Origin of the sequence: Niallia sp. Man26 (genome assembly GCF_022049065.2) — a bacterium.
Taxonomy (GTDB): Bacteria; Bacillota; Bacilli; order Bacillales; family Cytobacillaceae; genus Niallia.
Map to the genome: position 1 here is coordinate 3,185,671 of NZ_CP095743.1, position 461,373 is coordinate 3,647,043.

Consider the following 461,373-nt stretch of genomic DNA (forward strand, 5'->3'; position numbering starts at 1 on the left):
GATAAAAATCAACTGCAGTTTTCCAATCAGACTGCCCCTCTTTCACAGGTCTTGCATCAACAATGGAAGGACCTTTTCCGCCCTCATCCCATGCACCTTCTGTCTGGAAGCTTGTCACCGCTCCACCCCATAAAAAGCCTTCAGGAATAACAGATTTCTTTGTCATATTAACCTCTCCTCTTCCTACTAGTTATTTTTATATGAAACTGCTAACTTACCAGATTGGCACAAAAGTATTGATTTCTTCCAGCACTGCTTCTATTTCCTCTAAAACAGAAGCGTTTAACTCTAGGCCGGATGCCTTCACATTTTCTTCTACCTGTCCAGGTCTGCTTGCCCCTATAATGGCTGAGCTGACATTAGGCTGTCTTAACACCCATGCTAATGCAAGCTGTGATAATTCCACTCCTAGACCATTCGCAATGGCTGAAAGTTTCTGAACACGTGTCAGCACTTCGTCATTCAAGTAGCTTGTAATCCATTTATTTGTTTCTTCATTTGCTGCACGGCTTTCAGATGGCACTTGCTCGTTCGGCTTGTATTTTCCTGTTAAAATACCTTGTGCAAGCGGGGAGAATACAACTTGGCCAATTCCCTCCTTCTCACTGACAGGAATCACTTCTTTCTCAATATAGCGGACCATCATATTGTAGATTGGCTGATTAGAGATGAGCGGTCTTAAATTCTTCTCTTTGGCAATATGTGCAGCATCGGTTATTTGCGCTGCCGTCCATTCGCTTACACCTGCATAAAGAATCTTTCCTTGTGCAGTTAGATCATCGAGTGCTCTTAAGCTCTCCTCTACCGGAGTTTCCGAGTCAAAGCGATGGAATTGATACAAATCTATATAGTCTACACCTAATCTCTTCAAGCTTGCATCACATTGCTCCATAATATGCTTTCTCGACAGTCCCCTGTCATTCGGACCATCTCCCATCGGGAAGAAAACCTTTGTTGCCAGCACGTAGCTTGAGCGGGAATAATCTTTTAATGCTTCCCCAAGGACTGTTTCTGCAGCTCCCTTATTATAAGCATTTGCCGTATCGAAAAAGTTGATGCCAAGATCATATGCCCTGTGAATACAAGCTATGGACTGCTCCTTTTCCACTGCGCTTCCATATGTAAGCCAGCTGCCTAGTCCAATTTCGCTTACTCTTAAGCCAGAGTTTCCTAGTTTTCTGTACTTCATTTCTAATCACCCAACCTATTCGTTTTTTTTAGCCATGCTTATGTGAGAATCTGCCACAAATGTGACAGCTTCCCACAAAGTTTTAGATCATCAAATTAGAAACGCTTACAATTATATTATAAAGGGTTCAAAATAAATGTCTATACTTTATATAAATTAGAATAGACATTTAAGTTTCATCCTACTTCCAAAGATGTATGCTGAGACGTATAAAGATGCCAATATTGTCCTTTTCTTTCCATTAATTCATCATGTGTGCCTTCCTCTGCAATTCGTCCCTTATCAATGAACAAAATTCTTGTTGCACTTTGAATGGTAGAAAGGCGGTGAGCAATAATGAAGGACGTTCTTTTTGCAAGCAGTGTTCCTAAGCCTTTTTGGAGAGCAAGCTCTGTTTCTGTATCAATGGAAGAAGTTGCTTCATCTAATATTAAAATTCTTGGGTCTGCCAGCAGTGCTCTTGCAAAGGAAATAAGCTGCCTTTGTCCTGCAGAAAGCCTTGTTCCTCGCTCATTTACCTCTGTTTCATAGCCATCCTTTAATGTCATAATGAAAGCATCGGCCTGAACCGCTTTTGCTGCTTCTATTACTTCCTCATCGCTTGCATCGAGACGTCCGTAGCGGATATTATCCATAATTGTTCCCGAAAAGATAAACGGATCCTGAAGCATAATGCCCATTTGCCTTCTGAGTGAAGGGATTGTTACTGTGCTGATATCCACCCCGTCTATTTTAATTTTGCCTCCATTCAAGTCATAGAAGCGGCTGATTAAACTAACAATGGATGTTTTCCCAGATCCTGTCGCCCCGACAAGCGCAATCGTCTCTCCAGGCTCAGCCCTGAAATGCACATCCTTCAAAACCCTTTCCTCTCCTTCATAACCAAACTCAACATGCTCAAACTCGACTTTTCCGTTAATTTGCTGAAGCACTTTTCCATCTGGATTATTGCGCACTGTCGGCTTTTCATCCATCATTTCAAAAATTCGCTCCAAATAAGCCATTGCATTAATGATTGCATTATAGAAGTTGCCGATATTGGAAATCGGCGTCCAGAACATCCAAATATATCCGACGAACGCTACTAAAGCACCGACGGTTACTCCTTGCCCAATCATCGAAATCCCTGCAACATAGATGAAAGATACTGTCAAAACAGAGATGTTTTCAATCGATGGCCAAAGAAGAAACTGAATATAGACAGCTTTCATCCATGACTTTTTGTAGCCTTTAGATACATCTTCAAAGATTTTCTTGTTCTCTTCCTCCCTTGCGAATGCTTGGGTTACCTTCATGCCATTGATGCTTTCATGGATATAGGCGTTCATATTAGACTGTTTATTGCTTAAGTCCTGCCAAGCCTTGCGTTGAGCATTTTTTATAAAAAAGATAACAATGGCTAACAGAGGGAAACCAACCATTGCATAAATAGCCAAACGTACGTCGATGGCAAACATAAACCCGATAATGACAATCAAGCTAAATATATCCGTAATCAAGTTGATAAGCCCATTAGAAAGAAGATCACTAAGTGAATTCACATAATTGACGACCCGCACCAATATTTTTCCGTGGGGACGATTATCATAAAAGGAAAAGGACAGTGATTGAATATGTGTAAACAAGTCCTTGCGAATGGTCTTAATAACATCCTGACCAATCTGGGCCATCATCCTGATCCGGTACTTCATACAAATTCCTGTGATAATCAGCGCTCCTAAATATATACCTGCAAGCAGCGACAGTCCGCCGATATTCCCTTCTGGAATTTCTTTATCGATTGCCTGCTTGATGAGATAAGGACCAATTAGATTAGCACCGCTTGCCACAAGCATGATAAGAATCGTGACGATGATTTTTTTCTTATATGGCTTTATATAACCAAACAAGCGCTTTAGATGAGCAAAACTAAACGGTGTTTCTAACTCCTCATCCACATCGAACTTATTTCGTGCCACTAGATCACATCCTCATCTCTGTGCTTTTGTTCGAAGTTTCCATATTGATTTTTATACACATTAAAGTAATAACCCTTCTTCCGCAGGAGTTCATCATGTGTGCCTCGCTCCATAATTGCGCCATTATTCATCACCAGTATTTGATCTGCATCTTTTACAGAAGAAATTCTATGGGCAATGATAAAGCATGTTTTGTTTTTTTGAATAGATTTCAATGTTTGCTGAATTCGGTGCTCTGTTTCCATGTCAAGGCTTGATGTTGTATCATCAAGAATCAGGATGGACGGATCTTTTAAGATAGCTCTTGCCAGTGCAATCCGCTGCCTTTGTCCGCCAGACAGTCCGACACCTCTTTCCCCGACAATGGTGTCATAGCCTTCTGGCAAATCTTTAATAAAATCATGGGCATCTGCTAATTTTGCAGCAAGTTTAACTGCTTCATTAGATGTATTGGGATCACCGTAAGCAATATTGCCTTCAATCGTATCAGAAAACAGGAAGATATCTTGCATAACCATTGCCATTCCTGTGCGGAGCTGCTGCAGCTCCCAGTCCTTCACATTTCTGCCGTCAATCTTGACCTCACCGCTTGTCGCATCATAAAAGCGGCTAAGCAAATTAACCATTGTTGACTTGCCTGCTCCTGTCGGTCCAATGATGGCTAGTGTTTGACCTGGCTTCACTTTAAAGCTGATATCCTTCAAGATGGGTTCCTCTCCATAGCTAAAGGACACCTTATTAAACTCCACGACGCCTTTATAGTCGCCAATTGGAACAACGTTATCGAGACTGGCTATTTTTGGCTTTGTCTCTAGGAGATCCTCCACCTTTTCGGCAGATGCTATAAAGCGCTGTACATCATTTAGCAGCCAGCCAGCCATTTTCATTGGGTTGCTTAACGCCCATATGAATGAATTAAACATTACTAGCTCTCCAAATGTGAGTGTGCCTTTAATAACCATCACACCACCGGCAAAAATCATCAGCACTGTCAGCACACCAGCCAAGGAATCCAAAATCGGCAAATATTTTTCCCAAATTTTTGATGATTTTAAGTTCTTATCTTTAAATCCTTCATTGGCAATCGAAAATTTAGCGATTTCATAATCTTCTTTCGCAAAAGCCTTTACTACCCTGTTTCCACTGATATTCTCTTGAACGACTGAATTTAATTTCGCAAACTGGTTGCGAATCTCCGTAAAGGTCGGCCGGACATCCCTTGTCAGCCTGAAAGCGAAGAAGCCAATCACTGGTGTTACAATCAGGAGAGTAAGCGCCAAGGGCGGATGTATATAAAACATAAAGGCAACTGCAAACAGTAAAATGGTGGCGTTTTCAAAAATCATGTAAATCGTCCATGCTGTGAAATGCCTGACCGCTTCCATATCCCCTGTCATTCTTGCCATAATATCGCCTGTTTTAGTACGGTCGTAAAAGCTGAAATCCAATCTGTGCAGGCGGTCATACAATTGTTCTCGTATATTGTAAATAACATTTTGTGAAACATTCTCAAAAATCATCTGATACGTATAGCGGATTATCGTCCTAATAAATGTTCCAGCAATCATGATACCAAGTATCGGCCACAGCAAATGAAGCTGCTTGCCATACATAACATCATCCACCATCTTCCCAGCCAAATAAGGGTTTAACACACTTAAAGCTGATACGATGACTGCGCAAAAAAGGCCGATAGCTATCTTAAGACGATAAGTATGTAGAAACCCCCATATCCATCGCAGACTATGCATCTAGTCGGCTCCCCCTTCTATCTTTTTTTCCTTTACAGCAGCATGTATTTTTTAGCTCCCTCCCTTAAAACAAACATTACCGAATAATCATATTAGCGTTACTTGCTTTCTATGTATGTCCTCCAAATAAAATCTATCATTTTTTTAATAGACCAAATTACACAGCAACCTCTGCTTTCTTTTTCTTCCATTTAAATGTAAATATAAATCTCGCACACGTCCCGTAGATGGCAGGAGCGAAGAATAGGAAAAAAATGAAATTAACATAAATCAACAAATAGATAATTAAAATCACTAAAAGCAAGATAAAGGAACGAAAGGGTTTCTTCACAACTAGAAAAAGACTGACCAGCACAGTGTTCTTTATTGGCAATTGCAGGTGCACTAAATTCCAAGCTAAATAAGTAAAGAAAATAATGGATAGCAAAAAAGCATATATGCACACAAATTTAAGGACTGCTGCCGCAAACGAGTCAATTGTTTGTGGAAACGGCAGAATGATGAAGGTTCCGATATAGATAAATAAACCAAACATAATCGCAGACAGTCTTTTATTGTTGGCATATTTAGGGCTGATCTCTTGAAACAGCTTGCGCACAGAAGTGCCGTTTCCTTTGAATATCTCATCAATAACCGCCAGTAATGTGGATGTGGAAGAAATCAATCCGCATACAAAAAAGCCTTTTCCTGCATAAAACCAAAATAATAAACTTGCCCTGACTAAACGGTATGTAATGTCCATAAAAGAAAAAAACTTGCTGTCGATGAATCGGCTTTTATACAAGATACTCCCTCCTTATAAAAAAAGGCTGCCTGAAACCAGGCCGACCAATACAAGGTTTCCCGTATTAGGTCAAAGCATTTCCAGACAGCCTCTTTATTGTTATTTCAAGCCATATTCTTTGCGGATTTGATCTGCTACTTCCTTCAGCTGTTTCTCTGCATCCTTGCTGCCATTAAGATTGATGTTATCAATGACAGGCTGGATTTTACTTACAATTTCAGCATACTCAGGAATGTAAGGAGCGTTCATAACCGTTCTGCCTTCTGCTAAAATTGTTGACAATGCTTTCGCATTTTCAGGCGCATTTGCCATTGACTCAATTTTATCTGCATTCCTTTTTACGACAGGCACTGCTGATATTGTGTCTACCTGCAGGTCTTGACCTTTTCCAGTAGTCAAGAATTCAAGAAGCTTATATGCTTCGTCAGGATGCTTCGTCTTTGAGCCAATTCCGATTGGAAGATAAGAAGCTGCTGCTACATTTCCTGCTTTTCCTGCCGGAAGTGGAACAACATCCCATTTGAAGTTAGCGTTTTTCGATGTATCAGACCAATCCCATGGTCCCATCATTTTCATTGCTGCTTGACCAGCGAGGAACATATTGGATAAACCTTGGCTTTGAGCAGAAGTTGGCTGCACATGATATTTATTGATCAAGTCTGCCCCAAATTTAATTGCCTCAATAGATTCAGGCGAATCAACGATAACTTCCTTGCCATCCTGGCTGACAAAACCTCCGCCATTTTCAACAAGCAATTCATTTGTATAGAAGTTTTCCATACCGAACTGAACTGTTTTGCCGTTTTTCTCGACTGTCAGCTTTTGAGCTGCTGCAAGGAAATCATCCCATGTCCAGTCATCCTTAGGATATTCAAGACCAGCAGCATCAAACATATCCTTGTTGTATCCAAGCATGAAGGCAGATGCATCACGAATAAGTGCATACTGTTTTCCATCCACTTGGCCTAGTGAAAGAACATTTGGCATATACTCTTCTTCATTGATTTCTTTATCAGATAAATCCATCAACACATCTTTACCCACAAATTGACCGAATGCAGAAGGCTGAAGCCAAACTAAATCAGGCTGATCGCCGCCAGCAGACATTGTCAGGAATTTATCATTGAATTTATCATATGGTGCATAGACTTGCTTTACTTTAATTCCAGGGTTCTCTTTTTCAAATTCCTTAAAAATTTCCCCTTCCAGCTTTGTTCCTTCTGGATTATTATTCCATACGAGAATACGCAGTGTTACATCTCCTGATTCCCCGCTAGCAGACTCAGAATCTGAGCCAGAACAGCCTGCTAAAAATGCAGATAGAGCTAATACAAAAGTTAACAGTAAAGCACTTAATTTCTTTTTCTTTCTCACGTGATTTACCCCCTTAGGTAATGTTTTTGTATGGATAACGGATAAATGAGATTCATTTATCCAAGTGATACCATAGATTAGCCCTTTCCGCCTGTTGTAGCAATTCCTTGGACAAAGTACTTTTGACCAACAAAGAAAATGATAATAAGCGGTAAGATAATAAAGACGCTCGCTGCCATCATCGGTCCCCATTGAATTAAGAGAGCCCCTTTAAATTGCAGAATTCCCAGTGCAAGCGTATATTTGGAATCATCATTTAAATAGATTAATGGATTAAGAAAGTCATTCCACGTCCACATAAAGCTCAACAAAGCGACAGTAATAATAGAAGGAACTGATAACGGAACGATAATTCTCCAGAAAATACCGAAAGGACCACAGCCATCGAGATAGGCACTCTCTTCTAGCTCCTTTGGGATTGTCTTAAAAAATTGACGCAGTAAAAAGATGAAGTAAGCGCTACCAAAGAAAGATGGAACAATTAGCGGCAGGAACGTATTAACCCACCCCAGCTTAGAAAAAATCATATAGACAGGAATCATCGTTACTTGTGGCGGAAGCATCATTGTTCCAAGCAAAAGCACAAACCAGAAATTCCGTCCTTTCCCTTTTATCCTTGCAAAACCGTATGCGACGATTGTAGAAGAAACAACTGTCCCAATAACTACACATACAGTGACAATAATAGAGTTCATGTAATACTGCCCAAAGTCCACTAGTGTAAATACTTCTTTATAGTTCGCTAAATCCCATTCCTTTGGCAGCAATGTCGGTGGAAATGCCATTGCTTCATTTTCCGGTTTTACAGAAGTTCCAATCAGCCACAAAAAAGGGAATAAAAAGAGAATAGAAAGTGCAATAAGTAAAAAGTAAGTAAGTGCCTTTTCCGCTTTTCTTCCTTTCTTCATGCTGCGCAGTTTCTTTGCTTTCATTGCAGCAGTCGGCTTCGCAGGTGTTATTTCCATAACTGCCCCTCACTTTCCTTATTCATCGTATTCGTAATACACCTTTTTCCCAAATACTTTAAACTGAATTAATGTGAAGATAAGAATGATAATGAATAAAATCCAGGCGAGTGCAGACGCATACCCCATCTTAAAGAACTTAAAGGCATCCTGGTATAAATAGAATACATAAAACAGAGATTTATAGTTTGGTCCGCCATTGCCGCTGCTGACAACATAGGCTTGTGTGAATATCTGAAAAGAACCAATCAGCCCCATAATCAGATTGAAGAAGATAACATTAGAAGTCATCGGGATGGTAATATTCCAGAACTTATGGAATTTGCCTGCCCCATCCAGTTCGGCTGCTTCATACAGAGATGCGGGAACACTTTGAAGTCCTGCGAGATAAATAACCATACCGCCGCCAGCACCCCATAAGCTCATAATAATCAGTGTCGGCTTTACCATACTTTCACTTAACAGCCAATTTGATGTCGGCAAATGAAAAAAGGACAGGATGCTGTTCGCAATACCGAAATCCGGCTGAAAGATTAATATCCATAGCAACGAGCTGGCAACTGTTGGCACTAAGGAAGGTAAATAAAAGATTGTCCGGAATACCCCCATAAATCTCACCTTTGTGTTCAGCAAGACAGCAAGCATGTAACCGACAACTAAACCAAGAGGAACGCCGACAATTGTATAAAAGAAGGTATTCCATAATGACTGCCAAAACAGCGGATCTTCAGTAAACAGCTTTTTATAGTTTTCTAATCCGACCCAATTCGCTGCCCCAAGTCCTGAGTAATCAGTAAAGGACATGTATAGGGAATACACCATCGGGCCAGCCGTAAAGACGAAAAAGCCGATCAGCCATGGCAAAATAAATAAGTAAAACAATAAAGTTCTCGATTTATTCATTTGCTTCACCTTCCATTTGATAAAATCACCAACTGCAATTCTTGCTTGCTAAATCACTCCCCCCCTTTTTCTTTATCTTAAAAAACGCAATACTTTAACCATCATGTAACTACTTTTTGTCAGTTATTTAACTTACAAATAAAGTTATGTAAGCCTTTTCAACTACAATTACATATTAACTTCTTAATTCAAAATTATCAATATATTTTTAAAGTATTTTACCTAAAATTTTTAAACTTATTAAGTAATTAAATTAGTTTAGTAACCTAAAATAGTCAGTACAACCCTCGTACTTCTCCAACATGCGTATTTATACCTATAACAAAAAAGCTTTTATATATAGAAGATTATCTATACACTTAAACCAATTTCTACAGTTAAGTTAATGCTACTTTCTATAAGATTACCGATTACTTAAATTAATTCAAATACTTATTGTCTTCCATATTTATAATTGATACAATCAAACATATAATGTTGTAAGGGTTTTCATTCCAAATGGCGAGGTGCAGTGATAATGGCAATCCATGTAAATCTAGAAACGAAGGAATTTCATTTGTGTAACGACAAAATCAGCTATATTTTCAGAGTGCTAGAGAAATCCAACCAGCTTGAGCATTTGTATTATGGAAAAAGAATTCGTCACCGTGCGTCTTTTAGGCATTTAATTGAAAGGGAGATACGGCCATCCTGCAATTTATTTGAACATGATCATACTTCCTCCTTCGAGCATATTAAGCAGGAATATCCGAGCTTTGGGACAACTGACTACAGGCAGCCAGCCCATATGATCACAGATAACATCGGCAGCAAGGTAACAAACTTTTGTTATGAAAGCTATAAGCTTATCAAAGGTAAACCAGCACTTGAAAACCTCCCTGCTGTGTATACAGAGGCAGAAGCCGAAGCAGACACATTAGAAATAACTCTTTACGACAGCGTGCTTCAGGCAAGTCTCATCCTCAGCTATACGATATTTCGTGATCGCAATGTTATTTGCAGAAGTGCGAGGTTCCATAATACATCTGGCAGTCCCTTCTTTCTCGATTCAGCGATGAGTGCATCTGTCGATTTGCCTGATGACCAATTCGAGATGATTGATCTTGCAGGTGCATGGGCAAGAGAGGCACATATGGAAATCCGTCCTTTATCCCCCGGGATTCAATCGGTGTACAGCTCAAGAGGTGCAAGCAGTCATGCCCATAATCCCTTTGCCGCATTTAAGCGCTTCGACACGACAGAGCATACAGGGGATGTTTATGGTTTCAGCCTTTGTTACAGCGGTAATTTCCTTGCACAAGCAGAGGTTGATACATATGGAGTTTCCCGTATTATGATGGGCATTAATCCGTTCCAATTCAGCTGGAAGCTTAATCCTGGCGAAACATTCCAGACACCAGAATGTATTATGGTATATACAGATGAAGGCTTAAATGGAATGAGCCAAACATTTCATCAGTTATATCGCGAGCGTCTGGCGAGAGGTTATTGGCGGGATCGTGCCAGACCTATTCTTATTAACAATTGGGAAGCTACTTATTTTGATTTCAATGAAGAAAAGATTCTTTCTATAGCTGAAACAGCCCAAAAGTTGGGTATTGAGCTGTTTGTCCTTGATGATGGCTGGTTTGGCAACAGGAATGACGATACCTCCTCTCTTGGTGACTGGTTTGCAAATGATCAGAAGCTTCCCGGCGGTATTAAAGGATTGTCTGAGAAAATTAACCTACTGGGAATGAAATTCGGTTTATGGTTCGAACCAGAAATGGTATGTAAAGATACTAAGCTGTTTAAAGAACATCCTGACTGGATTATTGCAACACCTGGCCGCATGTCTTCACATGGGCGCAACCAATTTATTCTAGATTTCAGCAGAGATGAAGTGGTGCAGCATATTTTCAAACTCATGGATGAGATAATTGAAAATGCTGAAATTAGCTATATCAAATGGGATATGAACAGATACATGACAGAAGCCTACTCAACTAACCTGCCAATTGATCAGCAAGGAGAAGTGAGCCATCGCTACATCCTTGGTGTATACAAACTGTACGAGATGCTTCTGGCGAAATACCCAAAAATCCTGTTTGAATCTTGTGCCGGCGGAGGCGCCCGATTTGATCCCGGTTTGCTTTATTATGCACCGCAAGCTTGGGCGAGCGATAATACAGACGCTGTCGAGCGTTTAAAAATTCAGTATGGCACAAGCTTCGTCTATCCGCTCTCTTCCATTGGCAGCCATGTGTCTACTGTTCCAAACCACCAAGTTGGACGGATGACACCATTGGACACACGGGCGAATGTCGCTTACTTTGGCACATTTGGTTACGAATTGGACATAACCAAGCTTAACGATGAAGAGAAAGAAAAAGTCAAACAGCAGACTGCTTTCATGAAAGAACACAGAGACTTTATCCAAAAGGGAAATTTCCACCGTATATTATCACCGTTTGATTCCAACGAGGTATCTTGGATGGTTGTCGCAAACGATAAGAAAAAAGCAATTGTCGGCTATTATAAAATCCTCGCTAAGCCAAACGAACGTTATCACAGGCTTAAGCTGACAGGACTTGATCCTGACAAACTATATTCCATTGAAGGCAGAAACACACAGCATTATGGGGATGAGCTCATGAATGTCGGCATTCTGCTTTCCGAGGATTATACTGACCGTGCACAAGACTACTGGCAGCGGGAGAAGCCTAGCGACTTTGCTTCCTGCTTGTTTATCTTGACTGAAGCTTAAAATAAACAACTCGATTTTTAGGAGGACATCACATGACGAATTATATGGTTTTCGACGTTGGAGGCAGTATGATTAAATTCGCTGTTATGAAGGACGATGGCGAATTTATCGAAAAAGGCGAACTGCCAGTTTCCGACTCAGATTTCAGCCTGTTCCAGGAAACAATCATTGAGACAGTGCTGGAGAACAAGGTAAAGCATCAAGTTGCAGGGATTGCCTTCAGCTGTCCAGGTGGAGTCGAAAGCGATACAGGCATTATCGGCGGTTCCAGCGCACTTCCCTGTATTCACGGACCTAATTTTAAAACCATTTTCAGTGAGGCGACAGGACTTCCTGTTGAGCTGGAAAATGATGCGAATTGCGCTGCATTAGGAGAAGTCTGGAAGGGTGCGGCAAAGGAAAACGAAAATGTGCTGTTTACAATCATTGGCACAGGGATAGGCGGAGCGATTATTAAAAACCGCCGCATTCATAAAGGCGCCAATCTCCATGGCGGAGAAATAGGCTATATGGTGCTGCAAGTAGTAAAGGAAGACGGAAAAACAGCCTTCCAAACATGGAGCCAGCTAGCTGCCACAGGCGCTTTAGTTAAAAATGTCGCCAAACGCAAAGGCATGAAGCCAAGTGAACTGAATGGAAAATTAATCTTCGAGAAAGCTGCAGAAGGGGATGAGATTTGCCTAGAAGAAATTGATGAATTTTATCTCCGCTTGGCGCAAGGTATTTATAATATCCAGTATGTGTACGATCCAGAAAAGATTATCCTCGGCGGAGCCATCAGCAATAGAGATGATTTGATTGAGCAAATCTACAAAAAAATCGATCTTCTGCTCGAATCTGTGCAGGCTGCAAAAATTAGACCAATCATTGAGTCCTGCCAATTTAAAAATGATGCTAACCTGCTTGGAGCACTATATCACTATTTGCAATGCCAAGCACCTGAATCGGTGGAAGCATAACAAAAAGAGGGGGTTTATAAGCGATAGCTTACAGACTCCCCTCTTTTTGTTTACTTAAGGCTTTTCACTGAATTGCGATGAATAATCTTGCCATTAATTAAGGTTCTGCCGTATTTTTCATTAGGATTATGAAGCTTTTCCATTATTATTTTTACAGCAGCCTTTGACATTTCTTTAATATTTACCTCAACCGTTGTGAGCAGCGGCTCCGTTAAAGCAGCGTAAATCGAATTATCAAAGCCGACAACTGAGCAGTCATCCGGTACTTGATAGCCGTTTTTTTGCAGGTTGTTAATCAGATTATAGGCAATCTCATCATTATTGCATACAAACGCTGTCGGCATGTCATCAGGAAAGCTTATATCAATATATCTGCCTCGCTCATCACGATCATTAATAATATAATCCTGCCTCAATTCAATTCGATGCTCTAACAGCGACTTGTAGTAGCCTAGAAATCTGTCTTGTATGCTGCTAGTCGCATATATGTTGCCGACATAGGCAATTTTTTTGTGGCCGTTTTCCACAAGGTAATTCGTTAATTCAAAACCGCCGAAGAAATTGTCTGTCAGCACAGAATCAATTTCGTTTTGATCTGTGTAAAAGTCTAAAAAGATTACAGGACTGTCAATCTTCTGTATCTCTTTCACATAATCGTTGCCGATCTGCCCAAGAATAATGAAGCCGTCGACCTTTTTCTCACTGTAGATTCGCGGCAATACTAGCTGGTCCTCATCCTCCTGACCCAAAATATAAAGGATGCCAGAGTAATGATAGCCATCAAGGATTCTTGTCAACATTTGATAAAATTGCAGATAGAATGATTGTGTCTTCCCTGTGAAGCGCTCTGGAATGACAATACCTAAATTGTAAGACAGCCCATCCTTGATTGACTTTGCATGTGTATTAAAACGGTAGCCCATCTCATCTGCCAATTGCTTTATTTTCTCTTTTAATTCTTCACTGACCCCATCTTTATCATTTAGCGCTTTGGAGACAGTCACACTGCTGACACCTAATTTATTGGCGATGTCACGCATCGTAACATTGCTTCTCACAAAAATTCCTCCGATATAAAATAGTTCTAACAACATAATACATTCATGGAAATACTATACTATAAGATTCGCATTTTCTACATCCAAAAGCAAATCATGCAGACTACATATCCGCAAAAAAGGCATGTACTTTGTCTCCTAATGTCCTTATATACTCATGGCCATACTCAAAATAGATCAGCATCTTCTTATCTGATTGAATTTTATTGTAGGCTGCAAATTGCGTAGAAGGCGGACAAATCTCATCCTCCATCCCTGTTGCCCACAATACATCCGCCTTGATTCTGTCAGCAAGATGCTGGATATCTATATACCCTAATTTTTCGAATACCGCTTCCTCCCGCTCATGATTAGGATCAATAAATTTGAAGTAATAATGAATTTCTTCATAAGCAGAACTCGCTATATCAAGCTCCCATGCCCTTTTAAAGTCGGAAAGAAACGGGTAGACAGCAGCTGTTTTCCTGATTCGAGGCTCAAGACTTGAACAAGCAACCGCCAGGGCTCCGCCTTGTGAGGCACCGTAAGCGCCCACTCTTGATTCATCAACCTTCTCCATCGCAAACAAAATTCTAGCTGCCTGAACCGTATCTAAATAAACATTGCGGTAATACAGTTTGGCTGTATCCTCTTCATCTATCCCTCTGATGATATGCCCTTTTAATGTTGTGCCCTTTACTTGAAGAGTATCTTCAGAAAGCCCGCCTTGTCCGCGGCAATCCATCGCCAGAATCGTATATCCTTCAGCAGCATAGCCGATTTTATCAATCCAGTCACCGCTGTTCACATGATAGCCATGAAACCAAAGCAAACCAGGACCTTTCTCTGTTTGCCCTTTTGGTCGGACAAGCTGGCAATGCACTTTCGCACCATTGATACCTGTAAAGTATAAATGATAACATTCTGCCACCCTGCTTTCGAATGCAGCTGGGATTAACTCGTATTCTAACGAGTGCTCATTTAATTCTTGCAGGCCTAAGTTCCAATAAGCATCAAAATCAGCTGGCTTTGGATTTATTCCTTTGTATTGATTCAGTGCATCCAAGGGCATATCGAATTTCATCAGGCATTCCTCCATTTTATTTTCACGATTTTATGTATGCGTTATCATTTTGTTTAACTTAAACGATAACTTAATTATAAAACGTTATGAAGTTAACCGTCAATAGAGAGAAAGTTTCCTAGAATGCAAAATAAAAAAGTGATTTCTATGTGAAATCACTTCTGACTGCCGACAAACCTAGTGTTTTTAAGTTATTTTTATTTTAAAGCGGTTGAGAGTTCTCCGAAGTCTACGCTCGCTTTCCGCGGATAAGCACCGCTTCTCGGCAAACTTTCTGCTTCAAGTGGCCTTTTTTACTTCATTGTGCATTCTATTATTTTTTCCCTTTAATTCGCTCTAAAATATCATTACCAAATAATATAGCTAGAATAAAACTACAAACATATAACTCAATATTTTTAGGCAAAAATTTCAATACCCATATAGACATCATAATAGTAGATATGGTTAGAAGATTAATTTTTTCCTCTTGTTTCAATTTTTTTAAATTTGTCACTAATACAATATAGCCAATTGGTGGCGTAAGAATGCAAATGCAATATAGAATTTTTTTTCTTAAATACCAAGGAGATTTTTCCACCATGCAAATCCTTCCAATAAACTATATTTTATTAAAAATTAAATGGGAATAACCATCGTTAACGTTTTTGCAATTGCCGTTTGCCACCCAATTAGGCATACTAGATACCAATGTATTGATTCCACGGTATGCCTTATTTTCAATAGTATCAGTAACTCCTATAAAATTATTTGTTACTTTAATTAGAAGAAATACTTTAATAGCTTTTTTCCATTTCCTTATTGACTCTTTCATATCAAATAGTTTCTTTCTCTCCCTACCCAAATCCTTTGCGTTCACAAAAAGGTCATAATGTTTCGTAAGCTTGATTTCACAAATAAGTCATATTAATTTAGACCAAGGCTGGATATAAATTAATCACTGTAACATGTTATATTTTAATACCGGTCAATAAGATTAAAAGAACTTCCATTTATGACATAATACACCTGTTTGAATTTTAGGCTTAAAGCTAAAAAGCCCCAGTCGAATGTTTAATTCGACTGGGGCTTTTCTACTATACGAGGTGATTTCTATACGAAACCACTTTTTTCAACCATATTAGAAGCCGTTATTTTCTGCGACTGTTTTAAACCATTGTCCACTCTTTTTAATTGTGCGTTCTCCGTCTTTTTCAAGATTAACAGACACAAAGCCATATCTGTTCTTGTAAGCATTTGTCCAAGACCAGTTATCCATGAATGTCCATAGATGATATCCTTTTACGTTAGAACCTTCCTCGATTGCTTGATGAACCCATTTAAGATGGCCTGAAATGAATTCAATCCGGTAATCATCCTGAATGATTCCATTAGGATCACGGAACTTTTCTTCTCCTTCAACACCCATCCCATTTTCTGAGATAAAGCATTCAATATTGCCGTAGTTATCTTTCAAATTAATAAGAATATCATATATTCCTTTTTCATAGATTTCCCAGCCGCGGTGAGGATTCATTTTTCTGCCCGGCATCACATAGTTATCAAAATAGCGATCTGGCATAAACGGAGCTTCTGGATTTGGAAGATGCTCTTTTGCTTTCACTCGTCTTGGCTGGTAGTAATTGACACCAAGCAAGTCGACTGTATTGTTGCGGATGATTTCCAAATCTCCATCCTCTATTTCAGGCATAAAGCCTTCCTCTTTAAGAATATCAACAAGCTCCTGCGGGAATTCCCCTTTCACAGACGGATCAAGAAACGATCTGTTAAAGAAGGCATCAGCAAGCACAGAGGCTTTTACATCTGCCGAATTTTGGCTGCGCGGATATGATGGTGTTAAGTTTAGAACGATACCAATTTTTCCATCTTGTCCTTGTTTTTTATAGGCTTGAATTGCTTTTGCACTTGCAAGTATTGTATGATAGCCGACTTGGACAGCCTTCTTAAAGTCTACTTCATTTGGATAGTGGAAGTCATACAAATAACCGCCTTCTACTGGAACGATTGGTTCATTATGAGTAAACCATTTTTTCACACGGTCCCCAAACAGCTCGAAGCAAGTGCCAGTATAAGCTACATATGCATCAACCACTTCTCTGTTTGCCCAACCTCCGATTTTCTGCAGTTCCATTGGCATATCGAAGTGAAACAAGCCGACAAATGGCTCTACGTCATTTTCAATGAATTCATTAATAACATTATTGTAGAATTCAACTGCTTTCGGGTTTATTTCTCCTTTACCCTCTGGGAAAAGCCTTGACCAAGAAATAGACATGCGGAAGGAGTTATGGCCAATTTCCTTCATTAGTTTAATATCTTCCTTATACTTTACATAAAATTGTGATGTATCTGATGGCCCAACTCCATCAAAAAAACGTTCTGGCTGTTGTTCGTACCAGTAATCCCATATATTTTGTCCTTTTCCGTCAACATTAGCCGCTCCCTCTGTTTGTGTTGCAGATGCAGCAGATCCCCACCAAAAATTATCTGGAAAACGATATTTCACTTCATTATTTACAGTCATTGTGTAATTCCCCTTTCAAAAACCTATCTAAGATGTATTGCTTATAGGAAAAAGCAGGAATACTGCGCTTTGCTGCCGCTAAAGCCAATACTCTGCTTCCTCCCTTCTACAATTGAGTTATATTAAGATGCTTTATTCATTTCTTCTTCTTCCTTCTTCACATTGACACGGTCAATGACTTTCAGGAATGGGAACCAGATTGCAAATACAATCGCCATATTGACAAGCTGCATCAGTCCTCCTGCAAGGGAGTTAGTAGCCATGATGCCGTTGATGAAGAATGGCACAGTCCATGGCACGGTAACGCCAGTAGGCGGCGGAACAATTCCAGTTGACATTGCAAAATAGGTTACTAATGTAACAATCATTGGCGAAATAATCCAAGGCACTACAATCAATGGGTTCATAACTATTGGCAAACCGAAGATAATCGGTTCATTTACGTTGAAAATACCAGGTCCAAGTCCAAGTTTTGCTACTTGCTTCATCTGCTTGCTCTTCATGAATACAAGGATTGCAAATACTACTGCAAGTGTCATACCTGTACCACCCATGCCGACTGTATAAATCTCCATGAACGGTTTTGAAATGATATGAGGGATTTCTTGTCCGCTCGTATATGCAGTCAAGTTTTCCACTTGAAGTGTGTTCCAAATTGGATCCATTACAGAGTTGATGATAATTTGACCATGAAGACCAAAGAACCATAGAATCTGAATGAAGAATACGGCAATAAGTGTCGGAATGATGCCGCTGCCCAAGCCTACAAGCGGTGCTTGAATTGCTTTATAAATAACATCATGCAGATTTGTATCGAAAGCTGCTGTTACAATAACATTCACAAGCAAGAAGAAAGTCAATGTAAGAACGGCAGGAATCAATGCTGCAAACGATTTTGCCACTGCTGGCGGTACACCAGGAGGCATCTTAATAGTGATATTCTTTTGCACGATTGTACGATAAATTTCACCGGCAATAAATGCTGTAATCATACCAAGGAACATGCCCTTCGCACCGAGGCGATCGACAGGAATAACCCCGGAAATAGCATCACCTGTCTCAGGCTGAACGACGAATGGCGTTAATAATAAGAAAGAAACAAGTGCGATTGCACCGCCAAACACAGCCTCCACATTATAGCTTTTGGACAGGTAATAACCGATACCAAACACGACGAACACAGACATGATGCCCATTGTTGCAGAGTTGGCAATTCCAAATAATGATTGGAAGGTTGCAATAGAATCAGCACTCATGAATTTTTTCAAGAATGGCAGGTTTGTCAGTACGACAAAAATGGACCCGAAAATTGTCAACGGAAATGACAGCATAAATGCGTCACGCAGAACAGTTAAATAACGGTTGTTATTTAATTTCCCTGCTATTGGCACCAAATATTTGCTTAATTTTTCAAACACAGGATTCTCCCCCTTTGGATATACAGTAATGTTTATAATTTCTTTTCTTTAAAAATTTCCAGCAATTCCTTAACAAGCTCCTTCATGGAAAGCGTAGACATTAAGTGGTCTTCTGCATGCATTAGAAGAAGAGCGAATTCCACCTTGTTTCCAGATGCCTCCTGCTGAACAAGCTTAAAGTGAATTTCATGAGCAACACTTAAATCTGCCTCTGCCTGTACAAGCAGCTCGTCTGCTGCTTCCGGGTTCCCAGAACGATACTCACGGAGTGCTTCAATGATTTTGCTTCTTGCATTGCCGCTGTGAAGGATAAGCATGAAATTGATTTGTTCTGCCGTTAATGTATTAACATCAATCTTTTCCATTACTTATCACCCATTAAAGCAAGTGCTTGTTCATACGCTTTTTTACCGTCTGCCAAGCCATATGCCATCATGTCGATAACATCTACTTTAATTCCATATTGATCTGCTGCTTTTTGAAGTTCACCCTTCAAGAAGCTCATTTGCGGCCCAATCAAAACTACATCTGCTTCAGCCATATCTTGCTTAGCTTTGTCCTGACCGACAGCCCAAATTTTTGCATCTTCTCCAACTGATTTTGCATGTTCTTCCATCTTTGTAACTAGTAAACTAGTAGACATTCCTGCACTGCAAGCTAGTAATATCTTTTTCATATCGATCATGCTCCTTTATCTTTTATATATTCTATTTCACTAAATCGTTTTCAAAAACCGCTTACATTTATTATTATAATCATTTAATACTATTTGTCTATACATTTAAAAAATAAAATGTAATCATTTTCATTATTTGAAAATAGACAAAAAAAAGATGCCAAGATGGCACCTTCTGTAGTTCTCTTTCTTCCTATTGTATCTGCTGCAGTCCTTTTATCATCACCCGTAAACTTAATAGGAAGTCATCCTTTGACTTCAAACCTTCATTTGGCGAAAGAAAATGGTGATAAATATATGGAGCTTCTTCTTTTGAAATTTCGGCAATAGCTTGGGAGAACTTCTCTTGGATTGCTTCAAATCCAATTTCTTCAAGCAGTCTTTGCTGTTTTTGCTCGTCGAGTACGTATGCCGTCACATATGTATTGATATTGTTAACGGCCTGAAAAATTTTGTCCTCTTGCAAGCCTGCTCGGTGAAAAATGGCGAATGTCCTGTCAATCAGCAGCAACCGCTGCCTTGTTACAGGCAATGTATCCATCATTATTTCTGCTCCATCGGGAACAGACAATAATACTCTCCTTAATTCAAGGGAGAATAACTCAATTTCTTCCTCCCAGCTTTTGCATTCTTCCGGAAATTCAAATTGGCTTGATATGTATTCAGCAAGCAGCTGCAATAGCTCCTGTTTATTTTTTATATACCAATATAAGGCTGGGGCCTTTATTTTCAGCTTAGCTGCAACATTTCGCATCGTCACATGCGATAAGCCGTTTTCATGAAGCAGCTCAAGGGCCGCATCTGTTATCGTTTCTTTGCTGACATTTTTTCTCGTCATGAAAGTCACCTCTTATACTTATATTGTATATTATTTGTGGCAATAATTCTTTACTAACCTATTTAACCATGTTAAACTGCATATTGTTCATTTAACACTGTTAAATAAGAAAAGAGGGTTATACTGTATGTCTTCTAATCAGACAAAATTAGTTCCTGTTATGATTGCTTTAATGCTTGGTATTTTTGTTGCGTCTCTTGACAACACAATCGTAGCCACTAGCATGGGTTCCATTATCGGTGACTTAGGCGGAATGGATAAATATGTTTGGGTTACTTCCGCTTATTTAGTTGCAGAGATGGCAGGTATGCCGATATTCGGGAAATTATCAGATATGTATGGCAGAAAGAAGTTTTTTGTATTTGGAATTCTCCTATTTCTAGCTGGCTCTGTCCTTTGCGGAATGGCAGACTCGATGATACAGCTATGTATTTACAGGGCAATTCAAGGAATTGGCGGAAGCGCCTTGATGCCTATCGCTTTCACTATTATCTGGGATGTCGTGCCTCGTGAGGTCCGCGGTAAAATGAGCGGTATTTTCGGAGCTGTCTTTGGGTTATCGAGCATCGCCGGTCCTTTATTAGGATCCTTTATTACAGAGCAATTCGATTGGCGCTGGATCTTCTTTATTAACATTCCAATCGGAATTATCGCATTAGCATTAATCGTTATTTTTTATAAAGAATCAAAAACACATACGAAACAATTCATTGATTGGTTCGGATTCATATTTTTGCTCGGCTTTACAATAGCTTTAATGTTTGGACTGGAACTAGGCGGAGAATCCTATTCATGGATTTCATGGCAAATCATTTCCCTGTTTTGTCTATCTGCTGTCTGCTTTATCATCTTTCTTGTAGTGGAAAGATTGGCGAAAGATCCGATTTTGCCATTCAACTTATTTAAAGAACGTCTTTATACAACAACTGTATTAACAGGCATGTTTTACGGCGGTGTATTTATGGTCTCAACTATCTATATCCCCCTTTATATCCAAGGAGTAACTGGTGGAACGGCTACCAACTCAGGGCTGCTTCTTTTGCCAATGATGGTAACATCAAGTATTGCAGCAGCACTTGGCGGATCACTTGCCAATAAATTCAGCTATCGATCCATCATGCTTACTTCCGGAATCATCATGGCTGTCGGAACATATTTGTTAAGCACCCTTGAACCAAGCACACCACGCTTAGCTGTTACTATCTATATGATGGTAATTGGACTTGGAGTAGGACCGTCATTCTCGGTGCTTGGAATGGCTGCGCTGCAGAAAGCTTTACCGCAACAACGCGGAATTGCCAGCTCGACAAGCAATTTTCTCCGGTCACTTGGCATGACACTGGGAATTACTGTTTTCGGAGTAATTCAAAGAAACAGCTTTACTGACGGACTTCCGGCAGCAATGCAGGAAGGAGCAGGCAGCGCAGAAAGCGGAAGTATTCTTTCACCTGAAGCAAGAGCACATATCCCTGCAGATATTCTGAAGCAGATTACAGATGTACTCGCAGACTCAATCAGCACAACTTTCCTGTGGACCTTTGTTCCCCTGCTGCTGTCATTTGTGTTTATCCTGTTCATGAGCAAAGAAAAAATTACCGATTCGAAATTAAATCAACAAGGCTAAAAAGCAGAAAGGGACCACTGTACAGAAACAGTGGTCCTTTTGCTGTTAAATCTTTTTCTCTCTTATTGACACTCGGTGGATATGAATCATGAAGTAGGCAAGCTCATCCTTCGTCATTTTCATGGAATATTCCTTTTCCAAGTAATCGGCAACCTTCATTGTACATTTATATGCTTCGGCATATTGTCTTTTGACTTGGTTATAAAGAGCGTCATTATGCTCATCATTTATTTCTCCGCGCAGCATACGGTAGGCAAAATAGCGCAAATGTGTAACGAACCGGCTGTAATTGACTGATTCCTCATTAAAGTCTATTCCATAATGATATTTAACGATATTCGTCACATCTTTAACGATATTTGTCATCGTTACGGTTTCTTCCAAGCCAGTATTATCTTGCCTTGCATTAAAGATATGCAGTGCGATGGAGGCAACCTCATCTTCCGGGAGCTCCATACCTGTTCTTTCCTTAATCAGTCCAAGAGCAATGCGGGCAACATGATATTCGGCTTTATAAAACTTCTTCACTTCCCACATTAATGCGTTTTTGATGGGGATGTCATTTTTAATTCTCGTAATGGCAAAGTGGATATGATCCGATAACGATAAATACAACGAATCGTTCAGCTCTGTATGCAATTCCCTCTCTGCAAGCTCAATAATGTCTTTTGAAAGTGACATAATCTCATAAGGAATTTCATTTAAAAGCTCAGAAAGCTTGGCCGCGAAGTTTTCCGAAGGCGAGACAAATACCTTTTGCACTTTCTCTTCATCTATTTCATCTCCGACCTTTTTCTGAAATGCAAGTCCCTTGCCCATCACTACCATTTCCGTAGAATTAAGGTCTCTAGTCAAAGCGACGTTATTATTAAATACTTTTAAAATTTTCATTCTAATCACTTTTCCTTCGAATTTTATCATAAAAAAACCCGAACCAAATAAACTCATAGATAAACTGCTTTGCTCCATAAGTTTAGTTGATTCAGGTTTTGCCTGCCTAACAGTAACAATCCTTACTAAACCTATTATAGATGATAACGTTTTCTATTGCAAGAATATTATGCATCAATATTACTAGAAAAAACCGCTTTTTCCCTTCTAAATTATTCCACTAATCATTTAGAAGAACGCAAAAAGAATTTCAAAAAGGTATTTCTTTTGGTGCGTCGAATAAGTTACTTAAAACAATCATTATCCTTAAAAAAAAGCAAAGTGAGGGTTTGTTTTGCTAATAAACGACCAACAAAATAAGCTTATGTTATTTCTAATAGAACACCAGTCTACATTTATCAATGAATGGATTAATATGTCCGTCTTTGAAAACGATGATCCTCATAAGGCGGAAATTGAGAAAAATGCTGTGACGATGTATGGACTTCTCATAAAGGCATTGTCAGATACTTATTCCGAAGCTGAGCTCCAAGAGTTTGCCTATAAGGTTGGCAAACAACGGCTTGAAGCCGGCATTAATATTGGCGATTTCATCTTTAACGTAAATACAGGCAGAAGCATTCTGATTAAATATTGCTTTCAAGCACAGCTGCCGCACCATGAATTAGAATCTTTCGTCAACAATCTAAACAGTCTATTTGATTCTTTCTGCTATCATGCAGTGAAAAGGTACACCCAGCTAAAAAATCGGGAACTGCATACGAAAACTAAATATATCAATGAAAACCATATGGATAAGCTTGCGATTCTTGGACAAATTTCCTCCAGCTTTGTTCATGAATTTAGAAACCCCCTTACAGCCATAATCGGGTTCAATAAAATCTTGCGCGATGAATACCCTGATTTAAAATACTTGGATATTATTCAACATGAACTGAACGAATTGAATTTCAGAATTACACAATTTCTTCATACCTCCAAAACGGAAATCGTTAAAAAAGGGAAGGAGAATGTTGCGATTGATCTGCTTTTTGATAATTTAAAGCAGCTTTGCTATGCGAGCACAGTTGATAACAAAATTAATCTGACAATCGATAAAGCGAAGCCGCTCTTCCTTTATACGTTTAAAGACGAATTAAAACAGGTGTTGCTCAACCTGATAATGAATTCAATTGATGCATTAAAGCAAAGGTCCTCCAGCAGAGAATTAAGGATAAGCACCACAAAGAATGCTAAAGAAGTAATCTTTGTTATTTCCAATAATGGCCCAATGATTGAAGAGGAAAACACAAAGACTATTTTCGAACCGTTCTACACAACAAAAGAGCTTGGGACAGGGATTGGCTTATTCGTCTGTAAACAAATTATTGAAAAAATCGGCGGCACTATTTATTGTAAGTCTGACGAGAATTGGACCTCTTTTTTCATTCATCACCCGATATCATCTTAAAGTAAGAAGCAAAAAAGTGTGCAGAGACTCTGCACACTCTTCTTTTATTATTTGTAGAATTTCACACGATCTTCTAATGGCTTGAATTCTTTTTCACCTGGTTGTGCAGTTGGTTTACCGAATGGCATTTGAGCGATAAGCTTCCATGTAGAAGGTATATTCCACTCTGCTGCAACAGCTTCGTCAATCAATGGGTTGTAGTGCTGCAAGGATGCACCAAATCCAACCTCTTCAAGCGCTGTCCAAATTACTAATTGATGCATTGCATTTGTTTGGTTTGCCCATACTGGGAAGTTTTCTGCATACAATTCAAATGCTTTTTGCAAGCCTTCAATAACTTCTTGGTCTTCGAAGAACAATACAGTTCCGTAGCCAGCCTTAAAGCTGTTCAGCTTTTCTTCTGTTGATGCAAAGTTCTCTGCAGGTACAATTTTCTTTAGCTCTGCTGCTGTAATATCCCAAACTTTATCATGATTATCGTTCAAAAGAACAACCACTCTTGTGCTTTGAGAATTGAAAGAAGAAGGAGTATGAAGTACTGCTTCATTCACAATTTGTTGGATTTTTTCATCAGATACAACCTGTTCTTTGCTGATTGCATAATAAGAACGGCGGTTTTTAATTGTTTCTAAAATACTCATTTTGATTACCCTCCAAAAGTTATTTCGTTATCCTACCTTTAACTATGTAAATGTAAATAACGGTTATCATTCATAAATACTCAGCGAGATATCTCAACATAACATATCTCTACTTCAAGATAAAATCATTATAACACTCTAGAAAATAATGTCAACTTTTTCTTCTTACAGACAGAAAAAACCTGAAAAAATTTTTCTTTCAGGTTTTTTACTCCCTTAAAAGTCTATTTCTGCCAACAGTTCATAAGATCTCACCTTATCTTCAAACTCGTAAACATTAGTCAAAACCATAAATTCCTCTGTGTTATAAAGCTCACTAAGACGAAGAAGCTCTGACCGAACAGTTTCTTTAGTACCGATAATCATTCTCCGGCGATTTTCCTTTATCGCTTTTTTATCGTCTGGTGACAGAACTTTGCGGTTAACCTGTTCCGGACTGAGAATTTCTGCATTCGCTTCCCCTTTACCAAGTGCCAGCAGCCATAAATCTAGACTCGCAGCCATTTGTTCTGCTTTTTCAGTAGTATCTGCACATATAACAAAAGTGCAAATATTGGCTTTCGGCTTGCTTGCATGAACAGACGGCTGAAAATATTTGTAATAATAATCCATTGCCCTTCTTCCATTCAATGGTGCAATGAAATGACCAAAGGTAAAAGCTAACCCCAGTTCTGCTGCTAGTCTTGCACCGCGATGGGACACTCCAAGCAGCCACATTTCAGGAAAGCTTTCATGAACAGGGTAAGCAGTAACAGTATGCTTATCCTGTTGATTGCCGACAATGAATTTCTGCAAATCCTGCACTTGCCTTGGGAATTCATTTAAGCTTTTCCGAATGCCATCCGTTAAGGCTAGCCGTGTCTCAGGAGATCCTCCTGGGGACCTGCCAATTCCTAAATCGATACGATTTGGATACAAAGCTTCGAGCACCTTAAAGTTCTCTGCTACTTTATAAGGACTGTATTGGGGCAGCAGTACACCGCCTGAGCCTACTTTAATGCGCTTTGTCTTTGCGGCTATATGGGAAATCAGCACTTCTGGTGAGGTGCCTGCAATGCCGTTCGCATTATGATGCTCTGCCACCCAAAAACGTTCAAATCCTAGTTCTTCCGTTATTTGTGCTAATGCTGCTGTATTCTTTAAGGCAGTATGAGCTGTCGACCCACTGCTGATCACGGATTGATCTAATACACTTAATCTCAATCTCCCTGCTCCTCCGATCAACTTTTATTTGCTTCTATTATTATAAACTGATTTGCAGGGATATACTTAAAACGTGCTCATGTAAAAAAAACCCTTAAGCAAGCCTGCTTAAAGGTTTAAACTTTTTCTTATTTCTTTTCGACCGCATGCCCGCCGAACTCATTGCGAAGTGCCGCTACAACTTTACCTGTAAATGTATCGTTCTCAAGTGAACGGTAGCGCATTAGAAGCGACATGGCAATAACAGGAGTTGCTGCTTGTAAATCAAGTGCTGTTTCAACTGTCCATTTTCCTTCTCCTGAAGAATGCATAATCCCTTTAATCTCATCTAATTTAGCATCTTTAGAGAATGCATTCTCTGTCAATTCCATCAGCCATGAGCGAATAACAGAACCGTTGTTCCAAACCTTTGCAACCTTTTCATAATCGTAGTCGAATTCACTTTTCTCCAGTACTTCAAATCCTTCTCCGATAGCTGCCATCATGCCGTATTCAATTCCATTATGGACCATTTTCAAGAAGTGTCCGCTGCCGGCTTTACCAGCAAAGAAATAGCCATTTTCAACAGCAGTATCACGGAATATCGGTTCAACTACATCCCATGCAGCTTGATCGCCGCCAATCATGTAGCATGCGCCGTTTCTTGCTCCTGCCATACCGCCGGATGTACCAACATCCATAAAGTGCACACCAAATTCCTTCAGCTCATTATATCTGCGGATTGATTCTTTGTAATGGGAATTTCCAGCCTCAATTACAATATCTCCTTTAGCTAATAATGGAGCCATCTCACCTATTACAGAATCGACCACATTATGAGGTACCATAATCCAAAGCACTCTCGGTGTTTCCAATGATTGAACAAGCTCTGTTAAGCTAGTCGTTCCATCCGCACCATATTCCTTCATTTCGGATACAGCGCTTGGATTTAAATCGAAGGCTGAAACTTGATGTTTATTATCCAATAAATTTTTCCCTAAATTTAGACCCATCTTCCCTAAACCAATTAAACCAACTTTCATTATTAAACCCCTCCTGATTAACTGTGAAAAAAATGTATTATTACGAAGCCTAACATATTGGCAATGTTTGAAACCTTATACGAACAATGTGAGACAGTTGATAATACCTATATCATGTTCCAATTCCAATGCCGCTATGTTATGTCATCGAAACTAATTTACTTAAGCTTTCCGGCTTGCTGTCCAACCACCATTTATATCCATTTTCGGCAAGCAGTTTATCAGATGCTTCTGGTCCATTTGAGCCAGCTGGATAGAAATGAAGCGGAACCTCATTTTGTTCAAATGCATCTAAAATCGGCTGTACCCATTCCCAAGATAATTCCACTTCATTCCAATGAGCAAAGAAAGTAGAATCTCCCTTAATTGCATCAAAAATCAACCGTTCATATGCCTCTGGAACGTCTTTTGGAACATCTGAGAGATCAATTTCAACCTGATCCATTTTTCCATTTTCGAATGGGCTCTTGCTGTTAAGTGTTAATTTAATATTTTCATTCGGGCTGATTTCAATAATCAACAGATTAGGTGCAACTTGATCCTTTTTCTCTTCATAGAGATTTTTAAGGGTATCCTTGAATTCAATGACAATACGGGTTGATTTTTCCTGCATTTTCTTCCCTGTTCTAATATAGAATGGGACCCCTTCCCACATCTCATTGTCAATCCAAATCCGCGCTGCTATAAATGTATCTGTATGAGAATTTTCTTTAATATTCGGCTCATCTCGATAGCTCACAGAAGCTTGGCCATTCACTTCGCCACTGCTGTATTGTCCCCTGACAATATTTTCGGCAATATCCTCTCCCTTGACTGGACGAAGAGCTTCCATTACTTTTCGCTTCTCTGCACGAATTTGCTCTGGACCTACCTTTTCTGGAGTATGCATAGCAGTCATCATCAGCATTTGCAGCATATGGTTTTGCACCATATCACGAAGAGCACCGACATGATCGTAATAGCCAGCCCTTTCTTCTACTCCTACCATCTCACTTGCTGTTATTTGGACATTTGCAATATGCTGTTTATTCCATAATGCCTGCAAAACAGGATTCGCAAATTCCAATGCTTCAAGATTTTGAACCATAGGCTTCCCTAAATAATGGTCAATGCGATAGATTTCTTCCTCTTGGAATGCTTTACTCAATCTCTCATTCAACTCTCTAGCTGACGCAAGGTCATGACCGAATGGCTTTTCAATAATCAATTTCTTCCATCCAGCCGTATTACCCAAACCGCTTTCCTTCAGGTTTAAGGCGATGAGATCAAAGAACTCTGGCCCAACAGACAGATAGAACATGCGATTTTGTGGTATGTTCAATTCAGCTTCCCGCTTTTCCACCTTTTCCAACAGTGTTTGATAATCCTCTATTTTCGTTGCATCCAGGATGCTGTAACGGAAGCTTTCAATAAATGCCTCCAATTGTTCTTCGTCCGCAGCTTTTCTTCTCGAAAAAGTTTCGATTGAGTTTCGCACATGCTCTTGGAAAGTAGCATCCGTGAATTCTTTTCTTCCTAATCCGAAAACGGAGATGGCCTGCGGCAGCTTATTGTCTAAATATAAATTGAAAAGTGCAGGATATATTTTTCTCTTCGCAAGATCACCTGTCGCACCAAACAACACAAATGTCATTGATTCCATCACTTAAACCTCCATATCTAAAACCATTGATTGGTTATATGAGTTACTTTTTATTACCTTAGTTATTTATCATAACAATAATAAGCCTGTTAGTTTTTCATGTCAATTACAACAACTTCGCTACGCGAAGTATTTTCCCCAAACGGACACTTCCTCATTCTTGGTAAGATATTGCTTACTTATCAAGTAATATTAACAAATAATTCCCATTAGAAATTAAAGGAAGTTTTTTTACGGCAAAATGAAGCTGCTTTCTAACATAGTTTCCGTTTAAGTCACTTTTTTAATAATGGTTATTAATAGTAACAATTTATGTACAATATAAAAGAACGGCTTTTAGGAGCCGCTCTAATCATTATTTGTCTTTACTCTTAACTTTAAATTTATTTACCTCTGCAGTTAATTCTTCTGCGAGCATTTGCAAGTCTTTTGAAGAGGCAGCAATCAGCTCTGTGGATGCTAGCTGTTCTTGACCTGAAGCAGATATTTCTTCTGTATTAGCAGCAAATTCCTCGGCTGTGTCCGTCATCTGCTGGATTTGCTCTGAAATACCTCTCGATTTGCTATTTATTGAATTTATATGAGCAGCTGTCTGCTTGAAGTTATGAACAATCCCGTCATAGGTGATTTTAATGTTAGTGAATGCTTCTTCCGTTATCTTTAATGCATCTTTTTGCTCATCAATTAAAGTATGTGCTTTATTAATATGTGAAACAGCTTCGTTTGTTTTTTCTGTTGTATCATGAATGATACCTGTAATTTCCTTCGCTGCTCTTGAGGATTCCTCGGCTAGATTTCTGATTTCCTCGGCTACCACACCAAACCCTCTGCCAGCTTCTCCTGCTCTTGCTGCTTCAATGGCTGCATTCAGTGCAAGCAAGTTCGTCTGTTCCGCAATATTCTTAATGACTGCTACGAAATTGCCAACTTGTCCAATCATTGTGCTTAATTCATGGATAGAGGATGTTGCTTCTGCTGACACAGAGATATTTTCATCCATCTTATTGCCTTGCAGTTCAACAGTGTTTTGACCTTCGACAATTGAATCAATGGATGCTGCTGCCTTATCGGCACCTGCAGAAGCCTCCGTCGTTATAGTTTCCATCAGACCGACCACCTCAAGCAATGTCGAGTTCACTTCACTTATTGTTTGAGCTTGACTATTGTTTCCAACTGCAATTTCTTCAATAGTTGCCACTACTTGATTAATATTTCTCGCATTTTCCTCTGTGTTTTTCGTAAGACTGCTCGAATGAGCTGCAACTGTTGACGAAACATACTTCAATTGAGTTGCCATTGACTTTAGCGAATTTCTGGTTTCAAGCAGGGCTCTTGCCATTTCTCCGGTTTCATCCTTTGATGCAAGTGTACGGCCAAAAATACTTTCATCCTCACTCAATTCAAGCTCTGATGTTTTTTGGGCTATTTCTGTCAGTTGGACAATTGGCTTCGAAATCAATTTCCCTAAGAAGTAAGACAAGATAACACCAAGCACGATAGAAACGGCAAGTCCTATGAGTACTTGCGTTGGCGGCAAATGGCCAAGCAGCCCGCTTTGCGCTTGCTCAGCACCTGTTCCCTCTGTATTGCTTCCTTGGCTGCTGCTCATAAAGAGTGAGGCACAAACATTGATCGCTGCCACAAACATCGAATTAATTAATGATAATATAATAATTTTTGTAGATATCTTTTTCACAGTAATTTCCCCTAATCTTTTTATTGTCGGTTTGTTATAGGACTTACTATAGAAGAGAAATCTTAAAATTCCCTTAAGCTAGTTATAAACTCCTGAATAAAAAGACCTACAACTAACTTTTTTTCTTATAATCCTGTTTTTTTGTTATAGTTAATGAAATAAACTTTTTAATAGCTTAATACAGGAGGGTAACAAATCGTGATAAGACCTATTCAAGAAAAGGATTTGCCCCAGATTCTAAACATCTATAATGATGCAATCCTTAATACAACTGCAGTGTATACATATAAACCAGATACTTTAGAAAACAGACGCATATGGTACGAACAAAAGATGAAAGACGGCTATCCGGTGATTGTGTATGAACTTGACGATAAGGCAGTTGGTTTCGCAACCTTTGGACCATTCCGAGCTTGGCCTGCTTATAAGTACTCTATCGAACATTCGGTATATGTTGACAATAATTATCGAAGAAAGGGTATTGGCGCAGCACTATTGAAGGAGATTATCTCAATTGCTACTGAAAAGGAATATGCCACATTGATTGCGGGTATAGATGCAGCGAACGAGAAAAGCATAGCATTGCATGAGCATTTCGGTTTTGTCCACTCAGGCACGATTGAGAAAGCTGGTTTTAAATTCGATAGATGGCTGGATCTTGCTTTCTATCAATTACACCTGCCAGGACCAAATAATCCAGTCGGCGAATAAGACATAATAACAGGCTTTTAGGATAAAAATTCTTAAATGGAGGTTAAGTCCATGTTAATAGGTCATATTGAAGAAATTGTCCGTCATCCTGTCAAATCCTTTCGTGGCGAAAGTGTACAAGCAACAAATGTGATGGAATACGGCTTGTATGGGGACAGGAGTCACACTTTTAGAGATGACACAAGAAACGACAAATATTTAACCATCACGCAATTTCCAGAGATGGTCCGTTATGCAGCCAAATTTGCAGGCGTGGAATCGACTCAAGAGTACCCAAAAGTGGAAATAACAACACCTGAAGGAAAAGTGTTGGAATGGGGAGACCCAGCTCTTCTCTCTGAGCTGGAGGAGAAATCCAAACGAAAGGTTTCTTTTTTATCCTATACACCTGAGAATGTCCCACTAGGAGCCATTGAAGAGGAGCATATTCAGCTTGTGACAGACGCCTCCCTTGATAAACTCCATGAGCTATGGGGAGAATCAGTTGATCAGCGCCGCTTCCGTCCTAATCTTGTACTTTCTTTGAAGGACAAGATTCCGTTCATTGAAGAAAGCTGGTTCGGCAAACAGATAAAAATCGGCTCAGAGGTCGTACTGAGATTGAACAGGCATTGTGAAAGATGCATGATTATTACAGTGGACCCTGACAGTTCAGAAAAAGCTCCTTCTCTTCTTAAAACCGTTTATAAGGAAAGAAAAAATAATTTTGGCATCTATGCTTCTGTAATTAAAACAGGGAAAATTCATGTTGGAGATGAAATATATTTGGTTGATTGAAGGCTAACAAACTGCATCTATCTAAAAGATGCGGTTTTTTTGTGTCTTTCCTTCCAATCCTGTTCATATCTTTAATTGATTATGTCTAAGGGAGGGAAATGAATGAAAGCCATTGTTTCAAACAAATATGGTACACCAGATAGTCTCCAATTATTAGAAGTAGAACGAGCTGTTCCTAAGGAAGGGGAAGTGCTTGTAAAGATTCAAGCTGCCTCTCTCAATTACGGCAATCTTGTTTTACTGAGTGGCACTCCCTTTCTTGCCCGCTTCGCCTTCGGTTTGTTTAAACCAAAATATACAATTCCTGGGGGAGATATTGCAGGGATTGTGGAAGCTGTTGGCATGGGAGTTACACAATTTAAGAAGGGAGATGAAGTATTCGGCGATCTTTCTCAAAGTGGTTGGGGCGGCTTTGCAGAATATGTCTCAGTTCCAGTCAAAGCATTGGTACATAAGCCAGCAAATATCTCCTTTGCGGAGGCTGCTGCTGTTCCGATGGCAGGAACGACCGCATTACAGGCGTTGCGACATAAGGGAGTAATTCAGCCAGGGCAAAAGGTGTTAATTAATGGGGCATCTGGCGGTGTAGGCACCTTTGCTGTGCAAATCGCCAAAGCATTTGGTGCAGAAGTTACAGGTGTATGCAGCACTGGAAATGTGGAGATACTCCAAGCAATTGGTGCGGATCATGTTATTGATTATAACAAGGAAGATTTTACTCAAAGCTCCGACAAATATGATCTTATCCTTGCAGTAAATGGATATCAGCCAATTCTTTCTTATATGCGGGCATTGAAGGACCATGGAAGATATATTATGGTCGGCGGCCAAGGGAAACAGATGAGTGAAGCCATGTTGCTTGGTCCTTGTCTTTCCGTCACAAGCAGTAAAAAGCTGGGCAATATGCTACAGCGGGCAAACCAGGAAGATTTGCATTTACTCAAGGAGCTTCTTGAAGAGGAAAAGCTGCAACCGATTATTGATAAACAATTTAAGCTGAGCGAAGTACCTGAAGCATTTCGGTATTTTGCAGAAGGTCACGCCAAGGGAAAAGTTGTTATTACAATGTCAGAAGACTAGAGAACGCCGCAAAGCGTTCTCTTTTAAAAAAAGATGGAAATAGCACTGTAAACAAGCAGCAATGCCATCACGATATTGAACTGGCTCTTATATTTGGACGAGAACCTTTGAAACATGCTGCCAAACAAACTCCAGCTGAATGTGCTTAAAAACCCAACAAATGCAAGTATCACAGCAAACAGCAGCAAACTAAGCTGAGATTGATAGTATGGAAGAATAAATGTTGCGATGACCGTTATCCCGTACAGTATCCCTTTTGGGTTAATGAACTGCAGCAGCATTCCTGCCAGGAAGCTGTTATTCTTGTCTTCTTCCTTTTCACCTCCATTATCCTTGCTGGAAACAATTTTATAGGCTAGATACAACATATAGACTGCACCAAGTATCGTCATTACAAACTCAATCTTAGGCATAAAGCTTTTCAGCATTAAATTAAAATAGCTGCAGATAAGCATAATCACAAAGAAACCGGCACTTACACCTGCACAGAAGCCAATGGTTTTCTTCAGCCCAAATTTGTTGGCAAAAGCCATTGCCATTATATTATTAGGGCCAGGAGTAAAACTAGTTACAGTCACGTACAGCAAAAACGATAACAACGGCATACTTTTTCTCCCCCTTTATATGTATGTTATAATGTACATATTAGACAATATAACGATTTACGTTTTATTGTACAATACGGTCGCTATATTGTACATATGACAGGAGTGTTTTTTATGGAAGAAATTCAGCTTATTTTGGCAAAAAACTTAAAAGCGATTCGGGAAAAGAAAAAGCTTAGTCTTGAAAAAACCGCAGACTTGACCGGAGTAAGCAAAACGATGATTGGCCAGATTGAAAGAGGGGAATCTAGTCCAACACTTAATACTATTTGGAAAATCGCCAATGGCTTAAAAATCTCCTTCACCTCTCTTATTCAGCACCAGCAGCCTGAAGCAAAGGTTGTGAAAAGAGACGAAGTGCAAGTCCTATCAGAGGATGATGGCAAGTACAACATCTATCCTTACTTTCCATTTGAAGAAGATAAACGCTTTGAGATTTACTCAGTTGAAATCAAAAAGGGCGGCTATTTAAGTGCCGAGGCACATCAGGAAGGTACGGTAGAGTATATTACCGTTTTTGATGGAGAGCTGACAGTTCGAGTAAATGACAATGATTACTTAATATCTGCCGGTGAATCCATCCAGTTTAATGCAGACAAACCTCATACGTATCATAACTCAGGAGATAAGCTGACAAAGCTCAGCATGACTATATACTATCCTGGATAACCTAGCCGCCTCCTTATTGGGATGCGGTTTTTTAACATAAAATCCATGCTTGTCCTCCTACAGCTACCCATGTCATTCTTTATTACTTGAATAAAATGATAAGTGAATAATGAAAAAGGAGGATTTCTTATGAGCAAAGTATGGTATCCAGGTGAAGGGGATAATGACCAAAGCAATAAATCCAAATCTCGTTCTGGTGACAGTGACAGCCGCTCTGATGCGAATGTGGATTTCGAAAGTGACAATCGCTTAAAATCAGACACAAATGTAGACAACGACAATGATTTAAAAAACATCGACAAAAATACGAATGTCGCTAAAGTCAGCCGTTCTGGCAATGCAAAAATTGATCTTTGCATCGATGTTGAATCTGATTCAAAAGCTCGCGTTCGTTCTCGTTCAAAAGCGAATGCTGATTCTGATCAGGATCAGGACAACGATCAAGACAACAGCCAAGATCAAGACGAAGATTAATAATTGTGAGACGAGAATGGTCAATCCCATTCTCGTTCTTTCGCAGTAAAGGAGGGGTAATCATGTATCCAAACCGCAAGCCAAGAGGCAGAGATAACATGAACTATGAGTTTCGCAACAACGGTCATACAGAGCTTGATGCGAATGCGGCGCAAATTGGGGAAAGCGGAAACTCAGATGTAGATGTTTATGTAAATGTTGAGGTTAATACAAACCCGATTGCCTACGCAATGCTATGTTCCTTATTGGCTACTAGACAAATAACAAGACCAGAATTTGATGAAGCAATAAAGCATTTAGACAGACTGATGAAAGAAACAAACAACAGCAATAACAGTACAGGAAGACTGCAAGGTCCTCCGCCGAGAAACCGCTAATGAATATCTCATAAAAAAAGAATTAACCTGTCACGAAATAACGTTAATTCTTTTTTTATTTGCTTTAGAAGTTAAATTTAGTAGCCGCGTCGATTTCCTTTTTTGACGTTCTCCCAATCTACCTCAATATTTTCTCTGACCTTTTTCAGGAGTTCATAAAGAACCTCTGTTTGTTCATGAGACAATCCAGCAAGTGCAGTTTTGTCTGAATGATCTGCCTCCCTTTTTAGAAAAGGATATACCTCCATTCCTTTTTCTGTAGGAAACAGCAGCTTGTTTTTTTTATTTGTCTCATCCTGTCTTTTTTCTATAAAGCCGTTCATTTCAAGCTTTTTAATAGCTCTGGCTGCAGTCGTGCGGTCAACTTTTATCATTTCTGCCAGCTTTTCTTGAATGATTCCCGGATTCTCGTATATTCGGACAAGGTATAAATATTGGCCCTTCGTCAAATCGTATTCCTTAAATTCAATATTGCTGATAGAATCAAGTGCTCTGGCAATCATGCCAACTTCACGAAGAATTTCCTTCATAAAAATAATAAACCTCCAATAATTGTTGTATTTACAACAATATATTTTTCCTATACACTGTTTAAAGATGATAAATAAATTATGACTTGTTTCTCATAATAAATCCAGAAAGGAATGAATAGCGATGGAAGCAAAAAAAATTACAACAACAGACGAACTAGAGCAGGCATTACATATAAGAAGGACAGTATTTGTGGAGGAACAGGGTGTTCCGTTAGACGACGAATACGATGAATTCGATAAACTTGATGGTAAATGTGAGCATATTCTTGTTTATTATCATAATGAGCCAGTCGGCACTGGACGGGTTAGATCGGTTGAAGGCTACGGCAAACTAGAAAGAATCTGTATCTTACAGGAATACCGTAAATTTGGTCTTGGGAAAGTTATTATTGCCAAGCTTGAAGAAATCGCCGCAGACCGAGGAGATTTAAAGGTAAAGCTGCATGGCCAAACACACGCAGAGGGCTTTTATAATAAGCTAGGCTACGAAACTTCTTCCGATGTATTTATGGAAGATGGCATCGCTCACGTGCTGATGGTGAAAAATATCGCAGAAAAGAGCCAGTCATCATGAACTGGCTCTTTCTTTGCTAGTTAGTTTATATTTTACAGCCTGTATGTCTGTTTTCCCGTTATACGCAAAAAAACGGATATCCTGACTGTTTTGATCTGGGAATATTCTTGCAGTGAACACTTCTGCTCCGTCGTTCACAAATACCTCAACAGAAGAAACATCCACAAATATTCGGAAGGAAATTTTGTCTGTTTCTACTAAACATTTACGGACCGCTCCATATTGTATGCCTGCTGCTTGCCCAGACTCGCTTCTGTCAAAAATCACTTTTTTCTCCTGCATGTCATATTTCAGGACTGTTTTCTCCTTGTCACTAGCTCGAAGCTCTATACCGAACTGCTCTGCCGTAAAATTGGAAAACTCTGCAGATAATTCATAGACATCACCAGCAAATCCTTCTATCCCCTTCGTCTCGTTATCTATTGTTATATGAGCTTCTGTTTCTTCCCCTCTAAGCAGCTCCAATTCCTTAACTGGATTTTGCCATAGTCGCCCGTTCTTTACAGTCAGTTCGCGCGGCAATGTTAAACAATGGGCCCAGCCGTTACTGTCTGTCGGATACTCTATTTCAGGCAGACCCATCCACCCTACTAATATTCTTCTGCCGTCAGGTGCTTCCATTGTCTGTGGTGCATAAAAGTCAAACCCTCTGTCTAATTCATGAAACCCACTGTGCACAAGCGTCCGCTCTTGAACATTCAGCCTGCTGCCGAGCACATAGCCTGATTGATAAATATTATGATAGCTGTCTCTGTCTCTCTCCAAGCCCTGTGGACAAAACAGCAGCACACCATGATTATCTAATTCGAAATAATCCGGACACTCCCACATATATCCGAATTCATTAAGGCCTATATCTACTTCGCCTTCTAAGTCCCATTCCAGCAAATTCTGCGAACGATACAGCATAATTGTACCTGTCTCGTTTTTACGCTGTGCTCCAATCACAGCAAAAAAACAATCATTATCTTTCCAAACCTTAGGATCACGGTAATGATCCGTATACCCGTTAGGAACTGCAGGAATCACTGGTTTTTCAAGCTTTTTTATTTGTCCCTCCTTATTCATGACAGCTAGTATCTGATAAGGATGTCTTACCCAGTTCTCGTCACGGTTGTTTCCAGTATACATAAGGAATAATTCGCCGTTATGCTCGATTCCGCTGCCTGAGTAAACACCGTGACTGTCAAACTCATTTGTCGGCTCAAGCGCAACGCCGACATTTTCCCAGTGAACGAGGTCCTTTGATTTAGTATGATACCAGTTCTTTAATCCATGAACAGGGCCAAGGGGAAACCATTGATAGAACAAATGATATTCACCATTATAATATGAGAAACCGTTTGGATCATTGAGAAGCCCTGTCACAGGCTGAATATGAAAGGTTTGTCTCCAGTTACACTGCTTGACGAGATTTTCAAGTTTCCTCCGTTCTGTCTTTGAGGCATCCTCCCATCTTCTGTACCGTTGTTCTCTACTCCAATTCATTGATGCTTCACTCCCTAAAAAGAAAGGAGACAAGAGTCCCCTCCTATGCTTATCGATTTTTTATGCAACGATGCCTTCTTTTTTTACACTCGCTTCCTTTTTAGCCGCTCTTTTCGCCAATACGATGGTTACCGTAAATCCGACTACAAATGCGACTGCCATTCCAATAATATAAGGCACAATTTTATCTGGACGAATGGAGATGATGCCAGGCAATCCAGCAGCACCTAATGCGACTGCCTTCACTTTAAACAAAGTAACAAAACCAGAACCAACTGCAGACCCTACGATAGCACCAATAAACGGATACCTTAATTTCAGGTTTACCCCAAACATCGCCGGCTCTGTAATACCAAGCAATGCAGAGATGCCCGCAGCAGAAGCTGTTCCCTTAACTTTTGCATCCTTTGTTAGCTTCAAGACAGCCAATGTTGCTGCACCTTGAGCGATGTTAGACATGGTAGCAATCGCAAACAAGAAGGAGCCGCCTGTTTTTGCGATATCTGCTAACAGTTGAGTTTCAACAGCAATAAAGCTGTGATGCATGCCAGTGATAACGATCGGTGCATACAAGAGGCCGAAAATTAACCCGCCGATTACTCCTGTTGTGTCATACATCCAGACAATGCCATCAGTAAGAAGATTTCCAGCCGTTCTTGTTAACGGGCCGACTAACGTAAATGTCAAAAAACCAGTAATAAAAATAGATAAAAGCGGTGTCAATAAGTTATCCAAAGCCGAGGGCACAATCCTTCTGAGATATGTTTCAATCTTAGCCAAAATAAACGATGCTGCAAGTACAGGCAGCACTGTTCCTTGGTAAGCTACCTTCTCAATCTCCAAACCGAATATATTCCAGACAGGCACTTCATTTTTCAGCATGGCATCTGCATAATTATAGCCATTCAGCAAATCCGGATGAACCATCAGCATACCAAGTGCTGCTCCGAGATAAGGATTTCCGCCAAACCGCTGGGTAGCAGAAAAGCCAATCAGAATTGGCAGAAATACAAAGGCAGCGTTTGCAAAAGTATTAATAAGTGCAGCTAAATCTGCCATGTTTGGATATGCATCAACCAATGATTTGCTCTCTATAAATAAATCTTGAGCAGTCAGGACATTATTTAGTCCCATTAGTAAACCGCCGGCAACAATAGCTGGAATAATCGGCACAAAGATATCAGACAGCATTTTCACAAATCGCTGAATCGGATTAAGCTTCTTTGCTCCAGCCTCTTTTACTTCCTTCGTCGACATTTCTGAAAGACCTGTCATCCCTGCAAAATGCTTATACACTTCGTTAACAGTGCCTGATCCTAAAATAATTTGATATTGACCGCCTGTAGAGAATGTTCCCTTCACCACATCCATCTTATCAAGCACATCTTGATTAACTGCTGATTCATCATGCAGTACTAAACGAAGCCGTGTTGCACAGTGAGCTGCTGCAGACACATTCTCTTTTCCGCCGATTGCCGCGAGAATTTCTTCTGCGATTTTTTTATGGTTCATTTTACGTTCCTCCCTATTATATCCGGCAATATAGAACCGGTTCCAAAATTACACAAAAAGTAAAGCCGTTTAAGGAACCGGTTCCAAATAAAAGCTAAAAAAATATGATTCTAACGAAACCGATTATAAATTTATTATTGGAATCGGTTTCATTAGAATTATAATTCATCATGCTAGATTGTGTCAACGCTTTCTCTTTTAATTATTTCAAAATTCATTGTTGTCAGTATTTCTACTGGCCGCTCATGTACTAGCTCCACCATATTAACTGCGGCCTTTTTCCCTGCTTCTTTATAATGAAATTTTGCTGTTGTAATGCCAGGATGAATGGCTTCCGTGACATCATAACCGCCAAAGCCAGTAACAGACAAAGTATCTGGTACAGCTATCCCCAGTTTGTATGCTGCCTTCAGACAGCCAAGGGCAATATTGTCTGTAGCACAAACGACAATACTCTGGTTGGAATTTCTTAAGATTTCCATGGCGGCAGCTTGGGCAGCAGGAATATTAAATTCTGTCTCATAATAATGGACATCAATATCTTCCTTCCCCTCCAATGCTTTTGTAAAGCCTTGTTTTCGTTTTATTCCAACAGCAATATCAAGCTCTGTCACTCCTAAGTAAGCAATGTTGCGATGCCCCTTGTCCAGCACATATTGCCCTATTGCCATGCCAGCATGATAATCATCATGAATAACACTATGAATCTCTTCATGCTCTTGACCAATCAGTAAAACTGGAATATTCACATCAGCTATTGCTTGAAGATGCCTGTCCGTAATCACGGTCGCAAGCAAGATAATACCCGCCATCTTCTGGTTTGCCAGGCTGTATATACTCTCAATTTCCCTGTCTAAATCTTGGCTCGTATTGGATATTAACATCTGATAGTTCAGTTCTTTCAAGCGCTCATCGATTCCAATCAACGTCTGTGATGACGCAAAAGAATCCAGCCTTGGAACAATCGTGCCAATGATATTTGTCTTTTTTGCTTTTAAACTTTGAGCAAAAGGGTTTGGCGTGTAGCCAGTCTCTCGAATTGCCTTTTCAATCTTCTTCCTTGTTGCCTCTCCGACAGAGCCTCCATTCAGGTAGCGGGATACCGTGCTTTTGGCGACTCCGGCGATTTTAGCAATATCCGCAATGGTCCGAATCATTAGTTTACCAACCTCATAATTGTATTTATGGTTATATTATATACTACTTATTCAAGCTTTTTGGGCAGCTGTTTCAAATTTAAGCCTAGACCCCTACATTACTGCCTGTTAATTGATTCACGAAATCTTTTTATATCACTGACTGGAGGAGCTCCAAACATTCTGCTGTATTCTCTGCTGAATTGGGATGGACTTTCATAGCCGACTTGAAAAGCCGCTTCACCTGCTTCCATCGGTTCAGATAACAAAAGCTTCCGTGCTTCCTGCAGCCGAATCATCTTTTGATACTTTAATGGGCTCATTGCTGTCACTTGTTTAAAATAATGATGGAAAGAGGAAACACTCATTTTAGCTATTTTTGCAAGCATATCTATCCGCAGCGGCTGGTTATATTCCTCATTGATTATGCGGATTACCTCTTTGATTGCCTGCGCTTGACTTCCCATTACTGCAAACTCTCTCATTTGATCTCCATCTTCATTATTCCAAATTCTATAAAGAATTTCTTTTTTATAAAGAGGTGCCAGTGCTGAAATGTCTTGGGGCGTATCAAGCAAGCCTATCAGCCTGATAACTGCATCGAGTATATTGGATGTTGTCTTATTCACCATGATGGCTCTTTGTGCGGGAAATGAGTGATCTTGCTTCATCTTAATAACATCGAGAATCTCTTCTGTTGTGAAGCGGAGTTTGACTCCTAGATAGGGGCTGTCACTCGTCGCCTTCATGATTTTCCCTGTTATCGGCAGATGGACAGAGGCAATAAGGTAGTGATTGGGGTCATAATGAAAGATGTCATCCTCCAGCATCACGATTTTTGAGCCTTGGGCAATAAAGCAGACAGACGGCTCGAACAAGGAATGAAGAGGCTCTGATAAAGTCGATGAGCGGATAAAGCTCAATGTATCAATTTCCGCATCAAATGTCCCATCCCTATTTGTATGTTTTTCAATTAAAGTCACTAACTGCTGCTGCCTGTCTTTCATGCCATTCACCGCCTTTTTTATATATTTTAACGTTTATTTGGAGAAATAGGCAAAAATAATAGACGATTCAGCTATCTCGTTATTCGTAACTTTATTTATAATTTAGAGGAAAATAGAGCTTGGAGGAATAAATGATGACAAACTTACAGGATAAAGTCGCAATAATTACAGGCGCATCAAGAGGAATAGGCGCTCAAAGTGCAATAAAATTAGCAGAACTGGGAGCTAAGGTTGTTGTTAATTATGCTAACAGCCCACAAGCAGCAGAGGCAGTGACCTCATCTATCATGGAAAAGGGCGGCCAGGCGATAGCTGTTAAAGCAGATGTGAGCAGCCTTAAGGAAATAGAGTATTTATTTGAAACGACCATTAGCCATTTCGGCAAGGTCGATATCCTTGTGAATAATGCAGGTATCATGCATACCATTCCAATCAGTGAAGTGACAGAGGAACAATTTGACCAACATTTTGCGATTAATGTTAAAGGCACCTATTTCGCCTGCCAACAAGCCTTTAAGCATATGGCACCGAACGGACGAATCGTTAATTTCTCTACTTCTGTTGCAGGAGTAATGTTCCCAGGCTACAGCATTTATGCAGCTACTAAAGGGGCTGTTGAACAAATCAGCAGACAGCTGGCCAGAGAATTTGGACCAAAGAATATAACGATAAATACAATCGCCCCAGGTCCGACAAGAACAGAATTATTCTTGGAAGGAAAAACTTCTGAACAATTGCAGGCATTAAAAGGAAACAACGCCTTCGGAAGATTCGGAGAAACAAATGATATCGCCGATGCATTAGCCTTTTTAGTAAGTGACGAATCCCGCTGGATTACAGGACAAACAATCCGTGTTAATGGCGGTATGATCTAGAATATTGAAAAGAAAAGATAGAGGTAGTGCTCTATCTTTTCTTTATACAGACTTCCTCTTCTAATTGAAAACAATTCTCATTTATGATACGTTTGTTGTAAATAATTTAAAGAGAAGGTGTCTAACTTGTATTACGTTGAAACATACACAGCAACGAAAAAGGAATCTAAGGAACTTATCAGTAAACTGCATACATACTTCCATCAATATAATAGTCAGTTCTTATTCAATAGAATTTACCGGCGGAAACTGACTTTCTCCACTGAAGAAAAGAGTCAGCTATGGAATGTCCTTGTGATGATGAAAGCAGCAGATGGGAAGCAATATGAACATTTCCAAAATATTTTCAAGGACTATCAAACACAGTTAATCAGACAAGAAAACATGCTGCCAACACCAGGCTCCTTCCTCCCTTCTAACGAAAAGAACGGCTTCATACATATCGTTGAATACGTTCATGTTCAACCCGATTATCTAGCAGAATTTAAAGAAATAATGATTCACAATAATGGCCCTGCTATGGAGCATATTATCCAATCAAAAAAGTGGTGCAAGGAATTTATCGCCCTTGAAACGGCAGAAGTATTATTCCATAAGGCTGATTATCCCGCATGGAATCAAATCCATCTAATCGCAATGCTTCCATCTGGAGTTTTTCACTTCAAAAAAGACTTTAATGAAGGGTTAATAAAAGTAAACGCTCCGAACTTTGCCGAAAACTTTGAAAGACTTGGACAAATTCGGAAGTTTACTTCAAAGGTAAGTGCCGCCCGCGAGTTATAATTAATTACGTCAGCTGCCCTCCATATTTAAAATTCTCCTGTACGCTCATTAAATGCTATAATTTAATATATTGCTATTTTCATTTTGACAAGATAACAGGAGTTTTTGTATGAATGTAAACAATGTATTGCCTCATTTACATAAAGAACTGCTTCACGGAATGTATTTTGACTATGATGATACCAGCACGAAATTTCTAGACATTATTACGATTACAACCAGTCTATTCTTATTTGCGCCAGAGATAAAAAAAGGCCAAAAAGATCTTTCCATTACCATTCCCGTTTTTCATTATTCTGTTTGGGAGAAGGAAAAAGCTGCGGCAGAAGCGTTTTTTTCCTGGATGACAGACACGCATGTGTCACTTCAATTTACAAATAACATTCCGCTAGATACGGAAGAAGGATTCTTATTGTCATTGCCAGCCTATCAAAACATTGCATTGTTCTATGATGATATCGAATCAATTGCCGGCATAAATCACCAGTTAGTATGTGATTATATACGCATTCCCAACAAAAATAATGAAAAAACAAAACAGCAGAAACTAGCTGCTTTTTTAAGAAAGACAGCATCCGATTCGAGCGAAATAATAAATATAGATATTAAATTACTCAACAAAAGAAAATCCAAAACTACTCCTGCGGCCATTTCCTTAGTATTGGCGATAGCTGCTGCCAAAGCCTATTTTAACGGCGGAACAAAAGTATATTATTATCAAAGCCAAAAGATAGATGCAGATTCTCTAAACCTAGCTAAGACTGCTCATCCGAAAACATATCAACTGCTGAATGCACTTTATCAATGCATTTCTGCAGATATGCAGATTGAGACACCCCTCTTGCATAAAACAAGGGTAGTTATCCTCAAAGAAATGCCTAAAGAGCATAAATTACAAATTAAAAATACAAATGAATGTTTGAGAATGAAAAGAAAAACAGCATTAGCGGCTGCAAATACTCCTTGTGGCATTTGCACAGCTTGCTTCCAACGAAAGATTGCCTTAGCTGCAGCAAACAGTGAAGTATATGATGGTTTTTACCAATATGACTATGGCCAAAAGATAGCCGAAATAACGGACGAACACGATCAACAAATTTATCGAGACACTCTGGAATTAATGGAAACTCTCAGTCAGGAACGAAAAACCACAGAAGAAGACGAGTATTTAGCTGATGATCTTAGGTCAGCTTTTGCGTGTTTTGTTGATAGGTATAATCCGTACTGAAACCACGAAATCTAATAAACTCAAAGACCTCCTTTTTCGGAAGGTTTTATTCTAGGCTCCCTTTGCCCTTAAAAAATGTAAATCTAGCAAAAAAGAGCCGCCAAACGGCAGCTCTTTTGTTTAAAAAATGGTCGGAACCATTCCGCCATCCATACGGATTGGTGATCCTCTAAATGCAGATGCATAGGGACTGCATAGGAATGTGGCTAATCGTCCTATTTCAATCGGTCTGATAAATCGCTGTATTTCTGATTGAGGCAAATTAGTGACCATAAATTGTGTTTCTTTTTCTGTAAAGGTCATGTTTTCATCACTGTAAATACCCTCAATTATAGCTTGCACATTTTCAGAAAGTGTTGGTCCAGGCATAATGGTATTGACTGTAACTTCTGTACCTTTTGTTAGAAAAGACAAGCTTTTTGCTAATGATAGCAGCATTGATTTTGTCATACAATACTGAGGCATTTGTCCAGAAGGCATTACGGCTTCTTCACTAGCAATAAAAATGATTCGGCCATCATTTTTATTCAGCATTTTTGGAAGATAATGTTTACAAAGCCCATTTGCAGCTAATACATTCGTTTCAAAGTATTTTTGCCAGACTCCATCTGTAACATCTTCGTATTGCATGATTTCGTATATCCCCATATTGTTAACTAAAATATCGACATTAGGATATTTCCTAAATAGTTCCTCTCTTTGTTGCACATCGACAATATCAGCTGCAGCATTTTGAGGGGAAGTTAACGGGAATTCTGATTTAATTTCCTGTACAGTTCGTTCTACCTCGTCATAGTTGCGGCCATTGATGAGAACATTAACTCCTTCTTTAGCCAATTCTTTTGCTATTGCTTTCCCGATTCCTTTTGTTGAGCCTGTAACTAAAGCGGTTTTATTTACTAATTCCATTTCCAAGATACATTTCTCCTTTAAGTAGGTTATCCTTGTCGTTCGTCTATAAGTGCATGTTCAGTACGCCAATTTAAAGGAGTGTCACCTTCCCAACAACGGAAGGCACGATAGAACGAGCTATGGTCTTTATATCCAACGAGAAAAGCGACTTCTTTAATATCTAGGTCAGGATCAGCCAAGTACTGTCGTGCCTGTTCATGACGGACTTCCTTTAAGAGATCCTTAAAGCTGGTTTTTTCATCAGTAAGCCGTCGCTGTAAGGTACGTTCGCTCATGCCCAACTCACTTGCAACATCTTGTATGTCAAGTCGTTCTCCTGTTAAATTGCGTTTTAAAATCCACTTAACTATCTCCGTTATTGAGTGACTGTGGCGCTGCTCCTCCAATGTTTGCTCCAATACTGGTGTTAGTATCTGCAGTAATTCAGCATTATAGGAAGTAAAAGGACGATCAAGATCTTCTCTTTGCAATATCAGTCTATTATGTTTTGCTCCGATATGGATCGGGCAACCAAAATAATCTTCCAGTGCTTGGACTTGACCAAAAGAATGTGTAAATTCTACTAAGCTCGCTTTTATAGGATATCCGGTGCCTCTTCGTCCTAGTTCCAGTAAAAACGCAAGTGTTGTTCCGACAAGCAGGGCTGGTCCTGCTTGCTCGGTTTCCAACCATTTCAGTTCAATTACACAATTTGTATCTTGTTCCACAATGCGTAATTTTTCAGGAGGGCACATTTCTTTGTAACGCGCCATTCTGTTAAGCGCATCCCGATAATCACGGGCATGGTAAGCAGCCAGTACAGATGGGGGATACTGTGTTGTTTCAAATACCGTCGGAAGCTGCAACATGCCAGCTTCACTATCACCGATCATATCGGAATATGCTTGCCATAATGCATAATATTGTTCAACAGTGACAACTGATTCACTGATTACAGTCAGCGGCATTTTTGCTTTTCGAACTAAATCCTGCGCATTAAATCCTAGTTTTTTTAATCCAGTCCAAAGTCCATCCGGTATTCTAATACGAGTATTTGCAGTCATATTTATTTACACCTCTCTATCTATCAGCACATTACAGCTAATTCTGTTAACGGGATAGTTATTTCATTTTACTTTTATATTGTCTTACTGTAATTAGCAGGGAACGACAATCAATTAGCCAAAGACGCCAAGAGAAAAAATCTATGTTCATTATATCAATTTCGTTAAAGCTACTTTAACTAAAATTAAGCTCAAACTCAAAAAATGAAGTGTAATTTTAAACTAAATATTACATTAAACTCTAAATCAAGGATGATAAGCGGGAAAATCGTGAACATAAATTTTTGCTTGACCTCAAGAAAACTCTAAGTCATATGATTAAAAAGTACAAAAAAATCTATTATTGGAGTGAAGAACATGAAAGTAAGAAGACTTGGAAATAGTGAGTTGGAAGTATCATCCATTGGCCTAGGGTTGATGGGGATGTCACCAGGAATATATGGTCAGACAAATGATGAGGAATCAATTAGAACGATTCATAGTGCAATGGAATTGGGTGTGACATTATTAGATACGGCAGATGTTTATGGAAATGGTCATAATGAAAGTTTGCTCGGCAAGGCTTTGCAAGGTAAACGAGATAAAGCAATTGTTGCTACTAAGTTTGCTTATACAACAAATTATGAAAAAATCGTCGGTCACCCTGATTATATCCAAAAAGCTGTTGAAGACAGTCTGCGCCGATTAAATATTGACTATATTGACCTTTATTATCAACATCGTGTCGATCCAAATGTTCCGATTGAAGAGACAATCGGCGCAATGTCCGATTTAGTTACGGCAGGAAAAGTTCGAGCAATTGGATTATCCGAAGCATCAGTTGATACCATAAAACGGGCACACAACATACATCCTATTTCTGCATTACAAACAGAATACTCCTTGTGGAGCAGAGATATTGAGGAGGAAATCTTACCTGTTGTAAGAGATCTAGGAATTACACATGTAGCTTACAGTCCATTAAGCAGAGGATTTATAACCGGAGAAATAAGTAATTTCAAAGATTTTGGCGATGATGATTTGCGCAGATTTATGCCGCGGTTCCAAGGAGAGAACTTCCAAAAAAATCTTGATATAGTCAGTGAAATTCAGAATATGGCTAAAGAAAAGAATGTTACACCTTCTCAATTAGCTATCGCTTGGACAATTGCAAATGGTGCCCTGCCAATCCCTGGGACAAAGCGTCAAAAATACTTAGAGGAAAATGTCGGCGCTTTAGAAGTCGAATTAACTCCTCAAGATTTAGTACGTCTTGACAGTATAAATCCCAAAAATACGGTCTATGGAAATCGCTATGATGATAATAATATGAAGGATCTTAGTCTGTAAGTTTTTATGGGCACTACTCTTTTACGCAGTGCCCTTTTATTATGGCAGTATCTTTAAATCTTTTTCATGAATATCATAAAAAGCTAATTTATAATTTATTTTCTCCAGATAGCTATAAGTTTCTTGCAGCTGTTCTTCTACTTTTTTCTTATGCTTAAGCATCATTTCTTTTCTTTCCCTAATAGAGTCCTTGCCATACTGTGTTAATTCCACATATTTCTTCATTTCACTCAGCGGCATATTCGTTGCACGCAAACACACCATAAAGCTTAGCCACTCTAAGTGATAATCCTCATAAATTCGAATTCCATTATGATCTCTATTAACAGTAGGAACAAGTCCTTCTTTTTCATAAAAACGCAGTGTGTGCGGAGATATTCCTGTTTTTTCAGCAACCTCGCTTATCGTAAGCCCCATATGGCCCCTCCTCTTATACCTCATTCTATTTTCATGTATTTTACTTTATATCTATTTATTTCCGCAATTAAAAGCATATTCCTATAAATATGTTCATATTGAGAAAAGACCTATTAACGAATAATAGGCCTCTCCCTTTCATTCACATAATAATCTTATTACTGCATATACTTCTCCACTAATTCAAAGCATCTTTCTTCCGTAAGATTTCCTAGCACAGCCACGTATTCCAACTGTTCCATCGTACCGCCTTCATATTTTAAAGAAGCCTCTTTTGCAGTACTATCTCTGTATTCAATCCACTTACGCTGTTCATTTCTCAACTGCTCCATTTCGTCAGAAGGCAGTTGCTTCTGTAAGACACCATAAATTTCATTTACTAAGCCATCCCACGTGTCATATCTGTCACCTTCAACCTTTTTCATGGCATATGTTGAGTCATCTTCTGGATTGTTCCGTCGTTCATCCATTTCTTTTTTTGTATCATTTAATTTCTTGAGATACTCTTCCTTTTGACTCTCTGCAGTATCATTAGCAGCTGTGTTTTTTTCCGTTTTATTTGTACCAGTATTTTCTTTAGGTGCCTCACCATTTGCTGTTTGAGAACTGCTGTTATGTTCAGCTTGTTTATCTGCTGAATTGCTTGATTCTGTGGATGAGTTATTACAAGCAGCCAAAATCAGTACCGCAACTAAAGAGAAAATCACCTCAAAAGTTTTCATTATGAAAGTCCTCCTTTTATGGAAGTGAGTGACGTTCCTCCTTTTATTCCCTTTATTTAACAATATAACAATTACAATTATTGTTAATCAATTTATATGTATATTTCTCGGTTTATTTTTAGAAGCAAGACAGCAGCATAAATAAAAAAGCACCAAACCCCCAACCGGGAATTTGATGCTTCATATCTCTAAGTAGTAAAAAACCACCAAACATATGTATTTGGTGGAGACGGTGGGAGTCGAACCCACGTCCAGAAACATCGGCACTTAAGCTTCTACGAGTGTAGTCAACATATTCGCGATTCGCTCATTCTTATGCCTGCTGACGGGCGTCCGATGAGCTAGCCTGGTTGTTCTCTTCCTTCTTCCTCAGACGGTGGAATCCGGCGTAGCCCACTTAAAGTGAGTCCCTTACCCTACCACATGGGCGATGGAGGGAGGAACCGCTAAGCGCTATTAAGCAGCTAAAGCGAAGTTGTTTTGTTGTTTGCCAGTTATAGGCTTTGACGTTTTAACGAGGCCGATCCCCTCGACTCGCAACCTAAGCTCGAACTATCCCTGTCGAATCCGTAACGTCCCCATAAGGATAAAATCTAGTGATTGTTACATCACTGGATTCACGCTATTTGCGTTAACGTTAGGAAGCTCAAAAATAGGAGCTTTAAGTTATGCTTGTCTTAACGACATAATTTATTATAACATAAACATCCTAGATTTCAATTGTAAGTTTTTGGATTACATTTTTTGTCTATCTCTTAAGGCACGCTCGATGCTGCGGTTTGCTTCTTTGCGCTTTAATGTCTCACGCTTGTCATAGTTTTTCTTACCCTTACCGAGCCCGATTAAAACCTTGGCAAAGCCGTTTTTCATATAAAGCTTCAATGGAACTAATGCATAACCGATTTCCTTCGTGTCGCCAATCAGCTGGTTTATCTGCTTTTTGTGAAGCAGCAGCTTGCGTGTTCTCAGCGGCTCATGATTATAACGGTTTCCTTGTTCATATGGGCTTATATGCATGCCATACAAAAATACTTCACCGTTATGAACACGGGCATATGATTCCTTCAGGTTAACCCTGCCAGCACGGATTGCCTTAATCTCTGTTCCTTGCAGCACGATGCCTGCTTCATATGTTTCCTCAATAAAATAATCGTGGTTCGCTTTTTTGTTTTGAGCGACTACTTTCCCTTCACCTTTTGGCATTAAAATCCCCTACCTTTATAACCTAATTGTATCAAATTATCTCTGTTCGGACAATTTTGATGAAGTTTATCAAAGGGAAGCAAGATATGCTTCCCTTTCTCAAAAACATTTTAGCGTTTCTTTTTCTTTCTTTTTGCTTTTGGGGCATTTTCATAAAACTTTCTTTCTTTTTTGCCCTTGCGTTTTCCTTCCCCGTTGCTGCCATTGCCATTGCCATTGCGTCCATCTTTGCCGGCCCCAGACTTTCCTTTCCGTGGCGCGCGAGATGTGCTGCCAGTTGAAAATACTTTGCCCTCTTTTTTCGGATCTCTGCGGCGAGTTCCTTTCATGCCGACAATTTCGAAGTCAATGGCACGCTCTTCTTTATTAACATTAACAACACGAACTGTGATCTCATCACCAATACGGAATACTTTGCCTGTTCTTTCACCAATCATCGCAAAATGGCGTTCATCATAGCGATAATAGTCGTCTGTCATATAGCTGACATGTACAAGACCTTCAATTGTATTCTTAAGCTCCACAAACATTCCAAAGTTTGTGACAGAGCTGATGATGCCGTCATATTCTTCGCCGATTTTATCCAGCATATATTCTGCTTTTTTGAGTTCGTCAGTCTCACGTTCTGCTTCAACAGAGCGTCTTTCCATATTGGACGAATGCTCTGCTATGTCTGTCAGCTTGCTGTTCCATTTCTCTTGAGTAGGAGCGCTAATGTCACCTTCTACTAGATATGTGCGAATAAGTCTGTGCACAATTAAATCGGGATAGCGTCTGATTGGAGACGTGAAGTGCGTATAGAACTCTGTTGACAACCCGAAATGCCCTAGACTTTCTGGATAATATTTTGCCTGCTGCATGGAGCGGAGCATAACAGTTGAAATAACCATTTCTTCTGGTGTGCCTTGCACCTCTTCAATAATTTCCTGAAGAGCTCTCGGATGAACTTCATTCGCAGTACCTTTCACGATATAGCCGAAGTTTGTAATAAACTCAAAAAACCTGCGCAGCTTTTCTTCTTTCGGGTCTTCGTGAATACGATAAATAAACGGTACTTGCAGCCAGTGGAAATGTTCTGCTACTGTTTCATTGGCAACAAGCATGAACTCTTCAATAAGGCGTTCTGCAACAGAACGTTCACGAAGGACAACATCCTTTGGCTTTCCATTTTCTTCAACAAGAACCTTTGATTCTTTGAAATCAAAGTCGATTGCTCCTCGGCCCATCCGTTTTGTGCGAAGAATCTGCGCAAGCTCTTCCATTCTCTCAAACATTGGAACAAGCTCAGCATATCTTTCTCGCAGCTCTTCATCTTTGTCATTTAAGATTGAGTTAACATCGGCATAAGTCATTCGTTCTGTTGTCTTAATGACACTTTGGAATATCTCATGGCTAACCACTTCACCGCTCGGGCTGATTTCCATTTCACAAGACAATGTCAGACGATTTACTTTTGGATTCAAAGAGCAAATCCCATTTGACAGGCGATGTGGAATCATTGGAATAACTCGGTCTACTAAATAAACACTTGTGCCTCTGTCTTGTGCCTCTACATCAATTGGTGAATCTTCCGTCACATAATAAGAAACGTCTGCAATGTGAACCCCAAGCTTGTAGTTGCCATTTTCCAGCCTTGTAACGGTTACCGCATCGTCCAAGTCCTTTGCATCAGCACCATCAATTGTGACAATCTGCTGATCCCTTAAATCACGTCTGTTTTTGATTTCACTTTCATCAATTTCATCTGGAACACTGTCAGCCTGTGCCATCACTTCGTCAGGAAAAGCAAGCGGCAGTCCATGCTTATGAATAACAGATAGAATATCCACACCAGGATCATTTTTATGGCCCAGTATCTTGATAATCTCCCCTTCTGCATTCTTTCTTCCTTCTGGATAAGCAGTTAAGTTTACAACTACTTTATGGCCTTCTACAGCACCCTTTGTGCTGCCTTTAGGAATGAACACATCTGTGGCAATTTTTTTATCATCGGGAATAACAAACCCAAAATTCTTGCTTTCGGAATATGTACCGACAATTTGCTGCACACCTCGTTCCAGAATACGGACGATGGTTCCTTCCCGTCTTTGACCAGAGCTTTCTGAAGTGACACGGGCAAGCACGATATCGCCATTCATCGCTGTCTTCACTTCATTTGGCGGGATAAAGATATCGTCTAGACCAGGCTCCTCTGGAATAACAAAGGCAAAACCCTTTGCATGGCCGGATATCTTCCCTTTCACTAAATTCATCTTTTCAGGCAGACCGTAACGATTGCTTCTCGTTCTTACAACCAACCCTTTTTCTTCCATCTGCACTAATGCCTTGACGAACTCCTTAAAGTTAGAAGAATCCTCAATTCCAAACGCTTCCTCCAGCTCCTGTACTGTCAGGGGCTTATACGCCTCGTCCTTCATATAATGCAGCAGCTTTTCTATATGCTCTTGAATTATATCCAAACAAACAACCTCCTTTTAATTAATTAATCCAATCTAATCGATCAATAAACTGGTAGAAGTCCTCAAAAACCTCGTCCTTTTCTTTATCATGTGTAATAACATGGCCAGAATTCTCATACCATTTGATCTCTTTATCATCACTTTCCACTTCATTATAGATAATATTTGCACTATCTGTATTAATCATGTGGTCATGTCTTGCTTGTATAACAAAAACAGGGGAATAAATTAAATCCACTGATTGACGGACATCTGCAATCAAGCCTTGCAGCTCTTTTAACGTATTCATCGGGGCGAATTCTGCCATTTCTTGTTCAATGACTTCCTCCGATTTTCCTTCCCTAACCTTATAGTTACGAGCATATTCAAGGACGCCCTCATACATGACTTCTTCGCTTTTAATATACATTGGAGAACACATTGTTACGATACCCTTTACAGGTACAGTGTAACCTAACTTAAGAGAAAATACCCCGCCTAGAGAAAGTCCGCCCACTGCAATTTCTTCATAACCTTTTTCTTTCAAGAAATTATAGCCTGCCTGAACATCTTTCCACCAATCTTCTGGCCCATACTGCACAAGGTCCTCTGGCGGCACTCCATGGCCTTTATACAACGGAATATAGCAGCTGTATCCTTTAGTATTCAAATAGCGTCCAAGCATTCTTACATCTGATGTGTTGCCTGTGAAGCCGTGCAGCAGCAATACAGCACGTTTATTACTTCCTTCAAAATACAACGGCTTTTGTTCCACTAATTTCATTTTAAAAACACTCCTTGCCTTATCTTTTCCCATTTCCATCGGATTAACATATGTATAGCTGATTTTCTTTTTAGTAAATCTCATCCTATTTTAGGCAGAAAAAAGGATAAGAATCCAGCAAAAAGATTCCAAAACCCCTCTTGCAGAAAAAAAACCTGACCGCATCCGGCCAGGTTTTTCATCTATACCGTTCAGCTATTAAATATCGAAATAGCTGACTGCAATCGTTAAAGCAAAGAACAAAATTGACAGTACGATTGTTGTATTATGAAGTATTAAGTCTAAACCGCGAGCTTTTTGTTTACCGAAAAGCTGTTCTGCCCCACCTGAAATGGCCCCGGATAGACCTGCACTTTTTCCTGATTGCAGAAGCACTACTACAATAAGAGCAAGAGCAACAATAATCAGTAATGTTAATAAGATTGTGTGTAACATACAAGCACCTCCATTAAAACGAACATACATTACTCTTAATGTACCATAATTTATCTTGTCCCACAATAGCATTACAACGGTTTTATCCAAGTTGTGGCAACAAAAAAGCACCTGACACAAAAATGTCAGGTGCTTGAAGTTCAAACCTTATTTAGTAAGGTTGTAGAAAGATTTAAGACCATCGTATACAGCTAGGTCGCCAAGCTCGTCTTCAATGCGAAGAAGTTGGTTGTACTTAGCAATACGGTCTGTACGAGAAAGTGAACCAGTTTTGATTTGGCCAGCGTTAGTAGCAACAGCGATGTCAGCGATTGTTGCATCTTCTGTTTCACCAGAACGGTGAGATACTACTGCAGTGTAACCTGCACGTTTAGCCATTTCGATAGCTTCGAAAGTTTCAGTCAAAGTACCGATTTGGTTAACTTTGATAAGGATTGAGTTAGCAATTCCTTTTTCGATACCTTCAGCCAATTTTTTAGTGTTTGTAACGAATAGATCGTCACCAACCAATTGTACTTTAGAACCGATGCGGTCAGTCAACAATTTGTGACCTTCCCAGTCGTTTTCGTCAAGACCATCTTCAATAGAGATGATTGGGAATTCGTTAACTAGCTCTTCGTAGAAAGATACTAGCTCTTCAGAAGTTAAGCCAGTGCGGCCTTCTCCAGCAAGATCGTATTTACCAGTTTCTTTGTTGTAGAACTCAGAAGAAGCAACGTCCATTCCAAGCAAGATGTCTTTACCAGGCTCATAGCCAGCTTTTTTGATTGCTTCGATGATAACTTCAAGAGCTTCACGGTTTGAACCAAGGTTTGGAGCGAATCCACCTTCGTCACCTACAGCTGTGTTCAAGCCTTTTGCAGATAGAACTGATTTAAGTGCATGGAACACTTCAGCACCATAACGCAATGCTTCTTTGAATGTTGGAGCACCTACTGGCAAGATCATGAACTCTTGGAAGTCCACGTTGTTGTCAGCGTGAGAACCACCGTTGATGATGTTCATCATTGGAGTTGGCAATTGCTTAGCATTGAATCCGCCAAGGTAACGGTACAATGGAAGACCAACAACTTCAGAAGCAGCGTGAGCTGCAGCCATAGATACACCAAGGATAGCGTTAGCACCTAATTTACCTTTGTTTTCAGTTCCGTCAAGCTCGATCATAGTTCTGTCGATTCCAGCTTGGTCAGTAACGTCCATACCGATGATTGCTTCAGCGATAACTTCGTTTACGTTTTCTACTGCTTTAAGAACACCTTTGCCAAGGTAGCGTGATTTGTCGCCGTCACGCAATTCTACTGCTTCGTATTCACCAGTTGATGCACCAGATGGAACAAGTGCACGACCGAAGAAACCTGATTCTGTTAAAACTTCTACTTCTACTGTTGGGTTACCGCGTGAGTCTAATACTTCGCGAGCATATACATGTTGAATGTATGGCATAATAAATTCTCTCCTTTTAATAAATCAATTATTTTTTAATGATAGATGTACCAGTCATTTCTGCTGGTTGTTCAAGTCCTAATAACTCAAGCATAGTTGGAGCCAAATCTCCAAGCTTTCCTTCTTGAAGCTCGACACCAGGCACTGTCACAATGACAGGCACAGGGTTTGTTGTATGTGCAGTCATTGGTTTTCCATCAAGTGTTACCACTTCATCTGAGTTACCATGGTCTGCTGTAATGATAGCTTTGCCGCCTTTTTCTTCAATCAGTGTGATGATTTTGCCTAAGCATTCATCAACAGTCTCGATAGCCTTGATAGTAGGTTCAAGCATTCCGGAGTGCCCAACCATATCAGGGTTTGCAAAGTTTAAGATGATAGCATCAAAATTATCTGCTTCAATCTCTTTTAGAAGTGCATCTGTCACTTCATAAGCGCTCATTTCTGGCTGCAAGTCGTATGTTGCAACTTTAGGAGAGTTGATCAAAATACGCTTTTCACCAGGGAATTCCGCTTCACGTCCACCGCTCATGAAGAACGTTACGTGTGGGTATTTTTCCGTTTCCGCAATGCGGAGCTGAGTTAATCCATTTTGGGAAATAACTTCACCTAATGTGTTATCCAAGTTTGTTGGCTTGAAAGCAACATACCCTTTTACTGTTTCACTGAAATGAGTTAAGCATACGAAATATAAATCTTTCGGATGATTTTCTCCGCGATCGAATGAACGGAAGTCCTCATTTGTGAATACATTAGAGATTTGGATTGCACGGTCTGGACGGAAGTTATAGAAAATTACTGCATCTTCGTCTTGAATGGTTGCAACCGGCTTACCGTCTTCTTTAGTAATAACAGACGGAAGTACGAATTCGTCAAAGATACCATTTCTGTAGTTATCTTCTACAACATCCAATGGGTTGGAGTAGCTAGGTCCTTCACCATAGGCCATTGCACGGTAGGATTTTTCAACACGGTCCCAGCGCTTATCTCTATCCATAGAATAGTAGCGTCCTGAGATTGTCGCAAATTCACCTACACCGTATTCTTCTATTTTTTCTTGTGTAGCCTTAATGTATTTTTCCGCAGTCTTTTGACCGACGTCTCGGCCGTCTAGAATTCCGTGAATATATACATTTTTTACACCCTCGTCTTTTGCAAGGCGAAGAAGGGCATACATATGTTCAATATGGCTGTGAACCCCTCCATCTGATAAAAGACCGAACAGATGAAGATTCTTGCCTTTTTCCTTCACATGCTTGATGGCATTTACGAAAGTTTCGTTCTTAGCGAACTGACCTTCTCTGATTGCCACATTCACTCTTGTCAAGCTTTGGTAAACAATACGTCCTGCTCCAATGTTCAAATGGCCAACTTCAGAGTTACCCATTTGTCCTTCTGGAAGACCTACATCTTCACCGCTCGCAACAAGTGTTGTGTGAGGATATTGATTCCAGTATTTATCAAAGTTTGGCTTTTTTGCTTGAGCAACAGCATTTCCCATACGTTCGTCTCTCAATGCAAAGCCATCCAAAATGATCAATGCTACAGGAGATTTACTCATGCCTTACCTTCCTCCAATAATTGCAGGAAGCTTTGTGCTTCTAAGCTAGCTCCTCCTACAAGAGCACCATCGATATCAGGCTGTGCCATATATTCTTTGATGTTCTCAGGCTTAACGCTGCCGCCGTATTGAATGCGGATGCTTTCTGCCACTTCTGGAGAAAACTGTTCGCTTACTGTTTTACGGATATGTGCGCAAACTTCGTTAGCATCAGCTGATGTAGAAGATTTGCCTGTTCCGATTGCCCAGATTGGCTCATAAGCTACAACTGTTGCTTTAGCTTGCTCATCTGTAAGACCAGCTAGAGCTTTTGAAACTTGAGAAGCAACGAATTCGTTTGTTTCGCCGTTTTCTCTTTGCTCAAGCGTTTCACCACAGCAAACGATTGGAGTTAAGTTGTTTTCAAATGCTGCAATCGTTTTTTTGTTAACAGCTTCGTCTGTTTCATTGAAGAACTCACGGCGTTCAGAGTGTCCAAGGACAACGTATTTAGCACCGATGTTTTCCAAAGCTACAGGGCTGATTTCACCTGTGAAAGCACCATTTTTTTCGAAGTGCATGTTTTGTGCACCAATTTTCACTTCTGTGCCGTCAGTCAATTCTACTAATTGACCGATGAATAGAGCAGGAGCGACAACTACTGCATCAACCTGTTCACTAGAAGGAATTGATTCTTTAATTTCTTGGATAAAGTCCACTGCTTCAGGAAGTGTTTTGTTCATCTTCCAGTTTCCAGCGATAATAGGTTTGCGCATGTATAACATCCTTTCATGCTTGGTTAATTATTATTTATCGTTAAGAGCTACTACACCTGGAAGTTCTTTGCCTTCCATGAATTCCAACGAAGCACCGCCACCTGTTGAAATATGGCTCATTTTGTTTGCAAGGTCAAACTTCTCAACTGCTGCTGCAGAATCTCCACCACCGATGACAGAGTATGTATCTTGTGATTCAGCAAGAGCTGTTGCTACTGCTTTTGTTCCTTTAGCAAATGTATCTAATTCAAACACACCCATTGGTCCGTTCCAGATAACCAATTTAGAGTTTTTGATAACATCTGCATAGATTTCTCTTGTTTTTGGACCGATGTCCAACGCTTCCCAATCAGAAGGGATTTCTTCGATGGAAACAGTTTGTGTGTTAGCATCGTTAGAGAAGTCGTCTGCAACTGTTACATCTACAGGCATGTAGAATTTAACACCTTTTTCTTTCGCTTTTTCCATATAAGATTTCGCTAGTTCGATTTTATCTTCTTCAAGAAGAGACAATCCGATTTCATGGCCAAGTGCTTTTACGAATGTATAAGCTAATCCGCCACCGATGATCAAGTTATCTACTTTATCAAGAAGGTTATCGATTACGCCGATTTTGTCTTTTACTTTAGCTCCACCGACGATAGCTGTGAATGGACGGTCTGGATTTGAAAGTGCTTTTCCTAATACATCAAGCTCTTTTTCCATTAATAGACCAGATACAGCTGGGATATGGTGTGCAATACCTTCAGTTGAAGCATGTGCACGGTGTGCTGCACCAAATGCATCGTTTACGAATACATCAGCTAGTTCAGCATAGCTTTTTGCTAGTTCTGCATCGTTTTTCTCTTCACCAGCATTGAAACGTACGTTTTCAAGCAATAGCACATCGCCTTCAGACAGCTTGCTGATTTCAGCTTTAACAGCTTCACCATAAGACTCATCTGTTTTTACAACATTTTTGCCAAGTAGCTCAGAAAGACGTGCAGCAACTGGAGTTAAACGCAATTCTTCTACCACTTCACCATTTGGACGGCCTAAGTGACTTGCTAAAATTACGATAGCACCTTTTTCTACTAACTCGTTAATAGTTGGTAGTGCTGCTTGAATTCTTGTTTCATCCGTGATTTTTTGATCCTTCATCGGAACGTTGAAGTCAACACGAACAAATACTTTTTTGCCTTTTAAATCGATATCGCGAATCGTTTTCTTGTTCATTAAATGAGACCCTCCACTTGCATTATTTTAAGCTTTTAATCCGTATCCACTAAAGATTGCAAAGCTATTTTTAAAAGAGCGGAAACAAAGCTGTTTCCGCTGTTTGATTAAGGGCTTTAGCTTAACAAAATTATTTTGTAGCTAATTGTGCAAAGTGTTTAACTGTTCTTACAAGTTGGTTTGTGTAAGACATTTCGTTGTCATACCAAGCAACAGTTTTAACCAATTGCTTGTCGCCAACTGTCATAACTTTAGTTTGAGTTGCATCGAACAATGAACCATAGCTGATTCCGATGATGTCAGAAGAAACGATTTCGTCTTCAGTGTAACCGTAAGACTCGTCAGCAGCTGCTTTCATTGCTGCGTTAACTTCTTCAACTGTTACTTTTTTGTCAAGAACTGTTACAAGCTCAGTTAATGAACCAGTTTTAACAGGTACACGTTGTGCAGCTCCGTCTAATTTACCGTTAAGTTCTGGCAATACTAGACCGATAGCTTTAGCAGCACCAGTTGAGTTAGGGATGATGTTTTCTGCAGCAGCACGAGCGCGGCGGAAGTCACCTTTTGGATGTGGAGCGTCAAGAGTGTTTTGATCTCCAGTGTAAGCATGGATAGTTGTCATTAGTCCTTCAACGATACCGAAGTTGTCTTGAAGTGCTTTTGCCATTGGAGCTAGGCAGTTTGTAGTACAAGAAGCACCAGAGATAACTGTTTCAGTACCATCAAGAATGTCATGGTTTACGTTGTAAACGATTGTTTTCATTTCACCAGTTGCAGGTGCAGAGATAACAACGTTTTTAGCGCCAGCTTGGATATGAGCTTCAGCACTTTCTTTAGTTGTGAAGAAACCAGTAGATTCGATAACTGTATCTACGTTAAGCTCGCCCCATTTAAGGTCAGCTGGGTTTCTTTCAGCAGTAGTTACTACTTTTTTACCGTTTACTAGGAAGTAACCTTCGTGTACTTCGATTTCACCTTGGAAAGTACCTTGAGATGAATCATATTTTAAAAGATGTGCCAGCATTTTAGTATCAGTTAAATCATTGATAGCCACTACTTCCAATTCTGGGTTTTCCATGATTTTTCTGAATGCTAAACGTCCGATACGTCCAAATCCGTTAATACCAACTTTTACTGTCATTATTATTTCCTCCTCTAAATTTAGAGATAATTATATATAAAGGGATTTCCCATTATATCAAGTTTTTTGCCGCTCCTTCATCTGTGATCAGAATGGTAGAGGGTGGCGCTTTTTTTAAATAGGCTCTAATAGCCTTTGATTTTGACGATCCTCCGGCAACTGCGATTACATTTGGAACAGTAGAAAGATTTTCAAGTCTAAGGCCGATCGTCTGAACCTTATGGACAACCTCTCCGTCTTCATTAAAGTAATAACCAAATGCTTCACCGACAGCATTTGCCTGCACGATTTTTTCCAGGTCACTTGCACTTGTACTGCGGCGTTCTGCCATTGTAATGGCATCTCCAATTCCATGAATAAGCAGGCTAGCTGATTTAATCAACTGTAAAACTTCATTGATGCGGGCATCTTTGACAATGCTTTTGTACATCTCCTTGCTCACTTCATCAGGAGCATACAGGACACGATGCTTGCTGTCTGTGCGATCAGCCATCATGGAACAGATCGTATTGGCCTGGTTTTTAACATCTTCCCCAATGCCGCCACGCGCCGGAACAAACAGCCATTCACCGTCCACTATGTTAGGCGTAAGCATCTCTGCCACTGCAGCCATCGTGGTTCCACCATTAACTGCGATGATATTATTGCCTTTTAATAGTGATTTCATACTATTAGCTGTTGCAAGTCCCAGTTCTTTTTTCAACCATGGAGAATGATCGCTGTCTCCAGCTACAATAATCACTCTTTTGATATGCAGCTTCTTTTCAAGCTCTTTCTCCATTTCGTTAATACCCGTTACTTCCCTCATTACACTAGAAAGACTTTCCAAAGTTTCTTCGCCAATTGGAGTGAGTGTCATGCCAATGTTCGTAATATGTATAAGCTTCTGATCTTTTAAGAACTCCACTTCGCTCCTGAGCACTCGTTCCGTCAATCCAAGGCTTCCCGCCAAGCTTCTTCTGCCGACAGGCTGCATATTGCTGATGTGATGAAGAATGTAATATCTTTTTTGCATAATTACGAGTAAATCAGGCAATAATCTTTTTTGAATCTCGATAAATGAATTCATTCTTGGTGCCCCTTCACTTACAGTGGTCATTTGAAGTCCCGCATAGACATATTATGTCCCACAATCTCCAAAAAAAATCATTTCCTGCTACAAACTCATTCTATCACCAGCGAATAGCAAATTCAACTTATAAACGTCCATTTTTCAAGAAATTTGACGAAAATTCGAAGATGGTTCGCATGTGAATTTCATCACGTTTTCATTGCTTTCATTCTATATAAACAGGAACAGCAGCAAAAAAGGATAAAGATTTAGAAATGGTTAGATAGCTCGTCCCCGTAATAGGAGCGGAATTCTATATCCTCACTCTCAAAGGAATTCAAACAAAAAAAGACTGTCGAAAATCCCATAAAGAGATTCTCAACAGTCTTTTTTTCAAATAGCGCCCTCGAAGGGAATCGAACCCCTATTTCAAGAACCGGAATCTTGCGTGCTATCCATTACACCACGAGGGCAGAATTTTTTAAAGAACGTTTTGATTATATGATATGTTTCGCTTTAATGCAAGGAATAATTGTTTAAAAATATCCAGTCTGGGTATCATGGTAAGGATAAAATCTTATTGTAAAAACATGAATGGAATGACAGTGACATAAAGTGTCGAAGGATATTTTGCTGTATCCGAACGTAAACGTTTGACCTTAATTGACCATCCGTGTATCATTAGGATTACATACAGTAATGAATTTATTTCACTACTGAAGAAACACATACTTATAAAGCAAAATTTATTTTTAAAGGAGGATTTTTTTATGAACTTAATCCCTACAGTTATCGAACAAACGAATAGAGGGGAACGCGCTTATGATATTTATTCCCGTCTGTTAAAAGACCGCATCATCATGCTTGGAAGTGCGATTGACGATAATGTTGCTAACTCTATCGTTTCACAGCTCTTGTTCCTAGATGCTGAAAATCCTGAAAAGGACGTTTCCCTATACATTAACAGCCCTGGCGGTAGCATTACTGCTGGGATGGCTATTTATGACACAATGCAGTTCATCAAGCCGAATGTACAAACAATCTGCATCGGTATGGCTGCTTCTATGGGTGCTTTCTTGCTTGCAGCTGGTGAAAAAGGCAAACGTTATGCCCTTCCAAACGCTGAAGTTATGATTCATCAGCCACTTGGCGGAGCACAAGGTCAAGCTACAGAAATCGAAATTGCTGCAAAACGCATCCTGTTCTTGCGTGACAAGCTGAATGGTATCCTTGCAGAGCGTACTGGCCAGCCAATCGATATTATCGCAAAAGACACAGAGCGTGATAATTTCATGACAGCAGAAAGAGCGAAAGAGTATGGTTTAATTGACAATATTATCACTCGCAATGAACTGTCAGACAAAAAAGATAAATAATAAAAAAAGGAACACCTCGCAATAAAGCGCGAGGTGTTTTTATAATAATTTTTCCAATGTTTTAAGCGCTTCCAATTCATCGCTGCCATCAATAATAAGTTTAATGTCCGCACCTGAGTGTATCGCCAGGCCCATAATTCCCATGATACTCTTCGCGTTTACTCTTCTTCCTTCTTTCTCAATATAAACTTCAGAAACATAGTTTGTCGCTTCTTGAACAAATATCGCTGCAGGTCTTGCTTGTAAGCCTGATTTCAATGTTACTTTAATATCTCTTTCTACCACCTGAAATCTCCTCCCCGATTTAAAATATACAAGGAGGATAATATACCCTTACAACTTAAAGTTTTAAGATATATTATCCCTCTATACTTATTATACTTGTTCTCCTCTGCGTAGCGCATCAGCAATTTCATCTATTTTTCTCAGCCTGTGGTTAATACCGGATTTACTGATATTCCCGGAGGAAACCATTTCGCCAAGCTCCTTTAAAGTCACATCCTGATAAGCTACTCTCAGCTCGGCAATTTCACGCAGCCTGTCTGGGAGCACTTGAAGTCCAACCGTCCGTTCAATAAAGCGGATATTTTCCACCTGTCTCAATGCGGCGCCAATTGTTTTGTTCAGGTTGGCAGTCTCACAGTTAACAAGCCTGTTAACAGAATTTCTCATATCCCTGACAATCCGGATATCCTCAAAGCGAAGCAAAGCTCCATGAGCACCGATGATATTTAGGAATTCTGTAATTTTTTCCGCTTCTTTCAAATATGTGATGAAGCCTTTCTTTCTCTCCAGCACTTTGCTGTTTAAATCGAAAGTATTCATCAGATTGCTCAATGCAACAATATGCTCTTTGTAAAGTGATGTTATTTCCAAATGATAGGAGGATGTTTCCGGGTTATTGACAGAGCCTCCCGCAAGAAAGGCCCCTCTCAAATAGGAGCGTTTGCAGCATTTTTTCTTAACAAGGTCTTCTGCAATTTCATGTGTAAACATAAAGCCCTCTGTTAAAATGCTCAAGCTTTCCAAAATTTCCTTCGCTTTCGTGGAAAGTCTTACAATATACACATTGTTTTTTTTAAGTCGCATCTTCTTTCTCACCAACAGCTCGACAGGTATGTCGTAATACTTTTTGATGAGTGTATATATTCTTCTTGCAATCGCGGCATTTTCTGTCTGAATGTCCACCACCAGCTTTTGGTTGGAAAAGGATAAAGTGCCATTCATCTGGATCAGGGCAGACAGCTCTGCCCTGCCGCAGCAATCTTTAACTTCAATAGTCGTTAATTCTTTTTTCGTCTCTGAAGCGAAAGACATACCTTCACCCCCATTTTAAAACGCAAACCCTATTCCCTGTTATTGATCGGCTTTCAGTTCTGGATCAAGCATAGAATAGAGGATTTTCGCCACTTCCAACGTGTTATGGCGGATGACCTTTTCCTCCAGGCTGATAATTTCTCCAAGAATGACTTCTAGTCCAAGCTTCTCTAATTTCTCTGTATCAAAAAAGACAGGTTTTGCTTTCTCTTCATTATACCGTTCCAGAACGTTCGCTGGGATATTTTCTTTATTTACCAATATTGTGTTTAAAAAAGGCTCTGGCATATGCTCATAAATAGCCTTAACATGATCGCTCGCTGAGTAATCAAGAGTTTCGCCGGCTTGTGTCATGATGTTGCAAATATAAACTTTCTTTGCAGCTGCTGTCATGATTTCCCTGCTTATTTCAGGCACAACAAGATTTGGAAGGATGCTCGTATAAAGACTTCCCGGTCCAATCACAATCAAGTCTGCATGACGGATTGCCTGAATTGCTTCAGGCAGCGGCGTCGCATGTTCCGGTGTTAAAAACACCTCTTTTATTTTCTTCCCGCTCTCGGGAATTCTTGACTCACCTGTAACGATTGAACCATCTTCCATTCTTGCATTTAAAACTACACTGTGGCTTGTAGCCGGCAATACTTTTCCGCGCACATTAAGCACTTTGCTCATTTCCTGAATGGCATAGGTGAAATTACCAGTAATCGATGTCATCGCTGCAATAATCAAGTTGCCTAAAGAGTGTCCATTTAAATCCTTGCTGTTCGAAAACCGGTGCTGAAACATTTCCTCCACCAACGGTTCGACATCGGATAATGCAGCCAGTACATTTCTAATATCACCTGGTGCAGGAATGTCCAAATCATCACGCAGCCGGCCCGAACTTCCTCCATCATCTGCAACAGTGACAATAGCTGTAATGTCCAAAGGATACTTCTTTAATCCTCTCACAAGGACAGACAAGCCGGTGCCGCCACCGATAATTACAATTCTCGGATGCTCCACTTCATTCATGCTTTTTGGTCCTTTCTCCTCTCCATGTCACGATGAGTTATTTCGACATGATAATCACCTTCGAAATGTTTGCCAATATACTCCGATAAGGCAACAGAACGATGCTGGCCGCCAGTGCAGCCAATTGCTACAACGAGTTGGGACTTCCCTTCCCTTTTATACTGCGGAAGCATAAAGGTAAGCAGATCAATGACTTTTTCAAGAAATTGGCCTGTTTCTGTCCATTTCAATACATAGCTGGACACATCAGCATCTAATCCTGTTTTTGGTCTCATATGCTCAACGTAATGAGGGTTTGGTAAGAAACGAACATCAAATACTAAATCAGCATCAATCGGGATGCCATGCTTAAAGCCGAAGCTCATGACATTCACCGTAAAAATCGTATCTTTATTCGCTGAAAACTCCATTAATATTTTTTCTCGCAATTCTCTTGGAGAGCTTTTCGATGTATTGTAAATGATTTGTGCTCTGCCTTTTAGCTCCTCAAGCAATTCTCGCTCCATTTCAATTCCTTCAAGGGGAAGGCCTGAGGGTGCAAGAGGATGCGATCTTCTTGTTTCCTTATATCTTCTGACTAAAGTGCTGTCATCTGCATCCAGAAAGAGCACTTTCGGCACTACCCAGGATTTTGCCAAATCATCCAATGCACTGAATAAATTGTCAAAAAACTCTCTGCCCCGCAAATCCATCACAAGGGCAACCTTATTCATCTTATTCTCTGATTCCTTCATAAGTTCAAGAAACTTTGGCAAAAGAGTAGGCGGCAAGTTGTCTACACAGAAAAACCCTAAGTCCTCAAAGCTTTGTATGGCCACTGTTTTACCAGCCCCAGACATACCTGTAATAATAACAACTTGCGGCTCGTTCACCACACTCGCACCCATGCTCATTCCCCCTTTAATGTTTTAGCTTGGATCCAACCGGTAGCTAATCAGTTCAAAATCAGGCGTATATGTGAATGTTCCATATATAATTCCATTGCCGTGAATCATATAATCCAAGATGTGATAGTCTCCTTCTGCCATCGGCAGATTTTTGATATTTTCAATATCATGCCAAACTATTTTTCCTTCTTCAGACTCATCCACATGAACTCCGTCAGCGTTTGTGGAGAAGAAGGTGAACATCATCCATTCAGAAGTTATTTTGTCGCCATCCTTGATAATGAACGTGAATATTCCTTTAATATTGGGATTTCTTAAGTATATACCTGTTTCTTCTCGGAATTCTCTGATGCATGAGTCTCTTACAGACTCCCCTGGCTCCATCTTACCGCCTGGAGCAACCCACCAGCCTCTTCTTGGCTTTTGCAAAAGGAGCACCTTATTATCCTTCAGTAACAGGCAGTTCGTCACACGCTGCACTATTATCACCTCAAACATTCTGTAATCTCTATGTAGCATGAAACTACTGCTTAGTTCTTATATTATACTATTATTGTGAAACACCCACAATAAAATGCCTTCTTCAAATAAGTTCTGCTATTTCTCTTTAAATAAAGCGCAAAAAAAAAGCATAGGCGTTATGCCTATGCACCAAAATATATATCTTAAAAGGGGGTCAATTTCTATTATTATGTTACCCGAATTATATTTCACTACTGTTACAGTACAATTAAAAGAGAGTAACACTTTGAAAGCTTTTTCATTACGCCTTTTGTTGTAATGATTCAGCAAGCTCTTCCACATAATGCTGTGCAGCTTGAGCAGCGATACTGCCGTCTCCCGTAGCTGTAACGATTTGACGAAGTGTTTTTTCACGAATGTCTCCTGCCGCGAAAATACCTTGTACTTTCGTTTCCATACGGTCATTTGTTTCGATATAACCATTTTCGTTCGTAATGCCTAAGTTCTCAAACGGTTTAGACAGAGGCACCATTCCGATATAGATGAACACACCGTCAGCAGCAAGTTCCTGCTCTGTGCCGTCCGTTGTAGAAACAAGTGTTACACTGCCGACTTTTCCGTCTTTTTCATTAATTGCTTTAATTGTGTGATTCCAGATGAAATCAACTTTATCGTTAGCAAACGCTCTGTCTTGCAGAATTTTTTGTGCTCTTAATTCATCGCGGCGATGAACAATTGTTACTTGTGAAGCAAAACGTGTTAAATAAACGCCCTCTTCTACAGCTGAATCTCCTCCGCCGATGACGAACAGCCTTTTTTCTTTAAAGAATGCACCGTCACAAACTGCACAATAGGAAACTCCGCGGCCGCCCAATTCTTTTTCGCCAGGAACACCGACTTTTTTGTATTCAGCACCAGTCGAAATGATAATGGATCTTGCTTTATATTCCTTTGAACCTGCTTTGACTGTTTTATATTCTTTCCCGTCAATAATTTCCTTAATATCGCCATATGCATATTCTGCACCGAATTTTTTTGCATGGTTGAACATTTTATTAGAAAGGTCTGGGCCAAGAATGCTTTCAAATCCAGGGAAGTTTTCTACTTCTTCTGTATTTGCCATTTGTCCGCCCGGAATACCTCTTTCAATCATCAATGTGGAAAGGTTGGCACGGGAAGTATAAACAGCTGCTGTCATACCAGCTGGACCGGCACCAATAATAATTACGTCATAAATTTTTTCTTCCGCCACTTTTAAACACTCCTTTATCTAAACACTCTATATTCATTAACGCACGCGTCAGGACCGCACGCTTTAAATACTAGCTCACTCTTTGTAGTATTACCATCTAATACTATCCTATTAGACACAGTCTCTTTAGTCCAAATATTTGCTCACAAAAGAAAAACTTCCACCATTGTCTCTCCAATGGCGGAATTCTCTTTATCAATCATTATATTTTTTAATGATTTTAATATATTTTTGCAACGTTGCTGTAGACAGACCGTAAAGGCTTGCCATTTCTTTTTGGGAAGTCTTTTCATTTCTGTACTTGCTCCAAATATAATCCATTGCCGCTGCCAAAGCACTGCTGTTATCCATTTTCTCACCTGCTTGAAAGATTTGAATGAAAACAGAAAACCACATTAAATAAAGGCCAGCCTCAATCGTTCCAATCGGGCGGTGCTTGCTGTAAATAATCTCAGCAGTATTGTGTGCATTCAGCAGGATAGGATTAGTGCTTGCACCTGTCTTTACAAATGAAAGATACTCGTTCTCTAATGAAGTGAACGTACTGTTGTCTTTCATTTGTTCCGAAGAAAGGATTGCATCCTTATTTTTCGAAATGGAAGTAAGGAACACAGCAAACAGTCTTTCCTCTTGGTGTATGCTGGAATATCTCTTTAAAATGGAAGGCATATGATCTTCGAAGCCGTTAACTCTGTCTTCTTTTTCTTTCCAAGGTTCATGTCCCGCTTTTTCCGGATTCAGCTCAAGGACTTTTGCCCACACCGTTTGTGCAAATTTCGTCCTGCCGACAAAGTAAGCGGAGGCAGACAGCCAATAATAAAAAGTAGCATCTTCTGTATAACCTTGTTTTTGCAGCTTTCTCAGTAGGAAATAAGCTGCTTCATATTCCCCTACAAGAGCAAAAGTCGTGCCAAGCTTAAATTGGTGGTCGACAGAAATCGGTTTGATTTTCTTCAAAATCTCCGTAAGCTGACTGATATTCTCACTATTGCCTTCATAATAAGCAAATACTAGCTTATTGCATAAGGCGTGCAGATTTCCAGCATTCTTTTCGAGCACATCCTCTAAAATGCCATTCGCCTTTTTTACTTCACCTAGATAAAAGTAAGCCAGTGCCAGGTTATTATAAGCAGACCAGTATTCGGGGTAATCAGAAATCACTTTATTCAGCATTTCAACAGCTCTGTTGAAATTGCCTGATTCCAGAAGTTCTCTTGCCTGTTCCTGCCTGGTGATTAGGTCTTCCTCTTCATAAGGCTCCTCTTCTTCCAGATCATCAGACTCTAATGTTAGCACCTCAAGCAAATCCTCTGTATCTTCCCGGAACTCTCCGTCCGGTTCCAGCTTTAAATATAATTTCGCGTGATAATAAGCATCTTTGAAAAATCCTAAATGCGCATAATTATTTGCAAGGAAATAATAACATTCCACCATTTCTTCATCCAGTTCTTCAATAATCAGATGAAGCAGTTCATTGGATTTTTGATATTCTCCAATATCTGCATAAACAATCGCAAGCTGACAAAGAATTGTCGGTTCTCCTGGGTCAAGCTGCATCGCTCTTTGCAAATATTTCAATGATTTATTATAATCTCTTTGATGATATGCTTTAATGCCTTTGGAAAAATAATATTCGCCTGTAGGATTAAATGTAATAAGTTTACCCATTGGTTGTAAAGTATTTGAGTCTTTATTCATATAATCCTCCACAATCTATTTAAACTCACGTAGAGCAATTCTTTTGCTTCAACTTATGTAGTATACCATACTTCAAAGGATGCGGAGAAGGCTGTTTCTAGAAAATACATATACATAACTGGAAATATGACACTTCTATGTTTCTTTCCATGATACCGAAGCAATTATTATTCTAACATACAAAAAACTGCCCTCAGGAATAAAGCTGAGTGCTCAAAATCCATCAGACAGTTGTATGATTATTTCTCTTGATGACGATTTTCCAAAACCTTCAGTATTTCGGCAAAAGGAAGATTTTGTTCCCTCAGCAATACAAACAGATGGTAGAGAAGATCAGACGCTTCCCATTTGAGTTCCTCTGTATCACGGTTTTTGGCTGCAATGATAACCTCAGCTGCCTCTTCACCGACTTTCTTCAGGATCTTGTCGACCCCTTTTTCAAACAGGTAAGTCGTGTATGCTCCTTCAGGACGATTTAATTCTCTTTCTTGAATAACAGCTTCCAAGTCTTTCAAAATTTGATAGTTTGCCAATTCCTCAATCGCGGCTTCCTTATTTTGATATAAACTTTCAGCAAAGCAGCTAACCGTTCCATTATGGCAAGCAGGCCCATTTGGTTTAACTAGCACTACAAGGGCATCTTTGTCACAGTCAAATTTAATTTCGGCAATTTGCTGTGTGTTTCCGCTTGTTGCTCCTTTATGCCAAAGCTCATTCCTTGATCTGCTGTAAAACCATGTTTCTCCTGTTGCTAATGATTTTTCCAAAGATTCTTTATTCATGTATGCCAAAGTTAACACTTCTTTTGTTGCGGCATCTTGAACAATTGCTGGTATTAGTCCTTTTTCATCAAACTTCAGCTCGTCTACTGTCATCTCACAAGCACTCCTCTTTCATGTAAATATCCTTTGACTTCATGCACGGAGGTTTCTTTATAATGGAAAATACTAGCAGCAAGTGCTGCATCTGCATTTGCTTCTTGGAACACATCAAGAAAATCCTCTGCATCACCGGCACCGCCAGAAGCAATAACAGGAACAGAAACTGCATCACTTACGGCTTTCGTTAAGGCTAAGTCGAATCCCCTTTTCTCTCCATCTGAATCCATGCTCGTCAGCAATATCTCGCCTGCTCCAAGCTCTACCGCTTCTTTCGCCCATGAAATAACATCTTTATCAACAGGGGTGCGTCCGCCATGTGTGTATACTCTCCATGTTCCCAATTCTTGATCATATTTTGCATCGATGGCAACAACGATGCATTGAGAACCGAAAAAGTTTGCTCCTTCTTTGATAAGGCTGGGATTTGTAACAGCTGCTGTGTTCAGTGAAACCTTATCAGCTCCTGCACGCAAAGTCCTTTTCATATCATCAAGAGAATTAATTCCTCCGCCGACAGTGAAGGGAATTGCAAGCTCAGAAGCAACTTCCTTAACCACCTCAACCATCGTCTTGCGGCCTTCGTGTGATGCTGAAATGTCGAGAAATACCAGCTCGTCTGCTCCCTGTTCATCATAAAACCGAGCAAGCTCAACAGGATCGCCAGCATCTCGCAATTGCACGAATTGCACACCCTTTACGACACGCCCGTCCTTAACATCCAGGCATGGAATGATTCTTTTCGTCAGCATTATCTTTCCACCTCATTAAGCGCATCTCGCAATGTAAAGCGCCCTTCATATAATGCTTTGCCGATAATTGCTCCAGCGACACCGTCCTTGGAATATTGCTTTAGGGCAACTAAATCCTCCAAGCTGCTGACTCCTCCAGAAGCAATAACATCCTTCTTCGTCACTGCCGCCAATTCTTTGACTGCTAGTAAATTAGGACCACTGAGCATTCCATCTGTAGCAATGTCTGTAAAAATAAAGGTTTCAGCACCTGCATCGGCAAATCTTTTCCCTAAATCAACTGCTCTTATTTCAGAGGTTTCAATCCAGCCATGTGTGGCGACAAAGCCATTCTTTGCATCAATGCCAAGGGCGATGGCACTGCCGTATTTCTTTATCATCTCTATTGCGAAATCAGGATTGGAGATAGCAATGCTGCCGATAATGACACGTGTAACCCCATTATCCAAATAATGAACAATATCCTCCTCAGTCCGAATCCCTCCGCCGATTTGCACAGAAACACCAAGTTTTTTTGCTGCTTCTATTACAAAGGAATCATTCACTCTTTTGCCGTCTTTTGCTCCATCCAAATCGACCATATGTATCCATTTTGCTCCTTGGTCTGCGAAGCTTTTGGCCATATCAAAGGGAGAATCGCCGTAAACAGTTTCCTTATCGTAATCTCCTTGAAGGAGACGGACACACTTGCCGCCTCTCATATCAATGGCAGGATATAAGGTAAAGCTCATATTGTTCATCCTTTCTTTATAAGCTTCGTAAAGCCGCTCAATAATTCCATCCCAAGCTTGCTGCTTTTTTCTGGGTGGAACTGCATGCCATACACATTGCCTTTTCCGACAACTGCTGGTACTTCCTTGTCATACTCACTGCTGGCGATAATGATTTCATCGTCTGTTTCTGCATAATAAGAATGAACAAAATAAACATAGTCATCTTCTAGACCTGTTGTAGCATCAGAATTCTTTTTGAAATGGAGACGATTCCAGCCCATATGAGGCACTTTATACTTCACACCTTCTGCCGATTCCCCTGGAAAACGAACGATTTTTCCTGGCAGTAAGTGCAATCCTTCTGCATGGCCATGCTCCTCACTTTCTTCAAAAAGCAGCTGCATGCCAAGGCATATGCCGAGCAGCGGTTTATCACTTTTCGCATATTCACGGATCATGTCAGACAGGCCAGTTTCGTTCAGCTTCACCATCGCATCCTTAAACGCCCCTACACCAGGAAGAATTAAAGCATCTGCTTCCATCAGTTTTTCTTTGTCCTCAGAAATAAAGTAAGGGATGTCCAATCTTTCCAGTGCTTTGCTCACACTAAATAAGTTGCCCATGCCATAATCGATGATTCCAAGCATTTACAGCATTCCTTTCGTAGATGGAATTCCTTTTACTCTAGGATCAATGGTTGTCGCCTCATCAAGGGCTCTTGCCAACGCCTTAAAGATTGCTTCAATCATGTGATGCGTATTTTGGCCATAGTGAAGGATAACATGCAGATTGATACGTGCTTCTAATGCAAACTTCCACAGAAATTCATGGACAAGCTCTGTATCGAATGTACCTACCTTATTGCTTGGGAATTCTGCCCGAAACTCCAGATGCGGGCGATTGCTTAAATCGACAACTACTTGAGCCAATGTCTCATCCATCGGCACAAAGCTGTTACCGTAACGTTTAATGCCCTTCTTGTCGCCAAGTGCATCCTTTAGTGCCAACCCAAGGCATATGCCGATATCTTCTGTTGTGTGGTGATCATCGACCTCTATGTCTCCATTAGCCTGAACGGTCAAGTTAAATTGGCCATGCTTCGTAAAAAGATCAAGCATATGGTTCATAAAAGGTACACCTGAATCAATTTCGGAGATGCCTTCGCCATCAATATTGTAGGACAATTGGATATTTGTTTCTCCTGTTTTCCTGCTTACCGCTGCTGTTCTTCCCATTTTTAACCCTCCTGTAAAAGATGCTACCTGTTTTTATTTCTTGCTTCGATTGCTCTGGCATGCGCTTCTAAGCCTTCCAGACGGGCAAAGGCAGCTATTTTATGTCCATTTTGTTCAAATGCTTTTTCACTGTATGAAATAATGCTGGATTTCTTCTGGAAATCGTCGACATTCAACGGACTGGAGAACCTAGCCGTTCCATTTGTTGGCAACACATGGTTTGTACCGGCAAAATAATCTCCAACCGGCTCTGAACTGTAACGGCCGATAAAAATAGCGCCTGCATGCTTGATTCTGCCAAGCAATTCAAAGGCATTGTCTGTGATAATTTCTAAATGCTCTGGGGCAATAGCATTAATAGATTCAATCGCTTGATCCATTGTATCTGTTAATACAATTAAGCCATAATCATTGATTGATTTTTCAGCTATTTCCTTGCGCGGCAAGTCACTTAGCTGCTTTTCCACTTCTGCTGCTACTTGTTCAGCAAGCTTACGAGAGGTTGTCACTAACACTGCAGATGCTCTTGTATCATGCTCTGCCTGTGATAATAAGTCTGCAGCCACTTCATTTGCATTTGCTGTATCATCTGCAAGAACAGCAATCTCACTCGGTCCTGCAATCATATCGATATCAACATCGCCATATACTTCTCGTTTAGCTAATGCGACAAAAATATTGCCAGGTCCCACAATTTTATCAACACTTTTAATCGTTTCTGTACCATACGCAAGTGCAGCAACTGCTTGTGCTCCGCCTGCCTTATAAATCTCTTTCACACCGGCAATATGAGCAGCTACTAAAACTGCACTTGGCAGTTTGCCGTCTGCATTTGGAGGTGATACCATCACGATTCTGTCGACTCCGGCAACTTGGGCAGGAACAACATTCATCAGTACAGAGGATGGATATGCTGCTGTTCCGCCGGGAACGTAAACACCAACAGAATCCAAAGATGTTATTTTCTGACCGAGAATGGTGCCGTCTTCCTTTGTTATCATCCAAGATGTTTTAAGCTGATTTTGATGATATGCACGAATATTTTCGGCGGCCTCTTGGATGATCTGGACCATGTCTTTGTCAACATCTTCATACGCAGTCTCTAATTCCTCTGTGCTGACTCGGAGGTTAGATAAATCTGCTTTATCGAATTGGAGTGTATACTCCTTTAATGCGCTATCGCCTTCGCTTTTCACTGTAGCTATTATGTCTTTTACAATCTGTCGCTGTTCCTCTGTTCCTGCGTCAACTGAGCGTTTTAAATAGGAACTGTCTACACCATTTACTATTTTCACCTTCGGGTCTCCCCTCCAAAAATACTAGTTTTGCACTGTTGCTTTCACTACCTTGCTGACACGATCAACTAACTCGCTTATTCTCTTATCCTTCATCCGGTAGCTTGCTGGATTGACAATAAGACGGGAGGTGATATCAACAATTTTCTCGTACTCGACAAGCCCATTTTCCACAAGTGTTTTGCCAGTGGATACGATATCGACGATTCGGTCTGACAAGCCAATGATTGGAGCAAGCTCAATGGAGCCATTTAGTTTAATGATTTCTACTTGTGAGCCTTGTTCCCGAAAATAGGCTGCTGCCACATTCGGATATTTCGTTGCAATTCTTGGGGCAATTTCATTTAATTCCGTATTCGGCAAGCCTGCCACTGCCAAATAACAGGCACTTATTTGCAAATCTAAAAGCTCATAAACATCTCTTTCCTCTTCGAGCATAACGTCCTTGCCTGCAATGCCCAAATCAGCTACACCATGTTCAACATATGTCGGAACATCCATTGGTTTCGACAAAATGAACCTAAAATTTTCTTCCTCCACGTCGATGATCAGCTTTCTGGAGTCGTCAAATTCCTGAGGAAGTTGGAAGCCTGCTTCCCGCAACAGCTTTGCTGCTTCTTCAAAAATTCTGCCCTTTGGCATGGCAATTGTTAAAACATCGTTCATTTGACAACCTCCATTCCTGCTTTCCCGACAAGCAAAGTAATTTCGTCATACTGCTTAGTACATGCATCCACATTGCCGACACCATTTATATCTTGGGTAATTACTTTAAGACCGTCTGCTCTTTTTTGTTTAGCTAATTCAAATGCTTCTTTTCTTCTGTCCGCACTAAACAGAATGCAGTGAATATCGCTTTTGTTAACAAGGCTGCCTAAAGCCTCGAGCAAGTGATCCACGCGGATAGCAAATCCGGTAGCACCGGTGTTTTTGCCGAACTTGGCAAGAAGAAGATCATATCTGCCTCCGCTTCCGATCGGAAACCCGACTCCTTCTGCATAAGCCTCATAAAGGATACCCGTGTAATAGCTCATATGACTGACAAGCGTCAAATCAAACTTCACTTGATTCTCCACTTCATAGTCTACAAGAATTTCCCATAGCTGCTTTAAGTCATCAATCGCTTTGCTTCCACTGCCATTTTCGATTAAATCGTATGCAAGCGGGATAATTTCCTCTCCACCCCTCAGCTTGAGAAAGTCATTCAGCCTTTGCTTATCAATGCTGGATAAGGAAAGACTTGCGACATGCTGACGATAGCCAACATAATTCTTTTCATATAAGTATTTAGTCAACGCATCGGCTCTTTCCTTCGTTCCGAGAATTTGTTCAAAGAACGCTTGAACAAAGCCAACATGGCCGACAGACAGTTGATATTTTTTCAGACCTGCCTTTTCTAATGAAGAAATCATCAGGGCAATACCTTCACCATCTGCACTTACAGTCTTGTCGCCGATATACTCAACACCAATCTGTTCAAACTCTGCCGGTCTGCCGCCCTCTCTTTGCTGTGCTCGGAAAACCGAAGCGTTATACGCAAGGCGCAACGGCAAGTCTTCATTCAGCAGCTTTGAAGCAGCCACCCTCGCAATCGGTGCTGTCATGTCCGGTCGCAGCACTAATGTATGCCCTTGCTGGTCCAACAGTTTAAAAAGCTGCTGATCTAAAATGGCTGAGGCTGCACCGACTGTTTCGTAGTATTCCAATGTTGGTGTTTCAATGAATTGATAGCCCCATTGCTTAATCTCTTTATCCATTTTTTGTTTTATCATATATTTCGTTTCATAAATTTCAGGTAAGCTGTCTCTCATGCCTAACGGCTTTTCAAACATAAATAAGCTGCTCATTATATACACCTCATAAAGAAGAATATTCCGAATGCTTTAGTTCGCTAATATGCTAACAAATTAAAGGTTATTTGTAGTTTACTCTTCCATTTCTTTTTGGTCAAGTAAAAAAGCCGTTTTTTCTGACTTTTCCGCTTATAAAAAAGGCAACTCTAGCATATGATTCTTTTTCAAAACAACATGACGGTTAGCCAATATCTTTGAAATAAGACTCATCATTAGAGTCGCCCTGCCTTATTCTTCTACTACATAGCTTGGACTATTTTGTTTCCGTTGCTCCATCTCTTCTGCTGTATAGATGATTTGCATCGGATTGCCGCCGACAAAGCTGCCGGCAGGAACATCTTTATGTACAAGTGTACCTGCTGAAACAACAGCATGAGAGCCGATCTCCACGCCGGGGAGTATCGTCGTGTTCGCACCAATCATGACTTCATCACCAATAATGACTTCGCCAAGCCGGTACTCCTCAATCAAATACTCATGTGCCAAAATCGTGGTGTTATAACCGATGACCGTATTTTTGCCCACTTTTATCTTTTCCGGGTACATGATATCCAGCATAACCATCAAGGCAAAGGAAGTTTCTTTGCCAACTGTCATTTTCAATAATTTTCGATACATCCAATTCTTCATTTTCAAAAAAGGAGTGTATCTAGCAAGCTGGATGACGATAAAGTTCTTAATTACCTTCAGAAAAGGGACTGTCTTATAGACATGCCATAAAGAGTTCGGCCCGCTCACCGGATAGCGCGTCGTTTTTCTCATTTTACTTCCACTTCAACGATAGAGAGCAAATCTCTCATATTATCCAAAAGATAATCAGGCTCCAATGATGCCAAGAACTCTCTTCCCTTTAATGTCCATGCTACCCCTGCCGTTTTTGTTCCGGCATTTTTCCCTGCCAGAATATCATGAGAATTGTCACCTACCATAATTGCTTCTTCAGGAGAAGAACCGAGCTTCTCCAAAGCCATTAAAACAGGCTCTGGGTCCGGCTTCGCTTTTGTTACATGGTCAAGTGCGACAATCACATCAAAAAACTCATCCAGCTTCGTCAATTTTAGTCCCATATCAACTACATCAGACAGCTTTGTGGTCACAATCGCAATCTTATAGCCGTTTTCCTTTAAAATCTTTATCGTGTCATAAACACCTTCAAATATTGTCACGATTCTATCATGGTTTTCTAAATTATACGCCCTGTATTTAGCTGCCATCTCTTCTGCTCTCTTGGCATCAATACTTCCGAACGTTTCCATTAACGTTGGACCCATGAAAGGAATAACATCCTTACGAATGTATTTGCCAGGATAGTAGAAATCCAATGTATGCAAAAAGGAGGATATAATTAGTTCATTTGTGTCGATAAGTGTTCCATCTAAATCAAACAACAGTGTATTAATTTTTCCGTTCATCTTATCTTCCTTTCTTCACTTCTAATTACTATTCTCCAAATAACGCTCGCTTGCTAATCCTGATTTTCTTCTGTAAACAATGACAAGTGCCGACAACACAATGAGCGCCAGGGAAATAAGCTGTGCCATTCTAAGGTCGCCAACCATTAAGCTGTCTGTTCTCATACCTTCAATAAAGAAGCGGCCGATTGAATACCAAATAACATAGCTTAAGAAGATTTCGCCTCTTCGCAAGTTAACTCTTCTTAAAACAATTAAAATGATAAATCCAACGATATTCCATAACGATTCATACAAAAATGTCGGATGGTAATACGTACCATTGATATACATTTGATCAATGATGAATGGAGGTAAATGAAGTCCTTCTAAAAATGATCTGCTGACTTCCCCACCATGAGCTTCCTGGTTCATAAAATTGCCCCAGCGGCCAATTGCTTGACCTAAAATAATACTTGGAGCTGCAATATCCGCCATTTTCCAGAAAGAAATGCCTCTTTTCTTTGTAAATATGTATGTGGTAACAACTGCTCCAATCAATGCACCGTGAATAGCAATACCGCCATTCCAAATTTTCGGTATATCGCCTAAATGGTTACTATAGTAGTCCCATTCAAAAATAACATAATAAATACGTGCTGATATGATAGAAATTGGAATGGCCCATAGCATTAGGTCAGGGAAATCATCCTTCCCAAGCCCTCTTCTGCTTCCTTCGCGAATGGCCAAAATCAAAGCCAGAACGAGTCCGGTACCGATGATTACTCCATACCACCGGACATCAAGGCCTCCTATTGAAAATGCAATAGGATCAATTGGCTGTATATTCTCCACTATTATTCCTCACCTTTCCCCTGTGTATTTATCTCTATTAGGCTATCATTCATTTTCGTGAGATATCACGTTTGCAAGCTTATTCGTAAATTGCTGTGCAGCATTAACACCCATTCGTTTCAGGCGGAAATTCATCGCAGCAACCTCAATGATAACTGCCAAGTTTCGTCCAGGACGTACAGGAATTGTCAGCTTTGTCACATCTGTATCAATGATTTTCATCTTCTCTTCATCCAAGCCTAAACGGTCATACTGCTTGTTCTGTTCCCACAGCTCAAGTGACATAACGATGGAGATCTTTTTGTCGCTTCGCACTGCTCCAGCCCCAAACAATGTCATAACATTAATGATACCAAGTCCGCGGATTTCTAGAAGATGCTCAATTAACTCAGGTGATCTTCCAACAATTACACCTTCATCCTCCTGGCGGATTTCAACACAGTCATCAGCTACTAGGCGATGCCCTCTTTTAACAAGTTCCAGAGCTGTTTCACTTTTACCAACACCGCTTTTTCCAGTTATCAGTACGCCCACACCATAGATGTCAACGAGTACGCCATGAACGGCAGTAGTCGGTGCAAGCTTGCGCTCTAAGAAATTAGTCAGTCTGCTTGAGAATAAAGATGTTTTTTGTTTTGAACGCATAACAGGCACCGCATTTCTTTCCGATGCTTCAATTAGTTCAGCCGGAACCTCTTTATTTCTTGTAATAATAATTCCCGGCGTGATGTCATTACACAGTCTTGTAAGTCTTGTTTCCCGCTCTTCTTCACTTAGCTTTTCCGCAAACGTAAGCTCCGTTTTGCCAAGAAGCTGCACCCTTTCTGCAGGATAATAATCAAAATAACCTGCAAGCTCCAGTCCAGGTCTAGATATATCGCTTACCGTAATCGGTCTATTAATTCCTTCTTCACCGCTGATTAGTTCTAAATCAAACTCTTCCATTACTTCTTTTATTAATACCTTAGCCAATGGGGTTCCTCCTTCAAAGGTTCAATGCTGTTATATTAAATACATTTTCGCATCATCTTATTTTAGCATTATTCTTTAAATTTATGCTAGATTCTGACTATGTTAATTATCGTTTTTCACAAGCCTTTTACAAATACTAAAAAACAAAAAAAGGCCGGTGCATAAGCACCGCCTTTTTCGTTGCTTTCAGCTTTTTTTCTCGCCACTTTTAAGCATCGTGTTCTGAATAATAATATTAAACAGGGAAAGCAGAATGCTATCTAGAAGGCTCATGCCAAAGCTTGAAATTTCAAAGCTGTCTCCCATTAGACGATCTGTTAATGAGAGTGTGATCGCATTGATCACAAATAAAAACAAACCTAACGAAAGTATTGTTACAGGGAGTGTCAATAAAATCAGGATAGGCTTCACCACAATATTAAGCAATGACAAAATGATACTAGCCCCAATTGCAGCTCCTATGCCTGACAGATAGAAAGAATCTTTGAACAAACCCGCCAATGCAATAAAAAACACGGCATTTATAACAATACCTAACAACCACTTCATATTTTCCTACACCTCATTTGGAAGAACAAATGTCATAATCAAATAAATCAGCACTAGCGAAAAGCCAGTTGGAATCAGTGCTAGAAGAAAGATTCCTCGCAACAGATTTGCATTAATATTGATACTTTCTGCAAGTCCGCCGATTACTCCTGCCAGTTTCCGATTATTTGTTGAGCGCATCAATTTCTTCATTTTATCTCCTTTCGAAGATTACTGTTGCTCCCGTTTCTTAATTTTGATGGAACCTGTTTTTGTGTTCGCTTCTATTCTTGTTCGTTTATCCAACGATTGAATAGACTGAAATTCCATCACTTTTTGGAGCACATCATTTTTTTCTTCTATTATTTGTATACCCTCAAGTTCAACATTAAATCCGCCAAAATTAGTCTTTAAGCTACCTGTTACGGCAAGCTCCTCTGGAAGCTGAACTTCAATGCTGCCTGTTGTCCCTTTTAACTCAAGCACCTCAATTTCTTCCGAATGGTCGATGCAAAGGATATTGCCATTAAAGGATTGAAGATCAACTTTTTTGAAAAAGCCTTCAGCCTTTATAGCTCCATTCAATGTTTCCCCGTCCAGCTCTTGAATCACACTGTTTTCAATTACTATACCGCCGTTTGCTGAATCTGCTTCCAGCTTTTCACTTTGCCCGGCATTTATTGTAATTTTCCCGTTTGCTGTTTTCGCATAAACCTGATCTGCGAAAAGATCATATGTTTTAATGGATCCGGTAAACAGTCTTACTTTTGCGATGTGGTACGTATTTTTTGGAACATATAGCTTCGTCTGCAGCTTCATCCATTTATGGTTCACCTTTATCTCTAGAGCATCTTCTTTCGCCTTTACTTTTACCTCTTTTAAAAATAAATCCTTCGCCTGCTCACTGGAATCGACCCTGTAGATTTTCGCTTTGCATTCAATCCGAATCTCCTGCTGATCCCAAGGAATAAGCTCTACTTCACCGTTTGGAATGTCAACATCGATATTTTTCGGGAATACCTCTGTAAACTGAAAAATATGCGATACTTCTTCATGTCTCGTAATATTTAACTGATCGAGATCCACTTCCTTAACCTTCTTTACGGCAGTATCTACAAAATCAAACAGTTTATCTTTAGCTGACTGGAATTTAAATGCCGATTGCTGATATGGTTCTTTTTTCTTTTCCTGAAATACAGACTCATCAAAACTCTCATCGTCGGTTTTTAGTGTTTTAGCTAAATCTGCTTCCTCTGCCTTTTCTATTAGCGACAACGCCTCATCAATTGTCAGCTTGCCTTCCTCTAAAAGCTGCAGTATTCTTCTTTTTTCATCCGCCATTAATATTGCCTCCATTCTATCCCTAAGTGGTATATGTTTCCCTACTTGAGTAAAACTTTAAGCATAGCTATAAATGCAGCTGCTTTTTTCTGTCTGTGTATTTCTGTTTAGAACGTTAAGTAAATGTAAAACTAAGGAAAGCTGTGATACCTCTTGTTCTTCCCTTTCCTATTATTACGAATGAAACAATCTTAAAGTTTCATCTAAGCTGGGAATTGAGCATTTCTTTCTATCGTATGAGCATTATATAAAATTAAGAATAATGTCCACCTGGAAGTTAAGTATTAAAAAACCGGCCTCTGGAGTAATATCCAAAAGCCGGTAGGGCAGGATGCCTTATCCTGTTGTTATTTCCTCTGCATCTTTAATGCTTTGCTTCATACGCAGACGGTCTCTTTCCAGAATTGGTTTTAAATACTTTCCTGTATAGGAGCCTTCAAGCTCAGCGATCTTTTCTGGTGTGCCGCTTCCCAAAATAGTGCCGCCTTTGTCTCCTCCTTCTGGACCAAGATCGATAATATAATCTGTCGCTTTAATAACGTCAAGATTATGCTCAATTACAAGCACAGTATCTCCATTGTCGACAAGACGCTGCAGGACACCTAGCAGCCTTGATATATCATCAACATGCAAGCCTGTTGTCGGCTCATCCAATATATAGAAGGTTTTACCCGATGATCTTTTGTGCAACTCAGAAGCAAGCTTAACCCTTTGAGCTTCACCGCCTGACAGTGTTGTTGCTGGCTGTCCTAATTTGATATATCCTAACCCTACATCGACAATCGTTTGCAGCTTGCGGTGAATTTTCGGGATATTTTCAAAGAAGGAAACAGCATCCTCGACTGTCATGTCAAGCACATCGGAAATATTTTTCCCTTTGTACTGCACTTCTAGCGTTTCCCTGTTATATCGTTTTCCATGACAGACTTCACATGGGACGTACACATCTGGCAGGAAGTGCATTTCAATCTTGATGATTCCATCTCCGCGGCAAGCCTCGCATCTTCCGCCTTTAACATTGAAGCTGAATCTGCCCTTTTTATAACCGCGAACTTTCGCTTCATTCGTTGTAGCATAAACATCCCGGATATCATCGAATACGCCAGTATATGTGGCAGGATTGGATCTAGGTGTGCGGCCGATAGGAGATTGGTCGATATCAATTACCTTTTCAAGCTGCTCAATTCCTTTTATTTCTTTATGCTCACCCGGTTTTGCCTTTGCCCTGTTCAATTTTTGGGCAAGGCTTTTATGAAGAATTTCGTTTACGAGCGTGCTTTTTCCCGATCCGGAAACGCCTGTGACTGCTGTAAACACCCCTAACGGTATTTTCACACTGACATTTTTGAGATTGTTTTCTTTTGCTCCGATAATTTCCAGAACCCTGCCGTCATTTTTTCTGCGCTCAAGCGGCAGTGGAATAAACTTTTTACCTGATAAATATTGACCGGTTATGGAATTATCATCTTCCATTACTTCCTGTGGAGTTCCCGTTGAAATTATTTGTCCGCCGTGAACCCCTGCTCCCGGACCGACATCGATTAAATAATCTGCTTCCATCATTGTATCTTCATCATGCTCTACAACAATTAGCGTATTTCCGATGTCCCTCATATGCTTCAATGTATCAATCAATTTGTCATTATCTCTTTGATGTAGCCCAATAGACGGTTCATCTAGTATATAAAGTACGCCTGTCAGCCGTGAACCGATTTGCGTAGCAAGTCTGATTCGCTGCGCTTCTCCGCCGGATAAAGTTCCTGCAGCTCTGCTAAGTGTCAAGTAATCCAAACCAACATTATTAAGGAAACCAAGACGCTCTGAGATTTCCCGCAGAATTAGATTGGCTATTTGTTGTTCCTTTTGTGTTAAAGTAAGATTTTCGAAGAAGTTCTTCCCTTCAAGGACGGATTTTTCCGTCACTTGGCCGATGTGCAAGCCGTTCACAAATACTGCCTGAGCTTCCCTTTTTAAACGGTAGCCTTTACAAGTCGGACAATCTTGCTGCCCCATATACTTCTCCATTTGTTCCCGGATGAAATCGGAGCTTGTTTCCTTATATCGTCTTTCCACATTGCGAATAACACCTTCAAACTGGATATCATTTTCCCTTACTTGGCCAAAATCATTTTCATAACGGAAATGGATTTTTTCTTTGCCTGAGCCGTAAAGAATTTTATCCAGCATTGGTTTCGGAATATCTTTAACAGGTATATTCATGTCAATGCCATAATGGTTGCAGATACTTTCCAAAAGCTGCGGATAATATTGGGAACTGATAGATTCCCATGGTGCTATCGCGTTTTCCTTTAATGTGAGATTCGGATTAGGAATAACCAGTTCAACATCCACCTCTAACCTCGATCCAAGACCGTCACATTCAGGACATGCCCCAAACGGACTGTTGAAGGAGAATAATCTCGGTTCCAGCTCTCCGATGGAAAAACCGCAGATTGGGCAGGCATGATGCTCGCTGAACAGGAGCTCTTCTTCTCCAATCACGTCAATAATTACTTTTCCGCCGCCAAACTGAAGAGCAGATTCAAGGGAATCAGCAAGACGCTGAGAGATCCCTTCTTTAACGACAAGGCGGTCAATTACCACTTCAATATTGTGCTTTTTATTCTTCTCAAGCTCAATATCATCGCTCAGCTCATGCATTTCTCCATCTATTCTGACACGAACATAACCTTGCTTCTTAATATCCTCCAGCACTTTCACATGCGCCCCTTTTCTGCCGGAAATGACAGGTGCAAGCACTTGAAGTCTGGTTCTCTCAGGGTATTCCAATATGCGGTCAACCATTTGTTCTATTGTTTGCGAAGTGATTTCAACCCCGTGCTCCGGACAAACCGGCCTGCCGATTCTGGCATACAGCAACCGCAAATAGTCGTATATTTCTGTAACCGTGCCGACAGTCGACCGCGGATTTCGGCTCGTTGTCTTTTGGTCAATGGAAATGGCAGGAGACAAACCTTCAATTGAATCAACATCCGGTTTATCCATCTGCCCAAGGAATTGGCGTGCATATGCTGATAAAGACTCAACATAGCGCCTTTGTCCTTCTGCATAGATAGTATCAAAAGCAAGAGAGGATTTCCCTGAGCCTGACAGTCCTGTGATTACAACAAGCTTATCTCTTGGTATAGTAATATCAATATTTTTCAGATTATGTGCCCTTGCACCTTTAACAATCAATTTATCTTTTGCCATTTCAGCCTTCACCCCTCTGCCTTAAGCTCAAGCAGCAAATCGCGGAGTTCTGCAGCTCTTTCGAAGTTGAGAGCTTTTGCAGCTTCCTTCATTTCTGCTTCCATTTGTGCAATCATTGCTTCTTTGTCTTTTTTCGTCAACTTTTCCAGCTTAGCAGATGCTGTATACTCTTCCGGCTCCTCTGCCGCCTGTGTTGCTCTTATTGTAGCTCTGATTCCTTTTTGAATCGTCTGTGGCGTAATGCCGTGCTTTTCATTATATTCTTCTTGGATAGCGCGGCGCCGTTTTGTTTCATTTATCGCTATTTCCATCGAGTTTGTCATTTTATCTGCATACATAATGACATGGCCATTCGAATTTCTCGCCGCACGGCCGATTGTTTGAATCAATGAACGCTCAGAACGGAGGAAGCCCTCTTTATCTGCATCCAGAATAGTAACAAGAGATACTTCCGGTATGTCCAGTCCTTCCCGCAACAGGTTGATTCCGACAAGTACATCATATTTGCCTAAACGAAGCTCCCGGATAATTTCAATCCGCTCTAAGGTCTTTACCTCAGAATGGAGATATTGAACCTTTATGCCGATTTCCTTCAAATAATCCGTCAAGTCTTCGGACATTTTTTTCGTTAAGGTAGTTACAAGTACCCTTTCGTTCTTTTTAATGCGTTCCTGAATTTCACTAATCAGATCATCTATCTGTCCTTCAATCGGTCGGATATCAATCGTCGGATCAAGCAAGCCAGTCGGTCTGATAATCTGCTCAATCATTTCCGGAGTATGCTCCAGCTCATATGGTCCAGGAGTTGCTGAAACACAAATCATCTGATTGATATGCTCCTCGAATTCACCAAACTTTAATGGCCTGTTGTCCATGGCTGACGGCAGTCGGAATCCATGTTCAACAAGCACACCTTTGCGCGCTTGGTCTCCGTTATACATCCCTCTGATTTGCGGCAATGTAACATGGGACTCGTCAATAACTAGCAAGAAGTCCTTCGGAAAGAAGTCTAATAATGTATATGGTGTCGAGCCTGGAGGTCTTAATGTTAAATGACGGGAGTAGTTTTCAATTCCCGAACAGAAGCCCATTTCCCTCATCATTTCCAAATCATATCTGCAGCGTTGTTCAAGTCGCTGTGCCTCTAACAGCTTATTGTCCTCCCGGAGCTTTTCAAGCTGCTCTTCCAGCTCTTTTTCAATATTTTCTATTGCTATTCTCATTTTCTCTTCTCGTGTAACGAAGTGGGAAGCTGGGAAAATGGAAACATGATTTCTTTCTCCAAAAATCTCTCCTGTCAATGCATCCACTTCACGGATGCGATCGATTTCATCTCCAAAAAACTCCACTCTAATGCAGCGCTCGTCACGGGATGCTGGGAAGATTTCGACGACACCTCCCCTTACGCGGAACGTTCCCCGCTTAAAGTCAATGTCATTACGGTCATACTGGATATCAACGAGCCTGCGAAGGAGCTGATTGCGTTCAATCTCCATACCTGCTCTCAGAGACACCACCATTTCCTTATACTCTTCAGGAGAACCTAAGCCATAGATGCAGGAAACACTAGCAATGATGATGACATCTTCCCTCTCAAACAGCGAGGCAGTCGCTGAGTGACGAAGCTTATCAATCTCATCGTTTATGCTGGCATCCTTTTCTATGAAAGTATCTGTGCTCGGCACATATGCTTCAGGCTGATAATAATCATAATAGCTGACAAAATACTCAACCGCATTGTTCGGAAAAAACTCCTTGAATTCACTGTAAAGCTGACCTGCCAATGTCTTGTTATGTGCAATGATCAATGTCGGCTTTTTTACTTCCTTAATAACATTGCTGACAGTAAATGTTTTTCCTGTCCCTGTTGCACCAAGGAGCGTTTGGATTTTTTTGCCCGAATTTATTCCAGAAACGAGCTGTTTAATTGCCTCGGGCTGGTCCCCATCAGGGGAATATTTAGAAACTAATTCGAATTCTTGGGTCACTGTAATCCTCCTGTTTCTTCCTTCTGTACTATAGGTTTCATTGATTTTCCTAATGATTAATAGGGGCTGTATATGTAAATGTAATTCAAAAATCTATTTAAGACACATCTTATAAACTATCCAAATTTAAGATTTTATATATCACCATTCTACCACAAACTTCCCTATTCAAACCAATAATACGCGAACGAATATTCCCCTTTTTTTTATTTTTTGTTGTTTTTTAAATAAAAAAAGAATGCCCTTCCTTAGGATGATTCTCCACGAAGGAAACATTCACCTGTTTAAAGAAGGTCATTCTTTTCATTATTTATTCAGCGGCTTTAGCACTCTGTTTTTTCAGTCTGCCGCTAAGCCAAAACCCCACAGTCAGGGAAAATGCATCAATCACAATCAGCAAAAAGGAATTCGTATATCCCTTATACGCGGAGGCAGCGATCAACGCAACCGTAAGCACTAAAGCAACTACTCGATTGTAAGCCACCCTTGTAAAAAGCATAACTAATAATCCGGGAAAAATAAGTGCAGCTAAATAGATCATCTTATATTGATACACCTCTTTTTTGCTTGAGCGTTATTATCCTTCAATAACCGTAATGCCAAGTCTGGATAAAGCACTGGCAAGATTATTAAAGATTGGAATCCTGCTGAAGTCTACACCGAGCTGAATCGCAGTCTGTGCCACTTCTGGACGCAGGCCTGAAAGGTAAGCTGTAACACCAATCAGGTTTAAAGCATGGATAACATGAAAAATTTGCTGTGCTACCATTGTATCAATAATTGGTACGCCAGATAAGTCAATGAACAGCTTTTCCATATTATTATTATTACACTGCTTCAATGTAGTTTCCATAATAATATTAGCTCTTTGCGTATCGATATCCCCTAACAACGGCAGCACTCCAATTCCCTTTGTAATCGGGATGACAGGGCTGCTCAGTTCATAGATGGTCTCCTGCTGTGCAGAAAGCTGCTGATGCTTAAATTTATCGTAGTATTCTATAAAAATATTTGTAAAAATATCAAAGGCATAATTTGTTAAACGCAACCAATTGAACATGTTGCTGATACTGAAATTCTCTTGAGACTCCTCTGCGAATTTCTGAATATATTTAATTAAGATAGATTTGACGCATGTCAGCTGTTCAATCGACTCTAGTATCGGTACAGCGTCCTGAGATCTTTGTTTGGCGACCTTTACAGCCCACTCCGAAATACTTGCTTTATAAACAGTTTCCTCTGAATGAAAGACATGCAGTACATTCTTTACAAGCGTATGATAGCTGTTAACCAGCTCCTCTTTAATCGGCTGGCCCTCTTCAATCCTGTAGAATGCTGATTTATTTGTACTTAACGTCTTTAGCCATTCCTCTGCCATACTTTCTATCTGTTCATTTAAATAATTATATAATTCTTTTTTGCAGTCAGACACGTAATTCTCCTCCTAAAGGTAAGCGACAGTTCAATCTCTCAAAATAACAAGCTTTTAATTCCGCCAGTTTCATAGCAGCCTGTGCATTCACTATGTGGAAGGATATAACCAATAGCAATTGTACTATATATGGGCAGTATCTAACAGCAAAGCAGCTTGACTATCAATGAATCAAATGGCAGCTTTATTAAGCTATTGACCAAACTATTAGAAAGGGAATCCCTAGAATGCAGCTTGCAGCTTTATATCAAACAGGTAGGTTATGTGGAACTATTTTTCCAAAAGACCTGTCTTTAGTTTTTTATCAGTCCAGTGGCAATTACTTGAAAAAGAGGCTTCACGGACGAAGATCTTTTTTTTGCATTGCTCACCATCACAATTATTTCATTCAATTCTTGCGGAGTAAGTTCTTCTATGATCCATTCCGCCAATTCATGATGGCTTATAGATATATTCTTATACGGAATTTTAATTGTCCGACATTGCATTAACTCTTTCCTCAGAATATTTACATGATATTCATATCTTGATAATCCACTTTGTCTAGTATTCATCCCTTGTGTCCAATCCTCTTTATACATAGTTGCACCTCACTTTAGTTACAAACACTTGCAGACCTTAAAAATTAGAAACTTTTTATTTAAGTGTAAATATATCTACTTGATTAGTAGAGGTCAATCACGAAAGGCATTATCCTCCTATTATGGAAGGAAATTAGGAACAATGTCGTATACATGCTAGGGAAATAGTCTATTCCACTTCCCCGTTTTGTAAGGTAAAATTTACTACATAATGTATATACAAATATTTACCCCGTTTCCCATTTCATACACTGCTAAATGCTTCGTGATTTACTATGAGGAGGAATCAATATGGATATTGAAAAAATAAAAGCACAATATATCGGAACCCAATTAAAAGAAGATATCTTTTCAAATTCCATCGAAGGTCTTTTGCTGCTAAAAAAAGGCGCTGTTTTGGAAGATACCCATATTGATCTTCTTTTAAACCACAAAGTTGATGTTTCTAGTTTGACTTCTATTTCCGAAACTAGTGAGGCTTTGTCTGCTGAACAAGCTTACTTTGCTATTTTTACACAAGTGGAAGAAACTTTTGCCTCATTAATCAACAAAAGTGAAGAAGGTCTTGAGGAGTTACTCTCTGACTATAGGATTCTTATCGACCTTGCCTTACATGACATTACCATTCTAGACTTTATTCTCGATGATACGCATACCAGCAACTCTATCTACAAGCACAGTATCAATGTCGGCATTATTTCCGCGCTCATTGGACAAATACTAGGCTATTCTAATAGAAACTGTCACTTACTAAGCCAAATGGGTTTATTTCACGATATTGGAATGCTCCTAATCAAAGATGAAATTCTTAATAAGAAGACAAAGCTGACTCATTCAGAATATAAAGAAATCCAAAAACATACGACTTTAGGAAAAAGTATTCTATTCTCGATTAACTCATTAGATATCATCATCTCAAGAACAGCTCTGCTTCATCATGAAAAAATAAATGGCAAAGGATACCCACTTAACCGGCAAGAAAAGGATATACCATTTATGATTCAAATTATTTCCGTTGCCGACATCTTTAATAGTATGTGCTCAAGTACGTGGCATCAAAAGAAAAAGACATATTTCGAGGCCATCAATGAGCTAATTGATGAGGCCCATGGAAATGCCATCAATCCCGCAATCGTCATTCCTTTTGTTTCGTATCTTATGCGAAAGCAGCTCTTTAAAAAGGTGAAACTAAATACAGAGCAAACAGCGGAGATTATCTTTATTCATCCAAATGAGCCCCATTTACCTCTTGTCCGTATTGAGGATGACTATTTGGATTTGCGTAAATCAGCTTCTACTAAAATAATAGATAGGCAGGCATAACAAAAGACCACAGATAAGCTGTGGTCTTTTGTCTTTACTCATACTCCTTTATACGCTTTTCGATAAATATCGGCCAAGTCTGCAACTAATGGCAGCTTAGGATTTGCTGTTGTACATTGATCTTCAAAGGCTCGATCTGCCAAATAGTCCACCTTTTCTTCAAAGGCTTTTGCATCAACTCCATTAGCAGCAATGCTCATTGGGATATGGAGCTCTTTTGCCAAACGGATGACTGCTTTAACAAAGCTGTCTACTCCTTGTTCTGTTGTGTTGGCAGGAAGCCCAAGTATTCTTGCCAATTCAGCATAGCGCTCATCTGCCTTGAAATGCTCATATTTAGGAAATGCTGTGAATTTTTTTGGTTTTTCCGCATTATAGCGAATAACATGCGGCATTAGTATCGCATTTGAACGGCCATGGGCAATGTGGAACTCTGCCCCCAGCTTATGGGCTAGGCTGTGGTTTATTCCTAAAAATGCATTTGCAAACGCCATGCCCGCAATGGTAGAGGCATTATGAACCTTTTCACGCGCTTCCTCGTCAGATCCGTTGCGATAAGCTCTTGGCAAGTATTCAAAAATTAATTGCACCGCCTTAACAGCCAATCCATCTGTGTAGTCATTAGCCATATTGGAAACATAAGCCTCTACCGCATGTGTCAGTACATCCATGCCTGTATCTGCTGTAACAGCAGGAGGAACTGTCATTACAAATTGCGGGTCAACGATGGCAACATCTGGTGTTAACTCATAATCTGCCAGCGGATATTTAATATTATTTTCTTTGTCTGTAATAACGGCAAAGGACGTGACCTCAGAGCCTGTTCCAGATGTTGTCGGTATCGCTACAAATTTTGATTTGCCTTCAAGACTTGGATACTTGTAAACTCTTTTTCTTATATCAAGGAATTTCTGCTTAAGTCCGAAGAAATCCTCATCGGGATGTTCATAGAACAGCCACATTCCTTTAGCCGCATCCATCGGTGAACCTCCGCCTAATGCAATGATGCAGTCAGGCTGGAATTTAGCCATCATTTCCGTTCCTCTGACAACAGTATCTAAAGATGGATCTGGTTCAACATCAGAGAATACTTCGACTTGAACAAGGTCTGATCTTTGTCTTAAATGATGAAGCACCTTATCCACATAGCCGAATTTGACCATATAGGGGTCTGTTACGATAAAGACACGTGAGATATCCTTCATTTTTTGTAAATACTGAACAGCATTTTTTTCAAAATATATCTTTGGCGGAATTTTAAACCACTGCATATTCACATTCCTTTTAGCAAGTTTTTTTACATTCAATAAATGCACATCTGTTACATTAGTGGCAACTGAGTTTTTTCCATATGATCCGCATCCCAGCGTTAAGGACGGCATAAACGCATTGTATATATCCCCGATTGCTCCTTGGGAAGATGGCGCATTGCAGATAATGCGGCATGCCTTCATTCTTAAGGCAAACTCTTTCGTTACATCTTCATCCTCTGAATGAATGACAGCAGAATGCCCTAATCCGCCGAACTCAAGCATCTCTTCAGCTCGCTTCAGTCCCTCTTCTGTTGATTCAGCTTTATAGCATGCAAGGACAGGACTTAGTTTTTCTCGGGAAAGAGGATATGCTGGTCCGACTCCTTCCAGTTCAGCGATTAAAATTTTTGTATCTTTATGAACTTGCACTCCAGCCATTGCTGCAATTTCATAGGCAGGCTTGCCAACAATATCCGGGTTTACTGCACATGTATTTACATTGATAACTAGGTTTTCTACCTTCTTTTGCTCTTCTGGATTTAAGAAGTGGCAGCCATTTTGGATAAGCTGACCTTTCACTTCCTCATAAATTTCCTGATCGACGATAACCGCCTGTTCAGATGCACAAATCATTCCATTGTCGAAAGTTTTGGATAAGATTAAATCATTGACTGCTCGTTTTACTTTAGCTGTTTTCTCTATATAGCAAGGTACATTCCCAGCTCCAACACCTAAAGCTGGTTTTCCGCAGCTGTATGCGGACTTAACCATGCCTGGTCCGCCTGTTGCTAATATCATAGAAATTCCTGGATGATTCATTAATGCCTTTGTCGTTTCAATGGATGGTTTTTCAATCCATTGGATGCAATTTTCAGGTGCACCTGCTTTAACTGCTGCATCCCTTAAAATTTTTGCTGCTTCACTGCTGCAGCCCTGTGCAGATGGGTGGAATGCAAAGACTATCGGATTGCGTGTCTTAATAGCAATAATGGCTTTAAACATCGTTGTGGAAGTTGGGTTTGTCACAGGTGTGACACCTGCAATAACACCGATTGGGTCAGCAATTTCAAAGATTCCGGCCGCATCATCCTCACTGATTATTCCGACCGTTTTGTCATATTTTAAACTGTGATAAATATATTCAGTAGCAAAAATATTTTTCGTAATCTTATCCTCATAAATCCCTCTTCCAGTTTCTTCAACTGCAAGCTTTGCCAAGTACATATGCTTATCGAGTCCTGCCAATGCCATTTCCTTGACTATATGATCAACCTGAGCCTGATTAAGCTTATAAAATTCATCCAGCGCCTGTTTGCCTTTCTCAGCAATCTCATCAATAATTGCCTGCACATCTGCAGCTTCCTGCTTTAGCTTTACATCCTTTTCGACAGTTGACATCTTTTAATCCCTCCAGAATTTTTCCTTTTTCGAAACAAATATAGTTTGTGAATAATTTCACAAGTTAACTTTAAAAGAAAAACCGAATTGTCAGCTTTATGACCCGGTTTATCTTTTAAAGGATAACCACAAAGAATTTGGATATTTATCCCTTTAGAACCAATAATTTTTACTTACAAGCATATCTTAATCACTTTCCAATCAAACTGCAATAGGTTCTCTTCGATTTGTTCATCATTTCACAAACTTGTTCACCTATTGTTCACAATTGCATATTTTTTAAATTTCTCTTATACTTATCGAGTGATAAATCATTTTATTGGGTAATAGAAAGGAAACAAAATGAAAAGGGATCACGAAGAGCTGCAGTCACAGACAATGGATACACATCATTTGATTATTAAGGCAGCGACTACCTTATTTATGGAGCTTGGTTATCGTGCTGTAAGCACAAGGAAAATTGCAGCAGCCTGTGGCATTACTCAGCCTGCTTTATACCATCACTTCCAAAATAAACAAGAGATTTACATTGAGGTTCTGAAAGCTTCCATTCTTCAGACAGAAAACTATCTTTACAAAATAGCCGCCGATTATCCAGATATTAAGCAGCGCATCTTTCATCTAGCCAGCTATTTCATGCAGAATTACGAAGAAGATTTAATGCAAATGTTTCATGATCTTCATCATGAAATGCCGGAAGATGTCAAAAAAACCATTAACTCCCATTGGCAAAAAGGCTTTCTTGCACCTATTATGAGAATGTTTGAGGAAGCTGTCGCTAATAAGGAAATTGGATCATTTGAAAAGATAGACAGCAGCAGCTTTGAAGTATCTCTTCTATTATTGAATATGATAAAGTCTGCTCTTTTGCCTGAATATATGAAACGCTTATCAGAGACTGAGCAAAAAGCTATCATAGATAAAAAAGCTAAGCTCATTGTCCAAATATTTTTAAGCGGTATTGCTTAACCCTATATTCATTGCTGTTTCTTATTCTAACAAGAGCAGCATTATATTTTTTTGATTCCCTTATCAGTTGATAAGCTATTATTTTTCTTCCAGCTTATCAATTGATAAGTTCATCATAATAACAATGATAAAGGAGCTAGAAAAAGTGAAAAATTTTATCCCTACCGTTTTCCGATTTGTTTCAGGGAAAAAAGGAAGATGGATTACACTGTTTGCCTGGATCTGTCTTGTCCTTGTCCTAAGCTTAACACTGCCGCAAGCAAGCTCACAAAAAAATGAGAATGCTGCAAACTTGCCTGAAGATTCACCTTCTCAAGAAGCAGAAGCTATTATTAATAAAGAATTTCCAAATGAACAAGGAACACCGGCCCTGATTACCTTTCATCGAGATACCGGCCTCTCAAATGATGATTTAACGCAAATTCAAGAGCTGGCAGGTAAATTAACGGAGGAACCGGTTGTCCACCAGCAAAGTGTTATCCCACTTCACCAGCTGCCGATTGAAGCAGTTCAGCAGCAAGTATCAGAGGATGAAACAACCATTGTCCTTCCCGTATTGTTCGAGAAGTCTACAACAACAGCAGAGCTGGAAAAAAGTCTGGAAGAGCTACAAACTGCAGCGTCTGACATTTTCAGCACAGATCCTTTTAAAGCAGATATAAATGATGAAGATACACTGTCTGCCAGAACTACAGGTCCTGTGGGGATTGCTGTTGATGCAGCCGCACTATTCAGCCAAGGCGACTTGTCCTTGCTGATTGGTACAGTCGTTATTGTGCTTATTTGTCTTTTAGTTATCTATCGTTCTCCGATATTAGCAATCATCCCGCTGATTGGAGTTGGGATAGCTTATTTAGTAATTAGTCCTGTATTAGGCGGAATGGGCAAAGCTGGCTGGATTGAATTCGATTCACAAAGCATCGCAATCATGACGGTTCTTCTCTTTGGTGCTGGAACTGATTATTGCTTGTTCCTCATAAGCAAATACCGAAGCTTGCTAAAAGTGGAAACGAAGAAGGAAATCGCCATGGCAAATGCCCTGCGCCGTTCAGGTGGAGCAGTTGCAATGAGCGGATTGACCGTTGTGTTCTCCCTGATTATTCTTTTGCTCGCAGAATATGGTTCGATACAGCGCTTTGCTGTGCCTTTCAGTCTTTCCATTTTAATCATGATGGTCGCAAGCTTAACACTTGTGCCAGCAATTTTGGCTATTTTCGGAAGAGTTTCTTTCTTCCCATTCATGCCTAAAACACCAGAGATGGAAAAAGCAAAACCAGTAAAGAAGAAGAAAAAGTCTCGTTCTCTTGGCGAATTCATCGGCAAAATTGCTGTAAATCATCCATGGAAAGTAACCATTATTACAACAGTATTTTTAGGTGTTTTTGCTTTACTGTCATTAAAGATGGAATCCACTTATGACACATTATCCTCTTTCCCTGACGATATGCCATCAAGGGAAGGATTCACGATTATTTCTGAGCATTTCTCAGCTGGTGAACTAGCTCCTGCAGAGGTTGTTGTCCAAACAGAAGGTAGTGATATTCCTGTTGAAGATGTATTAAATGACCTTCCATTTGTTGCAAATGTTTCAGAAGGAGAACAAGCAAAAAATGATTCGGGCTTGTTTAAATACTCTGTTGAATTAAACACAAACCCTTATTCTAATGAAGCAATGGAAGAGCTCCCTGACTTGCGTGCAGCGGTTGAAAAAACTCTTGCTGACAATGGCATCACTGAAAGCAGTGAGAAAGTCTGGATTGGGGGCATAACAGCAGAACAGCTTGATACGAAGGAAACGACTGACAGTGATGCACGTCTTGTCATTCCAGTAATTGTTGCTATGATTGCCGTCCTTCTGCTTGCCTACTTACGTTCAATCACTGCTACAATCTATTTAATTGCAACAGTGCTGTTGTCTTATTTCAGCGCATTAGGCTTAGGTTGGGTTATTCTTCACTACGGTTTTGGAGTAGAGGCAATCCAAGGACTTATTCCGCTTTACGCCTTTGTCTTTATTGTGGCACTCGGGGAAGATTATAATATTTTCATGATTTCGAGCATTTGGAAGAAAAGTAAAGAAATGCCTCTTAGCCAGGCGATTAAAGAAGGGGTTGCAGAATCCGGCGGAGTCATTACTTCAGCAGGGGTTATCTTAGCCGCAACCTTTATGGTCTTAACAACATTGTCAATTCAAATATTGGTTCATTTCGGAACAATCACAGCTATTGGCGTGCTTCTCGACACGTTTGTAGTTCGTCCATTTTTAGTTCCTAGCATCACTGCACTATGCAAAAAAGCTGCCTTCTGGCCAGCAACGAAACATTTGCACGAAAGCAATGAGCAAGAGTTAGAAAAGCAGAACAAAAATCAAACAGTCTAAGATTAATAATAGAAGAGACCTAGTAGAAGCAATCTACTAGGTCTCTTTTTATCACTCTTTAAGCATGTCTTACTTTTCTATAAACCAGTACTCCAATACCAACCACAAACAGCAGTCCACCGACTAACAGCATCGTATAATTGTTTGTAGCAGTATTCGGAAGTGCATTTCCAGCTGTATTTCCAGACGTTGCTTTATCGTCTGACGTTTTGTCTGGAGTTACATTTTGGTTTTGATCATTGTCAGAACCTGGTGCTGCTCCATTGTCTGCACTGTCATCAGTCTTGCCATCATCTTTTGCTGGAATGTCATCACCATTATCGCTATTGTCGTCTGTAACTGGAGTCTCTGAACCATTATCATCATCTGAATTATCATCACCATCGTTAACTGGTGTTTCTGGTCCATTGTCATCGTCTTGATTACCGTCGTCTTCATCAACCGGTGTTTCTGGTTCCACTGCTTTTCCTAGTGTATCAATGATACGTCCTTCCAATTGAGGATCTACTTCTCCATTTAAGTTATCAACCATATAATCGCGTAGCTGCTCCCAATCGATTGCACCCATATCTTGAACTCGGCCTTCTTGATAGGCTTTAGCAAATACTTCATAACCATCTCCGCCTTTTGCGGTAAAGTTGTTTGTAGTTACTAAGTACGTTTGGTCTGCCTTAATGTCTTCATACTGTTCATTTACTTTTACTTGCATCGAAACTACGCGAGAACCAGCTTCTTTTGTGCTGTCATACGTAAATTTCATTCCAGATACATGGAGGAATCCGCCGCTTTCCGCTGGCGCTAAACGCACACTATATTCTAAAATTTGTTTAATTTCCTCACCTGTCAGCTGGACAAATGCAGGATCGTTCCCAAATGGCAATACGGCAATAACTTCGCCTGTAGTAATAGGTCCTTCATCAATTGCAGCGCGGATTCCGCCCCCATTTTGCATGGCAATGACAACATTTTCATTTTTTTCTTTCGCTTTTGCAAGCATAGCATCTGTTACAAGATTTCCAAGTTCTGTTTCATTTGCCCGCACACTAACTTCACTGTCTGTTAAACGTGGGTTTAATAAAGGTTTTTTGGCAACTGCCCCTGTTTCTTGATTTGTTAAACTATCAATTTCCGCTTTATATGGCGCCAGTACAGCTGCCGCTTCTGCATCTGCTGCTTTTGATGCAACATCAATTAATTGACCAGCTTGACCGACAACTACCCCATTTTCATCAAAGTCTACCTTTAATTCTCCCAGCAATGTTGAATACTGGTATGCTTGTACAATTACAGTTGGATCCTTTGCAGCACCAGCTTCATCCGCTGTAATAACTACAGGCTCATTCAATTGTGTATGAGAATGTCCACCCACAATAACGTCAATTCCATCAACATATTTAGCTAATTGTAAGTCATTGCCCATTTCTGGATTACTGTCATAACCAATATGTGTTACAGCAATAATTTTATTAATTCCCTTACTTTCAAATGCTGCAACTGCTTCTTTTGCTTTCTCTATATAGTTTTGGAATTTCACATTAACAGGACTGGAAATATTCGCTGTGTCCTCTGTTGTTAATCCAAAGATACCAACTTTTTCTCCATTTACTTCTTTAATCATACCGTTATAAACAATTCCATCTTCCGGAGATTCTGTATAAGAATTATTTGTTTTGCTTGCCATATACGCATCACCAGAGAAATCTACGTTAGCACTTAAAAAAGGAAAATTTGCTTTTGAAACAAATTCAGATAAGGACTTATGGCCATTTTCCCCTGAACCTAAGTCAAATTCATGATTTCCAAAAATCATTGCATCAATATCCATTAAATTTAGTAGTGCTAAATCTGCTTGGCCTTTAAACTGATTGAAATATAATGTTCCTGAAAAAACATCTCCTGCGTTAAATAGTAGTGCATTTGGATCTGCAGCTCGAACCTCTTTAATTGCCGTAACCATATTTGGCATAAGGTCTGCGTGTGCATGTGTATCATTCATATGCATAATCGTTAAGGAATAATTATCATTTGATTCAGCAGCATATGTACTTGTTGGTAGAATTATAGATACCAATAATGCTAATGTTGAAAAAATACTTGCCAGTACAGCCATTTGATTCCTATCTTTCATTCTAAAATTTCCTCCTTTTTTTATCGTTAACACGACATTTATCGCATATTTTGTCAACGATTCTCCTATATTGTAGATATACTGTATTAACCTGTTGTTAAAAGTTTGTGAAACTACGTAAATCTACAATATCCTTTCAAATATTCTCTATAATACGACCTTTTTCCTCCCTTATATTCTATTAATTAAATATGTTAATATAAATGAATGACTAAAATTGTTTTGCCAAAATAGCCAATCGTGATAGCTTAGGAGTGTATAAAAATCATGAACAAGAAAGACGTAGGAAACATACGAAAACAATTCAAGATAAACAATGATAAATTGAAAATCTCTGATATTTTTAATGTCTATATCATGAAAGAATCAAGCGAAATTTTTCATTCCCAAAGCCAGCCATTCGCTATGCTTGATCAAGATCAGCAAGAGCTGTTTTTAAATAATTTTAAAAAAATGCTCGCAGGTCAAATGGATGAAAAGCTCTTTGAACTCAAATTTAAGAGAGATGCTGAGAACAGCAGCCAGCTTATTCTCCATCAAGGACTGCTAAGCAGTGAGGTCGATGATTGGAAAGACCAAATGTTAAAGATTGTAGAAAAAATGCTCGCAATCAGACAATATGAAAAAGATATTGTTGTCACTTTCATTCGCGGAGAGTATATAAAGCCGATGAAACGCCGCAGTGAAGAGTCGGAGGAAAATGAACGGGATACTGTTTTCTCTCATTCGTTTATTTTATGCAGCATCAATAACACACAAGATCCTAAAAAAGAGCTGTTGTTCGATTATGTTGATAGAGAATTTAAATACAATATCGTATTAGATCCAATCATTAATCTTCATGCTCCAATGGGCGGCTTCCTTTTCCCATGCTTTACAGACAATGCAGCGGATGTTAACCATATCCTCTATGCAGCTGGCAAGGTTCATGAACCTGACTATGCATTTATTGAAGAGGTTTTAAACGGAGAAGAAATTATGACAGCACAAGATGATAAAATTGTGTTCGAAGAAATTATAAAAGATGTAACTGGTGACCAATTAAATACCTCCACCCTCTCGAACGTTTATGAAGAAATAAACCGCATGATTACAGAAAATGAAGAAGAAGAACCGCCTAAATTGGACTCTAAAGACGTGGAACAAGTCTTGAAGATGAGCGGAGTAGAAGATATAAGCACAGAAAAAGTCGAATTTGCCTTTAAAAAGATTATCGATGATGACAAATACGAGCTCAAAGCAAGCAATATTTTGCCTAAATTCACCTCTAAATCTATTAAAATCAGTACGAAAATTGCTAATATCGCTATCAGCCCGCCAGATTTACGCTATGTTAAACAAGTAGAATTCAGCGGCAAACGCTATTTAATGATTGAAGTAGAAGAAGATACGGTGATTGAAGGATTTACGATGATTCCAGAGGCTTTTGTAGGGAACCCGAAGGATGAATGAATGAAATATTTAAGGTTCTGACTGTGCAAGGCTGCCGTCAGAACCTTAATTTTAAACTATATTATCTTTTAGTAGTCTCGGCTCCTAAAATCGTTAGGAAAACTATTAGTTTTGAAAAATTCATCTGATAATTTCTAACTAACCATTCAAAAAAAATAAAAAAGACGCTTTTTCCAAAGAAAATACGCCTTTCTGAATGAAAACCAACCTGCCTATAGATTGGTTCCTCTCCTATTCATTTGCATTGGCTTCTGCTGCCACCAAATATTTGTCTAACAGTGTATCTAGGTCCTTTTCCACCCTGCCATCTTCTGAAAGCTGGCTTGCTTTTGATAAGGCGTCACTCCAGTTGCCGTTATCAATGGCAGATTTAATATCCATTAATCCAGCCACTCTTTTATGTAGATTCTGTGCTGTTTCATCCTTTGGCTTCTGCTCAAGTGCGAGTTCCAGTGACAGCAGAGCTTTTTTTAAGTCACCGCTCTCAATTGCTGTTTTTGCTGCCTTCATGTCGTTTTCATATGTTTCCGAGCTGCAGCCCGCCAGAAACAGAGCCATTATGCCAATCACAGCCCATTTTCTCATCCGATACCCCTCCACTGCCTGATGTCCTGTCATCAACCAGCAAGGACTAAAGGCAATCTATTTTCCCATATGGCACTTCACCTTTTTTGAGAGTGAAGCATGTCATAATAACGCTTTATTTCTCCCACTATTAATGTTAACAAATAATACATGGGGGTCAATACTTCGGGTACACTACTTTATTCCTATCTATATGGTAAAAATAGCGAATAATGAAAACGTTTGTAAGTTTAAGGTAGACTAACTTAAGCCGAAGGATGCTCTCCTTCGGCTTTTTCCTTATTAATAAGCTTTTGCCCAATAGACAAGTGCATCTGCTTTTTTGCCGCAGCATACACATGTATCACTGATTTTTTCTTGTTCGAAAGGCATGCATCTCGAAGTTGCTCCAGTTTCTTCCTTGATTAAATCCTCGCACGCTCTGTCACCACACCACATCGCTTTTATAAAGCCGGTTTTTGGTTGGTTTGCTCGGTTCTTAAATGCTTCAAAATCAAGGGCTTGATGGGTGTTAGCTTCGCGATGCTCGCTTGCTTTTGCGAGCAGGTTTTTCTGAATATCTGAAAGCAAGTCTTCCAATGTTTTCTCCAAGCCTTCCATTGGCACCGCCAGCTTTTCGCCTGTATCTCTCCTGACAAGCACGACTTGTTTTTGCTCGATATCCTTTGGGCCAACTTCAAGGCGGACAGGAATTCCTTTCATTTCATACTCGTTGAATTTCCAGCCTGGCTTTTTATCACTTGCATCCAAGCCTGTTCGGAAACTGCCTGCTAGCTTATCTTTTAGCTGATAGGTAAAATCAAGCACACCTTCTTTATGCTGAGCAATCGGAATAATCATCACTTGAGTTGGAGCAATCCTTGGAGGCACAACTAACCCTCTGTCATCACCATGCACCATAATCATTGCTCCGATAATTCTCGTTGTAAATCCCCAGGAGGTTTGCTGTACATAGCTTTGAGCACCGTTTCGGTCCGTAAATTGGATTCCGAATGCCTTGGCAAAATGATCGCCTAAATTATGAGATGTGCCTGATTGCAATGCCTTGCCGTCATGCATCAGACTTTCAATTGTATATGTGTATTTTGCTCCAGCAAATTTTTCCTTTTCTGTTTTCTTCCCTTTAACGACTGGAATGGCTAATATCTCCTCACATATCGCTGCATAAACATGAAGCATTTGTACTGTTTCTTTTTCTGCATCTGCTTCTGTTTCATGACAAGTATGTCCTTCCTGCCAGAGGAATTCTAATGTGCGCAAAAATGGTCTCGTTGTTTTTTCCCATCTAACAACATTTGCCCATTGATTATATAGCTTTGGCAAATCACGATAAGAATGGATAATATCTTTATAATGCTCCCCGAACAGCACTTCAGAGGTTGGACGGACACATAATCTTTCTGCAAGCTCTTCTTCTCCTCCATGCGTCACCCAAGCCACTTCAGGAGCAAAGCCTTCAATATGGTCCTTTTCTTTTTGAAGGAGGCTTTCTGGAATAAAAAGTGGCATATATACATTCTCATGGCCTGTTTCCTTAATGCGCAAATCCAATTCATTTTTAATATTTTCCCATATAGCAAAGCCATATGGCCTGATGATCATTGATCCGCGTACGCTCGAATAATCAACCAGTTCTGCTTTTGTTACTACATCGGTATACCATTTCGCAAAATCATCTTCCATATTCGTAATTTTTTCTACAAAATTGCCCTTCATCTTGTCACTCCCTTTTTTTAAAACACAAAAAGCCCTGCTTTATTAGGGACCGAAAATCGGCGGTACCACCCTAATTTAAAGCAAGGCTTTACACTCAAACATGATAACGGTTTAACACCGCTGCAGCTTATGCAGAACGAAAAAGGCAGGTTCAAAGGCCGTGCTATAGGTCCCTTTCAGCATAAAAGACCCTCTCTTCTAATAGCCGCACCGTTTACTAATCCTTTTTATTGTTTCGTTATTTTTTTAACATGATAATCAATAGATTCATTATTGTCAATTTTCTAGAAAAATATTACGAATTTATGAATGATTTTTCTTTCTCATATGCATTTAGTGAAGCTTGAATTCCTTCTCCTGCTGAGATTTTTGCTCCATGTCTGATTAAGGCTGCTTCAAGGCTTGCCAATGCAAACAAGACATTTTCTTTCCGGCAGCTGTAACCCATCGTTCCGATTCTCCAAATTTTCCCGTGCAGAGGACCGAATGAACTTGCAATTTCTACTCCGAAATCATTAAGCATCATGCTTCTGACTGATTCTGCCTCAATGCCTTCAGGAATCTTGATACATGTTACTGTTGGCAGCTTCGAGCCTGCGTCTCCGAACAGTTCTAAGCCCATTCCTTCAATTCCGGCAATTAATGCTTTCTCATGAAGTTTATGGCGCTTGAATCTTTGCTCTAATCCTTCTTCAAGGACAATTCTCAAGCCTTCATGAAGTGCATACAGCATAGATGTAGCCTCTGTATGGTGGTTAAGCCTTCTTGGTCCCCAGTAATCTTGAAGCTGGGCCAAGTCGAAATAATTAGTGCGGATCGCAGAAAATGCCTTTCTTTCTGCTAATTCTTGTTCTGTCGCAATGCCTCGCTCGACCTTTTTCCGTTGATTAAGGATGCGTTCCACCCGCTCATTATACGTAATTGGTGCATTTCCTGACGGGACAGATAAGCATTTCTGGTTTCCTCCGATTATAGCATCAATATACCAGTTATCTGTCTGAACATCTGTGCCGCCAATCGTTGCAACTGCATCAACAATAAACAGGACATCCTCTTCCCTGCATGCCTTGCCTATTTCTGCTAACGGCTGCATGCAGCCGGTAGAAGTTTCGCCATGGACCATCGCAACAATCTTCGGTTTCACCTTCTTCATTTCCGCAATTACTTCTTCTGGATCAAAAACCGTGCCCCAGTCCCGATGAAGCAAATGGATTTCAGCACCATATCTTTCTGCGATTTCTGTCAGCAAATGACCAAACCGGCCGTAAATCGGGATAAGCACTTTATCGCCAGGCTCGATCACACTTGCCAGTACTGCCTCAAGTCCAGATCGGGATGTACCGTCAATTGGAAATGCCCATTCATTATTTGTCTTGAAAAGTTGTTGGAGCATTTTCATCACATTGTTCATAATGTCCGTAAAGGCAGGGTCAAATTGTCCTAGAATAGGATTGGACATTGCCCGAAGCACCCTAGGGTCCACTTCGACTGGACCTGGGGTCATGATGGTTCTTAATGGTGTATTGAGTTCGCCAAACATTATCATCTCTCCCTTTCTATTAGTAAGCCAGCTTATGCAGCAACTCTATTAATACGGTAACGCCATTTTTCAAGTCTTGAAGATTGGTAAACTCATCTGGAGAATGGCTGATTCCATTTGTACTCGGCACAAACAGCAAAGCTGTCGGACAGTAGGGTCCAAATACCTGTGCATCATGACCAGCACCGCTTGTCATTGTTTTGTATGGAAGACCGGTGTCCTGCAGCACTTCTTCTGCTTGCAGCTGTAATTGGCTGTTCATGGCTACCGGCTTTACATCCAGCCATTGGTCTATCTCAATCTGAAGCCCTTTTTCATCACATTTTTCATGAAAGAATGCAAATAGACTCTCACAATATTGCTGGATTGCTTCTTCTTCATGATGACGAACATCCAATGTAAACACTACTTCCTTAGGGATAACATTCGGCACATTCGGAGAGGCCGTAATACTTCCGACCGTTGCTACTAAACTGTCAACAGCACTAGCCCTGTCCATTGCATGAAGAATTAGCTGTGACGCAATATGCAGGCTGTCTTTTCTGTACATCATCGGTGTTGTACCTGCATGATTGCTTTCACCTGTAATCTTTATCGTAAAGCGGCGCTGGCCGACAATATGGGATACTACTCCAATTGATTTTTCTTCTTTTTCCAAAACCGCACCTTGTTCAATATGCAATTCTATGAAGCAGCCAATATCCGTTCGTTTGAGACTATCACTTTCCGGGATAAACGGAATTTTATTAAGGGCTTGAGCCATAGAAATATCCGCCGTATCAAAAAGTGTCAAGCTTTCGTCCTTTTGATACCTGCCAGTGATTGACCCTGATCCCCAAAAAGCCAGCGGAAAACGGCTTCCTTCCTCCTCGCATAAAGATACTACTTCTATCGTTTTCAGCGGTTTTCCATATTTCCCAGCAAGATAATTAACAGCCAAGCAACTTGCGATAATTCCATATCCGCCGTCATATTTGCCGCCATTGACGACCGTATCGATATGAGAGCCAGTCAATATCGATTTTGCTGATTCATCTGTGCCTTCAAGCTTGCCGAATAAGTTTCCGACCCCATCAAATTGTGCAGATAAGCCAATTTGCTCCATCCTGATCTTTAAGGCTCCTTGTGCTTTTGCCCAATTTTCATCATAAAGGAGGCGCGTTACTCCACCATCTTCCGTTTGCCCATATTCAGACAGCCATTGAAGCCAGCTGTCTATTTCTTGTTCGTTCACTTGAATGGATGTTTTCATCATTATGCCTCACTTCCTCCTAGCCTTCCTACCAAGTTTTTAACTTTATCGCCTACAAGTTAGTTTTTATTAATTAATGATAAAGACGATATTTCCTGAATTCATTAGAGACTATGTTAGAATTATCTAAATTTTTTGTGCAAATTAACTAAGTTGCCGTTATAATAAAAAGAAATAAAACGGCATATCAGAAGGAGGCTAATATGAAACTGATTGATCTTCTTAATAAACCTGCATTTCATGACATTGAAATCCTTGCTGGAAAAAACGGTTTAGGTAGGGAAATTAAAAATGTCACCATGATGGATGCGCCAGACATCATCGACTTCCTGTTTGAAAATGATTTTCTCGTCACGACTGCCTACCACTTGAAGGAGGATCCGGCACTGCTGTTGGGGCTCGTTCAATCTATGCATAAACAAAAATGCGCCGGATTGGGTATAAAAACACACCGCTTCTTAGAAAGTATTCCGGAAGAAGTTATCCAATATGCTGATACCCATCAATTTCCCGTCTTACAAATCCCGCTGGAGAAATCGCTTGGAGAAATTGTCAATACTACACTGCAATATATGCTAAATGAACGAACGTCTGATTTACTGACTGCTTTTGAAACGCATAGGAAATTTACACAGCATATTTTAAAAGGCAAAGGCATAAAAAAATTGCTTGACGATTTATCTAATATGATTGGTCAGAGGGTCATTCTGCTTGATCAGCATTTCCAAATCCATGCTTCTTCCCATTCGAAACACCCAATCAGTGAAATGATCATGAATTTATATGCAGAGGATTTCCGCCTGTTTTTAAACAGCACTTCCTGTACATGCTTTTCTTCCAGATATACAGAAGAAGTATTTGCGGCATTTCCAATCCATACACCTATCGGCAAACCAGCATTTTTGATTGCGCTTGGCAGCCTGCCTATTCACGATAAAAATTTACTTTTGACAATTGAACAGGCTACAAATGTCCTCACCTTTGAACTTATGCGGGAAAACACGGAAAGACAATATGCCAGAAGAGCACGCAATGAGTTCTTTTTAAACATGGTAGAAGGACGAATAACTTCAAAAGAAGAAATCACCAGCAGAGCCAAAGAGTTTTCCTTAACAAACGAGCTCCCCTCTCTGATGATTCTTGGCAAGGTTGATCAAAGCAATGTCCATAAAACATTCGCACAGCACCAGCTTGAAACAGATTATCTGTATGAATTCCTCGAGACAGAAATAATAAAGGCACCTTTTCTCACGCAGCTGTTTGTAAAAGGAGATCATTGTATTCTCATCATGGAAGCCGGCGATTCTAATGTAGAATTCCGTTCACAGGCAATTGACTATTTAAAAGATCTTCAAGGTAATATAGAAAAAATCTTCAAAAAAACGATGTCATTTGGGCTCAGCAACATCAGTCATCAGCTCGTTAATATGCAGAATGCTTATAAAGAGGCATTGAGTGCTTATCATACAGGTTTGCTGTCAGCAAAATCACAGTTTATTCAAGTGCACCGTCCGAAGGATGTTTCGGAAATGCTGCGAATTATCCCAGAGAAGGATTTACAGGAGTTTTGTGATCATATCTTTCAAGGGCTGTCGAATAAGCAGCAGGAAGAAGATGCCCAAATTCTGCTTCATACATTGTCTGTTTATTTGGAAACACATTGTCAAATATCAGAAACAGCGAAAAGGCTATTTGTTCATCGCAATACTGTTATTTACCGGTTGGAGAAATGCGAAGAGCTTTTAGGAAGAAGCCTGAAAGACGCAGATACAACCTTCCATTTACGCTTGGCATTTCGAATTAAATCGATTTTGCAGGTACAGCAGCCAACTGCAGGTGTAAAGTAAACTATATTTTCTAAATATTTTGTACATTATAACCAATGACTTATTTTTACCCACTCTTTAATATGTTAATTAACATAACCTAACATGTTAGATTAATTAACATTAAGTATGAGAGAGTGATAATGATGACAAAAACAAAACTGAACAACGGGAAAATTTTTTCCTTAGGTCTTCAGCATGTGCTGGCGATGTATGCAGGAGCTATCCTCGTGCCATTATTAGTCGGGAGAGCCTTAGAGCTGACAGCAGAACAGCTTGCGTACTTAGTCGCAATTGATTTGCTTACATGCGGTATCGCCACACTATTGCAAGCATGGAAAAACAAGTATTTAGGGATTGGACTCCCTGTAGTATTAGGGAGCTCCTTCGTTGCCGTCACGCCGATGATCTCTATCGGCACTAACTATGGCATTACTGCCATATATGGAGCCATTATCGTAACAGGTTTGTTCATCATCATTTGCGCACCGCTCTTCAGCAAAATTGCGAAGCTTTTCCCGCCTGTTGTCATCGGAACAGTCGTGACAATCATCGGGTTATCGCTAATACCATCAGGAATAAAAAACATGGGAGGCGGAGCTGCAAGTCCGGACTTCGGTTCTATCGAGAATCTCGCCTTATCCTTTAGTGTATTGCTTTTCATTCTTATTTTAAGCCGTTTTTCAAAAGGCTTTGTTCAGTCACTATCTGTATTAGCAGGTATTATCGTTGGAACAGCCGCAGCTGCCTTCATGGGAAAAGTCGACTTTTCTCCAGTTGCAGAAGCAAGCTGGTTCCGTTTGCCGAGTGTTTTCTATTTCGGGACACCTACATTTGAAATCGGTCCGATTTTAACGATGCTGGTGGTTGGAATTGTTATTGTCATTGAATCCACAGGCGTTTTCTTCGCCCTCAGCAAAATATGCGAAAAGCCGCTGTCTGACAAAGACTTGACTAGAGGGTATCGGGCAGAAGGTGTTGCCATCACACTCGGAGGGATTTTTAATGCCTTCCCATATAATACCTTTGCTCAAAACGTCGGCCTTGTACAGCTGTCCAAGGTAAAGACCAAAAATGTAGTAGTTGCAGCTGGCGGTATCCTAGTATTTCTTGGTTTGATTCCAAAAATAGCGGCATTTGCAACCGTCATTCCGACACCCGTTCTTGGCGGAGCAACAGTCGTGATGTTCGGAATGGTTGTATCATCAGGTATCAAAATGCTCAGTACTGTTGACTTCAGCAAACAAGCAAATCTGCTAATAATGGCTTGCTCTGTTTCGATCGGTCTTGGCGCCACTGCTGTTCCTGACTTATTTGCCCAACTTCCTTCCTTCTTGCGCATCATCGTCAGTGACGGCATTATTTCCGGAAGTCTTGTTGCCATCCTTTTAAATCTGCTTTTCAGTATGAAACCGAAAAAAGAAAAAGCTCTCCAAGAAGCAAACCCTGTTCTGGAAGGCCAATCTTCCTAAACAAAAAGGCTGCAGCTCATGCTGCAGCCTTTCATTATTAATTGCCGATGCTTGTCAGCTCAGCAGTTCTGTTTAACACTTGCTGAGGATCAACTGTAATTCTTGCTACCTTTGTGTCCATCGCGGCACTAGCTACCGCTGCAGCTACTGCAGGGGCAACACGCGGATCGAATGGACTTGGGATAACATAATCTGGATTTAATTCGGACTCTTCAATCAAATCAGCAATTGCACCAACTGCAGCTCGCTTCATTTCCTCGTTAATATCTGTCGCACGCACATCTAATGCTCCACGGAAAATTCCCGGGAATGCTAACACATTATTCACCTGGTTCGGGAAGTCAGATCTTCCAGTTCCGACAACGGCAGCTCCTGCAGACTTCGCCTCAGCTGGAGTAATTTCTGGAACCGGGTTTGCCATCGCGAAAATAATAGCATCCTTATTCATTGTTGAAACCATCTCACTCGTTAATGCACCAGCAACTGATACGCCAATGAATACATCTGCGCCTTTTATCACATCACTTAAAGAACCAGATTCTTTGTTTATATTTGTATAAGCAGCAACAGATTCCTTCACTGCATTCATCCCTTCAGGACGACCTGCGTAAATTGCCCCTTTTGTGTCACACATGATCATATTTGTAACCCCGTATGAGTAAAGCAGCTTTGTAATAGCAATCCCTGCAGCTCCTGCTCCATTTAAAACAATCTTAATATCTTTCCATTCCTTCTTAACAATTTTTAAGGCATTCAGCAGTCCGGCAACTGTGACAATTGCTGTTCCATGCTGGTCATCATGAAATACAGGAATGTCCAATTTCTGCTTAAGACGCTCTTCGATTTCGAAGCATTGTGGTGCTGCAATATCCTCCAGGTTGATTCCGCCAAAGCCGGCAGCCATTAACGAGACTGTCTCCACGACCTTATCTGGATCTGTAGTGTCTAGAGCAATCGGGAATGCATCCACTCCTGCAAAACTTTTAAAAAGAATAGCTTTCCCTTCCATTACAGGCAAAGAAGCAGCTGCTCCGATATTGCCCAAACCAAGAACTGCAGTGCCGTTTGTTACAACACCAACCATGTTTCCTTTCATTGTATAATCATAAACCGTCTCAGGCTGCTCATGGATTACCTTGCAAGGTTCTGCCACACCTGGTGAATATGCTAAACTCAAATCCTGTGCATTCTTCACCTCTACCTTTGCGTTCACTTCCAATTTACCTTGTTTTTCTTGATGCATTCTTAAAGCATCTTCTCGTAATGACATAGAATTCTCTCCCTTTCGCTTATCCATCAGAAGCCTTTCCCAAATAAATACGGAAGCACTTCTGACCATTTTTCCTTTTATAAATTATCCATGTAACGATGATATAACTTACAAAATGAAATGGAAACTTTAATAAAGTAAAAAAAACGGAGATATTGTGAGGATTTTATGAACATTCTTAGACAGCAGGAAAAAACCTCTAACAAAGTTAAAGGTTTTGGTTGGAAGCAGACATTTCTTACTTCTTAAAATAGATTATTCCAGCTTGTCCAAAAGGATTGCCTGTTTATCCTCGCCGATTGTAATTACATGCTTGACCATATCGACAAACAGGCCGTTTTCAACAACACCTGTTATGTTATTCAATTCTTTTTCCAGCTGTTCCGGGTCTTTTATTTCACCGAATCGGCAATCAATGATATAGTTGCCGTTATCGGTAACATAAGGACTGTCCCCTTGCATTCTTAATGCGGTCTGACAGCCAAAGCTTTGAATATACCCTTCTGTTTTACTAGCTCCAAACGGAACTATTTCAACAGGAAGCGGAAATTCTCCTAAGCTTTGCACCACTTTTTTGGAATCAGCAACCACTACAAACTGTTTGGAAGCCTTTGCAATTATTTTCTCTCTCAGCAAAGCTCCGCCTCCGCCTTTAATCGCGTGAAAATAATGATTTATTTCGTCCGCTCCATCAATCGCTACATCAATCGTTTTTACCTCATCTAAAGACAGAAGCGGTATACCTTGCTCTTTGGCCAGTTTTTCTGTTTGGACAGAAGTCGCCACACCTGTAATCTTCAGCCCTTTCCGGACCATTTCGCCTATTTTTAAGATTGTATAGTAGACTGTTGAACCTGTACCTAATCCAACTACCATGCCATCTTTAACATAATCAACTGCCGCCTTTTCACCTACTGCTGCTTTTTCATTCATTGCTTTCACCCCGTTAATTGGTAAGAATGCTTGTCTCCATCGTAATACAAAAAAAGAGGAATTTCCATTAACTCCTCTTTTTTCATTAGATTATCTAACAAATATCGCATCTTTTGAAACATCCACAAGGGGTTTATCGTATAATCAATGATAAGACAATTTCTAGAAGGAGGTTCATAATGACAGGACTAGTCGCAGTAATCATGGTATTCGCCATTCCTATTATCGCCATTGTTACAGAACACTCAAAGGATAAACTCAAATTAAAACGAAAAATGATCCAAGATGAAATCACCCTTGAAAAGTTGAGGCATGAGAATTTTTTGCTGGAAACAGATAAAATGAAGCTTGAAGTTGAAAAAATGGAAATCGAAAATAAAAAGCTTTTAAAATAAGGTAGCACCTTGCTGCTATGAATCTTAAATAACTAGCAGCAAGCTGACTGCCATAACAGCCATACCCGTAACTAGACCGTAAATCGACAAGTGGCCTTCGTCATATTTCTTTGCGGCAGGCAATAATTCATCCAAAGATATGAAAACCATGATTCCTGCAACTGCTGCAAATATTAAACCAAACATAAGATCATTCAAAAATGGCATCAAAATCAAGAATGCCACGACAGCGCCGACCGGCTCTGCAAGACCAGATAAAAAGGATAATTTGAATGCCTTTTTTCTGTCTCCTGTTGCAAAATAGATTGGTACGGAAACGGCAATTCCCTCAGGAATATTGTGAATGGCTATTGCGATAGCGATGGCAACTCCAAGTGCTGGATCCTGCAAGGCAGCAGTAAATGTAGCAATACCTTCCGGAAAGTTATGAATTGCGATGGCAAGCGCTGTAAATGTCCCCATTTTCAACAGAGCTGCGTCTGTCGTTTTCTTAGGAGATGTCAAATCTTCAACCTTCTTCAATTCATGTGGATTCCCCTGTTCTGGTACAAACTTATCAATTAATGCTATCAGTAAAATCCCTGCAAAAAAACCACCGACAGTGAGCCAATTCCCCTGCTGTTCCCCTAAATAACTGACGAGTGAATCCTTCGCTTTTACAAAAATCTCAATCATCGAAACATAAATCATTACACCTGCAGAAAATCCAAGCATCCATGACAGGAATTTAGTATTCGTTCTGGAAGTAAGTAATGCAAGCAAACTTCCGATACCTGTTGCAAGACCAGCTAATAAGGTTAACCCAAAAGCTAGCAGTAAATTATCCGGCATTGTCATTCCCCTTTATTGAAGTTTTTTAAGCATTCAGCTAATTGGCAATTTAACGTTTGTTTACTCCATTTAAAAAAGTTTCCTTTAGGAAAGATTTTAAATGTATATCAACAATACGTCAATTAATATATATGCATTTTTTAGGCAAATGTTCATATATTGCGCAAAAAGGACAAGTTTCTCTAAAAAAAACGCTTTTCCTAAAAGTAAGCCATGCACCTTTAGAAAATAGTACCAGCTAATTAATTTCCTTATTCTGTGGGAATAACCTATATTTTCGTTTATAATGAGACAAAATACCCAATTAATAGTCGTGAGGAAAAAGGATGAGCAAGTTGAAAGTTACATACAGAATCGGTATCGGAGTTTTTATTATTGTCAGCTATATATTAATCTATTATGGTGTTTTGCTGTTTGGAACAGACAGTCACATAACTGTGCTGAGCAGTAATATTTTATCGGCTGCAGGTGCGCTCATTTCCTCTGCTGTGTTGTTCTATTCTTATCGAAAAAGCAGCACACCTGAAAAAATTCTTTGGTTTTGGCTTGCCAGCGGCACATTTACGTACTTTATCGCAGAGCTGATTTGGTTGTATCAGGAAAGTATTTTGCGTCAAACGGTTCCATTCCCAGATTACAGCGACATCTTCTACATGCTGCAGATTTTCTTTTATTTAACTGGTTTCCTCCGTTACTTCAGCATGCAAAGAACCTTGCTCCGCAGTGTTCAGCTAATTTTTGAATTAATGATTGTAATGATTGTTGCATTCTGTTTAAGCTACTACTTCCTTCTTGAACCTTTGCTGAAAACAGAAGGTTATACAGGAATTTTTCTGGCTACAGCAATCGGATACCCATTAGGTGATCTTGCCTTATTGATTGGAGCCTTATTAATCCTATTTTCCATTAAAGAGCTGCCACTCAGAACAAATTTAACGGTAATTTTAATAGGAATACTCGTGCAAATTGCCGCAGATACGGGCTATATGTATTTGCTGTTTGTCACTAAATACAATACGGGAAGCTATTTTGACCCTTTATTTATTTTATCTTTGCTGATTATCGCATTAGCGAGCATGGCTGCAAAAAGGACTCCAGCAGCAGCTATGACCAAAAGACGAAGATACGATTTTTTACAAATATTTATTCCATATTCTGCCCTCTTATTTTTTATATGTTTTATTATTATCGTCGATCATCATCATCCTGTTTTGGCAATTGGAGGCCTCTTATCCGTTTTCCTTATCATGGCAAGACAGATTATCATTTTGGCAAATTATAAAAGGCTGCTTAAAACTGCGAGCACAGACAATCAAAAATTCATGTCCTTGTTCAAGTTTCATCCAGATGCTGCAATGACACTTGATTTACAAGGCAATATTATTGAAATAAACAACGCTTTTGTCAGGATGGCTTATGAACCTATAGAATCCTTTTTAGGAGCTTCCTTTTTTCACATATTCAAAGAAAAAAGACAGGTTGTTGAGAAAAGCTTTCATATCGCTCTTCAAGGCCTGCATCAAAGCTTTGAAGTGGATTATCGGGATGATTTTGGCAAAAGATATTTTTATTATATAACCTTCATTCCAATGTATATAAACATGGAAGTTGCCGGCGTATTTGTCATCTCAAAAGATATTACAAACGCTATTGCAAGCAATGAACGAATCCAGTTTTTAGCTTATCATGATTCACTGACCGGATTAGCAAACAGAGCTTATTTTGAAGAGTCGCTGCGAAAAGGGATTAAATCAGCAAAATCAGGCTTAATGGCTGTTATTTTCATTGATTTTGACCGTTTTAAAGTGATTAATGACTCGTTAGGGCATGATGCTGGTGATGAATTGCTTGTATCAATCTCAACAAGGCTGAACTCTGTCATCCACCCTGGTGACATACTCGCCAGATTGGGCGGTGATGAATTTACGATTTTGTTAAAAAACCGTAAAACAGAGGACGAAATCATAGAGCTGCTTGAACAAATGATGAAAGCATTAACACCCGCTTACTTCATTAAAGAAAATTATGTTGTCACAACTCCAAGCATGGGCATTTCTTTATCAGAAGGAACAGAAAAAAGCGCAGTCACCATGATGAAACAAGCAGATATTGCGATGTATTACTCAAAAAAGAATGGAAAAAATCAATATAATTTCTATAAGCCTGGAATGGAGGGTGTGTCTGAAAATCACTTAAGACTAGAACAGGATTTGCATCACGCTATTCAAAATGATGAGTTCGTCCTTTATTATCAGCCGCAAGTGGATACTCAGGAAGATCTTATATACGGTGCAGAGGCGTTAATCAGATGGGAGCACCCTAAATTAGGATTGCTGACACCATTTCATTTTATTGATCTTGCAGAAGAAACGAACTTAATCATTCCGATTGGAGAATGGATCATAAAAGAAGCGTGCAGACAAGGCAGAGTTTGGCATGACAGCGGGAATTTAATTCAAGTATCGATTAATATTTCACCGAAACAATTTCAATCAAGTGACCTTGTTGATTTCATTGCTGCTTCAGTAGCTGAATCAGGCTTTGATCCAAACTACTTAATTATCGAAATTACAGAAGCGATTGCCATGAACCAAATTGAAAAAACAGTGGCCACCATGCACAGGCTGAAAGAATTGGGTGTCCGAATTTCAATAGATGATTTCGGCACAGGTCATTCCTCCTTGTCCTATTTAACGGAGCTGCCGATTGATGCCCTGAAAATCCCGAGAGAATTTGTTCAAAATCTTGGGACAGAAACGAATAACGCCATCGTTCATACCATTATCACTTTAGCTAATAACCTGAATCTCAACCTTGTAGCAGAAGGTGTCGAACTGAAGGAACAGCTTCATTTGCTGCAAGAAATGGGTTGCTACAGCATTCAAGGTTTCTTATTCTCCAAGCCTGTTAAAGCACAGGAGGTATTAATGCTAACTGAAAGTCGACAGCTATACTAAAAAAGGAAAATCCATCGAAAATGATGGATTTTCCTTTTTTTTAATGAGCTAATTGCTTTGCAGATACCGCAGGATTAACTGCTTTTTCTTTTTGTGCTGCCAGTCTGATAACCGTGATAGCAAATGTCACAATCAGTATAAGCACAAGGTTCACTGCGAATGATGATACTGAATCTCCTGTATAAATCAACTTCGTGAATCCTTGCACCCCATTAGAAGCAGGCAAGAAGGCACCGAAATGCTGGTAAAACGGTGCAAGCATATTTGCTGGAATAATATTGCCTGCTGTCATTAACTGCAATGGAACCATCGCTACATTAAAGAGCGGTCCTGCATTGCCAAATAAGCTGAAACTCATTTGTGTGAAGCTGATGCATGCTGCTGCTGTTAATACATGGAACAGCCATAACTTCCAGTATGGCGCAGCCACATCTTGAAAGCTGACCGCAAGACTGACAATGATTGTCGGAACAACGAGCGCTACGATGACCAGCAACAGCTGCCTGCTCCAGAAAATTTGCCATTTTGAGTTATGTTTTTTCATGATTTGAGAAACAAGATTAAATTGGATATTCATCGTCATTACAGCTATATAGGTGATAAAGCCAAAAATCATCGGAAGCATAGATGCTGCGAAATTATGAACCTCGTTTGTTTTCACAATATCTGCTTTAACACCGCTATGAACACCTATATTTGCACTGATTTCGGATGCTGCTTTTTCCATCATAGACACAGCTACTTGAGAGTTTGCCTCATTAACATAGAAAGTCAGTTCCCCATTGCCACTGCCCATTTCCTCTGCGAATTTGGCAGGAATAACGATAAGCATTGCATAATTGCCTTTATCAAGCTGCTCCTTCGCTTTTTCAAATCCCGAATTGGACACAATATGGAAAGGGCTGCTTTTGGCAATTTGTTCTTCTAACGCTTTGCTTGCCGCTCCATCTTCGTTAACAATGCCAACATTAAGCTCATCCAGTCTTTCTGTTGCATGATTATATCCAGTCATCCAGACGATCATAAAGAACACAGGCACAAAAATAGCAAATACTAAACCAATTTTTGTCTGTGGAATTTTCATCATATTTTTAAAACCTTGTAAAATCTTCATTCCTACTCCCCTTTACTACTGTTCACAAAAAAAGTTGCACATGCATGTATATTCTTAAAAAAAATTACGAAAGATTATCATACATTTTATTTAATATGTGGATGAAGCTCTCAACTTCCGATTCCTTAAGACCTTTATATGTCTGGTTTTCAAGCTGCTCGAGCTCTGGCCATATTTGCGCATGCAAATCGAGACCCTTTCTTGTGATATTTAACCGGACCGCTCTCCTGTCAGACGGATCTGCAGAACGACTTACAAGCTCTTTTTTTATGAGCTTATCCAGAATCTTACCAACTGTTGTCTGGTCTCTTTCTGTCAGCTCTGCCAGCCGCTTTTGGGAAACTCCCTCCGTCTTGCTTAATTCGCTCAGCACAGAAAACTGTTCTGGTGTCAGTCCAAAGCTGCTCATCTGACGGGTAGCTGCTCTTTTAAAAGCTAAATAAGTCCTCGAAAGTATCAAGCCTAACTCTTTATTATCCATATACTTATCTGACATATCGGTATCCTTTCCACAAAAAATAGTTGCACTACTTATAATTGCACATGCATGTAATTTTAAATTAGAAGATGCTTACATGTCAATTACTTTTTTATGTAAACACAATTTAAACACTATAAAAGAAACAAAGCTGGCTGTTCTTTGGTGAGTATATTCTTCCAAGTCTTTATAGTAATTAATCGGAGTTATCAATAACCTTTAGGGCTTTTTAGGGCGAGGCATATTAGGCTCTTGAAAACTATCGGTTATCTAAAAAATAATGGTTTGAGTCCCAGAAATTCAGACTTCAATCCACACTGTTATCTTTTACACGCAAAGTGCATCCTTCAATAAAAAACAACGAAGGGAGCAAATATTGCTCCCTTCGTTGTTAGATAACTTTAGGTCTATTATTTTTCAGGAATTTCACAGTTATCATCTGTGCAAGCTGCTCCTGCATTTCCTCCTGAAAGGTCTTGCAGTTTAGGTGCGTTTCCTTCTTCTTCCCAAACTTGCTGAAGAGCACGTTTGAATGTTTCAGTCGGCTGTGCGCCTGAGATAGAATACTTTTGATTAATAACAAAAAACGGAACTCCAGTCACTCCCATTTGCTGTGCTAAAGCTTCATCAATTCTGACATCATTTGCATATTTTGTAGAGTCATTTAAAACAGCTAAAGTTTCTGCTTTTTCTATACCTGCAGATTGAGCAATTTCTACTAATACGTCATGGTCGCTTATCAGCTTTGATTCTGTAAAGTAAGAAGCTAACAGCTTTTCTGTCATTTCCTTTTCTTTGCCGACAGTTGCCGCAAACTTCGCCAGGCGATGAGCGTCAAATGTATTTGTTGGCTTCATATCATCAAAGTTAAATTGCAAACCGACACCAGCAGCCTGGCTGCCAATTCCTTCATTTGCTCGTTTTGCTTCCTCAATGCTCATGCCGTATTTTTTTGCCAGCGCTTCATTGATTCCTGTGCCGGAGTAAGGTTTTGCATTTGGGTCTAATTCAAAGCTTTTGAACTCAACCTCTACTTGATCTTTACCAGGAAACTGAGCAATAGCTTCCTCTAAACGGCGCTTGCCTATATAACAAAATGGACATACAAAATCTGACCATACCTCTATTTTCATTGTTTTGACCTCTTTTCATCGAGTACTTTGGAATTCCTTCCTAGTCTTTCTGTTCTATTATAAAATAATCACTTTAAATAAAAAATTAATACGCTCAAAAGAAGTCAAAACTCAATTAAACAGAAGAAGAGCACCATCACGGTGCTCTATCCTTTATTTCGCGTTCGTAAGATTACTTGCCTTCAAAACTTCCTTCTGCATTTTCCCTTTTGCAGTTACATAGTTATTCTTAAACCAAGCAATTGCAGCTGCTATAACTGTAAATGCGTTAGTCAGGTAGTTTGTCCAATCCTCACTTGTCCCAGGAATTTCGTATAAACCAAAGGAAACTAGGACTTGGTTGACCAATGCGATTGCCAACACTAATGTACGAATGAGTGTACCTCTGTCCATTACCATTCACTCCTTGTTATTAATTTTGCCATTCACCTTATAATATGTTAGCTTGTACTATTCTGGTACCGGCATTTGTATTAGGAGAAATGAGGCTTTTCCGCAAAAAAAAGATCCCTGCTATTTACAGGAATCTTTTTTACCTATGTTTATACTGCTTGATTGCCTTTCGCCTTTTCATCCTGAATCATCAGAATGCCAAGCTTATGATAGTCTCCTTCGTACAATGCCCTCTGAGTAAAACGAACCTCATGATTTGTATCGAGAACTTCCATTTTGCAATGAGCTGAGTTTTTTTGCAGTGCAGTGTAAAGCTGAATTTCGTCCTGCACTGGAATGCTGTTCACTTTTGTGATAATTTCACCGATTTTAAGCCCCATCTTATCTGCTGGAGAGTCAGGAACAACACCTAAAATCATGATGCCATTATTTTTTTTCGTGAAATAAAAGCCTTTATTTTTTTCCTTCGCTTTTTGACCTGCCGTAATCCATTCACGGCCGATAATAGCCACAATAACACTACCTATAGCCGCAAGAGGGAAATAATAAGCAGCTGCCGCACTTATTGCAATAAACAGGCCGAGCCAGAACACCCTTTTGCCGACTGCTCGCACTGCAACGGTAGGATGTACTGCTTGTACAGCTTGTCTGAATCCTAGCAAAAACGGCACAAGGATGATGGAGTATGTTTGATCACCAACAGTAAAGACCGGCCATCCATCAACAGGAATAGACAGCACTCCTTCTGGAAGAAACAGAAACAATGGCACAAGCCAAGCTCTTTCTGACAAATGGATGCCGATTGCTTGTCCCCTGCTGCTTTTTGTCAGGCGAGGTGATGTTCCTTTGCTGCCATTCTTCTGAATCAGCAAGCCCTCTGCTGCAAGCAGCAAGCCTAACACCGCAACAGCAGTTGGAAAGATATATGTATCTCCGCCAATTACGCTCTCAGAAAAGAGGAAGAAATCCCATCCCATATACAGAGAAGCGATGCTTGCCAATATTCCAAGACCAACAGTATACACGGGAGAAAGCAAACGTGTCTTCCAAATTAAGCTTAGAAGCAGAGTGAAGATGCCTGTATAGATAACCATTTCCATCGGCACTACGAGAACTAATCCAATCGATATTATCGATAGGCACAATCCTATAATGACGCCAACAGGCAGAAGCTGTTTCAGCTCAAAATAAGCATTCAATGCCCTGATGGTGAAATCCTTTCGCTCCTTCTTCACCCTTGAGACACCTAAATAGGCTGCTAACAAAAAGGAAAGATAAAACAAAGGATGAAGAAATAGTTTTCCAAACCCCTTTAATAATTCAATTAGCCAATCTTGCCACATGAAGAGTCCCACCTTTTTTTAAAACTAGTTGAAATTACTATATGCACAAGAACGTGATATTCCTCATAATATAAATCTATTATATTCTACTAGCAAACTAATAGAAAGCCCAGGAGAGATAATTTCATATAAGAATAATCAAAACCAATAAATAAAGCCTGCCAGAAACGGCAGGCTTCTATTGTTATTTCGCAGCTTCTATAGCTGCTTTAATTTTCGCCTTCACATTCTCTACTGTGAAGCCGTATTCTTGGAAAAGCTTATCAGCTGGAGCAGATGCACCGAAATGATCGATTGTAATATGCTCTCCTTTAGCACCGATATACTCTCTCCATCCTAATGAAGCACCTGCTTCGATTGCTACACGAGCTTGAATGCTGTCTGGAAGCACGCTGTCTTTATAGCTTTGAGACTGCTTTTCGAACAAGTCCCAGCTTGGCATGCTGACAACACCTACAGAAATTCCGTCTGCTTCAAGTTCTGCTTGTGCTTGAATGGCTAGAGACACTTCAGATCCGCTCGCAAGCAGCAAACCTTGCGTCTCCCCTTTTGCGGCAGAAACGGTATAAGCTCCTTTACTTACGCCATTAAATGCCTCAGCCTTAGTTAAATCCAATGTAGGCAAGTTTTGGCGAGTCAGCACTAATGCAGTTGGAGTATCCTTGCTTTCCAAGGCAATTTGCCATGCGGCTGCTGTTTCCTTAGCATCAGCAGGACGAATGACAGACAGACCTGGCATTGCACGCAAGGAAGCAAGCTGCTCAACCGGCTCATGCGTTGGTCCGTCTTCACCGACAGCAATACTGTCATGTGTGAAAACATATGTGACAGGAAGCTTCATTAATGCTGCAAGACGGATAGCAGGACGCAGATAGTCAGAGAAAACAAAGAATGTCGCTCCAAACACCTTCACACCGCCATGCAATGCCATACCATTAATAGCTGCACCCATCGCAAATTCACGTACGCCAAACCAAATATTTTTAGCTGCATAGCCATCCAGACCAAAGTTCTTTTCATGACCGATCAGCGTTTTATTAGAGCCTGCCAAGTCAGCTGAACCGCCGATGAATGCTGGAATTGCTTTTGCCGCTGCTTGAATGCTCTTTCCAGAAGAATCTCTTGTTGCCATTGCGCTTCCAGCTTCGAAATCAGGCAAGCTTTCTTGAAGATTCGCTGGCACTTCCCCTTTAATTGCTGTTTCCAGCTGAGTTGCAAGCTCCGGATATTCCTCTTTATAAGCTTCATACATTTTATTCCACTCATTTTCCTTTGTCTGACCTTCAGCAGCTAAACCTGCATAGTGCTCAGCAACCTCTGTAGGCACATGGAATGCTTCTTCATATTCCCAGCTGTAAGCTTGCTTTGCAAGCAATGTTTCGTCAGCTCCAAGCGGTGCACCGTGGGAAGCTGATTTACCGCCTTTATTGGGCGAACCGTAGCCAATAACTGTCTTAACTTCAATCAATGTCGGCACATCTGATTTCTTCGCTTGTGCAATAGCTGCTTGAATTGCCGCGATATCATTGCCATCCTCAACACGAAGAACCTCCCAGCCATATGCTTCAAAACGCTTTTGCACACTTTCTGAGAAGGAAAGATGAAGATCACCGTCAAGAGAAATATCATTGGAATCATATAGAACAACCAATCTTCCAAGCTTTAGATGTGCTGCAAGGGATGCTGCTTCTGCTGAAACCCCCTCCATTAAATCACCGTCGCCGCAGATGCTGTATGTATAATGATCAACAACTTGATAGTCGCCTTTATTGTATGTCTCAGCAAGATGTCTTTCTGCCATTGCCATACCTACTGCCATCGCAATCCCTTGTCCAAGCGGACCTGTTGTTGCTTCCACTCCAGGAGTGTGGCCGAATTCTGGATGTCCAGGTGTTTTGCTTCCCCATTGACGGAAGTTCTTCAAGTCGTCGATGCTCACTCCGTAGTTGAACAGGTGAAGCAGGCTGTATAACAGCATAGAGCCATGTCCTGCAGATAAGACGAAGCGGTCACGGTTAAACCATTCAGGATTGGCAGGGTTATGATTCATTTCCTTTGCCCAAAGCGCATACGCCATCGGTGCTGCACCCATCGGCATTCCTGGGTGGCCAGAGTTGGATTTCTCGATGGCATCAATGGAAAGTGTTCTAATAGTATTGACCGCCATTTGTTCAATATTTGTCTTCGTCAATTCGCTCATCTATACCAGTCCTTTATCAGGTTTTTATTATTTCTTTATAAATGCAATTTCGTCCGTTTGTACAGCCAATTGGCCTGTTTCTTGCTTTTGCTCTAACCAAGAAAGAATCCCGCCTGTCAGTCTGTTAGCTAAAATTCGGTCAGCTGCTGTCGGGTTTGTCCCCATACAAAGTGCCTCATCGATTTCCGTATATTTAAAATCTACTTTCAGATGGTCAACAACTTGTTCTATTGCTGAAGCATGTGCAGCAGCACTATATACAAGGACAGAAGAAGTGTTCCATTCTGTAAAGCTTGCTTCGATGCGTTCCTTTAGTGCGTCCATTTCATCTGCTCCAAATTCAGGAGCAAAGAAATGCCCGTCTCCTGCACTCGAAATGTCCTCCAGCATTTTAATGGAGGGGCTTCCATCTATAGAAAAACCGAATAACCGCGGATTGTCATATTTCAAGGAGTTAATTGTATCCTTCACTCTAAGAATATTATCGACGATGCTGTTCACCGCTGTATCATAACCAAGCGTGGTTTCAGAACCTTCTATATCATTAAAAATTGACACCGGAACAAATAAAGAGCGTACGGAAGAATGGTCAGCCAAATAGCTTGTCCATTTTTCTTTCGCCTCTGCATTTCCAATGACAACAGCAGTATCTACTGCAGAAAAAATTTCTTCCCATTTATCATCTTCAGGATATGCAGACATCATAAGCATTGAATCGCTCAAGTAAGGAGAGTCGCTGTTTATGTTAAGCTCCTTATATCTTGCTGTTCCCGTTCCCTTTTCTATCTCCATTCCAACCAATTCGTGCTTAGGAGTTAAATGAAGCTGCAACTTATACACTATTTGTTTGACCCCTGCAGGCAAACTCCCAAAGACAATTACTCCAACTTTCAAAGCATTTTACCCCCTAATTAATTGCATGCGTTTTTAATTTCATATAATGGTATTATATAGGATTATGAGAGCAATGGAAAAAAACTTGTCTTTTTAGGGGATTTTTTCTGGCAGATTTTTCAGAGTTATCCCTTAAATTATAGCCCTGCCTCCAGTTCACCGATAGCATTGACCCTTTGGGCATGCCTGCCTCCTAAAAACTCAGCATTCAGCCATGTTTCTACTATCGTCAACGCTAATCCTTCACCGGTTACACGCTCGCCAAGACAGAGAACATTGCTGTCATTATGCTCTCTTGTCGCTTTTGCTGTGAATACATCTCCTACTGCAGCAGCACGAATACCTTTGATTTTATTAGCGGCAATGCTCATCCCAATTCCTGTACCGCAACAGAGAATTCCTAAATCAACTTCTTTACAATTAATAGCATCTCCTACTGTTTTCGCATAACCAGGAAAATCAACACTATCTGTGCTCGTGCAGCCAAAATCGAGAACTGTCATACCACTACCCTCCAAGTAGGCCTTAACAGCCTCCTTTAAATGAAAGCCGCCATGGTCGCTTGCGATCGCCAGCTTCATTCACCTATCCCCTTTCCAACTGATTATCTTTTTCTATGGTAAACTTGATGACACGTACATTCTACCATATATTCGTACGTACATGTATAGGTAAATTGGTGAATTAACTTAAAAGTTATCCTTACAACCTTGTTGGTACGTACATGATAAGAATAGATGGTGATATTAAATTTAAAGCCTTTTACCACTAGCTAATCAATAAAGGCCTGCTCCCATAGTGGAAGCAGACCTTTTTCGTATTAAAAATCAAAATTATCTGGATCTGGACCTACACGCAGATTTTCGTTCAATTCAGTGATTTGCTCCATTTCTTTATCAGTCAATATGAAGTCAAACACATCAGCATTTTCAATAATTCGATGCTCTTTAATAGATTTAGGGATTGTGATAATCCCATTTTGCAAGTCCCAACGGATGATAACTTGTGCTACAGATTTATTGTACTTTGCCCCAATGCTTTTTAACAACTCATGATCCAGGAGCTGACCTTGCATTAATGGCGACCATGCTTCCACTTGGATACCGTGAAGTTGGCAGAAGACTCTTACTTCTGTTTGTGTAAGTTTTGGATGGAACTCGACTTGATTAATCATCGGCATTATTTCTGCGTCCTTCATTAAATCTTCAAGATGGTGAACCTGAAAGTTGCTGACACCGATTGCCTTAACTTTTTTATTCTTATAAAGAGTTTCTAGCGCTCTCCATGCTTCCTTGTACTTTCCAGCCTTTGGCCAATGAATTAAATATAAATCCAAGTAATCAAGACCTAACTTCTCTAAGCTAGCCTCAAATGCGGCCAATGTTTTTTCATAACCAAGGTCATCATTCCAGACTTTCGATGTAATGAAGAGATCTTCCCGGCTAATTCCAGCAAGCTCGATTCCCTCCTTAATTCCTTGGCCGACACCTGCTTCATTTTGGTAAATAGCTGCTGTATCAATACTGCGGTACCCGTTTTTAATCGCGGCACGAACAGATTCTACAACTGTTGCTCCATCCTCAACTTGAAATACTCCTAATCCGAGCCATGGCATTTTTACTCCATTTGCTAATGCGACTGTATCTTGTAAATGTTTCATATTATTTACCCCATTCCTTTTTATTTGCTTTTTTCTCTAACACTAAGCTCCAGCCAGTCAGAAGTACTGCGGCTGCTACCATTACTCCGCCGACCCAAGCTGTATGAATTAAACCTAATGAGTTAGTAACAACTCCACCTAAATAAGAACCAATCGCGATACCTGCATTGAAGGCAGCGATATTAACAGCAGAGGCGACATCAACTGCTCCAGGCACATACCGCTCTGCAAGCATCACAACATAAACTTGCAGTCCAGGCACATTCATAAACGCCAACAGACCCATTAATATAATCATCGCAAGGCCTGCACCTTTATACGGCAAGGCAAAGATAAGCAAAAATAGGATGATAGCTTGTGCTATAAACATGTAAAACAGAGCTGTGAGCGGCTTTTTATTAGAAAGCCTGCCTCCAATCATATTCCCTGCTGCGATGGCCATTCCATATAAAAGCAGGATGCCTGCAACTGTGCTTTCCTTGAAACCAGTGATTTCATGAAGAAGCGGTGAAAGATACGTAAAGACAACAAATGTCCCCCCGTAGCCTAATGCTGTGATAATGAACAAAAGCAGCAATCTGCTCTTAGTCACTAACGAAAGCTGATCTTTAAACGTAGAAGGCTTGGCCTTAGAAAGATTCTTCGGGACAAGAATGCTATTGGCAATAAATGCGATAATACCAACAAGCACTATTGCAACAAATGCTAATCGCCAGCCGAATTGCTGGCCGATAAATGTTCCAATTGGCACACCAGTTATGGTTGCTACTGTTAGTCCTGTGAACATAATTGAAATAGCACTTGCTCTTTTATCCTTGCTGACAAGATCTGCTGCAATCGTTGAGCCGATTGACATGAAGATACCATGTGATAATGCAGAGATTATTCTTGCTATTAACAAGACAGTAAGGCTGCTCGCTGCTGCAGCAATGCTGTTACCAATAATAAATACGATCACAATCCATAATAATAATGTTTTTCTGGAAACTCTTGAGGTGATGGACGTCAAAACTGGCGCACCGATTGTAACACCAAGAGCGTAAATGGATACTGTCAATCCTGCTGCAGTAATGCTGACATTCAAGTCTGCTGAAATTAAAGGCAGAAGACCGACACTAATAAATTCTGTTGTACCAATTGCGAAAGCACTGACTGCCAATGCAAGCAAGGCATACACGCTTCCATTCTTACGATTACTCATATGTCCTCCTTCTTGATGCTTGATATATAATGATCCACTAGTGGAATGAATTTTTATCAGCTTGCTTTTCGGCCGGCAAATGTTATTATGAATCATATAGATATCTTTGAAAAGTACGTACTTTTTTGTGATATAGGCACCGCAAAGTACTATAGGTACTTTTTAGTGCCTATAATATCATCTGGAGGTTACAGCATGGAAAAGAAGAAATACAATATTTCTGTTGAGGCAACCCTTGAGGTAATCGGCGGCAAGTGGAAATGTGTAATCCTATGCCATCTTACACATGGCAAAAAACGGACAAGCGAACTAAAGCGATTAATGCCTAATATTACCCAAAAAATGTTAACACAACAGCTTCGTGAATTAGAAGAGGACGGCATTATTAACCGAATCATTTATCAGCAAATTCCACCTAAGGTAGAATACGAGCTGAGTGAATATGGTCAAAGCCTGCAAAGTATTCTTGATGCACTATGTAATTGGGGAGAAAGGCATATTACGAAGGTCTATGGCGATAAAACACTCGTGCTGGAGGACAGCATTTTAAATAAGTAAACAACACGAAAAAGCACACCTTCTTTAAGGTGTGCTTTCTCTAATTCACGATATATCGCAAAGCTGTTTGCAGCTGCATATCGTTTTCATCTTTTTGCATTTCCGTTCTGACTGCCTGCTGCATCTTTTCGGCTGTATTTGCGTCAATCGTTCCTGTTTCTGTCAAATTATTGCTTCCTTGAAAGGCCTTCACAGCAATTTCTGTCTGGCTGCTGAAATAACCATCCTGCCTGTCTGTCCGATAGCCAAGACTTGTTAAAATCTCCTGCGCATACTTGACTTGCTCGGTGTTCATTTCCCGCTTCAACGTCTTTTCTATTTGAAGTGGATGAGTTTTGTATAAAGCCGATTTCTCCACTTCCAAGTTTGGTTCTATCCCTTTTTTATGAATCCAATTCCCATCAGGTGTGAGCCATTTGAATAAAGTTAATTTAATTTTGCTTCCATCCTCCATTGGCACAGCTTGCTGAACTGTCCCCTTACCGAACGTCTTTTCACCAATAAGTGTGTAGTTTTCCGCTTCTTTCATAGCACCAGCCATTATTTCTGATGCTGAGGCACTTCCATTATCTACAAGCACAACAACTGGATAATCCTTCTTTTGTTTTAAGTCAGAGTAGAATTGTTCGGTCTCTCCATCTCGATGCTCAATTTGCACATAAGGCTTGTCTGAAGTCACAAACTCTCCTAAAATCTCATTCACACTTGTAAGCAGTCCCCCTGGGTTGCCTCTGACATCCAATATCAAGCCGGCAATTCCTTGCTGCTCTTGCTCCTGTAATGCCTTATGAAATTCAGAAGCTGTCTCCTGTGAAAAGGAGGTAATTTCAATATAACCGATATTTTCGCCGCCCTCTCTTTTAACAGAGGAATGAACCGTTATTTGCGGAACCTCATCACGGACAACGGCTATTTGCAGCGGCTTTTCCAGCCCTTGTCTGACAATCTCCAATTCTACCTTCGTGCCTTTTTCTCCCCTAATCTTTTGCGTCACATCATACAGATCAAAGCCTTGTACACTTTCTCCGTCCACCTTAACAATTTCATCATTTGCTTTAATACCAGCCTTTTCTGCAGGAGAATCCTTTATTGGCGACACAATAATAACCTTATCGTCTTCTGCGCTTATTTCAGCACCAATGCCTTCAAAAGAGGAATCAAGAGCTTGTTCAAACTGTTTTGCGCTGTCCTTGTCCATATAAACAGAATACGGATCATCGAGGGTAGAAAGCATGCCCTTAATTGCACCCTCCTCTAATTCAGCCTTATCTACTTTTTCCACATAATTGTTTAAGATCAGGTTATACGCTTTGTCAACCTTCGATAAGACTGTCGCATTGCTGCTTGCTGCTGAATCAGACTTCGTTTTATTCTCTTCCCATATATTCATTCCAATATAAGTGCCGCCGGCTCCAACTATGAGGGAGCTTGTCATGCATATCACCAGCAATTTTCGATTCATCTAAGATCGTCCTCTCTTCCTTCTTCATGAGAATAGCCTTACTGAATCTATATGCCGAGAGCAGACAAGTTATGATGACAGCTTTTGCTGTACGCTATTTAAAGTGCACCTATTTTCCCTAGTTGAATAACCTATACAGACGAAAGGGAGGAATGCCTAAAATGTTTTATCATATAAAAGAACTAGCATACCAAGCAAAGCCAGAAAAACCAGATCCACTTTTCGCTAGAAGAATTCAAGAACTAATCGGCGGCCAATTCGGAGAAATGTCTGTTATGAATCAATATTTATTTCAAGCATGGGGTACAAGAGGACATGCAAAATACAGAGATTTACTGTTAGATACAGGTACGGAGGAAATAGGTCATATTGAGCTATTGTCCACAATGGTTGCCCGTCTCTTAGATGATGCACCTGTAACCGAACTGGAGTCTGCAGCTGCTACTAATCCTGCGTTAGCGGCGATTATCGGCGGGATGGACCCACAGCACGCTATCGTATCCGGCTTATCAGCAACTCCAAAAGACAGCAACGGAGTGCCTTGGAACAGCGGCTATATCATTGCGAGCGGCAATCTGCTTGCAGATATGCGTTCTAACCTGCATGCTGAATCACAAGGAAGATTGCAGGCAGTAAGAATTTTTGAACAAACAGATGACAGAGGTATTAAAGATATGCTTTCCTACCTTATCGCAAGGGACACTATGCATCAAAATCAATGGCTTGCTGCTATTTATGAACTCGAACAGCAAGAAGGGGTTGTTGTTCCAAGCACGTTCCCGAAGGAATTGGAAAAAAGAGAGGTTTCTTATTTATTCTTGAACCATTCGATGGGAGACGAAAGCAGCAAAGGAAGATGGGCATCTGGTCCAAGTATGGATGGTATGGGCACATTCCAATACGTAAAGGACGTACCTCCATTCGGTCCTGCTCCAAAATTAAAGCCTGCACCGCCGGCAGAGCATGGTACACCTCCAAATGTAATGTAGCATAAAAAGAGCCACTGTCTAAAAGACAGTGGCTGACTATTTTCATGGAAGATTTTTTATAGATAAGACTCTCATTGCATTCAGCACAGCAATTAAGGTAACTCCAACATCTGAAAACACCGCTTCCCACATTGTAGCAACTCCAAAGGCCCCAAGCAAAAGGAACAGCGCTTTAACTCCTAACGCAAACACAATATTTTGCCAAACAATCTTGCGTGTTTTTTTAGCAATGGAAATGGCAGAGACAATTTTTGAAGGTTCATCTGTCATAATGACTATATCAGCTGCTTCAATGGCTGCATCTGAACCTAAGCCACCCATCGCCATGCCTACATCTGCCCGCGCTAATACAGGTGTATCGTTAATCCCGTCTCCTACAAATAAGATCTTCTCTTTTGGAGATTTTCTTTTATCCAGTTTTTCTATCTCTTCTACCTTATCCTGTGGAAGGAGCTCTGCATGCACAACGTCTATATTCAGAGACTTAGCAACACTTGCGCCCACCGCAGCAGCATCCCCTGTAAGCATAACCGTTTTTTTAATGCCAGCTTGCTTCAATGCTGCAATAGCCTGCTTGGCATCCTCCTTCAATTGGTCGGATATGACAAGTGAGCCAATAAACTCCTTATTTGCTGCTACATAGACAATTGTTCCAATCTCTTCTCTTAACTCGAAATCAATTCCTTCCTTCACCATCAGCTTGTAGTTACCAGCTAATACTTTTAAACCATTAACAGCTGCAATGATTCCGTAGCCTGGGATTTCCTCATAATCATTTACATCTGCTTCTGAAACTGCGCCCCCATAAGCCTTTCTGATTGATTCGGCAATCGGATGGTTAGAATGAATCTCTGCACTTGCCGCATTCCGCAGAACATCTTGGTCTGAATAACCGTTAGCAGGATGCACAGACACTACTTCAAATACTCCCTTTGTAAGGGTACCTGTCTTATCAAACACCGCATACTTAACATCATTCAAGGCCTCCAAATAGTTGCTGCCTTTTACAAGAATTCCCGCTTTAGATGCAGCACCTATTCCGCCGAAAAAGCCAAGAGGAATAGAAACAACGAGCGCACATGGACAAGAGATAACTAAGAAAATCAAGGCACGATACAGCCAATCAGAAAATACAGCACCCTCCAAAAATAGAGGAGGCACTACAGCTAATAATGCTGCAATGATTACCACAACCGGTGTATAGTAACGAGCAAATTTCGTGATGAAGTTTTCTGTCGGCGCTTTTCTGCTGCTGGCATTTTGAACAAGTTCCAAAATTTTCGCAACAGTAGACTGACTATATTCCTTCGTTACCTTGACAGTGAGCACTCCATTTTTATTGATGAAGCCGCTGAGTATATCATGTCCCGGCTCTACATCTCTTGGCATGGACTCCCCTGTCAATGCCGAAGTATCAACGCTTGATTTACCCTCAACAACAATACCGTCAAGCGGTATCTTCTCTCCAGGCTTGATAACGATAATATCACCGATTGTCACCTCTTCTGGAGACACCTTTTCAAGGGTCTCCCCTTTCATCACATTGGCATAATCTGGTCTGATATTCATTAAGCTGCTAATCGACTTACGTGAACGGTTTACAGCAGCTCCCTGGAACAGCTCGCCGACTTGATAAAACAGCATGACAGCAACGCCCTCTGGATATTCTTGAATTGCAAATGCTCCTATCGTGGCAATGGCCATTAAGAAATGCTCATCAAATACTTGGCCGCGGACGATATTTGTACAAGCCCGCCATACAATGTCTCCGCCAATAATAAGATAGGCAACAACAAAGGCAGACAGCTTTATAACACCATCCAGCGGAAGAAAATAAGCAAAAAGAGCGATTATCGTCCCGATTACAAGCCGTGTTATCATTCTTTGCATGCTCTTGCTTCCATGGTCATGTGAATGTCCATGGCTGTGACTATGACTGTGACCATGCTGATGATGAGCATGATCATGCTTGTTTGTTTGCCGATTTTCCCCCGCTGTTTTTTCTTTTAATTTTACATGCGGTTCCAACCGTTTTATTGCCTTTTCCGCTTTTGCGATTATCGGGCCTTCTTCGTCACTGAACTGTAAGGACAATGTCTGTGTCGCAAAATTGACTTGGCATTCATTCACACCCTCTATCGCGGCAACACCCCGCTCAATTTTCATGGCACAATTCGCACAGTCCAGCCCTTCTAATATAAAGTCTTTCCTTTGCAGCTGTTTTCCTTCCTCCATGGTTTTCCCCTCTTTCATTAATTGTCTTAAATGAAATTCTTCCCTGTCAGAAAAGGATTGATTTATTTAATATCACTTAATTATCGAGAAAATCATTATATGAACAATTACTCATATATTCATATTATATGTAAGCAGGCTCGAAAGTGTCAATGTTATTTCCAATATGGGTATAGAACAGCAGCAGCCAAACGAGTCTGGCTGCTGCTGTTCTATATCCATATTAATGATGTCTTGCATGGTCAATCATCTGCTTTAAAACACTCATAACATGCTCATCATCGCAAGAGTATATCATCGTTGTTCCTTCCCTGCGATATTTAACAAGGCGAAGGTTTTTCAAAAACCGCAGCTGATGAGAAACTGTCGACTGAAGCATCTGCAGTCTTTCTGCTATTTCATTAACAGAATGCTGCTTTTCTGACAATAGATGGAGAATCTTAATTCTTGTCGGATCTGATAAAGCTTTAAATGTTTGGGAAACAATAAATAATGTCTCCTCATCAAGGATTGCACCAGCACCGCTTATTGGGTTCAACTCTTCATTATCTTTATTATCATTGCCGCTCATTTTCATTGCTCCTCTTTAAAAAACTCATATCTTTATTATAGCATAGTAATATCTGGATACATCCTTACGACCGCTTATGGAAAAACAAAAAAGCTTGTCCATATTGTGGACAAGCTTTTTAATCTATTAGATTGGAACAATACCAATCGGGTTGATTGCGTTGGATTTAGCTGCATTCCATTCGCCTTTATGCAATTCAAAATGCAAATGCTGTCCTTGGGAATCACCAGTATTACCCATTGTACCGATACGCTGGCCTTTTGAGACAACCTGACCTGCACTAACTTTTCTGCTTCCTGATTTCATATGAGCATAAACAGTTGTGTACTGTTGGCCATTAATAGAGTGTGCAACAAATATCGCTTCACCATAACTGCTTGATGTGTAAGAACGAATAACAACACCGTCTGCTGCTGCAACAATTGCAACATTATCACCTGTTGCTGCTAAGTCAATTCCCGCATGGAAAGTTCCCCAGCGTTGACCTAAGCCAGAAGTAAGCACTCCATTAGCTGGTTTTGTCCAGTTTCCTGAAGATACACCAGGTGTTGATGCTGCAGAAGATGAACTTGAACTGCTTGAGCTTGAGCTTGATTTTGAACTAGAACTAGAACTTGAGCTAGATTTAGAACTTGAGCTGCTCGACTGTGCTGCCTTTGCTTTAGCAGCTGCTGCTTCTGCTGCTGCCGCCGCTTCCGCAGCTTCTTGTTTCTTTCTTTCTTCCTCTGCTTTTCTTGCAGCTTCCGCTTGACGCTGTTTTTCCAGCTCAATTGCTTTTTCCATTGCTACCTTTTGGTCTGCCAAGATTGCTTCTTCTTCTTCAAGTGAAAGCATTTCTGCATGGACATGACCCTCTTCCTCTTCAAGCTGTGCCATCACTTTATCTTTTTCTTTCTTTTTGGAATCCAAATCTGCCTTCATGTCTTCCAACTCACTTAGCATTGTTTCCAGTGAGCTTAGTTTTTCTTTTAACTCAGCCTTTGAATCTTCCAGAAGCTTTTTATCTGCTTCCTGCTCCTTTAAGATAGCGCGGTCTGCTTCCACAATTGTTGCCACAGCACCGACACGGTCAATTAAATCACTGATGCTTTGAGCGCCCATAAGCACATCCATGTAGCTGACTGCACCGCCAGTTTCCTGCATAGCTCTTGCTCTGTCTTTCAGCACTTCATTTCTTTCATCAATTCTTTTTTGTGTTGCTTTAATTTGTTTCTCCAGCTTTGCCACATCATCTTTTGTTGTTTCAATCTGTTCTTTTTTCTCAATAATGTTAACTTGTGTAGTAGAAATCGCTGTGTTTAATCTCTCCAGCTCTTCTTCAACCGATGCCTGTTCATCATGTATGCTGTCTAGTTCTTCGTTTTTGTTGTTCTTTTCACTTTCTACATCTTGCTGCTTGCTTTCGATCTCCTCTTTTTGCTTGTTAAGATCGCTTACGCTTGCTGCATTTGCCGTAGAAAAAGGTCCTTGAGCAACAATACCACCAATGCCTAAAGTAGTAACGACTGTCCATTTAACTATTGTATTTTTCAAGCTCTCATGCCTTCCCCTCTAAAAAAATAGATACGTAGGTTTAACTACTTGTAAACTAGTATTTTAGTACTATACCATTGAAAATAACGCCAATTTAATAGCCTGGCCTTTTATCCAGGCTATTAAGTAGCAGTATATTGTGTTTCACAGGAAGAAGGGACTACTTCTTCCTGTTTCCACCTTACACCTTCAAGAATTTGCGAATACTCATGACACTTCCCCATATACCGATCAATGCACCCATTAGCAATAGCAATGCTCCCACTTGATAAACAAATGGCGTATAATCAAGTATTTGGATGTAGTTGCCTGCCAATCTCGGATTCAAGTATTCATATGCATAATAATAAATGACCGATACAATGCCGATTGGAATAATCGAACCAATGACGCCAAGCCACATACCTTCCAAGAAGAACGGCCAGCGGATGAACCAGTTAGTTGCACCGACAAGTCTCATAATTTCTATCTCTTTACGTCTGGCAACAATGGTGATTTTAATTGTGTTGGAGATTAGGAACATTGCTGTAAACAGAAGCCCTGCAATTAGGACAATCCCGACGTTCCTGCTGACATTAATGACCTTGAACAGCCTGTCGACCGTACCTTGTCCGTATTTTACAGTTGCCGCATTTTCAAACTTCTCAATTTGCTGTGCGACTTTTTTTGTGTCATTTGGATTTTTTGTTTTAACAACAAACACATCACTTAATGGGTTATCCTGCTGAAACAGCTCATAAGCATCCCCATCGTCACCGAAGCTTTCAATCAAGTTGTCTAATTCCTGCTGTTTCGTAGAGAATGTTACGCTGTCGACATCTGATATGCCCTTAATCTTATCCTCTAAGGCAGCCTGATCATCTTTTGAAGCTGTCTGATCAATATGAACACGAATTTCCACGTTCTCTTCTATTGTTGTGGCAACCTCGTTCAAATTCATCATAATGACGAAAAACACACCAACCAAAATTAGCGTTATCGCCACAGAACTTATCGAAGCGAATGTCATCCATCCGTTTCTCCATAAACTTTTAAAACTTTCTCTAGCATGTCTTTTTACTGTTCTAGCCTTCATATCCGTAATCACCTCTCTGCTCGTCACGAACAATTCTTCCACCTTCGATGGCGATTACACGATGTCTAATCGTATTAACAATTTCCTTATTGTGGGTAGCCATCACAACGGTAGTTCCCCGATTGTTGATTTCCTCAAAAATATTCATGATTTCCCAAGAGGTTTCAGGGTCAAGATTCCCAGTTGGCTCATCGGCAATGACAAGCTTTGGGGAGTTTACAATCGAGCGGGCAATGGATACACGCTGCTGCTCTCCGCCTGATAGTTCAGTAGGCAGCATTCTTGCTTTATGCTTCAACCCTACTAGTCCTAAAGTGTCCATCACACGTTTTTTAATTGATTTAGGGTTTTCTTCAATTACTTCCAATGCAAATGCCACATTTTCAAATACAGTCAATGTCGGCAAAAGCTTAAAGTCCTGAAAGACGACTCCCATATTTCTTCGCAGCAAAGGAACCTTGCTGTTTTTCAATTTTGCTAAGTTTACACCGTTTATCAAGATTGTTCCTTGTGTCGGTTTTTCCTCGCGATGCATCATTTTAATGAATGTTGATTTTCCGGCACCACTCGGTCCAACTACATATACAAACTCACCTTGAGCTATTTTTACATCTATCCCATTGGCTGCAATAACGCCATTGGCATATTTCTTTATTACATTTTTCATTTCAATCATCTATTATCACACCTGAATTTTATTTGTAAGAACATGAGAAAAGTGCAATGCGTCTAAGGCAAACATGGTAGACGAATCACATCTGCGAATTGCTATTTATATTTATGCTATACATCCAGAACTTTTCTGACTTCCGTTAACCACCAAAATTCGACATTTACAAACCGACGGAAAGAGACAGCTTTTTTAAAAATAAAAGCTTTCCTTCTAATTACTTACATTATTATAACATTATAGGACAGTAATTTAACGGATAAAATTATTACATTTTCTTTTCAAACATCGCAAAAAGTACTATTATTATCTTGTCTTACCTTTATTTACTATTATAATAGTACTACAATTCGACCATATTCCCCTTTTTTTTTTATTTTTTTCATTAAATTAGGCTTATATACCTAAAAATAATTACGTTTTATGGAATTATTTTCATAATAATTTCCATTCATTACACTTCGACATTATTTATAAAACGGTTACATTTTTAGCTTCTGTTACAAATCTTACAGAAGCTCAACATAATTAATAAAAAAACCGCCCTTTTCAAAAAATGGGCGGTTGCTTCTTATGCTTTTTTCGCGCTGAATCCTCTTCCATGCACCTCAGATGCATCCATGACAATAACGAATGCAGAAGGATCGATTGTTTGAACAAGAAGCTTCAACTTAGTGAATTGAGCTTGATCAACGACACACATTAATATAGGACGCTCAAAATCAGTGTATCCTCCGTGAGCAGTAAGCTTTGTGACGCCTCTGTCGATTTTTGTCAAAATTCCTTCTCTTACTTCCTCTTGCTTGTCTGTTATAATCAACGCCATTTTGCTGCTTCCGAATCCAACTTGAACAATATCAATCGTTTTGCTTGTAACAAACAGAGCAAGCAATGCATATAAACCTTGTTCAATACTAAATACAGCCGCAGCTGTGATGACAATTACTCCATCGATTAAGGCAACACTTTTCCCTAATGACATACCGGTATATTTAGTGATAATTTGCGCAGCAAGGTCTGTCCCGCCTGTTGATGCTTTACCTTTAAAAACAATTCCAATTCCAAGGCCGATTCCGATACCGCCATATAATGCAGCAAGCAGTGGCTGGGTTGTCCAAGGCTCCATGTCTTTTGACAAAAAAACGACAAATGGTAAAAACAAAGTGCCGACAAGTGTTTTTATCCCAAAGTTTTTTCCAAGCAAAATCACTCCTGCAATAAACAAAGGGATATTAAATGCCCATTGTACAAAAGCCGGCTCCCAATGAAACAAGCTGGCAGTGATGGTGCTTATGCCGCTGACACCGCCTGAAGCTATATTATTAGGCAATAAAAACAAGTTAAATGATAATGCTACAATAGCAGACCCGATTAATACATAAATATATTCCCGCAAAATGCGACACCTCTTCGAATGATAAATTCTTTTTTATGGTAAATTTCAGCGAGCATTAGCAGTATGTAAATTCTATGAAAAATGCTCTCTATAGGTTTTCCCAAGCAGAGAGTATATCATTCAAACACAGGGGTGTAAATGGTGACTAATTAGCGTGGTAAAGGGATAAAAAGGTTGCTTGTAAAGGCTGCGAGAAGTAAAAAAAGCTATCCTTGTTTTGCTAGGATAGCTTTTTAAAACTAGTAACCTTATAAAATAAAAATCCAAAATACAATGGCCAGTCCAAAACGATAAAAAGCAAAAGGCACCAATCTAATTTTATTAATTAAGCGCAGGAAGAATTTAATAGCAATCAGCGCGACCATAAATGCTGTCACAAAGCCTGCTGCAAATACGGGAATGTCCTGTACTCCTAAACTGTTCCAGCTTTCAAGCAAATCCTTTGCTGATGCGGCAAACATAATAGGAACTGCCATAATAAATGTAAATTCTGAGGCTGTTTTATGATTCATTCCAGCAAGCAATCCGCCTGAAAGGGTTGCTCCAGAACGGGAAAAACCCGGCACTAATGCAAAGCATTGAAAAAAACCAACAGTCAATGCTTGTCTGTATGTAACTTGATCGAGTGTTTTCGCCGTTGCAGTTGGTTTGAACTTTTCAGCTGCCAGCATCAGCAACCCTCCAATAATTAAGGTAATAACCACTGTCGCTGGACGAAAAAGTACATCTTTAATGAAATCATAAAGCAGCACACCACCAACACCGAAGGGAATAATGCCGACTGCTATGTGAAAAAAGCTGAGCGTTCCTATACTTTCAGAGTCCTGAAACCTCTCCAATCCTAATATGCTTAAAATCCTTTTCCAAAATACAAAAATCACGGCAAGAATGCTGCCAAGCTGAATAATAATTTCAAAGGTTTTAGCACTGCTGCCTGTAAAGTCCAACAGATGACCTGCTAAAATTAAATGACCTGTTGACGATACAGGAGCGAACTCCGTCAATCCTTCTACTATACCCATGATAATAGCCGTTAATATCTCCATAAACACCTCCAGATATATATATATTTTTGCGATCAACTATTTATACTAAAAAAGTGAATGGATGCTTATCCATTCACTTCATAAAGATATATCTTCCAATAGCCTGTTTTTGTTTCAAATGATTTCTCAAACGTTAAATTATTATCTTTTGCATTTTCAATTGGCAGTGCTGATAAGATATATTGACCGCCCATTTTTTGCAGCTGATTTGTATTTAAGCTTAAATTCTTAATACTTTTTTTAGAATGCTTAGAAAACTGATATTTTTTACCGAGCTCGTCAACAAATATGTAACAGCGTCCGCCCCAGTAATCATAATATTCCCTTAGCGCCTTATTCTTGTTAAGCTCAGGCTCAATGATTTTCCTGAATTCTTCTTTATAGCTTAATGGATAAATATTGCTATATGAATCAAGGGTATAAAAGCCATTGTACTGGGCAACATTAGGGTGCATCCCTATACTTACAACTCTGAAAGAGTCCAATGGCTTGTTTATGTATTCCTTTATTTCTTTAAACTCATCTTCCGCAAAATATTGCGCATAGCTTGGCTGATTTTTATATTTGATTTCTTCATTGTTAGGTATTAATACAAACAGCTGTGCAGCAATTAATGCATACACTACATATTTTAAGCGCCCACCTTTGTCCCAAATCATTTTCAGTGACAAAGCAAAAAGCACATAAATAATCATTGGCCGCAAGTAATGGAATCGCCCGAAGTTAAAGCTTGTCAAAAGGCTGACACGCTCCTTCAGCGGCTGCCATCCTTCAAAAAACCAAAATGCATACCAAGTAGATAGGACGAGGTTTAGTATATGCAAGAAAAGGAATAACCGGTTGTCTTTCGCCTGCTTTTTCATAAGCACCCATATTAAACAAAGAATAGTGAGCGGCATAATAATGAATTGGGAGATGGTCCTGTCTTGATTATGGCTAATCACATAGTTCTTTACAAGAAGACGCAATGTCTGGAATATATCAAGCTTGGACTGATAAAAGACATCTCTGTTTGTTAACTCACTAGAAGCAGGTGCTATCATAGAGATAACTAATCGATAATCAATAACTAAATAGATTGCTAGCATATATACGATGGATAATAAGAAAACGAAATTCCATTTCTTCGTTTTAAAGAGATCGTACAACCATAGTAAACCGACAAATGTTAGAAAGTAAAAAAAGCCGATTACAAAGGTGGAGAAAACCGGCAGAAGTGTCAGCACTAAATAGTTCTTCCAATTGCGCTCTCCCTTCCTAATATTAAGGAAGCTCCATAATGCTAACGGCATTCCGAGTATGCTCAGCATACCTGATGGCCAGTAAGGCGTTAGTGCGAAAGTCAACGCTGCACCGATTGTAATTAAGTATGGATTTGAATTTTTAAATACATGTTTTTTCAGGAGAAGATACATTCCTAAAAAGGCAAAAAAACGGGTAATCGCCTGACTCAATCCATATGCGACTACAGGCGGCAATATGTTGAAAAGAAATACCATCCCATAGTATTCGGAATAGTACGTATCCCGAGAAAACTCACCGTTCATTATCTGCTCCATTGGTGTATTGACAGGAGCAAACATATTGCCACTGTTTTTCAGGACTTCATACCAGCCGAGATTAGAATCAAGATTATCATGCATACGCATATGCGCCTGTCCGTTCAGGATAAAATAGGGTAATACCCATAAAAAAACAATTAATAATGCCACTGCTAGGAAGAATTTTTCCTGCTTACTTTTTTCTGTTACGTTAATCATTTAACACTCCCAGGAACTTGTTGATATTTAGGTGAAAACACAAGATACTTCTGCCCAAAATAATTTAAAATCGTGTACATTCCGCTTCCAAAAAGGACCGCTATCACTTCTACATATTCCACAAGCAGCGGTGATTTACCAACGGTTTCCTCCACTAGCACCAATCCTAGCTTATAGGAAATGAAATAGGATGCCAGTATAACAATAGCAAACCGAATACTGCTTCCTACGAATCTAGCATTACTTTGAAAGGTAAGATTTTTATTAAGCATATAGCTTACAGCTGCACCTACTAAGTTGCCGATAAAGGTTGAGCTCCAATAGCTGAAATGGAACAGCAGCAGACAGGCATACATAATCGATAGCCCAACTGCTGTGTTAATCAGCCCAACGAGCAAAAACCGTATGAAAGAAGAGCGCAGCATTACACATGCACCTTCGATTTAACAGCATTAGCTTGTTTGTTTCTGCACAAATTATCCTCGATGATATAACGTGGACGCTGTTTAACTTCCTCGTAAATTTTTCCGATATACTCCCCTATGAGACCAATGCTCATCAATAAAAGGCCACCAATCAGCCATAGAGAAATCATTAAGGACGCCCATCCAGATTCTGTTTCACCGATGATTTTTTGCACAAGCACATAGCCTCCTGCCATTATGCTGATAATAGACGATAAAAAACCTATTAAAGTGATAAAGCGAATCGGTTTAACACTGAAGGATGTGATACCGTCTAAAGCAAATGCAAGCATTTTTGCAATTGGGTATTTTGATTCTCCAGCCTCTCGGGCTTTGCGCTCATAGTATACCTTCGCCGTCTTAAAACCAAGCAAGGGAACTACCCCTCTTAAAAACAGATTAGATTCCTTGAACTTAAGCATCTCTATCAGCGCCCTTTTGCTTAACAGACGATAATCGGCATGGTTATATACTAGCGATAATCCCATTTTCTCCATCAGGCGGTAAAAGCCTTGTGCTGTACTTCGTTTGAAAAAGGTATCTGTTTCCCTTTTGCTTCTCACACCATACACAATTTCACAGCCGCTCAAGTACTTCAGCACAAATTCTCTAATCACACTAGTATCATCCTGCAAATCTGCGTCAATGCTAATAACGCAATCAGAAAATTGAACAGCTTCCTCAAGCCCTGCAAGCAATGCCCGCTGGTGACCGAAGTTTCGCGACAGTTTTAACCCGCTTACAAGCTTATCAAAATGTGTCGCACTCTCGATTTTTTCCCATGTGGAATCCTTGCTCCCATCATCGATGAAGAGCAATTGGCTCTTGGAACTTACAAGACCTTCGGAAATTAGGGAAGTAAGTACCTTTTTTAGTTGAAAATATGTATGCTCGAATACTTCCTCTTCGTTATAACAAGGAACAGCAATCGTTAATACAGCCTCTTTCATTTCATAACCTCTTTTCTTAAAATAACCAATTACTATAAGAATCTCTAAATAATTCCATTAATATACCTATAAACGAAATTTACAGCAAAAAGTTTCATTTTTCCCTTAAAAAGTAAATTAATTAAGAATTTGGAATATTTTCACGGCAACTTCATGCCCTCCTTACCAACATAATGACTTAAAAAAATTATACGTTACAATTCCTTGCCCAAATGCATACTTGGCAAAACTTTACCAAAATTAAATAATCACTTCATAATTAATTACCTATTGCGAGTATTCTTAAACACAAAAAACGCCATCACTTGTTGTGATGGCGTAAATGTTATTCTGCAATGCTTAGCTTTGAACGCAAGTATGCATTTATGAAGAGGTCGATGTCTCCGTCCATAACGGATTGTGTGTTACCTACTTCTGTGTTTGTACGGTGATCTTTGACAAGAGAGTATGGATGGAATACGTAGGAACGAATTTGGCTGCCCCAACCGATATCCTTTTGCTCGCCGCGAATTTCTGCAAGCTTCTCTTCCTGTTCTTCGATCTTTTTCTGGTATAGCTTTGCTTTTAGCATTTTCATAGCAGTCTCCCTGTTTTTAATCTGAGAGCGCTCTGTTTGACAAGACACGACTACTCCTGTCGGGATATGTGTAATACGAACAGCGGAGTCTGTTGTATTAATATGCTGTCCACCAGCACCGCTTGCTCGGTACGTATCAACCTTCAAATCCTCTGTACGGATTTCAATTTCAATCTCATCATTGAATTCTGGCATAACTTCACAAGATACGAAGCTCGTATGGCGGCGTCCAGATGAGTCAAATGGCGAGATGCGGACAAGTCTGTGTACACCTTTTTCTGCTTTTAAATAACCGAAAGCATTATGACCTTTAATCGCTAACGTTACACTTTTAATCCCAGCTTCATCACCTGGCAGATAATCCAAAGTTTCCACTTTGAAGCCTCTTTTCTCTGCCCAGCGTGTGTACATGCGCAAAAGCATACTGCCCCAGTCTTGTGATTCTGTTCCGCCTGCACCTGGGTGCAGCTCTAAAATAGCATTGTTTTTATCATAAGGCTCACTTAACAGCAAATTCAGCTCAAACTGGCTTAAGCTACTCACTAAATCAACCAGTTCTTCTTCCAATTCACTGCGCAATTCAGCGTCATCTTCTTCTTTAACCAATTCATAAGTAAGTTCCAGGTTTTCAAATGTTTCTGTCAGCTTATAAAATTCATTAACCTGGTCTTTTAAACCATTGCTTTCAGAGATAACTGTCTGTGCCGCCTGCTGGTCATTCCAGAAGTCAGGATGCAGCATTTCATCTTCCAAATGAGCAATTCGTGCCTCTTTGTTATCTAAGTCAAAGAGACCCCCTAAAGTTTTCTAGTGTTACATTTATCTTCTCTAATTCGTTGCGAATATCTGCTAATTCCATTTATCTGTCACCCTTTTTAAAAATTATAGTTCAAAACAGCATACACTTGCTGCTTCCTTCTAGTATTATATGGCTTTTCAAGAAAAATTGCATGCTTTCCTTTCCGAAAGGTGTTTTGCTTAAACTTGACTCTGTATTCAAGCATTTCCAATCTTCATGAAGATATACAATTCCTTTGACTAAGAAAGACCTGCCTCAAAGCAACAGGAGAGGCAGGTCCTTTCATTTATTATAAATTAGCTCCGTGGCAATTTTTATACTTTTTGCCGCTGCCGCAGAAACAAGGAGCGTTTCGGCCAACATCAAGCTTTTTCATAACCGGCTTTTTCTTTGGCTTCTTTTCGCCCTCTTCTTTCGGATTAACTGCTTGTCCCTTCATTACTTCTTCCCTTTGAAGGTTTTCACGGATTTCCGCTTTCATGATGTACTTAGCAACATCCTCTTCAATGGATAAGACCATTTGTTCAAACATCGCAAATCCTTCTGATTGGTACTCGCGAAGCGGATCGATTTGTCCATATGCACGAAGATGGATACCTTGACGCAGCTGATCCATTTGGTCGATATGGTCAATCCATTTGCTGTCAACAGCACGGAGCACGATAACTTTTTCGAATTCTCGCATTTGTTCTGTTGTAAGCTTCTCTTCTTTCTCATCATAGTGGCGCAATACCTTTTCCATGATTGTTTCAACGATTTCATCGCCATCTTTGCCGCGAATATCATTTAGCTCCAATTCACCTTCTTGAAGCAGATTTCCGTTGGCATAATCAAGGACTGCCTGCAGATCCCAGTTTTCCTGATCTTCACTGTCCGGTGTATGTGCCGCCACATGGCGTTCTAAGGATGATTTAATCATCGCTTCTACAATGGTACGAAGATTTTCACTTGTCAGCACTTCATTACGCTGTGCATAGATAATTTCCCTTTGCTGGCGTAGTACATCATCATATTGAAGAAGCTGTTTCCGTGAGTCGAAGTTGTTTCCTTCCACTCGTTTTTGAGCTGATTCAACAGCCCTTGAAACCATTTTACTTTGGATAGGCTGGGAATCATCCATGCCTAGTTTTGACATCATTGCCTTCATTCCGTCAGATCCGAAACGTCGCATCAATTCATCTTCCATAGAAAGGTAGAATTGAGTAACACCAGGATCCCCTTGACGTCCGGAACGTCCACGCAGCTGGTTGTCAATCCGTCGGCTTTCATGGCGTTCTGTACCGATTACAGCCAAACCGCCGACATCCTTGATTCCTTCTCCTAATTTAATGTCCGTACCGCGTCCTGCCATGTTAGTTGCGATTGTAACAGCGCCCTTTTCACCGGCAGTGGCGATGATTTCCGCTTCTCTTTCATGGTTCTTCGCATTCAAGACGTTATGAGGAATGCCTTTTTTAGAAAGATACTTCGAGATGATTTCAGATGTCTCAATCGCAACTGTACCGACTAGAACAGGCTGTCCATTTTTATGTCTTTCTGCAATATCCTCCACAACAGCTCTGAACTTGCCGTCCATTGTTGCATATATCAAATCAGCGCGGTCATCACGGATGATATCTCTGTTTGTAGGGATGACAACAACACTCATATTATAAATATTGCGGAATTCCTCTTCCTCAGTTTTTGCAGTACCAGTCATCCCGGCAAGCTTTTCATACATGCGGAAGTAGTTTTGGAATGTGATTGTCGCAAGTGTCATGCTTTCATTCTGGATTTCAAGATTTTCCTTAGCTTCAATCGCCTGGTGAAGTCCGTCACTGTATCGGCGGCCCTTCATAAGACGGCCTGTGAATTGGTCAACGATGACAATTTCGCCGTCCTGCACAACATAATCAACATCCTTATGCATGCTCGCATGTGCTTTAAGGGCTTGTGTGATATGGTGGTTAATTGCTACATTGCTGACATCAAACAGGTTTTCAATTTGGAAAACTCGCTCTGCCTTGCTCATCCCTTCTTCTGTAAGCTGAACACCCTTCGTTTTTTCATCGTAAGTATAGTCTTTCTCTACCTTTAGACTGCTCACAAAAACATTTGCCCGCACATACAGCTGTGTCGACTTCTGAGCAGATCCGGAGATAATCAACGGTGTTCTCGCTTCATCTATCAGAATGGAGTCAACTTCATCGATAACAGCATAGTATAAAGGTTTTTGAACCTTTTGCTCATTGTAAAGGACCATGTTATCGCGAAGATAATCAAAGCCGAATTCATTATTTGTTCCATACGTAATATCAGCATTATATGCTGCCTGCTTTTCATCTCTTGATAAACCGTTTAAGTTCAAGCCGACAGTTAAGCCAAGAAACTCATACAGCTGTCCCATCTCAGCAGCATCACGTGACGCCAAGTATTCATTGACTGTTACAACATGAACGCCTTTGCCGGAAAGTGCATTCAAGTAAACAGGCATTGTCGCAGTTAAAGTTTTACCTTCCCCTGTCTTCATCTCAGAGATGTTTCCGTCATGAAGGGAAGCTCCCCCCATTAACTGTACAGGATACGGGTATAATCCAAGCACACGTTTTGCAGCTTCCCTCACAACTGCAAAAGCCTCAACAAGCATATCATCGAGCGTTTCACCTTTTTGGTAGCGCGCTTTAAACTCTTCTGTTTTTGCTTTTAGCTGCTCATCGCTTAATGCTGCCGTTTCACTCGCCAAAAGCTCTACCTTTTCTGCAATCTTTGTAAGTTTCTTTATATCGCGCTTATTCTGATCAAAAACCTTATTTAAAATACCAAGCATTAAAAAACGCTCCTTTATTATTGTAATGAGAGATTCTATTTAAAAACTATCATTTGGTTATTATATCAATAGCATAAAAGCTAGTTTATTTAAGCAACTATAGCATATTCATTGTTCATTAAAATCTCATGAAAATGAAGTGACTGTTTTGTAAACACCCTATAAAAAGGATACCATTAAATATATGTAGCTGCACTAGTATTTTCCTATATATATTACCATTTCCGCAATAGAGTGACAACTTTCGTCTGAAGGAAAGATGGAATAGACTAGAAGGGGTTATAAATATGACTTTGTCCTAAAAGCAAAATTCATTATATTAAGAAAATCAACATTTTTTATAGTACTTCATAACCTTTCTCGATTCATTTAAGTAGCGCATGAACCGGTATGGCTTGCTGATCACCCTTATTGGGAGTCTAGCGATAAATCGGCTCAAATCCTGTTTATATTCTTCAGTAATTCTACTCGGCTTTGTTGCGATATGCTCAAACAGTTCCTTGTAGAATTCCCTCATGATATTAACCTTCATGCCTGCTTCATATAAACAGGAATGACATTTGACGCTCGTTATTTCTTCATTTATATAAACAACATCATGAAGACTTTCATTATTGCAGTGTGTACAAAACAAGTTTGCTTCCATTACAGACCTTTTCATTGCCGCTCACACCCCTTGAAAATGAAATTGACACCTAGTAAGAAGATATTCTGGACCCACACTTATTATCTAATATTTATCTATAATACTTTCGCTCATTATATCAAACACTCCTCTTGATTGCAGGAGTATTCAAGTAATTGCCATAATATTATCGCAAAATACTGCGATTTTAAAAAAAGCTTCGTATTTAAACAGAAAAAACCTGCAGTTATATCCTGCAGGTTTCCTTCTTGCTGCTATACGTTTATTTTGCTTCAATAAGCCCGTACTTGCCGTCTTTTCTTTTATAAACGATATTTGTTGAGTTAGTTTCCGCATCAGTGTAAACAAAGAAGCTGTGACCAAGAAGATCCATTTGTAAAATGGCTTCCTCACTGTCCATCGGTTTTAAATTAAAACGCTTCTGGCGGACAATTTCCATCTCGTCCTCTTCTTCCTGAAGTGCTGCTGCACTAGGCTCATCTGCACCGAATAAAGTGTTCAGATTGCCTTTTTCACGCTGCTTGCGGTTCACTTTCGTTTTATGTTTTCTGATTTGACGTTCCAATTTATCAACAATCAAATCAATTGCTGCATACATGTCCAAGTGATCTTCTTCTGCTCTAAGCACAAGCTGGGACATCGGTATTGTTACTTCCACCTTTGCAGTCTTATCATTGTAGGTTTTTAAATTCACATTGACATTTGCATCTGGCGTCTCGGAAAAATATCTTTCCAATTTAGAGATTTTCTTTTCTACATATTCTCTTATTGCTGGAGTTACCTCAATGTTTTCTCCTCTAATGTTGAAATTCATAAGTTACTCCTCCTTTTGTATTCCAGTGCAAGTCTTATTGTTCCCCTCGCAGCTTTAAAACTATGCGAGTAATGAACTTTTTGACTATACATTATATTTCTCGTTTACCCTTCCACATTCCTGCAAAAACTTTTAGAAAATTCGACAAATTTGTGAACAAATAAAAAACTGGCTGTTTTTTTAAAAAAGTTTACGGCAAATTTTTCATCTGCTTTTTTAGACAAATTTTTCAAGAGAATCTTTATCAATATAGCAACTGCCATTTTTCTAAATATCCCTTTTTTTATTCACACTTTTTCATTTCAAGCAGACGCAAGCATGGCGGACATGTTCTTCTCCATAAATAAACATAGTCTTTACTAGCTTTTCGTATCCTGCTTTTGGACTAAATTCTATTTTAGAACAATCTTTTACAATTTTTTTGATATAACTTGGTTTTAAAAAAAAATAGCTGGGGTAATTAAAAACTACATGAAACAAGCCAATAACTTCTCAAAAAAAAGAACTGTACCTCTTCAAAATATAAATAAATATTCGAATTTTGTCGGTAGTTGACAGAAAACATCTAATTATTTTAATTGTTAAAGTAATTAAAATCTAATAGAATTACGTCTATATGAATGGCCAAGGAGGAAAACAACATTGAACAACATGAAAGTATTAACTGAACTTCCAGAGGAACAGCATAACAGCATTGAAGCTGAAGAAGAGCATGAGTACTACTACAAATTATGGGAAGATGACCGCTTATAATACTTCATCTAAACATCAATCTGAAAACGAATACAGGAGGGTTATCATGAAAAAACAATGTATCGCCATGCTTTTAGCCGGTGGAAGAGGAACGAGATTAAAGAAACTGACAGATCATCTAGCGAAACCAGCAGTACCGTTCGGTGGAAAATACCGAATCATCGACTTCACTTTAAGCAATTGCCGGAATTCTGGCATTGATACAGTTGGCGTGCTGACACAATACCAGCCTCATGTATTGCAAAATTATATTGGAGATGGAAAAGAATGGGATCTTAACAGAAGAGACGGCGGTCTTTCCATCCTGCCTCCGTACCAATGCGATACGGAAGAACGCTGGTATGAAGGAACTGCACATGCCATTTATCAGAACACTCCCTTCATTGAACAGTATGACCCAGAGCATGTTTTGATTATTTCTGGCGACCATATCTATAAAATGGATTATGATCTAATGCTGAAACAGCATATCGAGACAAATGCTGATGCAACGATTTCTGTTACAGAAGTACCGTGGGAAGAAGCAAGCCGTTTCGGTATCATGAATACAGAATCTTCAGGCAATCGTATCAGTGAATTCGAAGAAAAGCCAGAAGATCCAAAGTCAAACCTAGCTTCTATGGGTGTATACATCTTCAAATGGAAAACCCTCAAAGCTTACTTGGAAAAAGAAGAAAACAATCAAGACAGCTGCAAGGATTTTGGAAAAGACATTATCCCCGCAATGCTGCATGACAATTTAAAACTCCACGCATACCAATTCAAAGGCTACTGGAAAGATGTCGGCACAATCGACAGCTACTGGGAAGCCAATATGGATCTGCTTGAAAAAGAATCCAATATCTTCTTAAAAGATAAGGAATGGAATGTCTACACTGTAGAACAATCCCATCCGCCAGTATATCTTGATGACTCTTCAGCTGTGAAGCATTCATTAATCAGCGAAGCATGTGAAATCTACGGAACAGTAGAAAACTCTGTCATCTTCCATGGAGTAACGATTGGGAAAGGCGCTGTCATTAAAGACTCTGTACTTCTGCCAGGAGCAGTTGTTGGGGAAAATGCAGTTGTTGAACGCGCAGTCGTTTCATCCAATGTAGAAATCGATGCCTATTCTGTCATTAAATCGAGCAAGCCCTACGATCCCATCGCCTTGATCGGTGAAAATGTCGTTAATGATAAGAAGCATCATGAGCTTTCGAGAGTGATCTAAATAAAATAAAAACCATTCACTTAAAAAAGTGAATGGTTTTTGTGATGTTATTTTCTTTTATCATAATAAATGCCATCTGTTTGCAGAGACTGATACGGATTGACATACTTCTGATTAGAAGCTTTTTTATGCTTTAATTCTTTAATATCTTGCTGAATGTTTTTCTTTTCCGCTTCAAGGAGCCCTAACAGCTCCTTATCCTGCTGAAGAAGGGCTTGACCCAGCTTCTTCTCCACTTCTGTTTTAGGTGTTTTCAAAAGCGTAAGCGTCGCCTGCCTTTTATTAAGAAGGTTATTGATTTTATCAGTATCCTTTTCTGGTTCACCCTTTAAGTGGTCAATCAGCTCTGCAGTAACTGCATAGCATTGCTTGATTGCTTCCATTAAACTTGCCCGCCAGAAGCATATTGTTTTTGACGGTTAATCTGGATAGCCTCTTTCCATGTATCTCGGAATTCTGTCAACAGAAATTCTACATCCTCCAGAATTTTGATGTCACTCACAATATTAGCTTTAATCAGCTGACGGTTCATGAAATCATATAAAGACATAAAGTTTTTAGAAATTGGAATTTCCATATTCAATGTCACCATCAGTTCTTGGATAATGTTCTGCGCCTTTTGAATATTTAAGTTTCTCGTCGCAATATCATTATTTTGGATGGCATTTTTGGCTAAACCGATGAATTTCAGGCAGCCATTATAAAGCATAAGCGTTAACTCGCCTGGTGAAGCTGTATTAACTGAATTCTGTTTGTATGATTGATACGGATTAGTAGTTGCCATTTATATTACTCCTTTTTATTGGCTGAACATGCTTGTCAAATAACCAGACTGGCTGTTCGCTTTATTGATAGCTGTCTCCATTGCCGTAAATCTTGCCCAGTATCTATTTTCAATTGTCGTTAATCTATCTTCAAAATCTGAAATTCTTGAACTGTATTGATTCAACAGTTTTCCTAATGTAAATGTGTTATTAACACTTGAAGATGAACCAGCCTTCGTCTTGATGTCGTCCATCGCTACTTTCAAGTTGGCTCTGACCTTCTGTGCAAACCCTTGATCAGCTGTACCAGTAGCACTGCTGTTTTGGAATAGCTTATAAACACTATTAGGATCGGCCGTAATTGCTTCCTTTAGCTTGTCTTCATCGATTACAAGCTTACCGCCTTCTAAATAGTTGTTAGTCGTTGTGATGCCAATATCAGAAAGTCTAGAGAAAGCACCGCCTGTGTTTACGATAGAACCAAGACTAGAACGCATTCTATTCAACACATTAGAAAGAATCTGATCATTCTTTAATGTCCCGCTCTTCGCCTTCTCTTCCCACTTCTTAATCTCATCCTCTGTCATCTCTTCCTTTTGAGCATCAGTCAAAGGAGTATAATCTCTGTACTTCGTCTCACCGATTTTATCGCTGATTTTTTCGATTATTTCGTTGTATTTGTCAACGAAGCCTTTAACGGAGTCGTAAATAGAATCAACATCAGCTGTTGATGAGAATGTTATCGGCTTGCCGGCTTCTGTTACTTGTTTGAGTGTTAGTTCTACACCGTTGATTCGGAAGGTGTTTGATGATCTTTCTGTTTCGATTCCGTTGTATGTGAATTTAGCGTTTGTGCCTAAAGTTCCTGTAGCAGTCTCATTGTTCGAAGGAAGATTTAGCATTGTAAAAAGATTACTATCATCTGAACTTAGAGAAATCTCAGGACCATCAGCAATTCCCCCTGTGTTTTTGGCTGTTAAGGAAAATTGATTTGATGCAGGATCATAAAAGGCTGTGACACCTGATTGTTGATTTATTTTTGACACGAGACTATCCATTGTATCTTTTGTCGGATCTATAGTTATATCCTTACTAGACATAACACCATTTGCATCAATTGCGGATATTGTGATTTTAGTACCAGTTATACCATAAGATCCAAGCGTTTTTGTTGAACTATAATCAGATAGCTGTGTAGAACTTGCTTTTTCTTCTCCATTTGCATCAACCGTACTACTTTTCATTTGCGCAGCCGTTGCAAGCTTATCTATTTGTATTGATCCCGAAAAATCAGTCGTAGATGTTACGTTCTTAACAGACAATGCATCTGAATTAGATGAATTGATTGTTTTCTTAATAAATGTTGATTGTTTTTGCAATCCATCAGATAACAATGTATCCAATGACAGCAACAAGGTGTTCATTTCGCGATAGTCGTCTCGCTGCCACTCTGTATATGTTTTCTTTTGATTTAATTTGTCTAAAGGTACTCTTTCCGCAGTCATTAGCTGTTCTACTAAGGAGTCTATATCCATGCCGCTTGCGAGTCCGCCTATTCTTAAAACCAAATTCCTCACCTCGTACTTTTTTTATATTTAAACTAATAAAGCTGACGCTTTTTTTAAATATAATCATTGATTACTATTATTATCGGCGAGTCTTTTTCAGCCTTTAACATTTTATTGAGATATCTTACTTTTTACCTATATTGAATCTGCTAGGAGAAAGAGCTAGTTAAGAGGATATGCCTATGCTTTTTTAGGGATGACAGCAGCCTTGCCTATTAAAACAAAGAGCTGCTGTCATTAGTATGAATCAAATTTTCTCGTCTACCATTAAGCCCAAATACTCTTTCATCGCAGCATATATATCGAGCATTTTTTCTGAGGGTATTTCTCTGATTACCTCTTTTGTGTCATCATTAATGACTTGTACATAGTACTCTTCCAACTTATCGTGAAGCTGGAATTTAAGAGATGTGTGTGCAGGCTGAATAAATTCATTCATGCTGTTAATCAAGCTTTCCAGATCTTTTCTCTCTTTTTCCTTGCTTGCAGGATCAACAGGCTTATTCTCCTCTATGAGCGGATTAACAGGTGGTTCGCTCACTTTTGTCACACTATTCTCATTATTCTTGTGTTGCTGAGCTGTATAGACGCTATTTGAAGTATACTTTTCTATCATTGGCATTTCCCCCTAAAAAATATATACTACTTCTGTTATATCGGCTGCTTTTTTCCGCTTTTAATACAATGAAAAAGGCAGTTCGGATTTATTTGCCGAACTGCCTTACCTGAATTAATTAAATTGCTGCAAGTCTTATCTTGGCAGGTTCATAGCCAAGTCTTGCAGACTCCATATAATATCTTTTCGCCTTCACGATGCTGCCGATTGCCTCATGATAAACACCTAAGTTATACAGTGCCAAAAAGCTGCCTGTTCCGCTTAAATATTCTGTATGCTTCTTCTTGCTGATATTCAGACATGCTGTAAAGCTGGCCTCTATTTTTGGAAGTAAGTGAATAGCTTCATTTAAATTGTTTAAACAATAATCCAAATAGAAAAGTCCCTTATAAAAGTGAAAATCAGTGACATTGTTTAAGCTTTGTTCATTTTCACGAATGACAATGATTGTTTCTTTGTTGACAAGCTCTTTCCCTGTCTGTAACAGCTCTAATATAAGTTGGTTATAGAAAGCATCATGCTGTTTCACTAGCTCATATGCCTTCTGCAGATGGTCCCAAGATTTATTAAAAGACTTGCTTAACCGGTACTCTTTTCCAAGTTGATAATGGAAATAAGCATCGTTTGGATGTTTCTCAAGTTCCTGAAGCAGGATAGGAATATTTCTTGCACTTTTATCCTTATCGAAATAACCGCTGTGAGAAACAGTCAGCTTCATATCCACTCTTGGGAGGGTTGAATCCAGCTGCTCGTGGATCGCTCCCTTATAGCGGACAGAATTCGGAAAAAATCTGGATATATAGGAGCTTGCTTCGAACTCCTCTCCATCTTTCTTGAACTTGCTGACAATTTTAATTCTGCCGATTTGATTTTGCTTCATGACTTTTTCCAGTTCATTTCTTTTGCCGAATGTTATATACTCGTCTGCGTCCAATACTAGTATATAATCGCCTGTACATTGGTCGATCGCATAATTACGGGCTTTTGAGAAATCATTTTCCCATAGAAATTCAAAAAGCTTTAAGTTGGAATTCTCCTTTAAGATCTTTAATGTACTATCGGTAGACCCTGTATCTACTACTACAATTTCATCCACTATTTTTTTTGCATTTAGTATGCACTTTTTTACTGAGTTTTCTTCGTTTTTGACAATCAATGCTAATGATATTTTCATGTTGTACCTAAATCTTTCAATTGATAGAAATAGCCCTTTGCTTTATGAACTCCCAAACTCTGAACGAAGAAACATCGTCTTGATAATAATGAACAATATTTCGTACCTTCGCTCTCTCTGCAGCAAACTTCTCACTATCTTTTAAGTTTGTTAGAACTTCATCCTGTAGTTGTTGCTGTGTCGTTGCTTTAGCTCCTGGTGTCCACATATCATAATCACCTAAAATAAATCCTCTTGTTGTCTTATACTGCTCTACGTCAATAGGAAGAAAAATGATTGGTTTATCAATTAACAAATAGTCAAAGTATACAGAAGAATAATCTGTCAAAAGCAAATCAAACTTTCCTAAAATATCATACATATCCAGATTGTTTTGTGTCAGCATTTCATGTGTCAACAAATGAACATGATTCCCTAGTTCAATCCCATTTTTCAGCATATACTGTTCTTCAACTGGATGAAACTTGACAATCAATTCTAAATTATTTTTTTCCAAAAACGCAGTAAACTCTTCGGAGTTAAATTTCTCAAATCCAAAGAAATGACTCCTGTTTAAAGTTGTATCCTGCCTGTTGTTAAATGTTACTTTTCTATAAGTTGGCATAAACATGATAAACTTTTTACCCTCTGTTTCAATATGGAACAATTTTCTCAGAATTGAATTATCCTTTTCATGATAGGATTTTATTAATAAATCATTTCGAGGCATTCCTGTAATATGAAATATTTCAGGATCAACTTTAAAGCATTTTGTCATCATTTCACTGAACTTATCAGAGTACGAACATACATAGTCAATATTGCTCCATCTTTCTGTAACAGCATTTCGATCTGCCTCATTTTTATCTGCATGTCCCATTGCCTTTAGAGGAAATCCATGCCATAAATCAATTACAGTTTGATTTAATGTATATTGTTCTTTATCAAAGATTACATTTGCTTCTGTCAAAACAAGAATGTCTGCAGCAAGGACCTTTTGATAATACTCATCTGCCAGTCTTTGCTCTGCGATTTCCACTTCAAAACTATCTAATATGTGTTTAGGCATATTTTTATATAATGCAGCTGTATTAGAAGAACTGCTGTTAGCAGTAGTTACTAGGAGCACCTTTTGTTTTCGTTCTTTTTTTGGAAGCGATTCACTTGGGTAATCATCTGCTAAGATAAGATCTGAAATCTTCCAGTTGCCATTTTCATTGTAAAGCCTTGCAGAATAATGAAGCTTTTCTTTAACGGAAATATTTCCATTATAAATTTCATTAACTAACAGAAAACTTACCTTAGCCTTCATGAAAGAATAATCAATTAAATCAACTTTAGGATAACATACGTATGCTGTCACTTTTTCTGTATTACCTTCTACTTGGTCATCCTGCTGGAGAAGTTCCAAAAAGTCTTGTGAGAAATATCCTGCAAGTTTTTCCTGCACAACAGTCTCCCTTGTTGTTCCTAAATATTCAACCCCATTAATTACAGAATCAAGAATATTATTAACCACTTGGGATTTCCAATAAGAATTATCTTTTATTATGTGAGATACCCTATTATTAGATTGCTGTAGGAACAGCTTTTGATGGTATTGCAATATCAACTCAATATTTTCAACAACCCTTAGATAATGGAACTTTTGAACACTTGCCTTACATGTTTCAACAGAAGGCAAAATGCTCTGATTTTCCCCGATTTTTTGAAGGATATCAGCAAGAGCACGGAAGTCTCCAATTGGATAAATCCAACCGTTTTCTCCATCATTAATAATATCTGATGCACCACTGCAATTTGTCGAAATAACAGGCATCCCTCTTCCAAGTGCTTCCATAAGAACAAGCGGGAGGCCCTCATAGTCTGAGCTCATAACAAGTGCAGTTACTTCTTCTGCAACATTCCAAGGGTCTTCCTGCCAGCCATGAAACAATATTCGATCCTTTATTCCCAGTTCATCTGCTAATTTTCTGATTTTCTCTCCATCGGGGCCTTCACCTATACAATGAAGCCTCCAATCAGTTTCCAGAAGTTCTAGACCTTTAAAAAGAATATCCAACCTTTTCTGATGCTGATCGAGCCTACCAACATAAAGAAGCTCCAGCTTTTTTCCTTCACTTCTTTTTATTGTCTTAAACTCGTTGCGAATGACAGGGTTGCCTACATTATAAATAGGTTGCCCTTCAAATATACTTTTACTGATACTATCTCCGATTTGTGAGGAGATAGCCAGATGACCTTCACTATACCTTAACATAGTTTCATTTCCGTAATATTCTGGTGGACCATGAAGCCACGAAAGTACTGGAGCCATTTTTCCCTTTACGCTTGCAATTGCAGATCGGCATATAAAACTTAAGCTAGGTGCATGTGTTGCAAGGACAATATCTGGCTTCCCTGCCTCTTTCAATTTATTAGCATAGCCTTTGGACAATGTTGGAATGGTCTCACTTTCAAAATTTCCCATTTCTCCATAATAGTAATATTCAGGCAGACTCTGTTCCCAGTCTGGATTTTGGGAAGGATAAGATTGAAAAAATCTTACCCTATGCCCTTTTTTAGTCAACTCTGAGCTGACTGTAGCTATAACATCTTCTAAACCGCCGCGGCCAGCAGCATACACTAATACGATATCAATTATCATTCTTTAACCCCTTTTGAATAATCCTTTTCTATAATAGATACTTTTCCATATAAATGCTTCCTTTAAAAGTCTCTAATGCTTTTTTCACGGTAGCGTTAAACAGGTGATCATCAATTGGGTTTTCCAGTAAGATTTTATAGAATCTGAAATCATTCTCAAACAACAAATTAGCATATTTCGTGAATTCAATAGCATTTTGATCATTTCCAGTCTCAAATAGACCATTTATTATATTTAAGAAATCTTGTTCAGTATAAACATCCCAGTCACAAGCATTATATAATTGAAGGCCCTCCCCTTTAAAATCATTTTCATAAAGAATAGCTGCTGCCTTCGCTAGTGCAGATTCTGTTAGTAAATGTTTATTATTTATTAATTTGGATGCCAAATCATATTTTTTATAGTTCATAAGAATTTGGAGGGAACCTAGGAATAATTCCGGTTCAACTAATTTTTCGACTGTTAAATTATTTAATAATTCAACCAACATACTTATGTGCTCGTCTTCTTCAAAGGCAGCAACAAGCAAAGGTGATTGATTTCCCTCTAAAAGCCTACCTCTTAATAAGTATAAATCAATAATATTTAGCATTTGTTTATTATTTAGACTCTCAACTACTTTTGGATTTAATATATCATTAAACTCTGCTAGATTTCCTGTTCCCGTTAAACAGTAATTTTTAAGTTTGTATATTTTTTCTAACAGTTTATCCTCAATATTATATTTTAGAAACGGCTGAATAATATTTGGTTTCCCTATATCAAAACACCCAGACATATAAGAAGCTAAATTATTTATATTAATTAGGTCATTTCTTTCAATAAATTGTATAATTTCATCTTCAGTATGGAATTTATTTAAAATGTAGATAATCTTTCTTATACAATCACTATCTAACTTATTAATATTCAGTACGTTCATATAGTGGTAAATGGCTTTGTCATATACTTTCTCATAATTGTATATATCCCCAAGCCTTCTGTGCGGCATTTGGTCTTTCAAATCTGGCCTCAAAATAGTATGATTATACCTTTCACTATTGTTAATAATCTCTTCAAAATAATACTTAGCATCATCATATTGTCCTCTAACATAACAAATCTCACCTTTTAGGAAAATCATTTCGAATGAGCCTGGGTATAGTTCTATGGAGTCATTGATAACATTAACTGCATCATTATATCTCTTTAACTGTATTAACACGCTGATTATCTGGATAACAGTAGAAGCCACCCAAGATAATTGATAGCTGCTCTTTAAGTTGTAAGCATTTGTATATGCTTTTAATGCCTCTTCATATTGTCCTTGTGAATAATATTCATTTCCTAAATTGAAATAATCAAATGCATTATTACTTTCCAGCATTTCTTTATCAAGAAGATCTTTATTACGTTCATTCTTTCCTTTCTCTGCTACAGTCTGATTCATGTACCCAGAGTGAAATACTGAAAGCCTCGCTATACTTCCGTTCAGAGATTGACCGTCAACACCTTTTAATTGTTCATGAATAGCACGATAATAGGCAATTTCACCGTTATTCTTATACACACGATCATGATAATTCTGAATTAGTTTCTCCCCATACAAACCGGTAAAGTTTATTATTTTCACGCCATATGTGTCAAATTGGCCATTATCTTCTTTTAAACCATTAATAAATTCATGATAATTTTCCTCATCAATAAATTCATCTGCGTCAAGTACTAAAATCCAGTCACTAGTTGCCTGTTTAGCCGCATAATTCCTTGCAGCAGAGAAATCGTTAATCCATTCAAAATCAAATAATTTGGATGTATATTTACTTGCAATCTCCTTTGTTTTGTCTGTTGACCCTGTATCTACAATAATCACTTCATCAACTAAATGTGCGACTGACGATAAGCAGCGATCCAGTACATTTTCTTCATTTTTTACAATCATACATAATGATACTTTTATATCCACGCTAATTCCTCCTGATAATTAGTAATGCTAATAAAAATATCGTGCTTTAATAAAACGAAGCACGATATTTCGATAGTACTACTAAAGTATTTTATTATTGAAGTAATTGAAGTACGCCTTGTGGCTGTTGGTTTGCTTGAGCAAGCATTGATTGAGCTGCTTGAGCAAGAATAGAGTTTTTCGTTTGGTTCATCATTTCTTTCGCCATATCTACGTCACGTACACGAGATTCTGCAGCAGTCAAGTTCTCAGAAGATGTATCCAAGTTGTTGATTGTGTGCTCTAGGCGGTTTTGCAATGCACCTAGGTTTGAACGTTGTGTAGAAACTGTTTTAATTGCAGCATCTAATGTTGAAATTGTGCCACTTGCAAGCAGGTTACTTCCTACTGAAATATTAGCAGCTGTAAGACCAAGGCTAGCTGCACCCATTCCACTAATAGAGAAGTTGATAGTTTGTCCATCATTAGCTCCTACTTGTAGTGTTGCAGAGAATGAACCTTTTAATAGGTTTTGTGTGTTGAACTCAGTTGTATTAGCAATACGGTCAACTTCAGACATTAATTGGTTTAGTTCTGTTTGAATTTGAGTTCTGTCATCAGTAGTATTTGTATCGTTACCACCTTGTACAGCTAGCTCACGCATACGTTGAAGAATTGCATGTGTTTCATTCAATGCACCTTCAGCTGTTTGGATTAGAGAGATACCATCTTGTGAGTTACGAGATGCTTGATCCAAACCGCGAATTTGTCCACGCATTTTTTCAGAGATTGCTAGACCAGCAGCATCGTCACCAGCACGGTTGATACGTTGACCTGAAGACAATTTCTCCATTGATTTAGATTGAGCAGTTGTTGCAGAACTCAATTGACGGTATGTGTTTAATGCAGCGATATTGTGATTAATTCTCATTGTAAAGCTTCCTCCTTGAATTTAGTGTCCACATCCTTGTGAACATTCTATTTTTAAAGTCAGGGAGAATTTGTCTTCCCCGCTCTACTTTATATATCGGACAGACAGTTTTTTGTTTAACTTTTTTTATGATGTTTTTTTATAATTAATTCTCAGCAATTCCTGCCTGTAGAATTAATTATAAAAGCATATAAATGAAATTTCATTTTGCTCACCATTCAGAAAAGGAATAACAACTATCTTGAAAAAGCAAGGAGGAGCATACACAAAGAGATTAAATCTTAGTATAAAAATTCTTTATTTTTATTGTTTACATATACATTGTTTTTCATACAAAAATAAGGAAAAATTTCAGCTTATCAAACGTTTTTATAAACTACAAAAAGAGGACTGTCAAATATCGACAATCCTCTATCTAATAAAATTATTGCAGTAATTGTAGTACACCTTGTGGCTGTTGGTTTGCTTGAGCAAGCATTGATTGAGCTGCTTGAGCAAGGATAGAGTTCTTTGTTTGGTTCATCATTTCTTTCGCCATGTCTACGTCACGTACACGAGATTCTGCAGCCGTCAAGTTCTCAGATGATGTATCCAAGTTGTTGATTGTGTGCTCTAGGCGATTTTGTAATGCTCCAAGGTTTGAACGTTGTGTTGAAACAGTTTTAATTGCTTCATCTAATTTAGAGATAGAAGCACTTGCTTGCGCGTTTGTTCCTACACTAATTGTTCCTGATATCCCTAGACCATCAGCATCCATTGCGCTGATTGTAAAGTTGATAGTTTGTCCATCATTAGCTCCTACTTGTAGTGTCGCGGAGAAACTTCCACCTAGTAGGTTTTGCGTGTTAAATTCTGTTGTATCAGCAATACGATCAATTTCTTTTGTTAATTGGTCTATTTCTGTTTTAATTTGTGCTCTGTCATCAGTAGTGTTTGTATCGTTACCACCTTGAACAGCTAGTTCACGCATACGTTGAAGAATTGCATGTGTTTCGTTCAATGCACCTTCAGCTGTTTGGATTAGAGAGATACCATCTTGTGAGTTACGAGATGCTTGATCCAAACCGCGGATCTGTCCACGCATTTTTTCAGAGATTGCTAGACCAGCAGCGTCATCTCCAGCACGGTTAATACGTTGACCTGAAGACAATTTCTCCATTGATTTAGATTGAGCAGTACTTGCGGAGCTCAATTGACGGTATGTGTTTAATGCAGCGATATTATGATTGATTCTCATTGTAAAATTTCCTCCTTGAATTTAGTGTCCACATCCTTGTGAACGATTAATGTTTTTTATAGATTGAAGAAGTTCTGCAGCCCTTCCCCTCTCTACTATATTTATCGGGAGGACAACTTCTTAGTTAACCGGTAGATTATTCCACAAAAACAACGCTATTGTGCTTAGGAAACCCTTCCTCTTACCTTAAAAATATAATGATAAATAATAAGTAACTATCCAATCGTTATAGGATTTTTTTCAATATGAATCCTAACTAGTGAGAAAAGGAGTTTACCAATAGAGAACATATAGAATAAACAACAAAAAAAGGACTACCTAAACTAGGTTATCCTCTTTATGAAAATTATGACAACAAATTAATTTAGCAATTGAAATCAGCCTATGGCTGTTTGTTTACTTGAGAATCCTATTCTTTTGTTTTTGAACTAACCACTAACCAATCAAATAATTTAATTCAGTATAGAAATCATGATAATAATTATCGTGATAATGAAGATTAAATATTTTTCATAGCCCGTCTAATTTAATTCAATCTAGTGTAAAACAAGTGGAACTGAATAAGGCTAATATAAAGAGTACTTCTAACTTTTCCAAGTAAGATAAAAAAGGAAATCATCACTCTCCTTTTAATAGTTAGTAGTTTGTCTTTTTGCCGCTTCCATTTTACCTAGTATATTCCTCATTAAGTTTACTAGCTGCTTCATTGAATTGGCATCTAAAAGTGAGGAATATTTGTTAGCCTCCTGCATAATTACTTGGAATCCTTGTGTATGGAGGACTATATTATCTTCTACAGTAGTAACCCAGTTATTTATTTTAGTTAGGCAATAAATAGTAACGTCAGAATTTTTGCTACCGATAGCGGAGCTTAGTATATACCAAACGTTCCATAAGAGTACTCTATTAAGATAGCCAATAAGTAATTTCAGGCATTCTTCCCCGATTTTTTTCTTAGTTATGTATGTAGTAGACAGTTCAATTGCTTCTATTAAATCATCCATATGTTTATATAAATTAGTTTGGATAAGTTGAGTTAAAGATTGGCTAACACCTGACCTTTTTCTGTGATAGTAAGTCACGCTGGGTACAGAATAGATTTTTGAGGCGTTTATATATGCATTAACAATAAAAGGTTGATCCTCGAAATAATTTACACCCTCAGGAAAGGTTATGTTCTTTACCAATTCCCGTTTAAATAGTTTACCCCAACAGTATATCAAGTAGAATAGCTCTGTGTTCTCATGAAGAATTTTTTCTCCTTCTACTTGTAACCTTGGGAATTGTGTAAACATGTCTGCTGAAGCAACAACACCATCTGTAAAAGAAGCATGAACACCAGTTACTAAATCGGCATCATTAGTGATGGCTGCATAATAGAGTGTTTCAATAGAGTTTTCTAATAAAAGGTCATCGCTATCCATGAAAAATACATAGTCGCCGTTCGCTTCCTTTATCCCCTTATTTCTGGCTGCCGATACTCCCATATTAGATGCTTGTCGAATCACTTTAATATTTAAATGCTTTTGCTCATAGTCTAGAGCTCTCTCATATGTACCATCCGATGATTCGTCATCTATAAATATATATTCAACTTCATTCAGTGTTTGTTTTAACAGTGATTGCATCGTCTCTTCTATCAGGTCAATGACATTGTACAGTGGTATTATGACACTTACTTTAGGATTACTTAAACTCATATATTTTACACCCTCAATCAATTTGTTATAAATTTTCTTTTTATTACTAAGTAAACATTAAACCTTTCCCTCTAGCATCATATTACAGGCAATATAGGATTCACTGTAAGCAGTAGTAGTTTAGTAGGTGGCTCCTGGAATTTATTTGGAAAATGATAGAAAAAAGGTAAATTCTGTAACCAGAAATCTCCTTATCACCTGTGTTTACAGATAGATTTAGAAAAAAGAGCTCCCTATAATAATAAAGGCAGCCCTTTCTCAATTAATAAAATTATTGAAGTAACTGTAGTACGCCTTGTGGTTGTTGGTTTGCTTGAGCAAGCATTGATTGAGCTGCTTGAGCAAGGATAGAGTTCTTTGTTTGGTTCATCATTTCTTTCGCCATGTCTACGTCACGTACACGAGATTCTGCAGCCGTCAAGTTCTCAGATGATGTATCCAAGTTGTTGATTGTGTGCTCTAGGCGATTTTGTAATGCTCCAAGGTTTGAACGTTGTGTTGAAACAGTTTTAATTGCTTCATCTAATTTAGAGATAGAAGCACTTGCTTGCGCGTTTGTTCCTACACTAATTGTTCCTGATATCCCTAGACCATCAGCATCCATTGCGCTGATTGTAAAGTTGATAGTTTGTCCATCATTAGCTCCTACTTGTAGTGTCGCGGAGAAACTTCCACCTAGTAGGTTTTGCGTGTTAAATTCTGTTGTATCAGCAATACGATCAATTTCTTTTGTTAATTGGTCTATTTCTGTTTTAATTTGTGCTCTGTCATCAGTAGTGTTTGTATCGTTACCACCTTGAACAGCTAGTTCACGCATACGTTGAAGAATTGCATGTGTTTCGTTCAATGCACCTTCAGCTGTTTGGATTAGAGAGATACCATCTTGTGAGTTACGAGATGCTTGATCCAAACCGCGGATCTGTCCACGCATTTTTTCAGAGATTGCTAGACCAGCAGCGTCATCTCCAGCACGGTTAATACGTTGACCTGAAGACAATTTCTCCATTGATTTAGATTGAGCAGTACTTGCGGAGCTCAATTGACGGTATGTGTTTAATGCAGCGATATTATGATTGATTCTCATTGTTAATTTTCCTCCTTGAAATTGTTATCCACATCCTTGTGGACGAATTTATTGTATAGATTAAGGAAGTTCTGCAGCCCTTCCCCCCTCTACTATATATATCGGCAGGAGAATTTTTTATTTAGCTGTATTTCATTTGTAAGTTTTTCCATAGAAAGAATATCTTTAAAACACAATTCCTATATATATAAATCGATTCACAGCCACTCAACTGGAAAGTATCATAAAACATAAAAGGACCGCCAAAAATAGGCAGTCCTTTCCCAGAAGTACGCAGCCAATTATTGAAGTAATTGAAGTACGCCTTGTGGTTGTTGGTTTGCTTGAGCAAGCATAGATTGAGCTGCTTGAGCAAGAATAGAGTTTTTCGTTTGGTTCATCATTTCTTTCGCCATATCTACGTCACGAACACGAGATTCTGCAGCAGTCAAGTTCTCAGAAGATGTATCCAAGTTGTTGATTGTGTGCTCTAGGCGGTTTTGCAATGCACCTAGGTTTGAACGTTGTGTAGAAACTGTTTTAATTGCAGCATCTAATGTTGAAATTGTGCCACTTGCAAGCAGGTTACTTCCTACTGAAATATTAGCAGCTGTAAGACCAAGGCTAGCTGCACCCATTCCACTAATAGAGAAGTTGATAGTTTGTCCATCATTAGCTCCTACTTGTAGTGTTGCAGAGAATGAACCTTTTAATAGGTTTTGTGTGTTGAACTCAGTTGTATTAGCAATACGGTCAACTTCAGACATTAATTGGTTTAGTTCTGTTTGAATTTGAGTTCTGTCATCAGTAGTATTTGTATCGTTACCACCTTGTACAGCTAGCTCACGCATACGTTGAAGAATTGCATGTGTTTCATTCAATGCACCTTCAGCTGTTTGGATTAGAGAGATACCATCTTGTGAGTTACGAGATGCTTGATCCAAACCGCGAATTTGTCCACGCATTTTTTCAGAGATTGCTAGACCAGCAGCATCGTCACCAGCACGGTTGATACGTTGACCTGAAGACAATTTCTCCATTGATTTAGATTGAGCAGTTGTTGCAGAGCTCAATTGACGGTATGTGTTTAATGCAGCGATATTGTGATTGATTCTCATTGTAAATTTCTCCTCCTTGAATTATATGCCCACATCCTTGTGGACTGTCTTTTATAGGATTAGGGAAGGTCGGCCGCCCTTCCCCTCTCTACTTTATATATCGGCAGGAGAATTTTTTGTTTAATGTTTTTTATACTTTTTTATTTATTTTTTTTGAAGACATTTAATACACTGCTGATATCAACAGATGCTGCTTTATTTTCATTATAAATTTGGTCAAATACTTCTTTACGATGTATTTCGACTTGTTTAGGTGCACTGATTCCTAACTTTACTTGATCTCCGCTAACCGACACGACTGTTAATTCGATGTCATTGCCTATTTTGATTACTTCGCCGACTTTTCTGGATAGTACGAGCATCTTCTCACCCCTTTACCGCTTCTGATTGTTGTTGTGAAAAAATGCTGTGCTTTGTTTTGTATTCAGGCAAATTTAGAATTACTTGCTGGGCTTGATTGTTTTTTATGTTAAGAATAATCGGCGCCTGTAAATTAGCGGTTGTTTTTGCAAAAGGATCCTGGACTGTCAAAATGGTAAAGATAAGAACATCCCTATCTGACTCTAGCTCTAAAAAGCTTGTCGTAGATTCTGCTAGTTCAAACTCATATTCCTTGAAAAAAACGAAGGGGTTTGCAACAACAAAACCAAGATTTTCATTTGTGACAGACTGAAGGATAAATATATGCTCTTGGTCATCAATCGGCAGGATGACGAATTGTTGTTCTTCTTCAAATGCAGGAATTCCTTTTGGAAAATGAATGATTTCCTTGTCGGTTATTTCTTTTTCTCCATGAAACTTTGTATTAATTTTCAATTACATCAGTCCTTTTATTTTGATTGTTGATAGTTTACCCCATTGGACTTTAAATTTTCAAAATGAATCTCTAAACTTGGATATTGAACTAATTCTGTTATAACTTTTCCAGGTGTATAGTCGATTAGTGGCTTATTTTGGTTAACATCAATAATTGGTTCATGTGTTTCAAAGGATGTTTTCACATAGCCTGGATCATATTGGATTTTGACACTGTTTGCTGGCGGTATCCAGCCTAGACCAAACTGCTTCGGCGGTCCTTCGCTGTTTCTTTTGGCAATTTGCGGAATCGGATTACCTTTATTTTCAATTGCTGCAAGCTGCTGTCCGTCTTTTATGCGTCTTGCAATTCCTTTAAGCCATTCTTGGCGGCCTTTTTGGACATAATCATCAATGAATCTTTCTCGTGTTTTCATACCTTCATAGGCTCTTGCCTCTGTTTGGTCGATTGTCAAAGTAGCAGCTTTTTTATCAATAATCAGCTCTGCCTTTGGCTGCTCAATATACAAATCAGCAGGCTTTTGCTCCATTTGAACTTGCGGCTGGACTGTTGTAAGTCCAAGCTTAGCAGGTGTTGAATCAATCCGCAGCTGTGGTATTTGCATGAATATTTCTCTCCTTTCTATAAAAAAAAGCTATTCATTACAGAATAGCTTCAAGTGTTTATACAATACTGAGGCGAAATGAGACGTTTGCCTAGTGATTAGGAATGTCTTAAAACGAAGCTTCCAGCCAAGTCAGTTATATTATCTTAAGAAGTCAATTAATGATGTCTGAATAATTCTTGCTCCTACGCTCAATGAAGCGTTATGAACACTTTCCTGAACAGACAAGTTTGTGATTGCTACTTCCATATCAACATCTTCATTATCTGAAAGAACTTTGTTAGCAAGCACTTCTTGTGCGTCAATTCTAGACTCAACCATTTCTAAGCGGTTATATCTTGCACCAAGCTCAGACTTTTCGCTAGACAAGGAATTCATGACAGAATCAAGTCTTGTCAGCAATTCATCTAATCCTGTTGTATCATTGTTTTCCATTTTGTCTTGAATTTCCTGTACAACATCAAACATTTCTTGGTTGAAGGTTGCTGGATTCACGTTCGCTTTCATTGAAACGCCGCTTGAAACTTCCACTGTATAACTGTCAATTGATCCGTCGGCAATATTCGCTGCAACCTGCGGAGGGTTTCCTGCAGTTACTGGTGGATTAGAAATATCTGTACCATGGAACAGGTATTTTCCGTTTACCTTTGTGTTCGCTACATTTACCAAGTCTTCTTTAATCTGGTTAATTTCTTCAGCGATTGCTCCTCTTTCATCCACACCGTTCGTATCTGTTTTCCCTTGAACAAGCAATTCTCTTACCCGGTCTAGCCCTGAGCTTGCTTGGTTCATTGACGCCTCTGAGTTATCCATCCACAGGTACAGCTCTGACAGGTTGCGTTTATACTGCTCTACCTCTGACAGGCTGGAGCGGTAGTACATACCCTTCATCGCTACAACTGGATCATCTGATGGTTTTGTGATTTTTTTTCCTGTTGCTACTTGGTTCGATAATTGGTTCATCTTATTGTAGCTGTTGCTGATATTACGCAAGCTGTTTGCTGAAAGCATTGATTGTGTTACGCGCATTGCTTAATCACCTATCTCCCTCCGACACCCATGCCGTTTATTATCGTATCTAAAAGTTCATCTGATAATGAAATCATTCTTGCTGCCGCATTGTAAGCCTGTTGGAATTGAATCATATTTGTCATTTCTTCATCCAGTGAAACAGCACTTGTACTCATCCGTTTGTTCTCAACAGTCTGCTGCAAAGTCGTTGCATTTGAAGTCATCTTCTCTGCTTCCTGTGCGCTAACTGCCATACTTCCGATAACCCCTTCATAGTAGTTGCGGAAGTTAGACATCTCTGAATTGTTGCCGTAATCATACTTCTGGTTAATGATGTCAGCCAATTTGCTCACATATGTTGCATCACCAAGTGTTGCTTGCGAAGGATCTGTTCCAGGTGAAGCATTCGCAATATTATCTAAGCTGCTTTCAATGCTCGAAGAAATCGAGATTCTGCTTGCAAATCCACTGCGATCTGTAATGGCTCCATCTGCACTTTCAGAATCAGCAAAGAAGGAGATCGACTGGTTTTCGCCTGCTTCAATTTCGTTCGGGCTCATCCCTTCTTGGTGAACCTCATTAAACTTCGTTGCAAATGTATAAGCAAGGTTATCTAACTCTGTCAACATATCATTATATATGCCCTTCAAATTGCCATCTGCATCTTCATAGCCATATGCTTCTACGATACTCTTTAATTTCCCAGTAGATTCAAAGTCATTAATATTAATCTCTGAATCTCCGATGGTTATGCTTGTTACAGCACTGTCATCAGCATTGCTGTTAACTTTGATTGTGTTATATCCATTTTTATCAACTAAAGTACCCAAGGCGTTGCCTTTATCATCAACTAATGTAACAACAGCTTTACCTTCAGCTTGTGCTAATGCATTGCCTCCAGAAGCTTCATACGATACTTTAATATTCGCATAAGAAGAAAGCTCGTCCAGCAAGCTGTCTCGCTGATCATATAAATCGTTTGGCAAGTATCCGTTTGGTTCTACACTGCCGATTTGTTTATTAACTTGGTCTAACTGAGTAAGAATAGTATTAATTGCTTTTTCTGCAACACCAAGCTCGTTTTTCGCATCGCTCTTTTCAGCTGATACTGTTTTATGCAAGTAATTGAATGTTTCTGATACGGCAATACCGCGTTGACGCACAACGGCACGTGCTCCAGAATTCTGTGGATCTGTTGCCAAATCCTGCAATGATTCCCAGAAAGAATCCATCGAAGAAGACAGCCCGGACTCAGAAGGTTCATTCATGATTGTCTCAAGATTGCTCATTGCTGTAGTACGGTTTTCCCAATATCCCAGCTTGCTTGACTCAGAGCGGTATTGTGTATCAAGGAAGCTGTCTCTGATTCTGCTGACAGATCCTGCTGTAACACCTGTACCTAATTGTCCTGCAATTCTCGGCGCATTCTGTCCGACTCCAGGAAAGCTTTGTGATTGCTCTAAGTCAACTCTTTGACGAGTGTAGCCTAGAGTATTAGCATTTGAAATATTATTACCTGTTGTATATAGGGCACTTTGCTGCGCTACCAGCCCTCGTCTTGCTGTTTCAAGTCCCATAAAGGTTGATCCCATGACTTCTCCTCCATTATGCCTTCATATTTAAAAGACTGCTTGATGTTTTTCCGATGTTGCCTGTGTGAACAGAATTTCCATTTACCGGCTTACCGTAATTAAGGCTTTGTTTGGTTGGTTTTAACAAGCTTAATGATACATTCACAAATTGCATCGATTGTCTTAACAGCTGCTGATTTAACGTATTCGCATCTTTTAACTCTCCAATAATGCTTCGCAGTTTATCCGCTGCCTCGCCCGCCTGTTTCGCAGGTTCTGGCTCCATCAGTTCTAAACAATCAGAAATAGTAGGATTATGAACGGTCTTAACAATTTTTCGGCAAACTTCTACTCGTGCCGCTTCCAGCTTTTGAATGCTCATGATATGCGCTTGCTCATCTTTCATTACTTGCTGAAGGGACTCTATATCCCCCTTCTTTATGATCTCTGTTTTGTTCTTCGCCACTTCATACAGGCTTGCATGAGAGTTAACGAGCTTTTCCAGCACTTCAATCAATAAGGACGCAGACATTAGAGACCCTCCTTTTAGTATTAGTTAGCTTGATTATTCTTCGTATAGAAATTGACAATGCTGTTTGCAATATCCTCTGAACGAACTTCATATGTGCCATTTTGAATTTGTTTTTTTAATGCTTCAATTTTTTCAGTTCTTGCTTGTGACACTTGAGTCACTTGCTGAAGTTCTTTAGCAGCAGAGGAGATTTCAATTTTGTCTGTCCCCTTAACTGCTTCTGTTTTTACTTGATCTATTTTACTTACTTGTTTTTTATATGGATTAATTCCTTGTGTTCCGTAATTATTAATTTTCATGTTTATTCCTCGCTTTCTTTTTTTCCGTACAGAAAAGCTCTACCTCTAGTATCGGATGATTAGCGTTTTATTTAAACATTTCCTTCGCTTTTTCTTAAAATGCGCCAAAAAGACTAATTTAAAACAGGAACACCAAGAGTATTTTCCTATATTGATGAATAAGTCGTGAGGATTGGTCTAGGAGATTCTACAGAGAAGGTAACGAAGTATGCATCTGGGCTGTCACGTACAGCCCAAGAGCTAAGGTTTATCTATTATTTACCAGTAAAGTAAGTGGCTGATTTTGCCTGTTTTTTTCGTTCCTCTTCTGCTTCCATGCTTTTAATATCTCCTTGCAAGTTCGACAGACAGCTCGTGCAAAGCTTTCCTTCTCTGATTTGTGTGCCGCATTTTGCACATGGATAACCTAAGTTAGGAAACTGGGACAGCTTAATGCGTCCTTTTTTAATCCATTTATATATTAACGATTTTTCGACTCCTGTATTTGCCACAACTTGTTCCATCGGTGCTGTTCTGTTTTGCTTTTTGCGAATGAATTGATACACTTTTTCATAATCCGCTTCTTCTTGCTTATAGCACTTAGGGCAAATATCCCTAAGATTATTTACTACATAAATGTCCCCACATTTAGGGCAGTTCGCTAATTCAGCCATTTTCTCTTTTCCTCCCATAGTAATTGTCATCTCGCAACAGTGAACGAAATGACAGTATTGGCTCCTGCATTTTTCAACACTTTAGCCGCCTGCCTTACCGTTGCACCTGTAGTATATATATCGTCAACGAGCAGCACATGTTGAGCATGGCAGCCCTCAATATTTGCCGCAGAAAACACAGCAGTATTTTCCAATCTTTCCTGTCTGCTGATTTTCGACTGTTTATCACCATGAACGCGAGATAATAGCTGCTTGTAGCCTAAATGAGTATATGCAAGAATTGCCTCTGATTGATTAAAGCCTCGCTCATACAGTCTTTCCTCACTTAACGGTATAGGTGATACCACTCTTCCTCTTGCAGTTTTTTTGGGAAAGTATGCAGCGAACGCTCCTGCTACTTTATGATCTCCTCTGTATTTAAAAAGGGCAATGATTTCTTTTAAAAAGTCATTATACACAAAAATAGAGGTATTGCCATCCAGCACTCCTTTCCATTGAGGATCTTGTTCCCACTTATAGCAATCAAGACACAAGCTGCCCCTTATATATTCTGAATCAATGCGAGAGAAAGGCCGACTGCAAATAGAACACCGACTTCCTGTAATGAACTCTAATTTACTTTTGCATTCTTCACAAAGCAATTCGCTTTTTTGCTCAGCAAATAAACTAGTCCAGTTTAAGACAGGTCTTAGGGAAGTTAAACAAAATGTACAATGCACTTTATTCCTCCTCACCTAAGCAGAAGCATGCCTGTTTGGGCAGCTTCCTTATTACTGTTTTCGATTTGATTCTTTGCCTCGACCATACTCCATGTTTTCCCATGATGAAAAAACACCACATCTCCGTCTGGATGCTCGCTGCTTCTTCCAGCTCTCCCGGCAATTTGAATAAGAGCACTATCAGTGAACACATCATTTTCTGCACCTAATACAGCAACATCTATATTTGGAAAAGTAACACCTCTTTCCAATATAGTCGTAGTAATCAGCAGATTTATTTCCTTGTTTCGCATTTTTTTCACCTTGTCTATTCTGTGCGGATCGGCAGCAAAAACTGATTCCACCTTGCTGTCCAACTGTCCCAAAATAGTCTTTGCTTTTTCTAATTGCGCTATCTTCGGCAAAAATAAGAGAACTTGTTTGCCCTTGCTTAGCCGCTCCTTTAACCATACAAGCAGCCTTTGGGGCAGCTTGCCTTGATTTAGGAGCTTTTCCCAATTGCCGCACCATATAAAGCGAGGAACAGGCAATGGGTGTCTGTGATAACGTGCCGGGATTTTTACATACGCTATCTTTTTATGTTTGCATTTACGCTGCCAGCTTTTATTAGGAGTTGCTGTTAAATACACCAATGTTGATTTACTTTTTCTCGCTTTATTTATGGCATGCTGCAATGTTTCATCAGCAGAGTATGGAAATGCGTCCATTTCATCAAGAATAATGAGGTCAAAAGCTTGCTCAAAGCGATATAACTGATGCGTTGTGCTGATAAACAGTGAGCTGTGCTTCAGCTTGTTGCCGCTGTCACCATACAAAGGGATTACGTTGATTGTTGGAAAGGCTCGCTGCAGCCTCGGTGTCAGTTCAAGGACGACATCTGTTCTTGGAGTGGCAATACACACTCTTTTTTGTGTGCTGAGGGCTTTTTCTATTCCTTTAAATAAAACTTCCGTTTTCCCTGCACCACAAACTGCCCACACAAGAATTTCACTGTTTCGTTCGACAGCTTCCACTATTGTGCTGGAGGCATGCTGCTGTCCTGGAGAAAGGCTACCCTGCCATTCTAATGTGCAAGGAGTTATAACGGTTGCTGGACCTGTCCAGCTAATCAGCGGGCTACATTCAGATATTCTGCCCATCATCACACAATTGCGGCAATAAGCACAGGCCCTCTTGCACCGGGCACATTGGTAGGAAGCAAAAAGCTCTTGGCGCTTATTTCCGCATCGTGCGCAAATGAGCTTATTGCTATTTCTTCTAATGCCAGGATGATAGGCACAATAGCCTTTCAGGTAGTGTTCTTGGATTTCTTCTAATGAAATGGAAATTTCCTCAAAAAGCAGTTTTTTACCTTCTAAGGTTGCTTGGAGATTTTTACTGTAGCAGAAATTAGTGTCTAGTGGATGAGGAGTTTGGAGAGGAAGGTCTGTAATACGCATTAAATCAGGCCGAGGAGCGAGGACAGGAATGAGCTCGTTCTGTGGGGAAATGCTAAAAAGCATTATGTGCGCCTCCTTATTCATTTTATTTTACTTATTCATTATTCTTTATGCATGCTTTAATTCCTCCTAACAAAATAAAAATCCTGTCTCTATTAATAGACAGGATCTTGAACGTTTTATAGTTTTTTCATCCAGCCAAGGCCCATGGACCCTTCGCCAAGATGAGTGCCGATAACTGCACCGAAGTAGCTGATGGAAAACTCAATATTAGGGTATGTTTCTGAAAGCTCCCTTTTCCATTCAATCGCTTCCTCTTCTCGGTTTGCATGGATGATGACTGCCTGGTACTCTTCGCCATTAGTTGCTTCTGCAAGAAGATCGACAATGCGCTTCATCGCTTTTTTTCTTGTGCGAATCTTTTCGAAAGGAACAATGACCTTGTCTTCGAAATGCAATAGCGGTTTTACTTGAAGCAGGCTGCCAATCAATGCTTGTGCACTGGACAAGCGTCCGCCGCGCTGCAAATGAGCTAAATCATCCACCATGAAATAAGCATGGCTTGTCTTTTTAAGCTCTTCAAGTATAGGAATAATTTCTGCAGCAGTTTTGCCAGCCTTGGAAAGCTTGGCAGCTTCTATTGCATAGAAACCTTGAACCATGCAGCTGATTTCTGTATCAAATGCAAAAACATTGATGTTATCAACCATAGTGCCAGCAGTTATTGCACCTTGGTAAGTCCCGCTGATGCCGCTTGATAGATGGATGCTGATTACTTCATCGTAATCATGTGAAAGGCGCTCAAATAGTTCAGCAAACTTCCCAATCGACGGCTGAGAGGTAGTCGGAAGCGGTTTTGTTTTTACTTCTTCGTAAAATTGACCAGCCTCCAAATCTACCTCTTCTTCATAAATTTCATTTCCGAACACAACCGTTAACGGAATCATATGTATATCATATTTGTCTTTTACTTCTTTTGTTATATAAGCAGTACTATCTGTTACAATAGCTGTTTTCATTTTTGTGTAATACCTTCCTTATCTATACAATTGTATGATGTATATTTTAACTAAAAAATAAAATATTTGCATCAAATATAGGCTAATTTTATTATTGTAGACAAAAAAGGTAGTTTATAGCAGACGTTTATCATATATAGAAAGACATTATGTCAGTATTTCAATTCTCTGCGATTCAATTCTTCAAAAAGTATGGCGATAAATTCGACTTCCAAATCAAGTGAGATTGCCAGGCGATATGCTTTTACCAGCTCAGCATTTGAAAGAATATTTACTCCGCTCATCTCAAGCACTCCTATCCCTTTATTTATGAATATTCTGCACTATCTAACCGCTGTTGCACATAGGGATTTTATCCTAATTCCGTCGACTTTTTTACAAAAATATGAATTTTTCTGCTTCTTTGGACAAAAATCGACATTTTCGCAAAAAAAAAGCTTCCCAATAGAGGGAAACTCTTTTAGCGCACTTCTACCCAGCCGTTTTTGATCGCTACGACAACTGCTTGTGTCCGGTCGTTTACGTTCATTTTTTGCAGGATATTGCTGACATGGTTTTTTACCGTTTTTTCACTGATAAATAATGCTTCACCTATACCTCTGTTGCTCTTACCGTCTGCAAGAAGCTGCAATACTTCACACTCACGGCGTGTTAACAGATGTAGCGGTCTTCTTATTTCAACTGTTTGAACATAATGCTCTCCGCCGCCTGACTCTTCCATTGCCAATCTGCGGTATTCATTTACAAGGTTATGCGTAACTTTCGGATGCAAGTATGACCCGCCGTCCGCCACTACTTTAACTGCTTCTACAAGTGCATCTGCATCCATCTCTTTTAATAGATAGCCGCTTGCTCCTGTTTTTAGTGCATGTGTTACATAGTTTTCATCATCATGAATGGAAAGGATAATGACTTTTGTTTCTGGAAACTTCTCCAAAAGCTGTCTTGTCGCTTCCACACCATTTGTTGTCGGCATGTTAATATCCATGATTGTTACATCAGGCTGATATTCTTCTACAAGCTGGATCGCTTGTGAACCGTCATCGCCTTCTGCGACAACTTCAAAGCTTGATTCGAAATCCAAGATACGTTTAACACCTTCCCTGAACAATTGATGATCATCTATAATAACTATTTTCGTTGTAGCCAATTGCTTCGCCTCCCCTATTCTCACACTATCAATTTAAGTAGTTTTTATTGGAACATTAATCATAACAAGTGTTCCTGATCCAATTTTAGAGTCAATTGATAATTCCCCTTCAAGCAGCTCTACTCTCTCTCTCATCCCAATTAACCCAAAGGATTCTTGCTTTTTAACCGTCTTATCAAACCCTTTGCCGTCATCCTTGATGACTACGATTACTTGATCGCGTCTCATCTCTATTTTTACAAGGATTGTCTTTGCTTCTGCATGCTTCAACGCATTCTGAACGGATTCTTGAATAAGCCGGAACAATGCTACTTCATATTTGCCTGGCAGCCTTATTTCCTTGCCTATTGTTGAAAAGCTGATACTAGCTGTTTGATAATACTCTTCTGTTGTCTTTAAATATTTTTTTAATGTAGGAACAAGACCTAAATCATCCAAAGCCATCGGGCGAAGGTCATAGATGATTCGTCTCACTTCATACAGAGCACTGCGGACCATCAGCTTAAGATTTTTAATCTCTTCAAATGCTTCTTGTGCACCATGTTCCTTATATATTCTTTCAATTAGATCAGAGCGCATCATAACGTTTGCCATCATTTGAGCGGGACCGTCATGAATTTCCCTTGAAAGCCGCTTTCGCTCCTCTTCCTGGGCTCCGATTATTTTTAGGCCAAAGTCCTGCTTTTGTTTTGCATCCTCAAGGACTTCCCCTACCTGCTTCAAATCACTGATTAAGTATTTCATTACAACGGTAATTTGGGTGACAAGATGATCGGCCCTTTCAATTGTCTCGTCAAGCCCAATGAGCCTTCTCTCAATATCGTCGCGCCTTTCACGATATTGTTTTTCCAGATGTCTGTTCATGCTGAGGTCCATTTGCAGGCTGTGCGCCTTTTCATACGCCTCACGCACTTCAAGCTCGGAGTACTCATTGAAATGCTTGCTTACTTCTGACAAGCGTTTCCTTGCAAAGCGGGATTGCGCCTCGAGCTTATCTCCTTCTTCAATTGTTTGCAGGACTAGATTTCTTATTTCTTTTAGCTCTTCTGTCAGCTTCTCATAATCCTTTCGACACTGTTCTCCAATGCGAAATATTTCATCCTTGCTGGAGCTGACAGTCTCAACCATTTTTTCTAATATGAAATCTAGTGTTTTCGTATCAAATTTCCTTATTATCATATTATATAATTCCTCCAAAAAGGCTGAAAACCCTTCCTGTATCAAATCTTATTTTAGCGTGAAAGTAGAAAATATGTATAATTTCATGGTTAAATATTATAAAATCGTTATTTCGACATATATATTACCCAATAAGAGTGATACTAATTACCTATTTAAGAAAATTTTAAGGATTTTATTTTATCATATACAAATGTCCTTTGCCCTATTCTGCCATCTTACGTCAATACAGCCAATCCGTGGCAATTCTGTATTTACGTTTAAATCACGTTAAATCCGCTTTTTTTGCAAGGGACTTTTTGGGCATGGAGTTTTACTTATTATAACATGGAGATATCGGACTAATATTAAAATTCTGTTACAAACACATCAACAATTGAAGAATGAAGAATGTCGAATTATAATGAAATAAGGCTATAAAATATTATATTCTTATTCGTTCGTTATAACAAACATTTTATGAGTTTTTTATTAGAAAGGAGCGATTTGAATGCTTCCTTGCTACCATACTGTAAAAGGCTATGGAGAACATGAGATCATCATACAGAAATCGCGCTTCATCGCACATGTCTGCAGAGCTACTAGTGAAGAAGAAGCACAAGCGTTTATTATAGATATTAAAAAAAAGCATAAAGATGCAACCCATAACTGTTCAGCTTATTTAATCGGTGAAAATGACCAAATTCAAAAGGCAAATGACGATGGAGAGCCAAGCGGTACAGCCGGAGTCCCGATTTTAGAAGTGCTGAAAAAAAGGAAGCTGAAAGATACAGCAGTTGTCGTAACACGCTACTTTGGGGGAGTTAAGCTTGGTGCCGGCGGTCTTATCCGTGCATACGGAAAATCAGCCTCTGAAGGCATCACAGCAACTGGTGTTGTAGAGAGAAAATTAATGACAGTAATAGGTGTTACTATCGACTATACTTTCCTCGGAAAAATAGAAAATGAATTAAGATCCTCCCCTTATCAATTGAAGGAAATCCACTATTTAGAGGCAGTAGAGATTGATGTGTATGTTGAAACAGAAAATATTGAATCATACAAGGATTGGATGACAGAATTAACGAATGGCCAGGGCATACTAACAGAAAAAGAAGCTGTCTATCTCGAATCCCTCATATGAATATTTTCCCTTTTCTTATTAAATTATTCCTTAATAAGAAATAAAACACTAGTTATTAATATGAGATGAGATAGTAAGATAAGAATAATGGCTATAAATAGTTTCTAAAATCAACACTTTAAAGGAGAAACCAATGGCATCAAATAGAGAATCTTATGTAAACCATAATAAAAAGAAGCGAAAGAGAAAGAAAATCCTAACCTTCATTCTAGTACCATTACTGGTGATTGCCGCAAGTGGCATTGGCTATGGCGCATTCCTCTATACAAAGGCAAAATCAGTGGTAGAAGACTCCTACCAGCCGATTGACAGAGAATCTTCTCTCCGTGATGCGGCAGTAGACCCTGATATAGATGATATATCGATTCTGTTTATCGGTGTCGATGACAGTGAAAAACGTTCGTCATCATCTGGAACGACGAGATCCCGTTCAGATGCATTAATGCTTGCAACATTGAATGAAAAAGAAAAATCAGTCAAGCTATTGAGCATTCCCCGTGATTCCTATGTTTATATCCCTGAAAGAGGCTATAACGACAAAATCACACATGCCCATTACTTTGGCGGTGTAACATCGACCATTGAAACAGTAGAGAACTTATTGGATGTACCTGTAGATTATTACGCAAAAATGAACTTTGATGCTTTCATGGATGTTGTTGAAGCACTTGGCGGCATTGAAGTTGACGTTCCTGTAACATTTACAGAGCAAAACTCGAAAGACCAAAAAGGTGAAAATGCTATTCATTTAGAAAAAGGCTTACAGACTCTTAATGGTGAAGAAGCGTTAGCACTAGCTAGAACACGAAAAATCGACAATGACATTGAACGCGGGAAACGCCAGCAATTGATTATGAAGGCAATTATGGATAAAGCTGTTTCCGCTCAAGCTATTACAAAGTATTCCAAGCTAATGGAGGCTGTCGGCGATAACATGACAACAGACCTTTCATTCAGCAATATTCAGTCCCTTCTGGCATATGCGACAGCTGAAAACGGCCTGCAAGTGGAAAGCTTGACTTTAACTGGCTCTGACGGCAACGTAGATGGTGCATATGTGTACCAGTTAGACCCAACAGCATTGGAAGAAACAAAAGCAATCCTGCAGGAGCATCTAGGAATTAAAGATGATATAAACAGCAGTGATGACACAACAACGGATACTACTGGTTCTTCTGATACTTCTACAGACAGCACTACTGGAACGACGGACAGCACAGGCACATCAACGACGGATTCGACATATAATGAATCCACAACAGATACAACGACAACTAATTAAATGTCATAAAAAGGACGATGGGACAAGCTTCCCATCGTCTTTTTTATTGTTTCCCCTATAAAATGGCTAGTTTTTGTAAATACTATTGATGCCATAAAAACTATCACGAACGAGGGAAACATCGATGATTAAATCAGTTTGGTCATTAATTAATTATGCGCTCGAAAGGCCGCTGTGGTCGGAACATGATTCATTTTTGATGGATGATGAAGAGGACGAACTTCCAGTGCTTGAGAGCATTACAGATGATGATTTGTAATTAGTAATCGTCAAAAAAAAGCTTACCCATTGGTAAGCTTTTTTTGATTCTGCTTTAACGCTCTTTATCTGCTGCATATCGTATATCGTTTATGAATTTAAGGATAGGCTTATAATTCTTGCCGACAAGCCCTATCTTTTCGACAAATAACTCTATAATCAGCAGCACTGTCGCAATCAGGAGAATAGCTCCCCACACCTTCGCTTGTGAGAAGATGACAGCAACTAATCCAAAGAATGTCGCCATTGCATAAATCACGATAACCGTCTGTCTATGTGTGAAGCCGATATTAAGCAGACAGTGATGAAGATGGGATTTATCAGGTGCAGATAAAGGCTGCTTGTTAATAAGCCTGCGGATAATTGCAAAAAACGTGTCTGAAATCGGTACACCTAAGATGATCACTGGAATGACGAACGAGATTAATGTAACGTTTTTAAAGCCTAGCAAGGACATAACAGCGATTATATATCCGAGGAATAATGCACCTGTATCACCCATAAAGATTTTCGCCGGATAAAAGTTAAAGAACAAAAATCCTAATGTACTTGCAAGCACAATTGATGAAATGGCGATAACATAACCATTGCCCATAATCATCGCCATCCCAGTAATCGTGAACAAGGCGATGGAGGAAACTCCTGCAGCTAGTCCATCCAGACCATCAATTAAATTAATCGCATTCGTAATTCCGACGATCCAAAGAATCGTAATTGGAACATCGAGGAACCCAAACTCAATTTGACCCCCGAACGGCAAGTTGATGAATTCAACTTGTACGCCGCCCCACACAACCACAACTACCGCTGCTAATGTTTGCGTCAAAAATTTAATCTTGGCAGACAGATTATAAATATCATCTAATATGCCTGTGATGATAATGATTGTGCTTCCGATTAAAATCGGGAAATGATAATCTTTATTCGGATTGATAATTAAAGCTCCGATAATGAAGCTGATATATATTGCTAAACCGCCCATACGGGGCATAATTTTCTGATGTACTTTACGTTGTTCTGGTTTATCTACTGCTCCTAATTTAAATGCCAGTTTTTTCACTAAAGGAGTAAGTATGATGGATCCAAAAAAACATGTAATAAGTATTATATAAATCATAAGATCCTCCCCAATGCCCCTTTAAATATTAGGCATCTGCGCTTTCTTCTTAAGCTTATATTTTCAAAAATGATTATAGCATATTTCATCTTAATAAATCTTGTTTAAATCTTCATGATAGTTTACATTTAAATTACAATTTGTTAAAACCCTTTATAAATATATAATATAAGACGTAGTATCACAAGAAAAAGTTGCACTGTTTACTTATAATATGGACATAAAATCTCCATCTTAATGCTATTTCCCCGCTTTTCTCTATTGCCAATCATTCCTTACCTTTACAATTGCAATAAAAAACAGCATCCAAGCGAGGCTGACCGAACAACAAAGCCTCTTTTGGATGCTGCATATAATTAGCTGTGTACTGTTTCTTTCTCTTCACTTCGTTCTTTAAAAGCATTTTCCCTGTACTGCTTCTTCTCTTTATTGGACATCTTTTTATAATCGTCCATAAATTTTTCGTAAGCTGGGATAACGTCTTTAATGCTGCCTTCCATTTTTACCTTGCCAAATTCAAGCCAAATCGCTTTTTCACAGAATTTCTTCATTTGGCCGATAGAGTGGCTGACAAAGAACATCGTTTTGCCGCGTTCCTTAAATTCTTGCATTTTTTCCAAACATTTCTCGCCAAATGCCTTATCCCCTACTGACAAAGCTTCATCAATAATAAGGACATCTGGATCTGTATGAACAGATATTGCAAAACCAAGACGAGAACGCATCCCGCTGCTGTAGGATTTAACTGGCTGATCAATGAACTTGCCGAGCTCCGCAAAATCGATGATATCCGGCTCAAGAGCCTTAATCTTTTCTTTGCTGAAGCCGAGCATTAAGCACTTCAGCTCAATGTTTTCCCTACCTGTCAGCTGATTATTAAGCCCTGCTGCAACAGCAATCAAGGAAGCCTGTCCATCTATTTCAACAGTCCCGCTCGTTTCTGGAACGATGCCTGCAATAATATTGGAAAGCGTCGACTTACCAGAACCGTTTATGCCGACAAAGCCGATCGTATCCCCTTTTTCCGCTTCAAAGCTAACATCTCGAAGAGCATAGAAAGGCTCGCCATAGCTTTTCGGCAAGAAAATATCCATCATTTTTTCCTTGTTGCTGCTGTATAGTTTATATCTTTTCGTCAAGTTCTTCACTACGACAGATTTTGTCATACAATCACTTCCATTATAAGAAATCAATAAAATGCCTTCTGAACCTTACATGTAAATAAGAACCTAGGAATAAGAAGACAAGCAGAATAGCCCAGAAATAAAGGGTTAACCAGCCATGCTCGATAAAGAACCAGCCTTCGCCTAAAAGCGAATAGCGGACACCTTCAATCAAATAATAAAATGGATTCAGCTGCATTACAAATTGGAATGTTTCACCGAAGCGGTCCTGTAACGGCCAAAGAATCGGTGTAATATAAAGCAAAACCCTCATTAATGATTGAACGAGCATTTGAAAGTCCCTCACTATTGTTGAAATTGTCGATGTGATTAAGGACAAAGAAAATAAAAACAGAATTGTTGCTACCAAAAAGTATGGAAGCTGCAAATAGTATATGTTAATTGGTAATCCGATAAACTGAAAAATAATGATTGTCACAAGCATCAGCAGCAATTGCGGCATTAACTTCGACAAAATCACATAGGATGGGATCGCACTTAACGGGAAGTTCATGCGAGAAACCATCTTCAGTCTTGTATAAATCGATTTCGAACCATGTGTTATTGACGGATAAATAAAGAACCAGATGGTAATCCCTGCAAGCATCCATGGGAAGAACTCGTATGTTCCTCCACCAGCATATTCAATAGGATCCCTGTCTTGTACATACCCGAAAACAAACCAATAAATTGCAATCTGAATAGCAGGGTTCAACAGTTCCCATAAGCTTCCCAAATAGTTATTGTTGTTGGCACTTTTCAGTTCATAGGCAGCCAATCTATTAATCAAATGAAAATTATCATATTGTTCTTTTATTACTTTAAACATTGAAACCATGTAAACCTAACCCTTCTCTCATAAGCCAAATAGGACTAAATGGGCTTTTTAATGTAAGCTTAAGTAAGTTTGCTCTACTTAAGGAATACTTCTTCAACCACTCTCTTAGATGCTTCCCCATCTTCCAAATAACAAAACGTATTATAGAACTCCTCGAACTGTTCGTTAAGAGGCTCTTTTTCCGCTTGGCGGATATATTCAATAACTTCATCCGTTGTTTTTGCTAATGGACCTGGTGCCTTTTGCTCAAAATCAAAGTAAAAGCCGCGAAGCTTGTCACGATATGTGTCAATATCATATACGTAGAAGATCATTGGTCTTCTTAAGTTACCGTAATCGAAGAATACGGAAGAATAATCAGTAATCAGCAAATCAGAAATCAAGTAAAGCTCCCTGATATCCTCATAATTCGAGAAGTCATAGGCAAAGCCTACATATGGAGTAAGATCGAAGTTCTCTGCAACTAAATAGTGCATCCGTAAAACGACGATATAATCATCACCAAGCTCTTCTCTTAGCTGGTCAAGGTTTAACTCTAAATCAAACTTATATTTTCCTTTTCCATAGAACTGATCATCACGCCATGTTGGTGCATAAAGGATAATTTTCTTATCCATCGGCAAGGCGAATTTCTCCTTAATGGCAGTGATATTATCCACATGATTATCATTAATCAACGCATCATTCCGCGGATAACCTGATTCAATCATCGTTCTGTCGAAATCGAAAGCTCTTGCAAAGATTTCGCTTGAATAAGCATTTGGTGATACAAGATAATCCCAGTTGCTTGCTTCTTTAAGGAAATTTCTTTTATATTTCTTTGTATTGGTTCCAGGCATATGCACTTCATCCATATCGGCAGCAAGTCGTTTCAGCGGTGTACCATGCCAAGTCTGCAAGTATGTTGTATTCTTTGGCTTTGGAATCCACAGCGGCAGACGGCTGTTGCTTACCCAATATTGAGCTCGCGCCATTCTGAAGAGCCATTTGATAGAGAATCTCGGCGTGATGTTAATGCCTCTGTCCTCAAAGTTTTGAATGAATCTTTTATCAACACTCCAGTACAGCTTATACTCCGGGTGGTTTTCTTTTAAATATTCATAAATCGCTCTTGGGCTGTCACTGTACTGTTTACCCAAAAAGCTTTCAAATATGACTGTATTTTTGCTTGCTGGAAGCATGCCGAGCATTTTAAATGCAAGCTTAAAGAGCTTCTTCGCCTTTTTGCTTCGCTTAATACGCACAAGCTTGCCTTTAATTCTTGCTTTAAGCTCCATTTTTGCATTAAAATCAGCAACTTTAACAGAAAGATAATTGTTTTTCGCTGTTGATTTAAGCAATACTCTTTTTTTGCCGTACATCGTAGTAATACGAGTTCTTTGTCTTTTATATTTTGGATTAAAGGACACAAACTTTAATCTTGGGCTGAGTATTTTTACTGTTTCGCCATTTTCTTCATACGTAAGCTCCAAATAGAAGCGATAATAGATAGCTTCTGACTGGAAAAGATATTGGCTCAAGTCAAGTTTGCCTTCAAAGCCGATTGTTTCGTAGTTATGGTCGGTACCGCCGTACATTTCCTGCAAGTCGCTTCGATGCTTGTTCTCAAGAGCAATATTATATACTTCCTCATTGATATTATTCGTGATAATCAGCTTTTTTTCGACAGGCTGCTTTTGTGACTGCGGATTGAAGCCGTATCCAGAAATATGCACAAGACTACCGCTTGTGAGATGGGCTTCCTCAATATTCGCAATAATTCTTTGGACAACTGTCTTAAAGGACACATTTCCTTTATTCGTTGTATAAGCATAGAACATTGTACCCTCTTCATATAGGTAGAAGTTAAGCTCTAGTGCTGCCTTATTGCTTTTTATTCTATATTTCTTTTCTATGTCTGCTTCTTCGTCCTTCACAACTAAGTACAGATCCCAAACAGCTTCTTTGCTGAAATCCTCTTTATTGTCAGTCAGGCTTATTGCCGATTCGTAAATTCCAAAATCCTCATTTATATCAATTTGCTTGATGGATCCTGCGACTACATTTTCAGAGCCCCTTTGAATTAGTACAAGGCTTGTCTGCTTCGCCTCAAGCAATTCATGTTTAAAACAGAACTTCACAGATAATAGATCATTATTGATAAATACCTTATGTGCCTGTTTATGAACATATCCAGATTCACTCATTATGCTACTCCTCTCAAACATACAGTACCGAAATTCACGTACTTTACAATCTATCAAACATTATATAGGTTACGTGAATGGATTTCAAACTTATTTAGAAGACCCCTGCCCAAAGTCATTGACAATCGTCATTCTTGTCACAGAAATGAAAAAAACCTATAGCTGCAGGCCTTTACAGGCCCGCACTATAGGATGAGCTTACTTAATATTCAAGCCAAGATTTGAATTGATCGTCGTATAGAATTGGTACAGCTTCTTATCCATAATCTTTTGTGTGTAATCTAAGCGGATTAAGCTGATTTTTTGGTATTCATTATAGCGGACAAATATTGCATAGCTTCCTTTTGAGAACTCAAGCATTGTAGTCAATGGAATAGTCAATCGGAAATGATGCTTATCGACTCTCTCGACAGCAAAGGAATACTGATTTTCCGTATTTCCTCGGTCACGGAGAATCATATCATCCACATTATCAATGGAATCACCATATAAATGGAAGTCCAATGTATAATCGTTTTCGCCGAACACACCCTCTTCATAAAAGCCGGCCATAGCAACGCGAATATGCTTCTTATCTTCAAATGGTGTAACCATGTAAGGCTCATTATCACGCACGACAATATCCTTCACTTTTTCTTTTTTATCCCATTTGTACAAATCGGCAATTTTATCTTGTTCACCGTTTAAGTACATGTTATAAACAACTTTATTAATCGGATGGAAGAATTGATCCTCAATGTTGTAGCCAAGATCCTTTGTTGTTTCAAGAACTTCATTAAATTTATCGTAATATGCTTTTTTATTTTTGCTTTTAAAGAAATGCTGACGATTAAAGAATCTTGTGATGCAATCGAATTCGTAGAGACGATTCAAAATCATCTTTTCCGTTTTCTCATCGAGTTTCTTCGCCTTCACATAGTTGATAACTTTAATGTTTGTATCCATCTTCTGCATAATGCTCGTCTGTTTCGTCAGTGAAGCATCGTTTTCATCAAGCCTGTTCAGGTAGTAGATAACATTAGTAGTCGTTGAGATTGTTTTAGTTGCTACTAAAACATCAATAAAGAACTGCTTGTCTTCTGCGTATTTCATTTCCGGGTAACGGATATTGTTTTCTTTTAGCAGGCTTGTTTTCATCATACGGGAACGCGGCCCTAAATGCTGGAATATATGTGGGATTGATGTTGCAAGAATGCCTCTTCTTTCTTTGCATGACTCATGTTCCCCAACTATTTTAGTAGATTTGCTTTCTACTTGGATTGTCTTCCCAACAACATAATCATCATTTGTTTCTTTAAGAATATTGTAAAGAATCTCCAAGCCGTTGCTTTCCAACCAGTCATCAGCATCAAGGAAGGTAATATACGGAGCTGTTGCAAGCTCGATACCAAGGTTTCTTGGCTGTGCAGGCGTTCCTGTATTTTCCTTCAAGAAAACAACCATCATATTTTGATGTTTTTGAGCATATTCCAGCAGCATTGGTCTGGACATATCTGTTGAACCGTCATCAACAAGAATATATTCCACATTATCAAAGCCGATTGTCTGGTTGATAACAGAATCTACTGTTTTGCTTAAGTATTTTTCTGCATTATAAACAGGTGTGACTACTGTTACCAGCTTATCCTTCTTCTTTTTTAAGACATTGAATATGCTGCTTTTTTTATTGTAGACATAGTAGCCTTCATTATTATAGTCAATTTTATGTTGTGCTTCGAATTGTTTTTTATTATAGCTAGACACTATAAAAACACCGCCTCTTCATTATCAAATACACTATGTATTTTAGATGGACTTTTTGTTTACAAAAGTAACCATTTTATTATTATACACATTTTGCAGTTTTTCTTAAACATTAACCTATCATATTTAGGCAAGCAAGCAAAAATAAGCATTATTACTACTATTCTAAATAGTAGTATTGCACTAAATCAAATAAAAGCCAGCACTCCTTAAAAAAAGTGCTGGCATCTTTATCATTTATAGATCGGAACTTCAAAATACATCTCGTAGGAATCAAGCAAATCATATAATGATTTCATTCTGTTTACTTGTTTGCTTGCCCATCCTACATCTGTAGCATATTGGTGAACTCCTGGATTGTCGGAATTCCATCTCATCTTATAGAGCGTGTCTTGTTTGTATGTGGCATTATTTATATAATTTTTGCCGATAAACTCTGCTCCGCCGACGATTGCTTTTTCCGGCGTTGTCCAGCCTTGTTTGTAAGCATATTCTGATCCGCTCTTAGTCGGTGAATCATCGTATGCTGCGATTCCATACATATTATAAACAGTTTTTGGTGTTACTGCTTTGCCGTCCACGCTCGAAACGGTTACGCCTGTAGCAAGCTCAGAGGTTCCGTTTCCTGTTTCAAGCATAGCATGAGAAATCAAATATATTTCATTGATTCCATACTGCTTGCCAGCATCTATGAAGGAACTCGCCTTTCCGACGAAAATTCCTTTGCCATTCAGAATTTTTTCGTTTACTTCGGTCTCATTTAAGTTCGCACTTTCAGACAGCTTCAGGAATTGAAGCTTCTGCTTTTCATCATTCATAAAGTTCTCTGGATTTAAATAGTATTTAATGTCCACAGGACCTGCGTTGACCCATGTGTGATAGGACAGCCTATATTGTGCAGGCACATCAGATGTGGCTGCAGCAGTTTCATCATAATATTTATAGAAATCTACTTCATACCAGTCCATCCCGGAATCGTCCGCTACCTTTGACAAAATAGTCACTTTATCACCAGTTGTAAATTTGCCGATTACCCAATCAGTCAGGCTTGGACCTCCTCGGACATTCCAGCTGCCGCTTGTAATAAGTCCGTAATTACTATAGCTGCTAATATAAGAGAACGCATCTTCTCTCATATATGCTTTATACTTTTTATCTGTTTGAGCATATTTGCTCGCCTGAATTGTAACAGCATCATCTAATGAATAAGATAAATAGTCATATGCTGTAAATACAGCTTTTGCTTTCTTCATTTCAAACTTCACTGAGGCATTTCCAGTGTTCTCGTAATATTTAAGAACAAATTTATGCTCACCCTTTGCAAGGCTGTAGCCCGAAACTTCCCGCTTGCCAGCACTGCTTTGCCATGAATCTATTACTTTTTCACCATCAATCTCTAAGATGACCCCATCATCAGCAAGGATTGTGAAATTATATAAACCATCTTCTGCAATATAAATATTTTTCCGGTAAACAGCCGAAAACTTATCTGCACTCAAGCCGGATGGCGATCCTGAACCCCAGTCAAAGTAAACATCTGTTACCTTTGCAATTGAATCCTTGCCCCCGACAATGACTGGTTTTACACTGTCTGTCAATGTATAGACAGGAATCTCATCCTCCCCGATAATCTTCGGATAATACTCTGCATACCAGCCAGAATCATGAACTAAATTATCTTCTGAGTACGGCACAAAGGATAGCTGGAATTTCGCAGCACTCTTATTGTCGTAATACCGCACTTCAATCCAGTGGATATTGCCGTCCTTCGTATCGGCAATTTTAACTTTTGTAGCCTTCTCACGGTAAGATCCGTTACTCCACTGATCAATGACTAATTGACCATCAACAAAAATCTGAACCCCATCATCAGACAGCCCGCGGATGATATATTCTCCTGCTTCGATTCGTTTTGCTGTCACATACTTTGCTGAGAAGCCATCTGCTTTCACTGTTGATGCAGGTGCATTTGTTCCAAAATCTTGGGTAAGTGCTAAACTGTTGCTGTTATTTACAACCTTTGAATTCACTGGAGCTCCTGCCAATGTCATATTATTATAATAGTACGCAATCCAGTTGCCTAATGGCTGTACATCTGCAAAAGCATAGGCACTGCTGCCATTATCATAGTAATCTGTCTGGATTAGATGATCGCCAGAGCTTAAACCTGTGATCAATCCGTTATTATACACGCCGCCTGAATTTTTCCAGCGGTCGATAATAGCTTGATTGTCTACTTTGACACGAATGCCGTCATCTGCAAACGTTGAAACAAAATAATCCTGATTTCCTGTGATTTTTTTCAGGAAAGATGCAGAAAAACCATCTGCGGGAATTCCAGCAAGTGGCGCACTCTTATTCCATTTATATTGAATAAGCTTGACCGTTTGCTTTGCATTCTTTCCGCCGACAACTATACCATTTCCAGATAGACTCTTTGTTGGATAAAATATATTCAGCCAATCACTTGAAGTAACAGTTTGCTCCAATGGTTTGATATCAAAGCTTAGCTTTGACTTCCCGCTTTTCTCCAAGTATTGAACTTTAATCCAATGAACATCCCTTTTAGCGGCATCTGATACTTCCAGATCACTAATGCTGATTTTCATTGCATTTTCTGCTGAGCTGCTGCCCCACTTGTCTAACACCAGCTTATCATCTACATAAACACGGATTCCGTCATCTGCCATTGCACGAATAACATAATCTCCTGCTGACAGCTTCATCGCAGTAATGAACTGTGCTGTATAATTGTCAGCTGGAACGCCGGATGCAGGACTTCCAGTGCCAACATCAAAGCTGAAAGCACCATTTCCGTCTCCCTTTATAGTTTTCTTGTTCGCAGGCACTCCTTTTAATCCAGTGTTTGCATAATAATAACCAAGCCACTGTCCAAACGGAAGGGCATCTGCACTCACAAAAGCATTGCTTGTTTTTTCCAAATAATTAATTTGCAAAACATTATTAGATGATTGCAGATTTGTTATTGCTGCTTTATTCTCTTTACCTGAAGATGAAGTCCAGCGATTGAATAAAGACTGTCCATTGACTGCTGCACTAATGCCATCGTCTGCAATTGTATGAACAAAGTAATTACCTGCATTCAGCAGCTTATAATAAGAAGCAGAAAAATTGTCTTTACTAGTTTTCGAGTTTGGAGCATTAGTTTTCCAGTTGAAAAACACATTGCTGATTCCTCCATACACATTTCCTGTTCCAGCTGCAGTTGTTCCGTTAAAATAGGCACCTAACCACGAGTTGGCAGTCAACTCTTCCTTAACAGGTTTAATGGAGAAATCTAAATAGCTTTTGCCCGTTTTTTCCACATATTCAATTCTGATTGCATGCGCGCTTCCTTGGGCAGAATCAGCCACATTAATTAGGATTTTTTCTTCTCCCGGACTTTTCTTTTCAAGGATTTTTTTATTATCTATAAAAACTTGGATTTCATCATCAGATTTTGTGCTGATCACATACTGCCCTGCGGCAAGGTTTTTATAGGTGTACAGCTTCATCGAAAAATTATTTGCACCAATATTTTTTGCACCTGGTGCATTATAGCCATAATTAAATGCGAGGTCTGACTCTGAAGATGTGAAATGAAAGGCATCTTCAGGTGCACCTTTTTTAGTTGTATTATTGTAGAAATAGCCGACCCAACTGTCAAAAGGCAGCACATCAGCAAACAGGATAGACTTTCCTCCTGCCTCCACATACTCTGCAGTTACATTATGGGCTCCTGCTGTCATATTTTTCATAGGTGTAGAAAAGGTTTGGCCAGAGGTGCTCCAACCATCTATATATAATTTATTATCCAGATACATCCTGACACCATCATCAGCAAATGCTTGCAGAAAATAATCCTTCTGACTATCTTGGACATTAATGGTCTGTGTAAATGATGCGGAAAAATTATTCGTCCCAACACCAGTCATCGGCTTATCATAGCCCCAGTTCAGATGAAGATTTTGAAACTGTGCAGCTATGCCTTCTCCTGACAGGCTGGAATTATTATAGAAATTCCCTGACCAGGCTGCTTCTGCTGCCTTTTTTTGTTCAGGGCAAATAAACCAAAGACCAACAATAGAAAAAAACAACAAAACATAAGTCTTCTTGCCTAGTAACTTTTCTATAATCATACACCTCATCATTTTAGTAGTTTTATATACTTATATTATCTATGAAAAGAGGGTGTATGTTAATAGCATCCAGTATGAAAATCACAGGTAAATCATCCTAATACTGGCAATAAAAAAAAGAGGGTTTTCACCCTCTTTTATAAAGCTTATTATTTATTGTTTACAGGCTCATCCTGCAATTTTTCAACTAAGTCTTTTAAGTACACTTCCAACTTGTCTTTAATATCATCACGTTTTAAAGCAAGCTCGATTGTTGTCTGAATGAAACCTAACTGCTCACCGACATCATAACGATTTCCTTCAAATTCGTAAGCGAACACTCGTTGGATTTGGTTAAGCTTTTCGATCGCATCTGTCAGCTGGATTTCTCCGCCTGCACCTACTTCTTGCTCTTCAAGGAATCGGAAAATTTCCGGAGTGAAAATATAGCGGCCGATAATCGCTAAATTAGATGGAGCAGTACCTTGCTTTGGCTTCTCTACGAACTTTTTCACTTGGTGTCTTCTTCCAGAGTCGTCAATCGGATCAACAATACCATATCGGTGTGTCTCTGAATCAGGAACAACTTGAACACCGATTACGGATGATAATGTTTGGTCATATTGGGACATAAGCTGACCTAAACATGGATCTTCACTATCGACAATATCATCGCCTAACAAGACTGCAAATGGTTCATCACCGATGAAGTTTCTCGCACACCATACAGCATGACCTAAACCTTTCGGCTCTTTTTGACGAATATAGTGAATATCAACATTAGATGATTCTTTCACTTTTTTAAGAAGGTCGAACTTCTCTTTCGCAACTAGGTTTTCTTCTAATTCCCAAGCGTTATCAAAATGGTCCTCAATCGCTCTTTTCCCTTTTCCAGTAACAATGATGATGTCTTCAATTCCAGAAGCAATTGCTTCTTCAACAATATATTGGATAGTCGGTTTGTCTACGATTGGTAGCATTTCCTTTGGCATCGCTTTTGTAGCTGGTAAAAATCTAGTTCCAAGACCTGCAGCTGGTATTATCGCTTTTCTTACTTTAGACATTTATTTACCTCCAAATTATTCCTATCTTACCTCTATTTTATATGCAATACTATTTATTGTCCACCGATTACAGCAGGGCAAAAGTTTCTATTTTGTTTCAATTATTAATTAGTATACAGAAAAATGTTTGTTCTGATACATATGTACAAATACATCTGATTGGAGTACTTCTATGTTACTAGGCATAATTGCTGATTCAGAAACGAATATTAATATAATAATTTGTTGAAATTTGTATTCAAACCCGCGTATTTCTGCTATCTTAAAAGTAGTTTTATCAATATTTGTCAAGATATGGAGGTATAGCCAATATGAGGTCGGAAAAACCTAAAAAGAAGAAACGAAAGTGGCTGCGAATCACTGGCATTATACTGCTGATCCTTTTAATAGGTATCGGTGCTTATGTATATACGGTTTATAATTCCCTATCAAATGCCGTGAACTCAATGCACGAGCCTGTTGACAGGGAAACAACAAAACGAACAGAAACGTTAAGTTTAGAGCAGCAGGAGCCTTTTTCAGTATTGATGCTCGGCGTCGATGAACGCGACGGAGACAGCGGTAGATCAGATACGATGATTGTCATGACCGTTAATCCAGAGAAGAAATCTGTAAAAATGCTCAGCATCCCTCGCGATACACGGACAGAAATTGTCGGACACGGAACAACAGATAAAATCAATCACGCTTATGCATTTGGCGGTGTTGCCATGTCTATGGATACTGTTGAGAACTTCCTGGACATCCCAATTGATTATTATATGCAAATCAATATGGAAGGTTTTAAAGATATTGTAGATTCTGTTGGCGGAGTTACTGTTAATAATGACCTTGATTTCACGTATGAGGGTGTTCATTTCCCTGAAGGACAGGTTACCCTTGACGGTGAAAAAGCACTTAAATTCTCTCGTATGCGTTATGAAGACCCTCGCGGAGACTTCGGACGCCAGCTGAGACAGCGCATGATCATCCAAGCAGTGTTGAAGGAAGGGGCAAGTTTAAACTCCCTTACTAACTTCGATGATATCTTTGCTGCGTTAAGCAAAAACATTAAGACAAACCTTACATTTGATGAAATGGTAGATATCCAAAAGAATTATAAACAAGCTGCCGGCAATATCGAGCAATTAACGATTAATGGCACAGGCCAGACAATTGACGGCGTTTGGTATTTAATTGTGGATGATGCAGAAAAAACTAACATCCAGACGGAACTAAAAGACCATTTAAAAGTAAATTAACCTTAGAAGGAGATAAGCATATGCTGCTTATCTCCTTCCCTTTGCCTTTATGACACTGTTTGACAGAAAATATGTTTAGATGACATTTTTTTCAGCAATTTTTCAATTTTATGAAAGCAGCTGGCGATTAATATAGAAATACTTGTCATAATGGGGGAAAGGTTTTAAAATAAGGTAATTGGGAAACAATAAATCATAAATTTAAGGTAATTATGAGAAAACGCTTGGACAAAAATCCATGCACATTGACTAACACTGCTAAATAAAATAACAGAATGACTAGCCGTTATTATAAGAAGCACAAGGAACTTCACATTTAGGAGGATACAAATGAAAAAAGTAATCACTTATGGCACCTTCGATTTATTGCACTGGGGTCATATTAATATTTTGAAAAGAGCAAAAGAACTTGGGGATCATTTAACAGTTGCCCTGTCCAGCGATGAATTTAATGCAATTAAAGATAAAAAAGCATACCATAGCTATGAAAACAGAAAAATGATTTTGGAAGCAATCCGTTATGTGGATGAAGTTATCCCTGAACATGATTGGGATCAAAAGGTTAGAGACGTTGTTGACCATAACATCGATGTATTCGTAATGGGTGATGACTGGGAAGGGAAGTTCGACTTCTTGAAAGATTATTGCGAAGTTGTTTACCTGCCTAGAACTGTTGGTATCTCTACTTCTAAAATCAAGAAGGACCTATTCAAGGTAAAGTAATATGGTAAGGGAATGTGCGATTTCCTTGTATTTAACGCTATTTTCTTTGTTGTTTCGGATTAGCAGCCTATTCCCGCAACAAAAGAAAATAGTTTTTTGTGTGTCTTTCCCTGAAAACAGCATGCATATATATGAAGAACTTAAGAAAACTGCTGACGACAAACGCTGTATTTTTCTGGCAGCAACAGCACAAACGAAAGAAATGCTCGAGGAAAAACAAATTGGTCAAGTGCTTGAATTTACACCACGAAAGCCTAAAGCCTTTTTGGCAGGAATTCGGCATCTTGCGACTGCAAAAGTAGTTATTCTTGATAATTATTTCGGCTTCCTCTCAAGCATTACATTCAAGCCAAATGTTAAGGTGCTTCAAATTTGGCATGCTGCCGGTGCCATCAAAACCTTCGGATTGAAGGATTCGAGTATTCAAAATCGGACAAGCAAAGCTAATCAGCGATTTAAGGATGTATACAGCAAGTTTCAATATGTAATTACCGGCTCACATGAGATGGATCATATTTTTCATGAAGCATTCTCGATTCAAGAACGGCAAATAATGCATACCGGAATACCTCGCACAGATATCTTTTTTGACGAAACACGCAAAAAGGAAACAATAACAAAAGTATATAGCGAGTACCCTCAGTTTGAAAATAAAAGAATTCTATTATATGCTCCAACCTTCAGAGGCGAAAATAATGGCATTACAAATTCAAACCTCGACATAAAGCAATTGAAAAACAGGCTAGGTGAGGACACTGTCATCTTAATTAGACTTCACCCATCTATTAAAGAAAAGGCACACTTGCCTGAAATGGATGCTGCTGTCTATGATGTTTCAGAATATCCTTATATTAATGAACTGCTTCTCATTACCGACCTGCTCATTACGGATTACTCTTCTATCCCATTCGAGTACTCTTTCTTGAGAAGACCAATGATATTCTTCCCATATGATCTCGAAGAATATGCAAAGGACAGAGGTTTTTGGACAGACTATGACAAACTCGTACCAGGTCCTGTCGCCTATACGACAGCAGAGCTCGCAGACATCCTGGCAAAAAACGAGTATGACTTAGATCGCATAGATACATTCCATAAACGCTGGAACGAATATTCCACAGGACAGTCCAGCGAAAAAGTCGCTGCATTAATAATAGAATGGCTAAACGACTGAAGCTGTCTTCAGTCGTTTTTTTCTATATATAGTAGAAAATATTAATTGGAGCTATCAGAAATTAACATCCTCCTTCTAAACGCCCCCCTGAAAATGTCTACAGCAAAAACCGACTAAAGCGCCCTTTAGTCGGTTTTTTGACGAAATAATGCAGAACATGCTGGAATAAGGAAATTCCCCGAAATTTCTCGGGAAATAAAATGTCAGCATTTGTTGATATTTTTGTTGTTTCTTATTTGTCCGAATGCGGTATAAGTAGTATATGAAAACAAACTTCCAATAGGAAAGGATGATACTAAATGAAAATAAAAGCAGGAAGCTGGAGACTATTAACTACTCAGGACAAGCAGTTCATCTTGCACACATTAAGTATTCTTTCTAAATTTAAGGGCGGAAAATAAAAAGGGCGAAAGCTGTCACTTTTCATAAATTTCGATTGGCAGCCCATCTGGATCTGCAAAAAATGTAAATTTTTTATCTGTAAATTCATCTACACGAATATCTTCTACTTCAATAGATTGACTTTGTAAATAGGAAACTGTTTCAGCAATGTCATCCACTTCAAATGCGATATGACGCAAGCCTGCTGCTTCCGGAAAACTCGGCCTTTTCTTCGGATTGGGAAAAGAGAATAGCTCTAGCTGATAAACATCGTTAACCATAAGGTCGAGTTTATATGAATTACGCTCTTCCCGAAAGACTTCTCTAATTGGTTTGAATTTTAAAATATCCACATAAAATGATTTAGAAATTTGATAATCACTGCAAATAATTGCTATATGATGCACTTTGTTGACTTTCATATTATCGCTCCTTTTTCCATATGTTTCATTCTGTAAAAAAAGCGAAGAAATGCAAGCTGCATTCCTCCGCCAAAGCAAACATCATGCTTTTTTATGCCAGTCCCAAGCACTTTCGATAATAGTCTCTAAGCCTCTTTCTGCCTTCCAGCCAAGATCTTCATAGATTTTGCTTGATGAGGCAATGAGTCTTGCAGGGTCTCCTGCTCGTCTTTCAGCCAAAACAACATTAGCTTGTTTGCCTGTCACCTTTTCACATGTTTCAATGACTTCTTTAACGGAATAGCCAACACCATTTCCCAGATTATATGTTTCCGCCTGTTTGCTGCCATCTAAAAGAGCCTCCACTGCTTTAATATGGGCAGCTGCTAAATCTGTTACATGGATATAGTCACGGATACATGTGCCATCTTCTGTCGGATAATCTGTTCCAAAAACAGAAATAGACTCTCTTTGTCCTAATACATGCTGCAGGATAATCGGAATCAAATGTGTTTCCGGATCATGCTGTTCACCGATAGCTCCTGACTCATGGGCACCTGCTGCATTAAAGTAGCGAAGAACCACATAGTTCAATCCGTATGCTGCATGAAAATCAGCTAAGATTTGTTCTACCATCAGCTTTGATTTTCCATAAGGATTGATTGGGGATGTTTTAGAGCTTTCTAAAATAATTTCATCTTCTGGAATACCGTATGTAGCTGCTGTTGATGAAAAAATGAAATTTTTAACATTATATTTAAGCATTGTCTTCAACAATGTTAAAGTATTGGCAACATTATTTTCATAGTATTTATATGGGTCTTGCACTGATTCGCCGACTAAGCTGAACGCAGCAAAATGCATAACTGCTTTAATTGGATATTTAGAAAAAATCGGCTCCAAATCTTCTTCTTTTCCTAAATCTCCTTTAATGAATACTGCTCTTTCATCCACAGATTCCTGATGGCCTGTCGCCAGGTTATCGAGTACGATGACTTCTTCCTTTTCAACTAGTTCTTTTACTAGATGACTGCCGATATAGCCGGCTCCGCCTACTACTAGAATCATATTAAATCTCCTTTATATACATAATTTTTCTCACAATCTATTAATACCCGTATATTGTCATTTTATCACATGACTATTTAGAAAAAAATTTTCATTGGCAATTTTTCCTTATTTCATACTTTGTACAGGTGTGAATTTCCCTAGAAAAAAAGGAAGGATGTCATCATCCCCCCTTTTTCGTCAGCCAGCTGCCGGCATTTTTCTTTTTCTGTTTTTTAAAACATAATAAAAAAATTCCACATGACCGACTAAGTTACGCTTCCATAATCTCTTCGGCTCTTTCAGCATTCGATAAAGCCATTCAAGACGCAGCTTGCGAAAAAAAGCCGGGGCTCTTGTAACATTGCCTGACGAAAAGTCTAAAAATGCCCCGACTGCAAATGCCAGCGTGCAATTTAACCTTTCCCTGTTTTCAGCAATCCATTTTTCCTGTATAGGCATCCCTAATCCTACTAGAAGGATGTCTGTTTGCTTGTCATTAATATCCGCAATAACATCAGCTACACTGCCGGAATCAAAATAGCCGTGCTGTTCTCCAACAAAGTTCAAATGAGGGAACTGCTGCTGTAATCTATGCAGAGCCGCCTCAGCAACACCAGGCTTTGCTCCGAGTAAATATACATTATATTGTCTATCTTTATGACTTTTAAGCTTATTAAACAAAGCCGGAATAAAGTCTGTGCCGTTCAAGTTCTCCTTAAAAGAAAAGCCAAACATTTTAGCGCCAATTTCGATCCCGATTCCGTCATTCAGCAAAAATTCACTGCTGTTAAGAAGGTTTAAGTATTCGTTATCCTTCTGGGCTAAGTTATAACAATGATCGTTCAGGAAAAATACATTTGCTTTATCATATGCCTTTAATTTATCTGTCATTGCGGCAATCGCTTCATTTGTATGAAGAACATTCACCTCAATGTTTCCCATCCACTTCTTGTCCATCTCGTAATGTCTCCTGCCTTGCATAGTGTAGCTTCATTATATAAAAATTTAAGGCATGTTACAATTATCCCCATGGTTCTTTGCTGAAACTAGTCATTTTGTTGGATTTTGTCGAAACTTTACCTCACTAAAAACTTTTAATATGTGAATAAAAAGTGATAAAATATACATGTGTTTTTAAAAGACTTTTCAAACTAGCAATATGCTTGAACTTAAGACAGCAACAAAACAAATTATCCAAGATAAAGGCAAACCATCTGAAAAGATGGGACGCAAAGCTACAGATCTAAGGCAGCTCATACTGCTATGATGGCTGGGTCACCTTATGAGAATATAAGGAGGTTTTATTACGGTGTTAAATTTGTTACCAGTAAAAGAACTAGAAACGATAGATCCAGCAGAGCTAGATAGCGAGTGGGTTGAATTGGTGCTTGAAGCCAAACGCTTAGGACTTACTAGCAAACAAGTAAGTGCTTTTCTTTCCAATCAAAAACCAGATTTAAAATAGTATACACTACTTTTCTGAACAATCTTTTAAAAACACCTCTTATGGATATGCAACATGCATGGCACAGTTTATGTACATAAAGACAAACATTCCATATAATGAAATGTTTGCCGTAAAGAACGTTATCTGTGCTTCTTATCCATATTGCTCCACATTTGCCTTATTACCCTTCGTTTTCTCTATCCTGTCATGTAAAAACTTATAAACCTCATCTTTAATTTCTTCATTCTGAAGTGCAAAATCAATGGTCGTTTTTACAAAGCCAAGCTTTTCACCGACATCATATCTGTCTCCTTCAAAATCATAAGCAAAGACGCGCTGTATTTGATTCAGCTGCTGAATAGCGTCAGTCAACTGAATTTCTCCGCCTGCACCTGTTTTTTGGTTCTCTAAAAACATAAAAATTTCCGGTGTCAGGATATATCTGCCTAAAATCGCCAAATTCGATGGCGCAGTCCCTTTCTCCGGCTTCTCAACGAAATTCTTCACTTGATATCTTCTGCCTGCTTTCTCTCCAGGATCAACAATGCCATATCGGTCTGTTTCCTCTTCTGGAACTTGCTGAACTCCAATGATGGAGGACTGAGTTTCCTCAAATTGATTAATCAGCTGCTTTAAGCACGGAACATCACTCTGCACAATGTCGTCTCCAAGGAGCACGGCAAAAGGTTCATCCCCAATGAAATTCCTTGCACACCAAACTGCATGCCCCAACCCTTTAGGCTCCTTTTGACGGATATAATGGATATCAGCCAAATTAGAGGCAAAGCGGACTTTATTCAGCAAATCATCTTTGCCTTTTGCTTCAAGATTCCATTCCAAATCATTGGCACTGTCAAAATGATCCTCGATTGATCTTTTTCCTTTACCAGTGACAATAATAATGTCCTCAATTCCAGAAGCGACCGCTTCCTCTACTATGTACTGGATAGTCGGCTTGTCTACGATAGGAAGCATTTCCTTTGGCATTGCTTTTGTAGCAGGCAAAAATCTAGTTCCAAGTCCTGCTGCTGGTATGATAGCCTTCCTAATTTTCTTCATGGTGTATTCCCTCCTAATTATTATAGGATTCTTTTCCCTTGTTTCTATCAGGATAAACTATCATTTCTACTATTAGATATAGGGATTCTTCCGGTGGCTTTTTCTGCTTTGTTCACTTAAGCCTTGGGAGATTAAATAGAACGAAAATAGAAATAGCATAAAAGCTAGTAAAGGATATATAAGAATCCACTGTGTATAAGATAGAAACGCACGAGACTGCCCAATCAGCCCAGACCATTCATTTGTCATAGAGATATAAGTAGAGAAATCAGGCTGAAACACAGTTCCACCAAAAAACAAATTAAATATCGCCAACTGTCCCATTAAATGCAGCACCTGAATGGTTTCATTCAAATACAGAATGATAAAATCCCCTTTTAAAATAGGCAGGATATGTTTTTTTAAAATATGGCTTTTGTTCCCGCCAAGTGTGACGGAAGCCATAATAAAAAGATTTTCTTTTATTTCGGCTGTTTTTGAATAAACAACATTATACACACCTGGCACTCCAAGTGCTGCCATTAGCACTCCTTGTATCATAATAAGAGAGAATGTTGACAGACTTGGGTTTATATTGATTCCGAGCATAATGAAATAAATGATGATAACAGGCGGAATACTCGTTAATAGTGTTATTCGTCCATGCTTGCTTCTTTTTCTTCCGTTTGCAGCCAATCCGCCAAATACACCAGCAATTCCTCCTGCAAAAAGCCGGACTGCAGCAACAATTAACACCGTAAACACTGTATATTTAGCACCATGAAGAATAAGGGATAATATATCCTTCCCCCATTTATCTGTTCCAAATAAATATTGCTCTGATGGTTCTAATGGCGGAGCAACAAATTCTTTGCCATTATCTGTCTCCATGTATCCTACCTTCACCTTATAATCAGCAGGATATGGAGCAATATAAGAACCGAACAAACCAATCAGCACAAACACTGCTAATAGGAACAGACCTGTGACAAGCTTTACATTCCATTTCTTAGTCATACTTCAAGATCCTTTCCATAAAAATAATAAGCATGTACAGCAGGAAAAAAACTGCTCCATATAACAAGAACAAAGCTACCAGGCAAAATATGACCAAATTATACTGATAGCCAAAATAAGCTTGTGTCTGAAAGAACAAGGCCGTTATCCCGTTCAGGTTAAAGATATATTCTACAATGAATAAATTGCTGATCATAATTGCCAAAATTTTATGCAAATCTGCTTTTAAATAAGGGGTCACATTCGCTGTAACATGGTACAAGTAAATATCCTTTTTCTTAACCCCTTTAGCAATCGCTGTAAGAATATAATCCTGTGTCAGCACATCCTTTGTTTTTTCATTTAACGCTTTAACGGCATACAACAGCGGAATAATAATCAAAGTGATAATTGGCAGCAGAACTGCTGTATCATTCGAATCAAAGGAAGCCACTTTAGCAAGCTTAATACCAAAGTTTTTATATACAATGGTTACGAACAGCTGCAGCAGCAATATAAGGATAAAATCAGGCAATATACCTAGCAGGCTGATTACCTTGCCAAAAAAGCGTTCGTTCACCTTCCAAAACCATATTCCGAGCAGAAAAGTCAGTGCAAGCACACTGATACCGGCAATTATTAAATAATAAAAAGAATCGGCAAAACTGTCCCCGATAACAGTAAAGATAAAAACAGACCGATCTCCTTGGGTAAAATAATAGGAATCTCCGCTAAACAATCCTATGAAAAAAACTTTTATGATGGCAAAAACTCCAGAAACATTAAATACAATTTCTCCACTGTTCCCACTGAACAAAACAAGAGGAAATGCAGCAAGCACAAGCAAGAAAATGAGGCTGAGCAATTGGGCAAAGGTTGCCTTCCATATTCTCATAAAATTCCTCCCGTTCTGTTAATTACTATTTTTATATATAATTCGATTCACTAAATACCAACCATACTAATCTACCATATAATTCTAGTGCTTATCAATAAAGATTTTTACAATTTAGAATAAACGAACAGATTTACTTTAGCATTATATCTGTATAACAGAAAAGAGCGTCTCTCTTTGGACGCTCTTTAAATTTGGGGTTGGTATGGGGATTTGATTGATTCTCTTTAAGAAGGTTTTTGTTTAAAACGACCTTTAAACGGGAGGGAGAAATCTACTTCTTTTTTGGGAATATATGCTTTTTAGAGTGTAGGCAAGGAGCGTTGTGTTTTGGAGAATTCCTCTTGTATTACATATTCTAATTGGCGAATCCGAACATTTTGCTGTTCCATTTTTTTTAGTGTTTTAGCTTGCATGGAAATTAAAGCGGACAGCAAGTCGGACATATTTTCACTGCTGTTCATCCATTTGCCACCTCCTTTTTCGCTTCATTGTCTTGGCATCATGTTGGAATGAGCTGCTCTTGATTTTTCGGTTCCAAAAACCGAACATATTCTGCAACCACTTCCGTCACATAAACTCTTTTTCCTTCTTCATTTTCATAGTTTCTCGTCTGGATTCTCCCGATTAAGGCTATCATAAAGCCTTTGCGGCAGTAATGGACGATATTTTCTGCTGCTTTGTTCCAGAAAATGCACGGAATGAAATCTGCTTCGTACTCACCTGCTTGATTGCGATAGTTTCGCTGAACTGCAAGCAAAATATTAGTGACAGAAGTACCTCCTTGTGTTAGCTTCAGTTCAGGATCACGGGTCAATCTCCCTACTAATGTGACCTGATTTATCAATGGATCACCCCTTTCTTCCTAGCAAGCTTATCATACTAAAAGAGGAGAATATTGAAAAATCAGTAAGCCTAATAGGAATAGAAGTTAGCAGTTAGAAAACTCATGTTTCCTTTTAGAAAAATTAACATTATCAAAGGTTTTTATGGGCAAATTTTATCTTTCGGTAATTTATATAAAAAAACGGATAAAGCATAAATGCTTTATCCGCTTCTTCTATTATTGTTCGTAAGATGCGATTACTGCTTGGACTTTATCCATAACGCCAGCTTTCAGCTGAGCCAGCTTCCCTTGGCTTTCTTCAAGAGAAGAGCTAGTAACACTGAAATAGAATTTAGCTTTTGGTTCCGTTCCTGATGGACGCAGGCAGAACCATGAGCCGTCTTCTAAATAGTATTTAATAACATTGGATTTTGGAAGATCGATTAGGATTTCCTTCACATTCTCCGTACGTTTGCTTGTCTGATAATCTTCGATTGCAACAACTTGCAGCCCGCTCACTTCAGAAATAGGATCTTGACGGAATGTATCCATAATGTAAGAGATTTGCTCCGCGCCATCTTTTCCTTTAAGAGTTAGAGATTCAAGTCCTTCTTGGTAGAAGCCGTATTTTTCAAAGATTGCAAGCAAGCCTTCAAACAATGTCATGCCTTTTGCTTTGTAATACGCCGCAACTTCTGCCGCAAAGATTGCTGACTGCACAGCATCTTTATCGCGTACGAAATCACCAATCAAGTAACCATAGCTTTCCTCATATCCAAATAGGAAAGTATGCTGATTAGTTTGTTCAAATTCTTTGATTTTTTCTCCAATGAATTTGAAGCCAGTCAATGTATCTAATGTTGGGATACCATATGCTTCTGCAATTGTTCTTCCAATTTCAGATGTTACGATTGTTTTAATAACAATACCATTTTCAGGCAGAATACCTTTTGCTTTTTTCTCTGACAGCAAGTACTCAAGCATTAACGCTCCTAATTGGTTACCAGTAAGAACTGTATATTCTCCTGTTAAGTCCTTCACAGCAACACCAAGGCGGTCTGCATCTGGATCTGTTCCTAAAAGAATATCTGCATCAATTTCTTTTCCATAACGGATAGCAATTTCAAATGCAGCATGCTCTTCCGGGTTTGGAGATTTTACTGTAGAGAAGTTTGCATCTGGCAGCTCTTGCTCCTTAACAACTGTTACATTGCCGAAGCCAAATGCATGTAGTCCTGCGCGCACAGGCTTATTCGCCGTACCGTGCAGCGGTGTGAAGACGATTTTCAAATCTTCCGCTTCTGGAAGCTTGTTAAGCTGAATAGTTTTCAGCTGTTCCACATAAGCTGCATCAACGTCAGCTCCGATATATGTCAATAAGCCTTGTTCTAATAGCTCAGACTCTTCGAGCACTTCGATTGTAAGCTCATCTTCTACTGCGTTTACATATTTAATAATCACATCTGCGGCTTCCGGAGGCAGCTGCCCACCATCTTCCCCATATGCTTTAAAGCCATTATATTCAGGCGGATTATGGCTTGCAGTGATAACGACACCAGCAAATGTATTAAGGTGGCGCACTGCAAATGATAGCTCAGGTGTTGGGCGGAGCTCTTCGAATACATAGGATTTGATACCAAGCTTGCCCACTACTTTTGCAACTTCCAACGCAAATTCTGGTGATTGGTGACGGGAGTCATATGCTACTGCCACACCGCGCTCCATCGCCTCTTTGCCTTGTTCTAGTATGTATTTTCCCAATCCTTGGGCAGCTTTACGCACTGTATAGATGTTCATGCGGTTGATGCCGGGGCCAAGTTCGCCGCGCATTCCGCCAGTGCCAAATTCTAAATGCTTGTAAAAGCTATCCTCGAGCAGTTTTTCAGATTTTTGCAATTCCAGCAATTGCGCTTTTAAATTTGGCTCTAAATCTTCAAAACTAGCCCATTTTGCTACTATATCTTGATAAACCATATTGCCAGATTCCCACCTTTAATTAATATTTTTACCTGTCTTAACATTACCTAAAATATGTATTTATGTAAAGGGCAATCCGGGGCAGAAGCCATCGTTTTCCCTTTACTAATTTAGGTATTTACTCCTTAGTTTTCGTCCATATTTCAATCAGCGGTCCTCGCTTACCAAATATGGGATCTTCTTCGGGAAATGGAGCGTTTTCTATTTCTGCAATAGCAGCACGGTAATCCTCCTCCGTATCCCTTCTTGTATTATAATCCTGTCCGTTAGGATATGCACCAATGACTTGCAAATCCGGAGTCCCGGACAGCTTCTTATGGCCAGTTCCAGCAGGTAGCAGCAGCACATCACCTGCATGAAGAACAAGCTTGCTCCCTTGTTCCCCGCCAATTTGCACCAAAGCAGAACCCTTCATTATCCCAAGCACCTCATGGGCATTACTGTGATAATGATGGTATGAGAAAACTCCATCCACCCAGCTGTTTCTCCAGTTATGAGATTGGAATATCTTCCCTATATTATGTTCACTATTTTTTAACACCCGCTTATAATGCAGGACTGGAAATGTAGGATGATTAGGAATAAAGCCATTTGGCTCAAAGTAGTAGAGCGTGATATCTCGAGTCATCTTAGCCCACTCCCCCTCTCTACCTTCCCTATACCCCCTTTAAGCAAAAATCACTCCTACTAAAGCATTAAAAAAGTTTTTTGTATTTTCATCAATATACTTTAAATTCCATTTTTCTTGCCGATATAGAAAGAACCCACATAAGAAAAGGAACAGCGCCTTTTGATCTAATTTTATCCCTTTACATACGGTGCTTTGTTTTCGTTTCTACAACTTATTTTTCTTAAAGGAGAAGGACAGGTAATGAACATCAGCATTAAACAAAAACTTATCGGAAGCTTTATTATCATTTCCCTCATTTTTACCATTGCTTCCTATTACTCTTACAGCAGCTCCAAAAAAACAGAAGATTCTTTTGAATATCTTATTAACACTGTTGCTGAGCTGCGCACTATCAGTGATGAAATCAAAACTAATACAGCACAGCAAGTAGCAAGCTACAGAGGCTTTATGCTTTATGAAACACCAGAATTTAAAAGCCAGCTAAATGGAGCAAACAGCAATATTAAAAATCTTGTTGAAAAAGGCAAAAAGCTCGCAACACTTAAAGAAACAAAAGACAGACTAGATGAAATCCAAAAATTGAATGAGGAATTCTTCCAAAATGCAAACTCTGTTATGAACAGCCTGTCAAGCCCGTCCACCAATAAAGAGGCAGCTATTGCTGAAGGCTTAGAAACAATTACACCTCTTTCAAATAATATGTTAGACAGAACCACCTCCTTAATAACATGGCTAAATAACGAGATTATGGAACCAAAAATAGCTGAAGCTCAACAAGATGCGCAAAACCGTTCCCTTATCATCTTGATTGTCAGCATTGCAGCAACTGTCATTGCTATTGCTGCAGGTGTGTTCCAGTCGCTCTTTATTACAAAACCAATCAGCAAGCTGCAAAGAAAAATGCAGCAAGTCGCAGACGGAGATTTAAACACAGAACCGCTGTTGCTTAAAAATAAAGATGAAATTTATCACTTGAATGAATCATTTACACAAATGCAAGACAGCTTAAAAGACATGATTACGAAAATTGCCAGCAATGCAGACCATGTTGCTTCAAGTGCAGAACAGCTGAATGCAAGTGCCGACCAGTCAACACGGGCAGCGGAAAACATCACATCCTCCATTCAGCAGATTGCTAGCAGCACAGACATTACAATTGCTAAAACAAACGATAACTCCAGCTCTCTGTCTGGCATCCTTAATGGCATTCTTAAAATTGAGAAGGATACAAATGTTGTCTCAGAGCTTTCCAAAACAGCTTCTAGCAATGCAGAAAAGGGGTCAAATTCTATCAGCAGCTCCTTGGCTCAAATGGAATCCATCTTTCAGTCTGTTAATCGTTCCAATAGTGTTATCGCTTCTCTTTCTGAAAGGTCTAAGGAAATCGGTTCGATCATTGATATTATCAGCAATATTGCTGAACAGACAAACCTGCTTGCATTGAATGCGGCTATTGAAGCTGCCAGAGCCGGAGAGAACGGCAAAGGCTTTGCTGTTGTTGCAGATGAAGTGCGCAAGCTTGCAGAACAATCACAAGTATCAGCAAAGGATATTTCCAGACTGTTGAGCGGCATTCAAAAGGATACTGCTGAATCAGTTGAACTATTAAATGATGCGAAGTCACAAGCAGAAAATGGTGTGAAAATCTCAACAGAAACTGCTGCTACATTTGGTGAGATTTTGAACAGCACAAAAATGGTTACACCTAAAATCAGCGCGGTGGCAGAAACGATTCAGCGCATCGCTTCTTATGTAAAAGAAGTAACAGCCTCTGCTGATGAAATCGCCACATTATCAAAAGTAAATGGCAATAATACAGAGGAAGTTGCTTCATCGACTGAGGAGCAATTAGCTTCAATGGAAGAAATCAAGGCTTCCGCTCAAGTATTAGCTGGCATGGCTGAAGAACTGATGACAGTTGTGAACCAATTCAAAATCTAAAATCTGAAACTATTTTAACCCACAAAGGATATTTCCTTTGTGGGTTTTTCGTGCTTATTTTTATTGTATGCTTGAACATTTCAAAAAAGACTACGCCTGTCCTACTGGCACCTTTACATCTAAGCTTTTCAGAATTTCTTCAGAGCTAGTTACAGTACCAAAAAACTGGTGTATTGTCTTTAATGACATATCATACGCTTCACGGGTGAAAGCGCCTGTACAATCAGACAATAGAAGCACATCATAATCAAGCATAAAGCCGTCTCTGGCAGTTGATTCCACACATATATTTGTGCTGACACCTGCCATAAGCAATGTTTCAATTTCCATGGCGCGGAGGACAGAATCAAATCTTGTGTTGATAAAAGCACTATAACGATGCTTCACCACAATAACATCCTCTTTTTCGTCTGGAGTTAATTGGAAGAATTCAGCACCCCATGTGTCTTTGCGGCAAAGATCTGTTTGGCTTTTACCCTTTAATCGCTTTACCCAAGTCTTTGAGTCTGTACTGTCCTCATGAATTGTCTGAATGTAGATTACCGGCACGTTCTTTTCCTTGCATGCACGTATCATTCTATGAAGATTTGGCATCATCTGTTCCGCCATTGAGACGTCCAAGCCTTGCTTTGCCAAGCTTCCTTCTTTATGACAGTAGTCGTTTTGCACATCGACAATAACAAGTGCACTTCGAGCTGGATTCCATTCTACACCCATCCATATTCACCCTTTCCTAAGTCATTTAAGCATTGCTCCTTCTTAGTATTTGTTAAAGGCTAAACTGTATCCACAAAAAAACAACTGCTTGAAGGAGTGAATACCTTAAAGCAGTTGTTTGTAATCAGCCTGAAACTTAAATATTTAATTCAAGAGACAAGTATTTATACTCTAAATAGTCCTCAATTCCATACTTACCGCCTTCACGGCCAACACCAGATTCCTTAACGCCGCCAAACGGTGCTTGTGCAACTGTTGGCAGCGGATCATTAATGCCAATGATGCCATACTCCAACGATTCAGACACGCGGAAGATTCGCGAAACGTCATTAGTGTAAAAATAAGCAGCAAGGCCATAGACTGTATTATTGGCTAATGCTACTGCTTCCTCTTCTGTTTCGAAATCAAAGAGTGGAGCAACCGGCCCAAACGTTTCTTCCGAAGCAATTTTCATATCATGTGTGGCATGTGCTAGGATAGTCGGTTCATAGAAGAAACCATTTTTGAATTGGTCTCCTTCCGGTTTTTTCCCGCCTGTAAGCAGCTTCGCTCCTTTTTTGATAGAATCCTCAACATGCTCAGCTGTTTTTTTAACCGCATTTTCATTGATGAGCGGCCCGATTGTGATGCCGTCCTCAAGCCCATTTCCAACAACCAGTGCTGTCATTTTCTCTGTCAGTATTTGAGCGAATTTTTCACTGATGCTCTTCTGTACATAAACACGGTTTGTACATACACAGGTTTGGCCTGCATTGCGGAATTTACTTGCAATCACACCGTCTGCTGCTTTCTCCAAATCTGCATCTTCAAAGATAAGGAATGGAGCATGACCGCCAAGTTCCATCGAGATTTTTTTCATTGTATCTGCCGCGCGCTTCGCAAGCTCTTTACCTACCTTAGTTGAACCAGTAAATGTTATCTTGCGAACATCTGGGCTTTCCATCATCGCATCTCCAATTTCCTTTGGCATGCCGTGAACAAGATTTAATACGCCTTTCGGCAAACCAGCATCATGAAAAGCCTTCATGACTTCAATGGCAGTCAGCGGCGTGGACTCTGCCGGTTTAATTACTACCGTACAGCCTGCTGCAAGAGCTGGGGCAACCTTTCTTAGTATCATCGCTATCGGAAAATTCCAAGGAGTAATAGCGCCAACGACACCAATTGGCTGCCTTAATACAAGAATCCTCTTCGTTGGAGAGCTGGAAGGAACTGTGTCGCCATATATGCGTTTTCCTTCCTCTGCATACCAATCAAGGTATTCTGCTGCAAGCTGCACTTCTCCTCTGCTTTCTGCAAGAGGTTTTCCCATCTCTGTTGTAATGGTGTTTGCTAATGAATCAACACGGTCACGAAGTAAATCAGCCGCTTTTTTCAAATATACATACCTGTCTTTTGCTGTCAGCTTCGACCACGCACTAAGCGCCTCTTTAGCAGCGCCAATAGCTATTTGTGCATCTTCCTTTCCGCCTTTTGCTGTTTCTTTAATCAGCTCTCCTGTGGCCGGATTATGAACAGGATATGTTTCACCGCCTAGCGCTTCACACCATTCTCCATTTATATACAACATATATAATCCTCCTTTTTGGATGCGGGCAATTTAAGTTGTTGGATTACCAAAACATTGTGCTAAAGTACACATATATACGTTCCTTAAAGCACACCTCTTTTCATCTTAAAAACTCGATGAGGTTTTAAATCCAAAAAACTGTTACCCGATGCATGTATTTTCATTAAATTCGGTTTATGTGTTTTATAAGATACAACCCTATTTTAACAGATTGCACAGGCTATCCCCTGCCTAGAAGCTCACAGCAGGATTGGATAATAACACCAATGATACTTCAGTCTGCCTTATATTGCCCTTTAACGGGGAGTTCAGTCTTCAAATTAATATGCTTGGAAGGTATAAAAAAAGAGCGGTTTCCCGCTCTTATTCCAAGTTACCAGCAAGCATATCGTGAACCTTTTGCTTTTCCTCATCAGAAACAAGCAAGTAATACGTTCCAGTGGAAGTATCACCTGTTCCAGCAACTTCATACTGTTCTATATTATTTCTTGCATTGCGATAGTTCTTTTGAATATCCATCATTTCGTCAAAAGTCATGTTTGTTTTCACATTGCTGCCAAGCACATTTAAGATATCATCGAACTTAGAGACAGAAGAAATGCTTGCTGCCTTGTCAATGATAGCTGTCAGCACCTTCCGCTGGCGTTCATTTCTGCCGAAATCTCCGTTTGGATCAAGATGGCGCATACGTACAAATCCAAGTGCCTTCGCACCATCCAATTGGATGTTGCCTTCTGCATAATGATAACCTTTTTTATAGTAGCCTTCATCAATCCAGTCCAGTTCATTATTGACTGTAATTCCACCGACTGCATCAACAAGATCACTTAAAGCTTCCATATTTACTTGTGCATAATAATCAATATCAATGCCAGTGAAATTCTCTACCGTATCAAGAGCCATCTTCACACCGCCGTAGGCATAAGCTGCATTGATTTTTGTTGTTTTATCTGCACCGATAATTTCTGTTTTTGTGTCCCTTGGGATGCTAACTATCTGCATTTTTTTCGCTTGCGGGTTGACTGTCAATACCATAAGCGTATCAGAGCGCCCTACATCCCCTTCTCTTTCGTCCACACCCATTAATGCAATCGAAATTGGCTTACTGTTGGACAAATTTTCTTCCCTTTTCTTTGCCGCAGATTGCTCCTCATCATCGATTGGCTGGTACATCTTATCTGCCGTTTTTTCCACATAATGATAAAGATAAGCCGCATATCCGCCAATTCCTAACACAAGCACGGCAAGGATACAGCCGATTGTTATCAGAATTTTTTTCTTCATATCATTCTCTCTTTCTTAGTCAAAATATGTTTGATAATAGCAAATAAACATTAAAAGAACATGAAAAACAGGCGGTTCACATAAAAAAAGCTTCCATAAGAGGAAGCTTTTTCCTTACCAAGAAGCTACACAGCCATCTGTTCTCGACTCTGTTCCGCCTGCAAGAACACCGTTTTTCTGACGAACAATAATCTGGCCTCTTCCGAACGAACCAGAATCAAGAGCCCATTGCACTTCGTGGCCTTTTCTTGCTAATGCGTGAGCAATATGCTCAGGGAAGGACGGCTCAATATGAACGACCTTTTTCTCCACCCACTGCCAGCGTGGAGCATCCAATGCAGATTGCGGATTTAGAGAGAAGTCAATCAAGTTCATCGCTACTTGCAGATGACCTTGAGGCTGCATGAAGCCACCCATTACACCAAATGGGCCGACCGCTTCATTATCCTTTGTGATAAATCCAGGAATAATTGTATGATATGTTTTTTTGCCAGGAACGAGCGCATTATCATGCTCAGGATCAAGACTGAAGCCATGGCCTCTGTTCTGCAGGGCTATGCCTGTTTCGGGCACAACTACACCAGACCCAAATCCCATATAGTTGCTTTGAATAAAGGAAACCATATTGCCTTCTTCATCTGCTGCTGCTAAATAGACTGTTCCTCCTTTTGGCGGATTACCTGGCATTGGCTCAATGGCCGTTTCACCAATAAGGCTGCGTCTAGCCTTGGCATATTCATCAGACAGAAGCTCTGCAGTTTTAACACTCATTTTATCTTCCTCAGTGATATATTTAAGACCATCTGTGAAAGCAAGCTTCATTGCTTCAATTTGAAGATGATATGTTTCAACTGCATCCTTTGCAGAGAACTGATCCTCCTTCAGCGTGTTAAGCGCCATCAAGGCAATCAGTCCTTGGCCGTTAGGTGGTATTTCCCAAACATCATAACCTTTATAGTGGACAGAAATCGGGTCGACCCATTCAGGAGCATAAGCTGCCAAGTCTTCCTTCCTAATATAGCCGCCGTATTTTTTAGAAAATGCATCAATTTTATCAGCAATTTCCCCTTTGTAGAAAGCCTCGCCATTCGTCTCGGCGATAGCGCGCAGTGTTTTGCCGTGATACTCAGACTTCCATATATCGCCGATTTTTGGGGGTGTGCCATTTGGGGCAAAGGTTTCAAACCAATTTTGAAAAACATCATCTGTACAGGCTTTAGAAAATGCTTGATGTGCTTTCTCCCAAAAGTGGCCTAATGTCGCCGATACAGGATAGCCTTCTTCTGCATAAGCAATCGCCGGTTTTAGCACCTCTGTTAATGGCAGCTTACCGAACTTCTTAGATAATTCAACCCAAGCTGCAGGTGCGCCAGGCACCGTTACTGGAGTTAAGCCATACTTAGGCATCTTTTCATGACCTGCCTCTTTCACAGCATCAATCGAGATTGCACTTGGAGCAGGGCCGCTGGCATTTAAGCCATGAAGCTTATTATTAATCCAAACAATTGCAAAGGCGTCCCCGCCAATGCCGTTTGAAGTAGGTTCAACGACAGTTAAGGCTGCTGCAGTAGCTATTGCCGCATCTACTGCATTCCCGCCTTTTTTTAGAATATCAATTCCTGCTTGTGCAGCAAGGGGCTGGGATGTTGCAACCATTCCTTTCTTCGCATAAATGGTGTTTCTTTTTGATGGATATGGATTGTAAAGCGGATCGTGATTTAGCATAGTGCCTCCTGTTATGTATGTATTGGGCAGGGTTACCCTTTTATAATGAAAATTTACAATTTTCTATTATTTTAACATAAGAAATCATTTAGCTATACAGCAAATTAAAAAAAGCAGCAATTCTTGATGAATTGCTGCCTCATTTTAACAGAAAACCGCCTGCGGCAAGGATAGCTATCAAAACTAGCAAAAATCCGTATTTGCCAAATAATAGCGAGACCTTGCTTGAGCGTTTCCTCTTTACTTCCTTTAGAAGCTTCTTAAAAGACTGTGATCTTATTGCCTTTAACTTACGCTGATAGTCTTTATCCTTCCAGATTGAATTACGGTCTCCGGCTAGATAGCCTTTGAGTGCCCGAACATAGCCAATATCCTGCATTCCATATTTCTTGTATGACCATCTAATATACTCGAGCATCTGCACACCAGTACCATAAATAGCAAGAAAAGCAAACAGCTTGTCATGTTCTACCTTCCCGTCACGTCTTTGGAAGAAAAGGACAAGTCTTTCATATGGTTCAAACAGACCTGCTTCTTTCATCATATTTTTTCCAGCTTGCTTTGCATCATCTACAAGATAACCATCAACAAGCTCTGTTATGCTGTAAATATGATCTATCTGCTCAAAAAATGCTTTATATAGCGCACTGAGCAGTCTAAAGATTTCCCCTTCCACACCCTTTTTGTAAAGAGCAGCATCCCTTTGCCCTTGAGGTGAAAGAAACAGCACTCCAAAAATGCGGACATCCTCCAGCTGCAAGCGCTCCAATTGAGCCAGCTTCAAAAGCTCCAGCTTTATATCTGGCATTACTACCTCTATGAAGTCAGGATGTATGTGCTGTTCTGTTAAAAAGACAAATAATTCTTCTGCAACAAAGAAGGGCTTGCTGCTTTTTTTCACTTCAAGCAGGAACCGTTTTTTAACACGCTTAACAAATTCCTTATCATCAATAAAGAAAGAATGCGCATGCAAAAGATCTGCCAAATTGGCTAGGAATAATTCAAGCGAGTGGCGCTGACTGAGTTTATCGTCTACATGAAGAAATAGGACCTCTTGATAGGACCCTTTAATATCATCCATAAAGAGAAGAACCTGCTTATATAAAAGTGGGTATTTCTGCAATAATGTCCAAATCTCATGAGCAAGCTGCTCATCATTGAAATAAGCAAGTGTCCTTACCGTAAACTCCACCGCTTCGACCTGACGAGTTATTTGGTTGATCGCAAACACAGCCTTCATATACTCTTTTGCAATCGCCGGGTCTTTTTGGAGCCTTTCCCTGTGCAGAATCTTCCCTGTTATGTCGATTATTTCTGGTTTTTCTTTATGGTTTTTTTGAAGCAATGCCAATAGAAGCTGCAAAATACCTAGCTTATCCCGTTCATAACCATCATAAGCGGTTTCCTCCAGCAAATAGATGGCACATAATCGATTATAATAGCTGATATTCAGTTGATCAGCCAGCTTTAAACCTTTCAGTGCCCTTTCTGCAAATAGGAAAAAATCATCCAGTCTTGAAGCTGTCTGCAGGGCATCATATGCAAAATCGAGGTATTCATGTTTTTGTCCTTCCATATCCACACCACTTATTCTTTTCGTTGTAAAATCAAAAACAAACTGATTTTCGAATACATGATTTCTTAGTCGAATGCTCCCTGGCTCCACAAACATCAAATGAACATATTTTTGCTTTGCTGCAGCTTCCTTGAACGATACAGCCCCCAATACTGCCCTCGCAGCATATGGCAAATGTATGTACAGCAGTTCTAATAAAGTCATTGCATGCCTACTATGCTCAAGAATAGGTACATCTAGGGATATATATACGGTTTTTCCGCTTTCTGTTGCAGCTAAACAAGCCAACAACAGTTTTTTAAAGATGCTTTCATCGATTTTCAGGCTGTAAAACAGCTCCTGCTTTTTTCTATATATATTTTCCGTCTTTTTGCAGGGAATATCCGCTAATTCTGCCAATGATTCCTCATCATCCACTTCCGTCCCATTTGCAAACTGGGCATGAAACAGTTTTTCAGGATTTTTAACCCACTCATCCTTACTCGCACCAGGAATGATAAAATAATGCGCCGATAGTATATTAGACTGAGCATTAAGCAGCTGTTGGCCGATGACAAGTTGTCCTGTTTCAGGCTGGATAAGCAGAAAAGAAGGAGGATAGTTATCCTTATGCTTATTATCCTTCTGTATCTCTGAACTGGAAAGAGGTTGAAGATACTTTTCAATAAAGTCCTCATCAAGCTCAGGAGTGAATATGGCTCTGTCTATTCCTTCCCCGAGCCCTTTTTTACTCTTCATATATATGTATTGCTGAATAAAGTTATTGCCCACATGGCGCCCCTCCCTTCTGTGAAAATTGCCGATTATAAAAGAGAAACATATTTTTTAAAGCTTGCTTTGGACGTATATAGCTCGTCCGCCAAATGTTGTTTTTTATTTGTCATATAATGCAAATATTACACTATATTAGTACTACCGTAAACGGATTATTACTAGTATAATAGAACGTTTTGCAAGAAAACTGTACGAGCCGTTATATTTGCAGCAAATAAAAAAAGCAGACACGTAAATACGTGCCTGCCTATACAGAAATTGAAATACTGTCTGCTGCTTTTTTTACTGCTTTATATAGACCAAAACCGGCCATTGTGCCCACCGTGTTTAAAATAAGATCATCCACATCGCTCCATCTGTATTCCATAAACCATTGGATGGATTCAATCGCTGCCGATAAGCAGCAGCCAACTGCCGTACATAAGATAAATTGGTTAAATCTCGGTAAAGCAAGCGGCAGAAAAAAGCCGAATGGCATAAACAAGGCGATATTGCCAATGTTGTTAACGATGAAAGTAAAAACGGACCGCTCAACAAACATTTCCTTTATCATCAAAAACGGAACAAAGTTATGCCCGCCTGGTTCAATTCCGATACCTAAATAACGATTTGGAAACATTGTCATGATAAAAATAAAACAGATGGAAGCAAGCAGCATCAGCCTTTTGTTCCTTTTATTTAATTTGACCACCTAATCATCTTCCTTGCTCTTTCAATTTTGAGTTTTGCTTATCATAACACATTTTCCAAAATTTCCATAAAATAATCCCAAAAAAGAGCCTGCCTTTTAAAATAAAGGCATGACTCCTATTTTTATGAATTATCGGATTGTTAACAGCTTATTGTTTATAGAAAAGCTGCTGATAGTAAGCGATGGCAAAATCAAAAAAGTACATTAGCGAAAATCTTTCTGAGGAAAATCCTGTTTTGTCATGAGTGTCACCATTTAAATAATAAACAATATCAGCATTTTCTAAAAGGTCTTCATCCTGATTATGTGTTATTAGGATGATTTTCGCCTTCGTTTTTGTCAGCTTTGTCATTAATTCCTCATTGCCTTTAACAAATCTTCCCGACGGACTTGCAACAATCGCAACGGAATTTTCATCTAAGTCGTCCATATCTGTCTTTTGTTCCTGCACATCTGAATAAGCGCTTACAAATTTTCCTAATCTTACAAGCCTGAATTGAAAATCCTGTGCCATTGCTTGAGACAGCTGTGTGCCATAAAAAGAAACCTTATTAGCATGGTGAATGCATTCCATAATGCCCTGCACCTTTTCGACATCAATAATATTCTCTGATGCCTTCAGCCAGCCGACAATCTTTTCATAAAGCACTTTTTGCAGGACTTCGCCAATCTGCTCTGGATTATCCACTTTCTGCGACTGGAAAGCTGGTGACGCATCCATCACACTTATTTTGGCATAATCCTTAAATTCCTGAAAGTTCTTGTAGCCAATCCTGCGGCAAAACCTCGTAACAGCAGCAGGTGAAGTAAAGCAGGAATCTGCCAATGCACTTATATTCATATCTGGAATCTTATAAACATCGCCTAGCAATTTCAATGCAATGAAATAATTCGTATCCCTCGTTTTATGATTATTAATAAAGTCCAACAATCTAAATATAATATCCTTCATCTTTATCACCACTTGCTTCATAGTTGTACAGCTAAAATGAAAACCCTGCCATCTTTCCTAGTTTTATTTTGATTTCATAAGAATGAAAAAGCAAGTCTTTTGATACATACAAAAAAAACCACTCTATTTAATAGAGCAGTTTTCTATGTATATTTCTCTTACTTTTTACTGCGGAGCTCTTTAATCACTGCCATAACATCCATCTCTCCAAGCTCGCCATCAAGGGCATCCTTGTATGTATGATAGGCAGAATTTCCAATCGCATTTAATTCTCCTGTTTCCTTAGCAAGACGCAAATCCTTTGCCATATGCTTCAATGCAAAGGCAGCCGGATACTCATCCTTTAGAATGGCTGGTGTTTTCATTTTAGAAATCGCCGTTCCTACTGCACTCTCATTAATGATTGTGAGCATGTCTTCTATTTGAATTCCTTGTTTTTCGGCAAACAGTACAGATTCAGCAATTCCTTGCACAGTAATGCCAAGAAGCAGGTTGATTGCAAGCTTCGCATTGCTGCCAGATCCGCTTTCTCCTAAGTAAATGGACATTTTGCACATCGGCTCAAACAATTCCTTCACCGAGTTAAAAGTTTCCTCTTCGCCACCTGCAAGCACAAGCAATTTGCCTTCCTTTGCAGGAGCAACACTTCCAGACACAGGAGCATCTACAAAGCCGATTCCCTTCTCCTTCGCCGCTGCATAGACCTGCTGCGACGTAGATGGTGCGACCGTGCTCATATCAATGAAAACCTGTCCCTTCTTTGCTGAATCCAGCAGTCCTTTTGAAAAATATAAATCCTTAACTGCTTCATCATCAGAAACCATCGTGAAAATAACATCACTGCTTTGCACAAGCTCTTCAAGGGATTGTGCTTGTATTGCTCCAGCTTCAATCAGCTCACTTGCCTTTGATGCTGTTCTGTTAAAAACTGTCACACTGTAACCTGCCTTCAACAGATTTAAGGAGATTGGCACACCCATATTTCCTAAACCGATCCATCCTAACTGCATTATTAAAGCACCATCCTTGTGGATTATTTTTCTTATATTTTACCATAATATCCATTAGCAGTGACTGGGTTGCGATAAGCGATAATCATGAAAAATAATCAAGAATGAGAGAAGTCAGCAGCCCTAAGGCAGTAATTAATCCTGTAACAGATCCACCTTCTTCATATGCTTCTGGCATCATCGTCGAGCCTACCATGGCAATAATTCCCCCGCCGGCAAACGCACCTATTCCAGCCATTAATTCTTCTGAAGCATGATCAAGGAAAACATAGCCGCAGAAGGAGCTCGCTGTTGAGATTACTAGCACACTGATCCACAGTACGAGAATCTTCTTTTTAGAATAGTTGCTTTTCAGCAGCCCAGTTGTACTAGAAAGTCCTTCTGGAATATTGCTGATAAAGATGGCGATCACAAGCAAAGCACTCACACTGTTTTGTCCTATTAAACTGGCCCCAATCATAATCGACTCAGGAATCGCATCCATAACTGTCCCAATAAAAATCGCCAGCCCTGATTGATTGCCCTCTTTGTCACCAGAAGACCTTTTCCTGTCCTTCGCACCATTTCGCGATACAAGCAAATCCAATACAAAAAAGACAACTGCCCCAGCCAAAAATCCTATACCTGTCGGCAGCAAACCTCCGCTTTCCACCGCATCACCAAGGAGCTCATATGTAGAAGCACCAATTAACACTCCTGTACCGAATGCCATTATAAAGCCTATTATCCTCTTTTTAATCGGCAGTAATAGTGCAGCTAAAGCACCTAATAAAACAGCCGAGCCAGAAATACCACCCCACATCGCTGCAGACCACATGCGTAACCCTCCTTATTCTTATGTCTTTTTATATCTTTCTCTTTTTTTGTTCTATTAAAACCAGTGGTTGGTTTGGCAGAACTACAACAATGGAAATTTGCTCCATATAGTAAATTTGTGGTTATCTTAACATCATTAATTAGGAAAAAGCTTCTATATTCTCTCATCAAACACTAACCACACTGCCCCTCCCTCGAATCTGCTATAATATTTTTAAAATAACTTATGAAAGGAGGACAACTCGATGCTAAACAGCGACAGTTCTATCCCGCTCTATTTACAGTTGAAGCAGGCCATAACGGAGAACATTAATCGCGGGGTATATTTGCAAGGTGAAAAGTTGCCGACAGAAACGGAGCTTTGTGAGGCTTATAATGTCAGCAGAATTACTGTCCGTAAAGCAGTGCTGGATTTGGTTGAGGAAGGTCTGCTTGTGAGGCAGCAAGGCAAGGGGACTTTTGTGAAGCGGCCAAAGCTGAAGAGAGAGCTTGTTTCTGTGAATGGCTATTCAGAATATATGGTGTCATCGGGAAATACACCGCATTACAAGCTGCTTTCTTATACGATTAAAGAGGCATCAAAAGATATTTCTGAGAAGCTGAATATTCCAATCGGCTGTAATGTGCTGGAGCTGAGAAGAATTCTGTACCGTGATAAGGAACCTCTGTCTTATGAAATTTCGACTTATTCTCTCGATCTGTTTCCTGATTTGGATCAGCATATTTCAGAGGATGTTTCCATGCACGGCATTTTAAGGGATAAATATGATGTTGCTCCTGCCCGTAACAATAAGATTCTGAATGTAGTCTTTGCGAGTTTTGAAGAAGCTGAGGCTTTAAGCTGCGGTATAAGTGATCCTTTATATGAACTAGAGAAGATTGCGTATAATGATGAACAGGTGGCTATTTATATGTCTATTCTTTACTATCACACAAATCATGTCAGCTTTACGATTTCAAGCCCCTTTGACCAACAATAGGCTGGCATCTCTTGATGCCAGCCTTAGTTTGTTTCTTCCTATTAATATTCCAATTTCCACATATATCTTCTTTTTGTAAGAGGATGATTGCGGACGATTGCCAGCTGCTCTGCATAAACTCGGATGACTCCAGAAATCAACATTGGATTAAAGTAGTCGACTACTTCGCTTGAAATTGCGGAGCCAAGGCCAAAGTCTTTCGCATCCACAACCGTTGTTTTTGCATCAAAGCGCTGGAGGAATTCTAATGCTCTCGCATCCATGCTTCTTGTTCTGCCGTCATTCATCAGCAAAAGGAATGGCACGTCTTTATCCACCACTTCGAATGGGCCGTGGAAGAACTCTCCGTCATGGAATGTGCCTGAATTAATCCATTGCATTTCCATCAGCAAGCAAATCGAGAAGGAATAAGCTACCTCATGTGTGGCACCGCTGCTCATTACATAGATGACTTCATCATCCTTATACGCATCAGCAAAATTTCTAGCTTGTGGAACAACAGAAGCTACTGCATTGTTTATCAAGCCATAAATTTTATCAAAGCCATCGAGCATTTTTTCGTAATGCTCATATCCTTCAAATTGATTCAATATTTCTGTTGCCAAACCTAATACTTTTGTCATTTTCTCCATTTTAGCTGCATAGCTCTCATGAAAGCCATGGTACACAACATATTCAGCATCTGATGTAATAGCTGAATCTTCCACATGTGTAACGGCAATGACATGTGCTCCTCTTTCCTTAGCAAGAGAAGTTGCTTCGACTGTTTCCGGAGTAGCTCCTCCTAGTGAGCATGTGATAACAATGCTTGTGTCATCAACCGAAACAGGTGTAGCAAAGTTAAATTCATTCGCAGTATAAAGACTTGTTCTAAGCTGTCTTGCATTTCCTTCTAAAAAGTATTTGGCCGGATACAGCTCCGCTTTGGATGCACCGCACCCAACGAAGAATACACTTTTAATTTCGGGTTGTTGTTCCTTAATAGCTGAGATAATTCTATTCAATTCCATTTTTTCATTCCTCCTAAAGTTTTGATATATATTGTGACAGGCAGCAATGCTGCCGAATTCCCATTTTTCAATTGCTGAAATAAGGTTCAAATGCCTTCATATTGCGCTTGTCATGTTCACCAGGATTTGTGAAATATCTGGAGTCAGTAATTTCTTGGCCTAAATAGCCTGTATAGCCGTTTTGCTTCAGCGTGGCCAGAAATTCGCCGAGGTTATGATGACCATCTCCCCAAATCAAATGGCCATAAGGATTGCCGTCAACAAAATGAGTATGGATGATGTTCGCCCCAAAGACATCGAACCAGTCTTGCAATGTTTCCCCTGCAACACCCATTGCAGTTGTGTCTACCAGAATCTTCATATGTGGATGATTAATTTCATCAAACATTCTTTTCGCATCATTCACCGTAATAACAAGATTGGATTCTTCTGGCCGCAAGCTTTCGAGCGCCAAAGTGATACCTTCCCTTTCAGCCGTTGCAGTGAGTCTGGACAGCATTTCACTGGATCGCTTCCACGCTTCCTCTCGATCTTCATCAAGATAGCCCCAGCCTGAATTGCACTGCATGATTTCACAGCCCAGCTCAGCAGCTGCTTTAATGCCATTAGAGAAATATTCAAAGCTTTTTTCAAAGATTTCCGGCTTTGTTGCCGCGAACTGGTATTGGTACATACAGTTTTCCGGAGTGAAACAGACGAGCTGCAAGCCTCTTTCTACTAGCTTTTTCTTAAGAACCTTGCAGTCAGAATAGACCGTCGGATCTAAATAATAATGGGGAACTCCCGTCCAGAATTCGATAGATTGGATTCCTGCTGCAACTTGTGCATCCAAAAAGGAGTCGAGCGAGTAACGCATATAATGAATATTCATACCTGCTACTTGGTCTCTTCTTATAAAAGACATCCTTTATACCCTCCTTGTATAGTTATACCGTTTCATATACCTTGCCGTATCCGAAGGAGCCGTCTACTAAGCATTGGTTTGAAGCGAAATCAGCGGCTGTATGCAAGCTTTTCTTAATCGCAGCATCCCTGCCTTCCTGCCCTTTTCCATTTAAATAATGGATAATGAAGGAGGTGATAAATGAATCTCCTGCCCCCATCGTATCGACAGCTTTTACAAGCTTTGGCTCCTGCATATAAAATCTTGCTCCATCAAAAAGCAAAGCTCCCTTTTCACCCAGTGTGCATAATACAAGCTCGCATCCTAAATCGATTGTTTTGGTCATTAAGTTTAAAATATGGTCTAATTTCATATGACTGCAGGAATAATAGGCAAAATCTATTTGGGGTGCAATCTGATTGACCTGTTCTTTGGTGAAATCAGACGAAAAATCAAAGCCGATTGGCACTCCCAGTGCTTTTATTTTCGATAATTCCTTTTCTGCGAAACCGTAAAGCCCTGTATGCACTAAATCAAATGTGCTTATATAACGATAATCTTCGTCTGTCAGGTTCAAGCCGTATTCCCGGAGAACGCCGCAGCGATTGCTGCCAATAAACACCCTGTCTCCATCCACTAGCGTTACTCTGGCACAGCCATTTTCCCCTTCATACACTTTGCTTCGGGAAACATCTAATCCAATTTCCTTAATGCTTGCTTGAACATGGTCTGCTTCTTTATCTGTTCCAAAAGCTCCTAAGAAGGCTGCTGCTGCGCCAAACCGCTGTGCATATACGGCAAAGTTGAGCGCGTTGCCCCCGGGATACATCGTTTGAGTATGTTCATATTTATCGACGACATTATCGCCTATTCCGATTACTTTCAGCATAAATCCCACCTCATTTAAAGAACTTTTGATAGAAAATCGATGGTTCTTGGATGCTCAGGCTTCGCAAAGAAATCTTGCGGGTTATTTTCCTCAAGGATTTTTCCTTGATCGATAAATAAAATCCTGTCTCCGACCTCTTTGGCAAAGCCCATTTCATGTGTTACAACAACCATTGTCATTCCTTCCTTTGCAAGATCCTTCATGACGGCAAGAACCTCTCCGACCATCTCTGGATCAAGTGCTGATGTCGGCTCATCAAACAGCATCACTTCCGGCTGCATCGCCAAAGCCCGGGCAATGGCAATCCGTTGCTGCTGCCCGCCTGAAAGAGAGGATGGGTAAACATCCATTTTCTCCAAAAGTCCAACTTTTTTTAACAGTCCGATTGCCAAGTCCTTTGCCGCTCCTGTCTTCAATCCCTTTACACGGACAGGTGCATGGCAGATGTTTTGACAAACGGTTTTATGAGGGAAAAGATTGAATTGCTGAAAGACCATCCCCATCTTCTCCCTGACTTTATCAATATTGGTATCCTTCGATGTGATGTCCTGCTCATTCACATAAATATGACCGCTTGTCGGTATTTCAAGAAGATTTAAACAGCGCAGTAACGTGCTTTTTCCAGAACCGGAAGGACCGATAATGACGACAACCTCCCCCTTTTGGATGGTTACATCAATGCCTTTGAGCACTTCACTTTTCCCATAGCTTTTATGCAAGTTTTTAACGCCTATCACTTGTTTTCAGTCTCCTTTCAACCACTGCCAACAGTCTCGACAATGTAAAAGTCATGATTAAATAGCCAATAGAGGCAATGATGATTGGCTCTAATCCTAATGCCGTATTTCCTCTGACAATCGTAGTTTTGTACATTAGCTCTGCAACACCGATAATAGACACGATAGACGAGTCCTTAATGCTGCCGATAAACTGATTTCCAAGTGCTGGCAAAATATTCTTGAATGCTTGTGGAAGAATGATGTCAAACATTGCTTGTCTCTGACTCATACCAAGGCTTCTTGCTGCCTCCATTTGCCCAATGTTTACTGCATCAATTCCGGAGCGAATAGTTTCTGAAATATATGCTGCTGCATTAAGTGATAAAGCAATGGCGCCTACTGCCAGATCAGGAATGTCATAGCCGACGAACAACAGCGGCACCCCTATGTAAATGATGTAAATTTGTGCAAGCAGCGGTGTACCCCTGATAAACTCGACATATATATCGCCAATCCACCTTAAAACAGTAAATCTTGACCGCCTTAGCAGTGTCAGACCAACTCCAAAGATGCTTCCCAATATCACGGCAATGACAGCCAGGATAATAGTGATGTATGCCCCAGTTAAAAAGAACTGATAGTAATCCCCGAAAAATGAAAAGTTCATTGTGTCACCCCTTATCCTAAAACTGTCTCACATACAATATTTAGAGAAGGCAGCTCACAGCCCAATAAGGGGAAGCTGCCAGCCATGCTTATTAGCTATAACTACTAAACAATCAGTCTTCGAGCTCTACACCATCCATGGCATCTTTCAGCCATTTCTCATAATCTGGCTTAATTCTTTCAATTGTTCCATTGATAGCATTCATAATTTCCTCATTTGTGCCATTCGGCATGGCAATGGCTGCACCAGCAGAAGGATCTTCATAGTAAACTTGACTTGCGACAATGCTGCTGTTTGCTTTAGCAAGGAGCGTTGCTGTCGGAATGTCAACAAGCACCGCATCGACTTTCTTGTTAGCTAAATCAAGCGACAGTTCAGTAGATTTCCCAAGAAGCTTTAGGGTTGCATCTGGCAGTTCACTTTCTAAAATAGCTTGCTGAACGGAAGTTTTAATTGCTCCTATCTTCTTATCTGCAAAATCCTCTTCAGACTTGTACTTGTCCAAATCTCCCTTCCTGACCATCATCACATTGCGCCCTTTATAGTAAACATCTGTAAAGTCAGCATTCTTTTCTCTTTCCTCTGTCGGGCTCATCGCCGAAATAATCATGTCAATCTTTCCGCTTTGCAGTGCGACAAGCAGCCCGTCAAAGTCCATATCCTTAATCTCGTACTCGACCCCTAAATCTTTTGCTACCTCATCAAGTAGTTTAATGTCCGACCCGACAATTTTGTCCTCTCCATTCTCGACAAGATGGTATTCATATGGCGGGGTTGCAGCCATTGTGCCTACGACAATCTTTCCTTTTTTCTGCAGGTCTTCCAGACTGTCGACAGCGCCGCTTGAACTAGTAGCCGATGAAGATCCACATGCTGCTAAAGCCAAAATAGTTGTTCCTGCCATCATTAATGTTGTCATTGCTTTAAAGAGCCTTTTCTTCATTCATTTCTCCCCCATTTAAATAATAGTTTTATCTAACTTGGTAATAAGACTAAATATTCAAATAACTCTTCAGAAAAATTTACGGCTATTTTACTGTCCTTGCTTATCAGCTAATATTTCAACTGATACATATAAAGCTCCTTACAATTAAAACGAGTAATCCTGTATTCTCCAACAGTTGTTTTTCATCTATTTGTTATATAACGTTATATAACGTTATAATAATACCCACGCTAACACCTGTCAATATTATTCTGAAAATTTCTACTAAACTAAAAATTAATCGTACTTTCCTCCCAAAACAAAAAAAAGATAGAGCATTATACTCTATCTCTACTAAAATATTAAACTTTCATCAGGCTGTATGTCTGCCGCGCAGTGTCCAAATTTGATAAACCATCATTGCAGATTTAATGACTGTCAAATAAGTCAGCACAACCCAGCCTCCCATCAAGTACGGTTCAACATTTGCTTGCACAGAAGCGCTCGTTAAGAAATCGCGTTTATCGTAGCATAAGTAAGCAATTAACGCTACGCCAAGTATACTTAATAAAATACCTTGTGCCAGTTTACTTTTTGTTTTCCCTGATTCTGCTGCATATTGGTTTGCCCAGCCGTCCTTCTTGTTGGCGGAAAGCTTACCGAGCCATACTTGGCCAAATGTCATTAAGTTAACCCATAAATACATTTCGGGACTTATCAATAACCCTGCCATCACCACATCTATCGGTCGATACATCGGTGTTTTTATCGCAAGAATTATATTTAACACAGATGCAAGGGCAATAGGTGTCAGCCATATCCATGACCAATAATACTGGTCTGTTGCAAGGGCGAGCGCTAGCAAGACGATAAACATCACACGAATAAGCAAGTCGGAAAAGAGCTTAACCTGATTTCGCCAAATTTTCCCCTTATGTCTTGTCTTCACACTCAAATCTTTATTTGTCAGCAAGTCCACCGTTCCTGAATTCCATTTATTCCGCTGCTCCCGGAAGGTATGATAAGAACGCATCGCATCAACAAAGCAGCGTCCTTCAGGGCTGATTAACGTTTTCCAGCCGGATTTCTGCAGCTGCCAAGTAAGCAGCATATCCTCTACATCACTGTCATTTTGCCACGGTCCATCAAGTTTATTATCATTCACAACCTCCTGCAAAGCTTCAGGTCTGAACAATGTTGCCTGACCGCCAAGAACATAAGTGCTTCCGCCATGGTATTGAAGATCAAGGAGCCAGCTCGCCATATCCTGCTTCTGCTGATGTGTCCACCATCTTGCCATCGGTCCGCCATATTCTCCGTTTGCAATCTTTTCTTCATAGAAAACATCGTCCTTGCTCAGCAAGCTTTTCTTCTTAGGCATGCGCATCGTATACTTGGCCATAACGCCGCCAATATTTCGTGCACTCATCAGGCCTTCCCATAAATGCTTTAAGCAATTAGGAGCAAGCCTGCTGTCTGCATCCATTCCAAGCACGCCTTTAATGCTTTGTTTATAGATGATTTGCGAGTCTGTCAGCTCTTTATCGTAAATATCTAGCAAATCGCCGTATAACAGCTTCCAACCAGAATTCAACGCACCAACTTTACGGAGCTTGTTTCCGTCTGTCACGATGACCTTTAAGTTCAGATTGAATTCCTCACCTGCTGCAATGGCTCTCTCCTCTGTGCGATCAGAACAATTATCAGCAATAACATAAACATCAAGGTCTACACCTTTTGGCAATGTTTGATCTCTTAAGCCAGCAAGGCAATCTCGAATCGAATTTTCCTCATTATGAGCAGGAATCAACGCAATGATCCGCGGCCTCATATATGTTTTTTTTACACCTGGCATACTAAAAATCGACATTCTACCTTGTTCTCTTTGTACTAATAATGACATATGAATTCACCAACTCTCTCTTTTTTGTTTTATAGAAAACGTATCGTTTGTTTGTTCTTTAAAAAGAACGCTTCAGCCAAAAAAATAGGAAAAAGAAACTGTTCTATATTTTTCTTTCAGTTGTTCTTAACTAAGAACATATTAACATCTCTCTATTGCAGCGTCAATTTATTTTATTAATAAATCGACAAAAAATTAAGTGAACCATTCGTGAAATCCTTATCATAACCTTTGTAAAGGCAAATAAATTATTTCTTTATAAAGAACAGCTGGTTTTTACTATTATGATTATTAAATATTGTATTCCCGCCAGTATTTCATTATTATTAATGCAGCAAAGATTATAGTAAGTTTTAATGAAAGGATTGCCCATGATTGAGTTAAAAAACGTTTATAAAACATTTATACAAAAAGACAACGAAGTGCAGGCATTAAAAAATATAAATCTTAAGGTGGAAACAGGAGATATCTTTGGTGTCATCGGCTTTAGCGGTGCTGGCAAAAGCACGCTCATCCGCCTTGTTAATCTGCTGGAGCGGCCGACTAAAGGAGAGGTAATCGTTGGCGGTCAATCTCTGCTAGACCTTAACAGTAAACAGCTGCGGACAGCGAAGAAGCAAATTGGCATGGTTTTTCAGCATTTTAACTTATTAGAATCAAAGAGTGTGTTTGACAATATTGCAATACCTCTTATTCTGCAAAAAAGAAAAAAGGGAGAAATCCGCAAGCGGGTTATGGAGCTTCTTGAGTTTGTCGGCCTGGCAGACAAGGAGAAAGCTTATCCTAATGAATTATCGGGCGGACAGAAACAGCGTGTCGGCATTGCAAGAGCACTTGCCACCAATCCTTCTGTCCTGTTATGCGATGAGGCAACATCCGCTTTAGACCCGCAAACGACAAGGTCAATCCTCCGGCTGTTAAAGCGAATTAATGAAGAATATAATATTACGGTTATGATTATTACCCATGAAATGGCTGTCATTCAGGAAATCTGCAATAAGGTTGCCGTTATGGAACAAGGAGAGATTATTGAACAAGGCACTGTTCTTGACGTATTCTCCAATCCTGCTCATCACACTACCAAAAGCTTTGTGAGCACAATTGTTCAGCATGATCTTCCTGCAAGCATGAAAGGCAAATACAAAAACGAGCCTGGCAGCAGATTAGTTAAGCTAGAGTTTCTCGGAAGTGAAATGGCACAGCCATTTCTTTATGAATTAGTTACTCGCTTTGGAGTAAGTCCGAGAATATTGTTTGCCAACACGGTCGAAATTCAGGAGCATTTGATCAGCACAATGACTGTCACACTGAGTGGCGAAGACGAACAGATTATAACAGCACTTTCTTATTTAAAAGAACAAGGAATACAAGTGAAGGAGGTGGCTGAATAATGTTTGATACATTTATAACGACAGATTTATTTATGCAGGCAATCGTCGAAACTTTATATATGGTAGGATGGTCGCTTTTAATAGGTACCTTGATTGGAGGACCGCTCGGTATCCTGCTTGTTGTAACAAGAAAAGGCGGGGTCTTGGAAAACAGGCTCTTGTATAATATCCTGAATCCGATCATAAATATTATCCGCTCCCTGCCATTTATTATCCTGCTGATTGCCATCATTCCCTTTACCAGATTTGTCGTCCAAACGACGATTGGGACAGAAGCAGCGATTGTGCCGCTGATTATTTATATTGCACCATACATAGCCAGACTTGTTGAGAATTCCATCTTAGAAGTGAACCCTGGTATTTTAGAAGCTGCTGAATCAATGGGAGCAACTCCCTTTCAAGTTATCTGGTATTTTCTGCTGCCAGAGGCCTTCGGTTCGCTCATCCTCTCGATTACAACGGCAGCAATCGGCTTGCTTGGTGCGACTGCAATGGCCGGAACAGTCGGCGGCGGCGGTGTCGGCAGCCTTGCGTTAACATATGGCTATCAGCGTTTTGACACATTCGTTATGGTAATAACAGTGATCGTCCTTATTATTCTTGTCCAAGTGATTCAATCTCTAGGAACCTTTTTAGCCCGTAAAGTTCGGAGAAGATAAAAAAACACCAAAAAACTGACCGCTTCAATAGGTCAGTTTTTTTGGTTGTTACGAAAATTTCCATATTTACGTGCATTCATTTAATAGAAGCCACAATTCTAAATGGTAAAATAAGATAAAAGGAGTTGGTCTGATGTTTTTTAAAGAAGATAAAAATTTCGACAGGGTAAGTATAAATATAGCAAGCTATTCTGCTTTTATTTATTGGGGAATTTTTTTACTTATTAACGGCTTTTACGAAACATATGGAAAAGGGCCGCTAGTCAATTCCCTATTTCTGCTGAATTCGGGATTAGTCATCTTTTTCACTAGTGAAATACTTGCTAAATGGATAAGAAAAAGAAGAACCAATGCATGATTCTTCCTTGTGAGTACTACCCTATTTCTTCAACAATTCCAGCACTGTCTCCAACAGCAGGTTAACTCCTCTTTCACAATCCTCCCATAATGTCAGCTCTGCTTCGCAATGGCTTTTTCCATTAATGCTCGGCACAAACAGCATTGCTGTCGGAATGTAGCTGGCGATAAATTGGGCATCATGACCTGCGCCGCTTGCCATTTTTCGATACGAATATCCAAGCTGTTTAACGGCGTTTTCCATCACAGCTAGAATAGCTTCATCAAACCAGACAGTCGTCCGGTCCCACTGCTTCTCTGCCTTCATTGCACAGCCTTCTAAAGCAGAGACCTCTGTAAGACTCCCAATAATATTCTCCACTTCACGAATGACAGCTGGTTCCTTATGTCTGGCTTCTAAAGTGAAGACAACTTTATTCGGGATGACGGTGTGTATATTTGGGGAGATATTCATTCTTCCAATTGTGTATACAAGGTCATCTGCTAAAGCTCCGAGCCTTGTTCGTATCTCTGCGATAATATTATGACTTGCAAATAAGGCATCTTTTCTCATATCCATTGGTGTTGTTCCCGCATGGTCCGACTCACCTGTCACTTCTATTTCATAACAGACCATCCCGACAACACACTCCACAATGCCAATCGACAAGTTCTCACGCTCAAGCACTGGTCCTTGTTCAATATGCAATTCTAAAAATGCCGCTGCTTCCTTTAAACGGGACTCTTTTAGCCCTGCATACTCGATTTTGTTTAATGCCTCCTGAAAGGTAATACCAGCTGTATCTGTTTTTTTCAGCATGGTATCTTTCTCAAATTTGCCGGATAGAATGCCTGATGCCATCATTGATGGTTCAAACCTTGCTCCCTCTTCGTTAGTAAAGTTGATGACCGTTATCGGAACAGCAGGTTTTACATTGTTTTCAACAAGTGTGCGCACAACCTCAAGGCCTGCAGCAACACCGAGGACACCGTCAAAACGTCCGCCTTTTTTAACCGTATCGAGATGGGAGCCGATTGCTATCGGCGGCTTAGCCTCTTGGCCGGGAAGAGTCGCATACATATTGCCTAGATCATCAACTGTCACTTCCATGCCAAGCTCTTCACAACAATCGTAAAAATAATCCCTTGCTTGCCGGTCCTCCTCTGATAGAGACAGCCTTGTTACTCCATTGTTCTTTGTTCTGCCAAAGTCTGCAAATCTCTCTAATGAATCTTGCAATCTCTTGCCATTAATCAACAGCTTTTGCCCTTCCATGCTAACTCCTCCACTTCTTTAACTTATTTAGCAAAGTTTACTGCTTGCTGCTCTATCAGCTTTACAGCAAAATATTTCCGAGCATTCGCTGTTGATAGATGCACTGTTTCCATCTCTGCCTCTTCTTCCTTAGCATCTCGTTTTGCAAAATCTACAAACGCTCCATCTAAGTTCTCTGTTACTTTGGCGATTTTATACCCTTTTTCCAAGAGGATATCCATCTGCTCTCTCTCTTGCAGGAACTGCTCATAATCTGACATAAATCGAACCCTCCTTTTACACTCTTTCAGCAGCAGCATCTGTAATAACTTCTGCCTCTATGTCTGCTCCCTCTACTGCCCAATCGCGGCCTGCCGTTATTCCTAAATACTGGCTGTCATCTGGATCAACCATTTCTGCCTGCGGATATTTTTTGAACCACCAATATTTTGCTAAAATATAATAAAGCCCAGCACCCACCACAAAGCCGACAATAGAGGAATAAGCAGACAGCATGTTGGCGATGACTCCACCTACAATCCAGGAAATGAAGCCTGCCAGATTAAAACCTTTCAAATAGCGGAACTGGCCGTCTTTTTCATATAAGTCCTGCACATTCACTCTCCTTTTACGAAGCAAATAATAATCGGCGAACAAGATGCCGACAATGCTAGTAAGAATCCCGCCAATTACAAGCAGAGCACTGTTAAGAACAGTAAACAAACTCCAAGGCTGGGCGAGCATGCCGATGATGCCAGCAAGGACAACTCCCACCCAGAAGGGCATTTTCGGTCCGCCCACATTAGAAAAGATGGTCGCAGCCGGTATAACATTGGCCGATGTATTAGTTGACCACTGTGCAAGCACAATCATAAGCATTAGAACACCTAATGTAATTCCGCTTGCCGTTTCCTGAAGGGCGACAACAGGATCGGAGTTAGCTACAGCCATATAGGAAACAGCACCAATAATGATCATAAAGGTATTCACAATTGGCATGATGATAATGCTGCCCAACAGCTGTGTTTTGTTTCTTTTAAACCAATTTCGTTCCTTTTTCGGTGCCCGGAAATAGCGGGAAAGTGTTGGCATATCGGCTGCAAGGGTAGCCCAAAAACCCATATTGCTCATAACGACAACCATAAAGGCAGTAAATGCTGCTCCCCCTGTGACTGGACTTTCCACCCATGTCCAGATATTCTTTCCCTGCTCTACCGCTTTGTCAGACAAAGCAATATACATCCAGCAGGAAATTAAGATAATAATAGGGGCAGCCAAATCGGCAAAGCGTTCGATTGACTTGATGCCAAGAGAAGTATTAATCAGCTGGAATGCTGCAAACAGCAAGAAACAAATAAACCAATTATCAAAACCAAATAATAGATTCAAAATGGCATTGATTGCTGTCGAGCCAAAATAGGTGTTAATCCCAAACCAGCATGCGGCAGTGATGCCGCGGACAATCGATGGAATATGAGTTCCGATTGTTCCAAACGGCGCCCGCATATAGACAGGAAAGGAAAGGCCATGCTCAACTCCAATATCACCGATGATGGTCATTAATACTCCAATTGCCACAGACCCAAGAAGTGTTGCCAATATCACCAGGCCAAGGGGCAGGTGTATAATTGCGCCTCCTCCAATTGCAAAAGCTGCCAGCACGATGGCCATACCGACCCAGATGACGGCAAATCCAAACGGACCAATATTCCGTTCACTTGAAGCAATCGGCAATAAATCAGGTGATCGTAAATAATTGCTTTTCTTTTCCATACCTATCTTCACCCGCCTAAACTTATTTGAATATTGAAAATATTTAAATCACAAAGCAGGCTGATTTTATATCAGCCTATTCTGTCTTTTAAATCGTAATCGTGCTGCCTGCGGAAATTTTCTTTGCTTCTCCATATTTTGCCCGTTTAATGAATTGCCCTGCCCCAGCTTGACCTGTAAACAGTTTATCTTTAATGACAAACTCTCCTCTGGACAAAACAGACACAGGCTCACCTGTTACTTCCATACCTTCAAAAGGATTATAGTCGACAGCCATATGATGTGTTTCTGCAGAGATAACCCGCTTTACATCAGGATCAAAAATGACTAAATCTGCGTCAGAACCGACGGCGATTGTCCCCTTTTGCGGATAAAGGCCAAACAGCTTTGCTGCTTTTGTTGACATGATATCTACAAACTGGTTAAGAGATATCCGTCCACCAACCACACCCTCTGAGTATAAAATACTGACACGGTCCTCAATAATAGGACCGCCATTCGGGATTTTAGAGAAATCATCTTTGCCTAAATCCTTCTGTCCTTTAAAGTCAAAAGAGCATTGGTCAGAGCCGAGAGTCTGGAGCTGACCTGTTTTTAAGGCATTCCACAGAATTTCCTGATTATGCTTTTCTCGAAGCGGCGGTGACCAAACATATTTCGCTCCTTCAAAATCAGGCTTCTCTAAATAGGATTGATCGAGCACTAAATACTGGGGACATGTTTCTCCCCAAATATCAATTCCGCTATTTCTTGCGGCTGCGATTTTTTCTGCCGCCTCGGCACAGCTTACATGCACAACATACAGCTGTGATTTTGCCAGCCCTGTTAATGCTGCTGCCCTGCCTGTCGCTTCTCCCTCTGCTTCCGGCGGCCTTGTTAAGGCATGATAAATAGGTGCTGTATTGCCTTCTTGCAATGCTTTTTTCACTAAATAGTCGATTACATCGCCGTTTTCAGCATGAACCATCACTAATGCGCCCAATTCCTTGGCTGCAAGCAACGTTCGAAAAAGAGTCTCGTCATCTGCTTGAAACTGGTTTTTATATGCCATGAACACCTTTAAGGAAGTAATTCCTTCCTCATTAATCATCGCAGGCAGCTCGTTCAAGGCAGCTTCATTTGCTTCCACAATTTGAAGATGAAAGCCATAGTCTATGACCGCTTTTTCCTTTGCTTTTGCATGCCATGCTTCTACTGCAGCCTTTAAAGGCTTACCTTTTGTAGTCAGACAAAAGTCGATAACTGTTGTTGTTCCGCCGAAGGCTGCCGCCATTGTTCCTGTTTCAAAATCATCCTTTGTGACAGTGCCTCCGAATGGCATATCTAAATGGGTATGCGGGTCAATTCCCCCTGGAAAAATATACGAGCCAGCTGCATCAATAATCTCTGCCCCGGTTTCATCCAATTGACTGCCAATTTGGGCGATTATGCCATTTTCTATACATAGATCTGCCTGATACGTATCTGCTGCTGTCACGATTATTCCATTTTTAATGATTTTTCTCATCGATCACCGCTCCTCGTAGTTTTTTATGGACGAACAGAATTTGCTAATGCACCTAATGCGCCTTGGCGCTCGTTCCAAGTCATTGGCGGAAGTCCATTTTGCATCTGAACCATATCAATCGCCCCTTCCACAGGGCATACAATAGAACATAGATTGCAACCGACACAATCTTCCTCTCTCACTTTTAAATAGCTCATGCCGCTTGCGTCCTTTAGCATATCAATGCATTGGTGAGAAGTATCTTCACAAGCGATATGGCATTTATTGCAATTGATACAAACATCATTATTGATTTTGGCAACAACGCTGTAGTTGAGATCCAAGTCGCCCCAGTCAGAATACTTCGGCACTGACTTTCCGACTAAATCCATGACAGATGACAGTCCCTTTTCCTCTAAGTAGAAGTCGAGCCCTTCTATCATATCCTCGACAATTCGGAATCCGTGGTGCATGGCGGCCGTGCAAACTTGCACACCTGTGGCACCCATCAGCATGAATTCGACTGTATCTCGCCAGCTCGATATCCCCCCAATACCGGAAATCGGCACATTGATATGCGGGTTGCGGGCACATTCTCCAACCATATGAAGGGCGATTGGCTTGACGGCTGGTCCGCAATAGCCGCCATGGGCGCCTTTCCCAGCAACATGGGGAATTGTTTCCCATGTGTCAATATCAACACCTGCCAAGCTGTTAATGGTATTGATCATGCTGATGGAATCGGCGCCGCCATGAACAGCTGCTTCAGCTGTTGCGGTAATGTCTGTAATATTTGGAGTAAGCTTGACAATAACAGGTGTTGTGGCAACTTCCTTCGCCCAGTATGTCTGCTTTTCAACCAGTTCAGGCACTTGGCCTGAAGCGGCTCCCATCCCCCGTTCCGCCATACCGTGAGGACAGCCGAAGTTCAGTTCAAGCCCGTCAACACCGACAGCCTCCACTCGTTTCACAATTTCATGCCATTTATCCTGCTGCGGTTCCACCATCAAGCTTGCTATAATCGCATGATTTGGGAATCTTTTTTTCGTTTCATAAATTTCCTTCAAGTTTACTTCTAATGGGCGGTCTGTAATGAGCTCAATATTGTTAAAGCCTGCCACTCTTTGCCCATTAAAGCTGACTGCAGCAAATCTCGAGGATACATTTAATATCGGGTCACCGAGTGTTTTCCAGACAGCTCCTCCCCAGCCAGCTTCAAACGCACGCTGCACTTGATAGCCTGAATTAGTTGGGGGAGCGGACGCAAGCCAGAACGGATTAGGTGATTTAATGCCTGCTAAATTAATGCTTAAGTCTGCCATAAACGACCTCCTAGTTTTAGTAAAAAGGCATGCTTATTTAAGCTGTCTCTGCTGTTTCTTGAGTCAGTTTCCTGTGAATCGCATAAGCACTTTCCTTCCCTTGCTGTGCGGCAGACACAACCATTGCCTCTCCCTGTCCTTTGCCAAAAATCGCATCTCCGCATGCAAATACCTTTTCGTTAGAAGTTTGATAAGAATTTAAATTAATAGAAATGACTCCGCCATCATGATCAAGTTCAAATTGCTCAATCAGGGGCAAATGACGTGATTGCCCAATCGCCTTTATTACGACGTCAACATCAAGCTTGAATTCCGAACCACAGACAGCTGCGGGCTTAGAGCGGCCATCCTCGTCAGGCTCGCCAAGCTCCATTTTCACACACTCCAGAGCTGTGACGTTGCCAGCCTCATCGCTGATAATCGTTTGAGGAGCTGTCAGCCACTTAAACTCTACTCCATCTTGTTTAGCAAATTCGTATTCAAATCGATAGGCGGTCATTTCCGCTGCTGTCCGACGATATACAATCTGAACTTGCTCTGCTCCGAGGCGGACAGAACAAGTAGCAGCATCAATCGCTGTGTTTCCTGCCCCGATAACTGCTACTTTCTTTCCGACTAAGTGATTCGTAATGGGCTTTGTCTTTGTTTCCTTCACGAATTCAATGGCATCATACACACCATCCAGTTTCTCACCAGCTATATTCAAGTCAGGGACATTCGCCATCCCTATTGCCAAGAGAACAGAATCATAGTTTTCGAGAAGAGCACTCGCAGAAATATCAGTACCTACTCTTGTATTTGTGCGGATTTCCACATCAAGACTCTTCACCTGCTCCACTTCCCAATAGGAAATTTCCTTCGGAAGGCGGAACGAGACAATTCCATAAGTGTTCAGCCCGCCTGCCTCCTTCTCTGCTTCAAAGATGGTCACCTTGTAGCCAAGCAGTGCAAGCTCTCTTGCCGCAGACAGGCCAGCAGGTCCTCCCCCGACAATCGCTATCCTTTTGCCATTGCTTATGCCTGCCTTAAACATTACTTGCTTATTCTTTATTGCCCAATCTGTCGCATAACGCTGGAGATTGCCAATCATGATTGGCTTTGTAGAGGAGTTCAACACGCAAGCTCCTTCACACAATTCCTCTGTCGGACATACTCTTGCACAGCTGGCACCAACAGGATTGGCTGTCATTATTGTTTTAGCAGACCCTTTCATATTTCCTGACGCGATTTTTTTAATAAAAGACGGAATATTAATTCCTGTAGGACATGCAGTAATACACGGCGCATCATAACAGTAAAGACAGCGGTTCGCTTCTTCTGTTGCCTCCTGTGCTGAAAGAGGCGGTGCTGCTTCTAAAAAATTAGCGGATAAATTTACTTTTGAAATGAGACTCATAGAAACCTCCTTATATTTAGGGAAGGATTTACTTCCTATTGATCTATTGGGTATTCTTGTTACTCGGAGTTTTATGGTAAGTCTAGGACGAAGATTCATTGGTGGAAGGAAAGCTTACAATTTAAGGAATAGTTTCATAAATTATAATTGGTAATTATTTGTTAGTCTATATAGTATTCAATCAAGTTTAGCTTCATTACGAACAGGAGAACAAGCTCTTATCTTGCTTCATGCCAGTAATACCAATGGGAGAAGGCAAATTCCCCCATGATGGCATCCGTTATTCATTAATATTATTAATGGCAGATAATCTTACAATCTACTTACAAATATTCTCAGCCAATACTTTCTTCAATGTCCCAATCAAATACATGAGATCTGCATCTGTACTTGATAAGGGCGGACAAATGGTCAGCACATTATTGTAGCCGTCGACAGTGTCGCCATTCTTCCCAATAATGAGTCCTTCCTGCCGGCACGCTTGAACAATCTTGGCAGCAAAAGCAGACGGTGCTGGCTCTTTGCTTTGTTTATTAGCAACAAGCTCGATGCCGACAATCATTCCTAATCCGCGGACATCCCCGATGTTCGGGTGAGTCTCGGCAAGGGGCAGCAGCTCCTTGAGAAGAAAGGAGCCTTTTTCTGCTGATCTGTCTACCAGATTCTCCGCCTCGATAATTTCAAGGTTTTTCAAAGCGACAGCACAGGCGGATGGATTTCCGCCAAATGTATTGATATGGCGAAAATGGACATTCTCTTCAGTTCCTTTGAACTTCTCAAAGATTTCCTTTTTTACGGCGGTCACAGATAAAGGCAGATAGGCACTTGTCAGCCCCTTGGCCATCGTCACAATATCCGGTTTTATTCCAAAATGCTGATGACCGAATTTTTTCCCTGTTCGGCCAAACCCGCAAATCACCTCATCAATGATGAGAAGGACACCATATTTCTCGCATATCTCTTGCACCTTTTCGATATACACTTTATCTGGAATCAGAATGCCGCCGCCTGTAATTAACGGCTCCATAATAACAGCGGCGATGGTTTCCTTCTGCTCCCAGATAATTTTCTGTTCCAATTCCTCTGCCCTTAAATTACTATGCTCTTTTGCTGTCATGCCGTTAGATCGGCGGTACGGATCGGGAGGTGCTACGTGCAGGAAGCCAGACGCTAAAGGCTCATATTTATATTTCCGCAATGCCTGTCCTGTTGCAGCTAACGCTCCCATGGAACTGCCATGATAAGCTCGATGCCGGGAAATGAACTTATAGCGGCCTGAATTCCCATTTTGCTGGTGATATTGGCGGCTGATTTTAAAAGCTACCTCATTTGCTTCTGAACCGCTGTTTGAATAGAAAATCATATATTCGCCTTCCAGCCATTCATTGATTTTTTCTGCAAGCTGTATAGCAGGCAAGTGGCTCTGTGTTAACGGGGCATAGCAAAGCTCCTTCATCTGCTCAAATGCTGCTTGGGCGAGCTCCTCCCTGCCGTATCCGATATTCACACACCAAAGCCCTGACATACCGTCCATATACCTGTTCCCTTCATGGTCAGTCAGCCATGCCCCCTCTCCTTTAGCTGTTATCATTGCCGGCTTTTCCTCCACATATGGAGAGATATGATGCCAAACATTCCCTTGATCCTTTTCAGTCCATGAAGCAGTTCGCAGCTGATCCATTTTAATAACCCCTTTCTTTGTGCCCGTGCCCCTCCAATTGGATTGACGGCAAGCCATTTTTTAAGATAGTATCTAATTTACAGATTATTTAAATAATTGTCATTTAACATCATGTAACATAGTAAGCTAAATCATTTAACAAAAGTGGGGGCTAAAGTGATGAAGATGATGCTGACAGTTGAGGATGTTTTGCAGCGCAAGCCATTTCATTCTGCAAAGGTGCTTGCAGGGAGGAAAGGACTAAACCGTCCCGTGAAGTGGTCTCATATATTAGAAGTCAATAATGCAGAGGAATTTGTAAACGGCGAGGAGCTGATTTTAACGACAGGCATGAATCTGCAGCACGGTCAAAAAAGTCAGTTAGCTTATATAGAAAAGCTGATTAAGCTGAATACTGCTTGCATATGTATCGAGCTTGGCTCCTCCATACTTGGGATTGCACAAGATGCACTGGCACTTGCAGAGATGCATGATTATCCTGTTATTGTGTTTGAAGAAACAGTCAAATTTGTCGAAATCACGCAGGATTTACATACTGCAATCATTAATAGTCACCACGAAATGCTGACTGACCTTGACCGGCTGTCAACGGAATTTCACTCCCTTTCCTTGCAGCCTAACGGCATCATGAAAATATTGCAGGCTGTTTACCAGTATTTTCACAAGCCAGCCTGCTTTCTCTCACCAGACTCTATTCAATATTATCCAGTTAATAAAAAGGAAGCTGCGTTTTTTATAAAGGAACTAGACTTAGAGAATCGGCCATATATGGAGCATAATGATGACATCCTTCTTTCAGCAGCAGTTCGGATGTTTGACCAGGTGTGGGGCTATATCGTCTTAATGGAAGCTGATCAAATCCATCATGATTTCTCCACACTTGTACTTGACCGAGCGGCAACTGCCATATCACAAGTGACTCTGCGCTATAAAGAATTAGCAGAAAAAAAGCATTGTTTAGAAGAGGATTTCATTCGCTCCTGCTTGTCCAACGACTCTGTCGACTTTAATCGTTTTCATTCTATCTTGCCTACCTATTATGCAAATGCAGCTTACCGGCTTCTGTGTATTCCAACACATCAAAACCAGCTTAGCTTCATGAACAGCAAAGCGGATTTTCAAAACACGCATACGGCGATGATGCTGCGGACATTATTGCAAAAGGAAGGATATTCTCCTATCATTTCAGTTCATCCACATGAAATTATTTGTATCATCTTCTCTAGTCCTAGTAATGTAAATACTAATGGCCAATGGGAAAAGCTCCGTGTAAAGCTGACTCAGCTGTGTGCTAAGCTTTTGAATGGTCAATTATTTGGAATAAGCTCGTCTTACTCGAGCCTTGAGCTTGTGACAAAGGCTTATGAAGAGGCAAATGACGTCCTGCATTTACGAAAACAGGCCGAAATAATCAGCCCTTTTTTCGACAATCTCGGCATATACCGGCTGTTGCTCCCCCTTCAGAAAACAGGGGCATTACAGCGCTATATCGAGGATTATATAGGGGGAATTATTGAATATGATAAGGTGAATAACAGCGAGCTCCTCAAAACATTGGCCGTGTACTTTGAGTGCAACGGCTCCAGAAAGATGGCGGCAGAAAGGCTGTTTATCGTCAGGCAAACCTTGTATCACAGGCTGGAGAAATTACGGAGTCTCCTTGGCGATGGGTTTACTGAGCCAACGAGCCGCTTGGCTTTAGAAGCAGCAATTAAAGGCTATGAACTTGAAAATAGCCTTCGCAAAAAGCAGGAAAATCTGCTGATTCACGAAGGCCGGAACTAATTTACGTACATTGGAAGGAAGAAATGCGGTCTGCATCTGTTCCGTAATACACCCAGCGGTTATTTCTCCAGCGCCATCCAGCAACAGAAGTTCTGCCGATATAAGTAGGATAGAACCAGAATGAGTTGCCATTGCGCAGCCACACATAAGTGTAGCGGAATCTGCATCTTCTCATAGAACCAGGATCAACTGCATACAGCTGTGGTCCTTGTGGTCCCTGAAGCTGCGGTGTAAAGGTAGGCGGCGGTCCTGATGGAGGACCATATTGATCGCCTCCTGAACCTCCTCCAAAATCCGGCTGGAAAGAAGGTCCCCCAAAATCCGGCTGGAAGGAAGGTCCTCCTGGAGAAAATGGCGGCGGACCGCTCGGAGGACCACCAGGAATAGGAAAGAAAGATCCTCCTCCGATTTGGTTTAAACGATATGGATCTTGTTCATTTGCAACATTGTATGGATTAATAGGCGGATAATACATGCATAATCCCCTTTCAGTTTTTATGCTTTACTGTATGCTGCCCGCCTAATTTGGTGCCCGTACCGTTATAAGAATCAACATTTAAATATTTAAAACGCTTTCATTAATTCAAACAAAGCCATGGATTCTAATTTTGTTATTTTCTATGTCTACAAAATAAAACTCATAGTATGTGGGGAATGGATTGTCAACAGGACCGACCAGCACACCCTTTTCCTTTAGCTGCTCATGTGCCGCAAAGATGTCATCAGCTTGCAAATCAAGGCAATCATTGACTGGAAGCTGGTTTATTGGATTTCTCAAATAACGGTTGCATAAGGCCAATTTTGTATATTCATTTATGGTAAAGAAATAGGCGGCATCATGTCTTTCTGTAGGTTCCAGCTCTAAAATATAAGAATACCACTCTACAGCACTCTGAAGATGTTCGACATATGTCCAGATGACTACCTTGCCATTAATCATCGTTTTTGGGATAAACACTTCACTCAACCTTATCTCCTCCCCATTTTATTCTTCTTTTTTATGTACGTTATCTCTATGCTTCCTCCTCTCTTTCTTAACTATATGCTGTTAAACGATGTATTTTACATAAAAAACATAAAAGGATAAGCCTTTAAGCAACAAGGCTAAAACAACAGCTTAATGATGAGCCAAATGACAAGAATCCAAATTGGTATTGATATAATGGTGCCCCAAAAGCAGCCTGCAGCAAATGATTTTTTCACTAAATTTCATCCTTTTTATCCTAGACTGTTTTTGCTTCCTCTTTCTTTTTAAGCTTTTTCTTAAATATCGCTCCTAATACAAACAGCATCCCAGGCAGTCCTATGGCAATGCTGAGGCTGACAAGAACCCATTCCTTCTCAATGATGCCCATTGCCCGATGATGACTGCCTATCATCCAATAGCTAAAGGCACTTAGAACAAGACCAACAGGAATGATTACAGGACGATAATCCTTTAAGCCGATGATTTTTTGAACAGCTATAGAGGAGCATAAAAACGTCATCATAATTTGTGTTAAAATGGACAGCGCGAAAAAGGCAATCATAATCATTTCATAACGGTGCAAAAATAGACCGATTTCGGCACTTCTGGCCATTTGCATACAAGACACAATATATTGTGCAGCAACTTCTGGCGACAGAACACCAACCTCTAAAATCGGCCACATGACGATGATGACACCGCTGAAAATCAACCCAGACGTACTTGATCGAATCCATGTCGCACTATCTCTGACAAGGGGAAGAATCATACAAGCCATCATTGTCGCCATTGCCCAGTCTGCATCATGATGCCTGCTTGCCCATAATGTTGAGAAGAAGCCGGAGTCAAAGGTTGGCTGCAGCTCTTTAATATCAAATTCACTAATCGATCCTGCCAGAAGCAAAATATTCAACGCCATCACAGAGAAAACACCGATAAGCGCCATTCTTGCAATTACTTCTATGCCAAAATGAATGGCATATGACCCAATTAGAAAGGCAGCAACAATGAACAAAATAGTATGAGCTTCAGGTAAAAAATAATCTTTCAAATGGTAAACGAAAGTAGCCATTATCGTGCCATATGCACCTAAGAAAAACAAAAATACAAGGGCTGCGACCCCTTTGCCAATCCATTTTCCTAGTATCTGTCCATACTGATCAATCATATCTCCATTCGGGAGCCGCTTAATCGCAAAAATCACAATTGCCATAATGACAATGCCCTGAATCGAAGAAAATATCGTGGATATCCATATATCTCCACCCACTTCCCTTGCCATAATGCCTTGTGTCAGTCCAATTGACTTCGCATAAAGCATATTAATAATCAATGCCATGAACATGCCATTTGTTATTTGTACTTTCATTCTTCCTTTTTCTCCTTTTTGCCTGATGTTGTCGGCTTATAAAGCAGGGATCCGCTCTCTACTTTTGCACTAACCTTTAAATTTATCTTTACAGTTGGAAATACTTCATCCCAAGAATTAGCATAATGCTTCCACTCATATGGATATTCGTTTTGAAAAACCTTCCCTAGTTCCAATACATCTGCTCCGTAATCTTTTTGGATTTTATCCACTGTTGTCTTTATTTGACTTGTCAGCTCTTTTTCCACATTGTCTTCGAGCTTCTTTACATGCTTTTTATTAGACAGGTCAAGAGAACAGCCTGCTTCCACAACGCGGATATGCGCTTTAAAGGACGCATCATAGCTGATGTCACCATCCTTATATTTTGGCTTCACGTTAAAGGATTGATTTGTTAACTCCACACTTAGAGGCGTATTTGGATCATCAGGACAGCTCACTACTGCCACACCTGAATCGAGCTTTTCTCTGAACAAAACCAGCCCTCTCAACTCTTCTGGCTTCAATGTTCCCACAAGCTTATCCCCTTTAAAAATACCGGCCCCTGCTAAGACGACCTGCTTCGTTTGTGCTCCTTTATCAGGTGCTTTATTGTCAATTTTACTCGTTTCAAAGGCAACCCTCGCAAGCAGCGGCTCTGTCGACTCACTTAAATAAGCACTTAACAAGTCCATAATCACTGTTCTCGGCGCCTGATTAGATATGGTTGTGTAGCGAAACAGCTTTGCGAGCGCTTCGCCTGGGATTACTTCGAGACTTGTAACGGTAGAAATGACTTCATTCGCTTTCTCTGGTGTTACAGTTACCCATGTTCTCATTCTTAGTTCAGGGTTACGTGTGAAGAAATCGATAACATCCCCGATTCCTTCCTTCGCTACCTCCTCATTAATGACAATAATAAAGTTATGAGCCCAAAAAACCCTTCGTGATGACATGCTCGACATTTGACGGATTGCTTCAAAAATCGATGAGCCTTCTGTTTCCACCGTCCAAACTGGCTCTCCTGATTGACCTGATGGTGCTCCTGTCTGGCCCCGGGCATCTGCAGGTCTGGCTACTTGGGCTGTTACCTTAACTGTCCCTTCCTTTTCTCCTTTATCAAGGCCAACTGCCATCACTAAAGCTAAATCGCTAATTTCCCGCTTGCCCGAGCATGCCCCAAGCAAAAGAACAACAGACAGCAACGCATGAAAAAGGATGATTTTTTTCATCATTTCTCATCCCCTTTTCCTTTTGGTGACTTTCGTCTCTTCAGCTGTTTAATGCCTGTCCCACCGCTGTCCTCTTTCGTTTCTGACTGCTGTTCAGCATTGCTCTCCGGCTCCTTCCGCTCAGAGGTTTCCTCTGCCTTCGTATGGGTGCTTTCTCCATGCTCATCTCCTTTTGGAGGCTGAGGCAGCTGGCTTTCCCCAATCTTAGAAGTATCATTGTCTGCTAATTGAGGGCGCTTCTTCATTGCCCACCATGGCATGCGGAAAATAGTATCCTTCTGGTCCTGCGGCTGAAAAGGCGTTGCTGGTGCTAAGTAGGATTCGCCAAATGAGCGGATGCTTAAGGCGTGAATTGCTATAAGTGCAAACATTGATGCAAAGCCAAGCAATCCTAATGTTCCTGATGCAATTAACAACGGAAATCGTATCAGCCGGATTGAATAAGAGGCTGAGTAGTTCGGAATTACAAAAGAGGATATCCCGGTTGTCGCCACGATAATGACCATAAATGGTGACACGATGCCGGCTTGAACAGCTGCTTGCCCAATAACAAGAGAACCAACGATGCTCACAGCCGAGCCGACTGGTTTTGGCATGCGCAAACCAGCTTCCCGCATCAGCTCAAAGGTCAGCTCCATCAACAACGCTTCCAGCAAGACAGGAAAGGGGACAACCTCACGCCCTGAAGCGATTGTTAACGCGAGAGGGGTTGGAATCATCTCTTGATGAAAGCTGACAAGCATCACATAAATCGACGTCAATGTTAAGCTGAGAATAAAGGCTGTATAGCGGACAATTCGAAAAAAGCTTCCTGCCATGAAACCTAAATAATAATCATCGCTCGCCTGCAGGAACTCCCAGAAATAAGTTGGTACAACAAGAACAAAGGGTGTATTATCAACAAAAATCGCCACCCTGCCCTCTAGAAGCGAGGAAGCGACCTTATCAGGACGTTCGGTGCTCATGATGGTCGTGAAAGGAGATAATGGTGCGTCCCTTATCAGCTCCTCAATATAACCGCTTTCTAATATGCCATCAATATCAATTCTATTCAGACGTTCCTTCACTTCATCGACAAGCCCTTTTTTAACAATTCCATTTATATAGGCAATATTGATGTCTGTTTTCGTACGTTTCCCTGCATTCAGCTCTTCGAGACGAAAGCCTGTATCTCGTATCCTTCTTCTCACAAGAGCAGTGTTAACTCGAATGCTTTCTGTGAAGCCATCCCGCGGACCGCGCACAACTTGCTCTGCCTGAGGCTCTGATACTCCTCTTTGCGCCCAGCCTTTTGTCGGCACTTGAAAGGCTTTGTTGCAGCCTTCAACAAGCAGCACTGTGTCACCAGATAAAATCGATTTTATAGCACTCTCAAGCTCTGTCGTTTCAATGAAGTTAGTGTTCATAAGAACATGCTCTTCTAAGAGCCTCTCAATATCACGAGTATCCAAGTCATTGCGGATAATGACCTCATTTCCTTCAAACATCAGGGATTGCACTATCTTTTCAATAATTTGCGTATTTACTAAACCGTCAATATAAAAACAAGCAGCATGAACATCCTTTTTTTCTAAAAAGGTTACTTTCCGTTCAATAAAATCGGCACTGCCGCCAAGAAGCTCCTTAATGATGGAACTGTTATAGGTTAGTGAATAGGTGAAATCTCGCTGAGGTGTATTATTTGCTACCATTATTCATCATCCTTTAATCTGCGTATCATTCACAGCTTCTTTTATCCTTCATAACCAACTGTATGCCGTTCTATTCTTTTTGTTGAAAAATGTATAATTATGACTGCTTTTGTTGATTAAATAGAATATAGTTCCAATTGCTATAATAGAATTTTACTTATTAAGGAGTATTTGCCAATGAATTTATATCATACATGGATTTACGAATATGTCCTCAATGCCAAGTGGTTCATCTGGGTGATTGTCTACACCGTGCTTGCCTTAAACGTCATGGCACCTGTGATTATTTGGGGACTGATGAATGGCACTGCTTTAAAAAAATGGGGAAAGATGATTGTGGAGAAAACAAAAAAGAAAATGAAGCAAAAGAATCTCGAATCCTAATCTTTGCTTCATTTTCCACCTTTTATTTTATTAAATTTTTTGCAAAACCTTTTCATTCACAGACGGACGGCCAATGGAGTGGTAATGGACTCCAGCTTCTTCTGCCTCCGCAAGTGCATAGCAGTTCCTGCCGTCGTATACGTGCGGCGTTTTCATATTTTCTGTAAACGAAGTTAAAGGAGCATTCTTGATTTCCGGCCACTCTGTAAACACAAAGCAAATATCTGCATCCTGCAACGCTTCTTCTATGGTTGATGCAAAAGCCACTTCGGTCGGGTAGATTTTTTTGAAATTCTGTTCTCCTACCGGATCATAGACATGCACAGATGCGCCTTCGTTCAAAAGCAAGCGAACATTCGGAATAGACGGAGCTTCTCGCAAATCATCTGTTCCCGGCTTAAAAGTGACACCTAAAACAGCCACCTTCAAGCCAGCAAAACTGGCAAAGTCTTTCCTTGCCTTTTTGATGAGCTTAAACTTCTGCTTTTCATTAACCTCAATCGCTGCCTTCACAGTGCGAAGAACATAGCCTTCTTCCTCAGACAGCCAGTGCAGCGCCTTCGTATCCTTCGGGAAGCATGAGCCACCGTAACCAATACCAGCCTGCAGAAATTTGTCCCCAATCCGGCTGTCCATGCTCATCCCTTTCGTAACATCATCAATATTAGCACCAACTGCCTCACATAGATTGGCAATATCGTTCACAAAGGAGATTTTAAGTGCCAGAAAGTCATTGGACGCATACTTGACCATTTCCGCACTGCGGCGACCCATATTAAGAATTGGCTGCTGGAACGGCTGGTAAATTTGTGTTAAGAGCTGTCTTGCATTCTCTGATTCTGTACCGATAACGATTCGCGATGCATGCAGTGTGTCTCTGACAGCAGTGCCTTGTGCCAAAAACTCCGGATTTGCGGCTACCTCAACGTTTATATCACGCTTCACATGCTTTTTTATAAATGCTTCGACCTTATCGTTTGTACCGATTGGAACAGTCGATTTAATCACTACTAAACAGTCTCTTTGGACATTTTCGGCTATTTGTCTGGCCACAGTGTATAAGAACGTAAGATTGGCAGAGCCATCCTCGTTTTCTGGTGTACCGACACCGATGATGATGACACTTGAATTTGCATATGCTGATTTATGGTCTGTTGTAAAAAACAGGCTGCCAGCATCCTTATTTCTGACGATCAGCTCATCTAGCTGCGGCTCATAAATAGGAGAGATGCCTTTATTCAATAAATCAATCTTATCCTGAATGGGATCAACACATGTCACTACATGGCCTGCTTCTGCCAAACATACGCCAGTCACTAATCCTACATACCCTGTTCCTGCTACTGTAATCTCCATTCGATCGAAACTCCCTCATCTTTTTATTGTCTATAAACCCGATTGCAATCTTTTCCCTTCATTTTAGCAGTGGCTTGTAAAGCTAATTCGTCATCTTTGTAAAGGTTGTATGAACTAACCCTATCGCCTAAGGCAAACAACAGCTATCATGGCAATTACCTAGTTTTCACACCCACTTCTTTTGTCTAAAATAGATTTCCACTATTCGCAGCCTGTTAATATTTCTTATATATTGAAAACACCTAGGAAACTAACAAGAAAAAGCGCTTTTTCGAAAGGGATTTTCTGTTGAATGACAAGGACTATCAATTGTTAACCGAACAGTATACACCGATGATTCACCATTTGCTGAAAAAACTATCTATCTATAAAAATAAAGAAGAGTTTTTGCAAATTGGCCTTATCAGCATCTGGGAAGCATGGCAGAACTATAAAGAAGATAAAGGAAAGTTTCACTCTTATTTGTATATGTATATGAGAGGAAGATTTCTCGATGAACTGAAACGCCGTTCTAAAGAGGAACAGCAGACTGTATACCCTGAGGAGGCATTTTGGGAAACGGCTGGAAGTCACATGCTGACTCTAGATGAGCACTATATTCAAACATTGTGCAGTACACTTACTGCAAAAGAAGCAAAGTGGGTCACCTATTTTTCCATCCAGCAGTTGACAATAGCTGAAATTGCCGCAAAAGAGCATGTCAGCAAGTCAGCAGTGAAGGCTTGGAAAAAAGGTGCGGTAGAAAAGCTGCGTAAAATTCTTGCCCAGCAAATGTAAAAAGGACGGCTCGGGAGCCATCCTCAAGTGTTAAATCTTAAATTTATATTCACTAGCTGTTCTCATATGAAGAATAAATACTTTCAAGAGATCCTTTGTCGCTTCTAAATCCTTTATATCAATCACTTCATTTGGTGAATGTGCATATCTGGAAGGAATAGAGAGCACTCCTGTCGGTATCCCCTTACCCGCAAGGCTTAATTCTCCTGCATCTGTGCCAATTCCAGGAAACACTTCAAGCTGATAAGGAATGCTGTGTTCTTTTGCCAGTGACTGGAGCTGCTCTTTTACCTTCCTGTTAGAAATCAAGCTAAAATCCATAATTTTAATACCGGTGCCAGCACCTAAGGCAAGTGTTTTATCCATCATTTCCTCAGGAGTATCACTGACTGCTGTCGTATCAAGAGCAATTGCCACATCAGCATCCGTCTGATGGCTAACAACCCTTGCTCCCCTTAAGCCGACTTCCTCCTGAACAGTAAAGGCGCCGATAATTTCTCCTGCAAAATCAGTTGCATCAAGTTCCTCAAGCGCTTTAATTAGCACGGCACAGCCTGCTCTGTCATCAAAAGCTTTGCCGCTGATTCTTTTATCTGTTAACAGGTCGAAATGAGGCTGCCAAACAATCGAATCACCCACTTCAATCCCCAGTTCCGCTGCCTCTTTTTTGCTTGTAACACCTGCGTCTATGTATTGCTGTTTATGAGAACGAACCTTCTGCGCATCATCAAACTTCACCATATGAGCAGATATGGTGCCAATAACCCCTGAACGCAGACCTCTGCCAGTTTTGATTTGTACTCGCTGCGAAAGAAGGATTCTGTCATCATGGCCACCTAATTTCTCAAAGCGAATCAAACCATTGTCTTCTACTTTTTTGACAATAAAGCCTACTTCATCCATATGTGCAGCAACGACAATTTTTGGTCCTGGCTTGCTGCCCTTTTTCGTGACTATTAAATTACCAGCACCGTCCACTTCAATTGTATCAACAGTGCCGCGCAGGCGTGCTGCAATAAATGCCGCAACATCGTCTTCAAAACCGCATGGTCCGTGCAGTGCTGTCAGTTCCTTCAATAATTCTATCACTTTGTTCCACCTCCGATAATTTCAGCCTTATTTCTATATCCGAAATAAATTCCGCCTTCCTTTATCGTAAGCTATTTTTCAGAAAAATCAATATAATAATAAAAAAAAGACTGGTGTTTTTGGCACCAGCCTTTTAAACATTATATAAATAACCCAACTATTGTTGCAGTTAGAACAGATGATAGAGTTGCTGCAAGCAGCATTTTCAAACCAAATTTAGCAACAACATCCGCTTTTTCACCATTGATTGCCTGGATGGACCCAGAGATAATACCAATGGAAGAAAAGTTAGCAAATGATACTAGGAATGTGGAAACAATACCGACCGTCTTCTCAGACAGATTTGGAATCATTTCTTGGAACTGCAGCATCGCAACGAATTCGTTTGCCGCAAGCTTCGTACCCATAACAGAACCTGCATCAAGGATGTCATGGCCTGGTATACCCATAATCCAAGCGATTGGCGCAAAGATATAGCCTAGAATTCCTGTAAAGCCAATACCGAAGATTGCTGAAAAGAAAGAATTGATTAGTGCCAGTAAACCTACATAAGCAACAAGCATTGCCGCAACAATTAAAGCAACTCGTCCACCATCAAGAGCTCCTGCAGAGATTGCTCCGAAAATAGAATTCGTTGTAGAAACCTCTTTAATGTTGATTTCCTCGTCCTCTTCCTTTTTGATCGGGCAGAACAATGTAGAAATGATAAGGGCAGACAACGCATTAAGCAGCATGGCAATCAATACATACTTCGCAGGAATCATATTCATATATGAACCCATGATAGAAGCAGATACACTTGCCATTGCAGAAGTCGATACAACGAACAGCTTGTTGTCATTCATTTTATCCAAATGCGATTTAATCGCTAAAATAGTTTCTGACTGTCCAAAGAAAATAGAGTTAATGCTGTTGAAAGTTACAACCTTAGAAAGACCAGTAAGCTTCGCCAATGCTCCGCCGATATATTTGATAGCCAATGGCAGAACTCTAATATGAGTCAGCACAGACAATAATGTGGATGTAAAGATAATCAGCATCAGTACATTAAGGAAAAATACACTTACTCCTTCATCAACAAGACCGCCTGTAACGAAGTCGACTCCCTCATAACCAAAGCTAAGTACTTTCGACACACCATTAGAAGTAGCTTCAATAATCTTCAAGCCAAAAGTTGTCTTGAACATCACAACAGTTATTAATAATTGCATAACAATCATAATAAGAATCGCTTTAAAGTTAACGGCCTTTTTATCATTTGACAGAAGATATGACAAGCCCAATGTTAAAAGCAGCCCAATTATTCCTATTAAAATAGACATTTCCCTTTCCCTCCTGGATGTTATTCACAAATGTTGAATAATAGATTCGCACATAGTACACAATTTTTTATGATACTGGAAAGGAGCAGGAATGTCACTGCTTTTAAGCAAATAAACAAAAGTTCTATTCTTCAAAAAAGTATAGTAAATTCACAAGATTTATATAGTTTTGTGATTCAAACAATTGTTTATCTCCCCTTTTATTGGAGAGAATTTGAATTATAGAATTAAATCAGTGGAGATGTCAAATGTTAGTCTTGTTTTATTGTTTTTTTCTATTTGTCTGATTATTTTTGTGCACCTTTATCAAATTGAAATCTTAGGAACTGGATAACAAAAAACCCCTCCAATTAATGAAGGGGCTCCTTAAATCATGCAGTCTTTTCTTCTGCTTTAACTGCTGGTTTTCTGTTTGGCAATAGATTAAACAAGATGTTCAGCACAATAGCTGTAACACTTCCTGCTACAATGCCGCTTTCTGTCAGAATGCGGATTGTTTCAGGCATTTCTTTGAAGATATCTGGCACTACTGTCACACCAAGACCTAATCCGACTGAGCATGCGACAACAAGCAGGTTTCCTTGCTGGTTGAAATCAACTTGTCCCAGCATTTTAATACCGTATGCACAAACCATACCGAACATCGCTAACGATGCTCCCCCCAGCACTGCTGTTGGGATTAGGGTTGTGACTGCTGCTACTTTAGGCAGGAAGCCTAGGATAACAAGGATAATACCAGCAGAGAAAATCGCGCTTTTTGTTTTTACTCCTGTCAGCTGTACAAGCCCGACGTTTTGTGAGTAAGCTGTGTATGGGAAGGAGTTGAATACACCGCCAATTACGCTGGCAATCCCTTCAGAACGATATCCTCTTGCAAGGTCCTTTTCTGATACCTTTGTTTTTGTGATATCGCTAAGAGCTAAATATACACCAGTCGATTCAATAAGGCTGACAATTGCTACAAGTGTCATTGTTAAGATAGCTGAGAAATTAAATGTCGGCATTCCGAAATAGAATGGCTTTAAGCCGTGAACCCAGGAAGCTTCCCCAACTTCAGCAAAGTTGACTAAGCCCATGAACGCTGCAACAATTGTTCCAACGATTAATCCAATTAAAATGGAGATAGTTTTGATAAAGCCTTTTGCGTATTTGTTTAGCAACAGGATAAACACTAACACACCGAAAGACAACAGCAGGTTTTTCGGATCACCGAAGTCTGCACTGCCTTCGCCGCCTGCCATATCCTTAATAGCGACAGGAATCAATGTTAAACCAATGATGGTTACGACAGAGCCTGTCACAACAGGCGGGAAATATTTAACTAGCTTACTAAAGAAGGAAGAAATAATAATAATGATAGCTCCTGAAACGATAATCGCTCCGTATATAGCAGTTACTCCATGATTTGCACCGATTGCAATCATCGGTCCTACTGCTGTAAATGTACAGCCAAGCATGACTGGAAGACCAATCCCGAAGAATTTATTTTTCCAAACTTGCAGCAATGTAGCGATACCGCATGTCAGCAAATCAATTGATACTAAATAGGTTAATTGTTCAAATGTTAAATTCAGCGCTCCGCCAACAATCAATGGAACTAGCACTGCTCCGGCATACATTGCCAGAACGTGTTGAAAGCCTATTGACCATGTCTTTAAAGATTCCTTGCCCATATAATTAGTAACCTCCTGAATAGATGCTTTGCACTTCTCTGTCTGCAGCAAACTTCACTTTTCCTTCTTGCAGGGAAGCGATTCTTGCCAATGACTCCAAACGATATCCTTTTTTAAGAATCTCATCAGCACCAGGCTGGAAGGACTTTTCAATCAAAATACCGATACCGCTCACCTCAGCGCCAGCTTGTACTACTAAATCTGCCAGACCGATTGCTGCCTGTCCGTTTGCAAGGAAGTCATCAATAATTAAGACACGGTCTTCCTTTAAAAGATATTTTTTCGATACAGTAATCTCATTGGATTCCTGCTTTGTAAAAGAATAAACAGTCGATGTATATAAATCGCTTGTTAACGTCAAAGATTTTCTTTTTCTCGCAAAAATGACGGGAACATTCATCGCTAGGCCCGCCATAATAGCAGGTGCAATGCCGGAAGATTCAATCGTTAGGATTCTTGTGACTCCTGCGTCTTTAAACCTTCTTGCGAACTCTAAGCCAATCTCATTCATAAGCTGTGGATCCATTTGATGATTGATGAAAGAGTCTACTTTAAGCACATTGCTGTCGAGCACAATGCCTTCTCTTTCAATTTTGTCTGTTAGTAGCTTCATTGCGTTCATCCCCCTGAAAAATAAAAAGGAGAACAGCACGTTTACTTAAAAAAGAGTAAGCGTGCTGTTCTCCAGCAGAATTAATGACACTATTCCCTAAAGAAAATAGCATCCTATTATTAATAGCTTACTCGTAGTCAGATAATTTCCGGTTATCTGGTAGAAACTCGCAGGCCATATCCCTGCTATTATACGAGATGAATATAAATGTTATATAGAAATTATATCCGAAGATTGGACTTTTGCAAACTGAATTTTTACAAAAACGAAGAATATTCGACAAAGTCCAACACGGAAGCACAAGATAAAAACCTTGCTGTCACTGTCTTTAGCCGGTTTTTCAGACTAATGCTGGGAAATGCAACCAAAAGAAGAAGCCGCCAAATTTATCGGCGGCTTTTCCTCTTATTTATATCTTGGTATGTCAAGGGTAATACTATATGACTCTAGTATATTATAAATATTATACATGCTGGATGTTTGCTTAGATGCCCAGCCAATATCTGTTGCATATTGGTGTGTAGCATATCCATTTGCAGCTGCTCCGACAGGATTCCATCTCATTTCATATATAGTATCTTGACCTCTGTCAATATAGTCTTTTCGCACAAATTCAGCACCGCCAATAATAGCTGCTTCTGGTGTAAACCAGCCTGCGCTGTACGCGAAAGCTGCTCCGCCTGAAACGGCATTATTGTCTGTTGCGCCAATTCCGTACATATTGTACACTGTCTTGCCATTGTATGTGACACCTTTTGCAAGCTGGCTCGTTCCGTTTCCTGTTTCCAAGAAGGAGTGTGCCATCAAGTAAACGGCGTTAACGCCATACTGCTCTGCAGCTTTTTGGTAGCTGCTTGCTTTTCCAGCAAGTATACCTTTTCCGGTAAGAACCTTCTCATTCACTTCATCCACACTGATTGTACCCGGATCAGAAAGCTTAGCAAATTGCAGCTGTGCTTTCAGCGTTCCCTGGAAGTTAGATGGGTTGATATAATACTTCAGATCCGCTATGGAAGGCGGAACCCATCCGCCAAGCTTCATCCAGTTCATGCCGTCCGTGCCCTTTACTGTGCTAAGGACTGTGAAATCACTGTCTCCTGCTTGGAAGCGAAGATCATGTGCACTGTAGTTCGCCCCCGGACCTGTACGAATATTCCAGCCGCCCTCAACAGCTAATCTGCCATTGCTTTTCGTATAAAAAGCATCTTCACGCAAGTAGATGTCATAGCGTTTGTCTGTTTTTGGAGCGGAATTGCTCTGGATTGTCGTCATTTGGTCAAGGGTAAGAGAAAAGTCACTGTATGTTTTAATTACTTCTTGCTTCACCGATTCGCTAATATCAAGGCTGATATTTGCGTTGCCAGTGCTCTCGAAATACTTGATTGTTACAGTGTGGTATCCTTTGTCCATGTACTTCGCTTTTACTTCTCGCTCGCCCTTCTTCGCTACCCATGAATCGATGATAGTCTTTCCATCGACAAGCAGAATGACACCGTCATCTGCATTAACAGTGAAGTCATAGTTCGTGCTCTTAGAGAAGTAGACTTGCTTGCTCATAACTGCTGAGAAGTTATCATTTGGTATACTCTTAGCAGGCGAGCCTGAACCCCAATTGAAGTTCACGTCAGATTCCTGATCGACTTCCACAAGTCCTGTGGAAGATACAGGACTGCTTGGATTAATGACGTTCGGATAATATTGAACTGTCCAAGTATCCTTATTGATTAAGCTGTTCTCATTGAATGGGGTAATCGTAAAGTCAATATTCGATTTGCCTGTCTGTTCAAGATATCTAACCTCAATCCAGTGAATATCTCCTTCTGCCCCATTCTTGACAGAAAGCTTAACTGCATCATTTTTGCTGTTGCCAGCACTCCATCTGTCGATCACAACTTTGCCGTCGACAAGCACTTGCACTCCGTCGTCAGCAATTGTGTTGATATAATAATCGCCAGCAGTCAGGCGCTTCGCCGTAACATAACGTGCTGAATAGTTATTAGCAGGCACATTTGCCATCGGCGCATCATAGCCGAAATCTTCTGTAAAGCCGTTGTTGCTGTTCGGATTGAGCACTTTCGCATTCACAGGAGCACCAGATGTTTCCATATTGTCATAATAATAGACAATCCAGTTTCCAAATGGGACTACATCAGCAAACAGAGATGCTTTTCCGGTATTTTCATAGTATTCAGCAGTAACGGTATGATTACCGCTAGAGACCTTCGGCAATGTTGCACGGTAAATGTCTCCTGAAGAGTTCGTCCACTTATCGATAAACTTGCTGCCATCAAGGCTCATGCGGATGCCGTCATCAGCAAACGCCTGTGCAAAGTAATCTTGTCCGCCTGCAATCAGTTTTCTGAAGCGAGCAGAGAAGTTATCTGCAGAAAGGCCTGAGATGGACTGCCCCGTACCCCAATTATAGCGAATGGTATCAAGCTTATTGCCGGATGTCGCTCCGCCTGCTATATTTACATAATTTCCAGACAATGTGCTGTTCGGATAGAATTGACCGAACCAGCTGTCCTTCTCAACTTCCTTATCTGCGTTTTGCAAATAGAACTCAAGACCGCTGCCGCCTGTCTGATCATAGTATTGAATTTCAATGGTATGAACATTTTTGTCAGAAGCAGAAGCTGAAGTGCGATCATTAACTTGAATAATATCAGTTGTTTCACTCTTCCAATAGCTGCTTGATTTCCATCTGTCCACAACAAGATTGCCGTCAAGATAAACACGAATTCCATCATCTGCTCTTGTGCGCAAAATATACGAACCAGCAGTTATCCTTTGTGCTGTCTTGTAGCTTACAGAGAAGTTGTCTGCATTAATCCCTGCAGTTGGTGAGCCTGTACCATTTTCCACCTTCAGACTTTGTCCATTTCCAGAAACAGTCTTGACAGACTTAGGCATACCAGTCAGAGATGTATTGTTATAATAGGATGCAATCCAGTTTCCGAATGGTGCCACAGTTGCTGCGATTCCTGCATTGTTGGTACTTTCATAGTAATCAACAGTCAAACGGTGATTTCCAGTGCTTAAACCTGTGATTGTTCCAAAATCTGATTTTCCGGAAGAATTGCTCCAGCGGTTAATGACAGTCTTGTCATCAACGGTTGCTCTTACTCCGTCATCTGCATATGTTTGAATAACATAATCCTTGCCGCCCTCAATGAGCTTCATGAACTTAGCAGAGAAGTTGTCTGCATTCACTTCTGTATAAGGCTTGCCTGTTCCCCAATTATGAAGAAGCTCCTTCACCTTAGTGCCTGCAGTAGCACCGCCGACTGCTTTTACCGGTGTTCCAGACTGACTCGTATTATTGTAGTAAAGCTCTAGCCAGCTGTCCTTTTCAAGCTCATCACTCGCAGGCTGCAGATAAAATTCCAATCCGCTGCTTTTTGTCTCCTCATGATACTCAATTCGTATGGTGTGAATATCTTTATGGTCTGCATTCCCTGTTGTATGATCCTTTACAGAGATGACATGAGTCTGTTCGCTCTTCCAGTAGCTGCTTGACTTCCAGCTGTCGACTGCAAGCTTGCCGTCAATATAAACACGCATTCCGTCGTCAGCTCTTGTACGTAAAATATAGTCGCCTGCCTTAATTCTTTGGGCAGTTGAATAGCTTGCGGAGAAATAATCGCCGCCAACCGCACTAACAGGTGAACCATATCCGTTCTCTACCTTCAAGGAAGTGCCGTCACTTGAAATTGTATTTTGTGCTGCCGGGAAGCCGCTTAAATTCGTATTGTTGTAATACCAGGCAATCCAGTTGCCCAGCGGCACTGCGTCTCCCGCTACTCTTGCTCTGCCGCCTGCTTCCATATAATCGACTTGAAGCAGATTATTGCCGGATGCAAGATCCGTAATAATTCCTGTATCCATTATTCCAGAGGAGTTGCTCCAGCGATTGATGACGGTGTTGCCATTTGCCTTTGCACGAATTCTGTCATCGGCATATGTCTGGATATAATAATCCTTGCTGCCATCAAGAAGCTTATAGTAGCTTGCTGTGAAATTATCCTCATTGATGTTTGGATACGGCTTGTTCTTATCCCAGTTATGGAAAAGCTGGCTCTGCTTTGTTCCAGCAGTAGCGCCTCCCTCAATAACAGAAGCAAGCCCGCTTAAAGAGGTATTGTTATAATATAAGCCAAACCATTTATTAGCTGCAGCCTCTTGTTGAATAGTATTCAAGTAAAATTCAAGGCCGCTGCCGCCTGTTTTCTCATAATACTCGATCGTAATTTCATGGACATCCTTCTTAGAAGCATCACTTGTGCTCTTGTCCTTTATTTCGATCATATGCGCTTGTTCACTTTTCCAATAGCTGCTTGATTTCCAGCTGTCTACAGCCAATTTGCCGTCAATATAAATCCGCATGCCGTCATCAGCACGAGTTCGCAAGATATACTTGCCGGCCTTTATATGCTGAGCTGTTGAATATCTCACAGAGAAGTTATCCTTGCCAATGCCTTCTATCGGGGATCCTGAACCGTTTTCCACCTTGAGGGACTTGCCGTTTCCTTGAATAACATTCTGTCTCTTCGGAGTTCCGCTTAAAGAGGTATTGTCATAGTACCAGCCGATCCAGTCGCCAAATTCGACTGCTTCAGCAGCAAATCTCGCTCTGCCAGTCGCTTCAAGGTAATTTACCTTCATCGTCTGTTCTCCAGAGCCAACATTTGTTGCGACACCTGTATTAATAGCGCCGGATGAGTTGTAGTTTTGCTTGATTACTGTCTGACTCCCAATTTTCACTTCAATCTGATCATCTGCATAAGATTGGACAAAATAATCCTTGCCACCAGCCAACTTCTTTAAATAAGTTGCAGTGAAGTTGTCTGCAGGCAGGCCGTCCGCAGGGCTTTCACGCCCCCAGTCTTTCAGGAGCTGATCTAGCTTAGTGCCAGCTGTCGCTCCGCCTTCCACTAATGCGGGAGTGCCAGAAAACGATTTATTAGAATAATAGAGTCCTAGCCAGCTGGAATCCTCTGTTTCATCCTCATATGGATGAAGATAAACCTCAAGGCCGCTGCCGCCAGTCTTATCATAGTATTCTACCTTTATGCGGTGAAGCTGTTTGTTGGATTGACCGCTAATGTCTGCGACTGTAATCACTTTGGACTTCTCACTTTTCCAATAGCTGCTTGCAGTCCAGTCATCCACAACCTTCTTGCCATCCACATAAACTCTAATGCCGTCATCTGCCCTTGTCCGCAGGATATACTTCCCTGCAGGCATCACTTGGTCGGACTGATAAACAGCAGAAAAGTTGTCGCTGTTCACTCCGGTTGCCGGAGAATTAGTGCCGTTCTCTACTTTCAAGCCAAGCTCATTCTGGGAAATCTCCTCTTTTACGACAGGAGTTCCTGACATGCTCGTATTGTTATAGTAGCTAACAGACCATTTTGCAGCAGTTGCTGCTTCTGCATCATGACTAGCCGGAATAAATAACCCCGAAATTCCGAATGCTAAAGCCATAAATGTTACGGGTAAAAACTTCTTAATCCAAGACACCTCCTAAAAAGATTCGTCTGATAAAATAGTCTTAGCGATAAACCCTCTATAATTATGCAATATTACCCGAAATTTGTTAATAATTCTTTTGAAGCACCTACCAAAAATAGTACGATATACTCATAGATTTTGGAGAAATATGAGAAAATATGTATGTTTTTGTCAAAAAATTATATTTAATGGGAGTTTTATAAATTGGTAGTCGGATAGGTATAAAGAGGTGAGGAGGCAGCATAAAAAGCTGCCTTAAAAGATGGACAGTAAATAAAAGTAATAAATTGGTTTATATCCAGCCATTATTTTGCGCCTTTGAAATTGCTTCAATTCTGTTTTTGACTTCTAATTTATTTAATACTTCAGAAATATAGTTGCGGATAGTGCCGGAAGAAAGATACAAGGTCGAGGAAATTTCTTGGACAGTTTTTCCTGCAGCCACGAGAGCTAAAATCTCTTGTTCTCTTTCTGTTAATGGATTTTCTGTACCTATGCTGCCAAAAATCAATTCAGAGGCAAACTCTCTTTTTCCCTTCATAACATTGCGAATCGCTTCTGCCAGGTCCTCACTTGGTCCGTCCTTAAGCAAGTAGCCGTGAACATTTGCTTTTAACGCTCTTTCAAAGTAGCCTGGTCTTGCAAATGTGGTCAGGATAATAATTTTTATTGCAGTATTTTTTCTTTGCAGCTCTTCAGCAACCTCCAGACCGCTCCTAACAGGCATCTCAATATCCAACAGACAAACATCTGGAGAGAGGGTTTCAATCAGCTCAAGGGCTTCTTTTCCATTAGCAGCCTGCCCTATCACATCGATATCCTCTTCAAAACTTAACAGAGTACCTAAAGCTCCTCTCAGCATTCTCTGATTTTCAGAAATAATGACTGTAATCAAATTATCTCCTCCTTCCGATCCTTGATAACAATTGGGATGTTAATAGTAAGCAGCGTTCCCGCTTCTGATGACAAATGCAAGTTTCCTTCCAGTATCTCCAGCCTTTCCTTCATGCCCTTCAGCCCATTTCCGAACCAATTGCCCTCAGGTATACCCTTGCCATCATCTGTTATACTCACCGTCAGCTGTCCACTGCTGTTCTTAATTTTTATATGACAATTACTCGCACTGCTATGCTTCACTACATTTGTGACCGCCTCTTTTAAACAAAGGCTGACAATATTTTGTGTCAGTGCTGAGATGTCTTCATACTCATTGAGGCTTGCGTCTATATGGCTGACAATTCCTGCAGCCTCTAGGATAGCTTGAACTTCAACCAGTTCCTCTTGTATCGTTATTGATCTCATATCCGATACCAGTTCTCTAACCTGTCTCAATGCCGAACGAGAAATTTCCTCCATTTGCTTTGCCTCATTTTTTATCAAATCCGGCGACTTAACTGCCATCTTGCCAATCAGCTGACTTTTCAGTGTCAGCAATGATAAAGTATGGCCTAACGTATCATGTAAATCGCGGGCAATTCTTACTCTTTCCTCTCTTTTTACGAGCTCTTTAATTTGCTTATTTGCTGCATCAAGCTGCTGCTCTAATTCCATTCTTCTATCCATTGAGCGAATGCCGAATGGAGACACAAGCATGATAACAAGAAAAGGAATATAGTAAAGCAGACTACGGAAAGATATTGTCTCCCAGTGGTACAAAATCGGGATAATAAGCACGCATGCAAAGAAGCTGAGAGCTTTGGAGAATGACCGTTTGTTTGCATAATAACCAATAAAGTGGGCTGGAAAGAAACCCATAAATAACACATTTAAGTTATAAAACATACTTAAGATTAAGATGACAGCAAGTTGAATGGTCAGCCAAAAGGTATAGCCCCTTTTCTTGATAAGAAAGTAAAGCTGTCTGTAGGAGATCAGAAATAAACCAAGAAGAAAATATCCTAACACTAGTTTTGGCAATCGTTCATGTGCAATATAAACACCTGGCAAAATCATATAAACTAAGAATACATATGGAAAAAATCCAAATCTTGCAGGAAAAATCTCCAGTTTTTTAGTACTAGCCATAAATTCTCCTTATGCATATTGCCTTTTTCTAATATATATAGATAATACCATAAATAGGAAAAGGTACCCTATAATTAACAGAAAACCTTGAATTGAAGGACTGTTCCCTCTAATTATTTCCCATGCTCCTCCTGCGAAGGAATTTGACGGCAGCCATACGGAAATAGTCTGCATAAATTTCGGAAAAACTTCTACAGGCATCCACATGCCACCAGCGACAGCCAAAGCCATATAAATTAAATTGCTTATGCCAGCTGCTGTTTCTACCTTTTTCATTGAACCCACCAATGTTCCAATTGCAAGGAAAGGCAACGAGCCGAAAAGAATCCATAGCACACATAACAGCCACTGCATTGGCTCAAGGCTGACACCATTTATAATATAGCCTGCCAAAAAGATAACAAAGATCGAAAATAGATGGATAACAGTTTGTGCTGCAATCTTGGCAGCAAAATATATGCTTGTAGGCAAAGGTGTAATGTTCAAATACAAGGTCCAGCCTTCAGAGCGCTCCTGAACCATCTTGATGCCTAATGTCATAATGGAGCTTCCCATGACACTGAAGGTTGTCATCGACATTAAGTAATGGGCTTGCCACAAATCAGCATCCACATTTGGTGTGCTGACAACCTTGGTGAAGATATAATAAAAAATAATCGGCATAAGCAAAGACCAAAAAATATAATAACGGTTGCGAAACATACGAATCAGTTCTGCCTGGCTTTGTCTGCTGAACATCTTCATTTAAACTTCCTCCTTTTTTTCCTGAAGGAGCTTGGAAAAGGCATCTTCCAATTTCCCTTGCTGAATTTCAATATCCTGGATTTTGAGCTTCATTTCGAAAATATGGTAAATTGTCTTATCTGAATCAACTGTGACAAGACTAACCCTCCCTTTCTCCCTTATCACTTCCTCTACAAATGGGATAGATTCATATATATCCAGCGCGTAATCAGCTGCTTCTTTAAAGGAAATCGTCTTTTTAGTCCATTTTGCTTTCAATTGTTCAGGAGTTCCGTCACCCACAACTTCGCCGTCACTTATCATAATAATCCTTTCTGCCGCCTCATCTGCTTCCTGCAAATAATGGGTAGTAAAAATAATTGTCTTTCCCTGACTCTTTAACGCTGCCACTGTCTCCCAGAATGCCTTCCTTGCGTTGATGTCCATACCTACTGTTGGTTCATCTAAGAAAATTAACTCCGGGTTTCCCGCGAGAGCCAAAGCAAAATGAAGCCTGCGCTTTTGGCCGCCAGATAATTTTTCTGTGCGTCTATTCCAATCCTGTTTAGAAAGACCAGTAATAGCAAGCAATTGATCAGCAGATAAAGGCTCTGGATAATAGCTTTGCACTAACTTGATAATTTCCTTTACTTTCAGACTGTCCATCACACTTGTTTCCTGAAGCATCGATCCAATTTTCTCTCTTACTTCCTTTCGTTTTGGCTCAGATTGAAACAAATGAACAGTGCCTTTTGACGGCTGTAATAGCCCAAGCATTAAGAGAATTGTCGTTGTTTTTCCCGCACCATTTGCTCCAAGGATAGCAACTGCTTCTCCCTTCTTTATTGTAAAAGAGATATCATTCACAGCCCTTTTCTGCTGAAACTGCTTTGATACATTGGTAAGTTCGATAACCTTTTCCAAAACGTAAACCACCTCCGCTGTTGATAAACTAATTGTATAATCCTTCCACTCTCCTTTTTAGTCGTAAATGTCATGAAATAAAGATGACATTTGTCATCTCCTCAGAAAAAAGACCCCTAACTAAAGGGGTCAATCCAAAAATATCTCCTCTAAAGTCGGCTCTTCGACCTCCACACGGAAGATGTCTGTTTTGCAGGCAGTAAAGGCTCTTGTAATTTCTGCAATCTTTTTATCTTCATCCACAGTAATGAATGTCAATTTATCGCCAAACTGGACATCTGTCCCTTTGCCTTCCAACCATTGACGAAGCTTCTGTTCTTCTGAAACAGGGACAATGCTATGTCTGATTTTGACAATAATATTTGTACGGTAAAAGGCTCGCAGCTCATCCATCGTTCCAATTTTGACAATGCGTCCTTCCTTCATAATGGCAATCCTTGTACACAGCTTTTCAACCTCATCCAGATTATGAGAAGTCAAAAAGATTGTTTTGCCTTTGTTATGCAAGCTTTTAATCAGCCGCTGAATTTGAATAACGGACTCTGCGTCCATACCGGATGTTGGTTCATCTAAAAATAACAGCTCAGGATCATGAATAATCGCTTGCGCAACACCAAGCTTCTTCTTCATCCCAAAGGAGAATTTACCTGCTTTTTTATTGGCATGTTCAGCTAGGCCGACTGCCTCTAACGCTTCCATACATGCACTTTTTGTGCAGGCTTCCCTGAAAGAGAAGAGAAAAACCGCAAGTGCTCAAGTGCCGTAGTTGAACCATAGAAAGTAGAATAATCAGGCATCACACCGATTCTTCTTTTCACTTCTGTGGCTTCGGTATCTCCATTTAATAACGTAAATGATCCAGAAGTCGGCTTTGCAATGCCCGTCAGCATATTAATAAAAGTTGATTTTCCCGCACCATTTCTGCCAAGAAACCCAAATATCTCTCCTTTTTCCACTTTTAAGTCAATACCATTCACAACGGTTCCTCCGTTATACACCTTTGTCATTTTTTGTGCTTTAATAGCTGTCATCAGCATTCCCTCCTTTTGAAGACAAGATTAGCTAAGTAAATTAGGATTCCTGCGAACAGAAGGACTACTACAAACGTATAATCCTTTTTATCGAAGTAATAATATGGATTTACATACTTCAGCCAACTAATCGCAGGATTAGTAGTGAGAACTAACCATCCCCCTAAAATAGGAAAGATTATACTTCCTATCATGCCAAAAAACATAGTAATACTTGGTTTTGGAATTAAAACTGATAAACATAGGACAAAAGCAATCTGTAATGTGAGCAGACTCATTGTCTGGGTGAATATCAAAATATTAATCTTTTTGGTAATAATGCTGATGATAAGAAATGATGTAAACAGAGAAACAAACCAAAATATCCAGATACCGAAGAATTTCCCGTAAAGAATAGAAGACCTCGACGTTTTAGTTACTAAAAACCGCATCGTCCGCTCATGTACTTCCCTGTTGATGCTATCATGGGAAAGGCTTGTAACAAACAGCTGCCCGAAAAACATAATTAAGAACATCACGCCTGCAACACTAGCTTCCTTTGTTGACAACTCCGCTATAGATGCTAATGGACCTGCGAACTTTGCAGAATAATATGCAGTAACTAAAAACAGTATAATAATCAGTACGGCTTTGACTCCTTTAAATAATTGAAAAAATTCTCTTTTGCCGATTGCAAACAAAATATTTCCCCTCCATTAAGTATCTTTATGCGTTCTTCCTCTATAATTAAGTGCCCTCCAACAGGATTATGAACAACACATGTAATATAAAAAATTCACTTCACTCCATAACTATCATTCTTTTACTTCTCATGGCTTTTTTTCTCCCACAGATGAAAGATGATCTGGCCGAACAATCCTACAATAAATAGTAGAAATAATTTATCGTAATGCTGTGCTGCAAAATCATTACCAAAATGTCTCGAAATTATAAGGAGCGCTGCTAAGGTTCCCATTACGCTGAATACTTTTTTCATTTTGTCACCTCATTTTTTAATCTATAAGGATTATATCTATCCTACCTTAACCCTGCTGAATCGGAACCTTAATTCTTCCTTAATTGCAAATAAATTACCAAAAAAATGATATGATATTTTTATATATTGTTGTATTAGGGAGATTATTTATATGGAAAATACAAGACTATTGATTGTGGATGATGAACAGGCAATCCACCAAATGTTGCGAATCATTTTGCAGAAAGAAGGGTTTGAGCGAATTGATACGGCAGAAACAGCAGAGGAAGCGCTCAGGCTTTGTGGGGTCAACAGCTACGACCTGATTTTTCTGGATGTGATGCTTCCAGACCGAAGTGGTTTTGAAATATGTCCTCTCATCAGAGAAAAAACGAATGCTACGATTTTCTTCCTGACAGCAAGGTCTACTGATCTTGATAAACTGTCAGGCTTTGCGTTAGGTGCTGACGATTATATCACAAAACCATTTAACCCTCTTGAAGCAGTGGCGAGAGTGAAAGCCCATTTAAGGAGACATAAAGTCAGCAATGTGAAGGAAAGTGCCAATTATCAATTTGGAGATTTATCTGTCAACCGCTCTTCTGGTGAAGTTATCGTTAGAGGTGTTAAGGTGTCCTTACCAGCACAGGTGTATCAACTGCTGCTGTTCTTCTGCCAGCATCCTAATCAGCTCTTCAGTAAAGCCCAGCTGTATGAAAATGTGTGGGGGGAAGATTTTCTCGGTGAGGATAACACAATTATGGTTCATATCCGCAAGCTCAGGGAAAAAATTGAACTAGACCCCAGCAAGCCCCAATTAATCGTGACAGTGAGAGGGCTCGGCTATAAATTAGCCGCAGAAGGTCGCAACTAAATGAATATGCCTAAACGATTTATATTGCAATTCTTTTTTCAGCTTCTTCTTGTATCCTCCTTTATTGCTGTCCTTATCTTTATATTTTGGGTATTCTTCGGCTACACTTTAACAAAATTAGAAGTAAACAGTGATTTAACGAAAGCTGATGTTTCTTCTATAGAAGGCTCTTTTTCCATAGATAAAGGACAAATAACAATTGAATCTGACATAAAAAAGTTAGCTAAGAAACAGGATGGCTGGATTGCTGTACTTTCTAAGGACGGAAAACTTTTAAAAACATACAACACACCAGCAGATTTTGAGTTCACTAAAACCGATTATAAATTGCTTTTATCTGAAAATCAGTCATTGCAGCAGTACGATTATAAAATCTGGACAATACGTGAGGATACAAAAAAGCCCCTGATTATTCTCTTTGGAACAGAAAACAGCAGTAAGGGTATTTTAGAGACTATTAAAAAAGAGGTAAATTGGAAGAAAAGCCAATTGGATCTTTCAGAGGCTGTTAAAAAAAACATAAAGAACAGCCAAGGCTGGGTGCAGCTTATCAATGTGGATAGGTCAACCCAGGACGGTTTTATGGCAGATAATCAGAAGGACCACTATTCTGTTTATGAGTTATTGCAGCTGACTAAAGTGGAAAACAAGGATTCTTCAGCCTATTACTATGAACAGACAGGGCAAGTTCTCCTTGTCGGCACCGAAAAAGTGGATTACGGACAAATTGAGACTGAAATGATGAAGGCCTTTGGAAGTACTGCCTTTATCATTTTTGTTGTCAGCCTCCTTCTATTATTAGCGGTGACTATTGTGTTCGGCTATAGGTTTGGCGCCCCCCTTGTTACCATCATGAATTGGATTGGAGATCTAGGCAAAGGAGTTTATGAGGATGGACATTACAAGCACTCTGTAATAATGACGAAAAAAGGAAAGCTGAAAAAGAAATATAGAATATACAAGGAATTAATTACAACCCTGACTCAGCTGACGGAGACCTTAGAGCAAAATAAACAAGCAAGAATAAAGGCGAGTAAAGTCAGAGATGAGTGGATCAGCGGTCTTTCTCATGACTTGAAAACACCACTTGCCTCTATTGGGGGCTATGCGGAGATGCTGCAATCAGACCAATATTCATGGTCAGAAAGTGAGGTTCGGACATTCTCTGCCACAATTGCGGAAAAGGCGCAATATATGAAGCAGCTGCTTGAGGATTTGACCTTAACATACCAGCTTAGGAGCGACGCCTTCCCTATCGCTAAGGAAAACGTAGAGATAAATGAACAAATTAGGCGAACGGTCATTCATTATGTAAATGGACCTGCTGGACAGCAATATCAGTTTGTATTCCAGCCTTATGAAGGTTCTGTAATCGCAGCAGTAGATCCGAAATGGTTTCAGCGCATTATGGAAAATCTGCTTGAAAATGCCCTAAAATACAATCCGCCAGAAACGACTGTCACGGTATCCATCCGCAAGCTTGATCAGCATTTACTGATGATTATGATTGAGGATGACGGTGTTGGCATGGATAATGAAACATTGAACAGGCTGTTTGAGCGCTACTACAGAGGAACAAACACAAGCAGCTCTAATAATGGGACTGGACTTGGCATGGCGATAACGAAAAAGCTGATTGAACTCCATGGCGGCTCCATCAAGGTAAAAAGCGAACTTGGTAAAGGTACTTATATTCGCATTCTCCTTCCGCTTGCTGATGAATAAAAAAAGGCTTCTTCCCAATAGGAAGAAGTCTTTTTTCCATTATGCTGTCTTCGTCTTCACAGCTCTAAGCTGAACAAACAGCAAGACAAATCCGACTACTGTAATGATTGGTGCCACCAGAACAAGATCTTGAAGTGGCAAATAAGTAACCGACAAGCCTCCTGCAAATGCACCGCCGGCATTGCCGAGATTCATTGCCGATTGATTTAGCGTGCTTGCAATTGTTGGTGCTTCTGCTGACAGCCCGAGTATGCGGAACTGGAGCATTGGCACCATGGAAAAGGCAAGGACGCCGAACAGGAATATGCCTGGAATCATCAATATTGTGGAGAATTGCAGCAGATACAGAACAAAGAAGTACAGAATGAAGATAACCAATATATACTGCAAGGATAAATTAATATTCCAGTCTGCCAATTTTCCGCCCACGATATTGCCAACTGTAACTCCAAGCCCGAACACGACGAGTATCCACGATACTGCTGCAGATGGGAAGCCTGTTACATCTGTTAAAATCGGTGTGATGTATGTGAACAATGTGAACACACTGCCAAAGCAGAACATTGCAATCAACAAAGCCAGCCATAACTGATTGTTCTTGAGGACAGCAATCTCTTTTCTTAAGTCCGCCTTTTTCTGCTCTTTCGGCTTTGGCACAAGCATATATATTCCAATAAGTGTAATAAAGCCAATGACTGCGATAATGAGGAAGCTGCTCCGCCAGCCGAGCTGCTGGCCAACAAATGTACCGAATGGCACACCGATTACATTAGCAACTGTCAATCCTGTGAACATCAATGCCATTGCGCTGGCACGGCGAGAATGCTCTACAAGACTTGCGGCCATAATTGCTCCTACTCCAAAGAACGAGCCGTGCGCCAATGACGTCAGCAAACGGGAAGCCATAAGTACACCATAGCTTGACGCAATTGTTGACATTAAGTTTCCGAGAATAAATATTACCATTAACAACATTAATAAGTTCTTTTGTGACATTTTATAGGTTATAAGGACAAGAATAGGGCCGCCGACTGCCACACCAAGGGCATAGCCAGTAATAAGCTGTCCTGCTGCAGCAATAGAAGAGTTAACATCCCTTGCCACTTCTGGCAGCAAGCCCATGATAACAAACTCTGTCATGCCGATTGCAAATGCGCCAATTACCAATGTCCACAATGCCACTGGATATTTTTTATTCATATAATTCCCCTTTCGATGCATCAAATAGGACCATTATATCGAAAAAAACAGCCCAATGGCTGCCTTCTCTTTAAAAAAGTAAAAAAAGAACAAGCTGCTTTTTAGCTTACCTCTACACCTCAATAAGCAAAAAGCAGCGATCATCTACCTTTATTCCTATCTCCTCATCGAGCTTTAAAAAATGGACAATTTTTTCCTTAATAGCGTGAATAGGCTCTTGTTCTTTCACCAATAAATTAAGCGTGTTAGCAGAAATGGCTTCTGTTACACCGTCTGTATATAAGAACAGTCTGCCGCCCTCTTGATAAGCAAAGCTGCTTTTTCGGAATGTTAAATCCTCAAATATGCCGATTGGCGGGATTGTTGATTTAAATTCCGTGATTTCTGTGTCTCTCCCAATCCACAACGCCGGAGGGTGACCTGCATTTATGTATTCTATCTCCTTTGTATTCGTGTCAATGGTTAAAAAGATCGCTGTACAATAATGCTTTATGCCATCACCATTGCGAAACAGAAGATGAAGCTGTGTATCAAGCTCTGCCATAATTTCCTCAGCGGTAGCGCCTTTCATAATCAACAGCTGAAACAGTGACCTGAGCGACATGGAAATCAAGGCAGACGAAATCCCATGCCCCATAACATCAAGAATGATAAATCCATACTTGCCTGGAGAAATTTGATAAAAGCTGTACATATCACCAGACAGCTCGTTTGATGACTGGTAATAAGCAGAAATGCTTATCTCCTCATTACTGAAAGGAGTGGATAAGGAAATGCCCTGAATGTTTTTAGCCAAATCCAGCTCCCTTTTGATTCGCTCCTGATATTGTTCCTTTTGTTTATTGAGTTTAATAAGCTCCTTTTGTTTAGCTTGCAATTCACAAAGAACATTTTCAAGCTCTTTGTTTGTTTCAGCCGCTTCCTTCAAGGCTGCAGCAGCAATGTTTCTTGCCTTCAAAATCTCACTTTCAAACTCAAGTCGTTGATGCATCGGAACAAGCACACATTCAATGACAAAGACGCCTTCTTTCTTATGTCTATTTGCAAAAATCAAGGCAGGAATCTCCTCGCCGCCTTTTTTCTGCAGAGAAAAGTGCATTTCTTCAATTTTATTTTCATGACGAATTAGCGGAAAAAAATAAAGCTGGCAAAAGATCCTTGAGGGCTTCGTCAATAACTGATTCATATGCTTATTAATCAAGTCATGACGGTCAAACCCTAACAGCTCCAGCAAGGTTCTGTTAACGGACAGAATATTCCCGTTATCTGAAAGCATTAGAAAGCCGCATGGTGCTTCATCCAGTTGTCTATCCATACATCACCAGCTCCTTTCCCTTAATCAAGGGTGCCTAAATATTCTCTCATTAATTCAACCGTTTGGTCCGGATGGCTCAGATGAGGGCAGTGTCCAGCTGCATCAATTACTCTTATAAGACTGTCACGCATATTTTGATGCATATATTCACCGACTGCTTTTGGTGCAACCACATCATCTGAACATTGAATAATAAGGGATGGCACAGAAGCTTTCGCAAGTTCTTGGCGATAATCAGAGAAAAACGTAGCAATCGCAAACTGACGGGCAATAACTGGATCTGTCGAACAAATGCTGATCATCAGCTCTTCTGCAAGAGAAGGCTGGTCTTCATTCGCCATGACCATCGCAGCAAAACCTTTCGCCCAGCCGATATAGTTTTTGTCGAGCAAATCAATCAATCCGTGAAGCTCTTCCTCCTCAAATCCTCCATAGTATGGCGGCTTGTTCAAATAGCATGGTGAAGGACCAATCATGATCAGATTGCTAAAGCATTGCGGTCTTTCCAAGGATGCCAGCAAGCCGATAATGGAACTGACAGAATGGCCAACAAAAATAGCATCCTCGAGCTGCAGCTCATCGCAAATGTCGAGAACGTCCTGTACATAGCCGTGCAAGCTTTCATATTTCTCTTGATCATATTGGGAGATGTCAGATTTGCCAGAACCGACATAGTCAAACAGGACAACTTGATAGTCTTGTTCAAAAGCACTGGCTGTCCAGCGCCACATATTTTGGTCACACCCAAACCCATGGGCAAAGATCATTGTTTTGGAGCCGTTCCCACTAACTTTAACATTATTGCGATGTGTTATTTTTGGATGCTGTCCCATTTAGTCCCCTTTTACTTTTTCGTTTTAGTTGATAAGGTCATTATATGCTAAAAAGTCTTGAAAATTAAATAAAATAGTTCAAAGTTTGAATATCTTTTTTTTGAGATTTTCACTAGACAAAAAGACATCTTCCTATGAAGATGCCTGCTAGTTTATTAATTATTAATATATTTTTCAAATACGAAGCCGAAATCTTTTACATTGTATTTCTTACGGCTGTTCATGAGCCAGTTAAAAACTTGATCATTAATGTTGCGGAAATGCTCGGAAACATCTCCCTCTATTGAAGCACGCACTAATGTACTAGACGTAATTTGCAGACTTTCCTTCGCAAATTCCAAAGAAATTTCGTTTTCCTGTGTCAGTTCACTGATTCGGATTAATGCTTTATATAAATCCTTGATAGCTTCAATATGGTTTTTATGTATATCAATGCTGAATGGAACAGTTCCCATCGAAAACTTAATTTCCACATCGAGATCAATCGTGCCTGCTGTTTCCATCGACACATTAGAAATCGCATGCTCTTTATACGAATATCTTTTCAAGCTTCTCTTTTTGCTGATTGCACTCGTACCGTCAAGATGGACTAACGCCCTGTTTGTAAAGCAATATTCATCTGTCTTTGATTTAATCAAAAAGTAAATTTTTTCATTATCCTCATGAAGGATATAATCATCAGCATCTACTTTATCATAATCAGAAGGGTGAATAACACTTCCTACATCACTTAAACCTAATGCATCAGACGCGATTTTTTTAAACACGGGTGAGTTCCTCCTAAAATGGTAATCTTCTAGTATATTACTCCATTTATTTACATCCACTACTATTATTTTAGCTTATTTAAGGAAAGGTTGAAAACTATTTTTCGAAAAGTTGTGCCATTTGTATCTAGGAAGAAAGTATCTTACATAAGAAAGATTACAAACATATACTAATAATGGGGAATTTTTTGTTTATTGTAAATCTATCACACAGTCCTATCGAGGTGTTTTAATATGGAAAAGGTTTATATCGACTCTGATCTTATCGGCAGGTCATTCATCTGCTCTCTTCTATCGGCAATAACGCTTAGTCTTGTTTTTATTTTATTACGGTCAACTTATTTTTCTTTTATGGAACTTATCATTTTTTCTCTTATTATCTTTTTCTTTTATTTGTTTATCGCTACACCGCTGCAAATTAAGCTGAACCAAAAGCCTAAAAGCTTCAGTATTAAATATCTTCTCATCTATCTGATTGGCTCTGCGATTACTAATGCTGTCTTATTAATGACTATGCATCAAAATCCTTTTAATTTCCTGGAGTTTTATTTAATGGTTTTAGCTGGTGCCATTATTTTTTGGATTTATGATTCGGTTTTGCTGCAGCAGCAGGAATAGTATAAATAGTAAGGTTTTTCTTATTCCAAGATCTTAGTTTAATAGTTCTCTTCATTTTTCCTTCACAATTAATTATACTGCAACTGCCCACTTTCTTGGCAGCGTTTTCAATTCACAAACCTCTTTGCGAAACATTGAACAAAACCTTCTGGAATGCAAATCACATGATAAAATAATGCTGCATAATTAAAAGCAACCCGATTAATATTCAAGACCAAAGCCATTGGTAAAGTGCTCAAATTTTTACAACATTTCAGCTATTTCCAAAACAAACAATAAGGAGTTGAAACCGATGTCAGCAGACCAATCAGCATTTTAATTCCCATTTACTTATTCATAATGCTTGTACTAGCAGAAGAACAAAATATCGTACTAATTACCTCGATATAAAAAAAAGGGAAATCAGCGAATGGCCTGCACTCGTCCGACTTTCCCATCTGTTAGCCTTACTTTTATTCCATGTGGATGGAAAGAGGAATTTGTGAGAATATCTTTAACTACTCCAACGGTTCTCTTTCCTGTTTTTTGATCTGCTTTTAAGACGATTTCAACCGTTAGCCCGGAGGTGATGTCTTTTCTGTTTTGGCCGTTCATTAGACGCCCATTCTTCTTCGCTGGTTGTTCGTTTTTTTCGTTTGCTGGCTGTTCATCTTTTGCATTTTTGTATTGCCGTTAAGATTTGGGCCTTGCTGAGATTGTTGCTTTTTATTGGCAAGCTGCTGCTTCATTGCATCCTTTAAGCTTACTTTTTTCTTTTCTTGTTCTGACATTTTGTTTTCCTCCATTGCATTTTTGACTTGCTATTGCTACTATAACACACACCTAAATAGGAAGAAATCATTCTCTACAATTCATCGGCGAATTGATTCAGTCTTACTGCCATTTCCTGAATTTCCTCCATAAATGCACATGTTTGCTTAATGGAATTTGCCTGTGACTCCCCAATAGATGCTATCTTCTCAATCGAACGATTCATTCTGCTTGTCGCCGCCTTTATCTGTTCCATTGTAGCGTGGATTTGCTGGGTTGATTGAACAGTATCTCGGGAAAACTTTCTAATTTCATTTGCGACAACTTCAAAGCCCTTCCCCTTTTCGCCTGCTCTGGCCGCCTCGATTGCTGCATTAAGACCAAGCAAATTTGTCTGATCCGCAACCCGCTTAATAAGTGACAACACCTCTGTCGATTTATTCACCTCTCCTTCTGCTTGTTTTGATTGCCCAAGAAGTTCCTGTGAGAAATTAGCCAAAGATCCAGAGCTGTCTGTAATCATGCCAATTTGTTTGTTTGCCTGCAATAAAGAAGCGAGCATTTGATTGACAATCTCCCGCAGTTCAGTCTGCCTGCGCACTTGCACAGCAATCCCGCCAATCACCTCTCCCTTTGTATTAACAATCGGCGTTGCTGTGCCGATAAATTCAAACCCATAAAAATTTGCTGGAACAGAGGACTTGAACGCTTTTTTATCCCGAAGAGCAATGGCAAGAGGTTCCTCTCGTGAAAGCAGCTGGTTTACTTTAATTTTCAAGTCGATTGCATCTCCAGGAAAATAGGCGACAAACTTTTCTTTATCACAAATGGCAATCGACAAGTCTAACGGGATAGCCATTTTCATCATAGGGATAATGTCGATAATGCTTTCTAATGATTCTGCTCTGTTTAACAATCGTAGAACTCCCTTCCCGCGTAATACTCTTAGTATCACTTAAGCAAGGAAATACTAAACATCACTACACATTAGTTCAATCGACGTTTATAATACAAATATAACCAATTTTTTAAGTGCGGTGATTTTTTGTTCAAAATATTATTAATTGAAGATGACGCAACCCTTTTTGCTGAAGTAAAGGACCGGCTCAGCCAGTGGTCTTATGAAGTATATGGGATAACTGACTTTTCTAAGGTAATGCAGGATTTTACGACAGTAAAGCCTGATCTCGTTATCATAGACATCCAGCTTCCGAAGTTCGACGGATTTCATTGGTGCCGTATGATTCGCTCTCAATCAAAGGTGCCGATTATTTTCCTGTCCTCACGAGATCATCCGACTGATATGGTCATGTCGATGCAGCTTGGAGCTGATGATTTTGTCCAGAAGCCCTTCCATTTCGAGGTGCTAATCGCTAAAATTCAAGCAATTCTCCGCCGTGTGTACAATTACAGCCTAGAACAGACGGAAAAGAAGACTTGGTGCGGTGCAACCCTCGATTATGAAACAAACACTGTAGCTAATGAAAATGGCACAATCGAACTGACAAAGAATGAAGCTTTTATCTTAAAATTGCTTGTTGAGCAAAAGAATAAAATTGTCAGCCGAGACACGCTCATTGAACATCTTTGGAATGACAGCCGCTTTATAAGCGATAATACCCTTACAGTGAATGTTAACCGGCTTCGCAAACGGCTTGAGGAGATTGGAATCGGAAAGTTTATTGAGACGAAAGTCGGCCAAGGCTATATTGCCATTGAAGAGGACGAGCTATGATTTGGAAATTTATTAAAGAAAAACAAAGCTGGCTTTTATTTATTTTGTTTCTCCTAGCATTGAATCTGGTTGTGGCAGCACTTGATGATACAATTGCCTTCACATCAGTTCTATATACTGTATTTTTGTCTTTGCTGTTTTGCCTGCTGTATTTGTTTTGGAGATATCAAAAGGAAACAGCTTTTTATAAGACTTTGACCGAGCGGGACGATAATCTTGATTTATCAGGTATCGCTGTTCCTGAAAGTCCATTCGAGGAAATTGTCGCCGAAAGTCTGAGACAACAAACCTTGTTGTTAAAAGAAGAGCTGCTCACAAATACAGTCGCATTAGAGCAAGAAAAAGACGACCTCCTCTCTTGGATTCATGAAGTAAAGACACCTATGACAACATTGCGACTTCTAATTGACCGGATTGACGATAAAGAAATGCGAGGCAATTTAACATATGAATGGCTGCGGATACATCATCTTCTTGACCAGCAGCTTCATTCAAAACGCTTGCCTTTCATGCAAAATGATTTGTATGTGGAAAAAGTATCTTTAGAGGATATTTTGTACGATGAAATTCGCACATTGCAGACATGGTGTATCCAGAAAGGAATTGGTTTTGAGGTTGAGCTTTCAGAAACCGCAGTGCTGACAGACAGTAAATGGCTGGCATTTATTATCAGACAGCTGCTGACAAATGCCGTTAAATACAGCGAAAAAGCAGATATTGTCATTACAAGCAGCAGGAAAGACGAGCAGATTATACTGCAAATCCGTGATTTCGGAATCGGCATGGAGAAAAAGGATTTGCCACGTATTTTTGATAAAGGCTTCACATCTACAGCTAACCATCAAAACCAGCATGCGACAGGCATGGGATTATACCTTGCCAAAAAGGCAGCAAATACCCTCCATATTACAATGGAAGTCGATTCCTTGCCGCAAAAAGGAACAGCATTCACCTTGACCTTTCCAAGAAAGAATGACTTTGTCCATTTGTTAAGCAATGCAAGCATGTGACAAAACTGTCACATGCTTCTTCTATTTTGTTCGCTGATTCGAAGGATGAGACAGTTCGAGGTGCCTATAATGTAGATATAAACAAGTGGTTAGGAGAGTGACTTAATTTGATGATATTAGAAGCAAATCAAATTCAAAAAAGCTATGGAAACAAATTTAATAAACAAGAGGTGCTCAGAGGTGTCAGCCTGTCTGTTCAAAAAGGCGAGTTTGTCAGCATTATGGGAGCTTCTGGTTCTGGAAAAACAACATTGCTTAATGTGCTGTCTTCCATAGATAAAGTAAGCAACGGAACCATTAAAATTGAAGGCAGTGAAATAACCGGGATGAGGGAGAAGCAGCTTGCTCAGTTCCGTAAAAACAACCTCGGCTTCATCTTTCAAGATTATAACCTGCTCGACACACTGACAGTGAAGGAGAATATCCTTCTTCCCTTGTCGATAACGAAAACACCAAGAAAAGAAGCAGAAAACCGCTTTACAAAAATCGCCAATGAGCTCGGCATATTTGAGCTAAAGGATAAATATCCAAACGAGATTTCCGGCGGCCAGAAGCAGCGCACATCTGCAGCCAGAGCTTTTATCCATGAGCCGAGCATCATCTTTGCTGATGAGCCGACTGGTGCATTGGACAGTAAATCAGCTTCTGATCTTTTGAACAAGCTGAGCAGCTTGAACGAAACACTTGCCGCAACCATTTTGATGGTTACACATGATCCACTTGCTGCGAGCTATTGCAGCAGGGTCATTTTCATTAAAGATGGACAAATTTACACACAGTTAAATAAGGGAGAGCAGGACAGACAGCATTTCTTCCAGGATATCATGAAGACACAAGGAATTTTGAGCGGGGTGCAATATGAACATTAATCAGCTCATTTTTCGCAACCTTGTCAAAAACATCAAGCATTATTACTTGTATGTATTTGCCTTGATTTTCAGTGTCTGCTTGTATTTCGCTTTTGTCACCCTTCAATATGATCCGTCTATGGATTCGGTGGAAGGAACGATTAAAGGCGGTGCTGCCATTAAAGTTGCCTCTATCTTGTTAGTCGTTATCGTCTCCATTTTTCTTTTTTATGCGAATATGATTTTCATTAAAAGACGCAGCAAGGAAATCGGACTGTTCCAGCTGATTGGCATGACGAAGGAAAAAATCTTTTGGCTTCTAGGAATGGAGAACTTCCTGTTATACTTTGGAGCGCTTTTCATCGGTACCTTCATCGGCTTTTCCTTTTCAAAGCTAATTATCTTAGTTTTATTTAAGATAACTGGCGTAAAAGGAATTGCAAAACTTCATTTTTCAAATGAGGCATTAGTTCAGACAATTCTTGTGTTTGCAGTCATCTATATCTTCATTATGCTGATGAATTACATCTTCATTAAAAGACAAACAATCTTAAACTTGTTCAGAGTAACATCATCTGCAGAAGGCAGAGTTAAAAAAATGTCCGTCATGGAGATTATTATCGGGATTATCGGGATAGCAGGAATCATCTCAGGCTATTATGTTTCGTCAAAGCTGTTTGATGGCGATTTTCAGACAATGAATGCATTGTTTGGTGCGATGGCCTTTATATTAGGGTCTGTTATACTTGGCACCTATCTCTTCTATAAAGGGTCTGTCAGCTTTCTGTTCAATCTTGTCCGCAAAAGCAAAAACGGCTATTTAAACATTAATGAGGTCCTGTCTTTATCGAGCATCATGTTCAAGATGAAATCCAATTCGCTTCTGTTAACCATTATCACAACTGTATCAGCGCTTGCGATTGCCTTGCTGTCGTTATGCTATATCTCCTACTATTCTGCTGAGAAAAATGCAGAGACTAGCATCCCCGCTAATTTTTCATTCGGATCGAGTGAGGAAGCTGCGTTGTTTACAGAAAAATTAACCAAAAATAAGATAGCATATGACGAAACAAAGATTGACGTAATAATGGCTGATATTAATATCGGCAAAATTTTAAAGGCGGATTTCAACAATCTTAATTTCGACCCGAATATGACGACACTTGCTGTTGTAAGCGAAAACAGTGTGAAAGGGGTCGATTTAGAGGAGGATGAAGCATTATTCACAAACTATGATGGTGCATTAAAAGAATTTATGCCGATGAAAAACACTGGAGATATAACGCTTGAAACAAAGGACGAAGCAATCCCGCTGCACCTCATTGGTTTAGATGACGTGCCAGTTATATCCTATAAGTACACAGCTGGCGGGATGCCGACAACGATTGTCGACGAAAAGGTATTTGCTCAGCTTAACAGCAACAAAAATGACAAGCTGCAGTTAGCTTCAAGCACTTATTTCGGAGTTGATATTAACAAAAACGCGGAGATTGAAAAAGCGAATGACATTTACCATGACCTTAAATTAGAGGAGCAGGAATTCAGCCTTTCCCGTCTCGATATGGCCACTAACAACAAGTCTAATATGGGACTGACTATGTTTATCGTCGGATTTCTAGGTTTGACCTTCCTTATCACTTCCGGCTGTATTCTTTACTTTAAACAGATGGATGAAGGCGAAGAGGAAAAGCATAACTACACGATTTTAAGAAAGCTTGGCTATACGAAGGGTGATCTGCTAAGAGGAATTCAAGGCAAGCAGCTGTTCAGCTTCGGAATTCCCCTTGTGATTGGTCTTGCTCACAGTTATTTTGCTGTCCAATCAGGCTGGTTCTTTTTCGGAACAGCATGGACACCAATGCTTACTGTTATGGTCGTCTACACGCTTCTCTATTCCATCTTTGGACTATTATCTGTCCTATACTATAAAAAAGTAATAAACAACGCGCTTTAAAACCTTTACCTATTATTGGCAGTTTATCTTCTGTCAGAAGGTCTATATATACTTTATAACCTTTTAAGGAGGATGATAGAAATGAGTAACTTTGACCAATACAAAGACAAAGCTATCGATGCTGCGAAAAAGGCGCAAAGAAATGAGAAAGTCCGAGACAAAGAAAGAGATATGGGTGAAAAGTTAAAGGATAAAATGAAAGATAAGTTTAATAAATAACCCGTATAAAAAGAGCAGGCTAGTTTACGGTAGCCTGCTCTTTTCATTGGGCAAATTTGGAGTTGCCGCACCCTCCTAACATTTCCTGTGTAAGGCTTGGCAGCACTATTTCCACAGTCGTCCCACTACCTACCCTACTTTTAATGTTTAATTGGCCGTGATGGCCCTCTTCAATTATCTTGAAGCAGGTCATTAATCCAAGTCCTGTCCCCTTCTCCTTTGTTGTATAGAAAGGTTCGCCGAGTGTCGCAAGTCTCTCTTCTTCAATGCCAATCCCTTGGTCGACAATTTGAATCGATATCTTGTCTTCTTCTAGCGCTTCTACTGTTATCGCAATAATTCCCCCGTTTGGCATTGCTTCGATCGAGTTTTGCAGAAGGTTAAGGAATACTTGCTTCAAACGGTTTTCTTCACAAAAAATCATCGGGATGTCTTCATCCATCTTCGTGTAAATTTGTGTATTATACAAATTGGACTGAGCATTGATAAAGGTGACAACATCTTTAATAATATCTTTAATATTTTTCTTTTTATAAACGTCTGCAGTCGGTTTAGAAAGAAACAAAAACTCTCCGACAATCGTATTTATTCGCTCTATTTCGGATAGAACGATATCCAAATATTCATTCTGCTTATCATCAGACTTTAACAGCTGAATAAATCCTTTGATGGAAGTAAGAGGATTGCGGATTTCGTGGGCAATTCCTGCAGACATTTGCCCGAGCAGCGCCATTTTCTCTGACTTCTGCACATATTGGTTCGTCTGCTCTTTGCGCTCTGTAATATCTGTGCCGAGGGAAAGAACGGCATCCTTGCCGTCAAAGGCAATCGACAGACAGCTGACCTCAAAATAAAACACCGATTTGTCGAATCGCATCATTTTATATTCAATATTGTGGAGCGGCTTCTTCTCTGTTTTGACAAGACTCATCCGCATTTCCCAGCGTTCCTTGTATTCAGGTGCAATAAATTCTCCGAAGGACCTGCCAATCAGCTCACTAGGAGAGTTCGCCCCCATCATTAGAACTGCTGCCTTATTCACAAAGATAATTTTGTTCTTGTGATGAATAAACACCGGCTCTGGCAGGGAATCAACTAGCAGCCTGTAGCTCGTCTCACTCGAACGGGCTTTTTGCTCAAAATAGCTGCCTAAGTCAATATGATAGCCGACAAACCATGCAATGGCCGTAAAAATGAAGAAGTCGATTGTAAAGAAAGGCTCTTGGTCTGCTATCTTCTGATACAACGTAAATAGGACCGAAACTAACACCAACACAACTTGTCCAGTTCTTTTCATATTTGGAGGTCTCCCCATCATATCCATTGCTCCCATGCAACATAATAGTATTAACACGTTCTTTATGATGAACATTCTTTTCTCTTATTCTACCATCTGATTGGTGGAATTGGTAAAAATTTATGATTGTTTTTTTACGGCTAGATTATGTGTCTTTTGTCAAAAAATCTGCAGAAATCGCAAAAAGATCATTTCTTTATTGTTATATAGCTTTATTTTTCTTCTACCCTTGTAGCTTGCGGTCTCAAACGCTGTCTCATTATTCACACACTATTGCAAAATAAAGAATTCCTGTTCATGAAAACCCTTTCTTATTGTACTCTCCAGAAATACAATTGTATTCTTAGGAAAAATTTATTATGATAGTTAAGTTGAATCAAGAATTATAGATAACCAGCTGAAAGATGCTTTTTAATAAAACTGCAAGAAATGAGATTGGTTTTATTCCAACTTCATCATTTCGTTGCCGGAAACCTACTCCATGAGCATTATCTTATTTTGAAAATTACGGCTGCTAAATCGTGAAAGAGGGGATATAAATGTCAAACAACAACAAGCTTTCCCAAGGCTTAGAATCACGTCATATCCAAATGATTGCATTAGGCGGAACAATCGGAGTCGGACTGTTCCTAGGCTCTTCCAGTACAATCGGCTGGACAGGCCCATCCGTTTTGCTTGCATACGCAATTGCTGGAATGTTCGTATTCTTTATCATGCGGGCAATGGGAGAAATGCTTTATCTAGAGCCTAGCACAGGTTCCTTCGCCACATTCGGCCATAAATACATCCACCCGCTTGCAGGCTATATGACTGCTTGGAGCAACTGGTTCCAGTGGGTAATCGTCGGCATGTCAGAAATCATTGCTGTCGGAGAATATATGAACTACTGGTTCCCTGATTTACCGCCATGGATTCCAGGATTAATCGCCATGGCAATACTAGGTGCTGCTAATTTAGTTTCAGTAAAATCCTTCGGAGAATTTGAATTTTGGTTTGCCATGATTAAGATTGTCACAATCGTGCTCTTAATTGTAGCAGGCTTAGGCATTATCTTCTTCGGATTTGGAAACGGCGGACAAGCTGTCGGCTTATCAAATCTGTGGGCACACGGCGGCTTCTTCTCAGGCGGCTTCACAGGATTCTTCTTTGCCCTTTCTCTTGTTATCGGGGCTTATCAAGGCGTTGAATTGATTGGGATCACTGCTGGAGAAGCAAAAGATCCAAAGAAAACACTAACAAAGTCAATCAACAGCATTATCTGGCGCATTCTTATTTTCTATATTGGCGCGATTTTCGTTATTGTTACAGTGTATCCATGGGATCAGCTCAGCTCTGTCGGCAGCCCGTTTGTAGCAACATTTGCTAAAGTCGGTATCACAGCTGCTGCTGGTATTATTAACTTTGTTGTTATCACTGCTGCCATGTCAGGCTGCAACAGCGGTATTTACAGTGCAGGACGCATGCTTTATACATTAGCAATGAACAAGCAAGCACCAGCCTTTTTTGGAAAACTAACTTCAAATGGCGTACCATTATTCAGCACAATCGGCGTCATGGTCGGATTATTAGTTGGTGTTATCTTAAGCTATATCGCACCAAAGGGCATCTTTGTTTACGTTTATAGTGCAAGTGTCTTGCCAGGAATGGTGCCATGGTTTGTCATCTTAATCAGCCAAATTCGTTTCAGAAAAGCGAAAGCAGCCGAAATGGGCAGCCATCCATTTAAAATGCCATTTGCACCTGTAACAAATTATGCAACTATCGTATTTCTATTAATCGTCCTTGTCGGCATGGCCTTCAATAAAGACACACAAGTCTCTCTTGTTGTCGGAATCATCTTCCTTCTCTTAGTTGTCATCAGCTTCTTCGCTTTTGGCATCGGCAAGGAACGCCCAGACAAAAAGGACACTACTACAACAGCAAACCGTTAAATATAGAAAACAGCACTCCTAACATTAAGGAGTGCTGTTTTTTATTTAGCTGATTTTTTTTGACCTATACAACAGGCAAGAGTTAGGAAAATGTATGGGTATGTTAATAGAATCAGCTCTAAAAATCCATATTCTCTAAAAATATGACCTTCTCTTGGGTCTGTATCATAATAATAACCTTTACCCACCATATAGATGCCGACGAGCAAATAAGTGACAAATGATATAGTAAGCAAAACATATCCTAGTATATGGAATTTTATATTTAGAACACAATATAATAATATGCCAAAAAAGATTAATCCTAACAATAGTAACAATACACATACATATAATGGCTCATATAAATAATCACTCTCACTTCCAGGGAAGTTCATCATCCTCCCTCCTTTCTCTTATTTAATACGAGCTCGCATTTAATAAAAGGGATTCGCACTTGAATATACGATTCCCCTTTTTGCTTTCACTGCTTTTTCTTTTTACCTATACTACAGGCCAGTGTTAGGAAAATGTATGGGTATGTTAATAGAATCAGCTCTAAAAATCCATAATTATTAAAAATATGACCTTCTCTCGGGTCTGTATCATAGTAATAACCTTTACCCACCATGTATATGCCAACCAATAAATAGGTAATTATAGACAGTCCAAGAAAAACAAACCCTATCATATTAAATTTCAAGTTCAGTAAACAATATAATAATATGAAAAAAAATAGTAACCCAGCAGAAAATAACAAAAGTACTACTATCATTGGTTCATAAACAGTAGCACTTAAACTATTAATTAGCCCCATTGATTTACTCCTGTTAATAATATTTTTTCGGATTACATGCATCTAAATATGTGTTAAGTAGAGACTTATCAGGTCTCCAAGGTTCTAAGTTCCATGATGTTTTCCAAACAGTACCTGGATTTATCGCATGACATATAAATTGATCTTTCATCCTACCATGTTTTGAGCTCGCTATACTTTTCTTGAAATTTGCATCTGCGGTAACCTCAGACCACATGTCCTTTGCAATAACAGTTGATGCAAATGTCCCTGTTAATGGTGAGCCTAAAACATAGCTTGAAGTTACGAATAATTTTGCACACGTTCTTGTATAAACAGAGAATTTACCACTGCTACTATTTCCAAAATACTTTGAGTCAGTATTATTTATGGTATCTGAACAGAACAAAGGATCAGCTTGGAGAGGGTAACTATCGCCTGTATATTCTACTGTTTGATAGATTGCATTATCCTTGAGAGTATACTGACTTTCTATAAAATCACCTTCATTATCAACAGCCCAAGGCTTCCCAATACTGAATATTATTTCTCCCTTATCATCTTTAACATAATATAATCCGTCTTCTTCAACTAAATATTGGTTTTTCTCTAACTCAATGTCAATTTTAAATTCTTTAGGTTATTCTTCAGATTCCATTGTATAAATTTGCCTAAAACCTCCATCCAATATTTGGTTTTCCACCCGATAATCTTCATCTTCATTTTCATAAACTATAGTTCCATCATCATTTTCTTTAAACTCTAACTCTTCATCATCTAAAGAAATCTCAATACTATTTCCATCTTCATCTGTAAATTCTATACTACTTTTATCAAAATCTATCTCTGCACTGTATTCTTCTTCCTCCGATATGATACTATCCCTATTTTCTTTATAGTCACTTGTTTCAACATCTTCGATTAAATCGAATGGTAACTCCTCCATATTGGCTGCAAATTCTTCAGGAGATTTGATATTAGAATTATCCTTCGTCTCTGCTCTTGTAATTGGCAGATTAAACATACCTACAAACAGAACGGTAATTACAATTAGACTAAATATTTTTTTAAACATAAGAAATTCCCCCTCAATATTTGTAATACTTAAAGTGAAACATCTTGCTTCATGGATTTTTTTATTTTTCATCTGCCCTCCTCTCTTCTTTTTTGGGTTTCTTTATTGAAGCATCCGTTTCCTTTGAGTTCACAAAATGATCATGGAAGATGGGTTATTCACATTAATTAGCACATAGTAGTATTTCTCTAAAAATTGAAAGGGAAATTTTTCATTATATTTCTACCTAAGTTAGAAGGAGAATTAATACAAAGCACTCTCTATTAATTGATGGACACAACTAACATAGAGTGCTTTTTTGGATATTTGTTCAAAAGTAAGGATTAACTATCTAAGAATAAATGCTTAGACAAAAAAGATGAGCCCAATAAAACCGGACTCACCCTTCCTTGTTAACTTTTCTGCACGACAGCTTTCCTGCCCAGATTACGAAGTCTGGACAGCCGTCTTTTAATGACAAATTTCAGCGCTGCATATCGCATCTTTTTATAAATACTTCTGCAGTTTTCCTTTGTCCAATTTAACATCACAAAATAATCATTTGCGTTTTTAGCGGAATATTTTAAGAAGTACATAACTGTAACGTACACACTGTTTCCAAACCAGTCCTCTACTTCTTTGGCATTGTAGTTGAAGTCATTAACAGCCATATTTTTGATTGTCTTTTTTTCGTTTAAATTTTCAATGATAAAGTCACTCTTTAAGTTAAAGGTGATATTATTGCCGTGAATTCGATACACACCTGCGACTGTATCAAGAAAGCCGGCATCGCCAACGAGCAGGGATCTTAAATAGATAGCAGAATCATTGACCATTTTCATGTTTACAATGTCCATCTCAATGAGCGCAGACCGCTTAAAAACAGTTGTTAATGTGGATGCTGGCTTTGGGTAGCCTTTTTTTTCAAAGTTAATAAAATAATCATATTTTTTGACGATGGTGTTTAGCTTAAGGTCTGAAAGTTTTAATTCGGATTTGTTCGTTTTATCTAAGAATACATTAGCTGCCACAAATGAAACTTCTGGATGCTGTTCATGAAAATGGACTGCTTTGCTTATATAATTCGAATCAATCAGATAATCGTCATCATCTAAAAAGAAAATATACTCGCCGTCAGCATGTGTAACAAAGGCTTTCAACCGGTTCGTGCCTGGTCCTTCATTCTTGTTATTTCTCATATAAATAACATTGGACGTACTAGTATATTTCTTCTCCATTAAAGAGCTTGTTCCGTCCTGGGAGTTATCGTCTATGATGATTAACTCAATATTTGGATAATCTTGCTTTAGAATACTATCAATTACTTGTTCTAGAAATCTTTCTCTATTATACGTAGTAATAATAACATTCACTTTCGGTCCTGATTGGTTTGGGAACGTAATTTCATCATGCAGCGAGCTTTCCTTAAAAGCCTGAAACCTCGTTATATGAGTGAATATTTGTTTAGCAGCTGCTTCATCTAGAAAAAATTGCGCTTCTAAATAGAAAAGAAACACTTCTGCAGACAGCTTTCCTTTTAACAGTGCAAGTAACACTTCGTTAAAATTCTCTATATAATCCTTTTGTTCGGCAGAGTCAGCTAGTTTTTCACTTAAAAACTTTTGAAGTTGTGCTATATCCACTATAGTGCTCATTTCTTGCTGATTGGTATGGAAAAAGTCAGTAATCACAGTGCCAGTTTGTTTTAGTTCATGCTCCAAATTCATAAACATCCTCCTCTCTTATGTAGAGATAGATTTTTTGCGCTTTTGTTGATTAATAAGTTTAACGATAATATCTCTTGTATATTTAAAAGCCTCTCTGTCGATAACAGCATTAACAGAAGCAAATATCACAATCGTTAATCCTAATAAAATAACGGCGCTAAGAATTGTAGTTATATAAGAAGTTGGATGAATGCTCATCGCTTTGGCTGCAGTTACGATGATTGAGAATATCACAATATTTGTCAGCCATCTTCTTATTGTCATCCACGCATTTCTTTCTAGTATCTTTTTGTTCGCATAAAGGACGATATCGATAGAGCGATATAATAATGCTGCGATTGTGCCAAGCAGCACACCATATATTCCTAAAAACTGAACAAGCGTGATGGAGCAGACTAGATTAATCGTACATTCCAATATCGCCCGGCTTTGTGTCTTCTTGAAATGCCCTGCAATATTTATGACATTATTAGAGGTTGCTCGCGCATTCACTAATAATTTAATGATGACAAATAAGGTCGGTATCCAAAAATCAATATAGTTTATATCCTTAATTCCGCTCGTATACAGCTCCATAAATGGCAAGATGAATATATAGGCGACCGTAAATAAGGAGAACACAAAGGACATGAAACAAACTTCGTAAGCATTAAATAGTTTTAAGAACTTATCTTTGCCTTCATGAAAGGTTTGTCCGAGTGCAAATGTGACACTGCTGTTGACGGTGCTGATGACTTTATCTAATACAGAAAACAGCATATTATAAAGCACATAGACACTTACAACCTTTAAATTCGTAAAGATAGTCAGAATAAGGACATCCGTATTGTTAAAGATTAGAGAAGATATTTGGTGAACCATCACTGATTTTTTTTGCGAAATGGCGTCAAAATCTGGTTTAACCTTTAAATCTAGCCATTGATAATTTCTATTAATATAGATTTGATAAATGATAATTTGCACAATCATTAACACAAAATGTGTCGATTGAATCGCAATAAGATTATAGCCTTTAAGGATAAATAGAATCTTTAATCCACTTATCACAATATTAATAAGTGTTGTGATTGATGTATCGACATAGCTTTTTCCTTCTGCAATTAAAAAAACTTTAAAGGTTCCTTGAAAATAGAAATTAATAGCTCCGCCCATACCCGTAACGAGAATTACAAACATAATCGTCATTTTATCGATGGATGAATCAATAAAAAGCGGATAGAAAACGGAAAGCAGGATAATACAGATAAAATAGTAAATACCCGTTTTTTTATAGTAGCTTGATGTAGCTGACAGGATAGAATTTATATTTTCCCGATTTGCACCTGCCACTTGTTTATATAATGCTTGTAAGGAGGCAGCTCCTACCCCTGCTTCTAATAGGGACATATAAATAATAATTTGCCCAACAGAAGATAATAATCCATTTACCTCAGAACCAAAGTTCACCAAAAGTAAACGCGGAATTAAAATGCCCAGTGCTATGATTAGTAACTGACTTATTAACCCTAAGGCTAAATTGATCAGACTTCTTTTGGCTTTCATATTTACTCCTTTTTATTTCCAGTCATTCAACAAGTATTTATCCAGCTGTAGAAACTGCAGGTTAGAATCCTTGATAATATGCTCCATATCCAGTTCTCGATACTCTACCTGCGCAAGTTCTGTAATATCAAGCTTGCCAATATCCTTGATTTCACTGTATTTTCCTTCAAAATTTATATCGTGTAACACATTGGTCATTTTTTTGCTGTAAATTATCGGAAACACTTTTTTCTTAAATAACAACCCAAGAATCATCGCGTGAAATCTTGTGGCATACATTATTTCGACTTTATGAAGCTCCGCCAATGCTGTATCTAAATCATTTTCATAGTTAACTACTTTGATGTTAGGCTTGTATTTATCGTCCATTACTTGCAGCAGCTCAGCGATTGCTTTTTCATCACCTTCATATTTACAAAAGGAAAATAACGTGACTTGATAATCATTGTTAATAAATGATTCACAAATTTCTTTCATCTTCTGTAAATAAGCCGCTTTAAATGGTGCTAGGTTTTCCCGGTTACTCACATCTATCAGTGAAATACCAACCCTTTTCTCCACCTGAATTCCTTGTGCTTGATAATCCAAATTAAACACAACATCTTGTGCTAAGCGGACATTGGGAAGCTCTTTAAACAACTCATATGATTGATTATCTCTAAAGCAAACATCATCATAGTTTGAGAAGATATGTTGATAGCTTTCAAAAAAGCCGCTATTTTCATATGGCCCAAAATTGCAGCCTAACAAAAAATTAGACTTATTATTTAATAGCTTCGCTTTATCCTTTTTTATCTTCATTTTCCAATTCTCTTTTTCGATAAAAAGAGAGCCGCCAATATATACATGTGCGTCCATCGTTAAACCAAGCATCGTTCTAATAAAGGATTTGCTGAATAGTTTATTAGGAATCTTATCAATCACCTTATAAAGGATATTCGGATAAATCACATGTAAGTTTTTTATTCCTGTGAAAGCACTAAGCTTCTCTTTATTTTCATAAATATAGAATTGTGTTTGAGGGTATCTCTCACATAAAACTTTAACGAATAAATCATCTCCTAAGTTGTTGTTTAAATATGCTGATATTAAAACCCTTTTCAAAGAAACACCTCGTTTATCCATACAGTTAAGTTAGTTAGCTTTTTTACACAATCTTCTTTTTAAGCTGTTTCGGGTACTTTAATAAAACATCGCCTAGGAGAAACTGCCCCTTTAAGTATTGATGAATTACAATTCTTTTCATTAATTTTTTTATCCCTTTATTGTTATGCTTTACGGAAGCTTCCCATTTAGGGAAGTAGCGGTCCATTGTTGCCTTTATATTCACGGCTATATTCATTCTTACAGTCGTATCTTCTACGTACATGAGTTTAAATAATAATCCATTCAAGAGATGGTCGATAAACAAATATTCAACCTTATTTAGATTCTTATTAAGCTTCCCTTGTCTTTCTAATTCTTTATACACATTTTCAACCATATAAATCTTATCGTTCAGTTTTAAAGGATTAATTGTGTTCGTTTGAGAAGTCTCTCTAGAAACATCATAAAAATAGAGTGCTTGATCAATTTTTGCTATATTACTAGCATTCGCAACAACCACTGGGACAATCCCGAGATCTTCATACCAATAGCCCTCAGGAAAACGATAGTTCTCCCATAACTTTCTGCTAAACAGTTTATTACAAGGTCCGGCACTGCAGGTATGCAGTTCTGTGCCAAGACGAATATGCTGTTTCTGGCCTTGTTTATTCACTTTGTAATAGTCAAACACAATCAAGTCACATTGTTGGCTGTTGACTATATCCACACATGCTTGAACGGCATTATTGTCCAAATAATCATCGCTGTCCACAAACATAAAGTATTCGCCTTTTGCGATACTTATCCCTAAGTTTCTAGCGCTCGCTTGACCGCCATTTTCTTTGTTATAAATGTGGATTCTATTTTCTGTTTTGCCGATTTCCTCTACAATGCTTAAAGAGTTATCAGTCGAACCGTCATTTATCACTACTATTTCTATATGTTTATACGTTTGATTTTTGAGTGAATCCAAACATCTCGTTATATATGCTTCTACATTATAAACAGGTATGATAATACTTATTAAAGGATTAATCATGTCTTTGTTTGTCCCTCCGCTATGTTGTACATTAGGGTAGCTCCTCTTTCGTTCATTATACTAACAATTAGAAAAGCAAAGATAATAATGGAATTTAATTAGCAGAAATAACACTAATTCTTTACAGTAACTTAAAGTTTTTCCTGTTGCTTTTAATGAACTCCCTCTCTTTATCCATCAAACTATTACAACTCTTAAAATAATTCATGGTTTAAAAAAATTCACAGCGTCTATATATAAAGTACAACACTAAAGGAGGCTGTCCAAAATGGTTAAACCGAATGATTTAAAAGACAAAACAGTGGACCGTCCACTTGATGACAAGAAAGTTGAAGAACAGGTAAAGAATATTAAAGAAGACAACAACGAGTCTGATGAAAAGAAGAATAAAGAATAAAAAATAAGCCTCCAATAAATGGAGGCTTATTTTCCGTTTATCCAAAAATCTCGCCGTCGTTTTGGTCGAGGTCCATAGCAGAGTACATATAAGCTTGATTAAAGTCAGGAGTATATTCCGACAGCTTTTTAAGATGTCTGCCTATTAAGTACTTCGTCTCACTGGAGATGAAACCAAACGGCAATTCTGCTGCTCTGCCGAAATAAATCGATGACTGCTTGCCGCTGCTTAACACAACCTTCTTGCTGTTTACCAAATATGGGCGGTCCATTTGTGTTGTATAAACGGTCTCCCAATCATTGACTGTCTCAAAGGCAATTTTGGAAAGATGACCGCCGGAAACAGATAATAGAATAATATCTGGCTCCAAATAATCAACAAGCTTGTGCCAAGCTGGAACACCGCTTGATTCAAGGTTTTTCTGTTCACTTCTGCTGAGCGATTCCCATGTCTGATTCGTCGCAAGGGAGGAACAGATGTCTGTATGGATGGCCGTGTTTACCATATTGCCGTAGAAGCTGGCATCAAGACCGTTCAATAACGGCTCATAGGCTGGATCAAACCATTCTTTGTATGGCTTATCTTGGAAGTATTCATTTAGGGCAGCCAAATATTGCTGATTAAAATCATAAAAATGATCTTTTTTCATTGACTGAAAACGAAGGAAAGGGTCTGGGTCAGGGAACTCCTTCTTGGAAGGATTCAAACCGACTGTAATGATACGGATCGGGGATTCAAAATATTTTTTGATATTGCCAAAGTACAAAATTGGCATAGAAGATTTCACAACATAGGATAAATCTTTTTTTGATTCGAAGTTTTCCAAACACTCTTTTGCTAGACTGGTTAGTTTTGCAGGTTGAATAACAATAAAAATCACCCTTTCAAGAATTTTAAAAAAGTATTGCTCTACTAAATATTTCGCCCTCTATTTCAGTTTTCCCTTCAAAACGATTTAACACATCCAAACTTTTTTTAAAAGAATGATTCAAAATGCTTTAGACGCACGCCTTGAAACCTGCCATAATAGGAAAACCAGAGAAAGAGGAGCGTTCAAACTTTTTTTAGCAATCATTTACTATAAATGTAAAAAAGCAAACTCTTGGTTGTGGAAACGCCTTCTTTTTTAATGGATAATAATGCTAAAAGAAGGTTTGACATGATTAATGAAAAATTTTTTGCAAGTTCATTAGGAAAACAAATCCGCTATGCAAGAATGAAGAAGGGTTTATCCCTTGAACAGCTCGGCGAACGGACAAGCATGAGCCCCAATTTCATCGGCAGGATTGAACGCGGCACATCTATTCCAAAATCCTTTACTCTATATAAGCTATGCAAGGAATTGGGCATCAATCCTAGTTTTCTGTTCATTCAAGCAGAAAAAGAGTACAAGGAGCAAATTTAGCTTACTAACTCCTTTCCCCTCCCCTTTTATATTCTCTCTAAATCCCTGTAATTTTTACTGTATCCAAGAAACAACAGACAATACCTCTCGCAAAAAATTTTTCCCTTCTTAAGATTAACTGCATGCAAACCTCCCTTTTCACCTACTAAAAAAGGAGTGCATCGCAATGGCTAATTTCTATGATGATTATGAAATAAGCGAAAAAACCCTCGCCTTGAAACCTGCCTATAATCTGGAGTACAGCACGATTGTCCTTGAAGGAACAGAAGAATACTATGTAAAGAAAACTCCGCTTGAGCTGATCAAGCAGGCCTCCCTTTTCGGCGGGGCTGAATATGACGGACGGCGCTGTGCTGTTTCCTTTCTGACCGGCATTAAAAAGAAAATCCCCATTCCCATCAATCCGCAAAAAAACATCTACGCTTTCCCGACACAATCGCCAAGCCAAATGGACTGCCACTGGATTTTTTTCTCCCATGTTAACCTCATTTCAGGAGCATCCTCTGTCAGCAATAAAAGTACAATGATTGTTTTCCAAAATGGCAGGAAGCTGGAGGTTAAGGAATCGGCTCATATTCTCGACAAACAGATGTACAGAACCTGGATGTGTGTGAAAGCATTGAGCGGTGATTTTCCTGTCAGCACATAATCTCTTGCCAACAATAAGAAAATCGGGTATTAATGAAGAATAAAAGTTGTTACAGGAGGAAGATATGGCAGAGATTATTCGATTCATCGCCGGGATTGTCAATGAAATACATGATATTATCATGCAGGCTGCGGCCCATTTCGGCTGGCAGGCTAGTGATAAAGACTTGCATCTATGGATTATTGGCATCATTGGCATCCTCTCCTTTTTCGCGGTTCATGCCGTTTTCAAACTGCTTGCAAAATGGAGCATCACGAGCATCTCCTTCATTTATACCTTCACACTCATATTAGTACTCGTTTTTGCGATTGAAATACAACAAGGCATCACCGGCCGCGGCAATATGGAGTTTCAGGATGCAGTCGTTGGGATTTACGGATTTTTGCTGTTTTTCGGTGTTTATGTGCTGTACAGGGTTATTCGGTATGGTTTTCTGCGAATGGCACGGAAAAAGGCTAAAGCTGGGCGGACGAGAAGATCAGGGTAAAAAAAGGAAGAACCTTTTTTAGCGGTTCTTCCTTTTTCTATTTATTTGTCTTCTGTGCTGATAAGCTCATTTATTTCCAACGCACCATCTTCAAGCTTATTCACTTTATAGGAGGATTTGTACTCCTGCCTTTTTGTTGTTCCATCTTCATAAGTAATGTCATACACATCTTCTGTATCAACAACATAGCCTTCGTCTGTTTTTTCATAATCTGTCACCTCGACAGAGACAACTTCTTCTGTAATGCCCTTTTCGTAAATATACTTTACATAATCTTTCGACTCTGTGTACGCTTTGCCATTCGGATCTAAATACGGACTCACAAAGGAGAATTCCCCTGCATTCATAGCAGAAACACTAGCATAGTAATAATCTTCCATGAATGAGTTCAAAGCCTCTTCTGTTTCTTCTGGTGTATCCTCCGTAAATTCTAAATCAATATAGTTCGTGTTAATAACTTTTTGAGCAGCAGTTTTCATTACGCCGTCCTTTGTTTCATACTCTGCATGAAGACTGATAGAACCGTCTGTAGGAATTGGACCGAAATCATATACATCTGCAACCTTTTTGCCAGTACTCTTTCCATTCACAAACAGGATACTGTCATCAATATTAGAATAAATATCTACATATTCCCCTTCAAAATCAAGATAGATATCCAATACATTAGCATAAGCATCATCAAAGTCGAGCTTTTCTGTGTGTGATAAAGAGGAATAGTCGCCTTTATAACTGCCTGCAAGCTCCGTGTCACCTGGCAGTACATCCTTTATGGTCAGATCTTCGTCCACCTTCTGCTTGCTGTCTCTATATTCTACTTCTGCTCCGTCCAAATTGGCACTTACAGTTAGCTCAAATGGAATTGCCTCGATTTTGTATTGCTGGTAAAGGCCGAATTTCTTATCTCCCTTTACAAGACGCACAATTTCATTGCTGCTGTTATCTGTAACGGTCGCCCCAGCTGTGACACCTTCATAGGAAAAGGAGCTGGATATTTCGGATTGATAGTCTTCCAGATAAGCTAAGTAGCTTTTAATGTCTTCCTCTTTGAAGTCACCATCAAATTGCTCAAAGGAAATAACCTTCTTCGCCTCTTTTACATCCTTGCTTTTGACAGCTTGTTCAAATGCTTCTATTGTCTTTTCCGGTGTATATAGACTAGCAATGAACTTATGCGCACCAAACAGAATTACCACAGCCAGCACAGCTGAAAGGATGATGATTTTATTTTTTTTGGACATTGGCTCTCTCTTAGCTTCTGCTGTTTGATGATTAGCATTGCTGGAAGGAGCTTGGACCGTTTTGCCGGTTTGTGCAGCTTCAAATGGCTGTCCACATGAATTACAGAAATTCTGGCCTTCCTTTCTTTCCGTACCGCAATTTTTACAAAATTTCATTTTTCTCTTCCCCCATATTTTAATAAGAGGCCTGAAATACGACAGGCCCCCTAAGTTCTCTCTTTATGTTAAAAACCAAATGGATTCATCATATCGAGCATTTCCTCGATGTTTTCCAATGCTGCATCACCAATGATCATAAATACAATCGCAATCGCAATATAGGATAAAAGAATGCTGTAGAATGCATCCAATCCACCGTTACTCTGCTTTTTATAGCTGTAAATAATCAATGGAATCACAAAGGAGAATGCCGTTAATCCCAACAACAGGAAGAATACAAAAGAATAAGAACCAATTAAGGAAATAATTAGTGCAATCACAAAAAATGAGGCTGGAACTACTAAGAATGTACCAAATCTCGCTAGTACATCAAGAAAGCCGGCAGAAGATTTACCAAGCTTGACCGCTCCGAAGATAATTAGTACTACTAATGCAAGTATAATTAATAAAATAAATAATGGTTTAATTACAACAGCACCGAAGCTGATATCTGGCGAAAACCAGCCACTGTTATAGCTGCTAAATGCACTCTTTAATGCAAAATAACTCATAAGCGGAATCATCAAAGCAAATAAAACAATTGTAATGATTCCATTGATGAAGTTCTCTTTCCCTGTATTTGCTGCTGCTTGAACAGGATTTTTTAATGCTGTTAAAAAGTATGAAAAGTATTGCTTGGAAACAGTCTTCGTTTTCTCTATATATGCTTGACTGCTTCCTGTCTGTCCAGCAGTTGTTGAAGCCGCTGCAGCTGCTTCCTCTTTGGACAATACTGGATTTGGGTGTGTCCCGGTTTCTGTCTGCAGATTTGCTCCGCATGATTCACAGAATCTAGCATCCCTATCATTAGGATGCCCGCACTTTACACAATTCACTGTTAAGTCTCCCCTTTTTTCTATCTATATATTGAAAATAAAGAAAAAGCTGTATTCTCATACAAAATATTCAATTCCCTGAATTTCCTCACTTATTGTAATAGGTAAATCAACTTAACACCAGTAATAATATGGTAAATAAATAATCCATTATACTCATTATCCCTTTTAAAAAATACCACTCTAGTTTTTAATGCAATCCTTAACCTCCTGCTAATACAAGGTTTAAAACAATTAAAAAAATACGGATACCCTCGTAAATTTTTCTCTGAACTTTCGTTCGACAAATTTCGAGGGTATCAGCGTAACAAATGGAATCATTTACTATTTCATCCTGCTAAAACACTACCGATATAAAGCCGATATCATTAAAAAAAGAGATTCATATAAGGACATGATGTCCAGCTGAAAGCTTATCGGCCAAGGGTCTATGCCGATAAGCCGGGCTACTTTTTTCGGGAAGGATGAACACTTGTGGGGAAAATAATTTCTGGATTTTCTGCTTTTCTATTACTCTTTTCTATACCTTTAAGTACTTTTGCTCAAGAGGAGAATGTATCTTTAAAGGCAGCTAGCGTTAATACAAACTTAAACACAAGTTTGGTACCTCGGCTTGATATAAGCAAGCATCTTAACTTTGACAATGTGGAGGATTATCCGCTTATCAGGGACGGTGCTGTGGCGGGAAGCTTGACCGACAGTGTCGGCAGTACCAATACAGTTACCTATATTGGCACCTCTTCCTCTGAAACCGCAGATGAAGCGATGAATTTGCTGCTGGCTGTTCAAAATGACAGTACAAATAAGGATGCTTTTTTGGATATAGAATTTTACACAGACAATAATGGGGCCCTTGACTATATCGGCGGCATTTCAAACGATATGTCTTCCTCTTTCGGAAACATGAAGCTTGGAATAACGCTTCCAAAGTCACTTTATAAAAACAGTGCCTACATATACTTGCGTCTTGGCACCTCGAAAAGCCAGTCTGATTTATATTATTCTGATACAACTTATTTCAAGGTAGCAAACCCATTTTACACAGGAACTGCTTTAAACATAAGCAGCGGGACAAGCTATTACAGCTTAATCAGCAATGAATCTACCAATGCTTATCAAAGCGAAAATACTGGGTCATTAGAGATTAACAATGATGAATATACGTTCAACAAAAACATGGAAAAAGAAGCCTATATGCTTGATTATGTCGTTCCGTTCGAGCCAGAAGATGCGGACAAAGTAACGACTAAAAGCACCAATTCTGTAATCGCCTCCTATGATGAGGGCGACAGCAAAGCATTTTGGGTAACAAATATTGAGACAAATGAAGATTACCAGCTGACTGCAAAGCTTCTGTACAGTGGCACCTACGCAGATGTGTGGGTAAATAACAATGAAATTACGGCAGATGCGGCTGCACAGCTCGGCAAGGAATTCGATGATTCTATTCACCTTTCTGTGGCAACAAATTTCGGGAAGGAATCAGATGTTAATAATGACGGAAAGGTTAACATCCTTGCCTATGATATTAAGGATGGGTTTACTGGTAGCGGCGGCTATGTTGCTGGCTATTTCTCACCTGTTGATTTATATAATGATACAAACTCAAATAAGTCAGAGATTTTCTATATTGATACGTACCCGCTCATGTATGACGCAGGCGATATCGATGTGTCTGAGGCTTATATGACACTTGCCCATGAATTTCAGCATATGGTCAGCTTTAACCAAAATGTGTTTATCCAAGGATCTACACAGCTGGACACATGGCTTGATGAAGGGTTGGCGATGGCAGCCGAACAAATCTATTCAAAGGATATCCTGCAAAGCAGGATTGATTATTATAATTACAGCACAAGCATCACATCAGGGCAGTCCTTACTGAATTGGGATTATTACGGGGACACGTTAGCGAATTACTCCCTTTCCTACTTGTTCCTGCAATATTTGAAATACCAGGCTGGCCAAGGGGACAGCATCTTTAAGGAAATTATCGCAGACACAAACAGCAATTACAAAGCAGTCGAGAACATCATTCATAAATATATTGATCCTAAACTAACATTCGGACAATTTATGACGAATTTCCGGGCAGCACTTGTCTTGAAGAAGGATTCTGGTCCGTACGGCTTTAAAGGCGTTTCCGCTTTTGATTCCCTTAAAGAGAAGCTGTACAGCGGGACAACAACTTTGTCTTTAAAAGGCGGCGGTGCTGTTGTAAAAGGATTAAGCTCACCAGAAGACTTTTCTGTACCATCAACGAAGGGTGCCGATATTACGTATACAATGCTGACAAACAGCAGCGGCACAGATGTGCCGACAACGCCGACTGTGTATGCAATAGGTGACAGTGATACTGCTTTAAGCGGGATTGCCGACCCATACACAACCATCTTTATTACAGCAAATGGAACAACAATCGGCAGCGGCGCAGCAAGCAGCAACGGGACGTTCCAAATCACGATTCCGAAGCAAAAGGCTGGCACAAAACTAGCCGTCTATTCAATTGATACAGCTGGCAGCCGCAGTGCAGAGGCAGCTGTTACCGTGCAGGATAAAACAGCACCATCCAAGCCGAAGGTTAACACTGTCAGTGATTCTTCCACAAACGTCACTGGAACTGCTGAAGCAGGTTCGACTGTTCAAGTTCGATCAGGCTATTCAACTATTGGAAAAACAACAGCTGACAGTAAAGGTGCTTTTAAAATAGCAATTACGAAGCAAAAGGCAGGCACAAAGCTGGTTGTGAATGCAACAGACAAAGCTGGCAATAAGAGCGGTGACACATCTGTCACTGTTGTCGATAAAATAGCACCAACAAAGCCAAGTGTAAGCTCGATCAGTGATGCGACAACATATTTGACAGGCAAGACAGAAGCAAAAGCAAAAGTGTATGTAAAAAGAGACAGCACAACAATTGGCACAGCAACAGCCGACAGCAAGGGCGCCTATAAAATCAAAATAGCGAAGCAAAAGGCAGGCACGTATTTAACGGTGTATGCTGAGGATGCTGCCCATAATAAGAGTAATTCTGTTTCTATTAAAGTTGCCGACAAAACAGCACCAGGCGCACCTAGTGCTAAAACGGTCACATCGAAATCAACAAGTATTTCTGGCAGTGCAGAAAAAGGAGCTACCGTTTATGTGTACAGAGGCAGCAAATATTTAGGAAAAGCGACTGTCAGCTCAAACGGAACATACAAAGTAAAATTGCGCAAACAGAAAAAAGGCACTTCCTTGAAGCTGTATGCGAAAGATAAAGCAGGCAATAAGAGTTCTTATCGAACCATAAAAGTAAAATAATAAAAACGGCGTTTCTGAAAGTGAAAACCGCTTCAGGACGCCGTTTTTTGCTAGTTAAACAAACGTTTGATTAAAGCTAACTGCAGAAAAAAAAGAAGCTTCCATGGCTGGAGCTTCTTTTTTTCATCAGCTGTTCAGCTGCTTATCTACTAAATCAGCAACTAAAATATACCGTTTCGGAGCATCTCCGATATAGTTAAACGGATAGCAGGTTGTGACAGTTAATGTTGCTTTCGGTTTTGGAACGATAACCGTTCTATCATCCTTATCAACAATTCTGACCCGTTTCACTTTATACGTAAATTCCCCAGCAGCTGTCTTCACTGTTAGAAGATCACCTTTGCCAACTTCCCCAAGTCTTCTAAACACAGTATCTCGATGGCCGGAAAGCACCGTATTGTCCTCTTCACCAGGCATAACACTGCCTGCAAAATGACCAACGCCCTTTTCCAGCTCATCTTCATCTGTGCCATGAATGATTGGAAGAGTCGCCTCTAGCTTCGGAATAAGCAGATCCCCCATATAGTCCCCTACTGTTGGCATTTCTGCATAAAGCGGAGTCTCATCTGCTGGTTCTTCCGGCTCTTCCTCCACTGCCGGAGGAGCTTCCGTTTTCTCCTCTTCTTCCTTCGGCAAATCATCTGCTTTCACTTGCTCTGTCTTATAAAGGAAATAGCCCTTTAAAAAAGGATAAAAGTTGGAGCTGGTAAACCAGACTCCAACTATAATGACAGCAGCAGTCAATGAAAGAAGAATCCATTGCTTACGGCTATTTCCTCTTCTGTTTTTATTGGCTGCCCGCATTTTTTATTGTCCTTTCACCCAAACACGTCTAAACAACACAACACCAGCAAGCACAATCACAAGTCCAATGATTGTATTTTGCAAGTAGTCAGAAGCAGTGTTTGGCAGCTTTCCGCCCTTTACAGTCTTTTCAACCGCTTTAGTAGCTGTTTTTACTGGAATTTCTTTTACGATTTGTTCTGCTTCTTGAAGGTCTTTACCAGTCTCTTTGATTATTTCAGAACCGAACATTTCATTCGTCAGAATGATATCTGCCAGGAAATCACCTTGTTTATTGTAAAGCTCAATCAGCAAGTCTGCACCATCTGTTGACGTCATCGTCATCATGCTTTGTACAGATAATGGTTTTTTCACACCATCTTTAACAAGATAATACTTCACATCAAGCTGCAAAATATCCAGCATGTCGTTCGAGATATCCAATAGCTCAGCAATTTGCTCTGCTGTCAGGTCATCTGCAGAATCGAATTCACCAAATGCCATCATTCTTTCGCTCAATGTATATAGTTGATCCTCAAAATCAGGGTTTTCTTCATAAATTGTTATAAAATGCTCAAGCAATCTGTCCATTTCTTCTTCTGTCAGGTCCATGGATAGGAACAGCTCATCAATCTCTGCTTCTAAATCTGCTCCACCATTCATGTAATAATCTACAGTAGAGTCAAGGTCTTCGATAAATTCATAGTGATCGATAGACTCATCAAACTGCTGAAGATACTCTTCTAATTCATCAGCAGATGCAAAGCCGTATCTTTCTACAAGCTCTTGCAGGTTCTCATCATTGATAAGTGTGCCATAAGTATCATCTAAATAGTAGCCAACATAATCATAAACCTCTTCAGCAAAAAGAAGGTATTCGCTATCAAGAACGTCTTGTCCCACTTCAATATCACCATAATCAGCAAGAAGCTCATTTAACTCTTCTCTTGTTAGATCATAGTCTGTCAAAATTGGCTCGATAGATTCTTCTGTTAATGGTGTGCCCAGCTCATCAGCAGATTCGAAATCTTCCAAATACCAATCTTTGCTTTCTAAGTAATCGATATAATCCTGCTTTTCCCAGCCGATTTCTTCTAAAAATGCTTCGAAATCCTTATCATTAGATTCCATTGCAAACGAAGTTACAGGCAGAAGGCTTAAAGCCAGTAAAATAGCTGTAAACAAACAAAGTAAACGCTTCATTGGTTCCCCCTACTATCTCTATTTTTAGTTTTCAATTTATTATACTTGCAGAAAAAGGGATTAGAAACAAAAATATTTTTCTAAAATAAAATATTTTTGTTGCTTTTTTACTAGAAACCCATACTGAGTAAGAAAAGTAACTTTTTTACAATAAATACATTATACAAAGGGAGATTAGCTTGAAAAAAATCACTTAAATAAGGAAGAATTCCAATCTACATCTGCCGTGTTAAGCAGCTTCAGCATCCTTTCTGCCACTTTTTGATAATCTTCCTTTGTTACGGCATTTTCATAATCAAACCAAATGCCCTCTTGATCTATTGATTTACTTCCCAGTCTGTACCGATTATTCATATGATGAGCTGTAACCTTATTAGGCAGAATCTCTTTTCCCCAAATCATGGTTGTTGCCTCTTTAGGACAAACAGCTAACTCCACAATAAATGAACCTCCCCATTTATTGAATTGGAAGGTAATTAAATCAATATTGTTTTTATTCCTTCTTCTGAAATGGTTAAGAGAACCTTTAAAGCCTTGTCGCCTTAAAACAGGAATGACTACCTCTTTTAACGCAGTGAGCATTTCTCTTCTTTGATCTGACAGCATTCCATTACTCCTTGTCGTGTAGTTAAGTTAGATTGCAGTACTGCTTTCCCTCAATCTTAGCAGCTGTCCTACGCTGAAAAAAATAATTTATTTCTAACACTGTAAACATTTCAAGCAAACAAGCATACTCTAACTCTTGAACAAAATAAAAAGCCCTAATAAAATTAGGACTTTTCCTCAAAAATCTTTCACCATATATGCGTGAATAACATAAGATACATCCTGGGCATAGGCAAATGCCGTTAAAAAAACACATAGAGCTCCCTTTTAGCAGGTAAGCTTACCGGCGGCCTACATTGGTATTCAGCTTTGCCAATTCAGACTCTAACAGGCTCATCAATTCCTTCACTGTAGCACCCTCATTGCCTTTATTGTACACACTCAGCAATAATGTCTTGAAGTCCTCTTTATTGTCAGCCATATTATCGCTCCATTTTTTATTTTTTTATTTCAACAAACATCAGTTCAGGAACATGAAAATATTTTATATTATATGCCTGATTTCCAAGAACGTTATTTAGTGTTAAGCCCTTTCTAAAATGAAAGAGCACAATCCCTGATTGATTCCCATTTTTAACGGCTGATAAACTGGTTAGCTTGGACTAATTTACATAAATGAATAAAGCAGCTAATAACGCTTTGTTATTAGCTGCTTTTAGTTAAATGTTCTGGATAGAGAATTTTTCATGTATATGATTAGAAGCAGAGGGTTACTTGCCGTGCATCTAGATGAATCAATATGCTATTTGATACTAAATATTTTCAAGAAGAGAAAGATATTGAAGTGAGATTTTTTATTGTTTTCTCCATTTTTTCCGCTGGAGAATAACAAATAGGGAGGATATCGTGATGCCCATCAGCAAAGCAAGCACAGCAGCGCCAATATAAAACGGGGCAGACGGCCAGTAATGGTTTGTATAGAAGATAAAACAGGCAAAAATAAGAAGAACAGCTAAAAACAGTTCAAACACTAACGTAACAAACAGAAACGCTAAATAAGGCCTGACAATTGCTTTATGCGACACATGTTCTAACGTCATGCCTTGCCACCAAAGCTCCCCGAGACGGCTGAGTTTCTTCATCCCCCATCACCTCAATTATATTGTTAATTCATTGTATGTTGGGGGTGAGGGAGATTTTCATCGTTCCTTTAAATATTGTCAGCTACATAAATATTAGGATCGAGAAAAGAAGTATTGACCATTAGCAGCAAGTAACCATAAAACTTTTAATTCATTTTTATCTTCACTATTTCCTCTACGCTATTTTTATTTGTATTTAATATAAAATAGACTGCTTTAATATCTTCTACAGCAGCAGTTGCGTCTACTTCATTAAAGGAACTTTTTTCAGTTAATTCTTTAAGTGATGTTAATTTATTTGTCACCTTAACAATGGAGTCATACTCCATATATTTATATACAATTTCTAAATCAGAATTTAATAGCTTATGATAAAAATGCTGCACAGATTGTTGTATATCAGTATTCCTTACAGGAGATTTCTTAGCAATTTCATCTAAAGTATTTTCACATGTATAAATTAGCTCCTCAAGAACTTCCAATCTTACTTTAGACGCTTCTAAAAAAAGCATAAAGTTTCGCCGGTCTATTCTTTCCTTCACTATGTAGCATGTTAATAATGTTCCAATACAAGCCACTATAACTCCAGTTATTCCTCCAATTATTTCATTAAGCATGTAGAAAAGCAGCCATATCCACAACAAAAGAAGCGCAAAAATAATTATATATACTTTATAAGATTTCATTTTTCTCAATTTACCGCCTCCTACGCCTATTATTAAGAAAAGAATATTGCTTTAATACAAATTATAACATTTTTGTATATTTATCTTAATTTAATTCTGTTAAATTAAAAAACTAAAGTCGATTTCGATAAATTATATATTTATTAACTGAGCTACCAAAGATGACACTAGCTACTATAGTACTATGTTTCTGTAGAAAATTGTCGAACTTTTTTTCTTTATCTAAGTAACTATTTAAAGTAATATTAAAAATGCGACAAAATACCTATACAGGAGTTCATATGTTACATTCTATGATAGACAATCAAGAGCTAGATACAGATTGGATAGAATTGATTTCATATGCTAAGGAGATAGGTATGTCCATAGAGGAAATTAGAAAGATTCTCACTATACTTAAACCTGCTTAAGGTTCTTTTTAGCATAATAATCATTCATCATTAACTTTCTCTCCCTTCCATAAGGAAAGGAGAGTTTTTTATTACTTTCCACTATCTCTTCTCAAATACTGGATTAAGATTTCATCCAGTCATGATAAATTCTTTATAAGATGTTGCTGCAAGTTCCCTACCCCAATGTGTCTACAACTAATAAAAATAGCTGTTTCGCTTAGTGTTTAATGAAAAAAAGCAGGAGATTATCTCCTGCTTTTAGTGCTACCTTTTATGTGATTATTTTCACAAATATCCATTGCTCTATTCAAGCCTTACTATAACTTTTTACAGCTGTGCCGTTCTCCAAGCCCGCACATTCTCCCGTCTATACACATCTGCTTTATCCACTGACTGGAACAGATTCATTTTATATTGAACAACCTCTTTTGCAGCGTCAATGCAATCAGGATAAATAGCATTTGGATCCCACAGTTCTGTTTCAGCAAGTATTTCACGACACTTTTTGTAGAAGGCGTATTTATAATCTGAGGAGATATTAACCTTCTGAATGCCGATTTTGACTGCCTCGGCAATCTCCTCATCTGGGTTGGCAGAGCCGCCATGCAAAACTAGCGGGATATCAACAACTTCTTTGATTTGGCGCAAAATATCCATGCGCAGCTGTGGCTTCATGTCTTTTGGATAAATACCGTGACAAGTGCCGATTGCGACTGCTAATGTGTCAACACCAGTGCTTTCAACGAATTCCCTCGCATCTTCTGGTCTTGTGTAAATAACCTCGGTTACGCCACCTTCAATTGTTGTGCCTGTATTGCCAATTGTTCCTAGCTCTCCTTCTACTGACACGCCAAGAGGATGGGCGATATCAACGATTTGCTTTGTAACTCTGATATTTTCTTCAAGAGGTAGAAGCGAACCGTCAATCATGACAGAGCTAAAGCCGACGTGGATAGCTCTCATAATACTTTCCACACTATCGCCATGATCGAGATGAAGCACAAATGGCACATGACTGTTTTTGATCCGGGCAAGTACATAGTGAAAGAAATCATCCTTTGTGAAATCTAGCTCTGTCGGGTGAACGGCGATAATAGCTGGTGAGTTGTTTTTCTCTGCCTCTTCGACAACCACTCTTAAGAAATTACTGTCCGCTACATTAAAGGCTCCTACCGCAAATTGGTGCTCCTGTGCCACTTCTAATAATTGCTTCATGTTTACTAACATTGTCTCTCCCCATTTCGATTAGATTTTTATAAAGACTTGCCTGTTGACTCAGATAAATCCATATAATATTTAACCATTTCCTTGCCAGCATCGACTGTACCTTGGATAAGGCGAACATAATCGACAGTCTCATTTTCCTTTAAGTATTCTTGAATGCTGTTGACTTGAGCCTTCATGAAATCAGAACCAACATTGATTTTATTGATGCCAAGGGCAATTGACTTTTTAATATTTGCTTCTCCGCAGCCTGAGCCACCATGAAGGACAAGGGGTATATTTGTTTCTGCTTTGATTTTCTCGACTATATCAAAGCGGAATGGCGGCACATAGCCGTCTGGGTAGTCGCCATGACTTGAGCCATAAGAAATCGCTAAAGCATCAATTCCTGTTCGTCTTGCATACTCAATAGCTGCATCCGGGTCTGTGTACATATCATCATTGGTGAGATTATTGCGGGAAACAGAGCCGATATTGCCAATCTCTCCTTCCACACTGGCATCATAGGTTTGAGCAAATTCAACCATCTTTTTGGTAATCTCAATATTTTGTTCAAGCGGATAAGCAGATGCATCCATCATCACACTTGAAAAGCCGTCTCTTAAGCATCTTTTCACAAAGCCTACATCCTTGCCATGGTCGAGATTAATTGCAACCTCAACACTTGCGTCGCGTGCCATTTCGATAATCGGCTGTGTCAGCAATTTACTGCCAAGATGTGCTTGTAAATGGTCTTGCAGAAGATCAATGATAACAGGCGCTCTTAATTCTTGAGCTGCTAATATGACGGCCTTTGCTGTCTCTAAATTGAAGCAATTGATAGCCATCACAGCGTATTTTCCTTTGTTGGCACGTGCGAGCATGCCTTTCATGGAAACATACATAAGCCTCTTCCCTCCTGATTAAAATGAGATTTTTACATCAGATAAGTCCATATCTTCTTCCTCTGTTGTTTCCTCCGCTTTATCGACAGGTTCCTTCTTCCAGAAGAACAGCATCAAGCCTGTAACAACAGAACCAATCAATAAGGCAAGACAGAATAGAAATGGATGATTCATTGCGGGAACTATGAACATGCCGCCAGATGGGACAGGTGAGCCTACACCCCACAGCATCGAGAAACCGCCGCCGACTGCTGCACCGAGTGTACAGGAAACAACTACTCTTACGATATCAACAGCAGCAATAGGAATAACACCTTCAGTGATCATACAAACACCCATTGGAAAAGCAATTTTAATATTATCTTCCTCTGATTTCGTATATTTCTTTTTCTTTAATGCTTTTGATAATACCCATGAGATAGCAACACCGAATGGAGGCACCATAGATGCGAGTATTTTAACGGCTTCTGGTTCATATATGCCTTCAAGCAGCAAGCCGTCGGCAAAGAGGGAGGCGACTTTATTGACAGGACCGCCGAAATCAAATGCTGCCATGCCGCCTAAGATTGCCCCAAACACAAACCTCATCGAGCCTTGCATGCTCGTCAAGAACGATGTTAAGCCATCTGTTGCCCACACAATCGGCACCCCAAGTACAAAGAACATGAGAAGCCCGACGACGAGACTGGAGATGAGAGGGATAATCATCATTGGCATAAGCCCTTCCGCCCATCTTGGCACCTTCAAGTTATTCTTTAAGAAGAGTACAAAGTAACCGACAATAAAACCGCCAAGCATGCCTCCTAAGAAGCCAGCACCAATCGCATTAGCAATCAACCCCATCAGCAAGCCTGGTGCAATACCTGGACGATCAGCAATCGAGTAGGCAATCGCCCCGGCAATGACCGGAGCAAGCAGGCCCATTCCTAGTACACCTAATGACACAAGAGCAGATGGAATCGAGAAGGCTTCTTGATAGTTTTCAATAACAGTCCCGCCTGTCAGATTCCCGATCGCAATTAGTAAACCTGAAGCCACTACTAATGGCAGCATATAGGAAATTGCAGTTAACGCATGCTTTTTAATTTGCAGTTTTTTCAGCATATAAAAGACCCCTTCACTGGTTTTTGTTTAATTCAGCTTCAATCTTTTTGTATAGCTGCTTAGGTGCTTTAATAGCAATATGTGTCGGCACCTCCACAATTCTTTTGCCTTTAAATCGCTCCTTTCCGCTCACCTTTATATCTGCGGCAATGATGACAAGATCAGCTGCTTTTATTTCATCCGCTGTCAGCTCATCCTCAATCCCGATTGTTCCTTGTGTCTCAATCCTGACTTTATGGCCAAACTCCTGTCCTGCCTTAATCAGCTTTTCCTTCGCAATATACGTATGAGCAATTCCAGAGGTACAAGCAGAGATTCCAACAATGTTCATAAGATATTCCTCCTGTCAGTTGTTTTCAGCAAAGATCTCAATGAATTCTTTTCTTGTCTTAAGGGACTGGAACTTTTCAATTTTCTCCTCATCAGCAAGCAAGACAGCAACCTTCTGCAGGAGCTTAATATGGGTTGTTGTCTTGTCGCTATTCTTGACAGCAAATAAGATAATAATATTAATCGGTCCCCCGTCCAGCGACTCCCACTCTATCTCCTTATTTGTCCTGCCGATGGCAATTGATGTCTTTTGAACAAAGTCTGACTTACCGTGAGGAATGGCAATCCCCTTTTCCAAGCCAGTCGGCCCGGCATTTTCACGAAAAAGGACATCCTCTATAAATGCTTCTTCATCTGTTACGCAACCGTTTACAAATAACAGGTGGGTTAATTCAGCAATAACACCAAGCTTAGTTGTCGCCTGTAAATCGAGATTAATTAACTCCTCTGTCACAACTTTTGTAAAGTCTAAGTCATCCATTTTCACATCCATTTTGATCCTCCTATTTAATTCTTTATAGCCATCATCTGTTATAGATGATTACTTGATTTTTGTAGTAATCTTTAATGAACTGATCAATCTTGTATTTATCATCTTCATTTAATATCGGGCTGACCAGGATTGTCGGCTTGTCGCTGATACTGTGTGTTTTCACTGTGGAAATGACCAGCTCAACATCCTCATAATCAGACTGCTTAATGCGCTCTTGAGCGATGATTTTATTAATGTGAATATTCGGAAAGTTTTTCCTGATTTTTTCGCTCAGCATATGAGACGTGCCAACACCACTCGTACATTCAATTAAAATCGGAATCTGGTTCACAAAGCGATCATCATAGGAAATTTGAAAATACAGCGTAATATAACCAATTTCTTCATCTGTCAGATGCTTATCATAGATACCTTCTTCCATTAATTCATTTGCCGAAAATCGAACAAGCTGAAAAATATTAGAGAAATTCGTTTTAATTGATTTCAAGATTGGATTAATAATATAAATCTGATGATTAAGGCGATAAACCATAGAGTGAAGATGCATCGTCAATCTTTCCCGCAGCTCTCTGTCCTCTGTAAACCGGTAGCCGCTGTTTCTCGAGACTCTGGAAATAAGCTGGTCTGCGAGAGCAATAACCTGGTTATTCAACAATACTTCAGACTGCTGGTTAAGCAGAAATCGGGAGTTAAGCTTATAAGCCTTTAAAATATAGTAGAGATTCAGCATTTCATAATGCTTTAATTGGAAGGAAAAGTGCTTTTCAAGCTTTTCAGCTAAAGAACGAACCATTGGATAGATGGCAGAGCTGTCGTCAATCTGTTCATAGATGATTTCCTCATTAGGAAACAGCTGGAGATGATGCGCTTGCTTTTCAATAATGGATAAAAGGGAGCAAAACAAAGTTAAATAATAGGGCTGATCTAAAAGCAAGTCCTGTTCCTCCTGAAACTCATGGAGAATCTGCTTTATTTCTGCTAATCTCCCATTCTTCACCTGAATGTCCTTAATGGAATCGGGAATATCATACTGACAAAACGGATCGCCAATCTGCGTTAAATAGCTTTCAATAATAACAGCCATCAGCCTATACAGAGAGAATTGATCACCACTGATGAAGGTTCCCTCATTCGTCCGAGATAAGCGGATGCCATATGGCACAAGCTTCTTCTCAATATGCTTAAAATCATTCAAGATAGAGCTCTGACTGACAAAATAGCGCTCCGAGATTTTCTGAATAGAAGTCTTGCATGGGGCAATCGAAAGGAGAAATAACAACAAATCTAAACGCCGCTCATTAGGATGCTCGAACTGATCAGAATGTGCTGACTCCTCTTCTTCCCATATCTCCAGCAAATAACCATTATTCTCTTTCTTCGTGAGCCGATAAGCAGAGCAATGATTCCCAATATCCTGCATATCACGATAAATCGTCTTCCGTGAAACAGCCAGCCGCTCCGCCAACTCAGAGGCCGTCACAAACCTCCTCTCTCCCAGCAGAATTTCAATAATTTCACATTGACGCTTATTCATGAACTTTCATCACCTCGTTTCTATGCTCTTATCTTACCAACGTGTAAGCGGATACACAATTACAATTTTGGGGTGGATTTTGTGTCCTTATTGGAGGGAGTAATGTGGAAAAAGAAAATCCCTCCTATCGCTATGAGGGATTTTCTAACTGGTAAAAATAGTGAGTTCTCCTTCTATACTAATCAAGCTTAGTTGTTAATATTAATTAGAACTAAACAAATAAGGTTTTAAAAAATGTTATATTTCTTGAACTTATCTAAAGTAATAACATGGGGATTGTTATAAATATATTGCAAATACTCTAGTGTATTATCTCTTTTTTCATAACCTTGCCAAGTTAGAAACCAACTCCAAGGGACCTGGTAATCTATGATAAGATCTGGATCTGGAATTGGACCATTTTCAGACATAGCCACTAATTTTTTCCCTTGAACAAGCTTTTCCAAATTTTCAAATTCATTAATCATTGTACCCTTATCTCTTAACTTTGGATAGGAATCATAACTTACAATGTCTACGTAATTGTTCCCAGGATACCAATTCTCTGACGACGAATTCCAAACCCATATCAAATTGTTTATATTATGATAATTGGTTAAACGATTATATAAAAGAATATATAATTTCTTTGCAGGTTCTGGTCCTTTTGCGCCCCACCAAAACCACCCGCCTTCGGCTTCATGTAGTGGGCGAAAAATAACGGGTACACCAGCATCTTGAAGTCTTTTTAGCTGTGTGGCTATAACATCGATATCTTGCAAAAGCAGTTTATATTCTTGCGAATTAGTGTGGTTCATTGCATAATCAATGTCAAAAGTTGTGGAACCAGATCTTAGGCCGTTATCCCACTTGTCACTTTGCTGATTCATTATTCCGAGAGGAGCAATCCAATGCCATGAAAAGGTAACAATACCTCCCTCATTATTCCAACTAATAGCTTGTTGTACTTGGTCATTAGTAACATCTCCTGTTGTATAATCTTGAAAATCAAAACCTGCAACAGCTGGTTTTCTTCCGAGATTTTCATATAACCAATTAATCGAAGCCATATTCTGTTGACCAGATAATATTTTCTCTCCATTTATCTCAATTAAGAATTCCATCAATTTTTTTGTATTTTTAGTTGCATTATTGTTAGAAAGTTCATATCCTAACAATTTACTTGTTGTTTCTTCTACTGTTATTGAATCAATCTCGTAGCTACCTCCACCGTTTGAAATCTTCAAGATATTTTCACCTTTTTGTAAAACTACTCTTTTTCCATTACTTTCAGTGAATTTATTAGTTTCTAAAAGAGTTAACGGAAGAGGCTCCTTGCCATTTAGACTAATATTTATTTGCTTTTGACCTATCTCACTAGGAAGTCTATAAGTAAACTTTATTAAATATTCTCCTTTTGAAGGGGTATTAACTTTAATTATTAGTGAATCTGTTCCATCATTAAAGTTGGTAATATACCCATCACCTGTGTAACCAGAATTTTCATTACTTATATCGACTCCATTTAAAATACCCTCCTCTGCTTGATAGGTTTTAGTATAGTTTTTAGATTCCTTCTCTTTGAATGGAAAATATTTTAGTATCACGAACACAAGGAATATAGATATTACTAAAACTATTAAAATTATTAATCGTAGTTTTGAGTTTCCCTTATTTGTAAATAATGGTAAATTAAGAATCTTGATTCCCTCCCCTTTGTATTCCGACAACAACCAACACCAAGTCATAACTTAATAGTAATAAACTTAGGCAATCTAGATAACTAGATTTCGCAATAAATACTTATTAAAAATTAATAAATGAATTAAAGCAGCAACATTGTTTTATCCTTGTAAAACCACCTTGTAGTATAGAAATCATATGGTAAGTCATGTCTAAGAGGTCAGCACTCATTTTTATCAAAAAACTCTTTTATATAAATAAGGGAGGGAATAAGTGGTATTATCACACTTAAATGATAGACTTCACTATTTCACATTAATTGCTGAGCCTTTTTTTCCTATAATAGGAAACCTATATAAAATTTTTTTCATTATAATTTTTATTGTATCGAGTCTTAAGTTATTATAAATACTTTTACAATTTTCTTTCGTCCAATCAAGCATTACTTTGTAATCACTTTTATTTTTTGCAGAGTTTTTTAAGAAATAAGATACCGTAACATAAACACTATTGTTATACCATTTGTCAACTTCTTCACTTTCATAACCGAAATTGTCTATAGCCATATTCCTTATAATCATTTTTTCTTGTAAATTTTGAATTATAAAGTCACTCTTCAAGTTAAAGGTTATATTGTTACCATGTATTCTATAGACACCCGCAATTGAATCAAGAAAGCCTGCGTCTCCAACCAGTAATGATCTTAAGTATATTGAAGAATCATTAACCATCTTCATATTAAGAATGTCCATTTCTATTAGTGCCCTTCTCTTAAAAACTGTAGTTAACGTTGACGCAGGCTTTGGGTAACCTTCTTTTTCGAAGTTGATAAAATAATCATACCTTTTTACTACCTTACTTAAATTAAGTTCTGAGACTTCTAATGCATTTGTTTCCGTATTCTCAAAAAAGACATTAGCTGCGACAAATGATACATTGGGATTTTTTTGATGAAAATCTATTGCCTTACTAATATAATTGGAATCAATAAGATAATCGTCATCATCTAAAAATAAGATATAATCCCCATCTGCATGAGAAGTAAATGCTTTTAAACGATTTGTTCCAGGTCCCTCATTTTTTTTATTTCTCATATAAATTACCTTTGAGTTACCTGAATACTTATCCTCCATTAACATGCTTGTGCCATCTTGAGAGTTATCATCTATTACAATAATCTCTATATTTGAATAGTCTTGATTTAGGATACTTTCAATTACTTGATGTAAAAATTTCTCTCTATTATATGTTGTAATAATTACATTTATCTTTGGCAATAGATTACTTTCAGAGATAATTATCCTTTTATTTAATAATTTATTATCAAAGAACTTTAGAGTTATCAGAGACTCAAATAACCGTCGATTATCTTTCGGAGTTATTAAAAATTGAGTCTCTAAATAAAAATTAAAAACCTCTTCAGATATCTTCCCTTTTATAACAGCTTTACACACTTGAATAAAGCCTTTTATATAATCTCGCTGTAAAATAGAACTTTGTCTAATCAATTCTTTATTTAAAAATTGAGTAAAATCGGTAATATTATCAATTTTGTTAATTTCTTTGCTTTTTTTTGTAAAACAATCAATAATCATATTTCCAGCTTGTTTCATTTCATTTAATAATTCCATACATGCCCCCCCCAGTCCTTACCCAATTTCTGTATAGCAGGAGTTTTTTATTTTACACTAGATTGTTTTCTTTTAAATTGATTCATAACTTTAATAATAATTTCCTTAGTATATAAAAATACATCTCTGTCAATAAGGGAATTAACAGATGCAAAAATGATAACAGTTATGGCTAATAATAAAGTAGCAATAATAAAGATTGAAATATAAGAAGATGGATAGATATTTATCCACTTTGCAATTGTCACAATTAATAAAAACACCACAATATTTGTAATCCATCTTCTTATTGTAATCCAAACAGTTCTCTCAAGTATCTTCTTATTTGCATAATATACAATATCAATTGCTCGATATAAAAGCGCTATAATTGTACCTATTAATACTCCATAAATACCAAAAAACTGAACTAATATAATTGAACAAACTAGATTAATTACACACTCGAAAATTGCACGGTTTTGGGTTTTTTTAAAATGCCCAGCAATATTTATAACATTATTAGAGGTTGCTCTAGCATTAACTAATAATTTCAAAGCCACAAATAATATTGGTATTGTAACATCAATGTAATTAATGTCAGTAATTCCATTTGTATACAAATCCATAAAAGGTAAAATCATGATATACGCAACAGTAAATAAAGAAAATACAAAGGACATAAAACAAACTTCGTAAGCATTATAAAGTTTTAAAAATTTATCTCTGCTTTCATGGAAAGTTTGTCCCAGGGCAAATGTCACACTACTATTAACCATATTGATGATATTATCAAGTACAGTAAAAAGCATGTTATATAAAACATAAACACTGACAACTTTTAAATTTGTAAATATGGTCAATATAAGAACATCTGAATTATTAAATATCAAATATGATACTTGATGGATTAAAACTGATTTTTTTTGTGAAATAGCATCAAAATCAGGCTTAACCTTTAAATTTAACCATTTATAATTTCTATTAATATAGATTTGATAAATAACAATTTGTAAAATCATTAAAATAAAATGAGTTGTTTGAATTGCTATAATATTATATCCTTTTAATATAAATACTATCTTAATTGCATTGATTAAAATATTTATAATAGTTGTAATAGATGTATCAATATAACTTTTTCCTTCTGCTATTAAGAATACCTTGTAAGTACCTTGAAAATAAAAATTAATAGCTCCTCCCATACCCGTAACGAGAATTACAAACATAATTGTAATATTATCAATGGATGCATCAATAAAAAGTGGGTATAAAATGGCTATAAGAATAATACAAATAAAATAGTAAATACCTGTTTTTTTATAATAACTTGAAGTAGCAGATAAGATAGAATTTATATTTGCTCTATCACCACCAGCTACATGTTTATATAATGCCTGTAAAGACGCCGCTCCAACCCCTGCTTCTAAAAGGGTCATATATACAATAATCTGTCCTATGGAAGATAATAAACCATTCACTTCTGATCCAAAATTAACCAAAAGTAAACGAGGAATCAATATACCTAATGCTATTATTAGTAGTTGACTAATTAGCCCAAGGGATAAATTGATCAAACTTCTTTTAGCTCTCATATTTACTCCTTAAGATTCTTTATATTTCACTTGATCATTCACTAAGTATTTATCTAGATTTAGAAATTGTAATTTCGAATCATCTATAATATATTCCATATTTAATTTTTTATATGATAGATTTTCTAAGGCTTGTGTTTCAAGCTTTTCAATATCCTCAATATTACAATATTCCCCCTGAAAATTTATATCTTTTAGTACATTGGTCATCTTTTTACTATAAATAATAGGATACACTTTTTTATTTAAAAGAAAACCAAGAATCATGGAGTGAAATCTAGTTGCATATATTGTTTCAACTTTATTAAATTCAGTTAAGGCTAAATCTAAATTGTTCTCATAGTTAAAAACATTAATTTTATGTTTTTTATTTTCGTCTACTAGTTCTAATAACTCCTCTATCGCTTTTTCATCACCTTCATACTTACAAAATGAGAACAATGTTATATTATAATCAAGTTTGATATAATACTCACAAATATCCTTCAACTTCAATAAATAGACTTCCTTAAATCTAGCTAAGTCATCTCTATTAGTTAAATCTATTAATGAAATACCAATATTTTTTTCTTTAGATATATTGTCTTTTTGGTAATTTAAATTAAAAACTACATCTTGAGCTACTCGAACACAAGATAACTCCTTAAATAACTCGTAAGATTTATAATCTCTAAAACAAATATCATCATATCTTTCAAAAACTTTTTTATATCTTTCTAGAAAATCAATATTTTCAAATGGACCAAAATTGCAACCTAGTAAAAAATTACGCTTATTATTAATTAGTTTACCATTATCTATTTTTATTTTTTTTTCCCAATTCTCTTTCTCCATAAAAAGAGAGCCACCTATATATATGTGTGCGTCCATAAATAATCCAATAATTGATTTAATTAAAGATCTATTAAAGTACAAGTTCGAAAATTTATCGATTACCTTAAAAAGAAAATTTTTATATACATAATTTAAATTTTTTATTTCACTAAATACACTAAGCTTTTTTTTACTATCATAAATATAGAATTGAGTTTGGGGATATCTTTCACATAATATTTTTACAAACAAATCATCACCTAAGTTATTGTTCAAATATGCTGATATAAAAACTTTTTTCAAAAAAACACCTCATCTTATATAACAATTAAAATGTACTTATTTTTAGTATGAGTATAATAGAGCTCAATTTTAATAGTAACTAACATTAATGAATAGTAGCGTAACTTACTAAATTAATGAGTAATCTACCTTTGAGTATATATCAATTCACTTTTGTTTTTTACAATAGTATTACTGGGTATTGATTTATAAACTAAACAATTGGCTCCAATAATTACATTATCTCCAATAGTAACATTATTTAGGATAGTGACATTACTACCAATCCAACAATTATTACCAATTGTTATTTTCCCTATCTTGAATCCTTGATCTTTGATGTTTTGGTTTATATCTGAAAAATCATGATTATGGTCATAAAACTTTACATTTTCACCAAAGATAGTATTATTTCCGATTTCAATATTACCTAAGCATGATATTGAACAATTATAATTGAAGAAACATCCATCTCCTATTATCACTCTTCCTTTATTCCCAATAACTAATTTAAAACCTTTTAAAACACTTAACCTTTTTCCGAAAATAATTTTTTTACCATATAAAAGTTTAAATTGTAACTTTTTTAAAAAAAAATACATTTTCTTCCAAATCTTTACTATAAGATTAGATATTATAAAATGCACTTTAGCACTCCATTCAAAAGTTTATTTTCTCAATTACTGTAAAAGCAATAATCACAGATTAAACATCAATTATCAACACTTAACTTCAATCTCCGTCCAACTTGTAAATAAACGAGTTATATCTTCATCTACTAATTCACTACCACTCTGTATCTCTATTATTTCAATCTCTGATGTTGCCATTATCGCATGCTTTGTATATCTTGGAATTTCAATAACGTCTCCTACTTGTATATTTCTACTTTCTCCATTCAGAATGACTACTCCCTCCCCTTTAGTCACCGTCCAAACTTCGCTTCGCTTGCTATGATAATGGTAGCTCAAATTTTTATCTTCATAAATACATATTCTTTTTGTTAACACTTCTTCTTCTTTACTATACTTCGTATAATCTAAAACTTTATACCATCCCCACCAACGTTCTTCATACATTGGACGTTGCTCCCAATCACCTACTAGTTCTTTGACTCTAGGACTGGCTTCTTTATCACTTATTAAAATACCATCGGGACTAACTGCAACTACTACATTAGAGACTCCTAATAATGAAACTGGAATATCTAATTCATTGATAATATGAGCATTCTCACAATCTATACTTTTATTACCTTTACCTAAAATACTAATATCCATTTCTTCAGTTAAAGTATTCCAGGTCCCAAGATCTTTCCATGAACCGTTATACGGTAAAGCCACAATATTTTTTGTATTTTCTACTACTTCATAATCAAAACTTATCTTAGGTAACATATCATAATTATTAAATAAATCGTTATATTCTAACGGTAAATTCTTGTTTTCCAATATTGATATAATGCTTCCTAATTTAAAAGCAAAGACTCCACAATTCCAAAGTGCATTGTTATCTATTAGTCTAGAAGCTTCGCTTTTGTCAGGTTTTTCTTTAAAGTGACTAACCTCTATAAAGTTTTCGACATTATCATTGGACTTCGGTACAATATACCCATACTTCTCAGATGGATATGTTGGCTTAACACCTATTAACCCTAGATCTGCATCATGACTATTTAATAGCTCTTCTAGTTCTAATAATTTTAAAAAAAAGTTATCTTCTACATAAGGATCAACCGGAAGTACTGCTATCGTTTCGTCTAATCCAACTTTTAGTTCAGAAAATAGATATGATACAGTTAGTGCTATTGCTGGAAATGTATCACGGCGCTCAGGTTCTACTATAACAGTAGCCTTATTTCCAAGTTGACTTTGTATCATCTCTAACTGTGACGAGCTTGTAGTTATAATAGTTGATTGTTCTAGACCAATATTCTCTAACTGCTCCCAAACTCGTTGAACCATCGACTGACGAACTTCACCTTTTTTGTTTGGTAAGACCTTAAGAAATTGTTTAGAACGTGAATCATTAGATAATGGCCATAGACGTTTTCCTGACCCACCTGACAATAATATTAATTTCATATTTATCACATCACCTTACATATTCTTTATAGCTTATCAATTTTTATTTACCAGCTTACGATATATATTTATAATATTCTCAAAGTAAACATCTATATTAAAATGCTTTTTAGAAATATTTCTAGATTCTAATCCCATTGATTTAATTTCACCACTAGATATTAATTTTATAAAAGCTTGTGATAAAGCTACCTTATCCCCAGGATTAACCAAGTAACCATTTTTTTCATTTTTTACAGCTTCATCGATACTTCCAACATTAGTAGAAATTATAGGAATTCCATAACTAATTGCTTCGAGTATTGAAAGTGGTAAACCCTCATTATATGAAGGCAAAACAAAAATATCAGTTTCTTGTAAAAGTTTTATTTTATCTTCTCCATTAACCCAACCAACAAAATTAAAATAAGGACTTAGGCCTAACTCTTTTACTAGACTCTTAGCAGAGTCCTTAAGTTCACCCTCCCCTGCTATAATAAATTCTATTTGCTTTTTATTAGACTGAACTTCTTCTATTATTTCTTGTGCAGCTTCAATTAAATCAGTAATTCCTTTTCTTTTTATTAATACAGCTAAAAATAGTACTTTTATGTTTTTATCGTTAATATCATTATTAATTTCTGGTATTTTTACTGCATTTCTTAATACAATTGTATATGCCTGTGGCTCTATTTCTTTTATAATATTATCCCATTTATTCCCAAGCGTAATAACTATATCTGATTCTCTTAGCAGCTCTTTGATTTGAGATTTTAATTTTGGATTACTCTTTTTAAAAAATTCTTCAAACTCTGCTCCATGAGTATGAGTTATTACCTTTTTATTAAACATTTTGGCTAGTTTATAAATTAGATATTTTCTTTTAAAGCTCCCTCTCTCTGACATATGCATATGTACTATATCTATATTTTTAAATATCAAACAAAATAATATTTCAATCAATCTAATCGTGAAAAATACTAATTGCACCAATATGCCCTTATCTATATGAGTAGGAATATATTTAAGTTTCATATTATTAATATTGAAGTTATGTTGTACAAAAGACTCTACTACCGTAGTCATTCCCCCTTTAACCTTAGTACTCGAACCTACCATTAAAATATTTATCTTATCTTCCTTAATCAATTGGACTTCGCCACTTTCTTTTATATGTTGTAGTTCTTTGATAAATTTCACCTTATGCTATTTATTTACCAACTAACTCTTTAAGTACTATTTTAATAAAAGCTACATCGTTAATGAAATATCGTTTAAACATTCTTTTGGGTTCCTGAATAAAACGATAAAACCATTCTAACGAACTTTTTTGCATCCAAACTGGGGCACGTTTCACAGTTCCAGCTATAAAATCTATTGAGGCTCCTACTTGAAGACTTATTGGCACATTTACTAGATTTATATTATTATAGATAAAGTACTCACCTTTTGGAGAACCCAAAGATACAAGTAGTATATCAGGGGAGAACCCGTTAATCTTCTCTATACTCTTATTTAGTTCATACTCATTATTCTCAAATCCAAAGGGAGGGGAATAACATTCTATCTGAAATTCATTACCAAACCTTTGTTTGTAAATATTTACAACCGTATCTGCAACACCTTCATTCGATCCAAATATAAATACTCTATATCCTTTATTATTTGCCATTTCAATTAATTCAGGTGTTAGGTCAGCCCCTGAAATTTTCTCTATTAGTGGTTTTTTCAAAACTTTCGATAACAAAACAATAGGCATTCCATCTACCAGTTTTAAACTTGCTTGTTCGTATATTTTCTTAAAACTCTGACTTTTATCGATATTCACTAAGTGATCTATATTAGGAGTAACAACAAAACTATGTTTTCTTCTTGTTTTATTTATTTTAATAATATTATCTATTTCTTCTAATGCCCTTTTCATATCTAGATTATCAAAATCAACACCAAATAAATTTACCTTTTCTTTATGCATATAAAATTTTATCCTTTCATAAACACTATATTTAAACAAGTAATAATATAATGTTTATTATTTATAATTTCATCCCATTATCTTTTCTTTAACCTTTTTAGGAAACTTCCATAAGATATCTCCTAAAAGGAAATCACCTCTTAAATAATTATTAATAACTATTTTTTTAATTATATTTTTTATACTTTTGTTGTTATATTTATGGGATTTTTTCCATTCTGGAAAATACTTATTTAATGTTACTTTAATATTGTTTAATATTGTAAGCCTTATCTCTAATTCATCTACGTACATTAATTTAAATAATAATCCATGCAAGAGATGGTCTATAAATAAACTTTCAACTTCAGTTTTATTATTAGTGAGCTTCCCATTTTTCTCTAATTCTTTATAGGTATTCTCGATCATATATATTAAATCATTCAACTTCAAAGGGTTTATCATATTTGTTTGAGAAGTATTTCTTGAAGTTTCATAAGAATAAAGAGCCTTATTAATTTTCACTATATTATTAGCATTAGCAACTACTACTGGCACAATCCCTAAATCTTCATACCAGTATCCCTCCGGAAAACTAAAAAATTTCCATAACTCTCTACTATACACTTTATTCCAAGGAGCAGTTTTTGAGTTATGCAAACCTGTCCCAGCTTTAATATATTTTTTCTTACCTTTCCTATTAAAGTTATAATAGTCAAAGATAACCAAGTCGCACTGTTTGTTTGTTAGTACATTTATACATTCTTGAATAGCATTTTCCTCTAAAAAATCATCACTATCCACAAACATAAAATATTTTCCTTTTGCAATACTAATCCCTAAATTTCTTGCACTTGCTTGACCACCATTTTCTTTATTAATTATTTCTATTCTACTATCATCATTTCCAATATTTTCTAAAATACTTAAAGAATTATCAGTTGAGCCGTCATTAATTGCTAGGATTTGAATATTTTGATAAGATTGATTTTTTATGGAATTTATGCATCTTGCAACGTACGCTTCAACATTATATATTGGTACTATTACACTTATTAATGGATTATTCATTTTTTTACCTCTTTAAATTAATAAACTCAAACAAAGTTTACATTCACTCTAATTAACTAAAAAATGAATGAAACTTAAAACGCATCTTTTGAACCAAAAAGAACAATAAATGTCTTAAAAATGATTTTTATGTCAAAAACCAATGATCTTTTTCTTATATAAAATAAGTCTAATTCCACCATTTCATAAAATCCAATATTACTTCTCCCACTAACCTGCCACAAACCTGTACAACCTGGAACTACCAATAATCTTTGTTTATCGTAATCAGTGTATTCTTCAACTTCTCTTGGTAAAGGTGGTCTTGGTCCTACTATACTCATCTCACCTTTTAAGACATTTAGTAATTGCGGTAATTCATCAATACTTGTTTTTCTTAGAAAACGACCTATTTTAGTGATTCTCGGGTCGTACTTCATTTTAAACATTGCACCCTCTACCTCATTGAATTCCATTAACTCTTTAAGCTTTTCTTCCGCATTAACCACCATTGAACGAAATTTATACATATTGAATTTTTTTCCATCTTTACCTATCCTAATCTGCTTGAAAAATACCTTTCCCTTTGGATCTTCAATTTTTATAATTAAAGCAATAACTACAAATAGCCAACTTAAAAAAACTAAACCAATTATTGAACAAGCAATATCTAAAATCCTTTTGATATATAAATAAACTCTTTTTTCACTATCTACATCATTAACAAACAATACATTTTGTTTTCCATTCTCCAAAACACCCACACTCCTTAAAAGTTATTTAATTAATACCTAAGGAAAGGAATTATTATAAGCTACCTTGATAATTTTAAATCTTTGTCAGAATTATTTAGAATTATGCCTAAACAAACAGCTATGCTTAAAATTAAGGCAGCAAATGACTCAGAAGCTATAAATATATTTTCTGTGAAACAACTTATTAATATTGTAATCATTATTAATGTTAAAGAGAAATTCCCTTGTTTCCTAAAATTTCTTATGCCTATTACAAATAAACTAATTATTACGAATAAAAACACAAGAAAACCTACACCACCGAACTCCATTAGCATTCTTAGATATTCATTATGCATTGCATATCCATAATATGACTTATCAAGATAGGCACTAGTTTCCCAACCTGTACCGAATATTTTTGTAATAAAAGGAGTATTTAACCACCCTTCAATTCCAGATTCCCATCTACCAATCCTCCAAGTAAATGAATCCTCTTGATTTGAATATACATTTCCATATGACAAATTAAATATTCTCGTTTCAAAAAGTCTATCTTTAAAAATAATAAATAAAACCACACTACTTAAAATCATTCCTAAAAAATAGAATAAACTTTTCAACTTGTTCTTACTCCAACTTATAATTGAGTAAAGTATTAACATAATTATTATTGCGAATGATGTTCTTGAACCGGTGCCCAGTAAAACAATAATTATATTTAATAAAATATAAGCTGAATAAAAAATTTTTATTCTCTTACTCTTAGTGAAAACAATTTTTTCAAGCAAAAAAATTATTAATATTACTATGTATATAGAATAAAAATTGGAATGATAAAAAAGACTAGTAACCCTTCCTGTTTCAGTTAGTTGTGCCATTTGTATTAAGGCAATAAATGAAAAAACTAAAGAAAAAAATATAAAGTAATTTCTATAATCAAATCTTTTTATAACGATTAATAGAAAAAGAGGAGCAAATAGCAGAACCCTAGCAGTTTTTTCTATGCTAAATCCAATAGGAGAACTATATAGAAACATATATAAAGAGGGAATAAAAAATATTAAAAACATTATTAATGTTGAGTTGAAAATTCTTTTTTCAAACTCATTCATTTTTGATAGCTTCAATAATATCAACAAACTACTAAAAATAGAGAGAAAAAGTAGGGCTCCATATTTTGAAAGGAAAAACACTTGAATAAATGGATTTAAGACCGCTAAAAAAGAATAAAAGAAACCTAATAATATATACAACATTTCACACCTCTAAAAAACTCTAAAAAGTCTTTTAACTATACAGAAATTTTTCTGACAGAGTATATTTCATTTTTTTATTACAACCATAATTATAAATACCTATGTTATCTAATTTATATCTAGAAATCAGTTATTTTGAACTAATAAAATTATATATAAAAGAAAGACTTGTTATGTACATTTATATAATTATATCCGTTAGCCCGACAAAGTTAGTGTGCAAGATGAATGTTCATATTGCTTATAGAAATGATAATCATACAAAAATGTATTTCCTCCTTTTTTAAATTCGGAATATTTACCATTCATTCTTCTTACACACCTAACTTATAAAAAACATTAATAACTTTTTATTCAACCTATTCTTTAGTTAGTACCATAATAATAATAATTATTATGTTTATCTAACTTTTTGTTATTCAAAACAACCCCTAAAATTTTTCCATTTGAAGCTGACAAGAGTTCTTTTGCTTTCATTAAAGATTCTTTCTCAGTAGATCCACTACTCACAACCAACAAACTACCTTGACATATATTTGCTAGAATTTGTGCGTCTGTTACCGCTAATACTGGCGGGGTATCAAAAAGCACAATATCAAATTCTTCAAGGGCTTGGTCCATAAAGTTTTTCATCGCACGCGAACTTAATAGCTCAGATGGATTTGGAGGGATTGGTCCACTTGGTAGAATAAATAAATTTTTTTCATCATATGCCTGAACTGCTTCCATTAAAGAGATTTGGCTTGTTAGAACTGATGTTAAACCTGATGTATTAATGGTATTAAATGTATAATGGACAGTAGGTTTCCTTAAGTCTGCATCCACTAGCAGCACAGTTTTACCTTGCTGCGCAAATACAACTGCCAAGTTTGCCGCTGTCGTTGATTTACCTTCTCCTGGACCTGTTGATGTTATCATTATAGTTCTAATCTCTTCATCCACACTAGAGAACAAGATATTTGTTCTAATAGTTCGATATTGTTCAGATATTGGTGATTTAGGGTCATATTGAGCTATAACTTTTCTTCTACTATCTAATAACCGCTTTTTGTTTGTTTTTTTATTTATTAGCAACTATATCACCTCTTTTACTTACAATGTTACCTCTTATTCTTGCTTCTTTACTATCATTAATATTTGTAATTGATCCCAATACTGGCAAGTCTAGTAATTTTTCAATGTCTTGTTCTGTTTTAATAGTGTTATCTAAGTATTCTAATATGAATGCTAGAACTACTCCAATTACTAAACCTATTAATGCAGCAATCACGATATTTAAAGGTGGATTTGGACTCACTGGTGATTGGTTTTCTTGCTCGTCTGCTAGTGGCAGTATACTTACATTATCGACTTTCATTAGTTCCTTAATTTGTTCTTCAAATACTTCTGCTGTTTTATTAGCAATGTCTAACGCTAATGCTGGATTAGAATCTGTAACAGACACTGTCATAATTTGCGAATTTTGTGCACTTTCAACAGTAATTTTACTATTTAAGACTGCTATACTCATATCTAAATTAAGGTCATTACGTACATCATTTAATATTGCAGCGCTCTTAATTATAACGCTGTAAGTATTTATTAATTGAATATTTGTTTGCACTTGGTTAGTATTATAAATACTTTCACTATCTTCTGCTTGATTAACAAGAATTTGCGTTGAAGATTTATACTCAGGTGTTAGAACGAAGTAACTTACAACTCCGCTTATAATGATGGCTAATAATGTAATGGAAAATATTAATGCAACTCTTTTTCTTAATGTTTGAAATAAATCCTTTAAACTAATTTCTTCCATGATTTCCTCCTAAAAAAAAATAAAAACCATTCATAATTATAACATATACCAACCATTGCAGGAATTGACTTTTTATGTAATATCTTTTATTTAATAATGCACACTATTATCTCCGAAATCTACTTTACCAAGTAATTTACATTATTAAAAGTCCTTTTTTAAATTTAGGGAGTAATTCCCTATGTATATAAGTAACAATCTTCAAAATAATATATTAATTCTATGTACGTAAATAAATTTAATGAAGAACAATAATTAGTTCTAACATATATTCTCATAAACCGAAACAAGCTTAACTTAACCATTACTAACGGAAAGTTGGTAATGACATTTATTCTTTATATTTACCAGGTACCAATTTTTTTTGGTAAAAAAAACAATTACTATATATTCATTCAATCTAAATCGACTACTCACAAAGGAAATAAAATCACTGCGTATTAATTTACACCATAAGTGTTCTGTATTATTATAAGCTGATAAAAAATACTAATAATCTTTTGTGCGAGTTCTTTATAACGCACAATAGTTATAATAGCATCGTCTACCTATCCCCGTAAATAGGTAGTTTTTTCCTTTATTCATTTTTTCGTTGCATAACTCCCTCCTTTGCTTTTCATAATAAATTCAACTAAACAAATAATATTAAAATAACCAAAGAGCGATGAGATTCAAATCAATTATTCACTAAATTATATTATTATTAAGATTAAACTAAATCATAATAGATGATTGTTTCCATATAAATTTCACAAGGAACCATTACTAAAAGTGATTATTAAATAAGAACGCAACGCGAATAATTAAATAGACCTATAGTACACAAACTTAAGGAATGAGAAATTAGCTGAGAAATAATAAATTATATTAGATGTTTTCGGGGATGTAGTTGTTAAAATATCCCCAAAAACTTCTTTTTCTTTCTAAAGGGTTGAGGCATTATTTTATTTATATTTTTATCTTCAATTAACAACTCAGCATTATCTAAAAATAAGTAAACATAATCTAATCCAAATTTCTTCTCAATTTCATCGTATGCTTGGCTCATTTTAAAGGTTCGTGTTGTAGTATTGTGGGCATCTGATGCAATAAAATGAGTTAGATTTGCTTCAATTAGTTGTTCAGAAAACTCCTTTATCCGTTTACCAAAATAACCACAGACACTTGCACCAGTTACTTGAGTGAGTGCCCCGTTTTGAACTAGTTTATACAAAATATCCGTTTTCTCTTGAAGTTCCTTATTTCGCTCTGGGTGAACAATAACAGGGATAATTCCTTGAGTTAAAATATCATACAATAACCTTTCAGCATACCTAGGTACCGAGGAAGATGGAAATTCAATAAAAAGATACTTTGTATGATTAAGAGTAAGTATTTCCCCTTTCTTATACTCTTCTAAAACTTCTCCAAAGATACGTACCTCTTGTCCAGGCAGGATGGTAATCGGAACACTATTTTGTTTATAAACCTTATTTAAATACTCGACATGTTGGAGTATATCTTCTTTTCTATTATTGAACTGATTATTTTTATGATGAGGCGTGGCAATAATTGTTTTTATTCCTTCATCAACCGCAACTTTCGCCATCTCTAAGCTATCTTCTATAGTTTTGGCACCATCATCGATACCAGGCAATATATGACAATGAATATCAATCATTTTGTATGTACCTCTCCTTTCATTCTTAATTTATTATACTAACAATACCAGCATTCTCCCAGCTCTTATATATTTTTTTTTGACTCACTCTATAAATAAGCATATATATCGCTAATCCCTTTGTTTTTTCTTAATACATCAAAAATATATAAATAAGTACCACTAAATGTAAACGTTTCCTAGTTTCTTCTATTATATATAAATATTTATACAATAATTTAAACTAGGATTATATAAAGATATACTATCTTTTTCAGAAGACTGCAATGTTACACAAATATAATTTTTTGCTCAACTTCCCGTGATACTCCTACTTGAATTGTAATTAATAAATTTTTCTATAAAAAATTATTAAATTTAGGTTTATAGGTCGAAACACTTGGGTATTTAGTCACCGTTATGATATTCTCTTTTTCTACTTTAATAATAACGGGGTGATTATCAGGACTTATTTCACAGCAATAAGCTTATTCATGTTCTTTGAAGCGTTACTGTCAAGGACGTTTTTTATACAAATATATTTCAGTTTAAAAATTCTTTACATCAAAAAATATAAATTAAAGTTATTGCGAGGGGCAAAAATGGGAATTAAAAGAAAAGTGTTTATTGGGTTCGGTGCGATATTATTGTTTATTATTGGGTTTGCTTTTGTTGGTTATTGGGGAAATGATCGTGCTGATAATCAGATGGCAACATTAATTGATACAGATTATAGACTTGTTTCTTTGGCAAATAACCTGGAGGAAAATGTTGCGGAACGTGTTATTATCGCTCGTGGTTATGTGTTATATGGAAATGAAAAATATAAAACGCAGTTTGCTCAGAAAACAGAGGAAGCTGACTTGTTAATGGATGAAATGAAAGAAATATTAGGGGATAATGCAGATTTTGCTGATGCTGTTGCGAAAACGGCAAAATGGGAGAACCTCATTACAGATCAAGTTATTCCTGCTTACGATGAAGGGGGTTTTGATGCTGCAATACCATTAATGGAGCAATATTGCCAAGTGTGGTCGTCAGATGCTATGGATGCTTGGGATAAGATAAAGGATACAGTTGATGGGCAATTATTTAAAACAAGTGATAGCATCATCTCGGAAAACCATGCCCAGAAGAATGTATTTATGGTAATGGCTGTTTTAACTGCAGTGATTGTGTTAGCTGTGGCTGCATGGATGATTTACACTGTCGTAAAACCAATCAAAGTAATTGAAGGAAGACTTACTCAAATTAGTAATAATGATTTATCTGGAGAACCACTTTCTATCAATAGTAAGGATGAATTCTCGCAGCTTGCTAATGCTGTGAATATGATGGTCGCAAGCTTAGTAGGCATGATTGACCGCATTAAAACAACAGAAGGAAGATTGTTGGACACTTCAAGTCAGCTGCTTGGAGCAAGACAGGATTTGGAGGCCCAATCAGGTGGAATTCTTGAGTCTTTTGAACAAGTATCTATCGGTTCCATGCTTCAAAAGAATACAGCTAATGACATGGCTGCAACGATGTCTGAAGGTGCAAAAGGTATTGAGCTTATTGCAAGCTCCTCCTCTTCAGTTGCCGACTACTCAGTCCGTGTTAATGACGCAGCAAGTGAAGGTAATAAAGTTATTCAAGAAACTTTGGATGAGTTAAAGGGCTTAAATAGTACTGTTACGGAAACAGTTTCCGTTATGGAAGGTCTCGGAGAAAGAACAAATAGAATTGGAGCAATATCAGAGGTTATCACTAATATTGCAGAGCAGACGAACCTGCTTGCTCTTAATGCGACAATTGAAGCTGCAAGAGCTGGCGAACATGGGAAAGGATTTGCTGTGGTTGCAACAGAGGTTAGAAAGCTTGCAGAGAACTCTAAAGCATCTGCAGAGGAAATTGCTGATTTGATTGCAGCAGTTAAACATGATACAGAAACAGCAGTCACTTCAACTATTAAAAGTAAAAGTGAGATGGAAAGCAGCTTATTTGCAGCTAATAATGCTGGTTTAGCTTTTAAAAACATTCTAGCTTCTATCGAGAACATCGTCGCACAGATTCAAGATATCTCTGCTACATCTGAAGAACTATCTGCTAGTGTTGAGGAAATCACTGCCTCAGCTGATGAACTAGCCGCTATTGCAAGTGAAAATGTTGACCATGTTAATGCTGTAGCCTCTGCTTCTCAAAATCAAACTGCAACTAATGAACAAGTGGGCTGTTTGATAAATGAGCTGAATGAGATGTCTAAGGAACTTAATGATACAATGGAAAGATTCAAGTTATAATTAGTCAAAACGCCGCTTATTAAACGGCGTTTTTTTCTTACATTTTAATAAACTAACTCAACCTCCCGATGCTCCCACACATCAAATAAATTCCCGTCCAAATCCTCCATTGTGAAAAAGTTTCCATTATGTCCTTCATAGCTGATTTCGCTCACCAGTACTCCTTTTGCTAACAGCCTTTTATGAAGGAATTCAATATCGTCGGTGAAGAAGGTGATGATCCAGCGTTTTCTGCCTTCTACACGAAAGTGTGCACGAGACATGTCATCACTTTGTATAAGATGCAGGATAGGTCGTTCGTCTCGAAATAAACTGACGGAATCTTCTTGATGGTGTCTTGCATTAAAGCCGAAGTTTTCTGTCCACCACTCGGCAGCTCTTTCCATATCTGCTGTTGGGATAACATTATAAGCGATACCTAATACTCTTCCCCTTGTACTGATGTTAGCTGTCATTTCTCTTCACACTCCTTAAATCAATCGATTATTTCCTCATAAATTTGTTATTCTATCTCCTAGATGAAAATACCTTTCAATAGTGCAAAGATAATGTTTTGGAACAGAATAATTGAATGCGCTTTCTATGGGTGTTATAGTGAAAATAAGTTATGACCTATATTAACGAACGGAGATGTACTTATGCTGAATGTCAGAGGCTTATCATATAAAGATGTTAAAATCAGCCACTTGAGCTCCTTTGATGGCTATCAGATAAACTTTCGCCTTAATGATCATTTATATCAGTTTCTTGTGGGTAATAAGAAAAGACCTTTCCCTTTGAATGTGATGCATATCTTTAAAGAAAAGGATGTATGTGCCTTCTGCAATAAAACCATATATCCATATCCTGCAGGACAGCAAATTTGCCTTGAGTTCCAGAAGCATCTACCTTCCTTGCTGAATCATTTCCAGACTGTGTATCCTCAGGACTTTAAAGCTTAGGAGGGAGAAGTGCTCCCTCCTTTTCTTATGATAATTCGGTCAATTTAGTAGATATATACATTCCCTCTCCACCAACTTCCAATGCTTCCACATTATTATTAGCATCAACCTTAACATGAGAGATAATTTCTGATGGGGCATTCATCGCATGTCCTTGTTCAAAAATAAGGCTTGTGGCGCCTGGCTTCACTACATTATGTTTATAAAGATAGCCTGTTAACGCTCCACTTGCCGTGCCTGTTGCGCTTTCCTCATTGATGTCATATAGCGGTGCAAAATTACGGCAGAAGGCATCAACTCCAGAATCTGTATCTAAAGTAAAGACATGATAACCGACTACTTCCAGCTTGGCGCTTATTTCTTTCATTCTATTAAAATCTGGTTGAAGCGTTTGAAGCACTTGATTATTTTTGACTGGAATTATGATATCCTTTAATCCTGTTGAGACTATCTTAATAGGAAGAGTTGTCATGATATCCGCCTCATTTATATGCAGTGACTCGGCAATTTCCTTTTTGTCCAGCTCCTGCCCAAATTGAGGATTATTTTGTGTTAGAAAAACCTTCTCCCCTTCTATCCGAACTGGCAGGATGCCTGCTTTCGTTTCAATTGTAAAATTGTTTTTGCTGACAGCCTTTCTTTGCACTAATAACGCAAAAGAAGCAATTGTTGCATGGCCGCATAAGTCCACCTCAGACACCGGTGTAAAGTATTTAATTTTATAGTCTGCTGCAGAAGAACTTTGAATAAAGGCTGTTTCAGACAGACCCATTTCAGAAGCAATGTACTGCATGTCTTCTGCACTCAGTCCATCTCCATCCACTACAACACCTGCGGGATTGCCTCCTGATTTGTTTTTTGTAAAAGCATTTACTATAAATACTTGGATGTTCATTGGATATCATTTCCTTTCGGTATTTATGCATATATAATGACCTTAAGGAAAAGAAACTCAGCAGCGTTGATATGCAACCCACATTATTTTTGCCAAAAGTAACCTTTCGAGCTTTATTAGCAAATCTATAGAAGTCTGTAGCTTTATTACGATTGATAAGGGAAAATAGTTTCCCTTCTAATTAGCTTATACCTATATTAACGAAGAAAGAAGGCGTGACATATTGAAAATGCCAGAAGTATACCTAATTGGCGAACTAAGAATGAAAGACTTCGAAATCTTTAGACTTATGCAAACAAAAACAGATGGATGGAATTATGTAATTGGCTTTCTTGTTATAGAAGACTGCAAGAGGAAAACCCGGTTATCAGATTATCCTTTCTTAGAAGCAGTATATAAAGCTAACCCAGAAGAGTTTGAGGCATCTGATAATCTAATAAAAGTGCAGGCAATTATCGCAGAGCCACTTGGTGAAGAGGATACAGAAGTGTTAGAGCATATTGGTGTCAGTTTAGTTGAATTCAAGGAGCATACTGATGTTACGTTTGCTGTAATCGTGAAGGAAAATCTCGACGATTTAATTGATAACTTGGATGAAAAGCCGTTTGAGGTATATACAGAACTGTTGCAGCATTCCGAGTCAAAACCTAATGTTTCTCATTTTAAGAGGGAATCTTTGCGAAGGCTTTATCAAGATGAATCTTCTTCCTAACACAGAGAGCCCTTATCAATGAGATAAGGGCTTTACTGTGTTGTATGGTTAAAAGAACCAAGGTATCTGTCGGTGTGTGAGTATAACAAGATACCTCGGATAGGAAATAAGACCTATAATTGGTATTATATTACCAGAATCTATAATGGTAAAGAGGTAAGTAATTCCAGATTATATAAAACAAAAAAGCCCTTCTCAAGATAAGAAGGACAATATGGTTAGTTTTCGAGCTTTCTTTTCTTTCCACATCGAACACACTTATCAGTATAGTAACTGAACTTATGCCTACGTTTACATAGGCAAATAATTGCTTTGAAAAACATGTTAGCACTCCCTTGATGATTTTCAATCGAGGTAGTCCAGCCATCATAGATTTCCTTAGACCTGTGACTTTGCGTCCTATTTTTTCAAGATGGTTTGCCTTTGTCTGATTGGAAAGATATATGGATATATTAACAGTATAATGATAGTTTTTCCATTAACAGCTCATTACATCTTGTTAACATCTATTACAGAGAAGACAAACAACTGTTTATAAAGCTTCACATTATTTACCCTTAAACATAAAAAAGACCCTAAAAGCACCATTGGACATCGGGCTCTTAAGGCTAGAAAAGAAACTCCACATCAACACAATAGTTTAGGGTTTGGGGTACTATTTGTGTGATGGGGGAACTTACACTTATATATCGTCAAATGATAATATAGATTTAATAAAAATTTTTCCCAGCCTAAACGACTAGTTTTTCTAATAAAAACTAGTCATATTTGTTAAAATTTTCACATGACAGACATAGTTTCTTCCTATACAATAAGGAAGTTCTTAATAACTTTTAAGCCTTACCTTCTAGGTAAGGTCTTTTTTTTGCGTAAGAGAACCATAAACTTAAGGCTAGAGCGAAACCAATACTTTAGCATGGGTTACTATGTGACTTATTCAAGCAGTGTTCTCTCCTCTCAAACATCCTCCACATCATTCCTCAAAACCCACTTCTTATACACCCTCTTTCCCAAGGCAGTTCAGATGGCAGAAAGCCCACTTCCTTAGCAATAAAGAAATCTCCTTCGCCTAGTAATAATTGATTTTCTTTCATCTCCCAGATTGGAAAGGTATGGCCTTTATACTTTGCATACTGATTAAGATAATATAAACTACTGATTTCCTCTCTTTTTACAAGCTTCTCGTAGTTTCATTTTCATTGAGTTCAAAGTCTGCAGGTGCTGAGGCAGGGTCTCTAACAATTAATTGAAATGTTATGTTATCTTTTGTATATATTCAAACTCCATTCCCTTATTTATATATGGCTCTCCTGCCGCTCCACATTTGTCTCCTCCGTTCTGTAGCTATCTTTCTTTTATAGTCTATTAACTGAAGATTAGCTTTAAGAAATCTTGTCTATCTACTTTATCTGTGTCAGTGAAGTTGGTAACAGTTAGAGCTAGCTTCATTTGCTCAGCCTCTTCTATTAGGATTAAATCATTTTCAACCGCACTGTTTAAAATAATTGTGATACTATCAGCGGCAAAGCCTTCAGTGCTTGCGGTAAATATTTTACTTCTTCTCGTTTGTAGGCTGCCCATGCTGTATAAGCAACAGTATCAACTAACAGAGACCACATCAAAGCAATGTTTAAGTTTTCTTCTTCCTCCATATATTCCGAGATGCCTGTATAGTCAGCATTATCAATAAGCTCATACAGCTCATCTCCTGTTACTGCCCCAGATTCTACCCAAAGCCAGCACTTATCCAAAGCATCTCTACCAACTGGATATCTTTCATCTGATTTATTGATTACAGAGAATACTATTTCATTAGTAACAACGGTCTCTATTATATTCACTGTAAATATCGAAAATAGAATTCATTTGTTTTGTATGCTGACCCCTTAAACAAAAATCTACAATGCAATTAAATTAAATTATTAGGAAGCTTTTTTAATTATCTTGCATCCCAATCACAATCCATTCATCAACAACGTCCCAAAAACTCACATTATATTCTGGCTGATCATTAGTAAACCACAGTGTTGCTGTGTCATCATTATTGTTGTCTAAATCTATAGCAACATAGCCTCCCATGCCATTCTGAAAAAAACCATAAGTCTTTTCCATATTAATCCCTAATGGTTCATCTAATTCCTCAAGTATTCCCCATTCATAATCATCAAAACAAGTAACGTGCTCAAGTGGCACAAGTCCCATAGCACTACTTGTGAAATAATAGAAGCCATTATGTAACTCTTCATAAAACGCCTTAATCACTTCTGGGAATGCTACCCAATCATTTAGTACTGACTTTGTTGAAATACCGCCTTCATAATAGTGAATTTCTTCATCTTCACTTTTAATACTGTAAAGTACTGCATATTTTCCATTGTCTATAATTAATTCAAGTTCCACTAAATTTTCTTTTATGTATGAAATTGTATTGCTTAATTCCTTCTCACAAACACTTTTCCATAAAGCTATTAATTTATCCTTTTGAATAAATTCATCTGCTTCTTGAAAGATCTCTAGCCATTTTTCCGGTATTTTTCCGTTTTCAATATGCAACAAGTCTTTGTCAGATACAAACTCAATACTCTTTCTATATTGTTTAAGAAAATCTATTTTATCCAATAAGATCATTCCTTTTTATTATTCTAAAAGAAAAGGTTCATGTTATTTACTAAATCATTAATTTCTTCTTTTGTTAGCTCACCTACGGCATCAATTGCATTAAATGAACTTAAGCACTTTGTTATATATTCAACACTTCCTAGTCTATTAATTACGGAGAATCTGCCCATTCATGTGGCACAGACTTTAGATATTTTTTATATTTTTAGACATTCTCCTTTTATATAATCAGCAAATTTCCAATCTACCTGAATTATCCTACTCCTCATAATAAACGGAACCTAAATAAGTTAAATTTCCATCCTTAAATTTAACTTTATCGATATTCCCTTCGTATTCGAAATCCTATAATTTAATGACAGAATCATAGGTTTCTGAAAATACTTCCCCATAATGTTCAACAAATTGCAATAAAATTACAGATTCATAAGAAGATCCACTTAAAAGGGTAGTCAACGATGCAGTTGGAACCGCTCTAAAAGAGATTTCTAAAAGATCTTGGTTATAGCTAGTAAAATCCATACCAAAATCGTTCATAAATTCTGATTGAATTCTATCTCCAACTTCATCAAACTTAATTTCAATATATTCTTTTAGATTATTTTTTGTTTTAAAATTACCTATCCATAACGACATAACACCTGGATTTCCCATGATGTCACTCCCAACTAAACGTAATTAGTAACACTCATCTTTCGAAATATGATTATATCCTTTTATAAATTATTCCCCCAAGGCTATATCTGTTTCCACTGCCTAATAGAGACCGTATTGTTAGATAGGATTATTCGGAAAGTCTTGAAGATACTTATTAATTAAAGCTTTACTATTTTCTTCTGGTACATTGCCTAAGTACTTATTTTTCCAAATAATCATTTGGTCACTAAAACTATAGTCCGTATCGAACCAATTTGTATAATCGTAATGTATCTTAAATTCACCATTATTCTTTAGGGACATTGTAAAAGAGTACCAAAGTTCTTGCTGATTATCCTTAAAAGCATTCCTTAGTTTCTTACTCAATTTATACAAAATATCTTCTTTCTTCTCGAATTCCTCTTCATCGATGTCATATTTACAAGGAATTTGTAAGCTGTAATTATACACTTGCTCACTATCAGGGGTATTATAGAAAAAATAAGTTCCTCCACCAGTTTCTGATATTTGAGCATAAAAATAACACTTAGCCCACTCTTCCGGAATTAAACCATTAACCGTTTCAGCTATCTCTCTATAGAGTCTATTCATTTCTAGTTCCATACTCAATCACCTTCCATTCCTTGAAAAATTTCATTAGTTAGTCTTTGAAACTATCTGGATTATCCATCTTTTATTTCCTTTATATGCTCAAACCTGCTATTCAGGGTTAAAATCCATATTACACCTCAAAAAAAGAAAAGTCAGTAATGTTAAAAGCACTTGCTGCATCATACAAGCAAGTGCTGAAGTATTTGAGTGTTAATTTTTTGGTCATTGGTGAGAAACTAGATTCCACATCCCATATGGATTATAAAATAGGTCATCTTCCTCAAATATTGTACAGCTTTCTTGCCTCAATAAGTATATAGGGGAATCCGAATCCAAGCTAAATGTTTCACCACTAGTAATCTTCGGTCTTTCTATAAGATTATATAAACAAAATACTCTAAACAATGTCTCGACTTCTATACCGGTTATAGTATCTGAAGTTGTAATAACATCTGGGTATCCGAAACTCTGCATACCAGTAGTGTAGAATGTATTGTTTTCACGAGACATTTGAACAAACGCTGTAAATATTCTTGTAATATCTTTGCTCATCGTTATTTCCAACCAATCCGCTTTTGTGCGAGCTCTTCCAGAAGATTCAACATTTACTGCCACTCCACCAGCATGTAATACTGCACTTGCAACCTCCATAATTTTTATAACCTTTTCTAAAGAACCTCCTTCTCCAAAAATATAAACAATACTTTTATGATTTTCCAGACTGATTATGTCTTCTTTATCAAATGATCCATTTCCTGCTATTTCAAAAGCTTCAGCTACATAGGGGTTAAACTCACTTATTTCTACATCAAAGAATTCCCCTGGAGCTTCGAGGCTTCCAATATGATTACCCATATATACATAACCATTACCTTTTCTAGCCATAGCCTCTATAAATTCACTTCTAGTTTCCCAATTTCCAGGTATACCCAAAATAATTTTTGGTAATTCCATTATATTATCTCCCTATTGTTTCAATAATTATTTTTAACTTCTGTTATGTCTTAGTATTGTTCCTTTTTCTAACTTAATCTTGCTAAGATGAAATTAACTTTTTCTAAATATAAATCTTGATCCTCTTCTTTTATAGTAACAAGAATGTCATTAATCTTTTTTTTTGTTGTTGGGCTATTAACATTTTCTAATGCCTTAATATAAGGTTCCACTAAGTCCTTTGAATTTAAAATTGTCAGATGAATTCTTTCGGCCCAAAACTCTGCATGAGGTAACATTTTTGGAATGCTGATGGCTAATTTATTAAGCCCTTCTTCTAGACCATTATTCTTGGAAATATAAAAAATGGTTTCAATAAGATAATCACCTGCTGATGGTTCCGCGATATCATCTTCAAAAATAGTACACAGTTCAGGGATTATTTCATTCGTTCCATGCTTTGATAATTCATTGAGAATATTTTCAAAAACTTCAATATCATCTCCATCATTTTCAAGAAAACGCATCTTATGTAAAATAGAAATCTCTTCCTTAAAAGTAGCCATTGTGTTTTCCTCCCCTTCCGTCTCTCACAATTACTCAAGCTCATCAAATATCTTCACATCATTATGTTCATACGTTCTATAGTAATTAATATATTCTTCAATCTTCTTTCTAGTTTCTTGGTTATATAAACCATCTTCTTTAAGAATCCGTCTTAAATCATTAATATCGAATGCTAAGGTGTCTCGTGGTTTCAAAGACATATATAAATCGAAGTCCTCTTCCCTTGTTGTTTTACTCAACCCATAAGTAAATGTTCTTCTATGTCTACCACCCTGTCCTGGATGAGGATGTTCTAAGAACATAGCATAACTATCTCTAGTTTTAATACCAAATGTTTCTTGCATATATTTATTGGATGGCATGTGATGCCCTGTTATATTGTCGCCTATTTCATTAGGTAACTTTCCATATTTGCCATGATTCAACTCATTTGGTAGCAACTCATTACTGGTCTGTGGTATATTTTGTTTTTTATTCTCCACAAAATGTTTATAACGCTCTTGAATTTGCTCCTTTATTTTATCATAATGAGAATCCGTATCCTTAACATGAGTGGTCGTGCCAGATGTGCCTATTACATAATCTGCACCACCTTCTTTTACAACTTCTTTATTCTTAATCCCACTACCACGCCCACTCAACATACTCAAATACTCGCTCTTATCCCCACTAACCTTCCCAACATCAGCCCTGCTCTCAGCCTTCAAGTAGGAATTCATATTACCAACCCCACCCGCAAACGCTGCATTAGGAGAAGTATTAAGACTACGTCCAAGATCATCCATAAACGCTCTTGAAACATCCGCTCCTTGCTTGCCAATCTGCACGGTTGAGTTCAAGGCTTGTTGGCCGAGTCGGTTGGCTTCTTTCGCCATACCTGGTACAAATGGTAGGCCTGCGAAAATGCTTTGGGTTATGCTTGCTTGACGCTGCTGGTCTGTGAGTTCGTTTCCGAACATGTCTTTGCCGGTTACGTATTCGGACAGGCCGTTGGCGGAAAGGAGACCGTAGATGCCCATTTCGGTTTTTTCTAGGGTGCTGAAGGCTTTTACGTTTTTGTAGGTGCTCATGGCATTTTCGGCGGCGCTGATTCCTTTTGTTGCCGAATAGATGCCTTTGCCGCCTTTGACGGCTCTGCCTGCCCAGCCGACGACTGGAATGAAGCCGGCTAATGCCATACCTCCTGCTGCTAAGCGCTGTGCGGTTGACATCTTTTCGCCTGTGACGGGATCCACGCCTTCGACTGCGCGCTTGTAATCATAATAGCCGGTGAATTCGCCGACAAAGCTTTTGATGCCGCCCCATACTTTTTCGGAAGTGGGCTGTTCGGCGATTTCTCTTGCTTGTTGTTCTTCTTTTTTGTATGTAATGTAGCTTAAGGTGGCGGCTTCTGCCTCTCCTTTCAGCTTGTAGATGTCGCTTGCTTGATAGGCATCTGCGTCGAAATGGATGGGGGAGATGCTGCTGCCTTGTTTTGTTGCGCCAAGCAAGGCACTGAACAGCTGAATGGCATAGGCTTCTTCCCCTTCTGAGGTCAGATATTCTTCTTTGAGCTCTTGATCTGTATCTTCGACTGCTTCGATTGTTTTTGTGCGCTTTTTGCTTGCGTCCATCATTAAATCATCGAATTTATCTCGGGAAAAGGCATCTAATGAGACGAGATCATCGATATCCCGAAAGATGTTTTCGAGTGCGCGGCGCTGCTCGGTTATCATTTCATCTGCTTGGCGTTCTTTCTGGACAAGATCTTCTTCCAGAAAGGCTGTCTCTACTCTTGTGTTGCCGTCTAAATCCTTGTCGCTGAGCTTGCCGCCGACGCTTTCAAAAAAGGCGATTTGTCTGTCAAACAGGCGCTGCCATGCTTCGACTACTTCGATTTGGCCTTGGTAAAAGGCTTTGATTGCTTCGGCGCCTCTTCCTTCGAAGTCGTCTAAATCAATGATTTCCTGAAAGGCCTTTCGTAGTGCGGTAAACTGGTCGCGAAGCTTATCATAATGCTTCGCCCTCTGTTCCATTGTATCTTGCAAACTGGAAGCATCTAGTATTTTCACGAAACTCTCCTCTCTTTTTCACAAAGGATTTCGAACATGTAAAGCCTCATTATCCGATATATTACCTAATATCCTTTTATTGTAAAAAAGAAAAAAGCTGTTTTCATATGCCAAAAGGTTCATTTTACACCAGTCGAAATACCCATAATTTACTTTCACTGTTCATACAACTTTCTTAGCACCTATCGTTAACCGCCGATTTTAGCGTCAATCTCTTTTGTGCTGACATTGCCTCCATACCAGTCTGCTAATTTCTGCTTTGCTTTTTGCTTTGTATCTTCATCTATATACATGGCTACTTGAATCAGTGCAATTCCTAACGCTCCGAGGTCATCTGTAAATCCGATTCCGACTGCCATATCTGGAATTAAATCAATGGGAAGAATGAAATAGCCTAAGGCCCCGATTATCGTGGTTTTCGCTTTAACCGGCACTTCTGGCTTCTTTAATGTGAAATACAAGAGCAGCACTGCATACACGACAGATGCGCCTGCCTTTTTGGCAAACTTCGCGAGCTTTCCCCAGAACTTCTCCTCTGAGAAATGTTTTCCGGCAGCATTCATCGTCACTTGAAGTTCTTCTTGCTTATTCTCCATCCATATCGCCTCCTTGTTATTTATCTACTTCTATCATACTAAAAACAGAGGGAAAATGTATTGCTGTTCGCCTTACTTGGAAAAAATTTCACAAAAAAATAAGCCCCCTTATGATTAGGGAGCAGCATTGCCCTACTTTACTTTAATTTTTTGGTTTGGATAAATAAGATGGATATTCTTAATCTGCGGGTTTAGATTTTGGAGATTGGCGAGGGTTATGCCATATTGTTGGGCAATCTTTGAAAGACTGTCTCCTTTTGCAACAGTATGGTATTCTGTTGAGCCACTTGCTTTTGGGTTAATCCATGAGCCTGGCACTCCCTGTTGTTTCGTGACATTAACCATTCCTTCTGATTCATTGAAAATATAGTAGCTTCCAGTCTTTACAATCCCTTTTTTGTGCTTGCCAAGCTTTGCATCTGCTGCTGTTAAATAGGCAGCTGTTTCTGTTTTCACCTCAAAGCTTTTAGTGGCGGAGCTTTTTCCTGTCGAACTCCAGTGCCCTGGTTCTTTGCGAACATCATTTCTGTCTATCAGCACCCCTGCGACTTTAATATTGTTTTCATATTGGTGCATATGAATGAAGTCAGCAATCTTTCCATTCGACCAGGCATATGTCTGCCAGTAATAATCGGCCTTGCCCTTTACTGCAAGCATGACGGCATAGGACCCGTAAATGCCGAGCTTATACGTTTCGAATGTTTTTTTGACTCCATTGAAATAAGCTAGAATGTTTGGCATAGCACTGCTTCTGGCATCAAAGTCAACTGCGAAATAAATCGCTGTTCCCGGTGGCTGGCCGACTGCCTTTGCCGCTTTCACCGCCTCCAGTCCATCAGCCTTGCCTTGTGCCTCTGTAAAATAGGCTGCTCTGTCGGCGCTTTTCTGAAAGATGCTGATCAGCTTTAAGCCGGCCTTGCTGATGGCTTCTGCTTCTGTTTTATCAAATGTCTTCCAGCTGTTCCCAAGATAGCGGGCCGTATAGTCAAATCCTTCTTTCTTTAAGGCACTTGCTGATTTAGTGTTGAGCTTTGTTGCACAATCAAATCCTCTTGCCATCATCATCTCTCCTTTCTTACCTTATATATAGAAGAAAAACAGTTTTTCAGACAGGCAAACTATAAAAAAGCCCAATTGAGGGCTTTTAATTACAAGTTAAGCAGGCGGAATCACCTTTGCGATTAATAAGATAAACAGAATAAGTCCGATTGCTGTATACACAGCAGATGTGATAAGGGAAAGATTCATTCGTAAATAAAACGGCTCTTTTTCGAGCATAATGCCTGTTTGTGCACTTGTCTGGCTGTCGATAAATCTTGTCCATGCTCCGCCGCTGCTGGAAAAGGTAAAAATGATCAGTGTAAACACAAGTCCAGTAAAAAACATTACTTCAATAAAGCGAATTGAAAAAAACGAAGCGACGAGGAAGGTGGCAACTGCCTCCAGCACGAGTGTGAGGATTGGCAGAATCAGTTTTTTGTTCATTTCTTCTCCTCCTATTTACAGATAATGTTTATTTTACCATAAATAGTAGAAAATTTCTGTCATTTCCTATTTCCAGACTTAATGCCTACGAACTTTTTTAACAAATAGGAATAACTGAATAATTTTTCCATTTTTACTAGATATTATTAACACTTCTCCCAAAAACATGCTTTAATAGATTTGTAATCTATTAATTTTCCTAGGGGGAACGTGATGAAAAGCAAAAAACGCATTGGTTCGATCTTTACTTTTTTACTAGCCTTTGTTTTAGTTGTCAGCAATTGGACAGCACTTCCAGCAGCGGCAGCCTCGACTGCAGATGAAGCAGACACTGGAGTTAGCGGGAAGCTAATTGAAGACAGCTTCGCAGACGGAGAGTATGTTAAATGGTTTAAATTCACGCCGACTGCAGAAGACATTAAGAACTTTTCGCACTATGAATTCACATTAGATTCAACAGAGGAAATGAATGTTTCCGTTTACTCTAGTCTTGAAAATGCAAATGCTGAAAACACATTTGATCAGTATCAAGGCTACAGCTTTATCGAATCGCCAGCGGTTATTCATTTTCCGTTAGCATGGATTGGCTCTTACTATGTGAAGGTTGAGTATTATCCATATGAAGAAGAGGTCTTAGAAGAAGAGGTCTCAGAAGAGAAGCTAGCAGAAGAAGAATTACCAGAAGGTGAAGAAACGGAAGAAGCAGAGCCTATCGAAGCTGATACTTCCTTTACACTGAATGTGAAAGGCGAAGTGCTTGAGCCTTCAACAGAAACAGCGGAAGAATGCCCTGTTGAATTGAGCACTAGCGAGCAGAAGGATGGTTTGTCTATCTTGAAGGACTTGCGTGAAATCAGAGATTCGATTTTATCGCAAACAGATGAAGGCAAAAAGCTGTCTTCTTTATACTACAAGGTGGCACCTTTCTTAAGTGCAAAAATCGTTTTTGATGAAGGCATGCGCAGTGATGTGTTAAAGAACTTGCGTCAGCTTAAGCCAATTTACACGGAATTGCTTAAAAACGGCACAAGCTCTACTTACACCTTTACAAGCGCAGACGTGAAAGCAATCAACAGCTTGTACAAATATGCTTATGATGCTGCACCTGAGACATTGAAGGAACAGCTGAAAAAGACGGAAGCAAAAATCAACATCAGCAACTTAGAAGATAAAACACTCTCAACTGTATTTAATAAATTGGGAGCTTCTACAACAGCTATTTCTAACAAGAATACTTCCAACAAGTATATCGTCAAACTGAAATCAGGCAAAAGCCTATCAACTTTCAAGAAAAGCGCACAAGCAGCTCAAAGTGAAACAATCCAAGGTTTAAATAACTCAGATAAAATCGCTGATGATTTATATGTAATCGACCTTGGCAGTGAAGTAAAAGACAACAGCTATTCGACACAGCAAAAGAACAGCATTGTGAACTCTGTCAAAAAATCATCGGCAGTTGAATATGTAGAACAAATTCAAACATATAAGGCATTAGGTAAGACAACAAATGACGTCTCTAATCCATACCAATGGTCTTTATCTAACACTGGCCAAACACAAGGAACAAGCGGTGCAGATATTCAGTTCGGTCCCCTTCATTCCTTGCTGACAGCAGCTAAGCCCAGTGAAACGGTAATTGCTGTTGTAGATACAGGTGTGGACAGCACACTTGCTGACTTAAGCAGCAATGTATTAGCTTCTGAAGGCTATAACTATATTGGCAACAATAATAATGCCCTTGACGATAACGGTCACGGAACACATGTGAGCGGCATTATCGCAGCAGGTATGGATAACGGCTATTCGATTTCTGGTGTTCATGCTAATGCGAAGATTCTTCCTGTAAAAGTTCTGGACGCAAGCGGCTCAGGTGATACAGAACAAATCGCTAAAGGAATTAAATATGCTGTTGATAAAGGTGCTAAAGTCATTAACATGAGCCTTGGCGGACCTTACAGCAGAACATTGGAATATATGATGCAGTATGCGTACAACCATAATGTAACTATCGTTGCTGCGACAGGGAATGACGGTATGGAAGAAGTCGGCTATCCTGCATCAAGCAAGTATGCTACATCTGTCGGCGCTACTAATGACATGGATATTGTTTCCGATTATTCCAACTATGGTATCGGCACTGATTTAGTCGCACCAGGCACTAATATCCCAAGCCTTGTGCCAAACGGTAATGTTACTTACTACAGCGGTACATCAATGGCAACACCGCATGTTGCCGCAGCTGCAGGATTGCTTCTGTCATTAAACAGCAGCTTGAAGCCTGTGCAAGTCGAAAAAATCCTGACAGAAACAGCAAAAAACATTGCTTTTGAAGAGCAGGACAACCCGTACAAGTTTGAAGATATAGTAGAAGTAATCACAGAGGACGGCGAAATTATTTACGAAGAAGGAGACAGCCTCCCACCAGGCTATGATTATGTTTCCGGCTGGGGCAGACTCGATGTTTACGGGGCATACAGCACAGCATTGCTGAAAGCAACTGTCGCTGATGTTTACAACAGCAGCTATGCTCTTAAAGGCACAGCTGAAAGCGGCACTGCTGTTAGTGTAAAAATCGGCAAGGACGTAAAAAAAGCAACAGCAGACAAAAATGGCAATTACGCTATCGAAATTCCGCTGCAAAAAACAGACAGCATTTTGGAGGTAACATTTGAAAAGACAGTAAATGGAACACCAGCAAAAGCAACGATCCGCACAGCTGTCCTTGAAGACACAACAGCACCTAATGCACCGAAAGTTAATAAAGTTGGTGACAATGATACGAAGGTGACAGGAACAGCAGAGGAATTCGCAGCGATTACCGTTAAAGCTGGTAAAAAATCAATCGGCACAGGCAAAGCTGACAGCAAAGGTAAGTTCTCTATTAAGATTGCTAAACAAAAAATGGGCACGAAGCTAAGTATTACAGCAACAGACGGTGCGAAGCTGACAAGCAAAGCTGCGACTATCACTGTTGGCGACAGCACACCGCCAGCTGCTCCTTCTGTGACTGGCACAATCAGTGACAAGAGCACAAAAATTGAAGGCAAAGCAGAAGCAAATGCTTCCATTGAAATTAAAGATGGCAAAAAAGCTGTTGCCAGCGGGAAAGCGAACAGCAAAGGTGCTTACGCTATCACCATTAAAAAACAAAAGGCTGGCACGAAGCTGAGCATTACAGCAAAAGATAAAGCTGGCAATGTCAGCAAAGCTAAAACCATTACGGTGGCTGATAAAACAGCACCTGGCGCACCTTCCGTCAGCGGCACAGTCGGCGATAACAGCACAAAAATAACTGGTAAAGCAGAAGCAAATGCTTCTATCACCATTAAAGATGGCAAAAAGACAGTTGCGAGTGGAAAAGCTGACAGTAAAGGCGCTTATTCTATCGCCATCAAAAAGCAAAAGGCCGGCACGAAGCTGAGCATCACAGCGAAGGATAAAGCTGGCAATGTCAGCAAAGCCAAAACAATCACGGTTGCTGATAAAACAGCGCCAAAGGCTCCAAAGGTTAACAATGTCACAACTGCTACAACACAGGTAAAAGGCAGCACAGAAGCTAATGCAACTGTTACTATCACAGTAAATAAAAAAGCTATTGCCAGTGGGAAAGCAGATAAAAAAGGCAACTACTCGATTAAAGTTAAAAAGCAAAAAGAAAAAACAGTGCTTGCTGTAACAGCAAAAGACAAAGCTGGGAACACTAGCAAAGTGACAGAAAAAACAGTCACAAAAGCGAAATAATCGACAAGACAGACGGAGGCTAATCTTCCGTCTGTCTTTTTTTGTTGTAAAAAAAGACGAAGATGCGACTCCCTCATCTTTTATTTAATAATAAAAACATTAATAAGACCCGCCACCAAAACAACTACAAAAATAAACCAGCTTGAATCAGTGAAATCCTTCTTTTCATTTTGCTTTGTATCCTTACTCATTTCCCTCCACCTTTCTACTGTAATTATTATACAGTAAAATTATGGAATAATAGCGTTATAGAACAAAAAAGAACAGGACATCCATAATGCCCTGTTCTTAGCTCTAATTAAAGAATTTTGATTTCTGCATTATCATGCTTTTTCATCAATTGCTTCATATAATCAATCAGCTCTTGCTTCATTTCGTCCTGTTGCAGAGCAAATTCCAATGTTGTCTTCACAAAGCCAAGCTTCTCACCAACATCATAGCGGCTGCCTGCAAAGTCGTAAGCAAATACTCGTTGAATTTGGTTCAGCTCTTGGATAGCGTCTGTCAGCTGAATTTCACCGCCAGCTCCTGTTTGCTGCTTTTCTAAGAACATGAAGATTTCTGGTGTCAGCACGTATCTGCCCATAATAGCCAGGTTAGATGGTGCTGTTCCGCGCTTCGGCTTTTCAATAAAGTTCTTTACTTGATAGCGTCTGCCTTCTTGCTCGATAGGGTCAACAATGCCGTAACGGTCTGTTTCACTGTCTGGAACAGTCTGTACGCCGATGACAGGTGAAAGTGTTTCTTCATACTGGTCAATCAGCTGCTTCAAGCAAGGTGTGTCACTTTGAACGATATCATCACCAAGCAGGACAGCAAATGGCTCGTTGCCGATAAAGCTTTTCGCACACCAAACAGCATGGCCAAGTCCTTTCGGCTCTTTTTGACGAATATAGTGGATATCAGCAAGATTGGAGGAGTATTGAACTTTCTCCAAAAGATCAAACTTCTTCTTCTCAAGCAAATTTTGCTCCAGCTCATGAGCATAGTCGAAATGATCTTCAATTGCTCTTTTGCCTTTTCCTGTTACGATGATGATGTCTTCAATGCCAGAAGCGATTGCTTCTTCAACGATATACTGAATTGTCGGTTTATCAACAATTGGCAGCATTTCCTTTGGCATTGCTTTTGTTGCTGGCAGGAATCTTGTTCCTAATCCTGCTGCTGGAATGATCGCTTTTTTTACTTGTTTCATTTTAACCTCTCCAATCTTCTCTCTCTATCTAAAAAATAATAATATGTACACTTTAATTTTTACTTAACAAAATGTTCTTAATAACGTACAATTATAGTAACACTTTTTCTTAGTATTGCAAAGGTTTTTTAGCACTATTTTATAATTTTTAAAAATAATGGAAAATAATGTGACATATTGCTTGCATTTGTCATTTTAACATATCTATAAGAGTCTGTGATGTTATTGTCTTTTCCATTTTGTTATAATGATTATTATTAAATGGAATTTAACTTTCGAGGAGGGGAATAACATCCAATCAAATCAGTATCCTGACATGTTTAGAGACAGCTTTATCAGAGAAGCAGTGGAAAGAGTTGGAACCGGTATTGTCATCACAGACCCAAGCTTACTGGATAACCCCATCATTTATGTAAATAGAGGATTCGAACGGTTGACGGGGTATGCGGCCGTAGACATTCTCGGCAAAAACTGCCGGTTCTTACAAGGAAATGATAAAAAGCAAGGATCAGTAACAGCATTGCGGGATGCGATTAGAAATGAAGAACATATTGTTGTTCAGCTGCGTAACTATCGCAAAAACGGTGAAATGTTCTGGAATGAGCTTGAGCTTTCTCCCATTCGCATTGGAGACGACAGTAAGCTCTTTTTTGTTGGCATTCAAAAAGATATTACTGACAGAAAAGAATCAGAGCAGCTTATCAACCAATATTTAGAGCAAATAGCGAGTCTTTCTACTCCTATTATTTCCATTAACGAAAAAACATCTATTTTACCGCTTATTGGCGATTTAACAATGGATCGGTTTGAACAGCTTGTTCAGGATATATCAACATATGTCGGCAATTCTAAGGAAGATTATTTCATTATCGACTTGCAAGGTTTATTGAAATATGATGAAGTTGTACATAATGGTCTCAAAATGATCAATGATATTCTTGGCTTAATGGGCACAGAGCTGATTATCAGCGGTGTGCAGGTTAAGATGGCACAGGATACGATTACTTATACGAACGGCAATGACTTGAATATTCGTTTCTTCCAATCATGTAAACAGGCGCTTCTTGCCTTGAAATAACAGCCCGGAGTTTCGGGCTTTTTTTATGGGCTATGTATAACAGCTTCAGAAGATTGCAAACTAAGAAAAAGGAGTTGAGTGAATATGCAATTCTTGTTTTCATTAATAGAAATGCTTTTTTCTGGAGGCTTGCTGAAGCGAAATTTAGATTGGCACAGAAGGTTAGTAGCTATCTCCTTCCCTATTTTCTTTATCGCTTTGCTGCTTCAGGCAGAATATATTGTTTTTCGAACAAAAAGACATAGTTGACATATTTTTTTAACATACCTTTTACAGTATGTCCGTATTCTGTTCATATTTGTCCATTATGATAAAGATAGCGTGGATAGCATGAGTGGCTATCAATGGCATAAGGCGTAGGTGGGGCCTGTGCTACTTAACTTTTACATTTAAGTTTCTTCTACATAAACAGCCATGCTAAAAATTTAGCATGGCTGTTATCCATTATGCTTTTACGAGGCGGATGACGTTCCATGACAGCTTAGGCAGCATCGCAGCCAGCTGTCCTCCGCTTATGGCAGCATCTCCATTAGTATGTGGTTTCACTGCTTCAGCTGTAGCAGAATTCGTTTGTTTAATATCGTCATTCTCTAACACAATATGCTCGATAACTTTATAGCCTTCAAAGCTGCGCAGATCGCATTCAAGCAGCAAGCCTTCTTGAAGATCTCTGTTGACAGCAAAGATTGTCAGTTCTTCGTTTTCCTCATTATATACTGCTGTTGATTCTAATGTTGGCACATCGGTGAAGTCCTTGCTGTCATATTTAGGGCTGGAGATAACTGGATTTAAGGCAACACCTCTGCCGTAAACGGACGTATGCATATATGGATAGAAAATTGTCTGCTTCCACGCAGGCCCATTCTCTTCTGTCATGATTGGCGCAATGACATTCACAAGCTGTGCAAGGCAGGCTATCTTTACTCTGTCGGCATGCTTTAGCATCGTAATCAGCATACAGCCGACAAGCAGCGCATCCTCAAAATTATAAATATCCTCAAGCTGCGGCGGTGCGACTGTCCACGGTTCAATCAGCTTATCTGCTTCTCTAGAGTGATACCATACATTCCACTCATCAAAGGACAGATGGATTTTCTTTTTGCTCCGTTTTTTTGCTTTAATATAATCTGCAATCGAGATGACAGATGAAATAAAATCATCCATTTCCAGAGACAGAGCCAAGTAGTTGCTGATGTCATTATCATGGTTGCCATAGTACTGATGTAAGGAAATATATTCAACATGGTCATACGTATGATCCAAAACCGTTGCTTCCCATTCTGCAAATGTCGGCATGTTTCGGTTTGAGCTGCCGCAGGCGACAAGCTCAATATTCGGGTCTACCCATTTCATGACCTTTGCCGCTTCTTGGGCAATGCGCCCATATTCTGCCGCTGTTTTATGCCCGATTTGCCATGGACCGTCCATTTCATTGCCAAGACACCATGTTTTAATTTTATGAGGCTCTCGATAGCCGTGGCTTATGCGCAAATCACTATAGTACGAGCCGCTGTCATGATTGCAGTACTCGACAAGGTTTCTGGCTGCATCTATCCCTCTTGTGCCAAGATTGACGGCCATATTCACCTCCGCATTAACCTGCTTCGCCCACTCCATGAACTCATTTGTGCCGACGACATTCGGTTCTGTTGTACGCCATGCAAGCTCAAGGCGGCTTGGTCTGCTTTCAACAGGCCCGACACCGTCCTCCCAATTGTAGCCTGATACGAAGTTGCCGCCAGGATAGCGAATTAGCGGCACTTGCAGCTCTTTTATTAATCCTGTTACGTCTTTGCGGAACCCCTTTTCATCTGCTTCAGGATGACCTGGCTCAAATATCCCCCCATAAACGGCTCTGCCAAGATGCTCAATAAAGGAGCCGTATATTCGGTTATCGACTTCAGCTATTTTAAAATCTTTTTCTAAAATCATCTTCGCTTTTTTGTACATATATCTTTCTTCCCTTCACATTTTTTTAAGTTAACCCTTCACACCGCCGGCAGTCATGCCTTCAATAAAGTAGCGCTGGAAGAAAATATACAGAATCAGCACTGGGAATATCGCCATCACAGACCCGGCAATCAGCACATCATAGTTATTGCCGTATGGTGTTAGCAATGTAGATAAGCCGATCGGCAATGTTAAATTTTCGCTTGATCGTAAAACAATCAACGGCCAGAGGAAGTTGTTCCAGCTTCCTAATGCCTGCAGGATTGCCATCGAGGAAAAGGCTGGTGTCATTAACGGCATCATCACCCGGAAGTAAATGCCGATTTCGGTGCAGCCATCGACCCTTGCTGCATCAAGCAAATCACGAGGCAGCCCACTCGCATACTGGCGGAAGAAGAAAATTGGAATCGGTGCAACCACAAACGGCAGAAAGGCGCCGACTAATGTGTCCATTAAGCCAAGGCTCATCGTGAGCTTATATAATGGAAGCATAATGATTTCAACAGGAATCATCATCACAATTAAAACGAGTCCAAACACAAGGTTCTTAAACTTGAAGTCATAGACAGCAAGACCGTAGCCGACCATGCTTGTTAAAAGCAGGCAGGATAGTGTGGATGCAATGGTGATGATTATGCTGTTTTTATACCAAATGAAATAGTCTGTTTCCCCGTTGAACAAATAAGAATAGTTATCGAATGATAACAGGTCTGCCTGCAGCTTTAAATTGAGCCCGTATCTCATAATTTCTGTTGATGGCTTCAAGGAGCCGAGTGTAATCGCAAACAGCGGAAATAAGGCGAAAATACCGATTGCCACAAAGAGCAGGATCAATAGGATGGACGACAGCTTCAGCTTTTTCTTCGTTTTCATCCTTGTTCCTCCTTTTTGAACATTCCAAAGAATTTAAGCTGAATTAACGTAATAATCAGCGTAATCACAAGCAAAGCGATGCCGACTGCAGAACCGAAGCCGAGATTATTTTGCTCGATGCCTTTTTGGTATAAATAGCCGACAATTGTCAGCCCGATATTATTAGGCGACCTGTTGCTTCCGTAAAGCATATAGCTTTCAGCAAACATCGAGAAACCGCCGTATATGCTGATGGTAAACACATAAATACTGATTGGCTTTAACAGCGGTAAGGTAATATGCCAGAATTTCCGTGATGTTGAAGCACCGTCCACCTCTGCCGACTCATACAACTCCCGCGGGATATTTTGCAGTCCTGCCAGGAAATAAAGGATATTGATGCCCATCCATTTCCATGTTGCCAGCACAACAAGAACAAACATGCTTGTGCCCCCATGGTTCAGCCATGCTTTCGGCTCCATCCCAAAGTTAATCAAAATAGAGTTCAGCAATGCACCCTCTTGTCCGCCAAAGATTAAGCGGAAGATCATCCCTGCAACAACGACAGATGTGAGTGCTGGAATGAACGTAACAGACCGAAAGAAGTTCTTCGCAAACATCAGCTTCGAATTAAGGAACACAGCAAGAATCAGCGGCACTGGGATTAAGATAATTAATGTCAAAATTGTATAAACAGTGCTGTTGCGGATGGCTGTCAGAAAGGTTGGATTCCATAATTCCTTATAGTTGTCTAAGCCGATAAAGGTCGTCTGCCCTGGCAGCACTTCCTGAAAGCTCATGATAATCGTCGTGACAACGGGATACGCAAAAAAGATGAAAAAAGACAGAATGAAAGGAAAGATGAAAAAGTAAGGTGCTGCATTTTGAGAATAAAGGAGACTTCTTTTCTTCTGTTTCCTCCCGCACTGTCTGCTGCTTGCTTCCATGTAAAGATCCCCCCTTTAGAATCAGGAGGCAAAGCCTCCTGAAGATGATTTATTTAATCTGGCTTGCTGCTTCCTCCAGCGCTTGCTTCGGATCTTTCATTTCGACTAATGACTGGAATAAAATCGTTGTCTTAACAGCATTTGAGACGTCTGGTGTTCTTTCGCCAATATTGACACCTTCAATTTCATTCTTCACTTCCAGCAATGTGCCGAAAATATTGGGACCGAAGTATTCTGTGAATTTATTCTCTTCATTGACTTCCGGCAAATCCCATACATCAGAACGAATCGGGTCAAAGCCAAGCTGCTTCCAGATTTCGATATTGCCTTCCTTCGACAGCTTTGCATAAGCAAGGAATTTCTTCGCTACATCTGGATCTTTAGACTGGTTTGTCACAACAGTGCCTGTACCGCCCATCCCTGCTGAACGCGGTGCTCCTTCAGACCAAGCAGGCATTGGCTTGATGACGATTTTCCCTTTCAAATCAGGCATATAATCAGTGAATCTGCCCATATACCACATCGGCATCCACACAGAGGCTGCTCCACCATTATTCATGAAGCCGTAATATTCCTCAGAATGATGGTCATTTCCTGGAGATGGAATCGCAATTCCTTCTTTAACAAGATCCTGTTCATATTGAAGCACCTCCACAATGCGCGGATCTGTCAGGTTAACCTCGCCATTCTCCTTCAAAAGATCGTCTTTTCCTTCAAGCTGAGCAACCTGCGGCCAGAACGACCATTGATCTTCAATATCAAGTGTCGTCATCGGAATGCCAGTTTTCTCAAGGACTGTTTTGCCAGCTTCCTTGTAATCAGCCCATGTTTTTATGTCATCTGGATTGACTCCGGCTTTATCCAAAATTTCTTTATTGTAATAAATAACGGCAGCGCCGACATGAAAGTCAATTCCATATGTCTTGCCGTCTTTGGCGTAAATATCAAGACGTGATTGCACGATATTTTCTCTTTCTGGGTCAATTACATCATCTAAAGGCAGGATTTGCGGTTCACCTTTCAGGAAGTTGCCGAATTTAGAGATTTCCACATCAGAAATATCCGGGGCACCTTTGCCTGACTGCAAGGCAACAAGCAGCTTGTTATGCAAATCCTCATATGGATATGTAGTGGCCTTGATGCTGATTTGATCATCAGGATTTTCTTCATTCCACTTGTCCGCCATATGCTCATAATATTGTTCATGAAGCTCGTTGAAGGTCCACAATTCAATCTTTGTTCCCTTTCCACTGTTCGAATAGCCTTTATCCGAACTGCCCTTATTACAGCCTGCTAAAAACATGGAGCTTACTAGAATGATAGCCAGCATTCCTAAAAGACCCTTTTTCATCCTTTTTCCTCCTCTTAGCTTGTTGGGAAAACAGTTTATTTTAAAAGAACATAAAATGTTTTACACATTTACATAGTATTAAGCCATCCCTTTAAAAATGTATGCGTTTTCATAATTAAGAAGATGGTCTAGGAAAACGCTGTCATAAAGTGAAAATAGTCGGTAATCACTTGGAATATTTTAAGGGAAATTCCCTTTACTCCCTTACAAATTGACATATTCTTTCCTTATGCAAAGGAAAATAGGAGGATTTTTCCGCTTTTTTATATTTTTATAGATTCCTTCACATAAACATGAAAGAGAAGCAGCTGCTTATTTTATATTTTATTAAAAGAAAAGGAGTGTCTTCTATGAAAAGAGCTGTGCTCATTGATTCTATCTATTCTATCTCCAACTGGATTCTGCGCTTTTTATATATTCATCTATTATGGATGGTATTTTCTTTGCTGGGTCTAGTAATATTCGGTGTCTTCCCTGCCACTGTCAGCTTGTTTGCAGTGACACGGAAATGGCTCCTTGGCGAAACAGACATGCCGATTTTTGCGACTTTTTTGTCTGTTTTTAAGCAGGAATTTATGAAAAGCAATCTGCTAGGTATGCTGCTCAGCTTTGGCGGACTTGTTCTATATGCTGATTTACTGGCGCTTCAGCATACGTCCATTCCTTTCTTGCAGTATCTCTATTTTCCAGTGTTATTTATCGCTTTACTGTATGCCTGCAGCATTCTCCATTTCTTCTCTATTTATGTTCATTACGAGCTGAAAGGACTTCATATCATTAAAAATGCGCTGCTGTTCACCTTGGCGATGCCGCTAGCAGGATTAAAGCTGGTCGGCGGACTCCTTGTCATCGTCTATCTGTTTATTACCTTTCCAGGAAGCATTATTCTCTTTGGCGCAAGTGTGCCGGCATTTTATATGATGTGGATCAGCTTAAAAACATTTACTCAATATGAACAAAAACGGGCAGGCAAATAACAAGCCTGCTTACTATTTAGAAAGAAGGTAATATCGATGATACATATAAAAGATCTCCGGTCTGGCTTAAATATTTACAAAGCGTTAAGCTCTGAAATCCGCCTTGAAATCTTAACCCTTTTGCAAAGAAATCAAAGTTTAAATTTAAACGACATCGCCCAAAAGCTCCAGCTCTCGAACGGAGCGGTAACAATGCATATAAAAAAGCTCGAGGAAAGCGGGCTGATTGACATAACAACTGCAGGGGGCAAGCATGGAATCCAGAAAATCTGTTATTTAAATGAAGATGTCCTCACAATCGAGCTGCAGGACAAGGGGGTGGAGAACTTTTACGAATATGAAATAAAGGTCGGTCATTACTGTGATTATGCCGCAGATCCAACCTGCGGTCTTGCGACAAAGGACAGCATCATCGGCGAGTTTGACAACCCCCGCTACTTTGCCGACCCTGACCATATTCATGCCGATATCGTCTGGCTGAAGAAAGGCTATCTAGAATACCGAATTCCTAACTATTTAAAGAAAAATCAACAGTTCAAAGAAATCCAATTCATTTTTGAAATCAGCTCAGAAGCGCCCTTCTATAATAATGACTGGCCTTCTGATATCTTCTTTTCTTTAAATAATGTCGAGCTGGGCTATTGGAATTCACCAGGAGATTTCGGCGGAACGAAAGGCGCCTGCAACCCAAGCTGGTGGCCGCCTCACTTGAATCAGTATGGGCTGTTAAAGCTCTTGCGCATCAATAAAAGCGGTACATTTATTGATGGCTGCCGCATTTCTGATGTAACCATTGAGGATGTCGGTTTGCAAGACCATCCTGACATCAAGTTGAAGTTTGCTGTCACAGATGAAGGCACAGTTGGCGGCCTGACCCTTTACGGCAGAAGCTTTGGGAATTATGAACAGGATATCACGGCGCGGATTCTTTATGAGGAAGTATTGCCGGAGTGATGGGGGCGGGGTTTTCTGCCCGCTTTTATTATTCTTTGACGCTTTCGATTCTTGATTTGTATTTATCGCCCCAGTCCTTCATTTGGGTGATAATTGGCTCTAATGTTCTGCCAAACTCTGTCATGGAATATTCCACTCTTGGAGGAACCTCTGGAAAAACCTCACGGTGAATAATTCCATCTTTTTCAAGCTCGCTTAGCTGGAGGGATAAGATTCTCTGAGTAATTCCCGGCATCAGGCGCCGCAATTCATTAAATCGTTTTTTATCTTCTAGGAGGTAATAAAGAATTACTCCCTTCCACTTTCCCCCTATCACATCAAGAGTTGATTCGACAGGACATCCTTCTGGACATCCATACCCGCTTTTTCTGTTTCGCATAAAAGCTCACCTCACAGTTAGTAACATTAATGATACTATACAACATAAATGTGCCTTCTTACATTATTTTGATTATCATCCTATAATTTCAATTAACAAAGATTAAAGGAGTTGTCATTAGTATGAAAGCTGTTGGACTATTAAAATATTTGCCTATTGAGGATGAAGAAAGTTTGTTTGATGTAGAGCTGCCGAAGCCTCGTGCAACAGGAAGGGATTTGCTTGTTAAGGTCAAGGCTGTATCGATAAATCCTGTTGATGTAAAGGTGCGCTCCCCAAAATCAAAAACAGAAGAACAGCCAAAGATTCTTGGCTGGGACGCAAGTGGCGTGGTCGTTGAAACAGGAGAAGATTGTCACGATTTCCAAGTCGGTGATGAAGTCTATTATTCCGGTAGCCTTATCCGTCCAGGAACTTACAGCGAATTCCATTTAGTGGATGAAAGGATTGTCGGCAAAAAACCGCACACATTAACTTTTGCCGAATCGGCAGCATTGCCGCTTACCTCGATTACAGCATGGGAAGCTTTATTCGACAGATTAGCCATTGAAGCTAGTGACAAGGAAAACAACAAACAAAAGACCATTCTAATAATCGGCGGAGCTGGCGGAGTTGGTTCTATCGCGATTCAGCTTGCTAAATGGGCCGGTCTTACTGTCATTGCCACCGCCTCTCGTCAAAGTACAAGCGATTGGGTCAAAGAACTGGGAGCAGACTTTGTTATGAACCATCATCATTCCTTTCAGGAACAATTGAAACAGCATGGCATGGAAAATGTTGATTTCTTCTATGCTTGAATAATACTGACCAGCATTGGCTAGCCATGGCAGATGCCATTAAACCACAAGGAATGATTTGTTCCATTGTAGAAAATGCCCAGCCTCTTGATTTAAATGTGTTAAAAAATAAAAGTGCTACATTTGTTTGGGAGTTTATGTTCACACGATCTATGTATGAAACAGAAGATATGGAGAAACAGCAACAGCTTTTAAACCATTTGAGTGAGCTAATTGATATAGGTGTTTTTAAAACAACATTAAAGAAGACATTGTCTCCTATTCATGCTGAAAATATTAGGAAGGCACATGCTTTAGTCGAGTCTGGAAAAACAATAGGAAAAATAGTGTTAGAGGACTTTGCATAATCACTCATAAAAGCAAAAACCCGAGCTCTACTAGAGCTTGGGTTTTAAGCATTTACGATGCTAATTTATTCTTATTATAAATATCAAAAGCAACCGCAATCAGCAGCACAAGTCCTTTAATGGCCTGCTGCCAGTCGATCCCAAGGCCGATGATGGACATACCATTATTCATTACACCCATAACAAGACCGCCGACAATGGCCCCGCCGACTGTGCCGATTCCGCCATATGCGGACGCACCGCCGATGAAGCAGGCTGCGATTGCATCCAGCTCGAACAGGTTCCCGGCTTTTGGTGTTGCAGCGTTAAGCCTTGCTGCGAAAATCAAGCCAGACAGTGCAGCAAGAACACCCATATTCACAAACACCCAGAAAGTAGCTTTCTTTGTTTTGATTCCAGAAAGACTTGCAGCCTTTTCGTTGCCGCCGATCGCATAAATATGTCTGCCCATTACAGTTTTCTTCATCACAAAGCTGTAGATAGCAACTAAAGCAATCAGGATAATTAGAATCATTGGTATCCCTTCATATGTTGCTAATACATATGTGAACACATTAATCAAAACAATCACAGCGGCTATTTTCGTGATAAACAGTCCTTTTGAAGAAACTTCAAAATCATAACGAAGCTGTGTTCGGCGATTTCGTACTTCAAGCAGCAAATAAATAATTGAAAAGACAATGCCCGCGACGATTGTGAGCATATGCAAGGTGCTGCCGCCAAAAATATCAGGAATAAAGCCTGAGCTGATATCCTGGAAAGACTGTGGATATGGCGCAACTGACTTGCCTTTAAGGACAAGCATCGTCAAGCCTCTGAACAGAAGCATCCCTGCAAGTGTGACGATAAAGGCGGGAATCTTGACATATGCAACCCAGAAGCCTTGCCATGCACCGATTACTGCGCCTACTAATAAGGAAAGAATAACGGCCAAAAAGACGGGCATATCATGGTTGATAATTAATATTCCAGAAATGGCGCCAACAAAGGCAGCAACAGAACCGACTGACAAATCGATATGGCCTGTAATAATAACAAGGACCATCCCAATTGCAAGGACGAGAATATAGCTGTTCTGCAAAATCAGATTGGTGATATTCAGCGGCCGCAGCAGAATTCCCTCTGTTAAAACTTGAAACAATATCATAATAAGCACTAATGCGGTAAACATTCCATATTGGCGTAAATTACTCTGAATCAGTGATAACACAGAGCCTTTATTTCGATAATCTTCCAACGGTGTATTCACCTTAATTCCCCCTTCCCTACTATAGGAAAATATCAGCTTGTGATATATTTCATGATGCTTTCCTGTGTCGCTTCCGCTGCTTCTAGCTCTCCCTTTATCCTGCCTTCGTTCATCACATAAATTCTGTCACACATTCCTAACAGCTCTGGCATCTCCGAGGAAATAAGAAGAATGCCTTTGCCTTCTTCGGCAAGCTGGTTAATGATTGTATAAATCTCATATTTCGCGCCAACATCAATCCCTCTTGTCGGTTCGTCGAGGATGAGGATATCTGGCTCTGCATAAATCCACTTGCTTAACACAACCTTCTGCTGGTTGCCGCCACTTAAATTCCCTGTCTTTTGCAGAATCGACGGTGTTTTAATATTCATCTTCCTTCGATAGTTTTCCGCTTCTTTCACTTCCACTTGCTCATTCAAAACAGTGAATTTTGAAAGCTTTTTTAAGTTAGGCAGCGATATATTTTGTTTAATATCTTCTATTAAAATAAGTCCATAATTCTTTCGATCTTCTGTCACGTAAGCCAGTCCATTCTCAATAGCTTCTGGAACATTTTTGAGAGTGATTTCTTTGCCATCCTTATAAAGCTGGCCAGAGATTTTCGTGCCGAACGACCTGCCGAAAATGCTCATTGCAAATTCGGTCCTTCCAGAGCCCATTACCCCAGCAATCCCGACGATTTCACCTTTTTTAATATGCATATTAATCTTGTCGATGACTTTCCTGTCACTTTGCAGCACTTCCCAATCCTTCACCTCAAGAATGGTTTCGCCAATCTTCGGCGTTCTGTCTGGATAGCGGTTCGTCAGCTCCCTGCCGACCATGCCTTTAATGATTCTGTCCTCTGAGACTTCCTCCCATTTCAATGTCTCAATTGTCCTTCCATCCCTGATGATAGTAATGCTGTCAGCAACCTTTGAGACTTCGTTCAATTTATGGGAAATCATGATGCTCGTCATACCTTCTTTCTTAAAGGAAAGCAGCAGCTGCAGCAAATTTTCGCTTTCTTCTTCATTTAGCGCCGCTGTAGGTTCGTCCAAAATCAACAGCTTAACATCCTTCGACAGAGCTTTAGCAATCTCCACAAGCTGCTGCTTGCCGACACCAATTTGTGATATGAGTGTATTCGGATTTTCAGACAGGCCGACCTTCTTCAATAGCTCTCTTGCTTTTACTACGGTCTCATTCCAATTGATAACACCAGCTTTCGCCTGTTCATTTCCTAAGAAAATATTTTCTGCAATCGACAGCTCTGGTATCAGGGCAAGCTCTTGGTGAATGATAACAATCCCTAAGCTTTCACTGCTCTTTATGTCTTTAAACATACAGACATCATCTTGAAAGAGAATATCTCCTGCATATGTGCCATGAGGATACACACCGCTCAGCACCTTCATGAGCGTTGATTTTCCCGCTCCATTTTCGCCGCATAATGCGTGAATCTCGCCTGCTTCAACCTTCAAGTTCACATCATCAAGCGCCTTGACGCCGGGAAATTCCTTCGTAATATTTCTCATTTCGAGAATATTCCCCATGCTGTCCTCCCCCTTTCTTACTTGCGGCAGTTCCCCTTTAATGAAGAGGAACTGCCGAAATAGTTTTAGTTGTTCAATTCAGACTCATCATAATAGCCGCTGTCGATAACAATTTCTTGATAGTTTTCCTTATCAACTGACACTGGCTCTAATAGATAAGCAGGAACAACCTTAACGCCATTATCATATGTTTCTGTATCATTGACTTCCGCTTCTTCACCATTCAAAACAGCCTCTGACATTTCAACTGCTTTCTTCGCTAACTCTCTCGTATCCTTAAAGACGGTTTGTGTTTGCTCGCCTGCAATGATGGACTTAACAGACGCCAATTCTGCATCCTGTCCAGTCACGACTGGCAGCGGCTTATCTGCTGTACCATAGCCGACACCTTTTAAGGACGCGATAATACCGATGCTGATCCCGTCATACGGAGATAAGACTGCATCCACATTTTCCTTCGTATAATGAGCACTCAACAAGTTATCCATCCGTGCTTGAGCTGTCGCTCCATCCCATCTTAATGTTGCACCTTGCTCAAACTTCGTCTGTCCGCTTTGAACAACAAGCTTGCCTGAATCAATATAAGGCTGTAAGATAGACATCGCCCCATCAAAGAAGAAATACGCATTATTATCATCAGGAGAACCGCCAAACAGCTCCACATTAAATGGGCCTTCGCCATCCTTCAAGCCAAGCTGCTCTTCTATATAGCTGCCTTGCAGCACACCAACCTGGAAGTTATCAAATGTAGCATAATAATCGACATACTCACTCTTTTTAATCAAACGGTCATAGGCAATTACTTTAATTTCCTGCTTATGCGCCTTTTCTAAAACATTTGTCAGCGCCTCGCCGTCAATCGCTGCAATAACAAGCACATTTACACCCTTTGTAATCATGTTTTCAATCTGGGAAACCTGGTTTTCCACAACATCCTCTGCATATTGAAGATCAACCTTATAGCCTTTCTTCTCAAACTCTTCCTTCATATACTTACCATCACTAATCCAGCGCTCAGATGATTTCGTAGGCATGCTGACACCAACAAAGCCCTTTTCATCCTCACCGCCTCCGCCGCCCCCCGAACAGGCAGCCAGCGCAAACAATAAAACAGCAGCTAAAATTACAGATAAAAGCTTCTTCATCCGTGAACCCCTTCCCATATGTCTATTTCTTGGGCCTTCTGTGCTTGGTGCCATACTTGTCTTTTTTAAAGACTCTCGCAAGCAAGTATACGCTTTCATTTGAATCTCTAAAAAAGGAGCTTATCTCTCCGACGAAAGCCCAATAATATTGCTATGTGCCACCATTTTGGAATATGCCAGTTTATTTTTTCCGGTGTGCGGGACAGGGAGTGGAAAAGTTGGATTGGAAATTGATAGTTTTAACAGCTGCAGAGTTTCAGCTAATTCTATGGTTAATAATATTTACTTAAGGATGCTCATGATTTGAGACTTTCGATATTCATATGAAGGTGAATTTTCTGGATTTCAGAAACGGATGAAAGAGCAGTTTCAATTCTAAAATAAGCTGTTTCTTTTTTGAAATATTCCTGCTGTGAAATTGTATTAATATAATAGTGTATATAGAAATTCATATAAAAGGGCTTCCTGATGACATAAAGATAAAAAAAGAGAGTTGGTCATGAAAAATGATTGTGTTTTGCTTATTGCTTTTCAACATCTGCCACCAATTCCTTACAGGAGAAAAAATGGAAGTTTAAGATAATAGATTATGTATAAACGCAAAAAAATAAGATGAGCCTTATAAAGACAAATTTTTAGGAGTTTAAGAGACTTATAGAAATAGAGAATTAAAATTAGCAGTAGGAAAAGGGTGAATGAAATGAAGCTTAATTTTAATGAAGAAATGAAAGCTAGCACTATTAATTCACACGGAAAATTAGAACCGGATGTTCCTTTACCAGATTATATAAAAGTGACACATGCAGCTAAAATTTTGCAGTTACCTCCAGAAGTAATCAGAAAGTATTGTCACGAAGGGATACTGGAGGCTAAACGAAATAATCCCGGCAGCGGGATGTGGAGAATTAAAACAAAGCAACCGACTATCCTTAATGGTGAAAGCTGGGGAGAGTTTGTTGATTATTGCAGAAGGAAACAGGAGAAGTTTAGGGGGTAGTAGTGTTTATGCTGGCTTAAATTAACTGGATTCTAGTAAGAATACAATAACCCTGATGCTGATTTTAGAAGCATGATAATACTATGAGCAGTAGCAATACTCCAATAGATTATGAATGCGAACAGTATTGCATTAAGAGGAAGAATAGCTATATGTCAGGAGCTTTATATTTTCAAACTGCTCAGCTGCTTCAAAAATGAAAAAACGACTGCTTCTATTTCACAGTCGCTTCCAACCTTTAAATATCAATTAGTCTTCGAATCTCCATTACTTTTCTATCATAGATAGAGACACTTTTTCCAATTCTTCTTTTGACAAGTCATGCGCGAGGACTATGACTTTGTACCCTTCTTCTGGGAAACTGACCCGCATACCATTCAACGGCCAATCCACTTTAGAGGGAACATAATCAAAATGATATCCATTTAAAGAATATGATTCCGATTTTTCGAAAAAACCGGCTTCCTTTGATTCCATATCAACTTTTTGACCAATTTTTATTTGTTGTATCCAAAAATCTGACTTTCCATTGCTATATTCTATTGAAAAAACTGGTTCTTCTTTTAAATTATCTAAATCGTAGTTTTCACCGACTTGTTTATAGCCTTCAGGTATAAATGTTGGTTGAATAAAATCGAAGCTTGCCAGCTGTTTGGCTTGTATTGGTATAATTTTATTTTCATAAGTTCGCATCGATGCTTGAATTTTGTCTAGTTTCTTTTCTTCTTCCTCATTAGGATACTCTCTATCTTCTTTTTCTACCTTAGTAAAAATCTCAGTCTGTTCTTTTAATAATTGAGTATATTGGTTAAACTCTTCTTCTGTTAAATTTTCTTTCGCTATCGCTAAGGTCTGCTCAAAGATGTCAATCTCTTCACTGCTCTCATTAGGATAAGCTTCTTCAAACTGTTCTTTGGAACCAAATAGTTGGTTGATTAATGTCTCTGCGGCATCGGCAATATATGTACCTCCGAAATTTATTGCTGTACCAATAATTATTATTGAAGCAGCAACAGCCATCATCCACATAGGATATTTTTTCTTTCGTTTAACCTCTAGCTTCTTTTGTTTACTTTGATCTAATTTCTCAAATGTTTCTATTTTAAACTTCTCCATGTTCACCTTATGATTAAAGTGCATTTTTGCTGATCTTAACTCTTTTTCCTCCATATCCATCCTCCTTGATTTTCCTGCTTAATAATTGCCGACCACGAGCAAGTCTGGATTTTACTGTACCTATATTAAGATTTAAAATTTGAGAAATTTCCTGAATGGCCAGCTCTTCAAAATAAAAAAGCGTTATTGGTAGACTATAGTGCTTCGGTAGTTCATTGACGGCATTATGTATCTCTTCTTCCTTCACGCTTTGAAGATATGCATCCTCACTGCTTTCCTGCTTTCTTTCAGGAATAAAATCCGATATAACCTCCCGTAAAGATTTTCTATAAGTACTCTTACATTCGTTAATAACAATTCGTGCAAGCCAAGAAAAAGGCTCTTCTTTATTCTTTAATTGATCCATCGAATGAAACGCCTTAATAAACGCTTCTTGTACTTGGTCTTCCGCCTTTAAATAATCTCTTACATATGTATAGGCAAGCCTAACGAGACGTTGCGCATATTTATCTATCCATACTTCCAATACTTCCTTCTTATCCAAGAGTTCCTCTCCTTATTGTTTTGTTCATTTTGTTTTTCAAGTGTAGGATGTATTTAATATCGAAAAGGTTCCACTTTTTTAAAAAAACATACCAGCAATTATTTCCCAGAAACTTTATTATAAGAAAACTAGGTTATTCTATCACTAATTCTCCACCTATGCGCTCCCTATTTTCTATGAAGGGATTACGATACTCTCAATGAACCTAAACATAGTTATGACTACGGAAACAGAAAAAAGAGCCTAAGTAAAAACATCGCTGTTCTACTTAAGCTCCTACTATTATTCTATTTACCGCTTCAACAACAACTCATTCCGAACCTTCTCCTCATTCTTCTCATACTTTTTATAATTAAGCATAATTACTGCTCCAACTATAAAGAAGATTGCCGGCAGCCATGTGAAGCAGAACTTAATCGCTGCAAGTGAGGAAGCTGTTTGGGTGGCGTTGGCTACATAGCCTGCTTTATCCATAATGATAGATGGAATAAAGCTGCCTAATCCTGCTCCGATTTTGATACAGAAGGAGCTGCCGATTGCTGTTAGGAAGCCGCTGGCACGGATACCTGTTTTCCATTCGCCATAGTCGACTGTGTCAGACAGCATGGCAAACGGCAAGGTAACGGCGATTCCTGTTCCTAGTGAAGCAATAACCCAGCCAAAGATAATCATCGACGTACTTGCTCCTGCGAAGGCAATAATTATTTGACCGATTGCTGCTACAGCAAAGCCTAAGATTTGTGTGTGCGTTTTCAAAAATTTCTTCACGATAAATGGAATAATCGTGATTGAAATCATTTGGAAAACGACCAATCCATTTAGTATGGATGCTAAAGATTTTTGATCCAAATTGTACTGAGAGTAATAGATTAATGTCGATGTTCTTGATGTGTTGCCTAACCAATAAAAGATGAAGGCAAGCACTAATGTTATCCATGGCCAATTTCCTTTAACTGCTCTGAAGCTTTGGCGAATTGGGATGGATTTGATTGTTTTTGTATTGATTTCCTTTGTTCCTGCGAAGGCGAACAGCATTAAAGCAATTGCTATAACAGCGTAAATTCCAACCGTTACTTGGAAGCCTAGTTTATCGTTTCCGTTTCCAAAAAAGGCTACAAGCGGCAGAGTGAAGGACGCAGTAATTAAATAACCGATCATGCCGCCATTGCTTCTCCATGAATTTAAGCGCACACGCTCATTGGAGTTATTTGTTAAGTTCGGCAAAATTGCTGTAATTGGTGTGGCAATTCCTGTGTAGACAATCCCCATTAGAATATAGGTGATTAAAGCGTAAATTACCTTCGCATTTCCCGATAAGTCTGGAGCTAAAAATGTTAAAAAGAACATGACACCAAAAGGAACGGCCAGCCAGAGCCAATACGGGCGGTTCTTTCCGTGTTTTGTGTTCGTATGGTCGATGATTAATCCCCAAATAGGTGCATCTAATGCATCGAATATCCGGGCAACCAGCAATATTGTTCCTGTTGCTGCAATAGAAATCCCAAAGACATCGGTATAAAAATACATGATAAAACTAGTAAGCGTACAATAAAGCAAATTTCCGGCTGTATCTGTACTTGCATAAGCTAACACGCGTTTTAGGGGCATTTTTGAATTATTATCATCGATATTATTTTCTGGTAACTGTTTAGCTGTGCTGCTTTGTTCCATCTCACTCACTCCCTAGTCAGTAATTGTTCTTTCGCTTTGAACTGTCCATCTACTAACAAAATTTGCGGCATTAATCGGCCGTTTTCTGAAACGAAGTGTAAGTCTTTTTCATAAAAATAATATTCAGACGGGTATGGGGCATAGCTTGTGATTAACAGTCCATCCTCTGTATCTTCAATAGAACCATTCACAACAGCGATTTTACCGTCTTCCTCATACAAGAATGTCTTCTTGCCGAATCCGTCTAAATAGGCAACCAGCTCTTCCCCCATATCCCAATCCGCTGTCTCTTCTTCTTTTGTAAATAAGCGGGTAAATATACCGCCATCTCGGAAGAAGGTTGATTGACCAAAGCGATTGCGAGACAGGTCTGGCCTGTTTATATGAGGACCAGCAATGCTGTAAGTGGAAGCAGCCTCTCCAGTAGTTAGTTTCGTATCTGTTGCTTTTGCATTCGTGTCATAGCAGTAAAGAATCCCGATTGTTGCCCGGTATGCCGCTTTTAAGTAGCGGATATCCTGTAATTCCTCGTAAACTTTCAAGCAGGCAGCTGCTGTAACTCCTCCCCAAAGGGAATGAATCATATAAGATAATGCCTCCCACCAGCGGTCAGGGCTTTGGGCGCGGAAGTCATTAGAAAAGCCAACATTCGCAAGCACTAATTCTCCATATCGTTTTGCAGCGTTATGATGTTTTGTGCTTGCCAACGCTCCTGCAGCTGGTCCAAATCCGGCATTATCATAGAAATGCTCTGTGACGGCCGCTTTATATGTCGAGCTGTCTTTAGCTACAGTCTGTGCTATGTTAGTCCATAGTGCGCTGATTTCTTCATATTTTTCTGTTAGTCCGCGATTTTTCAGCTCTGCCATTAATTCGTCAATGTATAAGAAAAACACCCCTAACATTTGCGCTTCTTCTTTTCCTCTTGGCGTATTGTGGAGATCAGGGTTTACTCTTAAAGAGAACACGTCGGCAGCCCAAGATAAATAGGTATCTGGCTCATTCAGCTGCAAAATATCTTGATCGAACTGGGAAAGAAGATAGAAAACATGGGCTATATATTCGAAATCCATGCAGCGATAGAAGTCGCCATAAAGGTAAACAGGCTTTGTAAACTCACCGTTTTCGAACCATTTTTCACGAATATAATGAACGCAGCTTGCTTCTACTTGCTGTACTTCTTTCGCATTCACTTTACCAAGCAGGTTATTTTTCAATACTAAGCTTAATTTTCCTAATGACTCACCTTGATTAGATAGCGGCGAATAGCTGTAAGGATTTTCGCTGTCTGCTCCATTAAATAACACATCGCTAATATAGCGGGAGCGATTTTCAATGATGGTTTTGATTGGCTCCATTACATTTAAGATAATGCTGTCAAAAGACTGGTCATCTATTTCAATCGTAATTTTATGTTCGCCAGGTACAGTGAACAGCAGCTTCCCAGCGTATGTTTGTTTCATGCGTTTAATTTTACCGACAATATTTTCTTTCTTTCGGTTGCCATTCCAGTCCAAATACTCGATATAGGCATCTGTTAAATACTTGTTGTCAGGCAGCTGTACCGAAAAATCATAATATTTACCTGCTATCGCAAGGGGCTCAAAGTTAAAAACAGGATGGCCGTGCTGCTCTTGGCCAATTTGATAGAAGTCCTGCTGACTTTCAAATGATTGCAGCTTGTATTCCCATTCCTTCTCACTTAAGCCAGACAGCGCAAAGTCAGTTTTGTTGTATAACCAATCGGCATTCTCAAAACTATCTGGATATCCCCCTGCCAAGATTAATTGGTGAAAAAGCAGACCATCAAGAGATGGGGAAACGCTTTCAAAAAAGAGATTATTATACGCACAGTATGTTCCTACCGATAATGTTTGTCCTTTTGTTTGAAACATACCTAAATGCGGGGCTTCATTACTTCTGCGAATACATGCCAGCTTCGAATAATCGGCAGAGATAGAAGTAAATACAGCCGCAGAATGATTGGTTTGCTGATTAAGGTCATTCTTGCGGAACATCACGTAAGAAAAGGAAGACCAGATGGCAAAATCGGAAATATTCACTTCCTTCGCTTCCAGGTTTTTCATCGTTATATTCCAGACGAGATTGTCTTCAGCTTGCTTTAAATCGTACTTCATGATGACTTCTATCTGTTCAAAGGTGTATGTGACTAAAGCTTGGGCCGCTTCTCTTATAATTGTTGGGACTGTATCTGCACTAGTAAGCTTCATACCGTCAACTGTCAGTGAAAAGCTCCCAAATAATTTATCTTTTTCTTCATATCCTGTTTGCGTAAGATAGTTTGAGTCAATGACCCAATTCATTTGATGTGTATCTTCTGTTAAAACTAAATTTGTTAAATTTCCACTCGGTGAAATTTCTAATGTAAAATGGTTATTCTCCATAAAAAATACCTCCTTTATTTAAAATACTGTGGTAATTTCCTATCCCGCAACGGTGTTTTTGAAGGTATAATAAGTTGAAAGCGCTAACTTTTAATATCGCCACTAAAATATAACAAAATAAATTATCATTGAACATAAAGGATTCTAATCATTTTTTAAGATATTTCACTCGATTTACAAAATTTTTTTAGAGAAAGAGGTGAGTTGGATGGAAATAGTTTCAATCGCTGTACCACCCTTTCCTATCTTTATTGAAGGCAATATAACGTTATATGAAAAAGGAACAAGCCATCCGGACAGAAGCGAATTGGAGTATTTTGATATTATTCTTGTGAAGAAAGGCCGGCTGTATTTAACGGAGAATAAGAAAGAATTTATAGTTAATAAGAATGAGATGCTGCTCTTACTGCCCTTCAAACACCATTTCTCCACCATTCCGACAGATGAGGAGACAGAGTTTTATTGGCTGCATTTCTATACAAACAGCTACTATACAGAAGAAAATCAACCTGTGAAGCTAGAATCAACGATTCCCATCCCAGCATTGCATTTCCATAATCACAGTTACACACTGCACCTGCAAAAACAATGCACTCTAGTTGATTATGAAGAAATTTATAAAAAAATAGACCAGCTGTTAGCGGCCACCACGAAGGAAAATAAGGATTTGTCTTTCTGGGATATTCAGATCAGCTTCTTCTCTCTTATCAATCTATTAGAATCACAAGGCATGGCAAAGGACAGCGGCTATATTATCTCTGAAAAAGTTGCCCAATATATACGCGATCATTATCACAAACCAATTACGAACACGATTCTGGCAAAAGAATTTAATATTCATGAAAATACGATTGCAAAGTATATGAAAAGATTCTATAAAGTAACGGCACTGGAATATTTAAATACGTACCGCCTAGAGCAAGCCCGAATTCTGCTCCTTAAAACAGATTATCCAATTCAGTCTGTTGCAGAGCAGTGCGGCTTTAGCTATGGTCCATATTTTTCCAGTGCTTTTAAAAAGACTTATGACATTTCGCCATTGAATTATCGGAAGAAGCATATGGGGAAAGAAAAATGAAGCCAAACTTCGTATGGCTTTATTTCCCTTTTTTTCATTTATTGGCAGCTAGTATGCCTTTTTTCATAATATGCAAGTTTATTACGTGCATCATAAAAATCCAGTTAATCACGGCTGTATAGTCCCCTTTATACGCATAAGGTTCAATTGCCAGTAATTCTTTTACGAAACTAAACAATCCATAATTGAAATATTAATAACATCATTGTTTAGCGAATGATACCAAAACTGCATAAAAAAAGAGCCGCAAATTAGCAGCTCACTATCTATTATTCTGTTCCACCAACCAGCTCAATTTCTGACCGTCTGACAAGCTCTACCGTATAGCTGTTTTGCTGAAGATCCTTTATTTCCAGGAAACCAGAGTTATAGATATGTATAATTCGGTATTTTCTCCCTTTATATTTGACCTTTTTTCCCAATGACAGCATATGGTTGAACCTCCTATTTAGAATGAGATTAGCGACTCATGGTGAATATCTGCAAAACTTATCAATGCTCAAATGGCAGTCCGGCTGCCTTAACGACTGAAGTGTCTAAGGATTGAGTTATGTTTCCAAATGGTGAGATCAATAGACCAAACAACAAAATGGCTGCAAATAGTTTTTTCATAAGATCACCCTCATCTTTCGCTTTTTTTCCAGTATACTTTGGCTGAAGAATCGGTGCGTTTATGATGAGAGCTTGTCTCAACGGATATGCTATAATGAGAGGCAGAAAAGCTGGATTTCCCTCAAAAAATATAAAAATTTTTATAAAATGGTGAGAATGATGGTAGAGTTGAACGCTAAAGCACTTGGGGAAGAGGTTAAGCGGCTGCGGAAACTGAATAAGCTTTCACAAACACAGCTTGCAGACGGAATCTGTACACAGGCGACAATCAGCGGCATTGAAGCTGGCAGGGGCTATCCAAGTGTGGATATTCTGTATATTATCTCTATTCGCTTGAAGGTAACGCTAGAATATTTATATAAAATTCTCTTAAATGATGCCGAGGATTATATTAAAGAAACAGAAGAGCTTCTGGAAGATTTAATGAAACAAAAAAATTATAAAGAAGCCTATGAAATTTGTCAAAGTGAACGAAAGCAAGGAAACAGAAATCTCGGCTATAAATTCGAACAGCTGATAGCGTGGGTGCATATTGTGTCTGGTTATTATCTGCAAAAATACGATTATCGAATCGCTATCAAGGAACTGGAGAATCTTCTCGATGATGATCATCCCCTTTTCGGGCAAGACTTCATTGATTTCCGTATTCAAAACAGCATCGCTATCATCTATGCAGAAAACAGCCTGTTTCAGAAAAGCCTGCGGCAATATAAAAAAATCCTTTCTTATCAAGAATTTTTGAAACAGCAGCATAAATTCCAAATTAAGCTTCATTATAATATTTCGAAATTATTCTTTCTGCAAAAAGAATATATACGGTCCTTAGAGCATGCCGACAGCGGCATCGCTCTTACTAAACAAAAGGAAGATATCTCAATGGCCGGCCAGCTGTATTTCCAGCGGGGAGAATGCTTAGAAGAATTGGATGAGGACTTGGATGCTGTCAAAGAGGCATACAGGAAGTCGCTTTTTATCTTTGAACTGCTTGGAAATGAACAGTATGCAGCTATGGTGAAGGAACAAAAACAGGATATCTTCTCTTCTATGTAAAGATGTACTTGGAAAAAACTAAATTCCTAATTTAAGATAGAAGAAAAAACACCGCCAATATCATCCGAATCGACGGTGTTTTTTCTGTTTTAACTTATCCCTTAAAATAATGCTCTAAACCGCTTGTCCACATCGGTACAACCTGCTCAATAAGCTCTTCTACAGATCTTTTTCTGCCTTCTTTATTCCAAGTGTAACTCGCTCCGTAAATGCCCCAGCTTAATGAGGTGGCTATTGCGATATGCTCGTCCTTCGGATTTGTCTCATGCTCCAGAAGATGAAGGATGACATCGTAAACTGCCTCAATCATCTTATTCTGGAAGTGGTCGCCGAGAGATTCATAGTTTTTGGCACATTGGCCGCTTAATTCTTGATGGTATTGGCACATCACGTAAAATAGGCTGCTCAGTGAATTTTCGTTGAAGACGGCATGACAAGAAAGACGCTGATGCAATGTTTCTCTGAAACCATCAAGTAATGTCAGGTCCAACAGCTCATATTTATCGAGGAAATGTGCATAAAAGGTTGCTCTGTTGATGGTTGCTTTTTCCGTGATATCCTTGACGGTTATGTCTTTGAAATCCTTCTCCTGGATTAAAACAGTAAAGGCATCCAAAATAAGCTGTCTCGTTCTAAGTACTCTTGGGTCGCTTTTTGTTGTGGTCGTTTCCATTTTCCCCACCTCCATATGTAAAAAAATGTTCTATATATTGAACTAAACGACATTTTTCGACTTATGTTGTTTAGGCTACATATTAAAAATAATGACGATTGCTACTAGTATAATTATATTCTATCATAAAGTAAGCAACACATGTTGTTTAAACGATAAGCGTTTAACTATAACTGCTAGAAATATATAAAATTTAAAATAGAGGTGTTTAAGAATGGCAAACGTATTATTCATAAAAGCAAACTCACGTCCAGCTGATCAAGCAGTGAGCGTTCAGTTATATGATGCTTTCTTGCAAAGCTACAAAGAAACTCATCCAGAAGACACAATCACTGAATTGGATCTTTTCCAAGAAAACCTTCCTTACTTGGACAACGACAAAATCAACGGTATGTTCAAGCTTGCTAGAGGAATGGAATTAACAGAAGGCGAAAAAGCTGCATCTGACCTAGTAACTAAATACTTGGATCAATTCCTTGCTGCTGATAAAGTAGTATTCGGTTTCCCATTGTGGAACTTCACTGTGCCTGCAGTATTGCACACATACCTTGACTACTTGAGCCAAGCAGGCAAAACTTTCCGTTACACTGCTGAAGGTCCAGAAGGCCTTGTTGGCGATAAGAAAGTTATGCTATTGAACGCTGCTGGCGGCGTTTACTCTGAAGGACCTGCTGCTTCTGTTGAATTAGCAGTTCGTTATGTAAAAACAATCCTTGCATTCTGGGGCGTACAAAATCCTGAAACAATTATCATTGAAGGACACAACCAAAACCCAGATCAAGCTGCAGAAATCATTGCTGCTGGTGTTTCTAAAGCTGCTACTGCTGCTGCAAAATTCTAATTATAAAGGGCTGCTATCTAGCAGCCCTTTTTTATGTTCTCACAGGTCATTTAAGAGTCCGACTTTGCCTGTTTCTCCGTCTACATAATGGTGGCAGTCAAGGAATCCGCATAAGACGTATTCTTCTTTTTCTTTGTCGTAAACATAGTATGGCTTCAAAATGAGGTAATCCTTTATTGCTTCATATGCTTCCTCTTGGGAAATTTTGATTTCCCTCGGCTTTTTATACTCTGGAAAGCTATCTAGCATCATTTCATTGTCCATATAATTAAATGCCTTAAAGCTGCTGCCATCCAGCATGATTAGTAGTTTTCTATTTAAAATATTCCGCGACTGTTGATTCTGTACTAGCTTCACACCAATATAATTATAGCGACGGTGAATTTCAGTCATTCTCCACTTGCCTGAATCATTTGGGTGCATCTTCTGCAGGAAACATTTCACCTCTTTCACGCATATTTGGACAACATTATCTGATATTGGGAAGGTTTCCGGATGCGGTTCACATGCAAAAGCCTGTTCTGGCGTTAATTCCTCCAAAAGCTTAACTGGCTTTCGTTTAAATCGTTTATATATCGGTTCAGCCCATTCCAATACAAAATTAACTTTCTGGGTATTTTCAGACAAATCAAAGGGCAGCGTTCCGGTCAGGTCATTACGGATATAGACTTCCTCAATCGCATATGCGGGCACAATTCGCTGTTGCTCCATTGCTGAAAAATCCCATTGCTGGAATTGCTTCTTAACCAAATGTTCTGCTTTATGGAGATTAAGTGTGTACGGTTCGTTTCTGATTACCAGCTTATCTATAAAGCTTCCATATACACTATAAAAGACAAGTTGTCCTGCTTCATCAAATTCAATTTCCATCCACTCTTTCGGACGAATCTCCAATCCATCGATTATCCTAATAAAAGAAAGCTTGTCCTCATCTTCCTGCCAGGATATAAAATCTTCTTCATACGTTAAACCCGATTCCCTCTCTATCCAACGGATTATCTCTTTTTTATTCTTCACCTGCAGAACAGGCTTATCTAAATACGATTTTCCACCAACAAATATAATACTATTAAACCGCTTTGTATCTATTGAAATACTGACAGAAGCTGTCCCTTCTAGAACCTCGTCCTCCTCATCATATGCTTTAATATGCTCAGGCAGCCATTCCATTTCCAATGAGTACACTGTTTTGTTCTGATTTGTTACTTTTCTATCAAGGTCACAGGAGTAAAGATAATAGTTTCCTAAACTAAGCTTCTCTTTCGTATAATCTACCAATGCTTGTATTCTGGCATCCACTCTGTTTTCCTCCTCGTACATAATCTCTTAAGGTAAATTATACCATTAACTAACATAGAAAAAATCCTAAACACTTTTGGTGTAGGATTTGATTTCTATTTGTTGTACTGGTTTAATCCATTCTCCTTCAGGGCCAGCTGCCTGAATCCTTCCATCATGAAATAGAAGTTTGCCTCGATTAATCGTGCTGTTTATTCTGCAAGGAAAAGTATGGCCTATATATAAGCTGATTTTATTTTTCGCAAAGAAGTTATCTTCACTCACAGTAAATGGTTCATCTGTAGACACAAGGATAAAGTCAGCGTCATAGCCTTCAGCAATTTTACCTTTTGCTTTCAGTCCAAATCGTTCGGCTGGATTTAAGGCTGTGATATTGGCGATTTGTTCAAACGGAATCTCGTATTTTAACGCTAATTCCATCATCGACAAGAAGGAAAACTGGCCGCCGCTAATGCCGCCCCATGCTTGAAAAATATTATATACAGCCGAGTCCTTCAAATCACTTGTACATGGGGAGTGATCGGAGGAAATCATATCAAATTTCTGGTCGATCAGGAGTTTGATGAGCTTTTCCTGTTCGTCTTGTTTGCGCAAAGGCGGAGCACATTTAGCAACAGGACCGTACTCACGCAGTGCTTCATGGTTAAACAGCAAATAATGCGGGCATGTTTCGACGGTAACATCCATGCCTTTTTTCTTTGCCTCTTCAATCTTTGTGATTGCCTCATGTGAGCTGATATGAACAAAATGCAAGGGACAGCCAGTTACTTCTGCATAATACAAAGCACGCTGTACTGCTTCTGCTTCGGCAGCAACCGGACGTGTTTCTAAATAATCATCTGCTGTTACATGTCCTGCCTCTATCTTACGGGCAGCAAGCCAGTCTGTAATCGGACCGCTTTCAGAGTGAAGCGCAAGCACCTTCCCTAAGCCGGCGATAATCTTCATTCCATTCAGCAAGGTGATATCATCGACATTTTCGAATTCCTTATTGCCTGTTGTAGACAGGAATGCCTTAAAGCCAATCACGCCCTCTTCTGCAAGCTCTGCTAAATCCTCTTCATTGCCAGGAACAAGTCCGCCCCATAAGGCGAAATCTGTGTAAGATTCTGCCTTTCCTCTGTCACTTTTCAAGTAAAGAGCTTCTTTGTTTACAGTAGAAGGAATGCCGTTTAGTGGCATATCAAAGAAGGTTGTCACACCGCCAGCTGCCATCATTTGTGAGCCTGTGCAAAAGCCTTCCCAATAATCACGGCCAGGATCACTGAAATGAACATGCACATCAATCATGCCTGGAAAAACATACTGTCCAGCTGCATCAATAACAGAGTCTGCTCCTGCTAACTCAGCACCAATCGCCACAATCCTGCCGTCTTTAACTCCGATATTTGTTGTCTGTACTTTATCAGGAAAAACAACCTTTCCGTTCTGAATCAGCATATCAAACATTACTATCTCTCCTTTTTTCTCATATGTTTATACCATTACCGCTCGAATATTGTTCCTTTCTTGAAGACCGAATCTTTAAAGGTATATTTCATCAACAGGAAGTACGACAATCCGCCAACAATAACTCCAACAATCCAGCCGAGATCTACTTCAATAAATGCAGCACCTGCACCGAGCAGCATCGCAATAATTGCACAAGGATTGAAGCCTGCAAACGGGCCGGTTTCGTCATATAAATCAGCAACATTCACCGTTTGTCTTCGCAATAGATAATATTCTACGAGCAAGATGGCAACAATTGGACCTAAAAAGGCGGAGTAGATTAACACAAATGTGTTCAAGCCGGCTGCTGAATCATCTTGGACAAGCACCCATGGGAATGAACCAAATGCAAGCAGGCCAGTAATGATGACAGCAACTTTGTATTTCGCTTTTGTCAGCATGGTAATCACATATGTTGGCGGAATGATGTTCGCTACCATATTTACAGCAATAGCACCAATCACAATAAATGCCGAAACAGCTGCCGTTATATAAGGATTATCAACCACTACTGCAAATGCTTTGACCGGATTTGAGATACCTGTTGCTGATGCAAGCATCGCACCGATTGTAAGAACAAAACCATAAGCAATGAAGATTGGTGAGAAGTATAAGAAGCCGCGCTTTGTGCTGCTGACACCTGATTTCAACTCACGAGAGTAATCTGCTGCACTTAGGAAAATGGCTGCATAGTTGCCGAGGAACACCATGATGAATGCAAAGAATGGCAGCCCCCATGTCCCTTCAGAATGAACCCATCTTTCTGCAATAATTTCGCGGTGTGATGCCATAAGAAGATAAAACACATAAACAAGTCCCAGCATGATAACAACAGATGCTAAAATCTCGACCCATTTAATTGCGTGGAATCCATATAAAGAAAGAACAATTTGCACTAGCTGTATCACTACAAAGCAGATAACCGTATTATCAAAAGCACCGCCTGTCACTATTTTCGCAATCTCATTCAAAGCTGTACCGCCAAGCCAGCTTTGGAAGCCAAACCAGATGATGGCAGGAACTCCACGCAATAAAGCTGTAATGGCAGAACCCTTGATCCCAAAAGACATCCGCAGCTGCATAACATAAGGAACTCCCGTTTTATAACCGAGCCGGTCATTCAATGTAAAAAATATAGATATAATTCCAATCGCAATAATCGCAGCTACGAATGTTTGCATAAGATTCAGCGTTGCTGCTCCAGCGACAATCAAGCTTGCACCTAAGGTCATATTCCCTAAATTAACGCCATCACCAATCCACATGAACATGTACGAAAGCTTACCGACACTTCTTTCTTCAACCGATTTCGGTCTTAATGATTCATCTACATCTCCCCCATTTGGAAGTGTTGCTTCTGCAATTGGTTGACTTGCCAAGTTTGTAGACATGTTCCATCATCTCCTTTTAAATAAGTGATTCAACAACTTGAATATTATGATTATTATGAAAATTTAAGTTATAAAGAGCCTTTTACAGTCTGACAAATGCTCCTTTCCATCCGTTATAAAAAGTGACAATAGTTGTTAATAAACCTAACATATTTTAATATGTGTTAATAATATAAGAGTTGTTTTTGAAAAGCATTGGAGAAAATGTAAAATTTACACAAGATTTCTAGACTGTTTGCACATTTTTGGAGGAAGATCGGCTTTTGAAGTAAGCATTTAGTTAACAACACAAAAAATGGAGTTACCCTATTCTGAATACACCTCTACTTCTTTCAGTTATTAGTGTTATTATGGCAGAACCAAATGTAAGCTTTTTTACATATAAGAAGAGGTAAAAATCATGAAAAAATTCACGCGAACTAAGTTTAAGCATAAATGCACTACTATAAATCTTACTTATAATAGCTATGCTAAATACGATAACCCCTTATTGCCGCAGTATTTCAATATTTCTTTTATTATAAAAATGATTGGTGAGAAGGATGTTATCTTAGTTATGTTCGTTTAATAGACTAATAAATGGATAAGCTTAACAACAGCTGAGCTTATTTGTTAGCTGACCTATATTTTTACAGTTAAGAAAAAAAGAAGCCTGTCCTTATAACAAGCTTCCTTCCCTCACTATCTAGCCTCGAGTTCATCCTCTGTCAGCCACTTATGATTCGTCACTTTTTCTCCACCGTTTGCTGGTGTATAGTCGACCATGTAAACAGTAGTTTCTACCGCTGCATCGATCACTGCTTCTGCGCCTTTCATACCTTCCATATGGTCCGCTTCTAGGGTTACTTCTGTTCCTGGGGCAAGCTTTTCGTTGCCGGCGTCTTTTATTTCCTCCTGCACGACCCATTTGTGGTTATGCACCATTTCGCCTCCGCCAACAGGAGTATAGGATACTTCATATGCAATCGTATCATAGGAGCTTAGCACCGTTCCTTCAGCATCTTTCATGCCCTTCATATGATCAGCGAGGATGGTCACTTGGCTGCCGTCAATGAATTTTGGTTCAGCGGCAAGCTCTAATCCTTCTGGCAGTTCAGCAGTGCCTGTATGTGTATGTTCTTCATCTGTATGATTATGGTCTGTTTCATTATCGTTATTTGCAGTACAACTGCCCATAATGATGGCAACTGCTAGTATTGGCAATCCTAGCATTCTCCACTTCATCTGTAAAATTCCTCCTTTATGTATTATTCCTATTGTTATCACTAAAGGAGGGGTTTTAAACATGAAGGGTTGTTATAGAAGCTGTTTGACCATCACAATTGCCATTGCCCACATAACGAGAGCGGAAGCTTTGTTGAGCAGAACAAGCAGCTTTCCTGACTTATCTGCTTTGCCTAGCATTCTTCCGGCAATTGCCAAGCAGAAAAACCAAACCCAAGATACGGCGATGCAGGCTAGAGTAAACAGCTGCTTTTCTGTGCCGCTGTAGATAAGCGAGCTTGTGCCGATTACTCCGACTGTATCCATAATTGCATGTGGATTCAACAGCGAAACGGACATGGCAAAGCCGACTTGCTTACCAGGTGTAAGTGTGTGGCCGCCGTCTGTCTTCGGCTTGCTTTTCCATATTGCATAGCCCATATAGATAAGGAAGCATGCCCCTGCTATAAAGAGGAGGTTTTTCAGCCAAATGAATTGAAATAAAAACAACGATACTCCTAATACTGCAAGCAAAATCAACAAGGTGTCACAAATGCTTGCTGTCAAAATGGCAGGCAAACTGCTGCGGAACTTCCTGTGGCCTGCTCCTTGGTTAAAAATAAATATATTTTGCACACCTAAAGGCAGGATGAGCCCTAGTGCTAATAACATTCCATGAATAGCTGCTTCTAGCATGATATTCCCTCCAAATCGTTAATATCCATCAGTTTACGGCAACACTTCGTCCTTGTCTCCAACCAATTGGTTGGTAATCTCCCCAACCATTTTATATAATGAGACAAAAACAGGAGAACAAGTATGGATAATCACTGGAAGCCAAGCAAGCAGGGTGCTCTTCCTCTCTATCAGCAAATTTACGAATTTATTCAAAAACAGATTATTTCAGGGAACTGGCCTGTTGGCTACAAGCTGCCTCCCCAACGAGAGTTAGCTGACAATTTCCAGGTCAACAGAAGCACGGTTGTGTATGCGTTAGAGGAGCTGAAGGCAGATGGCTGGATTGAATCACAAGTCGGACGAGGCACAGTCGTTTGTCAAAATACATGGAGTTCGCTTACAGCAGGATCACGTGCCGACTGGAAAACTTATGTTCAATCAGGAACTCATCTGCCTAATATTCAAATGATTCAAGAGATAAACAAAGCAGAATTCTCCCCTAATATCATTAGACTTGGAACAGGTGAGCTGTCTCCAAGCCTTCTGCCGACTGCGATGATTCAGCAGGCCTTCGCAGAAACAGCTGCTTTGTCATTAAGCTATCCAGAAGGAAAAGGCAGCTTTCTCTTAAGAAAGGCTGTAAGTGACTATTTGCAAAAAAAGGGGATTGGCACGACACCAAATTCCATAATGATTGTTTCTGGAGCCATTCAGGCATTGCAGCTGATTTCAGTCGGCCTGCTCGACCAAAATTCTGCCATTTTGACAGAATCACCGTCTTATTTAAATTCCATTATGGTGTTTCCATCGGCAGGAATACGGATGGTTCCACTTAACGGTGAGCTGTCCTTCTCGGCGATTAGCCGGGCAAAACGGCAGCATAATACGGCACTGCTGTATACGACGCCTACCTTTCATAACCCAACAGGTTACTGCATGGCAGAAACGAAACGGATGGAGCTGCTGGAGGCATGTGCTAAAGAACGAATGCCTATTTTGGAAGATGATGTTTACGGTGATTTATGGTTTGACTCACCACCGCCACCTCCCTTAAAGGCACTTGATAAACATGGCAATGTTTTGTATGTAGGCAGCATGTCGAAGGTGTTAGGGCCAGGACTTCGCATCGGATTTATCGCAGCCCCAGAGCCTGTCATTGAAAGGCTCGCAGACATTAAGATGCAAACAGATTACGGCTCGAGTACACTCTCCCAGTTTGCTGTCGCAAAGCTTTTAACAAATGGCCAATATGACATGCATATAGAGAAAATGCGGCATGAACTGAAGGTTAGACGGGATTTTGTACAGAAGCTTCTGTCCACCTATTTCGCAGATCTTGCTGTTTGGGAAAAGCCGGCAGGCGGCTTTTATATATGGCTGTCACTAATAAAGGAAATCCCGCTGCAGCTGCTGTTTAAAAAAGCCCTTCAGCACGGTATTCTCATTAATCCAGGCACACTTTACGGCAACTTCAACAGCCATATCCGCCTGTCTTATTCGTACGCTTCCTTTGAGGAGCTCGAGGAGGGCCTGATTACGCTCGCGACAATAATTAGGAGTTTTCGCGCATAAAAAAGGCAGTGTCAGCTGTTGACACTGCCTTTTTCTATTACTTCTAATCGTTTATACATATCAATCATTTCTTTGACCAGCTCATAAGTTGTCTCAGCGCTCATAAGCTGGTCTTCTGCGTGCATGAAGAGAAGGGAAAACGGCAGGCTTTCGCCGTTTGCTTCCCTTTGAATCAATGCGCTATGTGTCTTGTGGCTGATGAGGAAAAAGTTTTGAGATTCTTTCAGTTTCTGTTCTGCCAGCTCATATTCTCCTTTTTTCGCTGCATAGAGAGCTTCCATGACGAGGCTTTTTGCCATTCCCACATTGCTGATAATTGTAAAGCCTGTCAGCTCCATTGCATCCTCTGCCATTTCTATATCACGTCCTTTTCCTGCCTTTTATTTGGCATTTCATTAGTTGAAGTTAACTCCGCCATCATTGGAGATTTCTGTTTTTTCTTGCTCCTTCTCATTCTGCAATGCTATTCTGTCGACAGATTTGAAGAATGGATAGTACAGAAGGATAGAAATACCGATTTGCACGACGTTAAGTAATGCGCCTTTCCAGCCGCTGACGAGAAAGCCGGCAATAATCGGCGGTGTCGTCCAAGGGATATTCGTGCCATTTGTCAGCGGCACGATTCCAGATGCCATTGCAAAGTATGCAACTGTTGCCAAAATCAGCGGATTTAAAATAAACGGAATCATCATAATTGGGTTTAAAACAATCGGAATCCCGAAAATAAGCGGTTCGTTAATACCGAAAATCCCAGGTCCAATCGCCAGCTTGCCTAATGTTTTATACTGCTTTGATTTAGCGAACAATAACAAAATAATAGCAAGTCCAAGTGTGCCTCCAAAGCCGCCGACCTTCATGAAGTTCGCGTAAAACTGGAAGTTGATAATATGCGGAATGGCTTCACCTGCACTGAACGCAGCTGCATTGTCTGCTGTTAAAGCAAGCCAGATTGGCTTCATAATACCGCTGACAACATTGGAACCGTGAATACCAAAGCTCCATAGAACTCCTTCAAAGACGGTAACAATTAAAGTCGCCGGCAATGTGTCTCCTAAATACAGGAGTGGAACTTGAAGATAATGATAAATGAAGGCTTGAACTGTCCCAAATGGTGTTAATGAAAAGATGATGCGGACAAGATTGAAGACGATAATAACAAACAATGCTGGAATAAGTGCTGAAAAGGATCTGGCCACATTTTCAGGAACAGAATCAGGCATCTTGATTTTCCAGCCTTTTTTATCGATATAACGGACGATTTCAACAGCTGCAATCGCAACAATCATCCCTAGGAATAAGCCGCTTGCGCCAAGATTAGTTACAGGGATACCTAATCCGCCGTCTTTCAGCTCTAACATCGGTGTTAGAATGAGGAATGCTACGACAACAATGCTGATACAGGCAATGCCATCGAGCTTATATGTGCGCGAAAGACTTCTTGCCATTGCAATGATGACATACACTGTCATCACATTCATTGTCACATCATAAGGAACAGTAAAGTAGGATGCCCAATCTTCCCCTAACAGGGAACTCATGAATTCGGCATAGCCCCCGATTGGAATATTGCCAAGCAGCAAAAAGATCGAACCGATAATCAATAGGGACATAACACCAAAAAATCCGTCTTTAATTGCCGTAATATACCTGTTTCCATCAAGCTTCATTGCAAGTGGACCCATCTTGCTTTCCAGGTTCTCTATAAATTTCTGCATGTTCTCCCCTCGTTTCTTCTAAGTTTTATGAAAATACTAGCTTCCTACAAGACTCAGTGCTTGCTGCAGTACTTTTTCTCCATCCATCATGCCATAATGCTGGATGTTGATTTCATCAAGCAGAATATTCTCTCCTTGCAACCTTGCTTCTATTTCTTCCCTTCTGAACTTCACTTGCGGGCCGAGCAGCAAGGCATCAACCTTTCTGGTCTCAAGGACATCATCTATCTCTGTTGCAGATACGGCAAAGATGGTGATATCCAAGCCTTTTGCGTGAGCTGCCCGGCGCATCTTCGTCACAAGCAAACTCGTGCTCATTCCCGCAGCACACACGAGCATGACTGTCTTCACTTTTTTTGTCCCCCTTATAAGGAATTTCTCTACTTCCTCATTGTATAATGAAAGCGCTTAATTTATCATATTTGCATTTTCCGCTTAGAAGCGGAAATCTCTACATGAAATAAAAAGAAGCTAATTGCACAAACAATTAGCTTCTTACTGTTTCTGTTTGAAATAACTCGATGACTTCCGTTTTGGACTTTGCCTTGATTACTTGCTGTATCACCCTTTTATCTTCAATGATGGAAATGAGCTGCTCATACATTTCCTCTAAATCTCCCTTTGCGTCCTTGCTTATATTTAACAAGCAGACAACCTGAACCATCTGATTTTCATTCCAGCTTATCGGCTTTGCTAATGTGCAAACAGTCCAGAATGTATCTTTTGTTTCCGGCATGGTCGGATGAGGGATTGCAACCAAATTGCCAAAGCTAGTGGAGGCAATTCCTTCCCGCTCGAGCACAAGCCTTCCATACTGTTTGGAAACAAGACCTTGTTCATAAAGGATATTGCTCAAAAATTCGATAACAGCTTCCTTCGTTTCCAGCTGTTTACCGATAAACACATGGTCTTCAGCAAGATAACTGTCTTTAGTAGCCTTCTTTGTTGAGGTAAGGCGCTTTTTTATTCCTTTTATATCGTCTGCTTCAAGAAAGTTGCTGACAACTTGCACAGGTGCTGCTAACCTTTCCGCTATCGGAATCGTGCTGATAACAAGGTCAATTGCAGAAAGATCATAGTCTGCCAGCTTATAGTAATTAATGCATTCCACAATTTCCAGCTCTCTGCTAAACTGCTCCTGCAGCCTGTAGGACAGCAGCTTTGCACTTCCCACACCTGAAGCACATACAAGAATAACACGCTTTTGCTTCCTGGCTTTTCTTTTCATACGCTCAAGTGCAACACCGATATGAAGGGCAATATAGCCGATTTCATCTTCTTCCACTTTAACGGACAGCCAGTCTTCCAAACATTTGCTGGCAATGATGGCTCCTTCAAAGGCACTTGGGTATTTCACTTTAATATCATTAACGAGCGGATTGCGAATATTCATTTCAAAGCGCAGCCGGTTAATGGCAGGCCTAATATGGAGCGCCAAAGCGTGTAAAAACTCCCGGTCTGATGTGAAATCCCAATTGAGCTCCTCTTTCAGCCTTGTTACCATACAGCTGACAATTTCTCGTGTCTCATCAAATTCGCGATACTCTGTCAGCGCATTTTCATGCAGAAGCTTCGTGCCCATCAAGTGGATAATTATATATTCAAGCTCCGCACTAGGAAACGAGAAGCCTGCTAGCGCTTCTACCTCTCCAATAATTTCTAACGCTACTTTTTTCTCGAAGGGATGCGCCTCCCCGATTGTATGCTCCAGCTCTCCCATCGCAAAGCCTTGTTCCATCCGTTTGCAAGCAATCACAATATGATTTGTCAGATTACCTAAGGAAACATCAGAAATTTCAATTTTATGAACATTTACTTTATTAATAATGATTCTTTTTATTTGGTCAGCAAAGGCTTTCTCTGATAACCTGCTATTGTTTTTAGAAGAGTCTTCCATCAGCCTGTAGTTGGCGAAGCATAATCGCTTTCTGTATTCACTCCCCGCGACATTTACACCATAGTGAGGCTTGACTAGCAGTGACAGCTTATATTTACCAAGCATTTCCCGAACATGCCGAAGATCCTTTTGAATAGTTGATTTCGAAACATACATTTCTCTCTCAAACTGCTCCAGCTTTACATAACCCTCCTGCAGCAAAAGATGTTTCAAGAGAAAATGCACCCTTGTCTTTTGGTCAGAAAAATCATAGCCTCCTGAATCGGCTTCCGTCAGAATCGGATTGATTTCCTGCTGGAACACTTCATGGTCTAATATATGTAGACAGTAGCCTTTTCCCTTAATAGGGCTGATGCTCACTCCAAGTTGCTTGCAGTCACCCTGCATATTCTTCAATTCCTTGCGAATCGTTCTGTCGCTCACACTCAGCTCTTTCGCTATCCATTCAGCCGTAACCGGTTCCTTATGTCTGCTCAGCAGCAGCAAGATTCCCCTTTGTCTCCCAGACAGCATGCCAATCCTCCCTTCGCCTGCAGTATTTCCTCTCATTATAACAGAAACCGCTTTCTTGTTTCCGAAAAATAAACAGCAGCCTGTAAAAAATAGGCTGCCGTTAGTCTTTATTCTGCATGCTCATGTAAAGCGGCACTTTCGACGTAATTAATAAATCGTCTAAGCTCCTTTACCTGGTCCCTGTTAATCTCTCCACTTTCATACATACTTTGAATTTCTGCTCTTTCTACATCAAGCACCTTTATACGAAGCTCTTCCTTCTGTTCTTCCTGTATTTCGTCATAATTTCGCGATGATGTTCGCAGTCTTTCCATCATGAGCTTGTAATCAAGGATAACTGCATGAATCTGCTGTTTGAGCTCTTCCATTTCCTCTGCATAGTCCTTTAGGAAATCGATTGCTGCCTGCATGGCCTGCAGCTGAACATCCTTGCCTTTCTCCAGCTTGGCAATCGCCAATTCCTTATCTTTACGATAAAACTTTCTTACCTTTTTCCACTTTCTCAGCATTCTTCCGACAAGATAAAGGGTACCAGACTGCAAACTGCCAGCTAATGCCTCTTCCCTGTATTCAAGCGACCTCTCAAATGTACAGAAAAGCTCTTCATCGATTTTGTTCTTATCCATTAGTGACTGGATATATCTTCTTTCTGCTTTGACTGCCTTGATGCGGATTTCCGTTTTCACATCCAATTCCACATCTGTTGCCGAAATCTTCTTGCCTTGGTCTCTTGCCAGTTCACGAATTCGGCGCCGGTATTCTCCGATTAGCTCGTAAGCGGCTGTCTTATTTTCCTCATTGACTACAGACCTGATCTGGTCGACAGCTTTCTCTAGCAGTCTCTGCTTAAATGGAGACAAATCCTTTTCTCCTTCTGCATCCTCCATATCTTCTCCTTTACTTAAGACTGGAAGAAACACGGTTGCTACAATTAATGTAAACAGAATAACTCCTGCTGCTAAAAACAAGAGCAAGGACCTTGCTGGGAAAGGATCTCCGCTGTCTAAAAAGTAGGGAATCGATAATATCCCTGCCATTGTCACAGCACCGCGCACACCTGTTAAACAGACGAACAAGGCATTTTTTATATCTGGTTTTTTAGCACCCTTGTTCAAATAACGATATTCAAAATGAGCAAACACATATGCCCAAACAAAACGAATGCCTAATATAACAAGGCCGATGGCGAGACAATAGCCGATAACGAGCCAATTGCCGATACTTGGATCTGAAACGGTCTCTCTCATCGAGGATGGAATGTTCAAGCCTAACAGTAAGAACACAACTCCATTTAATGTAAACAGAATAAGCGACCAAATATTCTCTGTCAGCACCTGTTCTTCAGGGCTTGCAGATTCGCGCCTTTCCCTTACTAATGAATGAACGATCCCGCCAACAACGACAGCGATTACGCCAGATGCGTGAAGCAAATCCTCTGTCACGATGAAAATGATGAACGGAGTAATGATATGCAGCAAGGAATGAAAAGTAACATCATTGATTCCTTGTTTGCGTAAAATAAATCGCACCCATGTGATTAGCAACGCCAACGCCGCTCCAAGCAAAGCTCCTAATATAAATTTATATACAAAATCAAGAGTTGCCTCATGCAAGGAGAAATAACCTGTCACAACTGCCGCAACAGCATAGTTAAAGGCAACTAAGCCAGAGGCATCATTAATCAGCGATTCTCCTCTGACAAGATGAAGCACGCCAGCTGGAATGTGAATGCGTTTGGCAATTCCATTAACAGCGACAGGATCTGTCGGTGACAGGATGGCTGCAAGTGCAAATGCTGCAGCGAGAGGTATGACCGGTATCATCCAATGAATGAAATAACCGCCGCCGATTGCTGTCAGGATAACAAGGATAATCGCATTTCCGAAAATCGGCGCCCTCATATTCCACAGCTCCTCTCTAGGAAAATACCGTCCGTCATTATAAAGAAGCGGTGCTACAAACAGCAGCAGAAACCATTCTGTTTCTATTTCAAAGGAGATATCCTCAAAAAAGAAAGCTAACAGCATTCCAAACGCAATTTGAGTGAGCGCCGTTGGAATGGAAGGTATGTAGTGACTGATAATATTAGATATCAGTAAGGATAATAACAGTAAAATAATCGTAATCAGTAAATCCATGGCATTCTCCCTTGAAAAAATGAAATTTGGCATAGTTTTTGTCTTGTAAGGAACTTTTATGTTAGTACGTTAACGAATGTGAAATGAAAACCAGTATTTAAGAGGAAATAAATTACATTTAATGTTATAATATTTACAAGTAACGGAAAATTCCCATTTTACTGTAAAGGAGGTAACTGAAATGTACTCCACTATTTTCTTCACCGTGATTGGTATTTATGTGCTGCTTTCCATTGTAATGCTGCCAGTTCAATACCGCTTTCTCGTAGCATTAAAGGAAGAAGAACGTAAGTACAAAGCAAAAGGCAAAACACAGGGAGAAATGTACGACGAGATGAATGCAGGTGAATTAGTGCTGCACAGCCATAATCAAGGAAATGCTCTATTCTTCCTTGCCAATATTATGGCATCCATCGTTTATAAAATAAAACATCCAAAGACAAGCATATAAGGAACCTTTAGCAGCCTCCACAAGGCTGCTTTGATTTTTTACCCTATTACACTAAATGGAGGCTCTATGAAAACAACGATCATCAGTGCTGCATGTATCCTGTCTTCTGTGCTATTATTTTCTACCCGTTATATGTTTATAGCCATCTTATGTACCACTCAAAACACTTCAGCAGCAAATTTTCACGATTTACTTGAAGAACATGGCGGACCCTTGCTTACTCTTAGTGTGATTGCCTTGCTTATCGGGCTCGGAATTTTACTGCCAAACCTATTTAAAAAGCGAGAAACCACCAATTAAGTAATATTTAGTATCCAACACACATATATGTATTTTTATGGTAAAATAAATATATGGATATTTTTGTAAAAAGGAGCGTTGGATGAATACTAAGTGGTTAAATGTTATTTCTTTATTTTTATTTCTTGCCGCCATTACTTATAAAGTAATTGGCCATCATACAATGAATGCGGCAGGTGTAATCATTGTCTTATTGTTTATTGTCTTAAATATTGCGGCATTAATGAAGAAGGATGCTACATAGAAAAGGAAGGAAGACTGATTTGTATCTTCCTTCCTTTTATTTAAAGATAGCACCGACAGCTAACAGAACAAGAGCGACTAAATGAAGCCAAACTGTATATTTAATAATAATCAGCGCCCATAATTTCTTTCGCAGTCCAAACACAAGTACTAGCAGGAAAAATCCAAAACTGAATAAGCTGCGAATGATATTTCCTTCTATTAGGAAAAAAAGAAGATTTACAAAAAAAGATATAACAAATAAGACTATATAAGTGTTAGAACCTTTCGCTTTTTTTCTGGATTCCTGTTCAAATTCGTACATTTATGTACCTCGTATATTTCGTTTTTCATTTTCTGTTAATGATAATATACAATGATAATAGCAAAAAAAGCTGCCATCAGCAGCTTTCTAAAAAATCTTTACAAATTTAATAAGGCAAAAACGGCTCTTTATTTGTACTAGAAAGCACCTTCCCTAATTCCAATTCAACTATAGCATTAGCGTGAACAGCAAGGCATATGCCGCTTTTGCCTGCAAGCAATGTTTCCACACTTTTTTCACCGAATTTAATGCCCATGATACGATCGGTAACAGAAGGTTTTCCGCCTCGTTGAATATGACCAAGCACTAGTGGATGGATTTTAAATTCGGAATGACTTTCGATTTCTGCTTTAAACTTTTCTGCACTAATCGCACCCTCCGCCAAAATATAAATTTGGCTTTTTCCAGCAGAACTTCTCATTCCTTCTAGCACTTTTTCTAAGTTCCAGTCTTCGCTTGTGCCGATGATGCCGTCAGCAGCTGTTGCCAGGCCGGCCCAGATGGCGATATCAGAGGCTTCACGGCCCATTACTTCTATACCAAAAATATGCTTATGGCTTGCTGCTGATGTTTTTATTTTATCAATGGCATCAACGGCATTTTCTACAGCAGTGTGAAAGCCAAGTGTGATATCCGTAAGGGCAATATCATTATCTATCGTTCCAGGTATGGCAGCAACAGGGAAGCCCAATTGGGACAAGGCTTTAGCGCCTTGATAACTGCCGTCTCCGCCAATTACAACAAGCCCGTCTATTTCATGCTTCCTTAAGATATCTACTGCTTTTGTTTGGATGTCTTTGTCTGCAAACTCGGGAAAGCGTTGCGTACCGAGAATGGTTCCGCCAATATCAATGACTTTAAACAGCTCTGATTCAGTTAACAGTATAAACTCTTCCTTTATGATGCCAATATAGCCATTTACACAGCCAAAAACTTGTATTTCATGGCGTGCTGCTTCCTTTACGACTCCAAACAGGGCAGCATTCATGCCTGGTGAATCACCGCCGCTCGTAATGACTGCGAGCTTCTTCATAGTAACTTCCTCCAATACTTCTTAGCATAGGAATTCTTCTTCGATATCAGCAATCATGCCAATTCTTCTTGCATGTCTGCCTCCCTCGAATTCTGCATCTAACCAAGCCTTTACAATTTCTTTTGCTAAAACACTGCCGACTATTCTTCCGCCAAACGCTAAAATATTCGTATTATTATGCTGTTTTGATAGCCTTGCTGTTGCCGGTTCACTGCAGACTACTGCTCGGATGCCTTTGACCTTATTGGCAGCAATCGATATGCCCACACCCGTTCCACAAATTAAAATACCTGCATCTACTTTATTTGCCACAACATCCTCTGCAACCATTTTGCCATATTGAGGGTAGTCTGTGCTTTCTCCTGACTTAGGTGAATACTCTATTACATCATGCCCTAATTCTTGTAAATATTCCGCGATAACAGGTCTTAAATCATCGCCGCCATGGTCACATCCAATTGCTATTTTCATCGTAAAACCTCCTAATTATAGTTTATACAAATAAGTCTAAAATCAGCGTGCAAACCAAGCCAATAACAGAAGAAATTGTGGAAAGAACGGTATATGTTCCAAATGTTTCTTTCAGCGTCATGCCCGAATATTCCTTCACGATCCAAAACGCAGCATCATTAACGTGAGAACAAATCGTGCTGCCGCAGCCTATTGCCAAAGTTACGAGCGCTAAATTAACTTCTGGGTGCATTGCAAGCATTGGTGTGACTAAACCAACTGTGGAGATGGCCGCAACCGTTCCAGACCCAAGAGCTATTCTTAATATCGCAGCCACAATCCACGCAAATAAAACTGGTGATAATGCAGAGCCTTCGAATAGTTCTGCGATATATTCGCCAACACCGCCTTCAATGATGACTTGTTTAAAGGCACCGCCTCCGCCGATAATTAGCAGCATCATCCCAATCGAATTAATAGATTTCGTACAGGATTTCATTAAATCCACCATAGCAATGTTTCTTTTTATGCCCATTGTATAAATCGCAACTAACAGCGAAATAATCATTGCAGTGGAAGGCTCACCAAGAAATTGCAGCACCTTAAAAATAAGGCCGTCATGATAATTCAGTGCTTCTTCAATAATTTTAATAACAGCAGCAATTGCCAGCAGAATTACTGGCAGCATCGCTGTAAATACACTGATGCCAAAGCCTGGTGTTTCTTCTAATTTAAAAGATTTCTCTTCCTTAAAAACTCCGTCTGGGGTAACCTTTTCAAAGGCACTTGGCACGATTCTTTTAGCAATATTCGGATAGATGACTCCTGCGATAATCACACAAGGAATCGAAATAATCAGCCCGTATAAAAGAACAGTCCCAACATCTGCGCCAAGTCCGTTCGCAACTGTCGTAATACCTGGATGCGGCGGCAAAAAACTGTGTGTGATCAGCAAAGCCGCACTCATATGCAAAATCAATTTAACAATCGAGATTTTCACTTCTTTTGCGATTGTGAATATAATCGGTACGATTAACACAAAGGCTACTTCATAAAACAAGGCGATACCGACGATAAAGGAAGCAATAACAACCGCCCAATGAATTTTATTTTTTCCGAACTTATTGATAAGCGTCATCGCAATCCGGTTTGCTCCGCCAGCATCAGCGATTAATTTACCTAGCATAGCACCAAGTCCAAAGATTAACGCTATATGTCCTAATGTACTGCCTAATCCATTTTCAACAATTAGTCCAATCTCTTCTAAAGGTATCCCTAAAAGCAGGGCAACGATAAAAGAGACAATAATCAGTGAGAAGAAGGTATTTAATTTCAGCTTCATAATTAAAAAGATTAATATTATTACCCCAACAGATACGTAAAGTAATGGCATATTATTCACCTCAGCCTTTTTATTGGTTCGAACTTCACTACAATGAATCTATCAGTCTAGCATTATATTTGAATACGCTTTCTTTTTTACTTAACATTTGTATACTTATCTTCTTGTATGCTAAGTACACTAAAAAAATAAAGCAGTTACTATTAAATAATATGTTGAGAGCGCCTAAAGCCATTCCTAAGCAATCCTGTTTAGGCTATCTCAACAAATTATGTAATAAAAGCAGCTCATCATTTCCAATAACGGTCATATAAGTTTTGCATATGGTTAGTCATAATGTCTGTCGCTTTTTTTTCATCTCGTTTTTCTATAGCCTCGATGATTTGTTTATGTTCATTTAAATTTACTTCCAAATAATCTGGTCTTGTTACAGTACGATCACGTATGAACTGCCACATTTCCTGTTTCTTCATCGCATTAATGATTGCTGCCATAATATTGATGAACAATTCATTATGAGAGGCTTTTGCAATATTATAGTGAAGTGCTTCGTCTGTTTCCGGAACGTAAACACCTGACTTTGTTTCCTCTTCCATCTTGTTTATTGTTTCCCTGAGCACAGCAATTTCCTCATCTGTAGCACGCTGTGCGGCAAACTTAATGATTAAAGGCTCGATATTCATTCTAACCTCTACTATTTCTTCTGGAGAAACAGAATCAAATGAGATAGGATCGTGGGAATTGTTAGCTTGGTTTTGATTGCTTTTTACATAAACGCCTTCGCCTTGGCGGGAATAAATGAATCCATTTAACTCCAATGCACTCAGTGCCTGACGAACTGGAGCACGGCTGACACCAAACTGCTCACATAATTCTCTTTCTGCAGGCAGCTTATCTCCTACTTTAAAAGTTCCTGACTCAATCTCTGATAAGATTTGCTGATATATTTGCATATACAATTTTTTGCTGGAAACTGGATTAAAATTAATAATAACCACTTCTCTCTGCGTTAATATTATTAGATAACCTATTATACTATAAGGTTATTATATAAAATAAAAATATGTAAGCGCAATAAAAGTAAAATAAATCATAGCCGAAGCTTCTTTTATCTAAGGCTATGATTTATTTTTAGAAAGTGGTTAATTAGTCCATATGTGATCCGCCGTTAATATCTATTTCTTCCCCAGTGATATAGGATGCCTCTTCCGTTGCTAAAAACGCAATGGCTGCAGCCACTTCCTCTGTTTCACCAGGTCTGCCCATTGGAATTCCATCAATTACTTTAGCTGCCTGTTCTTCCGGAAGTGACTTCCAAATATCTGTGTTTACAAGACCAGGAGCAACACAGTTGACTGTGATTCCGTGCTGTGCCACTTCACGAGCTAAGTTTTTCGAAAATCCTAGAACAGCTGCTTTTGATGCAGAGTAATGAGCTCCCCCGAACACACCGCCGCCTCGTTTTGCTGACACGGAAGACAGACTGATGATTCTGCCGAAATTTTGTTTTTTCATTGTGTCTAGGACTGCTTGTGTACATAAGAATAATCCAAACATATTTACGTTAAATACTTTTGTAATATCCTCAATTGTCATGTCTTCAACTGTTACTTTTTGAGAGATTCCAGCATTGTTAATTAAGATATCTATGCGGCCATACTTATCTAAGACTTTTTGAACCATCGCATCATTGGATTCTTGGCTGGTAACATTCAACAGCACACCAAATGCCTCTCCACCTTGTGTTTTAATGGCATTAACTGTGTCTTCGATTCCTTCTTCATTTAAATCAGCAACTACGACAATGGCACCTTGTTTCGCAAGTGTTAAAGCAATCGTGCGTCCAATTCCCTTTTTCGAACCGCTTCCTGTTACAATCGCAACTCTATTATCTAATTTAAACATAGTATTCTCTCCCTTTAATAGTATTATTGAAGCAATTCTTGCGCTGTGTTTACGATATTTTCTATTGTTATGCCGTTCAGCTCTAATAATTTTTCATATGGAGCAGATTGCCCAAACTGGTCTTGAACACCGATTCTGCGCACTTTCCCTCTTCCTTCTTCTGCAACGACCTCACATACAGCGCTGCCTAATCCATTGATAATATTGTGATCCTCTACAGTGATGATTTTGCCGATATTCACACACTCTACAACTGCGTCTCTGTCTAATGGCTTAATCGTATGCATATCCAGCAGTTTCACAGAGATACCTTTACTTTCTAATTGCTTCGCCGCTTCCAAGGCAAGATAGACAGTATCTCCATTTGCAATAATGGCGATATCATGGCCTTCCTTTAATCGCTTCGCTTTGCCGATAATAAACTCTTCATTCTCATCGTAAATGAATGGCATCGTATCTCGTGTAAAACGAAGATAGACAGGACCATATTTCTCAGCAGCTTGCGCCACCAATTTTCTTGTGGAATGATAATCAGCACCCATCACAACTGTCATGTTAGGGATTGTTCGCAAAACACCCATATCTTCAATCGCTTGATGGCTCGCACCGTCGTTTGCTGGCGTCAGACCGCCATGTGAACAAGCAATTTTCACATTCAAGTTCGGGTAACAAATTTCCTGTCTAATTTGTTCTGCCATTCTCATCGAGCCGAAGACCGCGTAAGTGCTTACAAAAGGAATTTTGCCTGTAGTCGCTAGACCTGCTGCTAATCCAGCGCCATTTTGTTCAGCAATCCCGACATTAACATGCTGTTTCGGGAACTTATTGGCAAATTCTGTTGTTTTACAAGACTTACCGATATCAATATCTACAACGTAAATATCTTTATTTAATCCGCCAAGACGGACAATTTCATCACCAAAGGCTTCTCTTGTTGCTTTCTTTTGTAACACTTTGTTTTCACTCATTATTTTAGCCCTCCCTCTAATTCTGCCAATGCTTTTTGGTATTCTTCATCATTAGGAGCAATTCCGTGCCAAGTTACCGAATGTTCCATAAAGGAAACACCTTTTCCCTTTACAGTGTTACAAACAATACATTTCGGTTTGTTATTCTTAGAGTTTCTTGCGCTGTCTAGTGCTGCAACAATTTCCTCCATTGAGTGGCCGTCTATTCTTGTTGTTTCAAAACCAAAGGACTTAAACTTCAGCTCAAGATCTTGGTTCGGCATAATTTCTTCTGTTGGACCATCAATTTGCAGTCCATTATCATCCACAAAAACTACTAAGTTATCTAATTCATATTTAACGGCGCTTTGTGCAGCTTCCCAAATCTGTCCTTCCTGACATTCGCCATCACCAACCATTGCAAACACTCTATATTCTTTTTCGTCTCTTTTTCCTGCCAACGCCATTCCGACTGCACATGAAAGACCTTGACCTAAAGAGCCTGTAGAAATATCTATTCCTGGACACTTCTTCATATCCGGATGACCTTGGAATGGAGACCCCATTTGGCGAAGTGTATAAATGGTGTCATACTCAACAAACCCTCTTAGCGCTAAAGCCGAGTATTGAATTGGACAAACATGCCCTTTTGATAAAACGAAACGGTCTCTATCTTCCCAATTAGGATTGTTTGGATCGATGTTCATTTCCTTAAAATACAGTGCCGCAATAATATCAGCCGCCGAAAATGAACCTCCAGGATGCCCTGATTGTGCCTTATGAATCATCGTCAGTGCCGTTTTTCTAAGATCAACTGCATTTTGCTTTAACTCTTCAATAATTGTTGCATTCATATTAATCACCCCAAGGAATTGAATTTTAACCTGTATACTTATTTACTTGTCTACTTGTATACTAAGTTACCTTTGTTTACCATTATAAAACGTTTTCAACATTTGTCAACAGAAATGTAAACGATTTATTTGGGCGGATTTGTTATTTTTCTATTATTTATTAGAATTTTCGCTATTTAACGACAACAAAAAACGCTAAGCAGCTTTGCTGTTTAGCGTTTGAAAGTATTTATTTATCCATTTCCTTATCTTGAGTAAAAAAGAAAATAAAAATCACGAGAGATAATGCGATTAGAAACTTCCCTGTACTGCTCGTTCCTTTAATGACAGGCAAATCTGTTAAACTCATTTAGAACACCTCACTAGCTTTTTTAAGTTTATCCACTAGCTGTGTATCGAGACGAAAGCTGGTATTGACAATATTTCTGAATTCCCTTTGATTCTTTTTTAAGTATGGAAGAACCGGAACTACCTTTTCCCTTCCAAAAATGGGTCCGCTGATACTTAAAGAAAATCTCGCATCTGATGAGATAAACAGACCAACAAGATTAATTTCGTCCTTTATCAACAGAATGGCTAAGATAATATCAATAACATCTAATGAAATATCAGCAAACTGATTGCCCTTTTTCGCTTCTAGCCTAGATCCACCTGTAATTGGCCCGCCGACTGTAAAACCAAAGTAACCTGGACCAAAGTAAATTCGGCTAACGGTTATTTGCCCAGTTAAAAGCAACGAAGCAATCACAATATCAATATCCCGTTGTATTTCCCTTAATAAACGACAATCTAAGGTTTTGTCCTCCAGCTTCATTACACTCACCTAAAAACCGACATAGATAAATTATATGCATCGCAGTTCAAAACGGTTGATTGTCTAGAATGAAAATACCTCTTTCATTTGACCTGTTGTTTGAGATTTCATTTCACCATAACCCTACTTCTGATAAGCTGGGATTTTTTCTAATTTTTAATTTTGTGTTTGCTTATTTGTTGCTTTGAATTTTAACGCAGAAGCTAAGATGACGACAAAGCCTACAACTCCAATCCAAACAAGGGTAGAAACAGAATCCCAAGTTAAACCTTTATCAAAGAATAGTAGTTCTCGTAAGCCTTCTACCATAAATCGCATCGGTAACCAAGAATAGACCCAGTTTTGATAGAATGGTGACATCATTTCTGGAGCCATTGCCAGTAATGGTGCACCAAAGAATAGCATTAAGATAAAAATAGGCATACCTCTTAGTCCCATAATGGAAAGGACAGCTGAAATCATTAGAAAATAGCTAAAGGATGTTATCGATAAAAATAAAGCTGTACTCAAAAAATCAGGAATATGAAGTCCTACCATTCCATCTGCCAGCCAAGTTAATCCAAATCCTACGACCAGTGTGATAATTGCTCCAATAAAAACCTGCACTGATCTCACCACTAAACTTTCTTTTCGACTAGTTATGGTTGCCTTTTTAAGTGAAATAAAAATAATGGCAGCACTCGCTAAGCTTGCCATCCAAAGAGGCTGGAATAAAGAAACAGGTGCATTGCCATTAGCACTTTTAGTACCAGTTTCATTAACATTAGTAACTTTTGAAGTGATAGGTGTTGCCAGGGCTTCAGCTTGTTGTATGCTTATTGCTGTTCCTTGTTTTTCTAGTCCATTTAGTAGTTGTGTACGAACATTGCTGTTTATATTGTCCACTACACCGTTCAAAATTTGCCCTGCCAATGTTGATGCCATTGTATTCATACCTTGATTAATAAAGATTTGAAGTTCAGATGGTGAAGCAGGTGCTGCTGTTTGTAAAGAAGCCTGGTTAGCACTAAAATCTTTCGGAATAACCATGGCTGCATAATATTCCTGGTTATCTAATCCTTTTTGAACTTCCTTAAGACTACTTACTTCAATCCATTTGACTGCAGGGTCTTCTTGGTCTGAAGTTGTCTGTGAATTTTCTTTAATCATTTCCACTATTGTTTTGCCCACATTCATTTCTGATTGATCTGGTATCTTCACTCCAGCATCCTCATTCACAATTGCTATCGGCAGATTTTTAGGTACTGGTTGGACCGATGGAATTAATGTTAATAAAAATATAAATATTATGACCAATGTAATGAATGGTGATAACAGTAATAGTTTGTTTTTAAACATATTTGAACTCCTCCAAAAAGATAAGTATAATAAACGAACAACGTGTTGTTTATTATCTTCTAAATTATATGGATGAAATGTACTTCCTGCAATAAGCAAATAAATAGTATATGTTGGATAAAGAACACCTTTATAAATTGTGTTGGATAACAACAAAGGAGGAACCTGAGATGTCTGAAGGTAAAACTGATTTAAGAGTCACTCGAACGAAGGAATCTATTCTAGACGCATTGATAGAGTTAATAACCGAAAAAGGTTTTGAAGCCATTACAGTTAAAGATATAACAACTAAAGCAAAAATTAACAGAGGAACATTTTATGCCCATTATCAAGATAAATTTGACTTAATGGCAAAATGTGAAGAAGAAATCATGGAAGAAATGTCCAGTATTGCAAAGCAAAACTTCCCCAGTGTTATTGCTTCACTTGAGGCGGATGCTCCAGTTGTGCCACCATTTCCTCTTACCGTTGCATTATTTGAATATTTAAACAGTAATAGTGCTATTATGAAAGCTTTATTAGGTCCAAAAGGTGATTTATCATTTCAGACAAGACTGAGAGAATTTATCTGGAATTCACTTTATGGAAACAATCCAAGCTCTCTTGTAAAAGAAGAAAATTTCCTTGTTCCAGGGCAATACTTGGCATCCTACATGGGAACGGCATTGATTGGAGTAGTGCAACAGTGGTTGCATAGTGGCAGGAAGGAATCTCCCCAAGAAATGGCTCGTATCCTGACAACCATTACAGTCAACGGTCCTCTTTATGCAGCTGGGTTAAAAAATAACTAACTATTAGAAGCGAAGAAATGCATCGACTTAGCCCAACATTCTTAAATTTTTCATTTACACACAAAAAAACGTAAAATCCCAGCTCATTCACAAAACTAGCTGGGATTTTTATTAAGGACTTACTACGACACCATTAATGGGTTTTCAGTAGGATATTCAGGAACTTCAGCTGACTCATGAAATTTGTATATTTCTATGAATGATGGTGACGGGCACTTTACAGATAATGCAGGTCACTGATTGCTAACATTCAAGTAAAAATAAAAAAGATATTATATTTAAAAAGCAAAACAAAAAAAGGAATCAGATCTCCTTCTGATTTCCTTTTTTCTTTTATTCCCTAACCCCAACCGGAAGATAATAAGATAAATTATTCGTAATAGTACCTCCAGCCCGAAGTCCGATGGCTGAGGGCTTTCCATTAAGAAGGAAGCTGCCGATAAGAAGGCTCCCTTCTTGTCGGCCTTTTTCTGTCTGTATTGATGCTTTTGGATGCTCGATGTACTGCTGATAGACAGGGAGAAAGTCGGTATAGGACTTCTGGGTATCCGCAAGGGCGAGCCTGCCGCTCCCTTTATATATTTCAACAGTGTCTCCTTCTCTGCCAAAGGCTGGCTTCTTCACAAAATCCATATTCCGCTCTATGAAGGGTTCAGCCTCGAGGTAGGTTGGCAGAAAATAGGACTCGATCCAGTGATGCTCTTCATCTGTATAAAATGGATGTCTTTGTTCATGCAGATTCCAAATAACTGCCTGAACTGCTTTGTTTTGCAGCAGGAAGGCAGATGGTGGATTGATGATGGACAGCTTCCCTTCCTCAACAAGCTCTAACAGCCAGATGCCAATTTTATTTTCTTCTTCATCTTCATCAAGAATAAGATTTTCAATTGGAAAGGTTTGTCTGTACAGGATGTCAATTTGATTTCCAGCCTCGTCAAACAGCCCCTTCCCCTTTTCAATCTGGAGCTTATGCAGCGGTATGTATGTGCCGGTTGTTTCTGAAATGTTCAGCAAGTACAGGCTTGTTTCTTTATCTTCGATATTGTCGTCATGGGCAGTAAAGGCAATCGTTGGCCTATCCTTGCCAATTGCTTCTGCCGCTTCCTCGATCGCAGTGCGGACAGCCTTCTTTAATGCCTGTTCCAAGCCTGCATTCGGATTTGTTACGGCAAACTCTGAGCATACTTTGCCGTTTATGGAAAACAGCTCTTTAATAAAGGTTGGTGTGTCTGCGTTAATTTCAATGCATTTATAGCTGTCTTGATATGGGATTAAATCAAGTCTGGAAATAACACTTCTTATTGCCATTGTCTCCAGACGCAAGAAAGAGAAGGCTTCTTCTGGAAAGCCCATTTCCCGCAATGTCCGGTCTGGCACTTCCTTTAAAAGCTCCCATGTTTTAAAGAATATTCGCCCAGTATATTCACTGACTTGGCGTATCTTTTCCACTTCTTCCTGTGACAGCATATGCACATCATAAAGGGCATACTCCTCCCCGTAAAGATCTGCCCAGAAGCTGTCTATCTGCGAATAGAAGCGCCTTCTGTTTTCTATGTGGCGATCCATTCTATTCCTCCTCCAAATCCTTTACATACAGGACGTATACGCCTCTGTCTTCATCGATTTCTGTTGAAGTTACCTCCATTTGGCCAACATTGGGAATATCAATGATATCCTTCAGTAAAAAGCGAATCACATCAAAGTGGCTTGCGATAGGAATGGAAGCTAACAATTGATAATTATCTGCTTCACGATGCTTTCTGAACTCGATATGGATGCCTTTGCCTCTGTAGTTCTTTTCATCAAGCACGGTGACATTTCTGCCTCTGTCCTGGATGACGAGAATTTCCTCATTGCCTGACATCTCATTGCATACAAGCTCATATTGCTGGCCTCTCATGATGAGGTATGTGCATAATTGCCTTGCATACAGCTCATCTACACCAACATCCCGAACATCATACTCATAAAATGGCTCATAGTTTCCGTTGCCTTTATCAATAAAATACGTCAGTTTTTTCATTTTACAGCTCCCTCATTAATAGGACAGGCATTTTGCCACGATCCAGCCAATTGCAAGAGATAATGAAAACAGCATGACGCCCACTGCCCGATTATCTTCTTTAATAGCATTGCTGATACTGAAGCGGATTGTAACTACCTCTGCCAATACGAAAACGACAATCTGTGCTACAATTCCGATTGCTCCCCAAATCGCCATATCTACCAGTGAAACAGAATATTCAGCTGCTGCTCCTAATACTATTGCCAAGCCGACGACCTTACCGCCGAGGAGCAGTGCCGCACTGACATTTTTCTCTGCAATCAGCCTCATTTCATTTATTTTTGGTGTACTTAACATAAATAACAGAATACCGATAACAAGCAGCACGATTGCTACTCCTAAATAAGAACCGAAATTAAGGTATAAGTTCACGTTTACACTCCCTTTCTAAAATATATTAGCCGCCATAGCTTTTTTTGCCGCTTCCGAAGCCGCTTGATTTGTTGGTTGAATCACTGCCACCGCTCACACTTGAACTGGAGCTGCTTGATTGCTGCTGTTTCTTATAGCTCGTATTTTTAAGCAAAGAAGACTTTGAATTATAATATTTTCCACCGTAGAAATAATAGCCGTAATATCTGGAATTGCTGTCCTCGCATTCCCAGACACCATCATCTTCATCCCATTCCCAATTGGTGCAGTTTGTATCATCTGGTACTGGTGGAATATCGCTATTGCTTGATGAACTGCCTGTTGCTGTTCCGCTGCTGCTGCAGCCGGTAATGCCAATAAGGACAGCTGTTGATAAAATCCCTGTCATGACTGTTTTTGTTTTCCCCATGTTAATCACCCCACTCTCATGATGTAACTATACGAATATATCTTCATAAAGATTCTATATTTACAAAAAAATAGTCAAGTTACCTAATCTATTCCTTTATAATTACTTTACAGCATTTTTTCAATAAAAAAAGGGGTGGCATACATGAAAGTAAATATTGCGGTTAACCTTCCAATTGAAAATCATGAAGTTCCTGACCTCAGGGAGGCTGTTGGCTGGGGAAGACGGGATAAGGACTATCCTTCTTTATTAGAGAGATGTAATTTCTGGGCTGGCGGCAGGGATGAGTTCGGCAAGCTTGTCGCATTTGGCTATGTATGCGGGATGGGCTTGGAACACGGTTATGTGGAGGACATAATGGTCCATCCGAGCAAACAAAAGCAAGGTATTGGCATGGAACTTGTCACAGCATTGATTGCGGAGGCAAGACAGTTCGGGTTAGGAATTCTGACTGTTTCCTTTGATGAGCATAATGCTAACTTTTACAAAACGTCCGGTTTTACGGTATCATCCGGCGGTGTGCTTTACTTGGACTAATAAATAATCCTCCAGCTCTTATGGCAGGAGGATTATTTTTCCGATGTTTTTTCTGCTTTCCAACAAGCCATGAGCAGCTTGCCCCTCGCTTAATGGAAAGGTAGTTATGGAAGGAAGCAAAAGCTTGCCTTCTGCCATTAGCTGAAACAGCTCGCCTGCGCGGGTGATTCGGTTTTCCCTGGTAGTTAGGACATTCCACAAGTCTCCACCTGTGAGTGTTTTGCTTGTATCCATCAACATACGAGGATCTATGAGCGGTGGATTGCCGCCAGCCATTCCGTAAAATACTACCGTACCGCCTACCTTTACTGCTTCAAAGCTTTGCATTAAAGTTGCTCCGACCGCATCATAGACTGCATCCGCTCCCTTAGTATCGGTCAATTCCTGCACGGAAGCTGTCCAATTATCAGCATATGTGAGCGTATGGTCCGCTCCTGCTTTTTTGGCCGCCTCTGCTTTAAGCGCTGATGACACAATAGCAATCACTTTTGCTCCTTTTATTTTAGCCAATTGAACAAGCAGCTGACCGACACCGCCTGCAGCTGAATGAATAACCACTGTATCTCCTTGTTGGACAGGGAAACTGTCCGCTACCAAATATTGAGCAGTCAAACCTTGAAGCAGAACAGCCGCTGCGTCTGTAAAGGCAATATTATCAGGGATTGGGATGGCTTTATGAAATGGGACTGCCACTAATTCGGCATTAGCATAAGGTACATCAGCGAAAGCAATGGAGTCACCAATCTTAATTCCCTGCACCTGTTTGCCAACAGCTTCTACAACTCCTGCCCCTTCGTAGCCGAGAATATACGGCGGTTCGCCTTCAAGATGATAATGGCCCTTTCTTCTGTAAATATCAGCATAATTCAGCCCGATTGCTTTTATCCTTATTAGCACTTCATCTTCCTTCATAACCGGATGAGGCACATCCATATAACGCAACACTTCCTTTTGTCCAAATTCCATAAAGCATAATGCCTTCATTAAAAATCCTCCTTTTAAGTTCTTATTTCCTTATCTTTATTTTATAATGGTAGCATTAATCAAAAAAGCTGAATATAACTATTTAAATCATCGATAAAACCGATTTAGAGGTGGGAATATGGAGATTAAACAGCTAAAAACATTTAAAACTGCAGCAGAAAATTTAAATTTCACGTTGACTGCCAAGCAGCTCAACTTTGCACAATCGAGTGTGACAGCCCAAATAAAAAGTCTTGAAGCAGAGCTTGGTACTCCGTTATTTGAACGGCTCGGCAAGCGGATTGTCTTAACGGATGCAGGAAAAAAATATAAGCAATATGCCGATGAAATAATCAGACTGTCAGAAGAGGCGCATACATCTATTAATGAAAAAGCAAGGACAGGCAAAATTATTATTGGTGCGCAAGAAAGCCAATGTACTTACAGGCTGCCGCCGATTTTAAAGACATTTAAGCAGAAATATCCTGAGGTGAAGGTTATTTTCAAACCTGCCCATTCTGATGAACATGCCAGAGAAGGACTGTTAAAAGGGGAATTGGATGCTGCTTTCATTACCGATATCTCCCGGAGTGACACTTATCTGCATACAGTCCGGCTTTTGGAGGAGGAAATGGTGCTCTTTGTCGCCTCTGATCATCCACTAGCTCAATTACAATATGTGTCTCCAGAGGAATTAGCACAGGAAACCTTGCTGTTGACAGAGGAAGGCTGCTCTTATCGGACAGCGTTTGAAGAAACATTGGCACTCTCAGGGAATTATGCACGCTCCAAGGTGGAATTTTCTAGCATTGAAGCACTTAAGCAATGTGCCCTTTTAGGGATGGGTGCTGCCATATTGCCGTTAATGGCGATAGAAAAAGAGGCTGAGACTGGTTTAATTAAGAAGCTGGATTGGGGCAATAGTCTTCCATCTATTTATACAAATCTCGCCTGGCACAAAGATAAACATCTGTCGCCATTGCTGACAGACTTTATTAAGATCAGCTCTAAGCTTTACTTGTCGGGAGGCAGCATATTGGCGACTTGATTTCTTAGCCAATATGCTCTCTCCCCTTTAGCCAAGCATATATCGCGATTTAAGAAGACCGACATGATGGCGTTCATGGCCAGCAATAATATAGGCAATTGCCTGGACGGTAAACTCGCCATTGTTGGCAAAGCCTGTTTTCATCCAAGATGCTTTTGGCAAGCCCTTTAACAAAGCAACAGTGGCAGCTCTTACAACAGTCCATTCTGCCAGAAGATCAGCTATCGTTCTGCTTGAAAAGTTAGATTCTTCCACATACTTTTCATCATCATACCCAGCAAGCGGTGTTTGATCTCCCCTTGCCATTCGCAATATCCGATAGTTCATAATTCGCTCTGTATCCATCACATGGCCGACAACCTCAAGCACACTCCATTTTCCCTCTGCATAGCGGAAATCAGCCTGCTCTTTTTTTATGTCTGCAAGCAGGTTCTTCGTGTCATGAAGCTGGCTTTCGAGGATTTCAATGATATTTCCCTCAGGCACAAGGTTAACATAATTACGGTAATGCTCTGGATAATCTGTAATTGCTGGTTTCAACTTTGTCACTCCTTTTTTAGTGTCTCTTAATTGATTCTGCTTTATTTCCAGTTTTTCCTTCTTCATTAATTTCAGGATACTGCTTTATAAAATAATTGCAGCAAAAAATAGTATGCATTACTAGTGTTAAATTTTATTGAATAAATATGGTAAAAGTACAGCTTTATCTATACACTAAGCTTATTAAATTACGAGTTACCATAGGGAGAGTGTAAGTCGATTGAAAAGAGTAGATGTTGTTTATGTTTTGCTGTTTGATGATGAAAAAAAACATGTCTTAATGGTGCAAAACAGCGGCAGCAATGGTCCTTACTGGACATTGCCAGGCGGGGCTGTTGAACAGGGCGAAACTCTCATGGATGCGGCTGTCCGAGAGGTAGCGGAAGAAACAGGATTAGAGGTTGAGGTAGGCGGAATTTCTTCAATTACAGAAAAATTTTTTCCAGACAGAGGTCACCATGCTGTCTTTTTCACCTTTTACGGAAAAATTATGAGCGGGAAATTAGCTATACAGCAGCCTGAAGAGATTGAAGCTATCGCTTGGATGGAGCTAAAGGAAGCAGAGCAGTATATATTCCTTAAAGAGCAACAAGGATTGGACCAAGAGGAAGTATCTGTGCCATATTTACTTTTCCAACCATAAAAAAAGGATGGGCATCCCATCCTCTTAATTATAGCCTCTTTCTCCAAACGGCTGCAGCTCTGCTAGCCATTTTTCCTCCAGCTTGCCTAGTTCTTCTTTTTCATTGAAATATGGATCGTTCTTTTTCTTTAAGACTTCCAGCACCTCAAATGTGAAGGCATCCTTTCCATATTCCTTCCACTCAGCTGCTAACCCATTATTCGTATGTCCACCGTTTTCGAGTGTGAATTTCACACCGTTTAATGTTTTCAGATTTCGTGTGCTTCCAACAAATAGCTTGCCATTTTCACGATTTTTAATGAGATAGATACCTGCTTCGACTGGTGTTTCTTTATATAATTGCTTTAATTCCTTTTTCCTGTCCATTTTATTCACCTGCTTGGCATTATTTTTTGACCCAGTATTCGCTTCCGTCGTCTTTCCTGTCAATAAAGCCGTACTCAATCAGCAATCTTCGAATTAGTACATAGTCTTCATAGATTGGCTTTAGTAAGTCATTCAGAGCTGTTTCGCTGTATATCACTTCATTATCGATACTTTTCATAATCTCTCTTAAAATAATCAGCCGCTGCTTTTCTTTTAAAGGGAATTTTTTCAGCTTTGCTTCTGGCTGGTTCTCAAAATATTTGCGAATTGTTTTCTCTTGTTCTTCCTCTGTGATGTTATAGCGGTCATCCACTTGTTTTGCTGTTTTATGAATAGGTACAAAGCTTGGCGCATGGTCATCTTTTTCCTTTAACAGCTCCATCAGTGCAAGAAAGGTTCTTGCCTGCCTTTCCTTTTCCTTCAACACAAAGCGGTGGTGACGAATCGTTGAGGCACTGCCGATTTCAAGCTCCTTCTGTACCTCTGCATCACTCTTACCTTGATAAAAGAGGCGAAGCAGATTGCTTTGGTGGTCAGTTAGGCCTGTTATTTTTTTATCAAGACTTATTAAATATTCAAAAACAGATTGATGGCTTCTTTCAATATGAAGCTTCATAAACTTTTCCGCTTCGTACAGCACATTTCCATCAGGATAGATGATTCCTTTTTCAACTGCTTCACCGCATAAAAGACAGATAAAAGTGTCCGTTTCCTCGACATATCCCTTTTTTAAGTCTTCTAGGGTTGATTTGCTAAAATAGTCTTCCTTCATAAACAAACACTCCGTTTAAAAGTTTGTATTTAAACAAACAAATTTTACTTTCGTTTGTTTATATTCTATGCATTTTTAAATTAATTGTCAATAACTCAAAAAAGGAGAGGATACAGTTCTCTGCATCCTCTCCTTTTAAGGCTATTTATTCTTAATAGTAATCTCGACTATTTCCGGGGTGTTAAACACCCTTTGTGGAATAATACTGTTGCCGAGCCCGCGATTTACAATCATTGCTGTTTCATTTTTTTCAAACATACCTGCAGTATACTTTGGCATAAAGCCTTGGTCAGGTGCGACTAATCCGCCAACAAAAGGGATTCTCACCTGGCCGCCATGTGCATGTCCAGACAATACAAGATCGATATCATGCTTTTCATATAAGGAAAATAGCTCAGGTCTATGTGATAACAGCAGAACAAAATCCTGCTCTGTCACGCCTTCTAGAGCTACTTTCAGCTCCCCTTCAACTGTTAATGCCGCATCATCGTTTCCGCTGACAGCTGGATCATCAACACCTGCGATAAGAAGCGTCGTTCCGTTCATGTGAAGCTTTTCCTTCCGATTATGCAAGATATTAATATTGGCCGCCTTTAACCCTTCCTCCAACTGTTCATAACGCCCAGACCAATACTCATGATTTCCAGTAACATAAAAGGTTGGTGCAATTGCTGCAAGCTGCTTCATTAAAGCAAGAGCAGCTTTTTCATTATATTTTTTCTGGTCAACAAGATCACCTGTAAATGTAATAATATCAGGTTTGACTGCTTTCACCTTGGTAACGAGCCGCGTCTGATTCTCACCGAATTGCTTGCTGTGTAAATCAGACAGCTGAACAATTTTCACACCAGCACCAGCTAACTTTTGTGATGTTATGGTATAGCTGCTCCAATCTAGTTTGTTATTTTGGTAATAAGAAAACAAGGCTGCACAAATGATAAGCCCAGCTGCAAGCAGCAGGTTCCTTTTCTTCATCATAAACCTCTAAGAGTCTTGTGTGCGATTTTGCCATTCTACATCAAAACCGCCTCGCAAGCTTTCCCCTTTTACTATTATTGTATAAGTATCGGTTTTATCTATATTCAGCTTGAGCTGACTTGGATTTGTTTTTATGGAGGAGACAGTTCTGTTTTGTTTATCAACAATATAATAGCTGTATCCGCCGCCATTTTCATTTTTTACCTTTACCGTCACAAGTAGCTCCTCACCCTTTTTCACTTCAATTGGTATTTCCTTTGCCCCATCAAAGTATAAAAAATAAGCAGAATATGAGTTTTTGCCGACAACCTCATTCCATTCCTTTTTGATTGTTGTATCTGGTAGGGTAATCAACAAGCACAGGATGGGAAGCACACAAAAGCTGTATCTGAATAGCTTGAGTTTTCTTGCCAAACTCTTCCCGAAATAAAGCAACAGTGTGCATGCGGCACTAAGCAGGACAGAGACAACAATTGTGTAGCTCGGTTTGAGCAAAAGAAAAAACATAACAGCTGCAGCTGTGTATGCTGGCAGTGTCCATTTTGGATAGCTTGCAGCAATCTGGCTCACTAAAAAAGAACCAAGAGCTCCGCTGCACCAAAAAAGAAGCCAATAAGATCCACCAACCGTAAACGCATACATATTCCAGTCAAAAAACAGGATTAATCCCATATAAAAAACTGCCAAAAACCCTGCACCAGCAATATCACTGAGCAAGCACGCTTTTTTATCCATTATTATCCTCCTGTCTGCTACTCTACCAATATATTACCAGATTAGGAGGAGAAAGTTCCAATTTTTTCTATTTAACTATTTTTATTCTACGTTTTCAGCATAGCGTTTATTAAGCTTTTCGCGGTGGGAATGGAAGATTTCTTCAAGAGAAATGTCATATTTGTTAGCAATAACAATAATATTGCCTAACACATCGCCAAGCTCCTCTGTCAATTCCTGTCTTTGCTGATCAACTGTTCCTTCCGCTTCGTCCGGTCTGTCTCTGCCAATTTCTAACGCCCGTATCGCTCTTGCAACCTCGCCTGTTTCCTCTGCCAAAAAACCGATGCGGATGAAAATATCCAGCTCGGACCAGCCCCGTTTTTCATAATAAGCTTTAACCCATTCTTGAAATTCATTTACATTCACAAAAATCCGCCTCCCTTTTTTTACACTATAAATCTTATCAAAAAATCTTTGTGCAAATAAGACAGACACCTAAGTCATGGACACAAAGCCTTCACTATTAGGTTTAAATGACTAAGTTTTTCATTAGAGATATTTCATATAATAGGATTTAAAGGAGGATGTTTATGAAAAGCTGCCGTTTTCTCGTGGTCTTGTTCTGATGAATAATATCACAGCAAGTCTTTTAGCCGGAATCACTATACTATTCATGAGCCTATCTGTGAAAAAACTCGAAAGAAAAAAGAACCAATATACAAAGGCAAGGTTCTATTGGATACGCACAAGTCTTCTTGTTATTCCAAGTGTATTAATTATGGTCATTCTATATTATCTATCAAAATAAGCCTTTCTAAATGGTTTTTGCCATTACATAAAATATCATATCTTCACCAGTAAACATATATGTTTTTCGGAAGCCAGCTCGTTCATAAAGAGTAATTGCCCGTTCATTAAAGGCTGCGACAGTGAGGCGGACGGAGCTGCTGGTTGTTTTAAGCTGGTTCAAAATATAGCGGATAAAGCTCGCCCCCATTCCCTTTCCAGTCAGTTCAGGCTTCATTCCTAAGCCAATATCTAGACTATCCTCCACATAAACACCATAAAACAGCCCGAGGGGAACTTGCGCAGAAGTACCCGTACAGTAAAAACCAATCAATGCCCCGCCGTCATCCAACACTGCAAAATAAGGCTCTTCAAGCAGTTCTTGCATCGACTCTTCCTTATTATGATCATTGTAAAAATCATATGGCGGTTCATACTTCCAGCTGAGGATTTCCTCTGCCCAGCTTTTTGTCATTATCGCTGTTTGCATGCTCCTAACCCTTTCTAACGTTTGTTCTTTAGTCTATCATTATGGCGTTAAAAAGGACATCAGCTTACTCGTGATGTCCTTTAATAATACGCAGCATCGTGTTAGCATTTTTCTGAAACTCATAACCGACCTTCATTTCTTGTGCTTTATAACCTTTTGCTGTCAGTCTATCAATCAGCTCATCCATATGAGCATATCTATTGCCGTCAAGATCTGCTGTCGGAAAAATCCGCAATTCTTTGTTTGTCACTCTAAGCAGTTCATCGATTGCAGCAAAATGAAACTCCTTATCCAGTCTGTCTGCATACGTGAATAAAAAGTGGGCTGACAGCACGATATCAAATTCCTCTTCTGCGAAGGGCAAAGTTGGCAGAGTGCACGGAATATACTTTTTAGGGTTACTAGCTCTGTCCTGGTAATAATCGTTAAGCGCTGCTTTTCGATGCTTTAGCAAGCTTGTGACATCATTAAAGTAGTTCCAGACAAAATGTTCCTTTACTTTTTCAAGAGCAGAGGCAGTATGCTTTATGTCTTCAAGACCTTTTTCATACAACTCATCATTTCCATAGTAATAAGCTATGTCTGATGCTGTTATATCTAGATACTGCTTTGTCCCTTTTGCAGTAAAGGAACAGGCACCTGCTGGACAATCTAGTATCCGCTTACCTTTTAATTCTTCTAAAGACAGTGAGAACATATCGATATATTCCTCATATGTCCTGCCGATAAAGATAATTCTTTCTAGTGAGAGCCCTTCCTTTTCTATTGTCCTCACTCCTTTTTTATTTTCCAGACATATCTATCTTTTTTATTCCAGTATAATTTTATGCCTTTGTTAATAATGAATGCCTCTTGTTTTCCGGGTAAACAGTCTCCCCTACCGTCCTCACAAACAGCGCATCACCCTCTTTAGGCAAATGCCTTGTTGACAAACCAGTCAGGTTGTCTAGGGTAAAATGAAAGACCACTTCAGTCGTATCAGCCTTTGCGATTTGCGCTAGTAATTTCTCAAGAACAATGGAATGACTCGCCATCACTTCATATAGATGAAGTTTATTCCCTTCCATCTCGCAGATAACGATAACTTCCTCTTTTTCCAAATAATAGATATGCTCATGAAATACATTCAAGCAATAAAACAGCAGAATCCCCCATGCCCCCTCTGTCGAAAATGCTTGAGACAACGGTTTTCTCCTGCGTGCCACAGACTCAATGAACCGAAGATCGTCTACACTTTTTCCATTGAGCTTACGAACAGTCACACCTTCTGTCTGTTTATGCTTGTACTCAAGAAAGAACTCTTGCTCTTCCACTTCTTTAAAACCGAATTTCGGATAAAAATCCAGCACTTCATTGTTAGCAAAAAGATATATTACATCTGTTTTCTCCTCATAATCTGCAAGGACTTTTTCTAATAAACTGCGAGATAATCCACATCCCCTGTAGTCTGGATGTGTCATAACTGTACCGATTTGCACAGCCTTCTTCTTCTGTCCTGCTATTAGTAAATCAATTAGATTAACAGAGACATTAGCAACAATCTTTCCGTGATCATGAAAAGAATATGGAATATACCGGTCATTCCAGCAGTCTTTTTGATACCATTCCTCAAAACTTATCCCAAATACACTGCTAGCAAGCTCTGAAAAACTTTGCCGCAAAACGTCATCTTGTTTGTAATCTTTCACGAATTTCAACTTTTCCATTTATATCCCTCCTTTACTTCTAAACTTACATATCCATTATATGACTATATATGCAGAAAAAGTAATCTTTCGACGAAGATTACAACAGAGTAATAATTATTTTAAAATATTAATAGATTGGAAATTATCTTTGAGAATCATTAGAAAATCCCTTGAAAGGAGGAAGGGATACTGTTTATAAGACTAGGAGCCTCAGCTTGGAATAATTTGCTCTGTTTCTTGATTATCACTCTAGTGAATGTACATGTTATATTATTAATAAGAAGTATGTGCGAGGAGTGATAACATGGATTTTATTGCGATAGATTTTGAGATTGCGAATGAAGAGATGGACAGTGCCTGTTCGGTCGGACTTGCTTATGTGGAAAACAATCGGGTTGTAAAGACAGACTATTATCTCATTAAACCGCCCGTGTTAAAGTTCAATGAGAGATTTATTCGAGTTCACGGCATTACTGCAGAGGATGTTATGGAGCAGCCAGCATTTGATCAAGTATGGAAGCAGCTTGAGTCTGAGCTGACAGGTCAGCTGCTTGTTGCTCATAATGCTCAGTTTGATATGAGTGTTTTGCACAGCTGTCTGGCAAGATACAATCTTAAAGCACCGCAGCTGCGCTTTGCTGACAGTATATCCATCAGTACGGCTGCCTGCAGGGGAGAAGGTGTGAGACAATCTTTAAAAGCACGCACCGCCCGCTTTGGTGTAATGTTAGAAAACCATCATCATGCAGGAGCGGATGCGATTGCCTGTGCAGAGTTAGTAATTGCCTGCGTGAAAGCGATGGATGAACGTGATCTTGATGCTTATTTAACGACAAATCGACGAATTTCAGTAAAGCCATTTTCAGCATTAAAGCCGCAAATATCCTTCAGCAAAAAAAGAACGGCTCCAAAACCTGTTAAGAAATTTAATTCTGTAGCAATTTCCGAAATTGCAGCAACAACGGAAACCTTTGACGAGACACATGCACTGTTCGGCAAAAACGTCGTCTTCACAGGGGACTTAGCAACACTAGACAGGAAAGAAGCAATGCAGAAGGTCGTTGACGCAGGCGGACTTGTCAAAAGCGGTGTGAGCGGAAAAACAAACTTCCTTGTTGTCGGCGTTCAAGATAAACAGCTTGTCGGTGCCTCAGGCATCAGCACAAAAGAAAAGAAAGCTTTTGAGCTGCAAGAAAAGGGGCAGGATATCCAGATTGTTAACGAAGAGCAATTCTTGCGCCTGATTGATGGAAAGAACGGATAGTCATAAACCGAAGCCATGCTAATTGCATGGCTTTTTCATATAGTTTTTTTCTTTTCTACTAATCTTTTTTCACTTTCTATGCATAAGAGTTTGCTAGTTTGGGAAGAATGCTAGTATAAAGGAGGAATTAACGATGAAGAAAATGACGAAAATGAATGTAACGGATTTTATTACAGAGGAAAAATTTGAGCTTCACTCCTACCTAACCTATTTATTTACACATACACAAACAGATAACTCTGAAGAAGCAGCTGTTTAATTTAATTTTGCTATCATACATTTTTAAGAAAAGCTGTTCAAACAAAAAAAGACGGATTGCTCCGCCTTTTTTCGGTTTATATTTTTTAAGCTTCTACTTTGTTGAAGAACTGCGGTAAATGCTCTTTATGTGCTTCAAGCATTTCGTCGATTATTTCTTTCGCAACTGTGTCAGATGGTGATAACGGATTGATTGTCAAAGCTAGAATAGCTTTGTCATAGTCTCCTGTTACTGCTGCTTCTGCTGCAACTCTTTCAAAGGATTTGATCTGTTGAACAAGTCCTCTTACTGCTACTGGAAGCTCACCCATCACGATTGGTTTTGGGCCGTCCTTTGTAATGATGCTGGACACTTCGACAGCTGAGTCATTCGGGATGCCGGCAATTGCACCATTATTGATTGTGTTAACAGGCTGGATGTCGCGTTTGTCATTGTAAATGGAATTGATTAAACGGACTGCAGCATCAGAGTAGTATGCTCCTCCGCGTTTTTCCAATTGCGGCGGCTTGATTGCTAGATTTGGATCTTTGTAGAGTTCGAACAATTCTTTTTCAAGTTTTTGTACAACTTCAGCACGAGTTCCCTCGTTTTTCGAATTCTTCTGATCCTTCGCGATCATTTCGCTCGTTTTATAGTAGTACATATGGTAAGGGCATGTTAGTACATTCAATGCTTTGATAAATTCAGGCTCCCAGCCAAGACCTTCAATATTTTTTACGAATGAGCTATTGTTTGGATCTGTCAGCAGGTTGATAACCTTATCCTTTACGCTTTCTCCGTCTACATAAACATCAAGGCCGTAAACCATATGGTTCAATCCCGCGAAGTCGATGCGAACTCTAGAATGATCAACCTCTAGAAGCTTCGCGATACCCATTTCCATGCCGATTGGAACATTGCACAAGCCTACTATTTTTTTGATGTTAGAATAGCGAAGCACTGCTTCTGTTACCATGCCGGCAGGGTTTGTGAAGTTAATCAGCCATGCATTAGGGCAAAGCTCCTCCATATCCTTACAAATATCCAAAATAACAGGAATAGTGCGCAAGCCTTTGAACAAACCGCCAGGTCCGTTTGTTTCTTGTCCTAGCACGCCGTATTTCAACGGAATTCTTTCATCCTTCGCACGGGCATCAAGGAGGCCGACACGGAATTGTGTTGTAACAAAGTCTGCATCTTTAAGTGCAGCTCTGCGGTCAAGTGTTAAATGAACTTGAATTGGCAAGCCAGCTTTTTCAATCATGCGTTTTGCTAGATTTCCAACGATTTCAAGCTTTTCCTTCCCTGCTTCAATATCAACAAGCCATAATTCTCTGATCGGCAATTCGTCATATCTTTTAATAAAACCTTCTACTAATTCTGGTGTATAGCTTGATCCTCCGCCAATTGTGGCAATTTTAATTCCGTTTGTCATTTTTGGACACCTCCAGGAGTTTTAACAAGTTCATATAAATCAATAATTTCTTGTGCTAAATCCTTAAGCGTAATGGCATTCATTAAATGATCCTGTGCATGCACCATCAGCAAGGAAACCTCAATTTTGTTCCCTCTTACTTCATTTTGGATGAGGGATGTCTGGATATGGTGGGCATCATTCAATGCTTCAGCAGCTTCCTCCATCTTTTGTTTCGCAAGCTCGAAGTTTCCTTCTTTAGCAGCAGCAATTGCTTCCATTGCACAGCTTTTTCCATTTCCTCCGTGGAGAATAATCTGGAATACTGTTTCTTCCATATTAGCCATTTTATAATCAGCCTCTCTATTTTAGAATGTAAAAATTGTTAAGTATAAGCGCAAGTATTTTTAAAGCGTTTTCAAAAACACTTGCGCACTAAGTTGTTATAGTTATTAGCTTACCTTTGTGAATTCTGTGCCTTTTTCTTCTGCTAGTTTTTGTTTATCCCAAGTTCGGAAGAATGGGAAGTAAAGTACAAATGCGATTCCAATGTTGACAAGCTGCATCACTGCACCGGAAAGCTTTCCGCCTGTTGCCAAGTATCCACCGATTAGTGGCGGAGTAGTCCAAGGAATTGCAATTCCTGCTGGTTTTGCCACAAAGCCAAGTTTCATTGCATAATATGTCACTGTGATTGTTACAATTGGTGTTAAGAAGAACGGGATGATTAGTAATGGGTTCATTACGACTGGTGTACCAAAAATAACTGGTTCGTTAATCATAAATGCTCCCGGACCGATTGATAATCTGCCCAAATCCTTCATTTGTCTGCTTCGTGCAAACAATACCATCATTAGTACGAATGCGAATGTTGCACCAGAACCACCGATGTTGATAAATACTTCAAAGAACTGAGCTGTAAAGATCTCTGGAAGTTCTTTTCCTGCTTGGAAAGCAGCTTTGTTAGCATCTGTGTTAGATAGCCAGATTGGGTTCATAACTCCCCCAACGATATTTGTACCATGAAGACCGGCAGACCATAGAAGCATTACTAATCCGTAAGCGATAATGGAACCGATTAATGATCCACCTAATAGGCCAAGCGGTTTGCCAAGAACTAATGTTACAATATCATGTATGCTGTTAATACCGAAATATTCTACAATTAAACGAATTACCCAAATGATAGCGATTACAATGAAGCCCGGAATTAAAGCAACAAATGATTTGCTGACTGCTGGTGGAACACCATCCGGCATTTTAATTACCATGTTTTTATTAATGATGAAACGATAAACTTCTGTTGAGAATAATGCGATTAAGATTGCTACGAATAGACCTTTGCTTCCCATTAATGCAACTGGGATAGCGCCGCCTACTGCTACAGCTTCTGTTGCACCTTCTGCAAGGAAAGGAACATTAAATGGTGTTGCCAACAGGAAAGCACATAGTGAGATAACCCCTGCTGTAATAGCATCTAATGAGTATCTTTCAGCCAATCTGTACGCAATACCGAATGCTGCGATTAGACCCATCATATTGAATGTTGCATCAACTGGATAAGAAATCTTTGTCAGCCATGCATCGCCAAATGTTCTTGCCATGAAGTCTGCGTAGCCTGGAATTGGCAGATAACCTAGAATCAAGAATACTGAACCGATAATAATCATCGGCATTGCCAATATGATACCGTCTTTTAATGCGCCTAAGTGCCTTTGAGCAGCCAATTTGGCTGCAAAAGGCATAAATTTTTCTTCTAAGAAGGCTAAGAACTTATTCATATTTATCACCTTATCCTATTTTAGTTGTTAACTAGGTTGATAGCTGATTTTAGTACTTCTGCTCCGTTGCAAGTTCCATAATGCATCATATTGATAGAATCTACTGGAATTCCCTTTTCTGCGCCAAGCTTTTTCATTTGCGGAAGCAAATAGCGAACTTGTGGTCCAAGCAATAGGACATCTGCGTTATCGATATGGCTTTTTACTGCATCTGCGCTTTCTGCCCAGATTTTGCACTCAATACCTTGTTCTTTTGCAGCAGCTTCCATTTTTGTTACCAATAGACTTGTAGACATCCCTGCAGCACAGCATAGTAGAATATTCATAATATAATTCCTCCTAGAAATTAAAATTGTATAATAAAAGAGTTTTTTGGAATGCTTCCTAGCATATACCATTGTTTCATTTAAGTTTGTTTTTGTTTGCCGTATATGCTTTTTGCATTCCGTGTTGCTGTATTACCTTATGTCCTTATCTTAATGTAAAAGCGCTTACATGAACACATAATGTTTTTCCTTTGCCTAACGGAAATGATTGTGTCTCTTTGGAAAAAGTCTGTACCAAACTTGCAGTTTTTTGTCGGATGTTTTCAAATTATGTAAATTTCCTTATAAAAACACTTAATTTTTCCAAATTAATTTGTTAAAATAAGTACAAAGATTGATACCTAGGAGTAATCATTATGATAACGAGAAAAGATAATAAGGAGAGTATGAGCGCGCTGCTGCAAGATATTGAATCGTTGAAGCTGAAGCTGATTAAATCAGGCAGCGATAAAGGACTTAATGATCCGGGAACACTTCAGATCAGTGAACAGCTTGATACGTATATCGTCAAGTATCAGCGGCTCGCTGCCCAGAAATCAGCACTATGACTAAAGCCAAGCCGTAGTATGAGAAGCTGCCCCCTATGGACGGAAGCTTATCCGGCTTGCTATGCCTGCGGTGTCAGCAGAATGCAACCACAGATACTCTCTTAACAGCTTTTAGCGTTATCTCCTTAATAAAAACCGGCCTTCGTAATGGTGGCCGGTTTATTCTTTACCGATATAAATTAAGCATGTCTTTAACAGCTGCCGCTGCTGCTCCTCTAGGATGGGAAGCGCCGCCAATACAGCAAATCGTACCCATTTCTTCTGTGTGAAACAAGATGCCTTTGTTTGTTCCTTTCACATTAATCAGCGGGTTATCTGCAAAAATAACTTCAGGCTTTACTTGAATAGACACTTTGCCATTGATGGTTCTTGCACTGGCGACAAGCTTAATATCATTGCCGTTTATTTTAGCATATTGCATATCGCCCTTTGTTACCTTTTCAATGCCTTCAATGCTAATATCCTTTAACGTCCATGTTTTATTAAACAGACCGTTTGCGAGCAGCAGTATTTTGCAGGCACTGTCATATCCTTGGACGTCAAGTGCTGGGTTTGCCTCGGCAATCCCTTTATCTTGGGCCAGCTCCAGAGCCTTCTCAAAGGAAAGATTAGCATCTGACATACTTGTTAAAATGAAATTAGAGGTGCCGTTCAGGATGCCTTCTATCCCGGTAATCTGACTGCCTGCGAGACTGTATTCACCAATATCCAGAGTCGGAAGAGCTGCAGCTGTTGCGCCGCTGTATTTGATGCGGCAGCCGTTATTGTCAGCAAGCTGCTTCAATTCAGGCAAAGCATGAACAAGCGCGCCTTTGCTCACTGAAATAATGTCCATATTCTCCTTTAAAGCAGCTTTTATATAGGTCAATGCCGGTTCACCTGTTTCCAGATTGGTTGGGGAGCATTCAATCAATACGTCACCTTTCATTTGCGCTGTTGCCAATGGCACCTGCTTGTATTGGGCATACTGCTTGAGAGCTTGTGATCCTTTGCCGAAGGACAGCAATGTTTCTAAGTCTAATCCAGCTTCCTCGTAAATCATTCCTTGTGACCCGATAATGCCAGTAATTTTGCTAGAAAAACCATAGGTATCCTGATATCTCTTATTGTGCTCCTTAATTATCTTTACTATTTCCTTCGCAACCGTTCCGTACCCTGTTATGATTATTTTTCTTTCTTCCATGGCAGATCCTTCCCTCGTTTCTTGTTCAGCGTTTTTTTACTTTATTCTTGATGAAAGAGTATTTATCCTTTTTTCCTTTTATAAAATCCTTTTGAAACAGAAAAAAAGGCCCGCAGCTGCAAGCCTCCCGAATATTTCCCTCTTATAGATACTTGCGGTGCAATGCCTTTCCATCATAGGTGTACAGCATATTTTTGTCCTCAACAATCGTTTCCATATGAACATTTCTGCCCCAAAGCTGATGTATATATGGAAGAACCTTTTCCAAATACTTAAGGTCCAGCTCAATCCCCTCATAGCCATGCTTTAAGTACAGCTCGCCGTTCTTTAAGTAATCGCCGTCATTAACAGTGATATAAGGAAAGCCTCCATTGACTCTCATGCTGACAAGCTGATCTCTTACCTGTTCCCAGCCTTTATCAACAATTTTGTATTCTCTGCCTTGCTTTTGGAATAAATACATGTCTTCCCTTGTTACTAAATCCTTCGTTAAATAGTTCCGCAAAAAGGAAATATCGGATTCAATTTCTCTGACCTCAAACATCTTCTCTCTGCCTGAGTTTGGCTTAACGCCTCTCTTTTTCATTTCCTCTGTCGGATTATTGTAACGCTCTTCAATGTCCTCAAATATCTTCAGACCAAGATAATAAGGATTAATTCCCGTTTTTGACGGCTGCACAACACCTGCGTTCAGCTTGGCGAATTCAATAGCCTCTGAGCTCGTTAAATCAAGCTCCCGAACGATTCGCTGATGCCAATAGGAAGCCCAGCCTTCATTCATAATTTTCGTTTCAAGCTGTGGCCAGAAATACAGCATTTCTTCTCTCATCATTGTTAAAATATCACGCTGCCAGTCTGTCAGCTCTCTGCTGAAGCTTTCGATAAACAGCATAAGATCCTTTTCAGGCTGTGGAGGAAATTTCTTAATGATTTTCTTTTTTTCCTTCTTTGGCTTATTGCGGGAATCCAAGCCCCATAAATCATCATATGGCGTTTCTACCGTTTCTTCCACTTCCTCAAATTCTACATCATCCATTGTCCAAGCAAGCTTCGGTCTCATTAAGCTTGGATCGATATGCTCTTCAATGGCAAGAACTGCATCAAGAAATGTTTCCACTTCATGCTTGCCATACAGTATTTCATATTGGCGGACACGGTCGGCAGTGGCTGCCATGCTTTCAACCATTTCCCGCTTCGTATTTTGAAAGCGGACATTGTTCTTAAAGAAATCACAATGAGCCAATACATGGGCAACAATCAGCTTATTATTGATAAGTGAATTGCTGTCGAGCAAAAAAGCATAGCAAGGATCAGAATTAATCACAAGCTCATATATTTTAGACAAGCCTAAATCATAATGAAGCTTCATCTTATGAAATTGCTTGCCAAAGCTCCAATGGGAAAAACGTGTAGGCATGCCGTAGGCGCCGAATGTGTAAATGATATCTGCAGGACAAATTTCATACCTCATCGGGTAGAAGTCCAACCCAAAGCCAGTGGCGATTTCTGTAATTTCTTCGATGGCGTATTGAAGTTCCTTTTGCTCTACTTCATTCATTCCGTTCTCTCCCTTCACCGTCTTAAATTAATGTATGAGCGAAATCGCAGAATGATGAGTTATTTCACTGTTTTTAAAAAGTGGAAAAAAATTCTTGCAAGCAATTACTCAAAAAAATATTTTGCCAAACTAAAGAAAAAAGCCTGCAAAGGATTGCCCTTTGCAGACTTAACGTTTATTCGAGGATATTTTTGACCTTTTTCACAACATGACTAGAACCGCCCTTATTTTGGACACCTTCAATCATCATCGCCACAAGCATATCCTTATCTTTCTTATCATATGTCACATACCAGCCGTTTTCTGTACCCTTTTCACCTTGCTTTGCTTTCAGCTCGGCAGTACCCGTTTTCCCAGCAAGCGTCATACCGTTGATTTTGCCAGCATGTGCTGTTCCACTTGGACTGTCGATTACTTGCTGCAAATCATCTGAAATTGTATTAGCAGTTGCACTGCTCATGATGCCTTCCTTCCAGACCTTGCCCTTTTCTTCGTCTTGAAGAAGGATTGGCTTGATTAAGTTGCCGCCGTTAACAAACGGTGTATATGCTGCTGCAAGCTGAATAACGCTTGTTTGAACCTGGCCTTGGCCATAGCCTGAGTCAGCTAACAGAATATCACTATCCAGCTTGCCGATCGTTGCTTTCGTAATTGGATATGCATAATCAAACTCTTCTTCAAAACCGAATTTCTTCAGCTCTGTTGTATATTTATCTTTGCCCATATCTAATGCTGTCTGCGCAAAGTAAATATTATCACTGTACAGCAAGGCATCAGCTAGATTAACAGGTTCACTGCTAGTATGCACTCTCGTTACATAATAGTTGCCCCATGATTTGTCTTTTTGCCATTGCTTTGTCGTAATTTTGCGTTCCTGCTCTGGTGTGATGACACCTTCTGTTAAAGCTGCCGCTGCCACAACCGGCTTCAGCACAGATCCTGGTGCATATGTGTTCTTAAAGCGGTTCGTGTAAGGCTCCAGCTTATTATTGTTGTACTCTTCTTGTTCAGAAATTGTCAGCCCTGCAACCACCTTGTTAGGGTCATAAGACGGACTGCTGACAAGGGCCATCGTTTCCCCTGTAGTCGGATTGATTGCAGCAGCTGCTCCTGCTTCTCCGTCCATTTCATCATATATTTTCTTTTGAAGCTCGCCATCGATAGTCAGCTTGATGTTCTCACCATTTTTGACTTCTTTTTCGGCGAGAGTGACACTTGTGCCATCGACCTTAGAAATCGAAATTGTCGCGCCGTTTTCGCCTCTCAGCTTCTCTTCATAAACTTGCTCCAAGCCTCTTTTTCCAATAACATCAGAGCTTGAATAGCCTTTGCCTTTTTGCTCTTCCAGCTCTTCGGCAGTAATGTTGCCAATATAGCCGATTAAATGAGCTGCAGCTTCTCCATATGGATAAATTCTGCCTGCAACATCCTGCTTCTGAACACCTGGAAGGGCAAACAGTTTCTCAAGAAATGCTTGATCGCCTGTTGCCAGCTTCTTAATTGGCACAAACAGGTTTGGCTGTACCCAATCTGCACTTAAAGCCTTTTCAATTGTTTCCTTTTTAATATCCAGCAATTTCGCAAGCTCTTCTACTTCTGTTGTCTGATTTTCCATTTGTTCAGGCACAAGACCGATTTGATAAATGATGCCATTCATCGCCATTGGATTTTCATAAACATCAACAATAGCTCCCCGTTCTGCAGGAACCGTTTCTAATGAAACTTTATCCTCAGCACCTAAATCGGCAAAGATATACGTTGTATCCCAATCTATATACCAGTTTTCTTCTTTATCGCGCTCTTCTTTCACAAGCTTCGCAGCCTTATCAAAGCTGATTTCTCCTGCCATACTGTTCATTTTAGCTGTGAAAGGAATCTCTGCAGTCTCTTTTTTCTTATTATCATCCTTTTCATCTTCTGACAGCTTTTTAGCAGAAACATTCAAATCTTTGATTTCCAAATCACTGTATAATTTCTCATAACGAGAAACATAACCTTCCTTTGAAACTGACTTCTTCGCTTCGGAAGACAGATAGCCGTACATTTCATCAAACTTCTGGTCATTCCACAGCTTTATGTATTGGGAAAGCCTATCATCCGGGGTAGGCTCATCATTATTGCATCCAGCCAATATTACAATCAGAATCATCGGCAATAGCCATAATAGTTTCTTCATTCTCATTCTCCCCTCCTAGTATAAGCGTACCATTTTTTACACTTAAATTAAAAGAATATTACAACAGCACCACTTAATTTTCTTACAAATATCAGCACATCGCCTTTTTCTTGCCATATTTCATATTTCATTATAATTTATCCTGTCATTTTCTTGAAATATATTTTCCTTAATAAAGGAAAAATGTTAGATTAGAAAAAAACATAGAAATGCAGGTGGAAAAATGAAGGCGGTCATATTATTTGATGGTGTCTGCAATCTTTGCAACAGTGCCGTTCAATTTATCATTAAAAGAGACCCTGCCGCTTATTTTACCTTTGCACCTTTGCAGGAGGAAAAAGGCAAGGAGCTTCTCACTCCCTTCAAAAAGGACCTCACGATAAATAGTGTCATACTTATTGAAAATGGTAGGCTTTATGAAAAATCAGCTGCTGCTCTTCAAATCTGTCTCCATTTACAGGGAGCTTGGAAGCTTGCCTATATCTTTAAAATTATTCCCTCATTCATACGGGACCCAATCTATGACTATGTCGCTAAAAATCGCTATAAATGGTTCGGTAAAAAAGATCATTGCATGCTCCCGACAAAGGATACAAAGCGGCGGTTTCTATAAGCTAATGCAAAAAGGCCCCTGTTCATCAGGGACCTTCTTATATATGCATGCTTTATTACAGAAACTGCTCAATCCAGCCAGCTCTTTTCGTATTTACGTAATAGACGTTGACCGGTCTGCCGATGCTGCCATATGTCAGCCTTACCTTGATAATATCTTGCTCGTTAAGGAAGTTCAGGTATTTTCTTACTGACACCCTTGATATCTGTGTTTCATCTGCGATAATGTCTGTTGTGAATTCCTGTTCAAGCTGTGCTTCTATCGCATCCCAGACAATTTTGAGCGTTTCCTTCGTCAAGCCTTTCGGCAGCTCTGCTTTTGCAGCCTTTTGGTCTCGGTTAAGGATCTGTTCATCAAGGAAGCTCTGGCTGACTTTCGTCTGCTCCTTCATAAATTCTTTCTTTTGAGCGTAGTTCATTAATGACTCTTTAAAGCGTTCAAATTTAAAAGGCTTAATTATATAGTCAACAGCTCCTAATCGGAGGGCTGCCTGAATATGCTCCATGTCAGATGCGGCTGTGATTAAAATCACATCCATATTTTCATTTAGCTCTCTTATATAAGAAAGGAAATCCAGTCCGCTTTTTCCGGGCATAAACACATCCAGCAGCACTAAATCAATACTTTCTCTCTTAATTATCTCTATCGCTTCGTCCACTTGGCTGGCAACGCCGCCGATTTTAAAGCCATTCAGCTCTTGTAGAAATTGCTTATTAAATTCGGCTACCATTGGATCGTCTTCTACAATCAATACAGAAATCAACTTCCGTTTTCCTCCTTCATATAGGGAATACTTGCTTTAAATGTCGTCCCTTTATTAAGGACGCTTTTCACTTCAATCGTTCCACACACCTTGCGCAAGCTTTCACCGACTAAATAAAGACCAAAACCTCGATTTTCTCCCTTTGAGGAAACCCCTTTTTCAAAGATATGAGCCTCTTCTTCCTTAGTCATGCCTTTCCCTGTATCCTTCACTATCATATCTATCATTCCGTTGGTCATTTTAAGCTTTAGTTCAATTTCTTTATCCGAACTAGTCTCCACTGCATCTAAAGCATTATCCAACAAATTCCCTAATATTGTGATGATTTCAAAGGAAGCAGCTGCAGTCAATTCAGGAATAACGGTTAGAACGGATATTTTCAAGCTTGCGCCCTTTTCTCTTGCATAGCTGAGCTTACCAAGCAGAAGGCCCGCTATGACTGGATCCTTTATGTTACTAGTAATGGCAGAAATATCTCCGCTTTGCTGATCGACAATGTCATCAAGATATTCCTTCAGCCTGTCGTAATTTTTCATATGAAGCATGCCGATAATAACTTGCATGCGGTTCATAAATTCATGGGATTGTGCCCGCAATGCTTCTGCATAGGTTTTCACACCAGAAAGCTGATCGGACAGTTTTTTTATTTCTGTTTTGTCTCTGAAGGTGAACAACGCACCCACAATTTTATTATCGACCTTAACCGGCACCCTGTTTACAAGGATGGTCGTGCCATTGATAATCTGTTCTTCATCAAGCTGCGCTTCACCTGTTTCTAATACAAGGTCGAGTTCCTTTGAAGGAATATAACTGCTGATTGGCAGGCCGATTGGATTCGTATTTAATCCTAGTTTATGTAAATAATCGATAGCAGACTGATTGACGAGGGTGATATTTCTTGCCATATCAACTGCTATAATGCCCTCTCTGACAGAATTAATGACTGCACTTCTTTCCTGCAGCAGTTTAGCAATAGCAGCCGGCTCCATGTTAAACATCACTCTTTTAATATATTTTGCCAGCAGATAGGCGCCAACTATTCCTGCCAGCAATCCGAGCAGGGACCCGTATACAATAATCCACTTCCCTTCAGCCAGCACTTCATTGACTTTAGCAAGAGAAATTCCGACTGCTACAACTCCGATTTGTTTGCCTTCCTCTGAATATACAGGAGTAAATGCCCGCATCGACTTTCCTAGTGTACCTTTTGAAACACTAGTCTGTTCATTCCCTGACAAAGCCTTCACCTCATCTCCACCCTTGAACTTCTTTCCTATCTTTTGGACATCAGGGTGAGTGAGGCGAATTCCGTTCATATCAAGAATAACAACAAACTCCACGCCATTATCTAGCTGAATTTCCTTCGTATATGCCTGAATATGATTCTTTGCTTCTTCGTCTCCTTCAAGAGCATTTTGAACAATTTCTGTTTTCGCTACAATTCTAGATATAGTTAAAGCCTTTTCCTCCAGGCTGTTTATTGTATGATTATTAATCAAATTGCTGATCAGGATATCTGTCATTAATAAGGAGAAAATAACCACTGCACTGATAAGTGTCATAATGGTAGCAAACAGGCTCCATCTTTTTTTCATTACTTTTTGCTCCCAACAGGTTTTTTTCCTATTATAGCAGAATGAGGCAGCATGCAATAATGAATGGAACCAGCACCTTTGAAGAGTAAATGGGGGGAGAATTAATTCACATAAAAAAAGACCGCTCTCATAAAGAAAACGGCAGAAAATTGGAGATAAAAGGACTACTCGTAAAACAGATAAATGGGGTTTAATAGAAACCGATAAGGTTCTATTAAGTATGCTCAATTAAGATTTTATCTTGCTCTCCTTTTAAAGAAGGCGTAGGTGGGCACTTCTTTAAATAGCAAAATATTCTTAATATATTGCGGTAAAATCTATTAAATCATATTATATAAATAGATGTATTCGTGATTATGACTGATAACGAGTGATATAGCTCTTTTTTTAGGCTTTTTTACATGCATGCGCACAAAAATATAACTTTAGGAATATTTTTAGGGAGTGATCAATTGGATTTTTCAGCTGTTGGAGAGAAAATAAAGGAATTGCGAAAACAGGTAGGACTTTCACAAAAAGAACTTTCCCACAATATTTGCACACAAGCGCAAATTAGTAAAATTGAGAAGGGAGAGGTCCTGCCGCTTTCATCCACATTGTACTTAATCTCACAAAGGTTAGGAATAGACGTGAACTATTTCTTTGATATCGGCACAACTCCAAGACTCGATTACGTTATCGAAACAAGCAGACAATTAAAAGCTGCCCGACGAAATACAGACTATGAAACAATCAAGCAAATCGTTGAAGCGGAAGAGAAAAACCCACTGTTTACACGCAATAAGAGGCATTATCAAATCCTTCTATGGCATAAGGCCATATATGTCTATGAGGTAGATAAGGATTTCCCTAAAGCTCTAGAGTTGATTGAAGATGCCATCGCCTTAACATTTGAAAAGATTTTCACCGAAAAAGAGATTGAGATCTTTATCAGCAAAGGAATATTTCACTATGAAGAAGGATTACTAGAGGAATCCTTGCAGATTTATTACAAGGCCTTATCCTATTTGCAAAAAATACCTCATTTGCAGGATGAGACAATTAAAAGCCGATTGTACTTCAACATCGCCAAAGCACTTACAGACTTGAATGAATACGAGTCTTCCATTTCCTATTGTAAAGAAGGTATCGATTGGGCTATTCAAAAGGACAACCTATACTTACTTGCCCATTTTCACTATCATATCGGCTATAATTATGAGCAACAGGAGAATTTCAAGCTTGCCAGCAATTATATGAAAGAAGCACTTGTTATTTTCCACTTAGTAAAGGATAGCCGATATACAGATTATATTCAAGAGAAGATAGACAGATGGCAAGAGGAGCATAATGACAGGCTGACCGATTAGGAAATCCCTATTTGGCGCCTGTCTTTTTTATTTTAGACACTTTTCCTCCTATTCCCCGTAATATGTTTAACAGACCCTAAATTAACCATGATTAATTTCCTATTTTTGCTTCTTCAACCCTATTTTTCTATGAAAACGGGTACTATAGACCGATACGTTATGATAAGATAGTTTTAGATAATTATATTTTTTTGGGAGTGAGTGTAAAAAAATGAAGAAAAAAGTCACAGTCTTTGCTACTGCCGCTATTCTTTCGACTGCTTTTTCTGTCCATGCGTCAGCTAGTACTTATGTAGTTAAGAAAGGCGATACTCTAAGCAAGATTGCGAACAAGTATAATACTACTGTCAAGCAATTGAAATCTGATAATAAATTATCCTCTGATCTTATTTATGTGAATCAGAAGCTGAATGTGGCAGGCACAGGTTCATCTTCAAGCAGCACAACAACTGCAAACAAACAGACAACAACTTCAAGCACAAAAACTTATAAGATCGTTTCCGGAGATTCATTGATTAAGATTGCAAACAAGTTCTCGATTACGTTAGGCGAATTGAAGCAATGGAATAACATCAGTTCTACCATTATATATCCTGGTGATGTGCTTGTTGTATCAAGACCATCTTCTTCTGGGTCTTCCAGCAGCAACAATTCATCAAGTTCTGGCTCATCATTAAACAACTCATCAACTGTGAGTACAGGTACATACACCATCAAAAGCGGAGATACATTAGGAAAAATAGCATCATCTTATAATCTTTCCGTTGCGAAACTAAAGCAGTTGAATAATTTAACATCTGATCTTATTTTCCCTGGCCAAAAGCTGAAGGTTACCGGTTCAACAGGAAATGTAACGGAAACAAACAGCTCTGCTGATAAAGAGGAAGCAAGCAAGCCAGAATTCATTTCTGACAACAGCTCTTCTAATAAAAGCATTGTTTCGGTAGCAAACAGTTTAATTGGTATTCCATATGCTTGGGGAGGATCTACAACAGCTGGTTTTGATTGCAGCGGACTAATTTACTACTTGTTTAACAAAACTGGTGATTCCATTAGCCGTCTTTCTGCACAAGGTTATTATGACCGCAGCTTCTATGTTGATGTCCCTGCTGTCGGTGATTTAGTCTTCTTTGAGGATACATACAAAGAAGGAATCTCTCACGTCGGCGTCTATATCGGCAATAATCAGTTCGTTCACGCAGATTCTGACGGTGTCAGAAAGACAAGCTTAGATAACGCTTATTACAAGAAGCATTTTAACAGTATTAAACGTTTATACTAATGAAAGTAAAGACCAGCCTATAAAAGGCTGGTCTTGTTTGTTTTTATGCAATTGTTATTTCTCCTGCCTCTTCCCTACCATCTCCTGCAAAAAAACGCTATAATTATTAAATGGACTTTTTTTAGAAACGAACGCCAAGTTCTTGATTATCATATTATGAATCAGCTTCTCATGATTGTTTGGTTTCGCTGATTTCTGGAGGGATTTACTATGCTGCATGAACAATATTTAGAGCATTTAAACCAATGTGCTAAGAACTTTCAAGAAGCTCTCGATTCTAGTGATCCCCTTACGCAGAAAGTTGTCGAAAAAGGGCTGCTTCTATATCGGCAAAATTATGTCTCACAAGTGAAGATTGATCACGAAACAGTGACTGGGGTTATACAAGATGTAAATTCTGCAAAGGCTGTGCTTCATATTGATGATATCTCTATGAGCAGTTGCACTTGCTTTGCTGAAGGATACTGCAGGCATCAGCTTGCCTTGTTTTTCTCTGTGCTCGGAGCTGCAGGCAAAGTATCAGCTTGGCTTTCAGAGTGGAGACAGCCGCCTCAAAAAGCTGCTGTTGATTTAAGCAGCCTTCCGCTTATGCGTGCAAGCGATCTGTTGAAAAAACCGGGAAACAAAGAACCGGATTATGAAGAATGGGTCGACTTCTTCACTGAAACCTTTCAGTCTGTTATTGGAGAAAGCAGCAGGAAGCCTAGTGCTATATCTGAAATGTACTATATATATATGCGCAAATTAAAAAATTCCTCTCCTCAGCAAAATGAGTGGAAGTATTTATACCTTTTAGTTGGGCATGTAATCACCTTTAAGCTGTTTCTTTCCATGAGCAAAGAAAATAATCACGCGGATGGAGTAATCAACCGTTATTACCGCCATATATTTCAGGATTTGCTCCAAGGAGTGCAGGAGTATTTAAACAGGCTGTCCAATTTCACCTTTCCCTTCGCCTTTGATCTTTTTTTGGAAAAGCTAAAAGATGACAGCGGGGAAATATTGCATCTCCATAAGACGATTGAATTTGAGAGTATTCAAATATATCGAATCCTTTGGACCAACTTGTTCACGAAAAAACAATGGAGACTTGATGAGCTGAAAAAGCTCACAAGCATAGAATCTCCAGTTTTCACAGAGAAGGTTGCTGCTACCCATTTGCAAGTCCTTCTAAGAGAAGACGAAAAGGCAGTTCACAGCATTCAGGAACTGCAGGTAGAGATCATGCCATATATGCTCTATTGGTTAGACATTCTCAACAGTAAACGAGATTGGAACAGACTAGAATTGTATTTAACGCCTTTTATCCAATCCTTAAAAGCTTATATCCAACAGGAGAATGACTTTGAATTCTGCCATGAATTCACAAGTATGAGCATCAGGGCAGCTACTCCGTTTTGTCATGCTAAAAACAGGATGGATATTTTAGAACGGCTGTTTAATCAAACTTTGCCATACAGCTACAGGAAATACGAAGACTTCTTGTATGAACAGAAGCAGTTTGATAAATGGATTGATTTATATACCTATATGGGACTCGGAATCGATATGCTGACAAAAGAGCAAATTAAGACACTGCAGGAATACGATCAAGCATTGCTCTTATCGCTGTATCACCGCTCTGTCCAGGAACATATTGATCAAAAAAGCAGAGACCATTACCGCATTGCTGTCCGCCAAATGAAAAAGCTGCGGACTATCTATAAAAAATTAAAAAAACAGCAGCAATTTGAGCTGTTCTTAAAGATGACGCTTGATCGGACGAAACGTTTAAGAGCCTTTCATGAAGAATGCAGAAAGGGTAAATTGATACATGCTGAAGAATAATTATTTAAAAATTAATGTTCATTATTATCAAGATAAAGGCTTTTTCTTAACTGGAGAGGCTGATCACGACTACTTATATCCAAGCTATTGGAAGAATCTTCTCTTCCAGCATCATGAAGAAAGCTTTTATGGTACATTTTTGAACGCTGAAACTGTCGCTGGCACGGAAGGAATTGCTCTCACTCCATGGCAACTGGTCACCCTGTTTGCCAATGAACGGTTCAACCGGTTTATGGAATGGGATTGGAATGACACTGCGCAGGTTTGCTTGTCAGCAGCGCCAAGCTTGTATGAGTCTATCCAAAATAAAGAGTGGATTCCAGACTTCCGCAATTGGGAAAAGGATACCTTCCAATGGGCGTTGCCTAAGCGTGTCACAGAAGAGTTCAATGACTATTTCTGGGAAGAAACATTGGACGAAGAACTGGAAGGAACAAGCAATTTATCCTTTATCAAAAAATGGTTCCATGACTCATTGGATGAGTACTTAAATGAGCATGAAGAAAGCAAACGGGTCTTTGGAGAGAAAATCCATGCGTTGCGGAATGCAAATATTTCCTCTGCCAGTCTGGCTGCCTATTTCACAGAGGAAACTTGGCAAGAATGGATGGGACTCAAAAGTACTCCATACCCTTTCACATTAGGAATAAAACTTGTGGAGCCTGCTGATTTAACGGAAACATGGAATATCGACATATTCTTGAAAGCAAAAAGCAATCCTGATAATGTCATTGATTTAGAAGAACAGGGCATCCCAACAAAGTGGCTTGAATACGAAGGTTATATTGAAGAAGAGCAGGCCAGATGGATTTCCCTGTTCCCATGGCTCGCCGGCAAAAAAGGGCTGACAAATCAGCTGACAGAAGAAGAAGCATGGCTTTTTCTTACAGATGCGAGTGAAACATTGCTTGCCCTTGGAGTTGACATTCTGCTGCCATCATGGTGGCAAGCGATGAAAAGTGCCAGCATGAAAGTGAAGGCTAAGGTTGCGACTACTAGCCACCGCCCATCTTTTGTCGGCCTGCAGGCAATGCTTGATTATAATTGGCGCTTTTCCATGAATGGTGTGACTTTGTCTGAAGATGAATTTAAGCAAATGGTAGAGGAAAAACGGAGGCTTGTCTTTATAAGAGGACGCTGGATTAAGCTCGATCCATCCTTTATTAAGCAAATTCAGGATCTCATGAAAAAAGCAGAGCAGGAAGGCTTGCATGTGAGGGATTTAATTGAACAGGAGCTAAATCAGCAGGATGACTTATCTGCTGATGAACTGGATAATCCTAAAGCTTTTGCGAAAATCCAGATTGAGCTTAACAGGCAATGGAGAACGATGATTCACCAGTTGAAGGAGGTTAAAAATCTGCCCCTTGAGCAAGTGCCAAGCAAGTTTCTCGGAGATTTGAGAAACTATCAGGTTCTCGGCATGAGCTGGCTATTGTTCTTACGCAAGTATGGATTTGGCGCGGTTCTCGCAGATGATATGGGACTCGGCAAAACAGTTCAGCTTATTTCCTACTTGCTGAAAGTGAAGGAGACGGACAGGGAGGATCATGCTCCAGCATTGATTATTTGTCCTACATCTGTGTTAGGGAACTGGCAAAAGGAAATAGAACGGTTCGCACCGTCACTCAAAACCTATTTGCATTATGGATCAAACCGTTTGAAGGATGAGGAATTCCTTGAAGAGCTGCAGAATTATGATGTTGTTCTAACTTCATATGGTCTATCTCATATTGATTTTGATCAGTTTGAAAAGGTGACATGGAGCTCCATCTCGATTGATGAGGCACAGAACATAAAGAATGCGCAGACGAAGCAATCTCGTGCTGTCCGTAAATTAAAAGGCCGACATTATATCGCCCTTTCCGGCACACCAATGGAAAACAGACTCAATGAATTATGGTCGATATTTGATTTCACGAATCATGGGTATCTTGGCAGTATCGGGCAATTCCAAAAGCGGTTTGTCATTCCAATTGAAAAGGATAATAAAAAGGAAAGAATTGAACGGCTTCAGTCACTCATTCGTCCATTCCTGTTGCGGAGAACGAAAAAGGATGAAGAGGTTGCCCTTAACTTGCCTGATAAGCTTGAGCAGAAGGAATATTGCGGCTTAACCCCTGAACAGGCAGCCCTTTATGAACAGCTTGTTACGGATACATTTGTGCGGATAGAGCAGCTGACCGGCTTTGAAAGAAAAGGACTCGTATTACAGATGCTAAGCAGGCTGAAGCAGCTTTGCAACCATCCTGCCTTGTATTTGAAGGAAGAAAATCCTGCTCAATTAATCGACCGCTCCACCAAAATGGAGAAACTTGCCGAACTTGTTGATGCTATTCTAGAGCAAGGAGAAAGCTGCCTGATTTTCACTCAATATATTGAGATGGGTCATATGATTCAAGAAATGATCAAAAAGAAATACAAGGTAGACGTACCTTTCTTGAATGGCAGTGTGCCGAAAAACACAAGGGATACACTGATACAGCAATTCCAAAATAATGAGTTCCCTGTGTTCCTCCTGTCTTTAAAGGCTGGAGGAACGGGACTAAACCTGACTGCAGCAAACCATGTAATTCATTATGACCGCTGGTGGAATCCGGCTGTAGAGAATCAGGCTACAGACCGTGCATACAGAATAGGACAAACAAAATTTGTTCATGTTCATAAGATGATCTGCACAGGAACATTGGAAGAAAAAATAGATGCTATGCTTGAGAAAAAACAATCGTTGAATGACCAAATCATCCAAAATGAAAATTGGCTGACAGAGCTTTCAACAGATGACCTGAAGGATCTTGTATCCCTCTCTTAATCACTAAAACCCGGAGCCTCGCTAGCTCCGGGTTTTATCATTTTCCAAAGTAAAAACCTAAAGACCAATTTGATTGGCCTTTAGGTTTTTCTAACTATTCTTTATCAGCAGGAACAACTGTTTTACTTGATTGCTTCTCCGTTTTTCCGAGCTTGTAGAAATAGATTGTCTTGGATGTTTTATTACCTCCAAGATCTATTGCTTCAAAAGTGAATTCGTTTAGGCCTGGTTCAAGCATAAGCTCCACCTTCTTAAGCTTTTTCTCTATACTTCTCATTGCATACGGCTCTTTAAATTTCTGTGCAAACAGCTGGCTGCCGTTAAGGGTAAGCTTCAGCTCATCAAAATTATCACGTGCTGTAACGTCAACTGTTACACTTTTCTTGTTTGCTTTTACGATACGGTTTATTGGCAAACCACTTAATTGCAGAGATGCCTTCTCATTATCAACCATAATCGTTCTTTTGAAGACTGCCGTATTATCTGCAGCGTCTACCGCCTTTACTTCAAAAGCGTGGACACCGCTCTTGAAAGGCAAGCTTTGGCTGAATTCATATTCTCCTGTTTCTTGATTAAGCGTTGTTGGAATCGTCTTCCCAGCAATGATTAGTTCCTTAATTGCTGATTCATCTTTAATCGTGCCTGTGAAAGGCACCTCTAACGTATTAAAAATACCAAGCGCTTCTGGATCATTTAAAGAAACAACTGGGATGGTTGTATCCTTTTTAGTATCTGTTGCTGTAAGCTTTGTTTCTGCTGCATTTCCAGCATAATCATAAGCAACAACTGTCAGACTTTCACCAGCATTTAACGCTTTGGACAATGTATAACTTTCACTGTCAGCACTTAATGGTTTTTCTAAAAGGGACTTTCCATCTTTCAAAATATCTACATATGCGATACCAGACCCGTTCTTATCATCTGAAGCAGCTACTGCAAGCACTTTATTATTTTCTGTCAGCTCTGCTTTAACAGATGGAGATTTCGTGTCGACCTTCACTGGGATATCAACAATTTGCGGTTTAGCACCAGGATAATCAATCGTAGCGCTGATACGATAGTAGTATTGACCATCCACTAGCTTATTGTTCACTTTTCCATCCCATGCCCAATCGCTGTCGAGCTTGTAGGATGTTCCGTTGCCGCTGTCATAATAATCCTTTGTCACTTCTTCCTCTGTAAGAAGGGTACGCACTGTTTTCCCGTTTTTGTCTACAATAGAGAACTCGGCGGTTTTTGCATTGCGCAGGAATGAAAGCACTGGAATGATATCTTCCTGAATACCATCTCCATTAGGTGAAAATGCAATGCCTTCCTTCGTATATTTATCGTTTACAGGATCATAACCTAAGTAGGAGAAATCTTCTCCATCTGTAGTTACTGCTCCACTCATGCCATAGAAAGACTCTGTATCATATTTCATTCCGTCAAGAATAGGAGCCTTGTTCCAATCCCCTTTAAAGCCTACATAAGGGACATTCAAGTCTGCATTCATGTCTGTCGGGTCTGTGAATGTTACAAAGCCTTCAGCAAAATAGCCGTTTTCAAACACTTGATCAATCGCGACAGGTGTTTCAAAGTCTCCAGTTAAGGATGGTTCAACTACCTTTGCTTTGCTCAAATCGACAGTAACTTTAATTTTTTTGCTTTTGTTTGCCCCGATTTTCACTGTTTTCTCTTTTTTGCCGTCAATCAAGATGCTCGCATCAAGAATTTCCTGTGCTTCAAGAACATCTGCACTATAGCCTAGCTCTCCATATGCTGCAAAATCCGTTTGTAGATTCGCAGTAATGTCATATGAAACTGCTTTATCGCTAAAGTTTTCCGCCTTTAAGGTAAAGCTGAATGTATTGCCTACCTCTTTTAAGGATACCTTTGCCTCATCCGTTTTATTTTCCGTTACGATGACTGGCGATTGCAGGGCAGAATGAAGCTGCATTAAGCCTGCTCCCTGTCTCCGCGGTGAATAAGGAATATCCCATTCAAATGCGCTGTTTACTGTACCGATATCCGTTACAGGCTCAGAGGTATTCATCAGCAAATTCTTGGCAATGCGGACACGATCAAAGCCTGTTGCCCCAAATTCACTGTCCACTCTTTCCAATATTAAGGCAGATCCGCCTGATACATGCGGTGCTGCCATGGAAGTACCACTCATCACCCCATATTGATTGTTTTCTAATGTAGAATAAATCTGACCACCAGGTGCGGTGATTTCTGGTTTGAAATCAAGATTTGGTGTTAATCCCCATGAAGTAAAGGCACTCATTTTGCCGGCTTCAGGATTAGCTGCTGTCACTTGGCTGCCATCAAAATTAATAGACACTGTTTCATTCTGCTCCAAGACAGCTGCTAATTTATCTCCATCTGTTTTCTGAAGGAACAGTTGCGGAATTTTAATAGCTGGGTCACTTGCCATACTGACAAATCCATCTGTATTGTTGTAGATGATTACTCCAGCAGCACCAGCATTCTGGGCATTTATTGCCTTATCCACAAATCCTATTTCTCCCCTTTGAATAAGCGCGTACTTCCCTTTAACATCACTGTTAAAGTTTTCTGGCTTTCCAAGCCCTGCATAAGAAAGCTCGAAGTCCTTCTGCTCTAAATCATTGGGATGGACACTGCCAGCTGATAAGAAGGCTGCTTGTCCATTTTCTTCACCAATTGTATAATTCAAGCCATCCAATTTCATAAAATTATTTTCAACAGAAGCTACTTGGACACTGTCATAGGCCAAGCCTGGTGAACCAGACACGCCGATGTCCGGATTAGAGCTTTGCGGGTTTGCAAAGCCGCTGCCTAAATGTGCAGAGTTTCCTGCTGAAATGGACATAAGAATGCCGTTATTAACAGCCTTGCTGATTGCCTGCTGTTCTGGAGAATCCTCTGCTACGAACCCAGCTGTGGATCCTAAGCTCATGTTAATGACATCTGCACCAAGGATGATTGCATCATCGATTGCTTTAATATAGATATCACCCCATGTGGACTGCATATTAGGGTCATTTCCGAAAACTTTAAGTGCAAGCACTTGAGCCTCTGGAGCAATTCCCTTAATCCCGCCATTTTCTTCATCACCATTCGCACCGACAGTTCCAGCTACATGCATACCATGCATGCTTGCCCCTTCGGCAACATCTTGGATAATATTGTTTTCATCCATATAATTGTAGCCATACGGAACCTTTTCTGTGTAGTAATTGCCTAGTAGGCCAGTATCCGTTTTAGCTTTGTCTACCTCAGATTTCGTTAGTTCCCCTTCTGTCCCTTCAGACAAAATCATATCTCGATGATTTTGATCGATTCCAGTATCAATGACACCGACAACCATTCCTTCTCCTTTATAACCATAATCCCGCCAAGCTTCTTGGGCTTGAACAAGCTCTTTGCTGTATACCATATCTGTTTCTTCGTCTGGTCTTTCATATGAATTTACGATATGTACTTTTGCCACTTCCGGAAGCTCTTCCACGGTTTTAATGTCACCATATTTCATTTCACCACTAAACCCGTTGAAGATTGTTGTAAAGCTTTCCTTTTCTGTAAATTTGACTTTTTCCTGCTTTACCTTCGCCTTGACTTCCTTCTGTTCTGCAAGTTTATCTTCTTTCAGCTTCTTCTTCGTTGCTTTAGGCAGCTCCTTTACTTGCTTGTCCTGTTTCTGAGCATAATCGACAGTCGGCTCTGTTGCCATCTCGACTACGACCCGGACAGTATCTGTGTCTTTATATTTCTCCTTTACATCACTGCCGCTGATTTTTTTTACTGTAAGCTGGTTGTCCTTCCCCTTAGTACTTTCCACCTTATTTGGTATGCCAGCAGCTAAGACGCTATTGGAAAATAACATAAACAGCATAATGACAAAGATTAAAATCTTCCCTTTTTGCATATCAAGGCTCCCCTCCTGATAATTCTTTATTTTCTGAATATATCGATACCCTATAAAATTATCATAGTTAGTTTCTACTATTAAGGTGCTAAAGTCCTTTTGCATAGGAATTTATACTAGGATAATAGTTGGTTTCCATCGCATATTCCCCCGCCATTCGACACATATTTGCGAAAGGCACGATAGTATGACAAGTTTCTATCCTTTCCTCCACCACTTTAGCAGTATAAATCCTAAAAAATTTCTTAATATAGTAATAACAATAATAATTCAGCAGCAAAATCAAAATTGTCAAAACAGTCAATATATGCATGCATTGGAGCATGAACCAATCTGCGTTATAATAAAAGGAACTAAGATACTTTCGGGGGAGGCATTCTAGTGAAGACATTCAAACTTATCTCCATTCAGCTGCTGCAAGGGGGGAACGCAACAGCAATACCTATTTTAGACGGATTAATTATCAATAAAGAGGATGACCATCATAATTGGCTGATCGAATTATATATGGCTCACACAGATTACTCTTTTTTTGAAAACGCGCTAAATGATGGACAAAAGCTACTAGTACATGCTGTCATTTCTAAAAAGGAAAATGACCCCGCACCGTTTGAAGTCATTGTCCATTCTGTCAGTAAATTTACGGACACAATCAGTGTGCTGCTGCAAGGGAGCTTGATGAGGAATCGCAAGGATTATGCAGAGATGCTGCTTGATCATCTCCTTGAAAGCGGCTATGAAGGCCGTGTGCTGTCTGAAAGGTTTAAAGAACTGATGCACAGCAAACAGCAGCTCTTTGTAGAAAAAAATACAGACTAAAAAAGCAGTCTACATTTGTAGACTGCCTTTTTAAAATCAGCTATCTTTGTCATCCTTGTCATTGCGATCTTTACGGTCTTCAATCATGTCTTCGCCAGGATCATTATCATCTTCAGCGGCATCAAGATCGTTGTCAGTGTTACGGTCATTATTGTCATTGTTGTCATCGATAAAGCCATCATCACCGTTGTCTATATTGTTGTCATTGTCGCCATTTCTGTTGTTCAGACCATCATCATTGTTAAGACGATTATTGTCTGTCCCGTTATTCATGTCACCGTCTGGAATGATGTTATTGTCTGGAATGATATTATTGTCTGTAGTATCTGTGTCTTCTACAGTCGTATCATCTTCCGGAGCCGGACTTTGATCATCATTATTACCGCAGCCAGTAAGAAGCATTGCAGACAATGCAGAAACACCTAATAGCGTCATCCATTTATTCAAGTGAAAAACCCCTTTTCCTTTAAGATTTTTAAAGACCTTTTATATGGTCAATAATTATCTTGTCCAAGAAAAAGGACATTTTACATGTCATTTGACTTTCCCATAAATATATAACAATAGGCATTAAACACCAGATGCTTCTGCCGAGCAAAAGCTCTATTCTTCTTTTTTATCTCCTAATGCAAACATGATTTCTGCTTCACACGCTATTTCACCGTCTACAGTAGCAACACATTTTCCTTTGCCAAAGTTTCCGCGCACTCTTGTCATTTCTACTTCGAGACGAAGCTGATCGCCAGGGTATACCTGTTTTTTGAAGCGGCAGCTGTCAACACCTGCAAAGAAAGCAAGTCTTCCTTTATTTTCTTCTTTAATCAGCATCGCCACAGCTCCAACTTGAGCCAATGCTTCAACGATAAGCACACCTGGCATTACTGGGAATTCTGGAAAGTGACCATTAAAGTACTCTTCATTTGCTGAAACATTCTTGATTCCGACTGCACGCTTTCCTTCCTCGACCTCTAAGATGCGGTCGACCAGCAAGAATGGGTAACGATGGGGAATGATTTCTTTAATTTGATTTATATCTAACATTTTTATGACCTCCTACTAATATGTGGTTATGTATAATTGTACTAAATAACCTTATAAAAAAGGAAGGGAAATTATCCCTTCCTTAAAAAAATAATTATATATCCTTATTCTTTCTCAACAAGATCTATTATATGTGTCCATGTCGACTTTTTGAAAGTATCTCCAGCTTTACCGTCACCGATAACACTATAGCCAATTACAGCACCGGCTGTGATGCTTACAGCTGTCAATACAATAATTAAGATTAACCGTAGCCAAATCGGGAACATCCGAACTCTGCCAAACCTTGAAGAAGACTTCTCTTGCGAGTTATTATCTTGTCTTTCTTCCCTTATCTGCTCCCTTGTCTTCATGACTTCTTGACTGCTTGTATTAACTGACATTATTTTATCTCCCTTTTAGCGTATCTCATTTACTAATCCCATCATCTGATCAGCAATAGTGATAGCTCTTGACTGAAACTGATAGGAGCGCTGTGTCGACATTAAGTTAACCATTTCCTTGCTCATATCAACATTGGATTGTTCCAGAACATTCTGCTGGACGGAAACTTCTCCGCGTAGTGCTCCGTCCAAATCTGTCAGAACTTGATCTCTCGTCATGTTAAGCTCATCTAGATTGGCAGGCAAACCATACAGATTATCTCCCTTTTTCTCAAGGAATTGAGGATAATTAACAGCTGTCACACCTAGATTAACGTTCTGAGTCTGTCCATTGTTCAGAGTTGCAGATAGAGTACCTGTTTCTGATAAAGTATATTGACTTACGTTTTTATCGAGCATTATCGGATTATTATTTTCATCAAGAACTGCATACCCCTGCTTTGTCACAAGCATGTTTTCCGTATTTGATACCGGAGACAAATAAAAAGCACCGTCTCTTGTGTATTGAACTTCAGTGTTTTGCCCATTTTGGACAAGCACACGGTAAAGCTGGCCCTCTGACGTAAATGCCGTATCCAACGGACGGTTCGTCGTTTTTAAAGTGCCTTGTGTCATAACTGTCTGGGTCTGGGCAACCATTGCACCGTTTCCTTGTCTAATGCCATTAGGAGTCTGACGGTTAACCTCCTGCGCAAGATCCTTTTGGTTATTAACCTGTTGGACAAGCAAATCAGTGAATGTAGCATTATTCTTTTTGTAACCAGTCGTATCAACATTAGCCATATTATTACTGATTGTATCCATTTGTTTTTGCAACTGTGTCAATGTATTTGTAGCGATAAGCATCGTTCTGTTCATCTTATATTCTCCCCCTTAACCTGGGTTGCTTCCCCAAACGTGGTCTGCCTTAAACTTTACCTATTTCGTTTGCGGCTTTATCCATGCTTTTGTCATATGCTTGAAGAATCTTCTGGTTTGCTTCAAATGAACGATATGCAGACAGCATATCTGTCATCGTCCTGGATGTATCTACGTTAGAACTCTCCAGGAAGTTCTGTTTAAGCTGGAATGTTACACCGTTTGCTGTATAAGCATTTTCAAGTGCCTGTCCATCCTCAGCCCGGTAAAGGCCATCGCCTTCTTTTACTAAAGATTTAGGATTTGCTGTATAGCTCACCCCAAGGCGGTATGCTTGCCCTTCACTTGTTGTAAGCACACCTTCATTAGACACGGAAAAGTTATCGTCAGGCAGCTGAATTCGCTCATTGTTTTCATCCATTACATATAAGCCGCTTCCTGTTGTCAAATAACCTTGGCCGTCCAGTGTGAAGTTTCCGTTCCTAGAATATCTTGTCTCACCGTTTGCATTTTGAATATTAAAGAATATGGAGCCTGCCGTATTATTGTCATCCCCAGGAACATTTATATTCACTAGGGCGATGTCTGTTTTCAAGTCAGTTTGAGTAATATCACCTTGTGTGAATGTTGGGATGGCTTCTTGCATATAAACACCAGTCCCTAAAGAGCCAATTGTTGATTTTGTTGTTTTTCCGCTGGGAGTATAGGTATCTACCGTTTGCTGAAGCAGCTCCGGGAATGTGCGGACAGCAGATTGATCGGCTTTATATCCAGGTGTATTGCTGTTTGCCATATTGTTTGTCAGCATTTCAGTTCTTCTTTGCTGTGCTAACATACCTGATGCAGCTGTATAAAATCCTTTAAACATATCATTTTCTCCAATCTTTGAGAAGTTAAGGTCATATTACAGTTAGTTATATTATAAAATAAGTTAGGTTCATTTCTGTAGTCATTTGTTGAAAAAAGTCATATTTTGTATTGTATTTACTTCATCCCTTATTATATCGGATGTTATTTACAAATATCTAATGGTATTTAATGCAAAACAGAAATTTATTTTATATTTTAAACAAAAAAAACGGCTTACCCTTTCGGGCAGCCGATTTTTCATTTATTTAGCAATGGAAAAGCCTGATTAGCCAAGCTTTCTTTTTGGTAAACGGTCAATATTGTCAAGCATGATGCCTGTACCAATTGCGACACAATCCATTGGATTTTCTGCAACCAAGACTGGAACTTTTAATTCATCAGCAAGCAGCATGTCAATTCCATGAAGAAGCGCGCCGCCTCCTGTCAAAATAACTCCTCTGTCAATGATATCTGCAGAAAGCTCAGGCGGAGTTCTTTCCAGAACACTCTTAGCAGCTTGTACAATCACTGTTACAGACTCTCTTAGCGCCTGTTCAATTTCCTCTGAATGAACCGTAATCGTTCTAGGAAGACCTGAAACCATATCACGGCCGCGAATTTCCATCTCTTCTTTACGCGCGCCAGGGAAAACAGTTCCAATGTTAATTTTGATGTTTTCTGCCGTTCTTTCTCCAATCAAGAGCTTATATTCTCTCTTAATATATTGAAGAATTTCACTGTCAAACTTGTCCCCTGCCATTTTGATGCTTGAAGAAGTAACAATATCACCCATTGAAAGAACAGCTACGTCAGTTGTTCCCCCGCCGATATCCACAACCATGTTGCCGCTCGGCTGGAAGATGTCCATACCCGCTCCAATTGCAGCAACTTTCGGCTCTTCCTCCAGGTAGATTTTTTTGCCGCCGCTCTTTTCTGCTGCCTCTTTAATAGCTTTTTGCTCTACACTTGTAATGTTTGTAGGACAGCAGATAAGGATGCGTGGCTTTGATAAAAATCCTTTTACATTCAATTTATTGATAAAATGCTTAAGCATTGCTTCTGTGACATCAAAATCAGCAATAACTCCGTCTTTCAGCGGACGAATAGCGACAATATTTCCAGGTGTACGTCCAACCATACGGCGCGCTTCTTCTCCAACTGCAAGCACTCTGCCTGTGTTTTTATCGAGAGCGACTACCGAAGGCTCATTTAAGACGATCCCTTTCCCTTTTACATGAATCAACACATTTGCTGTTCCTAAATCAATACCGATATCTCTAGCGAACATTTTTTACACTTCCTCCTTATGGCTATTATTCAGTTTTTTCCATTTGTTCTCTTTATAAACAGACCTTTACATGAAAAGTTAATATTTCTCCTATTATTTAAACGCAAAAAAGCAAAACTAGTTTCATTAAATTATGTAACGCATTTTAATAAGCAGATCATTTTAACAATTCAAGCAATACTATGACAGACAGAAGAACAGTTGTTCGATATAAAATACAACTGCTGACTCTCTTATATTCGTTTTCTGATAAGTGTATGTCTAACACTTCACATGTCTTGCAACCCTTGCCATAACACGTATCATATTAGTCCTACTCTAATTTTCTATTCTATCATACCGCTGACGAAAGAAGTAACTTTTTGTCAAAAATATGCGCATTTTTTCTTATTTTTATTTGTAAAATTTTCATATTTGTTCGCTTAAACGATTATTTATCTATTTTTTTCCAATCTCTTATACAACTGTTAGTAAAACAGGAGTGTGTTGGATATGTATTTTGACATATAAAAAAGACTTAGTATTTCCTAAGTCCTATTTCTGTCTGTTTTTTTCTCTACCGATGGAGGATGTCCTCCATCGATAGATAAGCATAAATGAAATTCTTGTGTTTTTTTCTTTCCATGTTGTTATTGTACTGTTTCCCCTTCCAATTCTTCCTTCTTGTACTTCATTTTTGTCGCTTCCCCACCGCGAAGATGTCTAATCGATTTATGATAATCAAGAATTTCCTTTACTTCGTTTGCCAAATCCGGGTTTATTTCAGGAAGCCTTTCTGTTAAATCCTTATGGACTGTACTTTTGGATACGCCAAACTCCTTCGCTATAACGCGAACTGTTTTCCTCGTCTCCACGATATACTTTCCAATCTTGATAGTTCTCTCTTTGATGTAATCGTGCACACCACTCGCCCTCCCTAAATTGGATGTGAGAAGTGTGAAATGAGACTCGCTTTTCGCTTCATCGAAATTCTTCATCCCGCACGTTTCCTTTCATGAATATTCCTTTTTACATGCGGCAGAAAGCTTTTGCTTTCTGATCTTATCGTGATTAAACATGTCCTCGACTACATATCCATTTATCTATAAACGATCCCTCACTCCAAACTTCATCTTTGTAAGGTTTGTAACAGTTTATTAGCTTGGGTCAAAGTTTATGCAGAAAATTATGAATAGGGACAAGGTTTCCTTTGATTTTTTTAAAAGTGGGTAGCGCTTAAGAAATAATTAAGGATTGTTTCGTACAATCCTTATTAATAAATATTGATAGATACGGGGGATGTATATGGCACCGAAAAAAACAAAGTGGATTATAGGTTTATCCAGCGTTGCAGCTTTTACAGGTTTTATAGGGTTTTTAAATGGAACAACTTCAACTGGGAACAGTCAGCAAACTGCTTATAATCAATCAGGGGGCACCAGCGAGCTGCCAAGCAGCCAAAATCCTTTCGCACAGGAAGACGGAAGCCAAATCCCTTCAAATGGGAGCAATGGAAGTTATACAACCCCTGACGACGGTTCAGGCAGCAGTGATTCATCAGGAAGTTCCTATTCATCTGGAAGCAGCGACTCTTGGGCTGGTGATTATCAAGAGGACAGTTCTTCTGATACGTCAAGTGACAGCAGCGGAGGTACTACAACAGACCCAAACAGCGGGTCCAATAATTTCAGCGGCGGGTCCTTTCAAGCACCTCCAACTAACGGGAGCACAACTGAAAGTGGAGACCTTCGCAGCCATTCATCTTAAGGAGATAAGTATATGCAGCAAACAGAATTCCCATGTATGAACACCACTATTCGCACATTTGATTTACCAGAGGAATCATCCAAAAAAACATTACATCTGTTTAAAAAGGCAGAAAAGACGCTGTCACGGTTTGACAAGGCTAGTGAATTATCACAATTAAATAGGACCATCCACATCCCTTTTGTATGCAGCTCTATCCTGTTTGAAGCTATTAGGATTGCGGACTTCTACTTTACAGTCACAAAAGGGATTTATAATCCTTATCTAGGCAGGACGCTTTGTGCTCTCGGTTATGACCGGAGCTTTGAACTGATGGAGGCATGTCCGAAGACAGCTGAACAGCCTACCTCATCTAGACTGATTTCCCGCCCGCTCACAATCGATACAGGCATGAGGAGCGTAACCCTTGAACAAGATATTCAAATAGATTTAGGGGGCATAGCTAAAGGCTGGACAGCACAATGCATCGCTGAGCTTTTACAGGATGACGGAATAAAGACTGGCGCTATTTCTGCAGGCGGGGATATTTGTGTTTGGGGATTAGAGCAAAGAAAGCGTGTGGTCAAAATAGATCATCCAAGCAGACCAGACGAAACGATTGCCTCCATTGAATTACAAAGAGATGCAGGTATTGCAACAAGTTCTACAGTAAAAAGGCATTGGATAACTGTTAATGGACAGCACTGTCACCATATAGTAGATCCGCGAACCTGCCTGCCGAGCACCTCCAACCTTATTCAGGCAACTGTGATTGCCCCAACATTAACAGAGGCAGAAGCTCTTGCTAAATGCATGCTTATCCTTGGCTGGGAGGAAGGCTTAAAGCAATTTAAAGGAAATAATTTAGCTTTTATCGGGCTGACAAGCGATGACCAATGCCTGCAAGCTGGCAATATAAACTTTTATGCAAAAGAAGGAGTGAAACAGTATGAATGAATGGTTATCCACCTTTGGCGACCTATTCAGCATTTGGAATGTAACAAGGGCAGCAGCCATCACATCTTATTTATTGCTGTTTATCTCCATGCTGACTGGGCTAACTTTTAAACTTCCAATATTTCCGAAGAAAATGCAAAAAATAATTCTAAATACTCATGAGGCTGCCGGCTGGTTCGGGCTGCTTTTTGGAATGGTTCATGGTCTTGTCCTAGTATTCGATACAGAATATACCTCTTACACCATCTTTAATATCCTGATTCCTTTTACTGTCGAACATAATGTCATCTCCCTATCATTAGGCATATTTGCCTTTTATGGATTCTTGTTATTAGTTTTATCAACAGACTTCTTAAAAAAGATTGGGAAGAAGATGTGGAGAGCCATCCATTTTCTCGCATTCCCAACATTCTATGCAGCTCTTCTTCACGGATTGCTGCTGGGCACAGACAGCCAGACAACATGGATGCTTATACTCTATATATTCACAGGCGCAACCGTGTTTATTTTAACTATCCTGCGAATTGTCCAAGCAATGCAGCTAAAAAAGAAGCCTATAATGGACAAAAAAGCATGATTTACAGGTATGGATTATTTCCCGAGAAATTTGTCATTGAAATAGGTTTATTCATGAAAAAAGAGTCCCATTCTGTCGAAGAATGGGACTCTTTCGTTTTGCATTATGCGTTTGGATCAGCTGAAGTGCTTTCGTCTGCTGCATCATCACTTGAAGAATCTGTTGATTCATCTGTTGCGTCAGCATCTGTATTTTTCGAGTCTGTTGACTCTTCTGTTACTTCTTTATTTGATTGATTTTCTGTTGCATCCTCTGAAACAGACTCTTCTTTGTTCGATTCATCTGTTACTTCATTTTCTTCAGAAGTGCTGCTTGCTTCAGAAGTATCAGCATTTTCTAATGAAGCCAATGATTTATTGAAGTAATCAATTGGATTTACTGCTACATTATCTTTACGAATTTCAAAGTGAACATGTATGCCGCCATCTTTGTTATATAAGCTTTGTCCAGAAGTAGCAAGAGGTTGACCTTTTTTCACTTCATCGCCCTCTTTTACTTGGATATCCTTTACAGACTGATAGAAAGTTTTGATACCATCAGCATGTTCGATTTCGATTGAATTACCAAGTACAGAATCTTCTGATACTTTTGTAACTGTTCCGCTTAATGAAGCAAGTACTTCGAATTCACTGTTATCTTCCATTTTCAAATCTACACCAGTATTAGGCTGGTACATATTATCATAGAAAACTAGTGAGTTTATTTGCTCTTCCTTGCTTTGGCTATTGTCATAAAAACCTTTTTGAGTAATTACTGCATCTGGATCATTTACTGGCCATGCAAAGTTCTCAACATCATTTGTAACTGGTACAGAAGGCTCATCACCATTAAGCTGCGTATTTGGATTTTTTGACGCATCATAATTGAACTTGTCTGTATCGCTTGCACTGTTTTGATACCAAAGGACACCTGTTAGAATAATAGCTGCACTCGCGATATAAACAGCTGGAAATGCCCAACGCTTTTTAAAGAAACTCTTTACTTTTGATTTTGGAGAAGTACGTTTGTTTTCTTCCTCTCTCATTTTATCATCACCTCAGCAATCATTCTGAACAGATAATGATAAATATATACATGCAAGAAAAAATTTTTTAAAAACTTATTTTTCGACAAACTGGTTTTATTTATGCATGAAAATAAAAACTTTTTTCTAAAGGGATGAAAAGTAAAAAAAGCCCCCTTGCTGCCAAGGAAGCTTCCTGCTATTTCTTTATTATTTATTTGCCATATAAGCTGTCAGAAGTTTCTCAGAATCGGTTACAGCTACACCTTTATAGTAATACTTGACGATATCCTCATATGTCTTGCCTTCAGCCGCCATTCCGTTTGCACCATACTGGCTCATCCCGACACCATGACCATATCCCTTCGTCGTCACAACGATATTCTGGCCTTCTCTGGTCATAGTGAAGTCTGTTGACTTTAAACCAAGCTTATCGCGAATGTCTGTCCCTGCAAGCTCTTTTCCGCTTATATTCGCTTTTGCAATTCGCTTGCCTTTCGTATACTCTACATTTGTCATAATGCTTGTACTGCTTCCTACAGAGACGCCAAGTTTGCTTTCGAACTCTTGAATACTGAGCTCTTCTTTGCCGTTAAACTTTGGGGAGTTCTTATCCCACGGGCTTTCAACACTCGTTAAATAAGCAAGAGAGTTAGCCCAGACATCATCAGCGTTTTCTGTATATCCATTACTTGTGGAGAAAAATAGAGCATCGATTGGCTCTCCGTCATATGTCAGAATCTGTCCTGCTGTTGCTTGAACGGCATCCTCAATCTTTTTCATCTTCCAATCATAATCACCGGTTTTCCAGGTTGATTTTAATTCTGCTTTATTCTTATATACTTGATAAGTAATAGAATCACCGACTATTGCTCCATCAGGCAATCCTGAATCCGTTTGGGAGATCATCCTGCGGACGATATAGGTTCTTGCTGCTAATGCTTGCGCTTTTAGTGCTTCAGGTTCAAAGCTTGCATTCATCTCCAGTGCCACAACACCGGCAACATATTCTTCTAAATCAACTTTCTCTATCTTTTTTTGCTCTTCCCGATAGATGGAAACTTCCACAGATGGACCTGTGTTTTCTGCTGGCGTAACTTGTGCTGGCGTATCATTTTTGTCATTCCCTCGTTCTGAAATAAAGGGAAGCACCAAAACAGCTGGAAGCAATAAAGTGATGCTGAACAGAATGGCTCCTAGTGCGATAAAGGGTTTGAATTTGATCATATATAAGCCTCCATAAGAACGATGTAGATATTGCTTCGAGAAGACGATTAATGTCTTACAAAACATTCTTATGGGCTTGGACAAGCATTTATGACTTTATTCATCAGGAAAAAACCATGAAAATAATCGGTCTAGGCGTTCTATTTTTTCTAACTTTGCATAGTATGGGAGTAATCTCTCGTTATCTCTTCATTTCCTCATTAACCTCTTCCAAGCTTAACTGCACAAAAAAAAAACAGCTATATCCATCTCATAAGGGAAATGAATAATAGCTGCTTATGTTTTATTACGCATTCATATCTGCGACATAAGTTGCAGTCAATGTAACTTGCTCTTCTTCTGTCACTCGTTCAATGTCAGCACCTAATCCCGCCAGCTTCTCATGGAAGTTAACATATCCGCGATCCAAGTGCTTCAGTTCAGTAACTCTTGTAATACCTTCAGCCACAAGTCCTGACAATATTAATGCTGCTGCAGCACGTAAATCTGTTGCTGCTACTTCAGCACCTTGCAGGTTTGTTGGTCCATTCATAATAACAGAACGACCTTCAATCTTCACATCGCCATTCATGCGTCTGAACTCTTCAACATGCATAAAACGGTTTTCAAAAACAGTTTCTGTTATCATGCTAGTTCCTTTAGCGCGAAGCAACAATGCCATCATTTGTGACTGCATATCTGTTGGGAATCCAGGATGAGGCATTGTCTTAATATCAACAGCTTTTAAGTTTTCTGCACTAATAACACGAAGTCCGTCTTCTTCCTCTTTGAAGACTACACCCATTTCTTCCATTTTTGCGATTAAAGATGAAAGATGTTCTGGCACTGCACCTTGTACAAGGACATTTCCGCCTGTGATAGCAGCGGCAACTAAAAACGTTCCAGCTTCAATTCTATCCGGAATAATTGTATGTTCTGCACCGTACAGCTTTTCTACACCTTCAATTCGAAGTGTGCCAGTTCCTGCACCTCTTACTTTTGCACCCATTGCATTTAGGAAATTAGCTAAATCAACAATTTCAGGTTCTTTAGCAACATTTTCGATGATTGTTGTACCTTTAGCCAGTGTCGCAGCCATCATAATGTTTTCTGTTGCCCCTACACTTGGGAAATCTAAATAAATTTTCGCTCCATGCAGACGATCTTCAACAGACGCCTCAATAAAACCATTTCCTACCTGTACTTTTGCACCCATTGCTTCAAAGCCTTTAAGATGCTGATCAATCGGTCTAGAGCCAATTGCGCAGCCTCCTGGCAACGCTACTCTTGCATGGCCATTTCTAGCCAATAATGAACCCATTACCAAAACAGAAGCTCTCATTTTGCGCACATATTCAAATGGCGCTTCCACACTCAACTCTTTTGATGCATCTACTGTTACTTCGTTGTTGGCAAAAGTTACGTCAGCATTAAGAAAACGCAATACCTCGTTTATTGTAAATACATCTGAAAGAGTTGGAACTGACTTAATTATGCTTTTTCCATCACTTGCTAATAATGTAGCGGCGATTACAGGCAAAACGGCATTCTTTGCGCCTTCTACTTTAACCGTTCCATTTAACCTTTTTCCGCCGCGGACGATGATTTTATCCAAAGTGTATTCCCCTCCGCGTCCAATGTCTCTATATTAATATTCAATCGTTATGATGGGTGTGCCAACTACAAAGGTAGTCTTACCGCCCATTCCTTGTGTCCTGATTCCCAATTGCAAGTTCATTGCCTTGTCATTTTCCTGAATTTTCTCATCAAAGATAGACGTTATGGCTGAAGCTGATACAAAATCATCTTCCTCTAACGCCTCTATTTGTTTCGCTTGAAAAGCATCCAATAAATGGTTTACATAATAAGGCAGACTCTTACTAATCTTATCATTGAATTCGCCTTTTATACAAGAGAAAATTGTTGGTTTTCCACGAAATATAGCTGAAACTTTTTCTTCTATATCCTTTTTCAGCATTTTGCTGAACTGGTCACTTAACTCCTTCCCTTTCACTTCATATATAACATATGATTGAGCAGTTTGAGTTGTTAATGAAGCAGTGACCGTTATACTCTCTTCTTTGCTGCTGTCAGCTGAAAGTAAAGCTTTAGCCTGCCAGCTGCTGCTGTTTTCTGTTTCCGTCCATTTTGCATCAGGAAATTTTTCCTGCAATTCAGCCTGAACGGCTTTTGCATCTGATAAGCTTTTCACATTTTCCAATTTTTCTCTTGCATGCAGAGACCATTCAGTTACATTAATGTTCTGTTCCTCTTGTAAAATTCCATTTATGATAAATAGGTCTAGCTGTTTTTTCGCGATAATTGGGTTATTCCCAAAAGTGACTGCTGCCAAACCAACTAGTATTGTTAACACGATATAAATTACTGTTCTTTTTTTATTCATCTTATATTCCTCCCCCTTACTAGCATTGTTTCCATAGTAGGGGAATGAAATACTCACGAATTGTCGTCACTTTTTGACATGAATATATTCTATATCAGCGTACAAACTAATTTTATTCAACACGCAAGTTGAATTGTACTGAAAAAGTGAACAAAAGAAAACATGTATGAAGACCTATTTAGTTGGTAATTGTTTCTTCCAATGCATCTTATTGCATAATTAGTGGCAACTGTTGTGACCAAAGCAGATAATTAAGGAAGAAGTCACTGACTAGTGATCCCATTATTATCGATAATAACACATATAAAACTCTTGCTTGAACTACTTTGTTTGCACGGATGAACTTTTCAATGTTCAAGGACTGCAATGCCCACCAAGCCAGGGCAATAAATACCACATTTGTTACAATGCTGAGCAACGCCTGTTGGCCAAAATCTTCTATCACGGCCGAACCTCCACTCTTAAGTTTCCTTGCTAACTTCTATTTGACGAACTAACTACCTAAAAGGTTTCATATTTTTTCATTTTCATTTCATTTTTATTTCATTTTCGTTTCTTCTAGACCTTTTTTGTTCTTTTAAAGCCCTTTCACGAACGAAAAAAATGCCCCCAATTTGCATTTTTGCAAAGGAGGCATTTGGTTTTAATATCTTTTTTCGATTATAGAAATACGGTTCATTGCACGTTTGAGAGCAAGCTCTGCGCGTTTAAAATCTATATGTTCACTACTCTGCGCATGCAATCTTTGCTCTGCACGCTCCTTAGCTCGTAAAGCACGATCATAATCGATATCTTCCGCAGTTTCCGCAGATTGAGCAAGCACCGTTACTTTATCTGGCCGAACCTCTAAGATTCCGCCATTGACTGCCAAATACTCAGAAGTCTTTCCATTTTTCAAGTGTATGACACCTATTTTAAGGGGAGCAACCATTGGAACATGGCCTGCCATTATTCCAAGTTCTCCGCTTTCTGCTTTTGCGATAACCGTCTCAACGTCTGAATCATGCACCGGGCCATCAGGAGTTACTACATGGACTTTAATCGTCTTCATTTCTACCCCTCCTGACTAGAATTATACTTCAACACCCATTTTTTTAGCATTTTCGATTGCTTCTTCGATTCTTCCGACTAGGCGGAATGCATCTTCTGGAAGGTGATCGTATTTACCATCAAGGATATCCTTGAAGCCTTTAACAGTTTCTTTAACAGGAACATAAGAACCCTTCTGTCCTGTGAACTGTTCTGCTACGTGGAAGTTTTGTGACAGGAAGAATTGAATTCTTCTTGCGCGATGTACGACCATTTTATCTTCATCATTCAACTCATCCATACCAAGGATGCTGATGATATCTTGAAGCTCTCTGTAGCGCTGTAAAGTTGATTGTACTTGACGAGCAACATTGTAGTGCTCTTCTCCTACGATTTCAGGCGACAAAGCGCGTGATGTAGATGCCAATGGATCCACCGCTGGGTAAATACCCATCTCTGTCAATTTACGCTCAAGGTTTGTTGTTGCATCCAAGTGAGCAAATGTTGTTGCAGGCGCTGGGTCTGTGTAGTCATCTGCTGGTACATAAATCGCTTGGATAGATGTTACTGATCCTACGTTTGTAGAAGTGATACGCTCTTGTAATTTACCCATTTCTGTTGCTAGAGTCGGCTGGTAACCTACTGCTGAAGGCATACGTCCAAGCAAGGCAGAAACTTCAGAACCTGCTTGTGTGAAACGGAAGATGTTATCGATGAAGAACAGAACGTCTTGTCCTTGCTCATCACGGAAATATTCAGCCATTGTCAAACCAGTCAAGGCAACACGCATACGAGCACCTGGCGGCTCGTTCATTTGTCCGAATACCATTGCTGTTTTCTTAATAACGCCGGAATCTGTCATTTCGTGGTATAGGTCATTTCCTTCACGCGTACGCTCTCCAACACCGGCAAATACAGAAATACCGCCGTGCTCTTGAGCGATGTTGTTGATAAGTTCTTGGATAAGAACCGTTTTACCAACACCTGCTCCTCCGAATAGACCGATCTTTCCACCTTTAATATAAGGTGCAAGCAAGTCTACTACTTTAATACCTGTTTCTAGTATTTCAACTTGTGTAGAAAGCTGCTCGAACTTCGGAGCTTCTCTATGAATAGAGTCTCTTCTAGCATCAGCTGAAATTTCTGGATCAAGGTCGATTGTTTCTCCCAATACGTTAAATACACGTCCTAAAGTAACATCACCAACTGGTACAGAAATAGACTTACCTGTATCTGTTACTTGAGTTCCTCTAGTGATTCCATCAGTAGAAGACATCGCGATTGTACGGACCGTATTGTCACCTAAATGCAGGGCAACTTCAAGGGTTACTTCAGCGTTGTCAGAAGCATTTTCTCCTGAAATACGAACCACTTTCAAAGCATTATTTATATCAGGCAAATGGCCACCATCGAACTTAACGTCGACTACAGGACCCATTACCTGAAGAACTTGTCCTAAGCTCATGTTTTTCCCTCCAATACTTCTTTTCATAGAATTGCAAAGTCGCAATTCTATTGCTTAAATCCTATTCCAGCGCAGCTGCACCGCCGACGATTTCCGTAATCTCTTGCGTAATAGCAGCCTGGCGAGCTCGGTTATAAACTAGACTCAAATCATTGATAATTTCTTTCGCATTATCAGTAGAGTTCTTCATTGCTGTCATCCTAGCAGAGTGTTCACTCGCTTTACTGTCAAGCAATGCACCGTAAATTAGGCTTTCTGCATATTGCGGCAGCAATACATCCAAAATCTCTTCTGCAGAAGGCTCAAATTCATAGGAAGTAAGTGCAGCAGAGTTATTCCCGATATCTGTAAGAGGGAGAATTTTCTTCTCCATTACATCCTGCTGGATTGCACTCACATAATGGCTGTAAATGATGTGTACTTCATCAAATGTTCCATCACTAAACATGCCGACAGACTTGTTCGTAATATCCTTAATGTCCAAGAAGTCCGGCTGGTCCGCAATTCCGACAATGTCCAAAATGACATTTGTCCCTTGCTTCACAAGGAAATCTCTGCCGACTTTACCGATTGCAATAACTGCATACTCATCTTTTGATTGATGCTTAGCTTGTACAATCTGGTTCAGCTTTCTTAAAACATTACTGTTATATGCACCCGCAAGTCCGCGGTCTGATGTGATAATAATATAACCTGTCTTTTTAACCGGACGGGCAACCAGCATTGGGTGGGAGCTGCCTTTGCTCCCTGCCGCTACTGACTGTGTCACTTCTTCTATCTTTTCCATATATGGAACAAAAGACTTTGCATTTGCTTCTGCTTTATTCATCTTAGCAGCAGATACCATTTGCATCGCTTTTGTGATTTGGCTTGTCTTTTTCGTTGAATTAATACGTGACTTTATATCGCGTAATGATGCCAAACGTTTTCACCACCATTCATCAGATTTTCCTTTTATTACTCAGTTGCAGCGAACGTCTTTTTGAAGTCGTTAATCGCAGCTGCCATATCGTCGTCAGAAGGAAGCTCTTTCGTTGACACAATGTGATCCAGCAATTCTTTACGGTTATGATCCATCCAGTTCAATAACTCATCTTCAAATCTTCTGATATCATGTACTGGAATATCATCAAGGAATCCGCGCGTCAATGCATAAAGGATCGCTACTTGCTTTTCTACTTTTAATGGTTTGTTCAAGTCTTGCTTCAGTACCTCAACTGTACGGGCACCGCGGTTCAACTTATCTTGTGTTGCTTTATCAAGGTCTGATCCAAACTGTGCGAATGACTCAAGCTCACGGAATGACGCTAAGTCAAGACGAAGCGTACCTGCAACTTTTTTCATCGCTTTAATTTGTGCAGAACCACCTACACGGGAAACAGACAACCCTGCGTTGATTGCAGGACGTACTCCTGAGAAGAACAAGTCAGACTGCAAGAATATTTGACCATCTGTAATAGAGATTACGTTTGTTGGAATATATGCAGATACGTCTCCTGCTTGTGTCTCAATGAACGGCAATGCAGTAATAGAACCGCCGCCTTTAGCGTCGCTCAGCTTCGCTGCACGCTCAAGTAAACGAGAATGCAAGTAGAATACATCCCCTGGATATGCTTCACGGCCTGGAGGACGACGAAGCAGCAAGGATAATTCACGGTATGCTGATGCTTGTTTAGAAAGATCATCATATACGATTAAAACGTGCTTGCCGTTATACATGAATTCCTCACCCATAGCTACACCTGCATATGGAGCTAGGTAAAGCAATGGAGCCGGCTGGGAAGCAGATGCAGTCACGACGATGGAATAATCCAATGCACCGTGTTTGCGAAGTGTTTCAACCGCATTACGAACAGTAGATTCCTTTTGTCCGATTGCTACATAGATACAGATCATATCTTGGTCTTTTTGGTTAAGAATTGTATCGATTGCTACAGATGTTTTACCTGTTTGGCGGTCACCGATGATAAGCTCACGCTGTCCGCGGCCGATTGGCACAAGTGCATCAATTGCCTTGATACCTGTTTGAAGCGGCTCGCTAACTGATTTACGGTCCATAACACCAGGTGCCAAGAACTCAATCGGTCTAGTTTTGCTTGAGTTAATCGGACCCATTCCATCCACAGGCTGACCTAATGAGTTAACAACACGTCCAATCAATTCTTCGCCTACAGGTACTTCCATGATTCTGCCTGTACGACGCACTTCGTCACCTTCGCGAATGTCTGTGTAAGGACCAAGGATGATGATCCCGACATTGCTTTCTTCTAAGTTTTGGGCAAGACCCATAACTCCGTTAGAGAACTCAACAAGTTCCCCTGCCATACAGTTGTCCAATCCATGAACGCGAGCGATTCCATCACCAATACTGATAACCGTACCTACTTCACTCACTTGAACTTCTGATTGGTAATTTTCAATTTGCCTTTTTATAAGAGCACTGATTTCTTCCGCTTTGATGCTCATGCGTTTCACCCCTATCTTGAAATCTTATCCTAATAATGTACGTTGCAGACGTGCAAGCTTGCCTTGTAAGCTGCCGTCGAATATTTTGTTACCTATGCGAACTTTAATTCCGCCCAAAAGGTTGGAATCAACAATATTTTCAATATTTAGCGACAGTTTCCCTACTTTGGCAGCAAATGCCGCAGAGATAGCCGATTTTTCACTATCTGTAAGTTGTCTTACAGAGTAGACTTTCGCTTCTGCAATTCCTTTTGCATCATTAACAAATTCCAAAAAGTAATTACAGATGCTGACGATATAATCTTCGCGATGTCTGTCCATTAAAAGCATCAACATGTTTTGCACATGAACACTTGCTGAACTGAACGCATTTTTTACTATCTCTTTCTTTTGCTCCAATGAGATATTAGGAGACTTGAAAACTTGCTGCAAATCCGGTGAGTTGGCCACAACTGCTTTTACAACACGCATTTCCTCTTCCAACTGTTCCACATTGCCATTTTCTTTCGCGATTTGGAAAAGGGCTAAAGCATAGCGCTTTGATACTCCTGTATCCATCATCGTTTTTCGCCTACCTCTTGTATGTAATCATTAATCAGTTTCTCCTGATCCTGTTCACTCAGCTCTTTTTCGATTACTTTAGAAGCGATTAATACAGATAGGGAACTAACTTGCTCGCGAATTGCAACAACTGCCTTTTCCTTCTGTTGTTCAATTTCAAGCAATGCTGAATTCTTTAGTCTTTCCGCATCTTTTCTTGCATCAGCAATGATTGTTTCTCTTTGCAGCTCACCTTGAGCCTTTGCATTGTCGATCAATTCTTTTGCCTCAGTGCGCGCCTCTTTCAGCAATGCCCGCTGTTCTTCTAGAAGCTTAGAAGACTCGATGCGGTTTTTCTCCGCACTGTTTATTTCATTTGCTACAAATTCTTCCCTTTGCTTCATGATTCCCATAATCGGTCCCCATGCGAATTTCTTCAATAGCGCAAGAAGAATTAAAAAGATTACTAATTGAAATATGGCTGTTCCACCATTTATACCGTGAGAAGCTGCTCCAGCAGCTCCTAATACGAAGCTATTTAATAACACAACGGTTCACTCCCTTCCAACTGCTTACCTTCAAACTGACTTTTTTTGCATAAAGTAAAGGCGAAGTTTTCAAAAAAGTCTTCGCCATTTTTTAGCTATTTATTAACGGTTAAGTACCATGAATGCAATTACAACTCCGATAATCGGCAATGCCTCAACTAATGCTACCCCGATGAACATTGTTGTTTGTAGGAAACCGCGTGCTTCTGGTTGGCGTGCAATCCCTTCAACTGTACGTCCTACGATCAAACCGTTACCAATACTTGCTCCTAATGCTGATAAACCAATTGCGATTGCTGCTGCTAAAAGATTCATTATTAATTTCCTCCTAAATATATCAATATGATTTTTTATAGTTTCACCTTAAAAAAATAAGGGAATAGATTAATGCTCGTCACTTACTTTATGAGACATGTAAACAAAAGTTAACATTGTAAAGATATAGGCTTGTATAAACCCTATGAAGATAGAAAAACCTTGCCATGCCATTGTTAAAGGAATTGCAGCAATAAAGCCTGCCCATCCTGTCCACGCTAATGAACCTACTAATAGGGACAATAGCAGTTCCCCGGCATAAATATTTCCGTACAGACGCAAACCAAGCGTCAAAGTATTGGAAAACTCTTCGATTATCTTTAAAGGAAGCAAGAACTTCATCGGCTGAACATAGCCTTTGAAATACCCTTTAACTCCTTTTTGCTTAACACCATAATAATGTGTCAATGCAATGATCATAGAAGCTAATGTCAATGTGATAATCGGATCGGCTGTTGGTGATTTCCACCAAAGAACACCGTCAACCACTATAGAAAACGGCAAACCAAGCAGGTTGGAAATTAACACGTAAAAGATGATTGTCATCCCTAACATGTGGAACTTCCCTCCATCTTTCCAATCCATGTTGCTTTTGATGATGTTTTTCACGAAGTCCATTACCCATTCGATCATGTTCTGCATCCCTGTAGGCTTGAGGGCCAGTCGGCGCGTTGCAGCAACAGCGATAATAAATACGATCAAACTTGTTATGGCTATCATCAAGACACTGGATAAATCTACTCTCAAGTATTCCGAACCGAAAAGGTAAAACACTTTCTCTTTGTGATCCAAGCAATTCTCACCTCTCTTTTCTAATACTATTTTTAAAAATAGTACTAAATAAGTAATCTATCATAATGACTATGTAAGCCGTCATTAATCCAATAACAACGCTGATAAGGTGTATCTGCTCAGGAAATTCCATGGCTAATGCAACCCCAAGGACCGCAGCCGCCATTCTTTGCAGCATTCCTAATGATTGCGTTTTTTTTCCTTCATCTATGTTTCTGCTGAATCTTGCCATCCTTCTCACTAAAAGCCAAATATTATAAAGGCTTAAGGCTGTCCCAATTAACAGACCCATAAAAACAGGCTTATAAGGGGTTGCAACCCACCCGATAAGGTAAAGTGAAAGCAGTATAGATATGTACTTAAGTTGTTTTGTAAGCATCTGCTTTATTTCAAACATAATTTAGCCAAATCTCCTGACAACAGACTTTCTTTCAGACAGCTTTAACAGGGAACAAAAACAGCCTTTTTTGCGTCACAAAAAAAGCAATATTTTTTGAAAAGGCCCTGAAAACCCTATCATCTACTTTGTAAGCATACAATAAGGTTATGTCAAATGTCAATTAGTATTAACAACATAAAAAGATTAAAATCTCACCTTTAAATATTATCGTTTAACCCCTAAATTATCATATATGAAGCGTTTTATTTTTTCTCTCCTTTCCCGGTAAAAATTTTCTTTTTTATTCTATCATGAATCGAAAAATTTTATATCGAAAAAGGAGATTATTCACATATCTTTCAATTAATTTCCTATTACTTTTATATTAGGGAGATGTTTACAATTGCCAAACTATTTTCGCTTAACGTTTTTCACTATAATTAACTTTGTTACCTACAACCGTTAATTGTCCGCTGACAGCATCTTCTTTGCCTGCTTTTTTGGCAAACGCAATAATTTCATATATACCACTGTCTGGCAGAGAATCTTTCTTAATATTCCCCTTTAACTGACCTCGTTTTACCTCTTTTTTCCAATCAAGAAATTTCACAAACTTTAAGGACTCCTTATCGAATGCAGCTATGCCAAACTCTTCGGCACCTGTCGGTAAATAGGCTTCATAACTGAAGCTCCCATTATTCTCCTCTACCATATTAAAGCCCATTAAACGAGGATATTCCGGTTCTTCAAGTACATACAAATATGGTATCGTTATGGAATTCCTACCTGCATTTACTTCAAGCGCTCCATTCTGCAGCTTGTTTTTAAATAATTTATTGTCTATCATCATTCGGATCGGCACTTTTTTGGTACTGCCGGGAGCTAATGTAAAGGACAACGGCAACTGCCATGTCATGCCTCTTTGCTTAGCAGGCTGTTTAAATGTTACCCATTGAGGTTCACTTCCTTTGTTGACTATTGTTAAATAGGAAGTATGTTCATGTAGATGGTCTGCAAGCTTAAATTTCCCGAATCTCATGCTGCCCGGCAAAACAAGCACCTCTGCTCGTACAGCTTTATCCACTTGGATTCTGCCAGCACCTTGCTCATACACCTTGTAAAGTTCCCCGTTTCTGTTGCGAAGCGGCAGTGCTGTATTCATTAAAGCTGCCTTCACATCTTCCGGACTCCAATCAGGATGAGCTTCTAGCAGAAGAGCAGCAGCACCGGCTACATGAGGAGCTGCCATGCTCGTGCCTTGAAGCGCCAGATAGCCTCCAGGCACTGTGCTGTTAATCACTACCCCAGGAGCAACAACATCTGGCTTTATATCCCATGTGCTTGTGACAGGTCCTCTTGAGCTGAACTCTGCCAGAATATCTTTTTCCCAATAACTGTTGATTTTTGCATATAACTTATTTTTGCCAAGCTTCTCAAGGAGAATACTGCCTTCCTGTTTCGTTACGCCTGCAACTGGAATTGGTATATCTTTTTCCAAGCTTCCAAGCAGAGGACCATCCATATCATTCATAATAAGAACAGCCTTCGCTCCTGCCTTATACGCATTTTCAGCTTTTTCCCCAAACGTTAGCTCCCCCCGCTTCAGGAGCACTACCTTTCCTTTTACGTTATTTAACTCCTTCTTGCGGCCAAGCCCCCCTTGTGCTATTTCTAAACTATTTGTAAAGCTCCATTGCTTACTTTTATCCATCTTATTTAAGATAATCCTTGCTCCGTCTACCTCTATATAAGGAATTTTCATATTAGGTGTTGTTGCTCCAACTGATATAGCCTTAGCAGCTGTGCCCGGAGAACCTACTGTCCAATCGGATGGCCCTGCATTCCCTGCTGCTGCAACAGCCACAATCCCTTTCTCAACTGCCTTATTTAAGGCAATACTTATCGGCAAATCCGGCCCGTTCACTTCACTGCCAAGTGAGAGGTTAAGCACATCGACCTTATCCTTTACCGCTTTTTCAATCGCACTTAATATTTGCTCTGTTGTTCCTGCTCCTCCAGGACCAAGCGCACGGTACGCATAAATTTCTGCATTTGGAGCAACTCCTTGATGCTTGCCCTTTGCGGCAATAATTCCAGCGACATGTGTACCATGCAAAGTATTTCTTAACCCGTTTCCGACTGTTTCCATCGGGTCCTTATCACGATCAACAAAATCCCAGCCTCTTTTAAAGCTTTTCTTTAAGTCAGGATGATTATAATCAATGCCTGTATCAATCACTCCTACCTTTATTCCCTTTCCAGTCAAGGCAGAGCTCTCCTTTAATGCCCCTCTTATCCAATCAGCACCAATTATCTCAGCAGGCCGTTCACTTTCTGCAGTATATGTTTTAACTTGTGATACAAGCTCCACATCATGATTGTCAGCAAGCTTATGCAAATCATCTACCGTAGCGCGCACGGAAAATCCTGAAAAAATTTCACAAAATACGGTTCTCTTTTCGCCACTTTTCAGTTTCGTCATTAGCTCGTTCACTTTCGCCTGAGAACATCCGCCTTTTAGCTTTATAATGGCTACCTTTTTTTCCTGTTTGCTTTCTATTGGTAGATCAGGGAGCTCGAGCGCAGCTGCAATAATATGATTAGAACAAGGGAGGATTATAAGCGATAGCAGCAGGATTAGTTTCTTCATATGTATTCTCCTTAGCAAAGGGGCTGTAGTTGGTTTTATAATTTGCAGAAGTGATTAAAATATGTGTGGGCATTTTTGGTTACATGTTCTCGAAGCACAAAAAAAAGACTGACCTATACAGGCCAGTCTTTTAGCTATTTATTTAGTTCCGAACAATCGGTCACCAGCGTCTCCAAGACCTGGAACAATGTAACCTTTTTCGTTTAGCTTCTCATCAAGTGCAGCGATATAAATATCTACATCTGGGTGAGCTTCTTTCAGAAGTTCTACACCTTCAGGTGCTGCAATTAAGCACATGAACTTGATGTTCTTTCCGCCTCTTGTTTTCAAGGAGTTGATTGCTTCAATCGCTGAACCGCCTGTTGCAAGCATTGGATCTACTACAATGAAATCTCTTTCTTCTACATCAGACGGAAGCTTCACATAATATTCTACAGGCTTAAGTGTCTTTGGATCACGGTAAAGCCCAATATGTCCAACTTTTGCAGCTGGAATAAGCTTCAGGATACCGTCAACCATTCCGATACCTGCGCGCAGGATTGGAATAATCCCTATCTTCTTACCGGAAAGTACGTTTGATTTTGTTCTGCTTACTGGAGTATCAATTTCAATTTCTTCTAAAGGCATATCACGAGTGATTTCAAAAGCCATCAATGTTGCCACTTCATCTACTAACTCTCTGAATTCTTTTGTACCTGTTTGTTTCTCACGAATGTATGTAAGTTTATGTTGAATAAGTGGGTGATCAAATACGTATACTTTTGCCACATCTTTCACTCCGTTTCCTTCTTTATCGTAAACACACTTCTTGTAATTCTACAGAAAAAAGGCTTTCAAATCAACTGAAAGTTTAACTTTACTTACATTATTTTTACCCAAAAAAGAGCCAGCCTATGCTTATGATAGGCTGGCTGCTGTTTCTTATAGTTCTTTATACAATACAAATTTGCTAGTCAATGCTTCCACTCTTTTAGCTGCTTCTGCTAATTTTTCTTGATCTTCATGATTTTTCAATGTGAAGCCGATAATAGAAGCAATTTCGTCCATATCTTCCAAACCGAAACCGCGGGATGTCACAGCAGCTGTACCGATACGAACTCCGCTTGTCACGAATGGACTTGCAGGATCAAATGGAATTGTATTTTTGTTTACCGTAATGCCGACTTCATCCAAAACATGCTCGGCAACTTTACCAGTCAGTCCAAGAGTCTGTAAATCTACTAGCAACAGGTGATTGTCTGTTCCATTAGATACAAGTCTCAAACCTTCTTTTTGTAATCCTTCTGCTAATCTCTTTGCATTTGCGATAATGTTTTCAGCATATACTTTAAAGTCATCTTGCAATACTTCTCCAAAAGCAACAGCTTTAGCAGAAATGACATGCATAAGTGGTCCACCCTGGATTCCTGGGAAGATTGACTTATCGATTTTTTTGCCGAACTCCTCTTTACAAAGGATCATTCCGCCGCGAGGGCCTCTTAATGTTTTATGCGTTGTTGTTGTAACAAAATCTGCATACGGAACTGGATTTTCATGCAATCCTGCAGCAACAAGTCCGGCGATATGAGCCATGTCGACCATTAAGTATGCGCCAACTTCATCTGCAATCTCACGGAATTTCTTGAAATCAATCGCGCGAGGGTATGCACTAGCACCAGCTACGATAAGCTTCGGCTTATGTTCGCGAGCTTTTTCAAGCACGTCCTCATAATTGATTTGTTCTGTTTCCTTGTCAACACCATATTCAACAAAGTTATATTGAACACCACTAAAGTTTACTGGGCTTCCATGTGTTAAATGTCCGCCGTGGGAAAGATTCATACCGAGCACTGTGTCCCCTTGCTCAAGTATAGTGAAATATACAGCCATATTTGCTTGTGCTCCAGAATGGGGTTGAACATTGACATGCTCTGCACCAAAAATTTCTTTCGCACGATCGCGAGCGATATCTTCAACAATATCAACATATTCACAACCGCCATAATAACGTTTTGCCGGATAGCCTTCTGCATATTTATTTGTAAGGACAGAACCTTGTGCTTCCATTACTGCCTCACTTACGAAATTCTCTGATGCAATCAACTCGATTTTTGATCGTTGGCGGCCCAATTCTTGCTGAATAGCTTTGTATACTTGTTGGTCGTTTTGTGCTAAATGCTTCATTTGAATCCTCCCTGTAACACTTATATTATATTTCTTTGATTCTACGGAAAATCTTCTTATATTCTAACACGTAACAAATTTAAAAAGAAGCTAAAAAATACGAATTATTATTTTTATACCTTTATTTATTGTTCGTGTTTTGCTAAGAAAACATCCAATTCCGTCTGATTATTTTCTTAAAATAATATAAATTCGTTTTTTTTATAAGATTTAGCAGTTATCATATATAAAAAACACTGCCGTTTTTAGATTGGCAGCTTATTTGTATAATAAAAAAAGATATCCTGACTTCTTTCAGGATATCTTTTTTCTAGCAAGATTCATTCTCTTTATTTTTTTCATATACAGCTCTTTGTCCGCCAATCAGCTTTGGTCTTGCTTTGGCAAGAGTGACATGTGCTGCACCGAGCTGCTTTTGCGCTACTCTTATCGGCACTGCAACATGCTTTATATGCATTCCTATTAAAGTATCTCCGATATCAATGCCGCCGTCTGCTGTAATATGTTCAACGACAACAGGATCTGCCATATGCTGATAAGCATATGCCGCCATAGCTCCACCTGCCTGGCGTACAGGAATAACAGTAACTTCCGGCCAACCTTTTTCCTCTTGCAGCTTACGCTCAACTACTAAAGCTCTGTTTAGATGTTCACAACATTGAAAAGCCAATGCAACACCTGTTTGTTCCTCGTATTGCTTAAACTCTTGAAAGATAATACTTGCGACATCCTCAGCACCTGCAGTCCCGATTCTTTCACCGATGACTTCACTTGTGCTGCAGCCAACAACAAACAGATGGCGGCTCGTCAAATTTGCCTGTTCTTGATAATCATTTAAGATGCTGTGCAGCTGTTCCACTAACAATGACTTATCTATACCCATAAACAACACTGCCTTTCGTTATAGCATTATGCTTAGGAAGATGTTTCTAATTCATAGTTTGCGATTTTATCGATTCTTGTTTGATGTCTGCTGCCGCTAAAATCAGAAAGCAGCCAAGTCTTCGCTATTTCCCGGGCAAGTCCCGGACCAATTACTCTTTCTCCCATTGCAATCACATTGCTGTCATTATGCTCCCTAGTCAATCTGGCGCTGTAAACATCATGCACAAGTGCGCATCTGATACCTTTTACTTTATTAGCTGCAATGCTCATGCCAATACCAGTTCCGCAAATCAGAATCCCGCGATCGAACTCTCCGCTCGCAACCTTTTCTGCAACTGGCAGTGCATAATCCGGGTAATCTACTGAAGTAGTGCAATCACACCCAAAATCTACATATTCTATCTGCAATTCATTAAGCAAGCTTTTGATTTCTTCTCTAATATTCAATCCGCCATGATCTGAAGCTATAGCAACTTTCATCCTGTTAACCTCCTCTTATTCCTCTATTATTTTCACATAAAAAAGAGCAAATAGAAAGGCTGTTTACATTCTTTTTAGAAACAGAAAACTAAGTAAAAAGTAAGCAGGAAAAAGCACTTATAATACGATTAAATCTTAAATCTGGTGATAGTTTCTTTCAGCTGCTCAGCCTGCTGCTGAAGCTCCATTGCAAGAATATCAACTTCATTAATGATCTTCGTCTGGCTTTCTGCAATAATCATTACCTGCTGCGTTCCTGCAGATGTCTCCTCCGCAATTGCCGCTACTTCTTGAGACTGTCTGGAGGTATGCTCAATCTGCTCCATTTGCTGATGAACTTGGGCTGTAATATGTTTAGTGGAATCTGCCATTTGTTTCACAATAGCTGTCATTTCTTGAAGGGTAGCATTCGTTTTTTCACCTTGTTGTGCTTCTGCATTGGCGCTTTGAACCTGCTTTTTAATCTGGCCAACGACATTTTTGACTTCTGACTGCATATTGGCAATTAGTTCACCAACACCTTCAACAGCTTTGGCGCTCTCATCCGCTAGAACCCTTACCTCTTCTGCTACAACCGCAAATCCTTTACCGTGTTCCCCAGCTCTTGCCGCTTCAATGGAGGCATTTAAAGCAAGTAAGTTTGTTTGTGAGGCAATTGTTCCAACAAACTTTAGAATATCACCGATTTTAGCGGCATTATCTTCTAATCTTTTTACAGATGATAAGGAACGGCTGTTTTCTTCGGCCAACTGCTTAAGGCCAGCTACAAGAGAATGAACCACTTTATTCGTTTCATCTAAGTTTGCAAGCATTTCATTAGAGATTTGCTGTGTATGATCTGCATTTTCCTGGACTGTTTGGGCAATTTTCATCGACTGCTCCACTGCTTCAGCTGTTGCTTGAACAGAATTGGCTGCTACCTCAGATCCGCCTGCAATTTCTTCCACTGCCTTTGAAATAGACACTGTCTGTTCATGAGCTTCCTGTGATTTACCTGTAATTGTTTTAACTGTTGCATTAGTGCTGTTAAAGTTATCTTCAATACTTTTAACCATTTCCCGCAAGTTAGCCAGCATATCATTATAAGCAATGCCTAGTGATTGAATTTCATCATCCGAACTTGAAATTTCCACTTCTTCTCTTATATCTCCATGTGCTGCTTTAATTGCACTCTGCTCCAGACGCTTAAGCGGCTTAATGATAAAACCCGCTGCCAAAAATGCCAGAAATCCAGACCATAAGACTCCTAATGTCAATGTAAGAAGATTAAATACAAAGGCACTAATTCCTAAATCATCCGGAAGCAAAGGAAACAGAACATAGATGAAAAACGCACTTGTTGAGTAAGTAATCAATGCCAATACTGTAATAAACAATGCCAGTTTCTTTCTTAAGCTGAACCTATATGAAGCAGTCTTATCCATTTTGTTCTCCCCTAGTTTTCCATTTCTAATTTTTTTATCAGTGACTGTATCAAGCTATGTAATTCCTGATATGTCATTCTATAAAGCTCGACCGAACCTCCAAATGGATCGACAATATCTCCATACTTATCATCATTTACAAATTCCTTTAACGTAAATGTTTTTTCAATTGCATGGGGAAACTGATTGACAATTGCATTCTTATGGCCGACCGTCATCGTAAACACATGTGTTGCCCAGTCTAACAAGTCGCTAGTCAGCATGGAGGAGCGATGATTATGTTCCATTCCCTTTTCCGCAAGCACTTCCTTCAATTGATAAGAAGCCTCCGCCCCGTCTATTGCATAAACACCGGCAGATTTAACTTCGATATTTACGCTGCTATTCTTAAGGATTGCTTCTGCCATTGGGCTGCGACAAGTGTTCCCTGTACAAACAAACAGTACACGTACCATATTTTCTACCTCCTTTTAAGTAAAAGTATAGTATAGACTTTTTTGTCAGCCTAATTTTATGTCACCATTTGGAATCACTACTATATCTATCGACAGGAATTATTATTTTTACACTTCATTCCAAAGATTTAGCTGTTTTTGCAAAACAAAAAGGCAGCCTGTCAATGAAGCTGCCTGCATGTTTATCACTTCGATGTAGTTAAAGATGTAATAGCAGCTTTACGCCAAAAGCAAGCAATATCCCTCCGCCTAACACCTCACCGTAATTACCTAAAAGTCCTTGTGCTTTTCTCCCAATAATCAAGCCGAGCCATGTGAGTAATGTTGCGCTCAAGCCAAAAGCAAGCAGAACTAGCCATGTTTTCGCTTTATAAATACCTAAGCTTAAGCCGACTGAAAAGCTGTCCAGACTCACACTGACCGCAAACACAATCAGGCCGAATCCGACTGGTGTGATTTTATGTTCATCATCTTCTTTAAAGCCAGTCCATATCATTTGCACACCTAAAATGACAAGAAGCACTCCTCCAATAATACCGGCAATTTCTCCAAAATTATCAGATAAGAATCTTCCAGCTAGGATGCCTGCAAGCGGCATAATGACATGAAATATTCCGATAATAAATCCTATCTTCATTATTTGCCTTAGCCGGAGTCTGTACATTCCCATTCCCAGCCCAACAGAAAATGCGTCCATTCCTAAAGCAAATGCCATCAGCATAAGTGTAAATATTTCTCCGATTAGTGTAGACATTACCTTCCCCCTTGGACTTGCTAGTTAAGAATATGCACGTCCAAGTTTTTTTAGAAGCATTTTGTCTATGGTCTATTCAGAAATTTCTTTTGGCATTTTTTCCTCAGGGTTATTCAATCACTTGGTGAGAGGCTGCTTTCATCAATCTGTTCATGATTGCGTGTCCTAGACCTTCATATGGAAACATCTCAGAAAAAATAATATCAACATTACTATGGTTAAAGCTTCTCAGCCCATCATATAAATTCGCAGCGACTGTGGATAATTCAGCTCTTTTTCCACATACAAAAATATAATCTGCTTGGTAGAAATCTTGATTTTCTTCTGTTGTAAGCACTCCTGCTTTTTTGCCATTCCGACGTTCTTCCGCTACTAACTCCTGAATTCTTTCTCTTGGAGCCTTCACTAAAAACAACGGTGCGTTTGGGGCATAATGCGTGTACTTCATCCCTGGTGCCTTCGGGGCAGACTCTTTATTTACAAGCGCCTTATCAAGCTTCACTTCTCCAATGACTTTTTCCATTTCCTCCTGTGACACTCCACCTGGACGCAAAATCGTCGGTACAGCATCCGTGCAGTCAATTACTGTTGACTCCACTCCGACACCAGTTGGACCACCATCGACAATGCCTGCTATGATAGAATCTAAATCTTCCTTCACATGAAGAGCTGTAGTTGGACTCGGCTTGCCAGAAGTATTAGCACTCGGTGCAGCGATTGGCAAATTAGCCTCTTCGAGCAGCCTTAGTGCAACAGGATGATCAGGCATTCTTACTCCAACAGTAACTAGTCCTGCAGTAGCAAGCTTAGACAAGGCTCCTTCCTTCAATCGGAAAATAATTGTCAGCGCTCCTGGCCAGAAAGCCTCCATGAGCTGTTCAGCCTTCTCGGGCACTTCTGAAACTAGTTCTGTCAGCTGCTCTTTATTAGCGATATGAATAATGAGAGGATTATCTGACGGCCTCCCTTTAGCAGCAAAGATTTTAGCTATCGCCTCATCGCTTTTGGCATTACCTCCAAGTCCGTAAACCGTTTCTGTTGGAAATGCAACTACTTCATTCTTGTTTAAAAGGTCTGCAGCCTGTTGTATTTGTGGATAACCACTATCTATATCCACATACTTATCCACTGACCATATATTTGTCTTCATACTTATCCACCTTTAGCCAAAACTTGTTTAAATACATGAAATTGCTTGTGATTCTTCAATTTTCGACAAGAATTTTTTAACTGATTCTCGCTAAAATTTTTATCTTTTACCTGACTTGTCCACAAATTGTGAATAAAATGATGATTTTTGTGGATAACTCTCCTTAATTATCCACATTACTAATGGAATAATACATAATTTTCGAGTTATTCACAACTTTCATCGCATTAACTGTTGATGACTCTCTGACATCAACAGGCAAATCTTCGACATTAATCTCCTTAAAGCCCAGCAAATAAAAGAGATTACTCGCATTTTTATTATTTACTACGCAATATAGCATACCTAAATTTTTTTCTTTAGCCAACTTTATCGCCTGCTGGAGTAAAAATAGAATTTCCTCTGCAGATCCTTCCTTAAGCACTAGCGCTCTTAATAATCCAGAATCTGCAAAAGGCTGAATACCGATCGTTCCCTTCAGCATGCCTGACTCTGCATCACTCGCTAGAAGACAGAAGTCAATCCAGCTTTCGAGATCATGTAACTTCACTTCTGTTGTTCCCATAAAATCCTTCAAGCTCTCTAAATCCTCACGATTTGCTTTACGTACGATATGCTCCATTATCTCCGTCTCCTTTTTATCATAAAATGAATCTGCTCTTAATTCTATTAATATGAAAAGGGACCGAAAAAAATGATAGAATATTTTCTAATATATATGTATCTATCTACCATCAGCAATTCCGACCATTATTATATAACACTTAGCAGAAAATATCGTTGATTTCTAAAATTGTAAAGCCATCTGCAGTATACTACTTGCGCAGATGGCTTCTTTTCATCCAAAAATTTTATCCCAAAGCTCTACTAAGAAAAACTTCACTTCTACATCACTCTCTGTTGATTCATCAACATAGACAGGGTCTTCCTTGTTTTCTTTTTCTTCTTTTTTATTTTCCTGTTTTGCTTCTTTTTTCACTGACTCCGCACTTGCTGTTTTACTATCTGCTTCTTCCTTATCTGCTTTTTCTTTCTGCTTGCTGCCCTCTTCCTTCTTCTCCTCTTCAAATCCGTCACTTACAGCAACACTGTTGGAGAAATCAAGGAAACATAATGGCGGAAATAATACACACCACCAATTTGCACCTTCACCTGCTCCTAATGTAATTAAGATTGCTTCATACTCGCCTGCAGGATATAAGAACTCTCCATAAAGCTTTGTAGGAAAATCTACTTTTCCGAATTTCACTTTCACTGCCTGATCAGAATTTTCTTCCATAACTACGTTTTCTGCTATTTTTTGAATTTCCGGCTGCTTTGCTTTTAATAGCTGTTCAGCTGCTTGCTTTGAAGTTAAATCTGCTACCCACTTTGTAATTTCTGCATTCACTGCATCCCTAACTTTTCGTTTTAAAGCTTGATCTTCTTCACTGTCACTGTTCGCTAAGATTCTTAGTCTGATAGCATCATTTGGAATCACCACTTGCTCGTTTGCTGTTACTTCGTTTTTCGGTATATATAAACTAAAAATAGTTGATATGATAAGTACAAATATATAACTTGTTGCCATTGATTTTCTTTTCATATTAATTCGCCCCCTTGTACAAACAGTGTGGACAGATTAATAGATTCTTAAACTAGCAACTTTTATTTTTTTCAAAATAAAAAACCGCGGAAGAACCGCGGTTAAAATCCAACTTCTGCAAAGACCATTCGATCCTTTTTATTAATATCATACACAACATCCACCTTAGCTGCAGGAAAGGCATCTAACAGCAGTTGTGAAACTGCCTCGCTTTGACCCACGCCGACCTCAAAGCCGACTATGCCTTTATCCTTTAAAACGGAAGGCAGCTGTGCACAAATTCTCTTATAAATATCCAAACCATCTATTCCAGCAAACAGTGCCCGATGAGGCTCATGCTCTACAACTACTTCTGACATTTCAGCAATATCTTCATCTGGAATGTATGGAGGATTAGAAAGGACTACATCGAACCTCCTGCCTGTTTTTATAAACGGTTCAAACAAATCACCATGGACAAAATCAATTGATTCAGCACCATTTCTCTCTGCGTTCTTTTTTGCAACCTGTAATGATTCCTCAAACAAATCGCTTGCAGTCACTTGCAGTCTAGGGTTTTCCAGCTTCATCGTAACAGCTATTGCTCCGCTTCCTGTGCCTATATCAACTATACTGACTTCCCGACTTCCATATAAAACCTTGATTCGCTCCAACATATGATATACAAGTTCTTCTGTTTCAGGCCTCGGGATTAGAACTTCTTCATTCACTTCAAAAATACGGCCATAAAATTCTTCATAGCCAATTAAATATTGAATTGGTATCCCTTTACCATGAAGAGTGATCTTTTGCTCAAACAGCTTAAAGGACTCTTCACTCATATCATCCCGAAATTTCATTAACATTTCGGAACGAGTCACACCTAATGCATGCCGCAGTAAAAGCTCGCCGGCATGCTCCTCCCGTCCGTGCTCCTGCAAATAAGAAGAAGCCCATTTAAGGGCTTCAAAAACTTTCATTTGTCTTGTGTTACACATCAGATGCACTTTCCAAACGGCTTGATTGTTCTTCAAAGATTAGGGCATCAATGATATCTTCCATTTTTCCTTGGAGAATTTGATCAAGCTTTTGAATAGTTAGTCCAATTCGATGGTCTGTTACACGGTTTTGCGGGAAGTTATACGTTCTTATGCGCTCAGAACGGTCCCCTGTACCAACTGCTGATTTGCGCTGCTGGTCATACTCTGCTTGCGCCTCTTGCTGGAATTTATCATAAACACGAGCACGTAAAACCTTCATCGCTTTTTCTTTATTTTTGATTTGCGACTTTTCATCCTGACAGGATACGACTGTTCCTGTCGGCAAATGCGTCAATCTTACTGCTGACATCGTGGTATTAACACTTTGTCCGCCTGGTCCACTCGAAGCAAATGTATCTACACGTATATCCTTCTCATGGATTTCAATTTCAACCTCTTCTGCTTCAGGCAGACAAGCAACAGTTGCAGTGGAGGTATGAATTCTTCCGCCAGATTCTGTTTCAGGCACACGCTGTACTCTGTGTGCTCCATTTTCAAACTTAAGCTTTGAGTAAGCGCCTTTTCCGTTAATCATGAAAATGATTTCCTTATATCCGCCTACACCTGTTGAACTTGCATCAATTACTTCCATCTTCCAGCCCTGTGATTCTGCATAACGGCTGTACATACGGAACAAGTCTCCTGCAAATAAGGCTGCTTCATCTCCGCCCGCTGCTCCGCGAACCTCCATGATAACGTTCTTATCATCATTAGGATCTTTCGGTATTAGCAGTATTCTTAAGCGCGCTTCTAGCTCTTCGATTTTCTCTGCTGTTTCATCAAGCTCTTCTTTTACCATTTCCCGCATTTCCGGATCAAGCTTTTCCTCTAACATAGAACGGGCGTCTTGGTTTTGTGCTTTTACTTCTTTATATTCCCGGTAAACTTCCACCGTTTCTTGTATATCTGATTGCTCTTTAGAATAATCACGCAATTTTTTTGTATCATTGACAATTTCAGGATCGCTTAATAACTCATTAAGCCTGTCATAACGATCCTCTACCGCTTGCAGACGATCAAACACGTATATTCACCTCAATTTTTTTCCATAACATTTTAATTATATTATAGGCTATTATCCCCGTCAAAACCAAATTAACAAGGAAAAAAACCGCTTCATCGCGTTTATGCACTTATATTAAACCGAAATTGCTTTATAATGAAGATATTCATAGAAAGAGAGGGCTCCTATATGTCCCTATCCAACAGTTCTGTCTACCATTATATAATGGAAAATGCTTCGGTAATAACAGAAAAATGGTTCGCCATAAAAGATGGTGAGGAAGGCTCTATTTACAGCAAACAATCTGATGATAACGTCAATAATCTTCTCCGTGCTCAGCATGCCTTTACAATTGAAACAGTTATCAGCTCTTTTTTGGACGATGATACCATTTTCTCTGCTAACTTATCAAAATGGGCAGTTAAAATTGCGCAAAGCAGAGTGGAACTAGGGGTGCCTGTTCATGAAGTCCTGCACGCGTTAAGTCTGACAAGGCAAACCATCTGGGATATGATTACGAGATTCATAGAAGAGCTCAGGAATGTTCCACAAGCAACTATACTAGAGTGGAGTTCGATATTCCATCTTACATTTGATAAGTTAAACAACGAATTCACCGAGATGTATCATGAATACAATCAAAGAAAGCTATTATCCCAACAAGCGACAATCAACGAACTGAGCAACCCGATTATTCCAATTATCAATCATATTGGTGTGCTTCCAATCATCGGGGCCATTGATACAGCAAGAGGGAAAGCAATTCTTGAGAATGTGCCTGCTAGATGTCAGGAGAAGCAAATCAGACATCTATTTATTGATGTTTCCGGAGTGTCTACCATTGATACAATGGTGCTGCAAGAGCTGATGAAATTAGTGAAGGTCCTCCAATATACAGGTATGAAGTCCACTATCTCTGGACTCAGACCAGACATGGCGCAAGTGATACATGCATTAGGAATCAGTTTAGATGACATTCCCACGTTCAGCACACTAAAACAGGCGCTTTCTAAACTCGGTTTAGCTGTTTCTTCATAAATCATAAAAAAATCTCCCATTAGAGTTTTCTCTAATGGGAGATTTTAGCTAAATGGATGTGCTGCTGTCTGCCTTTTTCAGCGAAGGGGATTTCGGAACTTCGTGATGATGACGGCATCTTGGCTCATAAGATTCAGAAGCACCTACTAGTATGATGGGATCATCGTATGATGCTGGTGAACCATCAATCAGCCGCTGAGTCCTGCTGGCCGGTGAACCGCATACTGCACAGACTGCCTGCAGCTTTGTCACAAGCTCAGCTATTGCCATAAGTTCAGGCATCTTTCCAAATGGTTCACCACGGAAGTCCTGATCCAATCCTGCACAGATGACTCTATAGCCGCTGTTGGCTAAATGCTGGACAACAGCCACTATTTCCGGGTCAAAGAACTGGATTTCGTCAATCGCAACCACCTCGACATCTGGTGTCACATATTCAAAAATCTCCGAGGATTCACTGATTGGAACAGCAATTGTAGTAGAACCATTATGAGAAACGACAGCTTCCTCACTGTAGCGGTTATCTATTTTCGGCTTAAACACAACGATGTTTTGTTTAGCAAATTGGGCTCTTCTTACTCGACGGATAAGCTCCTCTGATTTACCGGAAAACATGCTTCCGCAAATCACTTCTACCCATCCATGATGTTTCATCACGTACATGAAACCTCTCCTTCCTTCCTCCAAAAACATGTCCTTTACATAAACTAACTTCTCTTAGCAAAGCGACTGCAGCGTTCAACTTTCTCTAGAAGACGCTTAAGAATACAAAAAACGGTGAAGATCCTTGCATTCTTAAACTTCCTCTTTCATAAATAGAAGACAATATCTCATAAAGAAAGAACAGGCAAGGTATGAAGCATTCTTGCCTGTTCTTCGGATTGATTATTGCTGTTGCTGTTTAAGACCGTATTTTTTGTTGAAACGGTCAACACGTCCGCCAGCTTCAGCGAATTTTTGACGTCCAGTATAGAACGGATGGCACTCAGAGCAAGTTTCAACTTTCATCTCTTTTGCAACAGATCCAGTTGTGAACTCATTACCGCAAGCGCATTTTACCGTGATTTCATTATAAGTTGGATGAATTCCTGATTTCATTCCTTTTCATCTCCTTCCGCCCTGCAACTTTCGAAGCAGAGTTATAGAATAACGTATAGAATTATTTATTCCCATACATTATTATTTTAAAAACACACTGTCATCATTATAGCAAGGACATAGGCATTTTGCAACTTCATTTCCTCATCCACTGCTATGAATTTTTTTCCAGCTAATACTAGATTTAAGAACGCTTCCCAGCTGTTCCTGCCTTCATTTGATCAGACAGCACAGCAAAAAACTCTTCATTGGATTTCGTTTGTCTAAGCTTTCTTAAGAAACGCTCCGCAAAATCGGGAGAATCTGACATAGACTTGCGAATGGCCCATAATTTGTCCAAATGTTCCTTCGGTATTAACAGTTCTTCTTTGCGAGTACCAGAACGGCGAATATCGATCGCTGGGAAAATCCTTCTTTCCGCAAGAGAGCGATCCAAATGAAGCTCCATATTACCTGTACCCTTAAACTCTTCATATATAACGTCATCCATACGGGAACCTGTATCTACCAGCGCTGTAGCCAGGATGGTTAAAGAACCGCCTTCTTCAATATTACGAGCTGCCCCGAAGAAGCGTTTCGGACGATGGAAGGCAGCAGGATCTATCCCCCCTGATAAAGTTCTTCCACTCGGAGGAATGACAAGATTGTATGCTCTTGCAAGTCTTGTAATGCTGTCCATTAAAATGATAACATCACGCTTATGCTCTACAAGGCGCATCGCTCTTTCTAACACGAGCTCTGCCACTTTAATGTGGTTTTCTGGAACTTCATCAAAAGTGGAGCTGACTACATCGCCGCTGACTGAACGTTCAATATCAGTCACTTCCTCCGGTCTTTCATCAATTAAGAGGACAATAAGCTCTGCATCCGGATGATTTGTCGTAATGCTGTTGGCAATTTCCTTAATAAGCATTGTTTTACCTGCTTTAGGAGGCGCAACAATCAATCCACGCTGTCCAAAACCAACAGGAGCCAGAACATCCATTATACGAGTAGATGTATACTTTTGTGTTGTTTCCAGCTTCATTTGTCTGTCTGGATATAATGGCGTCAATGCCGGAAAATGGACTCTTTCCTTTGCCGTTGCCGGGTCATCGCCGTTTACAGCTTCCACCTGCAGCAATCCAAAATAACGTTCATTTTCCTTTGGAGGTCGCACCTTTCCAGATACTTTATCCCCATTTCTCAAATCAAACTTTCTGATTTGGGAAGCAGATATGTATATATCCTGCGAACTAGGTGAATAGTTGATTGGTCTTAAGAAACCAAAACCTTCTGATTGGATAATCTCCAGAACGCCTTCCATGAAGAAATATCCTTCCTGTTCCGCTCTCGCTTTCAAAATAGAGAATATTAATTCTTTTTTTGTCAGCTTGCTGTAATAAGCAACTTTATATTCACGAGCCAATTCATACAGCTCTTTTAATTTCATGTTTTCCAAACTAGATATGTTCAATCCCATTTTGCCACCACTCTTTTTCATTTTCAGTTATTCCTACCATTTAGCGAAATTTGTATTTGGAAAGGAATGTTTTCGTTTTTTTGAGGCGTTATATGTTTGAAGAGAAAAAACTATAAATTGAGTATAGTTAATGAAGTATAGTATTGATTATCGCATTCCTTCCAGTTAAAAGGCAATGCGTTTTTTCAGTCACTAAAAAGCAATCTCTATTTTACCTAATATAAACGTTTATATGCAACAATATTTTAATAGACTGCATCTTCACCTTAACTTTTTGAGAAGGCAGACAAACGAGCCATTCTCCCTTTAGAACAGCTACTGCAATCGTTATCTTTTATGCTTTCTGTTTAGTAAACCAAAAAGCATGTTGGTAAAACGGCAGAATCAGGCAAGTCTTATCTAAGAAATGCTCAAAAGAATATCTTAACCTGATCCCGCCTTGTTATCATCACACATTCTTAATCTGTTCGTACTCTTCCTGGGACATGCCTTCACGCCATATGGACGCCCCTAAGCCTTTCAACTTCTCTACAAGCTGACCGTAGCCTCTGTCAATATGCTCAACACCAGTGACTTCGGTAATACCGTCCGCCATGAGTCCTGCTATTACCAACGCGGCTCCAGCTCTTAAATCACTAGCCTTCACACGAGCTCCTTGAAGATGAACTGGTCCATTAATGATTGCTGATCTTCCTTCCACCTTAATGGTAGCATTCATTCTTCTTAACTCATCGATATGTTTAAAGCGGGCACTGTAGATTGTATCAGTTACCATGCTTGTACCGTTTGTTTTCGTCAGCAGCGAGGTAAACGGCTGCTGCAAATCGGTCGGAAATCCTGGATATACTAATGTTTTAATATCAACAGGCTTTAAATCAGGATTGGAACTGACAAAGACTTGGTCGCCGCTTGACTCGATTTGCACTCCCATTTCCCTTAGCTTTGCAATCAAAGATTCCAAGTGCTGCGGGATAACATTATCAATAAGGATTCCATCGCCAACTGCTGCACCGATAATAATATAAGTTCCAGCTTCAATTCTGTCAGGAATAATGGTATGGCGGCAGCCATGCAAATGATCCACCCCATCAATTCGGATTACATCCGTTCCTGCACCTTTGATTTTTGCTCCCATATTTGTCAGCAATGTAGCAACATCGATGATTTCAGGTTCCTTCGCAGCATTTTCAATGATGGTTCTGCCTTTAGCTCTAACAGCCGCAAGCATAATATTGATAGTTGCGCCAACGCTTACAACATCTA

429 protein-coding genes, 1 tRNA gene, 1 other RNA gene, 3 pseudogenes and 3 riboswitches (2 of these 437 cut by a window edge) are annotated in these 461,373 nt (G+C 39.3%); of the genes and pseudogenes, 91 read left to right on the forward strand and 343 right to left on the reverse strand.

Going from position 1 to position 461,373, the window contains the following annotated elements; genetic code table 11:
• The 8 genes from L8T27_RS16135 to L8T27_RS16170 all read right to left on the reverse strand — a co-directional run.
• Positions 1-166, reverse strand: partial view of a glycoside hydrolase family 1 protein gene (locus L8T27_RS16135; protein WP_233316555.1) — the 5' end (the start) only. It extends 1,226 nt beyond the left edge of the window; only the first 166 of its 1,392 coding nucleotides appear in the window; its start codon is at positions 164-166; the stop codon falls past the left edge of the window.
• Positions 167-214: 48 nt separating this feature from the next.
• Positions 215-1,189 (reverse strand): aldo/keto reductase family protein, encoded by a 975-nt coding sequence (locus tag L8T27_RS16140; RefSeq protein ID WP_233316556.1) that lies wholly within the window; start codon positions 1,187-1,189, stop codon positions 215-217.
• 176 nt (positions 1,190-1,365) lie between these two features.
• Positions 1,366-3,147 (reverse strand): ABC transporter ATP-binding protein, encoded by a 1,782-nt coding sequence (locus L8T27_RS16145; protein WP_237941868.1) that lies wholly within the window; start codon positions 3,145-3,147, stop codon positions 1,366-1,368.
• Entirely contained in the window at positions 3,147-4,898 is a 1,752-nt protein-coding gene (locus L8T27_RS16150) for an ABC transporter ATP-binding protein (protein WP_233316558.1), read from the reverse strand. The genes L8T27_RS16145 and L8T27_RS16150 overlap by 1 nt, the downstream gene beginning before the upstream one ends.
• Before the next feature lie 157 nt (positions 4,899-5,055).
• The gene (locus tag L8T27_RS16155) at positions 5,056-5,682 is read right to left on the reverse strand and encodes a hypothetical protein (protein WP_237941869.1); all 627 of its coding nucleotides are present in this window, start codon (positions 5,680-5,682) and stop codon (positions 5,056-5,058) included.
• A gap of 99 nt (positions 5,683-5,781) precedes the next feature.
• Positions 5,782-7,056 carry an ABC transporter substrate-binding protein gene (locus L8T27_RS16160; protein WP_233316560.1) on the reverse strand — a complete coding sequence of 425 codons (1,275 nt, stop codon included), beginning with the start codon at positions 7,054-7,056 and terminating at the stop codon, positions 5,782-5,784.
• 77 nt (positions 7,057-7,133) lie between these two features.
• Positions 7,134-8,021 carry a carbohydrate ABC transporter permease gene (locus L8T27_RS16165; protein WP_233316561.1) on the reverse strand — a complete coding sequence of 296 codons (888 nt, stop codon included), beginning with the start codon at positions 8,019-8,021 and terminating at the stop codon, positions 7,134-7,136.
• Between the two features lie 18 nt (positions 8,022-8,039).
• On the reverse strand, positions 8,040-8,924 hold the full coding sequence (locus L8T27_RS16170) for a carbohydrate ABC transporter permease (RefSeq protein WP_233316562.1): 885 nt from the start codon (positions 8,922-8,924) through the stop codon (positions 8,040-8,042).
• Positions 8,925-9,441: 517 nt separating this feature from the next.
• On the opposite strand from L8T27_RS16170, the gene L8T27_RS16175 reads away from it, so the two are divergent.
• Positions 9,442-11,670: an alpha-galactosidase gene (locus tag L8T27_RS16175; protein ID WP_237941870.1), complete on the forward strand. Its 2,229-nt coding sequence runs from the start codon at positions 9,442-9,444 to the stop codon at positions 11,668-11,670.
• Between the two features lie 32 nt (positions 11,671-11,702).
• Positions 11,703-12,629 (forward strand): ROK family protein, encoded by a 927-nt coding sequence (locus L8T27_RS16180; RefSeq protein WP_237941871.1) that lies wholly within the window; start codon positions 11,703-11,705, stop codon positions 12,627-12,629.
• A 50-nt stretch (positions 12,630-12,679) separates the two neighbouring features.
• Here L8T27_RS16180 and L8T27_RS16185 read toward each other — a convergent pair whose 3' ends face one another.
• The 8 genes from L8T27_RS16185 to L8T27_RS16220 form a co-directional block, all read right to left on the reverse strand.
• Entirely contained in the window at positions 12,680-13,687 is a 1,008-nt protein-coding gene (locus L8T27_RS16185; protein WP_233316565.1) for a LacI family DNA-binding transcriptional regulator, read from the reverse strand.
• A 103-nt stretch (positions 13,688-13,790) separates the two neighbouring features.
• Positions 13,791-14,750, reverse strand: a complete 960-nt coding sequence (locus tag L8T27_RS16190; protein WP_233316566.1) for an acetylxylan esterase — start codon at positions 14,748-14,750, stop codon at positions 13,791-13,793.
• A 313-nt stretch (positions 14,751-15,063) separates the two neighbouring features.
• Positions 15,064-15,333 carry a hypothetical protein gene (locus L8T27_RS16195; RefSeq protein WP_237941872.1) on the reverse strand — a complete coding sequence of 90 codons (270 nt, stop codon included), beginning with the start codon at positions 15,331-15,333 and terminating at the stop codon, positions 15,064-15,066.
• A 537-nt stretch (positions 15,334-15,870) separates the two neighbouring features.
• On the reverse strand, positions 15,871-17,274 hold the full coding sequence (locus L8T27_RS16200; protein WP_237941874.1) for a glycoside hydrolase family 1 protein: 1,404 nt from the start codon (positions 17,272-17,274) through the stop codon (positions 15,871-15,873).
• Positions 17,275-17,396: 122 nt separating this feature from the next.
• Complete coding sequence (gene celB / locus L8T27_RS16205; RefSeq protein WP_233316569.1) at positions 17,397-18,692, reverse strand: PTS cellobiose transporter subunit IIC; 1,296 nt, start codon at positions 18,690-18,692, stop codon at positions 17,397-17,399.
• 32 nt (positions 18,693-18,724) lie between these two features.
• The gene (locus L8T27_RS16210) at positions 18,725-19,057 is read right to left on the reverse strand and encodes a PTS sugar transporter subunit IIA (RefSeq protein WP_233316570.1); all 333 of its coding nucleotides are present in this window, start codon (positions 19,055-19,057) and stop codon (positions 18,725-18,727) included.
• Positions 19,057-19,368 (reverse strand): PTS sugar transporter subunit IIB, encoded by a 312-nt coding sequence (locus L8T27_RS16215; RefSeq protein WP_237941875.1) that lies wholly within the window; start codon positions 19,366-19,368, stop codon positions 19,057-19,059. The genes L8T27_RS16210 and L8T27_RS16215 overlap by 1 nt, the downstream gene beginning before the upstream one ends.
• Positions 19,369-19,561: 193 nt before the next feature.
• A complete protein-coding gene (locus L8T27_RS16220) occupies positions 19,562-20,206 on the reverse strand; it encodes a TetR/AcrR family transcriptional regulator C-terminal domain-containing protein (RefSeq protein WP_233316572.1) in 645 nt (214 codons plus the stop codon).
• Between the two features lie 127 nt (positions 20,207-20,333).
• Between L8T27_RS16220 and L8T27_RS16225 the strand changes: the two genes are divergently transcribed.
• Positions 20,334-21,830 carry an MDR family MFS transporter gene (locus L8T27_RS16225; RefSeq protein WP_237941876.1) on the forward strand — a complete coding sequence of 499 codons (1,497 nt, stop codon included), beginning with the start codon at positions 20,334-20,336 and terminating at the stop codon, positions 21,828-21,830.
• 45 nt (positions 21,831-21,875) lie between these two features.
• Here the strand turns inward: L8T27_RS16225 and licT are convergent, their stop codons facing one another.
• Positions 21,876-22,721 (reverse strand): BglG family transcription antiterminator LicT, encoded by an 846-nt coding sequence (gene licT, locus L8T27_RS16230; protein WP_233316574.1) that lies wholly within the window; start codon positions 22,719-22,721, stop codon positions 21,876-21,878.
• Positions 22,722-23,055: 334 nt separating this feature from the next.
• Between licT and L8T27_RS16235 the strand changes: the two genes are divergently transcribed.
• Positions 23,056-24,171 (forward strand): histidine kinase N-terminal domain-containing protein, encoded by a 1,116-nt coding sequence (locus L8T27_RS16235; RefSeq protein WP_233316575.1) that lies wholly within the window; start codon positions 23,056-23,058, stop codon positions 24,169-24,171.
• A gap of 47 nt (positions 24,172-24,218) precedes the next feature.
• On the opposite strand, the gene L8T27_RS16240 is transcribed toward L8T27_RS16235, so the two are convergent.
• From L8T27_RS16240 to L8T27_RS16260, 5 genes are all read right to left on the reverse strand, one after another.
• Positions 24,219-24,812 (reverse strand): nitroreductase family protein, encoded by a 594-nt coding sequence (locus L8T27_RS16240; protein WP_233316576.1) that lies wholly within the window; start codon positions 24,810-24,812, stop codon positions 24,219-24,221.
• Positions 24,813-25,028: 216 nt separating this feature from the next.
• Positions 25,029-26,015 (reverse strand): LLM class flavin-dependent oxidoreductase, encoded by a 987-nt coding sequence (locus L8T27_RS16245; protein WP_237941877.1) that lies wholly within the window; start codon positions 26,013-26,015, stop codon positions 25,029-25,031.
• A 128-nt stretch (positions 26,016-26,143) separates the two neighbouring features.
• Entirely contained in the window at positions 26,144-27,037 is an 894-nt protein-coding gene (gene gnd / locus L8T27_RS16250) for a phosphogluconate dehydrogenase (NAD(+)-dependent, decarboxylating) (RefSeq protein WP_233316578.1), read from the reverse strand.
• Between the two features lie 139 nt (positions 27,038-27,176).
• The gene (gene zwf / locus L8T27_RS16255; RefSeq protein WP_233316579.1) at positions 27,177-28,679 is read right to left on the reverse strand and encodes a glucose-6-phosphate dehydrogenase; all 1,503 of its coding nucleotides are present in this window, start codon (positions 28,677-28,679) and stop codon (positions 27,177-27,179) included.
• A gap of 355 nt (positions 28,680-29,034) precedes the next feature.
• Positions 29,035-30,375: a methyl-accepting chemotaxis protein gene (locus L8T27_RS16260; protein WP_237941878.1), complete on the reverse strand. Its 1,341-nt coding sequence runs from the start codon at positions 30,373-30,375 to the stop codon at positions 29,035-29,037.
• Positions 30,376-30,573: 198 nt separating this feature from the next.
• On the opposite strand from L8T27_RS16260, the gene L8T27_RS16265 reads away from it, so the two are divergent.
• The 3 genes from L8T27_RS16265 (at position 30,574) to L8T27_RS16275 (ending at position 32,943) form a co-directional block, all read left to right on the forward strand.
• Entirely contained in the window at positions 30,574-31,086 is a 513-nt protein-coding gene (locus L8T27_RS16265; RefSeq protein WP_237941879.1) for a GNAT family N-acetyltransferase, read from the forward strand.
• Positions 31,087-31,137: 51 nt separating this feature from the next.
• A complete protein-coding gene (locus L8T27_RS16270) occupies positions 31,138-31,863 on the forward strand; it encodes an MOSC domain-containing protein (protein WP_237941880.1) in 726 nt (241 codons plus the stop codon).
• A 102-nt stretch (positions 31,864-31,965) separates the two neighbouring features.
• On the forward strand, positions 31,966-32,943 hold the full coding sequence (locus L8T27_RS16275) for an NAD(P)-dependent alcohol dehydrogenase (protein ID WP_237941881.1): 978 nt from the start codon (positions 31,966-31,968) through the stop codon (positions 32,941-32,943).
• Positions 32,944-32,966: 23 nt separating this feature from the next.
• Here L8T27_RS16275 and L8T27_RS16280 read toward each other — a convergent pair whose 3' ends face one another.
• Positions 32,967-33,548 (reverse strand): LysE family transporter, encoded by a 582-nt coding sequence (locus tag L8T27_RS16280; RefSeq protein ID WP_237941882.1) that lies wholly within the window; start codon positions 33,546-33,548, stop codon positions 32,967-32,969.
• 114 nt (positions 33,549-33,662) lie between these two features.
• Between L8T27_RS16280 and L8T27_RS16285 the strand changes: the two genes are divergently transcribed.
• The 3 genes from L8T27_RS16285 (at position 33,663) to L8T27_RS16295 (ending at position 35,068) form a co-directional block, all read left to right on the forward strand.
• Complete coding sequence (locus tag L8T27_RS16285; RefSeq protein WP_237941883.1) at positions 33,663-34,217, forward strand: helix-turn-helix domain-containing protein; 555 nt, start codon at positions 33,663-33,665, stop codon at positions 34,215-34,217.
• A gap of 129 nt (positions 34,218-34,346) precedes the next feature.
• Positions 34,347-34,691 carry a hypothetical protein gene (locus L8T27_RS16290; RefSeq protein ID WP_233316586.1) on the forward strand — a complete coding sequence of 115 codons (345 nt, stop codon included), beginning with the start codon at positions 34,347-34,349 and terminating at the stop codon, positions 34,689-34,691.
• Between the two features lie 62 nt (positions 34,692-34,753).
• Entirely contained in the window at positions 34,754-35,068 is a 315-nt protein-coding gene (locus tag L8T27_RS16295; protein WP_233316587.1) for a hypothetical protein, read from the forward strand.
• Positions 35,069-35,145: 77 nt separating this feature from the next.
• Here the strand turns inward: L8T27_RS16295 and L8T27_RS16300 are convergent, their stop codons facing one another.
• Positions 35,146-35,598, reverse strand: coding sequence for a MarR family winged helix-turn-helix transcriptional regulator (locus L8T27_RS16300; RefSeq protein ID WP_233316588.1), 453 nt, complete (start codon positions 35,596-35,598; stop codon positions 35,146-35,148).
• Positions 35,599-35,722: 124 nt separating this feature from the next.
• Here L8T27_RS16300 and L8T27_RS16305 point away from each other — a divergent pair, with 124 nt between their 5' ends.
• Positions 35,723-36,175, forward strand: coding sequence for a GNAT family N-acetyltransferase (locus tag L8T27_RS16305; RefSeq protein WP_233316589.1), 453 nt, complete (start codon positions 35,723-35,725; stop codon positions 36,173-36,175).
• Here the strand turns inward: L8T27_RS16305 and L8T27_RS16310 are convergent.
• The 4 genes from L8T27_RS16310 to L8T27_RS16325 all read right to left on the reverse strand — a co-directional run bounded on the left by L8T27_RS16310 (position 36,170) and on the right by L8T27_RS16325 (position 41,318).
• A complete protein-coding gene (locus L8T27_RS16310; RefSeq protein ID WP_237941884.1) occupies positions 36,170-37,663 on the reverse strand; it encodes a glycoside hydrolase family 32 protein in 1,494 nt (497 codons plus the stop codon). The genes L8T27_RS16305 and L8T27_RS16310 overlap by 6 nt on opposite strands.
• Positions 37,664-37,723: 60 nt before the next feature.
• Entirely contained in the window at positions 37,724-39,175 is a 1,452-nt protein-coding gene (locus tag L8T27_RS16315) for a sucrose-specific PTS transporter subunit IIBC (RefSeq protein ID WP_233316591.1), read from the reverse strand.
• A 173-nt stretch (positions 39,176-39,348) separates the two neighbouring features.
• A complete protein-coding gene (locus tag L8T27_RS16320) occupies positions 39,349-40,332 on the reverse strand; it encodes a LacI family DNA-binding transcriptional regulator (RefSeq protein ID WP_237941885.1) in 984 nt (327 codons plus the stop codon).
• Between the two features lie 98 nt (positions 40,333-40,430).
• Entirely contained in the window at positions 40,431-41,318 is an 888-nt protein-coding gene (locus L8T27_RS16325; protein ID WP_233316593.1) for an AraC family transcriptional regulator, read from the reverse strand.
• A 134-nt stretch (positions 41,319-41,452) separates the two neighbouring features.
• On the opposite strand from L8T27_RS16325, the gene L8T27_RS16330 reads away from it, so the two are divergent.
• The 3 genes from L8T27_RS16330 (at position 41,453) to L8T27_RS16340 (ending at position 44,204) form a co-directional block, all read left to right on the forward strand.
• Positions 41,453-42,193, forward strand: coding sequence for an SDR family oxidoreductase (locus tag L8T27_RS16330; protein WP_237942338.1), 741 nt, complete (start codon positions 41,453-41,455; stop codon positions 42,191-42,193).
• A 126-nt stretch (positions 42,194-42,319) separates the two neighbouring features.
• Positions 42,320-42,976, forward strand: a complete 657-nt coding sequence (locus tag L8T27_RS16335) for a hypothetical protein (protein WP_237941886.1) — start codon at positions 42,320-42,322, stop codon at positions 42,974-42,976.
• A gap of 109 nt (positions 42,977-43,085) precedes the next feature.
• Positions 43,086-44,204: a 7-cyano-7-deazaguanine synthase gene (locus L8T27_RS16340; RefSeq protein ID WP_237941887.1), complete on the forward strand. Its 1,119-nt coding sequence runs from the start codon at positions 43,086-43,088 to the stop codon at positions 44,202-44,204.
• Between the two features lie 120 nt (positions 44,205-44,324).
• On the opposite strand, the gene L8T27_RS16345 is transcribed toward L8T27_RS16340, so the two are convergent.
• Together L8T27_RS16345 and L8T27_RS16350 are read right to left on the reverse strand one after the other, a co-directional pair.
• Positions 44,325-45,119: an SDR family NAD(P)-dependent oxidoreductase gene (locus tag L8T27_RS16345; protein WP_237941888.1), complete on the reverse strand. Its 795-nt coding sequence runs from the start codon at positions 45,117-45,119 to the stop codon at positions 44,325-44,327.
• A 23-nt stretch (positions 45,120-45,142) separates the two neighbouring features.
• Complete coding sequence (locus L8T27_RS16350; protein ID WP_237941889.1) at positions 45,143-46,159, reverse strand: AraC family transcriptional regulator; 1,017 nt, start codon at positions 46,157-46,159, stop codon at positions 45,143-45,145.
• 357 nt (positions 46,160-46,516) lie between these two features.
• Between L8T27_RS16350 and L8T27_RS16355 the strand changes: the two genes are divergently transcribed.
• Positions 46,517-47,488, forward strand: a complete 972-nt coding sequence (locus tag L8T27_RS16355) for an aldo/keto reductase (protein WP_237941890.1) — start codon at positions 46,517-46,519, stop codon at positions 47,486-47,488.
• Between the two features lie 39 nt (positions 47,489-47,527).
• Here the strand turns inward: L8T27_RS16355 and L8T27_RS16360 are convergent, their stop codons facing one another.
• The 14 genes from L8T27_RS16360 to L8T27_RS16425 form a co-directional block, all read right to left on the reverse strand.
• The gene (locus L8T27_RS16360; RefSeq protein ID WP_349238803.1) at positions 47,528-47,929 is read right to left on the reverse strand and encodes a MerR family transcriptional regulator; all 402 of its coding nucleotides are present in this window, start codon (positions 47,927-47,929) and stop codon (positions 47,528-47,530) included.
• A gap of 134 nt (positions 47,930-48,063) precedes the next feature.
• Positions 48,064-48,627, reverse strand: coding sequence for a lysozyme inhibitor LprI family protein (locus tag L8T27_RS16365; RefSeq protein WP_237941892.1), 564 nt, complete (start codon positions 48,625-48,627; stop codon positions 48,064-48,066).
• A 221-nt stretch (positions 48,628-48,848) separates the two neighbouring features.
• Positions 48,849-49,207: a transfer-messenger RNA gene (ssrA, locus tag L8T27_RS16370) on the reverse strand.
• A 155-nt stretch (positions 49,208-49,362) separates the two neighbouring features.
• Positions 49,363-49,830, reverse strand: a complete 468-nt coding sequence (smpB, locus tag L8T27_RS16375) for an SsrA-binding protein SmpB (protein WP_127738132.1) — start codon at positions 49,828-49,830, stop codon at positions 49,363-49,365.
• A 110-nt stretch (positions 49,831-49,940) separates the two neighbouring features.
• A complete protein-coding gene (gene rnr, locus L8T27_RS16380; protein WP_233316630.1) occupies positions 49,941-52,247 on the reverse strand; it encodes a ribonuclease R in 2,307 nt (768 codons plus the stop codon).
• Between the two features lie 61 nt (positions 52,248-52,308).
• Entirely contained in the window at positions 52,309-53,052 is a 744-nt protein-coding gene (locus tag L8T27_RS16385; protein ID WP_233316601.1) for an alpha/beta hydrolase, read from the reverse strand.
• A 198-nt stretch (positions 53,053-53,250) separates the two neighbouring features.
• Positions 53,251-53,487 (reverse strand): preprotein translocase subunit SecG, encoded by a 237-nt coding sequence (gene secG / locus L8T27_RS16390; RefSeq protein ID WP_233316602.1) that lies wholly within the window; start codon positions 53,485-53,487, stop codon positions 53,251-53,253.
• 147 nt (positions 53,488-53,634) lie between these two features.
• The gene (eno, locus tag L8T27_RS16395) at positions 53,635-54,930 is read right to left on the reverse strand and encodes a phosphopyruvate hydratase (protein ID WP_233316603.1); all 1,296 of its coding nucleotides are present in this window, start codon (positions 54,928-54,930) and stop codon (positions 53,635-53,637) included.
• Positions 54,931-54,958: 28 nt separating this feature from the next.
• Complete coding sequence (gpmI, locus tag L8T27_RS16400; RefSeq protein ID WP_233316604.1) at positions 54,959-56,491, reverse strand: 2,3-bisphosphoglycerate-independent phosphoglycerate mutase; 1,533 nt, start codon at positions 56,489-56,491, stop codon at positions 54,959-54,961.
• Entirely contained in the window at positions 56,488-57,246 is a 759-nt protein-coding gene (tpiA, locus tag L8T27_RS16405) for a triose-phosphate isomerase (protein ID WP_233316605.1), read from the reverse strand. The genes gpmI and tpiA overlap by 4 nt, the downstream gene beginning before the upstream one ends.
• 30 nt (positions 57,247-57,276) lie before the next feature.
• The gene (locus L8T27_RS16410; protein WP_233316606.1) at positions 57,277-58,461 is read right to left on the reverse strand and encodes a phosphoglycerate kinase; all 1,185 of its coding nucleotides are present in this window, start codon (positions 58,459-58,461) and stop codon (positions 57,277-57,279) included.
• Between the two features lie 130 nt (positions 58,462-58,591).
• Positions 58,592-59,602 carry a type I glyceraldehyde-3-phosphate dehydrogenase gene (gene gap / locus L8T27_RS16415; protein WP_127738140.1) on the reverse strand — a complete coding sequence of 337 codons (1,011 nt, stop codon included), beginning with the start codon at positions 59,600-59,602 and terminating at the stop codon, positions 58,592-58,594.
• A 52-nt stretch (positions 59,603-59,654) separates the two neighbouring features.
• A complete protein-coding gene (locus tag L8T27_RS16420; protein ID WP_233316607.1) occupies positions 59,655-60,671 on the reverse strand; it encodes a sugar-binding transcriptional regulator in 1,017 nt (338 codons plus the stop codon).
• 383 nt (positions 60,672-61,054) lie between these two features.
• Positions 61,055-61,126, reverse strand: a tRNA-Arg gene (locus L8T27_RS16425).
• Positions 61,127-61,423: 297 nt separating this feature from the next.
• Here L8T27_RS16425 and clpP point away from each other — a divergent pair.
• The gene (gene clpP, locus L8T27_RS16430; RefSeq protein WP_233316608.1) at positions 61,424-62,029 is read left to right on the forward strand and encodes an ATP-dependent Clp endopeptidase proteolytic subunit ClpP; all 606 of its coding nucleotides are present in this window, start codon (positions 61,424-61,426) and stop codon (positions 62,027-62,029) included.
• A gap of 39 nt (positions 62,030-62,068) precedes the next feature.
• Here the strand turns inward: clpP and L8T27_RS16435 are convergent, their stop codons facing one another.
• The 27 genes from L8T27_RS16435 to L8T27_RS16565 all read right to left on the reverse strand — a co-directional run bounded on the left by L8T27_RS16435 (position 62,069) and on the right by L8T27_RS16565 (position 87,689).
• A complete protein-coding gene (locus L8T27_RS16435) occupies positions 62,069-62,314 on the reverse strand; it encodes an HPr family phosphocarrier protein (protein WP_233316609.1) in 246 nt (81 codons plus the stop codon).
• Between the two features lie 90 nt (positions 62,315-62,404).
• Complete coding sequence (gene whiA, locus L8T27_RS16440) at positions 62,405-63,346, reverse strand: DNA-binding protein WhiA (RefSeq protein WP_233316610.1); 942 nt, start codon at positions 63,344-63,346, stop codon at positions 62,405-62,407.
• Positions 63,347-63,385: 39 nt separating this feature from the next.
• Positions 63,386-64,363 (reverse strand): gluconeogenesis factor YvcK family protein, encoded by a 978-nt coding sequence (locus tag L8T27_RS16445; protein ID WP_233316611.1) that lies wholly within the window; start codon positions 64,361-64,363, stop codon positions 63,386-63,388.
• A complete protein-coding gene (gene rapZ, locus L8T27_RS16450) occupies positions 64,360-65,256 on the reverse strand; it encodes an RNase adapter RapZ (RefSeq protein WP_233316612.1) in 897 nt (298 codons plus the stop codon). Before rapZ ends, L8T27_RS16445 begins: the two co-directional genes overlap by 4 nt.
• 15 nt (positions 65,257-65,271) lie before the next feature.
• Entirely contained in the window at positions 65,272-65,730 is a 459-nt protein-coding gene (locus tag L8T27_RS16455; protein WP_192486584.1) for an NUDIX hydrolase, read from the reverse strand.
• Positions 65,731-66,013: 283 nt separating this feature from the next.
• Positions 66,014-66,964, reverse strand: coding sequence for a thioredoxin-disulfide reductase (gene trxB, locus L8T27_RS16460; protein WP_237941893.1), 951 nt, complete (start codon positions 66,962-66,964; stop codon positions 66,014-66,016).
• Positions 66,965-67,159: 195 nt separating this feature from the next.
• Complete coding sequence (locus tag L8T27_RS16465; protein ID WP_233316614.1) at positions 67,160-68,662, reverse strand: tetratricopeptide repeat protein; 1,503 nt, start codon at positions 68,660-68,662, stop codon at positions 67,160-67,162.
• Positions 68,663-68,901: 239 nt separating this feature from the next.
• Positions 68,902-69,537, reverse strand: a complete 636-nt coding sequence (gene hisIE / locus L8T27_RS16470; protein WP_192486581.1) for a bifunctional phosphoribosyl-AMP cyclohydrolase/phosphoribosyl-ATP diphosphatase HisIE — start codon at positions 69,535-69,537, stop codon at positions 68,902-68,904.
• Positions 69,534-70,292: an imidazole glycerol phosphate synthase subunit HisF gene (gene hisF, locus L8T27_RS16475; protein ID WP_233316615.1), complete on the reverse strand. Its 759-nt coding sequence runs from the start codon at positions 70,290-70,292 to the stop codon at positions 69,534-69,536. Before hisF ends, hisIE begins: the two co-directional genes overlap by 4 nt.
• On the reverse strand, positions 70,292-71,023 hold the full coding sequence (hisA, locus tag L8T27_RS16480; RefSeq protein ID WP_192486579.1) for a 1-(5-phosphoribosyl)-5-[(5-phosphoribosylamino)methylideneamino]imidazole-4-carboxamide isomerase: 732 nt from the start codon (positions 71,021-71,023) through the stop codon (positions 70,292-70,294). Before hisA ends, hisF begins: the two co-directional genes overlap by 1 nt.
• A gap of 5 nt (positions 71,024-71,028) precedes the next feature.
• Entirely contained in the window at positions 71,029-71,652 is a 624-nt protein-coding gene (gene hisH, locus L8T27_RS16485; protein ID WP_192486578.1) for an imidazole glycerol phosphate synthase subunit HisH, read from the reverse strand.
• Entirely contained in the window at positions 71,653-72,240 is a 588-nt protein-coding gene (hisB, locus tag L8T27_RS16490; RefSeq protein WP_237941894.1) for an imidazoleglycerol-phosphate dehydratase HisB, read from the reverse strand.
• Between the two features lie 23 nt (positions 72,241-72,263).
• Positions 72,264-73,535, reverse strand: a complete 1,272-nt coding sequence (gene hisD / locus L8T27_RS16495; protein WP_237941895.1) for a histidinol dehydrogenase — start codon at positions 73,533-73,535, stop codon at positions 72,264-72,266.
• 24 nt (positions 73,536-73,559) lie between these two features.
• Positions 73,560-74,201 carry an ATP phosphoribosyltransferase gene (gene hisG, locus L8T27_RS16500; RefSeq protein ID WP_233316616.1) on the reverse strand — a complete coding sequence of 214 codons (642 nt, stop codon included), beginning with the start codon at positions 74,199-74,201 and terminating at the stop codon, positions 73,560-73,562.
• A complete protein-coding gene (locus L8T27_RS16505; RefSeq protein WP_237941896.1) occupies positions 74,198-75,382 on the reverse strand; it encodes an ATP phosphoribosyltransferase regulatory subunit in 1,185 nt (394 codons plus the stop codon). The genes hisG and L8T27_RS16505 overlap by 4 nt, the downstream gene beginning before the upstream one ends.
• Positions 75,383-75,616: 234 nt before the next feature.
• A complete protein-coding gene (locus L8T27_RS16510; protein WP_233316618.1) occupies positions 75,617-76,150 on the reverse strand; it encodes an acyltransferase in 534 nt (177 codons plus the stop codon).
• Positions 76,147-76,800, reverse strand: coding sequence for a pyrophosphatase PpaX (ppaX, locus tag L8T27_RS16515; RefSeq protein WP_237941897.1), 654 nt, complete (start codon positions 76,798-76,800; stop codon positions 76,147-76,149). Before ppaX ends, L8T27_RS16510 begins: the two co-directional genes overlap by 4 nt.
• Before the next feature lie 21 nt (positions 76,801-76,821).
• Positions 76,822-77,637 carry a prolipoprotein diacylglyceryl transferase gene (gene lgt, locus L8T27_RS16520; protein ID WP_233316631.1) on the reverse strand — a complete coding sequence of 272 codons (816 nt, stop codon included), beginning with the start codon at positions 77,635-77,637 and terminating at the stop codon, positions 76,822-76,824.
• A 42-nt stretch (positions 77,638-77,679) separates the two neighbouring features.
• Positions 77,680-78,606, reverse strand: a complete 927-nt coding sequence (hprK, locus tag L8T27_RS16525) for an HPr(Ser) kinase/phosphatase (protein ID WP_233316620.1) — start codon at positions 78,604-78,606, stop codon at positions 77,680-77,682.
• Between the two features lie 186 nt (positions 78,607-78,792).
• Positions 78,793-79,155, reverse strand: a complete 363-nt coding sequence (locus L8T27_RS16530) for a phage holin family protein (protein ID WP_237941898.1) — start codon at positions 79,153-79,155, stop codon at positions 78,793-78,795.
• A gap of 6 nt (positions 79,156-79,161) precedes the next feature.
• Complete coding sequence (locus tag L8T27_RS16535; RefSeq protein WP_237941899.1) at positions 79,162-79,347, reverse strand: PspC domain-containing protein; 186 nt, start codon at positions 79,345-79,347, stop codon at positions 79,162-79,164.
• 18 nt (positions 79,348-79,365) lie between these two features.
• On the reverse strand, positions 79,366-80,475 hold the full coding sequence (locus L8T27_RS16540; RefSeq protein ID WP_237941900.1) for a DUF4097 family beta strand repeat-containing protein: 1,110 nt from the start codon (positions 80,473-80,475) through the stop codon (positions 79,366-79,368).
• Between the two features lie 336 nt (positions 80,476-80,811).
• On the reverse strand, positions 80,812-83,688 hold the full coding sequence (gene uvrA, locus L8T27_RS16545; RefSeq protein ID WP_237941901.1) for an excinuclease ABC subunit UvrA: 2,877 nt from the start codon (positions 83,686-83,688) through the stop codon (positions 80,812-80,814).
• A gap of 8 nt (positions 83,689-83,696) precedes the next feature.
• A complete protein-coding gene (gene uvrB / locus L8T27_RS16550; protein ID WP_237941902.1) occupies positions 83,697-85,676 on the reverse strand; it encodes an excinuclease ABC subunit UvrB in 1,980 nt (659 codons plus the stop codon).
• A gap of 310 nt (positions 85,677-85,986) precedes the next feature.
• Complete coding sequence (locus L8T27_RS16555; RefSeq protein WP_233319475.1) at positions 85,987-86,217, reverse strand: CsbA family protein; 231 nt, start codon at positions 86,215-86,217, stop codon at positions 85,987-85,989.
• A 36-nt stretch (positions 86,218-86,253) separates the two neighbouring features.
• Positions 86,254-87,108: an STAS domain-containing protein gene (locus tag L8T27_RS16560; protein WP_233319477.1), complete on the reverse strand. Its 855-nt coding sequence runs from the start codon at positions 87,106-87,108 to the stop codon at positions 86,254-86,256.
• Positions 87,109-87,401: 293 nt separating this feature from the next.
• Positions 87,402-87,689, reverse strand: a complete 288-nt coding sequence (locus L8T27_RS16565) for a hypothetical protein (RefSeq protein ID WP_237941903.1) — start codon at positions 87,687-87,689, stop codon at positions 87,402-87,404.
• Positions 87,690-87,980: 291 nt separating this feature from the next.
• Here L8T27_RS16565 and L8T27_RS16570 point away from each other — a divergent pair, with 291 nt between their 5' ends.
• The gene (locus L8T27_RS16570; RefSeq protein ID WP_233319481.1) at positions 87,981-89,012 is read left to right on the forward strand and encodes an HD-GYP domain-containing protein; all 1,032 of its coding nucleotides are present in this window, start codon (positions 87,981-87,983) and stop codon (positions 89,010-89,012) included.
• 38 nt (positions 89,013-89,050) lie between these two features.
• Here the strand turns inward: L8T27_RS16570 and adhE are convergent, their stop codons facing one another.
• Positions 89,051-91,663 carry a bifunctional acetaldehyde-CoA/alcohol dehydrogenase gene (gene adhE, locus L8T27_RS16575; protein ID WP_237941904.1) on the reverse strand — a complete coding sequence of 871 codons (2,613 nt, stop codon included), beginning with the start codon at positions 91,661-91,663 and terminating at the stop codon, positions 89,051-89,053.
• A 342-nt stretch (positions 91,664-92,005) separates the two neighbouring features.
• Here adhE and L8T27_RS16580 point away from each other — a divergent pair, with 342 nt between their 5' ends.
• A complete protein-coding gene (locus L8T27_RS16580; RefSeq protein WP_233318541.1) occupies positions 92,006-92,632 on the forward strand; it encodes a TetR/AcrR family transcriptional regulator in 627 nt (208 codons plus the stop codon).
• Positions 92,633-92,756: 124 nt separating this feature from the next.
• Positions 92,757-95,012, forward strand: coding sequence for an MMPL family transporter (locus tag L8T27_RS16585; protein ID WP_481858853.1), 2,256 nt, complete (start codon positions 92,757-92,759; stop codon positions 95,010-95,012).
• A gap of 58 nt (positions 95,013-95,070) precedes the next feature.
• Here L8T27_RS16585 and L8T27_RS16590 read toward each other — a convergent pair whose 3' ends face one another.
• The gene (locus L8T27_RS16590) at positions 95,071-97,140 is read right to left on the reverse strand and encodes a 5'-nucleotidase C-terminal domain-containing protein (RefSeq protein WP_237941906.1); all 2,070 of its coding nucleotides are present in this window, start codon (positions 97,138-97,140) and stop codon (positions 95,071-95,073) included.
• A gap of 267 nt (positions 97,141-97,407) precedes the next feature.
• On the opposite strand from L8T27_RS16590, the gene L8T27_RS16595 reads away from it, so the two are divergent.
• The gene (locus tag L8T27_RS16595; protein ID WP_233318536.1) at positions 97,408-98,592 is read left to right on the forward strand and encodes a DUF4317 domain-containing protein; all 1,185 of its coding nucleotides are present in this window, start codon (positions 97,408-97,410) and stop codon (positions 98,590-98,592) included.
• Between the two features lie 231 nt (positions 98,593-98,823).
• On the opposite strand, the gene L8T27_RS16600 is transcribed toward L8T27_RS16595, so the two are convergent.
• The 4 genes from L8T27_RS16600 to allC form a co-directional block, all read right to left on the reverse strand.
• Positions 98,824-99,177 carry a hypothetical protein gene (locus tag L8T27_RS16600; RefSeq protein ID WP_237941907.1) on the reverse strand — a complete coding sequence of 118 codons (354 nt, stop codon included), beginning with the start codon at positions 99,175-99,177 and terminating at the stop codon, positions 98,824-98,826.
• A gap of 282 nt (positions 99,178-99,459) precedes the next feature.
• The gene (gene proS / locus L8T27_RS16605; protein ID WP_237941908.1) at positions 99,460-100,893 is read right to left on the reverse strand and encodes a proline--tRNA ligase; all 1,434 of its coding nucleotides are present in this window, start codon (positions 100,891-100,893) and stop codon (positions 99,460-99,462) included.
• A 295-nt stretch (positions 100,894-101,188) separates the two neighbouring features.
• Positions 101,189-102,439, reverse strand: a complete 1,251-nt coding sequence (locus tag L8T27_RS16610) for a pyridoxal-phosphate-dependent aminotransferase family protein (protein WP_282581402.1) — start codon at positions 102,437-102,439, stop codon at positions 101,189-101,191.
• Positions 102,440-102,452: 13 nt separating this feature from the next.
• A complete protein-coding gene (allC, locus tag L8T27_RS16615) occupies positions 102,453-103,688 on the reverse strand; it encodes an allantoate deiminase (protein ID WP_349238804.1) in 1,236 nt (411 codons plus the stop codon).
• Positions 103,689-103,888: 200 nt separating this feature from the next.
• On the opposite strand from allC, the gene L8T27_RS16620 reads away from it, so the two are divergent.
• Both L8T27_RS16620 and L8T27_RS16625 read left to right on the forward strand, forming a co-directional pair.
• The gene (locus tag L8T27_RS16620; RefSeq protein WP_233318528.1) at positions 103,889-105,532 is read left to right on the forward strand and encodes a PucR family transcriptional regulator; all 1,644 of its coding nucleotides are present in this window, start codon (positions 103,889-103,891) and stop codon (positions 105,530-105,532) included.
• Between the two features lie 125 nt (positions 105,533-105,657).
• Positions 105,658-106,983, forward strand: a complete 1,326-nt coding sequence (locus L8T27_RS16625; protein WP_481858861.1) for a nucleobase:cation symporter-2 family protein — start codon at positions 105,658-105,660, stop codon at positions 106,981-106,983.
• A 37-nt stretch (positions 106,984-107,020) separates the two neighbouring features.
• Here L8T27_RS16625 and ystJ read toward each other — a convergent pair whose 3' ends face one another.
• Together ystJ and rpiA are read right to left on the reverse strand one after the other, a co-directional pair.
• Positions 107,021-108,253, reverse strand: coding sequence for an NADP-dependent malic enzyme (gene ystJ / locus L8T27_RS16630; protein ID WP_233318524.1), 1,233 nt, complete (start codon positions 108,251-108,253; stop codon positions 107,021-107,023).
• Between the two features lie 255 nt (positions 108,254-108,508).
• Positions 108,509-109,186, reverse strand: a complete 678-nt coding sequence (gene rpiA / locus L8T27_RS16635; protein ID WP_237941910.1) for a ribose-5-phosphate isomerase RpiA — start codon at positions 109,184-109,186, stop codon at positions 108,509-108,511.
• A 179-nt stretch (positions 109,187-109,365) separates the two neighbouring features.
• On the opposite strand from rpiA, the gene L8T27_RS16640 reads away from it, so the two are divergent.
• The gene (locus L8T27_RS16640; RefSeq protein ID WP_233318520.1) at positions 109,366-109,581 is read left to right on the forward strand and encodes a hypothetical protein; all 216 of its coding nucleotides are present in this window, start codon (positions 109,366-109,368) and stop codon (positions 109,579-109,581) included.
• A 24-nt stretch (positions 109,582-109,605) separates the two neighbouring features.
• Here the strand turns inward: L8T27_RS16640 and zupT are convergent, their stop codons facing one another.
• Complete coding sequence (gene zupT, locus L8T27_RS16645) at positions 109,606-110,412, reverse strand: zinc transporter ZupT (RefSeq protein WP_233318518.1); 807 nt, start codon at positions 110,410-110,412, stop codon at positions 109,606-109,608.
• Positions 110,413-110,738: 326 nt separating this feature from the next.
• Here zupT and L8T27_RS16650 point away from each other — a divergent pair, with 326 nt between their 5' ends.
• The gene (locus L8T27_RS16650; protein WP_237941911.1) at positions 110,739-113,369 is read left to right on the forward strand and encodes an EAL domain-containing protein; all 2,631 of its coding nucleotides are present in this window, start codon (positions 110,739-110,741) and stop codon (positions 113,367-113,369) included.
• Between the two features lie 40 nt (positions 113,370-113,409).
• Here L8T27_RS16650 and L8T27_RS16655 read toward each other — a convergent pair whose 3' ends face one another.
• The 10 genes from L8T27_RS16655 to L8T27_RS16700 form a co-directional block, all read right to left on the reverse strand.
• Positions 113,410-114,483: a YhgE/Pip domain-containing protein gene (locus L8T27_RS16655; RefSeq protein ID WP_237941912.1), complete on the reverse strand. Its 1,074-nt coding sequence runs from the start codon at positions 114,481-114,483 to the stop codon at positions 113,410-113,412.
• Positions 114,484-114,547: 64 nt separating this feature from the next.
• Positions 114,548-114,979, reverse strand: a complete 432-nt coding sequence (locus tag L8T27_RS16660; RefSeq protein ID WP_237941913.1) for a MarR family winged helix-turn-helix transcriptional regulator — start codon at positions 114,977-114,979, stop codon at positions 114,548-114,550.
• Positions 114,980-115,371: 392 nt separating this feature from the next.
• Positions 115,372-116,094, reverse strand: coding sequence for a DsbA family oxidoreductase (locus L8T27_RS16665; protein ID WP_233318509.1), 723 nt, complete (start codon positions 116,092-116,094; stop codon positions 115,372-115,374).
• Positions 116,095-116,247: 153 nt separating this feature from the next.
• Positions 116,248-116,487, reverse strand: coding sequence for a phage holin (locus L8T27_RS16670; RefSeq protein WP_233318507.1), 240 nt, complete (start codon positions 116,485-116,487; stop codon positions 116,248-116,250).
• A gap of 149 nt (positions 116,488-116,636) precedes the next feature.
• The gene (locus L8T27_RS16675) at positions 116,637-117,830 is read right to left on the reverse strand and encodes a PDZ domain-containing protein (RefSeq protein ID WP_233318505.1); all 1,194 of its coding nucleotides are present in this window, start codon (positions 117,828-117,830) and stop codon (positions 116,637-116,639) included.
• Positions 117,831-118,014: 184 nt separating this feature from the next.
• Positions 118,015-120,030: a transketolase gene (gene tkt / locus L8T27_RS16680; RefSeq protein ID WP_237941914.1), complete on the reverse strand. Its 2,016-nt coding sequence runs from the start codon at positions 120,028-120,030 to the stop codon at positions 118,015-118,017.
• Positions 120,031-120,057: 27 nt separating this feature from the next.
• Positions 120,058-120,924: a 6-phosphofructokinase gene (locus L8T27_RS16685; RefSeq protein WP_233318501.1), complete on the reverse strand. Its 867-nt coding sequence runs from the start codon at positions 120,922-120,924 to the stop codon at positions 120,058-120,060.
• Positions 120,925-121,061: 137 nt separating this feature from the next.
• Complete coding sequence (rpiB, locus tag L8T27_RS16690) at positions 121,062-121,505, reverse strand: ribose 5-phosphate isomerase B (protein ID WP_233318499.1); 444 nt, start codon at positions 121,503-121,505, stop codon at positions 121,062-121,064.
• Between the two features lie 239 nt (positions 121,506-121,744).
• Entirely contained in the window at positions 121,745-122,584 is an 840-nt protein-coding gene (locus tag L8T27_RS16695) for an aldo/keto reductase (RefSeq protein WP_237941915.1), read from the reverse strand.
• A gap of 1 nt (position 122,585) precedes the next feature.
• Complete coding sequence (locus L8T27_RS16700; protein WP_237941916.1) at positions 122,586-123,785, reverse strand: MFS transporter; 1,200 nt, start codon at positions 123,783-123,785, stop codon at positions 122,586-122,588.
• A gap of 195 nt (positions 123,786-123,980) precedes the next feature.
• On the opposite strand from L8T27_RS16700, the gene L8T27_RS16705 reads away from it, so the two are divergent.
• A complete protein-coding gene (locus L8T27_RS16705; RefSeq protein ID WP_233318481.1) occupies positions 123,981-124,343 on the forward strand; it encodes a winged helix-turn-helix transcriptional regulator in 363 nt (120 codons plus the stop codon).
• Between the two features lie 40 nt (positions 124,344-124,383).
• Here the strand turns inward: L8T27_RS16705 and L8T27_RS16710 are convergent, their stop codons facing one another.
• Positions 124,384-125,805: a S41 family peptidase gene (locus L8T27_RS16710; RefSeq protein ID WP_237941917.1), complete on the reverse strand. Its 1,422-nt coding sequence runs from the start codon at positions 125,803-125,805 to the stop codon at positions 124,384-124,386.
• Positions 125,806-125,966: 161 nt separating this feature from the next.
• Between L8T27_RS16710 and L8T27_RS16715 the strand changes: the two genes are divergently transcribed.
• Positions 125,967-126,794, forward strand: coding sequence for a manganese catalase (locus L8T27_RS16715; protein WP_233318477.1), 828 nt, complete (start codon positions 125,967-125,969; stop codon positions 126,792-126,794).
• 42 nt (positions 126,795-126,836) lie between these two features.
• Here L8T27_RS16715 and L8T27_RS16720 read toward each other — a convergent pair whose 3' ends face one another.
• The 14 genes from L8T27_RS16720 to hpf form a co-directional block, all read right to left on the reverse strand.
• Entirely contained in the window at positions 126,837-129,029 is a 2,193-nt protein-coding gene (locus tag L8T27_RS16720) for a heavy metal translocating P-type ATPase (protein WP_237942342.1), read from the reverse strand.
• 223 nt (positions 129,030-129,252) lie between these two features.
• Complete coding sequence (locus L8T27_RS16725; RefSeq protein ID WP_396953779.1) at positions 129,253-129,600, reverse strand: ArsR/SmtB family transcription factor; 348 nt, start codon at positions 129,598-129,600, stop codon at positions 129,253-129,255.
• Positions 129,601-129,726: 126 nt separating this feature from the next.
• The gene (locus L8T27_RS16730; protein ID WP_237941918.1) at positions 129,727-131,133 is read right to left on the reverse strand and encodes a murein hydrolase activator EnvC family protein; all 1,407 of its coding nucleotides are present in this window, start codon (positions 131,131-131,133) and stop codon (positions 129,727-129,729) included.
• Positions 131,134-131,314: 181 nt separating this feature from the next.
• Positions 131,315-132,208: a permease-like cell division protein FtsX gene (gene ftsX, locus L8T27_RS16735; RefSeq protein WP_233318546.1), complete on the reverse strand. Its 894-nt coding sequence runs from the start codon at positions 132,206-132,208 to the stop codon at positions 131,315-131,317.
• Complete coding sequence (gene ftsE / locus L8T27_RS16740; protein ID WP_233318469.1) at positions 132,198-132,884, reverse strand: cell division ATP-binding protein FtsE; 687 nt, start codon at positions 132,882-132,884, stop codon at positions 132,198-132,200. Before ftsE ends, ftsX begins: the two co-directional genes overlap by 11 nt.
• Positions 132,885-133,449: 565 nt before the next feature.
• A complete protein-coding gene (locus tag L8T27_RS16745; protein WP_245399891.1) occupies positions 133,450-134,274 on the reverse strand; it encodes a YitT family protein in 825 nt (274 codons plus the stop codon).
• 248 nt (positions 134,275-134,522) lie between these two features.
• Complete coding sequence (gene bacA / locus L8T27_RS16750) at positions 134,523-135,320, reverse strand: undecaprenyl-diphosphate phosphatase (protein ID WP_237941919.1); 798 nt, start codon at positions 135,318-135,320, stop codon at positions 134,523-134,525.
• A 65-nt stretch (positions 135,321-135,385) separates the two neighbouring features.
• A complete protein-coding gene (locus L8T27_RS16755) occupies positions 135,386-137,080 on the reverse strand; it encodes a DUF6044 family protein (protein WP_237941920.1) in 1,695 nt (564 codons plus the stop codon).
• The gene (locus L8T27_RS16760) at positions 137,077-137,505 is read right to left on the reverse strand and encodes a GtrA family protein (protein ID WP_233318455.1); all 429 of its coding nucleotides are present in this window, start codon (positions 137,503-137,505) and stop codon (positions 137,077-137,079) included. Before L8T27_RS16760 ends, L8T27_RS16755 begins: the two co-directional genes overlap by 4 nt.
• On the reverse strand, positions 137,505-138,494 hold the full coding sequence (locus tag L8T27_RS16765; protein WP_233318453.1) for a glycosyltransferase family 2 protein: 990 nt from the start codon (positions 138,492-138,494) through the stop codon (positions 137,505-137,507). The genes L8T27_RS16760 and L8T27_RS16765 overlap by 1 nt, the downstream gene beginning before the upstream one ends.
• A gap of 325 nt (positions 138,495-138,819) precedes the next feature.
• A protein-coding gene (gene prfB / locus L8T27_RS16770) for a peptide chain release factor 2 (protein ID WP_233318444.1) occupies positions 138,820-139,930 on the reverse strand; the annotation gives its coding sequence in 2 pieces (ribosomal slippage) (positions 138,820-139,857 and positions 139,859-139,930; 1,110 coding nt in all).
• Positions 139,931-140,159: 229 nt separating this feature from the next.
• A complete protein-coding gene (gene secA, locus L8T27_RS16775; protein WP_233318442.1) occupies positions 140,160-142,676 on the reverse strand; it encodes a preprotein translocase subunit SecA in 2,517 nt (838 codons plus the stop codon).
• 328 nt (positions 142,677-143,004) lie between these two features.
• Positions 143,005-143,337, reverse strand: coding sequence for a bh protein (locus L8T27_RS16780; RefSeq protein ID WP_233318440.1), 333 nt, complete (start codon positions 143,335-143,337; stop codon positions 143,005-143,007).
• A gap of 247 nt (positions 143,338-143,584) precedes the next feature.
• Entirely contained in the window at positions 143,585-144,136 is a 552-nt protein-coding gene (gene hpf / locus L8T27_RS16785; RefSeq protein ID WP_233318439.1) for a ribosome hibernation-promoting factor, HPF/YfiA family, read from the reverse strand.
• A gap of 799 nt (positions 144,137-144,935) precedes the next feature.
• Here hpf and L8T27_RS16790 point away from each other — a divergent pair.
• Positions 144,936-146,102 carry a glucose-1-phosphate adenylyltransferase gene (locus L8T27_RS16790; RefSeq protein ID WP_233318437.1) on the forward strand — a complete coding sequence of 389 codons (1,167 nt, stop codon included), beginning with the start codon at positions 144,936-144,938 and terminating at the stop codon, positions 146,100-146,102.
• Between the two features lie 47 nt (positions 146,103-146,149).
• Here the strand turns inward: L8T27_RS16790 and fliT are convergent, their stop codons facing one another.
• The 26 genes from fliT to L8T27_RS16920 all read right to left on the reverse strand — a co-directional run bounded on the left by fliT (position 146,150) and on the right by L8T27_RS16920 (position 171,816).
• Entirely contained in the window at positions 146,150-146,485 is a 336-nt protein-coding gene (fliT, locus tag L8T27_RS16795) for a flagellar protein FliT (RefSeq protein ID WP_237941921.1), read from the reverse strand.
• Entirely contained in the window at positions 146,485-146,886 is a 402-nt protein-coding gene (gene fliS, locus L8T27_RS16800; protein WP_233318433.1) for a flagellar export chaperone FliS, read from the reverse strand. The genes fliT and fliS overlap by 1 nt, the downstream gene beginning before the upstream one ends.
• Before the next feature lie 15 nt (positions 146,887-146,901).
• Positions 146,902-148,434 carry a flagellar hook-associated protein 2 gene (locus L8T27_RS16805; RefSeq protein ID WP_237941922.1) on the reverse strand — a complete coding sequence of 511 codons (1,533 nt, stop codon included), beginning with the start codon at positions 148,432-148,434 and terminating at the stop codon, positions 146,902-146,904.
• Positions 148,435-148,681: 247 nt separating this feature from the next.
• Positions 148,682-149,050 carry a flagellar protein FlaG gene (flaG, locus tag L8T27_RS16810; protein WP_237941923.1) on the reverse strand — a complete coding sequence of 123 codons (369 nt, stop codon included), beginning with the start codon at positions 149,048-149,050 and terminating at the stop codon, positions 148,682-148,684.
• Between the two features lie 118 nt (positions 149,051-149,168).
• Positions 149,169-150,224 carry a glycosyltransferase family 2 protein gene (locus L8T27_RS16815; protein WP_237941924.1) on the reverse strand — a complete coding sequence of 352 codons (1,056 nt, stop codon included), beginning with the start codon at positions 150,222-150,224 and terminating at the stop codon, positions 149,169-149,171.
• 16 nt (positions 150,225-150,240) lie between these two features.
• Positions 150,241-152,850 carry a CDP-glycerol glycerophosphotransferase family protein gene (locus L8T27_RS16820; RefSeq protein WP_237941925.1) on the reverse strand — a complete coding sequence of 870 codons (2,610 nt, stop codon included), beginning with the start codon at positions 152,848-152,850 and terminating at the stop codon, positions 150,241-150,243.
• 28 nt (positions 152,851-152,878) lie between these two features.
• A complete protein-coding gene (locus tag L8T27_RS16825; RefSeq protein WP_237941926.1) occupies positions 152,879-154,795 on the reverse strand; it encodes a glycosyltransferase in 1,917 nt (638 codons plus the stop codon).
• A gap of 94 nt (positions 154,796-154,889) precedes the next feature.
• The gene (locus tag L8T27_RS16830) at positions 154,890-155,705 is read right to left on the reverse strand and encodes a flagellin N-terminal helical domain-containing protein (protein ID WP_237941927.1); all 816 of its coding nucleotides are present in this window, start codon (positions 155,703-155,705) and stop codon (positions 154,890-154,892) included.
• A 424-nt stretch (positions 155,706-156,129) separates the two neighbouring features.
• Positions 156,130-156,942, reverse strand: coding sequence for a flagellin N-terminal helical domain-containing protein (locus L8T27_RS16835; protein ID WP_237941928.1), 813 nt, complete (start codon positions 156,940-156,942; stop codon positions 156,130-156,132).
• Positions 156,943-157,571: 629 nt separating this feature from the next.
• Entirely contained in the window at positions 157,572-158,642 is a 1,071-nt protein-coding gene (locus L8T27_RS16840; RefSeq protein ID WP_237941929.1) for a glycosyltransferase family 2 protein, read from the reverse strand.
• Between the two features lie 271 nt (positions 158,643-158,913).
• Positions 158,914-159,726, reverse strand: a complete 813-nt coding sequence (locus L8T27_RS16845) for a flagellin N-terminal helical domain-containing protein (RefSeq protein WP_237941928.1) — start codon at positions 159,724-159,726, stop codon at positions 158,914-158,916.
• 281 nt (positions 159,727-160,007) lie between these two features.
• On the reverse strand, positions 160,008-160,823 hold the full coding sequence (locus L8T27_RS16850; RefSeq protein WP_237941927.1) for a flagellin N-terminal helical domain-containing protein: 816 nt from the start codon (positions 160,821-160,823) through the stop codon (positions 160,008-160,010).
• A 140-nt stretch (positions 160,824-160,963) separates the two neighbouring features.
• Entirely contained in the window at positions 160,964-161,185 is a 222-nt protein-coding gene (gene csrA, locus L8T27_RS16855) for a carbon storage regulator CsrA (protein ID WP_237941930.1), read from the reverse strand.
• 4 nt (positions 161,186-161,189) lie between these two features.
• On the reverse strand, positions 161,190-161,639 hold the full coding sequence (gene fliW, locus L8T27_RS16860; protein WP_233315667.1) for a flagellar assembly protein FliW: 450 nt from the start codon (positions 161,637-161,639) through the stop codon (positions 161,190-161,192).
• 14 nt (positions 161,640-161,653) lie between these two features.
• Positions 161,654-162,244, reverse strand: coding sequence for a DUF6470 family protein (locus L8T27_RS16865; protein WP_233315668.1), 591 nt, complete (start codon positions 162,242-162,244; stop codon positions 161,654-161,656).
• Between the two features lie 141 nt (positions 162,245-162,385).
• Positions 162,386-163,273: a flagellar hook-associated protein FlgL gene (flgL, locus tag L8T27_RS16870; RefSeq protein ID WP_233315669.1), complete on the reverse strand. Its 888-nt coding sequence runs from the start codon at positions 163,271-163,273 to the stop codon at positions 162,386-162,388.
• A gap of 11 nt (positions 163,274-163,284) precedes the next feature.
• On the reverse strand, positions 163,285-164,847 hold the full coding sequence (gene flgK / locus L8T27_RS16875) for a flagellar hook-associated protein FlgK (protein ID WP_237941931.1): 1,563 nt from the start codon (positions 164,845-164,847) through the stop codon (positions 163,285-163,287).
• Between the two features lie 13 nt (positions 164,848-164,860).
• On the reverse strand, positions 164,861-165,358 hold the full coding sequence (locus L8T27_RS16880) for a flagellar protein FlgN (RefSeq protein WP_233315671.1): 498 nt from the start codon (positions 165,356-165,358) through the stop codon (positions 164,861-164,863).
• A 20-nt stretch (positions 165,359-165,378) separates the two neighbouring features.
• Positions 165,379-165,657 (reverse strand): flagellar biosynthesis anti-sigma factor FlgM, encoded by a 279-nt coding sequence (flgM, locus tag L8T27_RS16885; protein ID WP_233315672.1) that lies wholly within the window; start codon positions 165,655-165,657, stop codon positions 165,379-165,381.
• Between the two features lie 254 nt (positions 165,658-165,911).
• Complete coding sequence (locus L8T27_RS16890) at positions 165,912-166,310, reverse strand: TIGR03826 family flagellar region protein (protein WP_233315673.1); 399 nt, start codon at positions 166,308-166,310, stop codon at positions 165,912-165,914.
• Between the two features lie 26 nt (positions 166,311-166,336).
• Positions 166,337-167,029: a ComF family protein gene (locus tag L8T27_RS16895; protein WP_233315674.1), complete on the reverse strand. Its 693-nt coding sequence runs from the start codon at positions 167,027-167,029 to the stop codon at positions 166,337-166,339.
• A gap of 11 nt (positions 167,030-167,040) precedes the next feature.
• Positions 167,041-168,531, reverse strand: coding sequence for an ATP-dependent helicase ComFA (locus L8T27_RS16900; RefSeq protein ID WP_282581403.1), 1,491 nt, complete (start codon positions 168,529-168,531; stop codon positions 167,041-167,043).
• 116 nt (positions 168,532-168,647) lie between these two features.
• Positions 168,648-169,487, reverse strand: coding sequence for a DegV family protein (locus L8T27_RS16905; protein ID WP_237941932.1), 840 nt, complete (start codon positions 169,485-169,487; stop codon positions 168,648-168,650).
• A gap of 152 nt (positions 169,488-169,639) precedes the next feature.
• Positions 169,640-169,771 carry a sporulation histidine kinase inhibitor Sda gene (sda, locus tag L8T27_RS16910; RefSeq protein ID WP_233315676.1) on the reverse strand — a complete coding sequence of 44 codons (132 nt, stop codon included), beginning with the start codon at positions 169,769-169,771 and terminating at the stop codon, positions 169,640-169,642.
• Positions 169,772-169,947: 176 nt separating this feature from the next.
• Positions 169,948-170,637 carry a response regulator gene (locus tag L8T27_RS16915; protein WP_233315677.1) on the reverse strand — a complete coding sequence of 230 codons (690 nt, stop codon included), beginning with the start codon at positions 170,635-170,637 and terminating at the stop codon, positions 169,948-169,950.
• Positions 170,638-170,670: 33 nt separating this feature from the next.
• Positions 170,671-171,816: a sensor histidine kinase gene (locus tag L8T27_RS16920; protein WP_233315678.1), complete on the reverse strand. Its 1,146-nt coding sequence runs from the start codon at positions 171,814-171,816 to the stop codon at positions 170,671-170,673.
• 490 nt (positions 171,817-172,306) lie between these two features.
• Here L8T27_RS16920 and L8T27_RS16925 point away from each other — a divergent pair, with 490 nt between their 5' ends.
• The 3 genes from L8T27_RS16925 (at position 172,307) to L8T27_RS28730 (ending at position 174,480) form a co-directional block, all read left to right on the forward strand.
• Complete coding sequence (locus L8T27_RS16925; protein ID WP_237941933.1) at positions 172,307-172,939, forward strand: YigZ family protein; 633 nt, start codon at positions 172,307-172,309, stop codon at positions 172,937-172,939.
• Between the two features lie 133 nt (positions 172,940-173,072).
• Positions 173,073-174,221: an LCP family protein gene (locus L8T27_RS16930; RefSeq protein WP_233315680.1), complete on the forward strand. Its 1,149-nt coding sequence runs from the start codon at positions 173,073-173,075 to the stop codon at positions 174,219-174,221.
• Positions 174,222-174,345: 124 nt separating this feature from the next.
• Positions 174,346-174,480 carry a hypothetical protein gene (locus L8T27_RS28730; protein ID WP_267913391.1) on the forward strand — a complete coding sequence of 45 codons (135 nt, stop codon included), beginning with the start codon at positions 174,346-174,348 and terminating at the stop codon, positions 174,478-174,480.
• Positions 174,481-174,534: 54 nt separating this feature from the next.
• On the opposite strand, the gene L8T27_RS16935 is transcribed toward L8T27_RS28730, so the two are convergent.
• The 7 genes from L8T27_RS16935 to galU (L8T27_RS16970) form a co-directional block, all read right to left on the reverse strand.
• Positions 174,535-175,596 carry a glycosyltransferase family 4 protein gene (locus tag L8T27_RS16935; RefSeq protein WP_233315681.1) on the reverse strand — a complete coding sequence of 354 codons (1,062 nt, stop codon included), beginning with the start codon at positions 175,594-175,596 and terminating at the stop codon, positions 174,535-174,537.
• A gap of 356 nt (positions 175,597-175,952) precedes the next feature.
• Positions 175,953-176,762, reverse strand: a complete 810-nt coding sequence (tagH, locus tag L8T27_RS16940) for a teichoic acids export ABC transporter ATP-binding subunit TagH (protein WP_233315682.1) — start codon at positions 176,760-176,762, stop codon at positions 175,953-175,955.
• A gap of 13 nt (positions 176,763-176,775) precedes the next feature.
• Positions 176,776-177,597 carry an ABC transporter permease gene (locus L8T27_RS16945; protein WP_233315683.1) on the reverse strand — a complete coding sequence of 274 codons (822 nt, stop codon included), beginning with the start codon at positions 177,595-177,597 and terminating at the stop codon, positions 176,776-176,778.
• 74 nt (positions 177,598-177,671) lie between these two features.
• Entirely contained in the window at positions 177,672-179,783 is a 2,112-nt protein-coding gene (locus tag L8T27_RS28735; protein ID WP_282581404.1) for a CDP-glycerol glycerophosphotransferase family protein, read from the reverse strand.
• A gap of 198 nt (positions 179,784-179,981) precedes the next feature.
• Entirely contained in the window at positions 179,982-181,526 is a 1,545-nt protein-coding gene (locus L8T27_RS16955) for a glycosyltransferase family 2 protein (RefSeq protein WP_233315684.1), read from the reverse strand.
• A 233-nt stretch (positions 181,527-181,759) separates the two neighbouring features.
• Positions 181,760-185,665: a PA14 domain-containing protein gene (locus L8T27_RS16965; protein ID WP_282581405.1), complete on the reverse strand. Its 3,906-nt coding sequence runs from the start codon at positions 185,663-185,665 to the stop codon at positions 181,760-181,762.
• 149 nt (positions 185,666-185,814) lie between these two features.
• Positions 185,815-186,708, reverse strand: coding sequence for a UTP--glucose-1-phosphate uridylyltransferase GalU (galU, locus tag L8T27_RS16970; RefSeq protein ID WP_233315685.1), 894 nt, complete (start codon positions 186,706-186,708; stop codon positions 185,815-185,817).
• Positions 186,709-187,019: 311 nt separating this feature from the next.
• Between galU (L8T27_RS16970) and tagU the strand changes: the two genes are divergently transcribed.
• From tagU to L8T27_RS16985, 3 genes are all read left to right on the forward strand, one after another.
• A complete protein-coding gene (gene tagU / locus L8T27_RS16975) occupies positions 187,020-187,949 on the forward strand; it encodes a polyisoprenyl-teichoic acid--peptidoglycan teichoic acid transferase TagU (RefSeq protein ID WP_233315686.1) in 930 nt (309 codons plus the stop codon).
• A 330-nt stretch (positions 187,950-188,279) separates the two neighbouring features.
• Positions 188,280-188,672, forward strand: a complete 393-nt coding sequence (gene tagD, locus L8T27_RS16980) for a glycerol-3-phosphate cytidylyltransferase (RefSeq protein ID WP_233315687.1) — start codon at positions 188,280-188,282, stop codon at positions 188,670-188,672.
• 1 nt (position 188,673) lies between these two features.
• Positions 188,674-189,846, forward strand: a complete 1,173-nt coding sequence (locus tag L8T27_RS16985) for a CDP-glycerol glycerophosphotransferase family protein (RefSeq protein ID WP_237941934.1) — start codon at positions 188,674-188,676, stop codon at positions 189,844-189,846.
• Between the two features lie 416 nt (positions 189,847-190,262).
• On the opposite strand, the gene gloA2 is transcribed toward L8T27_RS16985, so the two are convergent.
• From gloA2 to L8T27_RS17000, 3 genes are all read right to left on the reverse strand, one after another.
• A complete protein-coding gene (gene gloA2 / locus L8T27_RS16990; protein WP_233315689.1) occupies positions 190,263-190,649 on the reverse strand; it encodes an SMU1112c/YaeR family gloxylase I-like metalloprotein in 387 nt (128 codons plus the stop codon).
• A gap of 81 nt (positions 190,650-190,730) precedes the next feature.
• Positions 190,731-191,696, reverse strand: a complete 966-nt coding sequence (gene galE / locus L8T27_RS16995; RefSeq protein ID WP_237941935.1) for a UDP-glucose 4-epimerase GalE — start codon at positions 191,694-191,696, stop codon at positions 190,731-190,733.
• A 180-nt stretch (positions 191,697-191,876) separates the two neighbouring features.
• Positions 191,877-192,635: a WecB/TagA/CpsF family glycosyltransferase gene (locus tag L8T27_RS17000; RefSeq protein ID WP_233315691.1), complete on the reverse strand. Its 759-nt coding sequence runs from the start codon at positions 192,633-192,635 to the stop codon at positions 191,877-191,879.
• A gap of 237 nt (positions 192,636-192,872) precedes the next feature.
• Positions 192,873-192,961: riboswitch (cyclic di-GMP riboswitch) on the forward strand.
• A 26-nt stretch (positions 192,962-192,987) separates the two neighbouring features.
• Between L8T27_RS17000 and L8T27_RS17005 the strand changes: the two genes are divergently transcribed.
• On the forward strand, positions 192,988-193,143 hold the full coding sequence (locus L8T27_RS17005; protein WP_233315692.1) for an anti-repressor SinI family protein: 156 nt from the start codon (positions 192,988-192,990) through the stop codon (positions 193,141-193,143).
• 135 nt (positions 193,144-193,278) lie between these two features.
• Here the strand turns inward: L8T27_RS17005 and galU (L8T27_RS17010) are convergent, their stop codons facing one another.
• The 7 genes from galU (L8T27_RS17010) to L8T27_RS17040 form a co-directional block, all read right to left on the reverse strand.
• Positions 193,279-194,184: a UTP--glucose-1-phosphate uridylyltransferase GalU gene (gene galU, locus L8T27_RS17010; RefSeq protein ID WP_233315693.1), complete on the reverse strand. Its 906-nt coding sequence runs from the start codon at positions 194,182-194,184 to the stop codon at positions 193,279-193,281.
• Positions 194,185-194,256: 72 nt separating this feature from the next.
• Positions 194,257-195,180: an ABC transporter permease gene (locus L8T27_RS17015; RefSeq protein WP_233315694.1), complete on the reverse strand. Its 924-nt coding sequence runs from the start codon at positions 195,178-195,180 to the stop codon at positions 194,257-194,259.
• Positions 195,173-196,054 carry an ABC transporter permease subunit gene (locus L8T27_RS17020; RefSeq protein WP_233315695.1) on the reverse strand — a complete coding sequence of 294 codons (882 nt, stop codon included), beginning with the start codon at positions 196,052-196,054 and terminating at the stop codon, positions 195,173-195,175. Before L8T27_RS17020 ends, L8T27_RS17015 begins: the two co-directional genes overlap by 8 nt.
• Before the next feature lie 302 nt (positions 196,055-196,356).
• Positions 196,357-196,518 (reverse strand): hypothetical protein, encoded by a 162-nt coding sequence (locus tag L8T27_RS17025; RefSeq protein WP_233315696.1) that lies wholly within the window; start codon positions 196,516-196,518, stop codon positions 196,357-196,359.
• Positions 196,519-196,556: 38 nt separating this feature from the next.
• Positions 196,557-196,901 (reverse strand): single-stranded DNA-binding protein, encoded by a 345-nt coding sequence (locus L8T27_RS17030; RefSeq protein WP_233315697.1) that lies wholly within the window; start codon positions 196,899-196,901, stop codon positions 196,557-196,559.
• A gap of 216 nt (positions 196,902-197,117) precedes the next feature.
• The gene (locus tag L8T27_RS17035; RefSeq protein WP_233315698.1) at positions 197,118-198,854 is read right to left on the reverse strand and encodes a phospho-sugar mutase; all 1,737 of its coding nucleotides are present in this window, start codon (positions 198,852-198,854) and stop codon (positions 197,118-197,120) included.
• A gap of 121 nt (positions 198,855-198,975) precedes the next feature.
• Positions 198,976-199,485 carry a cupin domain-containing protein gene (locus L8T27_RS17040; RefSeq protein ID WP_237941936.1) on the reverse strand — a complete coding sequence of 170 codons (510 nt, stop codon included), beginning with the start codon at positions 199,483-199,485 and terminating at the stop codon, positions 198,976-198,978.
• A 243-nt stretch (positions 199,486-199,728) separates the two neighbouring features.
• Here L8T27_RS17040 and L8T27_RS17045 point away from each other — a divergent pair, with 243 nt between their 5' ends.
• A complete protein-coding gene (locus tag L8T27_RS17045; protein ID WP_237941937.1) occupies positions 199,729-201,429 on the forward strand; it encodes a methyl-accepting chemotaxis protein in 1,701 nt (566 codons plus the stop codon).
• A gap of 90 nt (positions 201,430-201,519) precedes the next feature.
• Here the strand turns inward: L8T27_RS17045 and L8T27_RS17050 are convergent, their stop codons facing one another.
• The 9 genes from L8T27_RS17050 to L8T27_RS17090 all read right to left on the reverse strand — a co-directional run bounded on the left by L8T27_RS17050 (position 201,520) and on the right by L8T27_RS17090 (position 212,545).
• A complete protein-coding gene (locus L8T27_RS17050) occupies positions 201,520-202,146 on the reverse strand; it encodes a cysteine hydrolase family protein (protein WP_233315701.1) in 627 nt (208 codons plus the stop codon).
• Between the two features lie 136 nt (positions 202,147-202,282).
• Entirely contained in the window at positions 202,283-203,713 is a 1,431-nt protein-coding gene (locus L8T27_RS17055; RefSeq protein WP_396953782.1) for an NAD-dependent succinate-semialdehyde dehydrogenase, read from the reverse strand.
• A 366-nt stretch (positions 203,714-204,079) separates the two neighbouring features.
• Positions 204,080-205,000: an LCP family glycopolymer transferase gene (locus L8T27_RS17060; protein ID WP_233315703.1), complete on the reverse strand. Its 921-nt coding sequence runs from the start codon at positions 204,998-205,000 to the stop codon at positions 204,080-204,082.
• A 114-nt stretch (positions 205,001-205,114) separates the two neighbouring features.
• Entirely contained in the window at positions 205,115-206,725 is a 1,611-nt protein-coding gene (locus L8T27_RS17065; RefSeq protein ID WP_237941939.1) for a gamma-glutamyltransferase family protein, read from the reverse strand.
• Positions 206,726-206,864: 139 nt separating this feature from the next.
• Entirely contained in the window at positions 206,865-209,072 is a 2,208-nt protein-coding gene (locus L8T27_RS17070) for a GAP1-M domain-containing protein (protein WP_237941940.1), read from the reverse strand.
• 250 nt (positions 209,073-209,322) lie between these two features.
• A complete protein-coding gene (locus L8T27_RS17075) occupies positions 209,323-209,766 on the reverse strand; it encodes a VanZ family protein (RefSeq protein WP_233315706.1) in 444 nt (147 codons plus the stop codon).
• Positions 209,767-209,914: 148 nt separating this feature from the next.
• The gene (locus tag L8T27_RS17080) at positions 209,915-210,718 is read right to left on the reverse strand and encodes a MurR/RpiR family transcriptional regulator (RefSeq protein ID WP_233315707.1); all 804 of its coding nucleotides are present in this window, start codon (positions 210,716-210,718) and stop codon (positions 209,915-209,917) included.
• Positions 210,719-210,876: 158 nt separating this feature from the next.
• Positions 210,877-211,728 (reverse strand): NAD(P)-dependent oxidoreductase, encoded by an 852-nt coding sequence (locus L8T27_RS17085; RefSeq protein ID WP_237941942.1) that lies wholly within the window; start codon positions 211,726-211,728, stop codon positions 210,877-210,879.
• Between the two features lie 85 nt (positions 211,729-211,813).
• Positions 211,814-212,545 (reverse strand): ZIP family metal transporter, encoded by a 732-nt coding sequence (locus L8T27_RS17090; protein ID WP_233315709.1) that lies wholly within the window; start codon positions 212,543-212,545, stop codon positions 211,814-211,816.
• A gap of 244 nt (positions 212,546-212,789) precedes the next feature.
• Here L8T27_RS17090 and L8T27_RS17095 point away from each other — a divergent pair, with 244 nt between their 5' ends.
• The gene (locus L8T27_RS17095; protein WP_237941943.1) at positions 212,790-213,524 is read left to right on the forward strand and encodes a GntR family transcriptional regulator; all 735 of its coding nucleotides are present in this window, start codon (positions 212,790-212,792) and stop codon (positions 213,522-213,524) included.
• A gap of 41 nt (positions 213,525-213,565) precedes the next feature.
• On the opposite strand, the gene L8T27_RS17100 is transcribed toward L8T27_RS17095, so the two are convergent.
• The 7 genes from L8T27_RS17100 to L8T27_RS17130 all read right to left on the reverse strand — a co-directional run bounded on the left by L8T27_RS17100 (position 213,566) and on the right by L8T27_RS17130 (position 220,520).
• Positions 213,566-214,534, reverse strand: coding sequence for an SIS domain-containing protein (locus tag L8T27_RS17100; protein ID WP_233315711.1), 969 nt, complete (start codon positions 214,532-214,534; stop codon positions 213,566-213,568).
• 67 nt (positions 214,535-214,601) lie between these two features.
• Positions 214,602-215,438, reverse strand: a complete 837-nt coding sequence (locus L8T27_RS17105) for a sugar phosphate isomerase/epimerase family protein (RefSeq protein ID WP_237941944.1) — start codon at positions 215,436-215,438, stop codon at positions 214,602-214,604.
• Positions 215,439-215,460: 22 nt separating this feature from the next.
• Complete coding sequence (locus L8T27_RS17110) at positions 215,461-216,306, reverse strand: PfkB family carbohydrate kinase (RefSeq protein WP_237941945.1); 846 nt, start codon at positions 216,304-216,306, stop codon at positions 215,461-215,463.
• 14 nt (positions 216,307-216,320) lie between these two features.
• Entirely contained in the window at positions 216,321-217,043 is a 723-nt protein-coding gene (locus tag L8T27_RS17115; RefSeq protein ID WP_233315714.1) for an amino acid ABC transporter ATP-binding protein, read from the reverse strand.
• A complete protein-coding gene (locus L8T27_RS17120) occupies positions 217,030-217,692 on the reverse strand; it encodes an amino acid ABC transporter permease (protein WP_233315715.1) in 663 nt (220 codons plus the stop codon). Before L8T27_RS17120 ends, L8T27_RS17115 begins: the two co-directional genes overlap by 14 nt.
• 112 nt (positions 217,693-217,804) lie before the next feature.
• The gene (locus tag L8T27_RS17125; protein WP_237941946.1) at positions 217,805-218,635 is read right to left on the reverse strand and encodes a transporter substrate-binding domain-containing protein; all 831 of its coding nucleotides are present in this window, start codon (positions 218,633-218,635) and stop codon (positions 217,805-217,807) included.
• A gap of 355 nt (positions 218,636-218,990) precedes the next feature.
• The gene (locus L8T27_RS17130; protein ID WP_233315717.1) at positions 218,991-220,520 is read right to left on the reverse strand and encodes a glycosyltransferase family 2 protein; all 1,530 of its coding nucleotides are present in this window, start codon (positions 220,518-220,520) and stop codon (positions 218,991-218,993) included.
• A 371-nt stretch (positions 220,521-220,891) separates the two neighbouring features.
• On the opposite strand from L8T27_RS17130, the gene L8T27_RS17135 reads away from it, so the two are divergent.
• The 3 genes from L8T27_RS17135 to L8T27_RS17145 all read left to right on the forward strand — a co-directional run bounded on the left by L8T27_RS17135 (position 220,892) and on the right by L8T27_RS17145 (position 222,928).
• Positions 220,892-221,911, forward strand: a complete 1,020-nt coding sequence (locus L8T27_RS17135) for a methionine ABC transporter ATP-binding protein (RefSeq protein WP_233315718.1) — start codon at positions 220,892-220,894, stop codon at positions 221,909-221,911.
• Positions 221,911-222,570, forward strand: coding sequence for a methionine ABC transporter permease (locus L8T27_RS17140; RefSeq protein ID WP_233315719.1), 660 nt, complete (start codon positions 221,911-221,913; stop codon positions 222,568-222,570). The genes L8T27_RS17135 and L8T27_RS17140 overlap by 1 nt, the downstream gene beginning before the upstream one ends.
• 133 nt (positions 222,571-222,703) lie before the next feature.
• Positions 222,704-222,928: a hypothetical protein gene (locus L8T27_RS17145; protein WP_233315720.1), complete on the forward strand. Its 225-nt coding sequence runs from the start codon at positions 222,704-222,706 to the stop codon at positions 222,926-222,928.
• A gap of 21 nt (positions 222,929-222,949) precedes the next feature.
• Here L8T27_RS17145 and L8T27_RS17150 read toward each other — a convergent pair whose 3' ends face one another.
• The 7 genes from L8T27_RS17150 to L8T27_RS17180 all read right to left on the reverse strand — a co-directional run bounded on the left by L8T27_RS17150 (position 222,950) and on the right by L8T27_RS17180 (position 231,819).
• Positions 222,950-224,182 (reverse strand): Zn-dependent hydrolase, encoded by a 1,233-nt coding sequence (locus L8T27_RS17150; RefSeq protein ID WP_237941947.1) that lies wholly within the window; start codon positions 224,180-224,182, stop codon positions 222,950-222,952.
• Between the two features lie 23 nt (positions 224,183-224,205).
• Complete coding sequence (locus L8T27_RS17155) at positions 224,206-224,442, reverse strand: hypothetical protein (protein WP_233315722.1); 237 nt, start codon at positions 224,440-224,442, stop codon at positions 224,206-224,208.
• A gap of 16 nt (positions 224,443-224,458) precedes the next feature.
• Positions 224,459-225,934: an NCS1 family transporter gene (locus L8T27_RS17160; RefSeq protein WP_233315723.1), complete on the reverse strand. Its 1,476-nt coding sequence runs from the start codon at positions 225,932-225,934 to the stop codon at positions 224,459-224,461.
• An 88-nt stretch (positions 225,935-226,022) separates the two neighbouring features.
• Positions 226,023-227,441, reverse strand: coding sequence for a dihydropyrimidinase (gene hydA / locus L8T27_RS17165; RefSeq protein WP_237941948.1), 1,419 nt, complete (start codon positions 227,439-227,441; stop codon positions 226,023-226,025).
• 23 nt (positions 227,442-227,464) lie between these two features.
• Positions 227,465-228,742, reverse strand: a complete 1,278-nt coding sequence (gene preA, locus L8T27_RS17170) for an NAD-dependent dihydropyrimidine dehydrogenase subunit PreA (protein ID WP_233315725.1) — start codon at positions 228,740-228,742, stop codon at positions 227,465-227,467.
• A gap of 37 nt (positions 228,743-228,779) precedes the next feature.
• Positions 228,780-230,138 carry an NAD(P)-dependent oxidoreductase gene (locus L8T27_RS17175; protein WP_237941949.1) on the reverse strand — a complete coding sequence of 453 codons (1,359 nt, stop codon included), beginning with the start codon at positions 230,136-230,138 and terminating at the stop codon, positions 228,780-228,782.
• Between the two features lie 319 nt (positions 230,139-230,457).
• Positions 230,458-231,819, reverse strand: a complete 1,362-nt coding sequence (locus L8T27_RS17180; protein WP_237941950.1) for an aspartate aminotransferase family protein — start codon at positions 231,817-231,819, stop codon at positions 230,458-230,460.
• Positions 231,820-231,978: 159 nt separating this feature from the next.
• Here L8T27_RS17180 and L8T27_RS17185 point away from each other — a divergent pair, with 159 nt between their 5' ends.
• On the forward strand, positions 231,979-233,604 hold the full coding sequence (locus L8T27_RS17185) for a PucR family transcriptional regulator (RefSeq protein WP_237942349.1): 1,626 nt from the start codon (positions 231,979-231,981) through the stop codon (positions 233,602-233,604).
• 1 nt (position 233,605) lies between these two features.
• Here the strand turns inward: L8T27_RS17185 and L8T27_RS17190 are convergent, their stop codons facing one another.
• The 5 genes from L8T27_RS17190 to L8T27_RS17210 form a co-directional block, all read right to left on the reverse strand.
• Positions 233,606-234,079: a hypothetical protein gene (locus L8T27_RS17190; RefSeq protein ID WP_233315728.1), complete on the reverse strand. Its 474-nt coding sequence runs from the start codon at positions 234,077-234,079 to the stop codon at positions 233,606-233,608.
• Between the two features lie 108 nt (positions 234,080-234,187).
• Entirely contained in the window at positions 234,188-234,571 is a 384-nt protein-coding gene (locus tag L8T27_RS17195; RefSeq protein WP_237941951.1) for a VOC family protein, read from the reverse strand.
• A gap of 256 nt (positions 234,572-234,827) precedes the next feature.
• Entirely contained in the window at positions 234,828-235,940 is a 1,113-nt protein-coding gene (locus tag L8T27_RS17200) for a GerAB/ArcD/ProY family transporter (RefSeq protein ID WP_233315730.1), read from the reverse strand.
• A complete protein-coding gene (locus L8T27_RS17205; RefSeq protein ID WP_237941952.1) occupies positions 235,937-237,154 on the reverse strand; it encodes a Ger(x)C family spore germination protein in 1,218 nt (405 codons plus the stop codon). Before L8T27_RS17205 ends, L8T27_RS17200 begins: the two co-directional genes overlap by 4 nt.
• Entirely contained in the window at positions 237,151-238,842 is a 1,692-nt protein-coding gene (locus L8T27_RS17210; protein WP_233315732.1) for a spore germination protein, read from the reverse strand. Before L8T27_RS17210 ends, L8T27_RS17205 begins: the two co-directional genes overlap by 4 nt.
• Positions 238,843-239,019: 177 nt before the next feature.
• Between L8T27_RS17210 and L8T27_RS17215 the strand changes: the two genes are divergently transcribed.
• A complete protein-coding gene (locus tag L8T27_RS17215) occupies positions 239,020-239,226 on the forward strand; it encodes a hypothetical protein (RefSeq protein WP_233315733.1) in 207 nt (68 codons plus the stop codon).
• A gap of 30 nt (positions 239,227-239,256) precedes the next feature.
• On the opposite strand, the gene L8T27_RS17220 is transcribed toward L8T27_RS17215, so the two are convergent.
• Complete coding sequence (locus tag L8T27_RS17220; protein WP_237941953.1) at positions 239,257-240,582, reverse strand: UDP-glucose dehydrogenase family protein; 1,326 nt, start codon at positions 240,580-240,582, stop codon at positions 239,257-239,259.
• A gap of 288 nt (positions 240,583-240,870) precedes the next feature.
• On the opposite strand from L8T27_RS17220, the gene L8T27_RS17225 reads away from it, so the two are divergent.
• Positions 240,871-241,359, forward strand: a complete 489-nt coding sequence (locus tag L8T27_RS17225) for a sigma-70 family RNA polymerase sigma factor (protein ID WP_237941954.1) — start codon at positions 240,871-240,873, stop codon at positions 241,357-241,359.
• Positions 241,360-241,389: 30 nt separating this feature from the next.
• On the opposite strand, the gene L8T27_RS17230 is transcribed toward L8T27_RS17225, so the two are convergent.
• From L8T27_RS17230 to L8T27_RS17285, 12 genes and pseudogenes are all read right to left on the reverse strand, one after another.
• Positions 241,390-242,448, reverse strand: a complete 1,059-nt coding sequence (locus tag L8T27_RS17230) for a M42 family metallopeptidase (protein WP_237941955.1) — start codon at positions 242,446-242,448, stop codon at positions 241,390-241,392.
• A gap of 140 nt (positions 242,449-242,588) precedes the next feature.
• Positions 242,589-243,770 (reverse strand): NupC/NupG family nucleoside CNT transporter, encoded by a 1,182-nt coding sequence (locus L8T27_RS17235; protein ID WP_233315737.1) that lies wholly within the window; start codon positions 243,768-243,770, stop codon positions 242,589-242,591.
• 371 nt (positions 243,771-244,141) lie between these two features.
• Entirely contained in the window at positions 244,142-245,443 is a 1,302-nt protein-coding gene (locus L8T27_RS17240) for a nucleobase:cation symporter-2 family protein (RefSeq protein WP_233315738.1), read from the reverse strand.
• Positions 245,444-245,447: 4 nt separating this feature from the next.
• A complete protein-coding gene (locus L8T27_RS17245; RefSeq protein ID WP_237941956.1) occupies positions 245,448-246,056 on the reverse strand; it encodes a xanthine phosphoribosyltransferase in 609 nt (202 codons plus the stop codon).
• A 114-nt stretch (positions 246,057-246,170) separates the two neighbouring features.
• Positions 246,171-246,272, reverse strand: a riboswitch (purine riboswitch).
• Positions 246,273-246,461: 189 nt separating this feature from the next.
• Positions 246,462-251,579 (reverse strand): PA14 domain-containing protein, encoded by a 5,118-nt coding sequence (locus L8T27_RS17250; protein WP_248574451.1) that lies wholly within the window; start codon positions 251,577-251,579, stop codon positions 246,462-246,464.
• Positions 251,580-251,862: 283 nt separating this feature from the next.
• A complete protein-coding gene (locus tag L8T27_RS17255) occupies positions 251,863-252,465 on the reverse strand; it encodes a response regulator transcription factor (protein WP_237941958.1) in 603 nt (200 codons plus the stop codon).
• Positions 252,462-253,595, reverse strand: a complete 1,134-nt coding sequence (locus L8T27_RS17260; protein ID WP_237941959.1) for a sensor histidine kinase — start codon at positions 253,593-253,595, stop codon at positions 252,462-252,464. The genes L8T27_RS17255 and L8T27_RS17260 overlap by 4 nt, the downstream gene beginning before the upstream one ends.
• A 9-nt stretch (positions 253,596-253,604) precedes the next feature.
• On the reverse strand, positions 253,605-254,339 hold the full coding sequence (locus L8T27_RS17265) for an ABC transporter permease (protein ID WP_237941960.1): 735 nt from the start codon (positions 254,337-254,339) through the stop codon (positions 253,605-253,607).
• Positions 254,340-255,242 (reverse strand): ABC transporter ATP-binding protein, encoded by a 903-nt coding sequence (locus tag L8T27_RS17270; protein ID WP_237941961.1) that lies wholly within the window; start codon positions 255,240-255,242, stop codon positions 254,340-254,342.
• A 129-nt stretch (positions 255,243-255,371) separates the two neighbouring features.
• Positions 255,372-256,273 (reverse strand): annotated as a pseudogene (locus L8T27_RS17275) (ABC transporter ATP-binding protein).
• Positions 256,273-256,953: an ABC transporter permease gene (locus L8T27_RS17280; RefSeq protein ID WP_237941962.1), complete on the reverse strand. Its 681-nt coding sequence runs from the start codon at positions 256,951-256,953 to the stop codon at positions 256,273-256,275. Before L8T27_RS17280 ends, L8T27_RS17275 begins: the two are co-directional and overlap by 1 nt.
• Before the next feature lie 122 nt (positions 256,954-257,075).
• The gene (locus L8T27_RS17285) at positions 257,076-257,249 is read right to left on the reverse strand and encodes a hypothetical protein (protein ID WP_237941963.1); all 174 of its coding nucleotides are present in this window, start codon (positions 257,247-257,249) and stop codon (positions 257,076-257,078) included.
• A gap of 151 nt (positions 257,250-257,400) precedes the next feature.
• Here L8T27_RS17285 and L8T27_RS17290 point away from each other — a divergent pair, with 151 nt between their 5' ends.
• The gene (locus L8T27_RS17290) at positions 257,401-258,102 is read left to right on the forward strand and encodes a response regulator transcription factor (RefSeq protein ID WP_237941964.1); all 702 of its coding nucleotides are present in this window, start codon (positions 257,401-257,403) and stop codon (positions 258,100-258,102) included.
• Positions 258,103-259,827, forward strand: coding sequence for a HAMP domain-containing sensor histidine kinase (locus L8T27_RS17295; RefSeq protein ID WP_237941965.1), 1,725 nt, complete (start codon positions 258,103-258,105; stop codon positions 259,825-259,827). It abuts the gene before it with no gap.
• Positions 259,828-259,866: 39 nt separating this feature from the next.
• Here L8T27_RS17295 and L8T27_RS17300 read toward each other — a convergent pair whose 3' ends face one another.
• The 4 genes from L8T27_RS17300 to L8T27_RS17315 form a co-directional block, all read right to left on the reverse strand.
• A complete protein-coding gene (locus L8T27_RS17300; protein ID WP_237941966.1) occupies positions 259,867-261,027 on the reverse strand; it encodes an MFS transporter in 1,161 nt (386 codons plus the stop codon).
• 112 nt (positions 261,028-261,139) lie between these two features.
• Complete coding sequence (locus L8T27_RS17305; RefSeq protein WP_237941967.1) at positions 261,140-262,342, reverse strand: SpoIIE family protein phosphatase; 1,203 nt, start codon at positions 262,340-262,342, stop codon at positions 261,140-261,142.
• Between the two features lie 20 nt (positions 262,343-262,362).
• Positions 262,363-263,175 (reverse strand): alpha/beta fold hydrolase, encoded by an 813-nt coding sequence (locus L8T27_RS17310; protein WP_233315751.1) that lies wholly within the window; start codon positions 263,173-263,175, stop codon positions 262,363-262,365.
• A gap of 155 nt (positions 263,176-263,330) precedes the next feature.
• Positions 263,331-263,942, reverse strand: a complete 612-nt coding sequence (locus L8T27_RS17315) for a PH domain-containing protein (protein ID WP_233315752.1) — start codon at positions 263,940-263,942, stop codon at positions 263,331-263,333.
• Positions 263,943-264,176: 234 nt separating this feature from the next.
• Here L8T27_RS17315 and L8T27_RS17320 point away from each other — a divergent pair, with 234 nt between their 5' ends.
• Positions 264,177-264,560, forward strand: coding sequence for a UPF0715 family protein (locus L8T27_RS17320; RefSeq protein ID WP_233315753.1), 384 nt, complete (start codon positions 264,177-264,179; stop codon positions 264,558-264,560).
• Between the two features lie 402 nt (positions 264,561-264,962).
• Here L8T27_RS17320 and L8T27_RS17325 read toward each other — a convergent pair whose 3' ends face one another.
• From L8T27_RS17325 to L8T27_RS17335, 3 genes are all read right to left on the reverse strand, one after another.
• Positions 264,963-265,154, reverse strand: coding sequence for a YwbE family protein (locus L8T27_RS17325; RefSeq protein ID WP_233315754.1), 192 nt, complete (start codon positions 265,152-265,154; stop codon positions 264,963-264,965).
• Positions 265,154-265,330 (reverse strand): hypothetical protein, encoded by a 177-nt coding sequence (locus L8T27_RS17330; protein WP_233315755.1) that lies wholly within the window; start codon positions 265,328-265,330, stop codon positions 265,154-265,156. Before L8T27_RS17330 ends, L8T27_RS17325 begins: the two co-directional genes overlap by 1 nt.
• Before the next feature lie 74 nt (positions 265,331-265,404).
• Positions 265,405-266,226: a methyl-accepting chemotaxis protein gene (locus L8T27_RS17335; RefSeq protein WP_233315756.1), complete on the reverse strand. Its 822-nt coding sequence runs from the start codon at positions 266,224-266,226 to the stop codon at positions 265,405-265,407.
• A 129-nt stretch (positions 266,227-266,355) separates the two neighbouring features.
• Here L8T27_RS17335 and L8T27_RS17340 point away from each other — a divergent pair, with 129 nt between their 5' ends.
• The 5 genes from L8T27_RS17340 (at position 266,356) to L8T27_RS17360 (ending at position 271,076) form a co-directional block, all read left to right on the forward strand.
• Positions 266,356-267,045 carry a response regulator transcription factor gene (locus tag L8T27_RS17340; RefSeq protein WP_237941968.1) on the forward strand — a complete coding sequence of 230 codons (690 nt, stop codon included), beginning with the start codon at positions 266,356-266,358 and terminating at the stop codon, positions 267,043-267,045.
• Positions 267,042-268,055 carry a sensor histidine kinase gene (locus tag L8T27_RS17345; protein WP_237941969.1) on the forward strand — a complete coding sequence of 338 codons (1,014 nt, stop codon included), beginning with the start codon at positions 267,042-267,044 and terminating at the stop codon, positions 268,053-268,055. Before L8T27_RS17340 ends, L8T27_RS17345 begins: the two co-directional genes overlap by 4 nt.
• Before the next feature lie 107 nt (positions 268,056-268,162).
• On the forward strand, positions 268,163-268,924 hold the full coding sequence (locus tag L8T27_RS17350; RefSeq protein ID WP_233315759.1) for an ABC transporter ATP-binding protein: 762 nt from the start codon (positions 268,163-268,165) through the stop codon (positions 268,922-268,924).
• The gene (locus tag L8T27_RS17355) at positions 268,914-270,857 is read left to right on the forward strand and encodes an ABC transporter permease (RefSeq protein ID WP_237941970.1); all 1,944 of its coding nucleotides are present in this window, start codon (positions 268,914-268,916) and stop codon (positions 270,855-270,857) included. The genes L8T27_RS17350 and L8T27_RS17355 overlap by 11 nt, the downstream gene beginning before the upstream one ends.
• An 81-nt stretch (positions 270,858-270,938) precedes the next feature.
• Positions 270,939-271,076 carry a hypothetical protein gene (locus L8T27_RS17360; RefSeq protein WP_233315761.1) on the forward strand — a complete coding sequence of 46 codons (138 nt, stop codon included), beginning with the start codon at positions 270,939-270,941 and terminating at the stop codon, positions 271,074-271,076.
• Positions 271,077-271,119: 43 nt separating this feature from the next.
• Here L8T27_RS17360 and L8T27_RS17365 read toward each other — a convergent pair whose 3' ends face one another.
• A complete protein-coding gene (locus L8T27_RS17365; RefSeq protein WP_237941971.1) occupies positions 271,120-272,373 on the reverse strand; it encodes an ATP-binding protein in 1,254 nt (417 codons plus the stop codon).
• 539 nt (positions 272,374-272,912) lie between these two features.
• On the opposite strand from L8T27_RS17365, the gene L8T27_RS17370 reads away from it, so the two are divergent.
• Positions 272,913-274,304 carry an amino acid permease gene (locus tag L8T27_RS17370; RefSeq protein ID WP_237941972.1) on the forward strand — a complete coding sequence of 464 codons (1,392 nt, stop codon included), beginning with the start codon at positions 272,913-272,915 and terminating at the stop codon, positions 274,302-274,304.
• Positions 274,305-274,345: 41 nt separating this feature from the next.
• On the opposite strand, the gene L8T27_RS17375 is transcribed toward L8T27_RS17370, so the two are convergent.
• From L8T27_RS17375 to L8T27_RS17405, 8 genes are all read right to left on the reverse strand, one after another.
• Positions 274,346-274,684: a hypothetical protein gene (locus tag L8T27_RS17375; RefSeq protein ID WP_237941973.1), complete on the reverse strand. Its 339-nt coding sequence runs from the start codon at positions 274,682-274,684 to the stop codon at positions 274,346-274,348.
• Positions 274,685-274,767: 83 nt separating this feature from the next.
• The gene (locus L8T27_RS17380; protein ID WP_237941974.1) at positions 274,768-275,100 is read right to left on the reverse strand and encodes a hypothetical protein; all 333 of its coding nucleotides are present in this window, start codon (positions 275,098-275,100) and stop codon (positions 274,768-274,770) included.
• Between the two features lie 13 nt (positions 275,101-275,113).
• Positions 275,114-275,488 (reverse strand): DUF2599 domain-containing protein, encoded by a 375-nt coding sequence (locus tag L8T27_RS28935; RefSeq protein WP_481858854.1) that lies wholly within the window; start codon positions 275,486-275,488, stop codon positions 275,114-275,116.
• Between the two features lie 231 nt (positions 275,489-275,719).
• Complete coding sequence (locus L8T27_RS17385) at positions 275,720-276,226, reverse strand: hypothetical protein (protein ID WP_237941975.1); 507 nt, start codon at positions 276,224-276,226, stop codon at positions 275,720-275,722.
• A 320-nt stretch (positions 276,227-276,546) separates the two neighbouring features.
• On the reverse strand, positions 276,547-277,860 hold the full coding sequence (locus tag L8T27_RS17390; RefSeq protein ID WP_237941976.1) for a glycosyltransferase family 2 protein: 1,314 nt from the start codon (positions 277,858-277,860) through the stop codon (positions 276,547-276,549).
• 15 nt (positions 277,861-277,875) lie between these two features.
• Positions 277,876-279,402 carry a polysaccharide biosynthesis protein gene (locus L8T27_RS17395; protein ID WP_237941977.1) on the reverse strand — a complete coding sequence of 509 codons (1,527 nt, stop codon included), beginning with the start codon at positions 279,400-279,402 and terminating at the stop codon, positions 277,876-277,878.
• A 12-nt stretch (positions 279,403-279,414) separates the two neighbouring features.
• Positions 279,415-280,506 (reverse strand): polysaccharide pyruvyl transferase family protein, encoded by a 1,092-nt coding sequence (locus tag L8T27_RS17400; RefSeq protein ID WP_248574452.1) that lies wholly within the window; start codon positions 280,504-280,506, stop codon positions 279,415-279,417.
• 43 nt (positions 280,507-280,549) lie between these two features.
• A complete protein-coding gene (locus L8T27_RS17405; RefSeq protein WP_237941979.1) occupies positions 280,550-281,527 on the reverse strand; it encodes a glycosyltransferase family 2 protein in 978 nt (325 codons plus the stop codon).
• Between the two features lie 268 nt (positions 281,528-281,795).
• On the opposite strand from L8T27_RS17405, the gene L8T27_RS28740 reads away from it, so the two are divergent.
• Entirely contained in the window at positions 281,796-281,924 is a 129-nt protein-coding gene (locus L8T27_RS28740; RefSeq protein WP_282581406.1) for a hypothetical protein, read from the forward strand.
• Between the two features lie 37 nt (positions 281,925-281,961).
• On the opposite strand, the gene L8T27_RS17410 is transcribed toward L8T27_RS28740, so the two are convergent.
• Entirely contained in the window at positions 281,962-282,750 is a 789-nt protein-coding gene (locus tag L8T27_RS17410; protein ID WP_248574453.1) for a hypothetical protein, read from the reverse strand.
• A gap of 333 nt (positions 282,751-283,083) precedes the next feature.
• Between L8T27_RS17410 and L8T27_RS17415 the strand changes: the two genes are divergently transcribed.
• The 3 genes from L8T27_RS17415 (at position 283,084) to L8T27_RS17425 (ending at position 284,465) form a co-directional block, all read left to right on the forward strand.
• A complete protein-coding gene (locus tag L8T27_RS17415; protein WP_233315772.1) occupies positions 283,084-283,329 on the forward strand; it encodes a helix-turn-helix domain-containing protein in 246 nt (81 codons plus the stop codon).
• A 166-nt stretch (positions 283,330-283,495) separates the two neighbouring features.
• Positions 283,496-283,978 carry a competence protein ComK gene (locus L8T27_RS17420; protein WP_233315773.1) on the forward strand — a complete coding sequence of 161 codons (483 nt, stop codon included), beginning with the start codon at positions 283,496-283,498 and terminating at the stop codon, positions 283,976-283,978.
• 64 nt (positions 283,979-284,042) lie between these two features.
• The gene (locus L8T27_RS17425) at positions 284,043-284,465 is read left to right on the forward strand and encodes a hypothetical protein (RefSeq protein ID WP_233315774.1); all 423 of its coding nucleotides are present in this window, start codon (positions 284,043-284,045) and stop codon (positions 284,463-284,465) included.
• A 41-nt stretch (positions 284,466-284,506) separates the two neighbouring features.
• On the opposite strand, the gene L8T27_RS17430 is transcribed toward L8T27_RS17425, so the two are convergent.
• Together L8T27_RS17430 and L8T27_RS17435 are read right to left on the reverse strand one after the other, a co-directional pair.
• The gene (locus L8T27_RS17430) at positions 284,507-285,862 is read right to left on the reverse strand and encodes a zinc ribbon domain-containing protein (RefSeq protein WP_237941981.1); all 1,356 of its coding nucleotides are present in this window, start codon (positions 285,860-285,862) and stop codon (positions 284,507-284,509) included.
• A gap of 68 nt (positions 285,863-285,930) precedes the next feature.
• Entirely contained in the window at positions 285,931-286,740 is an 810-nt protein-coding gene (locus L8T27_RS17435; RefSeq protein WP_233315776.1) for a zinc ribbon domain-containing protein, read from the reverse strand.
• Between the two features lie 474 nt (positions 286,741-287,214).
• Here L8T27_RS17435 and L8T27_RS17440 point away from each other — a divergent pair, with 474 nt between their 5' ends.
• On the forward strand, positions 287,215-290,043 hold the full coding sequence (locus tag L8T27_RS17440) for an Ig-like domain-containing protein (protein ID WP_237941982.1): 2,829 nt from the start codon (positions 287,215-287,217) through the stop codon (positions 290,041-290,043).
• Positions 290,044-290,169: 126 nt separating this feature from the next.
• On the opposite strand, the gene L8T27_RS17445 is transcribed toward L8T27_RS17440, so the two are convergent.
• The 6 genes from L8T27_RS17445 to L8T27_RS17470 form a co-directional block, all read right to left on the reverse strand.
• Positions 290,170-290,847, reverse strand: coding sequence for a class D sortase (locus L8T27_RS17445; protein WP_233315778.1), 678 nt, complete (start codon positions 290,845-290,847; stop codon positions 290,170-290,172).
• 3 nt (positions 290,848-290,850) lie between these two features.
• On the reverse strand, positions 290,851-292,029 hold the full coding sequence (locus tag L8T27_RS17450) for a processed acidic surface protein (protein WP_237941983.1): 1,179 nt from the start codon (positions 292,027-292,029) through the stop codon (positions 290,851-290,853).
• A 189-nt stretch (positions 292,030-292,218) separates the two neighbouring features.
• Positions 292,219-292,635 (reverse strand): DUF4304 domain-containing protein, encoded by a 417-nt coding sequence (locus L8T27_RS17455; RefSeq protein WP_237941984.1) that lies wholly within the window; start codon positions 292,633-292,635, stop codon positions 292,219-292,221.
• Between the two features lie 280 nt (positions 292,636-292,915).
• Complete coding sequence (locus L8T27_RS17460) at positions 292,916-293,056, reverse strand: hypothetical protein (protein WP_233315781.1); 141 nt, start codon at positions 293,054-293,056, stop codon at positions 292,916-292,918.
• 373 nt (positions 293,057-293,429) lie between these two features.
• The gene (locus L8T27_RS17465; protein ID WP_233315782.1) at positions 293,430-293,717 is read right to left on the reverse strand and encodes a hypothetical protein; all 288 of its coding nucleotides are present in this window, start codon (positions 293,715-293,717) and stop codon (positions 293,430-293,432) included.
• Positions 293,718-293,863: 146 nt separating this feature from the next.
• A complete protein-coding gene (locus L8T27_RS17470) occupies positions 293,864-294,412 on the reverse strand; it encodes a hypothetical protein (protein ID WP_237941985.1) in 549 nt (182 codons plus the stop codon).
• Between the two features lie 284 nt (positions 294,413-294,696).
• Here L8T27_RS17470 and sinI point away from each other — a divergent pair, with 284 nt between their 5' ends.
• Positions 294,697-294,813 (forward strand): DNA-binding anti-repressor SinI, encoded by a 117-nt coding sequence (sinI, locus tag L8T27_RS17475; protein WP_233316137.1) that lies wholly within the window; start codon positions 294,697-294,699, stop codon positions 294,811-294,813.
• 309 nt (positions 294,814-295,122) lie between these two features.
• On the opposite strand, the gene L8T27_RS17480 is transcribed toward sinI, so the two are convergent.
• The 20 genes from L8T27_RS17480 to L8T27_RS17575 form a co-directional block, all read right to left on the reverse strand.
• Positions 295,123-296,022, reverse strand: coding sequence for a ketose-bisphosphate aldolase (locus L8T27_RS17480; RefSeq protein ID WP_233315784.1), 900 nt, complete (start codon positions 296,020-296,022; stop codon positions 295,123-295,125).
• A 26-nt stretch (positions 296,023-296,048) separates the two neighbouring features.
• On the reverse strand, positions 296,049-296,903 hold the full coding sequence (locus tag L8T27_RS17485; protein WP_237941986.1) for a class II fructose-bisphosphate aldolase: 855 nt from the start codon (positions 296,901-296,903) through the stop codon (positions 296,049-296,051).
• A gap of 18 nt (positions 296,904-296,921) precedes the next feature.
• Entirely contained in the window at positions 296,922-298,004 is a 1,083-nt protein-coding gene (locus L8T27_RS17490; RefSeq protein WP_237942350.1) for a PTS fructose transporter subunit IIC, read from the reverse strand.
• Positions 298,005-298,020: 16 nt separating this feature from the next.
• Entirely contained in the window at positions 298,021-298,338 is a 318-nt protein-coding gene (locus tag L8T27_RS17495) for a PTS fructose transporter subunit IIB (protein WP_233315786.1), read from the reverse strand.
• Positions 298,339-298,353: 15 nt separating this feature from the next.
• Positions 298,354-298,824 (reverse strand): PTS sugar transporter subunit IIA, encoded by a 471-nt coding sequence (locus L8T27_RS17500; protein ID WP_396953783.1) that lies wholly within the window; start codon positions 298,822-298,824, stop codon positions 298,354-298,356.
• Positions 298,825-298,861: 37 nt separating this feature from the next.
• Entirely contained in the window at positions 298,862-300,364 is a 1,503-nt protein-coding gene (locus L8T27_RS17505; protein ID WP_237941987.1) for a BglG family transcription antiterminator, read from the reverse strand.
• Between the two features lie 227 nt (positions 300,365-300,591).
• Positions 300,592-302,073, reverse strand: coding sequence for a glycosyl hydrolase (locus tag L8T27_RS17510; protein WP_237941988.1), 1,482 nt, complete (start codon positions 302,071-302,073; stop codon positions 300,592-300,594).
• A 258-nt stretch (positions 302,074-302,331) separates the two neighbouring features.
• Positions 302,332-303,657, reverse strand: a complete 1,326-nt coding sequence (locus tag L8T27_RS17515; RefSeq protein ID WP_237941989.1) for a glycosyltransferase family 2 protein — start codon at positions 303,655-303,657, stop codon at positions 302,332-302,334.
• 47 nt (positions 303,658-303,704) lie between these two features.
• The gene (locus L8T27_RS17520) at positions 303,705-305,231 is read right to left on the reverse strand and encodes an oligosaccharide flippase family protein (RefSeq protein ID WP_237941990.1); all 1,527 of its coding nucleotides are present in this window, start codon (positions 305,229-305,231) and stop codon (positions 303,705-303,707) included.
• A 9-nt stretch (positions 305,232-305,240) separates the two neighbouring features.
• A complete protein-coding gene (locus tag L8T27_RS17525) occupies positions 305,241-306,347 on the reverse strand; it encodes a polysaccharide pyruvyl transferase family protein (protein WP_237941991.1) in 1,107 nt (368 codons plus the stop codon).
• A gap of 125 nt (positions 306,348-306,472) precedes the next feature.
• The gene (locus L8T27_RS17530; protein WP_237941992.1) at positions 306,473-306,973 is read right to left on the reverse strand and encodes an acyltransferase; all 501 of its coding nucleotides are present in this window, start codon (positions 306,971-306,973) and stop codon (positions 306,473-306,475) included.
• 72 nt (positions 306,974-307,045) lie between these two features.
• Positions 307,046-308,410 carry a sugar phosphate nucleotidyltransferase gene (locus tag L8T27_RS17535; protein WP_237941993.1) on the reverse strand — a complete coding sequence of 455 codons (1,365 nt, stop codon included), beginning with the start codon at positions 308,408-308,410 and terminating at the stop codon, positions 307,046-307,048.
• Between the two features lie 36 nt (positions 308,411-308,446).
• Positions 308,447-309,538, reverse strand: a complete 1,092-nt coding sequence (locus tag L8T27_RS17540; RefSeq protein WP_248574454.1) for a glycosyltransferase family 4 protein — start codon at positions 309,536-309,538, stop codon at positions 308,447-308,449.
• A gap of 61 nt (positions 309,539-309,599) precedes the next feature.
• Entirely contained in the window at positions 309,600-310,364 is a 765-nt protein-coding gene (locus tag L8T27_RS17545) for a WecB/TagA/CpsF family glycosyltransferase (protein WP_237941995.1), read from the reverse strand.
• 69 nt (positions 310,365-310,433) lie between these two features.
• Positions 310,434-311,414: a glycosyltransferase family 2 protein gene (locus L8T27_RS17550; protein ID WP_237941996.1), complete on the reverse strand. Its 981-nt coding sequence runs from the start codon at positions 311,412-311,414 to the stop codon at positions 310,434-310,436.
• Between the two features lie 74 nt (positions 311,415-311,488).
• Positions 311,489-312,148 (reverse strand): sugar transferase, encoded by a 660-nt coding sequence (locus tag L8T27_RS17555; protein WP_237941997.1) that lies wholly within the window; start codon positions 312,146-312,148, stop codon positions 311,489-311,491.
• Between the two features lie 59 nt (positions 312,149-312,207).
• Complete coding sequence (locus L8T27_RS17560) at positions 312,208-313,386, reverse strand: O-antigen ligase family protein (protein WP_237941998.1); 1,179 nt, start codon at positions 313,384-313,386, stop codon at positions 312,208-312,210.
• Between the two features lie 366 nt (positions 313,387-313,752).
• On the reverse strand, positions 313,753-314,460 hold the full coding sequence (locus L8T27_RS17565; protein WP_245399892.1) for a CpsD/CapB family tyrosine-protein kinase: 708 nt from the start codon (positions 314,458-314,460) through the stop codon (positions 313,753-313,755).
• Positions 314,447-315,184, reverse strand: a complete 738-nt coding sequence (locus tag L8T27_RS17570) for a YveK family protein (protein ID WP_245399893.1) — start codon at positions 315,182-315,184, stop codon at positions 314,447-314,449. Before L8T27_RS17570 ends, L8T27_RS17565 begins: the two co-directional genes overlap by 14 nt.
• A gap of 892 nt (positions 315,185-316,076) precedes the next feature.
• Positions 316,077-316,844, reverse strand: a complete 768-nt coding sequence (locus L8T27_RS17575; RefSeq protein ID WP_237941999.1) for a tyrosine-protein phosphatase — start codon at positions 316,842-316,844, stop codon at positions 316,077-316,079.
• A 581-nt stretch (positions 316,845-317,425) separates the two neighbouring features.
• Here L8T27_RS17575 and L8T27_RS17580 point away from each other — a divergent pair.
• A complete protein-coding gene (locus tag L8T27_RS17580; protein WP_237942000.1) occupies positions 317,426-319,105 on the forward strand; it encodes a methyl-accepting chemotaxis protein in 1,680 nt (559 codons plus the stop codon).
• Between the two features lie 44 nt (positions 319,106-319,149).
• Here the strand turns inward: L8T27_RS17580 and L8T27_RS17585 are convergent, their stop codons facing one another.
• Positions 319,150-319,560: a VOC family protein gene (locus tag L8T27_RS17585; protein WP_237942001.1), complete on the reverse strand. Its 411-nt coding sequence runs from the start codon at positions 319,558-319,560 to the stop codon at positions 319,150-319,152.
• Positions 319,561-319,743: 183 nt separating this feature from the next.
• On the opposite strand from L8T27_RS17585, the gene L8T27_RS17590 reads away from it, so the two are divergent.
• The gene (locus L8T27_RS17590; protein WP_233315806.1) at positions 319,744-320,046 is read left to right on the forward strand and encodes a hypothetical protein; all 303 of its coding nucleotides are present in this window, start codon (positions 319,744-319,746) and stop codon (positions 320,044-320,046) included.
• 25 nt (positions 320,047-320,071) lie between these two features.
• Here L8T27_RS17590 and L8T27_RS17595 read toward each other — a convergent pair whose 3' ends face one another.
• Complete coding sequence (locus tag L8T27_RS17595) at positions 320,072-320,941, reverse strand: PhzF family phenazine biosynthesis protein (RefSeq protein WP_237942002.1); 870 nt, start codon at positions 320,939-320,941, stop codon at positions 320,072-320,074.
• Positions 320,942-321,164: 223 nt separating this feature from the next.
• On the opposite strand from L8T27_RS17595, the gene L8T27_RS17600 reads away from it, so the two are divergent.
• Positions 321,165-321,653: a hypothetical protein gene (locus L8T27_RS17600; RefSeq protein WP_248574455.1), complete on the forward strand. Its 489-nt coding sequence runs from the start codon at positions 321,165-321,167 to the stop codon at positions 321,651-321,653.
• A gap of 350 nt (positions 321,654-322,003) precedes the next feature.
• Positions 322,004-322,085: riboswitch (cyclic di-GMP riboswitch) on the reverse strand.
• 1,064 nt (positions 322,086-323,149) lie between these two features.
• On the opposite strand, the gene L8T27_RS17605 is transcribed toward L8T27_RS17600, so the two are convergent.
• The 10 genes from L8T27_RS17605 to L8T27_RS17650 form a co-directional block, all read right to left on the reverse strand.
• A complete protein-coding gene (locus L8T27_RS17605) occupies positions 323,150-323,494 on the reverse strand; it encodes an Imm6 family immunity protein (RefSeq protein ID WP_237942004.1) in 345 nt (114 codons plus the stop codon).
• 94 nt (positions 323,495-323,588) lie between these two features.
• Complete coding sequence (locus L8T27_RS17610; RefSeq protein ID WP_349238805.1) at positions 323,589-324,281, reverse strand: SMI1/KNR4 family protein; 693 nt, start codon at positions 324,279-324,281, stop codon at positions 323,589-323,591.
• Positions 324,282-324,617: 336 nt separating this feature from the next.
• Entirely contained in the window at positions 324,618-324,926 is a 309-nt protein-coding gene (locus tag L8T27_RS17615; RefSeq protein ID WP_237942006.1) for an immunity 22 family protein, read from the reverse strand.
• A gap of 120 nt (positions 324,927-325,046) precedes the next feature.
• On the reverse strand, positions 325,047-325,532 hold the full coding sequence (locus L8T27_RS17620; protein WP_237942007.1) for an immunity protein YezG family protein: 486 nt from the start codon (positions 325,530-325,532) through the stop codon (positions 325,047-325,049).
• 210 nt (positions 325,533-325,742) lie between these two features.
• The gene (locus tag L8T27_RS17625; protein ID WP_237942008.1) at positions 325,743-326,474 is read right to left on the reverse strand and encodes a DUF4261 domain-containing protein; all 732 of its coding nucleotides are present in this window, start codon (positions 326,472-326,474) and stop codon (positions 325,743-325,745) included.
• Positions 326,475-326,542: 68 nt separating this feature from the next.
• Positions 326,543-327,019: an Imm30 family immunity protein gene (locus tag L8T27_RS17630; protein WP_237942009.1), complete on the reverse strand. Its 477-nt coding sequence runs from the start codon at positions 327,017-327,019 to the stop codon at positions 326,543-326,545.
• A 30-nt stretch (positions 327,020-327,049) separates the two neighbouring features.
• Entirely contained in the window at positions 327,050-329,071 is a 2,022-nt protein-coding gene (locus tag L8T27_RS17635) for a ribonuclease YeeF family protein (RefSeq protein WP_237942010.1), read from the reverse strand.
• Positions 329,072-329,259: 188 nt separating this feature from the next.
• A complete protein-coding gene (locus L8T27_RS17640; protein ID WP_237942011.1) occupies positions 329,260-329,667 on the reverse strand; it encodes a YkvA family protein in 408 nt (135 codons plus the stop codon).
• Positions 329,668-329,799: 132 nt separating this feature from the next.
• The gene (locus L8T27_RS17645; protein WP_237942012.1) at positions 329,800-330,732 is read right to left on the reverse strand and encodes a glycoside hydrolase domain-containing protein; all 933 of its coding nucleotides are present in this window, start codon (positions 330,730-330,732) and stop codon (positions 329,800-329,802) included.
• A gap of 90 nt (positions 330,733-330,822) precedes the next feature.
• Positions 330,823-331,152 carry a hypothetical protein gene (locus L8T27_RS17650; protein WP_233315820.1) on the reverse strand — a complete coding sequence of 110 codons (330 nt, stop codon included), beginning with the start codon at positions 331,150-331,152 and terminating at the stop codon, positions 330,823-330,825.
• A 213-nt stretch (positions 331,153-331,365) separates the two neighbouring features.
• Here L8T27_RS17650 and L8T27_RS17655 point away from each other — a divergent pair, with 213 nt between their 5' ends.
• Positions 331,366-334,893: an Ig-like domain-containing protein gene (locus L8T27_RS17655; RefSeq protein ID WP_237942013.1), complete on the forward strand. Its 3,528-nt coding sequence runs from the start codon at positions 331,366-331,368 to the stop codon at positions 334,891-334,893.
• 298 nt (positions 334,894-335,191) lie between these two features.
• Here L8T27_RS17655 and galU (L8T27_RS17660) read toward each other — a convergent pair whose 3' ends face one another.
• The gene (gene galU, locus L8T27_RS17660) at positions 335,192-336,088 is read right to left on the reverse strand and encodes a UTP--glucose-1-phosphate uridylyltransferase GalU (protein WP_233315822.1); all 897 of its coding nucleotides are present in this window, start codon (positions 336,086-336,088) and stop codon (positions 335,192-335,194) included.
• A 316-nt stretch (positions 336,089-336,404) separates the two neighbouring features.
• Between galU (L8T27_RS17660) and ytvA the strand changes: the two genes are divergently transcribed.
• A complete protein-coding gene (ytvA, locus tag L8T27_RS17665) occupies positions 336,405-337,166 on the forward strand; it encodes a YtvA family blue-light photoreceptor (RefSeq protein WP_248574456.1) in 762 nt (253 codons plus the stop codon).
• An 84-nt stretch (positions 337,167-337,250) separates the two neighbouring features.
• Positions 337,251-337,415 carry a hypothetical protein gene (locus L8T27_RS17670; RefSeq protein WP_233315824.1) on the forward strand — a complete coding sequence of 55 codons (165 nt, stop codon included), beginning with the start codon at positions 337,251-337,253 and terminating at the stop codon, positions 337,413-337,415.
• Between the two features lie 195 nt (positions 337,416-337,610).
• Here L8T27_RS17670 and arfA read toward each other — a convergent pair whose 3' ends face one another.
• Genes arfA through L8T27_RS17690 form a run of 4 tightly spaced genes read right to left on the reverse strand, consistent with a single transcriptional unit; the run spans position 337,611 to position 342,266 of the window.
• Positions 337,611-339,116 carry an arabinosylfuranosidase ArfA gene (gene arfA / locus L8T27_RS17675; RefSeq protein ID WP_237942015.1) on the reverse strand — a complete coding sequence of 502 codons (1,506 nt, stop codon included), beginning with the start codon at positions 339,114-339,116 and terminating at the stop codon, positions 337,611-337,613.
• A gap of 30 nt (positions 339,117-339,146) precedes the next feature.
• Positions 339,147-339,989, reverse strand: coding sequence for a carbohydrate ABC transporter permease (locus L8T27_RS17680; protein ID WP_233315826.1), 843 nt, complete (start codon positions 339,987-339,989; stop codon positions 339,147-339,149).
• Positions 339,986-340,915 carry a carbohydrate ABC transporter permease gene (locus tag L8T27_RS17685; protein WP_237942016.1) on the reverse strand — a complete coding sequence of 310 codons (930 nt, stop codon included), beginning with the start codon at positions 340,913-340,915 and terminating at the stop codon, positions 339,986-339,988. The genes L8T27_RS17680 and L8T27_RS17685 overlap by 4 nt, the downstream gene beginning before the upstream one ends.
• 49 nt (positions 340,916-340,964) lie before the next feature.
• Positions 340,965-342,266 (reverse strand): ABC transporter substrate-binding protein, encoded by a 1,302-nt coding sequence (locus tag L8T27_RS17690; RefSeq protein ID WP_233315828.1) that lies wholly within the window; start codon positions 342,264-342,266, stop codon positions 340,965-340,967.
• Positions 342,267-342,616: 350 nt separating this feature from the next.
• Here L8T27_RS17690 and L8T27_RS17695 point away from each other — a divergent pair, with 350 nt between their 5' ends.
• Together L8T27_RS17695 and L8T27_RS17700 are read left to right on the forward strand one after the other, a co-directional pair.
• Positions 342,617-343,243, forward strand: coding sequence for a YesL family protein (locus L8T27_RS17695; protein ID WP_237942017.1), 627 nt, complete (start codon positions 342,617-342,619; stop codon positions 343,241-343,243).
• Positions 343,244-343,279: 36 nt separating this feature from the next.
• On the forward strand, positions 343,280-344,197 hold the full coding sequence (locus L8T27_RS17700) for an ArsR/SmtB family transcription factor (protein ID WP_237942018.1): 918 nt from the start codon (positions 343,280-343,282) through the stop codon (positions 344,195-344,197).
• Positions 344,198-344,225: 28 nt separating this feature from the next.
• Here the strand turns inward: L8T27_RS17700 and L8T27_RS17705 are convergent, their stop codons facing one another.
• Positions 344,226-344,576 (reverse strand): winged helix-turn-helix transcriptional regulator, encoded by a 351-nt coding sequence (locus L8T27_RS17705; RefSeq protein WP_233315831.1) that lies wholly within the window; start codon positions 344,574-344,576, stop codon positions 344,226-344,228.
• Positions 344,577-344,698: 122 nt separating this feature from the next.
• On the opposite strand from L8T27_RS17705, the pseudogene L8T27_RS17710 reads away from it, so the two are divergent.
• Positions 344,699-345,720 (forward strand): annotated as a pseudogene (locus tag L8T27_RS17710) (zinc-binding alcohol dehydrogenase family protein).
• Between the two features lie 52 nt (positions 345,721-345,772).
• Here the strand turns inward: L8T27_RS17710 and mmsB are convergent.
• The 3 genes from mmsB to chvE all read right to left on the reverse strand — a co-directional run bounded on the left by mmsB (position 345,773) and on the right by chvE (position 349,649).
• A complete protein-coding gene (gene mmsB, locus L8T27_RS17715) occupies positions 345,773-346,891 on the reverse strand; it encodes a multiple monosaccharide ABC transporter permease (protein ID WP_233316145.1) in 1,119 nt (372 codons plus the stop codon).
• A 110-nt stretch (positions 346,892-347,001) separates the two neighbouring features.
• Positions 347,002-348,504 carry a multiple monosaccharide ABC transporter ATP-binding protein gene (gene mmsA, locus L8T27_RS17720; protein WP_237942019.1) on the reverse strand — a complete coding sequence of 501 codons (1,503 nt, stop codon included), beginning with the start codon at positions 348,502-348,504 and terminating at the stop codon, positions 347,002-347,004.
• Positions 348,505-348,569: 65 nt separating this feature from the next.
• On the reverse strand, positions 348,570-349,649 hold the full coding sequence (gene chvE / locus L8T27_RS17725) for a multiple monosaccharide ABC transporter substrate-binding protein (RefSeq protein ID WP_233315834.1): 1,080 nt from the start codon (positions 349,647-349,649) through the stop codon (positions 348,570-348,572).
• 700 nt (positions 349,650-350,349) lie between these two features.
• Between chvE and L8T27_RS17730 the strand changes: the two genes are divergently transcribed.
• On the forward strand, positions 350,350-350,646 hold the full coding sequence (locus tag L8T27_RS17730) for a hypothetical protein (RefSeq protein ID WP_237942020.1): 297 nt from the start codon (positions 350,350-350,352) through the stop codon (positions 350,644-350,646).
• Between the two features lie 267 nt (positions 350,647-350,913).
• Here the strand turns inward: L8T27_RS17730 and L8T27_RS17735 are convergent, their stop codons facing one another.
• The 4 genes from L8T27_RS17735 to L8T27_RS17750 all read right to left on the reverse strand — a co-directional run bounded on the left by L8T27_RS17735 (position 350,914) and on the right by L8T27_RS17750 (position 356,382).
• Entirely contained in the window at positions 350,914-351,816 is a 903-nt protein-coding gene (locus L8T27_RS17735; RefSeq protein WP_237942021.1) for a hypothetical protein, read from the reverse strand.
• The gene (locus L8T27_RS17740; RefSeq protein ID WP_233315837.1) at positions 351,776-352,306 is read right to left on the reverse strand and encodes an RNA polymerase sigma factor; all 531 of its coding nucleotides are present in this window, start codon (positions 352,304-352,306) and stop codon (positions 351,776-351,778) included. Before L8T27_RS17740 ends, L8T27_RS17735 begins: the two co-directional genes overlap by 41 nt.
• Positions 352,307-352,597: 291 nt before the next feature.
• A complete protein-coding gene (locus L8T27_RS17745) occupies positions 352,598-353,977 on the reverse strand; it encodes a glycoside-pentoside-hexuronide (GPH):cation symporter (RefSeq protein ID WP_237942022.1) in 1,380 nt (459 codons plus the stop codon).
• A gap of 5 nt (positions 353,978-353,982) precedes the next feature.
• Positions 353,983-356,382: a hypothetical protein gene (locus L8T27_RS17750; protein WP_237942023.1), complete on the reverse strand. Its 2,400-nt coding sequence runs from the start codon at positions 356,380-356,382 to the stop codon at positions 353,983-353,985.
• 208 nt (positions 356,383-356,590) lie between these two features.
• On the opposite strand from L8T27_RS17750, the gene L8T27_RS17755 reads away from it, so the two are divergent.
• Positions 356,591-357,460 (forward strand): AraC family transcriptional regulator, encoded by an 870-nt coding sequence (locus L8T27_RS17755; RefSeq protein WP_237942024.1) that lies wholly within the window; start codon positions 356,591-356,593, stop codon positions 357,458-357,460.
• Between the two features lie 269 nt (positions 357,461-357,729).
• Here L8T27_RS17755 and L8T27_RS17760 read toward each other — a convergent pair whose 3' ends face one another.
• On the reverse strand, positions 357,730-357,891 hold the full coding sequence (locus tag L8T27_RS17760; RefSeq protein ID WP_233315841.1) for a hypothetical protein: 162 nt from the start codon (positions 357,889-357,891) through the stop codon (positions 357,730-357,732).
• A 337-nt stretch (positions 357,892-358,228) separates the two neighbouring features.
• Here L8T27_RS17760 and L8T27_RS17765 point away from each other — a divergent pair, with 337 nt between their 5' ends.
• A complete protein-coding gene (locus L8T27_RS17765; RefSeq protein WP_248574457.1) occupies positions 358,229-359,122 on the forward strand; it encodes a helix-turn-helix domain-containing protein in 894 nt (297 codons plus the stop codon).
• Between the two features lie 94 nt (positions 359,123-359,216).
• Here the strand turns inward: L8T27_RS17765 and L8T27_RS17770 are convergent, their stop codons facing one another.
• Positions 359,217-359,795 carry a TetR/AcrR family transcriptional regulator gene (locus L8T27_RS17770; protein ID WP_233315843.1) on the reverse strand — a complete coding sequence of 193 codons (579 nt, stop codon included), beginning with the start codon at positions 359,793-359,795 and terminating at the stop codon, positions 359,217-359,219.
• Between the two features lie 214 nt (positions 359,796-360,009).
• Here L8T27_RS17770 and L8T27_RS17775 point away from each other — a divergent pair, with 214 nt between their 5' ends.
• A complete protein-coding gene (locus L8T27_RS17775; RefSeq protein WP_233315844.1) occupies positions 360,010-360,636 on the forward strand; it encodes an FMN-dependent NADH-azoreductase in 627 nt (208 codons plus the stop codon).
• A 39-nt stretch (positions 360,637-360,675) separates the two neighbouring features.
• Here L8T27_RS17775 and L8T27_RS17780 read toward each other — a convergent pair whose 3' ends face one another.
• The 5 genes from L8T27_RS17780 to L8T27_RS17800 all read right to left on the reverse strand — a co-directional run bounded on the left by L8T27_RS17780 (position 360,676) and on the right by L8T27_RS17800 (position 366,716).
• Positions 360,676-361,935, reverse strand: coding sequence for a hypothetical protein (locus tag L8T27_RS17780; RefSeq protein WP_237942026.1), 1,260 nt, complete (start codon positions 361,933-361,935; stop codon positions 360,676-360,678).
• Positions 361,936-362,001: 66 nt separating this feature from the next.
• The gene (gene allB / locus L8T27_RS17785) at positions 362,002-363,390 is read right to left on the reverse strand and encodes an allantoinase AllB (RefSeq protein ID WP_237942353.1); all 1,389 of its coding nucleotides are present in this window, start codon (positions 363,388-363,390) and stop codon (positions 362,002-362,004) included.
• A 29-nt stretch (positions 363,391-363,419) separates the two neighbouring features.
• Positions 363,420-364,817: an NCS1 family transporter gene (locus L8T27_RS17790; protein ID WP_233315846.1), complete on the reverse strand. Its 1,398-nt coding sequence runs from the start codon at positions 364,815-364,817 to the stop codon at positions 363,420-363,422.
• 681 nt (positions 364,818-365,498) lie between these two features.
• Positions 365,499-366,041: a YdhK family protein gene (locus L8T27_RS17795; RefSeq protein ID WP_233315847.1), complete on the reverse strand. Its 543-nt coding sequence runs from the start codon at positions 366,039-366,041 to the stop codon at positions 365,499-365,501.
• A 72-nt stretch (positions 366,042-366,113) separates the two neighbouring features.
• A complete protein-coding gene (locus tag L8T27_RS17800; protein ID WP_237942027.1) occupies positions 366,114-366,716 on the reverse strand; it encodes a LysE/ArgO family amino acid transporter in 603 nt (200 codons plus the stop codon).
• Positions 366,717-366,839: 123 nt separating this feature from the next.
• Between L8T27_RS17800 and L8T27_RS17805 the strand changes: the two genes are divergently transcribed.
• Positions 366,840-368,270 carry an aminotransferase-like domain-containing protein gene (locus L8T27_RS17805; RefSeq protein ID WP_237942028.1) on the forward strand — a complete coding sequence of 477 codons (1,431 nt, stop codon included), beginning with the start codon at positions 366,840-366,842 and terminating at the stop codon, positions 368,268-368,270.
• An 11-nt stretch (positions 368,271-368,281) separates the two neighbouring features.
• Here L8T27_RS17805 and L8T27_RS17810 read toward each other — a convergent pair whose 3' ends face one another.
• From L8T27_RS17810 to L8T27_RS17830, 5 genes are all read right to left on the reverse strand, one after another.
• Positions 368,282-368,623: a PTS sugar transporter subunit IIA gene (locus tag L8T27_RS17810; RefSeq protein ID WP_237942029.1), complete on the reverse strand. Its 342-nt coding sequence runs from the start codon at positions 368,621-368,623 to the stop codon at positions 368,282-368,284.
• A 42-nt stretch (positions 368,624-368,665) separates the two neighbouring features.
• The gene (locus L8T27_RS17815) at positions 368,666-369,985 is read right to left on the reverse strand and encodes a PTS sugar transporter subunit IIC (RefSeq protein WP_237942030.1); all 1,320 of its coding nucleotides are present in this window, start codon (positions 369,983-369,985) and stop codon (positions 368,666-368,668) included.
• 36 nt (positions 369,986-370,021) lie between these two features.
• Positions 370,022-370,336, reverse strand: a complete 315-nt coding sequence (locus L8T27_RS17820) for a PTS sugar transporter subunit IIB (protein ID WP_285109765.1) — start codon at positions 370,334-370,336, stop codon at positions 370,022-370,024.
• A gap of 136 nt (positions 370,337-370,472) precedes the next feature.
• The gene (locus L8T27_RS17825) at positions 370,473-372,395 is read right to left on the reverse strand and encodes a BglG family transcription antiterminator (RefSeq protein WP_248574458.1); all 1,923 of its coding nucleotides are present in this window, start codon (positions 372,393-372,395) and stop codon (positions 370,473-370,475) included.
• A 107-nt stretch (positions 372,396-372,502) separates the two neighbouring features.
• Entirely contained in the window at positions 372,503-374,533 is a 2,031-nt protein-coding gene (locus L8T27_RS17830; protein WP_233315853.1) for a Na+/H+ antiporter, read from the reverse strand.
• 181 nt (positions 374,534-374,714) lie between these two features.
• Between L8T27_RS17830 and L8T27_RS17835 the strand changes: the two genes are divergently transcribed.
• The 3 genes from L8T27_RS17835 (at position 374,715) to L8T27_RS17845 (ending at position 375,528) form a co-directional block, all read left to right on the forward strand.
• Positions 374,715-374,984, forward strand: coding sequence for a DUF3949 domain-containing protein (locus L8T27_RS17835; RefSeq protein WP_233315854.1), 270 nt, complete (start codon positions 374,715-374,717; stop codon positions 374,982-374,984).
• 66 nt (positions 374,985-375,050) lie between these two features.
• Positions 375,051-375,284, forward strand: a complete 234-nt coding sequence (locus L8T27_RS17840; protein ID WP_237942032.1) for a hypothetical protein — start codon at positions 375,051-375,053, stop codon at positions 375,282-375,284.
• A gap of 82 nt (positions 375,285-375,366) precedes the next feature.
• Positions 375,367-375,528, forward strand: coding sequence for a hypothetical protein (locus tag L8T27_RS17845; protein WP_233315856.1), 162 nt, complete (start codon positions 375,367-375,369; stop codon positions 375,526-375,528).
• Positions 375,529-375,564: 36 nt separating this feature from the next.
• On the opposite strand, the gene L8T27_RS17850 is transcribed toward L8T27_RS17845, so the two are convergent.
• From L8T27_RS17850 to L8T27_RS17895, 10 genes are all read right to left on the reverse strand, one after another.
• Complete coding sequence (locus tag L8T27_RS17850) at positions 375,565-375,831, reverse strand: hypothetical protein (protein WP_237942033.1); 267 nt, start codon at positions 375,829-375,831, stop codon at positions 375,565-375,567.
• A 106-nt stretch (positions 375,832-375,937) separates the two neighbouring features.
• The gene (locus L8T27_RS17855; protein WP_237942034.1) at positions 375,938-376,864 is read right to left on the reverse strand and encodes an ATP-dependent 6-phosphofructokinase; all 927 of its coding nucleotides are present in this window, start codon (positions 376,862-376,864) and stop codon (positions 375,938-375,940) included.
• Positions 376,865-376,885: 21 nt separating this feature from the next.
• Positions 376,886-377,335 (reverse strand): ribose 5-phosphate isomerase B, encoded by a 450-nt coding sequence (rpiB, locus tag L8T27_RS17860; protein WP_233315859.1) that lies wholly within the window; start codon positions 377,333-377,335, stop codon positions 376,886-376,888.
• A gap of 22 nt (positions 377,336-377,357) precedes the next feature.
• Positions 377,358-378,707, reverse strand: a complete 1,350-nt coding sequence (locus tag L8T27_RS17865; RefSeq protein ID WP_233315860.1) for a gluconate:H+ symporter — start codon at positions 378,705-378,707, stop codon at positions 377,358-377,360.
• A gap of 239 nt (positions 378,708-378,946) precedes the next feature.
• Positions 378,947-379,609, reverse strand: coding sequence for a FadR/GntR family transcriptional regulator (locus L8T27_RS17870; protein ID WP_233316148.1), 663 nt, complete (start codon positions 379,607-379,609; stop codon positions 378,947-378,949).
• 193 nt (positions 379,610-379,802) lie between these two features.
• On the reverse strand, positions 379,803-380,561 hold the full coding sequence (locus L8T27_RS17875) for an SDR family NAD(P)-dependent oxidoreductase (RefSeq protein WP_237942035.1): 759 nt from the start codon (positions 380,559-380,561) through the stop codon (positions 379,803-379,805).
• 23 nt (positions 380,562-380,584) lie between these two features.
• Complete coding sequence (locus L8T27_RS17880) at positions 380,585-381,529, reverse strand: transketolase family protein (RefSeq protein ID WP_233315862.1); 945 nt, start codon at positions 381,527-381,529, stop codon at positions 380,585-380,587.
• Entirely contained in the window at positions 381,529-382,362 is an 834-nt protein-coding gene (locus tag L8T27_RS17885; RefSeq protein ID WP_233315863.1) for a transketolase, read from the reverse strand. Before L8T27_RS17885 ends, L8T27_RS17880 begins: the two co-directional genes overlap by 1 nt.
• A 349-nt stretch (positions 382,363-382,711) precedes the next feature.
• Positions 382,712-383,176 (reverse strand): hypothetical protein, encoded by a 465-nt coding sequence (locus tag L8T27_RS17890; protein ID WP_237942036.1) that lies wholly within the window; start codon positions 383,174-383,176, stop codon positions 382,712-382,714.
• A gap of 156 nt (positions 383,177-383,332) precedes the next feature.
• Positions 383,333-384,514, reverse strand: coding sequence for a YhgE/Pip domain-containing protein (locus L8T27_RS17895; RefSeq protein ID WP_237942037.1), 1,182 nt, complete (start codon positions 384,512-384,514; stop codon positions 383,333-383,335).
• A gap of 170 nt (positions 384,515-384,684) precedes the next feature.
• Here L8T27_RS17895 and L8T27_RS17900 point away from each other — a divergent pair, with 170 nt between their 5' ends.
• Positions 384,685-385,305 carry a TetR/AcrR family transcriptional regulator gene (locus L8T27_RS17900; RefSeq protein ID WP_233315866.1) on the forward strand — a complete coding sequence of 207 codons (621 nt, stop codon included), beginning with the start codon at positions 384,685-384,687 and terminating at the stop codon, positions 385,303-385,305.
• Positions 385,306-385,638: 333 nt separating this feature from the next.
• On the opposite strand, the gene L8T27_RS17905 is transcribed toward L8T27_RS17900, so the two are convergent.
• From L8T27_RS17905 to L8T27_RS17920, 4 genes are read right to left on the reverse strand one after another with little or no spacing between them, the layout of a single operon-like run.
• Positions 385,639-386,871 carry a glutathionylspermidine synthase family protein gene (locus L8T27_RS17905; RefSeq protein ID WP_237942038.1) on the reverse strand — a complete coding sequence of 411 codons (1,233 nt, stop codon included), beginning with the start codon at positions 386,869-386,871 and terminating at the stop codon, positions 385,639-385,641.
• A 1-nt stretch (position 386,872) separates the two neighbouring features.
• Entirely contained in the window at positions 386,873-387,328 is a 456-nt protein-coding gene (locus tag L8T27_RS17910; RefSeq protein WP_237942039.1) for an RNA helicase, read from the reverse strand.
• Between the two features lie 15 nt (positions 387,329-387,343).
• Entirely contained in the window at positions 387,344-387,742 is a 399-nt protein-coding gene (locus L8T27_RS17915; protein ID WP_237942040.1) for a DUF350 domain-containing protein, read from the reverse strand.
• A gap of 25 nt (positions 387,743-387,767) precedes the next feature.
• Positions 387,768-388,151: an aminotransferase yhxA gene (locus L8T27_RS17920; RefSeq protein WP_237942041.1), complete on the reverse strand. Its 384-nt coding sequence runs from the start codon at positions 388,149-388,151 to the stop codon at positions 387,768-387,770.
• A gap of 144 nt (positions 388,152-388,295) precedes the next feature.
• Here L8T27_RS17920 and L8T27_RS17925 point away from each other — a divergent pair, with 144 nt between their 5' ends.
• Positions 388,296-388,688 carry a GNAT family N-acetyltransferase gene (locus L8T27_RS17925; protein WP_237942042.1) on the forward strand — a complete coding sequence of 131 codons (393 nt, stop codon included), beginning with the start codon at positions 388,296-388,298 and terminating at the stop codon, positions 388,686-388,688.
• 18 nt (positions 388,689-388,706) lie between these two features.
• Here the strand turns inward: L8T27_RS17925 and L8T27_RS17930 are convergent, their stop codons facing one another.
• Positions 388,707-389,672, reverse strand: a complete 966-nt coding sequence (locus tag L8T27_RS17930; RefSeq protein ID WP_237942043.1) for a quinone oxidoreductase family protein — start codon at positions 389,670-389,672, stop codon at positions 388,707-388,709.
• A 118-nt stretch (positions 389,673-389,790) separates the two neighbouring features.
• On the opposite strand from L8T27_RS17930, the gene L8T27_RS17935 reads away from it, so the two are divergent.
• Positions 389,791-390,699, forward strand: coding sequence for a LysR family transcriptional regulator (locus L8T27_RS17935; protein ID WP_233315873.1), 909 nt, complete (start codon positions 389,791-389,793; stop codon positions 390,697-390,699).
• 27 nt (positions 390,700-390,726) lie between these two features.
• Here L8T27_RS17935 and L8T27_RS17940 read toward each other — a convergent pair whose 3' ends face one another.
• Complete coding sequence (locus L8T27_RS17940) at positions 390,727-391,239, reverse strand: DinB family protein (RefSeq protein WP_237942044.1); 513 nt, start codon at positions 391,237-391,239, stop codon at positions 390,727-390,729.
• Positions 391,240-391,459: 220 nt separating this feature from the next.
• On the opposite strand from L8T27_RS17940, the gene L8T27_RS17945 reads away from it, so the two are divergent.
• Entirely contained in the window at positions 391,460-391,882 is a 423-nt protein-coding gene (locus tag L8T27_RS17945; RefSeq protein ID WP_233315875.1) for an NUDIX hydrolase, read from the forward strand.
• 24 nt (positions 391,883-391,906) lie between these two features.
• Here the strand turns inward: L8T27_RS17945 and L8T27_RS17950 are convergent, their stop codons facing one another.
• From L8T27_RS17950 to L8T27_RS17985, 8 genes are all read right to left on the reverse strand, one after another.
• Positions 391,907-392,248, reverse strand: a complete 342-nt coding sequence (locus L8T27_RS17950) for a GIY-YIG nuclease family protein (RefSeq protein ID WP_233315876.1) — start codon at positions 392,246-392,248, stop codon at positions 391,907-391,909.
• 19 nt (positions 392,249-392,267) lie between these two features.
• A complete protein-coding gene (locus tag L8T27_RS17955; protein WP_237942045.1) occupies positions 392,268-393,020 on the reverse strand; it encodes a DUF2087 domain-containing protein in 753 nt (250 codons plus the stop codon).
• Between the two features lie 141 nt (positions 393,021-393,161).
• A complete protein-coding gene (locus L8T27_RS17960; protein WP_233315878.1) occupies positions 393,162-393,998 on the reverse strand; it encodes a metallophosphoesterase in 837 nt (278 codons plus the stop codon).
• Between the two features lie 6 nt (positions 393,999-394,004).
• The gene (locus tag L8T27_RS17965) at positions 394,005-394,733 is read right to left on the reverse strand and encodes a hypothetical protein (protein ID WP_237942046.1); all 729 of its coding nucleotides are present in this window, start codon (positions 394,731-394,733) and stop codon (positions 394,005-394,007) included.
• Between the two features lie 81 nt (positions 394,734-394,814).
• On the reverse strand, positions 394,815-395,141 hold the full coding sequence (locus tag L8T27_RS17970; RefSeq protein ID WP_233315880.1) for a MazG-like family protein: 327 nt from the start codon (positions 395,139-395,141) through the stop codon (positions 394,815-394,817).
• A 388-nt stretch (positions 395,142-395,529) separates the two neighbouring features.
• Positions 395,530-395,991, reverse strand: a complete 462-nt coding sequence (locus L8T27_RS17975; RefSeq protein ID WP_237942047.1) for a GNAT family N-acetyltransferase — start codon at positions 395,989-395,991, stop codon at positions 395,530-395,532.
• Positions 395,992-396,055: 64 nt separating this feature from the next.
• A complete protein-coding gene (locus L8T27_RS17980) occupies positions 396,056-396,766 on the reverse strand; it encodes a class I SAM-dependent methyltransferase (RefSeq protein ID WP_237942048.1) in 711 nt (236 codons plus the stop codon).
• 49 nt (positions 396,767-396,815) lie between these two features.
• A complete protein-coding gene (locus L8T27_RS17985) occupies positions 396,816-397,697 on the reverse strand; it encodes a GNAT family N-acetyltransferase (RefSeq protein WP_237942049.1) in 882 nt (293 codons plus the stop codon).
• 286 nt (positions 397,698-397,983) lie between these two features.
• Between L8T27_RS17985 and L8T27_RS17990 the strand changes: the two genes are divergently transcribed.
• Together L8T27_RS17990 and L8T27_RS28745 are read left to right on the forward strand one after the other, a co-directional pair.
• Positions 397,984-398,943, forward strand: a complete 960-nt coding sequence (locus L8T27_RS17990; RefSeq protein ID WP_233315884.1) for an exonuclease domain-containing protein — start codon at positions 397,984-397,986, stop codon at positions 398,941-398,943.
• Positions 398,944-399,076: 133 nt separating this feature from the next.
• Complete coding sequence (locus L8T27_RS28745) at positions 399,077-399,202, forward strand: hypothetical protein (RefSeq protein WP_282581408.1); 126 nt, start codon at positions 399,077-399,079, stop codon at positions 399,200-399,202.
• Positions 399,203-399,287: 85 nt separating this feature from the next.
• Here L8T27_RS28745 and L8T27_RS17995 read toward each other — a convergent pair whose 3' ends face one another.
• The 4 genes from L8T27_RS17995 to L8T27_RS18010 form a co-directional block, all read right to left on the reverse strand.
• A complete protein-coding gene (locus tag L8T27_RS17995; protein WP_233315885.1) occupies positions 399,288-400,616 on the reverse strand; it encodes a 6-phospho-beta-glucosidase in 1,329 nt (442 codons plus the stop codon).
• Positions 400,613-400,942 (reverse strand): PTS lactose/cellobiose transporter subunit IIA, encoded by a 330-nt coding sequence (locus L8T27_RS18000; RefSeq protein ID WP_127739042.1) that lies wholly within the window; start codon positions 400,940-400,942, stop codon positions 400,613-400,615. The genes L8T27_RS17995 and L8T27_RS18000 overlap by 4 nt, the downstream gene beginning before the upstream one ends.
• Before the next feature lie 105 nt (positions 400,943-401,047).
• Entirely contained in the window at positions 401,048-402,376 is a 1,329-nt protein-coding gene (gene celB, locus L8T27_RS18005) for a PTS cellobiose transporter subunit IIC (RefSeq protein WP_233315886.1), read from the reverse strand.
• Between the two features lie 20 nt (positions 402,377-402,396).
• Positions 402,397-402,702 (reverse strand): PTS sugar transporter subunit IIB, encoded by a 306-nt coding sequence (locus L8T27_RS18010; protein ID WP_127739040.1) that lies wholly within the window; start codon positions 402,700-402,702, stop codon positions 402,397-402,399.
• Between the two features lie 356 nt (positions 402,703-403,058).
• Here L8T27_RS18010 and L8T27_RS18015 point away from each other — a divergent pair, with 356 nt between their 5' ends.
• Complete coding sequence (locus L8T27_RS18015) at positions 403,059-403,250, forward strand: aspartyl-phosphate phosphatase Spo0E family protein (RefSeq protein ID WP_233315887.1); 192 nt, start codon at positions 403,059-403,061, stop codon at positions 403,248-403,250.
• Between the two features lie 166 nt (positions 403,251-403,416).
• Here L8T27_RS18015 and L8T27_RS18020 read toward each other — a convergent pair.
• The 3 genes and pseudogenes from L8T27_RS18020 to L8T27_RS18030 form a co-directional block, all read right to left on the reverse strand.
• Positions 403,417-404,436, reverse strand: a pseudogene (locus L8T27_RS18020) (homoserine dehydrogenase); the annotation flags it as partial.
• A 139-nt stretch (positions 404,437-404,575) separates the two neighbouring features.
• Entirely contained in the window at positions 404,576-405,991 is a 1,416-nt protein-coding gene (locus tag L8T27_RS18025) for a SpoVR family protein (RefSeq protein ID WP_233315889.1), read from the reverse strand.
• 175 nt (positions 405,992-406,166) lie between these two features.
• Positions 406,167-408,167 (reverse strand): penicillin-binding transpeptidase domain-containing protein, encoded by a 2,001-nt coding sequence (locus L8T27_RS18030; RefSeq protein ID WP_237942051.1) that lies wholly within the window; start codon positions 408,165-408,167, stop codon positions 406,167-406,169.
• Positions 408,168-408,390: 223 nt separating this feature from the next.
• Between L8T27_RS18030 and L8T27_RS18035 the strand changes: the two genes are divergently transcribed.
• Complete coding sequence (locus L8T27_RS18035; protein WP_233315891.1) at positions 408,391-408,780, forward strand: thiol-disulfide oxidoreductase DCC family protein; 390 nt, start codon at positions 408,391-408,393, stop codon at positions 408,778-408,780.
• A 55-nt stretch (positions 408,781-408,835) separates the two neighbouring features.
• On the opposite strand, the gene L8T27_RS18040 is transcribed toward L8T27_RS18035, so the two are convergent.
• Both L8T27_RS18040 and dcuS read right to left on the reverse strand, forming a co-directional pair.
• A complete protein-coding gene (locus L8T27_RS18040) occupies positions 408,836-409,543 on the reverse strand; it encodes a response regulator (RefSeq protein WP_233315892.1) in 708 nt (235 codons plus the stop codon).
• Complete coding sequence (dcuS, locus tag L8T27_RS18045; RefSeq protein ID WP_237942052.1) at positions 409,540-411,138, reverse strand: DcuS/MalK family sensor histidine kinase; 1,599 nt, start codon at positions 411,136-411,138, stop codon at positions 409,540-409,542. The genes L8T27_RS18040 and dcuS overlap by 4 nt, the downstream gene beginning before the upstream one ends.
• A gap of 452 nt (positions 411,139-411,590) precedes the next feature.
• On the opposite strand from dcuS, the gene L8T27_RS18050 reads away from it, so the two are divergent.
• From L8T27_RS18050 to L8T27_RS18065, 4 genes are all read left to right on the forward strand, one after another.
• Complete coding sequence (locus L8T27_RS18050) at positions 411,591-412,487, forward strand: helix-turn-helix domain-containing protein (protein ID WP_233315894.1); 897 nt, start codon at positions 411,591-411,593, stop codon at positions 412,485-412,487.
• 211 nt (positions 412,488-412,698) lie between these two features.
• Positions 412,699-413,769 (forward strand): C40 family peptidase, encoded by a 1,071-nt coding sequence (locus tag L8T27_RS18055; protein WP_233315895.1) that lies wholly within the window; start codon positions 412,699-412,701, stop codon positions 413,767-413,769.
• 210 nt (positions 413,770-413,979) lie between these two features.
• On the forward strand, positions 413,980-415,596 hold the full coding sequence (locus L8T27_RS18060) for an SWIM zinc finger family protein (protein ID WP_237942053.1): 1,617 nt from the start codon (positions 413,980-413,982) through the stop codon (positions 415,594-415,596).
• Complete coding sequence (locus L8T27_RS18065) at positions 415,583-418,408, forward strand: DEAD/DEAH box helicase (RefSeq protein ID WP_237942054.1); 2,826 nt, start codon at positions 415,583-415,585, stop codon at positions 418,406-418,408. The genes L8T27_RS18060 and L8T27_RS18065 overlap by 14 nt, the downstream gene beginning before the upstream one ends.
• A 94-nt stretch (positions 418,409-418,502) precedes the next feature.
• Here the strand turns inward: L8T27_RS18065 and L8T27_RS18070 are convergent, their stop codons facing one another.
• Entirely contained in the window at positions 418,503-422,300 is a 3,798-nt protein-coding gene (locus L8T27_RS18070; protein ID WP_237942055.1) for a S8 family serine peptidase, read from the reverse strand.
• Between the two features lie 381 nt (positions 422,301-422,681).
• Here L8T27_RS18070 and L8T27_RS18075 point away from each other — a divergent pair, with 381 nt between their 5' ends.
• Complete coding sequence (locus tag L8T27_RS18075; RefSeq protein WP_233315899.1) at positions 422,682-423,119, forward strand: YwpF-like family protein; 438 nt, start codon at positions 422,682-422,684, stop codon at positions 423,117-423,119.
• A 36-nt stretch (positions 423,120-423,155) separates the two neighbouring features.
• Here L8T27_RS18075 and L8T27_RS18080 read toward each other — a convergent pair whose 3' ends face one another.
• From L8T27_RS18080 to spoIIID, 7 genes are all read right to left on the reverse strand, one after another.
• Positions 423,156-423,554, reverse strand: coding sequence for a hypothetical protein (locus L8T27_RS18080; protein WP_233315900.1), 399 nt, complete (start codon positions 423,552-423,554; stop codon positions 423,156-423,158).
• Positions 423,555-423,722: 168 nt separating this feature from the next.
• On the reverse strand, positions 423,723-424,160 hold the full coding sequence (fabZ, locus tag L8T27_RS18085) for a 3-hydroxyacyl-ACP dehydratase FabZ (protein WP_233315901.1): 438 nt from the start codon (positions 424,158-424,160) through the stop codon (positions 423,723-423,725).
• Positions 424,161-424,264: 104 nt separating this feature from the next.
• Positions 424,265-424,543 carry a DNA-directed RNA polymerase subunit beta gene (locus tag L8T27_RS18090; RefSeq protein WP_233315902.1) on the reverse strand — a complete coding sequence of 93 codons (279 nt, stop codon included), beginning with the start codon at positions 424,541-424,543 and terminating at the stop codon, positions 424,265-424,267.
• 15 nt (positions 424,544-424,558) lie between these two features.
• A complete protein-coding gene (locus L8T27_RS18095; RefSeq protein ID WP_233315903.1) occupies positions 424,559-425,401 on the reverse strand; it encodes a flagellar hook-basal body protein in 843 nt (280 codons plus the stop codon).
• 49 nt (positions 425,402-425,450) lie between these two features.
• Positions 425,451-426,269 (reverse strand): flagellar hook-basal body protein, encoded by an 819-nt coding sequence (locus L8T27_RS18100; RefSeq protein ID WP_233315904.1) that lies wholly within the window; start codon positions 426,267-426,269, stop codon positions 425,451-425,453.
• Between the two features lie 267 nt (positions 426,270-426,536).
• On the reverse strand, positions 426,537-427,538 hold the full coding sequence (gene mreB / locus L8T27_RS18105; RefSeq protein ID WP_233315905.1) for a rod shape-determining protein: 1,002 nt from the start codon (positions 427,536-427,538) through the stop codon (positions 426,537-426,539).
• Between the two features lie 629 nt (positions 427,539-428,167).
• On the reverse strand, positions 428,168-428,440 hold the full coding sequence (gene spoIIID, locus L8T27_RS18110; RefSeq protein WP_016204804.1) for a sporulation transcriptional regulator SpoIIID: 273 nt from the start codon (positions 428,438-428,440) through the stop codon (positions 428,168-428,170).
• 382 nt (positions 428,441-428,822) lie between these two features.
• Between spoIIID and L8T27_RS18115 the strand changes: the two genes are divergently transcribed.
• The 3 genes from L8T27_RS18115 to L8T27_RS18125 are packed head-to-tail and all read left to right on the forward strand — an operon-like array spanning position 428,823 to position 430,797.
• A complete protein-coding gene (locus L8T27_RS18115) occupies positions 428,823-429,284 on the forward strand; it encodes a hypothetical protein (RefSeq protein ID WP_233315906.1) in 462 nt (153 codons plus the stop codon).
• Between the two features lie 12 nt (positions 429,285-429,296).
• On the forward strand, positions 429,297-430,220 hold the full coding sequence (locus L8T27_RS18120) for an FAD:protein FMN transferase (RefSeq protein ID WP_237942056.1): 924 nt from the start codon (positions 429,297-429,299) through the stop codon (positions 430,218-430,220).
• A complete protein-coding gene (locus L8T27_RS18125; RefSeq protein ID WP_233315908.1) occupies positions 430,213-430,797 on the forward strand; it encodes a ferric reductase-like transmembrane domain-containing protein in 585 nt (194 codons plus the stop codon). Before L8T27_RS18120 ends, L8T27_RS18125 begins: the two co-directional genes overlap by 8 nt.
• 103 nt (positions 430,798-430,900) lie before the next feature.
• Here the strand turns inward: L8T27_RS18125 and spoIIQ are convergent, their stop codons facing one another.
• The 27 genes from spoIIQ to prfA form a co-directional block, all read right to left on the reverse strand.
• Complete coding sequence (gene spoIIQ, locus L8T27_RS18130) at positions 430,901-431,821, reverse strand: stage II sporulation protein SpoIIQ (RefSeq protein WP_233315909.1); 921 nt, start codon at positions 431,819-431,821, stop codon at positions 430,901-430,903.
• A gap of 189 nt (positions 431,822-432,010) precedes the next feature.
• On the reverse strand, positions 432,011-433,027 hold the full coding sequence (spoIID, locus tag L8T27_RS18135; RefSeq protein ID WP_237942057.1) for a stage II sporulation protein D: 1,017 nt from the start codon (positions 433,025-433,027) through the stop codon (positions 432,011-432,013).
• A 286-nt stretch (positions 433,028-433,313) separates the two neighbouring features.
• A complete protein-coding gene (murA, locus tag L8T27_RS18140) occupies positions 433,314-434,621 on the reverse strand; it encodes a UDP-N-acetylglucosamine 1-carboxyvinyltransferase (protein ID WP_233315911.1) in 1,308 nt (435 codons plus the stop codon).
• Between the two features lie 33 nt (positions 434,622-434,654).
• A complete protein-coding gene (locus tag L8T27_RS18145; protein WP_233315912.1) occupies positions 434,655-435,410 on the reverse strand; it encodes a YwmB family TATA-box binding protein in 756 nt (251 codons plus the stop codon).
• A 208-nt stretch (positions 435,411-435,618) separates the two neighbouring features.
• Positions 435,619-435,855 carry a DUF1146 family protein gene (locus tag L8T27_RS18150; protein WP_233315913.1) on the reverse strand — a complete coding sequence of 79 codons (237 nt, stop codon included), beginning with the start codon at positions 435,853-435,855 and terminating at the stop codon, positions 435,619-435,621.
• Positions 435,856-436,053: 198 nt separating this feature from the next.
• Positions 436,054-436,461 (reverse strand): F0F1 ATP synthase subunit epsilon, encoded by a 408-nt coding sequence (locus tag L8T27_RS18155; protein WP_233315914.1) that lies wholly within the window; start codon positions 436,459-436,461, stop codon positions 436,054-436,056.
• Between the two features lie 21 nt (positions 436,462-436,482).
• The gene (atpD, locus tag L8T27_RS18160) at positions 436,483-437,904 is read right to left on the reverse strand and encodes a F0F1 ATP synthase subunit beta (RefSeq protein WP_233315915.1); all 1,422 of its coding nucleotides are present in this window, start codon (positions 437,902-437,904) and stop codon (positions 436,483-436,485) included.
• A 61-nt stretch (positions 437,905-437,965) separates the two neighbouring features.
• Complete coding sequence (gene atpG / locus L8T27_RS18165) at positions 437,966-438,826, reverse strand: ATP synthase F1 subunit gamma (RefSeq protein ID WP_233315916.1); 861 nt, start codon at positions 438,824-438,826, stop codon at positions 437,966-437,968.
• A gap of 35 nt (positions 438,827-438,861) precedes the next feature.
• The gene (gene atpA / locus L8T27_RS18170) at positions 438,862-440,370 is read right to left on the reverse strand and encodes a F0F1 ATP synthase subunit alpha (RefSeq protein ID WP_233315917.1); all 1,509 of its coding nucleotides are present in this window, start codon (positions 440,368-440,370) and stop codon (positions 438,862-438,864) included.
• 24 nt (positions 440,371-440,394) lie between these two features.
• On the reverse strand, positions 440,395-440,931 hold the full coding sequence (locus tag L8T27_RS18175; RefSeq protein WP_233315918.1) for a F0F1 ATP synthase subunit delta: 537 nt from the start codon (positions 440,929-440,931) through the stop codon (positions 440,395-440,397).
• Positions 440,928-441,458 carry a F0F1 ATP synthase subunit B gene (locus L8T27_RS18180; protein WP_233315919.1) on the reverse strand — a complete coding sequence of 177 codons (531 nt, stop codon included), beginning with the start codon at positions 441,456-441,458 and terminating at the stop codon, positions 440,928-440,930. Before L8T27_RS18180 ends, L8T27_RS18175 begins: the two co-directional genes overlap by 4 nt.
• Before the next feature lie 102 nt (positions 441,459-441,560).
• Positions 441,561-441,773 carry a F0F1 ATP synthase subunit C gene (gene atpE, locus L8T27_RS18185; protein WP_127739009.1) on the reverse strand — a complete coding sequence of 71 codons (213 nt, stop codon included), beginning with the start codon at positions 441,771-441,773 and terminating at the stop codon, positions 441,561-441,563.
• Between the two features lie 69 nt (positions 441,774-441,842).
• Entirely contained in the window at positions 441,843-442,547 is a 705-nt protein-coding gene (gene atpB / locus L8T27_RS18190; protein ID WP_396953816.1) for a F0F1 ATP synthase subunit A, read from the reverse strand.
• A 25-nt stretch (positions 442,548-442,572) separates the two neighbouring features.
• A complete protein-coding gene (locus L8T27_RS18195; protein WP_233315921.1) occupies positions 442,573-442,962 on the reverse strand; it encodes an ATP synthase subunit I in 390 nt (129 codons plus the stop codon).
• A 403-nt stretch (positions 442,963-443,365) separates the two neighbouring features.
• Positions 443,366-445,594 (reverse strand): S8 family serine peptidase, encoded by a 2,229-nt coding sequence (locus tag L8T27_RS18200; RefSeq protein WP_282581409.1) that lies wholly within the window; start codon positions 445,592-445,594, stop codon positions 443,366-443,368.
• 138 nt (positions 445,595-445,732) lie between these two features.
• The gene (upp, locus tag L8T27_RS18205) at positions 445,733-446,362 is read right to left on the reverse strand and encodes a uracil phosphoribosyltransferase (RefSeq protein ID WP_127739133.1); all 630 of its coding nucleotides are present in this window, start codon (positions 446,360-446,362) and stop codon (positions 445,733-445,735) included.
• A gap of 153 nt (positions 446,363-446,515) precedes the next feature.
• Complete coding sequence (locus tag L8T27_RS18210; RefSeq protein ID WP_233315922.1) at positions 446,516-447,757, reverse strand: serine hydroxymethyltransferase; 1,242 nt, start codon at positions 447,755-447,757, stop codon at positions 446,516-446,518.
• A 310-nt stretch (positions 447,758-448,067) separates the two neighbouring features.
• Positions 448,068-448,640, reverse strand: a complete 573-nt coding sequence (locus tag L8T27_RS18215) for a TIGR01440 family protein (RefSeq protein WP_233315923.1) — start codon at positions 448,638-448,640, stop codon at positions 448,068-448,070.
• A gap of 32 nt (positions 448,641-448,672) precedes the next feature.
• Positions 448,673-449,122, reverse strand: coding sequence for a ribose 5-phosphate isomerase B (gene rpiB / locus L8T27_RS18220; protein ID WP_233315924.1), 450 nt, complete (start codon positions 449,120-449,122; stop codon positions 448,673-448,675).
• A gap of 128 nt (positions 449,123-449,250) precedes the next feature.
• Positions 449,251-450,546, reverse strand: a complete 1,296-nt coding sequence (locus L8T27_RS18225) for a methyl-accepting chemotaxis protein (RefSeq protein ID WP_237942058.1) — start codon at positions 450,544-450,546, stop codon at positions 449,251-449,253.
• 11 nt (positions 450,547-450,557) lie between these two features.
• Complete coding sequence (locus L8T27_RS18230) at positions 450,558-451,001, reverse strand: low molecular weight protein arginine phosphatase (protein ID WP_233315926.1); 444 nt, start codon at positions 450,999-451,001, stop codon at positions 450,558-450,560.
• 199 nt (positions 451,002-451,200) lie between these two features.
• On the reverse strand, positions 451,201-451,755 hold the full coding sequence (locus tag L8T27_RS18235) for a manganese efflux pump MntP (protein WP_237942059.1): 555 nt from the start codon (positions 451,753-451,755) through the stop codon (positions 451,201-451,203).
• Between the two features lie 109 nt (positions 451,756-451,864).
• Positions 451,865-452,905, reverse strand: coding sequence for an L-threonylcarbamoyladenylate synthase (locus L8T27_RS18240; protein ID WP_237942060.1), 1,041 nt, complete (start codon positions 452,903-452,905; stop codon positions 451,865-451,867).
• A gap of 163 nt (positions 452,906-453,068) precedes the next feature.
• A complete protein-coding gene (locus L8T27_RS18245) occupies positions 453,069-453,527 on the reverse strand; it encodes a GNAT family N-acetyltransferase (protein WP_237942061.1) in 459 nt (152 codons plus the stop codon).
• 216 nt (positions 453,528-453,743) lie between these two features.
• Complete coding sequence (spoIIR, locus tag L8T27_RS18250; protein ID WP_233315930.1) at positions 453,744-454,490, reverse strand: stage II sporulation protein R; 747 nt, start codon at positions 454,488-454,490, stop codon at positions 453,744-453,746.
• A 101-nt stretch (positions 454,491-454,591) separates the two neighbouring features.
• A complete protein-coding gene (gene prmC / locus L8T27_RS18255) occupies positions 454,592-455,449 on the reverse strand; it encodes a peptide chain release factor N(5)-glutamine methyltransferase (RefSeq protein ID WP_237942062.1) in 858 nt (285 codons plus the stop codon).
• Between the two features lie 10 nt (positions 455,450-455,459).
• Positions 455,460-456,533 (reverse strand): peptide chain release factor 1, encoded by a 1,074-nt coding sequence (prfA, locus tag L8T27_RS18260; protein ID WP_233315931.1) that lies wholly within the window; start codon positions 456,531-456,533, stop codon positions 455,460-455,462.
• Positions 456,534-456,701: 168 nt separating this feature from the next.
• On the opposite strand from prfA, the gene L8T27_RS18265 reads away from it, so the two are divergent.
• Positions 456,702-457,550: an STAS domain-containing protein gene (locus L8T27_RS18265; protein ID WP_248574459.1), complete on the forward strand. Its 849-nt coding sequence runs from the start codon at positions 456,702-456,704 to the stop codon at positions 457,548-457,550.
• Positions 457,551-457,598: 48 nt separating this feature from the next.
• On the opposite strand, the gene L8T27_RS18270 is transcribed toward L8T27_RS18265, so the two are convergent.
• The 4 genes from L8T27_RS18270 to L8T27_RS18285 form a co-directional block, all read right to left on the reverse strand.
• The gene (locus tag L8T27_RS18270) at positions 457,599-458,213 is read right to left on the reverse strand and encodes a thymidine kinase (protein ID WP_237942064.1); all 615 of its coding nucleotides are present in this window, start codon (positions 458,211-458,213) and stop codon (positions 457,599-457,601) included.
• Positions 458,214-458,435: 222 nt separating this feature from the next.
• Complete coding sequence (gene rpmE / locus L8T27_RS18275; protein WP_233315934.1) at positions 458,436-458,648, reverse strand: 50S ribosomal protein L31; 213 nt, start codon at positions 458,646-458,648, stop codon at positions 458,436-458,438.
• 184 nt (positions 458,649-458,832) lie between these two features.
• Positions 458,833-460,110 carry a transcription termination factor Rho gene (rho, locus tag L8T27_RS18280; protein WP_233316151.1) on the reverse strand — a complete coding sequence of 426 codons (1,278 nt, stop codon included), beginning with the start codon at positions 460,108-460,110 and terminating at the stop codon, positions 458,833-458,835.
• 448 nt (positions 460,111-460,558) lie between these two features.
• Positions 460,559-461,373, reverse strand: partial view of a UDP-N-acetylglucosamine 1-carboxyvinyltransferase gene (locus tag L8T27_RS18285; RefSeq protein ID WP_233315935.1) — the 3' portion only. The gene runs 472 nt beyond the window's last position; only the last 815 of its 1,287 coding nucleotides appear in the window; its start codon lies off the right edge, out of view; the stop codon is at positions 460,559-460,561.

Bases quoted from the DNA above. Each gene is read 5' to 3' on its own strand.
- L8T27_RS16140 (WP_233316556.1), bottom strand. From the start codon at position 1,189: ATGAAGTACAGAAAACTAGGAAACTCTGGCTTAAGAGTAAGCGAAATT.
- L8T27_RS16150 (WP_233316558.1), bottom strand. From the start codon at position 4,898: ATGCATAGTCTGCGATGGATATGGGGGTTTCTACATACTTATCGTCTT.
- L8T27_RS16165 (WP_233316561.1), bottom strand. From the start codon at position 8,021: ATGGAAATAACACCTGCGAAGCCGACTGCTGCAATGAAAGCAAAGAAA.
- L8T27_RS16170 (WP_233316562.1), bottom strand. From the start codon at position 8,924: ATGAATAAATCGAGAACTTTATTGTTTTACTTATTTATTTTGCCATGG.
- L8T27_RS16175 (WP_237941870.1), top strand. From the start codon at position 9,442: ATGGCAATCCATGTAAATCTAGAAACGAAGGAATTTCATTTGTGTAAC.
- L8T27_RS16180 (WP_237941871.1), top strand. From the start codon at position 11,703: ATGACGAATTATATGGTTTTCGACGTTGGAGGCAGTATGATTAAATTC.
- L8T27_RS16190 (WP_233316566.1), bottom strand. From the start codon at position 14,750: ATGAAATTCGATATGCCCTTGGATGCACTGAATCAATACAAAGGAATA.
- L8T27_RS16195 (WP_237941872.1), bottom strand. From the start codon at position 15,333: ATGGTGGAAAAATCTCCTTGGTATTTAAGAAAAAAAATTCTATATTGC.
- L8T27_RS16200 (WP_237941874.1), bottom strand. From the start codon at position 17,274: ATGACTGTAAATAATGAAGTGAAATATCGTTTTCCAGATAATTTTTGG.
- L8T27_RS16210 (WP_233316570.1), bottom strand. From the start codon at position 19,057: ATGGAAAAGATTGATGTTAATACATTAACGGCAGAACAAATCAATTTC.
- L8T27_RS16215 (WP_237941875.1), bottom strand. From the start codon at position 19,368: ATGAAAAAGATATTACTAGCTTGCAGTGCAGGAATGTCTACTAGTTTA.
- L8T27_RS16220 (WP_233316572.1), bottom strand. From the start codon at position 20,206: ATGACGAGAAAAAATGTCAGCAAAGAAACGATAACAGATGCGGCCCTT.
- L8T27_RS16225 (WP_237941876.1), top strand. From the start codon at position 20,334: ATGTCTTCTAATCAGACAAAATTAGTTCCTGTTATGATTGCTTTAATG.
- licT (WP_233316574.1), bottom strand. From the start codon at position 22,721: ATGAAAATTTTAAAAGTATTTAATAATAACGTCGCTTTGACTAGAGAC.
- L8T27_RS16240 (WP_233316576.1), bottom strand. From the start codon at position 24,812: ATGAGTATTTTAGAAACAATTAAAAACCGCCGTTCTTATTATGCAATC.
- gnd (WP_233316578.1), bottom strand. From the start codon at position 27,037: ATGAAAGTTGGTTTAATTGGTTTAGGGAAGATGGGTCTAAATTTAGGG.
- zwf (WP_233316579.1), bottom strand. From the start codon at position 28,679: ATGGAATCAATGACATTTGTGTTGTTTGGTGCGACAGGTGATCTTGCG.
- L8T27_RS16270 (WP_237941880.1), top strand. From the start codon at position 31,138: ATGTTAATAGGTCATATTGAAGAAATTGTCCGTCATCCTGTCAAATCC.
- L8T27_RS16275 (WP_237941881.1), top strand. From the start codon at position 31,966: ATGAAAGCCATTGTTTCAAACAAATATGGTACACCAGATAGTCTCCAA.
- L8T27_RS16280 (WP_237941882.1), bottom strand. From the start codon at position 33,548: ATGCCGTTGTTATCGTTTTTGCTGTACGTGACTGTAACTAGTTTTACT.
- L8T27_RS16285 (WP_237941883.1), top strand. From the start codon at position 33,663: ATGGAAGAAATTCAGCTTATTTTGGCAAAAAACTTAAAAGCGATTCGG.
- L8T27_RS16290 (WP_233316586.1), top strand. From the start codon at position 34,347: ATGAGCAAAGTATGGTATCCAGGTGAAGGGGATAATGACCAAAGCAAT.
- L8T27_RS16295 (WP_233316587.1), top strand. From the start codon at position 34,754: ATGTATCCAAACCGCAAGCCAAGAGGCAGAGATAACATGAACTATGAG.
- L8T27_RS16300 (WP_233316588.1), bottom strand. From the start codon at position 35,598: ATGAAGGAAATTCTTCGTGAAGTTGGCATGATTGCCAGAGCACTTGAT.
- L8T27_RS16305 (WP_233316589.1), top strand. From the start codon at position 35,723: ATGGAAGCAAAAAAAATTACAACAACAGACGAACTAGAGCAGGCATTA.
- L8T27_RS16310 (WP_237941884.1), bottom strand. From the start codon at position 37,663: ATGAATTGGAGTAGAGAACAACGGTACAGAAGATGGGAGGATGCCTCA.
- L8T27_RS16315 (WP_233316591.1), bottom strand. From the start codon at position 39,175: ATGAACCATAAAAAAATCGCAGAAGAAATTCTCGCGGCAATCGGCGGA.
- L8T27_RS16320 (WP_237941885.1), bottom strand. From the start codon at position 40,332: ATGATTCGGACCATTGCGGATATTGCTAAAATCGCCGGAGTCGCCAAA.
- L8T27_RS16325 (WP_233316593.1), bottom strand. From the start codon at position 41,318: ATGAAAGACAGGCAGCAGCAGTTAGTGACTTTAATTGAAAAACATACA.
- L8T27_RS16330 (WP_237942338.1), top strand. From the start codon at position 41,453: ATGACAAACTTACAGGATAAAGTCGCAATAATTACAGGCGCATCAAGA.
- L8T27_RS16340 (WP_237941887.1), top strand. From the start codon at position 43,086: ATGAATGTAAACAATGTATTGCCTCATTTACATAAAGAACTGCTTCAC.
- L8T27_RS16350 (WP_237941889.1), bottom strand. From the start codon at position 46,159: ATGACTGCAAATACTCGTATTAGAATACCGGATGGACTTTGGACTGGA.
- L8T27_RS16355 (WP_237941890.1), top strand. From the start codon at position 46,517: ATGAAAGTAAGAAGACTTGGAAATAGTGAGTTGGAAGTATCATCCATT.
- L8T27_RS16360 (WP_349238803.1), bottom strand. From the start codon at position 47,929: ATGAGGTATAAGAGGAGGGGCCATATGGGGCTTACGATAAGCGAGGTT.
- L8T27_RS16365 (WP_237941892.1), bottom strand. From the start codon at position 48,627: ATGAAAACTTTTGAGGTGATTTTCTCTTTAGTTGCGGTACTGATTTTG.
- smpB (WP_127738132.1), bottom strand. From the start codon at position 49,830: ATGCCAAAAGGTGAAGGGAAAGTAGTCGCTCAAAACAAAAAAGCGAAC.
- rnr (WP_233316630.1), bottom strand. From the start codon at position 52,247: ATGAAGGACGAGGCGTATAAGCCCCTGACAGTACAGGAGCTGGAGGAA.
- L8T27_RS16385 (WP_233316601.1), bottom strand. From the start codon at position 53,052: ATGAAATTAGTGGAACAAAAGCCGTTGTATTTTGAAGGAAGTAATAAA.
- secG (WP_233316602.1), bottom strand. From the start codon at position 53,487: ATGTTACACACAATCTTATTAACATTACTGATTATTGTTGCTCTTGCT.
- eno (WP_233316603.1), bottom strand. From the start codon at position 54,930: ATGCCATACATTCAACATGTATATGCTCGCGAAGTATTAGACTCACGC.
- gpmI (WP_233316604.1), bottom strand. From the start codon at position 56,491: ATGAGTAAATCTCCTGTAGCATTGATCATTTTGGATGGCTTTGCATTG.
- tpiA (WP_233316605.1), bottom strand. From the start codon at position 57,246: ATGCGCAAACCTATTATCGCTGGAAACTGGAAGATGAACAAAACACTT.
- L8T27_RS16410 (WP_233316606.1), bottom strand. From the start codon at position 58,461: ATGAACAAGAAAACGATTCGCGATATCGATTTAAAAGGCAAAAAAGTA.
- gap (WP_127738140.1), bottom strand. From the start codon at position 59,602: ATGACAGTAAAAGTTGGTATTAACGGATTTGGACGTATCGGACGTTTA.
- L8T27_RS16420 (WP_233316607.1), bottom strand. From the start codon at position 60,671: ATGAATTCATTTATCGAGATTCAAAAAAGATTATTGCCTGATTTACTC.
- clpP (WP_233316608.1), top strand. From the start codon at position 61,424: ATGAACTTAATCCCTACAGTTATCGAACAAACGAATAGAGGGGAACGC.
- whiA (WP_233316610.1), bottom strand. From the start codon at position 63,346: ATGTCTTTCGCTTCAGAGACGAAAAAAGAATTAACGACTATTGAAGTT.
- L8T27_RS16445 (WP_233316611.1), bottom strand. From the start codon at position 64,363: ATGAATGAAGTGGAGCATCCGAGAATTGTAATTATCGGTGGCGGCACC.
- rapZ (WP_233316612.1), bottom strand. From the start codon at position 65,256: ATGAGCATGGGTGCGAGTGTGGTGAACGAGCCGCAAGTTGTTATTATT.
- L8T27_RS16465 (WP_233316614.1), bottom strand. From the start codon at position 68,662: ATGAATAAAGACTCAAATACTTTACAACCAATGGGTAAACTTATTACA.
- hisIE (WP_192486581.1), bottom strand. From the start codon at position 69,537: ATGACAGTAGACGAGCTGAAGTTTGATGAAAAAGGACTAATACCAGCA.
- hisF (WP_233316615.1), bottom strand. From the start codon at position 70,292: ATGCTGACGAAAAGAATCATTCCATGCCTGGATGTTAAGGACGGGCGT.
- hisA (WP_192486579.1), bottom strand. From the start codon at position 71,023: ATGAGCTTTACCTTATATCCTGCCATTGATATGAGAGGCGGCAAGTGT.
- hisH (WP_192486578.1), bottom strand. From the start codon at position 71,652: ATGCTTGGAATCATCGATTATGGCATGGGCAACTTATTTAGTGTGAGC.
- hisB (WP_237941894.1), bottom strand. From the start codon at position 72,240: ATGGGAAGAACAGCAGCGGTAAGCAGGAAAACAGGAGAAACAAATATC.
- hisG (WP_233316616.1), bottom strand. From the start codon at position 74,201: ATGAACGATGTTTTAACAATTGCCATGCCAAAGGGCAGAATTTTTGAA.
- L8T27_RS16505 (WP_237941896.1), bottom strand. From the start codon at position 75,382: ATGAGCAGCTTATTTATGTTTGAAAAGCCGTTAGGCATGAGAGACAGC.
- L8T27_RS16510 (WP_233316618.1), bottom strand. From the start codon at position 76,150: ATGAGAAAAACGACGCGCTATCCGGTGAGCGGGCCGAACTCTTTATGG.
- ppaX (WP_237941897.1), bottom strand. From the start codon at position 76,800: ATGAACGGAAAAATTAATACACTGTTGTTTGATTTAGATGGAACACTT.
- L8T27_RS16530 (WP_237941898.1), bottom strand. From the start codon at position 79,155: ATGAAGTGGTTGTTAGGTATTGTTATAAATGCCGTGTTTTTTATTGCA.
- L8T27_RS16535 (WP_237941899.1), bottom strand. From the start codon at position 79,347: ATGAAGAAATTGATGCGCTCAACAAATAATCGGAAACTGGCAGGAGTA.
- L8T27_RS16540 (WP_237941900.1), bottom strand. From the start codon at position 80,475: ATGGCGGATGAAAAAAGAAGAATACTGCAGCTTTTAGAGGAAGGCAAG.
- uvrA (WP_237941901.1), bottom strand. From the start codon at position 83,688: ATGGCAAAAGATAAATTGATTGTTAAAGGTGCAAGGGCACATAATCTG.
- L8T27_RS16555 (WP_233319475.1), bottom strand. From the start codon at position 86,217: ATGATCTATTTAGCTGCACTTATTTTTCCCGGATTATTAGTTATGCTT.
- L8T27_RS16565 (WP_237941903.1), bottom strand. From the start codon at position 87,689: ATGTATAAAGAGGATTGGACACAAGGGATGAATACTAGACAAAGTGGA.
- L8T27_RS16570 (WP_233319481.1), top strand. From the start codon at position 87,981: ATGGATATTGAAAAAATAAAAGCACAATATATCGGAACCCAATTAAAA.
- adhE (WP_237941904.1), bottom strand. From the start codon at position 91,663: ATGTCAACTGTCGAAAAGGATGTAAAGCTAAAGCAGGAAGCTGCAGAT.
- L8T27_RS16580 (WP_233318541.1), top strand. From the start codon at position 92,006: ATGAAAAGGGATCACGAAGAGCTGCAGTCACAGACAATGGATACACAT.
- L8T27_RS16585 (WP_481858853.1), top strand. From the start codon at position 92,757: ATGATAAAGGAGCTAGAAAAAGTGAAAAATTTTATCCCTACCGTTTTC.
- L8T27_RS16590 (WP_237941906.1), bottom strand. From the start codon at position 97,140: ATGAAAGATAGGAATCAAATGGCTGTACTGGCAAGTATTTTTTCAACA.
- L8T27_RS16595 (WP_233318536.1), top strand. From the start codon at position 97,408: ATGAACAAGAAAGACGTAGGAAACATACGAAAACAATTCAAGATAAAC.
- L8T27_RS16600 (WP_237941907.1), bottom strand. From the start codon at position 99,177: ATGAGAAAATGGGCTGTGATTGGCATAATGGCTCTGTTTCTGGCGGGC.
- proS (WP_237941908.1), bottom strand. From the start codon at position 100,893: ATGAAGGGCAATTTTGTAGAAAAAATTACGAATATGGAAGATGATTTT.
- L8T27_RS16610 (WP_282581402.1), bottom strand. From the start codon at position 102,439: ATGATAATGTTTGGCGAACTCAATACACCATTAAGAACCATCATGACC.
- allC (WP_349238804.1), bottom strand. From the start codon at position 103,688: ATGATGAAAACATCCATTCAAGTGAACGAACAAGAAATAGACAGCTGG.
- L8T27_RS16620 (WP_233318528.1), top strand. From the start codon at position 103,889: ATGAAACTGATTGATCTTCTTAATAAACCTGCATTTCATGACATTGAA.
- L8T27_RS16625 (WP_481858861.1), top strand. From the start codon at position 105,658: ATGACAAAAACAAAACTGAACAACGGGAAAATTTTTTCCTTAGGTCTT.
- ystJ (WP_233318524.1), bottom strand. From the start codon at position 108,253: ATGTCATTACGAGAAGATGCTTTAAGAATGCATCAAGAAAAACAAGGT.
- rpiA (WP_237941910.1), bottom strand. From the start codon at position 109,186: ATGAATGAAAAAGCAGCAGTAGGTGAAAAGGCGGCAGTTGATTATGTT.
- L8T27_RS16640 (WP_233318520.1), top strand. From the start codon at position 109,366: ATGACAGGACTAGTCGCAGTAATCATGGTATTCGCCATTCCTATTATC.
- zupT (WP_233318518.1), bottom strand. From the start codon at position 110,412: ATGCCGGATAATTTACTGCTAGCTTTTGGGTTAACCTTATTAGCTGGT.
- L8T27_RS16650 (WP_237941911.1), top strand. From the start codon at position 110,739: ATGAGCAAGTTGAAAGTTACATACAGAATCGGTATCGGAGTTTTTATT.
- L8T27_RS16655 (WP_237941912.1), bottom strand. From the start codon at position 114,483: ATGAAGATTTTACAAGGTTTTAAAAATATGATGAAAATTCCACAGACA.
- L8T27_RS16660 (WP_237941913.1), bottom strand. From the start codon at position 114,979: ATGTCAGATAAGTATATGGATAATAAAGAGTTAGGCTTGATACTTTCG.
- L8T27_RS16665 (WP_233318509.1), bottom strand. From the start codon at position 116,094: ATGAAAATAGAGGTATGGTCAGATTTTGTATGTCCATTTTGTTATATA.
- L8T27_RS16670 (WP_233318507.1), bottom strand. From the start codon at position 116,487: ATGGACAGAGGTACACTCATTCGTACATTAGTGTTGGCAATCGCATTG.
- L8T27_RS16675 (WP_233318505.1), bottom strand. From the start codon at position 117,830: ATGTGGCAAGATTGGCTAATTGAATTATTAAAGGGGTTTGGAAAACTA.
- tkt (WP_237941914.1), bottom strand. From the start codon at position 120,030: ATGAGCGAATTGACGAAGACAAATATTGAACAAATGGCGGTCAATACT.
- rpiB (WP_233318499.1), bottom strand. From the start codon at position 121,505: ATGAAGCTGGCGATCGCAAGCGACCATGGCGGCTTTCATTTAAAGGAG.
- L8T27_RS16695 (WP_237941915.1), bottom strand. From the start codon at position 122,584: ATGAAACATTTACAAGATACAGTCGCATTAGCAAATGGAGTAAAAATG.
- L8T27_RS16700 (WP_237941916.1), bottom strand. From the start codon at position 123,785: ATGAGTAATCGTAAGAATGGAAGCGTGTATGCCTTGCTTGCATTGGCA.
- L8T27_RS16705 (WP_233318481.1), top strand. From the start codon at position 123,981: ATGGAAAAGAAGAAATACAATATTTCTGTTGAGGCAACCCTTGAGGTA.
- L8T27_RS16710 (WP_237941917.1), bottom strand. From the start codon at position 125,805: ATGAATCGAAAATTGCTGGTGATATGCATGACAAGCTCCCTCATAGTT.
- L8T27_RS16715 (WP_233318477.1), top strand. From the start codon at position 125,967: ATGTTTTATCATATAAAAGAACTAGCATACCAAGCAAAGCCAGAAAAA.
- L8T27_RS16720 (WP_237942342.1), bottom strand. From the start codon at position 129,029: ATGGAGGAAGGAAAACAGCTGCAAAGGAAAGACTTTATATTAGAAGGG.
- L8T27_RS16725 (WP_396953779.1), bottom strand. From the start codon at position 129,600: ATGAGCGGCAATGATAATAAAGATAATGAAGAGTTGAACCCAATAAGC.
- ftsX (WP_233318546.1), bottom strand. From the start codon at position 132,208: ATGAAGGCTAGAACAGTAAAAAGACATGCTAGAGAAAGTTTTAAAAGT.
- ftsE (WP_233318469.1), bottom strand. From the start codon at position 132,884: ATGATTGAAATGAAAAATGTAATAAAGAAATATGCCAATGGCGTTATT.
- bacA (WP_237941919.1), bottom strand. From the start codon at position 135,320: ATGGAGATATTAACGGCTATTATCATGGGTATAGTAGAAGGATTGACG.
- L8T27_RS16755 (WP_237941920.1), bottom strand. From the start codon at position 137,080: ATGATTAACGTAACAGAAAAAAGTAAGCAGGAAAAATTCTTCCTAGCA.
- L8T27_RS16760 (WP_233318455.1), bottom strand. From the start codon at position 137,505: ATGCTGCGCTCTTCTTTCATACGGTTTTTGCTCGTTGGGCTGATTAAC.
- L8T27_RS16765 (WP_233318453.1), bottom strand. From the start codon at position 138,494: ATGAAAGAGGCTGTATTAACGATTGCTGTTCCTTGTTATAACGAAGAG.
- secA (WP_233318442.1), bottom strand. From the start codon at position 142,676: ATGCTTGGTATTTTAAATAAGGTTTTTGATCAGAATAAGCGCGATATA.
- L8T27_RS16780 (WP_233318440.1), bottom strand. From the start codon at position 143,337: ATGAAAAGGTCTGTAATGGAAGCAAACTTGTTTTGTACACACTGCAAT.
- hpf (WP_233318439.1), bottom strand. From the start codon at position 144,136: ATGAATTTCAACATTAGAGGAGAAAACATTGAGGTAACTCCAGCAATA.
- L8T27_RS16790 (WP_233318437.1), top strand. From the start codon at position 144,936: ATGAAAAAACAATGTATCGCCATGCTTTTAGCCGGTGGAAGAGGAACG.
- fliT (WP_237941921.1), bottom strand. From the start codon at position 146,485: ATGGAAGCAATCAAGCAATGCTATGCAGTTACTGCAGAGCTGATTGAC.
- fliS (WP_233318433.1), bottom strand. From the start codon at position 146,886: ATGGCAACTACTAATCCGTATCAATCATACAAACAGAATTCAGTTAAT.
- flaG (WP_237941923.1), bottom strand. From the start codon at position 149,050: ATGATAGAAAAGTATACTTCAAATAGCGTCTATACAGCTCAGCAACAC.
- L8T27_RS16815 (WP_237941924.1), bottom strand. From the start codon at position 150,224: ATGAAAATATCATTAGCATTGATTGTCAAAAACGAAGAAAACTCAGTA.
- L8T27_RS16820 (WP_237941925.1), bottom strand. From the start codon at position 152,850: ATGATAATTGATATCGTATTAGTGTATGCTGCTGGCCGCGGCGGTTTA.
- L8T27_RS16830 (WP_237941927.1), bottom strand. From the start codon at position 155,705: ATGAGAATTAATCACAATATCGCTGCATTAAACACATACCGTCAATTG.
- L8T27_RS16835 (WP_237941928.1), bottom strand. From the start codon at position 156,942: ATGAGAATCAATCATAATATCGCTGCATTAAACACATACCGTCAATTG.
- L8T27_RS16840 (WP_237941929.1), bottom strand. From the start codon at position 158,642: ATGAGTTTAAGTAATCCTAAAGTAAGTGTCATAATACCACTGTACAAT.
- L8T27_RS16845 (WP_237941928.1), bottom strand. From the start codon at position 159,726: ATGAGAATCAATCATAATATCGCTGCATTAAACACATACCGTCAATTG.
- L8T27_RS16850 (WP_237941927.1), bottom strand. From the start codon at position 160,823: ATGAGAATCAATCACAATATCGCTGCATTAAACACATACCGTCAATTG.
- csrA (WP_237941930.1), bottom strand. From the start codon at position 161,185: ATGCTCGTACTATCCAGAAAAGTCGGCGAAGTAATCAAAATAGGCAAT.
- L8T27_RS16865 (WP_233315668.1), bottom strand. From the start codon at position 162,244: ATGCAAATACCACAGCTGCGGATTGATTCAACACCTGCTAAGCTTGGA.
- flgL (WP_233315669.1), bottom strand. From the start codon at position 163,273: ATGCGCGTAACACAATCAATGCTTTCAGCAAACAGCTTGCGTAATATC.
- flgK (WP_237941931.1), bottom strand. From the start codon at position 164,847: ATGGGATCAACCTTTATGGGACTTGAAACAGCAAGACGAGGGCTGGTA.
- L8T27_RS16880 (WP_233315671.1), bottom strand. From the start codon at position 165,358: ATGTCTGCGTCCTTATTGATTGAAGTGCTGGAAAAGCTCGTTAACTCT.
- flgM (WP_233315672.1), bottom strand. From the start codon at position 165,657: ATGAAAATTAATAATTACGGAACACAAGGAATTAATCCATATAAAAAA.
- L8T27_RS16890 (WP_233315673.1), bottom strand. From the start codon at position 166,310: ATGGCTGAATTAGCGAACTGCCCTAAATGTGGGGACATTTATGTAGTA.
- L8T27_RS16900 (WP_282581403.1), bottom strand. From the start codon at position 168,531: ATGCTTTTTAGCATTTCCCCACAGAACGAGCTCATTCCTGTCCTCGCT.
- L8T27_RS16905 (WP_237941932.1), bottom strand. From the start codon at position 169,487: ATGAAAACAGCTATTGTAACAGATAGTACTGCTTATATAACAAAAGAA.
- sda (WP_233315676.1), bottom strand. From the start codon at position 169,771: ATGAGCGGAGTAAATATTCTTTCAAATGCTGAGCTGGTAAAAGCATAT.
- L8T27_RS16920 (WP_233315678.1), bottom strand. From the start codon at position 171,816: ATGATAATAAGGAAATTTGATACGAAAACACTAGATTTCATATTAGAA.
- L8T27_RS16925 (WP_237941933.1), top strand. From the start codon at position 172,307: ATGCTTCCTTGCTACCATACTGTAAAAGGCTATGGAGAACATGAGATC.
- L8T27_RS16930 (WP_233315680.1), top strand. From the start codon at position 173,073: ATGGCATCAAATAGAGAATCTTATGTAAACCATAATAAAAAGAAGCGA.
- L8T27_RS28730 (WP_267913391.1), top strand. From the start codon at position 174,346: ATGATTAAATCAGTTTGGTCATTAATTAATTATGCGCTCGAAAGGCCG.
- L8T27_RS16935 (WP_233315681.1), bottom strand. From the start codon at position 175,596: ATGATTTATATAATACTTATTACATGTTTTTTTGGATCCATCATACTT.
- tagH (WP_233315682.1), bottom strand. From the start codon at position 176,762: ATGACAAAATCTGTCGTAGTGAAGAACTTGACGAAAAGATATAAACTA.
- L8T27_RS16945 (WP_233315683.1), bottom strand. From the start codon at position 177,597: ATGGTTTCAATGTTTAAAGTAATAAAAGAACAATATGATAATTTTCAT.
- L8T27_RS28735 (WP_282581404.1), bottom strand. From the start codon at position 179,783: ATGAGTGAATCTGGATATGTTCATAAACAGGCACATAAGGTATTTATC.
- L8T27_RS16965 (WP_282581405.1), bottom strand. From the start codon at position 185,665: ATGATTATAGAAAAGTTACTAGGCAAGAAGACTTATGTTTTGTTGTTT.
- galU (WP_233315685.1), bottom strand. From the start codon at position 186,708: ATGTCTAAAGTAAGAAAAGCGATAATACCAGCTGCAGGTCTTGGAACT.
- tagU (WP_233315686.1), top strand. From the start codon at position 187,020: ATGAGGTCGGAAAAACCTAAAAAGAAGAAACGAAAGTGGCTGCGAATC.
- tagD (WP_233315687.1), top strand. From the start codon at position 188,280: ATGAAAAAAGTAATCACTTATGGCACCTTCGATTTATTGCACTGGGGT.
- L8T27_RS16985 (WP_237941934.1), top strand. From the start codon at position 188,674: ATGGTAAGGGAATGTGCGATTTCCTTGTATTTAACGCTATTTTCTTTG.
- gloA2 (WP_233315689.1), bottom strand. From the start codon at position 190,649: ATGAAAGTCAACAAAGTGCATCATATAGCAATTATTTGCAGTGATTAT.
- galE (WP_237941935.1), bottom strand. From the start codon at position 191,696: ATGATTCTAGTAGTAGGCGGAGCCGGCTATATCGGCAGTCATCTAGTA.
- L8T27_RS17000 (WP_233315691.1), bottom strand. From the start codon at position 192,635: ATGGACAAGAAGTGGATGGGAAACATTGAGGTGAATGTTCTTCATACA.
- galU (WP_233315693.1), bottom strand. From the start codon at position 194,184: ATGAAGAAAATTAGGAAGGCTATCATACCAGCAGCAGGACTTGGAACT.
- L8T27_RS17015 (WP_233315694.1), bottom strand. From the start codon at position 195,180: ATGACTAAGAAATGGAATGTAAAGCTTGTCACAGGTCTGTTCCTATTA.
- L8T27_RS17020 (WP_233315695.1), bottom strand. From the start codon at position 196,054: ATGAGAATATGGAAGGCAACCTTTGCCCAATTGCTCAGCCTCATTTTC.
- L8T27_RS17025 (WP_233315696.1), bottom strand. From the start codon at position 196,518: ATGAACAGCAGTGAAAATATGTCCGACTTGCTGTCCGCTTTAATTTCC.
- L8T27_RS17035 (WP_233315698.1), bottom strand. From the start codon at position 198,854: ATGGTTTATCAAGATATAGTAGCAAAATGGGCTAGTTTTGAAGATTTA.
- L8T27_RS17040 (WP_237941936.1), bottom strand. From the start codon at position 199,485: ATGACTCGAGATATCACGCTCTACTACTTTGAGCCAAATGGCTTTATT.
- L8T27_RS17045 (WP_237941937.1), top strand. From the start codon at position 199,729: ATGAACATCAGCATTAAACAAAAACTTATCGGAAGCTTTATTATCATT.
- L8T27_RS17050 (WP_233315701.1), bottom strand. From the start codon at position 202,146: ATGGGTGTAGAATGGAATCCAGCTCGAAGTGCACTTGTTATTGTCGAT.
- L8T27_RS17060 (WP_233315703.1), bottom strand. From the start codon at position 205,000: ATGAAGAAAAAAATTCTGATAACAATCGGCTGTATCCTTGCCGTGCTT.
- L8T27_RS17065 (WP_237941939.1), bottom strand. From the start codon at position 206,725: ATGCTAAATCACGATCCGCTTTACAATCCATATCCATCAAAAAGAAAC.
- L8T27_RS17080 (WP_233315707.1), bottom strand. From the start codon at position 210,718: ATGAAGGATATTATATTTAGATTGTTGGACTTTATTAATAATCATAAA.
- L8T27_RS17085 (WP_237941942.1), bottom strand. From the start codon at position 211,728: ATGCAGTTAGGATGGATCGGTTTAGGAAATATGGGTGTGCCAATCTCC.
- L8T27_RS17090 (WP_233315709.1), bottom strand. From the start codon at position 212,545: ATGTGGTCTGCAGCGATGTGGGGTGGTATTTCTGGCTCGGCTGTTTTA.
- L8T27_RS17095 (WP_237941943.1), top strand. From the start codon at position 212,790: ATGCTAAACAGCGACAGTTCTATCCCGCTCTATTTACAGTTGAAGCAG.
- L8T27_RS17100 (WP_233315711.1), bottom strand. From the start codon at position 214,534: ATGGAATTGAATAGAATTATCTCAGCTATTAAGGAACAACAACCCGAA.
- L8T27_RS17105 (WP_237941944.1), bottom strand. From the start codon at position 215,438: ATGTCTTTTATAAGAAGAGACCAAGTAGCAGGTATGAATATTCATTAT.
- L8T27_RS17110 (WP_237941945.1), bottom strand. From the start codon at position 216,306: ATGCTGAAAGTAATCGGAATAGGCGATAATGTCGTCGATAAATATGAA.
- L8T27_RS17120 (WP_233315715.1), bottom strand. From the start codon at position 217,692: ATGAACTTTTCATTTTTCGGGGATTACTATCAGTTCTTTTTAACTGGG.
- L8T27_RS17125 (WP_237941946.1), bottom strand. From the start codon at position 218,635: ATGAAGAAAAGGCTCTTTAAAGCAATGACAACATTAATGATGGCAGGA.
- L8T27_RS17130 (WP_233315717.1), bottom strand. From the start codon at position 220,520: ATGTCATTATTAGTACAAAGAGAACAAGGTAGAATGTCGATTTTTAGT.
- L8T27_RS17135 (WP_233315718.1), top strand. From the start codon at position 220,892: ATGATTGAGTTAAAAAACGTTTATAAAACATTTATACAAAAAGACAAC.
- L8T27_RS17140 (WP_233315719.1), top strand. From the start codon at position 221,911: ATGTTTGATACATTTATAACGACAGATTTATTTATGCAGGCAATCGTC.
- L8T27_RS17145 (WP_233315720.1), top strand. From the start codon at position 222,704: ATGTTTTTTAAAGAAGATAAAAATTTCGACAGGGTAAGTATAAATATA.
- L8T27_RS17150 (WP_237941947.1), bottom strand. From the start codon at position 224,182: ATGGAAGGGCAAAAGCTGTTGATTAATGGCAAGAGATTGCAAGATTCA.
- L8T27_RS17155 (WP_233315722.1), bottom strand. From the start codon at position 224,442: ATGTCAGATTATGAGCAGTTCCTGCAAGAGAGAGAGCAGATGGATATC.
- L8T27_RS17160 (WP_233315723.1), bottom strand. From the start codon at position 225,934: ATGGAAAAGAAAAGCAATTATTTACGATCACCTGATTTATTGCCGATT.
- hydA (WP_237941948.1), bottom strand. From the start codon at position 227,441: ATGAGAAAAATCATTAAAAATGGAATAATCGTGACAGCAGCAGATACG.
- preA (WP_233315725.1), bottom strand. From the start codon at position 228,742: ATGGCAGACTTAAGCATTAATTTAGCAGGCATTAAATCACCTAATCCG.
- L8T27_RS17175 (WP_237941949.1), bottom strand. From the start codon at position 230,138: ATGAGTCTCATTTCAAAAGTAAATTTATCCGCTAATTTTTTAGAAGCA.
- L8T27_RS17180 (WP_237941950.1), bottom strand. From the start codon at position 231,819: ATGGATCAGCTGCGAACTGCTTCATGGACTGAAAAGGATCAAGGGAAT.
- L8T27_RS17185 (WP_237942349.1), top strand. From the start codon at position 231,979: ATGAAGATGATGCTGACAGTTGAGGATGTTTTGCAGCGCAAGCCATTT.
- L8T27_RS17190 (WP_233315728.1), bottom strand. From the start codon at position 234,079: ATGTATTATCCGCCTATTAATCCATACAATGTTGCAAATGAACAAGAT.
- L8T27_RS17200 (WP_233315730.1), bottom strand. From the start codon at position 235,940: ATGAAAGTACAAATAACAAATGGCATGTTCATGGCATTGATTATTAAT.
- L8T27_RS17205 (WP_237941952.1), bottom strand. From the start codon at position 237,154: ATGATGAAAAAAATCATCCTTTTTCATGCGTTGCTGTCTGTTGTTCTT.
- L8T27_RS17210 (WP_233315732.1), bottom strand. From the start codon at position 238,842: ATGGTAGCAAATAATACACCTCAGCGAGATTTCACCTATTCACTAACC.
- L8T27_RS17215 (WP_233315733.1), top strand. From the start codon at position 239,020: ATGAATTTATATCATACATGGATTTACGAATATGTCCTCAATGCCAAG.
- L8T27_RS17220 (WP_237941953.1), bottom strand. From the start codon at position 240,582: ATGGAGATTACAGTAGCAGGAACAGGGTATGTAGGATTAGTGACTGGC.
- L8T27_RS17235 (WP_233315737.1), bottom strand. From the start codon at position 243,770: ATGTCTATTTTAATAGGAATAATTGGGCTGCTTTTAACATTGGGCTTG.
- L8T27_RS17240 (WP_233315738.1), bottom strand. From the start codon at position 245,443: ATGGGCAAGGAATCTTTAAAGACATGGTCAATAGGCTTTCAACACGTT.
- L8T27_RS17245 (WP_237941956.1), bottom strand. From the start codon at position 246,056: ATGAAGCTACTAACAGACAAAATTGAAAGAGAAGGCATTGTGCTCGAC.
- L8T27_RS17260 (WP_237941959.1), bottom strand. From the start codon at position 253,595: ATGGCTAGTACTAAAAAACTGGAGATTTTTCCTGCAAGATTTGGATTT.
- L8T27_RS17265 (WP_237941960.1), bottom strand. From the start codon at position 254,339: ATGAAGATGTTCAGCAGACAAAGCCAGGCAGAACTGATTCGTATGTTT.
- L8T27_RS17285 (WP_237941963.1), bottom strand. From the start codon at position 257,249: ATGAAAAAAGTATTCAGCGTAATGGGAACCTTAGCAGCGCTCCTTATA.
- L8T27_RS17290 (WP_237941964.1), top strand. From the start codon at position 257,401: ATGGAAAATACAAGACTATTGATTGTGGATGATGAACAGGCAATCCAC.
- L8T27_RS17295 (WP_237941965.1), top strand. From the start codon at position 258,103: ATGAATATGCCTAAACGATTTATATTGCAATTCTTTTTTCAGCTTCTT.
- L8T27_RS17300 (WP_237941966.1), bottom strand. From the start codon at position 261,027: ATGAATAAAAAATATCCAGTGGCATTGTGGACATTGGTAATTGGCGCA.
- L8T27_RS17305 (WP_237941967.1), bottom strand. From the start codon at position 262,342: ATGGATAGACAACTGGATGAAGCACCATGCGGCTTTCTAATGCTTTCA.
- L8T27_RS17310 (WP_233315751.1), bottom strand. From the start codon at position 263,175: ATGGGACAGCATCCAAAAATAACACATCGCAATAATGTTAAAGTTAGT.
- L8T27_RS17320 (WP_233315753.1), top strand. From the start codon at position 264,177: ATGGAAAAGGTTTATATCGACTCTGATCTTATCGGCAGGTCATTCATC.
- L8T27_RS17325 (WP_233315754.1), bottom strand. From the start codon at position 265,154: ATGAACGGCCAAAACAGAAAAGACATCACCTCCGGGCTAACGGTTGAA.
- L8T27_RS17330 (WP_233315755.1), bottom strand. From the start codon at position 265,330: ATGTCAGAACAAGAAAAGAAAAAAGTAAGCTTAAAGGATGCAATGAAG.
- L8T27_RS17345 (WP_237941969.1), top strand. From the start codon at position 267,042: ATGATTTGGAAATTTATTAAAGAAAAACAAAGCTGGCTTTTATTTATT.
- L8T27_RS17355 (WP_237941970.1), top strand. From the start codon at position 268,914: ATGAACATTAATCAGCTCATTTTTCGCAACCTTGTCAAAAACATCAAG.
- L8T27_RS17360 (WP_233315761.1), top strand. From the start codon at position 270,939: ATGAGTAACTTTGACCAATACAAAGACAAAGCTATCGATGCTGCGAAA.
- L8T27_RS17365 (WP_237941971.1), bottom strand. From the start codon at position 272,373: ATGAAAAGAACTGGACAAGTTGTGTTGGTGTTAGTTTCGGTCCTATTT.
- L8T27_RS17370 (WP_237941972.1), top strand. From the start codon at position 272,913: ATGTCAAACAACAACAAGCTTTCCCAAGGCTTAGAATCACGTCATATC.
- L8T27_RS17375 (WP_237941973.1), bottom strand. From the start codon at position 274,684: ATGATGAACTTCCCTGGAAGTGAGAGTGATTATTTATATGAGCCATTA.
- L8T27_RS17380 (WP_237941974.1), bottom strand. From the start codon at position 275,100: ATGGGGCTAATTAATAGTTTAAGTGCTACTGTTTATGAACCAATGATA.
- L8T27_RS17385 (WP_237941975.1), bottom strand. From the start codon at position 276,226: ATGAAAAATAAAAAAATCCATGAAGCAAGATGTTTCACTTTAAGTATT.
- L8T27_RS17390 (WP_237941976.1), bottom strand. From the start codon at position 277,860: ATGAATTTGGAGCATGAACTAAAACAAACTGGCACTGTGATTACTGAC.
- L8T27_RS17395 (WP_237941977.1), bottom strand. From the start codon at position 279,402: ATGAAAGCCAAAAGAAGTCTGATCAATTTAGCCTTAGGGTTAATAAGT.
- L8T27_RS17405 (WP_237941979.1), bottom strand. From the start codon at position 281,527: ATGATTAATCCTTTAATAAGTATTATCATACCTGTTTATAATGTAGAA.
- L8T27_RS28740 (WP_282581406.1), top strand. From the start codon at position 281,796: ATGGTTAAACCGAATGATTTAAAAGACAAAACAGTGGACCGTCCACTT.
- L8T27_RS17415 (WP_233315772.1), top strand. From the start codon at position 283,084: ATGATTAATGAAAAATTTTTTGCAAGTTCATTAGGAAAACAAATCCGC.
- L8T27_RS17420 (WP_233315773.1), top strand. From the start codon at position 283,496: ATGGCTAATTTCTATGATGATTATGAAATAAGCGAAAAAACCCTCGCC.
- L8T27_RS17425 (WP_233315774.1), top strand. From the start codon at position 284,043: ATGGCAGAGATTATTCGATTCATCGCCGGGATTGTCAATGAAATACAT.
- L8T27_RS17430 (WP_237941981.1), bottom strand. From the start codon at position 285,862: ATGAAATTTTGTAAAAATTGCGGTACGGAAAGAAAGGAAGGCCAGAAT.
- L8T27_RS17445 (WP_233315778.1), bottom strand. From the start codon at position 290,847: ATGCGGGCAGCCAATAAAAACAGAAGAGGAAATAGCCGTAAGCAATGG.
- L8T27_RS17450 (WP_237941983.1), bottom strand. From the start codon at position 292,029: ATGAAGCGTTTACTTTGTTTGTTTACAGCTATTTTACTGGCTTTAAGC.
- L8T27_RS17455 (WP_237941984.1), bottom strand. From the start codon at position 292,635: ATGCTGTCAGATCAAAGAAGAGAAATGCTCACTGCGTTAAAAGAGGTA.
- L8T27_RS17460 (WP_233315781.1), bottom strand. From the start codon at position 293,056: ATGGCTGACAATAAAGAGGACTTCAAGACATTATTGCTGAGTGTGTAC.
- L8T27_RS17465 (WP_233315782.1), bottom strand. From the start codon at position 293,717: ATGAAGAAACTCAGCCGTCTCGGGGAGCTTTGGTGGCAAGGCATGACG.
- sinI (WP_233316137.1), top strand. From the start codon at position 294,697: ATGATAGACAATCAAGAGCTAGATACAGATTGGATAGAATTGATTTCA.
- L8T27_RS17480 (WP_233315784.1), bottom strand. From the start codon at position 296,022: ATGTTAGTAAACATGAAGCAATTATTAGAAGTGGCACAGGAGCACCAA.
- L8T27_RS17485 (WP_237941986.1), bottom strand. From the start codon at position 296,903: ATGTATGTTTCCATGAAAGGCATGCTCGCACGTGCCAACAAAGGAAAA.
- L8T27_RS17495 (WP_233315786.1), bottom strand. From the start codon at position 298,338: ATGAACATTGTTGGAATCTCTGCTTGTACCTCTGGAATTGCTCATACG.
- L8T27_RS17505 (WP_237941987.1), bottom strand. From the start codon at position 300,364: ATGAATAAGCGTCAATGTGAAATTATTGAAATTCTGCTGGGAGAGAGG.
- L8T27_RS17515 (WP_237941989.1), bottom strand. From the start codon at position 303,657: ATGGAATTATTAAATGAAATGAAACAAGCTGGAAATATGATTATTGAT.
- L8T27_RS17520 (WP_237941990.1), bottom strand. From the start codon at position 305,231: ATGAGAGCTAAAAGAAGTTTGATCAATTTATCCCTTGGGCTAATTAGT.
- L8T27_RS17535 (WP_237941993.1), bottom strand. From the start codon at position 308,410: ATGAAATTAATATTATTGTCAGGTGGGTCAGGAAAACGTCTATGGCCA.
- L8T27_RS17545 (WP_237941995.1), bottom strand. From the start codon at position 310,364: ATGCATAAAGAAAAGGTAAATTTATTTGGTGTTGATTTTGATAATCTA.
- L8T27_RS17550 (WP_237941996.1), bottom strand. From the start codon at position 311,414: ATGAATAATCCATTAATAAGTGTAATAGTACCAATATATAATGTTGAA.
- L8T27_RS17560 (WP_237941998.1), bottom strand. From the start codon at position 313,386: ATGTTGTATATATTATTAGGTTTCTTTTATTCTTTTTTAGCGGTCTTA.
- L8T27_RS17570 (WP_245399893.1), bottom strand. From the start codon at position 315,184: ATGGAAGAAATTAGTTTAAAGGATTTATTTCAAACATTAAGAAAAAGA.
- L8T27_RS17575 (WP_237941999.1), bottom strand. From the start codon at position 316,844: ATGATTGATATTCATTGTCATATATTGCCTGGTATCGATGATGGTGCC.
- L8T27_RS17580 (WP_237942000.1), top strand. From the start codon at position 317,426: ATGGGAATTAAAAGAAAAGTGTTTATTGGGTTCGGTGCGATATTATTG.
- L8T27_RS17585 (WP_237942001.1), bottom strand. From the start codon at position 319,560: ATGACAGCTAACATCAGTACAAGGGGAAGAGTATTAGGTATCGCTTAT.
- L8T27_RS17590 (WP_233315806.1), top strand. From the start codon at position 319,744: ATGCTGAATGTCAGAGGCTTATCATATAAAGATGTTAAAATCAGCCAC.
- L8T27_RS17595 (WP_237942002.1), bottom strand. From the start codon at position 320,941: ATGAACATCCAAGTATTTATAGTAAATGCTTTTACAAAAAACAAATCA.
- L8T27_RS17610 (WP_349238805.1), bottom strand. From the start codon at position 324,281: ATGATCTTATTGGATAAAATAGATTTTCTTAAACAATATAGAAAGAGT.
- L8T27_RS17615 (WP_237942006.1), bottom strand. From the start codon at position 324,926: ATGGGAAATCCAGGTGTTATGTCGTTATGGATAGGTAATTTTAAAACA.
- L8T27_RS17620 (WP_237942007.1), bottom strand. From the start codon at position 325,532: ATGGAACTAGAAATGAATAGACTCTATAGAGAGATAGCTGAAACGGTT.
- L8T27_RS17625 (WP_237942008.1), bottom strand. From the start codon at position 326,474: ATGGAATTACCAAAAATTATTTTGGGTATACCTGGAAATTGGGAAACT.
- L8T27_RS17630 (WP_237942009.1), bottom strand. From the start codon at position 327,019: ATGGCTACTTTTAAGGAAGAGATTTCTATTTTACATAAGATGCGTTTT.
- L8T27_RS17640 (WP_237942011.1), bottom strand. From the start codon at position 329,667: ATGGAGAATAAGCAAGAAGAACTTCAAGTGACGATGAATGCTGCCGGA.
- L8T27_RS17645 (WP_237942012.1), bottom strand. From the start codon at position 330,732: ATGATGATGGCAAGAGGATTTGATTGTGCAACAAAGCTCAACACTAAA.
- L8T27_RS17650 (WP_233315820.1), bottom strand. From the start codon at position 331,152: ATGAACAAAAAACTGATTCTGCCAATCCTCACACTCGTGCTGGAGGCA.
- L8T27_RS17655 (WP_237942013.1), top strand. From the start codon at position 331,366: ATGAAAAGCAAAAAACGCATTGGTTCGATCTTTACTTTTTTACTAGCC.
- galU (WP_233315822.1), bottom strand. From the start codon at position 336,088: ATGAAACAAGTAAAAAAAGCGATCATTCCAGCAGCAGGATTAGGAACA.
- ytvA (WP_248574456.1), top strand. From the start codon at position 336,405: ATGTTTAGAGACAGCTTTATCAGAGAAGCAGTGGAAAGAGTTGGAACC.
- L8T27_RS17670 (WP_233315824.1), top strand. From the start codon at position 337,251: ATGCAATTCTTGTTTTCATTAATAGAAATGCTTTTTTCTGGAGGCTTG.
- arfA (WP_237942015.1), bottom strand. From the start codon at position 339,116: ATGTACAAAAAAGCGAAGATGATTTTAGAAAAAGATTTTAAAATAGCT.
- L8T27_RS17680 (WP_233315826.1), bottom strand. From the start codon at position 339,989: ATGAAAACGAAGAAAAAGCTGAAGCTGTCGTCCATCCTATTGATCCTG.
- L8T27_RS17685 (WP_237942016.1), bottom strand. From the start codon at position 340,915: ATGGAAGCAAGCAGCAGACAGTGCGGGAGGAAACAGAAGAAAAGAAGT.
- L8T27_RS17690 (WP_233315828.1), bottom strand. From the start codon at position 342,266: ATGAAAAAGGGTCTTTTAGGAATGCTGGCTATCATTCTAGTAAGCTCC.
- L8T27_RS17695 (WP_237942017.1), top strand. From the start codon at position 342,617: ATGAAAAGAGCTGTGCTCATTGATTCTATCTATTCTATCTCCAACTGG.
- L8T27_RS17700 (WP_237942018.1), top strand. From the start codon at position 343,280: ATGATACATATAAAAGATCTCCGGTCTGGCTTAAATATTTACAAAGCG.
- L8T27_RS17705 (WP_233315831.1), bottom strand. From the start codon at position 344,576: ATGCGAAACAGAAAAAGCGGGTATGGATGTCCAGAAGGATGTCCTGTC.
- mmsB (WP_233316145.1), bottom strand. From the start codon at position 346,891: ATGTTTACCGCATTAGTGCTTATTATGATATTGTTTCAAGTTTTAACA.
- mmsA (WP_237942019.1), bottom strand. From the start codon at position 348,504: ATGGGGAATATTCTCGAAATGAGAAATATTACGAAGGAATTTCCCGGC.
- chvE (WP_233315834.1), bottom strand. From the start codon at position 349,649: ATGAAGAAGCTTTTATCTGTAATTTTAGCTGCTGTTTTATTGTTTGCG.
- L8T27_RS17730 (WP_237942020.1), top strand. From the start codon at position 350,350: ATGAAGCTTAATTTTAATGAAGAAATGAAAGCTAGCACTATTAATTCA.
- L8T27_RS17735 (WP_237942021.1), bottom strand. From the start codon at position 351,816: ATGGAGGAAAAAGAGTTAAGATCAGCAAAAATGCACTTTAATCATAAG.
- L8T27_RS17745 (WP_237942022.1), bottom strand. From the start codon at position 353,977: ATGGAACAAAGCAGCACAGCTAAACAGTTACCAGAAAATAATATCGAT.
- L8T27_RS17750 (WP_237942023.1), bottom strand. From the start codon at position 356,382: ATGGAGAATAACCATTTTACATTAGAAATTTCACCGAGTGGAAATTTA.
- L8T27_RS17755 (WP_237942024.1), top strand. From the start codon at position 356,591: ATGGAAATAGTTTCAATCGCTGTACCACCCTTTCCTATCTTTATTGAA.
- L8T27_RS17760 (WP_233315841.1), bottom strand. From the start codon at position 357,891: ATGCTGTCATTGGGAAAAAAGGTCAAATATAAAGGGAGAAAATACCGA.
- L8T27_RS17765 (WP_248574457.1), top strand. From the start codon at position 358,229: ATGATGGTAGAGTTGAACGCTAAAGCACTTGGGGAAGAGGTTAAGCGG.
- L8T27_RS17770 (WP_233315843.1), bottom strand. From the start codon at position 359,795: ATGGAAACGACCACAACAAAAAGCGACCCAAGAGTACTTAGAACGAGA.
- L8T27_RS17775 (WP_233315844.1), top strand. From the start codon at position 360,010: ATGGCAAACGTATTATTCATAAAAGCAAACTCACGTCCAGCTGATCAA.
- L8T27_RS17790 (WP_233315846.1), bottom strand. From the start codon at position 364,817: ATGTCTACAAACTTGGCAAGTCAACCAATTGCAGAAGCAACACTTCCA.
- L8T27_RS17795 (WP_233315847.1), bottom strand. From the start codon at position 366,041: ATGAAGTGGAGAATGCTAGGATTGCCAATACTAGCAGTTGCCATCATT.
- L8T27_RS17800 (WP_237942027.1), bottom strand. From the start codon at position 366,716: ATGCTAGAAGCAGCTATTCATGGAATGTTATTAGCACTAGGGCTCATC.
- L8T27_RS17805 (WP_237942028.1), top strand. From the start codon at position 366,840: ATGGATAATCACTGGAAGCCAAGCAAGCAGGGTGCTCTTCCTCTCTAT.
- L8T27_RS17810 (WP_237942029.1), bottom strand. From the start codon at position 368,623: ATGGCAGAGGATGCAATGGAGCTGACAGGCTTTACAATTATCAGCAAT.
- L8T27_RS17815 (WP_237942030.1), bottom strand. From the start codon at position 369,985: ATGCAGAAATTTATAGAGAACCTGGAAAGCAAGATGGGTCCACTTGCA.
- L8T27_RS17825 (WP_248574458.1), bottom strand. From the start codon at position 372,395: ATGCTGTCTGGGAGACAAAGGGGAATCTTGCTGCTGCTGAGCAGACAT.
- L8T27_RS17830 (WP_233315853.1), bottom strand. From the start codon at position 374,533: ATGGATTTACTGATTACGATTATTTTACTGTTATTATCCTTACTGATA.
- L8T27_RS17835 (WP_233315854.1), top strand. From the start codon at position 374,715: ATGTACTCCACTATTTTCTTCACCGTGATTGGTATTTATGTGCTGCTT.
- L8T27_RS17840 (WP_237942032.1), top strand. From the start codon at position 375,051: ATGAAAACAACGATCATCAGTGCTGCATGTATCCTGTCTTCTGTGCTA.
- L8T27_RS17845 (WP_233315856.1), top strand. From the start codon at position 375,367: ATGAATACTAAGTGGTTAAATGTTATTTCTTTATTTTTATTTCTTGCC.
- L8T27_RS17850 (WP_237942033.1), bottom strand. From the start codon at position 375,831: ATGTACGAATTTGAACAGGAATCCAGAAAAAAAGCGAAAGGTTCTAAC.
- L8T27_RS17855 (WP_237942034.1), bottom strand. From the start codon at position 376,864: ATGAAGAAGCTCGCAGTCATTACGAGCGGCGGTGATTCACCAGGCATG.
- rpiB (WP_233315859.1), bottom strand. From the start codon at position 377,335: ATGAAAATAGCAATTGGATGTGACCATGGCGGCGATGATTTAAGACCT.
- L8T27_RS17865 (WP_233315860.1), bottom strand. From the start codon at position 378,707: ATGCCATTACTTTACGTATCTGTTGGGGTAATAATATTAATCTTTTTA.
- L8T27_RS17870 (WP_233316148.1), bottom strand. From the start codon at position 379,609: ATGCAAATATATCAGCAAATCTTATCAGAGATTGAGTCAGGAACTTTT.
- L8T27_RS17875 (WP_237942035.1), bottom strand. From the start codon at position 380,561: ATGTTTAAATTAGATAATAGAGTTGCGATTGTAACAGGAAGCGGTTCG.
- L8T27_RS17880 (WP_233315862.1), bottom strand. From the start codon at position 381,529: ATGAGTGAAAACAAAGTGTTACAAAAGAAAGCAACAAGAGAAGCCTTT.
- L8T27_RS17885 (WP_233315863.1), bottom strand. From the start codon at position 382,362: ATGAATGCAACAATTATTGAAGAGTTAAAGCAAAATGCAGTTGATCTT.
- L8T27_RS17890 (WP_237942036.1), bottom strand. From the start codon at position 383,176: ATGAAGCTGGAGGACAAAACCTTAGATTGTCGTTTATTAAGGGAAATA.
- L8T27_RS17895 (WP_237942037.1), bottom strand. From the start codon at position 384,514: ATGTTTAAAAACAAACTATTACTGTTATCACCATTCATTACATTGGTC.
- L8T27_RS17900 (WP_233315866.1), top strand. From the start codon at position 384,685: ATGTCTGAAGGTAAAACTGATTTAAGAGTCACTCGAACGAAGGAATCT.
- L8T27_RS17905 (WP_237942038.1), bottom strand. From the start codon at position 386,871: ATGGATCGCCACATAGAAAACAGAAGGCGCTTCTATTCGCAGATAGAC.
- L8T27_RS17910 (WP_237942039.1), bottom strand. From the start codon at position 387,328: ATGAAAAAACTGACGTATTTTATTGATAAAGGCAACGGAAACTATGAG.
- L8T27_RS17920 (WP_237942041.1), bottom strand. From the start codon at position 388,151: ATGGGGAAAACAAAAACAGTCATGACAGGGATTTTATCAACAGCTGTC.
- L8T27_RS17925 (WP_237942042.1), top strand. From the start codon at position 388,296: ATGAAAGTAAATATTGCGGTTAACCTTCCAATTGAAAATCATGAAGTT.
- L8T27_RS17930 (WP_237942043.1), bottom strand. From the start codon at position 389,672: ATGAAGGCATTATGCTTTATGGAATTTGGACAAAAGGAAGTGTTGCGT.
- L8T27_RS17935 (WP_233315873.1), top strand. From the start codon at position 389,791: ATGGAGATTAAACAGCTAAAAACATTTAAAACTGCAGCAGAAAATTTA.
- L8T27_RS17950 (WP_233315876.1), bottom strand. From the start codon at position 392,248: ATGGACAGGAAAAAGGAATTAAAGCAATTATATAAAGAAACACCAGTC.
- L8T27_RS17955 (WP_237942045.1), bottom strand. From the start codon at position 393,020: ATGAAGGAAGACTATTTTAGCAAATCAACCCTAGAAGACTTAAAAAAG.
- L8T27_RS17960 (WP_233315878.1), bottom strand. From the start codon at position 393,998: ATGATGAAGAAAAGGAACCTGCTGCTTGCAGCTGGGCTTATCATTTGT.
- L8T27_RS17965 (WP_237942046.1), bottom strand. From the start codon at position 394,733: ATGGATAAAAAAGCGTGCTTGCTCAGTGATATTGCTGGTGCAGGGTTT.
- L8T27_RS17975 (WP_237942047.1), bottom strand. From the start codon at position 395,991: ATGCAAACAGCGATAATGACAAAAAGCTGGGCAGAGGAAATCCTCAGC.
- L8T27_RS17985 (WP_237942049.1), bottom strand. From the start codon at position 397,697: ATGGAAAAGTTGAAATTCGTGAAAGATTACAAACAAGATGACGTTTTG.
- L8T27_RS17990 (WP_233315884.1), top strand. From the start codon at position 397,984: ATGGATTTTATTGCGATAGATTTTGAGATTGCGAATGAAGAGATGGAC.
- L8T27_RS28745 (WP_282581408.1), top strand. From the start codon at position 399,077: ATGAAGAAAATGACGAAAATGAATGTAACGGATTTTATTACAGAGGAA.
- L8T27_RS17995 (WP_233315885.1), bottom strand. From the start codon at position 400,616: ATGACAAACGGAATTAAAATTGCCACAATTGGCGGAGGATCAAGCTAT.
- L8T27_RS18000 (WP_127739042.1), bottom strand. From the start codon at position 400,942: ATGGCTAATATGGAAGAAACAGTATTCCAGATTATTCTCCACGGAGGA.
- celB (WP_233315886.1), bottom strand. From the start codon at position 402,376: ATGAATAAGTTCTTAGCCTTCTTAGAAGAAAAATTTATGCCTTTTGCA.
- L8T27_RS18010 (WP_127739040.1), bottom strand. From the start codon at position 402,702: ATGAATATTCTACTATGCTGTGCTGCAGGGATGTCTACAAGTCTATTG.
- L8T27_RS18015 (WP_233315887.1), top strand. From the start codon at position 403,059: ATGATAACGAGAAAAGATAATAAGGAGAGTATGAGCGCGCTGCTGCAA.
- L8T27_RS18025 (WP_233315889.1), bottom strand. From the start codon at position 405,991: ATGAATGAAGTAGAGCAAAAGGAACTTCAATACGCCATCGAAGAAATT.
- L8T27_RS18030 (WP_237942051.1), bottom strand. From the start codon at position 408,167: ATGAAGAAACTATTATGGCTATTGCCGATGATTCTGATTGTAATATTG.
- L8T27_RS18035 (WP_233315891.1), top strand. From the start codon at position 408,391: ATGAAGGCGGTCATATTATTTGATGGTGTCTGCAATCTTTGCAACAGT.
- dcuS (WP_237942052.1), bottom strand. From the start codon at position 411,138: ATGAAAAAAAGATGGAGCCTGTTTGCTACCATTATGACACTTATCAGT.
- L8T27_RS18055 (WP_233315895.1), top strand. From the start codon at position 412,699: ATGAAGAAAAAAGTCACAGTCTTTGCTACTGCCGCTATTCTTTCGACT.
- L8T27_RS18060 (WP_237942053.1), top strand. From the start codon at position 413,980: ATGCTGCATGAACAATATTTAGAGCATTTAAACCAATGTGCTAAGAAC.
- L8T27_RS18065 (WP_237942054.1), top strand. From the start codon at position 415,583: ATGCTGAAGAATAATTATTTAAAAATTAATGTTCATTATTATCAAGAT.
- L8T27_RS18070 (WP_237942055.1), bottom strand. From the start codon at position 422,300: ATGCAAAAAGGGAAGATTTTAATCTTTGTCATTATGCTGTTTATGTTA.
- L8T27_RS18080 (WP_233315900.1), bottom strand. From the start codon at position 423,554: ATGACGCTATTAGGTGTTTCTGCATTGTCTGCAATGCTTCTTACTGGC.
- fabZ (WP_233315901.1), bottom strand. From the start codon at position 424,160: ATGTTAGATATAAATCAAATTAAAGAAATCATTCCCCATCGTTACCCA.
- L8T27_RS18090 (WP_233315902.1), bottom strand. From the start codon at position 424,543: ATGTCAGTTAATACAAGCAGTCAAGAAGTCATGAAGACAAGGGAGCAG.
- L8T27_RS18095 (WP_233315903.1), bottom strand. From the start codon at position 425,401: ATGAACAGAACGATGCTTATCGCTACAAATACATTGACACAGTTGCAA.
- L8T27_RS18100 (WP_233315904.1), bottom strand. From the start codon at position 426,269: ATGTTTAAAGGATTTTATACAGCTGCATCAGGTATGTTAGCACAGCAA.
- mreB (WP_233315905.1), bottom strand. From the start codon at position 427,538: ATGTTCGCTAGAGATATCGGTATTGATTTAGGAACAGCAAATGTGTTG.
- L8T27_RS18115 (WP_233315906.1), top strand. From the start codon at position 428,823: ATGGCACCGAAAAAAACAAAGTGGATTATAGGTTTATCCAGCGTTGCA.
- L8T27_RS18120 (WP_237942056.1), top strand. From the start codon at position 429,297: ATGCAGCAAACAGAATTCCCATGTATGAACACCACTATTCGCACATTT.
- L8T27_RS18125 (WP_233315908.1), top strand. From the start codon at position 430,213: ATGAATGAATGGTTATCCACCTTTGGCGACCTATTCAGCATTTGGAAT.
- spoIIQ (WP_233315909.1), bottom strand. From the start codon at position 431,821: ATGAGAGAGGAAGAAAACAAACGTACTTCTCCAAAATCAAAAGTAAAG.
- spoIID (WP_237942057.1), bottom strand. From the start codon at position 433,027: ATGATCAAATTCAAACCCTTTATCGCACTAGGAGCCATTCTGTTCAGC.
- L8T27_RS18145 (WP_233315912.1), bottom strand. From the start codon at position 435,410: ATGAATAAAAAAAGAACAGTAATTTATATCGTGTTAACAATACTAGTT.
- L8T27_RS18155 (WP_233315914.1), bottom strand. From the start codon at position 436,461: ATGAAGACGATTAAAGTCCATGTAGTAACTCCTGATGGCCCGGTGCAT.
- atpD (WP_233315915.1), bottom strand. From the start codon at position 437,904: ATGAGCTTAGGACAAGTTCTTCAGGTAATGGGTCCTGTAGTCGACGTT.
- atpA (WP_233315917.1), bottom strand. From the start codon at position 440,370: ATGAGCATCAAAGCGGAAGAAATCAGTGCTCTTATAAAAAGGCAAATT.
- L8T27_RS18175 (WP_233315918.1), bottom strand. From the start codon at position 440,931: ATGATGGATACAGGAGTATCAAAGCGCTATGCTTTAGCCCTTTTCCAA.
- atpE (WP_127739009.1), bottom strand. From the start codon at position 441,773: ATGAATCTTTTAGCAGCAGCAATCGCAATTGGTTTATCAGCATTAGGA.
- L8T27_RS18195 (WP_233315921.1), bottom strand. From the start codon at position 442,962: ATGTTTGAAATAAAGCAGATGCTTACAAAACAACTTAAGTACATATCT.
- L8T27_RS18200 (WP_282581409.1), bottom strand. From the start codon at position 445,594: ATGAAGAAACTAATCCTGCTGCTATCGCTTATAATCCTCCCTTGTTCT.
- L8T27_RS18210 (WP_233315922.1), bottom strand. From the start codon at position 447,757: ATGAAGCATTTAGCACAAAACGACCAACAAGTATACAAAGCTATTCAG.
- L8T27_RS18215 (WP_233315923.1), bottom strand. From the start codon at position 448,640: ATGGGTATAGATAAGTCATTGTTAGTGGAACAGCTGCACAGCATCTTA.
- rpiB (WP_233315924.1), bottom strand. From the start codon at position 449,122: ATGAAAGTTGCTATAGCTTCAGATCATGGCGGATTGAATATTAGAGAA.
- L8T27_RS18225 (WP_237942058.1), bottom strand. From the start codon at position 450,546: ATGGATAAGACTGCTTCATATAGGTTCAGCTTAAGAAAGAAACTGGCA.
- L8T27_RS18230 (WP_233315926.1), bottom strand. From the start codon at position 451,001: ATGGTACGTGTACTGTTTGTTTGTACAGGGAACACTTGTCGCAGCCCA.
- L8T27_RS18235 (WP_237942059.1), bottom strand. From the start codon at position 451,755: ATGTCTACACTAATCGGAGAAATATTTACACTTATGCTGATGGCATTT.
- L8T27_RS18240 (WP_237942060.1), bottom strand. From the start codon at position 452,905: ATGAAGACAAATATATGGTCAGTGGATAAGTATGTGGATATAGATAGT.
- L8T27_RS18245 (WP_237942061.1), bottom strand. From the start codon at position 453,527: ATGGAGCATATCGTACGTAAAGCAAATCGTGAGGATTTAGAGAGCTTG.
- spoIIR (WP_233315930.1), bottom strand. From the start codon at position 454,490: ATGAAAAGAAAATCAATGGCAACAAGTTATATATTTGTACTTATCATA.
- prmC (WP_237942062.1), bottom strand. From the start codon at position 455,449: ATGAAAGTTTTTGAAGCCCTTAAATGGGCTTCTTCTTATTTGCAGGAG.
- L8T27_RS18265 (WP_248574459.1), top strand. From the start codon at position 456,702: ATGTCCCTATCCAACAGTTCTGTCTACCATTATATAATGGAAAATGCT.
- L8T27_RS18270 (WP_237942064.1), bottom strand. From the start codon at position 458,213: ATGTACGTGATGAAACATCATGGATGGGTAGAAGTGATTTGCGGAAGC.
- rpmE (WP_233315934.1), bottom strand. From the start codon at position 458,648: ATGAAATCAGGAATTCATCCAACTTATAATGAAATCACGGTAAAATGC.
- rho (WP_233316151.1), bottom strand. From the start codon at position 460,110: ATGGGATTGAACATATCTAGTTTGGAAAACATGAAATTAAAAGAGCTG.